This window comes from Pseudomonas sp. LS.1a (genome assembly GCF_022533585.1).
GTDB lineage: Bacteria > Pseudomonadota > Gammaproteobacteria > Pseudomonadales > Pseudomonadaceae > Aquipseudomonas.
In genome coordinates this window covers 1565595-2026967 of the sequence record NZ_CP092827.1, presented here as the reverse complement: position 1 = coordinate 2026967, position 461373 = coordinate 1565595, and the positions used below count along the sequence as shown (strand labels likewise).

Annotated in this window: 388 protein-coding genes, 19 tRNA genes, 3 rRNA genes and 15 pseudogenes (2 of these 425 running past the window's edge); 164 read left to right on the top strand and 261 right to left on the bottom strand. The window is 63.6% G+C overall.

The window, feature by feature from the left end:
• A protein-coding gene (locus MKK04_RS09325) for a fatty acid cis/trans isomerase (RefSeq protein ID WP_241106482.1) crosses the window boundary here: on the bottom strand, positions 1-1284 show its 5' portion. Its footprint begins 1017 nt before the window's first position; only the first 1284 of its 2301 coding nucleotides appear in the window; its start codon is at positions 1282-1284; its stop codon lies off the left edge, out of view.
• A gap of 184 nt (positions 1285-1468) precedes the next feature.
• On the opposite strand from MKK04_RS09325, the gene metH reads away from it, so the two are divergent.
• Both metH and MKK04_RS09315 read left to right on the top strand, forming a co-directional pair.
• Complete coding sequence (gene metH, locus MKK04_RS09320; RefSeq protein WP_241106481.1) at positions 1469-5176, top strand: methionine synthase; 3708 nt, start codon at positions 1469-1471, stop codon at positions 5174-5176.
• Between the two features lie 171 nt (positions 5177-5347).
• Positions 5348-5563 (top strand): DUF2970 domain-containing protein, encoded by a 216-nt coding sequence (locus MKK04_RS09315; protein WP_003256398.1) that lies wholly within the window; start codon positions 5348-5350, stop codon positions 5561-5563.
• A gap of 290 nt (positions 5564-5853) precedes the next feature.
• Here the strand turns inward: MKK04_RS09315 and MKK04_RS09310 are convergent, their stop codons facing one another.
• A complete protein-coding gene (locus MKK04_RS09310) occupies positions 5854-6930 on the bottom strand; it encodes an ABC transporter substrate-binding protein (protein ID WP_207837429.1) in 1077 nt (358 codons plus the stop codon).
• A 213-nt stretch (positions 6931-7143) separates the two neighbouring features.
• Here MKK04_RS09310 and MKK04_RS09305 point away from each other — a divergent pair, with 213 nt between their 5' ends.
• The 6 genes from MKK04_RS09305 (at position 7144) to MKK04_RS09280 (ending at position 13247) form a co-directional block, all read left to right on the top strand.
• Positions 7144-8796, top strand: coding sequence for a nitrite/sulfite reductase (locus tag MKK04_RS09305; RefSeq protein WP_207837432.1), 1653 nt, complete (start codon positions 7144-7146; stop codon positions 8794-8796).
• Positions 8780-9274, top strand: coding sequence for a DUF934 domain-containing protein (locus MKK04_RS09300; RefSeq protein ID WP_063914061.1), 495 nt, complete (start codon positions 8780-8782; stop codon positions 9272-9274). Before MKK04_RS09305 ends, MKK04_RS09300 begins: the two co-directional genes overlap by 17 nt.
• A gap of 354 nt (positions 9275-9628) precedes the next feature.
• Positions 9629-10432, top strand: a complete 804-nt coding sequence (gene dkgB / locus MKK04_RS09295) for a 2,5-didehydrogluconate reductase DkgB (protein ID WP_241106480.1) — start codon at positions 9629-9631, stop codon at positions 10430-10432.
• Between the two features lie 4 nt (positions 10433-10436).
• On the top strand, positions 10437-11429 hold the full coding sequence (locus MKK04_RS09290) for a TIGR03571 family LLM class oxidoreductase (RefSeq protein WP_241106479.1): 993 nt from the start codon (positions 10437-10439) through the stop codon (positions 11427-11429).
• A complete protein-coding gene (locus MKK04_RS09285) occupies positions 11426-12598 on the top strand; it encodes an MFS transporter (RefSeq protein WP_233687905.1) in 1173 nt (390 codons plus the stop codon). The genes MKK04_RS09290 and MKK04_RS09285 overlap by 4 nt, the downstream gene beginning before the upstream one ends.
• Positions 12599-12782: 184 nt before the next feature.
• Positions 12783-13247, top strand: coding sequence for a nuclear transport factor 2 family protein (locus MKK04_RS09280; RefSeq protein ID WP_063914057.1), 465 nt, complete (start codon positions 12783-12785; stop codon positions 13245-13247).
• On the opposite strand, the gene MKK04_RS09275 is transcribed toward MKK04_RS09280, so the two are convergent.
• Together MKK04_RS09275 and MKK04_RS09270 are read right to left on the bottom strand one after the other, a co-directional pair.
• Positions 13248-14603, bottom strand: coding sequence for an ATP-binding protein (locus MKK04_RS09275; protein WP_241106478.1), 1356 nt, complete (start codon positions 14601-14603; stop codon positions 13248-13250).
• The gene (locus MKK04_RS09270) at positions 14600-15310 is read right to left on the bottom strand and encodes a response regulator (protein WP_241106477.1); all 711 of its coding nucleotides are present in this window, start codon (positions 15308-15310) and stop codon (positions 14600-14602) included. Before MKK04_RS09270 ends, MKK04_RS09275 begins: the two co-directional genes overlap by 4 nt.
• Positions 15311-15478: 168 nt before the next feature.
• On the opposite strand from MKK04_RS09270, the gene MKK04_RS09265 reads away from it, so the two are divergent.
• From MKK04_RS09265 to MKK04_RS09245, 5 genes are all read left to right on the top strand, one after another.
• The gene (locus MKK04_RS09265) at positions 15479-16261 is read left to right on the top strand and encodes an MlaA family lipoprotein (RefSeq protein ID WP_207835388.1); all 783 of its coding nucleotides are present in this window, start codon (positions 15479-15481) and stop codon (positions 16259-16261) included.
• Between the two features lie 13 nt (positions 16262-16274).
• Positions 16275-16484 (top strand): hypothetical protein, encoded by a 210-nt coding sequence (locus MKK04_RS09260; protein WP_243434273.1) that lies wholly within the window; start codon positions 16275-16277, stop codon positions 16482-16484.
• Positions 16485-16752: 268 nt separating this feature from the next.
• Entirely contained in the window at positions 16753-17985 is a 1233-nt protein-coding gene (locus tag MKK04_RS09255; protein WP_233694264.1) for an MFS transporter, read from the top strand.
• 36 nt (positions 17986-18021) lie between these two features.
• On the top strand, positions 18022-18795 hold the full coding sequence (locus MKK04_RS09250; protein ID WP_063914051.1) for an AraC family transcriptional regulator: 774 nt from the start codon (positions 18022-18024) through the stop codon (positions 18793-18795).
• Between the two features lie 108 nt (positions 18796-18903).
• Entirely contained in the window at positions 18904-20052 is a 1149-nt protein-coding gene (locus MKK04_RS09245; protein ID WP_063914050.1) for a M14 family metallopeptidase, read from the top strand.
• Between the two features lie 193 nt (positions 20053-20245).
• Here the strand turns inward: MKK04_RS09245 and MKK04_RS09240 are convergent, their stop codons facing one another.
• From MKK04_RS09240 to MKK04_RS09205, 8 genes are all read right to left on the bottom strand, one after another.
• Positions 20246-21217: a Csu type fimbrial protein gene (locus MKK04_RS09240; RefSeq protein WP_063914049.1), complete on the bottom strand. Its 972-nt coding sequence runs from the start codon at positions 21215-21217 to the stop codon at positions 20246-20248.
• The gene (locus MKK04_RS09235) at positions 21214-23538 is read right to left on the bottom strand and encodes a fimbria/pilus outer membrane usher protein (protein ID WP_241106795.1); all 2325 of its coding nucleotides are present in this window, start codon (positions 23536-23538) and stop codon (positions 21214-21216) included. The genes MKK04_RS09240 and MKK04_RS09235 overlap by 4 nt, the downstream gene beginning before the upstream one ends.
• A gap of 81 nt (positions 23539-23619) precedes the next feature.
• A complete protein-coding gene (locus MKK04_RS09230; protein ID WP_233687892.1) occupies positions 23620-24396 on the bottom strand; it encodes a fimbrial biogenesis chaperone in 777 nt (258 codons plus the stop codon).
• A 39-nt stretch (positions 24397-24435) separates the two neighbouring features.
• Positions 24436-24939 (bottom strand): Csu type fimbrial protein, encoded by a 504-nt coding sequence (locus tag MKK04_RS09225; RefSeq protein WP_207835377.1) that lies wholly within the window; start codon positions 24937-24939, stop codon positions 24436-24438.
• A 3-nt stretch (positions 24940-24942) separates the two neighbouring features.
• Positions 24943-25473 (bottom strand): Csu type fimbrial protein, encoded by a 531-nt coding sequence (locus tag MKK04_RS09220; RefSeq protein WP_207835375.1) that lies wholly within the window; start codon positions 25471-25473, stop codon positions 24943-24945.
• Between the two features lie 18 nt (positions 25474-25491).
• Positions 25492-26028, bottom strand: a complete 537-nt coding sequence (locus MKK04_RS09215; RefSeq protein ID WP_063914045.1) for a Csu type fimbrial protein — start codon at positions 26026-26028, stop codon at positions 25492-25494.
• A gap of 30 nt (positions 26029-26058) precedes the next feature.
• Positions 26059-26586: a Csu type fimbrial protein gene (locus MKK04_RS09210; RefSeq protein ID WP_233687891.1), complete on the bottom strand. Its 528-nt coding sequence runs from the start codon at positions 26584-26586 to the stop codon at positions 26059-26061.
• Positions 26587-26781: 195 nt separating this feature from the next.
• Positions 26782-26856, bottom strand: a tRNA-Gln gene (locus MKK04_RS09205).
• A 260-nt stretch (positions 26857-27116) separates the two neighbouring features.
• On the opposite strand from MKK04_RS09205, the gene MKK04_RS09200 reads away from it, so the two are divergent.
• A complete protein-coding gene (locus MKK04_RS09200; RefSeq protein WP_207835327.1) occupies positions 27117-27359 on the top strand; it encodes a DUF465 domain-containing protein in 243 nt (80 codons plus the stop codon).
• Position 27360: 1 nt separating this feature from the next.
• Here MKK04_RS09200 and MKK04_RS09195 read toward each other — a convergent pair whose 3' ends face one another.
• On the bottom strand, positions 27361-27786 hold the full coding sequence (locus MKK04_RS09195; protein ID WP_207835325.1) for a DUF1810 domain-containing protein: 426 nt from the start codon (positions 27784-27786) through the stop codon (positions 27361-27363).
• Positions 27787-27944: 158 nt separating this feature from the next.
• Between MKK04_RS09195 and zapE (MKK04_RS09190) the strand changes: the two genes are divergently transcribed.
• Complete coding sequence (gene zapE, locus MKK04_RS09190; protein ID WP_233694262.1) at positions 27945-29015, top strand: cell division protein ZapE; 1071 nt, start codon at positions 27945-27947, stop codon at positions 29013-29015.
• Positions 29016-29141: 126 nt separating this feature from the next.
• Here the strand turns inward: zapE (MKK04_RS09190) and MKK04_RS09185 are convergent, their stop codons facing one another.
• The gene (locus tag MKK04_RS09185) at positions 29142-31031 is read right to left on the bottom strand and encodes a propionyl-CoA synthetase (protein ID WP_233694261.1); all 1890 of its coding nucleotides are present in this window, start codon (positions 31029-31031) and stop codon (positions 29142-29144) included.
• Between the two features lie 172 nt (positions 31032-31203).
• On the opposite strand from MKK04_RS09185, the gene MKK04_RS09180 reads away from it, so the two are divergent.
• A complete protein-coding gene (locus MKK04_RS09180; RefSeq protein ID WP_207835312.1) occupies positions 31204-32070 on the top strand; it encodes a LysR family transcriptional regulator in 867 nt (288 codons plus the stop codon).
• Here the strand turns inward: MKK04_RS09180 and MKK04_RS09175 are convergent.
• The 5 genes from MKK04_RS09175 to MKK04_RS09155 all read right to left on the bottom strand — a co-directional run bounded on the left by MKK04_RS09175 (position 32044) and on the right by MKK04_RS09155 (position 36150).
• Positions 32044-33198: an HPP family protein gene (locus MKK04_RS09175; protein ID WP_233694259.1), complete on the bottom strand. Its 1155-nt coding sequence runs from the start codon at positions 33196-33198 to the stop codon at positions 32044-32046. The two genes, MKK04_RS09180 and MKK04_RS09175, sit on opposite strands and share 27 nt — an antisense overlap.
• A gap of 341 nt (positions 33199-33539) precedes the next feature.
• Entirely contained in the window at positions 33540-34859 is a 1320-nt protein-coding gene (locus MKK04_RS09170; protein ID WP_207835308.1) for an ATP-binding protein, read from the bottom strand.
• The gene (locus MKK04_RS09165) at positions 34856-35524 is read right to left on the bottom strand and encodes a response regulator transcription factor (RefSeq protein ID WP_207835306.1); all 669 of its coding nucleotides are present in this window, start codon (positions 35522-35524) and stop codon (positions 34856-34858) included. Before MKK04_RS09165 ends, MKK04_RS09170 begins: the two co-directional genes overlap by 4 nt.
• Positions 35525-35839 (bottom strand): PepSY domain-containing protein, encoded by a 315-nt coding sequence (locus MKK04_RS09160; RefSeq protein ID WP_207835304.1) that lies wholly within the window; start codon positions 35837-35839, stop codon positions 35525-35527.
• Positions 35839-36150, bottom strand: a complete 312-nt coding sequence (locus MKK04_RS09155; RefSeq protein ID WP_207835302.1) for a PepSY domain-containing protein — start codon at positions 36148-36150, stop codon at positions 35839-35841. Before MKK04_RS09155 ends, MKK04_RS09160 begins: the two co-directional genes overlap by 1 nt.
• 279 nt (positions 36151-36429) lie before the next feature.
• Here MKK04_RS09155 and MKK04_RS09150 point away from each other — a divergent pair, with 279 nt between their 5' ends.
• Both MKK04_RS09150 and queD read left to right on the top strand, forming a co-directional pair.
• Positions 36430-37509: a patatin-like phospholipase family protein gene (locus MKK04_RS09150; protein ID WP_207835300.1), complete on the top strand. Its 1080-nt coding sequence runs from the start codon at positions 36430-36432 to the stop codon at positions 37507-37509.
• Between the two features lie 53 nt (positions 37510-37562).
• Entirely contained in the window at positions 37563-37919 is a 357-nt protein-coding gene (gene queD, locus MKK04_RS09145; RefSeq protein ID WP_003256551.1) for a 6-carboxytetrahydropterin synthase QueD, read from the top strand.
• Positions 37920-38047: 128 nt separating this feature from the next.
• Here queD and MKK04_RS09140 read toward each other — a convergent pair whose 3' ends face one another.
• Positions 38048-38527 carry a DUF1289 domain-containing protein gene (locus MKK04_RS09140; RefSeq protein ID WP_172827536.1) on the bottom strand — a complete coding sequence of 160 codons (480 nt, stop codon included), beginning with the start codon at positions 38525-38527 and terminating at the stop codon, positions 38048-38050.
• 404 nt (positions 38528-38931) lie between these two features.
• On the opposite strand from MKK04_RS09140, the gene acnB reads away from it, so the two are divergent.
• A complete protein-coding gene (acnB, locus tag MKK04_RS09135; protein WP_207835421.1) occupies positions 38932-41541 on the top strand; it encodes a bifunctional aconitate hydratase 2/2-methylisocitrate dehydratase in 2610 nt (869 codons plus the stop codon).
• 175 nt (positions 41542-41716) lie between these two features.
• Here the strand turns inward: acnB and prpD are convergent, their stop codons facing one another.
• The 6 genes from prpD to MKK04_RS09105 form a co-directional block, all read right to left on the bottom strand.
• Positions 41717-43201, bottom strand: a complete 1485-nt coding sequence (gene prpD / locus MKK04_RS09130; RefSeq protein WP_207835298.1) for a 2-methylcitrate dehydratase — start codon at positions 43199-43201, stop codon at positions 41717-41719.
• Positions 43202-43265: 64 nt separating this feature from the next.
• On the bottom strand, positions 43266-44456 hold the full coding sequence (gene prpF / locus MKK04_RS09125) for a 2-methylaconitate cis-trans isomerase PrpF (RefSeq protein WP_063914029.1): 1191 nt from the start codon (positions 44454-44456) through the stop codon (positions 43266-43268).
• A 134-nt stretch (positions 44457-44590) separates the two neighbouring features.
• On the bottom strand, positions 44591-47179 hold the full coding sequence (gene acnD, locus MKK04_RS09120; protein ID WP_207835280.1) for a Fe/S-dependent 2-methylisocitrate dehydratase AcnD: 2589 nt from the start codon (positions 47177-47179) through the stop codon (positions 44591-44593).
• A 169-nt stretch (positions 47180-47348) separates the two neighbouring features.
• Positions 47349-48476: a bifunctional 2-methylcitrate synthase/citrate synthase gene (prpC, locus tag MKK04_RS09115; RefSeq protein ID WP_013971911.1), complete on the bottom strand. Its 1128-nt coding sequence runs from the start codon at positions 48474-48476 to the stop codon at positions 47349-47351.
• A gap of 179 nt (positions 48477-48655) precedes the next feature.
• Positions 48656-49546: a methylisocitrate lyase gene (gene prpB, locus MKK04_RS09110; RefSeq protein ID WP_003259689.1), complete on the bottom strand. Its 891-nt coding sequence runs from the start codon at positions 49544-49546 to the stop codon at positions 48656-48658.
• Positions 49543-50259, bottom strand: coding sequence for a GntR family transcriptional regulator (locus MKK04_RS09105; protein ID WP_025338439.1), 717 nt, complete (start codon positions 50257-50259; stop codon positions 49543-49545). The genes prpB and MKK04_RS09105 overlap by 4 nt, the downstream gene beginning before the upstream one ends.
• Before the next feature lie 329 nt (positions 50260-50588).
• Here MKK04_RS09105 and rloA point away from each other — a divergent pair, with 329 nt between their 5' ends.
• From rloA to MKK04_RS09080, 5 genes are all read left to right on the top strand, one after another.
• Positions 50589-51125: a retropepsin-like aspartic peptidase RloA gene (rloA, locus tag MKK04_RS09100; protein ID WP_207835273.1), complete on the top strand. Its 537-nt coding sequence runs from the start codon at positions 50589-50591 to the stop codon at positions 51123-51125.
• A gap of 5 nt (positions 51126-51130) precedes the next feature.
• Positions 51131-52666, top strand: coding sequence for an osmotic stress tolerance membrane protein RloB (gene rloB / locus MKK04_RS09095; protein WP_207835271.1), 1536 nt, complete (start codon positions 51131-51133; stop codon positions 52664-52666).
• On the top strand, positions 52666-53646 hold the full coding sequence (locus MKK04_RS09090; RefSeq protein WP_063914025.1) for an alpha-L-glutamate ligase-like protein: 981 nt from the start codon (positions 52666-52668) through the stop codon (positions 53644-53646). Before rloB ends, MKK04_RS09090 begins: the two co-directional genes overlap by 1 nt.
• 198 nt (positions 53647-53844) lie before the next feature.
• A complete protein-coding gene (gene pabB, locus MKK04_RS09085) occupies positions 53845-55188 on the top strand; it encodes an aminodeoxychorismate synthase component I (RefSeq protein ID WP_207835269.1) in 1344 nt (447 codons plus the stop codon).
• Between the two features lie 197 nt (positions 55189-55385).
• A complete protein-coding gene (locus tag MKK04_RS09080; RefSeq protein ID WP_015269712.1) occupies positions 55386-56120 on the top strand; it encodes a phosphoadenylyl-sulfate reductase in 735 nt (244 codons plus the stop codon).
• 71 nt (positions 56121-56191) lie between these two features.
• Here the strand turns inward: MKK04_RS09080 and cysB are convergent, their stop codons facing one another.
• From cysB to MKK04_RS09065, 3 genes are all read right to left on the bottom strand, one after another.
• Complete coding sequence (cysB, locus tag MKK04_RS09075) at positions 56192-57166, bottom strand: HTH-type transcriptional regulator CysB (RefSeq protein ID WP_010953293.1); 975 nt, start codon at positions 57164-57166, stop codon at positions 56192-56194.
• Between the two features lie 128 nt (positions 57167-57294).
• On the bottom strand, positions 57295-57792 hold the full coding sequence (locus MKK04_RS09070; RefSeq protein ID WP_063914023.1) for a universal stress protein: 498 nt from the start codon (positions 57790-57792) through the stop codon (positions 57295-57297).
• Positions 57793-57916: 124 nt separating this feature from the next.
• Positions 57917-58864, bottom strand: coding sequence for a putative 2-dehydropantoate 2-reductase (locus MKK04_RS09065; RefSeq protein ID WP_241106476.1), 948 nt, complete (start codon positions 58862-58864; stop codon positions 57917-57919).
• Positions 58865-59095: 231 nt separating this feature from the next.
• On the opposite strand from MKK04_RS09065, the gene MKK04_RS09060 reads away from it, so the two are divergent.
• On the top strand, positions 59096-60172 hold the full coding sequence (locus MKK04_RS09060; RefSeq protein WP_063914021.1) for a 3-deoxy-7-phosphoheptulonate synthase: 1077 nt from the start codon (positions 59096-59098) through the stop codon (positions 60170-60172).
• A gap of 82 nt (positions 60173-60254) precedes the next feature.
• On the opposite strand, the gene MKK04_RS09055 is transcribed toward MKK04_RS09060, so the two are convergent.
• Complete coding sequence (locus tag MKK04_RS09055) at positions 60255-60536, bottom strand: GNAT family N-acetyltransferase (protein WP_025338432.1); 282 nt, start codon at positions 60534-60536, stop codon at positions 60255-60257.
• A 506-nt stretch (positions 60537-61042) separates the two neighbouring features.
• Here MKK04_RS09055 and oprI point away from each other — a divergent pair.
• On the top strand, positions 61043-61294 hold the full coding sequence (gene oprI, locus MKK04_RS09050; RefSeq protein WP_003259780.1) for an outer membrane lipoprotei OprI: 252 nt from the start codon (positions 61043-61045) through the stop codon (positions 61292-61294).
• Between the two features lie 132 nt (positions 61295-61426).
• Here the strand turns inward: oprI and MKK04_RS09045 are convergent, their stop codons facing one another.
• The 3 genes from MKK04_RS09045 to MKK04_RS09035 all read right to left on the bottom strand — a co-directional run bounded on the left by MKK04_RS09045 (position 61427) and on the right by MKK04_RS09035 (position 63470).
• Positions 61427-62404, bottom strand: coding sequence for a L,D-transpeptidase family protein (locus MKK04_RS09045; protein ID WP_207835263.1), 978 nt, complete (start codon positions 62402-62404; stop codon positions 61427-61429).
• Positions 62405-62515: 111 nt separating this feature from the next.
• Entirely contained in the window at positions 62516-62806 is a 291-nt protein-coding gene (locus MKK04_RS09040) for a hypothetical protein (RefSeq protein WP_207835254.1), read from the bottom strand.
• 58 nt (positions 62807-62864) lie between these two features.
• Positions 62865-63470 (bottom strand): arylesterase, encoded by a 606-nt coding sequence (locus MKK04_RS09035; protein ID WP_207835253.1) that lies wholly within the window; start codon positions 63468-63470, stop codon positions 62865-62867.
• 10 nt (positions 63471-63480) lie between these two features.
• Here MKK04_RS09035 and MKK04_RS09030 point away from each other — a divergent pair, with 10 nt between their 5' ends.
• Together MKK04_RS09030 and MKK04_RS09025 are read left to right on the top strand one after the other, a co-directional pair.
• Positions 63481-64164, top strand: coding sequence for an ABC transporter ATP-binding protein (locus tag MKK04_RS09030; protein WP_016714756.1), 684 nt, complete (start codon positions 63481-63483; stop codon positions 64162-64164).
• Positions 64164-66671 (top strand): ABC transporter permease, encoded by a 2508-nt coding sequence (locus MKK04_RS09025; RefSeq protein WP_241106475.1) that lies wholly within the window; start codon positions 64164-64166, stop codon positions 66669-66671. Before MKK04_RS09030 ends, MKK04_RS09025 begins: the two co-directional genes overlap by 1 nt.
• A 126-nt stretch (positions 66672-66797) precedes the next feature.
• Here the strand turns inward: MKK04_RS09025 and greB are convergent, their stop codons facing one another.
• The 4 genes from greB to MKK04_RS09005 all read right to left on the bottom strand — a co-directional run bounded on the left by greB (position 66798) and on the right by MKK04_RS09005 (position 69772).
• Positions 66798-67271, bottom strand: coding sequence for a transcription elongation factor GreB (gene greB, locus MKK04_RS09020; protein ID WP_063914016.1), 474 nt, complete (start codon positions 67269-67271; stop codon positions 66798-66800).
• Between the two features lie 11 nt (positions 67272-67282).
• Positions 67283-67591 (bottom strand): hypothetical protein, encoded by a 309-nt coding sequence (locus MKK04_RS09015; RefSeq protein ID WP_207835251.1) that lies wholly within the window; start codon positions 67589-67591, stop codon positions 67283-67285.
• A 223-nt stretch (positions 67592-67814) separates the two neighbouring features.
• The gene (locus MKK04_RS09010) at positions 67815-68252 is read right to left on the bottom strand and encodes a DoxX family protein (protein ID WP_015269705.1); all 438 of its coding nucleotides are present in this window, start codon (positions 68250-68252) and stop codon (positions 67815-67817) included.
• Between the two features lie 113 nt (positions 68253-68365).
• On the bottom strand, positions 68366-69772 hold the full coding sequence (locus tag MKK04_RS09005) for a transglycosylase SLT domain-containing protein (RefSeq protein ID WP_241106474.1): 1407 nt from the start codon (positions 69770-69772) through the stop codon (positions 68366-68368).
• A 159-nt stretch (positions 69773-69931) separates the two neighbouring features.
• Here MKK04_RS09005 and MKK04_RS09000 point away from each other — a divergent pair, with 159 nt between their 5' ends.
• The 3 genes from MKK04_RS09000 (at position 69932) to MKK04_RS08990 (ending at position 72794) form a co-directional block, all read left to right on the top strand.
• Positions 69932-70729 carry a TatD family hydrolase gene (locus MKK04_RS09000; RefSeq protein WP_241106473.1) on the top strand — a complete coding sequence of 266 codons (798 nt, stop codon included), beginning with the start codon at positions 69932-69934 and terminating at the stop codon, positions 70727-70729.
• 142 nt (positions 70730-70871) lie between these two features.
• Positions 70872-72350 carry a methyl-accepting chemotaxis protein gene (locus tag MKK04_RS08995; protein WP_207835225.1) on the top strand — a complete coding sequence of 493 codons (1479 nt, stop codon included), beginning with the start codon at positions 70872-70874 and terminating at the stop codon, positions 72348-72350.
• 75 nt (positions 72351-72425) lie between these two features.
• Complete coding sequence (locus tag MKK04_RS08990) at positions 72426-72794, top strand: Mpo1-like protein (RefSeq protein ID WP_063914011.1); 369 nt, start codon at positions 72426-72428, stop codon at positions 72792-72794.
• A gap of 137 nt (positions 72795-72931) precedes the next feature.
• On the opposite strand, the gene MKK04_RS08985 is transcribed toward MKK04_RS08990, so the two are convergent.
• From MKK04_RS08985 to MKK04_RS08975, 3 genes are all read right to left on the bottom strand, one after another.
• Positions 72932-73729 carry an acyl-CoA thioesterase gene (locus tag MKK04_RS08985; protein WP_207835223.1) on the bottom strand — a complete coding sequence of 266 codons (798 nt, stop codon included), beginning with the start codon at positions 73727-73729 and terminating at the stop codon, positions 72932-72934.
• Between the two features lie 77 nt (positions 73730-73806).
• Positions 73807-74586 (bottom strand): CHAD domain-containing protein, encoded by a 780-nt coding sequence (locus MKK04_RS08980; protein ID WP_233688361.1) that lies wholly within the window; start codon positions 74584-74586, stop codon positions 73807-73809.
• A gap of 17 nt (positions 74587-74603) precedes the next feature.
• Positions 74604-74882: a hypothetical protein gene (locus tag MKK04_RS08975; RefSeq protein WP_003259403.1), complete on the bottom strand. Its 279-nt coding sequence runs from the start codon at positions 74880-74882 to the stop codon at positions 74604-74606.
• Between the two features lie 178 nt (positions 74883-75060).
• Here MKK04_RS08975 and MKK04_RS08970 point away from each other — a divergent pair, with 178 nt between their 5' ends.
• Positions 75061-76101 carry a patatin-like phospholipase family protein gene (locus MKK04_RS08970; RefSeq protein ID WP_207835219.1) on the top strand — a complete coding sequence of 347 codons (1041 nt, stop codon included), beginning with the start codon at positions 75061-75063 and terminating at the stop codon, positions 76099-76101.
• A 159-nt stretch (positions 76102-76260) separates the two neighbouring features.
• Here MKK04_RS08970 and MKK04_RS08965 read toward each other — a convergent pair whose 3' ends face one another.
• The 11 genes from MKK04_RS08965 to MKK04_RS08915 form a co-directional block, all read right to left on the bottom strand.
• A complete protein-coding gene (locus tag MKK04_RS08965) occupies positions 76261-78132 on the bottom strand; it encodes a SurA N-terminal domain-containing protein (RefSeq protein WP_207835209.1) in 1872 nt (623 codons plus the stop codon).
• A gap of 183 nt (positions 78133-78315) precedes the next feature.
• Positions 78316-78588 (bottom strand): HU family DNA-binding protein, encoded by a 273-nt coding sequence (locus MKK04_RS08960; RefSeq protein ID WP_003259401.1) that lies wholly within the window; start codon positions 78586-78588, stop codon positions 78316-78318.
• A gap of 152 nt (positions 78589-78740) precedes the next feature.
• A complete protein-coding gene (gene lon / locus MKK04_RS08955; RefSeq protein WP_015269697.1) occupies positions 78741-81137 on the bottom strand; it encodes an endopeptidase La in 2397 nt (798 codons plus the stop codon).
• Between the two features lie 164 nt (positions 81138-81301).
• Positions 81302-82585: an ATP-dependent Clp protease ATP-binding subunit ClpX gene (clpX, locus tag MKK04_RS08950; protein WP_025338419.1), complete on the bottom strand. Its 1284-nt coding sequence runs from the start codon at positions 82583-82585 to the stop codon at positions 81302-81304.
• Positions 82586-82693: 108 nt separating this feature from the next.
• Complete coding sequence (clpP, locus tag MKK04_RS08945) at positions 82694-83335, bottom strand: ATP-dependent Clp endopeptidase proteolytic subunit ClpP (RefSeq protein ID WP_003250240.1); 642 nt, start codon at positions 83333-83335, stop codon at positions 82694-82696.
• Between the two features lie 91 nt (positions 83336-83426).
• Positions 83427-84740: a trigger factor gene (gene tig, locus MKK04_RS08940; RefSeq protein WP_024086620.1), complete on the bottom strand. Its 1314-nt coding sequence runs from the start codon at positions 84738-84740 to the stop codon at positions 83427-83429.
• A 246-nt stretch (positions 84741-84986) separates the two neighbouring features.
• Positions 84987-85286, bottom strand: a complete 300-nt coding sequence (locus MKK04_RS08935; protein WP_207835192.1) for a DUF6388 family protein — start codon at positions 85284-85286, stop codon at positions 84987-84989.
• A 272-nt stretch (positions 85287-85558) separates the two neighbouring features.
• Positions 85559-85634: transfer RNA gene (locus MKK04_RS08930), tRNA-His, on the bottom strand.
• A 52-nt stretch (positions 85635-85686) separates the two neighbouring features.
• A tRNA-Leu gene (locus MKK04_RS08925) sits at positions 85687-85771 on the bottom strand.
• Between the two features lie 52 nt (positions 85772-85823).
• A tRNA-His gene (locus tag MKK04_RS08920) sits at positions 85824-85899 on the bottom strand.
• Between the two features lie 41 nt (positions 85900-85940).
• Positions 85941-86017, bottom strand: a tRNA-Arg gene (locus tag MKK04_RS08915).
• 270 nt (positions 86018-86287) lie between these two features.
• Between MKK04_RS08915 and folD the strand changes: the two genes are divergently transcribed.
• Positions 86288-87142, top strand: coding sequence for a bifunctional methylenetetrahydrofolate dehydrogenase/methenyltetrahydrofolate cyclohydrolase FolD (gene folD / locus MKK04_RS08910; protein ID WP_063914005.1), 855 nt, complete (start codon positions 86288-86290; stop codon positions 87140-87142).
• Between the two features lie 184 nt (positions 87143-87326).
• On the opposite strand, the gene MKK04_RS08905 is transcribed toward folD, so the two are convergent.
• The 6 genes from MKK04_RS08905 to MKK04_RS08880 are packed head-to-tail and all read right to left on the bottom strand — an operon-like array spanning position 87327 to position 93246.
• Positions 87327-89066 carry an ABC transporter substrate-binding protein gene (locus MKK04_RS08905; protein ID WP_241106472.1) on the bottom strand — a complete coding sequence of 580 codons (1740 nt, stop codon included), beginning with the start codon at positions 89064-89066 and terminating at the stop codon, positions 87327-87329.
• 39 nt (positions 89067-89105) lie between these two features.
• On the bottom strand, positions 89106-89378 hold the full coding sequence (locus tag MKK04_RS08900) for a DUF2160 domain-containing protein (RefSeq protein ID WP_013971877.1): 273 nt from the start codon (positions 89376-89378) through the stop codon (positions 89106-89108).
• Between the two features lie 12 nt (positions 89379-89390).
• Complete coding sequence (locus MKK04_RS08895) at positions 89391-90191, bottom strand: carbohydrate ABC transporter permease (protein WP_013971876.1); 801 nt, start codon at positions 90189-90191, stop codon at positions 89391-89393.
• Positions 90192-90194: 3 nt separating this feature from the next.
• Positions 90195-91058 (bottom strand): carbohydrate ABC transporter permease, encoded by an 864-nt coding sequence (locus MKK04_RS08890; RefSeq protein ID WP_013971875.1) that lies wholly within the window; start codon positions 91056-91058, stop codon positions 90195-90197.
• Positions 91055-92152 (bottom strand): ABC transporter ATP-binding protein, encoded by a 1098-nt coding sequence (locus MKK04_RS08885; protein ID WP_207835188.1) that lies wholly within the window; start codon positions 92150-92152, stop codon positions 91055-91057. The genes MKK04_RS08890 and MKK04_RS08885 overlap by 4 nt, the downstream gene beginning before the upstream one ends.
• The gene (locus MKK04_RS08880; RefSeq protein WP_241106471.1) at positions 92152-93246 is read right to left on the bottom strand and encodes an ABC transporter ATP-binding protein; all 1095 of its coding nucleotides are present in this window, start codon (positions 93244-93246) and stop codon (positions 92152-92154) included. The genes MKK04_RS08885 and MKK04_RS08880 overlap by 1 nt, the downstream gene beginning before the upstream one ends.
• Positions 93247-93471: 225 nt before the next feature.
• Here MKK04_RS08880 and MKK04_RS08875 point away from each other — a divergent pair, with 225 nt between their 5' ends.
• Positions 93472-95220, top strand: a complete 1749-nt coding sequence (locus MKK04_RS08875; RefSeq protein ID WP_241106470.1) for a sigma-54-dependent Fis family transcriptional regulator — start codon at positions 93472-93474, stop codon at positions 95218-95220.
• A 232-nt stretch (positions 95221-95452) separates the two neighbouring features.
• On the opposite strand, the gene MKK04_RS08870 is transcribed toward MKK04_RS08875, so the two are convergent.
• The 3 genes and pseudogenes from MKK04_RS08870 to MKK04_RS26640 all read right to left on the bottom strand — a co-directional run.
• Complete coding sequence (locus MKK04_RS08870) at positions 95453-97141, bottom strand: putative bifunctional diguanylate cyclase/phosphodiesterase (RefSeq protein ID WP_063913996.1); 1689 nt, start codon at positions 97139-97141, stop codon at positions 95453-95455.
• A 13-nt stretch (positions 97142-97154) separates the two neighbouring features.
• On the bottom strand, positions 97155-98282 hold the full coding sequence (locus tag MKK04_RS08865; RefSeq protein WP_442964570.1) for a methyl-accepting chemotaxis protein: 1128 nt from the start codon (positions 98280-98282) through the stop codon (positions 97155-97157).
• Positions 98283-98390: 108 nt separating this feature from the next.
• Positions 98391-98720 (bottom strand): annotated as a pseudogene (locus MKK04_RS26640) (PAS domain-containing protein); the annotation flags it as partial.
• Between the two features lie 492 nt (positions 98721-99212).
• Between MKK04_RS26640 and MKK04_RS08860 the strand changes: the two are divergent.
• From MKK04_RS08860 to MKK04_RS08845, 4 genes are all read left to right on the top strand, one after another.
• The gene (locus MKK04_RS08860; protein ID WP_003260726.1) at positions 99213-100523 is read left to right on the top strand and encodes a C4-dicarboxylate transporter DctA; all 1311 of its coding nucleotides are present in this window, start codon (positions 99213-99215) and stop codon (positions 100521-100523) included.
• A 44-nt stretch (positions 100524-100567) separates the two neighbouring features.
• Complete coding sequence (locus MKK04_RS08855; RefSeq protein ID WP_207835172.1) at positions 100568-101272, top strand: FadR/GntR family transcriptional regulator; 705 nt, start codon at positions 100568-100570, stop codon at positions 101270-101272.
• 16 nt (positions 101273-101288) lie between these two features.
• On the top strand, positions 101289-101957 hold the full coding sequence (locus MKK04_RS08850; RefSeq protein WP_207835170.1) for a GntR family transcriptional regulator: 669 nt from the start codon (positions 101289-101291) through the stop codon (positions 101955-101957).
• A 95-nt stretch (positions 101958-102052) separates the two neighbouring features.
• Complete coding sequence (locus tag MKK04_RS08845; protein ID WP_241106468.1) at positions 102053-103114, top strand: hypothetical protein; 1062 nt, start codon at positions 102053-102055, stop codon at positions 103112-103114.
• A 121-nt stretch (positions 103115-103235) separates the two neighbouring features.
• Here MKK04_RS08845 and MKK04_RS08840 read toward each other — a convergent pair whose 3' ends face one another.
• Positions 103236-103664 (bottom strand): PACE efflux transporter, encoded by a 429-nt coding sequence (locus MKK04_RS08840; protein WP_063913990.1) that lies wholly within the window; start codon positions 103662-103664, stop codon positions 103236-103238.
• A gap of 102 nt (positions 103665-103766) precedes the next feature.
• Here MKK04_RS08840 and MKK04_RS08835 point away from each other — a divergent pair, with 102 nt between their 5' ends.
• From MKK04_RS08835 to MKK04_RS26630, 3 genes and pseudogenes are all read left to right on the top strand, one after another.
• Entirely contained in the window at positions 103767-104645 is an 879-nt protein-coding gene (locus MKK04_RS08835) for a LysR family transcriptional regulator (protein ID WP_241106467.1), read from the top strand.
• 97 nt (positions 104646-104742) lie between these two features.
• Positions 104743-105819: pseudogene (gene mcpA / locus MKK04_RS26635) on the top strand (methyl-accepting chemotaxis protein McpA); the annotation flags it as partial.
• A 114-nt stretch (positions 105820-105933) separates the two neighbouring features.
• Positions 105934-106674 (top strand): methyl-accepting chemotaxis protein, encoded by a 741-nt coding sequence (locus MKK04_RS26630; RefSeq protein WP_370290711.1) that lies wholly within the window; start codon positions 105934-105936, stop codon positions 106672-106674.
• A gap of 112 nt (positions 106675-106786) precedes the next feature.
• Here MKK04_RS26630 and MKK04_RS08825 read toward each other — a convergent pair whose 3' ends face one another.
• The 3 genes from MKK04_RS08825 to MKK04_RS08815 form a co-directional block, all read right to left on the bottom strand.
• Complete coding sequence (locus MKK04_RS08825; RefSeq protein WP_241106466.1) at positions 106787-107851, bottom strand: YkvI family membrane protein; 1065 nt, start codon at positions 107849-107851, stop codon at positions 106787-106789.
• Between the two features lie 67 nt (positions 107852-107918).
• Complete coding sequence (locus MKK04_RS08820; protein ID WP_207835160.1) at positions 107919-108296, bottom strand: RidA family protein; 378 nt, start codon at positions 108294-108296, stop codon at positions 107919-107921.
• 12 nt (positions 108297-108308) lie between these two features.
• A complete protein-coding gene (locus tag MKK04_RS08815) occupies positions 108309-109445 on the bottom strand; it encodes an NAD(P)/FAD-dependent oxidoreductase (RefSeq protein ID WP_233694880.1) in 1137 nt (378 codons plus the stop codon).
• A 115-nt stretch (positions 109446-109560) separates the two neighbouring features.
• Here MKK04_RS08815 and MKK04_RS08810 point away from each other — a divergent pair, with 115 nt between their 5' ends.
• Both MKK04_RS08810 and MKK04_RS08805 read left to right on the top strand, forming a co-directional pair.
• A complete protein-coding gene (locus MKK04_RS08810; RefSeq protein ID WP_233688351.1) occupies positions 109561-110154 on the top strand; it encodes a helix-turn-helix domain-containing protein in 594 nt (197 codons plus the stop codon).
• A gap of 261 nt (positions 110155-110415) precedes the next feature.
• Complete coding sequence (locus MKK04_RS08805; RefSeq protein ID WP_063913983.1) at positions 110416-111201, top strand: sulfite exporter TauE/SafE family protein; 786 nt, start codon at positions 110416-110418, stop codon at positions 111199-111201.
• 3 nt (positions 111202-111204) lie between these two features.
• Here the strand turns inward: MKK04_RS08805 and MKK04_RS08800 are convergent, their stop codons facing one another.
• Both MKK04_RS08800 and MKK04_RS08795 read right to left on the bottom strand, forming a co-directional pair.
• Entirely contained in the window at positions 111205-111744 is a 540-nt protein-coding gene (locus tag MKK04_RS08800; protein ID WP_241106465.1) for a histidine phosphatase family protein, read from the bottom strand.
• 189 nt (positions 111745-111933) lie between these two features.
• Positions 111934-114168 (bottom strand): TonB-dependent siderophore receptor, encoded by a 2235-nt coding sequence (locus MKK04_RS08795; RefSeq protein ID WP_241106464.1) that lies wholly within the window; start codon positions 114166-114168, stop codon positions 111934-111936.
• 333 nt (positions 114169-114501) lie between these two features.
• Here MKK04_RS08795 and MKK04_RS08790 point away from each other — a divergent pair, with 333 nt between their 5' ends.
• A complete protein-coding gene (locus MKK04_RS08790) occupies positions 114502-115731 on the top strand; it encodes an MFS transporter (protein WP_241106463.1) in 1230 nt (409 codons plus the stop codon).
• Here MKK04_RS08790 and MKK04_RS08785 read toward each other — a convergent pair.
• From MKK04_RS08785 to MKK04_RS08760, 6 genes are all read right to left on the bottom strand, one after another.
• On the bottom strand, positions 115728-117536 hold the full coding sequence (locus tag MKK04_RS08785) for an ABC transporter ATP-binding protein/permease (RefSeq protein WP_233688354.1): 1809 nt from the start codon (positions 117534-117536) through the stop codon (positions 115728-115730). The genes MKK04_RS08790 and MKK04_RS08785 overlap by 4 nt on opposite strands.
• A gap of 274 nt (positions 117537-117810) precedes the next feature.
• A 5S ribosomal RNA gene (gene rrf, locus MKK04_RS08780) occupies positions 117811-117926 on the bottom strand.
• A gap of 130 nt (positions 117927-118056) precedes the next feature.
• Positions 118057-120947: ribosomal RNA gene (locus tag MKK04_RS08775) — 23S ribosomal RNA — on the bottom strand.
• 233 nt (positions 120948-121180) lie between these two features.
• Positions 121181-121256: transfer RNA gene (locus tag MKK04_RS08770), tRNA-Ala, on the bottom strand.
• Positions 121257-121262: 6 nt separating this feature from the next.
• A tRNA-Ile gene (locus MKK04_RS08765) sits at positions 121263-121339 on the bottom strand.
• Positions 121340-121416: 77 nt separating this feature from the next.
• Positions 121417-122953: ribosomal RNA gene (locus tag MKK04_RS08760) — 16S ribosomal RNA — on the bottom strand.
• The 16S, 23S and 5S rRNA genes sit together here with 2 tRNA genes alongside, the layout of an rRNA operon.
• Before the next feature lie 544 nt (positions 122954-123497).
• Between MKK04_RS08760 and rhtA the strand changes: the two genes are divergently transcribed.
• Together rhtA and MKK04_RS08750 are read left to right on the top strand one after the other, a co-directional pair.
• A complete protein-coding gene (gene rhtA, locus MKK04_RS08755; RefSeq protein WP_207831566.1) occupies positions 123498-124385 on the top strand; it encodes a threonine/homoserine exporter RhtA in 888 nt (295 codons plus the stop codon).
• 190 nt (positions 124386-124575) lie between these two features.
• Positions 124576-124857 carry a hypothetical protein gene (locus MKK04_RS08750; protein WP_025338390.1) on the top strand — a complete coding sequence of 94 codons (282 nt, stop codon included), beginning with the start codon at positions 124576-124578 and terminating at the stop codon, positions 124855-124857.
• A gap of 37 nt (positions 124858-124894) precedes the next feature.
• Here the strand turns inward: MKK04_RS08750 and MKK04_RS08745 are convergent, their stop codons facing one another.
• Positions 124895-126703, bottom strand: a complete 1809-nt coding sequence (locus tag MKK04_RS08745; protein WP_207831568.1) for an aminopeptidase P family protein — start codon at positions 126701-126703, stop codon at positions 124895-124897.
• A gap of 226 nt (positions 126704-126929) precedes the next feature.
• Between MKK04_RS08745 and MKK04_RS08740 the strand changes: the two genes are divergently transcribed.
• The gene (locus MKK04_RS08740) at positions 126930-128042 is read left to right on the top strand and encodes a DUF3182 family protein (RefSeq protein ID WP_207831571.1); all 1113 of its coding nucleotides are present in this window, start codon (positions 126930-126932) and stop codon (positions 128040-128042) included.
• The gene (locus tag MKK04_RS08735; protein ID WP_207831573.1) at positions 128026-128796 is read left to right on the top strand and encodes an alpha/beta hydrolase family protein; all 771 of its coding nucleotides are present in this window, start codon (positions 128026-128028) and stop codon (positions 128794-128796) included. The genes MKK04_RS08740 and MKK04_RS08735 overlap by 17 nt, the downstream gene beginning before the upstream one ends.
• A gap of 2 nt (positions 128797-128798) precedes the next feature.
• On the opposite strand, the gene MKK04_RS08730 is transcribed toward MKK04_RS08735, so the two are convergent.
• Both MKK04_RS08730 and MKK04_RS08725 read right to left on the bottom strand, forming a co-directional pair.
• Complete coding sequence (locus MKK04_RS08730; protein WP_207831575.1) at positions 128799-129155, bottom strand: antibiotic biosynthesis monooxygenase; 357 nt, start codon at positions 129153-129155, stop codon at positions 128799-128801.
• Between the two features lie 106 nt (positions 129156-129261).
• Positions 129262-130245 (bottom strand): GlxA family transcriptional regulator, encoded by a 984-nt coding sequence (locus tag MKK04_RS08725; RefSeq protein WP_233688199.1) that lies wholly within the window; start codon positions 130243-130245, stop codon positions 129262-129264.
• Between the two features lie 82 nt (positions 130246-130327).
• Between MKK04_RS08725 and MKK04_RS08720 the strand changes: the two genes are divergently transcribed.
• Positions 130328-130876 (top strand): cysteine hydrolase family protein, encoded by a 549-nt coding sequence (locus MKK04_RS08720; protein WP_207831578.1) that lies wholly within the window; start codon positions 130328-130330, stop codon positions 130874-130876.
• Positions 130877-131021: 145 nt separating this feature from the next.
• Here MKK04_RS08720 and MKK04_RS08715 read toward each other — a convergent pair whose 3' ends face one another.
• Positions 131022-131585 (bottom strand): helix-turn-helix domain-containing protein, encoded by a 564-nt coding sequence (locus MKK04_RS08715; protein WP_207831580.1) that lies wholly within the window; start codon positions 131583-131585, stop codon positions 131022-131024.
• 83 nt (positions 131586-131668) lie between these two features.
• Between MKK04_RS08715 and MKK04_RS08710 the strand changes: the two genes are divergently transcribed.
• The 7 genes from MKK04_RS08710 (at position 131669) to MKK04_RS08680 (ending at position 138827) form a co-directional block, all read left to right on the top strand.
• Entirely contained in the window at positions 131669-132619 is a 951-nt protein-coding gene (locus tag MKK04_RS08710; RefSeq protein ID WP_241106462.1) for a DMT family transporter, read from the top strand.
• Between the two features lie 150 nt (positions 132620-132769).
• Positions 132770-135685 (top strand): monovalent cation/H+ antiporter subunit A, encoded by a 2916-nt coding sequence (locus MKK04_RS08705; protein ID WP_207831584.1) that lies wholly within the window; start codon positions 132770-132772, stop codon positions 135683-135685.
• Positions 135685-136029 carry a Na+/H+ antiporter subunit C gene (locus tag MKK04_RS08700; protein ID WP_013971840.1) on the top strand — a complete coding sequence of 115 codons (345 nt, stop codon included), beginning with the start codon at positions 135685-135687 and terminating at the stop codon, positions 136027-136029. Before MKK04_RS08705 ends, MKK04_RS08700 begins: the two co-directional genes overlap by 1 nt.
• Positions 136026-137705, top strand: coding sequence for a monovalent cation/H+ antiporter subunit D (locus MKK04_RS08695; RefSeq protein WP_207831587.1), 1680 nt, complete (start codon positions 136026-136028; stop codon positions 137703-137705). Before MKK04_RS08700 ends, MKK04_RS08695 begins: the two co-directional genes overlap by 4 nt.
• On the top strand, positions 137702-138190 hold the full coding sequence (locus MKK04_RS08690) for a Na+/H+ antiporter subunit E (RefSeq protein WP_241106461.1): 489 nt from the start codon (positions 137702-137704) through the stop codon (positions 138188-138190). Before MKK04_RS08695 ends, MKK04_RS08690 begins: the two co-directional genes overlap by 4 nt.
• Positions 138187-138465: a K+/H+ antiporter subunit F gene (locus MKK04_RS08685; RefSeq protein ID WP_003259015.1), complete on the top strand. Its 279-nt coding sequence runs from the start codon at positions 138187-138189 to the stop codon at positions 138463-138465. Before MKK04_RS08690 ends, MKK04_RS08685 begins: the two co-directional genes overlap by 4 nt.
• Positions 138462-138827: a Na+/H+ antiporter subunit G gene (locus MKK04_RS08680; protein WP_233688196.1), complete on the top strand. Its 366-nt coding sequence runs from the start codon at positions 138462-138464 to the stop codon at positions 138825-138827. Before MKK04_RS08685 ends, MKK04_RS08680 begins: the two co-directional genes overlap by 4 nt.
• Before the next feature lie 12 nt (positions 138828-138839).
• Here MKK04_RS08680 and MKK04_RS08675 read toward each other — a convergent pair whose 3' ends face one another.
• The 10 genes from MKK04_RS08675 to MKK04_RS08630 form a co-directional block, all read right to left on the bottom strand.
• Entirely contained in the window at positions 138840-139052 is a 213-nt protein-coding gene (locus MKK04_RS08675; RefSeq protein WP_003259019.1) for a hypothetical protein, read from the bottom strand.
• Complete coding sequence (locus MKK04_RS08670) at positions 139049-139519, bottom strand: hypothetical protein (RefSeq protein WP_207831591.1); 471 nt, start codon at positions 139517-139519, stop codon at positions 139049-139051. The genes MKK04_RS08675 and MKK04_RS08670 overlap by 4 nt, the downstream gene beginning before the upstream one ends.
• A gap of 406 nt (positions 139520-139925) precedes the next feature.
• The gene (locus MKK04_RS08665) at positions 139926-140120 is read right to left on the bottom strand and encodes a hypothetical protein (RefSeq protein WP_025338376.1); all 195 of its coding nucleotides are present in this window, start codon (positions 140118-140120) and stop codon (positions 139926-139928) included.
• 178 nt (positions 140121-140298) lie between these two features.
• Complete coding sequence (locus MKK04_RS08660; protein ID WP_003259022.1) at positions 140299-140703, bottom strand: TraR/DksA family transcriptional regulator; 405 nt, start codon at positions 140701-140703, stop codon at positions 140299-140301.
• Between the two features lie 565 nt (positions 140704-141268).
• On the bottom strand, positions 141269-142042 hold the full coding sequence (locus MKK04_RS08655; RefSeq protein WP_013971834.1) for an enoyl-CoA hydratase: 774 nt from the start codon (positions 142040-142042) through the stop codon (positions 141269-141271).
• Positions 142043-142055: 13 nt separating this feature from the next.
• Positions 142056-143183, bottom strand: coding sequence for an acyl-CoA dehydrogenase (locus MKK04_RS08650; RefSeq protein WP_085593208.1), 1128 nt, complete (start codon positions 143181-143183; stop codon positions 142056-142058).
• An 8-nt stretch (positions 143184-143191) separates the two neighbouring features.
• Positions 143192-144385 carry an acetyl-CoA C-acyltransferase gene (locus MKK04_RS08645; RefSeq protein ID WP_087502979.1) on the bottom strand — a complete coding sequence of 398 codons (1194 nt, stop codon included), beginning with the start codon at positions 144383-144385 and terminating at the stop codon, positions 143192-143194.
• Positions 144386-144396: 11 nt separating this feature from the next.
• On the bottom strand, positions 144397-145164 hold the full coding sequence (locus tag MKK04_RS08640; protein WP_207831597.1) for an SDR family NAD(P)-dependent oxidoreductase: 768 nt from the start codon (positions 145162-145164) through the stop codon (positions 144397-144399).
• 13 nt (positions 145165-145177) lie between these two features.
• A complete protein-coding gene (locus MKK04_RS08635; protein ID WP_241106460.1) occupies positions 145178-146824 on the bottom strand; it encodes an acyl-CoA synthetase in 1647 nt (548 codons plus the stop codon).
• 128 nt (positions 146825-146952) lie between these two features.
• Positions 146953-151500 carry an NEL-type E3 ubiquitin ligase domain-containing protein gene (locus tag MKK04_RS08630; protein ID WP_241106459.1) on the bottom strand — a complete coding sequence of 1516 codons (4548 nt, stop codon included), beginning with the start codon at positions 151498-151500 and terminating at the stop codon, positions 146953-146955.
• A 459-nt stretch (positions 151501-151959) separates the two neighbouring features.
• Here MKK04_RS08630 and MKK04_RS08625 point away from each other — a divergent pair, with 459 nt between their 5' ends.
• Positions 151960-152895, top strand: coding sequence for an IS110 family transposase (locus MKK04_RS08625; protein ID WP_241105879.1), 936 nt, complete (start codon positions 151960-151962; stop codon positions 152893-152895).
• A gap of 226 nt (positions 152896-153121) precedes the next feature.
• Here MKK04_RS08625 and MKK04_RS08620 read toward each other — a convergent pair whose 3' ends face one another.
• The 3 genes from MKK04_RS08620 to MKK04_RS08610 form a co-directional block, all read right to left on the bottom strand.
• Positions 153122-157537: an NEL-type E3 ubiquitin ligase domain-containing protein gene (locus MKK04_RS08620; RefSeq protein WP_241106458.1), complete on the bottom strand. Its 4416-nt coding sequence runs from the start codon at positions 157535-157537 to the stop codon at positions 153122-153124.
• A 183-nt stretch (positions 157538-157720) separates the two neighbouring features.
• Complete coding sequence (locus tag MKK04_RS08615; protein ID WP_207831605.1) at positions 157721-158743, bottom strand: AraC family transcriptional regulator; 1023 nt, start codon at positions 158741-158743, stop codon at positions 157721-157723.
• A gap of 64 nt (positions 158744-158807) precedes the next feature.
• Positions 158808-159671: a LysR substrate-binding domain-containing protein gene (locus MKK04_RS08610; protein WP_207831608.1), complete on the bottom strand. Its 864-nt coding sequence runs from the start codon at positions 159669-159671 to the stop codon at positions 158808-158810.
• A gap of 112 nt (positions 159672-159783) precedes the next feature.
• Between MKK04_RS08610 and MKK04_RS08605 the strand changes: the two genes are divergently transcribed.
• The 3 genes from MKK04_RS08605 to panB all read left to right on the top strand — a co-directional run bounded on the left by MKK04_RS08605 (position 159784) and on the right by panB (position 162692).
• Positions 159784-160890, top strand: coding sequence for a 2-aminoethylphosphonate--pyruvate transaminase (locus MKK04_RS08605; protein WP_207831610.1), 1107 nt, complete (start codon positions 159784-159786; stop codon positions 160888-160890).
• Positions 160891-160924: 34 nt separating this feature from the next.
• The gene (gene phnX, locus MKK04_RS08600) at positions 160925-161752 is read left to right on the top strand and encodes a phosphonoacetaldehyde hydrolase (protein ID WP_207831612.1); all 828 of its coding nucleotides are present in this window, start codon (positions 160925-160927) and stop codon (positions 161750-161752) included.
• 124 nt (positions 161753-161876) lie between these two features.
• Entirely contained in the window at positions 161877-162692 is an 816-nt protein-coding gene (panB, locus tag MKK04_RS08595) for a 3-methyl-2-oxobutanoate hydroxymethyltransferase (RefSeq protein ID WP_207831614.1), read from the top strand.
• Here panB and MKK04_RS08590 read toward each other — a convergent pair.
• Together MKK04_RS08590 and MKK04_RS08585 are read right to left on the bottom strand one after the other, a co-directional pair.
• On the bottom strand, positions 162680-164086 hold the full coding sequence (locus tag MKK04_RS08590) for an aminotransferase-like domain-containing protein (RefSeq protein WP_241106457.1): 1407 nt from the start codon (positions 164084-164086) through the stop codon (positions 162680-162682). The two genes, panB and MKK04_RS08590, sit on opposite strands and share 13 nt — an antisense overlap.
• Before the next feature lie 81 nt (positions 164087-164167).
• Positions 164168-165232, bottom strand: coding sequence for an AI-2E family transporter (locus tag MKK04_RS08585; protein WP_207831618.1), 1065 nt, complete (start codon positions 165230-165232; stop codon positions 164168-164170).
• Positions 165233-165365: 133 nt separating this feature from the next.
• Between MKK04_RS08585 and trhP the strand changes: the two genes are divergently transcribed.
• Positions 165366-166685, top strand: a complete 1320-nt coding sequence (trhP, locus tag MKK04_RS08580; RefSeq protein ID WP_207831620.1) for a prephenate-dependent tRNA uridine(34) hydroxylase TrhP — start codon at positions 165366-165368, stop codon at positions 166683-166685.
• A gap of 9 nt (positions 166686-166694) precedes the next feature.
• Here trhP and MKK04_RS08575 read toward each other — a convergent pair whose 3' ends face one another.
• Positions 166695-167345: a hypothetical protein gene (locus tag MKK04_RS08575; protein ID WP_207831622.1), complete on the bottom strand. Its 651-nt coding sequence runs from the start codon at positions 167343-167345 to the stop codon at positions 166695-166697.
• A 238-nt stretch (positions 167346-167583) separates the two neighbouring features.
• Here MKK04_RS08575 and MKK04_RS08570 point away from each other — a divergent pair, with 238 nt between their 5' ends.
• Both MKK04_RS08570 and MKK04_RS08565 read left to right on the top strand, forming a co-directional pair.
• A complete protein-coding gene (locus MKK04_RS08570) occupies positions 167584-168012 on the top strand; it encodes a DUF411 domain-containing protein (RefSeq protein ID WP_207831809.1) in 429 nt (142 codons plus the stop codon).
• Positions 168012-168449 carry a YqaA family protein gene (locus MKK04_RS08565; protein WP_207831624.1) on the top strand — a complete coding sequence of 146 codons (438 nt, stop codon included), beginning with the start codon at positions 168012-168014 and terminating at the stop codon, positions 168447-168449. The genes MKK04_RS08570 and MKK04_RS08565 overlap by 1 nt, the downstream gene beginning before the upstream one ends.
• 317 nt (positions 168450-168766) lie before the next feature.
• Here the strand turns inward: MKK04_RS08565 and MKK04_RS08560 are convergent, their stop codons facing one another.
• From MKK04_RS08560 to MKK04_RS08535, 6 genes are all read right to left on the bottom strand, one after another.
• Complete coding sequence (locus tag MKK04_RS08560) at positions 168767-169348, bottom strand: DinB family protein (protein ID WP_207831627.1); 582 nt, start codon at positions 169346-169348, stop codon at positions 168767-168769.
• 14 nt (positions 169349-169362) lie between these two features.
• Positions 169363-170469 carry a cell division protein ZapE gene (zapE, locus tag MKK04_RS08555; protein WP_241106456.1) on the bottom strand — a complete coding sequence of 369 codons (1107 nt, stop codon included), beginning with the start codon at positions 170467-170469 and terminating at the stop codon, positions 169363-169365.
• Positions 170470-170575: 106 nt separating this feature from the next.
• The gene (locus MKK04_RS08550) at positions 170576-171724 is read right to left on the bottom strand and encodes a PQQ-dependent sugar dehydrogenase (RefSeq protein WP_207831631.1); all 1149 of its coding nucleotides are present in this window, start codon (positions 171722-171724) and stop codon (positions 170576-170578) included.
• 23 nt (positions 171725-171747) lie between these two features.
• Positions 171748-172065 carry a hypothetical protein gene (locus tag MKK04_RS08545; protein ID WP_063913946.1) on the bottom strand — a complete coding sequence of 106 codons (318 nt, stop codon included), beginning with the start codon at positions 172063-172065 and terminating at the stop codon, positions 171748-171750.
• A 208-nt stretch (positions 172066-172273) separates the two neighbouring features.
• On the bottom strand, positions 172274-173239 hold the full coding sequence (speB, locus tag MKK04_RS08540) for an agmatinase (RefSeq protein WP_063913945.1): 966 nt from the start codon (positions 173237-173239) through the stop codon (positions 172274-172276).
• 25 nt (positions 173240-173264) lie between these two features.
• Positions 173265-174344, bottom strand: coding sequence for an extracellular solute-binding protein (locus MKK04_RS08535; RefSeq protein WP_207831635.1), 1080 nt, complete (start codon positions 174342-174344; stop codon positions 173265-173267).
• A 102-nt stretch (positions 174345-174446) separates the two neighbouring features.
• Here MKK04_RS08535 and MKK04_RS08530 point away from each other — a divergent pair, with 102 nt between their 5' ends.
• A complete protein-coding gene (locus MKK04_RS08530; protein WP_207831637.1) occupies positions 174447-175337 on the top strand; it encodes a LysR family transcriptional regulator in 891 nt (296 codons plus the stop codon).
• Between the two features lie 114 nt (positions 175338-175451).
• On the opposite strand, the gene MKK04_RS08525 is transcribed toward MKK04_RS08530, so the two are convergent.
• Both MKK04_RS08525 and MKK04_RS08520 read right to left on the bottom strand, forming a co-directional pair.
• Positions 175452-177878 carry a TonB-dependent receptor gene (locus MKK04_RS08525; protein WP_241106794.1) on the bottom strand — a complete coding sequence of 809 codons (2427 nt, stop codon included), beginning with the start codon at positions 177876-177878 and terminating at the stop codon, positions 175452-175454.
• A gap of 230 nt (positions 177879-178108) precedes the next feature.
• Positions 178109-179230: a sigma-70 family RNA polymerase sigma factor gene (locus MKK04_RS08520; protein ID WP_207831639.1), complete on the bottom strand. Its 1122-nt coding sequence runs from the start codon at positions 179228-179230 to the stop codon at positions 178109-178111.
• Positions 179231-179365: 135 nt separating this feature from the next.
• Here MKK04_RS08520 and MKK04_RS08515 point away from each other — a divergent pair, with 135 nt between their 5' ends.
• A complete protein-coding gene (locus tag MKK04_RS08515; protein ID WP_207831640.1) occupies positions 179366-179848 on the top strand; it encodes an LEA type 2 family protein in 483 nt (160 codons plus the stop codon).
• Between the two features lie 18 nt (positions 179849-179866).
• Here MKK04_RS08515 and MKK04_RS08510 read toward each other — a convergent pair whose 3' ends face one another.
• Complete coding sequence (locus tag MKK04_RS08510) at positions 179867-180130, bottom strand: hypothetical protein (RefSeq protein ID WP_025338356.1); 264 nt, start codon at positions 180128-180130, stop codon at positions 179867-179869.
• A gap of 129 nt (positions 180131-180259) precedes the next feature.
• On the opposite strand from MKK04_RS08510, the gene MKK04_RS08505 reads away from it, so the two are divergent.
• Complete coding sequence (locus MKK04_RS08505) at positions 180260-180580, top strand: DUF883 family protein (protein ID WP_207831642.1); 321 nt, start codon at positions 180260-180262, stop codon at positions 180578-180580.
• Positions 180581-180602: 22 nt separating this feature from the next.
• On the opposite strand, the gene MKK04_RS08500 is transcribed toward MKK04_RS08505, so the two are convergent.
• Positions 180603-181220 carry a tRNA-(ms[2]io[6]A)-hydroxylase gene (locus tag MKK04_RS08500; protein WP_063913938.1) on the bottom strand — a complete coding sequence of 206 codons (618 nt, stop codon included), beginning with the start codon at positions 181218-181220 and terminating at the stop codon, positions 180603-180605.
• Between the two features lie 155 nt (positions 181221-181375).
• Between MKK04_RS08500 and MKK04_RS08495 the strand changes: the two genes are divergently transcribed.
• Positions 181376-182239, top strand: coding sequence for a universal stress protein (locus tag MKK04_RS08495; RefSeq protein ID WP_207831644.1), 864 nt, complete (start codon positions 181376-181378; stop codon positions 182237-182239).
• A gap of 130 nt (positions 182240-182369) precedes the next feature.
• Here the strand turns inward: MKK04_RS08495 and MKK04_RS08490 are convergent, their stop codons facing one another.
• The 9 genes from MKK04_RS08490 to MKK04_RS08450 all read right to left on the bottom strand — a co-directional run bounded on the left by MKK04_RS08490 (position 182370) and on the right by MKK04_RS08450 (position 190544).
• On the bottom strand, positions 182370-182573 hold the full coding sequence (locus MKK04_RS08490; protein ID WP_063913936.1) for a formate dehydrogenase subunit delta: 204 nt from the start codon (positions 182571-182573) through the stop codon (positions 182370-182372).
• Entirely contained in the window at positions 182570-185452 is a 2883-nt protein-coding gene (gene fdhF / locus MKK04_RS08485; RefSeq protein ID WP_233688184.1) for a formate dehydrogenase subunit alpha, read from the bottom strand. The genes MKK04_RS08490 and fdhF overlap by 4 nt, the downstream gene beginning before the upstream one ends.
• A complete protein-coding gene (locus MKK04_RS08480; protein ID WP_233694863.1) occupies positions 185449-187017 on the bottom strand; it encodes a formate dehydrogenase beta subunit in 1569 nt (522 codons plus the stop codon). The genes fdhF and MKK04_RS08480 overlap by 4 nt, the downstream gene beginning before the upstream one ends.
• Positions 187011-187493: a formate dehydrogenase subunit gamma gene (locus MKK04_RS08475; protein WP_015269625.1), complete on the bottom strand. Its 483-nt coding sequence runs from the start codon at positions 187491-187493 to the stop codon at positions 187011-187013. The genes MKK04_RS08480 and MKK04_RS08475 overlap by 7 nt, the downstream gene beginning before the upstream one ends.
• A 464-nt stretch (positions 187494-187957) precedes the next feature.
• Positions 187958-188533 carry a hypothetical protein gene (locus MKK04_RS08470; protein WP_207831649.1) on the bottom strand — a complete coding sequence of 192 codons (576 nt, stop codon included), beginning with the start codon at positions 188531-188533 and terminating at the stop codon, positions 187958-187960.
• Between the two features lie 116 nt (positions 188534-188649).
• Positions 188650-188937, bottom strand: coding sequence for a DUF3077 domain-containing protein (locus tag MKK04_RS08465; protein ID WP_207831651.1), 288 nt, complete (start codon positions 188935-188937; stop codon positions 188650-188652).
• 103 nt (positions 188938-189040) lie between these two features.
• Positions 189041-189196, bottom strand: coding sequence for a hypothetical protein (locus MKK04_RS08460; RefSeq protein WP_241106455.1), 156 nt, complete (start codon positions 189194-189196; stop codon positions 189041-189043).
• 413 nt (positions 189197-189609) lie between these two features.
• The gene (locus tag MKK04_RS08455) at positions 189610-190242 is read right to left on the bottom strand and encodes a hypothetical protein (protein ID WP_241106454.1); all 633 of its coding nucleotides are present in this window, start codon (positions 190240-190242) and stop codon (positions 189610-189612) included.
• A gap of 11 nt (positions 190243-190253) precedes the next feature.
• Positions 190254-190544 carry a hypothetical protein gene (locus MKK04_RS08450; protein ID WP_241106453.1) on the bottom strand — a complete coding sequence of 97 codons (291 nt, stop codon included), beginning with the start codon at positions 190542-190544 and terminating at the stop codon, positions 190254-190256.
• 618 nt (positions 190545-191162) lie between these two features.
• On the opposite strand from MKK04_RS08450, the gene MKK04_RS08445 reads away from it, so the two are divergent.
• Positions 191163-191756, top strand: a complete 594-nt coding sequence (locus MKK04_RS08445; protein ID WP_233694860.1) for a GNAT family N-acetyltransferase — start codon at positions 191163-191165, stop codon at positions 191754-191756.
• Positions 191753-192112, top strand: coding sequence for a cupin domain-containing protein (locus MKK04_RS08440; RefSeq protein ID WP_019472176.1), 360 nt, complete (start codon positions 191753-191755; stop codon positions 192110-192112). The genes MKK04_RS08445 and MKK04_RS08440 overlap by 4 nt, the downstream gene beginning before the upstream one ends.
• Positions 192113-192165: 53 nt before the next feature.
• On the opposite strand, the gene MKK04_RS08435 is transcribed toward MKK04_RS08440, so the two are convergent.
• A complete protein-coding gene (locus tag MKK04_RS08435; protein ID WP_241106452.1) occupies positions 192166-193566 on the bottom strand; it encodes an amino acid permease in 1401 nt (466 codons plus the stop codon).
• Positions 193567-193911: 345 nt separating this feature from the next.
• On the opposite strand from MKK04_RS08435, the gene MKK04_RS08430 reads away from it, so the two are divergent.
• Genes MKK04_RS08430 through MKK04_RS08420 form a run of 3 tightly spaced genes read left to right on the top strand, consistent with a single transcriptional unit; the run spans position 193912 to position 196953 of the window.
• Entirely contained in the window at positions 193912-195333 is a 1422-nt protein-coding gene (locus tag MKK04_RS08430) for an aminotransferase-like domain-containing protein (RefSeq protein WP_233694858.1), read from the top strand.
• Positions 195334-195340: 7 nt separating this feature from the next.
• Positions 195341-196585, top strand: a complete 1245-nt coding sequence (locus MKK04_RS08425) for an NAD(P)/FAD-dependent oxidoreductase (protein WP_233694857.1) — start codon at positions 195341-195343, stop codon at positions 196583-196585.
• 17 nt (positions 196586-196602) lie between these two features.
• Positions 196603-196953, top strand: a complete 351-nt coding sequence (locus MKK04_RS08420) for a RidA family protein (RefSeq protein ID WP_233694856.1) — start codon at positions 196603-196605, stop codon at positions 196951-196953.
• 451 nt (positions 196954-197404) lie between these two features.
• On the opposite strand, the gene MKK04_RS08415 is transcribed toward MKK04_RS08420, so the two are convergent.
• Positions 197405-198121 (bottom strand): IclR family transcriptional regulator, encoded by a 717-nt coding sequence (locus tag MKK04_RS08415; protein WP_233694855.1) that lies wholly within the window; start codon positions 198119-198121, stop codon positions 197405-197407.
• Positions 198122-198369: 248 nt separating this feature from the next.
• The gene (locus MKK04_RS08410) at positions 198370-199686 is read right to left on the bottom strand and encodes an OprD family porin (protein WP_233694854.1); all 1317 of its coding nucleotides are present in this window, start codon (positions 199684-199686) and stop codon (positions 198370-198372) included.
• Between the two features lie 233 nt (positions 199687-199919).
• Between MKK04_RS08410 and MKK04_RS08405 the strand changes: the two genes are divergently transcribed.
• Positions 199920-200840 (top strand): SMP-30/gluconolactonase/LRE family protein, encoded by a 921-nt coding sequence (locus MKK04_RS08405; RefSeq protein ID WP_013971797.1) that lies wholly within the window; start codon positions 199920-199922, stop codon positions 200838-200840.
• 46 nt (positions 200841-200886) lie between these two features.
• Positions 200887-202221: an MFS transporter gene (locus MKK04_RS08400; protein ID WP_046615878.1), complete on the top strand. Its 1335-nt coding sequence runs from the start codon at positions 200887-200889 to the stop codon at positions 202219-202221.
• 4 nt (positions 202222-202225) lie between these two features.
• Here the strand turns inward: MKK04_RS08400 and MKK04_RS08395 are convergent, their stop codons facing one another.
• Together MKK04_RS08395 and MKK04_RS08390 are read right to left on the bottom strand one after the other, a co-directional pair.
• Positions 202226-203452, bottom strand: a complete 1227-nt coding sequence (locus MKK04_RS08395) for an MFS transporter (protein ID WP_230385100.1) — start codon at positions 203450-203452, stop codon at positions 202226-202228.
• 87 nt (positions 203453-203539) lie between these two features.
• The gene (locus MKK04_RS08390) at positions 203540-204217 is read right to left on the bottom strand and encodes an RraA family protein (RefSeq protein ID WP_013971794.1); all 678 of its coding nucleotides are present in this window, start codon (positions 204215-204217) and stop codon (positions 203540-203542) included.
• 236 nt (positions 204218-204453) lie between these two features.
• Here MKK04_RS08390 and MKK04_RS08385 point away from each other — a divergent pair, with 236 nt between their 5' ends.
• The 4 genes and pseudogenes from MKK04_RS08385 to MKK04_RS08370 all read left to right on the top strand — a co-directional run.
• A complete protein-coding gene (locus MKK04_RS08385; RefSeq protein WP_233694853.1) occupies positions 204454-205431 on the top strand; it encodes a hydroxyacid dehydrogenase in 978 nt (325 codons plus the stop codon).
• A gap of 78 nt (positions 205432-205509) precedes the next feature.
• A complete protein-coding gene (locus tag MKK04_RS08380) occupies positions 205510-206838 on the top strand; it encodes an MFS transporter (protein WP_233694852.1) in 1329 nt (442 codons plus the stop codon).
• A gap of 88 nt (positions 206839-206926) precedes the next feature.
• Positions 206927-207844: an amidohydrolase family protein gene (locus MKK04_RS08375; protein WP_233694851.1), complete on the top strand. Its 918-nt coding sequence runs from the start codon at positions 206927-206929 to the stop codon at positions 207842-207844.
• A 30-nt stretch (positions 207845-207874) separates the two neighbouring features.
• Positions 207875-208054 (top strand): annotated as a pseudogene (locus MKK04_RS08370) (chitin deacetylase); the annotation flags it as partial.
• 33 nt (positions 208055-208087) lie between these two features.
• On the opposite strand, the gene MKK04_RS08365 reads toward MKK04_RS08370, so the two are convergent.
• Entirely contained in the window at positions 208088-209125 is a 1038-nt protein-coding gene (locus MKK04_RS08365; protein WP_233694849.1) for a sterol desaturase family protein, read from the bottom strand.
• Positions 209126-209335: 210 nt separating this feature from the next.
• On the opposite strand from MKK04_RS08365, the gene MKK04_RS08360 reads away from it, so the two are divergent.
• The 5 genes from MKK04_RS08360 (at position 209336) to MKK04_RS08340 (ending at position 215270) form a co-directional block, all read left to right on the top strand.
• Positions 209336-209776 carry a GFA family protein gene (locus tag MKK04_RS08360; RefSeq protein WP_241106451.1) on the top strand — a complete coding sequence of 147 codons (441 nt, stop codon included), beginning with the start codon at positions 209336-209338 and terminating at the stop codon, positions 209774-209776.
• Positions 209777-209855: 79 nt separating this feature from the next.
• Positions 209856-210725 (top strand): AraC family transcriptional regulator, encoded by an 870-nt coding sequence (locus MKK04_RS08355; RefSeq protein WP_241106450.1) that lies wholly within the window; start codon positions 209856-209858, stop codon positions 210723-210725.
• Between the two features lie 203 nt (positions 210726-210928).
• Positions 210929-211939 (top strand): tRNA dihydrouridine(20/20a) synthase DusA, encoded by a 1011-nt coding sequence (gene dusA / locus MKK04_RS08350; protein ID WP_241106449.1) that lies wholly within the window; start codon positions 210929-210931, stop codon positions 211937-211939.
• A gap of 347 nt (positions 211940-212286) precedes the next feature.
• The gene (gene tal, locus MKK04_RS08345) at positions 212287-213213 is read left to right on the top strand and encodes a transaldolase (RefSeq protein ID WP_063913918.1); all 927 of its coding nucleotides are present in this window, start codon (positions 212287-212289) and stop codon (positions 213211-213213) included.
• Between the two features lie 206 nt (positions 213214-213419).
• Positions 213420-215270, top strand: coding sequence for an alkaline phosphatase D family protein (locus MKK04_RS08340; RefSeq protein WP_241106448.1), 1851 nt, complete (start codon positions 213420-213422; stop codon positions 215268-215270).
• Positions 215271-215409: 139 nt separating this feature from the next.
• On the opposite strand, the gene rssC is transcribed toward MKK04_RS08340, so the two are convergent.
• The gene (gene rssC / locus MKK04_RS08335) at positions 215410-215892 is read right to left on the bottom strand and encodes an anti-sigma factor antagonist RssC (RefSeq protein WP_051098867.1); all 483 of its coding nucleotides are present in this window, start codon (positions 215890-215892) and stop codon (positions 215410-215412) included.
• Positions 215889-217073: a two-component system response regulator RssB gene (gene rssB, locus MKK04_RS08330; protein WP_063914082.1), complete on the bottom strand. Its 1185-nt coding sequence runs from the start codon at positions 217071-217073 to the stop codon at positions 215889-215891. The genes rssC and rssB overlap by 4 nt, the downstream gene beginning before the upstream one ends.
• Positions 217074-217354: 281 nt before the next feature.
• Here rssB and MKK04_RS08325 point away from each other — a divergent pair, with 281 nt between their 5' ends.
• Complete coding sequence (locus MKK04_RS08325; RefSeq protein ID WP_233688162.1) at positions 217355-217654, top strand: PilZ domain-containing protein; 300 nt, start codon at positions 217355-217357, stop codon at positions 217652-217654.
• Positions 217655-217807: 153 nt separating this feature from the next.
• On the opposite strand, the gene MKK04_RS08320 is transcribed toward MKK04_RS08325, so the two are convergent.
• Positions 217808-218515 carry an MlaA family lipoprotein gene (locus tag MKK04_RS08320; protein WP_137163349.1) on the bottom strand — a complete coding sequence of 236 codons (708 nt, stop codon included), beginning with the start codon at positions 218513-218515 and terminating at the stop codon, positions 217808-217810.
• Between the two features lie 201 nt (positions 218516-218716).
• Between MKK04_RS08320 and MKK04_RS08315 the strand changes: the two genes are divergently transcribed.
• Entirely contained in the window at positions 218717-219283 is a 567-nt protein-coding gene (locus MKK04_RS08315; protein WP_207831672.1) for a phosphonoacetaldehyde phosphonohydrolase-related protein, read from the top strand.
• A 122-nt stretch (positions 219284-219405) separates the two neighbouring features.
• On the top strand, positions 219406-219669 hold the full coding sequence (locus MKK04_RS08310) for a DUF4404 family protein (RefSeq protein ID WP_207831674.1): 264 nt from the start codon (positions 219406-219408) through the stop codon (positions 219667-219669).
• 143 nt (positions 219670-219812) lie between these two features.
• Here the strand turns inward: MKK04_RS08310 and queF are convergent, their stop codons facing one another.
• Positions 219813-220643, bottom strand: a complete 831-nt coding sequence (gene queF, locus MKK04_RS08305; protein ID WP_233687103.1) for an NADPH-dependent 7-cyano-7-deazaguanine reductase QueF — start codon at positions 220641-220643, stop codon at positions 219813-219815.
• Between the two features lie 264 nt (positions 220644-220907).
• Between queF and cinR the strand changes: the two genes are divergently transcribed.
• Positions 220908-221588 carry a two-component system response regulator CinR gene (gene cinR / locus MKK04_RS08300; RefSeq protein ID WP_015269546.1) on the top strand — a complete coding sequence of 227 codons (681 nt, stop codon included), beginning with the start codon at positions 220908-220910 and terminating at the stop codon, positions 221586-221588.
• Positions 221585-222937 carry a heavy metal sensor histidine kinase gene (locus tag MKK04_RS08295; protein WP_233687104.1) on the top strand — a complete coding sequence of 451 codons (1353 nt, stop codon included), beginning with the start codon at positions 221585-221587 and terminating at the stop codon, positions 222935-222937. The genes cinR and MKK04_RS08295 overlap by 4 nt, the downstream gene beginning before the upstream one ends.
• Before the next feature lie 134 nt (positions 222938-223071).
• Here MKK04_RS08295 and MKK04_RS08290 read toward each other — a convergent pair whose 3' ends face one another.
• From MKK04_RS08290 to MKK04_RS08280, 3 genes are all read right to left on the bottom strand, one after another.
• Positions 223072-224313, bottom strand: a complete 1242-nt coding sequence (locus tag MKK04_RS08290) for a lipoprotein-releasing ABC transporter permease subunit (RefSeq protein ID WP_085601690.1) — start codon at positions 224311-224313, stop codon at positions 223072-223074.
• Positions 224314-224374: 61 nt separating this feature from the next.
• Positions 224375-225058, bottom strand: coding sequence for a lipoprotein-releasing ABC transporter ATP-binding protein LolD (gene lolD, locus MKK04_RS08285; protein WP_169774647.1), 684 nt, complete (start codon positions 225056-225058; stop codon positions 224375-224377).
• A 7-nt stretch (positions 225059-225065) separates the two neighbouring features.
• The gene (locus MKK04_RS08280) at positions 225066-226316 is read right to left on the bottom strand and encodes a lipoprotein-releasing ABC transporter permease subunit (RefSeq protein WP_015269543.1); all 1251 of its coding nucleotides are present in this window, start codon (positions 226314-226316) and stop codon (positions 225066-225068) included.
• A 93-nt stretch (positions 226317-226409) separates the two neighbouring features.
• Here MKK04_RS08280 and MKK04_RS08275 point away from each other — a divergent pair, with 93 nt between their 5' ends.
• Positions 226410-226994, top strand: a complete 585-nt coding sequence (locus MKK04_RS08275) for a PilZ domain-containing protein (RefSeq protein WP_233694886.1) — start codon at positions 226410-226412, stop codon at positions 226992-226994.
• Between the two features lie 31 nt (positions 226995-227025).
• Complete coding sequence (locus MKK04_RS08270) at positions 227026-227742, top strand: glycerophosphodiester phosphodiesterase (RefSeq protein WP_233687105.1); 717 nt, start codon at positions 227026-227028, stop codon at positions 227740-227742.
• A 48-nt stretch (positions 227743-227790) separates the two neighbouring features.
• On the opposite strand, the gene sthA is transcribed toward MKK04_RS08270, so the two are convergent.
• The 3 genes from sthA to MKK04_RS08255 form a co-directional block, all read right to left on the bottom strand.
• Positions 227791-229185: a Si-specific NAD(P)(+) transhydrogenase gene (gene sthA, locus MKK04_RS08265; protein WP_063913906.1), complete on the bottom strand. Its 1395-nt coding sequence runs from the start codon at positions 229183-229185 to the stop codon at positions 227791-227793.
• Between the two features lie 202 nt (positions 229186-229387).
• Complete coding sequence (locus MKK04_RS08260) at positions 229388-230386, bottom strand: FAD:protein FMN transferase (protein WP_233687106.1); 999 nt, start codon at positions 230384-230386, stop codon at positions 229388-229390.
• Between the two features lie 195 nt (positions 230387-230581).
• Complete coding sequence (locus tag MKK04_RS08255; protein WP_207831686.1) at positions 230582-232045, bottom strand: glyceraldehyde-3-phosphate dehydrogenase; 1464 nt, start codon at positions 232043-232045, stop codon at positions 230582-230584.
• Positions 232046-232212: 167 nt separating this feature from the next.
• Between MKK04_RS08255 and mfd the strand changes: the two genes are divergently transcribed.
• From mfd to MKK04_RS08240, 3 genes are read left to right on the top strand one after another with little or no spacing between them, the layout of a single operon-like run.
• The gene (mfd, locus tag MKK04_RS08250; protein ID WP_241106447.1) at positions 232213-235662 is read left to right on the top strand and encodes a transcription-repair coupling factor; all 3450 of its coding nucleotides are present in this window, start codon (positions 232213-232215) and stop codon (positions 235660-235662) included.
• A gap of 9 nt (positions 235663-235671) precedes the next feature.
• A complete protein-coding gene (locus MKK04_RS08245) occupies positions 235672-236244 on the top strand; it encodes a CsiV family protein (RefSeq protein ID WP_207831690.1) in 573 nt (190 codons plus the stop codon).
• Between the two features lie 4 nt (positions 236245-236248).
• The gene (locus tag MKK04_RS08240; RefSeq protein ID WP_233694885.1) at positions 236249-239557 is read left to right on the top strand and encodes a DEAD/DEAH box helicase; all 3309 of its coding nucleotides are present in this window, start codon (positions 236249-236251) and stop codon (positions 239555-239557) included.
• Between the two features lie 195 nt (positions 239558-239752).
• Here MKK04_RS08240 and nagZ read toward each other — a convergent pair whose 3' ends face one another.
• From nagZ to MKK04_RS08225, 3 genes are read right to left on the bottom strand one after another with little or no spacing between them, the layout of a single operon-like run.
• Positions 239753-240751 (bottom strand): beta-N-acetylhexosaminidase, encoded by a 999-nt coding sequence (nagZ, locus tag MKK04_RS08235; RefSeq protein WP_207831813.1) that lies wholly within the window; start codon positions 240749-240751, stop codon positions 239753-239755.
• A 22-nt stretch (positions 240752-240773) separates the two neighbouring features.
• Entirely contained in the window at positions 240774-241298 is a 525-nt protein-coding gene (locus tag MKK04_RS08230) for a L,D-transpeptidase (protein WP_207831694.1), read from the bottom strand.
• A 40-nt stretch (positions 241299-241338) separates the two neighbouring features.
• Positions 241339-242052, bottom strand: coding sequence for a TetR/AcrR family transcriptional regulator (locus MKK04_RS08225; RefSeq protein ID WP_207831696.1), 714 nt, complete (start codon positions 242050-242052; stop codon positions 241339-241341).
• Positions 242053-242267: 215 nt separating this feature from the next.
• Here MKK04_RS08225 and lexA point away from each other — a divergent pair, with 215 nt between their 5' ends.
• Both lexA and sulA read left to right on the top strand, forming a co-directional pair.
• On the top strand, positions 242268-242876 hold the full coding sequence (gene lexA / locus MKK04_RS08220) for a transcriptional repressor LexA (protein ID WP_004376420.1): 609 nt from the start codon (positions 242268-242270) through the stop codon (positions 242874-242876).
• A 13-nt stretch (positions 242877-242889) separates the two neighbouring features.
• On the top strand, positions 242890-243366 hold the full coding sequence (gene sulA, locus MKK04_RS08215; protein WP_207831698.1) for an SOS-induced cell division inhibitor SulA: 477 nt from the start codon (positions 242890-242892) through the stop codon (positions 243364-243366).
• 50 nt (positions 243367-243416) lie between these two features.
• On the opposite strand, the gene MKK04_RS08210 is transcribed toward sulA, so the two are convergent.
• From MKK04_RS08210 to MKK04_RS08180, 7 genes are all read right to left on the bottom strand, one after another.
• Positions 243417-243650, bottom strand: a complete 234-nt coding sequence (locus MKK04_RS08210; protein WP_085625656.1) for a hypothetical protein — start codon at positions 243648-243650, stop codon at positions 243417-243419.
• Between the two features lie 50 nt (positions 243651-243700).
• Positions 243701-244216: a DUF6586 family protein gene (locus MKK04_RS08205; protein WP_063913897.1), complete on the bottom strand. Its 516-nt coding sequence runs from the start codon at positions 244214-244216 to the stop codon at positions 243701-243703.
• A gap of 188 nt (positions 244217-244404) precedes the next feature.
• A complete protein-coding gene (topA, locus tag MKK04_RS08200; protein ID WP_063913896.1) occupies positions 244405-247014 on the bottom strand; it encodes a type I DNA topoisomerase in 2610 nt (869 codons plus the stop codon).
• Between the two features lie 100 nt (positions 247015-247114).
• Positions 247115-247366, bottom strand: a complete 252-nt coding sequence (locus tag MKK04_RS08195; protein ID WP_023661154.1) for a DUF1653 domain-containing protein — start codon at positions 247364-247366, stop codon at positions 247115-247117.
• Positions 247367-247443: 77 nt separating this feature from the next.
• Positions 247444-248619, bottom strand: a complete 1176-nt coding sequence (gene fadA, locus MKK04_RS08190; RefSeq protein WP_013971712.1) for an acetyl-CoA C-acyltransferase FadA — start codon at positions 248617-248619, stop codon at positions 247444-247446.
• A 31-nt stretch (positions 248620-248650) separates the two neighbouring features.
• Positions 248651-250798: a fatty acid oxidation complex subunit alpha FadB gene (gene fadB, locus MKK04_RS08185; protein ID WP_241106446.1), complete on the bottom strand. Its 2148-nt coding sequence runs from the start codon at positions 250796-250798 to the stop codon at positions 248651-248653.
• 554 nt (positions 250799-251352) lie between these two features.
• Positions 251353-251790, bottom strand: a complete 438-nt coding sequence (locus tag MKK04_RS08180; protein ID WP_207831702.1) for a hypothetical protein — start codon at positions 251788-251790, stop codon at positions 251353-251355.
• A gap of 110 nt (positions 251791-251900) precedes the next feature.
• Here MKK04_RS08180 and MKK04_RS08175 point away from each other — a divergent pair, with 110 nt between their 5' ends.
• The gene (locus tag MKK04_RS08175) at positions 251901-252341 is read left to right on the top strand and encodes a universal stress protein (protein WP_056806485.1); all 441 of its coding nucleotides are present in this window, start codon (positions 251901-251903) and stop codon (positions 252339-252341) included.
• Positions 252342-252465: 124 nt separating this feature from the next.
• Here the strand turns inward: MKK04_RS08175 and MKK04_RS08170 are convergent, their stop codons facing one another.
• A complete protein-coding gene (locus tag MKK04_RS08170; RefSeq protein WP_063913893.1) occupies positions 252466-254394 on the bottom strand; it encodes an ATP-binding cassette domain-containing protein in 1929 nt (642 codons plus the stop codon).
• A 221-nt stretch (positions 254395-254615) separates the two neighbouring features.
• On the opposite strand from MKK04_RS08170, the gene MKK04_RS08165 reads away from it, so the two are divergent.
• Positions 254616-256541 (top strand): transglycosylase SLT domain-containing protein, encoded by a 1926-nt coding sequence (locus MKK04_RS08165; RefSeq protein WP_207831703.1) that lies wholly within the window; start codon positions 254616-254618, stop codon positions 256539-256541.
• Positions 256542-256670: 129 nt separating this feature from the next.
• Here the strand turns inward: MKK04_RS08165 and MKK04_RS08160 are convergent, their stop codons facing one another.
• Positions 256671-257474 (bottom strand): MOSC domain-containing protein, encoded by an 804-nt coding sequence (locus tag MKK04_RS08160; RefSeq protein ID WP_241106445.1) that lies wholly within the window; start codon positions 257472-257474, stop codon positions 256671-256673.
• A gap of 56 nt (positions 257475-257530) precedes the next feature.
• The gene (locus tag MKK04_RS08155) at positions 257531-258466 is read right to left on the bottom strand and encodes a chemotaxis protein CheV (protein WP_207831707.1); all 936 of its coding nucleotides are present in this window, start codon (positions 258464-258466) and stop codon (positions 257531-257533) included.
• 351 nt (positions 258467-258817) lie between these two features.
• Between MKK04_RS08155 and MKK04_RS08150 the strand changes: the two genes are divergently transcribed.
• The 3 genes from MKK04_RS08150 to MKK04_RS08140 all read left to right on the top strand — a co-directional run bounded on the left by MKK04_RS08150 (position 258818) and on the right by MKK04_RS08140 (position 261145).
• Positions 258818-259327, top strand: coding sequence for a histidine kinase (locus MKK04_RS08150; RefSeq protein WP_207831709.1), 510 nt, complete (start codon positions 258818-258820; stop codon positions 259325-259327).
• 272 nt (positions 259328-259599) lie between these two features.
• A complete protein-coding gene (locus MKK04_RS08145; protein WP_233687108.1) occupies positions 259600-260496 on the top strand; it encodes a sensor histidine kinase in 897 nt (298 codons plus the stop codon).
• A complete protein-coding gene (locus tag MKK04_RS08140) occupies positions 260486-261145 on the top strand; it encodes a response regulator (protein ID WP_233687109.1) in 660 nt (219 codons plus the stop codon). The genes MKK04_RS08145 and MKK04_RS08140 overlap by 11 nt, the downstream gene beginning before the upstream one ends.
• Here MKK04_RS08140 and yegS read toward each other — a convergent pair.
• The gene (yegS, locus tag MKK04_RS08135; protein ID WP_241106444.1) at positions 261129-262016 is read right to left on the bottom strand and encodes a lipid kinase YegS; all 888 of its coding nucleotides are present in this window, start codon (positions 262014-262016) and stop codon (positions 261129-261131) included. The two genes, MKK04_RS08140 and yegS, sit on opposite strands and share 17 nt — an antisense overlap.
• A 346-nt stretch (positions 262017-262362) precedes the next feature.
• Here yegS and MKK04_RS08130 point away from each other — a divergent pair, with 346 nt between their 5' ends.
• Entirely contained in the window at positions 262363-263610 is a 1248-nt protein-coding gene (locus tag MKK04_RS08130) for a glycosyltransferase family 4 protein (RefSeq protein WP_241106443.1), read from the top strand.
• On the opposite strand, the gene MKK04_RS08125 is transcribed toward MKK04_RS08130, so the two are convergent.
• Entirely contained in the window at positions 263599-264786 is a 1188-nt protein-coding gene (locus tag MKK04_RS08125) for a molybdopterin molybdotransferase MoeA (protein ID WP_241106793.1), read from the bottom strand. The two genes, MKK04_RS08130 and MKK04_RS08125, sit on opposite strands and share 12 nt — an antisense overlap.
• 22 nt (positions 264787-264808) lie before the next feature.
• Positions 264809-265348 (bottom strand): molybdenum cofactor biosynthesis protein B, encoded by a 540-nt coding sequence (gene moaB / locus MKK04_RS08120; protein WP_025338313.1) that lies wholly within the window; start codon positions 265346-265348, stop codon positions 264809-264811.
• A 188-nt stretch (positions 265349-265536) separates the two neighbouring features.
• Between moaB and MKK04_RS08115 the strand changes: the two genes are divergently transcribed.
• Positions 265537-265758 (top strand): YgdI/YgdR family lipoprotein, encoded by a 222-nt coding sequence (locus MKK04_RS08115; protein WP_063913882.1) that lies wholly within the window; start codon positions 265537-265539, stop codon positions 265756-265758.
• An 80-nt stretch (positions 265759-265838) separates the two neighbouring features.
• A tRNA-Pro gene (locus MKK04_RS08110) sits at positions 265839-265915 on the top strand.
• Between the two features lie 112 nt (positions 265916-266027).
• Here MKK04_RS08110 and mqo read toward each other — a convergent pair.
• The 4 genes and pseudogenes from mqo to MKK04_RS08095 form a co-directional block, all read right to left on the bottom strand.
• Positions 266028-267602, bottom strand: coding sequence for a malate dehydrogenase (quinone) (gene mqo, locus MKK04_RS08105; RefSeq protein WP_207831715.1), 1575 nt, complete (start codon positions 267600-267602; stop codon positions 266028-266030).
• 228 nt (positions 267603-267830) lie between these two features.
• Positions 267831-268535 (bottom strand): methyl-accepting chemotaxis protein, encoded by a 705-nt coding sequence (locus MKK04_RS26625; RefSeq protein ID WP_442793904.1) that lies wholly within the window; start codon positions 268533-268535, stop codon positions 267831-267833.
• Between the two features lie 228 nt (positions 268536-268763).
• Positions 268764-268874 (bottom strand): annotated as a pseudogene (locus tag MKK04_RS26620) (hypothetical protein); the annotation flags it as partial.
• 765 nt (positions 268875-269639) lie between these two features.
• Positions 269640-271403 (bottom strand): ABC transporter transmembrane domain-containing protein, encoded by a 1764-nt coding sequence (locus MKK04_RS08095; protein WP_207831719.1) that lies wholly within the window; start codon positions 271401-271403, stop codon positions 269640-269642.
• A gap of 213 nt (positions 271404-271616) precedes the next feature.
• Between MKK04_RS08095 and MKK04_RS08090 the strand changes: the two genes are divergently transcribed.
• Complete coding sequence (locus tag MKK04_RS08090; RefSeq protein ID WP_170929323.1) at positions 271617-271790, top strand: PA1571 family protein; 174 nt, start codon at positions 271617-271619, stop codon at positions 271788-271790.
• 176 nt (positions 271791-271966) lie between these two features.
• On the opposite strand, the gene pdxB is transcribed toward MKK04_RS08090, so the two are convergent.
• The 4 genes from pdxB to rlmM all read right to left on the bottom strand — a co-directional run bounded on the left by pdxB (position 271967) and on the right by rlmM (position 274783).
• A complete protein-coding gene (pdxB, locus tag MKK04_RS08085) occupies positions 271967-273109 on the bottom strand; it encodes a 4-phosphoerythronate dehydrogenase PdxB (protein WP_241106441.1) in 1143 nt (380 codons plus the stop codon).
• A 60-nt stretch (positions 273110-273169) separates the two neighbouring features.
• Positions 273170-273412, bottom strand: coding sequence for a sulfurtransferase TusA (gene tusA, locus MKK04_RS08080; protein WP_016500764.1), 243 nt, complete (start codon positions 273410-273412; stop codon positions 273170-273172).
• 21 nt (positions 273413-273433) lie between these two features.
• Positions 273434-273595 (bottom strand): hypothetical protein, encoded by a 162-nt coding sequence (locus tag MKK04_RS08075; RefSeq protein WP_241106440.1) that lies wholly within the window; start codon positions 273593-273595, stop codon positions 273434-273436.
• A gap of 123 nt (positions 273596-273718) precedes the next feature.
• A complete protein-coding gene (gene rlmM, locus MKK04_RS08070) occupies positions 273719-274783 on the bottom strand; it encodes a 23S rRNA (cytidine(2498)-2'-O)-methyltransferase RlmM (RefSeq protein ID WP_233687114.1) in 1065 nt (354 codons plus the stop codon).
• A 216-nt stretch (positions 274784-274999) separates the two neighbouring features.
• Here rlmM and acnA point away from each other — a divergent pair, with 216 nt between their 5' ends.
• From acnA to MKK04_RS08055, 3 genes are all read left to right on the top strand, one after another.
• Positions 275000-277741 (top strand): aconitate hydratase AcnA, encoded by a 2742-nt coding sequence (acnA, locus tag MKK04_RS08065; protein WP_207831723.1) that lies wholly within the window; start codon positions 275000-275002, stop codon positions 277739-277741.
• A gap of 76 nt (positions 277742-277817) precedes the next feature.
• Positions 277818-278594: a CPBP family intramembrane glutamic endopeptidase gene (locus MKK04_RS08060; RefSeq protein WP_241106439.1), complete on the top strand. Its 777-nt coding sequence runs from the start codon at positions 277818-277820 to the stop codon at positions 278592-278594.
• Between the two features lie 198 nt (positions 278595-278792).
• Entirely contained in the window at positions 278793-280358 is a 1566-nt protein-coding gene (locus MKK04_RS08055; protein ID WP_207831727.1) for a methyl-accepting chemotaxis protein, read from the top strand.
• 241 nt (positions 280359-280599) lie between these two features.
• Here MKK04_RS08055 and MKK04_RS08050 read toward each other — a convergent pair whose 3' ends face one another.
• The 5 genes from MKK04_RS08050 to MKK04_RS08030 form a co-directional block, all read right to left on the bottom strand.
• Positions 280600-281484, bottom strand: coding sequence for a pseudouridine synthase (locus tag MKK04_RS08050; protein ID WP_207831729.1), 885 nt, complete (start codon positions 281482-281484; stop codon positions 280600-280602).
• Between the two features lie 51 nt (positions 281485-281535).
• Complete coding sequence (locus MKK04_RS08045) at positions 281536-281844, bottom strand: transcriptional regulator (RefSeq protein ID WP_207831731.1); 309 nt, start codon at positions 281842-281844, stop codon at positions 281536-281538.
• A gap of 65 nt (positions 281845-281909) precedes the next feature.
• Positions 281910-282341 (bottom strand): D-Ala-D-Ala carboxypeptidase family metallohydrolase, encoded by a 432-nt coding sequence (locus tag MKK04_RS08040; protein ID WP_207831733.1) that lies wholly within the window; start codon positions 282339-282341, stop codon positions 281910-281912.
• An 87-nt stretch (positions 282342-282428) separates the two neighbouring features.
• Positions 282429-282668, bottom strand: a complete 240-nt coding sequence (locus MKK04_RS08035) for a glutaredoxin family protein (protein WP_019096182.1) — start codon at positions 282666-282668, stop codon at positions 282429-282431.
• 71 nt (positions 282669-282739) lie between these two features.
• Entirely contained in the window at positions 282740-283948 is a 1209-nt protein-coding gene (locus tag MKK04_RS08030) for an ammonium transporter (RefSeq protein ID WP_233694775.1), read from the bottom strand.
• Positions 283949-284262: 314 nt separating this feature from the next.
• On the opposite strand from MKK04_RS08030, the gene MKK04_RS08025 reads away from it, so the two are divergent.
• The 8 genes from MKK04_RS08025 (at position 284263) to dacB (ending at position 293379) form a co-directional block, all read left to right on the top strand.
• Positions 284263-284577: a DUF883 family protein gene (locus MKK04_RS08025; protein ID WP_063913869.1), complete on the top strand. Its 315-nt coding sequence runs from the start codon at positions 284263-284265 to the stop codon at positions 284575-284577.
• A 9-nt stretch (positions 284578-284586) separates the two neighbouring features.
• Positions 284587-284961, top strand: a complete 375-nt coding sequence (locus tag MKK04_RS08020; RefSeq protein ID WP_013971683.1) for a phage holin family protein — start codon at positions 284587-284589, stop codon at positions 284959-284961.
• Positions 284958-285287, top strand: a complete 330-nt coding sequence (locus tag MKK04_RS08015; RefSeq protein ID WP_233687116.1) for a hypothetical protein — start codon at positions 284958-284960, stop codon at positions 285285-285287. Before MKK04_RS08020 ends, MKK04_RS08015 begins: the two co-directional genes overlap by 4 nt.
• Positions 285288-285476: 189 nt before the next feature.
• Positions 285477-286808, top strand: a complete 1332-nt coding sequence (locus tag MKK04_RS08010) for a deoxyguanosinetriphosphate triphosphohydrolase (protein WP_063913867.1) — start codon at positions 285477-285479, stop codon at positions 286806-286808.
• 283 nt (positions 286809-287091) lie between these two features.
• Positions 287092-287709, top strand: coding sequence for a response regulator transcription factor (locus MKK04_RS08005; protein WP_207831741.1), 618 nt, complete (start codon positions 287092-287094; stop codon positions 287707-287709).
• A gap of 8 nt (positions 287710-287717) precedes the next feature.
• A complete protein-coding gene (locus MKK04_RS08000) occupies positions 287718-291350 on the top strand; it encodes an ATP-binding protein (RefSeq protein WP_241106438.1) in 3633 nt (1210 codons plus the stop codon).
• Between the two features lie 41 nt (positions 291351-291391).
• A complete protein-coding gene (locus tag MKK04_RS07995; protein ID WP_004376110.1) occupies positions 291392-291736 on the top strand; it encodes a YggL family protein in 345 nt (114 codons plus the stop codon).
• Between the two features lie 185 nt (positions 291737-291921).
• Positions 291922-293379 carry a D-alanyl-D-alanine carboxypeptidase/D-alanyl-D-alanine endopeptidase gene (gene dacB / locus MKK04_RS07990; protein WP_063913864.1) on the top strand — a complete coding sequence of 486 codons (1458 nt, stop codon included), beginning with the start codon at positions 291922-291924 and terminating at the stop codon, positions 293377-293379.
• Positions 293380-293509: 130 nt separating this feature from the next.
• On the opposite strand, the gene MKK04_RS07985 is transcribed toward dacB, so the two are convergent.
• Positions 293510-295900 (bottom strand): sensor domain-containing diguanylate cyclase, encoded by a 2391-nt coding sequence (locus MKK04_RS07985; protein WP_207831746.1) that lies wholly within the window; start codon positions 295898-295900, stop codon positions 293510-293512.
• Positions 295901-295994: 94 nt separating this feature from the next.
• A complete protein-coding gene (rlmKL, locus tag MKK04_RS07980; protein WP_207831748.1) occupies positions 295995-298187 on the bottom strand; it encodes a bifunctional 23S rRNA (guanine(2069)-N(7))-methyltransferase RlmK/23S rRNA (guanine(2445)-N(2))-methyltransferase RlmL in 2193 nt (730 codons plus the stop codon).
• Between the two features lie 561 nt (positions 298188-298748).
• On the opposite strand from rlmKL, the gene rmf reads away from it, so the two are divergent.
• The gene (gene rmf / locus MKK04_RS07975; RefSeq protein WP_003248687.1) at positions 298749-298964 is read left to right on the top strand and encodes a ribosome modulation factor; all 216 of its coding nucleotides are present in this window, start codon (positions 298749-298751) and stop codon (positions 298962-298964) included.
• A 216-nt stretch (positions 298965-299180) separates the two neighbouring features.
• Here rmf and MKK04_RS07970 read toward each other — a convergent pair whose 3' ends face one another.
• The gene (locus MKK04_RS07970; protein ID WP_207831749.1) at positions 299181-300203 is read right to left on the bottom strand and encodes a quinone-dependent dihydroorotate dehydrogenase; all 1023 of its coding nucleotides are present in this window, start codon (positions 300201-300203) and stop codon (positions 299181-299183) included.
• 238 nt (positions 300204-300441) lie between these two features.
• On the opposite strand from MKK04_RS07970, the gene MKK04_RS07965 reads away from it, so the two are divergent.
• From MKK04_RS07965 to cobA, 5 genes are all read left to right on the top strand, one after another.
• Positions 300442-301656, top strand: a complete 1215-nt coding sequence (locus MKK04_RS07965) for a CmpA/NrtA family ABC transporter substrate-binding protein (RefSeq protein ID WP_207831751.1) — start codon at positions 300442-300444, stop codon at positions 301654-301656.
• Between the two features lie 11 nt (positions 301657-301667).
• Positions 301668-302243: an ANTAR domain-containing response regulator gene (locus MKK04_RS07960; RefSeq protein ID WP_207831753.1), complete on the top strand. Its 576-nt coding sequence runs from the start codon at positions 301668-301670 to the stop codon at positions 302241-302243.
• Positions 302244-302469: 226 nt separating this feature from the next.
• On the top strand, positions 302470-303681 hold the full coding sequence (locus MKK04_RS07955; RefSeq protein ID WP_063913859.1) for a nitrate/nitrite transporter: 1212 nt from the start codon (positions 302470-302472) through the stop codon (positions 303679-303681).
• A 9-nt stretch (positions 303682-303690) separates the two neighbouring features.
• Complete coding sequence (locus tag MKK04_RS07950; RefSeq protein ID WP_207831755.1) at positions 303691-305361, top strand: bifunctional protein-serine/threonine kinase/phosphatase; 1671 nt, start codon at positions 303691-303693, stop codon at positions 305359-305361.
• Between the two features lie 27 nt (positions 305362-305388).
• Positions 305389-306129, top strand: a complete 741-nt coding sequence (gene cobA / locus MKK04_RS07945; protein ID WP_207831757.1) for a uroporphyrinogen-III C-methyltransferase — start codon at positions 305389-305391, stop codon at positions 306127-306129.
• A 182-nt stretch (positions 306130-306311) separates the two neighbouring features.
• Here the strand turns inward: cobA and MKK04_RS07940 are convergent, their stop codons facing one another.
• The 8 genes and pseudogenes from MKK04_RS07940 to ppsA all read right to left on the bottom strand — a co-directional run bounded on the left by MKK04_RS07940 (position 306312) and on the right by ppsA (position 314563).
• Positions 306312-307349 (bottom strand): OmpA family protein, encoded by a 1038-nt coding sequence (locus MKK04_RS07940; protein WP_063913856.1) that lies wholly within the window; start codon positions 307347-307349, stop codon positions 306312-306314.
• A gap of 111 nt (positions 307350-307460) precedes the next feature.
• Positions 307461-308027 (bottom strand): RNA polymerase sigma factor SigX, encoded by a 567-nt coding sequence (sigX, locus tag MKK04_RS07935; RefSeq protein ID WP_003248665.1) that lies wholly within the window; start codon positions 308025-308027, stop codon positions 307461-307463.
• A gap of 112 nt (positions 308028-308139) precedes the next feature.
• Positions 308140-308964 carry a mechanosensitive ion channel family protein gene (locus MKK04_RS07930; RefSeq protein ID WP_004376138.1) on the bottom strand — a complete coding sequence of 275 codons (825 nt, stop codon included), beginning with the start codon at positions 308962-308964 and terminating at the stop codon, positions 308140-308142.
• A gap of 2 nt (positions 308965-308966) precedes the next feature.
• Entirely contained in the window at positions 308967-309239 is a 273-nt protein-coding gene (locus tag MKK04_RS07925; protein ID WP_004376140.1) for a hypothetical protein, read from the bottom strand.
• A 122-nt stretch (positions 309240-309361) separates the two neighbouring features.
• Positions 309362-310357 (bottom strand): zinc transporter ZntB, encoded by a 996-nt coding sequence (locus MKK04_RS07920; RefSeq protein WP_207831759.1) that lies wholly within the window; start codon positions 310355-310357, stop codon positions 309362-309364.
• Positions 310358-310384: 27 nt separating this feature from the next.
• Positions 310385-310876, bottom strand: a complete 492-nt coding sequence (gene rraA / locus MKK04_RS07915; protein ID WP_207831761.1) for a ribonuclease E activity regulator RraA — start codon at positions 310874-310876, stop codon at positions 310385-310387.
• 219 nt (positions 310877-311095) lie between these two features.
• Positions 311096-312123: pseudogene (locus MKK04_RS07910) on the bottom strand (alpha/beta fold hydrolase).
• 64 nt (positions 312124-312187) lie between these two features.
• Entirely contained in the window at positions 312188-314563 is a 2376-nt protein-coding gene (gene ppsA, locus MKK04_RS07905; RefSeq protein WP_207831821.1) for a phosphoenolpyruvate synthase, read from the bottom strand.
• Positions 314564-314740: 177 nt separating this feature from the next.
• Between ppsA and ppsR the strand changes: the two genes are divergently transcribed.
• Entirely contained in the window at positions 314741-315559 is an 819-nt protein-coding gene (gene ppsR, locus MKK04_RS07900; protein WP_063913850.1) for a posphoenolpyruvate synthetase regulatory kinase/phosphorylase PpsR, read from the top strand.
• 166 nt (positions 315560-315725) lie between these two features.
• Here the strand turns inward: ppsR and MKK04_RS07895 are convergent, their stop codons facing one another.
• Entirely contained in the window at positions 315726-320591 is a 4866-nt protein-coding gene (locus MKK04_RS07895) for an NAD-glutamate dehydrogenase (RefSeq protein WP_233687123.1), read from the bottom strand.
• Between the two features lie 273 nt (positions 320592-320864).
• Between MKK04_RS07895 and MKK04_RS07890 the strand changes: the two genes are divergently transcribed.
• Entirely contained in the window at positions 320865-321218 is a 354-nt protein-coding gene (locus MKK04_RS07890; RefSeq protein WP_013971664.1) for a hypothetical protein, read from the top strand.
• Between the two features lie 76 nt (positions 321219-321294).
• On the opposite strand, the pseudogene MKK04_RS07885 reads toward MKK04_RS07890, so the two are convergent.
• A pseudogene (locus MKK04_RS07885) lies at positions 321295-322199 on the bottom strand (LysR family transcriptional regulator).
• A gap of 123 nt (positions 322200-322322) precedes the next feature.
• Here MKK04_RS07885 and lysA point away from each other — a divergent pair.
• From lysA to soxR, 4 genes and pseudogenes are all read left to right on the top strand, one after another.
• Positions 322323-323554 (top strand): annotated as a pseudogene (lysA, locus tag MKK04_RS07880) (diaminopimelate decarboxylase).
• Positions 323555-323765: 211 nt separating this feature from the next.
• Positions 323766-324209 (top strand): acetyltransferase, encoded by a 444-nt coding sequence (locus MKK04_RS07875; protein ID WP_063913847.1) that lies wholly within the window; start codon positions 323766-323768, stop codon positions 324207-324209.
• A gap of 59 nt (positions 324210-324268) precedes the next feature.
• Positions 324269-325006, top strand: a complete 738-nt coding sequence (locus MKK04_RS07870) for a GntR family transcriptional regulator (protein WP_241106437.1) — start codon at positions 324269-324271, stop codon at positions 325004-325006.
• A gap of 177 nt (positions 325007-325183) precedes the next feature.
• Entirely contained in the window at positions 325184-325639 is a 456-nt protein-coding gene (gene soxR, locus MKK04_RS07865) for a redox-sensitive transcriptional activator SoxR (protein ID WP_207831770.1), read from the top strand.
• Positions 325640-325746: 107 nt separating this feature from the next.
• Here soxR and MKK04_RS07860 read toward each other — a convergent pair whose 3' ends face one another.
• A complete protein-coding gene (locus MKK04_RS07860; RefSeq protein ID WP_207831772.1) occupies positions 325747-326043 on the bottom strand; it encodes a DUF3144 domain-containing protein in 297 nt (98 codons plus the stop codon).
• A gap of 143 nt (positions 326044-326186) precedes the next feature.
• Between MKK04_RS07860 and MKK04_RS07855 the strand changes: the two genes are divergently transcribed.
• From MKK04_RS07855 to MKK04_RS07845, 3 genes are all read left to right on the top strand, one after another.
• The gene (locus MKK04_RS07855; RefSeq protein ID WP_207831774.1) at positions 326187-327047 is read left to right on the top strand and encodes a CAP domain-containing protein; all 861 of its coding nucleotides are present in this window, start codon (positions 326187-326189) and stop codon (positions 327045-327047) included.
• Positions 327048-327271: 224 nt separating this feature from the next.
• Complete coding sequence (locus tag MKK04_RS07850) at positions 327272-328054, top strand: aldolase (RefSeq protein ID WP_207831776.1); 783 nt, start codon at positions 327272-327274, stop codon at positions 328052-328054.
• A gap of 44 nt (positions 328055-328098) precedes the next feature.
• Positions 328099-328986, top strand: coding sequence for a dihydrodipicolinate synthase family protein (locus MKK04_RS07845; protein WP_241106436.1), 888 nt, complete (start codon positions 328099-328101; stop codon positions 328984-328986).
• A 38-nt stretch (positions 328987-329024) separates the two neighbouring features.
• On the opposite strand, the pseudogene pdxR reads toward MKK04_RS07845, so the two are convergent.
• Positions 329025-330535: pseudogene (gene pdxR / locus MKK04_RS07840) on the bottom strand (MocR-like pyridoxine biosynthesis transcription factor PdxR).
• A 103-nt stretch (positions 330536-330638) separates the two neighbouring features.
• Between pdxR and MKK04_RS07835 the strand changes: the two are divergent.
• Together MKK04_RS07835 and MKK04_RS07830 are read left to right on the top strand one after the other, a co-directional pair.
• A complete protein-coding gene (locus MKK04_RS07835; RefSeq protein WP_207831782.1) occupies positions 330639-331853 on the top strand; it encodes a benzoate/H(+) symporter BenE family transporter in 1215 nt (404 codons plus the stop codon).
• 59 nt (positions 331854-331912) lie between these two features.
• Positions 331913-333109: an MFS transporter gene (locus MKK04_RS07830; protein ID WP_233687131.1), complete on the top strand. Its 1197-nt coding sequence runs from the start codon at positions 331913-331915 to the stop codon at positions 333107-333109.
• A 386-nt stretch (positions 333110-333495) separates the two neighbouring features.
• On the opposite strand, the pseudogene MKK04_RS07825 reads toward MKK04_RS07830, so the two are convergent.
• Positions 333496-334801: pseudogene (locus tag MKK04_RS07825) on the bottom strand (T6SS phospholipase effector Tle1-like catalytic domain-containing protein).
• 227 nt (positions 334802-335028) lie between these two features.
• On the opposite strand from MKK04_RS07825, the gene MKK04_RS07820 reads away from it, so the two are divergent.
• The 7 genes and pseudogenes from MKK04_RS07820 to MKK04_RS07790 all read left to right on the top strand — a co-directional run bounded on the left by MKK04_RS07820 (position 335029) and on the right by MKK04_RS07790 (position 342507).
• Positions 335029-335988: an AAA family ATPase gene (locus MKK04_RS07820; protein WP_013971644.1), complete on the top strand. Its 960-nt coding sequence runs from the start codon at positions 335029-335031 to the stop codon at positions 335986-335988.
• A gap of 4 nt (positions 335989-335992) precedes the next feature.
• Positions 335993-336937 (top strand): DUF58 domain-containing protein, encoded by a 945-nt coding sequence (locus MKK04_RS07815; protein WP_207831788.1) that lies wholly within the window; start codon positions 335993-335995, stop codon positions 336935-336937.
• A 13-nt stretch (positions 336938-336950) separates the two neighbouring features.
• Positions 336951-337445, top strand: coding sequence for a DUF4381 domain-containing protein (locus MKK04_RS07810; RefSeq protein WP_085625249.1), 495 nt, complete (start codon positions 336951-336953; stop codon positions 337443-337445).
• Positions 337438-338514 carry a vWA domain-containing protein gene (locus MKK04_RS07805; RefSeq protein WP_207831791.1) on the top strand — a complete coding sequence of 359 codons (1077 nt, stop codon included), beginning with the start codon at positions 337438-337440 and terminating at the stop codon, positions 338512-338514. The genes MKK04_RS07810 and MKK04_RS07805 overlap by 8 nt, the downstream gene beginning before the upstream one ends.
• Positions 338511-340229, top strand: a pseudogene (locus tag MKK04_RS07800) (tetratricopeptide repeat protein). Before MKK04_RS07805 ends, MKK04_RS07800 begins: the two are co-directional and overlap by 4 nt.
• Complete coding sequence (locus tag MKK04_RS07795; protein ID WP_241106435.1) at positions 340226-341860, top strand: BatD family protein; 1635 nt, start codon at positions 340226-340228, stop codon at positions 341858-341860. The pseudogene MKK04_RS07800 and the gene MKK04_RS07795 overlap by 4 nt, the downstream one beginning before the upstream one ends.
• 488 nt (positions 341861-342348) lie before the next feature.
• On the top strand, positions 342349-342507 hold the full coding sequence (locus MKK04_RS07790; protein WP_241106434.1) for a hypothetical protein: 159 nt from the start codon (positions 342349-342351) through the stop codon (positions 342505-342507).
• 200 nt (positions 342508-342707) lie between these two features.
• Here the strand turns inward: MKK04_RS07790 and MKK04_RS07785 are convergent, their stop codons facing one another.
• The 8 genes and pseudogenes from MKK04_RS07785 to MKK04_RS07750 form a co-directional block, all read right to left on the bottom strand.
• Positions 342708-343139, bottom strand: coding sequence for a DUF2628 domain-containing protein (locus tag MKK04_RS07785; RefSeq protein WP_233687134.1), 432 nt, complete (start codon positions 343137-343139; stop codon positions 342708-342710).
• Positions 343140-343317: 178 nt separating this feature from the next.
• A pseudogene (locus MKK04_RS07780) lies at positions 343318-343584 on the bottom strand (hypothetical protein); the annotation flags it as partial.
• Between the two features lie 689 nt (positions 343585-344273).
• Positions 344274-344546, bottom strand: coding sequence for an AHH domain-containing protein (locus MKK04_RS07775; protein ID WP_241106433.1), 273 nt, complete (start codon positions 344544-344546; stop codon positions 344274-344276).
• Between the two features lie 13 nt (positions 344547-344559).
• Positions 344560-344757: pseudogene (locus tag MKK04_RS07770) on the bottom strand (hypothetical protein); the annotation flags it as partial.
• A 90-nt stretch (positions 344758-344847) separates the two neighbouring features.
• Entirely contained in the window at positions 344848-345432 is a 585-nt protein-coding gene (locus MKK04_RS07765) for an imm11 family protein (protein ID WP_233694785.1), read from the bottom strand.
• 8 nt (positions 345433-345440) lie between these two features.
• Positions 345441-347888 (bottom strand): annotated as a pseudogene (locus MKK04_RS07760) (RHS repeat-associated core domain-containing protein); the annotation flags it as partial.
• A 206-nt stretch (positions 347889-348094) separates the two neighbouring features.
• On the bottom strand, positions 348095-348709 hold the full coding sequence (locus MKK04_RS07755) for a hypothetical protein (RefSeq protein WP_241106432.1): 615 nt from the start codon (positions 348707-348709) through the stop codon (positions 348095-348097).
• 3 nt (positions 348710-348712) lie between these two features.
• Complete coding sequence (locus MKK04_RS07750; protein ID WP_241106431.1) at positions 348713-352930, bottom strand: RHS repeat-associated core domain-containing protein; 4218 nt, start codon at positions 352928-352930, stop codon at positions 348713-348715.
• 307 nt (positions 352931-353237) lie between these two features.
• Here MKK04_RS07750 and MKK04_RS07745 point away from each other — a divergent pair, with 307 nt between their 5' ends.
• From MKK04_RS07745 to MKK04_RS07735, 3 genes are read left to right on the top strand one after another with little or no spacing between them, the layout of a single operon-like run.
• Positions 353238-354476, top strand: a complete 1239-nt coding sequence (locus tag MKK04_RS07745; protein WP_013971635.1) for an exonuclease SbcCD subunit D C-terminal domain-containing protein — start codon at positions 353238-353240, stop codon at positions 354474-354476.
• Entirely contained in the window at positions 354473-358117 is a 3645-nt protein-coding gene (locus MKK04_RS07740) for an AAA family ATPase (protein ID WP_233687136.1), read from the top strand. The genes MKK04_RS07745 and MKK04_RS07740 overlap by 4 nt, the downstream gene beginning before the upstream one ends.
• Positions 358114-358707 carry a glutathione S-transferase gene (locus MKK04_RS07735; protein ID WP_207831798.1) on the top strand — a complete coding sequence of 198 codons (594 nt, stop codon included), beginning with the start codon at positions 358114-358116 and terminating at the stop codon, positions 358705-358707. Before MKK04_RS07740 ends, MKK04_RS07735 begins: the two co-directional genes overlap by 4 nt.
• 131 nt (positions 358708-358838) lie before the next feature.
• On the opposite strand, the gene MKK04_RS07730 is transcribed toward MKK04_RS07735, so the two are convergent.
• The 11 genes from MKK04_RS07730 to MKK04_RS07680 form a co-directional block, all read right to left on the bottom strand.
• Positions 358839-359018, bottom strand: coding sequence for a hypothetical protein (locus MKK04_RS07730; protein ID WP_063913828.1), 180 nt, complete (start codon positions 359016-359018; stop codon positions 358839-358841).
• Positions 359019-359140: 122 nt separating this feature from the next.
• Complete coding sequence (locus tag MKK04_RS07725) at positions 359141-360271, bottom strand: lactonase family protein (protein ID WP_233687137.1); 1131 nt, start codon at positions 360269-360271, stop codon at positions 359141-359143.
• Complete coding sequence (locus MKK04_RS07720) at positions 360237-360527, bottom strand: DUF5629 family protein (RefSeq protein WP_063913826.1); 291 nt, start codon at positions 360525-360527, stop codon at positions 360237-360239. The genes MKK04_RS07725 and MKK04_RS07720 overlap by 35 nt, the downstream gene beginning before the upstream one ends.
• 72 nt (positions 360528-360599) lie before the next feature.
• Positions 360600-362975 carry an efflux RND transporter permease subunit gene (locus MKK04_RS07715; protein ID WP_207831823.1) on the bottom strand — a complete coding sequence of 792 codons (2376 nt, stop codon included), beginning with the start codon at positions 362973-362975 and terminating at the stop codon, positions 360600-360602.
• A gap of 20 nt (positions 362976-362995) precedes the next feature.
• Positions 362996-364015: a WD40/YVTN/BNR-like repeat-containing protein gene (locus tag MKK04_RS07710; RefSeq protein WP_063913825.1), complete on the bottom strand. Its 1020-nt coding sequence runs from the start codon at positions 364013-364015 to the stop codon at positions 362996-362998.
• Between the two features lie 267 nt (positions 364016-364282).
• Positions 364283-366940, bottom strand: coding sequence for an aminopeptidase N (gene pepN, locus MKK04_RS07705; RefSeq protein WP_241106430.1), 2658 nt, complete (start codon positions 366938-366940; stop codon positions 364283-364285).
• A gap of 12 nt (positions 366941-366952) precedes the next feature.
• Complete coding sequence (locus MKK04_RS07700; protein WP_241106429.1) at positions 366953-367783, bottom strand: DUF2797 domain-containing protein; 831 nt, start codon at positions 367781-367783, stop codon at positions 366953-366955.
• A complete protein-coding gene (locus tag MKK04_RS07695) occupies positions 367780-368040 on the bottom strand; it encodes a YeaC family protein (protein WP_003260154.1) in 261 nt (86 codons plus the stop codon). Before MKK04_RS07695 ends, MKK04_RS07700 begins: the two co-directional genes overlap by 4 nt.
• A gap of 13 nt (positions 368041-368053) precedes the next feature.
• Entirely contained in the window at positions 368054-368932 is an 879-nt protein-coding gene (locus tag MKK04_RS07690) for a rhomboid family intramembrane serine protease (RefSeq protein WP_233694425.1), read from the bottom strand.
• Positions 368929-369900 (bottom strand): metallophosphoesterase, encoded by a 972-nt coding sequence (locus MKK04_RS07685; RefSeq protein ID WP_207831807.1) that lies wholly within the window; start codon positions 369898-369900, stop codon positions 368929-368931. Before MKK04_RS07685 ends, MKK04_RS07690 begins: the two co-directional genes overlap by 4 nt.
• Positions 369900-370790, bottom strand: a complete 891-nt coding sequence (locus MKK04_RS07680) for an NAD(+) kinase (protein ID WP_025338255.1) — start codon at positions 370788-370790, stop codon at positions 369900-369902. Before MKK04_RS07680 ends, MKK04_RS07685 begins: the two co-directional genes overlap by 1 nt.
• Positions 370791-370878: 88 nt before the next feature.
• Between MKK04_RS07680 and MKK04_RS07675 the strand changes: the two genes are divergently transcribed.
• Positions 370879-371811 carry a DUF1853 family protein gene (locus MKK04_RS07675; RefSeq protein ID WP_241106428.1) on the top strand — a complete coding sequence of 311 codons (933 nt, stop codon included), beginning with the start codon at positions 370879-370881 and terminating at the stop codon, positions 371809-371811.
• Between the two features lie 161 nt (positions 371812-371972).
• Positions 371973-372518, top strand: coding sequence for a cytochrome b (locus MKK04_RS07670; RefSeq protein WP_207832133.1), 546 nt, complete (start codon positions 371973-371975; stop codon positions 372516-372518).
• On the opposite strand, the gene MKK04_RS07665 is transcribed toward MKK04_RS07670, so the two are convergent.
• The 3 genes from MKK04_RS07665 to MKK04_RS07655 form a co-directional block, all read right to left on the bottom strand.
• Complete coding sequence (locus MKK04_RS07665) at positions 372509-373399, bottom strand: 1-aminocyclopropane-1-carboxylate deaminase/D-cysteine desulfhydrase (RefSeq protein ID WP_233687140.1); 891 nt, start codon at positions 373397-373399, stop codon at positions 372509-372511. The two genes, MKK04_RS07670 and MKK04_RS07665, sit on opposite strands and share 10 nt — an antisense overlap.
• Positions 373400-373553: 154 nt before the next feature.
• Entirely contained in the window at positions 373554-375590 is a 2037-nt protein-coding gene (locus MKK04_RS07660; RefSeq protein WP_207832137.1) for an NADPH-dependent 2,4-dienoyl-CoA reductase, read from the bottom strand.
• A gap of 185 nt (positions 375591-375775) precedes the next feature.
• Positions 375776-376225 (bottom strand): tautomerase family protein, encoded by a 450-nt coding sequence (locus MKK04_RS07655; RefSeq protein WP_207832139.1) that lies wholly within the window; start codon positions 376223-376225, stop codon positions 375776-375778.
• 96 nt (positions 376226-376321) lie between these two features.
• Between MKK04_RS07655 and MKK04_RS07650 the strand changes: the two genes are divergently transcribed.
• Positions 376322-377287 carry a GlxA family transcriptional regulator gene (locus MKK04_RS07650; RefSeq protein ID WP_241106427.1) on the top strand — a complete coding sequence of 322 codons (966 nt, stop codon included), beginning with the start codon at positions 376322-376324 and terminating at the stop codon, positions 377285-377287.
• A gap of 25 nt (positions 377288-377312) precedes the next feature.
• Here the strand turns inward: MKK04_RS07650 and MKK04_RS07645 are convergent, their stop codons facing one another.
• A complete protein-coding gene (locus MKK04_RS07645; protein ID WP_233687143.1) occupies positions 377313-377636 on the bottom strand; it encodes a hypothetical protein in 324 nt (107 codons plus the stop codon).
• A gap of 217 nt (positions 377637-377853) precedes the next feature.
• Here MKK04_RS07645 and MKK04_RS07640 point away from each other — a divergent pair, with 217 nt between their 5' ends.
• The 11 genes from MKK04_RS07640 to MKK04_RS07590 all read left to right on the top strand — a co-directional run bounded on the left by MKK04_RS07640 (position 377854) and on the right by MKK04_RS07590 (position 394168).
• Positions 377854-378558 (top strand): fimbrial biogenesis chaperone, encoded by a 705-nt coding sequence (locus tag MKK04_RS07640; RefSeq protein ID WP_241106426.1) that lies wholly within the window; start codon positions 377854-377856, stop codon positions 378556-378558.
• 26 nt (positions 378559-378584) lie between these two features.
• Positions 378585-379574, top strand: coding sequence for a fimbrial protein (locus MKK04_RS07635; RefSeq protein WP_207832147.1), 990 nt, complete (start codon positions 378585-378587; stop codon positions 379572-379574).
• Between the two features lie 69 nt (positions 379575-379643).
• The gene (locus tag MKK04_RS07630; RefSeq protein ID WP_207832149.1) at positions 379644-382463 is read left to right on the top strand and encodes an ATP-binding protein; all 2820 of its coding nucleotides are present in this window, start codon (positions 379644-379646) and stop codon (positions 382461-382463) included.
• Complete coding sequence (locus MKK04_RS07625; protein ID WP_207832152.1) at positions 382450-383643, top strand: EAL domain-containing response regulator; 1194 nt, start codon at positions 382450-382452, stop codon at positions 383641-383643. The genes MKK04_RS07630 and MKK04_RS07625 overlap by 14 nt, the downstream gene beginning before the upstream one ends.
• A gap of 84 nt (positions 383644-383727) precedes the next feature.
• Positions 383728-386940, top strand: a complete 3213-nt coding sequence (locus MKK04_RS07620; RefSeq protein ID WP_241106425.1) for a hybrid sensor histidine kinase/response regulator — start codon at positions 383728-383730, stop codon at positions 386938-386940.
• A gap of 69 nt (positions 386941-387009) precedes the next feature.
• Positions 387010-387657 (top strand): response regulator, encoded by a 648-nt coding sequence (locus MKK04_RS07615; RefSeq protein ID WP_063913809.1) that lies wholly within the window; start codon positions 387010-387012, stop codon positions 387655-387657.
• Between the two features lie 117 nt (positions 387658-387774).
• On the top strand, positions 387775-388374 hold the full coding sequence (locus tag MKK04_RS07610) for a fimbrial protein (protein WP_063913808.1): 600 nt from the start codon (positions 387775-387777) through the stop codon (positions 388372-388374).
• A 71-nt stretch (positions 388375-388445) separates the two neighbouring features.
• Positions 388446-389192: a fimbrial biogenesis chaperone gene (locus MKK04_RS07605; RefSeq protein ID WP_207832156.1), complete on the top strand. Its 747-nt coding sequence runs from the start codon at positions 388446-388448 to the stop codon at positions 389190-389192.
• Positions 389193-389277: 85 nt separating this feature from the next.
• On the top strand, positions 389278-391833 hold the full coding sequence (locus MKK04_RS07600; RefSeq protein WP_241106424.1) for a fimbria/pilus outer membrane usher protein: 2556 nt from the start codon (positions 389278-389280) through the stop codon (positions 391831-391833).
• 171 nt (positions 391834-392004) lie between these two features.
• The gene (locus MKK04_RS07595) at positions 392005-393123 is read left to right on the top strand and encodes a nitrilase-related carbon-nitrogen hydrolase (protein ID WP_207832161.1); all 1119 of its coding nucleotides are present in this window, start codon (positions 392005-392007) and stop codon (positions 393121-393123) included.
• Between the two features lie 4 nt (positions 393124-393127).
• Positions 393128-394168: an AraC family transcriptional regulator gene (locus MKK04_RS07590; protein WP_241106423.1), complete on the top strand. Its 1041-nt coding sequence runs from the start codon at positions 393128-393130 to the stop codon at positions 394166-394168.
• A 334-nt stretch (positions 394169-394502) separates the two neighbouring features.
• On the opposite strand, the gene MKK04_RS07585 is transcribed toward MKK04_RS07590, so the two are convergent.
• The 21 genes from MKK04_RS07585 to leuC form a co-directional block, all read right to left on the bottom strand.
• Entirely contained in the window at positions 394503-395324 is an 822-nt protein-coding gene (locus MKK04_RS07585; protein WP_207832164.1) for a DUF2242 domain-containing protein, read from the bottom strand.
• 200 nt (positions 395325-395524) lie between these two features.
• A tRNA-Asp gene (locus tag MKK04_RS07580) sits at positions 395525-395601 on the bottom strand.
• Positions 395602-395742: 141 nt separating this feature from the next.
• A tRNA-Asp gene (locus MKK04_RS07575) sits at positions 395743-395819 on the bottom strand.
• Between the two features lie 99 nt (positions 395820-395918).
• Positions 395919-395995 (bottom strand) — tRNA-Asp (locus MKK04_RS07570).
• Positions 395996-396061: 66 nt separating this feature from the next.
• Positions 396062-396137, bottom strand: a tRNA-Val gene (locus tag MKK04_RS07565).
• 239 nt (positions 396138-396376) lie between these two features.
• Positions 396377-397150, bottom strand: a complete 774-nt coding sequence (locus MKK04_RS07560) for an SDR family oxidoreductase (protein ID WP_241106422.1) — start codon at positions 397148-397150, stop codon at positions 396377-396379.
• A complete protein-coding gene (locus MKK04_RS07555) occupies positions 397147-398358 on the bottom strand; it encodes an O-succinylhomoserine sulfhydrylase (RefSeq protein WP_025338247.1) in 1212 nt (403 codons plus the stop codon). The genes MKK04_RS07560 and MKK04_RS07555 overlap by 4 nt, the downstream gene beginning before the upstream one ends.
• Before the next feature lie 16 nt (positions 398359-398374).
• Entirely contained in the window at positions 398375-399880 is a 1506-nt protein-coding gene (purF, locus tag MKK04_RS07550; RefSeq protein WP_085625289.1) for an amidophosphoribosyltransferase, read from the bottom strand.
• Positions 399881-399922: 42 nt separating this feature from the next.
• Positions 399923-400480 carry a CvpA family protein gene (locus MKK04_RS07545; RefSeq protein ID WP_013971612.1) on the bottom strand — a complete coding sequence of 186 codons (558 nt, stop codon included), beginning with the start codon at positions 400478-400480 and terminating at the stop codon, positions 399923-399925.
• A 154-nt stretch (positions 400481-400634) separates the two neighbouring features.
• Positions 400635-401294 carry an SPOR domain-containing protein gene (locus MKK04_RS07540; RefSeq protein WP_207832166.1) on the bottom strand — a complete coding sequence of 220 codons (660 nt, stop codon included), beginning with the start codon at positions 401292-401294 and terminating at the stop codon, positions 400635-400637.
• The gene (folC, locus tag MKK04_RS07535; protein WP_207832168.1) at positions 401278-402585 is read right to left on the bottom strand and encodes a bifunctional tetrahydrofolate synthase/dihydrofolate synthase; all 1308 of its coding nucleotides are present in this window, start codon (positions 402583-402585) and stop codon (positions 401278-401280) included. Before folC ends, MKK04_RS07540 begins: the two co-directional genes overlap by 17 nt.
• Positions 402585-403478, bottom strand: a complete 894-nt coding sequence (accD, locus tag MKK04_RS07530) for an acetyl-CoA carboxylase, carboxyltransferase subunit beta (RefSeq protein WP_063913799.1) — start codon at positions 403476-403478, stop codon at positions 402585-402587. The genes folC and accD overlap by 1 nt, the downstream gene beginning before the upstream one ends.
• Before the next feature lie 222 nt (positions 403479-403700).
• Positions 403701-404321: a phosphoribosylanthranilate isomerase gene (locus MKK04_RS07525; RefSeq protein ID WP_207832170.1), complete on the bottom strand. Its 621-nt coding sequence runs from the start codon at positions 404319-404321 to the stop codon at positions 403701-403703.
• A 61-nt stretch (positions 404322-404382) separates the two neighbouring features.
• Entirely contained in the window at positions 404383-405240 is an 858-nt protein-coding gene (gene truA, locus MKK04_RS07520) for a tRNA pseudouridine(38-40) synthase TruA (protein ID WP_063913798.1), read from the bottom strand.
• A gap of 212 nt (positions 405241-405452) precedes the next feature.
• Complete coding sequence (locus tag MKK04_RS07515; protein WP_233694412.1) at positions 405453-408149, bottom strand: FimV/HubP family polar landmark protein; 2697 nt, start codon at positions 408147-408149, stop codon at positions 405453-405455.
• Between the two features lie 71 nt (positions 408150-408220).
• The gene (locus MKK04_RS07510) at positions 408221-409225 is read right to left on the bottom strand and encodes an aspartate-semialdehyde dehydrogenase (RefSeq protein ID WP_241106421.1); all 1005 of its coding nucleotides are present in this window, start codon (positions 409223-409225) and stop codon (positions 408221-408223) included.
• A 480-nt stretch (positions 409226-409705) separates the two neighbouring features.
• A complete protein-coding gene (gene asd / locus MKK04_RS07505; RefSeq protein WP_087502434.1) occupies positions 409706-410818 on the bottom strand; it encodes an aspartate-semialdehyde dehydrogenase in 1113 nt (370 codons plus the stop codon).
• A 63-nt stretch (positions 410819-410881) separates the two neighbouring features.
• Positions 410882-411964, bottom strand: coding sequence for a 3-isopropylmalate dehydrogenase (gene leuB, locus MKK04_RS07500; RefSeq protein WP_015269433.1), 1083 nt, complete (start codon positions 411962-411964; stop codon positions 410882-410884).
• A 54-nt stretch (positions 411965-412018) separates the two neighbouring features.
• Positions 412019-412783 (bottom strand): class I SAM-dependent methyltransferase, encoded by a 765-nt coding sequence (locus MKK04_RS07495; RefSeq protein ID WP_241106420.1) that lies wholly within the window; start codon positions 412781-412783, stop codon positions 412019-412021.
• Between the two features lie 149 nt (positions 412784-412932).
• Positions 412933-413577 carry a 3-isopropylmalate dehydratase small subunit gene (leuD, locus tag MKK04_RS07490; RefSeq protein WP_054901139.1) on the bottom strand — a complete coding sequence of 215 codons (645 nt, stop codon included), beginning with the start codon at positions 413575-413577 and terminating at the stop codon, positions 412933-412935.
• Positions 413574-415007, bottom strand: a complete 1434-nt coding sequence (leuC, locus tag MKK04_RS07485) for a 3-isopropylmalate dehydratase large subunit (protein ID WP_013971600.1) — start codon at positions 415005-415007, stop codon at positions 413574-413576. Before leuC ends, leuD begins: the two co-directional genes overlap by 4 nt.
• A gap of 130 nt (positions 415008-415137) precedes the next feature.
• Between leuC and MKK04_RS07480 the strand changes: the two genes are divergently transcribed.
• Together MKK04_RS07480 and MKK04_RS07475 are read left to right on the top strand one after the other, a co-directional pair.
• A complete protein-coding gene (locus tag MKK04_RS07480) occupies positions 415138-416016 on the top strand; it encodes a LysR family transcriptional regulator (RefSeq protein ID WP_063913792.1) in 879 nt (292 codons plus the stop codon).
• Positions 416017-416078: 62 nt separating this feature from the next.
• On the top strand, positions 416079-419375 hold the full coding sequence (locus tag MKK04_RS07475; RefSeq protein WP_207832177.1) for a bifunctional diguanylate cyclase/phosphodiesterase: 3297 nt from the start codon (positions 416079-416081) through the stop codon (positions 419373-419375).
• A 97-nt stretch (positions 419376-419472) separates the two neighbouring features.
• Here the strand turns inward: MKK04_RS07475 and MKK04_RS07470 are convergent, their stop codons facing one another.
• From MKK04_RS07470 to gltX, 14 genes are all read right to left on the bottom strand, one after another.
• Positions 419473-419916: an Hsp20 family protein gene (locus MKK04_RS07470; protein WP_085625304.1), complete on the bottom strand. Its 444-nt coding sequence runs from the start codon at positions 419914-419916 to the stop codon at positions 419473-419475.
• Between the two features lie 194 nt (positions 419917-420110).
• Positions 420111-420941 carry an IS3 family transposase gene (locus MKK04_RS07465; protein WP_241106791.1) on the bottom strand — a complete coding sequence of 277 codons (831 nt, stop codon included), beginning with the start codon at positions 420939-420941 and terminating at the stop codon, positions 420111-420113.
• 8 nt (positions 420942-420949) lie between these two features.
• Positions 420950-421258 carry a transposase gene (locus MKK04_RS07460; RefSeq protein WP_241105579.1) on the bottom strand — a complete coding sequence of 103 codons (309 nt, stop codon included), beginning with the start codon at positions 421256-421258 and terminating at the stop codon, positions 420950-420952.
• A gap of 146 nt (positions 421259-421404) precedes the next feature.
• Positions 421405-422376 (bottom strand): tRNA dihydrouridine synthase, encoded by a 972-nt coding sequence (locus MKK04_RS07455; RefSeq protein ID WP_241106419.1) that lies wholly within the window; start codon positions 422374-422376, stop codon positions 421405-421407.
• A gap of 50 nt (positions 422377-422426) precedes the next feature.
• Complete coding sequence (locus tag MKK04_RS07450; RefSeq protein ID WP_233687153.1) at positions 422427-422861, bottom strand: acyl-CoA thioesterase; 435 nt, start codon at positions 422859-422861, stop codon at positions 422427-422429.
• 70 nt (positions 422862-422931) lie between these two features.
• The gene (locus tag MKK04_RS07445) at positions 422932-423765 is read right to left on the bottom strand and encodes an alpha/beta fold hydrolase (RefSeq protein ID WP_233687154.1); all 834 of its coding nucleotides are present in this window, start codon (positions 423763-423765) and stop codon (positions 422932-422934) included.
• Between the two features lie 15 nt (positions 423766-423780).
• Positions 423781-424320: a TetR/AcrR family transcriptional regulator gene (locus MKK04_RS07440; RefSeq protein ID WP_207832184.1), complete on the bottom strand. Its 540-nt coding sequence runs from the start codon at positions 424318-424320 to the stop codon at positions 423781-423783.
• A gap of 173 nt (positions 424321-424493) precedes the next feature.
• Positions 424494-424569: transfer RNA gene (locus MKK04_RS07435), tRNA-Glu, on the bottom strand.
• A 42-nt stretch (positions 424570-424611) separates the two neighbouring features.
• Positions 424612-424687 (bottom strand) — tRNA-Ala (locus MKK04_RS07430).
• 60 nt (positions 424688-424747) lie between these two features.
• Positions 424748-424823 (bottom strand) — tRNA-Glu (locus MKK04_RS07425).
• Between the two features lie 42 nt (positions 424824-424865).
• A tRNA-Ala gene (locus MKK04_RS07420) sits at positions 424866-424941 on the bottom strand.
• A gap of 53 nt (positions 424942-424994) precedes the next feature.
• Positions 424995-425070 (bottom strand) — tRNA-Glu (locus MKK04_RS07415).
• Between the two features lie 72 nt (positions 425071-425142).
• Positions 425143-425218 (bottom strand) — tRNA-Ala (locus tag MKK04_RS07410).
• A gap of 289 nt (positions 425219-425507) precedes the next feature.
• A complete protein-coding gene (gene gltX / locus MKK04_RS07405) occupies positions 425508-426989 on the bottom strand; it encodes a glutamate--tRNA ligase (protein ID WP_025338230.1) in 1482 nt (493 codons plus the stop codon).
• Positions 426990-427097: 108 nt separating this feature from the next.
• On the opposite strand from gltX, the pseudogene MKK04_RS07400 reads away from it, so the two are divergent.
• A pseudogene (locus tag MKK04_RS07400) lies at positions 427098-427253 on the top strand (EmrB/QacA family drug resistance transporter); the annotation flags it as partial.
• Between the two features lie 127 nt (positions 427254-427380).
• Here MKK04_RS07400 and uvrB read toward each other — a convergent pair.
• Positions 427381-429396 (bottom strand): excinuclease ABC subunit UvrB, encoded by a 2016-nt coding sequence (uvrB, locus tag MKK04_RS07395; protein WP_207832186.1) that lies wholly within the window; start codon positions 429394-429396, stop codon positions 427381-427383.
• Positions 429397-429684: 288 nt separating this feature from the next.
• On the opposite strand from uvrB, the gene MKK04_RS07390 reads away from it, so the two are divergent.
• A complete protein-coding gene (locus tag MKK04_RS07390; protein ID WP_241106418.1) occupies positions 429685-430881 on the top strand; it encodes an amino acid aminotransferase in 1197 nt (398 codons plus the stop codon).
• Between the two features lie 62 nt (positions 430882-430943).
• Positions 430944-431019 (top strand) — tRNA-Asn (locus MKK04_RS07385).
• Positions 431020-431078: 59 nt separating this feature from the next.
• On the opposite strand, the gene MKK04_RS07380 is transcribed toward MKK04_RS07385, so the two are convergent.
• The 17 genes from MKK04_RS07380 to MKK04_RS07300 form a co-directional block, all read right to left on the bottom strand.
• Entirely contained in the window at positions 431079-431480 is a 402-nt protein-coding gene (locus MKK04_RS07380) for a cupin domain-containing protein (protein WP_207832190.1), read from the bottom strand.
• Between the two features lie 136 nt (positions 431481-431616).
• Positions 431617-432177 (bottom strand): DUF1285 domain-containing protein, encoded by a 561-nt coding sequence (locus tag MKK04_RS07375; protein ID WP_241106417.1) that lies wholly within the window; start codon positions 432175-432177, stop codon positions 431617-431619.
• Positions 432178-432187: 10 nt separating this feature from the next.
• Complete coding sequence (locus MKK04_RS07370) at positions 432188-432793, bottom strand: DUF4823 domain-containing protein (RefSeq protein ID WP_063911729.1); 606 nt, start codon at positions 432791-432793, stop codon at positions 432188-432190.
• Positions 432794-432859: 66 nt separating this feature from the next.
• On the bottom strand, positions 432860-433828 hold the full coding sequence (locus MKK04_RS07365) for a GTP 3',8-cyclase MoaA (RefSeq protein ID WP_207832194.1): 969 nt from the start codon (positions 433826-433828) through the stop codon (positions 432860-432862).
• Between the two features lie 188 nt (positions 433829-434016).
• Complete coding sequence (locus tag MKK04_RS07360; protein WP_003260720.1) at positions 434017-434652, bottom strand: TetR/AcrR family transcriptional regulator; 636 nt, start codon at positions 434650-434652, stop codon at positions 434017-434019.
• Between the two features lie 671 nt (positions 434653-435323).
• On the bottom strand, positions 435324-436106 hold the full coding sequence (locus MKK04_RS07355; RefSeq protein ID WP_207832196.1) for a TatD family hydrolase: 783 nt from the start codon (positions 436104-436106) through the stop codon (positions 435324-435326).
• Positions 436107-436136: 30 nt separating this feature from the next.
• Positions 436137-437123, bottom strand: coding sequence for a DNA polymerase III subunit delta' (locus MKK04_RS07350; RefSeq protein WP_241106416.1), 987 nt, complete (start codon positions 437121-437123; stop codon positions 436137-436139).
• Entirely contained in the window at positions 437116-437748 is a 633-nt protein-coding gene (tmk, locus tag MKK04_RS07345) for a dTMP kinase (RefSeq protein WP_063911726.1), read from the bottom strand. The genes MKK04_RS07350 and tmk overlap by 8 nt, the downstream gene beginning before the upstream one ends.
• 9 nt (positions 437749-437757) lie before the next feature.
• Positions 437758-438954 (bottom strand): endolytic transglycosylase MltG, encoded by a 1197-nt coding sequence (mltG, locus tag MKK04_RS07340; RefSeq protein ID WP_241106415.1) that lies wholly within the window; start codon positions 438952-438954, stop codon positions 437758-437760.
• 4 nt (positions 438955-438958) lie between these two features.
• The gene (pabC, locus tag MKK04_RS07335) at positions 438959-439774 is read right to left on the bottom strand and encodes an aminodeoxychorismate lyase (protein WP_207832200.1); all 816 of its coding nucleotides are present in this window, start codon (positions 439772-439774) and stop codon (positions 438959-438961) included.
• Positions 439774-441018, bottom strand: a complete 1245-nt coding sequence (gene fabF, locus MKK04_RS07330; protein WP_063911723.1) for a beta-ketoacyl-ACP synthase II — start codon at positions 441016-441018, stop codon at positions 439774-439776. Before fabF ends, pabC begins: the two co-directional genes overlap by 1 nt.
• A gap of 190 nt (positions 441019-441208) precedes the next feature.
• Positions 441209-441445, bottom strand: coding sequence for an acyl carrier protein (gene acpP / locus MKK04_RS07325; protein ID WP_063911722.1), 237 nt, complete (start codon positions 441443-441445; stop codon positions 441209-441211).
• 203 nt (positions 441446-441648) lie between these two features.
• Positions 441649-442389: a 3-oxoacyl-ACP reductase FabG gene (gene fabG / locus MKK04_RS07320; protein WP_063911721.1), complete on the bottom strand. Its 741-nt coding sequence runs from the start codon at positions 442387-442389 to the stop codon at positions 441649-441651.
• Positions 442390-442404: 15 nt separating this feature from the next.
• Positions 442405-443343, bottom strand: coding sequence for an ACP S-malonyltransferase (fabD, locus tag MKK04_RS07315; protein ID WP_082888261.1), 939 nt, complete (start codon positions 443341-443343; stop codon positions 442405-442407).
• A 253-nt stretch (positions 443344-443596) separates the two neighbouring features.
• Positions 443597-444607 (bottom strand): phosphate acyltransferase PlsX, encoded by a 1011-nt coding sequence (gene plsX, locus MKK04_RS07310; protein ID WP_075044133.1) that lies wholly within the window; start codon positions 444605-444607, stop codon positions 443597-443599.
• A 3-nt stretch (positions 444608-444610) separates the two neighbouring features.
• Positions 444611-444793: a 50S ribosomal protein L32 gene (gene rpmF / locus MKK04_RS07305; protein WP_003247154.1), complete on the bottom strand. Its 183-nt coding sequence runs from the start codon at positions 444791-444793 to the stop codon at positions 444611-444613.
• A 13-nt stretch (positions 444794-444806) separates the two neighbouring features.
• Entirely contained in the window at positions 444807-445334 is a 528-nt protein-coding gene (locus MKK04_RS07300) for a YceD family protein (RefSeq protein ID WP_114170339.1), read from the bottom strand.
• A 96-nt stretch (positions 445335-445430) separates the two neighbouring features.
• Here MKK04_RS07300 and MKK04_RS07295 point away from each other — a divergent pair, with 96 nt between their 5' ends.
• A complete protein-coding gene (locus tag MKK04_RS07295) occupies positions 445431-446009 on the top strand; it encodes a Maf family protein (protein WP_241106414.1) in 579 nt (192 codons plus the stop codon).
• Between the two features lie 101 nt (positions 446010-446110).
• Here MKK04_RS07295 and sppA read toward each other — a convergent pair whose 3' ends face one another.
• From sppA to rluC, 3 genes are read right to left on the bottom strand one after another with little or no spacing between them, the layout of a single operon-like run.
• Positions 446111-447100, bottom strand: coding sequence for a signal peptide peptidase SppA (gene sppA / locus MKK04_RS07290; RefSeq protein ID WP_207832204.1), 990 nt, complete (start codon positions 447098-447100; stop codon positions 446111-446113).
• A 6-nt stretch (positions 447101-447106) separates the two neighbouring features.
• Positions 447107-447781: an HAD family hydrolase gene (locus MKK04_RS07285; protein WP_207832206.1), complete on the bottom strand. Its 675-nt coding sequence runs from the start codon at positions 447779-447781 to the stop codon at positions 447107-447109.
• A 3-nt stretch (positions 447782-447784) separates the two neighbouring features.
• Positions 447785-448741: a 23S rRNA pseudouridine(955/2504/2580) synthase RluC gene (gene rluC, locus MKK04_RS07280; protein WP_013971570.1), complete on the bottom strand. Its 957-nt coding sequence runs from the start codon at positions 448739-448741 to the stop codon at positions 447785-447787.
• A gap of 798 nt (positions 448742-449539) precedes the next feature.
• Here rluC and rne point away from each other — a divergent pair.
• The gene (gene rne, locus MKK04_RS07275) at positions 449540-452770 is read left to right on the top strand and encodes a ribonuclease E (RefSeq protein ID WP_241106413.1); all 3231 of its coding nucleotides are present in this window, start codon (positions 449540-449542) and stop codon (positions 452768-452770) included.
• Between the two features lie 186 nt (positions 452771-452956).
• Here the strand turns inward: rne and murB are convergent, their stop codons facing one another.
• From murB to MKK04_RS07235, 8 genes are all read right to left on the bottom strand, one after another.
• Positions 452957-453976, bottom strand: coding sequence for a UDP-N-acetylmuramate dehydrogenase (murB, locus tag MKK04_RS07270; RefSeq protein WP_241106412.1), 1020 nt, complete (start codon positions 453974-453976; stop codon positions 452957-452959).
• A complete protein-coding gene (locus MKK04_RS07265) occupies positions 453973-454437 on the bottom strand; it encodes a low molecular weight protein-tyrosine-phosphatase (protein ID WP_063911712.1) in 465 nt (154 codons plus the stop codon). The genes murB and MKK04_RS07265 overlap by 4 nt, the downstream gene beginning before the upstream one ends.
• Complete coding sequence (gene kdsB, locus MKK04_RS07260; RefSeq protein ID WP_207832213.1) at positions 454437-455201, bottom strand: 3-deoxy-manno-octulosonate cytidylyltransferase; 765 nt, start codon at positions 455199-455201, stop codon at positions 454437-454439. Before kdsB ends, MKK04_RS07265 begins: the two co-directional genes overlap by 1 nt.
• Positions 455198-455383 carry a Trm112 family protein gene (locus MKK04_RS07255; protein WP_011532874.1) on the bottom strand — a complete coding sequence of 62 codons (186 nt, stop codon included), beginning with the start codon at positions 455381-455383 and terminating at the stop codon, positions 455198-455200. Before MKK04_RS07255 ends, kdsB begins: the two co-directional genes overlap by 4 nt.
• 44 nt (positions 455384-455427) lie before the next feature.
• A complete protein-coding gene (gene lpxK, locus MKK04_RS07250; RefSeq protein ID WP_207832215.1) occupies positions 455428-456429 on the bottom strand; it encodes a tetraacyldisaccharide 4'-kinase in 1002 nt (333 codons plus the stop codon).
• A complete protein-coding gene (locus tag MKK04_RS07245; RefSeq protein ID WP_046617071.1) occupies positions 456429-456863 on the bottom strand; it encodes an ExbD/TolR family protein in 435 nt (144 codons plus the stop codon). Before MKK04_RS07245 ends, lpxK begins: the two co-directional genes overlap by 1 nt.
• Positions 456860-457495, bottom strand: coding sequence for a MotA/TolQ/ExbB proton channel family protein (locus MKK04_RS07240; RefSeq protein WP_003259970.1), 636 nt, complete (start codon positions 457493-457495; stop codon positions 456860-456862). The genes MKK04_RS07245 and MKK04_RS07240 overlap by 4 nt, the downstream gene beginning before the upstream one ends.
• 183 nt (positions 457496-457678) lie before the next feature.
• Positions 457679-459892 (bottom strand): DNA internalization-related competence protein ComEC/Rec2, encoded by a 2214-nt coding sequence (locus tag MKK04_RS07235; RefSeq protein WP_241106411.1) that lies wholly within the window; start codon positions 459890-459892, stop codon positions 457679-457681.
• Between the two features lie 142 nt (positions 459893-460034).
• On the opposite strand from MKK04_RS07235, the pseudogene MKK04_RS07230 reads away from it, so the two are divergent.
• Positions 460035-460541: pseudogene (locus MKK04_RS07230) on the top strand (DUF2062 domain-containing protein); the annotation flags it as partial.
• A 9-nt stretch (positions 460542-460550) separates the two neighbouring features.
• Here MKK04_RS07230 and MKK04_RS07225 read toward each other — a convergent pair.
• Together MKK04_RS07225 and MKK04_RS07220 are read right to left on the bottom strand one after the other, a co-directional pair.
• On the bottom strand, positions 460551-461330 hold the full coding sequence (locus MKK04_RS07225; RefSeq protein ID WP_085625335.1) for an ABC transporter permease: 780 nt from the start codon (positions 461328-461330) through the stop codon (positions 460551-460553).
• On the bottom strand, positions 461327-461373 hold the 3' portion of the coding sequence (locus MKK04_RS07220; RefSeq protein ID WP_207832221.1) for an ABC transporter ATP-binding protein. 886 nt of this gene lie beyond the right edge of the window; only the last 47 of its 933 coding nucleotides appear in the window; its start codon lies beyond the right edge, outside the window; the stop codon is at positions 461327-461329. The genes MKK04_RS07225 and MKK04_RS07220 overlap by 4 nt, the downstream gene beginning before the upstream one ends.

Genomic DNA, 461373 nt, shown 5'->3' with positions numbered 1-461373 from the left:
GTACTCGTTGCGCTTGTCGCGGTAGGCGTGCCAAAGACTCAGCACGCTGCCCACGTCATCGATCTGCCCAGGCATGGCCAGCAGCGGCGTGGCCTCGCCACGGTACTTGGCATCGGTAATGTAGCGGTCGTGGGCCGGCTCCTGGAACAATGCCCAGAAGTTGTCGCGGATCACGTCAGTGGCAATCTGCCCACGGCATACCGGGCCACGGATGAAGGTGCGCACGAAGTACTCGGCGTTATCCAGCATGAACTGGTAGCGCGCCACTGCCGGGATCGCTTCGAAGGTTTCGAACGGGTTGGCCCGGTGGCGCGGGCCATAGCCTGGCAGTGCAGTGGCATGCCAGTCACCGGCATAGAACAGTTGCTTGACCCGCTTGAGCTTCTGCGGCCCCATCGGGTAGGTGATGTGCGTCTTGTGCACGATCACGCCCTGCACCGGGACCAGCCGGTAATAGAAGTCGGTGCCCGGCGGGTCGTTGGGGCGGCGCGTGGCGATCAGGTCGACCGGCTGGCCGCTCGGGGTGCGCGAACGTACCCACTGGAAGAAGTGGCCCTGCTCGCCACCGACGAAGTAGATATGCGCCAGGAACAGGTGCTCGTACAGCCAACGGCCAACCAGTGCCTCGGTGGAACCCGGGCGGTTGAGCAGCTCTTCCCAGTCGGCGATCTGCTTGGCTTCGGCCGCGCTCGGCTTGATCGACTGGTACTCGACCGGCGCACCGGCGGCCAGCCAGCGGCGCATGGTGTCGTATTCCTTGTCGGTCAGCCCGGTCACCGCCAGCGGCATGCCTTCCTTGGGATGGGCGCCGGCATAGGCATCGAACTCATGCGGCAACGGGCACATGTTGTTGCGGTTCAGGCCCAGGACAATTTCCTCGGGCAGCTTGGCGTTGGGCGTGAGCGGGGTCTTGTGCCCCAGCTCGAGCATGCGCGCCATCAGCGCGGCCTGGCTGCCCTGGTTGTCGAGCACCGAGTAGAAACCCTTCTTGCGCCATTCGCCCTCGCTGTGGGCGTCGTAGAACAGCCGCGTGGTAGGCACTGCCTTGCTGCGCTCGCCCTGGTACACCGGGACCTTGCTGGCCCCGCGCACCGCGCCTTCAGGGCTTTCCAGCTTCAGCTGGCAGGCGGCGTCGTTGCAGGCGTGGCAGGCCACGCATTTCTCGGTGAAGATCGGTTGAATGTCCCGGGTGTAGGAAACAGCCGGGCTCGACTGGGGGGCTTGCCCGAACGCCACACTGCTGATGAGCAGGGCGAAAACGCCGGCAAGAATACGATGCACCATGTGCGGAAAGTCCTGGGTATTGAAAGCCATCACGATTTGTTGACTGGTCGTCCTTGGGGTGCCGTGCCTTGCCGACGCCCGCCCAACATGAGCCATTTTCATGCAAATGGGCGATGTGCCTAAAATCTGCGCAGCTTTGTTATGATTCTGCACCTTCTGAAATTTGCCCGACCAGGTAGTTCCTATGTCCGACCGCAGCGCTCGTCTCCAAGCACTCCAGAACGCACTCAAAGAGCGCATCCTGATCCTCGACGGCGGCATGGGTACTATGATCCAAAGCTACCGCCTCGAGGAACACGACTATCGTGGCACGCGTTTCGCCGATTGGCCAAGCGATGTCAAGGGTAACAACGACCTGTTGCTGCTCAGCCGCCCGGACGTGATCGCCGCCATCGAGAAGGCCTACCTGGATGCCGGCGCCGATATTCTCGAAACCAACACCTTCAACGCCACGCAGATTTCCCAGGCCGACTATGGCATGGAATCGCTGGTTTACGAGCTGAACGTCGAGGGCGCGCGCATCGCCCGCCAGGTGGCCGATGCCAAGACCCTGGAAACCCCGGACAAGCCGCGCTTCGTCGCCGGCGTGCTCGGCCCTACCAGCCGCACCTGCTCGATTTCCCCGGACGTCAACGACCCCGGCTACCGCAACGTCACCTTCGATGAGCTGGTAACGAACTACATCGAGGCTACCCGCGGCCTGATCGAAGGCGGCGCCGACCTGCTGCTGATCGAGACCATTTTCGACACCCTCAACGCCAAGGCGGCGATCTTCGCCGTGCAGCAGGTGTTCGAGGAAGACGGCATCGAACTGCCGATCATGATCTCCGGCACCATCACCGACGCCTCGGGCCGTACCCTGTCGGGCCAGACCACCGAAGCGTTCTGGAACTCGGTGCGCCACGCCAAGCCGATTTCCGTGGGCCTGAACTGCGCCCTTGGCGCCAAGGACCTGCGCCCGTACCTGGAAGAGCTGGCAACCAAGGCCGACACCCATGTCTCGGCCCACCCCAACGCCGGCCTGCCGAACGCCTTCGGTGAATACGACGAAACCCCGGCGGAAATGGCCGTGGTGGTCGAGGAATTCGCCGCCAGCGGCTTCCTCAACATCATCGGCGGCTGCTGCGGCACCACCCCGGGCCACATCCAGGCCATCGCCGAGGCCGTGGCCAAGTACAAGCCGCGCGAGATTCCGGAAATCGCCAAGGCCTGCCGCCTGTCGGGCCTGGAGCCGTTCACCATCGACCGCCAGTCGCTGTTCGTCAACGTCGGCGAGCGCACCAACATCACCGGCTCCGCCAAGTTCGCCCGGCTGATCCGTGAAGAGAACTACACCGAAGCCCTGGAAGTCGCCCTGCAGCAGGTCGAGGCCGGCGCCCAGGTAATCGACATCAACATGGACGAAGGGATGCTCGACTCCCAGGCCGCCATGGTCCGTTTCCTCAACCTGATCGCCGGCGAACCGGACATCTCGCGCGTGCCGATCATGATCGACTCGTCCAAGTGGGAAGTGATCGAAGCCGGCCTGAAATGCATCCAGGGCAAGGGCATCGTCAACTCCATTTCCATGAAGGAAGGCGTCGAGCAGTTCAAGCACCATGCCCGCCTGTGCAAGCGCTATGGCGCTGCCGTGGTGGTGATGGCCTTCGACGAGGTCGGCCAGGCCGATACCGCCGCGCGCAAGAAGGAAATCTGCCAGCGCAGCTATGACATCCTGGTCAACGAAGTGGGCTTCCCGCCGGAAGACATCATCTTCGACCCGAACATCTTCGCCGTCGCCACCGGCATCGAAGAGCACAACAACTACGCCGTCGATTTCATCGAGGCCTGTGCCTACATCCGCGACCACCTGCCCCACGCCCTGAGTTCGGGCGGTGTGTCCAACGTGTCGTTCTCGTTCCGGGGCAACAACCCGGTGCGTGAGGCGATCCACTCGGTATTCCTGTATCACGCCATCCAGAACGGCCTGACCATGGGTATCGTCAACGCCGGCCAGCTGGAGATCTATGACGAAATCCCGGCTGCACTGCGTGAAAAGGTCGAGGACGTGGTGCTCAACCGTACCCCGCATGGCACCGACGCGCTGCTGGCCATCGCCGACGACTACAAGGGCGGCGGCGCAACCAAGGAAGTGGAAAACGAAGAGTGGCGCTCGCTGCCGGTGGAAAAACGCCTGGAGCACGCGCTGGTCAAGGGCATCACCGCGTTCATCGTCGAAGACACCGAAGAATGCCGCCAGCAGTGCGCACGCCCGATCGAGGTGATCGAAGGCCCGCTGATGAATGGCATGAACGTGGTCGGCGACCTGTTCGGCGCGGGCAAGATGTTCCTGCCCCAGGTGGTGAAGTCGGCCCGCGTGATGAAACAGGCGGTAGCACACCTGATCCCGTTCATCGAAGCCGAGAAAGGCGACAAGCCGGAAGCCAAGGGCAAGATCCTGATGGCCACGGTAAAAGGCGACGTGCACGACATCGGCAAGAACATCGTCGGCGTGGTGCTGGGCTGTAACGGCTACGACATCGTCGACCTTGGCGTGATGGTGCCGGCCGAGAAGATCCTGCAAACCGCCCGCGACGAGAAGTGCGACATCATCGGCCTGTCCGGCCTGATCACGCCGTCACTGGACGAAATGGTCCACGTTGCCCGCGAAATGCAGCGCCAGGGCTTCCAGTTGCCGCTGATGATCGGCGGCGCCACCACCTCCAAGGCGCACACCGCGGTCAAGATCGAGCCCAAGTACAGCAACGACGCCGTGGTCTACGTCACCGACGCCTCGCGTGCGGTGGGCGTTGCCACCCAGTTGCTGTCCAAGGAGCTGAAAGCCGGCTTCGTCGAAAAGACCCGCCAGGAATACGAAGAAGTACGCGAGCGCACCGCCAACCGCAGTGCCCGCACCGAGCGCCTGAGCTACGCCCAGGCCATCGCCGCCAAGCCGCAGTACGACTGGGCTGGCTACCAGCCAGCGGTACCCTCCTTCACCGGCGTCAAGGTGCTGGAAGACATCGACCTGCGCACCTTGGCCGATTACATCGACTGGACCCCGTTCTTCATCTCCTGGGACCTGGCTGGCAAGTTCCCGCGCATCCTCACCGACGAAGTGGTCGGCGAGGCTGCCACGGCGCTGTACAAGGATGCCCGCGAGATGCTCGACAAGCTGATCGACGAAAAACTGATCAGTGCCCGAGCGGTGTTCGGCTTCTGGCCGGCCAACCAGGTGGCCGATGACGACATCGAAGTCTATGGCGACAACGGCCAGGCACTGGCCACCCTGCACCACCTGCGCCAGCAGACCATCAAGCCGGACGGCAAGCCCAACTGGTCGCTGGCCGACTTCGTCGCGCCGAAGGCCAGTGGTGTCACCGATTATGTCGGTGGTTTCATCACCACCGCTGGCATCGGTGCCGAGGAAGTGGCCAAGGCCTATCAGGACAAGGGCGACGACTACAGCTCGATCATGGTCAAGGCCCTGGCCGACCGCCTGGCCGAGGCCTGTGCCGAATGGTTGCACGAGCAGGTGCGTAAAGAGCACTGGGGTTATGCCCGCGACGAACACCTGGACAACGAAGCGCTGATCAAGGAGCAGTACCGCGGCATTCGCCCGGCTCCCGGCTACCCGGCCTGCCCGGACCACACCGAGAAGGAAACCCTGTTCCGCCTGCTTGATGGCACTGCCATCGGCGAGACCGGGCCGAGCGGCGTGTTCCTCACCGATCACTTCGCGATGTTCCCGGCGGCGGCGGTCAGCGGCTGGTACTTTGCCCACCCGCAGGCGCAGTACTTTGCCGTGGGCAAGGTCGACAAGGACCAGATCGAGCGTTACAGCGCGCGCAAAGGCCAGGATGTGAGCGTGAGCGAGCGCTGGTTGGCGCCTAACCTCGGGTACGATAGCTAAGACCGCGTTGGCTTCTTCGCGGGCTTGCCCGCTCCCACAGGTACATCACAGGCCTCAGGACCTGTGACGTACCTGTGGGAGCGGGCGAGCCCGCGAAGAGGCCGGCAAAGCCAACCTCGATCTCATTGCCTACACTGTCCCTGATTGCCTCTGATTTCCTCAGGAGCCACCATGGACGATTCCAGCCAGGGCAAACCCCCGACTTTCTGGCAGATGCTGCACAGCATCCTCGCTGCCGCCTTCGGCGTGCAAAGCGGCAAGAACCGCGCCCGCGACTTCACCCACGGCAAGGCCAGCCATTTCATTGCGCTGGGGACGCTGTTCACCCTGGTGTTCATAGCCGTATTGATCGGCCTGGTGCAGTTGGCCCTGCACCTGGCTCGCTAGCCCGCGAAGAGGCCGGCACAGGCAAAGCAAACACGCCCGCGGGACTCCCTCCCGCAGGCGCTCTGGCTGCATCACGGTCTTGAATACAAGTCTACTGGTGGCTGACCCAATACACGGCAGTGACCACCACCAGAACGATCAGGCAGAGGATCGCCCAGGCATCGACGCTGCTGTCAGCTTTGCGGACCTTGGTTGAGTTTCCCATTGCATTGCCTCTTGTAGTGGTTATGGGAATGCACTTCACCACCAGCAGTTAAGACGAGCAATGCCCTTCCCTCAAGCAGGGTCTTTCAATAATTGATCGGTGACGTCAGAAAGGGGTACTGATAGCCGGGCGGCCGCCCTTCGGCGCTGTACTGCTGGAAATCGACGCCGTAGTCGGCCCGTTCCAGCAGTTTCAGCCAATGCTTCGCCTTGGCCTGGTCGATCGGCTGCAACACCGGCGTGCGATGCTCGCGCAGACCGTCGCGGTTCACCGCCAGCCCCTGGGCGTCATCGTGAAGCATCACCATGGCCCAACCGCCGAGGGTGAAATGCCCGCCCATCAGCACGCTCAGACGCCCGTCGATACGTGCCCGCAGGGCAGCGGGCGAGCTGTTGATGGCGCTGAACAGCACATCGCGCCCCGGCTTGCGCCCCGCCTCCTCGAACGCCTGCATGGCACCAAAGGCCATCTCGTCATTGGCCGACCACACCAGGCGGGTAGCCGGGTAGCGCTCCAGCAGCTGCTGCGCCTGCTCGTAGGCGCGCTGACGGCTCCAGCCGCCATACACCACCTGACGCAAACGCACCTGGGGGAAATCGGCCAGGGCGCGGCGCATGCCTTCCTCGCGCAGCTGCGAGGCCGGTGTGGTCTTGACCCCGGCAAAGGCCACCAGGTCCACCGGCCCACTGTCGCGGGGCAACTGCGCGACCATCTGGTGCAACATCTGGAAGCCCGCCTGCTCGTCGTTGGCCGTCAAGGTGCCCAGCAGCTCGGCATACTTGTCGGGCTGGGCCTCGATGCTACGGGCCTGGCTGGCAGTCAGGCCGTTGTTGACCAGGAACAGCTTGACCCCGCTGCCACGCGACAGGCGGATGATCTCCGGCGCCACATACTGCTCGTTGACCAGCACCAGGTAATCCGGCCGCTGCGGCCCGCTTAGGATCGCCTTGGCCTGGGTCAGCGCCAGGTCGGCGCGGCGCTCGCTGTATTCCACGCGCAGGGTCATGCCCAGCTCGTCCGCGGCGGCCTGCATGAAGCGGGTATAACTGGTCCAGAACGTCTCGGAGGACAGCCCCGGGTTGAGGAAAACCACCGAAGCCGGCTGCGCGCTTGCCGCCAGCGGCAAGGCAAGACACAAGCTATGGCACAACGCCTTGAGCATGGGCTGAAATCCCTGCGAAGCAAACAGCGGATTATAAACGCCAGGCCACTCCAAGCGCACAAATGGCAGTCAGTCTCACATAGTCCATTTGGTTCTTTTCATATGCAAAAACATCACTTTAGCGCATAAACACAACCTGCTATCGTTCCTCGGCTCCGAAGCGGAGTGCGCGGCCGTGCGCGCGAATAGCTGCATGCCTGAGACAGGACTTTTATGTACGTATACGACGAGTACGATCAGCGGATCATCGAGGACCGCGTCAAGCAGTTCCGTGATCAGACCCGCCGCTATCTGGCCGGTGAGCTGAGCGAAGAAGAATTCCGCCCTCTGCGCCTGCAGAACGGCCTTTACATCCAGCGTTTCGCGCCGATGCTGCGTGTCGCCGTGCCGTACGGCCAGCTGAACGCCACCCAGGTCCGTACGCTGGCCAAGATCGCCCGCGACTACGACAAGGGCTACGCCCATATCTCCACCCGCCAGAACGTGCAATTCAACTGGCCGGCGCTGGAAGACATCCCGGACATCCTCGCCGAACTGGCCACCGTGCAGATGCACGCGATCCAGACCAGCGGCAACTGCCTGCGCAACACCACCACCGACCAGTTCGCCGGCGTGGCCGCAGACGAAATCGTCGACCCGCGCCCGTGGTGCGAAATCGTCCGCCAGTGGACCACCTTCCACCCGGAATTCGCCTACCTGCCGCGCAAGTTCAAGATTGCCATCAACGGCTCGCAGGAAGACCGCGCCGCCATCGAAGTGCACGACATCGGCCTGGAGCCGGTGCGCAATGCCGCTGGTGAACTGGGCTTCCGCGTGCTGGTCGGTGGCGGCCTGGGCCGTACCCCGGTGGTGGGCTCGTTCATCAACGAATTCCTGCCGTGGCAAGACCTGATCAGCTACCTCGACGCCATCCTGCGCGTGTACAACCGTTACGGTCGCCGTGACAACAAGTACAAGGCGCGGATCAAGATCCTGGTCAAAGCCCTTACCCCGGAAGTGTTCGCCGAGAAGGTCGAGGCCGAAATGGTCCACCTGCGTGGCGGCAGCACCACCCTGACCGAAGCCGAAGTGCAGCGTGTGTCGCGCCACTTCGTCGACCCGGCCTACCTGGCCCTGGACAACGTCGATTACACCGCCCAGGACGCCGAGTACCCAGGCTTCGCCCGCTGGCGCTCGCGCAACACCCGCGCTCACAAGCGCCCTGGTTACGTGGCCGTGACCCTGTCGCTGAAGCCCACCGGCGTTGCCCCGGGCGACCTGACCGACAAGCAGCTGGACGCCGTGGCCGACCTGGCCGAGCGCTACAGCTTCGGCTTCCTGCGCACTTCGCACGAGCAGAACATCATCCTTGCCGATGTCGAGCAGCGCCAGCTGCACGCCCTGTGGCTGGAACTGCGCGAAAGCGGCTTCGCCACCCCGAACATCGGCCTGCTGACCGACATCATCTGCTGCCCGGGTGGTGATTACTGCTCGCTGGCCAACGCCAAGTCGATCCCGATCGCAGAATCCATCCAGCGCCGCTTCGACGACCTGGACTACCTGTTCGACATCGGCGAAATCGACCTGAACATCTCCGGCTGCATGAACGCCTGCGGCCACCACCACGTGGGCCACATCGGCATCCTCGGCGTGGACAAGAAGGGCGAGGAGTTCTACCAGGTGTCGCTGGGCGGCAATGCCGCGCGTGGCGCGAGCCTGGGCAAGATCCTCGGCCCGTCCTTCGCCCAGGAAGACATGGCCGATGTGATCGAGAAGCTGATCGCCGTGTACGTCGAGCAACGTACCGAGGAAGAGCGTTTCATCGACACCTACCAGCGTATCGGCATCGACCCCTTCAAGGAACGCGTCTATGCAGCGAATCATTAAGAACAACCAGATCGTCGACGAAACCTGGCACCTGCTGCCCAAGGAAACGTCCTTTGACGAGCTGACCAACTGCGACGACTACATCGTCCCGCTGCAGATGTGGCGCGACCATGCCCACGTACTCAAGGCCCGCGACGGCGGCCTGGGCGTGTGGCTGGACAGCGACGAGCAGGCGGAAGAAATCGGCGAGGACGTACATCACTTCCAGGTCATCGCGCTGAACTTCCCGGCGTTCACCGACGGGCGCAACTACTCCAATGCGCGCCTGCTGCGTGACCGCTACAAGTTCAAGGGCGAGCTGCGCGCCATTGGCGACGTGCTGCGTGACCAGCTGTTCTTCATGGCCCGTTGCGGTTTTGACGCGTTCGCCATCCGTGCCGACAAGGACCCGGAAGACGCGCTGCAAAGCCTGAAGGACTTCTCGGTGACCTACCAGGCCGCCACCGACGAGCCGCTGCCGCTGTTCCGCCGCCGCTGATTGTCGCCTTGCAATGCCAGACGGCCCGCCTTCATGGCGGGCTGTTTCGTTTTCCTGTACCGGCCTCTTCGCGGGTGAACCCGCTCCCACAGGTACTGCGCAGCACTCAGGAACGGTGCAGTACCTGTAGGAGCGGGTTCACCCGCGAAGAGGCCGGGTCAGGCTTACCCTGCATTCCTGCAGCAACAGTCACGACACAACGGCCTATTCTTGCCTCCCGGTCAAATGACCTTGGCCCCGCCCCACCTTAATCAATCCCCCTCAAAGCCGCACACTGCTCCCCACACGAAAAGCGATCGAACCCGAGCGATCAGGCTCGGTTCGGTTCACCCCTTACGCATCAGGAGCAGATCCATGAGCATTCCATCCTTCGGCCTCGGCACCTTCCGCCTCACCGGCCAGGCCGTCATCGATTCCGTCAAGTCGGCCCTGGAACTGGGCTACCGGGTCATCGACACCGCGCAGATCTACAAGAACGAAGCCGACGTTGGCCAGGCTATCGCCGAAAGCGGCGTCAAGCGCGACGAACTGTTCATCACCACCAAGATCTGGATTGAAAACTACGCCGCGGACAAGCTGATCCCCAGCCTGCGCGAGAGCCTGCAGAAACTGCGCACCGACTACGTCGACCTGCTGCTGATCCACTGGCCAGCCCCAGGCAACGGCGTTGAACTGCCCGAATACATGGCCGCCCTGGCCGAAGCCAAGAAGCTCGGCCTGACTCGCCAGATCGGTGTATCCAACTTCAACATCGAACTGACCCGCCAGGCCATCGAAGTGGTCGGCAAAGGCGAAATCGCCACCAACCAGATCGAGCTCAGCCCGTACCTGCAGAACAGCAAGCTGACCGCGTTCCTCAAGGAGCAAGGCGTCACCGTCACCTCGTACATGACCCTGGCTTACGGCAAGGTCCTGAAAGACCCGGTACTGGCCGAGATCGCCGCCAAGCACAAGGCCACCGTCGCCCAGGTTGCCCTGGCCTGGGCCCTGCAGCTGGGCTACGCGGTGATCCCGTCGTCGACCAAACGCGAAAACCTGGCCAGCAACCTGCTCGCCCGTGACCTGAAGCTGGACGCCGACGACATGGCGCGCATCGCCAAGCTCGAGCGCAATGGCCGCGAAGTCAGCCCTGACGGCCTGGCGCCAATCTGGGATTGATGCCATGACCACACCCCTCGAACGCCTGACCGCTGGCGGCTTCAGTGTCGGCCTGGAAGCGCCGCTGGACCACGACTGGACGCCCACCGGTGAACAGGCACGGCGCCGCGACGGCCGCCAGTTCGGCGAGCCGGACCTGGCCCGCCATGCAGAACTGGCACAACTGGCCGACCGCCTGGGCTACCGCGCCCTGTGGATCCGCGATGTGCCGCTGTATGACCCGTCGTTCGGCGACGCCGCCCAGGTGTTCGAGGTGTTTGCCTACCTCGGCTACCTGGCCGGGGTAACCCGCGACATCCTGCTCGGCACGGCTGCCGTGGTGCTGCCGATTCGCGAACCGCTGCTGACCCTGAAGTCGGCCAATAGTGTGCAGCGCCTCAGCGGCAATCGCCTGCTGCTGGGCGTGGCCAGTGGTGACCGGCCGGTGGAATACCCGCTGTTCGGTCGGGATTTCGAGGGACGCGGCAACGCATTCCGCCAACAGGTCGCGCTGCTGCGTGATGGTGCCAACGGCCACCTGCCCGAAGGTCTGGCCGTATTACCCGGCACCGCCTCGCCGCTGCCGTTGCTGGTAGCCGGCCTGGCCCAGCAAAGCCCGGCATGGATCGGCAGCAACCTGGACGGCTGCCTGGCCTACCCCGGCACGCCGGATGACCACCGCCGGCGGGTCGCCGCCTGGCGCGCGGTGGCGGGCGACAAGCCCTACAGCAGCTTCATCCACCTGGACCTGGCGGACAACCCCGACGAACCGCTGCAACGCTGGCGCTTCGGTTTTCGCGGTGGCCGCAAGGCACTGGCGGCCGAGCTCGGCGCCCTGCGCGCGGCGGGCGTCGACCATATCGGCCTGCACCTGCGGCGTAACGTGCGACCGCTGGACGAAACCCTGCACGAAATCGCCGAATACGTACTGCCACAGTTCCATGAGACACCAGTCAAACTGACGGAGGCCACCCCATGCCCATTGACCGAGTTGGCCGCGCCGGAGCACGCGCAATGAACGCCGGGCGCGTCCTGTTTGCCCTGGCCATCGGTGCCTTCGGCATCGGCACCACCGAGTTCACGCCGATGGGCCTGCTGCCGGTGATCGCCCAAGGTGTCGACGTCAGCATCCCCAGCGCTGGCATGCTGATTACCGCCTACGCCATTGGTGTGATGGTCGGCGCGCCGATCATGACCCTGCTGTTCAGCCGTTTCGGCAAGCGCGCCGCACTGATGGCACTGATGGCCATCTTCACCCTCGGCAACCTGCTGTCGTCGCTGTCACCGGACTACTACACCCTGCTCGCCTCGCGATTGGTCACCAGCCTCAACCACGGCGCATTCTTCGGCCTTGGCGCGGTAGTGGCCGCCAGTGTGGTGCCCAAGGAGAAACAGGCCAGTGCCGTGGCCACCATGTTCATGGGCCTGACCATCGCCAATATCGGCGGCGTGCCGGCCGCCACCTGGATTGGCCAGCAGGTCGGCTGGCGCATGGCCTTTGCCGGTACCGCCGTGCTGGGCCTGCTGGCCATGGCCGCGCTGTGGTACGCCCTGCCCAAGGGTGAACGCGGCAGCGTGCCGCATGTACGCAAGGAGCTGGCGGTCATTGCCCGCCCCAGCGTGCTGCTGGCAATGGCCACCACCGTGCTCGGTGCCGGCGCCATGTTCACCTTGTACACCTACGTGGCACCGGTACTGGCCGAACTGACCGGCGCCTCGGACAGCTTCGTCACCCTGGGCCTGGTGCTGATCGGTATCGGCTTCACCCTGGGCAACAGCCTGGGTGGCCGCCTGGCCGACTGGTCGCTGGAGGGTGCGGCGCGGATCGTCCTCGCGGCACTGGCAGTGATCATGCTGCTGATGCCGCTGGTACTGGGCAGCCACATCGGCGCCGCCATCGCCTTGCTGGTGTGGGGCATGTTCACCTTCGCCGTGGTACCGCCGCTGCAGATGCGGGTGATGATCGCCGCCATCGAAGCACCGGGGCTGGCCTCGTCGATCAACGTCGGCGCGTTCAACCTGGGCAACGCCTTGGGCGCGGCGCTGGGTGGTGCGGTGATCAGCCTGGATCTGGGCTTTGCGGCCGTGCCGATGGCCGGTGGCGTGCTGGCGGCTGCCGGGCTGCTGCTGGTGTGGCTGGGTGGCCGTAGCAAGGTCGCCGGGAAAGCCGCAGCCGACGCAGCCTGATAGAGTCCCCCTGTGGGAGCGCAGCCCAAAGGACTGGGCGATCCCCCACAGGGATTGCGCAAGCTTTCTCGACCGATCTGAATTGTTCCATGCACTGCAATTATGAAGTGCCAGGCACACCCATTCTCTGTTCGGCCATCGGCTACTACTCTCCTTCAAGCCAACCGACCTGAGGAGAACCCCGATGTCCCGCCCACCCCTGCCGCCCTTCACCCGTGAAAGCGCCATCGAAAAAGTCCGCCTGGCCGAAGATGGCTGGAACGGCCGCGACCCGGCCAAGGTCGCGCTTGCCTATACCATCGACACCGTCTGGCGTAACCGCGCCGAGTTCCCCCGCGGCCGTGCCGAGGTCGAGGCGTTCCTGGCGCGCAAATGGAACCATGAACTGGAGTACCGCCTGATCAAGGAGCTGTGGGCCTTCACCGGCAACCGCATCGCCGTGCGCTATGTCTACGAGTACCACGACGACAGCGGCCAGTGGTACCGCGCCCATGGCAACGAGAACTGGGAATTTGCCGACGACGGGCTGATGCAGAACCGTCATTCGAGCATCAACGAACACCCAATCAGTGAAGCCGAGCGCAAGTTCCACTGGCCGTTGGGCCGGCGCCCGGATGATCACCCCGGGCTCAGCGAAATGGGGCTCTGATCAGCCCAGCGGCAGCATGATCCTGACTTCCAGACCGCCACCGGGGCGGTTGCCCAGGGTCACGCTGCCTCCCTGCTCCAGCACGATGGCCCGTGCTGCGGGCAGGCCCAGCCCAACACCACCGGTATTGCGGTTGCGCGAACCTTCGATACGGTAGAACGGCGCGAATACCTGCTCATGTAGCTCCGGCGCGATGCCCGGCCCGCGATCCTGCACGGTAATCTCGATCTGCCTGGCGTTTACCGCCAACACCACCATGGGCTCACGGCCATACTTCGCGGCATTGTCGATCAAGTTGACCAGCACTCGCTTGATGCCCACCGGTCGCCCGGTGTACACACAGCGGCGCGGCCCGCTGAGGCCGACCTCGACCCCCGCATCCTTGAAATCGTCCACTACGGTCAGCAGCAATTCGCCCAGGTCGAATACGGTCGTCTGTTCCAGCCGTGCATCATCACGGAAGAACCCCAATGCCGCATCGACCATTGCCTGCATCTCGTCGACGTCCTTGAACAACTTGGCCTGTAGCTGGGCATCGTCGATGAACTCGGCGCGCAAGCGCATGCGCGTAAGCGGTGCACGCAAGTCATGGGAAATGGCCGCAAGCATCTGGGTACGGTCGTTGAGAAAATGCTTGAGCTGCGCCTGGGTGGCATTGAACGCGAGGATGGCCTGGCGCAGGTCATGCGGGCCGACCACCGGAATGGGCGGGGCATTGAAGTCCTTGCCAAAACGCCGCGCACCTTCGGCAAAGCGCTCCAGCGGCTTGGCCAGGTAGCGCGTGGCCAGCAGCGCGACGGCAAGGCTGGAAACCAGCATCAAGCCCAGGATGATCAGGTTGCGCGGCAGTTCATCCAGGCCCCAGCTGCGGTCGGTGGCACGGTACAGCACCCAGGACTTGTCGGTCAGCTCGATCATCAGCGCATAGCCACGCTCAGGTGCGTATTCCGGCATGTCCGACGGTTCGAAGGCCTCGATCCTGGCATCCGGGCGCTTGAGCAGCGCGCGCAGTATAGGCGTACCCTGGCTGAACTCGGCATCGACCAACACTGGCACGCCCGCTTCGTCATGGCGGCGCAGCCATCGCACAGAGTACGAGCCGTCACCCGCCGCGCTGGCAATGTTGGCACGCTGCGCCATGGGCGCGGCATCGAGAATGCGGGTGACCGCTGCAACCTTCTCGATCACCCCGCTCTCCAGCAGCGGTGGCTGCGCCCAGACGCTCAGCAACAGGCTGAACAGCACCTTGAGCAGCAGCAGGAACAGCATCGCTGTCAGGGTGGTCAGCGCGATCCAGCGGGCAATGGTGATCTTGGGCCGTGGCAGGGCCTGGCGAACCCTGGCGAGGACCTTCATCGCTTCGCGACCGTGGGCGTGAACAGGTAACCAGCGTTGCGCAGGGTACGGATCAAGGGCTCTTTGCCGTGGTCGGTTTCAAGCTTGCGGCGCAGCCGGCTCACCTGGACGTCGATGCTGCGATCATAGGCGTCGTAGGCATCGCCGCGGGCCATGTCCAGCAATTGCTGGCGGCTGAGCACCCGCCGCGGATGCTCGGCGAACACCAGCAGCAGCTCGAATTCACCGTTGGACAAGGGGATCATGACGTTGTCCGGCGAACGCAGTTCGCGCCGCACCACATCCAGTCGCCAGCCGGCAAACTCCAGAATCGCGCAGGCATGGCCCGCCGCGCCACCGGCCGCTTCGCCGGCACGGCGCAGTACTGCCCTCACCCGGGCCAGCAGTTCACGGGCGGCGAACGGTTTGGTCAGGTAGTCGTCCGCCCCCAGCTCCAGGCCAACCACCCGGTCACTCAGCTCGCCCATGGCGGTGAGCATGATCACTGCCACCTTGTGCTCGGCCAGCAAGCGCTGGCACAACACCAGGCCACTGTCGCCAGGCAGCATCACATCCAGAATGACCAGGTCTGGCACCCGCCGCTCAAGGGCCTGCCAGAGCGCCTTGCCATCCCTGGCCACATCAACCTCGTAACCATGCTGGCAGAGAAACTTCTGCAACAGGTCGAGCACCTCGACATCATCGTCGACTATCAGCAAATGGCTCACAAAAAAGCACCGCAAAACAAGGTTACCAAGCCGTACTTTAAGGCCATCCCTACGCAGACGTCATATATTTCAACCCTGAAACAAAGTGTCGACGCCGAGACAATCCGGACATTCCCGGGCAAAGAAAACTGCGCAGCATCGCCGCCAGTTCTTGCCAGGAATGTATCTATGTCCCGTTCATCATCCGCCTCCCGTTCAGCGCGCTCTGCCGCGCTGGCCTTGTCGCTGCTCGTGGCGGGAAGCTGCAGCCAACGTGCAGCGGCCACGCCTGCCTGCGGCAATGTCGCCTATCAGGTCAGTGATCCGGCCGAGCCCGCCAACCGCGCCGTATTCGCCTTCAACCGCACGGTCGATGACTATCTGCTGGCCCCCGTCGCCCGCGGCTACACCGCGCTGCCCGGTTTTGCCCAACAGGGCCTGCACAACTTTGCCAGCAACTTCGGTGAGCCCAAGGTGTTCGTCAACGACCTGCTGCAGGGCAATGGCGAGCGGGCGATGACCAGCCTCAGCCGCTTCATCTTCAACACCACCCTGGGTGTGGCGGGGCTGGTCGACGTGTCTGGCAAAATGGGCCTCAGCCAGCACCGCTCGGACTTTGGCCAGACCTTCGGAGTGTGGAACATCGCCGATGGCCCCATCGTCGAGCTGCCGCTGCTGGGCACCCACAACCTGCGCGATGCCACCGGCACGGTACTGGGCCTGGCGCTGGACCCGTTTGGCGGCAACAGCAATACCGTCGAAACCCTGGGCAAGGTAGCCACGGCTGGAGGCATCGTCGATGCACGGGCCGAAGCACTGCCACTGACCGACCTGCTGCGCACCTGGCCTGATTACTACCTCGCACTGCGTGACTACACCGCGCAGCGGCGCAGCAACCGGGTGGCAGAAGGCAAGGCCGGCGAGCCGGGAGCGTGGCCAGTGGATTGTGCAGGAGATGCCCGTGAAGAATGATGCCCAAGCCGCCATGCTGCTGTTCAGGCGCCTGGAAGGCGCTGCCCGGCAACCGCTGTTGCTGCATGAACTGGAGGCCCGGGTTTCGGCTGATGGCCGGAGCCTGGTGCTGAGCCGCTATCGCGAACGCTTTACCGCCGAAGGCAAACCCTACCGGCACGAGGTTCATCGCAGCGTACCGATTGCCGCCTTGCTGCGCTGGGTGGCGCGGCACGAACGATGAATCCGGGGCGGCCAGGTATTAGCAGGGACCCTGTAGGAGCGGCTTTAGCCGCGAACACCGGCGCAGCCGGTGCCATGCACCGCGTTGGATTCTTCGCGGGTAAACCCGCTCCCACAGGGTACGCGGACCGCTTGCGAATCCAGGGCGTCAGGCCCGGAATGTCCGAAACGCGACAGTAGCTGCCTGTTCGGCGTGAGACAGGCAACCCGGGTACTGGCTAACCTGCGGCGGCAATGCCTTGCTCCCTTTCCACGGAAGAACCTTGCCCATGACGACCTCCACCGCCTCCATGGCCGCCGCCACACCTGCCGACCAACCCCAGGGCTTTCTGGTCCGCATCGTCGGCGCCGCCGCATTCGCCCACCTGCTCAACGACCTGATCCAGGCCGTGCTGCCGTCGATCTACCCGATGCTCAAGAGCGATTTCGCGCTGAGCTTTGCCCAGATCGGCTGGATCGCCCTGATCTACCAGGTGACCGCCTCCCTGCTGCAACCCTGGATCGGTCTTTACACCGACAAGCACCCGCAACCCTACCTGCTGCCGGCTGGCATGCTGGTGACGCTGGTGGGCATCGCCCTGCTCGCCTTCGCCGGCAGCTATGAAATGCTGCTGGTGGCCGCGGCGGTGGTCGGTGTGGGCTCGGCGACCTTCCACCCCGAAGCCTCGCGAGTGGCCAGGATGGCCTCCGGTGGGCGCTTCGGCACCGCGCAATCGACCTTCCAGGTCGGCGGCAACACCGGCTCGGCCCTCGGCCCGCTGCTGACCGCTGCCATCGTCATTCCGCACGGGCAGCCGGCCATTGCCTGGTTCATGCTGGCCGCCGCGCTGGCGGTATTCGTGCTGTTGAGAGTAACCGGCTGGACCGTGCGCCACGGCCAGACCCGGCTCAAGACCTTCGCCGGCCAGCAGGCAGCCGGCCTGTCGCGCGGCGCCATGTGGCGTGCCGTGGCGGTTATCGCCGTATTGATGTTCGCCAAGTTCGTCTACATCGCCTCGTTCACCAACTACTTCACCTTCTACCTGATCGAGCATTTCGGCCTGAGCGTGCAGCACAGCCAGCTGTACCTGTTCGTGTTCCTCGCGGCCGTGGCAGTGGGCACCTTCGCCGGTGGCCCGGTGGGTGACCGTATCGGGCGCAAGGCGGTGATCTGGGTCTCGTTCCTCGGCGTGGCGCCCTTCGCCCTCGCCCTGCCCTACGCCAACCTGGCCTGGACCGTGGTACTGGCGGTGGCCATCGGCCTGGTGATGTCCTCGGCCTTCGCCGCCCTGGTGGTGTATGCCCAGGAGGCCGTGCCGGGCCGGGTCGGCATGGTGTCGGGGGTGATGTTCGGGTTGATGTTCGGTATCAGCGGCATCGGCGCCGCCGGGCTCGGTGAACTGGCCGATCGGCATGGCATCGAGTGGGTGTACCAGGTCATCTCGTTCCTGCCGCTGCTGGGGCTGGCCACCGCGCTGCTGCCGGCGACCCGCTCGCAAGCCCGCCCCAGCCGCTGCTGTTAAAATGGGCGTGCCGGGCTGCCTGTACAAGAGGTCGAAATGCTAAAGCCGCAGCGTGAATTGCTGGTGGAGGTCGATGAGTGGACCTGGGAAGTGGGCAGCCGTGCGACGGACTACCCGACCGACTGGTTCATCGAGCCCCACAGCCATGCCAAGCACCAACTGATCTATGCCACCAAAGGCCTGATGATCGTCGAGTCCGGGAACGAACGCTGGACCGTGCCCCCCAGCCGCGGCGTCTGGATGCCCTGCGGCCAGGTGCACGCGATCCGCTGCGTGGGCGATGTGAAGATGCGCAGCGTGTTCGTGCGCACCGACGCGGCAGTGCAGTTGCCCGTGCAGAGCAAGGCCATCAGCATCTCGCCGTTGCTCAGCGAACTGATCAAGGCCTCCGTAGGCTTTACCGCGCCGTTTGCCGAAGACTCGCGTGAAGCCCGGGTGATGCGCCTGATCCTCGACGAGATCTGCGTGCTGCCGACCTTGCCGCTGAAGCTGTCGCAGCCCGGCGACAAGCGCCTGCAGGCGATCTGCTCGGCGCTGCATGAGCGACCTGACGATAACGCCACCTTGGCCGACTGGGGCCAGCAGCTGGGGGTGGACGAAAAGACCATCCAGCGCCTGTTCCGCAAGGAAACCGGCATGACCTTCGGCCAGTGGCGCCAGCAGGCGCGGCTGATGCAGGCACTGGAGCGGATCGCCCTGGGCGAGCGGATCATCGATGTGGCGGGGACGCTGGGGTATGACAGCCCCAGTGCCTTCGCCAGCATGTTCAAGCGCCAGTTCGGTATCACGCCGAGTCAGTTCTTCAAATAGCCTGTAGGAAACATATGAGATCGCCCCGCGTCGCCTGATCTCGCGCATCAACCCTGTCAAGCCGTGTACAGTAGCCTCACAACAAAGCCCCCAGAAGGAGCCCGGCACATGACCGTGACGCTGTCCCCCCTGCAGATCGACTGCGATTTCGACTCCGGCAACATCCAGGTGCTGGATGCCAGCAACCCGGCCCAGGTACACCTGGCCATCCGCCCGGACACCCACAGCGGCCACTACCAGTGGTTCCACTTCAAGGTCAGCGGGCTGACGCCGGGCCAGGTCCATCGCTTCAGCCTCGACAACGCCTCCGGCTCCTCCTACAAGAATGCCTGGAGCGGCTACAACGCCGTGGCCTCCTACGATCAGCACACCTGGTTCCGCGTCCCCAGCCAGTTCGACGGCACGGCGCTGTCGTTCGAGGTAAAGGCCGAACAGCCACACATCTGGTTCGCCTACTTCGAGCCCTACCCGCGCGCGCGCCACAACCAGCTGATCGAACGTGCCCGGCAACTGCCAGGGGTCGAATTGCTCGCCAATGGCCGCAGCGTACAGGGCCGCGACATTCCCCTGCTGCGCGCCGGTGACGGTGCCGCTGGCAAGCGCAAGCTGTGGCTGATTGCCCAGCAACACCCGGGCGAACACATGGCCGAGTGGTTCATGGAAGGCGTGATCGACCGCCTGCAGGCCAACGACGCGGTGATCCAGCAATTGCTGGCCAAGGCCGACCTGTACCTGATCCCCAACATGAACCCCGACGGTGCCTTCCTCGGCCACCTGCGCACCAACTTCAAGGGCAAGGACCTCAACCGTGCCTGGCAGGACGCCAGTGTCGAACTCACCCCAGAGGTGTTCTTCGCCCAGGCGCAGATGAAGCAATACGGCGTGGATGCGTTCATCGACGTGCATGGCGATGAGGAGATTCCCCATGTATTCACCGCGGCCTGCGAGGGCAACCCGGGCTACACGCCACGGCTGGCCAAGCTGGAAGAGCAGTTCCGCAGCACCCTGTGCAGCCTGACCCGCGACTTCCAGACGGTGCATGGCTACACCCGCGACGAACCGGGGCAGGCCAACACGACGCTGGCCTGCAATGCGGTGGGGATGGCGCATGACTGCCTGTCACTGACCCTGGAAATGCCGTTCAAGGACCATGACGACGCGCCGGATGCCGTCACCGGCTGGTCGGGGGCGCGCTCGAAGGCGTTGGCCGGGGCGGTGCTGGAGACATTGGCGAAGATGGTTGGCGATTTGCGTTGACTGAAACGGCCCATCGCCGGCAAGCCGACTCTCACAGGACTGCACATGACTCATGGCATTAGCAGGGCCCCTGTGGGAGCGGCTTTAGCCGCGAACACCGGCGTAGCCGGTGCCATGCACCGCGTTGGATTCTTCGCGGCTAAAGCCGCTCCCACAGGTTACGCGGACCGCCGCTCCCACAAGGTCCCTGCACTCAGAACTGCACATCCAGAATCACACTGTCGGTATAGGTCGCCGCCGGCGGTGTAGCCTGGTCGGTGTAGACCTTGGCGTTGTAGTTGAACACCTGGCTACCGGTGCCGGTACCCGTGCCGGGGTTTACATCGGCATCGGCACTGGCCCGTCGCGCAGCCCCTACCGAACCCCAGCGCACCGCACCGGCGCTCTTGAAAATGTCATAGGCCAGGTAGTTGTTGGCCGCCGACTTCATCCGCCGTCGCCCATTGGCTGCGTTCTGGCCGTCATCCAGGCCCACGGTGTAATTGCTGCCCTTGGTGCACGATACACTCAGGCTCTGGCTCACCGTGCCGAAGCCTGCCACCACCGGCGCACTGGAGAAGCTGATAGTGGGTGTGGTGATCTGGCAGTCGTTGGTCACCGTCAGGCTCACGTACAAATTCTGGCTACCCGAGTTGATGTCACGCCCCGCGCAAAGCCCGCCGAGGCCAATTCCCGCACAGTAATTCCAGCTCCAGGCCACGGTCAGGGTCTCCTGGTACAGGCCTGCGGCGACGTTGCTGCCAGTCTGGGTACGCATGTAGATCGGCACAGTCTTGGGCGTGGAGCTGCCGAGCAACCCCAGCACGTCGATGATACTGTTGCGGGCGAAGTCGTAGGGCTGGCCACGGGTCAGCGGATAGTTGGTACTGTTGTCGGCATACAGCGTGTAGGGGATGACGTCGCCCGTCGGACCGACCAGGCCGCCCGACGCGGGCAGGATGGTGGCGTAGAAGTGATCATCGCTGCTGAGCAGGGTAAGCAGCGAACCGCTGCACTGTAACCCCGAGTTCAGCGTCGAGGTGCTTTGTACCGTGTTGAGTACCTGCCGCGAGCTGAGGCTGCCGAACGCTGCCGGCGACGTCGCGACCGACGAGCACAGCGCCCACGCCGAACCTGCCGGCAGTAACAGTAACCCCGCCCACAACCCACGCCAGCAGGCCGTCATTTGCACACCAACGGACCGATCAAGGGGATCGAGCCTTGCGCTTCAGGCAGGTCGAACGCCACCTGGCAATGCCCGCCCCCTTCCAGCTCCACCTGCAGGCGGTTATGCGCCGCCAGGTTCTCCAGGTACACCAGGCCATCCCAACCGACTACAGCCTGGCCGCCACTTTCAGCATGGGTGACACGGCTGCCCAGCTTGAGCGCCTGCCGGTCAGCGTCCACCAGTTCGACACTGGCCGCCAGCACGCGCCTGAGCGGGAACTCCAGCAAGTAGCCGCTGCCCCGGCGCACCGCCACCCGCTGTTCCACTTCCGGCGCGAGGATGTCCGGCGGCAGGTCCATGGGGTCGATCTCGTACTTGCCGCGGTAGTAACCGCTGCCGTACGGCACCAGCAGGTGGCCGTCGGCATCGGTGCGGCCTACTTCCTGGTTTTCATAGCGCACCGGCACATCGGCGTAGCCACCGGTGCTGACCACCACGAAGGCATCGTCGATACGGTTGGCAGCGAACAGCCCGGCATCCATCCACACCAGCGAACCACTGGCGTCGGCCCAGCGGGTCATTTCGCCACTGCTGCCATACACACCGGCCTGCAACTGCACCGACTGCAGGCGCCAGGTGACATCGGCCTGGCGGTAAGCATCGCGCTCGCTACCGGCGGCATAACCCAGGTTGTACCCGAAACCACCACCCACCGGCGTCGCGCGGCTGTAGTTGACCCGCTGCAAGGTCTCGCCTTCCTGGCTGCGCTCCATGCCCAGGGCCAAGGTGCCGTGCAGGTCGAACGGGATCACCAGTTGTGCCTGCACCGCCCACTGGCTGTCCCCCACTTCACGGTTGGCCGACAGGTACACGCTGCTGTTCCCCCACAGCGGCCTGCTGTAGCTCAGGTTGATCAGCCGGGTACGCGTGCCGTCGCCGGCGCGCACATCGAAGTAGCCGGCACCGATGTTGCCGTATTCGTTCAGGTTCAGGCTCAACGTGACCTGTTCGCTGCGCTGGCTCAGCTGTATGTCCTGGCTGTCGACCCGGGTCAGGTCGGCGTAGTCGCCATGGCGTTGCAGGCGCTGGTAGCTGAAGCCGATGCGCTGGCTGTTGTATTGGTAGCCGAGGGCGACCTGGTGGCCCTTGTCGCCGTCGAACCGGCTCTGCGCCAAGGCAGCGTTGAGCACGCCGAAGTTGCCCAGGCGCAGGTTGCCGCCCAGGCCGCCCAGCATCAGCGATTCGGCAGTTTCGGCATGGGTCTCCAGGGTGAGGATGTCGCTGACCCCGTAGCGCAGGCTGGCCGAGGCAACCCCTGGGCCATAGGCAAAATCGCGCACTCCGTAGTCGCGGCGCAGGCTACCGGCTGCCACCGAATAATCCGCCAGGCCCTGCTGCAGCAGGCTGCTGGTGACGTAGAACGGCAAAGTGGTCGACACCTGCCGACCAAGGGCATCGGTGGTGACCACCACCGCTTCCCCGGCGCCGTTGATGAACGGCACGTTGGTCAGTGTGTAGGGGCCCGGCTGCAACTCGGTGGTGCTGGACTTGTAGCCATTGATGAACAGGTCCAGCGAGGTCGGGACCGCGGCTTCACCGGAGAACGCCGGCAACGGGTAGGTGACCAGGTCGGGGCGCACAGCGAAATCGCGCGATAGCTGCAGGCCACCGACCCGCACCGAGCTGGTCCAGGGCAAGGCGCCGGTCACCAGGTCACCGGCTTCGTAGGTCAGCAGGCGCTGCTCGTCGGTGAAGCGCCAGGTGGTGTCGTAACGCAAGAAGCCCTGGCGCGTGTCGTCGGCCGGCGCACCATTGAACGACTGGCGCCACTGCCCGGTGCTGGAGAACGTACCCCAGCTGTCGAACAGGCGCAGTTCGTTCCAGGCTGCCAGGTAGCTGCCGCCGTCATCGGTGTCGTTGAGGTACAGGTCGTAGTTGAACAACGCGCCGAAACTGCTGCGCGCATCGCTGGCCGTGTACAGGTTGCGGTCGCCCAGTTGCTGGTCGGGCAGCCAGGCCGGCGGCACTTGCAGCAGCAGGCGCTGGTTCTGGCTGTCGTAGTCGGCGTGCAGCCCCGCGATGGCCTCCAGCGCCACCTCGCCCTGGGGGTTGCCCGGCAGCGAGACACCGGCCCCGCGCAACACCTCGCTGTCCAGGTACAACTGCCCGGCGCGCTGCTGCACCGGCACCAGTTCAGCCTTGGGCATCTGGTTCACCAGCAGCTCGAGGTACAGCGTGGCGTCGGCGATGGCGGACAGCTCCGTAGGCGGTGGCGGCAGGTCGTCGGCCAGCACCAGGCCAGAGCCGACCAGGGCCAGCCCCAGGCACCAGCGGTGCATCGCCGCCGTCAGCCACCTCACACACGGTTTCCAACCATTGCCAGGTCCTCCCTGGGCCCTGCTCGGCATTCAGGCGCGAGCTCATTGGCTTTGGCGGATGGCGTCCGCACTGCTCTGGCCGTTCAACCTACCCTTCAGCACACTGCCGGCATTCGGTGCCAACGGTGCCGGCCAGCGCATGCTGGCCCCCGGCAGCACATAGCCCAGCAGGCCCTCGGCCAGTGGCGTGCTCTGGCTGCCCTGTTGCACCACTACATCGGTCAGGCGTGCATGCACCGGGCCGGTGTTGCGCAGTTCCACATAGGGCTTGCCCTGCACGGTTACCGCGCGCCAGCTGAGTTGCGGCTTGCCGACACCTTCGGCATTGCGCTTGCCTGCAGGGTCGGCCTTGCCCCACAGGCCTTCGCCGTAGACGAACAGGGGCACCGAGTAGCGCATCTGCAGGCGGATCGCCGCAGTGGTACCGGGCTCGGCCTTGTCGACGGGGATGGCGGGCGGGATTTCGTCGATGATGATGCGGTAGGCCTGCTCCTGGCCGACTGGCGAGGGGCCGGTGCGGGTCAGGCGGATCAGTTGCTTCTGCCCGGGGGCGATGTTGGCCACCGGCGGGCTGCCGATGATCTCGCGCTGCGCCTGGTACTGTTCCTGATAGTCACCCTGGCGCCAGGCGAACACCCGCACCTGCAGGTTGGCCGGTGCAGTGCCGCGGTTTTCCAGCCATAGTGCGCCGGCCTTCTGGTCAGCCTCCAGCACCGGGTCGATCGGCCAGATCAGCACCGAGGTGGCGGCCCCGGCCGGCAGGCTCGCCAGCCACAACGCACCGATCAATCCACGCGCCCACTTCGCGCCTGCCCCCATGAAGCTCTCCTTGGATACTGGTCGTTGGTGCCGATGTATTCACCAGGTCACCGTCACCTGCACTACATCGGTATAGGTCCCTGCCGGCAGCGTACCGCTCAGCTGGAGCCGGCCGTACACCGGCAGCTTGATCGCCGTCGGGTCGGTGTAGCTCACGGCCACGCTCTGGCCGATCCCCAGGCTCTGGCTGTAAGCCGCGTCCCGGTACAACTGGTATGCCAGCACCTGCGTGCCGCCCGTGCGCTTGAGGTTGCGTGTGCCGCTGGAACTGTTCTGTCCGCCATCCACACTCATGCTCAAGGCCACCCCCGGGGTGCACTGAAAGGTCACCGTGGTACCGCCCAGCGAGGTGCCGAGGACACCGGTGGCCAGCGCTGACTGCGTGCCATAGTTCAGCGTCCCGTAGTTGCTGACGCCGCCGACCACCAGGCACCCGGCAACGATCTGCGCCGTCACCATGAAACTGCTGGTGGTCGCCGCATCCAGAGGTGCGGCCAGCAGCACGCCGAGGCCGCTCAGGCCGCCCGCCAGCCAGCTGCGCATGACTCAGAACGACAGCTCGACGGACACTGTGTCGGTATACGCCCCCGCCGGCAGGCCGGCCTTGCCACGCGCCTGGCCATACAGGTTGACGGTCTGGGCCGCGCCGCTGCTGGTCGGCAAGGTGATGGTGCCGTCGATGGCCAGCACCTGCGTGTGCCCGGCATCGGTGTAGAAGTCATACGGCACGAAGTTGCCGGCGCCATCCGCCAGCGCACGGTTGCCCCCGGCCGACTGGCCATCGTGGAGGCCGCCCCTGACACGGATCACCGGTACCGTGCCGGCCGAACAGAGAATGCTCATCGCCCCTCCGCCGCCGCCGATTACCTGGGCGTCGGCAGTGGTGAACAGGGCATCCTTGGTGCCGAAGTCCAGGGTACCAAAGCTCACCCCCGAGGTGCCTGAGCTGCCATTGACCTGGCACGCCGCGGTCAAGGTCAGCGTCGAGTCGATGGTCCCGGTCGTGGCGGCCTGGGCCTGGGAAGCCAGCGCCAGGCCCAGACCGGCGAGGATGCAGCGTGAGAGGTTCATTCGCATCGAAGTCTCCTTGCGTCGTTACCAGTCCAGGGTCACCCTGAGGGTGTCACGGTACAGCCCGGCCGGCAGCGCGCGCGGTTGCGCCACTACCACACCGTAGATGGGGATCGGTATCTGCCGGGTACTGCTGATGGTGAAGGCACGCGCCTGGCCGATGCCGTAGCGGCTGTTGCCGCCCGGGTCGATCGCCAGCTGATAGGGGATCAGCTCGCGGCCGTTACTCAGGCGCCGTATGCCGTCACTGCCATTCAGGCCACCGTTGATACGCACGTTGAACGCCCGCACTTCGGGCGTGCAGCTGATCTGCAGGCTGCCCTCGCCGCTCACATCATCGACCTGGCTACGCAGCGGTTGGTCCCAGTGCGGACCGCGCTCGCCGAAGTCCAGCACCCCCGGGTTGCCCACCACTGTCGGTTGCGTCTCGTTGCTGCTGACCTGGCAAGCCGCGCTGATTACCAGCCGCGCCTGGATGAAACCGGTGCTGGTGCCATGCGCGGCACCGCCGGGCACCAGCAGCGGGCCCAAGGTAAGCAGCAGGATCGAGGTGCGGTTCATGGGGTCGCGTCCTTGTGCATGTTGGCATCCCTACCAGGTGACGGTGACTTTGAGCAGGTCGGCATACCTACCTGCGTGCGGTACCCAGGCCAGCTTGTCGATCCGTGCATACAGCGGCAGCTCGACCGAGCCGCTGTCCGGCACCCGCGCCGAATGCGCCACATTCACCGCCAACGGTTCGCGCCAGGCGGCGTCGCGGTAAAGGCGATAAGGGATGGGCCTGGCCTTGTCATCGTCGCTGGCCAGGAAACGCAGCTCGCCGACGCCGCCATGCTGACCACCGTCGACGCGGACCTGGTACGGGGTGTCGGGATTGCACTCCAGGCGTGGCGGGCGCTGGCTCAACAGAACGCCGCTGAGCGGCGCGCCAGGGCCATCCAGCCGCGCAGCAGCGCCCATGTCGATCCGCCCCAGCGCCTGTGCACCGGCATCGCGGGGCTGGTTGACCAGCATGCAGCCGCGCTGCACCAGCACCCGTACCTCCACCAGGAAGTCCGTCGCCATGGCACCACTGCTCAACATAAGGCCCAACAGGGCGGCCAGGGAACGCTCCGTCACCTTATTATCCTTGTCGAAGTCTGCTGAACTGAGCGTAGCAGTGAGGTGGCATCACGGTGCTGGCATCAAGCCACTTTTTTTGTATTAGTGATAAAGCGGGGGGAAGGACTGCATATGGATGCAAAAGACAGAAACGACAAAGCCCAGCGCTTGTCTTTCCAAGCACCGGACCGAGATACGTTTGAAGCAGGAAAATGGCAGGGGCGGCTGGATTCGAACCAACGCATGGCAGGATCAAAACCTGCTGCCTTACCGCTTGGCGACGCCCCTGTATCGGATGCAGCGTTTGCTGCTCTGACAATTCCAACTGAGTGACAACTGGGTTGTTGTCTTGGAATGCGCGGCACTTTAACAACAAACTTTCGGTCTGTGAACCCCCTGATGAAAAAAAATTACCAAAAAACAGCGAGTTAGTCATTTTCGCGGTTGGCGCAGCGACCATCCGTCGTTTTCTCCCCGCTTCGCTTCAACACATTCGCATTCCTCCCTTCCAATCAGATGAGCCAACTGCATCGACCAAGGAGGACCCCATGCCTGTTTCCCACGATCTTTACCAGGACTTGCACTACCCGCGCGAAATCGTCCAGCAGCGCCGTCAGGAGGACAGGGAGCTGGACCGGCTGCTGGACGAGTACATGGACATCGACAACCAGGTGCTGGCCGCCGAGTCGATCTCGGCGGGCAACTTCGAGGATGAAGACCTGCGCCGCCTGAAGGAGCGCCGGCTGGCCGTGAAGTACATGATCGAACGCCAGCTTCAGCACAAGCCCTGAGCTAACCCGACAACATGGCCAAGGTCAGGGCGTCCGGCTCACCGTCGTAGAATTGCACCAGCGCAAACTGGAACAACGGATTGTCAGGCGCTGCCCGGGCGAACAGGGTCAGGCACGAGCGCAACTTGAGATGGTCGGGGCTACCGAGGATTTCGCGGGCACTCTTGTCGCCGTGCTGCAGCAGTGCGGTCACGCAGGCTTCCAGGCGCGGGCCAAGCAGCGGATGAGCCAGGTAGGCCCGGGCCTCGTCGATGCCGGCCAGCGCATAACGTTCGGCCATGGCGCTGTGGCCCAGGCCATCGAGTTGCGGGAACACGTACCACATCCAGTGGCTGCGCTTGCGCCCGGCCTGCAACTCCTCCATCACCTGGCCATACACAGGGTTCTGCGCCTCGACGAAACGCTCCAGATCAAGATCGGTGTGCATGGCTCGCCCTCCTCGCATCGGTTCCTGCCTTTACTGTACGCCTGCATGGCCTACCTATCTCGTCAGGCGATCATTGCCGCGCACTTTCTGTATTAGTCAAAATGGCCGCCCTCGGGCAAGCTGCACGCTACCCCGCCATCGCCCAAGGAGCTTTGCTTTTGCCTGCCTGGATCCCTACCCCGCTACGCCAGCTTGGCCAACGCCTGCGCGGCGCCGCCGCCAACCAGAGCGAACTGCTCGGCTGGTTCGAGGACAAGGCGCACAGCCGCGGTTACCAGCTTAGCGACGGCCAACGCCGGGTGATCCACTGCATGGCCGAACAACTGGCGCAGCTCGAACAAGGCCAGCCGCGTAGCCTGTACCTGTACGGCTCGGTGGGCCGCGGCAAGAGCTGGCTGCTCGATGGTTTTTTCCAGGCCGTACCGGTGCAGGCCAAGCGGCGCCTGCACTTCCATGACTTCTTTGCCCGCCTGCATCAGGCAGTGCACCGCCACCGGGCGCTGGACGACGCATTGGGCGCGGCCCTCGACGAGCTGGTGGGCGATTGTCGGGTGCTGTGCTTCGACGAATTCCATGTGCACGACATTGGCGATGCCATGCTGCTCACCCGGCTGTTCAATGCGTTGTTCAGCCGCGGCGTGTTCCTGCTGGTAACGTCCAACTATGCTCCCGAAGGGCTGCTGCCCAACCCGCTGTACCACGAGCGGTTCCTGCCGGTGATTCGTCTGATCAACAGCGCGATGGAAGTGCTTGAAGTGGGTGGCGATACCGATTTCCGCAGCCTGCCGGCCAACCGCGAGCATCAGCGCTTTACCCGGGGTCACTATGTCTGGCCGGGCAATGCAGCGCAGCGCCAGGCGCTGAATGTGCCCGAACCGCAACCGGTGATGCTGGAAGTGAACAAGCGCCCGCTGCGCGCACTGGCCGTCGATGGTCGGCGGGTCGTGCTGGGCTTTGACGACCTTTGCGAAAAGGCCACGGCAGTGATCGACTACCTGGTGCTGGCCGGGCAGTACGATGAGTGGATCATCGATGGGCTGGATGACCTGTCGGAATGTTCGCTGGCGGCGCAGCAGCGCTTCGTCAACCTGGTGGATGTGCTGTATGACCAGGATCGGCAGGTGATGGTGATCGGCAGACGCCCACTGGAAGAGAGCCTGGGCGGGCCGCTTGCCGACCTGATGCGTACCCGTAGCCGGTTGGGGCAGCTGCATCAGGTAGGGCCCTAGAACTGTATTGCCTGGGCCGGCCTCTTCGCGGGTAAACCCGCTCCCACAGGGATGTCACAGGCCTTGAGGGCTGTGCAATACCTGTGGGAGCGGGTTTACCCGCGAAGAGGCCGGCAAGTCAAAACATCAACCCGCCCTGGGCAAATCCGCCAGCACCGCCTCGATCTCCCCCAGCACCGCCGGGTCATCCAGGGTCGAAGGCGGTACATAGTCCTGCCCGTCGGCAATCTTGCGCAGCACCGCCCGCAGAATCTTCCCGGAGCGGGTCTTGGGCAAGCGCTTCACCAGCCGCACCCGGTTGAAGCACGCCAATGCGCCAATCTCCTCGCGCACGCTGCCCACCAGGTCCACCAGCAGCTGCGCTTCGGCAATGCCCTCGCCATCCTTGAGCACCACCAGGGCCAACGGCACCTGCCCCTTGATCTCGTCATGCACGCCAATCACCGCGCACTCGGCCACCGCCGGATGGCGCGCCACCAGGTCCTCCATCTCGCCGGTGGACAGCCGGTGCCCGGACACGTTGATCACGTCATCCGTGCGCCCCATGATGTAGACGAAGCCGTCTTCGTCCAGATAGCCGCCATCGCCGGTGTGGTAATACCCCGGGTAGGTACGCAGGTAAGCCTGCAGGTAACGCTCGTGGTCGCCCCACAGCGTCTGGCTGCACCCGGGCGGCAATGGCAGGGCGATGACGATCGAGCCCTGGTGGTTAGGCCCCAGCAAGTGGCCCTCGTCATCCAGCACGCACACGTTATAGCCCGGCACCGCCCGGTTGCTCGACCCCGGCTTCGCCGCGCTGCCTTCCAGCCCCACACAGGGCGCGGTGACCGGCCAGCCGGTCTCGGTCTGCCACCAATGGTCGTGCACCGGCTTGCCACTGACCCGTTCCAGCCATTCGTGGGTGCTGGAATCCAGTTTTTCGCCCGCCAGGAACAACTGGCGCAGCGAGCTCAGGTCGTGCTTGCGGATCAGCTCACCCTCCGGGTCTTCCTTGCGGATGGCGCGCATGGCGGTGGGCGCGCAGAACAACGCGTTGACCTTGTATTGCTCCACCACCCGCCAGTAGGCCGAGGCATCCGGGGTACGGATCGGCTTGCCTTCGTAGAAGACCGTGGTGCAGCCGCTCATCAGCGGCCCATAGACGATCAGTGAATGGCCAACCACCCAGCCCACGTCGGATATGCCCCACCACACATCACCGGCCTGCATGCCGTAGATATGGCGCATGGCGTAGCACAGTGCCACGGCATTGCCGCCGTTTTCCCGCACGATGCCCTTGGGTTTGCCGGTGGTGCCAGAGGTATACATGATGTACAGCGGGTCGCCCGCATCCAGTTCCACCGGTGGCACCGGCTCGGCCTTGGCCAATGCCGCCTGCCAGTCCAGGTCACGGCCTGGCTGCAACTGGGCACGCGCCTGCGGCCGCTGCAGCACCAGCACGTTGCGCGGCTGGTGGCGGGCCAGTTGCAGGGCTCGGTCGACCAGCGGCTTGTATTCGATTACCCGGTCGAACTCCAGCCCGCAGGACGCCGTCAGCAGCAGCGTCGGCCGGGCATCGTCGATGCGCAAGGCCAGCTCGTTGGCGGCAAAGCCACCGAACACCACCGAGTGCACTGCGCCAATCCGCGCGCAGGCCAGCATGGCCATGGCCGCCTGCGGCACCATGGGCATGTAGATGATCACGCCATCGCCCTTGTTCACCCCCAGCTGGCGCAACAAACCGGCCAGACGCGCCACTTCGTCACGCAGCTGATGGTAAGTGTAGGCCTGCTGTACGCCGGTCACCGGCGAATCGTAGATCAGCGCCAACTGCTCGCCACGGCCCTGCTCGATCTGGTGATCGAGGGCCAGGTAGCAGCTGTTCAGGCGGCCATCGGCAAACCAGCGGTGGGTGCCGTCGACATTGTCTTGCAGCGTGAGGGCAGGCTTGCGGTGCCAGGCCAGGCGTGCGGCCTGTTCCGCCCAGAACGCGGCAGGGTCGGAAATGGAATGGGCGTAGCTGTGCTGGTAGCTCATATCGTAGGAAACCCGGTACTTGTTGTTATTGAAGGGCGAAACTTGAGTATGGACCGCTACACCCGCGCCGCCATGGGACTAAAGTCACAACCGACCTGCAAATTTGCAGAGAACGCCCCACAACGGTGCAAAGCTTCTAGAATAGGCCACCCCTTCAGCCACCGAGCAGCTCATGGACATCGATCAGGCCCGTACCTTCCTGGAAATCGTGCGTTGCGGCAGCCTGGTCGCCGCCGCCGAACGCCTGTTCGTGTCCCAGACGGCGATCACCGCACGGGTGCAGCGCCTGGAGCAGCAACTGGGCTGTCAGCTGTTCGTGCGTAGCCGTAACGGCGCCAGCCTGACCAGCGATGGCGAGGCATTCGTCAGTTACGCCAACCAGATGGTACAAACCTGGGAAGCGGCGCGCCGCGACCTGCCGCTGCCCGAAGGCTGCCAGCAAGTGCTGCACGTGGGCGGTGAGGTGAGCCTGGGCAACCCGATGATGCTCGACTGGGTCAGTGCCCTGCACCGCGAGCTGCCCAGCCATGCCATCCGCAGCGAGGTGAGCGACGGCGAATCGCTGCTGCGCAAGGTCGAGATGGGCCTGCTGGACGCCGCGCTGGTCTACCAGCCGACCTACGGTCCGGGCCTGCAGGTGGAGCAGTTGATGGAGGAGAAGCTGATACGTGTGCGCCGGGTCGACCAGCCAGACCCGTACATCTATATCGACTGGGGCGAGGCCTTCCGTCGCCAGCACGATGCCGCCCTGCCCGACTGTGCGCGCCCGGCGCTGAGCTTCAACCTGGGCCCTTTGGCCTTGCAGTTCATACTCGACCAGGGCGGCAGTGGCTACTTCCGCACGCGGGTGGTGCAGGCCTATCTGGACTGCGGGGTGTTCGAGCGGGTACCGCAGGCACCAGAGTTCACCTACCCGACCTTCCTGGTGTACCCGCGCAAACGCGACAGCGAAGCCCTGCAACAGGCCTTCGCCATCCTGCGCCGGCTGGTGGCCGCCGGCGCCAGCGACTGGTCACAACGCTGGGACCCGGTTATCTGAAACCTCGGCTTTGCTGAGCAGCTGGCGCTTGAGGCCGGCGATCAGGTCGGTCTGAGTGATCACCCCCACCAACTGGTCGGCATCGAGCACCGGCAGGCAATGCAGGCCCTGCTCGCACAGCAATGGCAGCAAGCGCTCCAGCGGATGCTGGCTGCTGACGCTGATTACCCGGCGGCTCATCACTTGCTCCATGCGCACCACCTTGCGGCCGAACAACCCGCGCCAACCGAAGCGGCCACGCTGCATGGCCGGGCCGACCAGGTCGCTGAGGCTGACGATGCCCACCAGCTTGCCCTGTTGCAGCACCGGCAGGGTTTTCAGGTGGTGGCTGGCCAGCATCTTCCAGGCCTGCTCCAGGGTGGTATCGGGCGTGGCAAACTGCACGTCGCGGGACATCACCGACGCGGCCGTGATGCCGCCGAGGCTGCGCTGCAGGGCGTGTTGCTCGGTGGCCAGGATGATGCGTTCCAGTTCGTCACGGGTGACGTCGACGAACTCGCCCAGTTCTTCCAGGGCCTGGTCCAGGTCTTCCCCGCGGATGCCAACCCGCTCGCTGGGCAGCGGGTCATGGGTGTGGTGCAGGTCCCTGCGCGGCACCACGCTTTTCGGGTAGCGCACGCCGGTGAGGCGGTTGTAGAGGATCGCCACCGTTACCAGGATCAGCGCGTTGAGCAGCACCGGCTCCAGCAGGTGGTCGCCCATGGCGGTCAGCCCCGCGTCGGCCAGCACCGCACTCACCGCCACCCCGCCACCCGGTGGGTGCAGGCAGCGCAGCAGGCACATCACCAGGATCGAGATGCCCAGGGCGACGGCAGCCACCCACAGTTCCGGGCCGAAGCCCTGACGCATGGCCAGGCCGACCACGCCGGCCACTGCGTAGCTGCCCAGCACAGGCCAGGGCTGGGCCAACGGGCCGGAGTGCACGGCGAACACCAGTACGGCCGAAGCCGCCAGCGGGCCGAGCAGGTGCAAGGCGATGCCGGGGCCATAGGCCATGCTGGTCAGCCAGCCGGCGAGGAACAGGCCGAGCAGCGCGCCGATACCGGCACGCAACCATTCTTTGGGGGGAATATTCAGGGGCGCTGGCAACAGCCGCTGCAGACGACTTTCGGAACGCGAGGCAGACATGTAGGTAATCGGAATCTGTGGTTTTTCTGGTTAAAAAGAAAGCCCATCCGAGTTGGCCTGGGCCTCGTATTGCGGTTGCAATAGCACAAGGGGCTCCGTCCGTGGAGAGATGGAAACCGCAGGGTTTCGTGGGGGGAGTTTGCCGGGCGGGGTGAGATTGGGCCAATTCAAAAAAATGCGCCTGTACTGCAATTTTTTTGCAGTGGTGATATGGCCAGCACATTTCTCAGGCGCGCCGCGCAACTTGTGGGAGCGGGTTCACCCGCGAAGAATCCAACACGGTGCATGGCACCGGCTGCGCCGGTGTTCGCGGGTAAACCCGCTCCCACAGGGCCCCGACGTTATCGAGCCTTGCGCGGCAAGTCGATGCTTACCCGCAACCCGCCCAAGGGGCTATCCTGCAGCGCCAGGCGCCCGCCCCAGGCCTCGACGATGTCGCGCACGATGCCCAGGCCAAGGCCGTGCCCGTCAACCTGCTCGTCCAGCCGCGAACCGCGCTCCAGCACCTGTTGCCGCTGGCTCTCGGGGATACCGGGGCCATCGTCATCGACCCACACCTGGTAGCCCTCGGCACTCGGCGCAATACCCAGTCGCACCTCGCTGTCGGCCCACTTGCAGGCGTTGTCCAGCAGGTTGCCGAGCAGTTCCAGGAAATCCTCGCGGTCCCACGGCAGCAGCAGCCCGGGCGGCACATCCCTGGCCAGCAGCAGGCCCTCGCCATGGATCATGCCCAGCGTCCCCAGCAACCCCGGCAGCTCGACATCGCAATCGAACTGCGCGCCTGGCAGCGCATCCCCCGCCAGCCGCGCACGGTTCAGCTCACGCGCCAGGCGCTGCTGAATCTGTTCCAGCTGCTCGCGCAGCTGCGCGCGAACCTCTGGCAGGTCCTTCAGGCGCTCGCTGGAGGCCAGGCTCAGCAACACCGCCAGCGGCGTCTTCAGCGCGTGGCCCAGGTTGCCCAGGGCATTGCGCGAGCGGCGCAGGCTGTCTTCGGTATGGCTCAGCAAATGGTTGATCTGCCCCACCAGCGGCGCCAGTTCGCTGGGCACTTCGGCGTCCAGCTGCGAGCGCTGGCCCTGCTGCAACTGGGCGATCTGCTGGCGTGCCCGCTCCAGTGGCCGCAGCGAGCGGGTCACGGTGATGCGCTGCAACACCAGCACCAGGATCAGCGCCACCAGGCCCATGCCCAGGCCGATCTGTTGCAGGCGCCGAAAACCTTCGCGTACTGGCGAATAATCCTGTGCCACGCTGATCGAGATGTCCTGGCCCAGGCGCCGGTAGTCGGCACGCAGGGCCAGCAGTTGCTGGCCTTCCGGGCCGAGTTCGTGGCTGTCGGAAAGGCCCGGCACGGCGGGCTTGGGCATATCCAGATCCCACAGCGAGCGGGAACGCCAGGTGCCTTTATCGAAATCGATGCGGAAGTAGTAGCCGGAAAACGGCCGCTGGTAGGCGGCCGAGATCCGCCGCTCATCCAGCTGCAGGCCGGAAGGCCCGCGCACCAGGGCCACCAGCAGGTTTTCACTTTCCTTGCGCAGGCCGTTTTCCAGGTAGCGCTGCAGGCCGACCTCGAACAACCACAAGGTCAGCTGTGCCAGCACCAGGCCAACCACCACCAGCACCGCCACCAGGCCCAGGCTCAGGCGCGCCTGGATCGACTTCACGCGACGCTCCCGGCGTAGATGTAGCCTTGCCCGCGGCGGGTCTCGATGACGCTGCGGCCCAGCTTGCGCCGCAAGTGGTTGACGTGCACCTCCAGCACGTTGGAGTCGCGCTCGGTTTCACCGTCGTAGAGGTGCTCGGCCAGGTGACTCTTGGACAGGATCTGTTGCGGATGCAACATGAAGTAACGCAGCAGGCGAAACTCGGCAGCGGTCAGCTGGATATCCACGCCGTCACGGTTCACGCATTGCCGGCTTTCGTCCAGTTGCAGGCCGGCCGCTTCCAGCGTCGGCTGGTTGGCCAGGCCACGGGCACGCCGCAACAACGCCTGGATGCGCAGCTGCAGTTCTTCGGGGTGGAAAGGTTTGCTCAGGTAGTCATCGGCCCCGGCCTTCAGCCCTTCGATACGCTCGGCCCACGAGCCACGGGCGGTGAGGATCAACACCGGCGTGACCAGGCCTGCAGCGCGCCACTGGGCCAGCACCTCCAGGCCCGGCAAGCCTGGCAGGCCAAGGTCCAGGATGATCAGGTCGTAAGGTTCGCTCTGGCCCTGGTACACCGCGTCACGGCCGTCGGCCAGCCAGTCCACGGCGTAGCCCTGGCGCTGCAGGCCGGCGGTCAGTTCATCGGCCAGCGGCACATTGTCCTCGACAAGCAACAGGCGCATTCAGTCGTCTTCCTCGTCTTTGAGCAGGGCACCGCTGCTGGCGTCGAGCTTGATCTCGCGCACCACACCTTCAGCCGTCAGCACCTCGACTTCGTATTCGTAGCGACCGTCGTCTTCTTCCAGCTCGGCCTCCAGCAGACGCGCCCCGGGGTGACGCCCCAGGGCGGTTTCCAGCAGATGTTCGAGCGGCAGGATGATGCCCTTCTGGCGAAGTTCCAGGGCTTCGTCCTGGTCAAGGTCGCGGGCAACGGCCAGGGAACAGACCGCCAGCAGCGCCAGCGCGAGGTAGCGCGCCGGCCGCGGTAGGTGGATCATCAGTTATCCCGCTCGTCCTTCAGCACTTCACCGGTCCTGGCGTCCAGCGCCACGTCCCATTCGACGTTCTGCGTGTCGCGCAGCTCGACCTTGTAGATGTAGCGGCCGTACTCGTCTTCAAGCTCGGAGTCGGTGACGGTGGCGCCGGGGTGCTTGGCCACGGCGGCGGCCTTGAGTTCGTCCAGCGACTTGACGGTCTTGGCGTTGACCAGTTTGACCACTTCGTCGGGCTGCACATCCTTGGCGATGGCGGAATGGGCACCCAGGGCAAGGGCGGCGGCGACGGTGAACAGGGCAGTCAAGGGTTTCATCGTTCTTCTCTCCTGAGAACTGTACAAGTTGTCTACGGGGTTAAGATTAACCACCGGTCCTTAATTCAACCTGAAAACAACTGGCGGCATGATAGCGCAGGTCAGGCTACTGTCTCGCCATCACCCAATCCTGCGCCCCCCTGTGGGAGCGGGTTCACCCGCGAACACCGGCGCAGCCGGTGCCATCCACCGCGTTGGCTTCTTCGCGGCTAAAGCCGCTCCCACAGGGTATTCGCCTGAAGCCCTATAATGACCCGTCTGTCGTCCAAGAGTCCCGCCATGAGCGCCATTCACATCAAATATCCCGCCCTCACCTTCAAGGCTGGCCAGCGAGCCATGCGGCAGATCCGCGAGCGCGGCCTGCAGGCGGCCGATGTCGGTGTACTGCCGGGTGCGGCAGGCGGGCCGAAACCGCTGGGCATCCAGGGCCTGGACCTGGCGCTGTTCGGTGAATGGCTGCCGTCGGCACCACGCCAGCGTGCGCTGATCGGTGCCTCGATCGGCGCCTGGCGCTTCGCCAGTGCCTGCCTGGAAGACCCGGTTGCAGGCATCCGTCGCCTGGGCGAGCTGTACACCGAGCAGGATTTCGCCAAGGGCGTCACCCCTGCCGAAATCAGCCGCAGCTGCCAACACATGCTCGATGACCTGCTGCAAGGTCGTGACGGCCAGTTGCTGGCCAACCCACACTATCGCCTGAACATCCTGGTGGTGAAGAGCCATGGCCAGCTTGCTCACGACCATCGCGGCCGCCTGGGCCTCGGCCTGGGTTCGGTGATCGCCAGCAACCTGCTCGGCCGTTCGCGCCTGGCCCGGCACTTCGAGCGCATCATCCTGCACGACGGCCGCGCCGCGCCGCCGCTCGACACGCTGACCGACTTCCCCTCGCGCTGCCTGCCGCTGGACCTGGCCAACCTGCGCCACGCCCTGCTCGCCTCCGGTTCCATCCCTATGGTCATGGAAGGTGTGAAAGACATCCCCGGTGCAGGTGCAGGCACCTACCGCGACGGCGGCCTGCTCGACTACCACCTCGACCTGCCCTACCGCGGCGACGACCTGGTGCTGTACCCGCACTTCACCGACAAGGTCGTACCCGGCTGGTTCGACAAGGCCCTGCCATGGCGCAAGGGCGATGCTACCCGCCTGCAGAACGTGCTGCTGATGACCCCCTCGCCGCAGTACCTGGCGGCCCTGCCCTACGGCAAGCTGCCCGACCGCAACGACTTCAAGCGCTTCATGGGCGATGCGCCTGGGCGCAGGCGCTACTGGTACAAGGCCATTGCCGAGAGCCAGCGGCTGGGCGACGAGCTGCTGGAGCTGATTGCCACCGGGCGGTTGCATGAACGCCTGCAAGCCTTGTAGCGGCCATGCTGGTAGACTGCGCGCATTCTTGATTCACATAGAGTTATGACAGCGTGGAAATCTTCAAGGAATTCACATTCGAATCGGCCCACCGCCTGCCTCACGTCCCAGCCGGGCACAAATGCGGCCGCCTGCACGGCCACTCGTTCAAGGTCGGCCTGCACCTGACCGGCCCGCTCGACCCGCACACCGGCTGGATCCGCGACTTCGCCGAGATCAAGGCGATCTTCAAGCCGATCTACGAGCAGCTGGACCACAACTACCTGAACGACATCCCGGGCCTGGAAAACCCCACCAGCGAAGTGATCGCCAAGTGGATCTGGGACCAGGTCAAGCCGCTGCTGCCGGAGCTGTCGAAGGTGCGCATCCACGAAACCTGCACCAGCGGTTGCGAATATACCGGCGACTGATTCAAGTCATTTGCCGGTTTCTTCGCGGGTAAACCCGCTCCCACAGTTTCCCACTGCACTCGAGCGCAGTGCTGTACCTGTGGGAGCGGGTTTACCCGCGAAGAGGTCGGCAGAGTCATTACAAGGCTTCAGCCTTGCCCCGCCTCCAAGGCATCGCGCAGGAAGCCGGGGGCGATATAGCGCTGGTAATGCGCTTCTGAAAGCAGGAAAAACTCGCGGTCGATGGCGTCACGCAGCTGCGGCAGCTCCCAGTCGCGAAATTCCGGCAGCAGCACCATGCCGTAGGCCTCCAGGTCACGGATCATCCGCGCCCCGCGGGCAATCAGCTGGTACGCCCAGCAATATTCCGACTGCTGCTCGACAAAGCGGATGGAGCGCTGCTCCAGTTGCTGGCGCAGCAGGCCTTTGTCGAACACTTCCAGCTTGGCCATCATCACCTGCACCAGCAGTTGCTCCAGGCGCAGCCACACGGCGCGCTTCTGCGCATCGTCGTAGCCGTTCCAGTGGATCACTTCGTGGTGGAACCGCTTGCAGCCACGGCACACCGTGTCTCCGTACACCGTGGAGCACAGGCCGACGCAAGGGGTCTTGATGGACTTGTTGGACATGAAAAACAACAGCTTGGCGGTGGAACACGGGCCCATGTTAGCCCTTTGTCTAACCAGGGTCACTCGTTAAAGTCATCTTCACCGCCTTACCTTCAGGCTTTTTTTACCGTAGAATCATCCCGCCTTTTCAAGGCAACAATGTCCGTTGGAAGCTGTTTTCAAAGCGTCACGAGCACAGTTCATCCGGTAGAACGGCGTTGGCCCGGGCCATGCATCCCTCGCATGCCCGTGCCAGCCCTCATCAGCTCCCGTTCTGCTGGCGTAAAACTTTGAAAGCAGCTTCTGTAAGGATTCTTTGCGACTCTGGCTGGGCGGCCCACAAAGCCGTGGCAGCGCATGGGTGCATCGAATGCTGGATGAGCGTCCCGGACTCCCTTTAGGGACCACTGATGAGGGTAATAACTGTGCTTGAAGCCTACCGCAAACACATCGAAGAGCGTGCCGCCCTGGGTATCGTGCCCCAGCCGCTGAACGCCGAACAAACTGCAGGCCTGGTCGAGCTGCTGAAAAACCCGCCGGCCGGCGAAGAAGCCTTCCTCGTAGACCTGATCACCCACCGCGTACCACCAGGGGTCGACGAAGCTGCCTACGTCAAGGCCGCTTTCCTCTCCGCCGTTGCCAAGGGCGAAGCCAAGTCGCCTCTGATCGACCGCAAGCACGCCACCGAACTGCTGGGTACCATGCAGGGCGGCTACAACATCGAAACGCTGGTCGCACTGCTGGATGACGCCGAACTGGGCGCCGTCGCGGCCGAACAGCTCAAGCACACCCTGCTGATGTTCGATGCCTTCCACGACGTGGCCGAAAAGGCCAAGGCCGGCAATGTTCACGCCAAGGCCGTGCTGGAGTCCTGGGCTGCCGGCGAGTGGTTCACTTCGCGTCCGGCCATCGCCGACAAGTACACCCTGACCGTGTTCAAGGTGCCTGGCGAAACCAACACCGACGACCTGTCCCCTGCCCCGGACGCCTGGTCGCGCCCTGACATCCCGCTGCACGCCCTGGCCATGCTGAAAATGGCCCGTGACGGCATCGAGCCGCAGCAGCCTGGTTCGGTCGGCCCGCTGGCCCAGATCGAAGCGGTCAAGGCCAAGGGTTTCCCGGTTGCCTACGTCGGTGACGTGGTCGGTACCGGTTCCTCGCGTAAATCCGCCACCAACTCGGTGCTGTGGTTCTTCGGCGACGACATCCCGTACGTACCGAACAAGCGCGCCGGTGGCTTCTGCTTCGGCACCAAGATCGCCCCGATCTTCTACAACACCATGGAAGACGCCGGCGCCCTGCCGATCGAATTCGACTGCACCAACCTGGCCATGGGCGACGTCATCGACGTTTACCCGTTCAAGGGCGAAGTACGCCGTCACGGTAGCGACGAGCTGGTTACCAACTTCGAGCTGAAAACCGAAGTGCTGCTGGATGAAGTCCGCGCTGGCGGCCGTATCCCGCTGATCGTCGGCCGTGGCCTGACCGAAAAAGCCCGCGCCGAGCTGGGCCTGGGTAGCTCCGACCTGTTCAAGAAGCCAGAGCAGCCTGCCGATTCGGGCAAGGGCTTCACCCTGGCACAGAAAATGGTCGGCCGTGCCTGCGGCCTGCCGGAAGGCCAGGGCGTGCGCCCAGGTGCCTACTGTGAGCCGAAGATGACCACCGTCGGTTCCCAGGACACCACTGGCCCGATGACCCGCGACGAGCTGAAAGACCTGGCGTGCCTGGGCTTCTCCGCTGACCTGGTGATGCAGTCGTTCTGCCACACCGCGGCCTATCCGAAGCCGATCGACGTCACCACCCACCACACCCTGCCAGACTTCATCCGCACCCGTGGCGGCGTGTCGCTGCGCCCGGGCGACGGTATCATCCACAGCTGGCTGAACCGCATGCTGATGCCTGACACCGTGGGTACCGGTGGCGACTCGCACACCCGCTTCCCGATCGGCATCTCGTTCCCGGCCGGCTCCGGCCTGGTGGCCTTCGCCGCCGCCACCGGCGTCATGCCGCTGGACATGCCAGAATCCGTGCTGGTGCGCTTCAAGGGCAAACTGCAGCCAGGCATCACCCTGCGTGACCTGGTCCACGCCATCCCTTACTACGCCATCCAGAAGGGCCTGCTGACCGTCGAGAAGAAGGGCAAGAAGAACATCTTCTCCGGCCGCATCCTCGAGATCGAAGGCCTGAACGAGCTGACCGTCGAGCAAGCCTTCGAGCTGTCCGACGCCTCGGCCGAGCGTTCCGCTGCCGGTTGCACCATCAAGCTGCCAGAGAAGGCCATCGCCGAGTACCTGCAGTCCAACATCACCCTGCTGCGCTGGATGATCGGCGAAGGCTACGGCGATGCCCGCACCCTGGAGCGCCGTGCCCAGGCCATGGAAGCCTGGCTGGCCAAGCCTGAGCTGCTGTCGGCCGACGCCGATGCCGAATACGCCGAAATCATCGAAATCGACCTGGCCGACGTGAAAGAGCCTGTGCTCTGCGCGCCGAACGACCCGGACGATGCCCGCCTGCTGTCCTCGGTACAGGGCGAGAAGATCGACGAAGTGTTCATCGGTTCGTGCATGACCAACATCGGCCACTTCCGTGCTGCCGGCAAGCTGCTGGACAAGGTCAAGGGCGGTATCCCGACCCGTCTGTGGCTGGCTCCGCCAACCAAGATGGACGCTCACCAGCTGACCGAAGAAGGCTACTACGGCATCTACGGCAAGGCCGGCGCGCGCATGGAAATGCCAGGCTGCTCGCTGTGCATGGGTAACCAGGCACGCGTGCAGACCGGTTCGACCGTGGTCTCCACCTCGACCCGCAACTTCCCGAACCGTCTGGGCGACGCCACCAACGTGTACCTGGCATCGGCCGAGCTGGCTGCTGTCGCTTCGATCATCGGCAAGCTGCCGACCGTCGAAGAGTACATGCAGTACGCGAAAGACATCGACAGCATGGCTGCCGACGTTTACCGCTACCTGAGCTTCGACCAGATCGCCGAGTTCCGCGAAGCGGCAGAAAACGCCAAGATCCCGGTGGTTCAGGCGTAAGCTGAGTTGTAAGATGTAAAAGAAAGCCCCGGCAGAAATGCCGGGGCTTTCTTGTTTCAACCTGTACCGCCTTTTCGCGGCTAAAGCCGCTCCCACAGGCCCCCCACAGTTTTCCAGGGCTGTGCAGGGCCTTGTGGGAGCGGCTTTAGCCGCGAAGAGGCCAGCACAGGCAACCTCAGATCACAAACAAATCCACAAACCTGTGCACCGCCATCTGTTCCAGCTTCTGCTGGTCCTTGCACACCTCAAGAATCTCCCCACACCGCTGCCGTGCAAAGCGCGTCGCCAGGTTGTCCCTGAACTTGGCCTCCAGCAACGGTATGCCCTCCCCTCGCCGCCGGCGATGCCCGATCGGGTATTCCACCACCACCTGCTCAGTATTGCTGCCGTCCTTGAAGAACACCTGCAGCGCATTGGCGATCGAGCGCTTGTCCGGCTCCAGGTACTCACGGCTGAAGCGCGGGTCCTCCACCACCTCCATCTTCTCGCGCAGGCGGTCGATGCTTGGGTGGTTGGCATGGAAGGCGTCTTCATAGTGCTCGGCCACCAGGTGACCGAAAATCAGCGGCACCGCCACCATGTACTGCAGGCAGTGGTCGCGGTCGGCGGCATTGGCCAGCGGGCCGCTCTTGGAAATGATGCGGATCGCCGACTCCTGGGTGGTGATGACGATACGGTCGATTTCGTGCAGGCGGTTACGCACCAGTGGATGCAGGGTTACCGCCGCCTCGCAGGCGGTCTGAGCGTGGAACTCGGCCGGGAAACTCACCTTGAACAGCACGTTTTCCATCACGTAGCTACCCAAGGCTTGCGGCACCTGCAACGCTTGCTGCTCGGAAGGCTTGAGTGCCAGGTCCTTGTTGGTGTGGCTGAACAGCACGTCGTAGAAGCCCCACTGCGGCGCCGTGAGCACGCCCGGCACGCCCATCTCGCCACGCAGGGCGATATCGGCCAGGCGCACGCCACGGCTGGAAGCATCGCCAGCGGCCCACGACTTGCGCGAACCGGCGTTGGGCGCGTGGCGGTAGGTGCGCAGCGCCTGGCCATCGACGAAGGCGTGGGACAAGGCTGACAGCATCTGCTCGCGGTTGGCCCCCATCAGCCTGGCACACACGGCCGTGGAGGCTACCTTGACCAGTATCACGTGATCGAGGCCAACACGGTTGAAGGCGTTTTCCAGTGCCAGCACACCCTGGATCTCATGGGCCATGACCATGGCTTCGAGCACGTCACGCATGAGCAACGGCGCCTCACCACCAGCCACGCGTTTCTGCGACAGGTGATCGGCAACGGCCAGGATACCACCGAGGTTGTCCGAAGGGTGGGCCCATTCGGCCGCCAGCCAAGTGTCGTTGTAGTCCAGCCAGCGCACGGTGCAGCCGATGTCCCAGGCGGCCTTGACCGGGTCGAGGCGGTAGGCGGTGCCGGGGACGCGCGCGCCGTTGGGCACCACGGTGCCTTCTACCTGAGGGCCGAGGAGTTTGGTGCATTCGGGAAAGCGCAAGGCCAGCAGGCCGCAGCCGAGGGTATCCATCAGGCAGTTGCGCGCGGTGTCCAGGGCTTCGGCGGATTCGACCCGGTACGTGAGGGCGTAATCGGCGAGGGTTTGCAGCACCCGGTCATAGTCCGGGCGGGCGTTGAAGTCTACGTTGGCGCTCATATGCAGCTCCTGTGAATTGGGGCTGCACAGCAGCCCTCTCTCGAAGCCGAGCGCCAATGGTGCGTTAGAAGCTATCGCCAGGCACGCGAACCCAGCCTTCCATCAGCACGCGAGCACTGCGGCTCATGATTGCCTTGGTCACTGTCCACTCACCATTCACCTGACGTGCCTCGGCCCCCACCCGCAGGGTGCCCGAGGGGTGGCCGAAACGCACGGCGCTGCGCTCGCCTCCGCCAGCTGCGAGGTTGACCAGCGTGCCGGGAATGGCTGCCGCGGTGCCGATGGCCACCGCGGCCGTACCCATCATTGCATGGTGCAGCTTGCCCATCGACAAGGCCCGTACCAGCAGGTCGATATCACCCGCCTGCACCGCTTTGCCACTGGACGCAGTGTAGGTGTTCGGTGGCGCGACGAAAGCCACTTTCGGCGTGTGCTGACGCCCGGCAGCCTGGTCGACGTTGTCGATCAGCCCCATGCGCACGGCGCCGTAGGCGCGAATCGTCTCGAAGCGCAGCAGCGCCTGCGGGTCGCCGTTGATGGCGTCCTGCAGTTCGGTACCGGTGTAGCCGATATCCGCCGCATTGACGAAAATGGTCGGGATACCGGCATTGATCAGGGTCGCCTTGAAGGTACCGACACCCGGCACTTCGAGGTCATCGACCAGGTTGCCGGTGGGGAACATAGCCCCGCCGTCGCCATCTTCGTCGGCCGCCGGGTCGAGGAACTCCAGTTGCACCTCGGCGGCCGGGAAGGTTACCCCGTCCAGCTCGAAGTCGCCGGTTTCCTGCACTTCACCTTCGGTGATCGGCACATGGGCGATGATGGTCTTGCCAATGTTGGCCTGCCAGATGCGCACGGTGGCGATGCCGTTGCGCGGAATGCGTGCGGGGTCGACCAGGCCGCTGCTGATGGCGAACGAACCGACCGCGGCGGAAAGGTTGCCGCAGTTGCCGCTCCAGTCGACGAAGGCCTTGTCGATGCTGACCTGGCCGAACAGGTAGTCGACATCGTGTTCAGGCTTGATGCTTTGCGACAGGATCACGGTCTTGCTGGTGCTCGAAGTGGCGCCGCCCATGCCGTCGATCTGCTTGCCGTACGGGTCGGGGCTACCGATCACCCGCAGCAGCAGTGCATCGCGGGCCGGGCCGGGGATTTGCGCCTGCTCGGGCAGGTCTTGCAGGCGGAAGAACACGCCTTTGCTGGTGCCGCCACGGATGTAGGTGGCGGGGATTTTCACTTGCGGTACATGAGCCATGTTCAATTCCTGTCTTGCGCAGCCCCCTGCGGGAGCGGGTTCACCGGCGAAAGCGTCCGATCAGAAAACAATGTTGTATCTGCTGACGCATTCTCGGGTAAACCCGCTCCCACAGAGGACCGCGCTGCTCTTGATTAGGCGGTCGCTTCGAGGAAGTCCTGGGCAAAGCGCTGCAGCACCCCGCCGGCCTCGTAGATCGACACTTCCTCGGCGGTGTCCAGGCGGCAGGTCACCGGTACCTCCAGGCGCTCGCCGTTGGCACGGGTAACCACCAGGGTCAGCGTGGCCCGCGGCGTACGCGCGCCCAGCACGTCATAGGTCTCGCTGCCGTCCAGGCCGAGCGTCTTGCGGTCGGTGCCCGGCTTGAACTCCAGTGGCAGTACGCCCATGCCCACCAGGTTGGTACGGTGAATACGCTCGAAGCCTTCGGCGACGATCGCCTCGACACCGGCCAGGCGCACACCCTTGGCCGCCCAGTCACGGGACGAACCCTGGCCGTAGTCGGCACCGGCAACGATGATCAGTGGCTGCTTGCGATCCATGTAGGTCTCGATGGCCTCCCACATGCGGGTGACCTTGCCTTCCGGCTCGATACGCGCCAGCGAGCCCTGCTTCACGCTACCGTCTTCCTTGCGCACCATTTCGTTGAACAGCTTGGGGTTGGCGAAGGTGGCGCGCTGGGCGGTCAGGTGGTCGCCACGGTGGGTAGCGTAGGAGTTGAAGTCCTCTTCCGGCAGGCCCATCTTCGCCAGGTACTCACCGGCAGCACTGTCGAGCATGATGGCGTTGGACGGCGACAGATGGTCGGTGGTGATGTTGTCCGGCAGCACCGCCAGCGGGCGCATGCCGCGCAGGGTACGTTCGCCGGCCAAGGCCCCTTCCCAGTAAGGCGGACGGCGGATGTAGGTGCTCATCGGGCGCCAGTCGTACAGCGGCGCCACTTTCGGCCCACGGTCTTCCTCGATGGCGAACATCGGGATGTACACCTTGCGGAACTGCTCCGGCTTGACCGCGGCACGCACCACGGCGTCGATCTCTTCGTCGCTGGGCCAGATGTCCTTGAGGCGGATTTCCTTGCCATCGACCACGCCCAGCACATCCTTCTCGATGTCGAAGCGGATGGTACCGGCAATGGCATAGGCTACCACCAGCGGCGGCGAGGCTAGGAAGGCCTGCTTGGCATACGGGTGGATACGCCCGTCGAAGTTGCGGTTGCCCGACAGCACGGCAGTGGCGTAAAGGTCACGGTCGATGATCTCTTGCTGGATCACCGGGTCCAGGGCGCCGGACATGCCGTTGCAGGTGGTGCAGGCGAAGGCGACGATGCCAAAGCCGAGCTGTTCCAGTTCCTTCTCCAGCCCAGCCTCTTCCAGGTACAGCTGCACGGCCTTGGAGCCAGGTGCCAGCGACGACTTGACCCACGGCTTGCGGACCAGGCCCAGCTTGTTGGCATTGCGCGCCAGCAGGCCTGCGGCAATCACGTTGCGCGGGTTGCTGGTGTTGGTGCAGCTGGTGATGGCGGCAATGATCACCGCGCCGTCAGGCATTTGCCCCGGCACTTCTTCCCAGCTACCGGCGATGCCTTTGGCCGCCAGGTCGCTGGTGGCGACGCGGGCATGCGGGTTGGACGGGCCGGCCATGTTGCGCACCACGCTCGACAGATCGAAGCTCAGGGTGCGCTCGTAGACGGCGCCGCCCAGGCTGTCGGCCCACAGGCCGGTGGCCTTGGCATAGGTTTCCACCAGCTTGACCTGCTGTTCTTCGCGACCGGTCAGGCGCAGGTAGTCGATGGTCTGCTGGTCGATGGCGAACATCGCCGCGGTAGCGCCATATTCCGGGGCCATGTTGGAGATGGTGGCACGGTCGCCCAGGGTCAGGGCACGGGCACCCTCGCCGTGGAACTCCAGGTAGGCGCCGACGACTTTCTGCTTGCGCAGGAATTCGGTCAGGGCCAGCACCAGGTCGGTGGCGGTGATGTTCGGCGCCAGCTTGCCGGTCAGCTCGACGCCGACGATTTCCGGCAGGCGCATCCATGAGGCACGGCCGAGCATCACGTTCTCGGCCTCCAGGCCGCCCACGCCAATAGCGATCACGCCCAGGGCGTCGACATGCGGGGTGTGGCTGTCGGTGCCGACGCAGGTGTCCGGGTAAGCCACGCCACGGTCGTTGTGGATCACCGGCGACATCTTCTCCAGGTTGATCTGGTGCATGATGCCGTTGCCCGGCTGGATCACGTCGACGTTCTTGAACGCCTTCTTGGTCCAGTTGATGAAATGGAAGCGGTCTTCGTTGCGGCGGTCTTCGATGGCGCGGTTCTTTTCGAAGGCCTGCGGGTCGAAACCACCGCACTCGACGGCCAGCGAGTGGTCGACGATCAGCTGTACCGGTACCACCGGGTTGACCTGGGCCGGGTCGCCGCCTTTGTCGGCAATGGCGTCACGCAGGCCGGCGAGGTCGACCAGCGCAGTCTGGCCGAGAATGTCATGGCACACCACACGCGCCGGGAACCACGGGAAGTCGAGGTCGCGCTTGCGCTCGATCAGCTGGCCCAGCGAGGCGTCGAGGGTAGCCGGGTCGCAGCGGCGCACCAGGTTTTCGGCGAGTACGCGGGAAGTGTAAGGCAGGCCGTCGTAGGCGCCGGGCTTGATGGCCTCGACCGCCGCGCGGGCATCGAAGTAGTCCAGGTCGGTGCCTGGCAGGTGCTTGCGGAATGCAGTGTTCATATCGTTATCAGGCTCGGTCACGGTATTCGGGGGCAGGTGCGGCTCAGGCCTCGGGGGCGCTACGCGCCCCTTTCGCGACACAAGGCCGCTCCCACAGGTACTGCGCCGTCCCTGTGGGAGCGGCCTTGTGTCGCGAAAGGGCTGCACAGCAGCCCCAGCGATCTATGACTCAGCGCTGTTCGATCGGTACGAACTGGCGCTGCTCGACGCCGACATACTCGGCGCTCGGGCGGATGATGCGGTTGTTGGCACGCTGCTCGAAGACGTGCGCCGCCCAGCCAGTCAGGCGCGAGCAGACGAAGATCGGGGTGAACAGCTTGGTCGGGATGCCCATGAAGTGGTACGCCGAAGCATGGTAGAAGTCGGCGTTGGGGAACAGGCGCTTCTGCTCCCACATGGTCTTGTCGATGGCTTCGGAAACCGGGTACAGCACCTTGTCGCCCACTTCGTCAGCCAGTTGCTTCGACCAGCCCTTGATCACCTCGTTGCGCGGGTCGGACTCTTTATAGATGGCATGGCCAAAGCCCATGATCTTGTCCTTGCGCTCGAGCATGCGCAGCAGCTCGGCAGTGGCTTCCTGCGGGCTCTGGAAGCGCTCGATCAGCTCCATCGCTGCCTCGTTGGCACCACCGTGCAGCGGGCCGCGCAGCGAACCGATGGCCGCGGTGACGCAGGAGTACAGGTCGGACAGGGTCGAGGCGCAGACGCGGGCGGTGAAGGTCGAGGCGTTGAACTCGTGCTCGGCGTAGAGAATCAGCGACACGTTCATCACCTTGACGTGCAACTCGCTCGGCTTCTTGCCGTGCAGCAAGTGCAGGAAGTGGCCACCGAGGGTGTCTTCGTCACTGGTGCAGTCGATGCGCACGCCGTCGTGGGTGAAGCGGTACCAATAGCACATCACCGCCGGGAACAGCGCCAGCAGGCGGTCGGTCTTGTCGCGCTGGGCCTCGAAGGTCAGTTCGGGCTCCAGGGTGCCCAGCACCGAGCAACCCGTGCGCATCACGTCCATCGGGTGGGCGTCACGCGGGATGCGCTCGAGCACTTCCTTCAGGGCTTGAGGCAGGTCACGCAGGCCCTTGAGCTTGCGCTTGTAGTCGGCCAGCTCGGCCTTGCTCGGCAGCTCACCGTACAGCAGCAGGTAGGCGACCTCCTCGAACTCGGCACCGGCGGCCAGGTCACGCACGTCGTAACCACGGTAGGTCAGCCCGGCACCGGCCTGGCCCACGGTCGACAGCGCGGTCTGGCCGGCCACCTGGCCGCGCAGGCCTGCGCCACTGAGTACTTTTGCTTCGGCCATGGTGTTTCTCCTTTCTTGAACTTGTTATGGAAGTCTGGCTAATCGTTGAAACCTGTGCCGGCCCCTTCGCGGGTAAACCCGCTCCCACAGGGTTCCACAGGCATCGAGCATCACGCCGTACTTGTGGGAGCGGGTTCACCCGCGAAGAGGCCAGCCGCTCCAATGCAAATCTTTGACCTTCAGCCCTTCTTCTGGGCAAACAACGCATCGAGGCTCTGCTCGAAGGCGTGATAACCAATGGCATCGTAGAGTTCCATGCGGGTCTGCATGGTGTCGATCACGTTCTTCTGCGTACCGTCACGGCGCAGCGCGGTGTACACGTTCTCGGCCGCCTTGTTCATGGCGCGGAACGCCGACAGCGGGTACAGCACCAGCGACACGTCGACCGAGGCCAGCTCTTCGGTGGTATACAACGGCGTCGCGCCAAACTCGGTGATGTTGGCCAGGATCGGTGCCTTCACCCGGTCGGCAAAGGTCTTGTACATCTGCAGTTCGGTGATGGCTTCCGGGAAGATCATGTCGGCGCCAGCCTCGACGCAGGCGGCGGCGCGGTCCAGGGCAGCGTTCAAGCCCTCGACGGCCAGGGCGTCGGTACGCGCCATGATCACGAAACTGTCATCGGTACGGGCATCGACTGCGGCCTTGATGCGGTCGACCATTTCCTGCTGGCTGACGATTTCCTTGTTCGGGCGGTGGCCGCAGCGCTTGGCGCCAACCTGATCCTCGATATGGATGGCGGCAGCGCCGAACTTGCTCATCGAGCGCACGGTACGGGCGACGTTGAAGGCCGAGGCACCGAAACCGGTGTCGACATCCACCAGCAGCGGCAGGTCGCACACGTCGGTGATGCGGCGCACGTCGGTGAGCACGTCGTCCAGGCCACTGATGCCCAGGTCCGGCAGGCCCAGCGAACCGGCGGCGACGCCGCCACCGGACAGGTAGATGGCCTTGAAGCCGGCGCGCTTGGCCAGCAGGGCATGGTTGGCGTTGATGGCGCCAACCACCTGCAGCGGATGTTCAGCGGCAACGGCGTCGCGGAAACGCTGACCGGGGGTGCTCTTCACAGTCATTTCTCACCTCGTGGGCTGTTGTTGTGGGCGTCCAGGTAGTGACGCTCGATATTGCGCTTGGACGCGCCGATGTGGCGGCGCATCAGGAGTTCGGCCAGCTCGCCGTCACGGTCGGCGATGGCATCGAGAATGCGGTGGTGTTCGGCAAAGGCCTGGCGTGGCCGATTGGGCGTGGCGGAAAACTGGATGCGGTACATGCGCACCAGCTGGTACAGCTCGCCGCAGAGCATCTTGACCAGGGTCTGGTTACCGCTGCCCTGGATGATCCGGTAATGGAAGTCGTAGTCGCCTTCCTGCTGGTAATAGCCCAGGCCGGCCTGGAACGCGGCATCGCGCTCGTGGGTGTCGAGCACACGGCGCAGTTCGTCGATGTCGGCCTGGCTCATGCGTTCGGCAGCCAGGCGGCAGGCCATGCCTTCCAGCGATTCGCGAATTTCGTACAGCTCGATCAGTTCGGCGTGGTTGAGCGACACCACCCGCGCCCCCACATGCGGCACGCGCACCAGCAGGCGCTGGCCTTCGAGGCGGTGGATGGCCTCGCGCAGCGGCCCGCGGCTGATGCCGTAGGTACGCGCCAGCTCCGGCTCGGAAATCTTGCTGCCGGGGGCGATATCGCCCTTGACGATGGCCGCCTGGATGCGCCGGAAGACGTTTTCGGACAAGGTTTCCGTTTCGTCAGCCAGCACCGGGCTGGGGGTGGAGAGGTCCTGCATATTGTCGACACCTTGCAAATCTCTTTGCCAGAAATTAGCTAATTCGACCGAAGCAGTCAAAGACAAAATGAACATTGTAGACAATCGTCTAAGAACGAACTAACGCCGCCCCGGTGCTGTCTGATCGCGCACCGCTGGCGTCAAGGCGCCGGCGTGATAGAATGCCGCGCCTCCGATGGAGTATGGATAGCCTGTCTGTCATACATTCATGCTGTTGACAGATGAACGAGGAAGCTTGCGCAGTCGCTGCCAGTCGCCTTGCCCTGAACACGGCTCTGAACATGGCTTTGAAAACAGCCCCGAACCTTGCACTGCACCGCGCCAGGAATATGAGACTTACACCCGCATTATTGCTGCTCTGCCTCACCCTGCTGCCGGCCCTTGGCCAGGCTGCAGGCAAGACCGTGTACGGTCTCAACGAATATGCACGCCTGGGCGACCTGGACCTGGAAGTGGCCGCCAAGCTCGACACCGGCGCCAAGACCGCGTCGCTCAGCGCCCGCGACATCAAGCGTTTCAAGCGCAATGGCGAAAGCTGGGTGCGCTTCTACCTGGCCATCGACGCCGCCCATTCGCACCCCATCGAACGCCCGCTGGCACGTGTAAGCAAGATCAAGCGCCGGGCCGGCGACTATGATGCTGAATCGGGCAAGGCCTACACCGCACGCCCGGTCATCGAACTTGAAATCTGCATGGGCCAGGCCGTGCGCACCATCGAAGTCAACCTCACCGACCGCAGCGCCTTCCAGTTCCCGCTGCTGATCGGCTCCGAGGCGCTCAAGCACTTCGACGCGCTGGTCGACCCAAGCCTTAAATACGCGGCCGGCAAACCTGCCTGTGCCACCGAAGCTCCCAAAGCAGAGTAATCCCGATGCGCTCTCTTACCCTCCATCTGAAAGTCCTGATCACCGTGCTGGTGCTGTTGGGCGTGGCGGTCACGGCTTATCAGATCTTCGTACTCGGCATCCCGGTAACCGAGGATGAAACCGACGACCTGTGGAACATCGACGCCAAGGTCGAGTTCGTGGCCAGCACCAAGGACCCGGTCAAGGTGCAGATGTTCGTGCCACCGCTGAACCGCGACTACGTCAGCCTCAACGAGAGCTTCATCTCCAACAACTACGGGGTGAGCGTCAACCGTGCCGACGGCAACCGCAAGGTCACCTGGTCGGCCCGCCGCGCCAGCGGCAACCAGACCCTCTACTACCGCCTGGTGCTGACCAAGCGCTACAGCAACGAGAAGACCACGGTCAAAGGCCCGACCTTCCGTGACAGCCTGGCAGTGGAAGGCCCCGAGAAGATCGCCGCCGAGGCCCTGATGGCGCCGATCCGCCAGCACTCGGCCGACGTCGAGACCTTCGTCAGCGAGACCATCAAGCGGGTCAACAACCTCAACGACGACAACGTCAAGCTGCTGCTGGCCGGCGACACCACGACCATGAAGAAGGCCCAGGTCATCGACCTGCTGCTGTCGATCGCCCACGTACCGATGGAGAAGGTGCACACCATCCGCCTGGTGGCCGACACCCCGCAAACCCCGGAGCTGTGGCTGCGCAGCTTCAACGGTACCGACTGGCTGTACTTCAACCCGGACACCGGCGAGCAGGGCCTGCCCAGCGATCGCCTGCTGTGGTGGACCGGTGACGACAACCTGATCACCGTCGATGGCGGCAAAAAGGCCAACGTTACCTTCAGCATGAACAACAGCGAGATGAACGCCATCCGCCTGGCCAAGCTGACCGACGAGAATACCGACGCCGACTTCCTCGAATATTCGCTGTACGGCCTGCCGCTGCAAACCCAGCAAACCTTCATGATCATGGTGATGATCCCGATCGGCGTGCTGGTGATCCTGGTGCTGCGCAACCTGATCGGCCTGCAGACCCTGGGTACCTTCACCCCGGTGCTGATCGCCCTGGCCTTCCGCGAGACGCAGTTGGGCTTCGGTATCATGCTGTTCACGGTAATTACCGCGCTGGGCCTGTCGCTGCGCTCGTACCTGGAACACCTGAAGCTGCAAATGCTGCCACGCCTGTCGGTGGTACTGACCTTCGTCGTGGTGCTGATCGCAGCCATCAGCCTGTTCAGCCACAAGCTGGGCCTGGAGCGCGGGCTGTCGGTAGCACTGTTCCCGATGGTGATCCTGACCATGACCATCGAGCGCCTGTCCATTACCTGGGAAGAGCGTGGCGGCGGCCATGCCATGAAAGTGGCCATCGGCACCCTGTTCGCCGCTTCCCTGGCGCACCTGTTGATGATGGTGCCGGAGCTGGTGTACTTCGTGTTCACCTTCCCTGCCGTGCTGTTGATCCTGGTGGGCTTCATGCTGGCGATGGGTCGCTACCGCGGCTACCGCCTGACCGAGCTCGTGCGCTTCAAGGCATTCCTGAAGAAGGCTGACGCCTGATGTTTGGTCTGATCAAGACATGGAAAGCCCTGGAGGCCCGGGGCATCATGGGTATCAACCGGCGCAACGCGGACTACGTGTTGAAGTACAACAAGCGCCACCTGTACCCGATCGTCGACGACAAGATCATCACCAAGGAGCGTGCCCTGGCGGCCGGTATCCATGTGCCGGAAATGTACGGCATCATCGAGACCGAAAAAGAGATCGAGAAACTCCACCAGATCATCGGTGGGCGCAGCGATTTCGTCATCAAGCCGGCGCAGGGCGCCGGCGGTGACGGCATTCTGGTGATCGCCGACCGCTTCGAGGACCGCTACCGCACGGTGTCGGGCAAGATCATCAGCCACGAGGAAATCGAGCACCAGATCTCGAGCATCCTCACCGGCCTGTACTCGCTGGGCGGCCACCGCGACCGCGCGCTGATCGAGTACCGGGTAACCCCCGACCAGATCTTCAAGAGCATCAGCTACGAAGGCGTGCCGGACATCCGTATCATCGTGTTGATGGGCTACCCGGTGATGGCCATGCTGCGCCTGCCGACCCGCCAGTCCGGCGGCAAGGCCAACCTGCACCAGGGCGCCATCGGCGTCGGTGTCGACCTGGCCACCGGCGTGACCCTGCGCGGCACCTGGCTGAACAACATCATCAGCAAGCACCCGGACACCACCAACGCGGTGGATGGCGTGCAACTGCCGAACTGGGACGGCTTCATGAAGCTGGCCGCCGGCTGCTACGAGCTGTGCGGCCTGGGCTACATCGGTGTCGACATGGTGCTGGACCAGGACAAGGGGCCGCTGATTCTCGAGCTCAACGCCCGCCCGGGCCTGAACATCCAGATCGCCAACGACTGCGGCCTGACCCAGCGTACCCATGCCATCGAGGCGCACATCGAAGCACTGGCCAAGGATGGCATCAGCGAAGATGCCGAACAGCGCGTGCGGGTATCGCAAGGCTTGTTCGGGCACGTGCACCCGCGCTGAAATCGCCGGGGCTGCTGCGCAGCCCATCGCAACACAAGGCCGCTCCTACAGGATCACGCAATCTCCTGTAGGAGCGGCCTTGTGTCGCGATGGGCCGCAAGGGCGAAACACAGTGTTTGAATGTCGCCACAAAGCTAGGCGCATTTCCTGCACAGGTCTACAATCGCCCTCCTCGCTTTTACATCGCCGTCCACACTGATGCCGACCTGTACGCTCCACCCCCTGCCCTACCAGCCCGACCCTGCCGCCTATTTCGCCCGCCTGCGCCAGGCCCCCGGTGCGATCCTGCTGGACAGCGCCCGCCCCGGCGCCGAGCGCGGCCGCTTCGACCTGCTCAGCGCCTGGCCGCTGCAACACTTGCAGGCGCAGCCCGACGAAGATGGCCGCGCCTTCCTCCAGCGCCTGCGCGACGGCCTGGCGCAACTGGGCCACGCACAGCTGCCCGCAGGCAGTGAGCTGCCATTCGCCGGCGGCCTGATCGGCTACCTGAGCTATGACTTCGGCCGCCGCCTGGAACACCTGCCCAGCCTGGCCGTGGACGACCTCGGCCTGCCAGACGCGCAACTGGGCCTGTATGCCTGGGCGCTGGTCACCGACCACCAGTGCGCGACCAGCCAGCTGGTATTCCACCCGAGCCTGTCGGGCAGCGAATGCGAACGCCTGATTGCCCTGTTCGAAGCTGTCGACAACGCTGAAAGCGGCAGCTTCCAGCTACTTGCGCCGATGGCCGGCGACCTGCAGCCCGAGCAGTACAAGGCTGCCTTTGACCAGGTGCAGCGTTATATCCAGGCCGGCGACTGCTATCAGATCAACCTTACCCAGCGCTTCCGCGCGCCCTGCCAGGGCGACCCGTGGCACGCTTACCAGGCCCTGCGCAAAGCCTGCCCCACACCCTTCTCCGGCTACCAGCAACTGGCCGACGGCAGCGCCCTGCTGAGTTTTTCGCCCGAGCGCTTCATCCGCGTCAGCCAGCGCCAGGTGGAAACCCGGCCGATCAAGGGCACCCGCCCACGCGCCAGCAACCCGGCCGAGGACGCGCGCAATGCCGAGGAGCTGCTGCATAGCCCCAAGGATCGCTCGGAAAACCTGATGATCGTCGACCTGCTGCGCAACGACCTGGGACGCACCTGCGAGATCGGTTCGGTGAAGGTGCCGGAGCTGTTCAGCCTGGAGAGCTACCCCAACGTGCACCACCTGGTCAGCAGCATTACCGGCCAACTGGCCAGCGACAAGGACGCCCTGGACCTGATCGGCGACAGTTTCCCCGGTGGCTCGATCACCGGCGCCCCGAAAATCCGCGCCATGCAGATCATCGACGAACTGGAGCCGGCGCGCCGGGCGCTGTACTGCGGCTCACTGCTTTACGTGGACGTGCGCGGCGAGATGGACAGCTCGATTGCCATTCGCAGCCTGCTGGTCAAGGGCGGACAGGTCAGCTGCTGGGGCGGCGGCGCGGTGGTGGCCGACTCCGAGTGGCAGGCCGAGTATGAAGAGTCGATTGCCAAGGTGCGGGTGTTGATGGAGACCCTGCAAGGCTTGTGATCGGTGGTGAATTCTTCGCGGGCACACCCGCTCCCACAGGGTACAGCGCACATCTGTCATGCTTGCACGTATCCTGTGGGAGCGGGCGAGCCCGCGAAGCAGCCACCACCGACTCCAAATCCGTCTACCCCGCCATTTTTTGTTACCATCACCTTACTACGAGCGCACAGCGCCACAGCCACGATGGAAACCGCCTGATGAGCCAACCCTTCGACGTCGCCGCCCTGGCCGCGACCTATGCCAACAAGTCCCCGCAGGACATCCTCAAGCTTGCCTTCGAGCACTTTGGTGATGACCTGTGGATCTCCTTCAGCGGCGCCGAGGACGTGGTGCTGGTGGACATGGCCTGGAAGCTGAACAAGCAGGTCAAGGTGTTCAGCCTCGACACCGGCCGCCTGCACCCGGAGACCTACCGGTTCATCGACCAGGTGCGCGAGCAGTACAACCTGCCGATCGAAATCCTCAGCCCCGACCGCGCCAAGCTCGACCCGTTCGTCAAGGAGAAGGGCTTGTTCAGCTTCTACAAGGACGGCCACGGCGAATGCTGCGGCATCCGCAAGATCGAGCCGCTGCGCCGCAAGCTGGCCACCGTAAGCGCCTGGGCCACCGGCCAGCGCCGCGACCAGAGCCCGGGTACCCGCAGCCAGGTGGCGGCAGTGGAAATCGACAGCGCCTTCTCCACCCCCGAGCGCACCCTGTACAAGTTCAACCCGCTGGCGCAGATGACCAGCGAGGAAGTGTGGGGTTATATCCGCATGCTGGAGCTGCCGTACAACAGCCTGCATGAGCGCGGCTTCATCAGCATTGGCTGCGAGCCCTGCACCCGCCCGGTGCTGCCAAACCAGCATGAGCGTGAAGGGCGCTGGTGGTGGGAAGAGTCGACGCAGAAGGAATGCGGGTTGCACGCTGGCAACCTGATCAGCAAGGCATAAACGACTGGGGCCGTTGTTGGAGCGGGTTCACCCGCTCCCACAGGGGCCGTGAGGCCCCCAATATTTCTTGATCAGTGCACCGGCAGTTCGACGCCTTCGAACAGCTCTTCCAGCTCTTGCTTGTTATGGCACTGAATGGCCTTGGCCATCACTTCACGGGTCAGGTGCGGGGCGAACTTCTCGATGAAGTCGCACATGAAGCCACGCAGGAAGGTGCCACGGCGGAAGCCGATCTTGGTGATACTGGCTTCGAACAGCTCGCTGGCATCCAGGGCCACCAGGTCGCTGTCCAGCTTGGCGTCCACGGCCATGCCAGCGACGATACCCACGCCCAACCCCAGGCGCACATAAGTCTTGATCACGTCGGCGTCTGCCGCAGTGAACACCACCTTCGGCGTGAGACCACGGTGGTTGAAGGCCTCGTCCAGCTTGGAGCGCCCGGTGAACCCGAATACATAGGTGACAATCGGGTATTCGGCGACGGCTTCCAGGGTCAGCTTCGGCAGCTTGGCCAGCGGGTGACCTTGCGGCACCACCACGCAGCGGTTCCACTTGTAGCACGGCATCATGATCAGGTCGCCGAACAGTTCCAGCGCCTCGGTGGCGATGGCGAAGTCGACGGTACCGTCCGCGGCCATCTCGGCAATCTGCATGGGCGAACCCTGGTGCATGTGCAAGGACACTTCCGGGTACTGCTTGATGAAGCTGCTGATCACCGGCGGCAAGGCATAACGCGCCTGGGTGTGAGTGGTGGCGATGGACAGCGTGCCCTTCTTCTCGTTGGAGAACTCCTGGGCAATCTGCTTGATGCTTTCGACCTTGCGCAGGATTTCGCCGGCGGTATTGATGATGCGCTCACCTGCCGGGGTGACGCGGGTCAGGTGCTTGCCGCTGCGGGCAAAGACTTCAACACCCAGTTCATCCTCGAGCAGGCGGATCTGCTTGCTGATACCTGGCTGGGAGGTATACAGGCTCTGCGCCGTCGCGGAGACGTTGAGGTCATGGTGCGCCACTTCCCAGATGTAGCGCAGTTGTTGAAGCTTCATAGGTTCCCCTCGGTTCAGCGATGAGTCCGCGGCAGCAGGCAGCGACGATATATAACTATATTAGTGGTTCTGGAAATAAATCTAGAACTATTTTGTTACATACCCCCGGAAATAGCCTACGGCTATCTTCATGCTTTCCTACGCCCCAAATGCTGCGCCAGCGGCACCATGTACACCGGCACCGGCGACAGCTGCAGCAGCCGCACCGCCGTGCGCCCCAATGGCACATCCACGCCGGCGCCGGCACTGTGGCTACCGAAAATCAGCAAGTCGACACTCAGCCGCTGCGCCTGCTCGAGGATCACCTGCGCCGGGTCGCCCTGACGCACCCGCACGGCCCTGATCACCGCCAGGTCGGCCTCCTCGCCCAGCTCGTCTCGAAAGTTTTCCAGCACGCGCTGCTCGATATTGGCCATCACCGTGTTCACCCCTTGGCTGTGCAGCTGGTCGAGCGTCTGTTCATCAAGGTAGCTTTGCAGGAGGGATTCAGCGAACTGACCCATGGGTTCTACCGCGTGGATCACATACAACTCGGCGCCGAATGTGCGCGCCAGCGCCAGCGCGTGTTGCATGACAAAAGGGGCGTAGACACCGAGGTCGGTGGCGTACAGCATGGAGTGGATCATTCGACCTCCTCGACTGCCACTGCGGCAGAGCAAGCTTCAGCTTAGCAGCGCGCCGGACACGCGCTTTGCCGTCCGGCGTGCTGCTGCCGCGGGCTGCAGAGCCCCGGCGAGGCCAACGCCCCCCTTAGCGGGGCTGCTTGCCGCGGTCGATAAAGGCCAGCGCCTGGTACAGCATTTCCATTCGCGGCAAGTGGCAGCCTGCCGCACGCGCCTGCGCCAACGGCTCGGCATAGATGGCCTGCAGCTCCAGCGGGCGCTTGTGGACATGGTCGTGGTACATGCTGGGCCAGTAGTCGGGCATGCGCTCGGTCACCTGGAACAGGTGCTCGGCATACCCCTCGGCCAACACATGGCCACACGCCGCCGCGCCCTGCACCACCTCGGCCATCAAGGCCTGGACAAGGGCGCGACTATGGCTGTCGGCCATCAGCGGCGTGGTACTGGCGCCGAGCAGCACCGACAGGCCGTTGTAGGGCACGTTCCACACCAGCTTCTGCCAGCGTGCCTGGGCCAGGTCGGGCATGGCCTGGGAGTCGATGCCCGCGGCCTGGAACAACCCCGCGCCTTCATTGACCAGCGCGACACCGCCATCCCTGGCCGGCCCGCTGTGGTAACCGAGGTTGACCGCGCCCAGGGCCTGGTGGCGGATCACGCCGGGCGCCTGGCGGTTGACGCAGATGAAACACAGGCCGCCAAGCAGGTGCATGTCACTGCGCAAGGCGGGGCGCAACTGCTCCTCCACGCCCAGGCCGTTCTGCAGCAGTACCACCTTGGCGCCCGGCGCGGCCACCTGCACGATCAGCGGCGCCAACTGGTCATTGCTGGTAGCCTTGGCCCCTACCAGCAGCCAGTCGCAGGGCGGCATGTCGGCGGCACTGGCATAGGCCTGCACCTTCATTTGCAAGGTGCCGTGAACGGCACTGTCCAGCGCCAACCCTTGCTCGCGGACAACCTCGTACTCGCTGCGCAACAGGAAATGCACATCGAAGCCGGCCCGGGCCAGCATCAACCCATAGAAGCCGCCGATGGCGCCACTGCCAATGATGCCGATACGTGGTGTGTGCGGATGCATGCCGATCTCCAGGTAAAAGTCAGCCCTCTTTTTACACAGGTTGTGCAGCGCTGGGCAGCCCATGCGCGGCAAACACCTGCCATCTCGGAAAAACCCCACACGGACTGGGCCTGGCCCATTGTCGCGCCACCTGTAACGCGCTAAGGTTCGGCTCCCCGCTGCGATTATTCTTGCTGCTGGGCCGCACGGGGATAGTTGGCGGCCGGCACCCGTGACCTGACGAGTAACACGATGGCTGATTTACCGATCGATGACTTGAACGTTGCCTCCAACGAGACCCTGATCACCCCCGATCAGCTCAAGAAGGAAATCCCCCTCAGCGCCAAGGCCCTGCAGACCGTGACTGCCGGCCGTGAAGTGGTGCGCAATATTCTCGACGGCAAGGACCATCGCCTGTTCGTCGTGGTCGGCCCTTGCTCGATCCACGACATCAAGGCCGCCCACGAGTACGCCGAGCGCCTGAAAGTGCTGGCCGAGGAAGTGTCCGACACGCTGTACCTGGTCATGCGCGTGTATTTCGAAAAACCGCGCACCACCGTCGGCTGGAAAGGCCTGATCAACGACCCGTACCTGGATGACTCGTTCAAGATCCAGGATGGCCTGCACATCGGCCGCAAGTTGCTGCTGGACCTGGCCGAAATGGGCCTGCCGACCGCCACCGAAGCGCTCGACCCGATTTCCCCGCAGTACCTGCAAGACCTGATCAGCTGGTCGGCCATCGGCGCCCGCACCACCGAATCGCAGACCCACCGCGAGATGGCTTCGGGCCTGTCCTCGGCAGTCGGCTTCAAGAACGGCACCGACGGCGGCCTGACCGTTGCCATCAACGCCCTGCAGTCGGTGTCCAAGCCGCACCGCTTCCTCGGCATCAACCAGGAAGGCGGCGTGTCGATCGTCACCACCAAGGGCAACCCGTACGGCCACGTGGTACTGCGCGGCGGCAACGGCAAGCCGAACTACGACTCGGTCAGCGTCGCCCTCTGTGAACAGGACCTGGCCAAGGCCAGGATCAAGGCCAACATCATGGTCGACTGCAGCCACGCCAACTCCAACAAGGACCCGGCCCTGCAACCGCTGGTAATGGAGAACGTCGCCAACCAGATCCTCGAAGGCAACCAGTCGATCATCGGCCTGATGGTCGAGAGCCACCTGAACTGGGGCTGCCAGTCGATTCCGAAGAATCTGGACGAGCTGCAGTATGGCGTGTCGATCACCGATGCCTGCATCGACTGGTCGGCTACCGAGAAGACCCTGCGCAGCATGCGCGCCAAGCTGAAGGATGTGCTGCCGCAGCGCAAGCGCGGCTGATACAAGAAAGCGGGGCCGCTTCGCACCCCATCGCCGGCAAGCCGGCGATGGGGTGCGAAGCGGCCCCGCTTTTTTTACAGAATCAAACCTTGCTCGAATGCCGCTGCTGGCGCTCCATGTAGCGCTCCACATACGAGCAGGACGGAATCACCGTGTAGCCCATCTGCTCTGCGTACTCCAGGGCCCGCTCGGTCAGGGCGGCAGCAATCCCGCGGCCTCGCAGGGCGTTGGGTACGAAGGTGCGATAGATGTCCAGCGTCTGCTTACCCAGATCCATGTACGTCAGATAGGCACGATGACCGTCCACGTTGGTCTCGAACTGATGACCGGCCTGGTCATGGTGGATGGTCAGCGCTTCGCTCATCACTACTCCTCGCAGGTCTTCTCGGCAGACCCATACCTTAACCGATGGTGGTTTATCCGGCACAGAATCCTCTACGCCACCTGTTGCCCCCTTCGACCACTGGACGATTGCAATCGTTCGGATCCTCTGGCACTCACAAGATAGTAGGCGCCGCAGGCGGGATTGCTCAAGGTGGTGGCGGTTAAAAAGGGCGGAAACGCAGCCAGAGCGACTCTTGCTTGCACGCAAGCAGCCACCGGATGTACTAGGGCTAAGACGCTGAAGGACAGTTAAAGTCACCGTTAGTTCAGCAAAAAAGTTCCTGTACTACAATCGCTTGCGATCCCTGTACGTTTTTTTCACAGACGTGTCGCAAATCTTGTCGGAAAGGCGTCAAGCAACATTTTTTTTGCAGTTCTTGCGCTTAGTCAGTTTACTTACTACAAGTAATGGGTACTATGTACGCCGGCCAGTTTCTCTTTTCCGAGAGATGGCTATTTAATAGAAAGTCCTTGAAGGGGAACACGATGAACAACGTTCTGAAATTCTCTGCTCTGGCTCTGGCCGCAGTTCTGGCTACCGGTTGCAGCAGCGTATCCAAAGAAACCGAAGCTCGTCTGACTGCGACTGAAGACGCAGCAGCTCGCGCTCAAGCTCGTGCTGACGAAGCCTACCGTAAGGCTGATGACGCACTGGCAGCCGCTCAGAAGGCTCAGCAGACCGCTGACGAAGCCAACGAGCGCGCTCTGCGTATGCTGGACAAAGCCAGCCGCAAGTAATAGTCCTCACGGATTGTTATGGAGCCGACCCACTTGTGGGTCGGCTTTTTTATTGCCCGCGCACAAGGCAAACACGCCAGACAGAAACAAAAAGGCCTGCACTAAGGCAGGCCCTGATGCGTCGCAAAAACCCTACTGCAGTTCGGGCGGAATGCTCGAAACCATCGGTGCGCCACCCTGGCTTGCGGTCGGCACGGCAATTTCCACCGGCATGCCATCTTCTGCCGCAACCACGTCACGCACCATATCCCAGTTCATGCGTAGGTTATTGGCCAGGTCTTCACGTTTGAGCAAGGCGTTGATAACAGCGGTATGTTTGTCGACCACTGACGGATTACCCTGGTCGTCCAGCGGCGTGTGCGCCTCCAGATAGACCTTGCCGCCACTGATACCGAACTTGTAGGGCTCGTTGATGATGCGCACCGGCGTACCCACCGGCACCATCTTCGACAGCTCCAGCACGTTGTTGTTGAGCATGCGGAAGCAACCGTGGCTGGTACGCATGCCGATGCCGAACTTTTTGTTCGAGCCGTGGATCAGGTAGCCCGGCACCCCGAGAGTGAACTTGAACGGCCCCAGCGGGTTGTCCGGCCCGGCCGGCACCACGCTCGGCAGGATGTCACCGTCCGCCGCATGCTCTTTGCGGATCGACGCTGGCGGGGTCCAGGTCGGGTTCGGCGTCTTGGCGGTAATCTTGGTGTTGGCGATCGGCGAACCCCAGCCTTCACGGCCAATGCCCAGCGGGAAGGTATGCACCACGTTCTGCCCTTTCGGGAAGTAGTACATGCGGTATTCGGCCAGGTTGATGACGATGCCCTCACGCGGGCCCGGCGGCAGGATATAGCGGGTCGGCAGGACAATCTCGGTGCCCGCACCTGGCAGCCATGGGTCTACGCCCGGGTTGGCGGCGATCATTTCCAGGTAGCCGAGGTCGTTGGCAGTGCCGATATCGGCGAACGTGTCCTCGTACTTTGCCTTGATCACCTGCACCTGGCCGATGATGTCTTCACCGGGGGGTGGCAGTGGCAGCTCCAGCGCAGCAGCGGGGCCTGCTACCAGCAGGGCGGCCAGGGACAGGCTACGGGTGACGGCAGGAAAGCGCGGCAACATCCGGTAAATCCTTCGAAAGGTGGGTCAAGAGAATCGATTGTACACCCGCGCCGATGCAAGCGGGAGGCATTGGCGCCATGCAAGCGTTTCAGATGATGAAAGGCGTGGCGTTCAGCCGCCCTGCAGCTCCGGCCACACCGGGCGCATGCCGCGCCGCTGGGCATCGAGGATGGCGCGGCACAGGTCGCACAGGCGGCCGTCGCGGTAGATCGAGCGCGGTACCCCCGACCAGCGCGGTTGCGCCGGCAGCAGGCCACCGCACAGGGTACGGTCGACCGGCACGCCCAGCTCGAGCTGGCGGGCCACCAGATGGACGCGGACTTCCTGGCAGGCGAACAGGTCGAGCTGCTCATCGGGCTCGATCAGTTGGTAGGCATACAGGGACCAGGCAGGGCGCGGCATCGGTGGCACTCGAAACGGGGGGCGCAACATTAGCCGAAAGCCGGCGCCGTTAAAAGCGTCACAGCAAGGGTTTTATCGCCGGCCAGGCATTTTCCAGCAGGCGTTGCTGGGCGGCCTGGGCCGGGTGAATGCCATCGGCCTGCATCAACTCAGGCACGCCCCCTACCCCCTCGAGGAAAAACGGCACCAACGGCACCTGTTTTTCTGCCGCCAGCTGTTCATACACCTGGGCGAAGGCGGTGGTGTAGCGCACGCCATAATTGGGTGGCAGGCGCATACCCAGCAGCACCACCTTGGCACCGGCCTTGCGCGCACTCTCGATCATCGAAGCAAGATTTTGTTGCAATTGCGCTGGCGGCTGCCCGCGCAGGCCATCGTTGCCACCCAATTCCAGCACCACCAGGCTCGGCTTGTGCACTGCAAGCAGCGCCGGCAACCGCGCCTGGCCACCTGCACTGGTGTCGCCACTGATCGATGCATTGACCACTTTGTCGTCGAAACCTTCGTCCCGCAGGCGGGTCTGCAACAGGGACACCCAACCCTGGCGGGTATCCAGGCCAAAACCGGCGCTGATACTATCGCCGACAATCAGCAGTGTTCCCGCCGCCGCGCTCTGCGCCAGGCAATACAGGGCCAGACCGGCACTCAACCACCACACTCGCATCGGATTCTCCATGGGCCCCAGCATTCTCGTTGCGCAGAACCTTAGCAAAGTGGTCCCCAGCGCGGAAGGTGACCTGACCATCCTGCACGCGTTGTCCCTCGACCTGGCCCAGGGCGACAGCCTGGCCATCGTCGGCGCCTCGGGCTCGGGCAAGTCGACCCTGCTCGGCCTGCTCGCCGGGCTAGACCAGCCCAGTGCCGGCAAGGTCATCCTCGCTGGCCACGACCTGGGACCACTGGATGAAGACCAGCGCGCGCGGGTACGCGCCGAACATGTGGGCTTCGTGTTCCAGTCGTTCCAGCTGCTCGACAGCCTCAACGCCCTGGAAAACGTCATGCTGCCGCTGGAGCTGGACGGCCGTCGCGACGCCCGCGAACACGCGCGCACCCTGCTTGAACGGGTTGGCCTGGGCAAGCGCCTGAGCCACACCCCGCGCCAGCTGTCGGGCGGCGAACAGCAACGGGTGGCCATTGCCCGTGCCTTCGCCGCGCAACCGGCAGTGCTGTTCGCCGACGAGCCCACCGGCAACCTCGACAGCCACACCGGCGAGCGCATCAGTGACCTGTTGTTCGAACTGAACAAGGAGCGCGGCACCACCCTGGTGCTGGTTACCCATGATGAGCGCCTGGCACGGCGCTGCCGCCGCCAGATCCGCCTGGATGCGGGGCGCCTGGTGGCCCCGGTGGAGGCCTGATGACCCACATGCCGCTGTCCCGCCTGTGCGGCCTGGCCCTGCGCCAGCTGCTGCGCGACATTCGCGCCAGCGAAGTGCGCGTGCTGTTCTTCGCCCTGCTGGTGGCAGTCGCGGCCAGCACTGCCATCGGCTATTTCGGTGCCCGCCTCAACGGCGCCATGCAACTGCGCGCCAGCGAGTTTCTCGGTGCCGACCTGGTGCTGCAGGGCAGCGCCCCGGCCCGCGACCCGCAGATTGAGGCTGGCAAGGCGCTTGGCTTGCGCCACGCCCAGGTGGTCGAATTCACCAGTGTGGTCGGCGGCGACAACGGCATCCAGCTGTCCAGCGTCAAGGCTGCCGATGGCGCCTACCCGTTGCGCGGGCAAGTGCGCAGTGCCGCGGCGCCCTATGCCGCCGAAACCCCGGGCGGCGGCCCGGCACCTGGCGAGGCATGGGTCGAACCGCGCCTGCTGGCGGCACTGGGGCTGAAGGTTGGCGACAGCATCGACGTGGGCATGAAAACCCTGCGCATGAGCCGCGTGCTGACCTACGAACCGGACCGCGCCAACAACTTCTACAGCCTTACCCCGCGGGTAATGATGAACCTGGCCGACCTGCAAGCCACCGGCGTGGTCCAGCCGGGTAGCCGGGTCACCTACCGCGACCTGTGGCGCGGCGATGCCGAAGCGCTGGTCCAGTACCGCGAGGCACTGAAAAAAGACCTGGCCGCCAACCAGCGCCTGCGCGACACCCGCGATGGCAACCAGCAGATCGGCGGCGCCCTGGGCAAGGCCGAACGCTACCTGAACATGGCCAGCCTGGTGGCGGTGCTGCTGGCAGGCGTCGCCGTGGCCCTGTCGGCCAGCCGCTATGCCGCACGCCGCCTGGACGCCAGCGCCCTGCTGCGCTGCCTGGGCCTTTCACGCCGCCAGGCACTGGGCCTGTACTGCCTGCAATTGGCCATGCTCGGCCTGGCCGCCGCGCTGGCCGGCGCCCTGCTCGGCTGGCTGGCCCAGCTGGGCCTGTTCCGCCTGCTGCATGGCCTGCTGCCAAGCGTGGTGCCCGCAGGCGGCATCGTCCCGGCCCTGGCCGGCATCGCTACCGGGCTTGTGGCCCTGGCCGGCTTTGCCCTGCCGCCAATTGCCGCCCTGGGCCAGGTGCCGCCGCTGCGCGTGCTACGCCGCGACCTGCTGCCGATACCGCCCAGCAGTTGGCTGGTGTACGGCGCGGCGTTGTTCGCCCTGGGCCTGATCATGTGGCGCCTGAGCCTCGACCTGCTGCTCACCTTCGCCCTGCTCGGTGGCGGCCTGGTCGCCGCGCTGCTGCTCGGTGGCCTGCTGCTGCTCGGTTTGCGCAGCCTGCGCCAGTTGCTGGCCGGGGCCCCACTGACCTGGCGCCTGGGCCTGGGCCAACTGCTGCGTCACCCCATGGCCGCCGCCGGCCAGGCCCTGGCCTTTGGCCTGATCCTGCTGGCCATGGCCCTGGTTGCCCTGCTGCGCGCGGAACTGCTCGATACCTGGCAAGCGCAGCTGCCCAAGGATGCGCCCAACCATTTCGCCCTGAACATCCTGCCGGATGACCGTGAGCCCTTCGCCCAACGCCTGCAGCAGGTCAACGCCACCTCGGCGCCGCTGTACCCGGTGACCCCCGGCCGCCTGGTGCGAATCAATGAGCAACCGGTGCAGCAGGTGGTCAGCAAAGACTCGGCAGGCGAGCGCGCCGTGCAGCGCGACCTCAGCCTGACCTGGGCGGCCGAACTGCCCGAAGGCAATGCACTGACGGCCGGCAACTGGTGGCAGGCGTTGCCAGCCGAAGATGAAATTCCCGGTGTGTCGGTGGAGGCGGAACTGGCCAACAGCCTGAAGCTGCAACTGGGTGACCTGCTGACCTTCGACATCGGCGGCCAGCAGCGCCAGGCGCGGGTAAGCAACCTGCGCAGCGTGCACTGGGACAGCTTCCAGCCGAACTTCTACATGATCTTCCAGCCCGGCACGCTGCAGGGACTGCCGACCACCTACCTGACCAGCTTCTACCTGGCACCGGGTCATGACCTGGATGTGGTGGCGCTATCACGGGCATTCCCGGCGGTGACCATCCTCCAGGTGGACGCCTTGCTCGAACAGCTGCGCAGCATCCTCGCCCAGGTGACCCTGGCGGTGGAGTATGTGTTGCTGTTCGTGCTGGCAGCCGGGCTGGCAGTGCTGTTCGCCGGCTTGCAGGCGACACTGGACGAGCGCATCCGCCAGGGCGCCTTGCTGCGTGCGCTGGGCGCGGCGCGGCCATTGCTGGTCAGGGCGCGGCGGATCGAGTTCGGCTTGCTCGGTGCGGCGAGCGGCTTGCTGGCGGCGGTCGGGTGTGAGCTGATTACCCTGGTGCTGTACCGCTATGCCTTCGACCTGCAATGGAGCCCACATCCGTGGTTGCTGGTATTGCCGCTGGCAGGGGCGCTACTGGTGGGCGGTGCAGGGGTGCTGGGGACGCGGCGGGCGTTGAATGCCAGCCCGCTGGCGGTTTTACGCGAGAGTTGATGACAGCCTGTGCCGGCCTCTTCGCGGGTAAACCCGCTCCCACAGGTTCACCACATGACTTGAAACCTGTGCCGGACCTGTGGGAGCGGGTTTACCCGCGAAGAGGCCGGCACAGTCAATATCAACTCACTGGCCGTAAGTGATGCTGTTCACGTACCAGGTCGCTTCACCGGTAGGTGTGTGCACCACCACCTCGTCACCCTCCTCCTTCTTCAGCAAGGCGCGGGCCATGGGCGAGTCGATCGAAATGTAGTCATTGCGCCCATAGATCTCGTCATAACCGACAATGCGAAACTTCATGGTCTCGCCCTCGTCGTTCTCGATCTCTACCCAGGCACCGAAAAACACCTTGCCCTCCTGCTGCGGCGAGTAAGCCACCACCTTTACATCTTCAAGACGCTTGCGCAGGTAACGCACCCGACGGTCGATCTCGCGCAGCAGCTTCTTGTTGTACTGGTAGTCGGCGTTCTCGCTACGGTCGCCCAGCGACGCCGCCCAGGTAACCTTCTGGGTAATCTCCGGGCGATACACCCGCCACAGGTGGTCCAGTTCTTTCTTCAGCGCCTCATGGCCTTCCGTGGTGATGATGTTGGTACTCAACAGCGCGCTCCTCAGCGGCGGGTAATCAGGCCCTGGCGCGCAATGCGGGTGATGTGGCCGATGATTTCGGCGGCCTCGTCCGGCGCCGGGGCCTGGATCACGGCCAGGTCGAAACGGTCATTGCCATACTGCGCGAGGTGGCAGCCGGTATCGGCAAACTGGATCAGAAAGGCACGCGCCTGGCCCTTGCGCCGGGACAGGCCTTCGAGGTGACGTAAAAGAGTGGGCTGATGCTGGCCGCCGAGCAGGATGCGCGGTGTGCGGGACGCCTGATTGGCAGGCAAAGGGCTCAAACAGACACTGGTACGTGGGCAACTCATGGAGCTTCTCTCCGCCTCGCGAATCCCGCTGGGCAGCGGTGGGAGGCGTCACCGAACCAGCGCTTTAGCGGTATTTCGGATGACCCGCAGAGGGGCTTTCCTGCGCCCCGCAAGTAGCTGTTTAAATCGGCGCAGACGGTATGCTAGAGCTACAAGCGGCAAGATACAAGCCTCAGGCCGAAAGTGATCGGCCTGAGGCTTGTATCTTGCTGTTTGCGGTGTATCAGCGGGCGATCAGGCGGTCCAGCGAGAAGCGGCCAGCGCCTTCGATCAGCACCGCGACGGTGCCGGCCAGCAGGGCCAGACCGAACTCATAGCCGTTGTTGGACATGAACAGGCCGTTGCCGATGTGTACCGAGAGGATCGCCACTACCAGGGTTACGGCCAGCACCAAGGCCGCCGGGCGGGCCAGCAGGCCGATCACCAGGGCCAGGCCGCCGAAGAACTCGGCGCTGCCGGACAGCAGCGCCATCAGGTAACCCGGGGCCAGGCCGATGCTCTCCATCCACTGGCCGGTGCCTTCCAGGCCATAGCCACCGAACATGCCGAACAGTTTTTGCGCGCCATGCGCGATGAAGATGATGCCGACCAGGATACGGATGACGCTCAGGCCAGCGCCGGCGCGGGTAGAGAACAGGGCGTTGAGGGTAGCGTTGTTCATGTCTTGGTTTCCTTGAAGCGGGGAAGTTGTGTTGGGATGGACGCCATCATAATCAATTCAATAGATATGAAAATCGCAAAAAACCCAACACAACAATCGATAAAATCGATTTATTAACGCTTCGCCACACGCTCCAGTGCGGCACGCTCCCGGTTGAACGCTACAAAATACTTGTTGACGCTGTTGACGAAGTTGACTGGCCCCATGCCCACCTGCTCCATGGCGATGCGTTCGGTCTGAAAGAACCACTGATCGCCATTCAACCCACGCCGCCGCGCCTCTGCGCGCATGGCCTGGACCCGCTCGGGCCCCAGGTTGTAGGCCGCCAGCACGAAGGCCATGCGCTCGCGTTCGTTGATCTTGGCGCTGGCAAAGAACTTGCGTCGGATCAGCGCCAGGTAGCGGGCGCTGGCCTGGACATTGCCATCCACCGTGGCGGTGTTGCTCACCCCTACGCGCTGCGCTGCCGAAGGGGTGATCTGCATCAGGCCATGGGCCCCGCCGGTACCGCGCGCTGCCGGGTTGAGCGTCGATTCCTTGAAAGCCAGCGCGGCCAGGTTGAGCCAGTCGATCTGCTGCGCTTCACCGTGTTTCTGCAGCACCGCCCGCAGCGCGGTCAGGCGCTGGCGATTCTTGCTGGCCAACGGGTCGTGCACCCGATACTGGCGGCGGTAGATGCGCTCGAACGCGGCATCCTGGTTGTCCGGCGCGCGGTAGCCCTGCAGAAAGCGATCGACCGTGGCCAGCAACTGCGGCGCATCGCGCCCCACATACCAGCGCATGGCTTGCGGCGCCCCCAGTTGCACGCGGCTGTCCAGGCGCAGGCGCGGCATCACCCGGGCCCAGCGCCGGGCGATCGGCTGCTCGACCACGGTCAGGTGATAAATGCCGGCCTGGACCATTTCCAGCACATCCTCCACCGCCAGGGTCGAGTCGACCCACTCCACCTTGATCGGCGCGCGCTTGCGCAGCGCCAGTTGCTGGTTGACCTGCTGGATCAACGGGCCGGCGGCACTGGCGCTGGTCAAGGCCACGGTACGCCCGGACAACTGCTCGACATGGCTGAAGCTGCGTTCACCCTTGCGCCCCACCAGCAGCAGCGGCACCTGGTCGAGCACCGGCGCGGTGCTGCTGACCCCGCGCACCATGCCGGGGTCGAGCAGCTCGCCCGGCGCGGCCAGGTCACCCTCGCCACGGGCCAAGGCGCCCAGCAGCTGCTCCTTGGCCCGTGGAATCAGTTTGAGTTGGATCTCTTGGCCGTCGGCAGCGCGGGCATTGAGGTAATGCTCCAGGGCACGCAGGCGATAGTATTCGATGCCAACCGGCTCGCCCTTGACCTCACCAGAGCTGTTGCGGCTCTGGTTCACCAGCACCCGCAGCACCTGGCTGGAGCGAATCTGTTGCAGGTCACGGACCTTGGCCGACGGGATGTTCTGCTGCGGCCCTGGCGCGCGCGCGTGGGCAGGCCCGGTCAGGGTCAGCCCAAGCGTCAGCAGGAAAATGAGCCAGCATCGCAGCATGCGAAAACGTATCCGTGGTCGGTGGGCGGCATCCATGGGGTTGCACCGCCAAGAGAGAAATGACGGTAAAAGACCACGGTAACAGCATGAAGTTCTTGGTTTTTTCAGAAAAAACGCGGTTTTTGCTATGCTGGCCGCCCCGCGGCACGAGGTAGCACCATGCAACTGATCGATATCGGCGTCAACCTGACCAACAGCAGTTTCCACGACCAGCAGGCGGCAATCGTCGAGCGCGCCCTTGAGGCCGGGGTCAGGCAGATGGTGCTGACGGGCACCAGCCTGGCGGTCAGCGAACAAGCACTGGAGCTGTGCCAGCAACTGGACGCGAGCGGCGCACACCTGTTCGCCACGGCAGGCGTACACCCCCATGATGCCAAGACCTGGGATGCCGGCAGCGAGCGCCAGTTGCGCCAGCTGCTGAATGAACCGCGGGTGCGTGCCGTGGGCGAATGCGGCCTGGACTTCAACCGCGACTTCTCCCCTCGCCCGCTGCAGGAGAAAGCCCTGGAGGCCCAGCTGGCATTGGCTGCCGAGTTGCGCCTGCCAGTGTTCCTGCACGAACGCGACGCCAGCGAACGCCTGCTGGCGATCCTCAAGGATTACCGCGACCACCTGGCCGGCGCGGTGGTGCATTGCTTTACCGGCGAGCGCGACGCGTTGTTCGCCTACCTGGACATGGACCTGCACATCGGCATTACCGGCTGGATCTGCGACGAACGCCGCGGAACCCACCTGCATCCGCTGGTGGGCAACATTGCCGAGGGGCGGCTGATGCTGGAGAGCGATGCGCCTTACCTGCTGCCGCGCAGCTTGCGGCCCAAGCCGAAGAACGGGCGCAACGAGCCGGCGTTCCTGCCGGAGGTGTTGCGCGAAGTGGCCTTGCACCGGGGTGAGTCGGTCGAGCATACGGCGGCGCATACCACGGCAACGGCGCGGGCTTTTTTCCAACTCCCCTGAACCTGACGCGGCCTCTGTAGGAGCGCGTCAACACCTGCGGCGGAATTTTCTTGATACACATCAAGAAAGGCCCTGACGGATGCAGGCACAATGATGGCACCTTGCCAATATTGTTCCCGCTCAACTCAGAGAAGACCTGCCCATGGGTGCCTGGCTTAGCAATGTTTCCCTGAAGTACAAGTTCTGGGCCGTCAACGCGGTGGCCTTTGTCACGACCTTGATGCTGGTGCTCTATGCCGTGCACCTGGAGCAGCGCGCCCGCGCCGAGGCCGCGCAAGCCCAGGCGGCCGCGCAGGCCCAACTGCTGGCTGCCTGGCCAGCCGGGCAGCCGCTACCCCGCGCGGCCAATCTCATCAGCTGGTCGGCCGGGCAAACGCCTACCTTCGCGGGTGAACCCCTCGAGGCCCTGCGCAACGCCCAAGGCTGGGTCGAACTGCCCGCCGCCCGGCTCTTCGGCAACAACCCGTTACAGGGTGCGCAGGTGCTGCGCAACGGCGATCAGCAAATGGCCGTGCTGGCCCAGTCGCCGAGCCTTCGCCAGGTGTTCTTTGACCGTTTCAGCAACTACGCGGTGTGCGTACTGGTCCTGATGCTGGCCATGCTCGGCGCCTCGCAACTACTGATCCGCTTCCTGCTCAGCCAGCTCAACACCCTCAAGGACGTGATGCTACACGTGGAAAAAACCGGCGACCTGTCGGCCCGCGTACCGCTGGCCTGTGGCGACGAGGTCGGCCAGATGGCCGGGGCTTTCAACGCCATGCAGGCGACCTATCACCGCGTGGTCAGCACCGTCGCCCACACCGCCGCACAACTGGACTCCGGTGCCGCGCGCCTGGCAGCGAGCATGAGCGACGTACGCCACGGCATGCTCGGCCAGCAGAGCGAGACCGACCAGGCCGCTACCGCCATCAACGAAATGTCGGCGACGGTGCACCACATTGCCCAGCATGCCGGCGCCACCCGTGACCTGTCACAAACAGCCGATACCCTGGCCGGTAGCGGCCAGGAGGTGGTCAGCCGGGTTCAGGATTCGATCTCCGGGCTGTCCAGCGGCGTGCAGCAAACCGCCGAGATGATTCGCCAGCTGGCCGAAGACAGCCAGAAGATCAACGGCGTGGTCAATGTGATCCACAGCATCGCCGAGCAGACCAACCTGCTAGCCCTCAATGCCGCCATCGAAGCAGCGCGCGCCGGCGACCTGGGCCGCGGCTTTGCGGTGGTGGCCGATGAAGTGCGCAACCTGGCCAAGCGCGTGCAAACCTCCACCGACGAGATCACCACCATGGTCTCGGCCCTGCAGTCGGGCACCCGCGATGCAGTGGAGTTCATGCAGGAAAGCTCGTACAAGGCCGACGACTGCGTCAGGCAGGCCCAGGAGGCCGGCGAAGCACTGGCCGAGATTACCGGTGCCGTGGCGCAGATGCGCGAAAGCAACACCCAGATTGCCGTGGCCGCCGAGCAGCAAAGCCAGGTGGCCGAAGAAATGAACCGCGCCGTGGTGAGCATTCGCGATGTCACTGAACAGACCGTGCAGCAGACCGTGGGCTCGGCGACCACCAGCAGCGAACTGGCGACCCTGGCCGGCGAACTGAACAAGGCCATTGGCCAGCTCAAGCTATAGTCACCATAGCCAGCCTCGATTGGCCCCCACCCGGGGGCCGCACTAAGCTTTGGGCATGACCGAGAGGAAATGCCCATGAGCAAACGTCTGCCCAACCTGCCCACCTGGCAATGGCGCGGCTACCACCATAACCACCGCCACCCGACCAACCTGGTGCTGCACCTGATCGCCGTGCCGCTGTTCATTCTTGGCGCGTTGCTGATTCTGTCCGGCCTGTTCGGCCTGGATCTGGGCCAGATTGCTGTTGGCATCATTGCCTTGATCGCCGGCCTGGGCCTGCAGCGCCAGGGCCATCGCCTTGAAGCCGAGCAACCCGAGCCATTCGCCAACCGCAAGGATGCCGTGCAGCGCCTGCTGACCGAGCAGTTCATCACCTTTCCGCGCTTCGTGCTGAGCGGTGCCTGGTGGAAGGCCTGGCGGGAACGGCATAAACATCGGCGCTGATGCCATTGGGGCTGCTCTGCAGCCCAATCGCGACGCAAGGCCGCTCCCACAAAATCGCGCATGGCCTGAAATTTACGCGATCGCTGTGGGAGCGGCCTTGTGTCGCGAAAGGAGCGCAACGAGCTCCCCCTGCTCGGTCAGGCAAATACGGTCACCGTCTGCCGGCTCAAGGCCAGCAACTCGCCCTGCGCCGTCCTCAAGGTAGCAGCGGCATGCCCATAACCATCCCGCGCATATTCGGTTTCCACGCAGTAACGGCACCAGTCCAGGGTCGACAACTGCGGGGTGGGCTGCATGAATTCGATGGTCCAGGTCAACGTACTGCCGGCAGCGGGCTGCTTGAGAAACGGCATCAGGCTCGGTGGCCAGGCATCGACCAACGCCAGCAGGTGCGTCTCGTTGACCGGTTCTTCGGCCACCCCGCGCAAACGTACCCAGCCGCCCATCTGGCGCGACTGATTGCCGCTGAACGGCAACCCACCTACCGCCCAGCGCAAGGCCACATGCTGCATGAACTCCGGGGTAACGCCTTTGATATGGGGCAGCTCGGGGGCCGCATCTTCGAGCGCTTTCATTTCCGTGGCCGGCAACGCCGGTACATCAACCACTGACGGCCGCCCTGCACCGAAATTGCCCTGCACCAGGGTCACTACCTGGCCGTCCTGAACGGCGCGGCCCAGCAAGGTGCTGACTGCCTTGCCTTCACGCAGCACCTCCACGTCGAAGCGGATTGGCACATCCGCCGCGGCCGGCGCCACAAAGCTGATGGCCAACGAACGCACGGGGCGGTCATCGGAGATTTTCTGGCGCATGGCTTCATACACCATGGCCGCCATCAACCCGCCAAAGGCGGCGCGGCCCTGGGCCCAGCTGGGCGGGATACTCACCGCTTCGGGGTTGACCCGCACGGCGTCGAGCAGTTGGTTGAAATTCATTGGCCGGCTCCTGCCTGCAGCGAAAATGGTCTGCCCATCCTAGCCAGCAAACCCTTGCCGATCAGCCCGCATATCGGTCATTTCTCGGGCTTTCGCCGCGCCACCGCCTGCTGCAGGGCATCCAGCGTGTCGTCCGAATGGCGCTCGGCCTCGTGCAATTCCTGCTCCCAGGCAACTTTGCAGGGTGCCAGGTCGGCATGGTCGCGAGCCTGCAGCAGCCATTGCAGGCGATCATGCCAGTCACCCAGGTCGCTCTGGGCCTGCTTCAGCAAGCGCCGCAAATGCTTGCTCGCATGGTCGAGCTGCGGATAGGCCTCATCGCCATAGCGCGCACGCTTGATCAGCAAACGCAGGCGGTGGCGGTCGTGGGCAGGGTCCTGAAGCGCTTTGTGCAATTTGTGCCACTGTTTGACCAGGCGTTTGTCGATACGCTTTTCCAACCCTTTGACCAAGCCCTCACGGCCGGCTGCACGCAGGAACAGCGGAAACGCGTCGACAATCGCCAGCACCCGCGTCAGCTGCGGGCTGGCGGCAACACTGGCGAAGGTCCGGCCACGCCCTTCCAGGCGCCACTGCCCAGCCTCGGTAAAACCACGCCCGATCAGTTCGGCTGCCAGTACCTCACGGTCACGCAACGGCGTGGTGAGGGCACCCAACGACTTGGCGGCGTCCTCCAGCTGCTCCACCCCCGGCAGCCCACGTAGCGGCCGTAGCAGGCTGCGCAGGCGCCGCAGGGTGGTGCGCAGGTCATGCAAGGCCTCACTGTCGGTATCGGCAGCCAGGCGCTCGCGGCAGGCCAGCAGACGCACCTGCAAGGCCACGATCTGGGCAACCACATGATCGAGCATGGCAGACATTGAGAGACGCTCCCTGGTCAGCGCCCAGCGCGCGATTCACGAATGTAGAAACGGGCCTTTTCGGCTTTTCTGGTACAGCTTTCATAACCTTCGAACTGCTGCTGGGTCTTGGCCCCGGTCAGCAGCGACAAGGCCTTGGAGTAACTCACGGCACCGGCAAAGCCTTCGGCCTTGGCCAGATCCAGCTCCTTCCAGGCGGCATCCAGTTGGGTCGCACAACTCTCGCGGTAGGCCGTCTTGCCCGCGCAGCCAGCAAGGGCCAAGGCAATCAGTGGAAGGCAGATCCAGGCTTTCATCAGTAATACCTCAATGGAAAAATCGGTGGCTGTTCGACGCCCTGGCAGCTGAAAAGTGCCCTGCCCAGCCAGCTTTGCCTAGCCAGTTTTATTACAGTAGCTCAGTGCGATGTACATTGAAGCACAGGCAGCGATGGGTGCATTGTAGGACCATGGTTGCACTGGCCGGGGAATGTTCATGAGCAAACGCGTGGCACTGGTACTGGGATCGGGCGGAGCCCGGGGGTATGCACACATCGGCGTGATCGAGGAAATCGAGCGCCGCGGCTACGACATTGCCTGCATCGCCGGCTGCTCCATGGGCGCGGTGATTGGCGGCATCTATGCCGCCGGCAAGCTGGAAGACTACCGCAACTGGATCGAGAGCCTCGACTACCTGGATGTGTTGCGCCTGGTCGATGTCAGCTTTCGCCTCGGCGCAATTCGCGGCGACAAGGTATTCGGGCAAATCCGCAAGATCGTCGGCGAGATCAACATCGAGCAATTGCGCATCCCCTACACGGCGGTTGCAGCCGACCTCACCAACCAGCAGGAAATCTGGTTCCAGGAGGGCTGCCTGCACCAGGCCATGCGCGCCTCGGCAGCCATCCCCAGCCTGTTCACCCCGGTGATGCAAGGCAACCGCATGCTGGTCGACGGCGGCATCCTCAACCCGCTGCCGATCGTACCGGTGGTGTCCAGCCACTGCGACCTGATCATCGCGGTCAACCTCAACGCCACCAACCAGAAGCAGTACCAGTTACCGGTGATCGAACGCCCGGCGGCGTTCAAGATGCGTTTCGATGCCTTGCTCAGCTCGCTGGGCTCGCGCTTGCCGTTCCGGCGCAAGCCGGCGGAGGAACTGATCCGCATCGAGCAGGAAATCGTCGCCGAAGGGCTGGCGCCGCCGAACCCGTGGCTGGCCGATGCCGCCGCCCCGGAAGGCCAGCAACCGGCGGCGGCGCCGGAGCGCGAGGGCGCGCCGAAGTCGGCCACTGGCTCGTTCATCATCGACAACGTGGGGCCCGCTTCGCTGCTGGATTTGATCAACCAGAGTTTCGAGGTCATGCAAACCTCGCTGGCGCAGTACAAGATCGCCGGCTATCCACCGGATGTGCTGATCAACGTGCCCAAACGGGTGTGCCGGTTTTTCGAGTTCTACAAGGCGCCGGAGCTGATTGCTTTGGGGCGGGAGATTGCGCGGGATACGCTGGATAACTATGAAGGGGTGAAGCGCTAGGCCCTGTGCTGCCTGTGCCGGCCTCTTCGCGGGTAAACCCGCTCCCACAGGTATTGCGCCGCGTTCAAGGTCAGCGCGGTACCCGCGAAGAAGCCGGTACAGACAACAGAAACGAAACAGGCCGCACTGGGCGGCCTGCTCGTTCATGCATCCATCACCTTAGTAACGGGTGATGTCCGCCTTGGCTTCCAGCTGCTTGCGGTACGCCGCAAAGTCCTGCTGGCCAGCACGCGACGCGAGGTAGCGGCGGATCTGCTGCTTCTCTTCGTCGGTGGCAGCAGCGCCTTCGTTGACACCCTTGAGCTGCAGTACCACCAGGCTACCGTCACGCAGCACCACGCTGCCATATACCGGCTTGTCCTTGGCCTGCGGCTTGCCCAGGCGGAACAGCGCCTGCAGCTCGGCCGGGTCGATACCGTCCTCACCACGGGTGACTGCTTCATAGGCCTTCCAGCCCTGCCCTTCGTGCACGCTGCCCGCAGCGACGGAACCGTCACGCAGGCCGGCAATCAGCTTGTCCGCCTTGGCCTTGAGTTCGGCAGTTGCCTTCTCCTTGGCCAGGTGTTCGCTGATGTTCTTGGCCACGGCTTCCAGCGGCAGTTGCTCCGGCTTGCGGTGCTCCTTGACGCGCAGCACCACGGTGGTTTCCGGGTCGAGCTCGATGGCGGTGCTGTTGGCACCCTCCTCCAGCACTTCTTCGGAGAATGCGGCCTGCACTACCGAACGGTTGGCAGTGATGCCTTCGCCACCCTCGCGGCCGAAGGCTGCAGACGTTTGCACCTTCAGGTTCAGGTCCTGGGCCGGCTGGGCCAGGTCGGAAGCCTCGTAGGCGGCATCTTGCAGCTGCTTGCTGGCATCGACGTAACGCTGCTCGACCAGCGGGATCTTCAGGTCACGGGTCAGCTTGTCCTTCAGGCTGGCGAAGCTCGGCACTTCTGGCGCCTGCACGCCCAGCAGCTTGATCAGGTGGTAGCCGAACTCGGTGCGCACCGGCGCCGAGACCTGGCCATCCTGCAGCTTGTACAGCGCATCCTCGAACGCCGGGTCGTAAACGCCCGGGCCGGCGAAGCCAAGGTCACCACCGCTATTGGCAGAACCCGGGTCCTGGGAGAATTCCTTGGCCAGCGCGGCGAAGTCTTCACCCTTGGCCAGGCGCTGTTCGATCTCTTCGGCGCGGGCCTTGGCCTGGGCGTCGGTGACCTTGTCGTTGACCTCGATGAGGATGTGCGCGGCATGGCGCTGCTCGGCGAGGTTGGCGATTTCCTTCTCGTACTGGGCCTTGAGTTCTTCGTCGGTCACCTTGACCTGGTCGAAGAACGCCGACTTCTTCAGCTCGACATAGTCGATCACCACCTGGTCAGGCGACATGAACTCCTTGGCGTGCTGGTCGTAGTGCGCCTTGACCTCTTCATCGCTGACCTTGACTGCGGCCGGGTCGGCCTTGAAGGTCAGGGAGGCGAAGTCACGGGTCTGCTTCTCCAGGCGGGCAAAGGCATCGACCTGCTGGTCGGTGACGAAGCTGCTGCCGGCCAGGCCGGTGCGCAGCTGGCCAATGAGCATTTCCTCGGCGAGCATGTCGCGGAACTGCATGCGGCCATAGCCCATCTGGCGAATGACCTGGTCGAAACGGTCGGCACTGAACTTGCCGTCCACCTGGAATTCCGGCGTCTGCAGGATCACCTGGTCCAGCGCGGCCTCGGAGAAGGCAAACTTGGCATCCTCGGCGCCTTGCAGCAGCAGCTTGCGGCTGATCAGGCCCTTCAGTGCCTCTTCGCGCAACAATTTGTCATCCAGCAGCGCCGGGTCGAAATCCTTGCCCAACTGTTGCATCAGCTGACGGCGCTGCATGTCGGCTGCCTGGCTCAGCTCGTTCTGGCTGATGGTCTGGCCGTTCACCTTGGCGGCGTCCTGGCTATGGGTGGCGGCCTGGAAAATGGCTTCGAAGCCGGTCAACGCCATCAACACGACGATAAGGCCGATGATGGTCTTGGCAATCCAACCTTGTGAATTGTCCCTGATATTTTGCAGCATGCGTCCCCCAGAAACGGCTGTACCACTGCGTCGACAACCGCGGAGCGTGGGTAGAAACCTGATAAAAGAAAGGCGCATCCGAGGATGCGCCTTTTCTTAGCAAACGTGTCAGGCGGGAACGTTTGCGCCCCGCCATCACCGTGCTCGGACCTGGCAAGGCCAGGTCCGGCTGAAAGAGACGACTTAGTTGACGGCGTCTTTCAGGCCTTTGCCAGCCTTGAAGCCTGGAACCTTGGCGGCAGCGATCTTGATCGCGTTACCGGTTTGCGGGTTGCGGCCGGTGCGCTCTGCACGCTCCTTGACCGAGAAGGTACCGAAGCCAACCAGTACCACATCGTCACCTTGCTTCAGGGCGCCGGTGACGGATTCGATGACTGCGTCCAGCGCACGGCCGGCTACAGCTTTCGGGATGTCAGCAGATGCGGCGATAGCGTCAATCAGTTCCGACTTGTTCACTCTAAGTCCCCTTATTTCTCAATTGAGTTTGTTTCTAAGTATGTAATGAAAAGCTTATGAAACGTGCGCTGGGTGGCCTGATGACAATAGCGTGCCGCTTTATAGCAAGGCCCCGAAAAAACTGTCAAGGAAAGCCCCCCAGCCAAAAACTACTAATGCGTGCTGATTCTTTCCTTAGCATCGCCGTCGCGCTTTTCATCTTTCGCGACAATCTCCGGAGCCACATCTGGCAAGGGCTCCGGGGCGTATTGCAGCGCAATTTGCAGGACTTCGTCAATCCATTTGACTGGTTTGATCTGCAGATCCTGTTTGATATTTTCCGGAATCTCCTTCAGATCGCGAACATTCTCCTCGGGAATGATCACCGTCTTGATCCCGCCACGGTGTGCCGCCAGCAGTTTTTCCTTCAACCCGCCAATGGCCAGCACCTGGCCACGCAGGGTGATTTCGCCGGTCATGGCCACGTCGGCACGTACCGGAATCTGCGTCAGCGCCGACACCAGCGCGGTGCACATGCCGATACCGGCACTTGGGCCGTCCTTCGGCGTGGCGCCTTCAGGCATGTGGATATGCACGTCGTGCTTCTCATGGAAGTCGGCGGCAATCCCCAGGCTGCGGGCGCGGCTGCGCACCACGGTCTGCGCGGCAGTGATCGACTCGACCATGACATCGCCCAGCGAGCCGGTCTTGATCAGCTGGCCCTTGCCGGGGATGACCACGGCTTCGATGGTCAGCAATTCGCCGCCCACCTGGGTCCAGGCCAGGCCGGTAACCTGGCCGATCTGGTCCTGCTGCTCGGCCAGGCCGTAGCGGAACTTGCGCACGCCCAGCAGGTGCTCCAGCTGCTCGCTGGCCACCTTGACCTTGACCTGCTTCTGCCCGGTATGTTCCTTGACCACCTTGCGGCAGACCTTGGCGATTTGCCGCTCCAGGCCACGCACACCGGCTTCGCGGGTGTAGAAGCGGATGATGTCACGGATCGCCGAGACGTCGACTTCCAACTCGTCCTTCTTCAAACCGTTGGCCTTGACCTGCTTGGGCACCAGGTACTTGACCGCGATGTTGATCTTCTCGTCTTCGGTGTAGCCCGGCAGGCGAATGACTTCCATCCGGTCGAGCAACGCCGGCGGGATGTTCATCGAGTTCGAGGTGCACAGGAACATCACGTCCGAGAGGTCGTAGTCGACCTCCAGGTAGTGGTCGTTGAAGTTGTGGTTCTGCTCCGGGTCAAGCACCTCAAGCAATGCCGACGCCGGGTCGCCACGCATGTCGCTGCCCATCTTGTCGATTTCGTCCAGCAGGAACAGCGGGTTACGCACCCCTACCTTGGTCATCTTCTGGATCAGACGGCCAGGCATGGAACCGATGTAGGTACGGCGATGGCCACGAATCTCGGCCTCGTCACGCACCCCACCGAGGGCCATGCGCACGAACTTGCGGTTGGTGGCAGCGGCAATCGACTCGGCCAGCGAGGTCTTGCCGACGCCGGGCGGGCCGACCAGGCACAGCACCGGGCCGCGGATTTTCTTGACGCGCTTCTGCACGGCAAGGTACTCGAGGATGCGTTCCTTGACCTCTTCCAGGCCATAGTGGTCGGCATCGAGGATTTCCTCGGCCTTGGCCAGGTCCAGGCGCACCTTGCTCTGGGCCTTCCACGGCACCTGCACCAACCAGTCGAGGTAGGAACGCACCACGGTGGCCTCGGCCGACATCGGCGACATCTGCTTGAGCTTGTTCAGCTCGGCCTGGGCCTTGGCCAACGCGTCCTTGGGCAGGCCAGCGGCTTCGATGCGCTTTTTCAGCTCTTCGACTTCGTTGTGGCCTTCGTCGCCATCGCCGAGTTCTTTCTGAATGGCCTTCATCTGCTCATTCAGGTAGTACTCGCGCTGGCTGCGCTCCATCTGCTTCTTGACCCGGCCGCGAATGCGCTTTTCGACCTGCAGCAAGTCGATTTCGGCATCCAGCAGCGCCAGTACGTGCTCGACACGGGTCGGCAGGTCGACGATTTCGAGAATTTCCTGTTTCTGCTCGATCTTCAGGGCCATGTGCGCGGCCATGGTATCGACCAGACGCCCTGGCTCTTCGATGCTGTTCAGCGAAGACAGCACTTCGGCCGGGACTTTCTTGCCCAGCTGCACGTACTGCTCGAACTGCGACAGCAGCGTGCGCACGAACACTTCCGACTCGCGCTCGGCGGCGTCGACTTCGTCGATCAGGGAAACTTCGGCACGGATGTGCCCTTCTACTTCGCTGAAACGCTCGACAGCGCCGCGCTGCTCGCCCTCGACCAGCACCTTGACGGTGCCATCGGGCAGTTTCAGCAATTGCAGCACGGTGGCAACGGTACCGACGCGGTACAGGGCGTCCTCGCCCGGATCATCGTCGGCCGGGTTTTTCTGGGCCAGCAGGAGGATCTGCTTTTCGCCCGTCATCGCCGCCTCAAGGGCTTCGATGGACTTTTCGCGCCCCACGAACAGCGGGATGACCATATGCGGGTAAACAACGACATCGCGCAATGGCAAAAGAGGCAAGTCGAGGGTGGTCTTCATGATTTCGCCTCTACAGCGGCCTTATGGCCGGAAACCGGTGGAAATGATGCTTGGACCTAATGTGGGGGCACGCTTGGGAAATTACAAGCGCTAGCGCAGGAAAAGCAGAAAGGGGCCCGTAGGCCCCCTTCTTGCTTGCAACCGTCAACCGGCCATTGCCTGGATCAGGCGTCCGGCGCGGCCTTGGCTTGCGGCTCGCTGTTCTCGTAGATCATCAGCGGCTGCGAGGTGCCATCGATGACGCTCTCGTCGATCACCACCTTGCTGACATCCTTCTTCGAAGGAATCTCGTACATGGTGTCGAGCAGCACGCCTTCGAGGATCGAACGCAGGCCACGGGCGCCAGTCTTGCGCTCCAGGGCCTTGCGCGCTACGGCCTTGAGCGCATCGCTGCGGAACTCGAGGTCGACGCTTTCCATCTCGAACAGCTTGGCATACTGCTTGGTCAGGGCGTTCTTCGGCTCGGTGAGGATCTGCATCAACGCAGCCTCGTCCAGTTCGTCGAGGGTTGCCAGTACCGGCAGACGGCCGACGAATTCCGGGATCAGGCCAAACTTGACCAGATCGTCCGGCTCGACCTCACGCAGGGACTCGCCAACCTTCTTGCCCTCTTCCTTGCTGCGTACTTCGGCGCCAAAACCGATGCCACCCTTGGTGGAGCGGTTCTGGATGACCTTTTCCAGGCCCGAGAAGGCGCCACCGCAGATGAACAGGATGTTGCGGGTGTCGACCTGCAGGAATTCCTGTTGCGGGTGCTTGCGGCCGCCTTGCGGCGGAACCGAAGCCACGGTGCCTTCGATCAGCTTCAGCAATGCCTGCTGCACGCCCTCGCCCGAGACGTCACGGGTGATGGACGGGTTGTCCGACTTGCGCGAGATCTTGTCGATCTCGTCGATGTAGACAATGCCCATCTGGGCCTTCTCCACGTCGTAGTCGCACTTCTGCAACAGCTTCTGGATGATGTTCTCGACGTCCTCACCCACGTAACCGGCTTCGGTCAGGGTGGTGGCGTCAGCAATGGTGAACGGTACGTTCAACAGGCGTGCAAGGGTTTCGGCGAGCAGGGTCTTGCCCGAGCCGGTCGGCCCGATGAGCAGGATGTTGCTCTTGCCGAGTTCGACTTCGTCACCCTTCTTGTCACGCTGGTTCAGGCGCTTGTAGTGGTTGTACACCGCTACGGCAAGCACCTTCTTCGCGCGCTCCTGACCAATGACGTACTGGTCCAGGATACCGCTGATTTCTTTCGGCGAAGGCAATTTGTGCGCGCTGCTCTCGGCCTGGGCTTCCTGCACCTCCTCACGGATGATGTCATTGCACAGGTCGACGCACTCGTCGCAGATAAATACCGAGGGCCCGGCAATCAGTTTGCGCACTTCGTGCTGGCTTTTGCCGCAGAAGGAGCAATAAAGCAATTTGCCGCTGTCCTCGCCGTTACGGGTGTCAGTCATTCGATCGATCCAATCCGGTAGGCTTGCAACACAAGATGAAGGCAATTGCGGGCTTTTTCAAGTCCGCAGGTAGGCGCTTTCCGCGCCCACCTGCTCTGGCACCCCGGTTCAGGAGGCCAGTTGCCGCTTGTCGTAGACCGAGTCGATCAGGCCGTACTCGGCCGCGCGCGAGGCGCTCATGAAGTTGTCACGTTCGGTGTCGCGCTTGATGGTCTCGAGCTCCTGGCCGGTGTGGTAGGCCAGCAGTTCGTTCAGACGGGCCTTGATATTGAGGATTTCCTGGGCGTGGATCTCGATATCGGTGGCCTGACCCTGGAAGCCGCCCAGCGGCTGGTGGATCATCACGCGCGAGTTCGGCAGGCAGTGACGCTTGCCCTTGGCACCTGCAGCCAGCAGGAAGGCACCCATGCTGCAGGCCTGGCCGATGCAGATGGTCGAGACGTCCGGCTTGATGAACTGCATGGTGTCGTAGATCGACATGCCGGCGGTGACGGAACCGCCCGGCGAGTTGATGTAGAGATGGATATCCTTGTCCGGGTTTTCCGCTTCAAGGAACAGCAGTTGCGCCACGACGAGGTTGGCCATGTAGTCCTCTACCGGGCCAACCAGGAAGATCACACGCTCCTTCAACAGGCGCGAGTAGATGTCGTAAGCGCGTTCGCCACGGGCGGACTGCTCGATAACCATCGGGACCAGGCCGCCTGCGGCCTGGATGTCAGAGCTCTGCTGAATATAAGAATTGCGGGACATGTCCTGCGCTCACTCCCAAATAGTCATGGCTTGAATACGCACAAGCCAGCGCGAAGGCTGGCTTGTGGGGGTTTCCTACGAGAGAAGCCTGTTACTCAGCGGCGGCTGGAGCCTGTGCTGGTTTAACGGCATCTTCGTACGAGACCGACTTGTCGGTCACAGTCGCTTTCTGCAGAACAGTATCTACAACTTGTTCTTCCAGCACAACCGAACGGACTTCGTTCAGTTGCTGGTCGTTCTTGTAGTACCAGGCGATGACCTGCTCAGGCTCTTGGTAAGCCGAAGCCATTTCCTCGATCATTTCGCGAACCTTGCCTTCGTCCGGCTTCAGTTCGAACTGCTTGACCACTTCGGCGACGATCAGGCCCAGGACCACACGGCGCTTGGCTTGTTCTTCGAACAGCTCGGCCGGCAGCTGCTCAGGCTTGATGTTGCCACCGAACTGCTGAACAGCCTGCACGCGCAGACGGTTGACTTCGTTTTCCAGCAGGGCTTTCGGCACTTCGATCGGGTTGGCAGCCAGCAGACCGTCCATGACCTGGTTCTTCACCTTGGCCTTGATGGCCTGGCGCAGTTCACGCTCCATGTTCTTGCGAACTTCGGTGCGGAAGCCTTCCAGGGTCGATTCCTTGATGCCGAACTGGGCGAAGAACTCTTCGTTCAGCTCTGGCAGCACAGGAGCGGCAACGCTGTTGACGGTGATGGTGAACTCGGCGGCTTTGCCAGCCAGGTCCAGGTTCTGGTAGTCCTCAGGGAAGGTCACGTTGACAACGCGCTCTTCACCAGCCTTGGCGCCAACCAGGCCGTCTTCGAAGCCAGGGATCATGCGGCCGGAGCCCAGTACCAGCTGGGTGCCCTTGGCCGAACCACCGGCGAACACTTCACCGTCGACCTTGCCGACGAAGTCGATGTTGACCTGGTCGTCATTCTGCGCAGCGCGCTCGACGGCCTCGAAGCGGGTGTTCTGCTTGCGCAGCACTTCCAGCATGTTGTCCAGGTCGGCGTCAGCCACTTCGGCGCTCAGGCGCTCGACGTTGATCGACTCGAGGCCGCCAACGGTGAATTCCGGGAACACTTCGAAGATGGCGACGAATTCCAGGTCCTTGCCCTTTTCGAAGGACTTGGGCTCTACTGCAGGGGCGCCAGCCGGGTTCAGCTTCTGCTCGACGATGGCTTCGTAGAAGGAAGCCTGGACCAGGTCACCGAAAGCCTCTTGGCGAGCATCGGCTTCGAAACGCTGACGGATCACGCTCATCGGCACTTTGCCTGGGCGGAAGCCGGCAACCTTGGCGCGCTTGGCAGTCTGCTGCAGACGCTTGTTGACTTCGTTCTCGACGCGCTCGGCCGGAACGGCGATGGTCATGCGGCGCTCGAGAGCGGAAGTGTTTTCAACAGAAACTTGCATGGATATTCCTCGTTGCACAGACGTTAGCCGGCGTTTGCCCGACTCCAGAATCAAGGGCAAGTATTCTAGTGAGTCGCGCAGCAGAAGTCACCCCACTCGGGACGACGGGAAACCACGCCGGTCGATTAACTTTCAAGGCCCGCACGACATAGCGCCGGACCTGCTTCAATGGGGGCCGCACGACGCCCGGGGCGACCTGCAGCCGAAATACCTTGTCAAACAACTGCCACCAACGAATTCGCTTCCTTATGCAGGGTCGATTTCATTGAACTGGCAGTACTCCTCCCACTCCATCCCCAGCGCCTCGGCGACCTCGCGGTGCGTCTCCAGGCGCATGGCCTGCAGTTGCTCCGGGGTTTCGGCGATCAGTTGCAGGGCCAGCTCCCAAGGCTGGATACCCTGCTCCTCGGCCGCATCCTCGAATGCCCATTCGATCTGCTGGGCCTGCTCGCGCGGATCCAGCTCGCGGATCTCTTCGAGCAGCTGCGGATTGGCCTCGGCAAAGCGCTGTAGCGCCAGGGCCTGACGGGCTTCTTTTGCGATCATCGGGTTGTTCCTCTGCCGGCCAATTGGGCCGGTGTTTCAACCGGCTGAAATCTAACAGCTTTTATTGGGGTGTCACCAGAGGATTGCAAGGGGGAATTGCGTCGCGGTCGCTAGTTTCTGGCATGAGGTTTGTGGCGCCTGTGAGATCGAGCGCCGCGCGGGCGGCGCTCGATCTCACAGGCGCCAGAACACTCAAGACATGCACACCGCAGCCACACAACCCCAAAACAAAAAGGCGCCCGATCTCACGATCAAGGCGCCTTTCAAGAATATGGGGTGGACGATGGGAATCGAACCCACGACAACTGGAATCACAATCCAGCGCTCTACCAACTGAGCTACGCCCACCATATTGCGGTCTTGCGATGTTGCGATGTTGCGGTACAGCCTTACAGAAGCATGGTGCGGACGAAGAGACTCGAACTCTTACAGCTTGCGCCGCTGGAACCTAAATCCAGTGTGTCTACCAATTTCACCACGTCCGCGTAACGCTTAAAACAAAGGCGCCAGATGCTATCGAGGCGCCTTTGAAGAATATGGGGTGGACGATGGGAATCGAACCCACGACAACTGGAATCACAATCCAGCGCTCTACCAACTGAGCTACGCCCACCATATTGCATTACAGCCTACTTGCTTGCCAAAGCTGCCTAATGGCGCACCCGGCAGGACTCGAACCTGCGACCATCCGCTTAGAAGGCGGATGCTCTATCCAGCTGAGCTACGGGCGCTTAAGCTTGAAGCCTAACCGAACGAGACATTAACAGATAACTGCTAAACCACTCATTCTGCCCGACTTCGCCAACCAGTGCTAGGCTGTGCCCGACAAGTGCGGCGAATCTTATAGGCGAGCCTGAAAGTCGTCAACACCTTTCTAAAAAAATTTAAATTATTTAAGGGCTTAGGGGATTTGCCCGACCACCCGCCTTTGCCCTTGGCCCGTGTCGTGCGAGAATGCGCCCTCTTTAATTGTTTCCTTCTCGATGGTTAATCACGCGTCTATGACTGCACACCTAATCGATGGCAAGGCGATCGCCGCCAGCCTGCGCCAGCAGATCGCTCAACGTGTCGTGGAGCGTCGCCAGCAAGGCCTGCGCACTCCGGGCCTGGCGGTGATCCTGGTCGGCACCGACCCCGCCTCCCAAGTCTATGTCTCGCACAAGCGCAAGGACTGCGAAGAGGTCGGCTTCATTTCGCAGGCGTTCGACCTGCCTAGCGAAACCTCGCAGCAGGCCCTGACCGAGCTGATCGACCGCCTCAATGACGATCCGGCCGTCGACGGCATCCTGCTGCAGCTGCCGCTGCCGGCGCACCTGGACGCCTCGCTGCTGCTCGAGCGCATCCGCCCGGACAAGGACGTGGACGGCTTCCACCCTTACAACATCGGCCGCCTGGCCCAGCGCATCCCGCTGCTGCGCCCGTGCACGCCGAAGGGCATCATGACCCTGCTGGAAAGCACCGGCCAGGACCTGTACGGCATGAACGCGGTCATCGTCGGTGCGTCCAACATCGTTGGCCGCCCGATGGCCATGGAACTGCTGCTGGCCGGCTGCACCGTGACTGTCTGCCACCGCTTTACCAAGGACCTGGCCGGCCACGTCGGCCGCGCCGACCTGGTGGTCGTGGCCGCAGGCAAGCCGGGCCTGGTCAAGGGTGAATGGATCAAGGAAGGCGCCATTGTCATCGACGTGGGCATCAACCGCCAGGAAGACGGCAAGCTGGTCGGCGACGTAGTCTACGAGACCGCCCTGCCGCGCGCCGGCTGGATCACGCCGGTGCCAGGTGGCGTCGGGCCGATGACCCGGGCATGCCTGCTGGAAAACACGCTGTATGCGGCGGAAGAGCTGCACAAGTAATACCGCGTGAATGAAAACGGCACCTCTGGCAGGTGCCGTTTTTTTTGGCTGAGTTTCTTGATGGCTGCACCGTCCTCTTCGCGGGTAAACCCGCTCCCACAGGGGACATCACAGCCTTCGTGGACTGCACGGTCCCTGTGGGAGCGGGTTTACCCGCGAAGAGGCCCGCGCGGTATTCAGCCGATCACTTCCTGGCCGCCTCCCACGACTTCAGCAGTTCGCTGTAGCTGACCGTCTCGCCCTTGGGCTTTTCGTTGGCCAGCTTCGGTTTCGGCGCACCGGGCTGGTCGAACCAGTACTGGGCATCCTTCTCCGGGTTCAGCTTCGGTGCGCACGTGGCCTGAGCGTTGGACCGCTGCAAGCGCTCCATCATCCGGTCCTGGTCGCGGGCCAGGCCGTCCAGCGCTTCCTGCGGGGTCTTCTCGCCACTGGCCACCTCGGCGATGTGGCTCCACCACAACTGCGCCAAGCGCGGGTAATCCGGCACATTGGTACCGGTTGGCGTCCACTGTACCCGCGCCGGGCTGCGGTAGAACTCCACCAGCCCGCCCAGCTTGGGCGCCAGCTCGGTCATGGCCTGGGAGTTGATGTCCGATTCGCGAATCGGCGTGAGGCCAACGATGGTCTTTTTCAGCGACACGGTCTTGGAGGTGACGAACTGGGCGTACAGCCACGCCGCCAGGCGTTGCTTCTCGGGGGTGGACTTGAAGAAGGTCCACGAGCCAGTGTCCTGGTAGCCCAGCTTCATGCCCTCCTCCCAGTACGGCCCCTTCGGCGAAGGCGCCATGCGCCACTTCGGCGTGCCATCGGCATTCACCACCGGCAACCCGAGCTTGGTCATGTCGGCGGTAAACGCGGTGTACCAGAAGATCTGCTGGGCAATGTTGCCCTGGGCCGGCACCGGGCCGGCTTCGGAGAAGGTCATGCCCTGGGCTTCCTTGGGCGCATAGGCACGCATCCAGTCCACGTATTTCTGTGTGGCATAGACGGCGGCCGGGCCGTTGGTGTCGCCGCCTCGGGTCACGCTGGAACCCACCGGGTGGCAGTCCTCCACGCGGATGCCCCATTCGTCCACCGGCAAACCATTGGGCAGGCCTTTGTCGCCGCCACCCGCCATCGAGAACCAGGCATCGGTGAAACGCCAACCCAGCGACGGGTCTTTCTTGCCGTAGTCCATGTGGCCATAGACGCGCTTGCCGTCGATTTCCTTGACGTCTTCGGTGAAGAACCTGGCAATGTCCTCGTAGGCCGACCAGTTCACCGGTACGCCAAGCTCGTAGCCGTACTTTTCCTTGAACCTGGCCTTCAGCTCGGGCCGTTCGAACCAGTCGGCACGGAACCAGTAGAGGTTGGCGAACTGCTGATCGGGCAGTTGGTAGACCTTGCCATCCGGCGCGGTGGTGAAGGAAATGCCGATGAAGTCCTTCAGGTCCAGGGTCGGCGAGGTGTAGTCCTTGCCTTCGTTGGCCATCAGGTCGGTGATCGATTCCACCTTGCCGTAGCGAAAGTGCGTACCGATCAGGTCGGAGTCGTTGACCCAGCCGTCATAGATGTTCTTGTCCGACTGCATCTGTGTCTGCAGCTTTTCCACCACGTCGCCTTCCTGCAGCAAATCGTGGGTCAGCTGGATACCGGTGATCTCGCTGAAGGCCTTGGCCAACACCTTGGACTCGTATTCATGGGTGGTGATGGTTTCCGACACCACGTTGATCTTCATGCCACGGAACGGCTCGGCAGCCTTTATGAACCACTTCAACTCGGCCAACTGCTGTTCAGGGGTAAGGGTCGAAGGCTTGAACTCGCTGCCGAGCCACTTCTTGGCCGCGTCCTCGTACTGGTCTGCCCAGGCTGTGCCCTGCACGCTGGCCAGTACCAGCAACGCCGCCAGGGTCAAATGTCGCCTGTTGTACTTGTTGTCGAACATTGTGATCTCCCGTTTCAGTTATCCCACAGGGCCGCTCGCTCAGCCCCAGCGCAGCACCACCACCAGCCACGCCAGCGACAGCAGCGAGGCCACCCACAATGGCCACTCGCTGACGCCAACCACCAGCAAATGCAGGTAGGCGCTGGCCAGCAGGCCGATGAACAAGCGGTCGCCACGGCTGGTGACCAGCGGCAGGAAGCCACGCCGCTCCACGCAGGGGCGGCGCAATTCCAGCAGCGTCATGCCCAGCAGCAGCACGCCGACGGCGGCGAAGAACAGCGCCGTCGGCAAGGTCCAGGCCATCCACTCCATGCCTTGCCCTCCTCACACCCGGCCCAGGGCGAAGCCCTTGGCCACATGGTTGCGCACGAACCAGATCACCAGCATGCCCGGCAAGATGGTCAGTACCCCCGCCGCCGCCAGCACACCCCAATCGATGCCCGAGGCCGACACGGTTCGGGTCATCACCGCGGCGATCGGCTTGGCATTCACCGAGGTCAGGGTGCGCGCCAGCAGCAGCTCGACCCAGGAAAACATGAAACAGAAAAACGCCGTCACGCCGATGCCGGAGCCAATCAGCGGAATGAAGATTTTCACGAAGAAGCGCGGGAAGCTGTAGCCATCGATGTAGGCCGTTTCGTCGATTTCCTTCGGCACACCGGACATGAACCCCTCGAGGATCCACACCGCCAGCGGCACATTGAACAGGCAGTGGGCCAGGGCCACGGCGATATGGGTATCGAACAGGCCGATCGACGAATACAGCTGGAAAAACGGCAGCAGGAACACCGCCGGTGGCGCCATGCGGTTGGTCAGCAGCCAGAAGAACAGGTGCCGGTCACCAAGGAAGCGGTAGCGCGAGAAGGCATACGCGGCAGGCAGCGCCACCAGCAGTGAAATCAGCGTGTTCAGGCACACGTAGTACAGCGAATTGATGTAGCCGCTGTACCAGCTGGCATCGGTGAAGATTACCCGGTAGTTGTCGAGGGTGAACGCCTGTGGCCACAGGGTCAGGCCGCCGAGGATCTCGGTGTTGCTCTTGAACGACATGTTCAGCAGCCAGTAGATCGGCACCAGCAGGAAGAAGAAGTACAGCAGCAGGGCCAGCGATTTGCGTGTGCTCATGGCCTAGTCCTTGTCGGCATGGGTCATGGCTGTGTAGAACAGCCACGACACCAGCAGGATGATCAGGAAGTACACCAGCGAGAACGCCGCCGCCGGGCCCAGGTCGAACTGCCCGACAGCCATGCGCGTGAGGGTCTGGCTGAGGAAGGTGGTGGCGTTGCCGGGCCCGCCACCGGTCAGCACGAAGGGCTCGGTGTAGATCATGAAGCTGTCCATGAAGCGCAGCATCACCGCGATCAGCAGCACGTTCTTCAGCTTGGGCAACTGGATATGGCGGAACACCGCCCAGCCCGAGGCGCGGTCGATGCGCGCAGCCTGATAGTACACATCGGGAATGGCGCGCAGCCCTGAGTAACAGAGCAACGCCACCAGCGACGTCCAGTGCCACACATCCATCACCAGCACAGTCAGCCAAGCGTCGAACGGGTCGCCGGCGTAGTTGTAGCTGACCCCGAGTTTGGCCAGGGTGGCGCCGAGCAGGCCGATATCGGCACGGCCGAAAATCTGCCAGATGGTGCCGACCACGTTCCACGGGATCAGTAACGGGATGGCCATGACGATCAGGCACACCGAAGCCATGCGCCCCTTGGTCGGCATGGTCAGGGCAATGGCGATGCCCAGCGGGATCTCGATCAGCAGCACGCAGGCGGAATAGATGAACTGGCGCAGCAGTGCATCGTGCAGCGCCGGGTCGCGCAGCACCTGGCGGTACCAGTCGGCGCCGACGAAGTAGCGGTTGGACTGGTCGAAGATGTCCTGCACCGAGTAGTTGACCACCGTCATCATCGGCACCACCGCACTGAATGCCACCAGCAGGAACACCGGCAGCACCAGCCACCAGGCCTTGTTGTTCGGCACCTTGTTCATGGCCCGGCCTCCAGCAGCACATCGTCCAGGTACAGCATCAGCCACTGCGCCGGCAGGCTGACCCAGGCCTGGCCCACCGGCAGCGGGCGGTCCTCGCCCAGGCGCGCCTTGAGCGCCACACCGCCCAGTTCAAGGGTGACGATGCGGTAGGTGCCCAGGTCCTCGATGTCCAGCACCCGCGCCGGGTAGGCGTCATCGAACGGGCTGTCCCACAGCTGCACGAATTCCGGGCGGATGCCCACCTGCAGGCGCCCGCCCGCCGTCGCTGCCAGGCGCTCGCGCAAGCCGTCGGGCAGCTCCAGGTGAATATCGCCGAACACCACCCCGTCCGCTTCGGCGCGCACCTCGATCAGGTTCATCCCCGGGCTGCCGATGAAGTAACCGACGAAGGTATGCCGCGGTCGTTCGAACAGTTCGCGCGGGGTACCGAACTGGACAATGCGCCCGCCATGCATCACCGCGATCTTGTCGGCGAACGTCGAGGCCTCCAACTGGTCGTGGGTGACGTAGATCATGGTGATGTTGAACTGCTCGTGGATCTGCTTGAGTTTGCGCCGCAGCTTCCACTTCAGGTGCGGGTCGATCACCGTCAGCGGCTCGTCGAACAGGATCGCCGACACGTCATCGCGCACCAGCCCACGGCCCATGGAGACCTTCTGCTTTTCGTCGGCACTGAGGTTGCGCGCCTTCTTGCGCAGCACGGCCGACAGATCAAGCACCTCGGCAATCTCCTCCACCCGGGCCTGCACCCGGGCTGCGTCCAGCCCCTGGTTGCGCAAGGGAAACGCCAGGTTGTCGAACACCGTCATGGTGTCGTACACCACCGGGAACTGGAACACCTGGGCGATATTGCGTGCCTGCGGTGACAGCTGGTTGACCGGCTTGCCGTCGAACAGCACCTCGCCGTGGGACGGTGTCAGCAGCCCGGAAATGATGTTGAGCAAGGTCGACTTGCCGCAGCCCGACGGCCCGAGCAAGGCGTAGGCACCGCCCTGCTCCCACACATGCTCCAGCGCGTGCAGGGCATAGTCCGCCTCGCTGGCGGGCTGCCGGCTGTAGCTGTGCGCCAGTTGGCGCAGGCGAATTTCGGCCATCACCCTCTCCTTGCCTGGCGCAGCCCCGGGGCCTGCACCAACGCCCCGGCGCTGTCGAACACGAACAGCTTGTGGGTAGGGATGAACACGCGGATCGGCGTATCCACCTGGTATTCGTGCACGCCTGGCAGGTGCAGGATCATGCGCCAATGTTCGTTGCGCACATGCAGGAAGGTTTCTGAACCACTGATCTCGGCCAGCTCCACCAGCACCGACAATTCCAGGTCGTCGTCGTGAGCCGGCACCAGGCTGATGTGGCTGGGCCGTACGCCAAAGCGGTAGTCACCCTCGGCAAGCGGCCGCAAGTCGGCATTGCGGGCAAAGTGCACGGCCTGGGCCAGGCTCACATCGTTGCCGCTGATACGGCCAGGCACCAGGTTGATCGGTGGTTCGGAAAACAGCTCGGCAGCCAGCACGCTGCCCGGGCGCTGGTAGACCTCGGCGGTAGGCCCGCTCTGGACGATACGGCCCTCATGCACCAGGGTGGTGGTGCCGCCCAGTGCCAGCGCCTCGTTGGGCTCGGTGGTGGCATACACGGCAATGCAGTGGCGCGCCGCGAACAGTTCGCGCAGTTCCTGGCGCAGGCCCTCGCGCAGCTTGTAGTCGAGGTTGACCAGTGGCTCGTCGAACAGGATCAGCGAGGCATCCTTGACCAGCGCCCGAGCCATCGCCGTGCGTTGCTGCTGGCCACCGGACAGCTCCAGCGGCAGGCGCTGCAGGTAGGCTTCGATGCGCAGCATCTCGGCGGTTTCCTGCACCCGCCGGCGAATCTCGGGCTCGGCCATGCGTGCCTGGCGCAGCGGTGACGCAATATTCTCGAACACGTTGAGGGTCGGGTAATTGATGAACTGCTGATACACCATCGACACATTGCGCTGGCGCACCGGCACGCCAGTCACGTCCTGGCCATCCATCAGCACCCGCCCCCGGTCCGGGCGGTCGAGCCCGGCCATCAGGCGCATCAGGCTGGTCTTGCCGGCCAGGGTGCGGCCCAGCAGCACGTTGAACGAGCCGGGCTCGAAACGCAGTGAGGCATCGACGATCCAGGCCTGGTTGTCGACGCTGCGGCTGACCTGTTCCAGCACCAGAGACATGGCGTGGCCTTCTTGTGGTTGTTGTCTGCCGGGCACAGCCAGTTTCGTGCCAGTTGCACCGCAACCGTCTGACCCGGGGCCTGCCAGGCAAGCCCCGGCCAATCGCAGGTTCACAAATGAACACAAGCACTGAACAACTGAACACTTGCCGGTTTGACATTGAACAACCGTGCACAACACTGAACAGCGGTCGGCCCCATGACAACAATCACACAGGACAGGCCCATGGCCGCATCCGCTTCACCCCATGCCCAACTGATCCAGGCCTCCTGGGCCCGCTGCCGCGACCACGGTTTGCAACCCCAGCACGCCCCGGACTTCGACTGCCTGACCCACGCCGAGCTGAGTGCCCTGCTGGAGCGGCGCCAGGCCCTGCTGCGCCTGACCCGGGAAGCGGTGCTGCCGCAGTATGCGCACCTGCTGGGCAATGCCAGCTACCTGGTGATGCTGGCCGATGCCAGCGGCTGCCTGCTCGACAGCTGGGGCTCGCGGCGCTTCATCGAGCCGCGCCAGCAACATGGCTTCAGCGCCGGTGCCCACTGGCACGAGCGCGGCGTCGGCACCAATGCCCTTGGTACCGCACTGGTCTGCGCCGAGGCGATCCATGTCGGTCAGGACGAGCACTTCCTGCGCCAGAACCGCTATATGTCCAGCGCCGCCGCGCCGCTGTTCGACGCTGCGCGGCAACTGGTCGGGGTGCTCGATGTGGCCAGCGACGGCTATCTGCCAGCCAGCCAGACGCTGGGCCTGGTACGCATGATGGGCCAGAGCCTGGAGAACCGCCTGATCCTCGCCGAGCATGCCGACCAGCACGCGCAACTGATCTTCAACAGCGCCTCCGACAACCTCGACAGCCCCTGGGCCGGCCTGCTGGTGTTCGATGAGCACGGGCAGGTGCTGGCCGCCAATCACCGGGCCGACACCCTGCTCGGCGGCAACCCGCTGCAGCAGAACATCGCACAACTGTTCCAGTTGCCCCTGCAACAGCTGCTCAGCCATCCCCGGCAACAGCCCTTCGCCCTGCAAGCCATCGGGCGCAACCGCTTTCACTGCCAGTGGCAGCCGCCGCGCGCGGCCCCCAGCCGCCCCGCCGCCAGCAACGCTGAGCCACGCCTGGAGAAGGCTCTGGCACAGGCCTGCCTGCTGTTGGAAAAGGACATCCCGGTGCTGGTACAGGGTGAAACGGGCGTCGGCAAGGAGGTATTCGTCGACACCCTGCACCGGGCCAGCAGCCGCGCCAGCCAGCCGCTGGTCGCGGTCAACTGCGCGGCGATCCCGGCCGAGCTGGTGGAATCGGAGCTGTTCGGCTACGACAAGGGCGCGTTCACCGGCGCCCACCAGAAGGGCAACCCGGGGCTGATCCGCAAGGCCCACCACGGCATCCTGTTCCTCGATGAAATCGGCGACATGCCGTTGCCCACCCAGGCCCGCCTGCTGCGCGTGCTGCAGTCGCGCAGCATCCAGCCATTGGGCAGCGGCGAACCGGTGGCAGTGGATATCCGCGTGGTGTCGGCGAGCAACCGCGACCTGGCCGAAGAGGTGCGCGCCGGGCGCTTTCGCCAGGACCTGTATTACCGCATCGCCGGGCTGGCGGTGGTGTTGCCGCCGCTGCGCGAGCGCAGTGACCGCCGACAGCTGATCGAGCAGGTGCATGCGCGCTACCGCGACCCCGGGCAACCCGCGCGGCTGCCTGCGGCCATTATCGAGCTGTTCGATCGGCACCCCTGGCCAGGTAACGTGCGCGAACTGGTGAGTGTGCTGCAGGTGGCACTGGCCTTGGCGGGTAACGGGCCGGTCGGCCTGGAACACTTGCCTGCGGGATTTCTCGCCGAGTCGCATGTGCCTGTGCCGGTCGCGACCGAAGAGGCGGACCTGCACGCGCTGGTGGCGCAAGCCAACGGCAACCTTTCAGCGGTGGCGCGCAGGCTTGGCATCAGCCGCACCACGCTGTACAAGCGGTTGCGTGAGCGATGATCGCCCTGGTCTGTACCGGCCTCATCGCCGGCTCAGGCAAGCCCCCGTCTCAACGTCCGGGATATCCCTTTGGGGGCAGCTTTGGCCGCACACAACCCAACGCGGTGCATGGCACCGGCTGCGCCGGTGTTCGCGGCTAAAGCCGCTCCCACAGGGTCCCTGCCAATTCAATGAGCAATTCTGTAAAAGCCGGTATGGGCAAAGCTCCCCTCTCCAACCCGCTGACGTGTAATCAAGGATCGCGCCATTGCGCCGGCTGCCGATAGGCCTGCGCCCAGGCTTGCACCGCACTGGCCGGCATCGGCCGGGCGATGCAGTAACCCTGCGCCAGCTCGCAGCCCAGGCCCATCAGTACCCGGCCGTGCTCGACGCTCTCCAGCCCTTCGGCAATCACCTCACGGCCAAACGCCCGCGCCAGGCCGATCACCGCCCTGGTCAGCGCCAGGTCGTCCTGGTCATGCAGGATGTCGCGCACGAACGACTGGTCGATCTTGATCGTCTGGGTCGGCAAGCGCTTCAGGTAACTCAGCGATGAATAGCCGGTGCCGAAGTCGTCCAGGGAGAAACGCACACCCTGCGCGCGGCAGGCATCGAGGCAGCGGCTGACATGCTGCAGGTTGTCGATGGCCACCGACTCGACGATTTCCAGGTCCAGCCGCGCCGGGTCCACCTCCGGGTGCGCCGCCAGCAACTGCTGCAGGCGTTCGGCAAAGTCACTGCGCTGCAAATGCCGCGCGGCGATATTCACGCTCAGTGACCAGGGCCGCCCCTGGCGCTGCCACACCTGGAGCTGGTTCAGCGCCTGGACGAGCACCCACTCGCCGATTTCCACGATCAGGTCGGTCTGCTCCACCCAAGGCAGGAAATCGCCAGGCGGTACCAGGCCACGGCCTGGCCGCTGCCAGCGCAACAAGCCCTCGAAACCCAGCACCTGGCCGCTGCGCAAGTTGACCTTGGGCTGGTAATACAGGCACAGCTCGCCGTTGTGCAGGGCCCGGCGCACCCGCGCCACGGTCTGATGGGTAGCCTTGAGCTCCTGTTCCTGGGACACGTCGAACAGGTGATAGCGGTTGCGCCCACGCTGCTTGGCAACGTACATGGCCTGGTCGGCATGGCGCACCAAGGTGTCGGCGTCCTCGTCGTCCTGCGGGTACAGGGTCACGCCAATACTGGCGCTAAGCGACAGGCGGTGCTCGCGCACCACATAGGGCGCCGCCAGTGCCTGCAGCACCCGACGCAGCGCCGCATGCAGCTGGCGGTCTTCGTCGACGTCGCGCAGGATCAGCACGAACTCGTCTCCCGAGAGCCGGGCCACCGCGTCGCCACCGCGCAGTATGTGCTTCAGCCGCTGCGCCACCTCGACCAGCAGCAGGTCGCCAATGGCATGCCCGTAGCCGTCGTTGACCGCCTTGAAGCCATCCAGGTCGAGCATGCACACCGCCAGCGGAATGTCTTCACGGCGCGAGTAGGCCAGGGCCTGGTTCAGCAGGTCGGACAGGTAAGCGCGGTTGGGCAGGCCGGTGAGCACGTCGTGGCCCACCCGCCATTGCAAGGCATGCAGCAGCTGGCGCTTCTCGGTGACGTCGAAACGGATCGACACGTACTTGCGCACCAGGCCGGTTAGCGGGTCGACCAGCGGCACCATGGTGCTGTCGACCCAGTACAGCGAGCCATCCTTGGCGCGGTTGCAGATCTCGCCCTTCCATACCCGGCCGGCGGCCAACGCCCGCCACATGCCGACGAAGAACTCCGGCTCGTGCAGGCCGGAGTTGAGAATGCGGTGGTTGGCGCCCAGCAGCTCCTCGTGGCTGTAGCCCGAGATGCTGCAGAACTGCTGGTTGACGTAGGTGATGGTCCCACGCAGGTCGGTTTCGGAAAAAATCGCGGCCGCGTCCACGGCCGCACGATAGATGTCATCCATAAAGCATCCTGCCTTAGCGGTTGAAGCGCTCCACGAGGGCGCGCAATCCGGCGCACACCTCTTCCAGTTCGGCGCCGCGCGAAGCGGCAGCGTTGGCGCTGTGGGCGCTGTGCTGGGCAATGCCGGCCACGCCATTGATCTGCCGTGAAACGTCTGCGGCCACTGCCGACTGCTGCTGCGAGGCCGTGGCCATCTGCTGGCTCATGTCGCTGATGCGCTGCACCGCGTCACGAATGCCATGCAGCGCCTGCCGGGCTTCCTGCACCTGGGCAACGCCCTGCTCGGCACCGACGATGCCCTGGCTGGCGATCGCCACGGCTTCCTCGGCGCCACTGCGCAGGGCATCGATGATGGCCTGGATGTGCAAGGTAGACTGCCGGGTCTTGTCGGCCAGTGCCCGCACTTCGTCGGCGACCACGGCAAAGCCGCGGCCCTGCTCGCCCGCACGGGCCGCCTCGATGGCTGCGTTGAGGGCCAGCAGGTTGGTCTGCTCGGCAATGCCGCGGATCATCCCGGTGGCCTCGGCGATTGCACCGGTCTGACCAGCCAGGTGGCTGACCGCCTGGTTGATCTGGGCCACGGTACCGGCCAGGGTGCGAATCGCCGCGCCACTGGCATCGGCCACCTGGCTGCCCTGCTCGGCCAGCAGATGCGCGGTGTGGGCCTCGGCGGCGGTCAGCTGCACATGCCTGGCCACTTCACCGATGGACGCTGCCATCTGGTTCATGGCGGTGGCGCTCAGGTCGGTTTCCGCACGCTGCTCCAGCAAGGCCGACTCGGTACTGCGGGACAACTGCCCGGCATCATGGGCAGCCACGGCCATTTGCGCCGCGAGGTCGCTCAACCGGGTCAGCGCGGTTTTCAGCCGTGCCTCCTCACTGATCAGCATCAATTCCAGTTGCCCGGCGGCACCGGGCAGGTCGCTGTAGGTCAAGGCCGCGATCGGGTCGGCGAAAGTGCCGGCGGCCCCCTGCACAACCTGCTGCATCTGCCGCCCGACGGCATCGCGCGCCCACAGGCCATAGGCCACCAACAGCCCTACGGTCAGCCCCTGCCCCACCAGGCCTGGCCACAGCTGGTTGGCGCCCAGCGCCAGCAGCCCGCTCGCCAGCGGCAGGGCCAGGGCCTGCGCCAGCAGCATCAGCCGACGTGGCCACGACAACACCGCCTGGCCATTGCGCAAGCGCGCATACAGGGCCTCGGCACGGGCCACCTGCTCACGCGTGGGGCAGACCCGCACCGACTCATAGCCAACCACCCGCCCGGCTTCGAGGATGGGTGTGACATAGGCATTGACCCAGTAGTAGTCACCATTGCGGCAGCGGTTCTTGACGATGCCCATCCAGCTCTTGCCGGCCTTCAGGTAGCGCCACATCAACGCGTACACCGCCGGCGGCATGTCCGGGTGACGCACCAGGTTGTGCGGGCTGCCGATCAGTTCGGCCTCGCTGTACCCGCTGATGGCGGCGAATTCGGGGTTGCAGTAAGTGATCAGGCTGGCGGTGTCGGTAGCGGAAATCAGCCGTTGATCAGGTGGGAAACGTTGCTCGACCGGGGTGACCGGAAGGTTGAGACGCACAATGAGACTCCATTCATTTAAACGCCAGGAGCCTGCTCGCGGGCGATTACCAGGATGAATACCCCGTAATCGGCCCTTTAGTGACTTCCCGGTCGGGCGCGGATTCTACGAGGTCAGCCACATAATGCAAATAAACCTTACGAATCATAGCGTTATCAAAAATTTTGAAGTCGGCGTGGCGCTTGGCAAGCTGATTGCAGCTGTGCACAGGCACTGGCCAAAGCCTGATCTGATTCATGTGCGCAGTCCCTGTGGGATCGGCGGTTCGCCTGCGAACTGCCGATCCAACCCCATGCACCGAACCAGAGCCCGGCAGGCCGGATTGCCCCATAACTGGTCAGACCGGTAAGGCCAAAAATCCTTGCAATGTAGGATTTTTCGCGCTTTCATGGCTTCGCGCTGAACAAACCGGTAAGACCACAATAATTAAGTCCTGCGCTCTTTCGCCCCGTGCGGCTACCGAAGCAAGGACACCGATCAGAGATCCCTCCCATGCTCAAATGGTGCTCGCGTTCGATCTTCCTGCAAGTCGTGCTCGGCCTTGCCCTCGGCATCGCCTGCGGTCTCAGCTTCCCCGACCTCTCCCTGCAACTCAAACCCCTTGGCGACGGCTTCATCAAGCTGATCAAGATGCTCATCGGCCTGATCGTGTTCTGCGTGGTGGTCAGCGGCATCTCGGGCGCCGGCGACCTGAAAAAGGTCGGGCGCATCGGCCTGAAGTCAGTGATCTACTTCGAAGTGCTGACCACCCTGGCACTGGTGATCGGCCTGGTGTTCGCCTTCACCAGCGGCATCGGCAGCGGCGCCAACATCCACCTGGACCAACTGTCCAGCGCCGACGCCAGCAGCCTGGCCGAGCGCGGCCAGCACATCCATGGCGCGACGGCGTTCTTCATGGACCTGATCCCCACCTCGGTGATCGGCGCCTTCGCCGACAACAACATTCTCCAGGTGCTGCTGTTCTCGGTACTGTTCGGCAGCGCACTGAACCTGGTGGGCGATTCCGCAGCCGGCATCTCGCGGCTGATCAACGAGCTGAGCCACGTGATCTTCCGCATCATGGGCATGATCGTGCGCCTGGCCCCCATCGGCGTGTTCGGCGCCATCGCCTTCACCACCAGCAAGTACGGCCTGGAATCGCTGCAACACCTGGGCGGGCTGGTGGCGCTGTTCTACCTGACTTGCGCCGGCTTCGTACTGATCGTGCTGGGCACGGTCATGCGCCTGTCGGGCCTGAAGCTGCTGCCGCTGATCAAGTACCTGCGTGAAGAGCTGACCATCGTGCTGGGCACCGCCTCGTCCGACGCCGTACTGCCACAGATCATGCGCAAGCTGGAGCACCTGGGCATCGGCAGTTCCACCGTCGGCCTGGTGATCCCCACCGGCTATTCGTTCAACCTCGATGGCTTCTCCATCTACCTGACCCTGGCCATCGTGTTCATTGCCAACGCCACCGGCACGCCACTGGCAATGACCGACCTGTTGACCATCCTGCTGGTGTCGCTGGTGACTTCCAAGGGCGCTCACGGCATCCCAGGCTCGGCGCTGGTGATCCTCGCCGCTACCCTGACCGCCGTGCCGGCGATCCCGGTGGTCGGCCTGGTACTGGTATTGGCGGTGGACTGGTTCATGGGCATCGGCCGGGCACTGACCAACCTGATCGGCAACTGCGTGGCCACCGTGGCCATCGCCCGCTGGGAGAAGGACATCGACCTGGAGCGTGCGCACAACGTGCTCGACGGCAAACCCGGCTTCGCCCCCACGCCACGCAAGCAGCCCAACCCCCATCAACAGGAATTCTGAGCGAACGTGGCCGGCACCGACGCCGGCCCTTCCAGGAGCGAACCGTGATCAGCTCATCGACCGTCGTCAACTCAGTGGTGGAAAAACTGCGCCAGGCCCTCGCCCGCGGCCAATGGCGTACCGGCGACATGCTGCCAGGCCAGCGCGAGCTGGCCGAACAACTGGGCATCAGCCGCCCCAGCCTGCGCGAAGCGGTGACCGTGCTGGAAACCCTGGGCCTGGTGCGCTCGCTGCCAGGCAAGGGCGTGCTGGTGCTGGATGCCGACGCTGCAGGCCAGGAACCGAGCCTGGACACCAGCACCGCAGCCAGCCTGGCCGACGTGCTGGAGCTGCGCTACACCCTTGAACCCTTCATCGTCGGCCTGGTGGCGCAGTCGGCCAACAGCCAGGACATCGGCCAGCTGCGCCTGACCCTGATGGACATGCGTGAAGCGCTGGAGGCCGATGACAGCGAAGCCGGAGTCCGCGCCTATATCGCTTTCCATGAAGCGCTGTTCGCCCTGACCACCAACCCGATCTTCCAGAGCGTGGTGCAACAGACCGGCAATGCCCTCAAGCAGAGCGCCGACATGCTGCGCAATTCGCCAGAGCACCTGGCCGCACGGCTGAAGGAGAACGAAGCGGTGGTGCGTGCCATACGTGAACGCAGCAGCGCCCAGGCCAGTGCCCAGATGCGCCAGCACATCCTGGCCGAAGGGCTGCGCATGGGCATCCCGTTGAACATCCCGGACGAACACCCGCATCCATGACCCAAGGAGAGCGACCATGAACGCCGCCCCCCACTTGCCGACCCTGCTCGCGGCTGGCGAAACCCGCCTGTCGGCCGAGCAGATCTACCCGCGGCTGTTCGATGCCATCCTCGAACAGCGCCTGCCACCTGGCAGCCTGTTGCCCGAACAGGCGCTGGGCCATGCCTTTGGTGTCAGCCGTACAGTGATCCGCCGCGTGCTCGGGCGCCTGTCCGACCAGCAGGTGGTGGTGCAGCGCCCCAGCCACACTGCGCATTTGGCCGCGCCCGACCCGGAGCAGGCACGCCAGGTGCTCAGCGCCCGGCGCCTGGCCGAAACCACGCTGATCACCCTGGCCGCGCAACGCGCCCGGCCAGTGCAGATTCGCCAGCTGCGGCAACTGGTGGAACGCGAGCGCCAGCACCATGAAAACGGCGAGCGTTGCGCGGCGATCCGCCTGGGCGGCGAGTTTCACCTGAAACTGGCGCAAGTGGCCGCCAATGCGCCACTGGCGCGGTTTCTCAATGGCCTGGTGCCGATGACCTCGCTGATCATCGCCCGCTACGAGTCGCCGTGCTGCGACCACTGCGCGTGGGAGGAACATGCGGCGATCATCGATGCCGTGGAGCACGGTGATGCCGAGGCGGCGCTAGGGCTGATGCACAAGCACCTCGACCGCCTGGAAGAAAAGCTCGACCTGGATTGACCCGGGCCGCTGCCGGCGATGGGCTGCACGGCAGCCCCCTCAACCCCACCCTATACTCCGAGAACCACCCCAGCCTCTATCAGGGAGGCGGTTGCGTGAGCACTCGAGTCCTCCTGCTGCTGTGCCTGCTGCTGGCCCTGGCCGGCTGCGCAGGCAAGCCTCCACCTGCCCCGCCGCCACCCGTGGTGCTCACCCCCGCCACCTGGCAACGCATCGACCAGGAACTGATCGACGCCTCGGTCGGCGCCGCCAGCTCGGCCAACGACTATGCCCGGCGCTCCATGCGGGTGTGGAAGGAACAGGTACACCGGCGCACCGAAAGCGACTTCATTCCCTGGTTCACCGGCTACTGGACCCAGCAGTGGCTGACCCTCAAGGTGGCCTGGTACAAGATCGACAGCGGCGAAGGCCGGGAGCCGGCAGAAAAACGTCTGGCGCTGTACCTGCAGGAGCAGTACCACAAGCGGGTGATCGAACCGGTGGCCGAGCAGATCAACCCCGAAGGCATCCGCGACCGTGCCTGCGAGCTGTACCTGCAACTGCTCGGCCAGCAGCTGCCGGCCATCATCAGCCGCTACAACGCGCCCCCCGAGCAGTTCAGCCAGCGCCTCAACCGCATTCCCGCCATCGCCCTGGGGCCGCCAGATGCGCGTAATGCCAGCCTGTATCAACTGCTGCGGGCCAAGTCGCTGGCCCAGCAACCGGCCTGGCAAGCCATGCGCCAACACCTCCACCAGCAGGCCAGCAAGGGCCCCGGGAAGACCGATGTCGGGCTGAACTCGGTAGCCAACCAGGCCAGCGAAAAACTCGGCGCCACCCTGGCCCCGCGCGGCATCGCCAGCGCCGTGGCGTCAGCGGTGGGCAAGGTGGCGGGGGCGATGATTTCGATTGCGGCAGCCGGCTACGGAATCATGACCCATGACCGCGAACACCCGCAGATGGTCGAGCAGCTGCGGGTGATCCTCAACGTGGCGCTGAGCCAGGAATGGCAGGAACTGATGGAGAACCGCCAGAGCGGGGCAATGGCAGGGGTGTATTACCTGTCGGGGCAGGTCGAGGACAGTTTGCTGGCCAGTGCGCCGCGGCCGGCTGAACAACCGGTTGAGCAGCAGGTGAAGCAACAGCAGGAGCCTTTGATCATTCGCCTGCCGCCTTAGCCATTGTCTGTACTGGCCTCTTCGCGGGCTCGCCCGCTCCCACAGGGGTATCACAGGTCTTGAGAATTGTGGAAATCCTGTGGGAGCGGGCGTGCCCGCGAACAGGGCGGCACAGGCTGAATCAGGCTGTCGCCATTGCCGAACTGGGCAACCCGAACACCCGGTCGAACGCCCAGTTGTAGGCAAAGGTGTAGCACGGCACCAGCACGATGAACGCCATGTCCACCAGCAACGCCTCCAGCAAAGTCATGTCCAGCCACCAGGCAATCAGCGGAATCAGGTACACCACCAGGGTCAGCTGGAAGCCGATGGCATGCGCCACCCGCCGCGCCACGCTACGCCCGCGCTTTGCCTGACGGCTCTCCCACCACTCGAACAGGGTGTTGTAGATCAGGTTCCAGAGCATGGCGATGGTGGTGATCATCACCGCCAAAGGCCCGGTATGGGACGCTTGGCTGTCCGAGAGGTAGGCCAGTCCGAGGGTCGACATGCACAACCCGATCAGTTCATAAAAAGTCACGTAGACCAGTTTGCGTTTGAGTCCCTGCACCCGGGAGTACCTCCAATGACAAAAGCGATGGGGCGCGATCATGCTTCATCATGCTTGACAGCAAAAGTCAGCAGCTGTCAGATTTTCTGACAGGAGGCTGCCATGAACTTTTCCAGCGACAACATCCAGCTGTTTCTCGCCGTGCTCGACCGCGGATCGTTTTCCGCCGCCGCGCGCGCCCTGCAGCGGGTACCTTCGGCCGTGAGCATGGCCATCGGCAACCTTGAGGCCGAACTGGGCTACACCTTGTTCGAACGCGGCCCGCGCGAAGTCCGCCCGACCGCACAGGCCATTGCGCTGGAACCCCATGCCCGGCTGATCGCCGAGCAACTGGGGCTGCTGCAGGTGCATGCCCTGGAGCTGTCCCAGGGGCTGGAAAGCAGCCTGACCCTGGCCGTGGTGCCGGACATCGACCACCGCCCGCTGCTGGCGGCCATCGCTCGCCTGGGTGAGCGCCACCCGCTACTGGACATCGCCCTGCTCAGTGCCCCGCAGGAAGAAGCCCTGCACCTGCTGGACAGCGGCCGCGCCGACCTCTGCATCGCCTTTGCCGGGCTGCAGGTCGATGCCCGTCGTGGCTTCCAGCACATCGGCATGGAGTCGCTGATAGCCACCCTGTCCCCCGCCCACCCGGCCTTGCGCGAAGGGCGTATCCACTACCTCGAGGACCTGACCCGGGTGCGCCAGATACTGGTACGCAGCCGGGACTTGCCGCTGGCCGACCCACGCCCGCTGATAGGCGCCACGCACTGGTCCACCGACAGCTTCGACCTCGCCCTGCAGATGGTGGAAGCCGGCCTGGGCTGGGGTGACTTGCCACTGTCGCGGGTCGCGCCACTGCTGGCCAGCGGGCGCCTGGTGCGCCTGGACTTTCGCAACACCCGCAACGAACTGCAGTTGCCGGTACACATCTTGTGGCGCAAGCAACAACCGTTGCAGCAGGCTGCACGTCTGTTGATAGAGCAGTTGTGTAGCCCGTGAATACCGTCTGTCGAAACGACCGTAAGAATTTTCTGTAAGAGCATCAATCTTTTACCCCTTGAGCCGATATCCCGGTCGATAGGTTCCGCAATGCGTCATGAGCGCGCTGCGCCCTCCCCTCACTGGCCCAAGGTCTCGAAACATGAACCTGAAATTTCGCCACAAGATCCTGCTCAGCGCCTGCGGCGTCGTGGTCCTGGCATTTGCCCTGTTCACGCTCTACAACGACTACCTGCAACGCAATACCATCCGTCAGAACATCGAAGCTTCGGTGCAGCAGTCGGGCGCACTGACCGCCAGCAGTGTGCAGAACTGGATGAGCGGGCGCATCCTGGTCCTGGAAAACCTGGCCCAGGACATCGCCCAGCAAGGCGCTGGCGACACCCTGGACGGGCTGATCGAGCAGCCGTCCTATACGCGCAATTTCCTGTTCACCTACCTGGGCCAGGCCAACGGTGCGTTCACTCAGCGCCCCAATGCGCAGATGCCCGCCGGTTACGACCCACGTCAGCGCCCGTGGTACGGCGCCGCTGCCAGCGCCGGGCAGTCCGTGCTGACTGCCCCGTACCAAGGCGCTGTCGGCGGCCTGATGGTAACCATCGCCACGCCTGTGAAAAGCAAGGGCAATGGCGAACTGATGGGTGTGGTCGGCGGTGACGTCACCCTCGACACCCTGGTCGAGATCATCAACTCGGTCGATTTCGGCGGCATCGGCCACGCCTTCCTGGCCGACAGCAATGGCCAGGTAATCGTCAGCCCCGACAAAGACCAGGTGATGAAGAACCTCAAGGACATCTACCCCGGCAGCAACCTGCGGGTCGCCGCCGGCATGCAGGATGTCACCCTCAATGGCCAGGACCGCATCATCTCCTTCGCCCCGGTGGCCGGCCTGCCTTCGGCACAGTGGTACATCGGCCTGTCGATCGACAAGGACAAGGCCTACGCCGCCCTCAGCCAGTTCCGCACCTCGGCGATCATCGCCATGCTGATTGCCGTGGCCGCCATCGCCGGCCTGCTTGGCCTGCTGATCCCGGTGCTGATGAACCCGCTGACCACCATGGGCCGCGCCATGCGCGACATCGCCGAGGGCGAAGGTGACCTTACCCGCCGCCTGACCGTACAGAACAAGGACGAATTCGGCGAACTGGCCACATCGTTCAACCGCTTTGTCGAGCGCATTCATGCGTCGATCAGCGAAGTGTCCTCGGCCACCCGCCTGGTGCACGACCTGTCGGAGAAGGTGGTCAATGCCTCCAATGCATCGATCATCGGCTCCGAAGAGCAAAGCATGCGCACCAACAGCGTGGCCGCAGCGATCAACGAACTGGGTGCCGCCACCCAGGAAATCGCCCGCAACGCCGCCGATGCCTCGCAGCATGCCAGCGGTGCCAGCGAACAGGCCCACGGTGGCCGTGAAGTGGTCGAAGAAGCGATCAGCGCCATGACCGCCCTGTCGCAGCGCATCAGCGAGTCCTGCGCACAAATCGAAACGCTCAACGCCAGCACGGACGAAATCGGCAAGATCCTCGACGTGATCAAGGGCATCTCGCAGCAGACCAACCTGCTGGCGCTGAACGCCGCCATTGAAGCGGCCCGTGCCGGTGAAGCCGGCCGCGGCTTTGCCGTGGTGGCCGACGAGGTCCGCAACCTGGCGCACCGCACCCAGGAATCGGCGGAAGAAATCCACCGCATGATCACCAGCCTGCAGGTAGGCTCGCGCGAAGCGGTGCACACCATGAACACCAGCCAGGTTTCCAGCGAGCAGACCGTGCAGGTAGCCAACCAGGCTGGCGAACGCCTGGCCAGCGTGACCCAGCGCATTGGCGAGATCGATGGCATGAACCAGTCGGTGGCTACGGCTACCGAAGAGCAGACCGCCGTGGTCGAGAGCCTCAACCTGGACATCACCCAGATCAACGCCCTGAACCAGCAAGGGGTGGAGAACCTCAACGAGACCCTGCGCCATTGCGACCAACTGGCCCAGCAGGCCGGGCGCCTGAAGCAATTGGTAGGCAGTTTCAGGATCTGATGGACCAAGGGGGCGCTCTGCGCCCCAATCGCGACGCAAGGCCGCCCCCACAGGTGCCATGCGGTCCTTGTGGGAGCGGCCTTGGGTCGCGATTGGGCTGCGCAGCAGCCCCCTACGCCACCGCCGCTTTGACCACTTTGCTCCGCCGCACCCAGGCCAGCAGCACCGCAGCCATCAGCACAAAGCCCAGGTAGCCGAACAACGGGTACACCTCGCCCACCAGGCTGATGAACCCCACCAGGCTGCAGCCCAACGCCACCACCCCAGTCACCACCGAACCCCAGCGGAACGTCGCCGTGCCCACCGGCAACAACCGCGAAAGGAACGAAAACAACGTACCCACCGCGGTGTTGACGATCATGCCGAAGATGATCAGGCACATCACCAGCCCCAGCAGCGGTGACACTTCGTTGGCAATCGACAGCATTGGCATCGGCAGGTCAGCCACGCTGTCCAGGCGCGACAACAGCCCGGCACTCATCACCAGCATCAGGCCGCCCAGTGCCGCACCACCGAGCAGTCCACCCCAAACCGCGGTTTTCTCGCCCTTGGCCGAGCCGCCCAGAATGGCCAGGATCGGCGCGCCGGCAACGATGTTGTAGGACACGTACAAGAACGCCCCCAGCAGCCAGTGACGGGTGCCGGCCTGTTGCTGGCTGGCCAGCAGGTCAAGCTGGGCGAAACTCTGCTCACGGGTGAATACTGCGTACAGCGCAATCGCCGACGCCACCAGGATCAGCAACGGCGTGATGGCGCCAATGGCGAGGATCACCTTGCGCACGTCCAGGCACACGATGCCCACCACCACAAGCGTCACCAGCACGCTGCCGGTCAGTGCCGGGATGCCGAACTGCTGCTCCAGCAAGGCGCCACCGCCGGCCAGCATGACCACGGTGACGGCGAACATGAAAAAGGTGATCAGCCAGTCGACGAACAGGCCCAGGTGACGGCCGCAGATGGCCTGGATCACATCCTTGTGCGAGGTGGCCTGCTGGCGATTGCCCAGTCCCGCCAGGGCCATGCCGAGGAAGGTGAACAAGGCCGCGCTGACCAGCGTACCGGCCAGCCCCCACACACCGAAATCGACAAAGAACAACAACAGTTCCCGCCCCGAAGCGAACCCTGCCCCCACGATCACGCCGCCAAATGCGCCGGCGATCTTCAGCTGCTCTTGCATGTGCACCTCTGGATTTATTGTTGTTGTCTTACTGCCACCGCATCGCTTTTTGGGGCTATTTGTTCGGTCACGAATCGCCGACAAACGCCTGCACTTCGATCTCCACATCCACCCCCAGCGCCAATGCCGAGGCTACGGTCGAGCGCACCGGCAGCGCTGCGCCGAAGAATTCCTTGTACACCTCGTTGAAGCCGGCGAAGTGGCTCATGTCCGACAGCCATACCGTGGCCTTGACCACCTGGTCGAAACGCGCGCCACAGGCCGCCAGGCTTTCGGCGATGCGCTCGCAGGCGGCGCGGGTCTGGGTCTGGATGTCCCCGCGCACCACTTCGCCGCCGGCACTCATCGGCACCTGGCCGGAGAGGAACAGGAAACCGCCGGCTTTCACCGCACGGGAAAACGGGAACGGAAGGCTGCTGGGGAAACGCTGGATATCATTGCTCATGAAATGCTCCTTTCAGGGTTGTTGGAAACGGGCCGGGGACAGGCGCTCGGGCACCACCCCCTGGCTGACAAGACCGGGACACAGGGGTTGCCGCAGCAGCAGGTCGGCGGCCAGGCGCGAGGCGCCCGCAGCCGACTGGATGCCATAGCCACCTTGTGCCGCCAGCCAGAAGAATGCGGGTGCATGCGCATCGAAACCGATCACCAGGTCGCCGTCGGCGACGAACGAGCGCAGCCCGGCCCAGGTGTGGCTCGGCCGGCGGATCGCCAGGGTGGTCATGGTTTCGATGTTGTAGATACCCAACGCCACGTCGAACTCCTCGGGCGCGGCGTCCTGGGGTTCGACCGGGTCGGCATTGGCCGGCGAACCCAGCAACTGGCCGGCGTCTGGCTTGAAGTAGAAGCTTTCGTCAACGCCGATCACCGCCGGCCAGCGGGCGAAGTCCTGATCTGCCGGGCCGGGGAAGGTAAAGGCACTGCGTCGGCAGGGTTGCAGGCCGATACGCGCCACACCGCACTGCTCGGCCACGCGGTCGGCCCAGGCGCCTGCGGCATTGACCAGCTGGCGCGCCTGCACGCGACTGCCATCGCCCAGCTCCACCTGCCACAGGTTATCCAGGTACCAGGCCTGGATCAGCTCGGCGTTGCAGCGCAGTTCACCGCCAGCGGCGCGATAGCCGCGCAGGAAGCCCTGGTGCAGGGCATGTACGTCCAGGTCCATGGCGCCCGCTTCGAGCACCGCGCCGGCCAGGGTCTCGCCACGCAGGCTCGGCACCAGGGCCAGGGCGGCGTCGCGGTCAAGCAGGCTGACCTCGGTGCCATTGGCCAGGTTCTGCGCATAGGTCTGCTCAAGCAGCGCGCGCTGTTCCAGGCTGGCGACGTACAGGCAGCCGCGCGGTTCCAGCAGCGGGTGCTCGCAGAAGCCCTGCGGTGGAGCTTCGTAGAAGGCCCGGCTGGCGCGGGTCAGCGCCTGGATCTGCGGGGTGCCGTAGGCCTCCATGAACATGGCTGCCGAACGCCCGGTGGAATGGTAGCCAGGCTGTGCCTCGCGCTCGAGCAGCAGCACCTTCTGCTGGCCGGCCAGGCGATAGCCCAGCGATGCACCGGCAATGCCGGCGCCGATGATCAGGGTGTCGTAGATCGGGGTCATGCTCATTCCTGCCCGGCAAATTATCATTTGTGAGAATTCTAATATATGAGAATTTACGAATACGCAAGGGTCCAAGGTAAGATGCCCGACCAACGCTGCATGCCGAGATCCCCGAATGCCCGCTGCCCTACCCCTGCTGGACCGTGCCGTAGTCGGCCAGCGCCTGCGCCAGGTGCGCAAGGCGCGCCAGATGACCCTCAAGCAATTGTCCGAAGCCAGTGGCGTCCCGCTGTCTACCTTGTCGAAAATGGAGCTGGCGCAGGTCTCGGTCAGCTACGAAAAACTCGCCGCCGCCGCCCGGGCGCTGAATGTCGACATTACCCAGCTGTTGCGCGCCAGCGGCACGGTCACGGCGCCGGTACCGGTGACCGTGGTGGTCGAGTCGCTGCCGGGCGCGGCGGGCTACTCGACCGGCACCTATGAATATCACCCGATCGCCGGCGACTTCCCCGAACGGCGCATGACACCCGCCTATGCCCGCATCATTGCCCGTGAACGCGGCCAGTTCGACGATTTTATCCGCCACCCTGGGCAAGAGTTCGCGTTGGTGCTGAGCGGGCGCGTTCGTATCGAGTTCGAAACCGGCGAAGCGGTGAGCATCGGGCCGCAGGAGACGGCATATTTCGACAGCCAGGTGGGGCATATCTACCTGTCGGAAAGTGACGATGGCGCAGATGCACATGTGATGGTGGTGATGACTGATCGCTGACAGGCCCTCATGAAGCAACTGCCTTGCTAAAAATCCGAAAACCGGCGCGATCCCCTGTGGGAGCGGGCTTGCCCGCGAACATGGGCGAAGCCCGTGCCATCCACCGCGGCGCCTGCTTCGCGGGTAAACCCGCTCCCACAGGGAACCTATTCAGCCCCTGACTCGGTTATAACCTAATAACGAACAAGTCTATTTGGCTATAAAAAAATCTATATGCTGGCTGCATCCGATAACGGGCAAAGTTGGGCAGTCGAGTAGCGTATGGATGTAGGTTCTTTCGGTTTCACCATTGCAGGCCTGATCGTAGGTTTCATCGTCGGCATGACCGGCGTCGGTGGCGGCTCGTTGATGACCCCGATCCTGTTGTGGTTCGGCATCAGCCCGGCAACGGCCGTCGGCACCGACCTGCTCTATGCCGCCATCACCAAGGCCAGTGGCGTCTGGGTGCATGCGCGCAACAAGAACGTCGACTGGAAGATCACCGGCCTGCTCAGCCTGGGCAGCGTGCCCGCGGCGGCACTGACCCTGTGGTTCCTCAGCACCCTGCACACCGACACCTCGGCACTCAACGCCGTCATCAAGCAAGGCCTGGCGGTGGTGCTTATCCTGACCGCGCTGGCCATCCTGTTCAAATCGCGTCTTCAGGCCTTCGCCAGCCGCCACGCCGGTGACCACTACCACCTCAGCGACCGCAGCCTGAACACCCTCACCGTGCTCACCGGCGTGGTGCTGGGGGTGATGGTCACCCTCACCTCGATTGGCGCTGGCGCACTGGGTACCGTGGCGTTGTTCCTGCTGTACCCCTTCCTGGTCACCCGCCGCCTGGTCGGTACCGAAATCGCCCATGCCGTGCCACTGACCCTGGTAGCGGGCCTGGGCCATGCGGGCATGGGCAACATGGACTGGTCGCTGCTGGGCTACCTGCTGCTGGGCTCACTGCCAGGCATCTACCTGGGCAGCCACCTTACCGGGCGGATTTCCGACCGCGTACTGCGCCCGTGCCTGGCGGCGATGCTGCTGCTGATCGGCTACAAGCTGGCGTTCTGACCTTCAGCCCAGGCGCAGGCGCCACTGCCCGGTCAGGCTCAGCTCCAGACGCGACAGCGGCAACACGTCGATCCGCTGGCTGGCACTCATCGGGCAGCCAAGCACCTGCACCAGCACGGCGCGCATGACCATCGGGTGGGTAACCGCCAGCCATTCACCCGGCCTGTCGAAGGCCGCCAACCAGGCGGCCATGCGCTGGCAAAGCACGGCGAACGACTCGCCGCCGTGCACCTCACTGGCCGGGTCCTGCAGCCATTCGGTCAATGCCTGCGGTTGCTCGGCCTGCAATTGCTTGAGCGTCAGCCCTTGCCAACGCCCCAGGTCGCAATCGGCCAGGGCCGGCTCGACCTGAGCCTGCCCCGAAAACCACGCCGCCGTCTCACAGGCTCGTCGCTCTGGCGCAGTCAGCACCTGCACACCGGAAAGGTCGGCGAAAGGCTGTTGGAGCAACGGCAGGATGCCGTCGTCCGCACGGTGCAGGCGCCCGGTCTTCTGGGCCTGGGTCAGGGCGTGGCAGATCAGGGTCAGGCGGGCGGCTTTCACCGGGTTTATCTCGCAGCGGGCTGGGGCGCATGGTTTAGCATGCTGTGGCAATTTTTGCCGCAACATTATGGCACCGGCTGCGCCGCTGTTCGCAGGCAAGCCCGCTCCCACAGGGATAGCGCATGGCTTGAGGCCGATGCGCTCGAGGTGGAGCTTGCCGGCGAATGGGCCGCACAGCGGCCCGTGGTGTCAGAAGTTGATGTTCAGCGCAGCGAACACCGCCCGGCCCGGCTGGTTATAGGTATTTGCGCCCGAAGTACTGGCGTTGCCGCCACGCAAGATCTGCTTGTCGAACACGTTGTTCACCCCCACCCGCACGTCGTAGTTGGCGTTGAACTTGTACCCGGCGCTCACATCCACCAGCCCGTAGGCTTCCACATCCTGTTGCGCCGCCTTGTCGTAGGCTTGCTGGGTACGGTCGTTGTAGGTCGGCGACTTCTGCTTGCCGAAGTAAGTACCCGCCACCTGGAACGACAGCTTGTCGGTAGCGCGCCAGTCGAGGGTGGTGTTGACAGTGTATTCCGGGATCACCGACAGCGGCTCGCCGGTCTCGCGGTTGTCGTTGTCGAGCATCCAGGTCAGGTTGGTGTTCCAGTCCAGGGCCGGTGTCAGCTCGATGAACAGGTTGCCTTCGATGCCTTCCACCCGCGCCTTGCCGGCGTTGTCCCACTGGGTCACGCGGCTGCCAGTGCCGATGGTGTACAGCACATCGGTATCACCGATGATCTTGTTCTTGTAGTCGTTGCGAAAGTACGTGGCACTGGTGCGCCAGGTACCACGGTCGTAGAGCAGGCCGATTTCCTTGTTGACGCTGATCTCGGGCTTGAGGTCGGCGTTGCCCTGCAGGTAGCAGCCACCGTTGTTGGCCTGCTGCACACTGCAACCGTTGCCACGGCTGTACAGCAAGTAGTTGGGGTTGGACTGGTACAGGTTCGGGGTTTTGTAGGCGCGCGCGATGCCGCCTTTGACCGACAGCGCTTCGGTCAGCTTATGCGACAGGTTAAGGCTGGGGCTGAAGTTGTCGCCGAAGGTTTCGTGGTGATCAAAGCGCAGGCCCGGGGTAATGGTGGTGTCACCGACTATGATGTTGTCCTCGACGAACAGCGCATAGCTGCGGGCGGTCGTCTTCGAGCTGCTGCGGTCGAAACCGACCAGCCCGTCATTACCCGTGGGGTCCGAGCTTTGCGGGCGCAGCGAGCCCTGGTCATTGAGCGCCTCGTACAGGTATTCGCCACCCAGGGTCAGCACATGCTCGGTGCTGCCCATGGCGAATGGCAGGTTCACCTCACTGCTCAGGCGTGTGTTGCGCAAGCGCGACATCGCGGCGCCTTCGGCGTTGGGGGCACCTTCGGTGCGGCCTGCCAGGCCCTCGTTGAGGCGCCAGTTACGCACGTACTCGTAGGCCAGCACGGTCTTGCTGGTACCCCAGGTGAAATCGCCCAGATGGGTCAGGTCGTAGGTACTGCGCTGCATCACATTGGTTTCATGGCCATACAGGCTGGACACGAACTCGACGTCGCCACCGCCGTTACTGTTCATGGTGTCGCCAGCAAAGATATTGCCCTGGCGGCTGTAGCCGACGCTGGCCTCGAGGCGGTGCTCGTCGTTCAGCTTCCAGCTCAGCAGGCCATTGATGTCCTTGTTGCGCACCCCTTCGCGGCCCGCCACCAGCGCGCTGGTGGCATGCCCGGCGTTGATGTCCAGGTCGTCGGCATCGGTCTTGGCCAGGCCGCCGTACAGGCGGAAACCGAGGTTATCGGTCAGGCCGCCACCCAGGTTGAAGTTGGCCCGGCGGCTGGCGCCCTCGGCACTGTCTTCCGGCAACTGGGTGTACAGGCTGACGCTACCCTTGAGTGCGTCGGTGGGGCGCTTGGTGATGATGTTGACCACCCCGCCCATGGCGCCGGAGCCGTAGCGTGCGGCCGCCGGGCCACGCAGGATCTCGATGCGCTCGACCGCTTCGGCCGGTACCCAGTTGGTTTCACCGCGGGTATCGCGGTCGCCGTTCCAGCCATAGCGCACGGCATTGCGTGCGCTGGATGGCTTGCCGTCGATGAGGATCAGGGTGTTTTCCGGACCCATGCCGCGCAGGTCGATCTGCCGGTTGTTGCCCCGCGCGCCGCTGGCGCTGTTGCCGGTCAGGTTGACCCCGGGTTCGCGGCGAATGATGTCGGACAGGTCATTGGCCGGCGGGTGGCGCTTGATGTCTTCGGCGGTGATGATCGACGTGCCCAGGGCCTGGCGTGCCTCGCGCTCGGCGGTGACCAGGGTGTCCTCGATCACCAGCGCGTTGTCGGCAACCGGCATCTCCAGCACCTCACCCGTGCGCTTTTCTTCCGCCTGAGCCGCGCTGGCCACCAAGACCGGTGACGCCAGCGCAACGAACGCCAGGGCCAGGCTGTTGGGTGAAGTCTTGCACTGCATGGGTACATCTCCTGCGATTCATGAGCGAAACGGCACATCCCTGTCGGAAACCGGGGGCCCTCGCCCACCGGCCTCGCAAACACAGTTTGATGGCCAACAGGGATGGTAAATATAGAGATTCACAAATGAGTTTGAATCTTATTTACGAAGTTTACATGTTTGTCGTGAAACTTTGCCGACAAGATTGCGTTGCTGGCACATAGCCCCTTGAATCAGCGGGGCCCCTGTGGGAGCGGGCCGCTTGCGAATTCAGTTCTCTACGCGACAGCGCAGCCCAAAGGGCTGGGCAATCTCCCACAGTTTCGAAGGTAGCCTTCTGCCGAGTCCCCCCTGATGCGCAGCCACGAAGAATGCCGCCCCACGAACACCACCAGGCCCGTGGTGAAGATCCCTCGCAGCGTCTGGGCGTTGGGCTTCGTGTCGATTTTCATGGACATTTCCTCGGAAATGATTCACGCCCTGCTACCGCTGTACATGGTCACCGTGCTCGGCACCTCGGTAGTGGCGGTGGGCTTTATCGAAGGCATCGCCGAGGCGACTGCCTCGATCACCAAGGTTTTCTCCGGCGCCCTCAGCGACCGTCTGGGCAAGCGCAAGCTGCTTACGGTTCTGGGCTATGGCCTGGGGGCGCTGAGCAAACCCGTGTTCCCCATGGCCTCCGGGCTGGAGTGGCTGACCGCGGCACGCTTCGTCGACCGGGTCGGCAAGGGTATTCGTGGGGCGCCGCGCGACGCACTGGTGGCGGATGTCACGCCCGCTGAACTGCGTGGTGCAGCCTTCGGCCTGCGCCAGGCGCTGGACACCGTGGGCGCCTTCCTTGGGCCGTTGCTGGCGATCCTGTTGATGTGGCTGACCGCAAGCCATTTCCAGACGGTGTTCTGGGTGGCGGTGATCCCGGCGTTCGTGGCGGTGTACATCCTCATCGCCTTCGTGCGCGAACCTGAAACGCCGGCCACCGCCCGGCCGGTACGCTCACCGTTGGCAGTACACGAACTGGCTCGCCTGGGCCCGGCCTACTGGCGGTTGATCGGCCTGGCCACGCTGTTCACCCTCGCCCGCTTCAGCGAGGCGTTTCTGCTGTTACGCGCCCAGGACATGGGCCTGGCGCCGCTGTGGGCGCCGGCAGCGCTGGTGCTCATGGCCTTGGCCTACTCGCTGTCAGCCTACCCCGCCGGGGCGCTGTCGGACCGCGTAGGCCGCCGTGGCGTGCTGATGACCGGGCTGGGGCTGCTGGTCACCGCCGACCTGCTGCTGGCCCTGCTGCCGGGCTGGGCCGGGCTGGCCATGGGGGTGGCCGCCTGGGGCCTGCACCTGGGCTTCAGCCAAGGCATCTTTGCCGCCATGATCGCCGACAGCGCCCCCGTCGACCTGCGCGGTACGGCCTTCGGCCTGTTCAACCTGCTGACCGGGGTGGCGCTGCTGGTGGCCAGCGTAGTGGCCGGGCTGCTGTGGGACGGGGCCGGTTTTCAGGCGACATTCCTGCTTGGCGCAGCATGTGCCGGCGGCACCTTGGTCGGGGTCGCATTGCTCAGATCAGGCCCGACCACCGGCAAGCCGAACTAGACCAGCGCTGGCTGCTGTTCCAGTAACGACCAGCCGCCATGCCCATCCACCTCCAGCCGGTGGGTATGGAACCCTGCCAGTGTGCTGCGGTGCCCGACACTGACCAGCAGCGCACCCGGCATTTCCGTGCGCAACAGCGAATACAGAGCATGCTCCAGCCCTTCGTCCATGGCCGAGGTGGACTCGTCAAGAAACACCACCTGAGGCCGGTTGAACAGCACCCGGGCAAACGCCAGGCGCTGCTGTTCACCGACCGAGAGAATGTGTGACCAGTCACAACTGACGTCCAGCCGCTCGGCCAGGTGGGCCAGGTTGACCTGACGCAAGGCCTGCTGCATCCGCGTTTCGTCCTCAGGCTTGCTCGCCGCCGGGTAGGCGATGACGGTGCGCAGATCGCCCAGCGGCAGGTACGGCCGCTGCGACAGGAACAGCGCCTGGTGGCCCAGCGGCCGCCTGACCTCACCCTCGGCATACGGCCAGAGGCCCGCCAGCGCGCGCAGCAGCGTGGTTTTGCCGCTGCCCGACGGGCCCTTGATCAACAGCGCCTGGCCGGCGTGCAGGTCAAGGTCCAGGTCGGCGATAAGCGCATGCCCGTCCGGGCGCAGCACCTGCAGGCGGCTGATCGCCAAGGCATGCGCCTGGTCCTCGGTGATGACACGTGGCAAAGCGCTCGCCTGCTCGTTGGCATCGAGGAACCCGGTCAGACGGTCGAGGGTGGCCCGGTACTGGGCAAACGCATCATACGACTCGCGGAAGAACGACAACGAATCCTGCACCTGGCCAAAGGCCTGGGAAGTCTGCATGACATCGCCCAGCTTGATCGCCCCACTGAAGAAGCGCGGCGCCTGGAGAATGAACGGGAACACCACCGCAACCTGGCTCACGCCCAGGTTGAAACCACTGAATTTCAGGTTTCGGTACACCAGCGCCCAGGCATTTACGATCAAGGCACCAAAGCGACCCAGCAAGGTGCTCCGCTCGACCTGCGTGCCTTGGTAGAAGGCAATGTTCTCGGCGTTCTCGCGCAGGCGCATCAGCGCGTAACGGAAGTTGGCGGTGAGCTTTTCGTTGAGGAAGTTCAGGCGGATCAGCGGTCGCCCGAGGCGGAAGGCGATCCAGGTGGCGACGATGACATACAGGTACACGGCAAACACCATCGCCCGGGGTATCTCCACACCGGCGACAGCCAGCGGTGCCGACAGCCCCCAGAGGATCCCGGTGAACGCCACCAGCGACACCAGCGCGCTGACTGCACCCAGGGCGAGGGTCACCGAATTGCTGACAAAGGCGTTGACGTCCAGTTCGATACGTTGGTCGGGGTTGTCCACCGGCTCGGCCAGGAACTGGCCACGGTAGTAGGCATCGCCGTGCATCCAGTCGTGGGTCAGGCGCTCGGTCAGCCAGACCCGCCACTGGATGCTGAAGGCCTGGCTTACATAGAAGGTGAACAGCGAACGCAACACGTGGATGGTGGCCAATACCGCGAAGACGCCGAGCAGGTACCAGAATGCGGCTTGATCAAGGCCCTGCAAGGCGCTGTAGAAGCCGTTGTACCAGAACGAGAACAGCACGTTCAGGCGCACCGAGAATAGCGTCAGTACCAGCAGCAGGGCGAACACCAGTAACGGCCGCCAACTACGCCTGAAACTGAAATAGGGCCCGGCAAGCTGCCAGAACTGGCTACCCCAGCGCGTACAACGTACGGCCAGTGTGGCGGCTGCAGTGAAGCAGACAAGGGTGATGAACGAGGCGATTGCCAGCCAGCTCAGGCTCTCTTGCAGGGCCTGGTGCCAGTTCATTTCCATGATGAGTATCCGTGCTGAGTATTTCCGCGAGCGTAGCATTGACCTGTGATTCGTCAGGCATAAATGACGCACATTTCATGAATGCCTCCGGGAGCTACGCGGGCCCTGTGGGAGCGGCTTTAGCCGCGAAGAATCCAACGCGGTGCATGGCACCGGCTGTGCCGGTGTTCGCGGCTAAAGCCGCTCCCACAGGGGGCGCGTATGCCCGGGAGTTTTTGCGCCACAAAGACAAAACCCCTACCTGCAGGCGCAGATAGGGGTTTTGCGAAATGAATCTTGACGATGACCTACTCTCACATGGGGAAACCCCACACTACCATCGGCGATGCATCGTTTCACTGCTGAGTTCGGGATGGGATCAGGTGGTTCCAATGCTCTATGGTCGTCAAGAAATTCTGTTGCCAGAATGTCCAGATGGACAGCCCAGCGAATCCGGATATGTGATTTTGTGAAGTTGCGAACTTTCGGTTCTTTCGTCTTCACCACCGCAATCTGCGCTAGCAAATTGCTTGGGTGTTATATGGTCAAGCCTCACGGGCAATTAGTATTGGTTAGCTCAACGCCTCACAGCGCTTACACACCCAACCTATCAACGTCGTAGTCTTCGACGGCCCTTCAGGGGATTCAAGATCCCAGTGAGATCTCATCTTGAGGCAAGTTTCCCGCTTAGATGCTTTCAGCGGTTATCTCTTCCGAACATAGCTACCCGGCAATGCCACTGGCGTGACAACCGGAACACCAGAGGTTCGTCCACTCCGGTCCTCTCGTACTAGGAGCAGCCCCTCTCAAATCTCAAACGTCCACGGCAGATAGGGACCGAACTGTCTCACGACGTTCTAAACCCAGCTCGCGTACCACTTTAAATGGCGAACAGCCATACCCTTGGGACCGGCTTCAGCCCCAGGATGTGATGAGCCGACATCGAGGTGCCAAACACCGCCGTCGATATGAACTCTTGGGCGGTATCAGCCTGTTATCCCCGGAGTACCTTTTATCCGTTGAGCGATGGCCCTTCCATACAGAACCACCGGATCACTAAGACCTACTTTCGTACCTGCTCGACGTGTTTGTCTCGCAGTCAAGCGCGCTTTTGCCTTTATACTCTACGACCGATTTCCGACCGGTCTGAGCGCACCTTCGTACTCCTCCGTTACTCTTTGGGAGGAGACCGCCCCAGTCAAACTACCCACCATACACTGTCCTCGATCCGGATAACGGACCTAAGTTAGAACCTCAAAGTTGCCAGGGTGGTATTTCAAGGATGGCTCCATGAGAACTGGCGTCCCCACTTCAAAGCCTCCCACCTATCCTACACAAGCAAATTCAAAGTCCAGTGCAAAGCTATAGTAAAGGTTCACGGGGTCTTTCCGTCTAGCCGCGGATACACTGCATCTTCACAGCGATTTCAATTTCACTGAGTCTCGGGTGGAGACAGCGCCGCCATCGTTACGCCATTCGTGCAGGTCGGAACTTACCCGACAAGGAATTTCGCTACCTTAGGACCGTTATAGTTACGGCCGCCGTTTACCGGGGCTTCGATCAAGAGCTTCGCTTGCGCTAACCCCATCAATTAACCTTCCGGCACCGGGCAGGCGTCACACCCTATACGTCCACTTTCGTGTTTGCAGAGTGCTGTGTTTTTAATAAACAGTCGCAGCGGCCTGGTATCTTCGACCGGCATGGGCTTACGGAGCAAGTCCTTCACCCTCGCCGGCGCACCTTCTCCCGAAGTTACGGTGCCATTTTGCCTAGTTCCTTCACCCGAGTTCTCTCAAGCGCCTTGGTATTCTCTACCTAACCACCTGTGTCGGTTTGGGGTACGGTTCCCAGTTATCTGAAGCTTAGGAGCTTTTCTTGGAAGCATGGTATCAACCACTTCGTCGCCTAAAGGCAACTCGTCATCAGCTCTCGGCCTTGAAATCCCGGATTTGCCTAAGATTTCAGCCTACCACCTTAAACCTGGACAACCAACGCCAGGCTGGCCTAACCTTCTCCGTCCCTCCATCGCAATAACTGGAAGTACAGGAATATTAACCTGTTTTCCATCGACTACGCTTTTCAGCCTCGCCTTAGGGACCGACTAACCCTGCGTCGATTAACGTTGCGCAGGAAACCTTGGTCTTTCGGCGTGCGAGTTTTTCACTCGCATTGTCGTTACTCATGTCAGCATTCGCACTTCTGATACCTCCAGCAAGCTTCTCAACTCACCTTCACAGGCTTACAGAACGCTCCTCTACCGCGTCATCAAAGATGACACCCGTAGCTTCGGTGCATGGTTTGAGCCCCGTTACATCTTCCGCGCAGGCCGACTCGACTAGTGAGCTATTACGCTTTCTTTAAAGGGTGGCTGCTTCTAAGCCAACCTCCTAGCTGTCTAAGCCTTCCCACATCGTTTCCCACTTAACCATGACTTTGGGACCTTAGCTGACGGTCTGGGTTGTTTCCCTTTTCACGACGGACGTTAGCACCCGCCGTGTGTCTCCCATGCTCGGCACTTCCAGGTATTCGGAGTTTGCATCGGTTTGGTAAGTCGGGATGACCCCTAGCCGAAACAGTGCTCTACCCCCTGGAGTGATACATGAGGCGCTACCTAAATAGCTTTCGAGGAGAACCAGCTATCTCCGAGCTTGATTAGCCTTTCACTCCGATCCACAGGTCATCCGCTAACTTTTCAACGGTAGTCGGTTCGGTCCTCCAGTCAGTGTTACCTAACCTTCAACCTGCCCATGGATAGATCGCCCGGTTTCGGGTCTATACCCAGCGACTAAACGCCCTATTAAGACTCGCTTTCGCTACGCCTCCCCTATTCGGTTAAGCTCGCCACTGAATATAAGTCGCTGACCCATTATACAAAAGGTACGCAGTCACCTAACAAAGTAGGCTCCCACTGCTTGTACGCATACGGTTTCAGGTTCTATTTCACTCCCCTCTCCGGGGTTCTTTTCGCCTTTCCCTCACGGTACTGGTTCACTATCGGTCAGTCAGTAGTATTTAGCCTTGGAGGATGGTCCCCCCATATTCAGACAAAGTTTCTCGTGCTCCGTCCTACTCGATTTCATTGACAAGAGATTTTCGTGTACGGGGCTATCACCCACTATGGCCGCACTTTCCAGAGCGTTCCACTAATCTCAAATCAACTTAAGGGCTGGTCCCCGTTCGCTCGCCACTACTAAGGGAATCTCGGTTGATTTCTTTTCCTCAGGGTACTTAGATGTTTCAGTTCCCCTGGTTCGCCTCTTGCACCTATGTATTCAGTACAAGATACTCAGCTTGTGCTGAGTGGGTTCCCCCATTCAGAGATCTCTGGATCACAGTCTGTTTGCCGACTCCCCAAAGCTTATCGCAGGCTACCACGTCTTTCATCGCCTCTGACTGCCAAGGCATCCACCGTATGCGCTTCTTCACTTGACCATATAACCCCAAGCAATCTGGTTATACTGTGAAGACGACATTCGCCGAAAATTCGCATGTTGCTCTTTCGAGCAGAACTCACAAATTTTACCTTAGCCTGATTAACCAGCAGTGAAACTGGCCATCAGTCTATATCTATCACATATCCGAATTTTTAAAGAACGATCTGACAAAAGTCAGAAATCAACATTCGAAGCGAATGCTCATTTCTGAGTTTGATCAAGTAAAGCAAGTGGTGGAGCCAAGCGGGATCGAACCGCTGACCTCCTGCGTGCAAGGCAGGCGCTCTCCCAGCTGAGCTATGGCCCCGCATATTGGTAGGTCTGGGCAGATTTGAACTGCCGACCTCACCCTTATCAGGGGTGCGCTCTAACCAACTGAGCTACAGACCTATATAGGGTCTTGATCGTCTTCAACCATGAATCAAGCAATTCGTGTGGGAGCTCATCAGCAGGCTGATGTCGTCGATTAAGGAGGTGATCCAGCCGCAGGTTCCCCTACGGCTACCTTGTTACGACTTCACCCCAGTCATGAATCACACCGTGGTAACCGTCCCCCCGAAGGTTAGACTAGCTACTTCTGGTGCAACCCACTCCCATGGTGTGACGGGCGGTGTGTACAAGGCCCGGGAACGTATTCACCGCGACATTCTGATTCGCGATTACTAGCGATTCCGACTTCACGCAGTCGAGTTGCAGACTGCGATCCGGACTACGATCGGTTTTGTGAGATTAGCTCCACCTCGCGGCTTGGCAACCCTCTGTACCGACCATTGTAGCACGTGTGTAGCCCAGGCCGTAAGGGCCATGATGACTTGACGTCATCCCCACCTTCCTCCGGTTTGTCACCGGCAGTCTCCTTAGAGTGCCCACCATAACGTGCTGGTAACTAAGGACAAGGGTTGCGCTCGTTACGGGACTTAACCCAACATCTCACGACACGAGCTGACGACAGCCATGCAGCACCTGTGTCAGAGTTCCCGAAGGCACCAATCCATCTCTGGAAAGTTCTCTGCATGTCAAGGCCTGGTAAGGTTCTTCGCGTTGCTTCGAATTAAACCACATGCTCCACCGCTTGTGCGGGCCCCCGTCAATTCATTTGAGTTTTAACCTTGCGGCCGTACTCCCCAGGCGGTCAACTTAATGCGTTAGCTGCGCCACTAAAATCTCAAGGATTCCAACGGCTAGTTGACATCGTTTACGGCGTGGACTACCAGGGTATCTAATCCTGTTTGCTCCCCACGCTTTCGCACCTCAGTGTCAGTATCAGTCCAGGTGGTCGCCTTCGCCACTGGTGTTCCTTCCTATATCTACGCATTTCACCGCTACACAGGAAATTCCACCACCCTCTACCGTACTCTAGCTCGCCAGTTTTGGATGCAGTTCCCAGGTTGAGCCCGGGGCTTTCACATCCAACTTAACGAACCACCTACGCGCGCTTTACGCCCAGTAATTCCGATTAACGCTTGCACCCTCTGTATTACCGCGGCTGCTGGCACAGAGTTAGCCGGTGCTTATTCTGTCGGTAACGTCAAAACAGCAAGGTATTAACTTACTGCCCTTCCTCCCAACTTAAAGTGCTTTACAATCCGAAGACCTTCTTCACACACGCGGCATGGCTGGATCAGGCTTTCGCCCATTGTCCAATATTCCCCACTGCTGCCTCCCGTAGGAGTCTGGACCGTGTCTCAGTTCCAGTGTGACTGATCATCCTCTCAGACCAGTTACGGATCGTCGCCTTGGTGAGCCATTACCCCACCAACTAGCTAATCCGACCTAGGCTCATCTGATAGCGCAAGGCCCGAAGGTCCCCTGCTTTCTCCCGTAGGACGTATGCGGTATTAGCGTTCCTTTCGAAACGTTGTCCCCCACTACCAGGCAGATTCCTAGGCATTACTCACCCGTCCGCCGCTGAATCAAGGAGCAAGCTCCCGTCATCCGCTCGACTTGCATGTGTTAGGCCTGCCGCCAGCGTTCAATCTGAGCCATGATCAAACTCTTCAGTTCAATACTGCTTGGGTTTTTAAGAAACCCTAAACTTGGCTCAGCAATCTCAAATGACTATGTGATTTCTCGCATGGTCACTTGTGATGCTGATAATCTTTGTGACTATCAGTCCGTACTCACAAGCACCCACACGAATTGCTTGATTCGATTTGTTAAAGAGCGTTTGGTCAAGAGCTTTTCGTCTCAACCGAGGCGCGCATTCTACGCTTTCCTCATTTACTGTCAAGCGTTTATTTTGAAGTTTTTTGCGAGAAACTCGTTTGGCTTCAAACACTTGACTCAACAGGGTGGCTGGCTTTGCTTCGCTACCGTGTTGGAGTGGTGCGCATTATAGGGCGGCTTTTCAGGAGGTCAACCTTTAATTTCAATAATTTAGAATGTTTTTGGAGAAGACCGCATCAGGGCCGCCAGGTGCTCGCCACAACACCTTCTGCGCCTATGAGATCGAGCGCCGAAATAACAACGCCGGGCACCTTGCCCCCACGCGCCGTAATTGCGCACTATATTGCTCACCCCAACCCCACTCAAGGATCGCCGCACAGAAATGAACACCCAGCCCCGCAGCCTGGCCGCTACCCTCTTCCCGATCGGCCTGCTGCTCATCGCCATGGCATCGATACAGTCTGGTGCCTCCCTGGCGAAAAGCATGTTCCCCCTCGTCGGCGCCCAAGGCACCACCACCCTGCGCCTGATCTTCGCCAGCATCATCATGCTGCTGATACTGCGCCCGTGGCGTGTACGCATGACCACCAACACCCTGCGCAACGTCATCATCTATGGCATGGCGCTGGGTGGCATGAACTTCCTCTTCTATATGGCTCTGCAAACAGTACCGATCGGCATTGCCGTGGCACTGGAGTTCACCGGCCCGCTGGCCGTGGCGATCTTCTCCTCGCGCCGGCCGATCGACTTCCTGTGGATTGCCCTGGCCATCGTCGGCCTGCTGCTGTTGCTGCCTGCCGGCCATGGCGGGCAGGCCCTCGACCCGGTCGGCGCCGCCTTTGCCCTGGGCGCAGGGGTGTGCTGGGCGCTGTACATCCTGTTCGGCCAGCGCGCCGGGGCCGAGCACGGTATCCAGAGCGCCGCCCTGGGCGTCGTGGTCGCCGCACTGTTCGTTGCCCCCATCGGTATCGCCCACGCCGGCAGCGCATTGCTCACGCCCGCCCTGATCCCCATGGCCCTAGGCGTCGCAGTGCTGTCCACTGCCCTGCCCTACAGCCTGGAAATGGTTGCCCTCACGCGCATCCCGGCACGCACCTTCGGCACCCTCATGAGCATCGAACCCGCATTTGGTGCACTGTCTGGTCTGCTGTTCCTGGGCGAGGTGCTGACGTTCACCCAGTGGCTGGCTATCCTGGCGATCATAACCGCGTCGGTCGGCACCACCCTGTCCATGCGCACGGAACCCAGCCCGGCCGTCGCAGCAGACTGATATGAGAAATATTTTCATTTGAGACAGGATTAGTGATTGTAGCGGCCCGCCTCGCTGATTAAGCTGTCACCGAATCATCATCTTTGCGCTATCTACTGGACCGAACACGGACGCTGGGGAAATTTCAGGAAGAACCAAAGCGATAACGACGGGGCCAGACAGCGGATCCGCCCTGCATTTAAGGACAGGAATGAAACGTATTTTGCTCATCCTGGCCATCTTGGCTATTGCTGGATGTGCCGCCACGGCCAAGACCGAGGTCAAAAGGGGCAAGAAGGGCCTGCATATCAATTGCTCCGGCCTTTCTTCCTCATGGGACAACTGCTACAGCAAGGCCGCGAGTTCCTGCAGCACGCGCGGCTACCGGGTCATTGCACGCTCGGGCGATAGCGATGAAGAACCCGGTGACTATTTGTTCGGCATCAATCCGGCGGGTTACACCAGCCGCAGCATGATCGTCATCTGCAAGTAGGAAAAGGGCAGCTCGCAAGCTGCCCTTTTCATTTGCCTTACAACGGCGCAGTACGCGCCTGCAGCCAGGCCAGCGCTTCGCCCTTGAGCAAGGGCGCCAGGCGCTCGCGTACCATGGCGTGATAGCCGTTCAACCAGTCCAGCTCTTCCCTGGCCAGCAGCTCGGGCACCAGGCAGCGGGTGTCGATCGGGCACAGCGTCAGGGTCTCGAACTTCAGAAAGTCGCCGAAGGCGCTCTTGCCAGCCTCGCGATTGACCACCAGGTTCTCGATGCGCACACCCCACTGCCCTGGGCGATACGTACCCGGCTCGATGGAGCTGATCATGCCCACCTGCATCGCCGTCTGCGGCGTGGGTGCCGCCTGGTAGGCAATGACTTGCGGCCCCTCGTGCACGTTCATGAAGTACCCCACCCCATGCCCGGTACCGTGGCCGTAATCCACTTGGTCAGCCCAGATCGGTGCCCGGGCAATGGCGTCGAGCAACGGCGACAGCACGCCACGCGGGAAGGTGGCGCGCGACAGGGCGATCATGCCTTTGAGCACGCGCGTGCAATCCTGCTTCTGCGCAAGGCTGGGGTTGCCCACCGGCACCATGCGGGTGATGTCGGTGGTGCCGCCCAGGTATTGGCCGCCCGAATCGATCAGCAGCAAACCATCGCCCTCGATCACCGCATGCGACTGCTCGGTGGCACGGTAATGCGGCATCGCGCCATTGCCATTGAAGGCGGCAATGGTCGAGAAGCTCAGTGACACGAAGCCTGGGCGGCGGGCTCGCGCGGCACTCAGCCGCTCGTCGACCGTCAGCTCGGTAATCCGCTCCCGACCGAGGTTGGCCTCAAGCCAGGCGAAGAACTCGCACAGGGCCGCGCCGTCCTGCTCCATCACCTGGCGGATGTGCACCAGATCGTCATCACCTTTGCACGACTTGCTCAGGGTGCTGGGGTTGAGCCCCTCGACCAACTCTACCTCGGCCGGCAGGTTGTCGAGCAGGCCGCAGGTTACCCGGGCCGGGTCGACCAGCAATCGGCTGCCGGCCGGCATGGCACCAAGGGCCTTGCCGGCTTCGGCGTAGTCACGCACCTCGATACCGTCGACCGCCAGCACCTGGCGTAGATGGTCATCGAGCTTGTCCTGGCCAACGAACAGGATCGCCTGCTGCTGGCTGATCAGGGCAAAGGCCACGAACACCGGGTTGTAGGACACATCGCTGCCGCGCAGGTTGAACAGCCAGGCGATGTCATCCAGGGTGGCGATGAAGTGCCAGTCGGCGCCCTTGGCCTGCACGCTCTGGCGCAACTGCGCCAGTTTTTCCGCCCGGCTCACCGTGGCATGCGGTGGCAAATGCTGGTAGACCGTGTTGCCCGGCAGTGCCGGTCGCCCTTCCCAGACCTGGCTCAGCAGGTCCTTGTCAGTCACCAGTCGCGCCCCGCGCGCTTTCAGCCGGTCACCCAGCTGGCGCGCCGAAGCCAAGGCCATGACCGCACCATCTACCGCAACGTTGCCATTGGGCTCGACGTGATCGCCCAGCCACTCCAGCGCGCCAGGCTTGCCCGGCAACAGCTTCATCAACTCGATGCCACTGCCTGCCAACTCGCGCTCCGCCTGTTCCCAGTAGCGGCTATCGACCCACAACCCGGCAAAGCCAGCCGTGACCACCAGCGTGCCGACCGAGCCGTGGAAACCCGACAGCCACTGGCGCCCCTGCCAGTAACCGGGCAGGTATTCGGAAAGATGGGGGTCGGCCGAGGGTACCAGCAAGGCATCGATGCCCTCTGCGGCCATGACCTGGCGCACCTGCGCCAGGCGCTGCGGCACGCTTTGCCCAAGGGTGGTCTGAACGTTCATGCGCTCTCCTGCGGCTACATCACGGTTGATCCAGTGTGCCGATAATGGAACAGCCGCCCAAGCCCTGCAATCGTGGCGACCGCCACTCGGCATGCATTGCCCGCCACGCCCTGCGTAAAACAGACATTTCCTACAGCATGGCCAGGACCACCGATCAAGTTCCGCTGAACTTCCCCAAAGCACGGGCTTCACACACAGTACATTCATTACACACAGGCAAAAGACCATGCCCAATGCCTGCGCCCCTAAAAGCGGCGTGGTGCTGCTCGACACCCGCGCGCACACCCCTGACCACGAGCATGCCGTGCATCTGAAGCTTGCCGATGGCCTGGCCCGCCTGCTGGGCTGCCCGCACGTGCAACCCAGCCAGCCTCCGGGCGCCGCCGATGGCTACTACTACCTGCCTACCGAAACCCTGGTCGATCCCAAGCGCCATGCCGCCCTGGGCATCTGCAGCGAGCAAGACCTGTTCGGCGGGCTGGTCGCACACCCCTACATGGCGACCAAGGCAATCTCCCACCCGCTGCCGGCCGGAGCCAGTTTTCCGCCGGGCTGGACCGATGCCTTCGCCCGGCAAGCCAGCGACGCCCTGCTACGCGGCTACACCGTGTTCAGCAAGGCCGATGCGCGCACCGCCGCACAGCTGTTGCTGGCGGACGGCCCGTTGCGGATCAAGCCGGTACTGGCCTGTGCAGGCCGCGGGCAACAGGTCATCACCACGGTGGATGAACTGGAACCACTGCTGGCCCGCATGGATGACCAGGACCTTGCGCTATGGGGGCTGGTGCTCGAAGAAGACCTGAGCGAGGTGCAAACCTTCAGCGTCGGCCAGGTACGCGTCGCCGGCCTGACCTGCAGCTATCACGGCACCCAGCAACTGACCCGTGACCATCAGGGCACGCAAGTGTACGGCGGCTCCGACCTGGTGGTAGTACGCGGTGACTACCAGGCACTGCTGCAACTGCCGCTGGACGAGCCGCTGCGCCTGGCCATCAACCAGGCGATGGCCTACGAACAGGCCGCCGAACAGCACTTCCCCGGCTTCATCGCCTCACGACGCAACTACGACATCGCCCGCGGCATGAACCCTCTGGGTCGCCTGCGCAGCGGCGTACTCGAACAATCCTGGCGCCTGGGCGGCGCCAGCAGTGCCGAGCTGCTGGCCTTGCAGGCGTTTGCCGATGACCCGGCATTGCAACGGGTGCGTGCCTCCACCCATGAAGTGTTCGGCACCCCCGAACTGCCCGCTGACGCCACCCTCTTTTACCAAGGAAACGACAGTGAACTGGGACAACTCAGCAAATTTGCGCGGATTCGCGAACATGACCATTCAGAGTGAAACCGTTGAACTGCAGGTCGAGGATGACAGCATCGTCGGCACCTTGGTCAGCCCTGGCAGCAAGATGCCGGGCATCCTCTTCGTCCACGGCTGGGGTGGCAGCCAGCAACGCGACCTGGCCCGTGCCCGGCATATCACCGGGCTGGGCTGCGTGTGCATGACCTTCGACCTGCGCGGCCACGAAAAAACCGAAAGCCAACGGCTGACGGTGACACGCGAACAGAATCTGACCGACCTGCTGGTGGCCTACGACCGGCTGGTGAGCCACCCGGTCGTCGACCCCAGTGCCATCGCCATCATCGGCAGCAGTTATGGCGGCTACCTGGCCACCCTGCTGACCCGCGAGCGGCCGGTCAGATGGCTGGCCTTGCGGGTACCCGCCATGTACTGGGACGACGAATGGAACCTCCCCAAGCAAACCCTCGACCGGCAACGGCTGAACGCCTACCGCCAGCGCCCGCTCGGCCCGGGGGACAACCGCGCACTGGCGGCCTGTGCCGAGTTCGGTGGTGATGTACTGCTGGTAGAGTCCGAGCAAGACGACTACGTGCCGCACAGCACGCTGATGAGCTACCGCTCGGCATTCGTCAGTGCCCATTCGCTCACCCACCGCATCGTCGACGGTGCCGACCACGCGTTGTCCAGCGAAGAGAGCCAGAAAGCCTACAGCTCGATCCTGGCGGCATGGGTCAGCGAAATGGTCATTGGCGCGCGCCTGGACCGTTACCCGCACTACGCGCCCTGGTATGCCTGAGGCTAACCCACCTGGCAAAGCAGGCTGCCATCGGCGCCACGTACCAGGCTGCGCAGGGTCTGGTAGGCGGCAAAGTTGACGCTACGCGCCTGATGCTGGCCAAGCAGTTCAAGGAACGGCTCCTCGACGAAAAGCACCGCCGCCGCCGCCCACGCCTGGCGGGACTGCCATTGCAGGTACTGCAGCACCCGGCTGCCATCATCACTGGCCTGGATGCTGACACCCAGCAGGCCTTCGCAGCGCGCGGCCAGCTCTTCGCTGCGCGCCACCAGCGCCTGAGCCAACGCCTGCTGGCACCTGCCGGGCACTTCATATTCGATCATCTGGGTAAACCACAGGGGATGAGATGTTGCCGTCATGAAAGGTCTCCTGGCGACGGACGCATGCAGCGCGACGCCGAGCAGGGTAAAACCTCAAGTTATGTCAAGGTCAAGTGGTTTCCACCCCGGGAACGCCCCTCGCGCCCTAACCCGATACCGCGAAGCGCCGCCGGTAATCACTCGGGGTCAGACCGGTGATGCGCTGAAACACCTTGCGAAACGCACCCGGGTCCTGGTAACCGACGCCCCAGGCAATCTGCTCGACATTGCGCCGGGTAAACTCCAGCAAGCGGCACGCCCGCCCCACCCTCACCTGCTGGCAGTACTCGGTCGGCCGTAGCCCCGTGGCAGCACGAAAACGCCGCAGGAAGGTGCGTTCCTCCAGCCCCGCGCATGCGGCCATGCTGGCCAGGTCGGCATCCTGCCCTCCGTTGCCCTGCAACCAGTGCTGCACTTTCAGCACAGCCTCATCGCCATGGTCCAGGCGCGGGTTGAACACGGCACCGGGCAGCGGCGCCGCGACCGGATCGACCGCCAGGTAGCGGGCAGTTTCCCGCGCCACCGTCGCCCCCATGAAGCGCTCCAGCAAGCGCAAGCCCAGCTCGGTCCAGGCCATCAACCCGGCCGAGGTGACGATGTCTCCATCGTCCAGCAACGGTTGCTGGGCCTCGACCCGCACGCGGGGAAAACGCTGGGCAAGCGAATGCACGTAGTTCCAGTGGGTACAGGCCGGGCGCCCGTCGAGCAGGCCACTGGCGGCGATGAAGAACACCCCGATGCACACCGATGCCAGCACCGTTCCGTGCCCGTGCAACTGGCACAACGACGCGCGATGGCGCTCAAGCAGCTCACCCTGGGGTGCCGACTCCAGGCTCGGCGGAATGATCAGTACCCGCAGCTCGGACGCGACGGCAGGTGGGCTCTCTGGGGCAGGCTGCAACTGCCCCGCCTCGTCTGCCTGCCAGAAGCTGATACGCACCGCTGGCAACTCGATGGCCCCCAGTTCGGCAGCCACCCGGTTGGCCACCAGGAACAGGTCGGCCAGCCCATGCACGGCAGCACGTTGCGCACCGGGGTACAGCAGCAGGCCGATGTCCAGTCTGGCAGGGTTGTCAGTTTTTGCCCGCATAGTGTCGTTCGCGCCAATCCTCAGGTCAGTGCGCACAGCCTATAACTAACGTCATCCAACGACCACTGCCACAGGAGGCAGCATGAGCAAGCAGGCGCTGATCATCATCGACATCCAGAACGACTACTTCCCGGGCGGCAAATGGACCCTCGATGGCGCCGAGCAGGCGGCTGACAATGCCGCCCGCCTGCTGGCGGCGGCGCGTCAAAGGGGCGATCTGGTAGTGCATGTGCGCCATGAGTTCGACAGCGCCGATGCGCCGTTCTTCGCGCCAGGCTCGCAGGGTGCGGCCATCCACGCCAAGGTCGAGCCGGTGGCGGGCGAGCCAGTGGTCCTCAAGCACAAGGTCAACGCCTTCCTCGGCACAGACCTTGAGCACACGCTGGACCGGCATGGCGTCGAAGCCCTGACCATCGTCGGCAGCATGAGCCACATGTGCGTTGACGCCGCCACCCGCGCCGCGGCCGACCTGGGTTATGACGTGACCGTGGCGCACGATGCCTGTGCCACCCTGCCACTGGAGTTCGATGGCAAGCGGGTGCCGGCGGCGCAGGTGCATGATTCAGTGATGGCAGCGTTGGCGTTTGCCTATGCCAAGGTGGTCAGGACCGATGAGTTGCTGAATAGCTGATCAGTGGAATTTGGGGCCGCTACGCGCCCCATCGCGACGCAAGGCCGCTCCCACAGGTACCGTGCCAGACATCAGATTTGCGCGGCACCTGTGGGAGCGGCCTTGCGTCGCGATGGGCTGCGCAGCAGCCCCAAAACCGGCTACCTCAAATCACCACATTGCGCACAAACCGCACCGCCTCCGCCCCATCGTTGCGATACGCATATCGGCAATTGCTGGGAAACACATGGAACTGCCCGACCTGCAGGCGATGCTCGGCCCCTTCGATAATCAGCGTCAGTTGCCCTTGCGCTACGTAGATCTGCTCGCTCCAGCCTTCGGCATCAGCCTCGCTGGAATAGCACTCGCCTGGCGCCAACGTCCACTCCCACAGCTCCACCTCGCGTCGCGCCACACTGCTGCCCAGCAGCACCGCCCGGCTCTGCGGGTGCTCACCGGCCCAGGCCAGCTCTTCGATACGCCCGGGGTCGCGCTGGTCAGGCGCCTGGATCAGGGTACTGAAAGCCACGCCCAAGGCTTCGGCAATCAGGTCAAGGGTGGTCAGGCTGACATTCCTTTCGCCCGCTTCGATCGCCACCAGCATGCGCCGGCTGACCCCGGAGCGTTCGGCCAGCGCCGTCTGGCTCATGCCCGCAGCGTTGCGCAGGCTGCGTACATTGAAGCTGACATGTTGCAGCACCGATGCCCGGTGCGAGGAATCATTGTGCACTATATTGCTCACTGGTCGATATTGCGCAGTATACTGCCCACTTTGCGGCGATTGTGCGCCGCCCCCTTCGAGTGCGCAAGACCATGAACCAGCCCAGCAGCAAGCCGACCCCTGCCATTACCTTTCGCCTGAGCAAGGCCGAACTTGTACTGGTTTTCATCACCATGCTGTGGGGCGGCACCTTCCTGCTGGTGCATAACGTGATGACCGTCAGCGGCCCGATGTTCTTCGTCGGCCTGCGCTTCGCTGCAGCCGCCCTGTTCGTTGGTGTGGTCTCGGCGCGGGCGCTGCCAGGGCTGACCTTCACCGAGCTGAAAGCCGGCATGCTGATCGGCGTGTCGATCATGCTCGGCTACGGCCTGCAGACCATGGGCCTGCAAACCATCAGCAGCAGCCAGTCGGCGTTCATCACCGCACTGTACGTGCCGTTCGTGCCGCTGTTGCAGTGGCTGGTACTGGGCCGGCGCCCCGGCCTGATGCCCAGTATCGGTATCGGCCTGGCGTTCATCGGCCTGATGCTGCTGGCCGGGCCGGAGGGCGGCAGCCTGCACTTCAGCGAGGGCGAGTTGGTGACCCTGGTCAGCGCCGTGGCCATCGCCGGCGAAATCATCCTGATCAGCCGCTACGCCGGCCAGGTCGATGTGCGCCGGGTCACCGTGGTGCAACTGGCAACCGCCTCGCTGCTGGCGTTCCTGATGATCGTGCCGACCCAGGAGCGCCTGCCCGACTTTTCCTGGCTGCTGCTGGCCAGCGCCGTGGGCCTGGGCGCCATGAGCGCGGTGATCCAGGTGGCAATGAACTGGGCGCAGAAGTCGGTCTCGCCCACCCGCGCCACCCTCATCTATGCCGGTGAACCGGTGTGGGCCGGGATCGTCGGGCGCATCGCCGGTGAGCGCTTGCCGGGCGTGGCACTGCTCGGTGGCTTGCTGATCGTGATCGCGGTGGTGGTCAGCGAACTCAAGGTGCGCCGCCCGCGCGAAGCGACCGAAACACCAGAAGTGCAGGATGAAGGCGAACGCCAGGCCGGCCTGTAAAGCCGCCAACTGCGGCTATGCTTTGTAAAAAACTGTTATAAAAAAACAGCTTGTCACAGCCTGTTTGTAGGATTCTGCGACAGCTTGCGTGTTGGTGATCACCCCCTCGACACGTATGATTCTTTGCAAACTTCTCCAGAATAGAACGCTATGTCATTGATAGTGCTATTGCTTCTGCCGTTCGTGGGCAGTTGCCTGGCAGCCGTGCTGCCGCACAACGCACGTAACGCGGAGTCCATTCTCGCCGGGCTCGTGGCCCTGGTCGGCACTGTCCAGGTAGCACTGCTGTACCCTCAGGTTGCCCACGGTGGCGTAATTCGCGAAGAGTTCCTCTGGCTGCCCAGCCTGGGGCTGAACCTGGTGTTGCGCATGGACGGCTTCGCCTGGCTGTTCTCGCTGCTGGTGCTGGGCATCGGTGCGCTGGTGTCGCTGTATGCTCGCTACTACATGTCGCCGCAAGACCCGGTACCGCGCTTCTTCGCCTTCTTCCTCGCCTTCATGGGCGCCATGCTCGGCCTGGTGATCTCCGGCAACCTGATCCAGCTGGTGTTCTTCTGGGAACTCACCAGCCTGTTCTCCTTCCTGCTGATCGGCTACTGGCACCACCGTGCCGACGCCCGCCGCGGCGCCTACATGGCGCTGATGGTCACGGGCGCAGGCGGTTTGTGCCTGCTGGTGGGTGCCCTGCTGCTCGGCCATGTGGTCGGCAGCTACGACCTGGACAAGGTCCTGGCTGCCGGCAACACCATTCGCCAGCATGCACTGTACCCGGTGCTGCTGCCGCTGATCCTCATCGGCGCCCTGAGCAAGAGCGCACAATTCCCCTTCCAGTTCTGGCTGCCCCACGCCATGGCGGCCCCCACCCCGGTATCGGCTTACCTGCACTCGGCGACCATGGTCAAGGCCGGGGTATTCCTGCTGGCGCGGCTATGGCCGGTGCTGTCGGGTAGCGAGGAGTGGTTCTGGATCGTCGGCGGTGCCGGCGCCCTCACCCTGCTGCTCGGCGCCTTCGCCGCCATGTTCCAGAACGACCTCAAGGGCCTGCTGGCGTACTCGACCATCAGCCACCTGGGCCTGATTACCCTGCTGCTGGGCCTGAACAGCCCGCTGGCTGCCGTCGCCGCGGTGTTCCACATTCTCAACCACGCCACCTTCAAGGCCTCGTTGTTCATGGCCGCCGGCATCATCGACCACGAAAGCGGCACCCGTGACATCCGCCGCCTCAGCGGGCTGATCCGCCTGGTGCCATACACCGCCACCCTGGCCATGGTGGCCAGCGCCTCGATGGCCGGCGTGCCGTTGATGAACGGCTTCCTGTCCAAGGAAATGTTCTTCGCCGAAACGGTGTTCATCAGCTCCACTGCCTGGGTCGAAGCCACGCTGCCGGTGATCGCCACCCTGGCCGGCACCTTCAGCGTGGCCTATGCCCTGCGCTTCACCGTCGATGTGTTCTTCGGCCCCACTGCGCAAGACCTCCCGCATACCCCCCACGAGCCGCCACGCTGGATGCGTGCGCCGGTCGAACTGCTGGTGCTCACCTGCCTGGTGGTGGGCATCTTCCCTGCCCAGTCGGTCGGCCCGCTGCTGGCTGCCGCCGCCCTGCCGGTGGTAGGCGGCACCCTGCCGGAATACAGCCTGGCCATCTGGCATGGCTGGAACGCGCCGCTGATCATGAGCCTGGTGGCCATGAGCGGCGGTATCGTGCTGTACCTGTTGCTGCGCAAGCAGCTGCGCCTGGGCCGCTTCCCCTACCCGCCGGTGATCGAGCGCTTCAACGGCAAGCGCCTGTTCGAACACGGCCAGGTGCAGCTGATGCTGCTGGCCCGGCGCATCGAGCGCCTGCTCACCAGCCGCCGCCTGCAGTCGCAGCTGTTCATGCTGGTGCTCGCCGCCTTCCTCGCCGGCCTCACGCCTATGCTCTACAGCGGCCTGAGCTGGGGCGACCGGCCGAAGATTCCGGGCTCGGGCGTGTTCGTCGCGCTGTGGCTGATCGCCATTGCCTGCGCCATCGGCGCCGCCTACCAGGCCAAGTATCACCGCTTGGCGGCATTGATCATGGTCAGCGTCTGCGGCCTGATGACCTGCATCACCTTCGTCTGGTTCTCCGCACCCGACCTGGCACTGACCCAACTGGTCGTGGAAGTGGTCACCACCGTGCTGATCCTGCTCGGCCTGCGCTGGCTGCCGCGGCGGATCGAAGGCGTATCACCACTTCCGGGCAGCCTGGAGCGCGCGCGCATGCGCCGCCTGCGCGACCTGCTGCTGGCGGTGCTGGTAGGTGGCGGCATGGCCGTGCTGTCCTACGCCATGCTGACCCGGCCGACACCCAACGACATTTCCTCGTTCTACCTGAGCCGGGCGCTGCCCCAGGGCGGTGGCACCAACGTGGTCAACGTCATGCTGGTCGACTTCCGTGGCTTCGATACCCTTGGTGAAATTACCGTGCTGGTGGCCGTGGCGTTGACCGTGTTCGCCCTGTTGCGGCGCTTCCGCCCGCCGAAGGAAAGCATGCAACTGCCGGCGCAGCAGCGCCAGCTGGCACCCGACGTGGTCACCGACCTGATCAACCCGCGGCATGCCACCGACACCGCCCTGGGCTTCATGATGGTGCCCGCGGTACTGGTGCGCCTGCTGCTGCCGATCGCCCTGCTGGTGTCGATGTACCTGTTCATGCGCGGCCACAACCAGCCCGGTGGCGGCTTTGTCGCCGGCCTGGTGATGTCGGTGGCGTTCATCCTGCAGTACATGGTGGCCGGCACCCAGTGGGTCGAGGCGCAGATGAGCCTGCGCCCGCTGCGCTGGATGGGCACCGGGCTACTGTGCGCAACCCTGACCGGGGTGGGTGCCATGCTGCTGGGCTACCCGTTCCTCACCACCCATACCGCCCACCTGCACCTGCCGTTGCTCGGTGATGTGCACGTGGCCAGCGCGCTGTTCTTCGATGTCGGCGTGTTCACCGTGGTGGTCGGCTCGACCCTGCTGATCCTCACTGCCCTGGCGCACCAGTCGGTGCGCGCCTACCGCCCGGGCAACCCGGCGAAAACCAGCCAAGCAGGAGCCGCCTGATGGAAGAAGTGATTGCAGTTGCCATCGGCGTCCTGGCCGCCTCGGGGGTGTGGCTGATCCTGCGCCCGCGAACCTATCAGGTGATCATGGGCCTGTGCCTGCTGTCGTACGGGGTCAACCTGTTCATCTTCAGCATGGGTAGCCTGTTCATCGGCAAGGAACCGATCATCAAGGACGGCGTGCCACAGGACCTGCTGCACTATACCGACCCGCTGCCGCAGGCCCTGGTGCTCACCGCCATCGTCATCAGCTTCGCCATGACCGCGCTGTTCCTGGTGGTGTTGCTGGCATCGCGCGGCCTGACCGGTACCGACCACGTGGATGGCCGGGAGCGTGACGAATGAGTGGCATGAGCCAACTGATCATCGCGCCCATCCTGCTGCCGCTGGTGACGGCGGCAGTGATGTTGCTGCTGGGCGAGAAACACCGGCAGATCAAGGCCCGGCTGAACCTGCTGTCGACCTTCGCCGGCCTGGCCATCGCGGTCAGCCTGCTGCAGTGGGTGCGCACCCAGGGCCAGGCGGAATCGATCGGTGTCTACCTGCCGGGCAACTGGCCAGCGCCGTTCGGCATCGTGCTGGTGGTCGACCACCTGTCGGCCCTGCTGCTGACCCTCACCGGCATCATCGGTTTCAGCGCCCTGCTGTTTGCCCGCGCCCGCTGGGACGGTGCCGGGGCCAGCTTCCACGCGCTGTTCCAGATCCAGTTGATGGGCCTGTACGGCGCCTTCCTCACCGCCGACCTGTTCAACCTGTTCGTGTTCTTCGAAGTGCTGCTGGCCGCTTCCTATGGCCTGCTGCTGCATGGCTCGGGCCGCGCCAGGGTGCGTGCCGGCCTGCACTACATTGCCATCAACCTGTTCGCCTCGTCGCTGTTCCTGGTCGGCGCAGCGATGCTGTATGGCGTGACCGGCACCCTGAACATGGCCGACCTGGCCCTGAAGATTCCGCTGGTACCGGAGGCCGACCGTGGCCTGTTGCACGCTGGCGCGGCGATCCTGGCCATGGCCTTCCTGGTCAAGGCCGGCATCTGGCCGTTGAACTTCTGGCTGGTGCCGGCCTATGCCTCGGCCAGCGCGCCGGTGGCGGCACTGTTCGCCATCATGACCAAGGTCGGCCTGTATGCGGTGCTGCGCCTGTGGACACTGCTGTTCTCCGGGCAGGCCGGGGCCTCGGCGCATTTCGGTGGTGAATGGCTGGTGTACGGTGGCCTGGTCACCCTGGCGGTGGCGGCGGTATCGATCCTGGCCGCGCAGCGCCTGGAGCGCATGGCTGCCCTCAGCATCCTGGTCTCGGCCGGTACCCTGCTCGGCGCCGTCGGTTTTGCTCAGTCGGCGCTGACCGGTGCGGCCCTGTTCTACCTGGTCAACTCGACCCTGGCGCTGTGCGCGCTGTTCTTGCTCGCCGAGTTGGTCGAACGTTCGCGTTCGGCCAACGAAGCGCCACTTGAGGACGAAGAAGGCGCCATGCCGCCACCGCTGGAGTCACTGCACCCGCCCAAGGGCATCAACCTCGACGATGAGCAAAAGGTGGTGATCGGCCAGATCATCCCGTGGACCATGGCCTTCCTCGGCCTCAGCTTCATCGCCTGCGCCCTGCTGATCATCGGCATGCCGCCGCTGTCCGGCTTTGTCGGCAAGCTCAACCTGATCAGCGCGTTGTTCAACCCACAGGGGTTGGGCGTGCCTCCCGAGCAACCGCTGGGCACGGCAGGCTGGGGCCTGGTGGCGCTGTTGATCCTCTCTGGCATGGCCTCGCTGATCGCCTTCGGCCGCGTCGGCATCCAGCGTTTCTGGAAGCCGGAGGAGCGCCCGTCGCCGGTGCTGCGCCGCTATGAATGCCTGCCCATCGTCATCCTGCTAAGCCTGTGCATCATCCTCAGCCTCAAGGCCGAACCGCTGCTGCGCTACACCCAGGACACCGCCGCCAGCCTGCAGGCCCCCGACGCCTATATCGAAGCCGTGATGGCTGCCCGGCCGGTTCCTGGCCCCACCTCGCTCGACGTACAGGTGCAGCCATGAATCGACTGTTCCCCGCACCGCTGTTATCGGTTTCACTGTTCGGCCTGTGGCTGTTGCTGAACCTTTCGGTCAGCCCCGGCAACCTGCTGCTGGCTACCGCGCTCGGCGTGCTGGCGCCGCTGCTGATGGCGCCGCTGCGCCCGCAGCATGCCCATGTGCGACGGCCGCTGGCCATCGCCCGGCTGATTGGCCGGGTCGGCATCGATGTGATCATGTCCAACCTGCTGGTTGCCCGTGGCGTGCTGCGTGCCGGCAAGCAGCCGCCACGCTCGGCGTTCGTGCACATCCCGCTGGCCCTGCGCGACCCGCATGGCCTGGCGGCGCTGTCGATGATTACCACGGTGGTGCCCGGCACGGTCTGGTCCGAACTGGCGCTGGACCGCAGCGTATTGCTGCTGCATGTGTTCGACCTGGGCGATGAGGCGGCTTTCATCCAGCACTTCAAGGACACCTACGAACGCCCGCTGATGGAGATTTTCCAATGACAGGCCTGCTCGCCAATGCTGTCCTCGCCAGCCTGTTCATCTTCGCCCTGGCCATGGCCCTGGCGCTGATCCGGCTGTTTCGCGGCCCGTCCGCCCAGGACCGGGTGCTGGCACTGGACTACCTGTACATCCTGGCCATGCTGACCATGCTGGTGCTGGGAATCCGTTATGCCAGTGACACCTACTTCGAAGGTGCCCTGCTGATTGCGCTGTTCGGTTTCGTTGGCTCGTTTGCCCTGGCCAAGTTCCTGCTGCGCGGTGAGGTGATCGAATGACTGAAACCCTGCAACTCCCCTTCTGGCTAGAGCTGGTTACCGCCACGCTGCTGCTGACCGGCAGCCTGTTCGCCCTGATCGGTGCCGTTGGCCTGTTGCGCCTGAAGGACTACTTCCAGCGCATGCACCCGCCGGCACTGGCCTCGACCATTGGTGCCTGGTGCGTGGCACTGGCCTCGATCATCTACTTTTCCTGGCTCAAGGAAGCACCGGTGCTGCACGCCTGGCTGATTCCGATCCTGCTGTCGATCACCGTACCGGTAACCACGCTGTTGCTGGCGCGGGCGGCGCTGTTCCGCAAGCGCATGGCAAACGAGCCGGTCCCTGAAGAAGTCAGCAGCGGCCGCGATCGCGGTAACTGAAGAGTCGCCGCCTCAGCCTTGGGCAAGGCGCTGCAACTCGCGCCGGACCATGGCCGCATAAGGCGGCGGGCCGAGGCGGTACAATTCGCCTGCCACCCAGTTCAACCAGGCGCCTTGCAGTTCTTCGCGCCTGGCCAGCAAACGCTCGGCCTCGGCCACGGCATCTGCCTGGTGCTGCCGATGGAACTCGGCACGCGTTGCAGGCGCGTCGTCACTGTGGGTCATTCACTGGCCTTGAAGGTGGTCAGCTCACCTTTGCGCCATTTGGCAACCTTGCCGGTCACCGCCTTGAGCAACTTGCCAAGGCCTTCCTGCACTTGTTGCTGCGCGGCGAACACCAGCATCACACCGTGGCCTTCACGGAACACGATGCCCTCGCCTTCAGGTACCGACACGAAGGCGTAGTCGCCCACACCATATACATTCAGCTTGATATCGCGAAAGCGCATTTCCAGTTTGCCGCCTTCGCGGCTGGGCAGTACGGCGGCGCGAAAGTGGTCGCCGACCTTCAGCTCCAAACGCTGCTTGTCATCGACCACCAATGCACTTTCGGTATCGATTTCGGCCATGTACAGGCCTTCGGGATTCTGTTCGGTGACATAGACAAAGCGACCCTGAAACAGCTGGGCCAATTTACCGCGCAAGTCGCCCAGGGCGAACAACGCATGGGTATCAAGAGTGCTGACTGCCAATGAAGTAATCCTCAACCGGTTACAACCCGCCCTCACCCAAGTTCGGTGAGACACGGTCATTTCTATCGATAGGCGAAAAGAGTAATAAAACGATATGCGAAATGTCTGTGCCCGCTGGCGATGCAGCGCGCAGGATTCTTTACTCTGGCTTGCCAGATATGGCCACATACAGGCTTTCGGCATATTCCCGATTCGGGAAGCGTAATGCCTGACAGCAAAACCGCCAGGAAAGATGCGGCAGGCAATGCCAGAGCGCACGTGACAACCGGCCCTGCAATTCATCAGCGCATTACTGGGGGAAGAATATGCACGAAAACACCGAAATCCGTCGAGAGGCAAAGTGCATTTCTTGCAGGAGATCGCCCTGAACGACACTCCGCTCGCTCGCCGGAAGCACTCAATGCGCTCAGGCGGCCAGGCCCTTCTTCAACTGCTGCTGCCAGGCCGCCTGGCACTCCAGCGCCTCTTCGCGCGTGGCGAATGCGGTACCACGGCGCTCGCCATTGACCAGCACCACCCAGCAGATACGTTTACCCAGCGCCCGCAGTGTGGCCGGCACACCCGAACCAATCATCACGGCTACATCGACGCGGCTATTCATCATTCCCTCCGGAATTTAATTAGCACCCTAACGATAAAGCCATGATACGCCTGCTCGCGGCGTGGAAACAGCGCATCCCGGTACAGCAGTGTTACCTGCGGGGCAACAAAACCGCCGCCGGCAAGAAACGCAAAAAGCCCCAGGGATCGCTCCGTGGGGCTTGGCGCACCGCGCGGGGTTACACCTGGCGCTGGTGGCGGTCGAGCTGCTCGTGGCGCTCCTGGGCTTCGATGCAGTACTTGGTGGTCGGGCTGATCAGCAGACGCTTCAGGCCGATCGGCTCACCGCTGTCATCGCACCAGCCGAAGCTTTCGTCGGCAATACGGTCCAGGGCCATTTCCAACTGCGGCAGCAGGCGCTGGTCGCGGTCGATGGCATTCACCAGCCAGCTACGCTCTTCTTCGACCGAAGCCACGTCGGCAGGGTCCGACGGGGTGTCCAGGCCTTCGATGGTGGCACGGCTCAGCTCGATGCGTTCATGGGTTTCGACTTTCATCGCCTGCAGCAGGCCAGCGAAGAAAGCCAGCTGGTCAGCGTTCATGTAGTCATCGGCCGACATGGCCAGCAACTGTTCCTTGGTCATCGAATTCTCTATGAAAAAATGTGCATTTGGGCGATTCGGGTGCCGCCGACGCCTTGGCATCGGCAGCGGAATTCTTCAAGCGCCAACCGGCACTCTTTTACAGGGGGCGGCAGTCTAAGGCGCTGCGTCGCGTGGAGCAACTGCAAATGGGTGTGAATTTGCTTCTATTGCTCGGAATCCGCTGGTCGGTGCAAAGAAGATGCTTGGTAGGGGCCGTGGAGCATGGCGGGGAATTGGGCCAGGGCCGCTAGGTACTCGCCACAGCATTTGCAGCGTCTGGAAGATCGAGCGCCGCCCGCGCGGCGCATCGCGAGCGAAGCTCGCTCCTACATCTGTTTCGGGCCAGTCGATCCTGAGGCAGAGGCGCGCGGCCCTTTGGTGTCCACCTCGATATCGTGAGGAACAAACAAGGCGGTCGCGCGCGTTGGCGCAGGCGTTACTGGCCCAAAACAAATGTAGGAGCGAGCTTCGCTCGCGATGCGCCGCGCGGGCGGCGCTCGATCTCACAGGCGCCGGACCTCTCAAGGCATGCACCCAGAGGCCCAGCGCAAAACCCCAACCAGAATCAACGATCCTTGAACTGCGCCTCACGCTTGGCAATGAACGCAGCCATACCTTCTTTCTGGTCTTCAGTGGCAAACGCCGCATGGAACACCCGTCGCTCAAAGCGCACACCCTCGCTAAGGGTGACTTCGAACGCACGATTGACGCTCTCTTTCACCATCATGCTCACCGGAATCGACTTGCTGGCAATGGTCGCCGCCACCTTCAGCGCCTCTTCCACCAGCTCCGCCTGCGGCACGATACGCGCCACCAGGCCAGCACGCTCGGCTTCCTCAGCGCCCATCAGGCGACCGGTCAGGCACAGTTCCATGGCCTTGGCCTTGCCCACCGCGCGGGTCAGGCGCTGGGTGCCGCCCATGCCCGGCAGCACGCCAAGGTTGATTTCCGGCTGGCCGAACCTGGCATTGTCCGCCGCCAGGATGAAGTCACACATCATCGCCAGCTCGCAGCCGCCGCCCAGGGCAAAACCGGACACTGCAGCAATGATCGGCTTGCGCCGGTTGGCAATACGGTCGGAATCGCTGAACAGGTCGTCAACGTAGATTTGCGGGTATTGCAGCTCGGCCATTTCCTTGATGTCGGCGCCAGCGGCAAAAGCCTTGGCGGAGCCGGTCAGCACCACGCAGCCGATGTTCGGGTCACGCTCGAGCTGGTCCAGGGCCTGGTTGATCTCGCCGACGATCTGCGCGTTCAGCGCGTTCAGCGCCTGCGGGCGGTTGAGGGTGATCAGGCCGACCTTGCCGTGGATGTCCAACAGGATGGTTTCGAATGCCATGCAGACTGCTCCTTCAAAGATTGCGCGCAATGACCATGCGCTGAATGTCGCTGGTGCCTTCGTAGATCTGGCAAACCCGAACGTCGCGGTAGATCCGCTCCAGCGGGAAGTCACTCAGATAGCCATAACCGCCCAGGGTCTGCAAGGCATCCGAACAGACCTTTTCGGCCATTTCCGAGGCAAACAGCTTGGCCATCGAGGCCTCCACCAATGCCGGGCGCCCGGCATCACGCAGTGCGGCAGCATGCAGCACCATCTGCCGAGCCACGGCAATTTTCGTCGCCATGTCGGCCAGGCGGAAAGCCACCGCCTGGTGCTCGATCAGCGCCTTGCCGAAGCTCTGCCGCTCGTTGGCATAGTCGCGCGCCACTTCGAACGCAGCACGGGCCATGCCCACCGCCTGCGAGGCGATGCCGATGCGGCCGCCTTCGAGGTTGGCCAGGGCGATCTTGTAGCCCTCGCCTTCGGCGCCCAGGCGGTTGGCCACCGGCACACGCACATTGTCGAAGACGATCTGGCAGGTGTCGGAGGCGTGCTGGCCGAGCTTGTCCTCGACCCGCGCCACTTGATAGCCGGGCGAATCGGTAGGCACGATGAAGGCGCTGATACCGCGCTTGCCAGCGTCCGGGTCGGTCACGGCGAACACGATCACCACCCCGGCGTTCTGCCCGGAGGTGATGAACTGCTTGCTGCCGTTGAGCACGTAGTGGTCGCCATCCAGACGAGCACGGGTCTTCAGGCTGCTGGCGTCGGAGCCGGCCTGCGGTTCGGTCAGGGCAAAGGCACCGAGCATCGCACCGCTGGCCAGCGGGGTAAGGAACTGCTCTTTCTGCTGCTCGCTGCCAAAACGCAGGATCGGCACACAGCCCACCGAGTTGTGCACGCTCATGATGGTCGAGCAGGCGCCATCACCGGCGGCGATTTCTTCCAGAGCCATGGCATAGGCCACGTAACCGGTGTCGCTGCCGCCCCACTGCTCCGGCACCAGCATGCCGAACAGGCCCAGCTCGGCCATCTCATCGATGGCCTCCTTGGGGAAGCGGTGTTCCTTGTCCCATTGCTCGGCAAACGGCTTCAGGCGCTCCTGGGCAAAGGCGCGTACCGCGTCGGCGATCTGTTGTTGCTCGTCAGTTACCAGCATGCTTCACCTCAGTACAGGCATTCGACAGCCATGGCCGTGGCCTCGCCACCGCCGATGCAGATGGCCGCCACGCCACGGCGCAGGTTGTTCTGGCGCAGGGCCGACAGCAGGGTCACCAGGATGCGCGCACCGGAAGCGCCGATCGGGTGGCCGAGGGCACAGGCGCCGCCATGGATATTGACCTTGTCGTGTGCCAGGTCGAGGTGCTTCATGGCCGCCAGGGTAACCACGGCGAAGGCCTCGTTGATCTCGAACAGGTCGACCTCGGCCAGATTCCAGCCGGTGCGTTTCATCAGCTTGTCGATGGCACCGATCGGCGCGGTCGGGAACAGAGCCGGGGTGTCGGCGAAGGCGGCGTGGCCGTGGATCACCGCCAGCGGCTTGAGGCCGCGCTTGTCGGCTTCGGAGCGGCGCATCAGCACCAGCGCCGCAGCGCCGTCGGAAATCGAGCTGGAGTTGGCGGCGGTTACCGTGCCGCCTTCGCGGAAGGCCGGCTTGAGCTGCGGGATCTTGTCCAGGCGCGCCTTGGGCGGCTGTTCATCGTCCTTGATGACGCGCCTTTCCTTACCCTCGGTGACTTCCACCGGCACGATCTCGGCAGCAAACCGGCCACTCTTGATTGCGTCCTGGGCACGGGTCAGCGAGGCAATGGCGAACTGGTCCTGGGCTTCGCGGCTGAAGGCGTTGGCCTGCGCGCAGTCTTCGGCAAAGGTGCCCATCAGGCGGCCTTTGTCGTAGGCGTCCTCCAGGCCATCCATGAACATGTGGTCGATGATCTTGCCGTGGCCCATGCGGTAGCCGCCACGGGCCTTGTCCAGCAGGTACGGCGCGTTGGTCATGCTTTCCATGCCACCGGCCACCACCACATCGGCGGTGCCGGCCAGCAGCAGGTCATGGGCCATGATCGCCGCCTGCATGCCCGAACCGCACATCTTGTTCAGGGTGGTGCAGGTGGTGTGCTTGTCCAGCCCGGCGCCCAGCGCGGCCTGGCGGGCCGGGGCCTGGCCCTGGCCGGCCGGCAGCACGCAGCCGAACAGCACCTGTTCGACACTGGCGGCATCGATGCCGGCGCGCTCCACGGCGCCACGGATGGCCGCGCTGCCCAGTTGCGGTGCAGTCAGGCTCTTGAGGTCGCCCTGCAGGCCACCCATGGGCGTACGCACGGCGCTGACGATAACGATCGGGTCATTGGCGAGGGTCATGTTCGTTCTCCTTACTTGGCAGCCATGCGCAGTGCACCGTCGAGGCGAATCACCTCACCGTTGAGCATGCTGTTCTCGATGATGTGACGGGCCAGCGCGGCGTATTCCTGCGGGCGACCCAGGCGCGGCGGGAACGGTACACCGGCAGCCAGCGAGGCGCGTACTTCCTCGGTCATGCCGGCCATCATCGGCGTTTCGAAGATGCCAGGGGCAATGGTCATTACACGGATGCCGAAGCGCGCCAGTTCACGCGCGGTCGGCAAGGTCAGGCTGGCGATGGCACCCTTGGAAGCTGCGTAGGCGGCCTGCCCGATCTGGCCGTCATAGGCGGCGATGGAAGCGGTGTTGATGATCACCCCGCGCTCGCCACCCTCATCGGCAGCCCCTTCGGCCATGGCCGCAGCGGCCAGGCGCAGCAGGTTGAAACTGCCGATCAGGTTGACGTTGATGACCTTGGCGAAGCTGGCCAGGCCATGCGGGCCCTGTTTGCCCAATACCTTTTCGGCACCGACGATGCCGGCGCAGTTGACCAGCCCATGAATGCTGCCAAAAGCGCTGACGGCCGCATCGACCGCCGCCTGCGCCGCTTGCTCGTCGCTGATGTCGGCCACTGCGAAACGGGCGTTGTCGCCCAGCTCGCGGGCCTTGGCTTCCACGGCCTGGGCATTGAGGTCGACCAGCATGACCTTGGCGCCGGCCTCGACCAGCATCTGCGCGGTTGCCGCGCCCAGCCCGGAGGCGGCGCCGCTGACGATGAAGTGTTTGTTGGCTATTTGCATGATCGGTTTCCTTTCAGGCGCTGGCAGGGGTGGCCTGTTGCGCTTGTTGTTTGGCGACTTCCTGATTGCGCAGGATGAAGCGTTGCAGCTTGCCGCTCGGGGTCTTGGGCAGCTCGCTGACGAATTCGATTTCTCTTGGGTAAGCATGGGCGTACAGGCGTTGGCGCACGTGCTGGCGCAAAGCCTCTTCAAGCTCGGCGCTGCCCTGGCAACCGCTGGCCAATACCACGAAGGCCTTGATCAACTCGGTACGCTCGGGGTCCGGTTTGCCAATCACCGCCGCTTCGATCACCGCCGGGTGCTCGATCAGGGCGCTCTCCACGTCGAACGGGCCGACCCGGTAGCCGGAAGTGGTGATCACATCGTCGCTGCGGCCGACGAAGCTGATGCTGCCGTCCTGGTTCAGCTCGACGGTGTCGCCGCTGAGGTAGTACTTGCCGACGAAGGCTTTGGTCGGCAGGCCGTGGTAGCCCGCGAACCAGCACAGCGGCGACTGCTCGCGGTCGACCGCGAGGATGCCCGGCTGACCGGCGGGCAGCTCGTGGCCCTGCTCATCCAGCACCACGATGCGGTGACCAGGGATGGCGAAGCCTGCCGAGCCGAGATGTACCGGGTGCTGCAGGCCATGGTGGTTGCACAGCACCATGCCCAGCTCGGTCTGCCCGTAGTGATCGTGGATGGTCACACCCAGTTCGTCGGCGAACCAGCGGATCACTTCCGGGTTGAGCGGTTCGCCAGCACTGCTCACCACTCGCAGGCGGCCCTTGATCGGCGCGGCGAAACCATCCCCGGCAGCAATCAGCAGGCGGTACGCGGTGGGCGAGCCGGCCAGGTTGGTGATGCCCAGCTTGTCGATCACCCGCGCGCAGCTTTCAACACTGAACGGGCCATCGTAGAAGGTGGTGGCATGGCCCAGCGACAGCGGCCCAGTGACTGCGTAATACAGGCCATAGGCCCAGCCCGGGTCGGCCAGGTTCCAGAAGTTGTCCTCGGGGCGCAGATCGATGGCATCGCGCATGTAGCCCTGGAACGCGACGATGGCGCGCAGCGGCACTTCCAGCGGTTTGGCCGGGCCGGTGGTGCCGGAGGTGAACATCAGCAGGAACGGGTCGTTGCCCGAGCGCATCACCGGCTCGCATACGTCTGCGGCACTGTCCAGGCACCGCTGGAAGTCCAGCTCGCCGCTGCGGGCCTTGACAGTGATGATGGTCGGGCAGGCGTGCACATCGTCCAGCTTGGCGCGGTTGTGGCTGTCGGTGATGACCACGCGGGCATGGGATTGCTCAAGCCGGTGCTCGATAGCCTTGGGGCCGAACGCAGTGAACAGCGGCTGGTACACCGCGCCGAGGCGCCAGGTAGCGAGAATGGTAACAAGCAGCTCGGGGGTTCGCGGCATCAGACCGGCAACCCGATCACCGGGGCCTACGCCCTGCGTCTTGAGCACGTTGGCGAAGCGGGCGGCCTGGTTTTTGAGCTGATCGAAGCTGTAGCGGGCACTGTTGCCATCGCGGTCTTCGTAGATCAGCGCCAGCTTGCCCTCACCGGCATGGCGGTCACAGCATTCGACACAGGCATTGAGGGCTTCGAGGTTGCCATGCAATGCCACCGCAGCGGCCTGGGCATGGTCGAACGCACGAGCGGCCTCGGCGTAATCGCGCATCGTCGGACTCCTGGTTTCTTGTTTTTGGAGTGAACCATCGGTCCGATGATGTTCGCGCCGCGCAGGCGGCGCGACAATGGCCAAAGCTGTCAATCTGGATGATCGGTTTGGCCGCTTGTACAGGATTGCTACACAGGGGTTTCCAATGCTTCGCGGGTCAGTCTCAAGGCCAGTGCGGCTAACGCCATCTCGCGCTCCCTTCGCAGGTTCGTGGCCTGACGCAGGTACTCCTGATGACCCAATGCTGCTTCACTGGTGGCTGCCGACTCCCACTGGGTTTCGACAGCCTGCCATCGTTTCTGGAACGCATCATCGATGGCGGAGAATGCCTCGGCGTGCTGTTCACGCAAGGCTGCTACCCAGAAGTCGCGCTGACTGATGAAGACAGCCCGCTCCTCGCCCGTTTCGGCGCTCAGTACCTGCTGATAAGCGTTGTCCAGATCCGCTTGGGTGACACCTGCCAGAGAGCCGAACAGCATGTTTCTCGGCTGCCCCAGCAGGTTCAGGCGCTCGGCCAGGCCGGTGCGGAAGGCCAGGCTCACCTCCACCTCCTCTTCTGCGTGCGTAACCTGCCACTGCCCGCTTCCGTAACGTTCATCCATGAACGCCCGGGCCAGGGCATTGACCCTCTCCAGGCGGAACAGCCGCTGGGCAAGTTGCATGCGCTCGACGCTGGTGGCACCGGGCGCGCCGTTGTGAGTGAACTGCGACACGTGCATCTGCACCTCAAGGTTGCTGAAACAATGCGCCACACTGTCGGCGCACGTACGCGGATCAGCGGCAATGTCGAACAAGTCCTGACGAATGCGAGGGTCCTCGGCGGCCGCTCCGACAACGCGCCAGACCCGCTCGGCAGTAGCCTGCGCAGCGGCCCTGAAATCGGCACTCTCGACCAACTCGTCGAGCAGACCGAAGAACGCGTCACTACCCGGCATGGCACGTAGCGTGTCCCACTGCGTACTACGGGCCGTGTAATCAGCTGCATCAAGGGTCGACAGCCACCTGTTGGCGGACAGTGCAGGCTCGACATTCTCGATAGGCGCCAAGCGATGTCGAAGCAATTGGCTGTCAAGTGTCGCAACAACCGGGTTGCCAGTAAGCACCATCATTTGGCGCCGCATCACGCGGGAACGCAGCAGTGCGGGTGGCAGGGCTTCGATCTGGTTATTGCGAAAATCGATGAACGTGAGCCGTTCGCAGCGTTCGAGCTCTTCGGGCATCGCCCGCAGGCCGGCACTTCGCATGACCAGCGCATGCAAGTCAGCCAGTCGCCCGACCCGCAAGGTAGCGGCGCCGAGCGGGTTGTCACTCAGGTCGAGGTGGCGCAACGCGGTAAGGCCAGCCAGCACATCGGCCTGTGCCTGTGTCAGACGCAGACGGTTACCGGCCAGGGTCAGCTCGCGCAGATCGTGAAGGCGTTCCAGCCCCTGTGGCAGCGCGTGAAGTTCGTTGAAACTCAGGTCCAGGTTCTGCAGGGAGGGGAAATTCTCAAGGAAGCCCGCGGGCAACACCGTGAGCCGCAAATTGACCAGGGTCAAACGCGTCACATGAGAAAAGTCAGTGCCCGCAGGAATATCGGGCAAATCCCCCAACGGCCAATTGGAAAGGGACAAACGCATGCTCCAGCGTGGGTCCTCCCCGTTTTCGCCCTCCACGTCATCCTCGATCCGCGGCCCCTCCAGGCGCCAGACACGGCGAATTTCGTCGCCGGCCGACGTGCGCAGCCTCCACTGCCCGGCATCCCCCTGTCGCGCCCAGGCTCTCAAGCTGCGGTCCAGCGCTGCATATTCCATTTCCTGCCGCAGCAAGGTGGTAAAGGGAGAGGCCCGGCGTAGAAGCAAGAAGTGAATGAACCGCTCGACCTGTGCTTCGCTGAAACCGGGGTAAAGGCTACGTACCCGGCGCCGCAGGGTACACGCCGGTGACTCCATGCACGAAAGCACAGGGCCGAGGGGGTAACCCACACGGCCATCGCCCAGGCGCTGGATCATTGCGCCCAGTGGCCTGGCTTCTCGCCAGTCCAGCAATGCAAGCAAGGCCTTGCGATCACGCGGCAACCAGACCTGCATACTGGCCCGGATGAGGCCAGGCACGTCTTTACCAACCCAACCCGAACGCTGAAGGAAACTGTCAGAAAGTACTGCCGCCAGTACTTCGAACACACCTTGCGGCTCCGCAACCTCAAGCTCGCTGGCCAGGCCTCTTTCGTCATACAGTTGGAAGCTGCCGTCTTTCCATACCAGGTCGAAGGTCTGAGTTGCATCACCAAAGGCTGGCAACAACCGGTCCTGCACCGCGCCAGTGGAAGTCCGGTCGCGCAACACCAGGTTCATCTTTTCTGCGGCAACGCCTTGACTTCGCAGAAGCGCAAACACCAGACGCACCAGGTCGGCACAATAGCTGCCCTGCAGGTACAAGGCCTCGCGCATTCTTACCAGCCGCACCTCCAGCAGCAGGAGCCGCGCCTGCTGGGCCAAAGCCAACGGCAAGCGGAAATCCTCGACCATCCGCTGGCGCATGAACGGCGAAGCGGCTTTGAGCAGCTCCCGCGCATAAGCCTTGGGCAGGCCGGGGAAGTCGCGCCGGATCACCGCCGTCGCCGGGTCGTCTGGCAGGCTGGCTTCGGCGAAATGATCAAGCATGGGCTGACGCAAGCGCTGAGCCGCCTCGTGGATTGCATCCATCTGTTCGGCCGGGTCCTGGCCCTGCAGCGACAACTCCTCGACGCACCAACTCAGGCGCTCGGCGTACTGCGGCCCTTCACTGGTCTGAGCAAAAAAGGCTTCATTCTCAGCCTGCACCGCAAACCGCTGCAGCGTGTCTCGCAACGCGACCGGCAGCGGCCGGCTTTCCACCAGCAACTGCCGCAGCATCGCTTCATCCAGCCCGGCCACTGTCAGGATTTGCCCGACCTGCTCGTCAGACAGTGCCCTGGCAGCTGGCCACAGGGCGGTCAACAGCCTGGCATTGCCCTGCCACTCCAGGGGACGGTCAATCCGCAGCCACCAGCCACGCTCGCCATTGCCTCGCAAAGCCGGGCCGAACCGTTCGGTGCCATCCTGATGCAGCAACCGCCAGCTCCCTTCGCGGTCCTGGCGCACAGCGTAGAAGGTGCCCTGGTCATGCCACCAGAGCTGGTCGTCCCCAGAAAACAAGCCATCGTGCCGCTCGGTCAGCGAAATGTCGGAGCCTGCCGTACGATAAGGGCTCAGGGTATTCTGCCAGAGCCGCTGCGAGCCCGACTCGGTGGTAACGGGCTCGAGAGTGTCGGCAAAGGCGCAGCGGATGGTATGGATTCCCGCTGCGGCCGTTCCCAGCACAGCTACCGATGCGACCAGGTCCACCAGATGCTCCAGCGCCTCATGCCGATGCCCCTGCGCCCAGTGGCTGGCGCCTTCATAAACCTGGGTCAGCAACTGCCTGGCGAAGTCGCCCAGCAGCACGGCATTGATGGCTGGCACGAACAGCCCTGCCAGGCCAACCAGCGCCAACCCCGCCTCCTGGAGCGCTGCCAGCCGGTCAGTGCTGGCGCGCCGGTCCACCTCAGCCGTTGGCACCGCCAGGAAGCGGGCGTCTTCCCTGATGCGCGAGGCATGTCGCCTGGCTGCATCGAGGAAGGGATCATCCTTTAGCGCTAGCCGGGATGGCTGCAGGTCCGGTTGATCGTCACTCAAGCGCTTATCCAGTAACGTCAGGAATTGAGCCCGCTGGCTTAATGCGATGCGCTGGACGAACGCGCTTCTGAATGGCTCGTCCCGCATGTGCCGGACCAGCGCATCATTCACCGCATCCCAGTCAGCAAAACGCCGCAAGGGCTGCTCATGGTCGTCCGGCAAGTACAGGATCACGCCCTTGAGACTGTCTGGCGGGCCAGCCGGGAAATCACTCTGCCGACGCGGCGGTTCGACCAGTTCGAAGGCCATGGCACCTTCCACTCGGCAGTCGAGAACCTGCACGGCTCTGGCAATGCCATTCCAGCCCTGGGCATGGCGAGCCGCCTTGCCCTGGACAAGCAGACGGAGCATGTCCAGATCACTGTTTTTGAGCTGTGCCCGCAGCGCGGCGATTTCAATGACCAACGCCAGACCAGTGCGTTGATCATTGCCCAGGGCCGTGGTCAGTTCCGGTGTCAGCACCTGGTCAAGATGGCGCTGGTAAGCACCGCCGACATCGGTGTCCCGACACAAGGCGACCAGGTCATCGATCTGCCAGGTCAGTACCTGTGCCGATGAGCCATCGGCCGGTTGCTGCCTGATGACCGCCGTCTGTTCGAAGAACGACTCGCCATCCGTGAAGTTCTGCAACAATTTCTGCAACAACGGCTCGTAGACCAGCACCTGCTGCAGGTCCGGGGGCAACAGTCCCGGTAAGGGGTCGAACGGCCGAGCGATGGCGCGAAGGCGCTCTTCACGCCACACCACCTTGTCCAGGTCGAGTTGCACCTCGAGTTTCGCTTCGATGGCGGGACCGAGGCGGGCCTTGGCGAATTGATCGAGCGGCAGCAAGCGGCCCAATAACGGTGCCAGCTGCTTGCGGCTCGCCAGGTGATCAGTCGACGCTGCACGCAGTGCATTGATCGATTCCTTCCTGGCCTTCTTCAGCCATTCAGGCAGTATCTCGACAATGAAGTCGTTTACCGGGTAGGCAAGCTTGGCATGTTCGTGCAGTTCAGGCATGGCGATCTCCAGGCGACAGGGAAGGCGATCACCCTCCTCCTGCACGAGCGCTTCGTGCAGGAGGAAATTCGGCTAGGCAAGATCGAGCCTGGGCGCATGGGAGGTTGCCCAGCCCTTTGGGCTGCGCTGTAGCGTAGGGAACCGAGTTCTCAAGCGGTCCGCGTACCCTGTGGGAGCGGCTTTAGCCGCGAAGAATCCAACGCGGTGCATGGCACCGGCTTCGCCGGTGTTCGCGGCTAAAGCCGCTTGTGTCTTGAGAGGGGATTAGAATCTGGAGTGAGAGCGGTGAATGGCAAGCTGAATGCCAGAGGTGCCTTGAGCACGTGTGGGAGCACAAGCTGCCATTCACCGTTCCACTTTGGCGAGAGCCCGAACAGTTGGATGAGGGCCTAATCTCGAACCACAAGCGTGGGCCAAGCCAAAGCTCTCTCACACTGTTGAGTCTAGGAGGTTTTGGCGATGGCTTCCTTCTTGGGTATCGATGTTTCCAGTCTTTCCCTTGATGCACTGGTGCGGCCCCAGGGCATCAGGATCAGCGTGCGCAATGATCCAGCGGGCTTTGAGGAACTGGTGAAGAGCCTTCGAGGGCTCAGCATCAAGCGCATCCTTCTGGAAGCTACAGGCGGCTACGAGCTTGATGTCATGCGCTTTCTCCAGAACGCCAGCTACAAGGTCATACGCGTGAACCCCAAGCGAGCCAGATCGTTCGCGGATTCCTTGGGCATCAAGGCCAAGACCGATGCCATCGACGCCGCAGTGCTGGCCCATTTCGCTGAGGTCATTCCTGACAAGCCAACCCTGAAAACAAGCCCTGAAAGGGCCCTGTTACGAGAACTCCTTCAGCAGCGTGATCGCCTGGTCCAACAGCGAGATGACGATCGGCGGCGCCTGAAGCAGGCCCAGTCAGCAATGGTCGCCAATTTCCTGAAAACCAATCTTCAGCACTTTGCATCGCAGATAAAGTTGGTGGAGCAAGCGATCAAGCGGCAGGCCACAGTGCTCAGCGATGAACGGATAGCCAAACTGGACGAAGTCAAAGGCATCGGGATGGTAACCGCGACCAAGCTGGTAGCGCTCTTGCCGGAACTGGGGCACGTGGAGTCCCGGGAAATAGCCTCTTTGGTCGGTGTGGCCCCCTTCAATCACGACAGCGGAAAGTCCGTGGGCAAGCGCTTTATCTCAGGAGGCCGATTTGAGGTCAGGCGTGCGCTGTACATGGCGTGCCTGGTAGCGGTGAAACATAATCCAACGCTCAAAGCCCGATATGAGGCGCTGCGTGGGCGAGGGAAACTTGCCAAGGTTGCGCTTGTAGCCTGCATGAGAATCTTCATCGTGCGCCTCAATGCGATGCTCAGAACGGGCACGCCGTGGCGGGATGACTTACCGCAGCCATGAAAACATGGCGCAAATCACAGCGTGATCCTGTGGGAGCGGGTTACCCGCGAGACGACACCGCGGAGGATGGCACGGGCTTCGCCCGTGTTCGCGGGCAAGCCCGCTCCCACAGGGGGCGCGCCAGCTTTTAGAAATTGAGCAAGACAGTTGCTCCCACATGGATCGCGCCAGCCTCTAGAAATTGAGCAAGACAGTTGCTCCCACACGGCCCCCCTGAATCAATGACTTATGTGTTGTTCTGCGAGAGGGCCGGCACGTTCATTTCATCCTGGGTGAGCCGTAAGGCAAGCGCATCGTAGGCTTGCTCGGTATCCCGGCGCAGCTGCTTGCAGCGTTGGACATAAGCGCCGCTGCCCAGGGCTTCCTTCTCTTCCTCAAGCTCGTCGATCTGCTTGCTGAAGTCGCTGGAGATCTGCTCGAATGCCTCGGGGTAGCGTTCACGCAGGTACGCCTGCCAGTAGTCTCGCTGGCTGATGTAGCGAACCCGCTCATCACCCGCTTCGGCGTTCAGGACTGCCAGGTAGACGCGATCCAGGTCCTCACTGGCCACACCGGCAACCTGGTGGAACTGCATGCTGCGCGGTTGCCCGATCAGGTTCAGGCGGCTTGCCAGGCCTGTACGATAGGCCAGGCTGACCTCGACCTCATCCACCCCTCGCCCTTCGGCCAGCCGTGCCTGGAAATCAGCACGGGCAAAGTGCTCCACCTGATCGAGACGGAACAGGCGCTGTGCCAACTCCAGGCGGGCATTACGCGTGGCGACCGGGTTTTCACCATGAGTCACCTGCAGTACCCGCATTCGGATTTCGAGCTGACTGAAACAGTGCGCCACGCTGTCGACACAGGTACGCGGGTCTGCAGCCCGCTCGAACAGTTCATCACGAATCAGTGTATTGCTGGTCGCAGCGTCTATCATCGCCCACACCCTTCGCGACAGGTCGTCACGGGCCACACGAAAATCGGAACTCTCGGTCAGCTCTGCCAGTAGCTGGAAGAACTGCACATGCCCAGGTTCACCCTGCAGGGCATCCCACTGTGCAGCCTTGGCCGCCTGCTCGGGCTCGGCGAGCGCCCCAAGCCAGGTGGTTCGTGCCCGCAAAGGATCTGCAGCTTCAGCAGGCTCTTCAGCATCGGGAACCTGGCCATGGGCATGTTCCGCCTCCGGTCCAAGGAGACGCTCACGATCGGCTGCCGTCAGCGGATTACCATCGACCCACACCGCCCGACGCAAGGCCAACGGCGCATCGAGTAACGCCTGTGGCAGGCTGGATATCTGATTGCCGCGCAGATCGGCATACTCGAGCAGGCCACACCACTCCAGCCCCCTTGGCACCGCCTGCAGACCTGCCCGGCTCAGATGTAGCTCTCGCAGGCGCGATAACTGATTGAAGCGCAGGCTGATCGAGCCGAGCATGTTTTCACTCAGGTCGAGGATGCGCAGACGAGCCAGGCCCGCCAGCGCGTCGACATGTGGTGCCGTCAGCCGGATCCGGTTGCGGGGCAGCCGCAGATGGCGCAGGCGCGTCAGCCCGGCGAGGCCTTCCGGAATCGCACGCAAGGCATTGTTGCCAAGGTCCAGGCGGCGCAGCTCGGGGAAGGTGCGCAGAAAGCCGGCTGGAAGAGACTCCAGGCGCATACCGACCAGTACCATGTCCGTAATGTGGGTAAAATCCGTCCCCTCCGGCAGGGTCGGCAGGCTGCCCGCCGGCACGCCGATGATGCTGAGCCGCATTCCTCCGGGCTCACCATTGCGATAGATCACCCTCTCCCCTTCAAGGCGCCAGGCACGGCGAAGTGCATCGGCAACCGCCTGCCGGTGGCCACGGGTTGTCTCGGCAACTGCGTCAGTCCAAAGCCGCAGGGCTTGATCCATCCGTCGATAATCCCCCTCCTGACGCAACAGCGTGGTATAGGCCGAGCTCGATTGTGCCAATAGCAGCTGCAGGTACCGCTCTACCTCCTCATCATCGAAGGCGGGATAGAGGCTACCGATACGACGCCGCAGAACCTGCCCGTGCGCTTGACTGGAAGCGCCCCTGCCACTTAGCAGATAACCTGCCCGCCCATCGGCCAGACGATGCATGAGGGGCGCCATGGGCCTGGCCTCACGCCAGCCGAGCAGTCGTATCAGTTCCAGGCGGTCACGTGGCAGCCAAGTCTGAAACGATGAGCGGATACGCCCGGCAGCGTCCTCGCCCGTCCAGCCTTGGCGTTGCAGGAACGTGGGCGGCAGACAGGCCGCAAGTACCTCGAAAAGCCCCTCAGGCTGGGCGACCTCGATGTCGCGGGTACGGCCCATGTCGTCGAACAGTTCGAAGCGCCCCTCACGCCATACCATTTCCGTCACGGACTGCGCGCCATTGCGCTCAGGGAAAAGCCGATCCAGTACCGGCCCGGTTGCAGAGCCCTCGCGCAGCACCAGGTTCACCCCACCCGGTGTCAAGCCGCGGCGGCGTAGCAAGGAGAACGCCAGGGATACTGCATCGGCACGATAACTGTTAGGTAGATAAAGTACTTCGCGCATCCTGGTCAGGCGCGCCTGTTGCAGCGCGCCGCGCGCCCGCTCGGCCAATGCCAGCGGCACTCGCGCTTCGTTGGTCATGCGTTCGCGCGATTCGGCACTGGCGCTTTTCAGCAGATCCAGCGCATAGGCATCTGGCAGTCCGGGGAAGCTGCCCTTGAGTGTGGCCAGCAGTGGATCAGGGGCAAGGTAACGCTGGGCGAAATGCTCCAGCATCGGCCCGCGCAACCGTTCGGCCGACTGGCGGATCGACCGGGTTTGCTCTACCAGGTTCTCCCCTTGCAGTTCCAACGTGTCGATACACCACTGCAACGCTTCGGTGTCGTCGCCTGCCACATCCACTTGCGCAAAGAACGCATCGACCCGGGCATCGGCAGCAAAGCGCTCCAGCGTATCGCGCAACCTGATGGGCAGGGGGCGGCCTTCCACCCATAGCCCACGCAAATACGCCTCGTCCACATCCGCTACCGCCAGGATCTGAGTGATCCGCTCCGCATCCAGCTCTGCTGCGCCAGGCCAGAGACCTTTGACCAGCCTCTGCGCCCCCTGCCACGCCAGCGGACGCTCCCAGGCAAGCCGCCAGGCACGCTCACCATTGCTTTCCAGCGCCGGCCCGAACACGCCTGGCCCGTCGCGATGCAGCAATCGCCAAGTGCCCGCCGCATCGCGGCGTACCCTGTAAAGCACAGCGTCGCGCCGCCACCAGTAGGCCTGGCCATCGCTGAGCAGCCCATTGTCCAGTTCAGTCAAGGATGCCGTGGTCGAGCGCTGCTCATAAGGTTGCAGGTCGTAGCGCCACAGTCGCTGCTCGCCCGCCTCGGTGGTAACCGGCTCCAGCTGCTCGACAAAGGTACTGCGCAGCACCTGACCACCTGCTGTGACGGTGGCGCCAGTGGCCAGTGTCGCTGCGACCTCCAGCAGGTGCTCCGTCGCTTCGTGCTGGTGCCCCTGCAGCCAGTCGCCGCTCCCCTCGAACACATGGCCAAGCACCTGTCGGGCCAGGTCAACCAGCAGCAAGGCGCCAACGACTGGCACGAACAGACCCACCAGGTTCAGCAATACCAGGCCCGCCGTTTCCAGTGCCTGCAATCGCGCTGCGGCCGACCGGGCATTCGCCTGCGCCGTCGGCACAGCCAGGAAAGCAGCATCCGCCTCGATACGTCGCACGTGTCTGGCAGCCAAGCTTGCAAAAAGCTCACCGTCACTGGCAAGCAAGCCGGGCTCCAGGTCCGGCTCGTCATCCTGCAGGCGCTTGCGCAGCAGCAGTTGATAGTCCACCTGCTTGTCCAGGGCGATGCGTCGGGCAATTGCCTTTCGAAAATCGGCACCGCACATCAACCTGGCCAAGGTACGGTTTGCCGATGCCCAGTCGTCGAACCGTTGAAAGGGTTGCTCCCGATCATCTGGCAGATAGAGCAGCACCGCCTGCAAGCGATCCGGATTGAAAACCAGGCCAGGCATACCGCTAACGGTGCCAGTCCACTCGAATGCCAGTGCGCCGTCCACGGCTTGCCCAAGCACCTGCAAGACGCCCATACCCAGGCGCAGGCTCGAAGGCAACTGTGCAGGTTCGCCCTTGCCTAGCTGGCGTAGCATCCGTAGATCGCTGCCCGCCAATTGCCCTTTCATGGCCGCGATCTCGACAGCTGCCGCCATGCACAGCCGCGTATCCTTGGCCAACTGGCGCCTGAAGGCTGGCGTCAGCGTTTGCTTCAAGTGCTCCTGGTAAGCCTTACCCACATCCACCCTGCGGCACAGACTGACGATTTCATCGATCCGTTGGGTGAGAACCTGCTCAGCACCATCTGGTGCTTGCCCCTCACGGATCACCGCTGTCTGCTCGAAATAGGACTCGCCATTCTTGAAGTTCTGCAAGAGTTTCTGCAGCAGCGGCACCGTCACGAAATACGACTCGAAATTGCGCACCGAGCCCTGCACGACCTCCAGCCGGCGGCGTTCTTCCCGCCATCGGTCGTGGGTCACATCGATGTCCAGCTTCAGCTGATCCTTCAGCGCCTGCTCCAGGCGCTGGGCGGCAAACTGCTCGAGCGGCTGCAGCGCCTGCAGGGCCGCAGCCATGTCCTTCTGGCTCTGCAGATGCGCCGTCATGCTGGCACGCAAGGCCTGGACCTGCTCATGCGCAGCGTTTTTCAGCCATGGGGGCAAGTGTTCGCCAATGAAGTCATCAGCCGGGTGCAGCAGTTTTGCGAGGATCCTGTCGGGCATGGTCGAATACCTCTGAATGGTTCGACCTGCCAGCCTGAACCTGCTCAGGGCATCCCGGCAGCGGGAAGGGCTGGCTCCTCAGCGCAGCCCATCTCGCGCCTGGATCACGGCACGGTAGTGCCCTGGGTTGCAGCCGAACCATTTGCGAAATGCCTTGTAGAACGAGCTGCTGTCGGCAAAGCCCAGGTGCTCGGCGATCTCGGCCATGGGCCGTTCACCCTGGCTGAGCCAGGCGATGGCCAGTTCGCGCCGCACACTGTCCTTCAACCCTTGGTAAGTCTGCCCCTCCTCCCCCAGGCGTCGGCGCAATGTCGAGGCTGACAGACTCAATTGGCGGGCCACGGCATCGGCATCGGGCCATGCGCCAGGGTCCAGGTGCAACAGGTTGGTACGGATACGCCGCCCCAGGCTGGCCGGATCACGATATTTGACAAGAATGTTGCCAGGCGCCTCGGCCAGAAAGCGCTGCAGGTCATCTGCCGAGCGCCGCAGCGGCAGGTCGAGGCAGTCGGCGGCGATGATCATGCGCGTGCGTGGGCGGCCGAATTGCAGGTTTTCCGAGAACATCACCCGGTAGTCATCGCAGAACGGCGGTTCGGCGCAACGCAGGTCCACGGCCAGGATCGGAATTCGCCGCCCCGCCAGCCAGCAGGCCACGCCGTGCACGATCATCCAGAAGGTGAAATAGGTGAAGGCACGCCGAGGTTGGTCCCGCGGCTCGTTGATGACGATCTCGGCCAGGCTCTGCTGGCGTACCAGGCCCGGCTGCAAGTCTTCGAGCATCAGGGACAGAAAGGCCAACAACGTTTCCAACCCTTCGGCCAGGGTTGGTTGGGCCATGCTCGCCCGGCACATGAACGCCAGGCTGCCAGTGCGCAGCCCACGCGGGTCCATGGCGAAAAATTCGTCGTTGCAGCGACGGGCCAACAGCCGCCAGAGGTTTGCGTAGGATTCGGCACTGACCCGGGCCTCGGGCAATTCAAGTTGCCGGATGTCGATACCGGCACGGGCCAGCAAACCAGCATCGGGTTGCCCGGCCGGGCAGGTCTGCAACAGCGCTTCGCGCACCAGTTGCATGGAGATGGTGTCTTTTTCGCTCATCGGCCATCCAGTCTGCTCTATGCCGGCCATCTTAGGCCTGCCCGCAAAAAACACCAGCCCTGACCTACAGGCTGGCAGCCAAACCCAGGAAGGCCTGAATCAGGCGCAATTCACGACGGCGCTCCAGGCAGCCGAGCATGTGCTGATTGACCAGCCCTGCACCGGCCAGCGGGCGTGCCACAACCCTCGGGTCGTTGGCCACCTCGGTGGATGACACCACACCAATGCCCAGCTCCGATGCCACCGCCTCGGTAACCGCCTCACGGCTATCCAGTTCGAGCAACACCTTGGGCTGCACTGCCGCGCTGATACAGGCCTTGTCGAAGGTACGCCGGGTGGTCGAACTCGGCTCGCGCAGCACCATGATCTGCTGGTGCAGCTCGGTCAGTGGCAAGTCGCCTTCGGCGCTGGCCCAGGCGTGCCCCGCCGGCAGCAAGGCGCACAGGCGCGACTCGCAGAGCGGCTGCAGATGCAGGCCCTTGCGCGGTTCGATCTCGGTCAGCACCGCCACATCGGCATGCTCGCCGAGCAGTGCGGCCAAGGTTTCCTGGGCATTGCCCAGGCGCAGGTTCACCGTGATGCCCGGGTAACGCTCACGCAGTACCGCGAGCATCGGCATGACCCGGTGCGGGCCATCGGCAGCCACCTCAAGACGCCCGGTCAGCAACTGGCGGTTGGCCTCGAGCATGGCCTGCGCCTCTTCGGCAAGGCCGAACATGGCGCGGGTTATCGCCGCCAGGCGGGTGCCCTCTTCGGTCAGTTCCACCCGCCGGGCAGTGCGGCGCAGCAAGGTGATCTGGTAATGCTCCTCCAGCGCCTTGACGTGGCCAGTCACTGCCGGCTGGCTGATGAACAGCCGCGCCGCAGCGCGGGTGAAGCTGCCTTCACGGGCAACGGCGTCGAAGGCACGCAGCTGGAACAGGTTCATTTCTATCGGCCTGACTTATAGCTCGGATAACAACAAACAATTTGATTGATACAAGCGGGAATTGCAACCTAGGCCCCGTAGTTTCAGCCCACCGCTTGTGAGGAATAACGGAATGAGCAACGCCCCGATTCTGCTTACCCCCGGTCCCCTGACCACATCAATCCGCACCCGCCAAGCCATGCTGGTGGACTGGGGCTCCTGGGACCGCGACTTCAACCAACTGACTGCCAGTGTCTGCGAGCAACTGCTGGCGATCATCGACGGCAGCGCCAGCCACCACTGCGTGCCCCTGCAAGGCAGCGGCACCTTCGCCGTGGAAGCGGCTATCGGTACCTTGGTGCCGCAGGACGGCAAGGTGCTGGTGCTGATCAACGGCGCTTATGGCCAGCGCCTGGCAAAGATCTGCAAGGTACTGGGCCGCGCCTACAGCACCTTCGAAACCGCCGAGGACCAGCCGACCACTGCCGCCGACGTCGACCGCCTGCTGGCCACCGACCCGGGCATTACCCATGTCGCGCTGATCCACTGCGAAACCAGCACCGGCATCCTCAACCCGCTGCCCGAGATCGCCCAGGTGGTCAAAGGCCACGGCAAGCGCCTGATCATCGACGCCATGAGCTCGTTCGGTGCGTTGCCGATCGACGCCCGCAAAATCCCCTTCGAAGCGCTGATCGCCGCTTCCGGCAAGTGCCTGGAAGGCGTACCCGGCATGGGCTTCGTATTCGCCGAAAAAACCGCCCTGGCTGCCGCCGAAGGCAATGCCCATTCGCTGGCCATGGACCTGCACGACCAGCACACCTACATGGCCAGGACCGGCCAGTGGCGCTTCACCCCGCCGACCCATGTGGTCGCCGCCCTACACGAAGCGCTGCAGCAGTACAACGAGGAAGGTGGCCTGCCGGCGCGCCACCAGCGCTACGCCGACAACTGCAAGACCCTGCTCGACGGCATGGCTGCCATCGGCCTGCGCAGCTTCCTGCCCGCCGAGATCCAGGCGCCGATCATCGTCACCTTCCACGCACCGAAGGATGCCCGCTACCAGTTCAAGGACTTCTACGAGCGAGTCAAGGCCAAGGGTTTCATCCTCTACCCGGGCAAGCTGACCCAGGTGGAAACCTTCCGCGTCGGCTGCATCGGCGTGGTCGGAGCGGATGGCATGCAGGCCGCCGTGAATGCCGTGGCCGAGGTGCTGCGGGAAATGGAAGTGCTGGACATCTGACCCTTTGCCCACCCGATCTCAGGAACAAGCGCACATGAACTACAGCAACCCCACCCAGCTGCAAGCCGCCATCCTCGACTGGGCCGGCACCGTGGTCGACTTCGGCTCCTTTGCCCCGACCCAGATCTTTGTCGAAGCCTTTGCCGAATTCGATGTGCAGGTGTCCATCGAAGAAGCCCGTGGCCCGATGGGCATGGGCAAGTGGGACCACATCCGCACCCTGTGCGATGTGCCGGAAATTGCCGAGCGTTACCGCAAGGTATTCGGTCGCACCCCGACCGACGATGATGTCACCGCCATCTACAACCGCTTCATGCCACTGCAGATCGAGAAGATCGCCGTGCACTCGGCGCTGATCCCCGGGGCCCTGGAAACCCTCACCGGGCTGCGCCAGGACGGCCTGAAGATCGGCTCGTGCTCGGGCTACCCGAAGGTGGTGATGGACAAGGTGGTGGAACTGGCCGCGCAGAACGGCTACGTGGCCGACCATGTGGTGGCCACCGACGAAACCCCGAACGGCCGCCCATGGCCGGCCCAGGCCCTGGCCAACGTGATCGCGCTGGGTATCGACGATGTGGCGGCGTGCGTGAAGGTCGACGACACCGTGCCGGGCATTCTCGAAGGCCGCCGCGCCGGCATGTGGACCGTGGCCCTGGTGTGCTCGGGCAATGCCCTGGGGCTGACCTGGGAAGGCTACCGCGCGCTGAGCGCCGAGAAGCTGGAAAGCGAGCGCCAGCGCATCCACGCACTGTTCGCCGGCAGCCGTCCGCACTACCTGATCGACACCATCAACGAACTGCCCGAAGTGATCGCCGACATCAACCGCCGCCTGGCCAAGGGCGAGATGCCGCAAACCTCCTGAGCCGGCATTGGGGCCGCTTTGCGGCCCCTTGTTCTGGGTTGCGATCTGGCCCGAATCTGTACATTGAGTTGCCGCGGAAATTGCCAAAACATGGGCCCTCCCTGTCCTGAGATGCCCAGCCCCAATGAGCACACACACCCGCACCCGGCGCCTGACAATCCCGCAACTGGTGGCCATGAAAGGTCAGCAGAAGATCGTCTCGCTGACCGCCTACTCCAGCACCATCGCTCAAGTGATCGACCCGCTGGTCGACTTCATCCTGGTCGGCGACTCCACGGCCATGGTCGGCTACGGTCGACCCTCCACCCTCGGCATGCGCCTGGACGAGACCATTGCCCATACCCGCGCCGTGGTCGACAGCACCCGCCTGGCCTGCGTGATCGCCGACATGCCGTTCGGCAGCTACCAGGAGTCCCATGAACAGGCGTTTCGCAACTGCGCCAAGGTACTGGCCAGCAGCGGCTGCGATGCCGTCAAGCTGGAGGCCAACCAGGCGTTGGCGAGCACCGTCGAGTTCCTTGTCGCACGTGGCATCCCGGTAATGGCACACATCGGCCTGATGCCCCAGTTCGTCAATGCCATGGGGGGTTACAAGGCCCAGGGGCTGAGCGAGGACAGTGCTGCAACGCTACGGGCCGACGCGCAGGCCAACCTGCGCGCCGGCGCTTTCAGCCTGCTGCTCGAAGGCGTGGCCGAGCCAGTGGCCCGCGCCATCACCGAAGCCAGCGCCAAACCGACCATTGGTATTGGCGCCTCACCCGCCTGCGATGGCCAGGTGCTGGTGACCGAAGACCTGCTAGGTCTGGGCAGCGCTCATGTACCGCGCTTCGTCAAGCAGTATGCCGACGTCGGCCAGGTAATCCGCGAGGCCTGTAACAGCTATGCGCAAGAAGTACGCAACGGCATGTTTCCAACCCGGCAACACTGCTACGGCGTTTGAGCTTCATCCTCGATGGCCTTGACCAGGCATTGCAAGGCCAAGGCAATATCCTTGCTCCAGTCCACGCTGCAACACAGCCGCAGGTGGCTGCGCCAAAGGCCGCACTGGCTGAAGATTTCCCCTGGGGCAATGACGATGCGCTGCGTCAGCAACCGGGCGAAGACCCGGCACATGTCCACCGGGCGGGTCGCCTGCAACCACAGGCTGGCCCCGCCCTGCGGCTCGATGATATGCAGGCGCCCCTGGCCGTGCGTCTGCAATAGCGCCGCCATCTGTTGCAGGCGTTCCTGCAGCAGGGGCCGCAACCGCTGTAAATGCTGCTCAAGCCGGCGCGAGGTGAACAGCCTGGCGATCGCTCGCTGACGAATGGGTGAAAGGCGGAAGGCGCGCTCAAGAAAGAGCTGCTGCAAGCGATCGACATGATGCCGGCATAGCAGATAGCCAAAGGGCGCCTCCGCACCAATCAGCTTGTCGAAGGTAGAGAACACCAGCAGCCGGTCGGGGTCGGCGAAGTCGCGGTAGCGTGGCGCTGCCGGATGGAAACACAACTCGCCGTAAGCATCGTTTTCGAAAAGCCACACATTGTACTCGGCCAGCCAGTGGCAGATTTGCTGCTTGTCTGCCGCCGGCATCAGCCCACCTTGTGGCACGTTGGCCGCCGACGACAGCACAGCCAGGCGAACCGGTTGATCGCACAGCAACTGGTGAAAGTGCTGCAGGTCGAAACGCCCGTCTTCACCCAATGGCACTTCAATGATGGTCATGCCTGCCGCCTGCAACTGCCGCAATACCGCCCAGTTGCAAGGCGACTCCACCAGCGCCACCTGGCCCTCGAGGCCGAGGGCGCGCAATGCCAATTCAAGGACGCTGCGCAGGTCTGCACCGATGAACACCTGGTTGGCCTGCCAGTAGTGCTGCGCCGAATGGGTGTAGCGGTCGGCCAGCACGCTGCGCAGCTCCGGCTCACCGAACGGTTGGTACAGGGGGGCCTGTGCACGTGGGTACTGGCGCGCCAGTTCGCGCTCGATCATCAGCAGTGGCTGCTCCAGCGACAGCAGCATGGCTGGCGCATCACTGCCCAAGGCGAGCATACCCGGCTGACGGGCGCTGGCGAATACCGTGTCAAGCAGGCCCGGGGAATGCCCGCGCAATGCAGATGGGCGAGTGCGGGTGAAGTAGCCCTGCTTGGGACGTGCATACACCCGCCCTTCATCTTCGAGCAGCGCATAGGCGTACTTGGTGCTGGATACCGAAACGCCAAGGCGCCGAGCCAGCTCGCGCAGCGACGGTAGGCGTTGTTCCACGTTGCATGGGGCTGCCTCGATCCGCTCGAGCAGGTAGCGGTAAACCGCTTGGTAGGTGTATTCGGGGTTGCTGTTCGGCCTGTTTTCCATAACCTGATCCATGCACGGCTTTTTATAGGAGCGTCCTTGTGTCGCGCCTACACTGAACCCGACAGGCCCGCCGGTAAAGCCCTACTGTGGCAACTGCACCTGCGGCTTGGTCGCGGCAAAGATCGCCCAGCTCGACACGAACAGCGCCGCGATCAACGGCCCGATCACGAAGCCGTTGAGCCCGAACACCGCCAGCCCGCCCAGCGTCGACACCAGGATCAGGTAGTCCGGCATGCGCGTGTCCTTACCCACCAGGATCGGCCGCAGCAGGTTATCCACCAAACCGATCACCAGCACGCCGAACGCGGTCAGGATCAGCCCCGGCAATATCGCCCCGGTCAGCAGGAAATACGCCGCCACCGGCGCCCACACGATCCCTGCCCCTACCGCCGGCAACAGCGACAGAAACGCCATCAGTACCGCCCACACCAGCGCACTCGGGATATCCAGCACCCAGAAGATGAAACCGCCCAGCGCCCCCTGGGTAATGGCCACCAGCACGTTGCCTTTCACCGTCGCCCGCACCACACGGTTGAACTTCAGCTGCAAACGGCGCTTCTGCTGCTCGGGCAGCGGCACCGCCAGACGCACCTGGCGGGCCACCTCCGCGCCTTCGCGCAGGAAGAAGAACAGCAGGTACATCATGATGCCGAAGCTGATCACGAACTCGAATGTTCCCTGCCCAAAGTTGAACGCCTGGCTGGCCAGCACCTGGCTACCCTGGGTGGCCCACTTGCTGATCTTGTCGCGCAGCCCGTCGAGGTTGCCCATGCCCATGCTGTCCAGGCCCTGCTGGGCAAACGCCGGGAGCATGTCCTTGCCGCGCTCGACATAACCGGCAATATCCAGCTCCCCGTGCTCGATGCGCTGGTACAGGGCGGCGCCCTCCTGCACCAGCAGTGCACTGGTGATGATCACCGGCAGGATCGCCACCAGCAGGCATACCAGCAAGGTGGTAGCCGCGGCCAGGTTGCGCCGGCGGCCGAAACGCAGCAGCAGGTGACGCTGCAGCGGGGCGAACAGGATGCCGAGTATCACCGCCCAGAAGATCGCACCGTAATACGGCAGCAGGATCCAGACGAAGGCAATGGTCACCAGCGCCAGCAGTACTGCCAGGGCTTTGTTCTGCAGGGCGGTCTGGTTCATCGCGGGTCCTCGCATGGCTTATGCGGTATTAGTGCACCACGTCTGGGCAAAAGTGCCGCTTTTCCCTTGATGCAAATCAATACGCGCCGTGTCCGCCAGCCCTAGCATCCTCGCCTTTTGCCCCGGTGCGCACATGAACCCTACCGCCAAGCCCGAACTGCTGGCCCCCGCCGGCACCCTCAAGACCATGCGCTACGCCTTTGCCTATGGTGCCGACGCGGTCTACGCCGGCCAGCCGCGCTACAGCTTGCGGGTGCGCAACAACGAGTTCGACCATGCCAACCTGGCCCTGGGTATCCAGGAGGCGCATGCCCTGGGCAAACGCTTCTACGTGGTGGTCAACATTGCCCCGCACAATGCCAAGCTCAAGACCTTCCTCAAAGACCTGGCACCGGTGATCGAGATGGCGCCGGATGCGCTGATCATGTCCGACCCCGGCCTGATCATGCTGGTGCGCCAGCACTTCCCGCAAATGGCGGTGCACCTGTCGGTGCAGGCCAACACGGTCAACTGGGCCAGTGTGCAGTTCTGGCAGCGGCTGGGCCTGAGCCGGGTGATCCTGTCGCGCGAACTGTCGCTCGAAGAGATCGAGGAAATCCGCCAGCAGGTGCCGGACATGGAGCTGGAGGTATTCGTCCACGGCGCCCTGTGCATGGCCTACTCCGGCCGTTGCCTGCTGTCAGGCTACCTCAACAAGCGCGATGCCAACCAGGGCACCTGCACCAACGCCTGCCGCTGGAAGTACGACGCCACCCCCGCCACCGAGAATGCCACCGGCGACATCGTGCGCGAAGTGCAACCGACCCTGGGCCTGGGTGCGCCGACCGAGCAGGTATTCCTGCTGCAGGAGAGCAACCGCCCCGGCAGCGAAATGCCAGCGTTCGAAGACGAGCACGGCACCTACATCATGAACGCCAAGGACCTGCGCGCCATCCAGCACGTCGGGCGCCTGGCCACCATGGGCGTGCACTCGCTGAAAATCGAAGGCCGCACCAAGTCGCACTTCTATTGCGCCCGCGCCGTGCAGTCGTACCGCCAGGCGATCGACGATGCGGTGGCTGGGCGGCCCTTCGACCGCTCACTCATGGACAACCTCGAATCCCTGGCCCAACGCGGTTACACCGAAGGTTTTTTGCGCCGCCACGTGCACGACGAATACCAGAACTACCAGCGCGGCAACTCGGTGTCCGAGCGCCAGCAGTTCGTTGGCGAGCTGACCGGGGAGCGCGTCGACGGCCTGGCCGAGGTCAAGGTGAAGAACCGCTTCGCCGTGGGCGACCACCTGGAACTGATGACCCCGCGCGGCAACTACCACTTCGATCTCGAGCACATGAGCAACGGCCAGCAGCAACCGCTGCAGGTCGCCCCGGGCGATGGCCACACCATCTACCTTCCTGTTCCCGAACAGGTGCCGTTGGCATACGGCCTGTTGATGCGTGACCTGCCAACTTGAGCGAGGTGGCTAGAGTTCAATCCTGGTAACGGCGCCAAGCCGTCGGGCGCCCAACTCTTTACGGATCTGCTGACGAAAAGCGGCAAAACGTTCCACATCGAAACGGTAAGCAGTACCAGTGTTCCACACGACGATGTCACGCTGGGTCTCGCTCCAGAATCCGAAGTCCCGTAACTCGACGGTGCCGTTGAAACGGAAGGCGTAGACCGCCAGATGGATCTGGCCGGTCTCGTCCTTCTGGCAGGGGGTTATCAGAAACGATGAGGCGACGTCGTCCTGCCAGCCAGACTGCAAAAACTTCCTGGCGTGTGCACTGATTCGCAATTCCTGCATGGACGCACGCGCCAGCTGGGCCAACAGCGTCGGTGTGCTGCCTGTGCCGATGGGCCCGAGCCTGGTATCGAAGTCGTCATGGTCCCTGATGACCTGGGGCGGTAACTCCAGGGCGGCCGTCCTTACGCAGCCATGTTTCTCCAGGCGATTGCGGAAGCGGTCGAACCAACTCTTCCATAGCTCGTCCCGGTCGAGGAAGCGGCTTGCGAACTCGTCGGCATGGTCCAGCAACGTTTGCACGTCCAGGCGCTCCTCTTCAGACAGGTTTGGTCCGATACCAATCAGATTGGTCTTGGAGTACAACAGGCAGTCCAGTGGTAGGGTCATGATCAACCAGGCTCTCGGATAGGTCGGCCAAACGTTAGCCCGCATGCTGGCGGGCCGGCATCCGGAACCAGTACCTGGCAGATAAACCGGCCGCGCTGCGACTGGGGGCCACTTGCGCTATGCTGCTGGCCAACCGCTGGATACTGGACCGAACCACGGGCCGCAACGACGCCGGACGCAAGCAAGGTGCAGGCCTGGTCACTGGTGTCCACCTGTGTTTCCAAAGGAGTGCTTCATGATGCTGCATAAACACTTGCTGACCCTGGGCTTGCTGGCCGTCACCGGCCTGGCCCAGGCCGCCGAGACCATCGACGTCTACCGCGACCCCAACTGCGGCTGCTGCAAGGCCTGGATCAGCCACCTGCGCGACAACGGCTTCACCGTCAACGACCATGTCGAGCCGAACATGAGCGAGGTCAAGCAACGCCTGGGCGTGGCACCACGCCTGGCGTCGTGCCATACCGGGGTGATCGATGGCAAGTTCGTCGAAGGCCACGTGCCGGCCGAGCAGGTGCGCCTGCTGGCCAAGCGCAACGACCTCAAGGGCCTGGCCGTACCAGGCATGCCCATGGGCTCGCCCGGCATGGAAATGGGTGACCACAAGGATGCCTACCAGGTCATCGGCGTGACCCAGGACGGCAAGGACACCGTGGTTGCCAACTACTGATGCTCAGCCTGTGGGCGCTGTTCCTCAGCGCCTTCGGCGCCGCCACCCTGCTACCGCTGCAATCGGAGGCTGTGCTGGTCGGTCTTTTGCTGCGCCAGCCCGAGGCCTGGGCCACCCTGCTGCTGGTGGCTACCCTGGGCAATGTGCTGGGCTCGGTGGTCAACTGGGTGCTGGGGCGAGCCATCGAGCACCTGCGTGACAAGCGCTGGTTTCCGTTCAGCCCTGCCCAGCTGGAGCGCGCGCAGCAGCGCTACCAGCGCTGGGGGCAATGGTCGCTGCTGCTCAGCTGGATGCCTGTGATCGGCGACCCGCTAACGCTGATCGCGGGCATCATGCGTGAGCCGTTCTGGCGCTTCCTGCTGCTTGTGGCCCTGGCCAAGGCCGGGCGCTATGCGGTGCTGACGATGGTCACCCTGGGCTGGTTTCACGCCTGGTAAAACCTGTTGGGCTGACAGGCGTATGTCGTGAGATGTTCGGCGCCTGTGAGATCGAGCGCCGCCCGCGCGGCGCATCGCGAGCGAAGCTCGCTCCTACGTTTGTTTCGGGCCAATTATTCCTGTGCGATTTGCGCGCGAACGCTTTGGCGCATGACTCGATATCGGGTGGTACAAATAAGGCGGTCGCGCGCGCTGGCACAGGCGATACTGGCCCGAAACAGATGTAGGAGCGAGCTTCGCTCGCGATGCGCCGCGCGGGCGGCGCTCGATCTCACAGGCGCCGAACATCTCACGACATACGCCTCCCACAGAGGCCCCTACACTTTCCAGACCTGCTCCTCTGTCCAGCCCAGCTCGGCAAAATCCCCTGCCCGCAACCCCGCCTCTTCCTCGCAGAAAAACTCATCCAGTTGCGGCGGCCTCACCGCCGTATCACTGAGCATCGCATGCACCTGCCCGCGGTGATGCACCTGGTGCTCGAACAGGTGCGCCAGCAGGCGCAGCCGTTGCTCGCGCTGTACCCGCTCGGGGCGCACGATGTTCACATAGCGCCCCAATTCAGCATCGCGCAGGCCCCGGCAATAGGTGATCAGCCGGTGATCGGCCTGGGCCTGCTCGGCATGCAGGTCGGTGCAGGTGGCGAAGGGCTGTTCCGGCTCGAAGAAACGCTCGCCGTCAGCGTCAGGCAGTTCGCCGCGCTGCTCGCACTCGAGCATGTGCAGGTAGAACCAGTCCACCGTGAGCAAGTGGTTGAGGGTGGCCTTGATCGACGGGAAAAAGCTGCAGCGCGGGGCGACGAACTCGTCCTGGGTCAGTTGCAGGCAGGCCTTGTACAGGCGGTGGTTGGCCCAGCCATTGTTGTAGGCCTGGGTCAGCAGATGATGCGACAGCGGCTCCATGGTTCGGCTCCTTTTCAGGCGAAGCGTTGCAGTTGCATCTCCCGTAGCCGGCTCAGGGTCCGTTGGTACGGGAACGCCAGATACCCTTGAGTGTAGAGGGCATCCAGCGGCACCTGTGCCTCCAGGTACAACGCCACGCGGCGGTCGTAGCATTCGTCGACCAGGGCAATGAAGCGGCGCACCGCGTCGTCCTTGGGCGAGAGCGCCGGCAGTTCGCGGTCGCCCGCCACCACCCGCGCCGCAGCATCCTCGGTGCCACGGGCAATGCGCCCGGCCCGCTGTTCCCCACCAAGCGCAGGAATGCCCGACACCAGGATGGCCGGGAAACGGTCGCACAGGGCCATGAACTCCATGGCCGCCAAGGGTTGTTCGCACAGGTCGGTGAAGCGGCACCAGATGGCCTGCGCGCTGCGCCGCACCACCTGCACCTGCCGGGAGCCGATGGCCAAGGGCTGATCGTGGCCCGCATCGCTCGGGCTAAGCTGGCGGAACACCTCGCCCAGCTGGCTGGCCTGCCCCGCTTGCGCCACCCAGTAGCGCTGGCGCTCGACACCGGGGTGCAGGCGGTGGTCCTGCTCGCCGGCTACCGGCAGTACCTGCATGTGCCGCTGGATGGCGGCGATGGCCGGCAGGAAACGCTCGCGGTTGAAGCCGTCACGGTAGAGCTGCTCGGGTGGCTGGTTGGAGGTGGCGACAATCACCACGCCTTGGTCGAACAGTACCTGGAACAGGCGGCCGAGGATGATCGCGTCGCCAATGTCGTTGACGAACAGCTCGTCGAAGCACAGCACGCGAATCTGCCCGGCCAGTTCCCCGGCCAGCGCCAGCAGCGGGTCGGCGGTGCCGTTGAGCTGGAACAGGCGCTGGTGGACCCAGGCCATGAAGTGGTGGAAATGCTGACGCCGGCTGGGTACCCGCAAGCAGCGGTGGAACTGGTCCATCAGCCAGGTCTTGCCGCGACCGACCGGGCCCCAGAGGTAGATACCCCGGGTGGGGCGGCCCTGCTCGACAGACTGGAAACAGGCCTGCAAGGCCTCGACGGCACGGGCCTGGGCAGGGTCGGCGACATAACCCTGGGTGCTCAGGGCCTGCTGGTAGAGGGAATGGGGATCGATAGCCATGCGGCATTCTACACGGCTGACACCCCGCAGACCTCGCAGGAACAACCGTCTGCCCCAAATTCAAAAGGCTGCCGCTCCCACAGGGGCCGCGTACGGCAGTAAGTAATCAGGCGTCGCCCAAGCCTACCTTGAGCAGCGCGCCGTCCTTGTCATCGGTCAGCACATACAGGTAGCCATCCGGCCCCACCCGTACATCGCGGATACGCGCCTTCAGCTCACCCAGCAAACGCTCTTCATGCACCACCTTGTCGCCATCCAGCTGCAGGCGGATCAGCTCCTGGGTCGCCAGCGCACCAATGAACAGGTTGTGGTCCCAGGCCTTGAACGTGGGGCTGTCGTAAAACGCCATGCCGCTGATGCCTGGCGATTTCTCCCATACATGGTGTGGGTCGACCATGCCCTGCACATGCTTGCCCTTGGCCTCGGGGATGGGCAGAAGCGAGTAGTTGATGCCGTGGGTCGCAATCGGCCAGCCATAGTTCTTGCCGGGCTCGGGAATGTTGATCTCGTCGCCGCCACGCGGGCCGTGCTCGTGGGTCCACAGCTTGCCGGTCCAGGGGTTGAGCGCGGCGCCTTGCTGGTTGCGGTGGCCGAACGACCAGATCTCTGGCCGCACGTTGTCCTTGCCGACGAAGGGGTTGTCCCTGGGCACCTCGCCGTCCGGCAAGATACGCACGATCTTGCCTTGCAGTTTGTCCAGGTCCTGGGCAGTTGGGCGCTGGTTGTTCTCGCCAAGGGCGATGAACAGGTAGCCGTCGCGGTCGAACACCAGGCGCGAGCCGAAGTGGTTGCCCTCCGACAGCTTGGGCTGCTGGCGGAATATCACGCTGAAGTTTTCCAGCCGGGCGCGGTCCTGGGACAACTGGCCACGACCGACCGCTGTGCCGGCCCTGCCATCACTGCCCTCTTCGGCGTAGGACAGGTAGACAGTGCGGTCCTTGGCGAACTCCGGCGACAGCACCACATCCAGCAGGCCGCCCTGGCCCTCGGCCCAGACCTTGGGCACACCGCTGATCGGCGGGCCGACCTTGCCTTCGGCATTGACCACCCGCAGGTTGCCGGCGCGCTCGGTGACCAGCATGTCCTTGCCGCCCGGCAGGAATGCCAGGGCCCAAGGGTTGCGCAGGCCATCGGCCACTGTGCTGACGGTCAAGGTGCCTTCTTCACTGCGGAACTGCTGTTCGGCCGCCGCCTGCGCCAGCAGGGGCAGCAGTGCGGCGGTGGTCAGGGTGACAAGCCAGGGTGCTCGAAGCATGCAGGATTCCTTTCGTAGGGCGGTCAAGGCGCGCGCGGGTTGCCGCGGGGTGGTCGAGTGGGCTCCAGGTTCGGGGTTTGCTGCTGGCGGCGCAGGTTGTCGCCGTTGCCGATGCCGCGGTTGTCCAGGGTTGGCGTGCGCTGGTACGGGTCGGTGGACGGGCCGCGCACCGGCGGTGTGGCCGGCATGCTGCCCTGGCGGCTGTTGGGGTTGGCGCGCTGGATCGGGCTGTTGTAGGGGTTGTTGTTGCCGGCGGCGAGTTGCAAGGGCGGTTCGGGGGCCGCTTGCACAGGCAGGTACAGGGCCAGGCCGAGGGCCAGGATGGGCAATGTCGGGGTCATGCTTCACCTCCTGTACGAAAATGCCGCGCCTGGTGGGTTTGATAGCCTAAGGCGCGAAGGGTTCGCGGCAAAAGTGTGAATATGGGGGGAGATGATTCCTGATGTTTCAGTATGGGCCTTGGGGGCTGCTGCGCAGCCCTTTAGCGATACAAGGCCGCTCCCTGTGGAGCAGCCTTGTGCTGCGAATGGGCCGTAAAGCGGCCCCAGGTTACTGGCCCTTGTCCACCTTGTGCCGCGCCGCATACAGGCACAGCATTTCCATCGCCAGGGTGGCCCCCGCCAGCGCGGTGATGTCGGCATGGTCATAGGCCGGCGCCACCTCCACCAGGTCCATGCCCACCAGGTTGATGCCGCGCAGCCCGCCGAGGATCTCCAGCGCCTGCACCGTGCTCAACCCGCCGCACACCGGCGTGCCGGTACCGGGCGCGTAGGCCGGGTCGAGGCAGTCGATATCGAAGGTCAGGTACACCGGCCGCTCGCCCACCCGCTGGCGAATCGCCGCGATTACCGCCTCGGTGCCCTGCCGGTGCACCTGGCGGGCGTCGAGGATGGCAAAACCCTGGCTGTCGTCATTGGTGGTGCGCAGGCCGATCTGCACCGAGCTGGCCGGGTCCACCAGGCCTTCGCGGGCCGCATGCCAGAACATGGTGCCGTGGTCGATGCGCTGGCCTTCCTCGTCCGGCCAGGTGTCGCTGTGCGCATCGAAGTGAATCAGCGCCAGCGGACCATGGCGGCGGGCATGGGCCTTGAGCAGCGGGTAGCTGATGAAATGGTCGCCGCCCAAGGTGAGCATGGCGCAGCCTGCTTGCAGAATATGCGTGGCATGGGCCTCGATGCTGTCCGGTACCGACTGCGGGGTGCCGCTGTCGAAGGCGCAATCGCCATAGTCGATCACCGCCAGGTGGTCGAACGGGTCGAACGCCCACGGCCAGTGCCGGGCCCAGGCCTGCTGCACCGAAGCGGCGCGGATCGCCCGTGGGCCGAAGCGCGCACCAGGGCGGTTGCTGGTGGCAGTATCGAACGGCACACCGCTGACCACCACATCGACGCCACGCAGGTCACGGCTGTAGCGGCGGCGGGAGAAACTGGTAATGCCGGCGTAGGTACTTTCCGCAGCGGTGCCATACAGGCTGTCGCGGGTCATGGCCTGGTCGTTGTTTGCTGCTTGCTCCACGGTCGGGCTCCTTTGTCGTCATGGGTTACTGGCGGCTGCGGAACGCGGTCCACAGGCGGTTGCGCTGGCGCAGGTCGGCCAGGGCCATGCTGCGGTCGGCATACAGGCGCTGGCGCACCGCGGCCGGCGGGTAGATGTCCGGGTCGTTGCGCACCGCTTCATCCACCAGCGGCGTGGCCGCCTGGTTGGCGTTGGCGAAGAACAGCGTGTTGGTCAGCGCGGCCACCGACTCGGGCTTGAGCATGAAGGCGATGAACGCCCGCGCGGCCTCGGGGTGCGGGGCGTCCCTGGGGATGACCAGGTTGTCCTGCCACACCAGCGTGCCTTCGCGGGGGATGCGGTAGATCAGCTCGAACGGCTTGCCGGCGCGGCGCGCCTGGTCGGCGGCCATCGCCGCATCACCGTTGTAGGTCAGCGCCAGGCACACGCTACCGTTGGCCAGGTCGCTGATCTGCCGGCCATTGGCGACGTAGCTGATCGACGGCTGCAGCTGGCTCAGCAGGTTCTGCGCGGCGGCCAGGTCGTCCTTGTTCTGGCTGTAAGGGTCCTTGCCCAGGTAGTTCAGGGCCACGCCGATCACCTCCTGCGGCGAGTCGGGCATGGCGATGCCGCAGTCCTTCAGCCGGCTGGCGTACTCGGGCTTGAACAGCAGGTCGAGGCTGTCCAGCGGCACATCGCCCAGGCGCTGGCGCACGGCCTCCACATTCACCCCCAGGCCCAGTGTGCCCCAGGTGTAGGGCACGGCATGGCGGTTGCCGGGGTCGGCCTCGGCGAGCTTGGCCAGCAGGTCCTTGTCGAGGTTGGCGTAGCCGGGCATGGCCTGGGGGTCGAGCGGTTGCAGGGCGTTGGCCTTGAGCGCCCGGGCCAGCACGGCCGACGACGGCACCACCACGTCATAGCCGCTGCCACCGGTCAGCAGCTTGGTTTCCAGTACCTCGGTGGTGTCGAAGGTGTCGTAGCGGACCTTGTAGCCGGTTTCCTGCTCGAAGCGCTGGAGGGTTTGCGGGGCGACGTAGTCGGCCCAGCTGTAGAGGTTGACGACCTTTTCTTCGGCCTGCAGCGGCAAGGCCAGGACCAGGGACAGCAGGCACAACGATCGACGCATGGCGGACACCTCGGCAAATGGGTGGATGCCGCGAGCATGCCAGCCGGGTTACATTGCAGGAATGGCAAGTTTGCAAAGCTGACATTCATCAGGAGCAATGTAATGCTCGGACAAGTGCACGACCCCGACCTGCACCTGCTGCGGCTGTTCGTCACTGTAGTCGAGGCCGGTGGCTTCAGCGCCGCGCAAGGCGTGCTGGGCCTGAGTCAGCCCACCATCAGCCAGCGCATGGCGCAGCTGGAAACGCGGCTGGGCTACCGCCTGTGCAGCCGCGGCAAGGGTGGTTTTCACCTGACGGAAAAAGGCGCGTTGTTGCTGGACGCCGCCCGTGGGTTGCTGCTGAACATCGAGCAGTTTCGCCAGCAGGCCAATGGCGTTGCCGGGCGGCTGCTGGGGACCGTGCGGATCGGCATGGCGGAGCACCAGGACAAGGCGGTAAGCCTGAAGCTGGCGGCGGCCATTGCGGCGTTTCGCAGGCGCGAGGAGGCGGTGCAGCTGGAACTGATCAGTGCCCCGCCGGCAGAGCTGGAGCGGTTGTTGCTGGAGCAGCGGCTGGATTACGCCATCAGCTACTTTTCCGGCAACCAGGCAGCCTTCGATTACCAGCCGCTGTTCGAGGAGCGGCAACGGCTGTATTGCGGCAAGGGGCATGTGCTGTTCGGTGAGGCTGGCGTTGGGCGGGAGCGGTTGCTGGCGATGGACCAGGTGCGCCATCCGTACCGGTTGCTCAAGGGCGGCGAGCCGTTCCAGAGCCAGCGCAGCATGGCGGTGGCGGAGCAGATCGAGAGCGTGCTGACGTTCATTCTGTCGGGGCGGCATATTGGCTATCTGCCGTGCCATTGCGCACAGGGGTGGGAGGCTGAAGGGCTGTTGTGGGCGCTGGACCCGGGGCTGGACTTTGTGGTGCCGTTTACCCTGGCCAGGCACCGGGCGCAGGCGGTTGGCGAGGCACAGCAGGCGTTTGCGCAGGATTTGCTGGCGGCGTTTGCCTGACCTGGCCTCTTCGCGGGTGAACCCGCTCCCACAGGGTTCTCACACAGCCTGAGGGCTGCGCCGTGCCTGTGGGAGCGGGTTTACCCGCGAAGAGGCCGGGACAGACAACACCCATCAGTAAGCCATGCTCCAGGTCAGGGTGTAGGTGCGTCCACGCCCCTGGTAGTCATACAGGTACGCCGGCCCGTAGGTTGGCGAGTAGAACAGCGTCGCACGCTGCCCCCAGACCGTACTGTACTGCTTGTCCAGCAGGTTCTGGATGCCGGCGCTGAAGGTGCCGAAGCCGGTATCCTGGCTGCCCAGCAGGTCGAAGGTGGTGTAGCCGTCGATCTCGTGGTCGGCATCGTCCTTCAGGCTGAAGGCATGGTTGGCCTGCAGCCGCGCACTGCGGCCATCGCCCTTCCAGCCGACGAACGCGGTAGCCTTGGACAGCGAGGCATAGCGGGCATCGCGCTTGATCCAGCCGCCATCGGCAGCTTCTTCCTCGGAGCGGGTCAGGTGCAGGGTGCCACCGGCTTCCCAACCCGTCTGGAAGTGCCGGGTCAGCGCGCCTTCAAAGCCGAAGTCACGGCTTTTCTGCTCTTCCACATTGATGGTCAGCGTCTGCGAATCGACGTTGATGATCTTGTCCGACCAGATGTAGTACAGCGCCGCCTGGGCGTCCCAGTCCAGGTCGGCATAGCGCCAGCCCAGCTCCACCTGGCGGCTCTTGATGCCGGCCAGCGGGTTGTCGGCCACGCTCAGGCCGGGCTTGCCGTAGTACTTGGCCGGGTCGGGCAGGTCGAAGCCTTCGCCGTAGTTGGTCCATACCTGGTGGCCATTCTTGAAGTCGTAGATGGCACCGACATTGAACAGGTTGACCTGGTAATCGTTGCTGCCGCCCGGCACGCCCTTGAAGTCGCTGACGTCCACGTCCATCTGCTGGCGCCGGGCGCCGCCGGACAAGGTCAGGTTATCGGTGGCATGCCAGTCCAGCTGGGCGTACACCGACACGCCATCGACCCGGTAGCTGGGGTAGCGGGCGACCTTGCTGTCCTTCTCCAGCTCCAGCCCACCCGACTCGGACGATGTCTGGGCGTTGAAAGTGGTCTGCTCGGCGTTGAAGCGCTCGCGGTCCAGGTCGACGCCGTAGGTCAGCTTCAGCGTATCCCACTGCTTGGCGAACAGGCCCTTGAGGCTGGTGACCTCGAAGTTCTGCTGCGAGGCGGCGAAGTACACCCCGCGCGAGCCGGTGGGCGTGGCGCGGTTGTAGTACGGGAACGGGTAGAAGTTGTCGTCTTCCTTGCGGTACGAGGCCTGCAGGTAGAAGTCCTGGCCCAGCACGTCGGTGTGGTGGTAGTTGGCGTTCAGCAGCAGGCGCCGGGTACGCGGCTCCAGGTCTGACGAGTAGCCGCTGCGCAGCTCGGCGTCTTCCAGGTCGGACGGGGCGTTGTAGTTCAGGTGGGGGAAGTAGATGCCGGTGCTGCCGTGGTTGCCCGAGTCATAGTACTGGGCCAGCAGGTCGAGGCTCTGCTGGTCGTTCAGTTGCATTCCCAAGGTACCGAGCACGTCGATGGTGCGGTTGTACTGCAGGTCGGTCTGGGTATTGTCGATGAAGATCTGGTCGCCGGCGCCGTCGTAGAAGGCTTCGTTCTGCTCGCCGGAAACCCCCAGCCGGGCATTGACCCGCTCGTTGCCGCCGCTGACCGACTGGGCGAAGCGGGTGGCCAGGTCGTCGCTGTTGTTGAAGCCGCTGCTGGCACCGAGCTGGGTCTCGAAGCGCGCCGGGCCGGGTTCGCCCTTCTTGGTCACGATGTTGATGATGCCGCCGGTGGCGCCGCCGCCGTAGATGGCACTGGCACCGGACAGCACTTCGACGCGCTCGACGTTGAACGGCGAAATGCTGTCGAACTGGCGCGACAGGCCGCGCGAGCTGTTCTGGCTGACCCCGTCGATCATCACCAGCACGTTGCGCCCGCGCATGTTCTGGCCGTAGTTGGTGCGCCCTTCCGGCGCCAGGTCGAGGCCTGGCACCAGCTTGCCGATGGCTTCCTTCAGGCTGACGCCGCTGTCGATCTGCTCGCGCAACTGCTGCTGGTCGACCACCCACACGGTGCCGGGGATTTCGCTGATCGCGGTGCTGGTGCGCGAGGCCACGCTGACCTCGATCGGCTTGAGGTTGACCGCTTGCGGCGCGGCGTCGGCCTTACGCAGGGTCACCGTGCGGGCATCACTGAAGTGCCAGCTCATGCCAGTGCCGGCCAGCAACTGTTGCAGGGCCTGCTCGATGCTGTAGCTGCCCTGCAAGGCCGGGCTGGCCTGGCCGGCGACATCGCCGGTGGTGTACAGCAGGTGCAGGCCGGCCTGGTCGGCGAAGGTGGTCAGGGCATGGTCCAGCGGCTGGGCTGGCAGGTCGAGCTGGACCTGGCGAGCCTGGGTCTGGGCCTGTTCGGTGGCGGTCGAGGCCGACGCCTGCAGCGGGCCGACCAGCATGGCCAGGGCACTGCAGGACATCAGGGCATGGTGAAGAGGGCCGCGGCGGCGGTGCAAGGGCTTGAGCATCAGAGGCACGAATGAGCTTCCTGACAAGTCGTAAATGAGAATGGGTTGCTGATCAGTCCCTCTACGACGATCTGGCTGGCAGGAACTTGCAGTGCCAAATGGAAAATATTTTTATTTCTGTGCCGGCCTCTTCGCGGGCTTGCCCGCTCCCACAGGTACACCACAGGATTCAAGATCTGTGGAATACCTGTGGGAGCGGGCAAGCCCGCGAAGGGGCCGACACAGGCGAGTCAATGAACCACGGCCAGCCACGGCAGGTAGGTCACCTTCAGCCCATAGCGCTGTTCAAGTGTCTGCAACAGGGCCTCCGGCTCATCGAGGTCGAACACCCCGCTCACCTCCATCGCCGCGAGCTTGCTGTCCGACAGCACAATGCGCCCATGCCGGTAACGCTCAAGCTCCGCCAGCACCTGCCCCAGCGGCTTGCCGTTGAAGATCAGCTTGCCGCGCTGCCAGGCCATCTGCGTGCCGGCATCGGCCGCTACTGCCAGTTCATGCTCGCCAACCTTGGCCTCACCCTGTGCCAATACCACGCGGCCATCGCGACGCACGCTGAAGGTGGCCGCACGCCCCTGCACCCGCTCACCGGCCGTATCGACCACAAAGGGCCGTGAATCATCGGTGGTCTCGAACAAGGCCTCGCCAGACGCCAGCACCACCCGCCGCTCACGGTCGCTGAACACCACGCTCAGGGCACTGGCGCTGTTCAGCGTCACCCGTGTGCCATCGGCCAGGGTCACCACCTGCCGCTCCCCCACCCCGGTGCGGTAATCCGCCAGCAGCACCGGCGCCTGCTGCCAACCCGCCACACCAACGGCCAACACCAGCGCAGCAGCCACCCCCGCCTGTTTGAGCCAGCCTCGGCAATGGCGCAGGGCCTGGCCGATGTATTTCGCCACCATGCTTTCGGAAACCCCCAGGCGTTGCGCGATCTGCGCCTGGGTCAGGCCTTCGACGCGGTTGAGCAACAGCGCCTGGCGGGCATTGTCGGGCAGTTGCAGCAGCGCCTGGTCGAGAATCTGCAGACGCTCCCGGGCCAGCAACGCCGCCTCGGGTGCCGGCGCCGGGCAGGCCACCTCACCTGCCCGCTCGCAGTCGTCGTGGCTGGCGGCAATGCGCTGCTCGCGGCGCAAGGCATCGATCGCCAGGTTGCCGGCCACGCGGAAGATGAAACTGCGCGCGTGCAGCACCGGCACTGCCTGCTGGTCGATGTTCACCAGCTTCAGGTAGGTTTCCTGCGCGACGTCGGCAGCACGCTGGCGGTCGCTCATGCGCCGGGTCAGGAACTGCAGCAGGTCGTCGTAGTGCTCCTGGAAACTCGCCAGCAGGCCCGACACGGGTGAGGTCAGCATGGGTTTGGGAACAGCCAGTAGGAAAGTTTATCGGGCGTTAATGAGAAACAGTATCTTTCATATGGAGGGAGACTTTCAACGCCGACGCGCATTTGCCACACTGCCCATTCGCCCACTCTGGCAAGGTCGCAACCCATGGCTGCCCGTCTGCAACGCTACGCCCGCCTGTTCCTGGTCCTGCTGATGGCCTACGGCCTGGGGGCCTGCGCGCTGTTCCAGGCACGCGACCCGGTCAATATCAGCGTGATCGGTATCGAGCCGCTACCCGGCCAGGAGCTGGAACTGCGCATGGCGGTGAAGATGCGGGTGCAAAACCCCAACGAGGCGCCCATCGACTACAACGGCATCGCCCTGAACCTGGAAGTGAACGGCCAGCCGCTGGCTGCCGGGGTCAGCGACCAGCAGGGGCACATTGGCCGTTATGGCGAAGCAGTGATCGTGGTGCCGGTGAGCATCACGGCGTTTTCCTTCCTGCGCCAGGCCTATGGGCTGGGCCATGTGGATTCGCTGCAGGGCCTGCCCTATGTACTGCGCGGCAAGCTGGCCGGCGGGCTGCTGGGGACCGTGCGCTTCACCGACGAGGGCAGGCTGGACCTGCCCAAAGGCGCCTCCTGGTAAGCGCTCGGCGGGGTGTGATCAACGGTTGGCGCTGGCCGCGGCCATCAGCTTGTTGACTTCGCTGCGCACCATGTTGGCGTATTCGGGCGGCGACATGCCATCCAGTTCGGCGCGCACCCACTCGGCCCATTTGCCTTTGCGCCGTGGCTTTTCGGCGATCAACCGCGCCGCTTCGCCCTTGGCCTTGCCCAGGTTGTTCTGCCACAGCTCGAACAGCCGGGCCTTCTCTGCCTCGATCTGCGCCCGTTCCTCGAAGCTCATGTTGGCCAGATTGAAACTCATGAAGGTACCTGCAGATTTGAAAATGGCCGCTATCTTACACCCAGGTACAGCAACAGCCCAAAGCCGCCGCAACTTTCCCGACGCGCCGGCATCCATTGTTCAAACCACACCTTCGACGAGGACGAGCTCATGGCCCGGAAAAACGCCACGCTGGCCGACAGCGATCAGATCAAGGACCAGGTATTCAGCGAACTGCAGGCGCTGATCGAAGAATCGGAAAAGCTGCTGAACGACAGTGCCGCCCTGGTGGGTGACGAGGCCGAAACCCTGCGCGCGCAGGTAAGCCTCAAGCTACGCCAGGCGCGCCATGCCGCCAGCAAGGTACGCAGCAGGGCGCAACCGGTGGTGGAGGCTACCCAGGACTACATCGGCGGCCACCCGTGGCAGACCGTGGCCATTTCCGCGGGCCTCGGCCTGGTAGCCGGCCTGCTGCTGGGCCGTCGCCACTGACGCCAGGGCCGCCTGGTGCGAATCAGGCGGCCTGTGCCAGCGGGATACCGCTGTGGAAGCGCAGCTCCTGGTCCGGTGACTGGATCAGCTCCACCTCCGCTGCGCGCACCAGCTCCACCCGGCGGGCAATGTCTGCCTCATCGCCGTAGTTGTGCGCCAGTTTCAGGTAACCCTGGTAATGGCGCGCTTCGCTCTTCAGCAGGCCGTGGTAGAAGCGGCCCAGTTCCTCATCCAGGTGCGGCACCAACGCGGCAAAGCGCTCGCAGCTGCGCGCCTCGATAAATGCCCCCACCACCAGCGTATCCACCAGCTTGACCGGCTCGTGGGCGCGCACCAGGCGCCGCAGCCCCGACGCATAACGCCCCGCCGACACCGGGCGCAGCGGCACGCCACGGCGCTTCATCAGGCGCAGCACCTGCTCGTGGTGCACCAGCTCCTCGCGGGCCAGGCGCGACATCATGTTGATCAGATCAAGGTGGGTGTTGTACTTGGCGATCAGGCTCAGGGCGGTGCTGGCAGCCTTGAATTCGCAGTTCTTGTGGTCGATCAGCAGGGTTTCCTGGTCGGCGAGCGCCGCTTCGATCCAGGCATCTGGCGTCGGGCAACCAAGAAAGGCGTCGATTTCGGGGATCAGGGACATGAGCGTGCAACCACATTGAACCAGGCAGGGCCGGCGATTATACCGGCGGCGGCGGGCGGCGCCAGTGACTATGCTTGATGTACATCAAGCGCCAGCGGGGGAAGCGCCGACTATAGTCAGGCATTGGTCGCCACCTTTGAAGGGAGCTAACGCCCATGCAAGCCGTCCGCAGCATCCTCGTCGTTCTCGACCCCGAGCACGCCCACAGCCGGGCACTGACCCGGGCCAAGCTGATCGCCGGCCTCACCGGCGCGCGCCTGCACCTGCTGATGTGCGACAGAAGGCATGACCACAGCGCGCTGCTGAGCCTGCTGAGCAGCCAGTTGCATGATGACGGGTACGACAACGTCACCCATGAAGAGGCCTGGCGCGACAACCTGCACGACACCATCATCTACGTGCAGCAGGCCGAGGGCTGCGAGCTGGTGATCAAGGAGCACCGCCCGGACAACCCGCTGAAAAAGGCCCTGCTCACCCCAAGCGACTGGAAGCTGCTGCGCCAGTGCCCGTGTGCCGTGCTGATGGTCAAGAGCGAGCGGCCGTGGACCGGCGGCAAGGTCCTGGCCGCGGTGGACGTAGGCAACCAGGACGAGGACCACCGCCGCCTGCATGCCAGCATCATCGACCATGGTTTCGAGATTGCCAAACTGGCCAAGGGCGAGCTGCACGTCATCAGCGCCCATCCCTCGCCGATGCTGTCGGCGTCGGACCCGGTGTACCAGTTGACCGAAACCATCGAGAAGCGTTACCGCGAGGCGTGCAAGGCATTCCAGGCCGAGTACGGCATCAGCGACGAGTGCCTGCATGTGGCCGAAGGGCCGGCTGATGTACTGATCCCGTATACCGAGCAGAAGCTCGATGCGGTGGTGACGGTGATCGGCACCGTGTGCCGCACGGGGATTTCCGGGGCGTTGATTGGCAATACCTCGGAAGTGGTGCTGGATTCGCTGGAAGGGGATGTGCTGGTGCTCAAGAGCGAGGAGGCAATTGCCCACCAGGCGGAATTGGCCCGCGGCTGAATTTGCGGACACAGGATTCCTTGAAATTGCAGGGCCTTGTGGGAGCGGGTTTACCCGCGAAGGCGGCGGTAAGTCCAACGACGCATTCGCGGGTAAACCCGCTCCCACAGGGATTTCTTACAAGAAACCTCTAGGCCAACGCCTCCCGCACCTTCGGGTCCAGGCCCTCCCCTGCATTGGCCTCGGCCCATTGCGCCAGCTGCTGGCGCATTGCCGGCGTCCAGAAACTCTGCAGATGCTGCCGTACCCCTTGCACCGCCAGCGCCCGGTCTGGCTCGCTGTCAAAGTAATGGGCAATCTGGTTGGCCATCTTGACCAGGTTCTCACTACTCATCGGCGCACCTCGGTTTTCTCCGCAATACGGCGTTCCTTCAGCAAGCGCCGCTGCTCGTCACTGAAGTCCTGGTAGCGCTTCTGCCACTGCGAAGGCTGGAACACCTTCACTACCTCCACCGCCGTCACCTTGTACTCAGGGCAGTTGGTGGCCCAGTCGGAGTTGTCGGTGGTAATCACGTTCGCCCCCGATTCAGGGAAGTGGAACGTGGTGTACACCACCCCCGGCGCCACCCGCGTGCTGACTTTGGCGCGCAGCACGGTCTGCCCGGCACGGCTGCCGATGCCGACCCAGTCCCCATCCTGGATGCCACGGCTTTCGGCGTCGGTCGGGTGAATTTCCAGGCGGTCGGCGTCATGCCAGGCGACATTGGCGGTGCGCCGGGTCTGGGCGCCGACGTTGTACTGGCTGAGGATGCGCCCGGTGGTCAGCAGCAGCGGGTAGCGGGTGTTGACCTTCTCGTCGGTGGGCACGTAGCCGGTAAGCATGAAGCGCCCCTTGCCGCGCACGAACTGGTCGATGTGCATGGTCGGCGTGCCATCGGGCGCGGCGTCGTTGCACGGCCACTGCAGGCTGCCGTGGCGGTCGATCTCGGCGTAGCTGACGCGGTGGAAGGTGGGCGTCAGGCGGGCGATTTCGTCCATGATCTCGGACGGGTGGCGGTAGTTCATCGGGTAGCCCAGGGCATTGGCCAGGGCCACGGTCGCCTCCCAGTCGGCCTTGCCGGCCAGCGGTTCCATGACCTTGCGCACCCGCGAAATGCGTCGCTCGGCATTGGTGAAAGTGCCGTCCTTCTCCAGGAACGAGCTGCCCGGCAGGAACACATGGGCGAACTTGGCCGTTTCGTTGAGGAAGATGTCCTGCACCACCACGCACTCCATGGCCAGCAGGGCCGCGGTGACGTGCTGGGTGTTGGGGTCGCTCTGGGCAATGTCCTCGCCTTGGCAGTACAGGGCCTTGAAGCTGCCGTCCAGCGCCGCCTCGAACATGTTGGGGATGCGCAGGCCCGGGTCGGGCTGCAGGGTCACGCCCCAGGCACGCTCGAACTCGGCGCGCACACCCTCGTTGGAAATGTGCCGGTAGCCGGGCAGTTCGTGGGGGAACGAGCCCATGTCGCACGAGCCCTGCACGTTGTTCTGCCCGCGCAGCGGGTTCACCCCTACCCCTTCACGGCCGATGTTGCCGGTAGCCATGGCCAGGTTGGCGATGCCCATCACCGCGGTACTGCCCTGGCTATGCTCGGTGACGCCCAGGCCGTAGTAGATGGCCGCGTTGCCGCCGGTTGCATACAGGCGGGCGGCGGCACGGATCTGCTCGGCAGGCACGCCGCAGACCGGGCCAAGCACTTCGGGGGCGTTTTCCGCCTGGCTGACGAAGTCGCGCCAGCGGGCGAAATCCTCGGTTTCGCAGCGGGCATCGATGAAACGCTGGGCCAGCAGGCCTTCAGTGACGATCACGTGGGCCAACGCATTGAGCATGGCCACGTTGGTGCCCGGGCGCAGTTGCAGGTGCAGCTCGGCGCGGGCATGCGGCGAATCGACCAGGTCGATGCGCCGGGGGTCGATCACGATCAGCCGCGCGCCCTGGCGCAGGCGGCGCTTGAGCTGCGAGCCGAATACCGGGTGGGCGTCAGTAGGGTTGGCGCCGATCACCAGCACCACGTCGGCCTGCATCACCGAGTCGAAGCTTTGCGTACCGGCCGACTCGCCCAGGGTCTGCTTCAGGCCATAGCCGGTAGGCGAATGGCATACCCGTGCGCAGGTGTCGACGTTGTTGTTACCGAACGCCGTGCGCACCAGTTTCTGCACCAGGTAGGCTTCTTCGTTGGTGCAGCGGCTGGAGGTGATGCCGCCGATGGAGTCGCGGCCGTACTTGAGCTGGATGCGGCGGAACTCGCTGGCGGCGTAGGTCACCGCCTCGTCCCAGCTGACTTCCTGCCACGGGTCTTCCAGGCGCTTGCGGATCATCGGCTTGGTGATGCGGTCCGGGTGGGTGGCGTAGCCCCAGGCAAAGCGGCCCTTGACGCAGGCGTGGCCGTGGTTGGCACCGCCGTTCTTGTCCGGGACCATGCGCACCAGCTGGTCGCCCTTCATTTCGGCGCGGAACGAGCAGCCGACGCCGCAATAGGCGCAGGTAGTGATGACCGCACGCTCGGGTTGGCCCAGCTGCACCAGGCTCTTTTCCGTCAGGGTCGCGGTCGGGCAGGCCTGCACGCAGGCGCCACACGACACGCACTCGGAAGCGAGGAAGTTTTCACCCCCCGCCGCTGCCACCCGCGATTCGAAGCCGCGCCCGGTGATGGTCAGGGCGAAGGTGCCCTGGATGTCCTCGCAGGCACGCACGCAGCGGCTGCAGACGATGCACTTGCTCGGCTCGTAGTCGAAATACGGGTTGGATACGTCCTTTTTCTCGGCCAGGTGGTTGGCGCCGTCGTAGCCGTAGCGCACCTCGCGCAGGCCCACCTGGCCAGCCACGGTCTGCAGCTCGCAGTTGCCGTTGGCCGAACAGGTCAGGCAGTCCAGCGGGTGGTCGGAGATGTACAGTTCCATCACGTTGCGGCGCAGGCCGGCCAGGCGCGGCGTTTCGGTGTGTACGACCATGCCTTCGCTGACCGGGGTGGTGCAGGAGGCCGGGTAGCCGCGCATGCCTTCGATTTCCACCATGCACATGCGGCACGAGCCGAAAGCTTCGAGGCTGTCGGTGGCGCACAGTTTGGGGATGCTGGTGCCGAGCATGGCCGCGGCACGCATCACCGAGGTACCGGCGGGCACAGTGATGGCACGGCCATCGATGCTCAGGCTGACCTGTACCTCGCTGTCACGGGCCGGGGTGCCGAGGTCGCTGCTTTTATCAGAAGCGGGGTCGAAGAAATTGATCACTGTGCGGCCTCCGTGTGGGTCAGCCCGAAATCGGCAGGGAAGTACTTGAGGGCGCTGGCCACCGGGTAAGCGGTCATGCCGCCCATGGCACACAGCGAGCCGTATTGCATGGTGTCGCACAGGTCACGCAGCAACAGGGCCTGGTCATGCCGCTCGGTCATGTCGCTGGTGGCGATCAGCCGGTCGACCACTTCCATGCCCCGGGTCGAGCCGATGCGGCACGGGGTGCACTTGCCACAGGACTCTTCGGCACAGAACTGCAAGGCGAAGCGCGCCATGCTGGCCATGTTCAGGGTGTCGTCAGCCACCACCACACCACCATGGCCGAGCATCGCGCCCATGGCGGCGAAGGCTTCATAGTCCAGCGGCGTGTCGAAGTGGCTGGGCGGCACCCAGGCACCGAGCGGGCCACCGACCTGCGCGGCCTTCAACGGCCGGCCACTGGCCGTGCCGCCGCCATAGCCTTCCACCAGTTCGCGCAGGGTCAGGCCAAAGGCGCGTTCCACCAGGCCGCCCTGGCGGATGTTGCCGGCCAGCTGGAACGGCATGGTGCCCAGCGAGCGGCCCATGCCGAAGTCGCGATAGAACGCCGCGCCCTTGGCCATGATGATGGGGACCGAGGCCAGGGTAAGCACGTTGTGCACCAGCGTCGGCAGGCCGAACAGGCCCTGCAGCGCCGGTAGCGGAGGCTTGGCGCGGACGATGCCGCGCTTGCCTTCGATGGATTCGAGCAGTGCGGTTTCTTCGCCGCAGATATAGGCGCCGGCGCCGACCCGCACTTCCAGGTCGAAGGCCAGGCCGCTGCCGGCCACGTCGCTGCCGAGGTAGCCGGCGTCGCGGGCGATGGCGAAGGCCTGGTCGAGCGCGCGGATGGCGTCGGGGTATTCCGAGCGCACATAGATGTAGCCCTTGTCGGCCCCCACGGCGAGGCCGGCAATGATCATGCCCTCGATCAGCAGGAACGGGTCGCCTTCCATCAGCATGCGGTCGGCGAAGGTACCGGAGTCGCCCTCGTCGGCGTTGCACACCACGTACTTCTGCCCGGCCCCGGCGTCACGCACGGTGCGCCACTTGATGCCGGCCGGGAATGCGGCACCGCCGCGGCCGCGCAAGCCGGAATCGAGCACGGCGGCGACCACTTCGGCACCGTCCAGGGCCACGGCCGCTTCAAGGCCGGCAAAACCGCCATGGGCGCGGTAGTCGTCCAGCGACAATGGGCGGGTGATGCCGGCACGGGCGAACAGCAGGCGTTGCTGGGTCTTGAGGTAAGGGATGTCTTCGACCGGCCCCAGCGCCAGCGGGTGGCCTCCGGGTTCGCCGGGCTCACCGGTCAAGGCGTCGAGCAAGGACGGCACGTCTTCCGGGGTGAGCGGGCCGAAACCCAGGCGCCCTTGCGTGCTGTCGCACTCCAGCAACGGCTCCAGCCAGTACAGCCCGCGGGAGCTGGTGCGCTGGATGTCCAGCGGCAGCTGGCGGCGCTCGGCCTCGCGCTGCAAGGCATCGGCGACCTGATCGGCACCCACGGCACGGGCTACCGAATCGCAGGGGATATACAGCTTCAGCATGCTGCGTCCTCCCGGCAAGCGTTGACCAGTGCGCGCAGGCGCTCAGGGGTAAGGCGCGCATGCACCTGGCCGTCCAGTTCCAGCGCTGGCGAGCAGGCACAGGCGCCCAGGCAGTACACCGGACGCAGACTGATGGCGCCGTCGGCGCTGGTGCCATGGTCGTCCAGCGCCAGCTGTTCGCGCAGTTGTGCGGCCAGTGCCTCGGCGCCCCGGCTCTGGCACGACTCGGCGCGGCACAGGCGCAAGGTGTGGCGCGCCGGTGGCGTGGTGCGGAAATCGTGGTAGAAGCTGATCACCCCGCGCACCTCGGCCAAGCTGAGGTTCAAGGCATGGGCAATTTCGGCGACAGCGGCATCGGGGATGTAGCCGATGTCGTGCTGGATGGCATGCAGGATCGGCAACAGGGCGCCAGGGGTATCCTTGTCACGGGCCAGAATGCGGTGGATCACAGGCAGGTGGAGCAATTCATCAGGCATACAGCGGACCTCGGCATCACGGACCCTGCCTGAATTGTTGTGAGGGCAGGTATCCGGCGTGTTCTGCTGCGGCGCGCCGGCCACGTCACGGTTGCGTGGTGCCAGCGGCCTCCTTGCCTACGACCGCACGTCTGCGCGCGCTGGTCCGAAGGCATCCTGCAAGCATGGCACTTGTGGCGTCGAGGGGTTGCGTGCGAACGACCAGGCGCATCCTGAAACCGACGCGGGCTGTTTCTGGCCTTATTCTGCTGCGCTGTCGCTTAGAGAACTGAATTCGCAAGCGGTCCGCGTAACCTGTGGGAGCGGCTTTAGCCGCGAAGAATCCAACGCGGTGCGTGGCACCGGCTGCGCCGGTGTTCGCGGCTAAAGCCGCTCCCACAGGGTCCCTGCCAAATCAATGAGTTATGTGCAGTCCCATGAATGCATGGTATGCGCAAGGCTTCAAGGCTGCCCGGCTTTGTCGATCAGTGCTTGCCTTCCACCGCCTTGGCCGTCTCGATCAGCTTGTCGAACTTGCGGTTCAGTTGAGCAGAGCGCTTGTCACTCTCGGCTCGCGCCTTGATGTTCTTCTCCGAGCTGGCCTTGTCGGCGATGGTCACCACCGTCCAGTCCCGGTCCTTGGACACCCAATACACCAGTTCGCCGTCCGCGGAAAACGCCTCGAGCCGGCCGCCGCTATTCGGCACAGGCTTGGCCTGCCTGGTCATCGGCAACAGTTGCTGGACCCGCGCCTCGTCGGTGCTGGCCAGCCGCACCTCCACCTGGCGAAGCTGGTCGGCCTCGTTGAACGATGCCTTCACTTGCGTGATGGCAATACCGCCCAGGTTGTAATTGCCCTTCGGGTCATTCCCCTGAAAGAACTCGGTAGGCACCTGGTAGTGATAGCCGGTGAAATGCTCAACCTCATCGAACTGCTGCTGCAGAATGGCAATGGCCTGGGGCTTGGGCATGCCCAGGGTGAACTGGCCGACTTCCAGCGCCGACCAGGCTTGCAGGGGGAAAAGCGCGCAGGCGAATGCCAGAGGTAGGGTCCGTTTCATCGGTCATCTTCCTTGAAATGAGCCTTGCAACCTAACCCCTGCATGCCAATCAGACAATACTGGCAGGGTGCCAAGCCCACCCTGCCAACACCAGGGGCCAACATCGCCGCCCATGGCTATCGGTTCTTGCGCATACCCATGTGGGCGTCATCCATCAGCGCCTTGGCCATGTCGCAGAGAAAGTGCGAAGCCCAGACCAGCACCGGTTCGTTGTCCATCACCCCGATGAACGACGCTCGCCGAGAGCAGTCCATCAATACCGACGCTTGTTCGATGGCATGGTCGCAGCAGTTTCCCGGTTCTACGCGGAACAGTTTCTTGCCATCCAGCACACCATCCAGGAACGTGGCCGAACCTACGGTCAGGCCCAGTGTGCCGGTGTCGTCATCCATTTCCTTGTCCATCTGAAACCCTCTTGTGAATCTGCCGGCCAATGCGATTTCCCGGTTGCAGTCGCTGGTAGGAAAACCGCACCACCCAGGCTCGCCAAATTTGAAAATCAGCCCATCAATGCAATGTATGCACCGGCTGCCTGCCCCTGAGCTGCACCTGCGCAATCGCCGATTCCAGCAGCGTGCGCACAGCCTCCATTTCATGCACGACCGCCAGGGTCATGATCGATGGGTCGGTGGAGAAAGGTGGATCGGAAACGAGTTTCAGCATGACAGCCTCCAGACAATAACAAGTCGGACCGTCGCCAGATCACTTGCAGATGATAGGGTGGCGGCTACATGCGGGCCTGCAAGACCGGGCTTGGAGGTCGATTCCCGGCTGGCCCGAAGACCACCCGCACGCAGCCACCGTTGAACGAAGCCAACAGCAAACTGAGACCAAACCAAGCATCGGGCTTGCAGACCCGGTCGTTGAATTTGCAACGACAAGGCGAGACTAGGGGGCTCAGGTTTCCATCGCAATGGTGAAACGGCTTGAAAAGGATGATTCAGAAATGGACTACGAGGAAGGGGAAAAATCTGATTAGTTCTTGTAGGAACCGATATGAGTTTCTCTAAAAAGACTCAAGATCCGTGTGTGAAGCACAGCGCTTGGCGGTACGCTGTGCTTCTTTCAAATGCTCACTACAACGCCAACCGCGCCAGCCGCTTCAAAGCTCGAATCACCTCCTGATCCTGATTCTCCAGCACATCCGCCTGAATACGCGCGATCACAGCCTTCAGCAATTCGGTCTGGTTCATCGCTGCATGCTGCTGAAGCGCAAGCATGTCCTCCGCCATGTACGGATTGACCTTCATCGACAAGCGCCGAGTAGCATTGGAACGCGCAAGCCCGCGCTGCTCTCGCTGTTCATCCAGCGCCTGCAGGAACGTTTGATGCACCGTATGCAACTGCCCACACTGCTGCGCCTGCACCAACTGTTGGAAATAGTGGGCAAGAAACAACTTGCGCAAATTTGCCCCCGCCTCATTACTGACCGCATGCATGGCCGCATCGAGCACATCCAGATAGACCGCCGGCAAACGCGCCTCGATCGACTTGAGCTGCTGCTTGCGCGCCTCGCGGATGGCCGGTGTGGATTGCGATGGAATGGCGACCACACCATCACAACGGGCGCACACACCCACCAGAATGTCCTTGGCCACCCCTTGGCCATCGCTAAACGGCACATCCCGGCGAGCATAGTGCGTGGGCACCACTGCCTGGCAATGCTCGCAAAGCGCTTTTCCTCTGTCGCCTTCGAAAAAGATCTTCATGATCTGGGTACTCACTGGTGAACGCTGATGAACCAGGTGTCTGGCTCGATGAAAAAGAACTTTATGTACCAACCATCCCGTTTGAGCACATGCACCTCGATGGCTGCGACGACATGGTGAGAGGTACTGACGTGATGAATACCCCTGCATGAGCGAACGACTTCGGCAACCTCACCGGCTGACACTTCCCCTGTAGCCAGCAGGTTCTTTACGTCGATATCCCTGCGTGAAACGTGTTGATACTCCCCTGACTCAAGCGCCGCTATCACCGCTCGCTGAGCCTCCCTGAAGCCGAATTTCATAGCTCATCCCTGCCAATACGAAAATCATCGTACAAAACCCGAATCAAATCTACCGTTTGCCGAGCCTGGGCGACCAGTGGCACCCCGGCCAGCTCAAGACAGCGATCCGGAACACGCATGAACTATGGTCCCATCGACCACAGGGCGGCATAGAGCAATGTAACCAACGCTTTCATGGCCTTTTCCGAGTGCTCGTTCACTCCCACCTCGATTTCGTTGGCCTCAAGCCAGGTGCAGCACCTGCGCGAAGAATCCAACGCGGTGCATGGCACCGGCTGCGCCGGTGTTCGCGGCTAAAGCCGCTCCCACAGCGTCCCTGCTAATTCAATGAGTTATGTGCAGTTCTAAGAGAGCTGGCTAGCTCTGGTTCCAGCTATTGCGCCATGGAAGTAGACGTCGCCCCGCCTCTTGCCTCACCACCTACGGCAACTGAACGATCGATTCCCCAGACATGAGCCCTGGACGGCCACGTGCCTTTGAGCATGGAGCAGCGTCGCACACCGTACTGACGGTGTTCGCCCAGAGCATGATGGGAACCGTTGAACCCACCTACCCTGCCACCCTGCCAAAGGCGTAATCCTTGAAAACCAACCACCCGATGCCATGGGAGCACTGTACATGCCTATCGACTTCAGACCCGCTCAAGCCTCGGACGCGCACGATATTGCACGCTTCTTTCAACTGACATCGGAGGGCATGGCCGATTACATATGGAGCAAGCTTGCCGCACCTGGAGAAGCATTGCTGAGTGTCGGTGCGTCTCGCTATGCCAGGGAACAGGGCGACTTTTCCTACAAGAACTGCCTGATGGCCACTTTCGAAGGGCGCGTCATCGGCATGATGCATAGCTATGCCTTGCGCGAGACCCCTGACAGGCCTGTCGAGACAGACCCGGTCCTCGCGCCTTATTCCGACATGGAAATACCCGACACCTTGTACATATCCAGCCTGGCCCTGGATGAGGCCTGGCGCAGCCAGGGGCTGGGCGCCCAGTTTCTTCGCCACGCCCAGCAGCGCGCTGAGGACTCTGGCCTGGATGGGCTATGCCTGATCGATTATGCAGAAAACCACGGTGCACGCCGCTTCTACGAACGTCACGGTTTTCAGATTGTTAAAACCTGCCAGATCGTTCCACACCCGATGCTGGGCGTAACCGGTGAAGCCTATTTGATGTATCGCCCTACCCACAACGTGCTCGAGAAACAACCATGAACAAGAAACTGACCGTGTTCCGCGAACTGGATATCCAACCGGTGCGCGACCTTCCCTTTTTTGAAGAAGTCGTGGAAGGCACCCCTCATACGCTGACGTCCAAGTACTATCACGATGAACAGCAAGGGCGCATTTCCGGAGAATGGGAAGCCAGCACCGGAGCTTGGCGCATCGACTACAAAGTCTGGGAGTTCTGCCATGTCCTGAGTGGGTGCTGCGTCATCGAGCTTGAAGGTTGCGCCCCCATCACACTGGCCGCTGGCGACACGTTCATTATCGAACCGGGCGCCAAGGGCAAATGGACCGTGCTGGAAGACATGAAAAAGAACTTCGTGATCCTCTTGCCCGCAAACTAGGTACGGGGTCGCAAAACCCCGCCAGTTGGCGGGGTTTCGGTCCGACGGTGCGATTATGCAATGCGCGTATCACGCGGCCCGGCGTGCAACCGGCGCTTGCGCACCAACAAATGCGCCGCCGAAACCACCGCCAGGCTGACCAGGCTGGCAAGCAATTGCGTGCGCAGCCCTTCCTGGAACGCCATGGCCACCAGCACCCCGACGATGGCGGCGATAACCGCGTAGGACAAGCCCGGGAACAGCCACATGCGCAGCGTCAGGCGCTGTGGCGCTTCGCGCTCCAGTTGACGGCGCAGCCGCACTTGAGCGATCGCGATGGCCAGGTAGACAAACAGCATGATGGCGCCCGAGGCGTTCACCAGGAAAAGGAAAACACCTTGCGGTGACGCGATCGCTGCGGCAATGGCAATGTAGCCAATCACACTGCTCAGCAATACCGCCAAGCGCGGTACCCGGCGCCCGGTCAGTTGCGACAATGCAGCCGGCGCATCGCCACGCTCGCTGAGACCGAACAGAATGCGCGAAGACACGTACAACCCGGAGTTCAGCGCCGACAGCACGGCGACCAGAACCACGGCTTCCATGATCAGCGTCGCACCCGGTACATGCATGACCTCCATGGCGGTGACGAAGGGTGAATGCCCTGCCTCGATACTGCCCCAGGGCACGATGCAGACGATCAGCAGAATAGAGACGACGTAGAACGTGATCACCCGAAAGATCACCGAGCGGGTCATCGCAGCGACACTCTTGGAAGGGTCATCCGATTCGGCTGCAGCGATGGTAGCGATTTCTGCGCCGCCCACCGCGAAGATCACTGTTGGCACGCCGGCGAGGACGGCGCTGATGCCGTTAGGCATGAAGCCGCGGTCGTTGACCAGGTTGTCCAGCAAGGCGCCGGTGCTAGGCGCCCATCCGAACAGATAGGCACAACCCAGGCCAATGAACACGATGATGGCGAACACCTTGAGTGATGCGAACCAGTACTCGAACTCGCCATAGGACTTCACCGACAGACAATTGATGGCGGTCATGATTGCCAGCAGGCTCAGGCCGATGGCCCAGGCCGGCAGCGGGATCCATTGCTTCAATATGTCGGCTCCGACCACCGCCTCCACCGCCACGACAATGACCCAGAAGTACCAGTACAACCAGCCACTGGTGAAACCGACCCAATTGCCCAGCCCCAGTCGCGCGTATTCGGTAAACGATCCAACGCCCGGTATCGCCACCGCCATTTCACCGAGCATGCGCATGACCAGCATCACCACGATGCCGGCGGCAAGATAACTGAGGAACGCTGCGGGGCCGATCGCGCCAATGGTTGCACTGCTGCCAACGAACAGGCCGGCACCAATGATGCCGCCCAGCGAAATCATGGTGATGTGCCGCTGGCGCAAGGCGCCGCTCAGCCGGCGCTCACGCGGTTCATCCAGCTTCAGCGAATTGCTCATGGGTGCACCTCCTGATCCTGCGTGTTGCCGTACAAGCGAGCCTCGCCGAACGAGACATCGGATGATGAAATGTGATGCGACGCCGGATATTCTGGGCGCCTGCCGTGGCCCCCTGGAGCCGGAAGCAATGCAAGCGGGCTGCGCGCCAGGCTGTGGAACGGCTGATCTGTCATGGCGAATTCCTACCGTAGGGGTTCGTATTATTGTAATGCATGACAAGCAGTACAATTCGAAGCTACCAACCCACATATCTCTTGTCAATATTGTTTGTCATGGGTAACAATACAGGACAAGCCCAGCTTTTATCCTGCTCCGTGCATGATAAGCACAAGGAAAAATCAGGCCATGAGCCCATTCAAAGAGCTACTTGCTGCACTAAAGACGGATACGCTGCTGCAACGCGACGGCGCCGAGACACTCTACGCGCAACTGGCCTCCTCCCTTGCCGAAGCCATTCGCAGTGGCGCCTTGCGTCCGGGCGAACGGCTTCCACCCCATCGCGAGCTGGCCGGCGAACTGGGCATCAACATCACCACCGTGACCCGCGCCATGGCCGTGCTGCAGGAGCAAGGCCTGGTCGAGAGTCGCCCTGGCCGGGGCACCCAGGTTGCGGTGCCGCGCCAGGTACAGGTGCAGTTCCAGTCGGCGCCAAGCGATGCGCCCGGCATGATCGACCTCAGCGTCAACCGTCCCGCTACCGATGCCTACACCGAGGCTTTGGCCACCCTCCTGCCGCGCCTGGCCAGCGACCCACGCTTTGTCGGGATGAAGGAATATCACCCTTCCGAAGGCATGCCCTGGGCGCGAGAAGCCGCGGCGACCTGGTTGCGTGCACTGGATGTACCCGCCCAAGCGAGCAATGTGGTGATCACCGAAGGGGCCCAGCACGGCATCGCCTGCATCTTGCGCGCCATGACAGTGGCAGGTGACACCGTGCTGGCCGACAGCATTACCTATCAGGGCATCAACGCCCTGTGCCGGTCGTTGGGGCTGAACCTGGTTGGCGTAGAGGGGGATGAGCGGGGCATGAACCCTCAAGCCCTGGGCGAGGCTATCGCGACCTACGCACCACGGGTGCTGTTCCTCGTGCCGTCGATCCACAACCCGACCGCCATCACCCTCGACGCGCATCGTCGCGCGGACCTTCTTGAAGTACTTGCACCACACGACGACCTCTGGCTGATCGAGGACGATGTCTATCGCCCGTTGCTCGAGCGCAGGGACGAGACATTCATGTCGCGCCGCCCTGCGCGAACGTTCTATGTCACCGCCCTCTCCAAATGCATCGCACCGGGTCTGCGCATCGGCTTCGTCGTCGCGCCGCCCGAACAGGTACAGAACATCGCCACCACCTTGCGCATCGACTGCTGGAGCATTTCGCCGCTCAACGCGCTGATCGCGACACGCTTGATCGAGGATCGCGTCAGCGAGGCACTGATTGCCCATCAGCGCGAGGAGCTGCGCGAACGCCAGGCCTTGCTCGCAGAGCACCTCAAGGGCCTGCATTACCAGGCCAGCGATGTTGGCACACATGCCTGGCTGCAGCTGCCTGAACCTTGGAGCGCGTCACGTTTCGCCCGCCTTTGCCGGGAGCATGGCGTCGGGCTACTGCCCGGCGGGGCGTTCAGCTTGCGCCATGACCAGTCGCCCAATGCGGTGCGCATCAACCTTTCCGCGGCCAAGTCTCGCGCGCAGCTCGTCCAGGCCCTGGATGTCATTGCCCGTTTCGCGCAGCAAGGCCATTTGCATATGTTCGACAGGGTCTGAAGCCTAGATGAAGATGCCAGAGCGTTGTGAAGTCGCTGTAATCGGTGCCGGTGCGGTCGGCGTTGCCACTGCCTTGTGGCTGCGCCGGCAGGGTTACCATGTGGTGTTGCTGGAGCGCGATGCGGTCGCTGCAGGTGCCTCCTATGGCAATGCGGGCACATTCGCGCCCTATGGCTGCATGCCTATCGCACAACCTGGCCTGCTGCGCGACATACCGCGCCTGCTCTTCTCGGCGGACTCGCCCTTTGTGGTGCGGTGGTCTCGCCTGCCGCGTTTGATGCCCTGGCTTGTCCGCTTCCTGAATCAGTGCCGGCCTCATCATTTCCAGCGCAACGCGACGGCCCTTGCACAATTGCTGCAACACACCTACGAAGGGTATGCACCACTGCTGGATGAAGCGCCTGTGGCCGAAAAGCACTTGCGCCATAAAGGCTGCATCTATGCCTACTCCAGCCTGGACAGCCTGCGTGGCGCCGAAGGCGGTTATGCGCTGCGTGACCGCTTCGGCATACCTCAGCAGCGCTTGAGTCGCGACGAACTCGAAGCACTTGAGCCCGCACTTGCCGGCAAGACGGTAGGCGGCATCCTCTTCCCCAAATCCTCCCATCTGGATGATCCAAAACGCTTCTTCGAGGACTTGGCTGCGCCACTGCTGCTCGATGGCACCCTGTGTTTCAGCACCGTGCAGCGCCTTGTTCGGCGCAGCAATGCACTGCAACTGGACTGCGCCGATGGCCACAGCCTGCTCGCCGAACGCGTGGTGCTGTGCGGTGGAGCCTGGTCTGCCGCCCTCGCGCAGCAACTGGGCGATCGCATCCCGCTGGATACCGAGCGTGGCTACCATATCGAGTTCGACCTGGAGGATACCTTGCTCGAACGCCCCTGCTGCCCGGTCGAAAGCGCCTTCTACATGACCCCCATGGCGGGTCGCCTGCGCGTGGCCGGCACCGTGGAGCTGGGTTCGATCAATGACCCGGCCAACCCCAGGCGCTACGAGTACCTGGAGCAACGGGTACGGCGCGTGCTTGGCCTTCGCCAGCCAGTGGCGAGGCGCTGGCTGGGCTTTCGCCCGTCGCTGCCGGACTCGCTACCGGTCATTGGCGTCTCGCCGAACGAACCGCGCCTGATTCACGCCTTTGGTCATCAGCACCTTGGTTTGACACTGGCAGGGGTAACAGGGCAACTGGTAAGCCAACTCATCGAAGGAACAGCGCCTGCATGGCTAGACGCGTTTTCCTCACGCCGTTTCTGACCCAAGGAGATTGACCCATGACCATTCAGCGCAAACAGATCAACCCGCGCATGAGCCAGATCGTGATCCACCGAGACACCGTCTATCTTGCAGGCCAGGTCGGCGAGACCGGCCAGACGGTGGCGGAACAGACCCGAGAAGCCCTGGCGCGGGTCGATGCACTGCTCGACGAGGCCGGCACCACTCGCCAGCACCTGCTTCAGGCCATCATCTGGTTGGCCGACATGGCAGACTTTGACGAGATGAATACCGTATGGGATGCCTGGGTACCCAGCGGCCATGCACCGGCGCGAGCCTGCGGCGAGGCGAAGCTGGCAGATCCGGGGCTGCTGGTGGAAGTGATCATTACCGCTGCCGTTCCCCAGTAATGTCACGTGGCGCCGGGCTTGTGACGAGCCCGGATGGCCATCGAAAGGCTCAAGTTTGACCGCTATCGACCCAAAGCAGACAGCGATCCAAAGCTCGGTAGTCAATACCCGCCCTCATCGCCGGCAAGCCGACTCTCATGGAACTGCACATAACTCATTGAGTCAGCCGCCCCCACAGGGTACGCGGACCGCTTGCGAATTCAGTTTTCTACGCGACAGCACAGCCCGACGGGCTGGATATCCCGCACTGCATGTTGACGGCAGGCGCCCTGCCCGGGGGTCGATATCGGCACCGGCGACCTTTACAGCACGCATGGCCTGGATGACCTGCAGAACGACCTGCTCGGGATGAACAAGCTGAACCCGCGGCCAGGCTTGTTCAGGGAAATAGCTGCCGACTACCAGGCACGTTCGCCGTGGCTGGCCTTGGTTGAGTGAGCATGCGCTCGACCTACTGGACCGATTCGGGCTCCAATGACGCAGGCTTGAAGCCCAGGCTTCGCATCAGATCACGTGCAGCTTCGAAGAACATGGTTTTGAGGCTTTCAGCATATTCTTCCGTCAAACGGCTCGCAGGTCCCGAAATTACAAGGGCTCCCATCAGTTCCTGTTGCGCTCCGTAGATGGGCAGTGCCATTGAAGCCGCATGCGGGTCGGTGGCTCCCTTCGAATAGAAAGGTTTCTGCAATGCAATGCCGACTTGATAAGGAGCGCGCAAGGCCTGTGCCCCTGCTGCTTCATCCATCGGACGCATGTCTCCGGGTTGAAGGTTGAGGCGAAGTCGATGAGAAGAGTTAACACGGTACTGACACATCCGATATGCACCGTGACGCACATAGAAGGAGGCGGTCTCACCTGACTTTTCAGCCAAATCATGCAAACGTGGCATCACATGCCTTTCGAGGTCCAGCGCCTCTTGATAGACCGTGTTCAACCGCATGACTTCACTGGCTAGCTGATAACGCCCGTCAGCCATGCGCGTGATGAAGCCATGGTTTTCCAGAGACACCATCAAGCGCATGATCGTGCTTTTGATTAGGCCGGTACGTTCAACCAGCTGAACCAGGCTCAGCGCAGAGTCGCCTATCTGAAACGCGGTCAACACGGTCAAAACACGGTCTGCCGATGCCACACCATTTACCGCTGGACGCGGCCGCGCTTTCACCATTTGCAAAACCTCACAGGATCGAAGCCCTCGATTGTACGCAAGGGCGGAAAAACCTCATTATCCGACAACGGTCGGCCCCCGCCAACGTAGCATGCGCTGCGCGTGCAAAGTAAAAAAAGCCAGCAGGGCAATGTACCTGCGCCTGCTGGCTAGAGGTTGATCGCTGTCGTATGGGGCAAATATCTGCAGACCTGGCAATCAGCGAACCTTACAGCCGATGCGACCCCTTTCGCTGCGCTGGCCGATGCTCAGAACAGCGGCAGGGTGTAGTTGATGATCAGGCGGTTCTGGTCACCATTGCGTGCTGCCTCGCTGTGCGATTTGCCGTTGCGCCAGGCCACGCCAAGCCCTTTGAACGTGCCGCCCTGGATCACGTAGTCCAGCGAGAAGTCTCGCTCCCACTCCGACTGTTCGGCGCCAGCGGCTGCCTGGATGTGGTCGCCTTTCAAATAGATCACCGAAGCCTTCAGCCCAGGTATGCCGTTGGCAGTAAAGTCATAGCCGTACTGGGCAAACCCGGTACGCTCACCAGCGCGCGTGAAGCTGAGCAGCATCTTGTCCGTCCACAGATACAGGCTGCTGCCACCAGCCCCCTTGTCGATCGACCCCTGGTTGATCTGCACGAAGTTGCTATCGTCGGAAACACGCTGATAACCCAGGGTCAGCGAGTGGCCCCGCAAACGATAGGTGAACGCCGCACTCCACAGGTCGTTGTCGATCTCACCATCACCACCCTTGGTGTATCCACCAACGGTATAGCCCTGGCTACGCCCTGAGCTACTGCCGTTGGCGCCGTCCGCACGGGTGCGGAAATAGCGCAGGTCAGTAGTCAACGAGCTGTCATCGGTCAACGACAGGGTGTGATTGAGGCCGGTGAACTGCTGCAGATAGTAGTCTTCGAGTTGCCCGGCGTAATACTGCAGCAGCAGCGTTTTGGTGGCGCGGTAGTCGGCACCGACAAAGTTGAAACGGTCACTCTCCTGAGTGCCGCCGTTTACGGCCATGCCGGTAAGGTCGGTCGAAGCCCGGCCCCTGGCGCGGTTCAACGCCCCGCCGATGAGCATGAGGTTATCGATGTCACTGGACTGCAATTGCACGCCCTGGAAGGTTTGCGGCAGCAACCGGCCATCAGAGGCCACCAGTATCGGCAACCTGGGCATCAGCTGCCCCACGCGCAGCTCGGTCTGGCTCAGCTTCATCTTGGCGGTGGCACCGGCGCTGCTCCAGCGGTCAGCTGCGCCATCGCCATCGGAAGGAATCATGCTACCGCCCTGATGCCGCCCTCTGCCGCTGTCCAGCGTAAGGCCCAGCATGGCCGTGGCGTCCACGCCGAAACCAACCACACCGTCGGTATAACCGGAGCGCAGGTCGAGCAGAAAGCCTTGCGCCCACTCCTCGGTTCTGGAGGGCTGCGCCGTGCCGTCGCGGTTATCGCTGTTGAAGTAGAAATTGCGCATCGACAAGTTCGCGCGGCTGTCACCTAACAGGTCGGCCTGGGCAGACAAGCCTATGACGCTGCCGCCTGCTGCCAAGGCAATGCGGCAGATGGAAGGTAGGGATTTCAAGCAAGAGACTCCAAAGGATCGTTGTTGTTATTTTGAAACGGCATTTCTTTATATGGAGGCAGATTATCGCAACCTCGTCAACGAGCAACGCTAGCCGACCCTAAAAAACAGAAATCACCGCAAAAACAGCTTCACTCTTCGTCCGATTTTGTTTTATTTTGCAACGTCGTTGCATTAAATACATCAAAACAACAATCGGACGCCCAGGCGTCCCCGGCCCTACAGGAGCGCCCATGAGCTTCTTTGCTGCCCCGCCGACCGTGGAGACCACGGTATTCACCCGCCTGCCCGACCGCTTCCGCGACCCACGCCCGACTGCCTGGGCCAATGCCAACCGCCAGGGCCGTGCCATCGACTCGTTCCTCGAAGGCCCATCATTCGATCGTCAAGGCCGGCTTTACGTGACCGACATTCCCAACGGGCGAATTTTCCGCATCTCGCCGCAGGGCGAATGGGAACTGGTGTGTCAGTACGATGGCTGGCCGAACGGCCTGAAGATTCACCAGGACGGACGCATCTTCATTACCGACTACAAGCGCGGGATCATGCTTCTCGACCCAGATACCGGTGCTATCGAAGCACTGCTGGACTCGGCTGGTTCGGAAGGCTTCAAAGGCGTCAACGACCTGGTGTTCGCGCCCAACGGCGACCTGTATTTCACAGACCAAGGCCAGACCGGGCTGCAGGATGCCAGCGGTCGCGTGTACAAGCTCGACGCCAGCGGCAACCTGACCTGCCTGCTTGGCACTATCCCCAGCCCCAATGGCATCGTCTACGACCCGCACCTCAATCATCTGCTGGTGGCAGTGACACGCGCGCAACAGATCTGGCGCATCCCGCTGGGCAACGGCTCGATCATCGGCAAGGTGGGCGTTTTCGCCCAGTTGCATGGCGGCCTGGGCGGGCCCGACGGCCTGGCCCTCGATGCGCAGAGCAACCTGTACATCGCCCATACCGGTTTCGGCTCGGTATGGAAGCTGTCGAAAGTCGCCGAGCCATTGCAGCGCATCGTCTCCTGCGCAGGCATCAGCAACACCAACCTGGCCTTCGGCGGCAATGACGGGCAGACCCTGTACATCACCGAATCCGAAACCGGCAGCATTCTGCAGGTGCGCACCACTGCGCCTGGGCTGCCAATGTATTCCCACAGCTGAACCAGCCCCCTGTCAGGGCACACAACAACTACAAAAGAGTGACGACATGACCCACGAAACCCCCGCTGCCCAGGCGCCGCTCAGCGACGCCGAGGGCGAACGCCTGATGCGCCGCGTGCTGTGGCGCCTGGTGCCGTTCATCTTCATCTGCTACGTGATCAGCTACCTCGACCGCACCAATGTCGGCTTCGCCGCCATCAGCATGAACCAGGACCTGGGCCTTACCGCGACGATGTTCGGCTGGGCAGCCGGCCTGTTCTTCTTCGGCTACTTCATGTTCGAGATCCCCAGCAACCTGCTGATGCAGCGCTTCGGCGCACGGGTGTGGATTGCGCGAATCATGATCACCTGGGGGCTGATCTCCATGGCCACCGCCTTCGCCACCGGGCCTATCAGTTTCAGCATTGCGCGCTTTTTGCTGGGGCTTGCCGAAGCGGGCTTCACGCCCGGCGTATACCTGTACTTCACCTACTGGTTCCCCGGCAAATGGCGGGCGAAAGCCACTGCCGCCTTCCTGCTGGGCATTCCTGCGGCCAACATCATCGGCTCGCCCCTGTCCGGCTGGCTGATGGAACAGCACGGCGTCTTGGGCCTGAAGAACTGGCAACTGCTGCTGGTCACCGAGTCGATGCCGGCCGTGCTGCTTGGCATCGCTTGCCTCTTCGTGCTGGTCGATACCCCGGCCAAGGCAAAATGGCTCAACCCGCGAGAGAAAGCCTGGCTTGACCAGCGCCTGTCCCAAGAACAACAGGCCATCGGTGCGTCTCATGGCAATACGCTGCGCGCAGCCTTGACCAACCCCAAGGTGTTCACCCTGGCGGCCATCAACTTTTGCTGCATCGTCGGCTCGATTGGCATAGGCATGTGGCTGCCACAGATCATCAAAGGCCTGGGCATCGATAGCGGCGTGGTCGGCCTGGTGGTCGCCCTGCCCTACCTGCTCGGGGCACTGGCGATGACGATGTGGGCACGGCTGGCCAACCGTAGCCGTCACCGCCTGCCCTATGTGGTCAGCGCATTGGCCTTGGCCGCCGTGGCCCTGGTGGCCGCCGCCCTGCTTGACCAGCCGGTGTTGAAGATCGCCAGCCTGTGCGTGGCGGTGGCGAGCATCCTGTCATTCCAGGCCACGTTCTGGGCGATACCTTCGACCTTCCTGACTGGTCGTGCCGCCGCTGGCGGCCTGGCGATGATCGTCTCGATCGGCAACCTGGGCGGCTTCACAGGCCCGTTCCTGATCGGCCTGATCAAGGACGCCACTCATAGCTTCAGCATGCCGTTCTTTGCCGTTGCATCGATCCTGCTGGTCGGCACCTGCCTGATGCTTTGGCTGGGCGACCCCGCCAAGCAGCAGACGCCTCACGGCCAAGGCCAGACAATCTGACCGCTCAGCTGCGACGACGCATGCCGTATTGACCCAACAGCCCGATCACCAGGCACCCTCCGGCGACCCCCAAGGTCGCCGGCGCTCCCCAGCGGGCCGCGATCAGCCCCGCCGCCATGCCGCCCAAAGCTTCGAAGCCGAAGCGCATGGCAATATAGAAAGCGATCACCCGGCCACGCAAATGGCTGGGTGCGCCACTTTGCAGCTGCATGTTGGTACTGACATTGCTCAGGGTGATGCCGAAACCCAGAACGCCCAGCGCCAGCAGCGCCAGTGGCAGCGCACCCGCCATCCACAAACCGATCAGCGCAACCGCGCATAGCAGCGCTCCAGCATCGGTGAACTGGCGCAGGCGAGGCAATGCACCGCCAACCGCCAGCACCAGCGTGGCCACGAACGCGCCCGCGCCTGCCGCCCCCCACAACCATCCAAGCACTCGCGCATCGCCAGCGAACACGGCCCTGGCCAGGATCGGCAGCAGTGCCGCGTAGCAGGATGCCAACAAGTTGACCATGATCACGTTGACCAGCAACTGGCGAACGTTGCGCGTTTGCCACAGATACAACAACCCTTCGCGAAACACTTGCGCGGTTGAGCCACTGGCCTTTGGGCCGGCAGTGCCGCGCACTTTCAGCAAGCCACCCAGCAAGGCCATGAAAGCCACGGCAGTAAGGGCGAAGCAGGCCGCCTCGCCGGCCAGGGCAATGAGCCCACCGGCCAATGGCGGGCCGACGAACCGTGCGGCATTGATCAACATGGCATTGAGCACCAGCGCGTTCGGCAGGTCGGCCGGGTCGTCGACAAAACTGCCGATCAGCGCTTGGCGCAGAGGGGTTTCCAAGGCATTGAGCAAGCCAAGCAGCAATGCCATGGCAGCAATGAACGGACCATCGATCCAGTTGCGCCAGGTTGCAAGCGCCAGCACGAGCGACTGCGCGATCAGGATAAGTTGCACGATGATCAGCAATCGGCGCTTGTCATGCCGATCGATCCAGGCTCCCGCCAACGGGCCGATGAGCAATTGCGGCGCGAGCGAAAGGAAGGTGATCAGCCCCAGCAGTACGGCAGAACCGGTCAGATGATAGGCCAGCCAGGCCAATGCAACCTGCTGAACCCACTTGCCCAGGGTGGAAACACCCTGGCCGGCGAAATAGATCTGAAAGTTGCGATGAGCGAGCGCCCGCACGGCGGCGGGCCAACGTTTGCGATGCGGTGACGATGAATCGGACAAGTCTGCGAATCCTCAATAGAACCCGCGACCGACACCGACCCAACAGCCGCTGCACACCCCATCGCAAGGTGCGCAGCGCATGCTGGATCAGCCTGGCAGCAGGCAGCCTTTCTTCTTCAAGGACTCCAGGACCCAGGAACGGTCGTTGGTGCCTTGGGCAATGTGTTCCATCTGTGCGGTTTCGGCAGTGTGCTTGGCGGTGGCGCGAGCATAGACCTCAGCGACGTGGTCGTAAGGCACGCACAGCAGGCCATCGTCATCACCGATCACCAGGTCGCCTGGCTCGATCACCATACCATCAATGGCAATCGGCACATTGATCTCGCCCGGGCCGTCCTTGTATGGGCCACGGTGCGAAACGCCAGCAGCGAACAACGGGAAGTCACCCGCGCCGATGTTGGCTGCATCGCGAATGGCGCCGTTGATGACGATACCGGCCAAGCCACGCTTGACCGCGTAAGCCACCATCATTTCACCGATCAGGGCGTTGGTCAGATCGCCACCGGCATCGACCACGATCACATCGCCCGGCTGAGCGATATCGATCGCGTAATGCAGCATGAGGTTGTCACCTGGGCGCGCCTTAACTGTCAAGGCCGGGCCGCACAGCACACCTTCGCGATGCATGGGGCGCAGGCGGGCACCACCTGCAGTCATCCGGTTCATCGAATCGCTGACGTTGGCAACCGGAACCTCACGATAACGTGCAACCCACTCATCACCGACTTTACGTGCGCGCTCAAGCACTTGGAAGCCAATGCTCATGTGACATACCTCTCTTGGTGTTATTCGATGTCGTCGGCGGCTGCCGAATCTGTTTTTTAGAATGGCATTTCATTAAGATCGTGACAACGGATTTTTATCGCCTTTTTTAGACTGCTATCGACGATCATCTTAATTTTCTTGCAACAGCGTTTCATTATGATAGGGTTTAGCCCATTGCCGCAGATGCGCGGCAGACTGCGCCCGAACCGCCCCCAGACAAGAACAAGGTATCCACGATGTCCCGTACCATTCTGCTGACCGGCCCTGAGCTTGCTGCCGAGGCCATGAACCTTGCCGCCGAACAGGGCGTCAGAATCGTCCCCACTACGCCCTACCTGCCCGCCGCAGAACTGGAGGCGATCATTCGCGCTGAACAGCCCGATGCCATCGTGGTACGCCAGGGCAAACTGACCCGCGCCATGATCGACGCTTCAGCCAACCTGAAAGTGATCGCCAAGCACGGCGTGGGCTACAACACCATCGATCTCCAGGCCGCCGCCGACCGCAGCATCCCGGTATCGATCGCCCTGGGCGCCAATGCCCAGTCGGTGGCCGAGCTGGCCTTCGCCCTGATGTTCAGCGTGGCACGTCAAACCGCACTGCTGGATGCGCGCATGCGTGACGGGCATTGGGACAAATCCTCGGCCAACGGCATGGAGCTGTCGGGCAAAACCCTGGGGCTTATCGGCCTGGGCTCGATCGGCAGCATCCTCATGGACCTGGTGGCGCCACTGCGCATGAAGGTCAAGGTGTTCGACCCCTACCTCAAGCAGCTGCCGGAGCGCCCGCACGTCGAGCGTGAAGAGGATTTCGATCGCCTGCTGGCTGAAAGCGATATCATCAGCCTGCACTGCCCGCTGACCGAGACCAACCACAACCTGATTGGCGCTGCCCAGCTCGAGCGCATGCGCCCAGGCGCCATCCTGATCAACACTGCCCGTGGTGAGCTGATCGACACCAACGCCCTGGTAAAAGCGCTCAGCGAACGCCGCATCGCCGGTGCCGGCCTGGATACCTTCAGCCCCGAGCCGCCGCCTGCCGACAGCCCGCTGTGGGGCCTGCCGACACTGGTCGCCACGCCGCATGTCGGTGCCAACACCACCGAGGCCCGCGAACGGGTAGGCCTGGTAGCGCTGAAGCAGGTTCTCGATGTGTGGGCGGGTAATGCTCTGGACCCGCGTTGCGTGGTCAACCGCCACCTCTTCGCCAGCTGATCGCACCCCTCGCGTGCCTCTCGTGAGCGGGGCACGTTCACACGCGTCACTCCAGAAAAAAAACAATTGGAGAGCACCATGACTTCAGCAACATCGCTGCCGGATGAACTCGAACGCAGCACCATGCGCCGTATCGCCTGGCGACTGCTGCCCTTTCTGATCGTCTGCTACCTGATCGCGATCATCGACCGGGGCAACATCGGCATGGCTTCCCTGCAGATGAACGAGGACCTGCAGCTCACGGCAAAGGTGTTCGGCTTCGCCAGCAGCCTGTTCTTTTTTGCCTACTTCCTGGTCGAAGTGCCCAGCAACCTGGCCATGCAACGCTACGGGGCACGCATCTGGATAGCCCGCATCATGATCACCTGGGGCCTGATCTCGGCAGGCACGGCGTTCGTTCAGGGTGCCAATTCACTGTACGTGATGCGCTTTCTGCTGGGTGCTGCCGAGGCCGGTTTCTTCCCGGGCGTGCTGCTGTACCTCACCTACTGGCTGCCGTCTGCCTACCGCGCGCGCATGGTGGCGCTGTTCATGGTGGCGATCCCTGCCGCCAACTTCATTGGTTCGCCACTGTCGGGCCTGCTGCTGAACCTGGATGGCTGGATGGGCATGCGTGGCTGGCACTGGCTGTTCATTCTCGAAGGCATTCCTGCCGTACTGCTGGGCATCGCCTGCCTGTTCGTGCTTACCGACCGCCCCGAGCAGGCCAAGTGGCTGAATGACGAGCAGCGCGGCTGGCTCACCAAGCGCCTGGCTGATGAAGCCTCGAAAAAGACCGCCATCGGCCATATTTCGCTGTGGAAGCTGCTGCGCCACAAAGACATCTGGGTACTGGCACTGATCTACTCGGGCGCTTCAGCTGCAGGCAGCACCATGAGCGTGTGGGCCCCGCAACTGCTGAAGACATTCGGCCTGAGCTCGTTGGAAATCGGCCTGGTGAATGCCATCCCTTACGGTGTTGCCTCTGTGCTGATGATCATCTGGGGTCGCAGCTCCGACCGCAGCGGCGAGCGTCGCTGGCACACGGCGATGACCATGCTGCTGATCGCGGCGGGCCTGTTGATGACCTTGTTCACCTCGTCCCTGCCGGCAACGGTGATGATGCTGACCATGGTCCTGGTGGGCGCCTACTCGATGAAAGGGCCGTTCTGGGCGCTGGTGTCGGGTTGGCTGTCTTCCTCGACTGCTGCTGCGGGGCTGGCAGCCGTGGGCGCCATGGCCAACCTGATTGGCGGAGGCATCATGGTCAATGCCTACGGCGCCATTCACGATGCCACCGGCAGCTACTCCCTGGCGCTGATGCCGTTGGCCGCGCTGTGTACCGTGGCCGGGGTCGCGGTACTGGTGATCGGCCGCAAGCGCCAGCGCGAGCAAGCCGAGGCAGCCAGCGCCCTCAGCGCGAAATAAGCCGCAAAAGCCGTACTTCGATGCCCACTTTCCTGCCTCAGGAACGTGGGCATCCTCATTTCACAACAACAAGAAACGAGGAATATCCATGACGTTGTCTCGTCGTCAATTCTTGCAGGCCACCGGTGCACTGGGCGCTGTCGCCTCCATGGGCGCCATGGCCGACGTGCCCTTCAGCAAGGGCGATGCGCACCCGCGCCTGACGCCGCCCGCAGGTACCATCGACTGCCACATGCACCTCTATGACAGCCGCATCCCGGCCGCACCCGGCGCTACCCTGCTGCCGGCGGATGCCTCGCTGGAGGATTACCGCAAGCTGCAGCAGCGCCTGGGCATCCGCCGCATGGTCATCGTCACGCCATCGACCTACGGCACCGATAACCGGGTGATGCTCGATGGCTTGTTGCGCAGCCGAGGCGATGCCCGGGGTGTGGCGGTTGTGTCCAATGGGATTACCGACGCAGAACTTGCCGAACTGCACCAGGCAGGAGTGCGTGGTATCCGCTTCAACCTGAGCGTCGGCAGCCAGGCGCTCGATGGGCTGGAAAGCCTGGCCGCGCGGGTCGGCGAACTGGGCTGGAACGTACAGGTCGCTACCGGGCCGCTGCTGCCCGAGGTTGCCCCGCGCTTGCTGGCCTTGCCAGGCAGGATCGTTATCGACCACATGGGCCATGTACCACAGCCAGAAGCGCTGAAGTCGCCAGCTTTCGCCGCACTGGTGCGGCTGCTGGACACCGACCGGGCATGGATCAAGCTGTCGGCACCTTATCTTCGCTCGAAAATGGGAGCACCGCTGTTCGAGGACGTCGGCCGAGTCGCCACTGCACTGGTCAGTCATCGCCCTGATCGCATGCTATGGGGTAGCGACTGGCCGCACCCGACGCTTGCCGCCGAGCAGAAACCCGACGATGCGCAGGTCCTTGACCTGCTGATGCGCTGGGCACCAAAGGAGCAAACCCAGACCCTGATCTTGCGCGACAACCCCGCCCAGCTCTACGACTTCTGATCACCTGCCAAACCGAAAAGTCGGCCGCATCGGAAGGGCGCGCACCACCCGAAGATGATGAGCGTGGGCCTGCATGGGCGGATCAGTGGCCATCCTGGTCGTGCGATGGCGCTGGCGCGCTTTCTCGATTACGTGCAGGGCCACCACGGGGTGCGGGTCTGCCGACGCGAAGAGATTGCCAGGCACTGGATAGCCCAGTTCCCCGCCTGAGCGGTCAGTCGTTCGCAACAAACACGGGATCAGCTAACGACCCGCCCTGCCGGACGCGCCGAGCACAGCCTTGCGCTGGCACTTCACCAGGACCTTGCGGCCGGTTTCGACAAAGGGCGTGACGATCAGGCTATAGACCGTCAGGTAACGCTGGTGGTCCTGCTCGCTGGTGCCGAAGCGGATGCTTTCAGGCGTTGACGTGGTGACATAGAGCGTGCCGAACATCCAGTCCCAGAGGGACAGGTTGGTGCCGAAGTTACGGTTGAAATGGCGCGGGGCGTCGCTGTGATGGATCTGGTGCTGGGCCGGGCTGTTGAACACATGTTCCAGTTGCGGGCCGAACGACAGCCAGACATGGCTATGCCGCAGGTTGGCCGCCAGGCTGTTGAAGATGAATACCAGGTAGGTCACGCCGAACAGGGTGTAGCGGCTGACTTCACCGCCGCAGAGGTACCAGAAGCATCCGGCGTAGAGGCCGATGCAAATGCCGGTGCTCAGTTTCTCGACGATCTTTTCCACGAAATGCACCCGGCTCGCCGTCGCCGGTACCAGCACGGGCGCCGAATGGTGGACCTTGTGAAAGGCCCAGAGCCAGCGGGAGTGAAAGGCCCGGTGCGCCCAGTAATGGATGAAGTCCTTGAGCAGGAACACCCCCAACCCGTAGAGCAAGGACAGTGCGAGGTTTTCGCCCAGGCGCGGGCGCGCGCCCCAGAGGTTGTTGAAAAAGGCCAGGTAATCGCCGGAGCGCAGGATGTAGGGGTCGACCAGTTGGACGACGGGCAGCACCAGCGCAACCTTGAGGATGGCCCGCACGAAGTAGTAACGGTAGTCCAGCAGCGCCGAGGGATGAAGATGTACCCGGGCGCCGCCGATGAATTGCCAGAACGACTGGGCGTCGCTCAGGCCGCGCCGCTTCCTGAAACGGAACAGGCCGTAGGCTGCGCCATAGGAGATGCAAAGAAACAAGACCCCGAAACGGCCGTTCATATTGAAAATGCCGAGAAACTGCTCGGTAACGGGCGTGATCACCCAATCGGTAAGGTGCTCAGAGAAAAGCGGCAGGGCATCCACGAAACGTCAGCCTCGGCAAAAAAACGGGGGTGCAATTGTAAATCAGTTTTATTTACTCAAGCGGTTTTATGCAAGCGCCCGGTACCCTCGACCGACACAGGGAGTACCACCTTGCAGACAAGGTCCGAGGGGTGAACTACACGCTGCGCCCAGTCGACTGATCATGCGAGGGCAGTTACGCTGGCGCTTCCCACCTGCACGGAAGCGCCAGTGATCGAAACATACGAAGGAAGCTGCTTGTGCGCAGCGGTCAGTTACCTGCTACTGACCCCTCCCAAGGCAGTCAGTCATTGCCATTGCAGCCAGTGCCGCAAAAGCCACGGGGCAGCCTTCGCCTCCTACGGCAGCGTTCCACGCAGCAGGCTGCGAATCCTCCGCGGCACCTGCAGCATCAAAGCCTTTGCCTCTTCGCCGACGGTAGTGCGCGAGTTCTGCGCCGAGTGCGGCTCGACTTTGTTCTGGTCACGTTCCCAAGGCGACTTTGCCGACTGGGTTTCGATAGCACTGGGCACACTTGATACCCCGTTCCTGCCCAGGAAGCAGAAACACGTTCATGTCGATTTTGCTGCCCCTTGGTACTCACCCCACTGCCCTCACCCGCACACATTGGCAACGCCGGGCCATCCAAAGCACGGTCAAGACAATCCTTGATAGAGCAATCACGGCTAGGCACCTCCATGCCTGAACAACGGATGCTAGCGCTCACCGCACCTTCCGGAGAATCCGTTCGTTGACTGACTCACAGCACAACCCAACCTACGCAAAACGGTTCGAAGCCGTGCTTGCCTATATCGACAGCCACCTCGAAGGGGACCTGTCGGTAAATGCCCTGAGCCGCATCGCCAATTTCTCGGCCTTTCACTTTCATCGGCAGTTCACGGCATACATCGGCATTCCGGTATCACGGTATGTGCAACTGATGAGGCTGCGACGCGCGGCGCATCAACTGGTCGCCTCGCCGGCCATCTCCGTACTGGAAGCAGCTTTCGGCGCCGGCTTCGAAAGCCCCGAAGCCTTTTCCAGGGCTTTCAAGCGTGCGTTTGGCATGGCGCCGAGCGTATTCGCCAAGGCCCCGAACTGGCAGGCCTGGAGTGCGGTTTTCGTTGTTCCTCATCTTTCAAGGAGTATCACCATGCAGATCCGTATCGTGGATTTCGCCGAAACCCATGTGGCCGCGCTCGAACACCAAGGGGCGCCCAGCCTGGTCAGTGAAAGCGTTGCGCGTTTTCGCCAATGGCGCATCCAGAGCGGCCAGTCACCGGTGGCCAGCAGCCGAACCTTCGGCATTCCCTACGACAACCCCGACACCACCCCGGCGCACGCCTTTCGCTTCGCCGTGTGTGGCGAGATAGAAGAAGCCGTGCAGCCCAATGATTTCGGCGTGCACGAACGCGTCATCCCAGCGGGCCGCTGCGCCGTGATCCGGCATATCGGGTCGCCTGACTACATTGGCGAAACCATCTATCCGCTTTATCGGGACTGGCTGCCTTCGAGCAACGAGGAACTGCGTGACCATCCGTTGTTCTTTCACTATTTGAGCGTGTATCCGGAAACGCCGCTGGAGCAATGGCAAACGGATATCTACGTGCCGCTCAAGTAGGTTGGCTGGTGGCAAATCTGGGCAGAAGGCTGCAGGGCTGCGCATAGATCGAGTCCAGACGGATAGCCAGCTCTCTTGGTAAACTAACCGCCTGCCCTGGCAATCACCGATCTCCTGCCGCCGACTTTTGCTACGTCGAGCTTCTCGGTTTGCTGCAAACACCCTCGAAACTGCTGAATTTGGTACAAGACACGTTGAACGTTATGACCACAAAACTAGGCTCTAACCCAGCAACCACGCGCTCTGAGCCTTCCCGTCGCTTCAGCGTTGCACCGATGATGGACTGGACAGACCGCCACTGCCGGTTCTTCCTGCGTCTGCTTTCCAAAAACACCCTGCTCTACACCGAAATGGTCACCACCGGTGCCCTGCTGCACAACGACGCCCACCGTTTCCTGCGCCACGACGTCTCCGAGCACCCGCTGGCCCTGCAACTGGGCGGCAGCGTGCCGGCCGACCTGGCCGCCTGTGCCCGTCTGGCCGAGAAGGCCGGCTACGACGAGGTCAACCTCAACGTCGGCTGCCCGAGTGACCGGGTGCAGAACAACATGATCGGCGCCTGCCTGATGGCCCACCCGGCGCTGGTGGCCGATTGCGTGAAAGCCATGCGTGACGCGGTATCGACCCCGGTGACGGTCAAGCACCGCATCGGTATCAATGGCCGCGACAGCTACGCCGAGCTGTGCGACTTCGTCGGCCAGGTTCGCGAGGCAGGCTGCCGGAGTTTTACCGTGCACGCGCGCATCGCGATCCTGGAAGGGCTGTCGCCGAAGGAGAACCGTGAGATTCCGCCCCTGCGCTATGACGTGGCGGCGCAGTTGAAGGTGGACTTCCCGGACCTGGAGATCGTGCTCAACGGCGGGATCAAGACCCTGGCCGAGTGCCAGGCACACCTTGAAACCTTCGATGGGGTGATGCTGGGGCGTGAGGCGTACCACAACCCCTACCTGCTGGCCGAGGTGGACCAGCAGCTGTTCGGCAGCGAGGCGGCGGTGGTCAGCCGCAGCGAGGCGCTGGCGCAGTTGCGGTCTTATATTGTCGCGCACATGGAAAGTGGTGGCGCGATGCACCACGTTACCCGGCATATTCTGGGGCTGGCCCAAGGGTTCAAGGGGGCGCGGCGCTTCCGCCAGTTGCTGTCGGCGGATATCCACAAGGCGGCGGAGCCGTTGGCGGTGTTCGACCAGGCGGTGGAGTTGTTACAGGGGCGGTGATTCAGCAGGCGGGCGTACTCGCCGGCAAGCCAGCCCTCCCGCAGAATGCTGCCGGAGTTCAGACATATGCAGATTCTGTGGGAGCGGGTTTACCCGCGAAGAAGACAACGCGGTGCATGGCACCGGCTTCGCCGGTGTTCGCGGGTAAACCCGCTCCCACCGGGATCGCGCAAACTTCCGGGTTTTGTGTAAGCCGGTTGTATCCACAGTGGCCCTTGCAATCAGATACGGAACCTCAGGGCCGCTTGCGACTCGAAGGTTCACCTTTCGCACCGCGCTTCGCGGGCCCTTGAGTGGCCGTCGGGGCTCGGGTAATGTCGAGTCATTGCACAGGACAGAGCACGCCCATGACCTCCAAGCTGGAACAACTCAAGCAGTTCACCACCGTGGTCGCCGACACCGGGGACCTGGACGCCATCACCCGCCTGAAACCGGTCGATGCCACCACCAACCCGTCACTGCTGCTCAAGGCTGCGGCCATCCCGGGCTATGCCGAGCTGCTCAGGCAGGTCAAGGCCGATGCCAAGGGTAATGTCGACCTGGCTTGCGACAAGTTCGCGGTGGCTGTGGGCTCGGGCATTCTCAAGGTCATCCCGGGGCGTATCTCCACCGAGGTCGATGCCCGCCTGTCGTTCGATGAACCCGCCCTGCTGGCCAAGGCGCGCAAGCTGATCGAGTTGTACGAAGCCGCCGGTGTTGGCCGCGACCGCGTGCTGATCAAGCTGGCCTCCACCTGGGAAGGCATCCGCGCCGCCGAAAAGCTGGAGAAGGAAGGCATCCAGACCAACCTCACCCTGCTGTTTTCCTTCGCCCAGGCCCAGGCCTGCGCCGATGCCGGGGTGTTCCTGATTTCGCCGTTCGTGGGCCGTATCTACGACTGGTACAAGAAGAGCACCGGCAAGGAATACGTAGGCGCAGAAGACCCGGGCGTGCAGTCGGTCACTCGCATCTACAACTACTACAAGGCCAACGGCTACAACACTGTGGTCATGGGCGCCAGCTTCCGCAATATCGGCCAGATCGAGCAGCTGGCCGGCTGCGACCGCCTGACCATCAGCCCAGAGCTGCTGCAGCAGCTCAGCGATGACCAGGGCGACCTGCCACAGGTGCTGAAGCCGGGCAATGCCGGCGAGCCCAAGCAGCAGCTGAACGAAAGCCAGTTCCGCTGGGCCATGAACGAAGATGCCATGGGTACCGAGAAACTGGCCGAGGGTATTCGCCAGTTCGCGCGGGACCAGGAGAAGCTGGAGAAGTTGATGGCTGACAAGGCCTGATACATTTCGGGTTTGCCTGACGGGCGGGAAGTGTTCAGCATTTTCCGCCCGCTTTGTTTTACCTGGCCTTAGATGTGTATTGAATTCCAGGGCCTCTTCGCGGGTAAACCCGCTCCCACAGGGATCCCCACACGCCAGAAGTTGGCGCTGTACCTGTGGGAGCGGGTTTACCCGCGAAGAGGCCCGAGAAGCCACCCGAGCTGTCGATGACCTCCCCTACCCCCTTGCCCCTCGTACTCGCCGGCCCGGTACTGCGCCGCCTGGAACCCCAGCGCCTGGCCATCTGGCTGGTCGCCACGCAACCGCTGCAACCCGAATTCATCTTTCCGGCAAGCGAGGCCCAGGTCGATTGCCAGGTGGTCGCGGTGGGCCAGCACGCCTTCATCCACCTGCTGGACATCCACTTCACCCACCCCCTGCCCTGCAACCAGTTGCTCGACTATGACCTGCTCATCAACGGCCAGGGCATCGCCGGCTGGGCGCCGCACCTGCTCTACACCGGCGCCGATCGCCCAAGCCTGGTGCTGCGCGATCGGCTCGACCACCTGCTGCACGGCTCCTGCCGCAAGCCGCATTACCCGGCCGCCGACGGCCTGCTATGCGCCGACCGCCTGCTGCAGGCCTGCGAAAACCCCGCAGACCGCCCCGCCGTGCTGCTGATGACCGGCGACCAGGTCTATGCCGACGATGTCGCCGGCCCGATGCTGCGCGCCATCCACAGCCTGATTGCACGCCTGGGCCTGTTCGACGAGCAACTGGAGGGCGCGGTGGTGCCCGACAGCCAGGCGCTGTACCAGCACCCGGCCTGCTATTACCACCGCGCCGACCTGCTGCCGGCGCAGGAACGCAACGAAACCCTGCGCGAGCGTTTTTTTGCCGGCAAGCGCAAGCCGATCTTCTCGTCCAGCAACGCCGACAACCACCTGGTGACCTTCGCCGAGGTCATGGCCATGTACCTGCTGGTGTGGTCACCAGTGCCCTGGCAGCTGGTGAACCTGGACATGCCCAACGGGCTCACCGCCCCGCGCCAGGCCCGCTACCGGCAGGAGCTGCCGCTGATCCAGGCGTTTGCCGACGGCCTCGGCCAGGTAGCGCGGGTTATGGCCCACCTGCCGTGCCTGATGATCTTCGACGACCACGACATCACCGACGACTGGAACCTCTCGGCGCAGTGGGAAGAAACCGCCTACGGTCACCCCTTCTCGCGGCGGATCATCGGCAATGCCCTGCTCGGCTACCTGCTGTGCCAGGCTTGGGGTAACGACCCGCAGGGCTGCAAGCCCCTGGTCGGGCAATGCCAGACATTGAACAGCCAGACCCAGGATGAATTGATTGGCGCGCTGCTGCGCTTCCAGGGCTGGCAGTTCAGCCTGCCCACCAACCCGCCCTTGCTGGTGCTGGACACCCGTACCCGCCGCTGGCGCAGCGAAAGCAGCCTGGCCAAGCCCTCCGGCCTGCTCGACTGGGAGGCGCTGAGCGAGTTGCAGCAAGCATTGCTGGACCACCCGTCGGCAATCATCGTGTCGCCTGCGCCGATTTTTGGCGTGAAGCTGATCGAGACGGTGCAGAAGCTGTTCAGCTGGCTGGGCTACCCGCTGCTGGTGGATGCCGAGAACTGGATGGCCCACCGCGGTGCAGCGCAGGTCATCCTCAACATCTTCCGCCACTCGCGCACGCCGGGGCACTACGTGGTGCTGTCCGGCGATGTGCATTACTCGTTCGTCTATGAAGTGCTGATTCGCCACCGCCAGCGCAGCCCGCACTTGTGGCAGGTAACCAGCAGCGGGATCAAGAACGAATTCCCGCGGCGCTTGCTGGATGTGCTCGACCGGCTCAACCGCTGGCTGTATGCGCCGCGCTCGCCGCTCAACTGGTTTACCAAGCGGCGGGAAATGCAGGTGGTGCCCCGTACGCCCAGCCATAGCAAGGCTGGCGAGCGGTTGTGGAATGGCGCGGGGTTGGGGCAGGTGTTTTTCGATGAACAGGGGCGACCGGCGCGGGTGTATCAGCTGGATGCGGGTGGGGGTGAGGCGACCGAGTTTACGCGGCGGGAGTGATCAGGCAGGTAATGCTTGGCTAGCCTTGCCGGCCTCTTCGCGGGCACGCCCGCTCCCACAGGTACAGCGCAAGCTTCAAGCTTGGTGCATAACCTGTGGGAGCGGGCGTGCCCGCGAAGAGGCCGGTACAGGCTGAAGATCAGGTCCGCTCCAGCGCACTGACCAGGTCATGGAAAGCTTCGCGGTTGGAGTCGTTCAGGCCCATGAGAATCTTGTGCGCCTCCAGCACCTTGGAACGCACCACGTCTTCGTTCTGGTCCTGGGACGGCAGGTCGGTCAGGCATTCCGGGCACGGAATCGGGCGATCGACGATGTTGAACACCTGATCGAAGCCCATCGACTGCAGCAACCGGGAAATGTCCGGGTTGGTGGTGACCACGGTCGGCAGCAGGCCCACCTTCTGGCGCGACAGGATCGACAGCTTGGCCAGCAGGCCCAGGGTGGTGCTGTCGATACTCTCGGTTTCGGTCAGGTCGATGACAATCGCCGAGAAGTTCAACGCGGTGAAAATCTTCTCGATCGTCGCATCCAGCGCCGAACACAGGGTCAGGCGCACTTCACCGACAAATTTCAGGACGAAGGTACCACTCTGCTCGGCGAACTGGATTCTACCGGTACTCATTGAAGGTTCCTGCTCAACACCAATAGGGCGATATCATCCGGCATCTCCCCAAGCGTAGCCAATCCAAATCGTTGACGCAGCCCATCCAGGCTGCCACCTGCGGCCCTGACGATTTCCGGCAGGGCGGCTTCTTTATCTTTGAGCGTGTCACCCGGCAAAAGGTCCAGAATGCCATCGGACATCAGGCTGAGGCTGAACTGCGGCGGCAGCTCCACCACCAGGTCCTGGTAGGTGGCCTCGTCGAACAGCCCCACCGGCAGGCCACGGCCTTCCAGGTAGCGGGTGTGCTCGGGGGTGTGCAGCACCGGCAGCGGCAGATGGCCGCCAACGGCGTAGGTCAGCAGGCCGGTGTCTTCGTCGATCACCCCGCCAACCATGGTCACGTGCTTGCCCAGCTTGCAGTTGATCAGCCCGCGGTTGATGTGGCTGAGCACCTGCGAGGGTTTGAACTCGCGCATTTTGCTGCCGCGCTTGAATTCGAACAACAGCCGTGTGGTCATGAACTTCAGCAGCACGGTGACGAACGCTGACGACGCGCCATGCCCGGAGACATCGGCAAGATAGAAAGCGATGCGCCGTTCGTCCACACGGAAGTAATCGGCAAAATCACCCGACAGGTACAGCGACGGGATGATCTGGTGCTCGAAGGCGAACTCGCCGGCCACCCAAGGGCTTTCCGGCAGCATGTTCATCTGCACCTGGCGACCGGCGGTCTGGTCCTCCTGCAGCAGGTGCAGGCTGGCCTCCAGTTCGCGGTTGGCGGCTTCGAGCTTGTCGCGATAGCGCTGGTTTTCCAGCACCAGGCGCGAGCGGTCGAGGGCTCGGCGCACCGAATGCTCGAGCACGGCCAGGTCTTCCAGCGGCTTGATCAGGTAGTCGGCGGCGCCCAGGCGCAACGCTTCCACCGCATCACTCATGACGCCGGCACCGGACACCACGATCACCGGCAACTGCGGGGCGCGCTCGCTGACCTGACGGATCAGTTCGAGGCCGCCCATCTGCGGCATGCGCAGATCGCAGATCACGAGGTCGGGCTGGTGTTCTTCGAAGACCTGAAGCCCCTGCTGGCCATTGCCGGCCTGGAGGACGCTGAAGCCACTGTCTTCAAGATAGGCGGCGAGGCTTGCACGGACCACGTCGTCGTCATCGATGATCAGCAGCGTTGCACTGGTTTTCTGCATGTGGGCGAACGGCGCCGATTTGGGTTGGTGCAGCGGTGTCGGCAAGGCAGACGGCCAGCTACGGGAATTCTTTATGGTCACACTCTACTTGAGTTGTAGGACAAGAACACCTGCCCGGCAACTGTCCGGCAACTGTGAGAGCTACCTTGTAAGGCGCAGACGGTACTCCCATCCGCCAAGCGTTTCAAGCATGCAAGGGTCGACCTCGCCGCACTTTACAGGGCAAATCACCGGGAGTTATAAGAAAGTCGACCAGTGCAACCCGATGAGAAGGATGCAGCATGCCCCACACGCCCTCCAGCCATGGCGAGAAACGCGATTTCATCCGCATGCGCATCGACACCGAAGTCAGCCTTTTGCACGAAGGCCAGGTGATCGCGGCCGTGTGCCTGGACCTGTCCAGCAGCGGCATGCAGGTGCAGGCACCGCAGCGCTTTCGGGTAGGGGACCCTATCGAGGTGCGGATCGAATCCGACCACCCGGCGCTGAAGGGGCTGCATGCCAGCACCGAAGTGGTGTGGATTGCCGACCAGCCGGGCGGGCAGCAGAAGTTCGGGTTGCGGATCCTGGCGATGCATTGATCGGCCCTGTGGGAGCAACTGTCTTGCTCAAAATTTAAAAGCACATGCGCTCACTGTGGGAACGGGCTTGCCCGCGAACACGGGCGAAGCCCGTGCCATCCACTGCGTCGCTTGCTTCGCGGGCAAGCCCGCTCCCACACGGACCGCGCAGGATCAGAAGTCGTCTTCGACTTCGCCATCCTTGACCTTGAACTCGCGGTTCTGCAGGTAGGCATTGCGAATGAAGATGTACTTGTCACCCTGGATCAGCTTCTCGGCCGACAGCAGGTCGGCGCGGGTGTCGATGATGTCCAGGGCGAAGATCGAGTTGCGCGTCGGCACATGGTCGATGTAGCGGTAGGGTTCGGTGTAGGTGTCCGGGTACTTGGCCACGCCGTCACGCACGGTGCTCGGCCCCAGCAGCGGGATGACCACGTACGGGCCGCTCGGCACGCCCCAGTAGCCGAGGGTCTGGCCGAAGTCCTCGTCGTTGCGCTGCAGGCCCATCTTGGTGCCCACGTCGAAGAAGCCGCCCAGGCCGAAGGTGGTGTTGACGATCAGCCGCGCCGTGTCCACGCCCGCCGCATGGGGCTTGAACTGCAGCAGGTCGTTGGCCAGGTTGGTCACGTCACCCAGGTTGCGGAAGATGTTGTGGATGCCATCTTCGAGGAACTGCGGGGTGACCGCCTGGTAGCCCTTGGCCAATGGCTTGAGGGCATAGGTGTCGAGGGTATCGTTGAACCGGAAGATCGGGCGGTTGACCGCTTCCCAGGGATCTTCCTCGGTGGCGGCCTGGGTGGCTGCCACGGGCGCCAGCAGCATGCTGGCGCAGACACAGGCCTGGGTGACTCGTTCGATCACACTGGCACCGATCCTACGCATAGGTGTTTCTCCATCGAATTTCTCGGCCGCAAGCGCAAACGGGTCGCGCTGCTGTACGGCGGCAGTATAGAGGCTTGCGGGCTGATAAACAGCTTTACACATCTCTGCTCAATATTTTGTGAACAACTGTTGCGCGGCGCCCGCTGTCACAGGGTGGTAACAATCGCCGAATAGCCTGCGGACTATTTGAGGGAAGTTGCCATGGACGCTGCACCCGCCTTCACCGCTGTGCTGTTCGGCTTGCGCGGCTGCCTTGTGCAAGCCGCCAATGGTGGCGCCCCCTCCCCCGCACCCGGCGCCCTGGCCACCCTTGCCAGCCTGCGCCAGCGCCAGGTGCCGTGCATCTGGCTGGATGACCTCGACGCCAGCCAAAGCAGGCGCCTGGCCCACGTTTTGCCTGCCTGGCTGCCGGGGCATTCGGTGAACGGCGTGCGCTGGCCGGCACCGCACGCCTGCTGGCAGGCCCTGATGACGCTGGACAGCGAACGCCTGGACGGCTGTGTGCTGGTCAGCGGCGACCCACGCCTGCTGCAATCTGGCCTCAATGCGGGGTTGTGGACGGTAGGGCTGGCCGCCTGCAGCCCGTTCTGCGACCGCAGCTCGCGGCAATGGCAAGCCATGACCCCGCAGGAACAGGACCTGGCCCGTGGCAAGGCGACGCTGGAACTGTTCAGCCTGGGCGTGCACTCGGTGATCGACCACCTCGAAGCGCTGGACACCTGTCTGCAGGACATCGCCCAGCGCCGGCGCAAGGGTGAAAAACCCTGATACAGCACCTTTGACGCGGATCATGCAAAGCAACGGCAGGTGGATTACGCTGAAGACAGGCCAGAACCTTTGCCGCTTCGCTGAGGTCCATGGCTTGCCAAGCCATTGATGGAGAACTGCCAATGCCTGCCCGCGAATTGCAAGAGCGCCTGAACAGCTTGCGCGAGCAACTGGAACGCAACGTGCCGCTTTCGGACGAAGAGATGGCCGCGCTGCACGAAGAAGCGCGCCAGATCGAGGCGCAACTGAAGCTTGAGGAAGCCACGCCAGACCATAACCTGGTGGACGGCGTGAACCTGGCGATCGAACGCTTCGAGGCCGACCACCCCGACCTCACCGCCACCCTGCGCAGCATTGCCAACTCGCTGCACAGCATGGGGATCTAGAAGTACCGGGGCCGCTTTGCGGCCCTATCGCGACACAAGGCCGCTCCCACAGGTACAGCGCAAGCCTCGGATCTTGCGCTGTACCTGTGGGAGCGGCCTTGTGTCGCGATAGGGGCGCGAAGCGCCCCCAGCGTACTTGAACCTTACTGGCGAACCAGGCGCTGGTTCTCCGGGCTGATCGCCCCAGTGCTGCGATACGGGTTGATATCCAGCCCACCCCGGCGCACATAGCGCGCATACACCGTCAAATGCTCCGGCTGCAGCAGGTTCTTCAGGTCCAGGTAGATCCGCTCCACACACTGCTCATGGAAGTCGGCATGCTGGCGGAAGCTGATCAGGTAGGTCAGCAGGCTGGCATGGTCCAGCGCCCTGCCCTTGTACTCGACCACCACGCTACCCCAGTCCGGCTGGCCGGTGACCGGGCAGTTGGACTTCAGCAGGTGGCTGTGCAAGGTTTCTTCCACCAGCCGCTGCGGGTTGCAGTGCAGCAGCTCTGGCTGCGGCTGTTCGTAGTTGCTGATGGCAACGTCCAGCACATCGATGCACTGCCCTGGCAAGGCCACCACGCCTTGGGCCTCGACCTCACCCAGGGTACGCACCTTCACGCCAACCGGCTTGCCGGCGGCGGCGGACAGGTCTTTTTCCAGGCACGCCTGCAGCTCGCCAGGCGAGGCGAACACCGTCTGGTTCAACGAGTTCAGGTACAGCTTGAACGACTTGGACTCGATGATGTTCGGCGAATCGGCGGGGATGGCGAACTCGCCGATCGCCACCACCGGCTTGCCCGACGGCAACAACCAGCTCAGCTCGAAGCAGTTCCAGTAATCCACACCCTGCCAGGGCAAGGTCTGGGCGGTAACGCCCAGCTCGGCCCACTTGGCGGCACGCGGAATCGGGAACAGCAGCTCCGGGGAGTAGGTGGCAATGTATTCGCTGGACTTGCCCAGCGGGGAATGTTCGGCAGCGGGATGCATGGAAACTGACCTGAAGGTTCGAAATTGCCCCTAGTCTACCGGTTTTGCCCCCTGCCTTGCAGCGCAAGTCAGCGGGATTACAACTTCGTCAGTTTGGGGCGAGCAGGTGCATCGTCACGTATCATCTCAGCATCACCCGGTCCCTGTGGGAGCGGGTTCACCCGCGAACACCGGCAAAGCCGGTGCCATGCACCGTGTTGAATTCTTCGCGGGTAAACCCGCTCCCACAGGGCTTTGCGCCGCTTGCTGGAGTCAATTCACCCAATGAAACTGCTGATCGTCGAAGACCAGGCCCGTACCGGCCAGTACCTGAGCCAGGGCCTGAACGAGGCCGGCTTCGCCACCGAACTGGCCACAGATGGCGAGACCGGCCAGTTCCTCGCCCTGACCGGCGACCACGACCTGCTGATTCTCGATGTGATGCTGCCCGGCCGTGACGGCTGGCAGATCCTCCAGGCCGTGCGCCAGGCCGGCCTGGACACCCCGGTGCTGTTCCTCACCGCTCGCGATGCCGTGGAAGACCGGGTACACGGCCTGGAGCTGGGCGCCGATGATTACCTGGTCAAGCCGTTCGCCTTCTCCGAACTGCTGGCCCGGGTGCGCAGCCTGCTGCGCCGGGGCACCAGCCCCAGCCAGGACACCACCCTGGGCCTGGCCGACCTGCGCCTGGACCTGATCCGCCGCCGCGCCGAGCGCGCCGGCCAGCGCATCGACCTGACCGCCAAGGAGTTCGCCCTGCTTGAACTGCTGCTGCGCCGCCAGGGCGAGGTACTGCCCAAATCGCTGATCGCCTCGCAGGTGTGGGACATGAATTTCGACAGCGACACCAATGTGATCGAAGTGGCAATCCGCCGCCTGCGTCTGAAGATCGACGACCCGCACCCCAACAAGCTGATCCACACCGTACGCGGCATGGGCTACGTACTCGAAGAGCGCGCGGAGTGATGCGCCGGGTCTCCCTCGGCAACCGCCTGGCCCTGCTGTTCGCCGCCTGCACCGCCGCTGTCTCGCTCGGCGCCGGCCTGATATTCAGCCGGGCCAGCGAGCAGCACTTCGTCGAACTGGACCAGCAACTGCTGGACTCGCGCCTGTCGCTGTTCCGCACCCAGCTGGCCGGTATCACCACCCCGGCCGAACTGCAGGCGCGCCTGCCCGAACTGCGCGATGAACTGGGCCACCAGGCCGACCTGGCCCTGCGCATCAACGGCAGCGACGGCGCCACCTGGTTCGAAAGCCGCGCAGGCCTGCCCCTGGCACCACTGCCCGACGGACTGGCAACCCTGCACGCGCAAGGCACCGACTACCGCAGCCTGGCCGTGCACCTGGCGCAAGGCGCCCCGCAGTCGCCACAACTTACCCTGTACCTCGACATCACCCACCACCAGCATTTCCTGCAGGGCATGCAACGGTTGATCTGGCTGACGGTAGGGCTGTCGGCGCTGGCCACCGCGCTGCTCGGTGCCTGGGCTGCACGCCGCGGGCTGCGCCCGTTGCGGCAGATGGGCCAGGTGGCCGCCAGCGTATCGGCGCGCTCGCTCACCACCCGCCTGCCGGTGGCACAGATGCCCGAAGAGCTGGCCGAGCTGGCCGGCAGCATGAACGCGATGCTGCAGCGCCTGGACGATGCCTTCCAGCGCCTCTCGGCATTCTCCGCCGACATCGCCCACGAACTGCGCACGCCGCTGTCCAACCTGCTGACCCACACCCAGGTCACCCTCACCCGCCCGCGCAGCCTCGAAGAGTACCGCGAGGCCCTGCACGGCAACCTCGAGGAGTTGCAATGGATGGCGCAGATGATCAACGACATGCTGTTCCTGGCCAAGGCCGACCACGGCCTGCTGGTGCCGGGGCAAACACCGCTGGTGCTGCATGACGAGGTGGATGCGCTGATGGAGTACTACGCGCCGCTGGCAGAGGACAGCGGTGTGCAGATGCTGCGCGAGGGTCAGGCGCTGCTGCAGGGCGACCGGCATATGCTGCGCCGGGCGCTGTCCAACTTGCTGGACAACGCCTTGCGCTTTACCCCGGCGGGAGGGCAGATACGAGTGACCTTGGGGCCAGGGCTGAGGATTAGCGTGGCCAATACCGGAGCGGCTATCGAACCGGCTGCGTTACCGCGGTTGTTCGACCGCTTCTACCGGGTGGACCCGGCACGGCGGGAAGGCAGTAGCGAGCATGCCGGGTTGGGGTTGGCGATTACCCGGTCGATCGTGCAGGCCCATGGCGGACACATCAGGGCGGAGTGTGCGGACGGATGGACGCGATTCGTGATCGATTTCACTGAAGATCGGTGACATCAGGGCTGGCACGCCACCCTGTGGGAGCGGGTTTACCCGCGAACACCGGCGCAGCCGGTGCCATGCACCGTGCTGGAATCTTCACGGGTAAACCCGCTCCCACAGAGCCGCTCGATAAGCTGAAGTAGACATTAAACCGCCAGGCCAATCGCCGGCTGCACCTGCGATGCCCGATAAGCCGGGTAAATGGTCGCCAGGAAGCTCATCACCAACCCGGCCGTGCAGATGATCGCCACATCGCCCCACTGCAACTGCGACGGCAAGCTGCTGACGAAGTACACATCCGAAGTAAAGATGTGCTGCCCGCTCACCCGCTCCAGCCAACCGACGATCTGGCTGACGTTGAACGCCGCGATCACCCCCAGCACGCCACCGATCAGCGTACCGACAATGCCGATCAGGCTGCCCTGGACCATGAACGTGCCCATGATCTGCGCCGGCGTGGCGCCCAGGGTGCGCAGGATGGCGATGTCCGGCCCCTTGTCGTTCACCACCATCACCAGGGTGGCGATGATGTTGAACGCGGCCACCGCGATGATCATCATCAGCAGCAGGCCGATCATGGTCTTTTCCATCTTCATGGCGCTGAACAGGCTACCCTGGGTATGCGACCAGTCATCGGCGCGGTAGGCGTCGCCGAGCCCGGCAGCGATGGCCTTGGACACCTGTGGCGCGGCATACAGGTCGTGCAGTTTCAGGCGCACGCCCTGCACCTGGCCCGGCGCCCAGCGCTGCATGGCGCCAGCATCGGCCACGTGAATGTAAGCCTGCGAGCCATCCAGCTCGGCACCGACCTTGAAGATGCCGACTACGGTCAGGCGCTGCATGCGCGGGGTGATGCCGCCCGGCTCCTTGCTGATTTCCGGCACGATCAGGGTCAGTTTGTCGCCGGTGTTCAGGCGGAAGCGCCGCGCAGTCAACTCACCGATGACCACGCCGAACTCACCCGGCTGCAAATCCTGCAAGCGGCCCTGGACGATGTGCTGGCCGACGATCGAGACCTTGCCCTCTTCGGCCGGGTCGATACCGCCGACCTGGATCGGCTGCATCGCGCCCTTGTACGACAGCATGCCTTCCATTTCGGTAATCGGCGCCGCAGCCATCACCGCCGGGTCGCGCATGGCCGCGTCGGCCACCTTGTGCCAGTCGTCCAGCGGCTGCACGCCAAGGATGGCAGCATGCGGCACCAGGCCGAGGATGCGCGAGCTCATTTCGCGCTGGAAGCCGTTCATCACCGACAGCACCACGATCATCGCCAGCACGCCCAGCGACAGGCCGATCATCGAGGTCATCGAGATGAACGAGATGAAGTGGTTGCGGCGCTTGGCTCGGGTGTAGCGCGCGCCGATGAAGATGGGCAAGGGTCTGAACATGTACGAAAACACCCAATGAAAACAGGAAAACGGGGCGACACCGGCCACCCCGTGCAGTCGATCAGATCGCCACCAGGTGGCCGTCGTCGAGCTTCAATACACGGTCCATCTGGCGCGCCAGGTTGAGGTCGTGGGTAACCACCAGGAACGCCGTGCGCGACGCGCTGGACAGTTCCTGCATCAACTCCTGGATGCCCTGGGCCGTGTGGTGGTCGAGGTTGCCGGTCGGCTCGTCGAGCATGACCAGGCCAGGGCGGTTGACCAGTGCCCGGGCAATCGCCACCCGCTGGCGCTCACCACCGGATAGCTCGGCCGGCTTGTGGTTGAAGCGGTGCGCCAGGCCCACGCGCTTGAGCAGCGCCTCGGCACGCTCACGGGCCTCGGGGATGGGCGTGCGACCGATCAGCAACGGCATGCACACGTTCTCGATGGCCGTGAATTCCGGCAGCAGGTGGTGGAACTGGTAGACAAAGCCCAGCTCGCGGTTGCGCAGCAGGCCACGGGCACGCTCGCCCAGTGCCGACAGCTCCTCGCCGGCCAGCCAGACGCTGCCCTGGGTCGGCCGGTCGAGGCCACCCAGCAGGTTGAGCAAGGTACTCTTGCCCGAGCCGGAGCTACCCACGATAGCCACCCGCTCACCGGCGTGCAGTTCGAGGTTGAGCCCGGACAGCACCTGCACCGACTCCGGGCCCTCGTCGTAGGACTTGCCCAGGTTGCGGCAACTCAGAACGGCTTTATCACTCATGCGCGACTCACTCATAACGTAGCGCCTCCGCCGGCTGGGTGCGGGCCGCACGCCAGGCCGGGTACAGGGTGGCGAAGAAACTCAGGACCAGCGCCGCACCACAGACCATGTAAACGTCCTGGGCCTGGATCTGCGACGGCAGGTAATCGATGAAGTACACGTCGGCGTTGAGGAACTTGTGCCCGATCAGTTTCTCGATGCCGGCGATCACCGCGCTTACATTCAGCGCGGCGACGATCCCGACCACGGCGCCGATCAGGGTACCGATCACCCCGATCACCGTGCCCTGGACCATGAAGATGAGCATGATCTGCCCGGGCGTGGCGCCCAGGGTACGCAGGATGGCGATGTCGCCACGCTTGTCGTTGACCACCATCACCAGGGTGGAAATGATGTTGAACGCCGCTACCGCCACGATCAGCAGCAACAGCAGGCCGATCATGGCCTTCTCCATGCGGATTGCCTGGTACAGGTTGCCGTGGGTACGGGTCCAGTCACGGCTGTAGAACTCCTGGTCGCCCAGGCGCTGGGCGATGTCCCAGGCCACCCGCGGCGCCTGGAACAGGTCGTCGAACTTCAGGCGCAGGCCCTGGACCTGGTCGGGCTTCCAGCGGTGCAGGCGGGACAGGTCGCTGATGTTGGTCAGGCCCAGGTAGCCGTCGATCTCGCCCGCACCTACGTGGAAGGTGCCGACCACGGTGAAGCGCTTCATGCGCGGGAACATGCCGGCCGGGGTCACACTGACCTCGGGGGCGACGAAAGTGAGCTTGTCGCCGATGCCCACGCCCAGCTTGGCCGCGGCCTTGTCGCCGATCATGATGCCCCACTCGCCCGGCGCCAGCTGGTCGAGGCGGCCTTGCAGGACGAACTTGTCGATGATCGACACCTCGCGCTCGCGGGCCGGGTCGATGCCGTTGAGCAGCACCTTCTGCACCTTGCCTTCATGGGTCAGCAGGCCCTGCATCTGGGTGAAGGGCGCAACCGCCACCACCTGCGGATTCTGCTTTACTTGTTGGGCAAGGGCCGGCCAGTCGGCAATGGGCTGGCCGCTCTCCAGCGTGGCATGGGGGATCATGCCCAACACGCGGGTACGCATCTCGTGGTCGAAACCGTTCATGACCGACAGCACCACGATCATCACCACCACGCCCAGGGCGAGGCCGATCATCGAGGTCAGGGAAATGAACGAGACGAAGTGATTGCGACGTTTGGCACGGGTATAACGCGTGCCGATGAATGCGAAAAGAGGTCTGAACATGTCGGGGCTTGTTCGGATGAAAGGGAACGTCCTTGTGGCGAGGCGCCTACGGCGGCTTTACACTCGGACCACCGCCGCTACCTTGGGTTCGCCATGACGACATTAGACGAAGAAGATCGCCGCGAATACTACCGCATCGAAGATCGGATCGCACTTCAAATCAGCCCCCTTAGCGCGGCCGAAGCCCTTGACCCAGATGTGTTGCAAGATGATTCACCACTATTCAACCTGCTCAGCGAACTGCACCTGTCCGACTTCGAGTCGCAGCACCTGCTGCGCCAGCTGAGCGAAAAGGACCGCACCCTCGCCGCCTTCCTGCGCGCGCAGAACAAGCGCCTCGACCTGCTTAGCGCGGTGGTTGCCCAGACCCTGATCGGCGAAGTTGGCCAGCCCCAGCCGGTGATCATCTCCGAGGGCGGCATCGAATTCGCGCAGGCTACAGCAGTTGCCCCCGGCACCCGGGTGAAGGTGAAGATGGTGCTGATGCCGCGCGCCCATGGCCTGCTGCTGCGCGGCAAGGTCACCCACTGCGACCCGCGCCCGGAGGGCGGCTTCGAGGTCGGCACCGAATTCACCGACATGACCGACGCCCAACGGCAACTGCTGGCCCGCTACATCCTGCAGCGCCAGCAGCAGCAACGTCGCCAGCAGCTGGAACAGAACGCCCCTGCCTCCTGAGCCCATTTATCTCTGATTTGAAGGAACGAACGTGACCCTGATCTACGGCCATCGTGGCGCCAAGGGCGAAGCGCCCGAGAATACCCTGAAGAGCTTCCAGCAATGCCTCGCCCATGGCGTGACCCGCTGCGAGCTGGACCTGCACCTGTCGGCCGACAACGAGCTGATGGTGATCCACGACCCCACCCTCAAGCGCACCACCGGCAAACGCGGCAAGGTGGTCGAGCACTCGGCCGCCGACCTGGTCAAGATCGATGCCCGCAAAGGCGGCCCGGGCCACGTACAGCCCTGCCCGATCCCGAAACTGGAAGAACTGTTCCAGAAGTGCCCGTTCGAGCACTGGCAGCTGGAAGTGAAAAGCGCCTCGCGCACCCGTGCCGCAACCACCGTGCTGGCGATCCGCGAACTGGCCCAGCAATACGGCCTGCTGGACAAGGTGACCATCACCTCCAGCTCACGCGAAGTGCTGGGCGCTGCCCTGGAACTGGTACCGGATGTCAAACGCGGGCTGGTGGCCGAATACGCCTGGCTCGACCCGTTGAAGGTAGCTCAGAACTACGGCTGCGAGCTGCTGGCATTGAACTGGACACTGTGCACCCCCGAGCGCCTGCTGAAAGCTCAGGCCCAGGGTTTGCACGTGTCGGTGTGGACGGTCAACGAACCGGCACTGATGCGCCGGCTCGCTGACTTTGGCGTGGACAGCCTGATTACAGACTTTCCCGGTTTGGCCAAGACCACCCTCGGGTAGGGTTGAAATCGGTCTCTCCGACCGGCTCAGGCCACCGGTCGGAGCCGCTCAAAAAAGCCGGTTCAGGCCGTCGTAGGCAGCTACCCGATAGGCTTCGGCCATGGTCGGGTAGTTGAATGTGGTGTTGACGAAGTACTTCAGGTTGTTCAGCTCGCCCGGCTGGTTCATCACCGCCTGGCCGATGTGAACGATTTCCGAAGCCTGGTAGCCGAAGCAGTGTACGCCCAGTACTTCCAACGTTTCGCGGTGGAACAGGATCTTCAGCATGCCTTGCGGCTCGCCGGCGATCTGCGCACGGGCCATGCTCTTGAAGAAGGCTTTGCCCACTTCGTACGGCACCTTGGCCTGGGTCAGTTCCTGCTCGTTCTTGCCGATCGAGCTGATCTCCGGAATGGTGTAGATGCCGGTCGGCACGTCGTTGACGAAGCGCCAGCTGCCATTATCCACGATGCTGCCAGCGGCAGAGCGGCCCTGGTCATGGGCGGCACTGGCCAGGCTCGGCCAGCCGATCACATCGCCGGCACCGTAGATGTTCGGCACGCTGGTGCGGTAGGCCTCGTCGACCTCGATCTGGCCACGGCTATTGACCTTGATACCGATGTTTTCCAGGCCCAGCTTGTCGGTGTTGCCGGTACGGCCGTTGCACCACAGCAAGGCATCGGCCTTGATCTTCTTGCCCGACTTCAGGTGCAGGATCACCCCGTTATCCAGGCCTTCGACGCGCTCATACTCTTCGTTGTGGCGCACGGTGATGTTGTTGTTGCTGAAGTGGTAGCTCAGCGCCTGGGAAATTTCCGAGTCGAGGAAGCTCAGCAACTGGCCACGGTTGTCTACCAGCTCTACCAATACACCCAGGCCGCTGAAGATCGAGGCGTATTCGCAACCGATCACGCCGGCACCGTACACGATCAGCTTGCGCGGGGTGTGGCTGAGGCTGAGGATGGTGTCGCTGTCGTAGACACGCGGGTGGTGGAAGTCGATGTCGGCCGGGCGATACGGGCGCGAGCCGGTGGCAATGATGATGTGCTTGGCGTTGAGCTTTTCCACCACACCGTTCGGGCAGACCACTTCGACGGTTTGCTCGTCGGCGAAGCTGCCGGTGCCGACGAATACGTCGACGCGGTTACGGGCGTAGTAGCCGGTGCGCGATGCTACCTGCTTGGCGATGACTTTCTCGGCGCTTTTCAGCACGTCCGGGAACGAGAACCAGCGCGGCTCACCGATGGCACGGAACATCGGGTTGGTGTTGAACTGCATGATCTGCCGCACCGAGTGACGCAGTGCCTTGGACGGGATGGTGCCCAGGTGGGTGCAGTTGCCCCCGACCTGACGACGGCTATCGACCATCGCCACCTTGCGCCCTGCTTTGGCGGCGTTCATTGCCGCACCTTCTCCGGCCGGGCCGGAACCCAGCACCACTACGTCGTAGTTGTAGACAGCCATGCGTACTCCTTCAGAACTGGCCCGCAAGCCACGGTCGCTCGCGGGGCGCGATCATGCCGCCAGGGCGTCATGAGAAAATTCGGGTGCAGTCTAATCAAGCGTGAACGCCGCGCACATTAACCCTTGGTCGCGTCGTAGGCCAATTTTGCCCGCACTACATGTATGAACCATTCCCTGGCGGCGATCATCCCTGCTTGTGCTTTCACTCGCCTTTCACTGCCCGTTCGAATGCGGGCGTAGCTCGGGAGACGAAGCCACCCTCGGCCCGAGTCACCAATACTGCGGCCAGGCCATGCGCCACGGCAAAATCCCAGCCACGTTCCGGGCCGAGGATCAACAGCAGCGTCGAATAGCCGTCGGCCTGCAGCGCCGAGGCATCGAGCACGGTGACCGCGGCCAGGTCGTGCTCTACCGGGCGCCCGAGGCGGGCATCGAAGGCGTGCGAATAGCGCCGGCCATTCTCCTCGAAATAGTGCCGATAGTCACCCGAGGTTGATACTGAAAGGCCATTGACCGGGATGATATGGCGAGCGATCTGGCGGTCTTCGCGGGGCAGCTCCAGGGCGATGCGCCAAGGGCTGCCATCGGGCTTGCGGCCGACGGCCTTGAGCTCGCCGGTGGCTTCAGCGACAAAGCTGGACACGCCCATGGCCTGCAGGCGTGCGGCAACCAGGTCGACGGCGTGGCCGGCGGCGAGGCTGTTGAAGTCGAGTTGTACCGGGGCGTCCTTGCACAGGGCCTGGCCGTCGATGTGCAAGTGTCGGTAACCCACGCGTTGACGCACCTGGGCCAGGGCCAACGGGTCAGGTACCTGCTCGTGGCGGGCCTGGGGGCCGAAACCCCACAGGTCGAGCAAGGGCTCGACGGTGAGGTCGAAGACGCCATCACTCTGCTCGGCCAACTGCTGACCAAGGCTGACCAGTTCGAGCATGTCGGGCGGCAGGGCCAGGCACTGGTTGGCGGGCAACTGGTTGAAACGGCTGACGGTGGAGTCGCCGCGGTAGGTCGAGTAGTGCTGGTCGATGTCATGCAGGATGGTTTCCACCGCAGCCTGCACCTGGGCCGGCGCCGGGCCACCGGGCTCGCGCACGTACTGGATGCTGTAGCTGCTGCCCATGGTCGGGCCGCCCAGGCGCTCCAGGGTGGGGCCCTGGTCGCAGGCGGTGAGCAGCATGAGGATGAACAGCAAGGCTGTGCGCAAGGTTCGGGCTCTCGGTTGCCTGTGCCGGCCTCTTCGCGGGTGAACCCGCTCCCACAGGTATACCACTGCCCTCACGGACGACGCGCCCCTGTGGGAGCGGGTTCACCCGCGAAGAGGCCGGCACAGGCAACACAAATTCTGGATAAAAAAACGGGAACCCGAAGGTTCCCGTTTTTTCATTGCCTTACAAGCGGATCAGCGCGGAAACGCTGGCGGGTTCACACCGGCCATCTCTTCCATCACACGAACCACCTGGCAGCTGTAACCGAATTCGTTGTCGTACCACACGTACAGAACAACGCGGTTGTCGTTGCAGATGGTCGCTTCGGCGTCAACCACACCGGCGTGGCGGGAACCTACGAAGTCGGTCGAAACCACTTCCTGCGAGCTGACGTAATCGATCTGCTTGTGCAGTTCCGAGTGCATGGCGGTCTGGCGCAGGTACTCGTTGATCTCGTCGCGGCTGGTGGCCTTCTCGAGGTTCAGGTTGAGGATGGCCATCGAAACGTTCGGCGTCGGTACGCGAATGGCGTTGCCGGTCAGCTTGCCCTTCAGCACTGGCAGTGCCTTGGCGGCAGCAGTGGCGGCGCCGGTTTCGGTGATGACCATGTTCAGCGGCGCGGCACGGCCACGGCGGCTGCCCTTGTGGAAGTTGTCGATCAGGTTCTGGTCGTTGGTGAACGAGTGAACGGTTTCGACGTGGCCGTTGACGATGCCGTACTGGTCGTTGATGGCCTTGAGCACCGGCACGATGGCGTTGGTGGTGCAGGAAGCGGCCGAGATGATCTTGTCATCGGCAGCGATGTCACCGTGGTTGATGCCGTGCACGATGTTCTTCAGCGCGCCCTTGCCAGGTGCGGTAAGGATCACGCGGGCAGCGCCCGGGCAGGCCAGGTGCTGGCCCAGGCCGTCGGCATCACGCCATACGCCGGTGTTGTCGACGATCAGCGCGTTTTCGATGCCGTACTGGGTGTAGTCGACTTCGCTCGGGCTCTTGGCGTAGATAACCTGGATCAGGTTGCCGTTGGCGGTGATGGTGTTGTTGGCTTCGTCGATGGTGATGGTGCCATCGAACGGGCCGTGCACCGAGTCACGGCGCAGCAGGCTGGCACGCTTGACCAGGTCGTTCTCGGCGCCTTTGCGCACGACGATGGCGCGCAGGCGCAGGCCGTCGCCACCACCGGTCTTCTCGATCAGGATACGCGCCAGCAGGCGGCCGATGCGGCCGAAGCCGTACAGGACAACGTCGGTGCCTTTGCGCGCCGAAGCGTTCTGCTGGCCAACCACCTCGGCCAGTTCTTCACGGACGAACTGCTCGGCAGTACGGCCATTGCCTTCCTGCTTGAACTTGTTGGCCAGCTTGCCCAGGTCGACCGAAGCGGCGCCCAGTTTCAGCTCGCTCATGGCCTTGAGCAGGGGGAATGTCTCGTGGACGGACAGTTCGGTTTCGTCGGCTTGACGATGACGCGCAAAGCGGTGCGCCTTGAGGATCGAGATAACCGAACGGTTGATCAGGCTACGGCCATAAATCGAGCTCACCACATTGTTGTTGCGGTAGAGCTGACCGATAAGCGGGATCATCGCTTCAGCCAGGGCTTCACGATCGATCCACTCACCAAGACACTGGTCGGGCTTCTGAGTCACGGGAACCTTCCACATGTAGGGACAGAAAAAAGGGGCTACATTATGACGCCCCAACGCGTTGCGGGCAATGAGCGCCTGTCGCGACCACGCAAGCCAGCGTTCATGCCCTTTCGAGCCTGACAGCCGGCATCGTCACCGGTACAATCGATCTCTTTGCCGCAACGCTTGGAGTGCGATCTCCCGTGTCAGTTCTGCGCCTACCGCAAATGTCGGCCACGGCCGGCAAACAAACCTGGGGCAATCTACCCGGTGCCGCCCTCAGCCTGGCCATCGCCGAGGCCGCCAGCAGCGCGGGCCGCTTCACTCTGCTGCTGACTGCCGACAGCCAGGCTGCCGATCGTCTGGAACAGGAACTTCGCTTCTTTGCCCCGGACCTGCCGGTGCTGCCGTTCCCCGATTGGGAAACCCTGCCCTACGACCTGTTCTCGCCGCACCAGGACATCATTTCCCAGCGCATCGCCAGCCTCTACCGCCTGCCGGAGCTGAGCCACGGCATCCTCGTGGTGCCGGTCACAACCGCCCTTCACCGCCTGGCGCCGACCCGTTTCCTGCTGGGCAGCAGCCTGGTGCTGGACGTGGGCCAGACCATCGACGTGGAACAGATGCGCCTGCGCCTGGAGGCCAGCGGCTACCGCTGCGTCGACACGGTCTACGAGCATGGCGAGTTCGCCGTACGTGGCGCGTTGATCGACCTGTTCCCGATGGGCAGCAAGCTGCCCTACCGCATCGACCTGTTCGATGACGAAATCGAGACGCTGCGCACCTTCGACCCCGAGACCCAGCGCTCGATCGACAAGGTGGATTCGGTACGCCTGCTGCCGGCGCGCGAGTTCCCGATGCAGAAAGAAGAAGTGACCCGCTTCAAGGCGCGCTTCCGTGAACGCTTCGACGTCGACTTCCGCCGCAGCGCGATCTTCCAGGACCTGGCCAGCGGCATCATCCCCGCTGGCATCGAGTACTACCTGCCGCTGTTCTTCGAAGAAACCTCGACCCTGTTCGACTACCTGCCGGCCGACACCCAGGTGTTTTCGCTGCCTGGCGTGGAACAGGCCGCCGAACACTTCTGGAACGACGTGCGCGGGCGTTATGAAGACCGCCGTGGCGACCTGAGCCGGCCGCTGCTGCCGCCGGCCGAGCTGTTCCTGCCGGTGGAAGACTGCTTCGCCCGGCTCAAGCAATGGCCACGGGTAGTGGTCAGCACTGAAGACCTCGACCCGGGCGCGGGCCGCGAGCGCTTCCCGGCGCGCGCGCTGCCCAACCTGGCAATCGAGGCCAAGGCCAACCAGCCCTTGGCCGAACTGGCCAATTTCCTCGACCAGTTCCCCGGCCGCGTGCTGTTCACCGCCGAATCGGCGGGCCGCCGCGAAGTGCTGCTGGAGCTGCTCGAACGGCTGAAACTGCGCCCACACAGCGTCGACGGCTGGGCCGACTTCATCACCGGCAGCGAGCGCCTGGCGATCACCATCGCCCCGCTGGACGACGGCCTGCTGCTGGACGACCCAGGCCTGGCCCTGGTCGCCGAAAGCCCGCTGTTCGGCCAGCGGGTGATGCAGCGCCGCCGCCGCGACAAGCGCGGCGAAACTGCCAACGACGCGGTGATCAAGAACCTTACCGAGCTGCGCGAAGGCGCACCGGTGGTGCACATCGACCATGGCGTGGGCCGCTACCTGGGCCTGGCCACCCTGGAAATCGACGGCCAGGCCGCCGAATTCCTCACCCTGGAATACGCCGAGGGCGCCAAGCTGTACGTGCCGGTGGCCAACCTGCACCTGATCGCCCGCTACACCGGCAGCGACGATGCCCTGGCACCGCTGCACCGGCTGGGCTCGGAGGCCTGGCAGAAGGCCAAGCGCAAGGCCGCTGAACAGGTGCGCGACGTGGCTGCCGAACTGCTCGACATCTATGCCCGCCGCGCCGCGCGCAAGGGCTATGCGTTTGCCGACCCGTCCGCCGACTACGCCACCTTCAGCGCCGGCTTCCCGTTCGAGGAAACCCCGGACCAGCAAGCTGCCATCGAAGCCGTGCGCGCCGACATGCTGGCGCCCAAGCCGATGGACCGCCTGGTGTGCGGCGACGTCGGCTTCGGCAAGACCGAAGTGGCCATGCGCGCGGCGTTCATCGCCGTGCACAGCGGCCGCCAGGTGGCCGTGCTGGTACCCACCACCCTGCTCGCCCAACAGCACTACAACAGCTTCCGCGACCGCTTCGCCGACTGGCCTGTGACCGTGGAAGTGATGAGCCGCTTCAAGTCGGCCAAGGAAGTGGCCAACGCCGCCGCCGACCTGGCCGAAGGCAAGATCGACATCCTCATCGGCACCCACAAGCTGCTGCAGGACGATGTGCGCTTCAGGGACCTGGGCCTGGCCATCATCGACGAAGAACACCGCTTTGGCGTGCGCCAGAAGGAACAGCTCAAGGCCCTGCGCAGCGAGGTGGACATCCTCACCCTCACCGCCACGCCGATCCCGCGCACGCTGAACATGGCGGTGGCGGGCATGCGCGACCTGTCGATCATCGCCACGCCGCCGGCGCGCCGCCTGTCGGTACGCACCTTCGTCATGGAACAGAACAAGAGCACGGTCAAGGAGGCGCTGCTGCGTGAGCTGCTGCGCGGTGGCCAGGTGTACTACCTGCACAACGATGTGAAAACCATCGAGAAATGCGCCGCCGACCTTGCCGAACTGGTGCCCGAGGCGCGCATCGGCATCGGCCACGGGCAAATGCGCGAGCGCGAGCTGGAACAGGTGATGAGCGACTTCTACCACAAGCGCTTCAACGTGCTGGTGGCCTCGACCATCATCGAAACCGGCATCGACGTGCCCAGCGCCAACACCATCGTCATCGAGCGCGCCGACAAGTTCGGCCTGGCCCAGCTACACCAGCTGCGCGGCCGGGTGGGCCGCAGCCACCACCAGGCCTACGCCTACCTGCTGACGCCAACCCGGCAGAAGGTCAGTGCCGACGCCGAAAAACGCCTGGAGGCGATTGCCAACACCCAGGACCTGGGCGCCGGCTTCGTGCTGGCCACCAACGACCTGGAAATTCGCGGCGCCGGCGAGCTGCTGGGCGAAGGCCAGAGCGGGCAGATCCAGGCGGTGGGCTTTACCCTGTACATGGAAATGCTCGAACGCGCGGTCAAGGCGATCCGCAAGGGCACCCAGCCAAACCTTGAGCAGCCGCTGGGCGGCGGCCCGGAAATCAACCTGCGCCTGCCGGCACTGATCCCCGAGGACTACCTGCCCGACGTGCATGCGCGGCTGATCCTGTACAAGCGCATTGCCTCGGCCGCCGACGAAGAAGGCCTCAAGGACCTGCAAGTGGAAATGATCGACCGCTTCGGCCTGCTGCCCGAGCCGACCAAGAACCTGATGCGTCTGACCTCGCTCAAGCTGCACGCGGAAAAGCTCGGCATCAAGAAAGTCGACGCCGGCCCCAACGGCGGCAAGCTCGAGTTCGAGGCCGAGACCCCGGTCGACCCGCTGACCCTGATCAAGCTGATCCAGGGCCAGCCCAAACGCTACAAGTTCGAAGGCGCCACCCAGTTCCGCTTCCTGGTGCCGATGGAACGCCCCGACGAACGCTTCAATACCCTGGAGGCGCTGTTCGAGCGCCTGACCCCACAGCCTGCTTAAGGAAGACCCATGCGTGCCATCCGTTGCCTGACCCTGCTGCTGGCGTTGTTCGCCCCGGCCGCCTTCGCCGAAGGCCTGTATCAGGTAGAAATGATCCTGGTGCGGCAGAACAGCGTGCCCGCCTTCACCAGCCCGTTCGCCCCCGAAGACTGGAGCGCCGGCGCTCCACGCCTGGAGAAGGACGCCGAGCGCCGCCTGGCGCTGGAAGACGAAGCCACCCGCCTGGAAGCCACCGCCGACTACACCGTGCTGCTGCACAAGGCCTGGCAGCAGCACGTGGGCAGCGAGCCCAGCCGCATCGCCCTGGGCGAAGGCGCCGAGCAGTTCGGCCACTTCCCTATCGAAGGCAACCTGAGCATCGCCGAGGGCCGCTTCATCGCGGTCGAGGCCAACTTCTGGGTCAACCAGCTGGACGGCAACGGCAGCGTGCTGCAAAGCGAACAGTTCAAGCAGAGCAACAGCAACGTCAAGGGCGGCCAGCTGACCTTCCTCGACGGCGGGCACCTGGCGGTGCTGCTGAAGGTGACGCCACCGGGTACGCCGAAAATGCCGGTGATGGACCCGGAGATGATGGAGCAGTGATGCAATGAGTCGTGACGCTCTCCAGTTGCTGCGCGAGTACCCGAACTGGACCCAGTCGTTCACCGACCCGGTTCTGCAGCGCGGTGAGCGTTACGCCCGGGAAGACCGGGTAAAAATCGAAAAATGCAGTGGCCCGCTCATCGAAGCCACCTGCTGCGGAAGCGAAGGCAGCCCGTATCGCCAGAAGATCACGCTCAGCGCCATGGCTGGCCGCTGCCACGTACGCGGCCAGTGCAGCTGCCCCGTAGGACACAATTGCAAGCATTGCGCCGCTGCCTTGTTCGTTTTGAGCGAGCCGCAGGCCGCGTGGGACAATGGCGGTGAGACACTGCCGGCCAACCTCCAACGCTGGCTCAAGGGCCTGGAACAGCCAGCTCAGCAACCCGCCGAAGCGCAAGACAAACGCGGCCGCATGGTCTGCTATCAGCTCAGGCTGACCGACGAGCCTGGCTGCGCCTTGCGAGTGCGCAAAGGCATCCGCGAAGAAAACGGCATACGCTACAGCCGCGTGCAGTCACTGTATGAATTTCTGTACGAGCCCCCTCGCTTCGTCAGGGAAGAGGATATCCGCATCCTGCGCCTGCTTTCGGCCCTGAATCAGGTCGGCAGCCAGGACCGTGGTTACCAGCTCAAGGGCCGTGAAGGCGGCGAATTGTTCCAGCGCGCCCTGGATACCGGCCGCATGCTTTACGACGAATACAAGCCAATGCTGCGCGAGGGTGCGACGCTTGCGGCGGAATTCCGCTGGGTACGCCTGGACAACGGCCACTATCGCGGCATCTGGTATCACGGCGAAACGCCCCTGAACTGCGTGATTCCGCTACTGCCCCTTTATTATTTCAATTTCGCCACCAGTGAAGTGGGCAAGATCGAACACTCACTCGATTCACACATTGCCCTGCAACTGACAATCGCCCCCGATGTCCCGGAACACCTCGTAGTCCCCCTCAGCCACAAGCTCAACGCCTTGAACCACCAACTCCCGACGCCGACAACGCTGAACGAACAACTCATCGACGATCTACCACCCAGGCCGCACCTGACCCTCGGCAGCCTCGAATTCAGCGCCTACATGCCCAAGACCGGGCGGATGCAACGGCAGATGCAACACCGTGCAGCGCTGGCATTCGACTACGACGGGCTGCGCGCCAGCGGCAGCGACGACAAACCGCTGACCCGCCTGGTCGGCGACACCAGCCAGCGCATCCGCCGCCAGCCCCAGGCTGAGCAGGCGCTGCGCAAGGTGCTACGCGACCTCGGATTCAAGGCCGCGACCCGTCAGAGCAAGGCCCTGCCTGACAGCGCCGGCGAGATGCTCCAGCTGCCCGATGACGAAGCCTGGCTGCGCTTTGCCCGCGAAGGCCTGCCGCACCTGCGCGAAGCCGGTTGGGACATCGATATCCACCGCGACTTCGCCTTCAACCTGCAGGAGGTGGACGACTGGTACGCGACCATCGACGAAGCGCCCGGCCATGAATGGTTCGACCTGGAGCTGGGCATCGTGGTCGATGGCCAGCGTCACAGCCTGCTGCCGATCGTGCTGCAACTGCTGCGCAGCAACCCGGAACTGCTGCGCCCCAGCGAACTGGCCCGGCGCAGTGACGACGAGCACCTGCTGATCGACCTTAACCGCGGCCGCCTCGATGCCCCGGCCCTGCGCGTTGCCTTGCCCTATGGCCGTATCAAGGCAGTGATGGGCACCCTGGGCGAGCTGTACCTGCACGAAGACGCCGCAGGCCCGTCCCTGCGCCTGGACCGTGCCGATGCCGCACGCCTGAACGACATCGAAGGCCTGCCCCTGCACTGGGAGGGTGGCGAGCATGTGCGCGACCTGGGCCGCCGCCTGCGCGATGCCCGAGACCTGCAGGTAGAACCGCCGACGGGGCTACAGGCCAGCCTGCGCCCGTACCAGCAACAAGGCCTGAACTGGCTGCAGGCGCTGCGCGAGATGGGTACTGGCGGCATCCTTGGCGACGACATGGGCCTGGGCAAGACCCTGCAGGCCTTGGCACACCTGCTGCTGGAGAAACAGGCCGGGCGCCTGAACGCACCGGCCCTGGCGGTAATGCCGACCAGCCTGGTGCCCAACTGGCTGGACGAAGCCCAGCGCTTCGCCCCCGAGCTGCGCGTGCTGGCCCTGCAAGGCCCGGGGCGCAGCAAGCATTTCACCAAGCTGCACGAATACGACCTGGTCCTGACCACCTACGCCCTGGTGCCGCGCGACCTCGAGCACCTGCGCGCCCAGGCCTGGCATGTGCTGGTGCTGGACGAGGCGCAGAACATCAAGAGCAGCACCAGCAAGGCCGCCCTCGCCGTCTGCGAGCTGCAGGCCAATCAGCGCGTCTGCCTGACCGGCACGCCAATGGAAAACAACCTGGGCGAGCTGTGGTCGATTTTCCACTTCCTCATGCCTGGCTGGCTGGGTGACCTGAAGCGCTTCAACCAGGACTACCGCACACCGATCGAGCGCCACGGCGACAGCGAGCGCATGGCCCACCTGGCCAGCCGCATCCGCCCGTTCCTGCTGCGCCGCACCAAGGAACAGGTGGCCACCGAGCTGCCGGCCAAGACCGAGATGGTGCACTGGGTCGAGCTCAGCGATGCCCAGCGTGACACCTACGAGGCCGTGCGGGTGGCCATGGACAAGAAAGTCCGCGATGAAATCGCCCGCAATGGCGCCGCGCGCAGCCAGATCATCATCCTCGACGCCCTGCTCAAGCTGCGCCAGGTCTGCTGCGACTTGCGCCTGGTCAAGGGAGTGGAAAGCAAAGGCAACCAGGCCGACAAGGGCAAACTGGGCGCGCTGCTGGAAATGCTCGAAGAGCTGCTCAGCGAAGGGCGCCGGGTGCTTTTGTTCTCGCAGTTCACCTCGATGCTGGCGTTGATCGAGCAAGAGCTGGAGAAACGCAAGATCCGCTACAGCCTGCTGACCGGCGACACCCGCGACCGGCGTACACCGGTGCAACAGTTCCAGCAGGGGGATAGCGAAGTGTTCCTGATCAGCCTCAAGGCGGGCGGCGTGGGCTTGAACCTGACGGCCGCAGACACGGTGATCCACTTCGACCCTTGGTGGAACCCGGCCAGCGAGAACCAGGCTACCGACCGCGCCTACCGCATAGGCCAGGACAAGCCGGTGTTCGTGTTCAAGCTGATCACCCGGGGGACGGTGGAAGAAAAGATCCAGCTGTTGCAGCAGGAGAAGGCAGCGCTGGCAGCGAGCCTGCTCGATGGCGGGCAGGCCGGGCAATGGCGGCTGGGGGATGAAGAGATCGAAGCGCTGTTTGCGCCGCTGCCCGGGAAGCGCGGGCGGTAGGCCAGAATCGTCTGCTGCCGGTACCGGCCTCTTCGCGGGCGTGCCCGCTCCCACAGGGATATCAGTGCCCTCAAGGGCGGTGCCGTACCTGTGGGAGCGGGTTCACCCGCGAAGAGGCCAGCACAGGTACAACACCAATATCAAACCAGCGCCGCACCTGTGGGAGCGGGTTCACCCGCGAAGAGGCCGGCGCGGTCAATCGACCAACTGCGCCTCCCGCAACGCCCCCAACGCCTCCAGCCACCGTGGCTGCTGGCGATAATCCGTCCGCGCAAACCCTTGCCCGCGCATCCGGGCAATCCGTGGCGACGGCTTGACCTTCATCCGCTGCGCCGCACTCAACGCCAGCTCCGCCGCCGCCCGGTCATTGCACACCAGGCCCATGTCACAGCCAGCGCTCAACGCCGCCTCGATGCGGCTGGCCGCGTCCCCGACCACATGCGCGCCGGCCATCGACAAATCGTCACTGAAAATAACCCCGTCGAAACCCAGCTCGCCACGCAGGATGTCCTGCAACCAGCGCCGCGAGAAGCCAGCCGGCTGGTTATCGACCTGCGGGTAGATGACATGCGCCGGCATCACCGCCGCCAGCTGCCCGCTCAGGCGGCTGAACGGCACCAGGTCGGCCTGGCGCAGCTGCTCGAGGCTGCGCTCATCGGTGGGGATGGCCACATGCGAGTCCGCTTCGGCCCAGCCATGCCCCGGGAAGTGCTTGCCACAGGCCGCCATGCCCGCCGCATTCATGCCACGGATGAACGCGCCAGCCAGTTGCGTGGCGCGCAACGGGTCACCCTCGAAGGCACGGCTGCCAACCACGGCGCTGCGCTGGTGGTCCAGGTCGAGTACCGGGGCAAAGCTGAGGTCCAGGCCAACTGCCAGCACCTCGGTCGCCATCAACCAACCACACTGCTCGGCCAGGTACTCGGCGTTGTCATTGTCGGCCAGCGCACGCATGGCCGGCAGGCGCACAAAGCCCTGGCGCAAGCGCTGCACGCGGCCGCCCTCCTGGTCCACCGCCAGGATCAGGTCGGGGCGGATGGCGCGGATCGATGCGCACAGCTCACGCACCTGGCGCGGGCTGTCGATGTTGCGGGCAAAGATGATCAGGCCGGCCACTTCAGGCTGGCGCAGCAGGTGACGGTCTTCGGCGGTCAGCCATTTACCGGCGATATCCACCATCAGGGAGCCTTGCAGGCTGACAGTCATGGGTAATCCTTCATTGAAGACTGAGAGAAGCCCACTGGGGGCAGGCGGCCTGCTCGATGCGTACCGGGCAATGTGCCGGCACCTGCTCGAACAGGCTTAGCAAATCGGTGTTGCGCAGGCGTATGCAACCATGGGACAGCGCTACGCCCATGGGTTCCGTATCCGGAGTGCCGTGCAAGTAGATATAACGGCGAAAGGTGTCAACAGCGCCCAGGCGGTTGATACCCGGCTCACAGCCACTGAGCCAGAGGATGCGGGTAAGGATCCAGTCCCGGCCGGGATATTGCGCATGCAAGGCTGGCGACCACACCTCGCCGGTCCAGCGCCGCCCGGCCAATACCGCATTCAGCGGCAGGCCCGCACCGACCTTCGCCCGCACCTGGTGCAAGCCACACGGCGTGCAACCCGAGCCGTTGCGCTCGCCGGCACCGTTGCGCGCCGTGGAAACCGGCAGGCGCACGCGCAGCTGGCCATGGGCAAAGCCATAAAGGCGCTGGTCGGCGAGGGAAATGTGCAGGAAGTCGAGGTCAGGCATGAGCGCTAGCTTAGCCGAAGCGCCCCGCCCCGCCCAGCCTTCAGGCCTTGGCGGTGGTGGCGCTTGCGCTGGTCTTGATGCGCGGGCGCAGCTGCGCGGTGGCCATGGCGTCGTCGGTAACACCGCTATCGGCTCGCATGCCTGCAGCCAGGAACGGCACCATCAGGCGCATCACCTGCTCGATCGAGGTGTTGATGCCGAAATCGGTCTCGGCAATTGCCCGCAGGGCCTTGATGCCAGACATGCTGAAGGCGGCAGCACCGAGCATGAAGTGCACGCGCCAGAACAGTTCCAGCGGCGGGATGCGCGGCGCGGCCTCGTTGACCAGCAGCATGTAGCGGCGGAACACCTTGCCATACATGTCTTCCAGGTAACGCCGCAGGTGGCCCTGGCTCTGGCTGAAGGCCAGGCCCAGCAGGCGCATGAAGATCGACAGGTCGTTGTTGCTGCGCGGCTGCACAGCCAACGCCTGCTCTACCAGCATTTCCAGCAGCTCTTCGAGGCTGGGCTTTTGCTCCGGCTTGGCCTGGCGCCGCTCCAGCTCACGTTCGAGGCTGGCGCAGAACGGCCCGAGGAAGCGCGAGAACACCGCCTGGATCAGGGCCTTCTTGGAGCCGAAGTGATAGTTGACCGCCGCCAGGTTGACCCCGGCCTTGCTGGTAATCAGCCGCAACGAGGTTTCTGCGAACCCCCTTTCCGCGAACAGCTGCTCGGCAGCATCGAGAATGCGTTCAACGGTTTCCGATTGGGCCATGACTACTCCGACTACTCCGCCAGACAAACAGGTGTTTGAAACATACGTTTCAGCCCTGCTTCTGTCAAGGCTCGGTGACCGGTCGGTCGCCATTTAAAAGCGCCAGGCGGGCTGCTGCAAGCGCCATTCCTGCTGTTTATTGCAGGTTTTGGCTTGCAGCGCATCCAGTACTGTATATAATTCCAGTCACTGTACAAAAAGACAGAGCGCTCATCATGTTGAAACTGACGCCACGCCAAGCCGAAATTCTCGCGTTCATCAAGCGCTGCCTGGAAGACAACGGCTTTCCGCCGACGCGCGCCGAGATCGCTCAGGAGCTGGGCTTCAAGTCGCCCAACGCCGCCGAGGAACACCTCAAGGCCCTCGCCCGCAAGGGGGCGATCGAGATGACCCCGGGCGCCTCCCGTGGCATTCGCATCCCCGGCCTGGAAGCCAAGGCCGAAGAAAGCGGCCTGCCCATCATCGGCCGGGTTGCCGCCGGTGCACCGATCCTTGCCGAACAGCACATCGAGCAATCCTGCAACATCAACCCCGACTTCTTCCACCCCCAGGCCGACTACCTGCTGCGCGTACACGGCATGAGCATGAAGGACGTCGGCATCTTCGATGGCGACCTGCTGGCAGTACATACCTGTCGCGAAGCCCGCAACGGCCAGATCGTCGTGGCCCGTATCGGCGATGAAGTCACCGTCAAGCGCTTCAAACGCGAAGGCAGCAAAGTCTGGCTGCTTGCCGAGAACCCCGAATTCGCCCCTATCGAAGTTGACCTGAAAGAACAGGAACTGGTGATCGAGGGCTTGAGCGTCGGCGTCATTCGCCGCTGATCCAGGAGGCGTCATGCAGCAGTTCATTCACGCACCCGAGCAAGCCCAGTTGCCATTGTTCGAAGCATTCCTCGCCCAGCCCGTACTGCCTGGCCTGAAAGTCAGCGAAGTGGCGCGCAAGAGCAACCAGCCCGAGCTGTTCAGCGAACTGTCGCTACGCGGAGCCCCCGGGCACTGCCAAAGCCTGCTGGCACCGGTGCTGCGCGAACTGAGCGAAGAGGACGAGACCCGCTGGCTGACCCTGATCGCCCCGCCGTCGAGCCTGACCCAGGCCTGGCTGCGCGATGCCGGGCTCAACCGTGAACGCATCCTGCTGCTGCAACCTCGCGGCAATCAAAGCCCGCTTCAACTGGCCTGCGAAGCCTTGCGCCTGGGCCTCAGCCACACCGTGGTCAGCTGGCTGGGCAACGTCAACGCCACTGCACGCCAGCAATTGCTGCGCGCTGCCAGTGCCGGAAACGCACAAAGCCTGAACATCCGCCTCGGCTGATGTTCAGGCTTCGCCTGTCACTGCATAAAGCCTGATGCCCCTGCTGCACCTCAGTGCAGCACGCGTGGCCCTTCGTCATGCTCAAGCTCGCCATCCATCAGGCGACCGGCCATCTGTACACCCACACTGAGCATGGCCTTGGCCACCTCCACATGCTGGCCCTGCAGGAACGCCTTGGCGTCTTCCGAGAAATCCAGGGTTACCAGAGAGCCCTCATCCTCGGCGCGACGCAGTTCGATGCGGCCATCAGGCAACTCGACAATTTCCAGAAACGACGTAGACATAAATGGCAGTTCTCCGCGAAAGGCCGGCATTGTACCAGCCGTAGCTGCTATCAGCACTCACTCAACGCGTCACGGAAACGTCTCACCAGGCCCTTGAGGTTGTTGCGCCAGCTTTCCAGTTCGGCACGCGACAACGCCGGATGCTCGGGCTCATCGAGATTGACGGCCTGGATCAGTGGCTGGGTGACGTCGGTTTTCGGCGCTTTTTTCGCGACCGGTGGTCGGAACAAATCGGCATAAGCACCGAGCATTTGCGCCAACCAGGTTTCGCGCTGGCGGGCCAGCTCCAGCAGTTCGGCCACTTCCGGAATAGCGATGCCGTTCAGGGCGTCGTCAGCCAGTGCTTGCTCAACCGTTGCAACCACAGGCAGGCGGTAGAAGCCACCAATTTCATGACACAGGCCCAGCAGTGCGCCGTACAGATGGAACAGCGCCGACTCGCGTTCGGCCTGGACCAGGCCTTGGGCATTCATGGCCTGGCTTTGTTCGGCCTTGGCCATGGATTCCAGGGCGAGGCCGGCAAAGAACAGTTTCTGGTTGGTGCGGGTGTAGAGTTCCTGGGCCATTTCTGTGCCCTCCCATGAGGCTGCAAGGCGGATAGCTGCATCATAAATGATTGGGGCCGCTTTGCGCCCCTTCGCGGGCTTGCCCGCTCCCACAGGAATTGCATCAAGCCCAAGGCCTGCGCTGTCCCTGTAGGAGCGGGCAAGCCCGCGAAGGGGCGCGAAGCGGCCCCAATTACAGCACTGACAGATCAGCGCTTGTCTTCAACCTTCCACGCATTGCCGTCGTAGAACGCCTTCCAGCCGGTCGGCTTGCCATCAACCTCGGACTGCACGTACTGCTCCTTGGTCTTGCGGCTGTAACGGATCACCGCCGGGCGGCCATCCGGGTCTTTCTGCGGCGCATCGCACAGGAAGTGGTACTTCGGGTCGATCTCATGCTTGTGCGGCACGATCTCCAGCACCAGCGGCGCACGGGTTTCGCGGTTCTTGGGGAACTGGCTGGCGGCCAGGAACAACCCCGAAGCGCCATCACGCAGCACGTAGGTATCGTCGACCTTCTCGCACTTGAGCTCCGGCATGTCCACCTTGTCCATCTTCGGTGGCGCCGCCTCGCCGCTCTTGAGCAGCTTGCGGGTGTTCTTGCACGCCGGGTTGGTGCAACCGAAGAACTTGCCGAAGCGGCCAGTCTTCAACTGCATCTCGCTGCCGCACTTGTCGCACTCCAGGCTCGGCCCTTCGTAGCCCTTGATGCGGTAGTTGCCTTCTTCGATCTCGTAGCCGGTGCAATCCGGGTTGTTACCGCAGATGTGCAGCTTGTGCTTCTCGTCCAGCAGGTAGGCATCCATCGCCGTGGCGCAGATAGGGCAGCGGTGCTTGCCCAGCAGCACGCGGGATTCCGATTCACCCTCGTCGTCGGCGGCAATCTCGTCGCCCGGCACCAGGTTGACGGTGGCCTTGCAGCGCTCTTTTGGCGGCAGGCTATAGCCCGAGCAGCCGAGGAACACGCCGGTAGAGGCGGTGCGGATCATCATCGGCCGGCCACATTCCTTGCACGGAATGTTGGTCATGGTCGGTTGGTTGGCGCGCATGCCGTCTTCGCTGGACTCGGCGGTCTGCAGCTTTTTGCTGAAGTCGCCGTAGAATTCGTCGAGCACGTTCTTCCAGTCACGCTCGCCCTGGGCCACGTCGTCGAGGTTCTCTTCCATGTCGGCGGTAAAGCCGTAGTCCATCAGGTTGGAGAAGCTCTCGGACAGGCGCTCGGTGACGATATCGCCCATCTTCTCGGAATAGAAGCGGCGGTTGTGCAGGGTCACATAGCCTCTGTCCTGAATGGTCGAGATGATCGCCGCATAGGTCGACGGGCGGCCGATGCCGCGCTTTTCCATTTCCTTGACCAGGCTGGCTTCGGTGAAGCGCGCCGGTGGCTTGGTGAAGTGCTGGCTCGGGTCGATCTGGATCAGCTTCAGCGCTTCGCCCTGGACCATTTCCGGCAACACGTCGTCTTCGCCCGGCTTGCTCTGCTGCGGCAGCACACGGGTGTAACCGTCGAACTTGAGGATGCGGCCCTTGGCACGCAGCTCGAAATCGCCCGCAGCCACGGTGACGCTGGTGGACAGGTACTGCGCTGGCGGCATCTGGCAGGCCAGGAACTGGCGCCAGATCAGCTCGTACAGGCGCTCGGCGTCGCGCTCCATGCCACTGAGCTTGGTCGGGTGGGTATTCACGTCAGAAGGACGAATCGCTTCGTGCGCCTCCTGGGCGCCCTCCTTGCTGCCGTACACCAGCGGTGCCTCGGGCAGGTACTGCTTGCCGAACTCACGCTCGATGTAGCTGCGTGCCATGTCCAGGGCGTCGGCCGACAGGTTGGTCGAGTCGGTACGCATGTAGGTGATGTAACCCGCTTCGTACAAACGCTGGGCCATCATCATGGTTTTCTTCACACCGAAGCCCAGGCGGTTGCTGGCCGCCTGCTGCAGGGTGGAGGTAATGAACGGTGCCGACGGCTTGCTGCTGGTCGGGCGATCTTCGCGCTTGACCACGCTGTAGCTGGAAGCCTTGAGCTTCTCCAGCGCTGCCATGGCCTGCGCTTCGTTCAACGGCTTGAAGGCCTCACCCTTTTCGCGCGCCACTTCGAACCGCACCTTGGCGTTCTTGGCGGTGCCGAGGTCGGCGTGGATTTCCCAGTACTCTTCCGGGATGAACGCACGGATTTCACGTTCGCGCTCCACTACCAGCTTCACCGCTACCGACTGTACACGGCCGGCGGACAGGCCACGGGCAATCTTGGCCCACAGCAGCGGCGAAACCATGTAGCCGACCACGCGGTCGAGGAAGCGTCGTGCCTGCTGGGCGTTGACCCGGTCGATATCCAGCTCGCCTGGCTGCGAGAAGGCATCCTGGATGGCCTTCTTGGTAATTTCGTTGAACACCACGCGCTTGTAGCGGGTGTCGTCGCCGCCGATGGCCTCGCGCAGGTGCCAGGCAATGGCCTCCCCTTCGCGGTCCAAGTCGGTTGCGAGATAGATGGTGTCGGCATCCTTGGCCAGGCGGCGCAGTTCTTCGATCACCTTTTCCTTGCCAGGCAGGATCTCGTACTTGGCCTTCCAGCCATGATCGGGGTCGACGCCCATGCGTGCCACCAGCTGGCGGCGGGCCTTTTCCTTCGGCGACAGGGCCGGAGCCTCACCCGCGGCCTTGCCACGCTTGGCGGCCGGCTCTTTGCTGGCGCTGGCCGAACCGCTGGTGGGGAGGTCTCGGATATGGCCGATACTCGACTTCACCACGTACTGGTTGCCCAGGTACTTGTTGATGGTCTTGGCCTTGGCCGGGGATTCCACAATGACCAGCGATTTGCCCATGGATCGGAGTATTCCTGAATCTGAAGATAAAAAACGCGTCAGGTGCCAGACGCGGCACCGCTATATATAGTGGCAAAAGTGTGAGGTCAAGTTCGGACTATCACTCGTGCGACTTGCCCAGCAACCCGGGCAGCCCCTCTTCGGCCTTGACCAAAGCAAAGCGTGGCACCTGCTCGCCGTCAACCTCGACGGACTCCTGGAACATGGAAAGTGGCCGTACCCAGAAGCTGTAATCACCATACAGGCATTGGTAGAACACCATCCACTCTTCGCTCTCGGAATGCCGTGCAACACTGAAGACACGGTACTCAGGCCCTTTGTAATGCCGGTATACGCCTGGTTGTATCTGCATGTTGCCCACCCTCTTGAATAAAACCTGTAAAAAACAAAACCGGGGCGCAAGGCCCCGGTCGCTGTCCCGCTACGCGATCAGACGCGTTCGAAGACAGTGGTGATACCTTGGCCGAGGCCGACGCACATGGTCGCCACCCCCAGGGTGCCGCCATTCTGCTTCATGACGTTGAGCAGGGTGCCGGAAATCCGGGCCCCGGAGCAACCGAACGGGTGGCCCAAGGCAATAGCGCCGCCGTGCAGGTTAACCTTCTCATCCATCTTGTCGAGCACTTTCAAGTCCTTCAGCACTGGCAAGGCCTGTGCGGCAAAGGCTTCGTTGAGCTCGATGAAGTCGATGTCGGCCATGGTCAGGCCGGCACGCTTGAGGGCTTTCTGGGTCGACGGCACCGGGCCATAGCCCATGATCGCCGGGTCGACACCGGCCACCGCCATGGAGCGGATGACCGCCAATGGCTGGATCCCCAGGTCCATGGCGCGCTGGCCGGACATGACGATCATGCACGACGCACCGTCGGTGATCTGCGACGAGGTACCGGCAGTGACGGTACCGCCTTTCGGGTTGAACGCCGGCTTCAGCGACGCCAGGCCTTCGAGGGTGGTTTCCGGGCGAATGGTTTCGTCGAAATCGAACACCTTCAGGAAACCGTTCTCGTCATAGCCCTGCATCGGGATGATTTCGTCCTTGAACTTGCCTTCGACCGTGGCCTTGTGGGCCAGCTGGTGCGAACGCAGGCCGAACAGGTCCTGCTGCTCACGGGTGATGCCGTGCATCTTGCCGAGCATTTCCGCGGTCAGGCCCATCATCCCGGAAGCCTTGGCGGCATGCAAGGACAGGTGCGGGTTGGGGTCGACGCCATGCATCATGCTGACGTGGCCCATGTGCTCCACGCCGCCGACCACGAACACATCACCGTTGCCGGTCATGATCGCCTGAGCGGCGGTGTGCAGCGCGCTCATCGACGAGCCGCACAGGCGGCTGACGGTCTGCGCTGCGGAGGTATGCGGGATCTGGGTCATCAACGAGGCCATGCGGGCGATGTTCCAGCCCTGCTCGAGGGTCTGGTTGACGCAGCCCCAGATCACATCCTCGACCTCTTTCGGGTCGACCTTGTCGTTGCGCTCCAGCAGCTTGCTGATCAGGTGCGCCGACATGTCTTCGGCGCGGGTATTGCGGTGCATGCCACCCTTGGAGCGGCCCATCGGCGTGCGACCGAAGTCGACAATCACCACGTCTCTTGGATTCAGGCTCATATCAAATCTCTCGCTCTAGCTCGTTGACCGCTCAGTTGAAGAAGCGCTGGCCGTTCTTGGCCATTTCACGCAGCTTGGCGGTCGGGTGGTACAGCGGCCCCAGGTCGGCGTACTGATCGGCCAGGGCAACGAATTCAGCCACACCGATCGAGTCGATGTAGCGCAGCGCACCACCGCGGAAGGGAGGGAAACCAATGCCGTAGACCAGGCCCATGTCGGCTTCGGCGGCAGTTTCGACAATGCCGTCTTCCAGGCAGCGCACGGTCTCCAGGCACAGCGGGACCATCATCCAGTTGATGATGTCTTCGTCGGTGACTTCACGCTGTTCGAAGACGATCGGCTTGAGCACGTCGAGCACGCTGGCGTCGGCGACCTTCTTCGGCTTGCCGCGCTTGTCGGTTTCGTAGGCGTAGAAGCCCTTGCCGTTCTTCTGGCCCAGGCGGTTGGCCTCGTACAGTGCGTCAACGGCCGAGCGGCGCTCGTCCTTCATGCGGTCCGGGAAGCCTTCGGCCATCACATCGCGGCCGTGGTGGCCGGTGTCGATGCCGACCACGTCCATCAGGTACGCCGGGCCCATCGGCCAGCCGAACTTTTCCATGACCTTGTCGATACGCACGAAGTCGACACCGGCGCTGACCAGCTTGGCAAAGCCGCCGAAGTACGGGAACAGCACGCGGTTGACCAAAAAGCCCGGGCAGTCGTTGACCACGATCGGGTTCTTGCCCATTTTCTTGGCGTAGGCCACGGTGGTGGCGACCGCCACTTCACTGGACTTCTCGCCACGGATGACTTCCACCAGCGGCATCATGTGCACCGGGTTGAAGAAGTGCATGCCGACGAAGTTTTCCGGGCGCTTGAGCGCCTTGGCCAGCAGGTTGATGGAGATGGTCGAGGTGTTGGAAGCGAGGATCGCATCGTCCTTCACCTGGCCTTCCACTTCGGCCAGCACGGCCTGCTTGACTTTCGGGTTCTCGACCACGGCCTCGACGACGATGTCGACATTGGCGAAATCGCCATAGGACAGGGTCGGGCGAATGGCGTTGAGTGCCTCGGCCATCTTGGCCGGGGTCAGGCGGCCCTTCTCGACGCGGTTGCCGAGCAGCTTGGAGGCCTCGTTCAGGCCCAGCTGGATGGCTTCCTCGCGGATGTCCTTCATCAGGATCGGGGTGCCCTTGACCGCCGACTGGTAGGCGATGCCGCCACCCATGATGCCAGCGCCGAGCACGGCGGCCTGCTTCACGTCGTGGGCGATTTCGTCATGCGCCTTGGCCTTGCGCTTGAGTTCCTGATCGTTGAGGAACAGGCCGATCAGGCTTTCGGCAACCGAAGTCCTGGCCAGCTTGGCGAAGCCTGCGGCTTCGACTTCCAGGGCCTTGTCACGGCCGAAGTTGGCGGCCTTCTGAATGGTCTTGATGGCTTCGACCGGGGCCGGGTAGTTCGGGCCGGCCTGGCCGGCGACGAAGCCCTTGGCGGTCTCGAAGGCCATCATCTGCTCGATGGCGTTGAGCTTGAGCTTTTCCAGCTTGGGCTGGCGCTTGGCCTTGTAGTCCAGCTCGCCACTGATGGCGCGCTTGACCAGGTCAAGGGCACCGGCCATCAGCAGTTCCGGCGCGACCACGGCATCGACGGCACCCACCTTCAGGGCGTCTTCGGCACGGTTTTCCTTGCCGGCGGCAATCCACTCGATGGCATTGTCCGAACCGATCAGGCGCGGCAGGCGCACGGTACCGCCGAAGCCCGGGTAGATACCCAGCTTGACTTCCGGCAGGCCGATCTTGGCGCTGCTGGACATGACCCGGTAGTCGGCGGCCAGGCACATTTCCAGGCCGCCGCCCAGGGCGATGCCGTTGATGGCGGCGACGGTCGGCACTTCGAGATCTTCGAAGGCGTTGAAGATGCGGTTGGCTTCCAGGTTGCCGGCGACCAGTTCGGCCTCGGGCAGCTTGAAGTTGTTGACGAACTCGGTGATGTCGGCGCCGACGATGAACACGTCCTTGCCACTGCTGACGATCACGCCCTTGACCGAGGCGTCGGCCTGGATGGCATCGACGGCCTGGCGCAGCTCGTTCAGGGTCAGGCGGTTGAACTTGTTGACGGACTCACCCTTGAGGTCGAACTTGAGCTCGACGATGCCACTTTCAAGAGCCTTAACCGTGATGGCTTTACCTTCGTAAATCATCAACTGATCTCCACGATATGGAAGCTGAACTGTACACGCCGATCGCTGCAGCAAAAGCAGGTTTAGCTGCCCTGCCCCAGGCACACCCGTCAGCGCGCTAGTCGGAAGTATGGCTTGGCGTCATGACATACAAACGCTCAATTCATACGCCCGTTTGATTTGGGTGTGCACACATTCTCCGAAAAGATCGGCGTTGTCAAATGCTCGCAAGCAAGGTGAAAACACGACTTTCCGGTCATTTTGTAGCGTCCAGGTACTAAACATGCTGACGGTGATTGCTGACTATTCATGTCGGCGATTGACCATCAACCGCAGGAAAATGCTTAAGCTTTTGCCTTGCGCGGCGACTTCGAACGGCTACACTGGCACTTGCTTGAATGCATACCCGGCCTGCCTGGCCTTTTCTGCGCAGCAGAACGCAAAGCGGCGACTTGGCACCCCACCCCTTCAGGGTTCTGCCAAGCCGCCGCTTTGTCGTTCATAGCTATTGAAACCTCCGCATTCCCTGTGGGAGCGGGCGTGCCCGCTCCCACAATGACCGTGCCAGACAGGTATCAGGCGAGTGCTTCGAGGACGTAGGCAACATCCTGCAATACACCCGTATCGCCCCGCTCGGTCCAGTAAAGCGCGATCATCCGGGCATCGGCCTCGACCTTGTAGACACTTGCCGGCAAGCGCGCCAGGGGCTCCATGAAGCGCGGGTCCTCGCAGGGTTCACGCCACTGGTTCAACCACACCCCCGGGGTGATCTGCCAGAAACTGAAGCTATCCTCATGCCCGCGACGACGTGCCCGATGGTATTGCGGGCACGGGCTTGGCGGCTCCTTTTCCAGCCAGTGCGGCCACTGCTGCGGCGCCAGCTGCATGGCCAGGCCCATGCGCCGCGCCTCCAGGCGCAGCTTCATCTGCTCGCTCTGCTTGCGCGAGGTGCGCAGCCAGGAAAGCGGGCTGAGAATCAGCGCAAGGATTGACACCACCAGCAATACCGTCATATCAGTAGTTCCCATAAAACGTTGCAAATGAGCTGGTTAGCCATTTTTCACGGAAGACCCGCCCGAAAGCGACCATACTTCTTCTATCGCGATTGTCAGGAGTTCCGCTCATGCAATACGAACATTTGTTGGTCGCCGTCGACCTGACCGAAGAATGCGACCCGGTGATCAAACGTGCCATGGCGCTCGCCGCGCCGTCGAATGCCAAGGTTTCGCTGGTACACATCGTCGAGCCGATGGCCATGGCGTTCGGCGGTGACGTGCCGATGGACCTGTCGCAGCTGCAACAGCAGCAGTTCGACCAGGCCAAGGAGCGCATGGAGCGCCTGTTCAACAAATACCCGGACATCCACCGCGGCGACTCGCACCTGACCTATGGCCAGCCGCGCCAGGAAATCCACCAGCTGGCCAAGGACCAGAAGTGCGACCTGATCGTGGTCGGCAGCCATGGCCGTCACGGCCTGGCGTTGCTGCTGGGCTCCACGGCCAATGACGTGCTGCATGGCGCGCCGTGCGATGTACTGGCGGTGCGGTTGCAGAAGAAGGAATGATTCAACCGGGCCGGCCTCTTCGCGGGTGAACCCGCTCCCACAGGGACCGCGCCGCTGCTGAATGCGGTGCAGTACCTGTGGGAGCGGGTTCACCCGCGAAGAGGCCGGATCAGGCTAACGCCAATCAGCCTTCCAGCTCGGCCCAGCGCTCTACCAATACATCCAGCTCGCCCTGCAGCTTCTCGATTTTCGCCAGCACCGCCGAGGTTTCCGCAATCGGCCGCTGATAGAAGCCCGCCGCATTCACTTCTTCCTGGGCCTCGGCCATGCGCTGCTCCAACTCGTCAATCTGCCCCGGCAGCATTTCCAGCTCACGCTGCAGCTTGTAGCTGAGCTTCTTCTTCGAACCATCGGCCACCGCTGCAACAGGCGCAGGCGCTGGCTTGGCCTCGACCTTTTCAACCACCGCGCTGTTGAGCTCGGACTTGCCGCCCTTGCTCTCGGTCACGCCCAGCAGCTTTGGCGAGCCACCCTGGCGAATCCAGTCCTCGTAACCACCGACGTACTCACGCACCTTGCCCTCGCCTTCGAACACCAGGGTGCTGGTGACGACGTTGTCGAGGAAGGCCCGGTCGTGGCTGACCATCAGCACGGTGCCCTTGTAGTTGGACAGCACCTCCTCGAGCAGTTCGAGGGTTTCCACGTCCAGGTCGTTGGTCGGTTCGTCAAGCACCAGCAGGTTGGCCGGTTTGCTGAACAGCTTGGCCAGCAACAGCCGTGCACGCTCGCCACCCGACAGCGCCTTGACCGGCGTGCGGGCACGCTGAGGGCTGAACAGGAAGTCGCCCAGGTAGCTCAACACGTGGCGGTTCTGGCCGTCGATCTCGATGAAATCGCGGCCTTCGGCCAGGTTGTCGATAACGGTCTTTTCCAGGTCGAGCTGGTGGCGCATCTGGTCGAAATAGGCCACCTCCAGCTTGGTGCCGCGCTCGACCTTGCCTGCGGTCGGCTCCAGGTCGCCGAGCATCAGCTTGAGCAGGGTGGTCTTGCCAGTACCGTTGGCGCCCAGCAGGCCGATGCGGTCCTCACGTTGCAGGACCATGGAGAAGTCCTTGACCAGTACAGGCCCTTCGGGGTGATGGAAGCTGACATTCTCCAGCACCATCACCTGCTTGCCGGACTTTTCCGCCGCCTCGATCTGGATGTTGGCCTTGCCCTGGCGCTCGCGGCGTTCGCTGCGCTCCACGCGCAGGGCCTTCAGCGCGCGCACGCGCCCTTCGTTGCGGGTACGGCGGGCCTTGATGCCCTGGCGGATCCACACTTCTTCCTGGGCCAGGCGCTTGTCGAACAGCGCGTTGGCGGTTTCCTCGGCGGCCAGCGCGGCCTCCTTGTGCACCAGGAAGCTGGCATAGTCGCCGTTCCAGTCGATCAGGCCGCCGCGGTCCAGTTCGAGGATGCGGGTGGCCAGGTTCTGCAGGAAGGAACGGTCGTGGGTGATGAACAGCACCGCGCCGTTGAAGCCGCGCAGTGCCTCTTCGAGCCAGGCGATGGCACCGATGTCCAGGTGGTTGGTCGGCTCGTCGAGCAGCAGCAGGTCGGGCTCCGACACCAGCGCCTGGGCCAGCAGCACGCGGCGGCGCCAGCCACCGGACAGCTCGGCCAGGGTCTTGTCGGCCGGCAGCTGCAGGCGGCTGAGGGTGCTTTCCACCACCTGCTGCAGGCGCCAGCCGTCACGGGCTTCCAGCTCGTGCTGGACGTGCATGAGTTTTTCCAGGTCTTCATCGCCCTGGATGTTCAGGCTCAGGTGGTGGAACTGCGCCAGCAACTCGCCCACGCCGTCGAGGCCTGCGGCCACCACATCGAACACCGTGCGCTCGTCGGCCACCGGCAGCTCCTGTGGCAGCTCGCCGATCTTCAGGCCCGGGGCACGCCAGATTTCGCCGTCGTCGCCCTTCTGCTCGCCCTTGACCAGGCGCAGCATGCTCGACTTGCCGGTGCCGTTGCGGCCGATGATGCACACCCGCTCGCCACGAGCGATCTGCCAGGACACGTTGTCCAGCAGCGGCATGGCGCCGAATGCGAGGGACACATCGCTGAATTTGAGCAGGGTCATGTTGGTCTCCATAAATCGGGCGCGCATTCTACCTGACTTGGCCCCCGACGGCATCCGCCTGGCCACCCGGCGAGGGTATTGCGACATCTGGTCGAACTTAATATCCCGATACAAGCACAGTGCTTTCACCCGCCGCCGGCAAACAGCTAAGCTAAGGCAATAGCTTCCAACAGTGCTGGCTCCGCCGTCACTTTCCCATGGTTCAACTGCCCGGACGTATCATGCGCAGCCGCCTGTTACATATTGCTTCCTGCCTGCTGCTTACCGCCGCCACCTGCGCGGCGCAGGCCGCCGACCTTACCCTGCAACGCCAGTACTATGACGAAGCCAAGCGCGCGCTGGCCAAAGGCGACAAAGGCCCGTACCTGCGCTATGCCCAGGCCCTCAGCGACTACCCGCTGACGCCCTACCTGGCCTACGACGAGCTCACCGCCCGCCTGAAAACCGCCAGCAACCAGGAAATCGAAGGCTTCCTCGCCAAGCATGGCGACCTGCCCCAGGCCAACTGGATGAAACTGCGCTGGTTGCGCTGGCTGGCCGAGCGCGGCGAATGGAACACTTTCGTCAAGTACTACGACCCCAAGCTCAACTTCACCGAACTGGACTGCCTCAACGGCCAGTACCAGCTCAGCCACGGCCTGCGCGCCGAGGGCTACGCCACGGCCGACAAACTGTGGAACGTCGGCAAGTCGCAGCCGGCCACCTGCGACACGCTGTTCGGCATGTGGGCGGCCGAAGGCCAGCTGACCGAGGCCAAGCGCTGGCAACGCACCAAACTGGCGGCCCAGGCGCGCAACTACAGCCTGGCCAACAACCTGGTCAACACCCTGACTACGCTCGGCCCGCAGGGGCGCCTGCTGGTCGATGTGGCCCAGAAGCCCGAGCTGCTCAACCAGCCGTCGCGTTTCACCCCGGTCAACGAAGCCATGTCCGACGTGGTCAGCCTCGGCCTGCGCCGCCTGGCCCGGCAGGACCCGGAGCGGGCCATGGCGCTGCTCGACGACTACGCCCAGCGCATGCACTTTTCCCGTGACGAGAAGGTGGCCATCGCCCGCGAAATCGGCCTGACCCTGGCGCGCCGCTACGACCCGCGCGCGCTCGACCTGATGACCCGCTACGACCCCGAGCTGCGTGACAACACCGTCAGCGAATGGCGCCTGCGCCTTCTGCTGCGCCTGGGCCGCTGGGAAGACGCCTACGAGCTGACCCGCCGCCTGCCCCAGGACCTGGCCAGCAGCAGCCGCTGGAAGTACTGGCAGGCGCGCAGCCTGGAGCTGGCGCAGCCGAACAACCCGCAGATCCCGCTGCTGTACAAGACCGTGGCGCGTGAGCGTGACTTTTACGGCTTCCTCGCCGCCGACCGGGCACAGACGCCTTACCAGTTGAACAACAAGCCGCTGGTACTCAGCCCGCAGCTGGTCAACAAGGTACGCAACACCCCGGGCATCCGCCGTGCCCTGGAGTTCCACGCCCGTGGCCAGATCGTCGAAGGCCGCCGCGAGTGGTACCACGTCAGCCGCCACTTCAGCCGCGACGAAATGGTCGCCCAGGCGCGCCTGGGCTACGACCTGCGCTGGTACTTCCCGGCCATTCGCACCATCAGCCAGGCGCAGTACTGGGACGACCTGGACATCCGCTTCCCGATGGCCCACCGCGACACCCTGGTGCGCGAGGCCAAGGTCCGCGGCCTGCATTCGAGCTGGGTATTTGCCATCACTCGTCAGGAAAGTGCCTTCATGGAAGATGCCCGTTCGCCGGTGGGCGCCAGCGGCCTGATGCAGCTGATGCCGGCCACGGCCAAGGAAACCGCCCGCAAGTTCAGCATTCCGCTGGCGTCACCGGCGCAGGTGCTCAACCCGGACAAGAACATCCAGCTGGGCGCTGCCTACCTGAGCCAGGTGCACAGCCAGTTCAACGGCAACCGGGTGCTGGCTTCAGCGGCCTACAACGCGGGGCCGGGGCGTGTGCGCCAGTGGCTGAAAGGCGCCAAGCACCTGAGCTTCGATGTGTGGGTGGAGTCGATCCCGTTCGACGAAACGCGCCAGTACGTGCAGAACGTGCTGTCGTATTCGGTGATCTACGGGCAGAAACTGAACTCGCCGCAGCCGCTGGTGGATTGGCATGAGCGGTACTTCGATGACATGTGATTGTCGCTGAGCCTGTGCCGGCCTCTTCGCGGGTAAACCCGCTCCCACAGGTATTGCACCAATCCTGAATGCGGTGCAGTACCTGTGGGAGCGGGTTTACCCGCGAAGAGGCCGGCACAGGCAACACAGCTACTCCAGAATTTCGACCTGCATCCCTGCCTCCAGCCACCCACTACCATCCACCGCCAGGTTCTGCCCGAACAGCACATCCCCCTCCTTCTCGCGGAAAGTCCTGAGCGTGGCCATCGGCTCGCGATCCTCACTGCGCTCGCCGGTAGCCGGGTCGATGGTGGTAAAGATGCAGCGCACACTGGGCTTGAGCACGCGAAACTCCAGGCTGCCGATACGAATCCGCTTCCAGCCATCCTCGGCAAACGGTTCCGCGCCCCGCACCACCAGGTTGGGCCGGAAGCGCAGCATCTCCATGGGCCGGCCGATACGCCGGTTGAGCTCGTCCAGCGAACCCTGGCCGATCAGCAACAAGGGGAAGCCGTCCGGGAACGCCGCCCGGTCACTGTTGAAGCCATAGCCATTGGGCAGATAACGCGCGCGCTGCTCCGGGCAATGCACCAGGCGCACGGCCTTGTCCAACAGCTCGCTCAGCCAGGCCGCCGCCGCATCGCCCGCATCCGGCACGCGCAGGGTATCGCGCCAGATGGTCACGCCGCGCAGGGCGTCATCGGCAGGTGGCACAGGCACCCGCAACGGTGCCTGCCCAGGTGTTTCCAGCAGCAACTGGCCGTGATCATCATCGCTCGCCTTGATCAGGCCAAGCCGTGGCCAGGCGCGCTGGGTCAGGAAGCGTCCGTTTTCTTCCTCCACCACCATCCAGCGCCGGTCGCCCTGCAACCCTAGCAAACCCACCGGTGAAGCCTGCAGGCTTTGCGCCTGCCCCGACTTCACCGGGTACCGATACAGCTCACTGAGAAACATCCCTGCCGCCTCGCGCCATGCCAAAACGCCAAGCTTATACCCGGCAGGGGCCGGGATCACGCAGTGGCAATATCCAGCAACAGGCGTTGCTTGACCACGTCGACCAGGCGATCAGGCTGGAATTTGGAAAGGAAGTTGTCGCAGCCCACCTTCTTTACCATCGACTCGTTGAAACTGCCGGACAGCGAGGTATGCAGCACCACGTAAAGCTGGCGCAAACGGGCATCACCACGGATCTCGGTGGTCAGCCGGTAGCCGTCCATTTCCGGCATCTCGGCATCGGTGAACACCATCAGCAGTTTCTCGCACACATCTTCGCCTGCGTCGGCCCAGCCCTTGAGCATGCGCAAAGCCTTCAAGCCATCACTGGCCACGTGCAGCTTCACGCCCAGCTGGGACAGCGTGTCGCGCAATTGCGCCAGAGCCACGCTGGAGTCGTCCACCAGCAGTACTTCGCGGCCGCGGGCCCGGGCCAGCACCGGGTCGGCGAGCTTGTCGCCGGAAACCCGCGCGTTGTACGGCACGATCTCGGCCAGCACCTTCTCCACGTCGATCACTTCCACCAGCTTGTCATCGACCTTGGTGATGGCGGTCAGGTAATGCTGGCGTCCGGCGCTGGACGGCGGCGGCATGATCGCCTCCCAGTTCATGTTGACGATGCGGTCGACACCGCCGACCAGGAAGGCCTGCACAGAGCGGTTGTATTCGGTGACGATGATGGTGCTGTCCGGCCCCGGCTGCAGCGGGCGCATGCCGATCGCCTGGGAAAGGTCGATCACCGGCAGGGTCTGGCCGCGCAGGTTGACCACCCCGCAGACGAAAGCGTGGCGCTGGGGCATCAGGGTCAGCTTGGGCAGCTGCAGCACTTCCTGCACCTTGAACACGTTGATCGCGAACAGCTGGCGGCCAGCCAGGCGAAACATCAGGATTTCCAGGCGGTTCTCACCCACCAGTTGCGTGCGTTGGTCTACCGTGTCGAGAATGCCAGCCATTGGAAAACCCCCAGCCTTGAGTCGGAAAAAGTGAAATCATCCACCCTGTATCGGCGGCTTCACGCACACCTTGACCCTTGCGGGAAAATGCCGTGAAGGCAATTGATATCACTTTACCATCATGCTTTACTGCGAGCAGCTTGGGCTGAGCCAGCGGGACTGCAAAAGTTCCCCACCTGAGCCGAGCATCAGGGAAACCCTTAGCCACAATCGGGTGCAACCTGATGTTCGCGATATCCTTTAGCCATTAATGTGACGCCATTCTCATTGCATGAATGGAGTCAGGCTTTTGCTAGCTATCGTTTTGGCGTGCCCGCCACCTGCGCCTGCCCCACGCGCGGGAGCATCATGATGGACAGCGCCTTATCGTTCGATGACGCCCTGCAGGGGTTTCTGCTGGATGCCCAGGTGCTGCTGACCCAGGCCCAGGAATGCCTGCAGCACCTGGAACTGATCGATAACGACCCGGATGCCTGCCACTGCCTGGACAATACCCTCGGCAACCTCGCTCGACAGGCCACACACCTGGGCCTGCGCGAAGTTGCCCATTACACCACCGCCCTGCAGCAGTTGCTGGCCCCGGCCTGCCATGGTGGTTGCCTGCAGCGCGAAGCCCTGCCCGCAGTAGGGGCCTGCCTGACCCTGCTGGCCTGGCAACTGGAACTGGTCGATCCGTGTACCGGGCGGCTTAACCTGGACATTGGCGAGCAACTGGTGCTGCTGGGTGAACTGGCCAAGGTCGTGCGGCAACCTTTTACACGAGCCTGCATACCCTGCGACGACCAAGGCAACGTATGCATCCACCCGCACACCGAGATGGCCGACGGCACGCAGCCAGGCCGCTCATCTCCCAGATATTGACCCGACGCGAAGTGCAACCAGGCACGTTGCGCGATCAAGCCGGGTGGCACTTTGCTACCCGCCAGCGCCCGTCTGGCAGGCGTTTCAAAGCGCTACCCGACCGCGACCGATGCAGTGCAAAGTGGTAATATGCGCCCCCACAAACGCTTGCAACCTGCAGCAAGGTCGCAAGGTCTCGTGTACGAAAAAAACAATCGAAAGTACTGCACCAAAGCCTCTGACAAGGATTGTGCAAGGCCTCCATCAGCAATACTTCAGTGGCTTCCCTACTTATGTTCCCACGCTTGAAGACTCCTTTGCGTTGCGGCTCCCGCACTCCCCTGCTGCGCTGGGCGACGGTCGGGCTGTGCGTGGCCTCGCTGGTCGCCAACCTGTTGCTGTACCTGGCCGACCAGTCGATCCCGGCCAGCCTGCTGGTGCTGCAGTTGGCCGCCACGCTGGGCGCCGCCGTGCAGCTGGGCCTGCGCGCCAGGTCGATCAGCCTGCGCCCGGCGGAACTGGCCGAGCGCATGCTCAAGGTCCAGGAAGACGAGCGCCAGCACCTGAGCCGGGAACTGCACGACGACATCGGCCAGCTGCTCACCGCCGCCAAGCTGCAGCTGCAGTGGCTGCAAAGGCGCATGCCCGATGAGCTGCAAGGCCACTGCGACGCCCTGCGCAGCACGCTGGATGACACCCTGGGTAACGTGCGCGATGTCTCCGCCCTGCTCAACCCGCGGCAGTTGGCCAGCCTTGGCCTGGAAGCCAGCCTGCGGGCACACCTGATGCGCACCCTGGGCAACAGCGGAGTGAACTGGAGCCTGGCGTGCAACCAGCGCCTGGGCGGCATCGACGAGGCCGTGGCCATGGCGGTGTTCCGCATTACCCAGGAAGCCGTGACCAACATGCTGCGCCATGCACAGGCACACAACCTGGTCGTCCGTCTGCAGCGCATCCCCGAGGGGTTGGCGTTGTCGATCCACGACGATGGCCGTGGTTTCGTACCCGCCAGGCAACCGGCCGAAGCTGGCCAGCGCGGCTTGGCCGGCATGCAGGAGCGGGTAACCGCGTTGCAGGGCAGCCTCGACATCACCAGCCAGCTCGGCCTGGGCACGCGCATCGAGGCGGTGTTCCCATGGCCACCGCGCACCCAGCAACGCGCCAGGAGTACTGCCACCCATGACCTGTAGACTGCTGCTGGTGGACGACCACTCGCTGATCCGTGCCGGGGTGCGCGCACTGGTCTGCGACATCCCTGGCTATGATGTAATCGGTGAAGCCGACGATGGCAGCCAGTTGCTCGAACAGGTACGCAAACTGGCGCCGGACATCGTCTTGCTGGACATCTCCATGCGTTCGACCAGCGGCCTGGATGCTCTCACCCAACTGCGCGCCAGCGGCAGCACCTGCAAGGTGCTGATCCTGTCGATGCACACCGACCCGGACCTGATCATGCGGGCCCTGGAAAGTGGCGCCCACGGCTACCTGCTCAAGGACACCAGCGCCACCGAACTGGAGCAGGCCCTGGCCGCGGTGCGCAACGGCGAGCGCTACCTCAGCCCAGCCATCGCCCATACGGTCATCAACCAGGCGCTGCAGCGCGCCAGGCAGGGCAAGCACCCCGCTGGCGAGCGGCATAACCTCACGGCGCGACAGCTGGAGATCCTGCGCCTGATCGTGCGCGGCAAGGCCACCCGGGAAATCGCCACCGGCCTGGGCCTGTCGATCAAGACCGTGGAAACCCACCGCTCGCAAATCATGAAACGCCTGCAGATCCATGACGTGGCCGGCCTGGTGCTGTTCGCCGTGCGCGAGAAAATCATCAGCCTGGACGACTGAGCAACGGCGACCCGGCCGGCAGGTGCAGGCGCAGTGCAGCGGGCCTGGCCTGGAAGCGCAACGTGTCTGCCTGCGCCGGCTCACCATCGAGGTTGATGTCCAGCCCCTGCGAGCACTTGATCTCGACCCAGGGCAACCGGGCCCGGACGAACAGCCCGTTACCGGCCAACAGGTCACGCAGCGCCCCGACCATCTCCTGTGGTGCCGGCAGGATGGCGATGTCGAGCAAGCCATCGTCCACCAGCGCCTCAGGGCACAGCACCTGCCCGCCCCCGGCCTGGCGGCCGTTGCCGATCCCCAGCGCCAGCAGGTCACCCTGCCAGTGGAAGTCCGGCCCTTGCAGCGCCACCGAGGCCGCCTGCAGTTCGCTGAAGCGCGACAACCCGGTGAACAGGTAGGCGGCGGCGCCCAGCACTTTCTTCAGGTCTTCGGAGGTGTTGGCCGTGACCTGGCTGCCAAAACCGCCCGTGGCCATGTTGAGGAACAACTGGTCGCCGGCCTGGCCCAGGTCTATTGGCTGTGCAGGTATGTTCAGCAAGGCCAGCGCCGTGGCGGGCTCCAGGGGTATGCCGGCAGCCCTGACAAAATCGTTGGCCGTGCCGAGTGGCAACAACGCCAGGCTGGCCTGGGTACCCGCCAGGCCCATGGCCTCGGCAACATCGCGCAGCGTGCCATCCCCGCCTCCGGCAACGATATGGCCGTAACCGGCAGCCAGCGCCTCGTTGACCAGGCGCTGAGCGTCACCGGCCTCCCAGGTGACCCGCACATCCAGCACCCAGCCGCTATCGCGCAGGCCGTGCACGGCGCTGCGCAAGTCTTCGTTCATGGCCTGCTTGCCGTGCAGGATCAGCATTGCCTTGCGCCCTTGCATATACGCGCCTCCGTGAAGTGATCACCCCAGATCTCGACCCTCTGCAATCCCGGATCGTTGCATGCCCACAGAAAATAATGGGCCAACGCGGTCAATTTTGTGGGAGCGGCCATTGCCGGGGCCGCTCTGCGGCCCTATCGCGACACAAGGCCGCTCCCACAAGTGACCGCGTTGGCCGGCCATTAACCGACAAGCGTTGGCCTGTCTTTTTCCCAAGTGTGGCAATGCACGGCTATGCTCAGCAGATACACCCTTCTTGCCATGGACGCGCCCCGGCAGTGGTTTTTATCACTGCCGCCTAAGGGCGCGTCTTGCTATCCGCAACCTTTAGCGAGGATTCCGGGTCATGCGCATTCTCTGGACACTGCCGTACCTGCCCTGGCCGACCACCAGCGGCAGCAAGACCCGGCAATACCACCTGATGCGCGCACTGGCACAACGTGGCCACCGGATTACCCTGCTGGTGCAATCGAAGAACCCCCTCGGCGATGCTGCCCGCGAGGCCCTGGAACCCTTGCTCGAACGCCTGATCGTGCTGCCCCGTCGGCCCCTGCACAGCCCGCTGAACCTGCTGGCCTCGCCGATCCTGGACTACCCCATGCGGGCAATCATCAATGGCCTGGCCCCTCGCCTGCGGCACCGCTTCGAGCAATTGCTGGACGAGCCCTGGGACGTGATCCAGATCGAACACAGCTACAGCTTCCAGCCGTTCGAGAAGGCCCTGCAGGCACGCGGACTGCCGTACATGCTCTGCGAGCACACCCTGGAATCGGTGATGGGTGGCGCCAGCCACGATCGCCTGCCGCTGTGGTTGCGCCCGCTCAACGCCTTCGACCGCTGGCGCTATCGACGCTGGGAACAGCGGGTATTGCGCCAACCCACCGAACTGGTGGCGGTCAGCGCCCACGATGCCGAGTTGATCGCGCAAATCAGCGGGCGCCCGGTGAACGTGGTGGTCAATGGCGTGGACTGTGATTTCTACCAGCACGTGCAACCTGCGCTGCACAGCCAGCGCCTGCTGTTCGTAGGTAACTTCGAGTGTGGCGCCAACCTGGAGGCCATCGAATGGGCGCTGGAAGACATCATGCCGCAGGTGTGGATGAGCAATCCGGCGGTGCGCCTGGCGATTGCCGGGCATGCCATGCCGGCCAGCTGGAAACTGCACTGGAACGACCCGCGTATCGAATGGTTCGGCTACCGCCCCGACCTGCGTGAACTGCAGCGGCGTTCGGCACTGTTCTTCGCACCGCTGCGCTATGCCGGTGGTTCCAAGGTGAAAATCCTCGAAGCGATGGCCGCCGGCTTGCCAGTGATCACCACCGGCAAAGGCGTTTCAGGCCTGGCCGCGAACAACGGCGAGCACTACCTGGGCAGTGAGGATGGCGACCAGTTGGCCCTGCTGATCACCCAGTTGCTCAACCAGCCCTGGCGCATGAGCCAGTTGAGCGATGCCGGGCGCCAGTTCGCCCGCCAGCGCCACGACTGGAGCGTGGCCGCCCAGCAACTGGAGAACGTGCACATGCGCCTGGCCCAGGCGGCACCGGCCGAGGCCGCGCCGCTGGCCAGTGCCTGGCTGGGCCGCTCAGCCAAGTAGCTCGCTGAAGGGAATGAACGGCACGCTGTCACCCTGCTTCGGCGTACTGCCTTCGCGCACTTCCACCAGCCCCTCGGCCCAGGCCGCGCTGCGCAGCACGCCAGAGCTCTGGTTCTTGTAGATGCGCACCTGGCCCTGTTCGATGCGGGCGCGCAGGTACTCGCGGCGCGTGCCGGGCTTGGGCCAGTCAAAACCGGCCGGCATGTCGAAACGCAGCGGCGTGACATCGGCCACGCCCTGGCGCCGCAACAGGTAGGGCCGGGTCAGCAGGCCGAAGGTGACCAGGGTCGAGGCCGGGTTGCCCGGCAGGCCGATTACCGGCACGCCCTGGAAGTGGCCGAAGGTCAGCGGCTTGCCGGGCTTGATCGCCAGCTTCCACAAGGCCAGCTCGCCGGCTTCGCGCAGGGCGGCGCCGAGGTAGTCGGCTTCCCCCACCGAGACACCGCCGGTGGACAGGATCAGGTCGACATCACCCAGCTCGGCCAGGCAGGTGCGGGTGCGTGCCAGGTCATCCGGCAGGATGCCCGCATCGACCACGTCGCAGCCCAGCCGCTGCAACCAGCTGACCAGCAGCCGGCGGTTGCTGTTGTAGATCTGCCCCGGCCCCAGCGGCAGGCCGGGCTCGACCAGTTCGTCACCGGTGGACAGCACCGCCACCCGCACCTTGCGCACCACATCCAGGCGGCCGTGGCCCAAGGTCGCAGCCAGGCCCAGCTCGATCGGCCCCAGCCGGGTGCCAGCGCTCATCACCTGTTCGCCCTTGCGGGTTTCCTGGCCCTGGGGACGAATGTTCTGCCCGGCTTTCAACGGCTCGAGAAAGCGTACCCGGCCATCCTCTGCCACTTCGGTGTTTTCCTGCATCTCGACGCAGTCGGCACCTTCGGGCAGCGGTGCCCCGGTGAAGATGCGCGCGCAGGTGCCCGCTTGCAGCGGCTGCGGCGCATGGCCGGCGAAAATCCGCTGGCTGACCGGCAGTGGTTCGCCCTGCCAGTCAGCCAGGCGCAGGGCGTAACCGTCCATGGCACTGTTCGGCCAAGGCGGCAGGTCGAGCGAGGCCACCAGGTCAGCGGCCAGCACACGGCCCTCGGCCTCGGCCAGTGGCAGGTTCTCGGTGTCGTGGATCGGAGCCGCTTCAGCCAATGCCAGCAGTTGCTCCAGGGCCTGTTCCACCGGCATCAGCGGCCGGGCCTGGCTGACCTCAGCCACGGCTGTCACAGGCTGCTGCCTGCTTCAGGTGCGGCACGAAGTTGCAAGGGCGATGGCGGGCATCCAGCTGCTCGGCGAGGATACCGTCCCAACCAGTGCGCACCGCGTTGGTCGAGCCTGGCAGGCAGCACACCAAGGTACCGTTAGCCAGCCCGGCCAGGGCGCGCGACTGCACGGTGGAGGTGCCAATGTCGGCCACGGAAATCTGCCGGAACAGCTCACCAAAGCCTTCTACCTGCTTGTCCAACAAGCAGGCCACAGCCTCGGGCGTGCTGTCGCGGCCGGTAAAGCCGGTGCCGCCGGTGATCAGCACCACCTGCACGCTGTCATCGGCAATCCAGGTGGCAACCTGGGCGCGAATCTTGTACAGGTCGTCTTTCAGCAGCACGCGCTCGGCAAGGCGATGGCCGGCCGCGCTCAGGCGGTCGACGAACAGCTGGCCGGAGGTATCGGTGTCGAAGGTGCGGGTGTCGCTGACGGTGAGCACGGCGATGTTCAGCGGCACGAAGGGGGTATCTGCCTTGGCTTTCATGGGGGTCCGTCACAAGAAGATGGGATGGCCGCAGTTATAACACAGCACGCGCCCATCACAGCGTGACGCCCGTGACCCTTGCCTTCGATCAATGCCCCGGGTTTGCCGCTATGCTGCACTGTAGACGGAACTTGCGTGGACGCCCTGCGTCTTAATGTCATCTAGCACCATCGCACTGGAGAAACACGATGATTCAACGGACCCTACCCGCCTTCCTGCTCGTCTTGGGCCTGGGCGCCCTCGCTGGCTGCGCATCGCCAACCGTCATTACCCTGAATGACGGTCGCGAAATCCAGGCCACCGACACACCGAAGTACGATGAAGACTCGGGCTTCTACGAATTCGAGCAACTGGACGGCAAGCGCACGCGCTTGAACAAGGACCAGATCCGCACCGTCAAAGAGCTCTGATCGCACCCTGTTTTTTGCAAAGGCCCTTTCAACAACAAGGGCTTGCGTGCAAAAAAAGGATGCAGTAGGATTTCCTTCATCGGAGTGTAGCGCAGCCAGGTAGCGCGTCTCGTTCGGGACGAGAAGGCCGCAGGTTCGAATCCTGTCTCTCCGACCAAATCCTTATCAAAAAGCCCGCCTTGTGCGGGCTTTTTGTTATGCCCTGGAAGGTGTCCCAGCCCCAGCGCGGCCCCTCTTGCGGGAGCGGCCCTGGGCCGCTCCCACATGTGTCAGTGCGCCACCTCAGCCTCCACCGGCACATACAGCAACTGCAGGCGCTCGCTGCTCCACTCACGGGTCTGGTTGGTCAGCGCCAGGTTGTTGTTCAGCTTCTGCCCATAGCTCGGCACGATTTCCTTGAGCCTGGCCTGCCAGGCTGGCGACTGGATACGGTCCTTGAAGGTCTTTTCCAGCACGGTCAGCATGATCGGCGCCGCGGTCGAGGCACCCGGCGAAGCGCCCAGCAACGCAGCGATGCTGCCGTCCTGCGCCGCCACCACTTCAGTACCGAACTGCAGCACACCGCCCAGTACCGGGTCCTTCTTGATCACCTGCACCCGCTGGCCGGCCTGCAGCAGCTTCCAGTCCTCGTTCTTGGCGTTGGGGAAATACTCGCGCAGGGCGTTCATGCGGTCATCGAAACTGAGCATCAACTGCCCCATCAGGTAGGTGCTGAGGTCGATGTTGTCGATGCCGGCATTGACCATTGGCAGCACGTTGTGGCTGTTCAGCGAGGCGAACATGTCCAGCAGCGAGCCATGCTTGAGGTACTTGGTGGAGAAGGTGGCGAACGGGCCGAACAGCAGCACCTGCTTGCCATCGATCATCCGCGTGTCCAGGTGCGGTACCGACATCGGCGGCGCGCCGACCGAGGCCTTGCCGTACAGCTTGGCCTGGTGGCGGGCGACCAGGTCGGGGTTGTCGGTCATCAGGAACTGGCCACCGACCGGGAAGCCGGCATAGCCTTCGGCTTCGGGGATCCCCGACTTCTGCAGCAGCTTCAGCGCGCCACCACCGGCACCAATGAACACGAAGCGGGCGTTGACGGCCTTTTCCTTGCCACCGTTGGCCAGGTCGGCCACCCGCACCTGCCAGGTGCCGTCGTCGTTGCGTACGATGTCGCGCACTTCATGACGCAGGTTCAGCGACACGTTGGGGTTGCGGGTCATCGCGGCGAACAGCTGGCGAGTGATTTCGCCAAAGTTCACGTCGGTGCCGATGGCCATGCGCGTGGCGGCGACCTTCTGCCCCGGGTCACGGCCTTCCATCACCAGGGGTGCCCACTTACGGATCTGCTCGTGGTCTTCGGAGATTTCCATGCCGCGGAACAGCGAACTGTGCTGCAGGGCGTCGACGCGCTTGTGCAGGAAGGCGACATTGTCGTCACCCCAGACAAAGCTCATGTGCGGCACGTTGTTGATGAACGACTTCGGGTTGCTCAGCACGCCCTGCTCGACCTGGTAGGCCCAGAACTGCTTGGATACCTCGAACTGCTCGTTGACCCCCACAGCCTTGCTGATGTCGATGCTGCCGTCCTTGCCGACGCTGGTGTAGTTCAGCTCGCAGAACGCAGAGTGACCGGTACCGGCGTTGTTCCAGGCGTTGGAGCTTTCTTCGGCCACCTGGTCCAGGCGTTCGTAGACGTCGACCTTCCAGGAGGGCTCCAGCTCGGTGAGGTAGGTGCCCAGGCTAGCACTCATGATGCCACCGCCGATCAGCAGCACGTCGACAGTCTTTTCCGGTTCCGCGGGTTTGGAGCAGCCGATGACGCCCAGGCAGAGGAACGTCAGCAGGAATTTCTTCATTGATGTTATCCAGTTGTTGTGTACACGCGCGCCGCCTTGAGCAGGGAATGTGCCAACTGGGTATCGAGCAATGAATACGGGGGCTCGCGACGGGGAGCGTGGCGACAATCCGCCACAGGGCACAGGATGAAGCAGTGAAAGTGGCGGGTTTCCCCAGCAACCAGCCCGGCGCAGCTTCCTTGTGGGAGCGGCCTTTCGCGACACAAGGCCACTCCCACAAGGACTGCGTCAGGCAGTGAGACGGGAGGTGACTTCGCCCAGTTGCCCCGACAACCCATGCAGGCGCTGCCCCGCCTGCTCGGTATGCTGTACGGCCTCCTGGTTGGCCGTGGCGATGCGGGTGATTTCGATCAGGTTGCGCGAGATGTCCTCGGCCACGCTGGTCTGCTCTTCGGCCGCCGTGGCGATCTGCCGGTTCATGTCGCGGATTGCCTCCACCGCCAGGGTGATGCGCTGCAGCATCTGCCCGGCCTGCTGCACCTGTTCGGCACCCTCCTCGCTGCGCTGCTGGCCGCTTTCGATGGCCTTGACCGCTTCCACCGCCCCCGACTGCACTGCTTCGATGATCTGGTGGATCTCGGCAATCGAAGCCGCCGTGCGCTGGGCCAGGCTGCGCACCTCATCGGCGACTACCGCAAAACCACGCCCGGCCTCGCCGGCACGGGCCGCTTCAATGGCCGCGTTGAGCGCCAGCAGGTTAGTCTGCTCGGCAATGCCACGGATCACTTCGAGGACTTTGCCAATGCGCGTGCTGTCATGCTCCAGGTCGCGAATCACCGCCGCCGTACCGGCAATTTCGCGGTTGACCACGCCGATGATATCGATGGTCTGCTGCATCACCTGCTCGCCCGCCTGGGCACTGTGGTCGGCGTCGTCCGCCGCGCGGGCGGCCTCGGCGGCGTGGCGCGCGACTTCCTGGGCGGTGGCAGACATCTCATGCATGGCCGTGGCCACCTGGTCGGTGCGCTGGAACTGGTCATGGGTGCCACGGGCCATGTCGCCGGCGATGCTGCGCAACCGGCCGCTGGCGCCTTCCAGTTCCTGGGCGTTGTCCTGCAGCCGGCCGACCGTGTCGGCGAGGAAGTCGCGCAGGGTGTTGGCGGCCCGCGCCAGGCGGCCCAGTTCGTCCTCACGGCGGCTTTCTACCCGGGCGGCAAAGCGGCCCTGGCTAAGCTGCGCGACATACTCGATCAATTGACGAATCGGCTCGATCAGGCTGCGGTTGACCAGCCACAGGCTGAGCAGCCCCACCAACACCGCCGAGGCCAACATCACCAGCAAGCCCAGCCATACCGTGCGCTCCGCACCGGCACTGAGGCTGGCGGCTTGCTGATGGGCATCGGCACGCAGTTGCTCGACCAGTTCGCTCATCTGTTCACTGGCGGCGCGGTCCACGCCCTTGACCGCCTGGTCGCCGGCAACCGGGTCACCGCCCGCCGCCAGGAATGCGTGTCGCCCCTGTGCATAGGCCAGGCCTAGCTGCCGGTGGCTGTCACGCAGTTGCTGCAACGGCGCCTTGAGCCTGGCGTCGCTGCTATCGATCAATTGCCCGAGCAGTTGCTGCACCTGCTGCTCGCGAGCCTGGAACTGCTGCCAGTACTTGTCCATGTCAGCCGGCTGGCGCCCGCGCAACAGTACGTTCTTCCATTCCTGCACCTGGATCTTGAACTGCAGGTTGGCTTCGTCGATCAATTGCGAGGCCCGCAGCGGCCCGTCGACCAGCTCGGCGTAGCCGCGCACGCTGGACGAGAGGAACTGGAAGCACACCAGGGCGATCAGCAACATCGCCACCAGACTGCCGCCGAGCAGGGAGAGAATTTGCACTCTGAGGGATTTACGCAACATCTTGGATCTCGGAAAGCAGGAGGAAGACCGGGGGGCCGCGCAAGCTGGCAATGGGGTGCAACGCAGCCCGGTTACTGGCAGGCCAAAAAAAGGCTGCCATCAAGCAATGGCAGCCAGGTCGAGCACTTACGCAACAGTTGAGCTAGATACTCTCAGGCAAATACTACAGAAATGTTACAAGGCCACTACAAGCTACCCCGTAGTGAACTGCAAGGCCGCCAGCCGCGCATACAACGGGCTCTCTTCGATCAACTGGCGATGCGTCCCCACCGCCACCAGACGGCCCTTGTCGATGACCGCGATACGGTCGGCATGCTGTACCGTAGCCAGCCGATGGGCGATCACCAGGGTAGTGCGCCCGGCCATCAGGCGGGGCAACGCCTGCTGGATCAGGTGTTCGCTTTGCGCGTCGAGGGCGCTGGTGGCTTCGTCCAGCAACAGGATCGGTGCATCGACCAGCAACGCACGGGCGATGGCCAGGCGTTGCCGCTGCCCGCCGGACAGGCCGATGCCGCCCTCGCCCAGCGGTGTCTGGTAGCCCTGCGGCAGTTGCCGGATGAATGCGTCGGCATGGGCACCACGGGCCGCTGCCTCGACCTCGGCCAGGGTCGCCTCGGGCCGGCCATAGCGGATGTTGGCCTCGACCGTGCCGCGAAACAGCGAAGGGTTTTGTGCCACCAGGGCGAACTGCTGGCGCAGTTGAGCGGGGTCGAGTTCGGTAATCGCCCGGCCATCGAGCAGGATGCGCCCTTGCTGGGGGTCGTAGAAGCGCAACAACAAATCGAACAAGGTCGACTTGCCCGCCCCCGATGGCCCAACCAGCGCCACGGTCTGCCCCGGCTCGATGGCCAGGCTCAGGCCATCGACAGCCGCCACCGAGGGCCGTGACGGATAAGCGAACACCAACTGCTGCAACTCGATACGCCCACTGGCCCGCTGCTGCGGCAGCACCTGCGCCACGGCGGGCGGCAGGATTGCACTGCGCGCCGCCAACAGTTCGGCAATGCGCTCGGCCGCGCCCGCCGCCCGCTGCAGCTCGCCGATCACCTCGCTGAGGGTACCGAAGGCACTGCCGACGATCAGGCTGTAGAACACGAAGGCGGCCAGTTCGCCCGCAGAAATGCGCCCGGCGATCACGTCCATGCCGCCAACCCACAACATCACCCCCACCGCTCCCAGCACCAGCACGATCACCAGGGTGATAAGCCAGGCACGCTGGGCAATCCGCTGCCGGGCCACGGCAAACGCCGCTTCGACCGTGCCGGCGAACAGCTCGCGGTCGTGCGCCTGATGGTTGTAGGCCTGCACGGTCTTGATCTGCCCGAGGGCCTCGGCCACATAGCTGCCCACATCGGCCACCCGGTCCTGGCTCTGCCGCGACAGGCTACGTACCCGGCGGCCGAACAGCAGGATCGGCGCCAGCACCAGCGGCAGCGCTACCACCACGATGCTGGTGAGCTTGGGGTTGGTGATGAACAGCAAAGCCACGCCACCGATGACCATCAGCGCGTTGCGCAGGAACATCGACAGCGATGAACCGATTACCGATTGCAGCAAGGTGGTATCAGCGGTCAGCCGCGACTGGATCTCGGAGCTGCGATTGTCTTCGAAAAACCCAGGGTGCAAGCCGATCAGGTGGTCGAACACGGCCCGACGGATATCGGCCACGCAGCGCTCGCCGATCCACGACACCAGGTAGAAGCGGCTGAAGGTACCCACCGCCAGGGCCAGCACCAGCAGCAGGAACAGCCCGATGGTCTGGTTGAGCTGATGCGCGGAGCGGGTCATGAAGCCCTGGTCCACCAGCAGGCGGATGCCCTGGCCCATGGACAAGGTGATGGCGGCGGTGACAACCAGTGCCAGCAAGGCCAGCAGCACCTGGCGACGGTACGGGCGAACGAACTGCCAACCCAGGCGCAAGGCGCGGCGTTGACGCGAGGAAACCGATTCGGGCATGGCGCGGACCACTATGGTGGGGAATCCGCAGCCTACCACTCATCCAGGCCTGGGGAACCCTTGCAAGGTTGCTATAGCCTATCGGTCTAACCAGGCTATGGAGCTTTGTGGCCGTTTCTGCTGGACTGTGGCTGCCGTGATCCTGCAGGCACTGTCACAGGCCGGTCACGGCACAGGGTTACCCTGCGCTTGAACCTGATGAGGAGACAATACATGAGCTTGCAGCATGGCAGCGACAACCAGAAGCCCCGGACCACCCCGCAACCGCAGGTGTGCGGTTCGATCATCGACGCCCAGGGGCGCGAAGTACCGATCACCGAGCAGATGATCCAGCAGGCCTGCAAGGCCCTGGAAGAAAGCCGGGTAGAGCGCGTACGCAAAGGTTGATCGGCGAATTTCTTGCAACCCGGCGCTTGCGCCGGGTTTTTATTTGCCTGAATCCTGTGCTGGCCTTTTCGCGGGTAAACCCGCTCCCACAGGGGCTGCACCAGCCTTGAGATCAGCGGGGCACCTGTGGGAGCGGGTTTACCCGCGAAAAGGCCGGTACTGCGCTCAACATACCGTCAGACCAGCACCCCACCCAAGGCACTGACCAGCTGCGCCAACTGCGGCGACTCCCCACGCAAGCGCACCCCTAGCCCCTCGATCTCGCGCCGTGGCGGGTACTGCTTGCGCAACTGGTCGAATGCTGCACGCTGTTGCTGCGGGTCGTCGCTGAGGCTGCGGCGGAAATCGGCATCGTCGCGGCGTGGGTCGTACACCGCGCGGCACAGGGTGGCCATGGCCCAGGCCGGGTCGGTGCTGGCATCCAGTTCGATCTGCGCAAGCGGCGGCCGAGGCAGCAGGTCGGCCAGTTGCACCTGTTCATCCACACCGAGGAAGCCGCACAGCGCCTGGTAGATCTGCGCCGTACCACGCTGGCGACCGTCGAGGCTGTAGCCGGCAATGTGCGGCGAAGCCAGCGTGCACAGGTCGGCCAGTTGCAAGTCGACCTGCGGCTCACCCTCCCACACATCCAGCACCGCATGCACGTCTTCGCGGTCCAGCAGCAGTTCGCGCAGGGCCGCGTTATCCACCACCGGGCCACGGCTGGCGTTGACCAGCCACGCACCCGGGCGCAACTGGGCCAGCTGCGCCTGGCCCAGCAGGTGCCAGGTCGGGTGCTCGCCGCCACGCTGCAAGGGGGTGTGCAGGCTTATAACATCGCACTGTTGCAGGATGGTCTCGAGGCTGACGTAGTCGCCGCCCTCGGCGGCCTGGCGCAGCGGGTCGCATACCAGTACCTTCCAGCCCAGGCCGTGCAGCACCCGCACCAGGCGCCCACCCACTTCACCCGCGCCCACCACGCCATACACGCGCTCGGGCAGTGCCACGCCATCCAGCTCGGCCAGGGTCAGCAGGCTGCCCAGCACGTAATCGACCACGCCGCGGGCATTGCAGCCCGGCGCGCTACTCCAGCGGATACCGGCCTCGGCAAAGTAGTTCAGGTCGAGGTGGTCGGTGCCGATGGTGCAGGTACCGACAAAGCGCACACGGCTGCCTTCGAGCAACTGGCGGTCGACCTTGGTCACCGAGCGCACCAGCAGGATGTCGGCGTCCTTGACGCTGGCGGCATCGAGGCTTCGGCCCGGGTAACGGCGGATTTCGCCGAAACCCTGGAAGAAGGCATCGAGCAGCGGGATGTTCTCGTCGGCAACTATCAGCATGGCGCTCTCCTGTCTGGGGAACGCAGTGTAGGCGCAACGCCGGGCGTGTTCCAGAGCGCTTCAGTCGGCTTTCTTGCGGATCCAGTACAGGAAGGTACCGGCGTCCTCCTGCTGCTGCAGCAGTTCGTGGCCGAGGAAGTTGCAGAACTTGGGGATGTCGCGGCGGGTCGAGGGGTCGGTGGCGATGACCTTGAGCAGGCCGCCAGCGGCCAGGTCACGCACGTGCTGGTGCAGCATCATCACCGGTTCCGGGCAGTTCAGGCCAGTGGCGTCGAGGATGGCGTCGGGGGTGAAATCGGTCATGGGGGGCTCCGCAAATGATCGTCATTGTCGCGCATCGCGCGACGTGGTCCAAGCACCGCCTGCGAACACGCTGAGCCAGCTCTTGATCTTGATCTTGATCTTGATCTTGATCTTGATCTTGATCTTGATCTTCGCGACTTCAGGAGGCCGAGCGAAGGGCTTGCGGAGGGAGGTGACGGGCATGGATGCCCGTCACCTCCCTCCGCAAGCCCTTCGCTCGGCCTCCTGAAGTCGCAATCTGCGGCGCCTGAACTATCGCGCGCTTAGAAGCAAAAGCCGAAGCAAGAGCAAAGCGATTCGCTGTGCTCAGCGCGGTTTCAAGTCCATCCGGCGCAGATGGCAGGTCACTTCCTCACGGTCGTGGTACAGCTGCTTGCAGGCAATCGACACCTTGATCTTGCGCGCCTTGAACGTCGCCTCCATGCGGTCGAGCAGCCGGCGTACTTCGGCGTAGCGCTGCTTCATCGGCAGCTTCAGGTTGACCACCGCCTCACGGCACAGCCCCTCACCCAGCCAGGTCTCGATCAGCGAAGTGGTACGCGCCGGCTTCTCGACGATGTCGCACACCATCCAGTCCACCGGCTGCTTCGGTTGCCAGGTGAAACCATCGGCCATCAGGTGCTGGACCAGCCCTGTGTCCATCAGGCTTTCGGCCATCGGCCCATTGTCGATGGCAGTCACCAGCATGCCCCGGCGCACCAGTTGGTAGGTCCAGCCACCCGGCGAAGCCCCCAGGTCGACACCGGTCATGTCATCGCCCAGGCGCTGTTCCCACTGCTCGCGCGGAATGAACTGGTGCCAGGCTTCTTCCAGCTTGAGGGTCGAGCGGCTGGGTGCCTCGCGGGGGAATTTCAAACGCGGGATGCCCATGGGCCACAGCGCGCTGTTGGTAGCAGGGGCAACGCCAGCGAACACCCGGCGGCCGCTGATGAAGGTGAGCAGCAGGCGTGGGCGGCTGGCATCGTCGACCAGGCGGCCGGCCTTTTCCAGGGCCTTGCGCAGCGGCACCTCGAACTTGCGGCAGAAGGTAGACAGTTCCTTGCCTTCGTTGCTGTCCAGCACCTCCAGCCACAGGCTGCCGAACACCGGAAAGTCGGCCAGGTGCGCCAGCAACACACTGATACGGTCGCTTTCAGGCAGTTCGACATAACCGCCACGGGCCCACTGCCGCGGGAAAATCAGCTGGTTGAAGCGCAGTTCCCCCATCAAGCGCTCGGCACCGCCCTCCTCGCTACAGACAAACTCGGCACTGGCACTTTGCGGCTTGCCTTTGGCATAGCCGGCAACGCCCAGGCGGGCGGCATGTTCGCTGATTTCGGCGCACACCTCACCCTCGAAACCGGGCCGGCAATGCATGAACAGGGTATTCATCTCTCACTCCACTACGGCTGGCGCACCACAGGCGCTGGCAGGGCGGCGATGATAAAGGAAGATCGGAACCTGCGACACGCCCCGCCGGTCCAGAAAAGGGTCAGGTGACGCAAAGCGGTCTAACCTGACCTTTCAGCCAGGTCCGTGCCGTGCGGATCGACACAGAGCGGTGCCACCGGCAGATCTTGCCAGGCACCGGCGCAGAAGGAGTTGGCAATGCCCTCGCTCGATAGCCTGAATACCCTCAAATCCCTCAAGGTCGGCGACCAGACCTACCATTACTTCAGCCTCACCGAGGCCGCCCGCCAGCTGGGCGACCTGCAGCGTCTGCCCATGTCGCTGAAGGTGCTGCTGGAAAACCTGCTGCGCTGGGAGGACGGCAAGACCGTCACCGGCGACGACCTGCGCGCCCTCGCCCAATGGCTGGGCGAGCGGCGCTCCGACCGCGAGATCCAGTACCGCCCCGCGCGGGTACTTATGCAGGACTTCACCGGTGTGCCGGCCGTGGTCGACCTGGCCGCCATGCGCGCAGCCATGGCCAAGGCCGGTGGTGACCCGCAGCGAATCAACCCGCTGTCACCGGTGGACCTGGTAATCGACCATTCGGTGATGGTCGACCACTACGGCACGCCGCAGGCCTTCAGCGAGAACGTCGATATCGAAATGCAGCGCAACGGCGAGCGCTACGCCTTCCTGCGCTGGGGGCAGAGCGCCTTCACCAACTTCCGCGTGGTACCGCCGGGCACCGGTATCTGCCACCAGGTCAACCTGGAATACCTGGGCCGCACCGTCTGGACCCGTGAAGCCGATGGTCGCACCTACGCCTTCCCCGACACCCTGGTCGGCACCGATTCGCACACCACCATGATCAACGGCCTGGGTGTGCTCGGCTGGGGCGTGGGCGGCATCGAAGCGGAGGCGGCCATGCTCGGCCAGCCAGTGTCGATGCTGATCCCCGAAGTGATCGGCTTCAAGCTGACCGGCAAGCTGCGTGAAGGCATCACCGCCACCGACCTGGTGCTGACGGTGACGCAGATGCTGCGCAAGAAGGGCGTGGTGGGCAAGTTCGTCGAATTCTATGGTGATGGCCTGGCCGAGCTGCCCTTGGCCGACCGTGCGACCATCGCCAACATGGCCCCGGAATACGGCGCCACCTGCGGCTTCTTCCCGGTCGACCAGGTGACCCTGGACTACCTGCGCCTGTCAGGGCGCCCCGAGGCGACCGTGCAACTGGTCGAGCAGTACTGCAAAGCCCAGGGCCTGTGGCGGCTGCCGGGCCAGGAGCCACTGTTCAGCGACAGCCTGGCGCTGGACATGCAAGAGGTCGAGGCCAGCCTGGCCGGGCCCAAGCGACCGCAGGACCGGGTGGCCCTTGGCCAGGTCAGCCAGGCCTTCGACCACTTCATCGAACTGCAACCCAAACCGCTGGCCAAAGAGGTCAGCCGCCTGGAAAGCGAAGGTGGCGGCGGCGTGGCGGTAGGCAACGCCGACCAGGCCGGGGAAATCGAATACAGCCATCAGGGCCAGACCCAGATCCTGCGCGATGGCGCCGTGGTGATCGCCGCGATCACCTCGTGCACCAACACCTCCAACCCCAGCGTGATGATGGCCGCCGGGCTGGTGGCGAAAAAGGCCCTGGAAAAAGGCCTGAAGCGCAAACCCTGGGTCAAGAGCTCGCTGGCGCCAGGCTCCAAGGTGGTGACCGACTACTTCAAGGCCGCCGGGCTCAGCCCTTACCTCGACCAACTGGGGTTCGACCTGGTCGGCTATGGCTGCACCACCTGCATCGGCAACTCCGGCCCGCTGGATGACGCGATCGAAAAAGCCATTGGCAGCGCCGACCTCACCGTGGCCTCGGTGTTGTCGGGCAACCGCAACTTCGAAGGCCGCGTGCACCCGCTGGTCAAGACCAACTGGCTGGCCTCGCCGCCGCTGGTGGTGGCCTATGCCCTGGCCGGCAGCGTGCGCCTGGACCTGACCCGCGATCCGCTGGGCACCGGCAAGGACGGCCAGCCGGTGTACCTGCGCGACATCTGGCCCAGCCAGCAGGAAATCGCCGCCGCCGTAGCCAAGGTCGACACGGAAATGTTCCACAGGGAATACGCCGAAGTGTTCGCCGGCGATGCACAGTGGCAGGCCATCCAGGTACCGCAGGCGGCCACCTACGTATGGCAAGCCGACTCCACTTATATCCAGCACCCACCATTCTTCGACGACATCGGCGGGCCACCCCCGCAGATCACCGACATCCAGGGTGCGCGGATCCTGGCGCTGCTGGGTGACTCGGTGACCACCGACCACATTTCCCCGGCCGGCAACATCAAGGCCGACAGCCCGGCCGGGCGCTACCTGCGTGAGCAGGGCGTGGAGCCACGCGACTTCAACTCCTACGGCTCGCGGCGTGGCAACCATGAAGTGATGATGCGCGGCACCTTCGCCAACATCCGCATCCGCAACGAAATGCTGGCGGGCGAAGAAGGCGGCAATACCCTGCACGTGCCCAGTGGCGAGAAGCTGTCGATCTACGACGCGGCCATGCGCTATCAGCAGGAAGGCACCCCGCTGGTGGTGATCGCCGGCCAGGAATACGGCACCGGTTCGAGCCGCGACTGGGCGGCCAAGGGCACCAACCTGCTGGGGGTCAAGGCGGTGCTGGCGGAAAGCTTCGAGCGCATTCACCGATCCAACCTGGTTGGCATGGGTGTGCTGCCACTGCAGTTCAAGGCCGGGCACAACCGCAAGCAACTGGGGCTGACCGGCAAGGAGCGGATCGATGTGCTGGGCTTGCACGGCGCGCAGATCCGCCCGGGCATGAGCCTGCCCTTGCGTATCACCCGCGCAGATGGGCAGCAGGAACAGATCGAGGTGCTGTGCCGGATCGATACCGTGAACGAGGTGGAGTACTTCAAGGCGGGGGGTATATTGCATTATGTGTTGCGACAGCTGATTGCGAGCTGAGGCGGGTATGCTTGGGTCCGCTGCCGGCGATGGACCGCGCAGCGGACCCAACATTGTTCAATCAGAAGGACCACTTGTGCCTCGCTTCCACCTGATCGCACTTTTACTCCTGGCGCTCGGCTACACCCTCGCCCTGAGGCACGGCAACCTCGGCATCGCCACCCTGCCCACCTTTCTCGCCCTGCTCGCCAGCGCTCTGCTCACTCGCCGTCCCCAGCGCTGGCAACAAGCCCTGGGCCACACCTTGTTCATCCTGCTGGCCATCGCCCTGGCCCTGCACTGGCTGCCCGGTTTCGACGCGGCCAAGGTAATCGACGGCGTCATCTTCAGCCCCGGCGCCCTACCCTTCACGATGTACCTGAACCTGGACAAACCGCTGATCGGCGCGTGGCTGCTCCTGGCCTGCCCTTGGCTGATCCTGTGGCGCAGCCAGGGCCTGGTGACCAGTCTGCTGTACGTCCTGCCCCTGACCCTGCTTGCCTGCCTGGGTGGTGCCTGGGCACTTGGCATGCTGGCCTGGGCCCCGAAATGGCCCGACCAGGCCTGGCTCTGGCTGCTGAACAACCTGCTGCTGGTAAGCCTGACCGAAGAACTGCTGTTCCGCGGTTACATCCAGGCCGGCCTGCAACGGTTGTTGCGCCACCAAGGGCTGGCATTGTTCGCCGCCGCCTTGCTGTTCGGCCTGGCCCACCTGGGGGCCGGCTGGCAATGGGTGTACCTGGCCACCCTTGCCGGTATCGGCTACGGCCTGGCGTACCGCTGGGGCGGTTTGGCGGCCGCGGTGCTCTGCCATTTCGGCCTGAACCTGGTGCACTTCACCCTCTTCAGTTATCCGATGCTAGCTCTTGGCTAGCCAATCGGTCACCATTCGACTTATCCGTCATTAAACAGCAGTAAAAACGCAATAATGACGCTAACTTGCTTGAACGTGCTCGCGGGATAACCCATAGCAACTGATGGCTTATTGCCGCGGATCAAGCACATTAAATATTCATTCAATAAAACCAGCGGCTTGCCGATACCTGTCGAAAGCCCTGCGGACTATCAACCCATGCGTAACAACCAGCCGATTACCCAGAGAGAACGGACTTTCCCTGCCCAGCAGCGGTTGATCTCCACCACCAATGCCAAAGGTGTGATCACTTACTGCAACGATGCCTTCATCGAGATCAGTGGTTTCACCCGCGAGGAGCTGACCGGTGCGCCGCACAACCTGGTACGCCACCCCGACGTGCCGTCTGCCGTGTTCGCCCACATGTGGCAAACCCTCAAGCAAGGGCAGCCGTGGATGGGCATCGTCAAGAACCGCTGCAAGTCCGGCGACCACTACTGGGTCAACGCCTATGTCACGCCGATCTTCGACAACAATCAGGTCGTCGGCTTCGAGTCGGTGCGGGTCAAGCCCACCGCCGAACAGATCCGCCGTGCCGAGGCGCTGTACCAGCGCATCAACCAGGGCAAGCCGCCGGTACCGCGCCGGGACAAATGGCTGCCGATACTGCAGGACTGGCTGCCGTTCATCCTGATCAGCCAGGTGGGCTTCCTGATCGGCAACTGGCTGGGCCATTCCTGGGGCTTCGCCCTGGCCGCCGGGCTTTCCGTACCGCTGGGCCTGCTGGGCCTGGGCTGGCAGCAGCGCGGCCTCAAGCGCCTGCTGCGCCTGGCCGAACAGACCACCTCCGACCCGCTGATCGCGCAGATGTACACCGACAGCCGTGGCGTGCAAGCGCGCCTGGAAATGGCCATGCTCAGCCAGGACGCGCGCATGAAAACCTGCCTGACCCGCCTGCAGGACAGCGCCGAACACCTCAGCGAACAGGCGCGCCAGTCCGATGTCCTGGCACACAAGAGCTCTTCGGGCCTGGAACGCCAGCGGGTGGAGACCGAGCAGGTCGCCGCTGCGGTCAACCAGATGGCCGCCACCACCCAGGAAGTGGCCAACCACGTGCAGCGCACTGCCGATGCCACCCAGGAAGCCAACCGCCTGACCAGCCAGGGCCGGCAGATTGCCGGTGAAACCCGCGAGGCCATCGAACGCCTGTCGGCAGCCGTAGGCGAGACCGGCCAGACAGTGACGCAACTGGCCAAGGACAGCGACGAGATTGGTGGCGTGGTCGATGTGATCAAGGGCATCGCCGACCAGACCAACCTGCTGGCGCTGAACGCAGCCATCGAAGCGGCACGAGCCGGTGAAATGGGCCGTGGCTTTGCCGTGGTGGCTGACGAAGTACGCCAGCTGGCCCAGCGCACCGCCGAGTCCACCGGGCAGATCCACGGCCTGATCGCCAAGCTGCAACAAACCGCCAGCAATGCCGTGCTGACCATGGAAACCGGCCATCGCCAGGCGCAGGAAGGCGTTGACCGTGTGATGCAGGCCGACGAGGCCCTGGTTGGCATCAGCGAAGCGGTGGCCAACATCACCGACATGGCCACACAGATTGCCGCCGCAACCGAGGAGCAGACTGCAGTGGCTGACGAGATCAGCCGCAACATCAGCACCATTGCCGAACTGGCCGACCAGACCGCCGAACAGGCGCAGCACTCGGCACTGCTCAGCGAAGAGCTGACCAGCACGGCGGGTACCCAGTACTCGCTGGTGGAGCGGTTCAACCGCTAGGGCAGCTTCCAAAGGTACGGCATGCACTTTTTACGTGCGCCGTACTTGTGGGAGTAAATGTCTTGCTCAAGATCTAAAAGATTGCGTGGTCACTGTGGGAGCGGGTTCACCCGCGAACACCGGCGAAGCCGGTGCCATCTACCGCGCAGGCTTCTTCGCGGGTGAACCCGCTCCCACAGGGGACCGCGCAAGCTTTCAGAGTGCATTTACAGCAGTTGTTCCTGCGATGAGCGCGTGAGCATTACCAGTCCAGCTGCAAGCGGCTCTCGAAGTAGCGCTCCTCCCCACTCAGCGGGTCTGCAAAACGCAGGCTCTGCGCCAGCAGTTTCAGCGGCCGCTGGTAGTCGTCCTCGTCGTTGAGCAGTTGCGGATAGAACGGGTCATTGCTGATCCCCGCCCCCAATGCCGCCATGTGCACGCGCAACTGATGGGTCTTGCCGGTCACCGGCGACAGCCCGTAACGCCACAGCTCGCCATTCTTCTCCAGCACTTCGGCCAGGGTTTCGCTGTTGGCCTCCCCCTCTACCTCATGCATGCGGAAAAACGGCTCGCCATGCACCAGACGGCTTTTGTGCACCAACGGAAATGCATGCTGCGGCATGGCCGCGGCAATGGCCTGGTAGCGCTTGTCGATGCGTCGTTCGGGGAACAGCCGCTGGTAGGCACTGCGGCTCTGCGGGTTGGCGGAAAACAGCACAAGCCCGGCGGTATGCCGGTCGATACGGTGCAACGGCACCAGGTGCGGGTTGCCCAGCCGGCGGATCAGGCGGCGCAGCAAGGTCTGCTCGACGTATTCACCGGTCGGCGTCACTGGCAGGAAATGCGGTTTGTCGGCCACCACCAGGTGCTCATCCACATGCAGCACCACCTCCTGCACCGGGATCGGCCGCTCGTTCGGCACTTCGCGGAAATAGTGCAGACGCATGCCGCGCTTGTACGGCAGCCCGGCCGACACCGCCCGCCCCTCGGCATCCAGCACCCGACCACGGGCAAAGCGGTCGAGCCATTGGGCCCGATCAATGGCCTTGAAATGGTCACACAGGCAGTCGAGCACGGTCGCCCAGTTACCGGGTGGCAGGCACACCGTGCTGGCTTGCTGGCGGGCGGGGTCGAAAGGCGTGGTCATGGCAGGGCTCGAAACGTTCACGGCCGCGCATTATCCCCCAAGCCCACGCCCTCAACCAGCCTGGACCATCGCCTCGCTGCGCTCCTTGAGCCAGCGCAGCACCTGCACGGGCTCCCAGCGGCCCGGGTCGTAGAGGGCATACAGCAACCCCTGGTAACCCACCACATCCAGCCCGCGGTGGTAGCCGGCACGCTGGAACAAGGCCTCGATCTCGGCGAAACAGGTATTGAAGTGGACCTTGCCAAACGGCGTGCGGTCGTCGGTCACCAGGCCTTCGAGACGCAGTTCCAGAACGGCGTCGGCCACCCGCTCGACGGGCATACGGTTGACGCTGTACTTGAGTTGCTCGACATTGAGCATGGCTTCACCCTGATACTGTACTTATATACAGCATACGAACATCCCCTTGCTGGCGTCAATGCGCTTCATCGCAGCCCCGGCAGGTAGCCGCTACCTTTGCGAATGGTCAGCACCTGCCGCCGCGGCGTGTCGCGCGTTACCGACAGGTGCACCCACCTGTCGAATTCCAGGATGAGTTGATCGAAGGGCACGGCACTTTCGCTGATCCGCCGCACGGTTTCCCGCGGGCTGAGTTTTATCACCGTGAAGTCTGCTGCCAACCCCTGGATATGCTGGCTATTCGCGGCACCGCCAATCGCCCGGTTTAGCTGCTCACTGCGGTAACCGCTGCTGACGATGACTGGGGCATTGAACAGTGCGCGCACCTGTTCCAGCGCACAGCACAGCAGTTGCAGGTTGGCCCTGGCCTCAGGAGGTGGTGAGTTGTCGAATCCGTCCCTGGCAGCGAGTTGAGAAACGATCATTTCATCAAGCGTGAAATGCGGGGTGATCAACATGGCGAGGCTCCCGATGACTGAATGTGGCACCGGATCATCAGCTCACATTCATCACCTTGGAGCAGGGTTGCAGCTCCTCTGGAGCCATTACTGCGCGAGAAACGCCACCACCTGTTCGGCATCGAACGGCCAGTGCAGTTCGCCGCCGTTGTCACAGCGGCGCAGCACGGGAATGATCAGGCCATAGCGCTCGAACAGGGCTTCGTTCTCGGCAATGTCGACCAGCTCCACCAGCAGGCCATGATCGACGAAGGGCATCAGCACCGCCTCGGCCACTTCACACAGGTGGCAGCCGAGGGTACCGAACAGTTGGCATTCAGGCAGCATGGGGCAAGTCCGGTTTGGCAGGGAGAGAGTCTATTCTAGGTCTGTCCTGCCCACCGTGCACCTGACCTGGCTCAATCCTGGCTGGTCGCGCCGATCCGGTGTAGCGACAGGTCTGCGCCCTGGAACTCCTGCTCATGGCTCAAGCGCAGGCCATGCAGCGCGCGGATCGTACCGTAGACGGCGAAACCACCGGCCAATGCCACCAGCACGCCCATCAGGCTGCCCAGCAACTGGCTGACCAGACTGACGCCGCCCATGCCGCCCAGGGCCTCCTGGCCGAACACGCCGCAGGCAATGCCCCCCCATACGCCGCACAGGCCATGCAACGGCCACACGCCCAGCACATCGTCGATCTTCCAGCGGTTCTGTGCCGCAGTGAAGGTCCAGACAAACAGCGCGCCCGCCACCAGACCGGTAGCCAGCGCACCGATCGGGTGCATCAGGTCGGAGCCGGCACACACTGCCACCAGCCCGGCCAGCGGCCCGTTATGCAGGAAGCCCGGGTCGTTACGCCCGGCCAGCAAGGCCGACAGGGTGCCACCGACCATGGCCATCAGCGAGTTGATCGCCACCAGGCCGCTGACGCCCTGCAGGGTCTGGGCACTCATGACGTTGAAGCCAAACCAGCCGATGATCAGGATCCACGACCCCAATGCCAGGAAGGGAATGCTCGACGGCGCAAACGCCACCAGCCGACCATCACGGTAGCGCCCACGGCGAGCGCCCAGCAGCAGCACCGCCGCCAGCGCCAGCCAGCCGCCCATGGCATGCACCACCACCGAACCGGCAAAGTCATGGAACGGCGCGCCGAAGCGTGCCTGCAACCAGGCCTGTACGCCCAGGTTGCCGTTCCACACCACACCCTCGAAGAACGGGTAAATGAACGCCACGATCAACGCCGTGGCACACAGTTGCGGCACAAAGCGCGCCCGCTCGGCGATGCCCCCGGAGATGATTGCCGGAATCGCCGCGGCGAAGGTCAGCAGGAAGAAGCACTTGACCAGCGCATAGCCATGGTCGGCCGCCAGCGCTGCCGCTGGCTGCAAGAAGTTGACCCCGTAGGCGATCCAGTAGCCGATGAGGAAGTACACCAAAGCCGAGATGGCGAAGTCGCTGAGGATCTTCGACAAGGCGTTGACCTGGTTCTTGTAGCGTACCGTGCCCACTTCGAGAAACGCGAAGCCGGCATGCATGGCCAGCACCAGAATGGCACCCATGAGAATGAACAGGGTGTTGGAACCGTGGACCAGGGAGTCCATCGCGCTGTGCATGTTTTCCATGAAATAGGCAGACCTGCTGAAAAAGGCACCAGGACAGTTCAAGAACCTGCATCCCTGCACCGAATCGGTGCCAGCCCCCTGCCCTGTTTAGGTGAGCCGGGCGGAGCCTGCGTGGTTTTTTCTTGGGTTTGTCGTGGATTGGGTTAAGGTTTATCGGTATCCGCTGCGCTGGCGCCCTTAATCGGCGCAATACCCGACCGGGGCGCCCCGCAACGTGGCAAAGCACTTAGCAAGGCCCATACCAGCGCCGGCACTTGAACCTTCGGCGCGTGCTATTACTCGAACTACCAACACTCATCGACAGGGAGACACCCATGGCCAGCAAATCGGCAAAGACTGCACAAGAGATATTGATGGCTGACTTCCAGGCACTGGTCCGCGACACCGAGAAACTGCTGGCCGACACCGCCAACCTGGCCGGCGACCAGGCGGACGAGTTGCGTGAACAGATCCACGACCGCCTGGCCCAGGCCCGCGAAACCCTGCAACTGACCCAGGACTCGGTGCGGGAGCGCGGCCAGGCAGCGTTGGGCAGCGCCGAGCAGTACGTACAGGAAAAACCGTGGCAGGCGATCGGCATTGCCGCTGGCGTCGGCCTGTTGATCGGCCTGCTGGCCAACCGGCGCTAAGGGGTCCCCATGGAGAATGACGCCAACGGCGCCAGCGCCTCGGGCAAGCGCCTGGGCGCGGCTGCGCTGGGGCTGTTGCACAGCCATATCGAACTGTTCGGCATCGAGTTGCAGGAGCAGAAGGGCCGCACCTTGAGCCTGCTGCTGTTCGCCGGCCTGGCCCTGGTTTTTGCCCTGCTGCTGCTGACGGCGCTGTCCGGGCTGTTGCTGGTGCTGCTGTGGGACAGCTATCGCCTGGCCGGCATCATCGGCTTGTGCGTGTTCTACGGCATCGCCGCGCTGTACTGCGGGTTGCGCCTGAAGGCAGCAGTGTTCGACGAGTCGTCGCCCTTTGGCGCCACCCTCGAGGAACTCGCCAAGGACCGGGAGCGCCTGTTGCCATGAGCCTGCCAGAACTGCCAAACACCCGTAACCCGCGCGAACTGCGCAAGGCGCTGTTGCGCCTGCGCATGGAAATGCACCGCCAGGAAATCCGCCACGAATCCGCGCAACTGCTGGAGCCACTGCGCCGCGTGCGCGGCATGGGCAGCTCGCTGCACGACGGGCTGGGCATCAAGCATGCACCGCTGTGGGGGATTGGCGCCGTGGTGGCGCTGGGCTTCCTCACCGGCAAGGGCGTGCGCAGCGGCAACCTGGCGCGGCTGGTGCGCCTGGGCTCCAGCCTGCTGCCACTGCTGCGCCTGTACCTGCAAGGCAGCCGCCGCCCCTGAGCGTTTTCCGTCGACTGCACCGGCCCTATCGCCGGCAAGCCGGCGCCCACCTCGACCGCATGGGCCTCAAGCCATGCGCAATCCGTGTGGGCGCTGGCTTGCCGGCGATAGGGCCATTGCAGGCTTACCCCTTGCGCTGCCCTTCCGGACACCGGAAGCTATACCCCTCGATCCACAGGAGACCGCGCCTTGGACTGGCACACCCTGCTCACCCGCGAACGCCTGGGCAAAGCCCTGTACAGCGCCGATGAACTCGGGCGCAGCCCCTTCCACAAAGACCACGACCGCATCATCTTCTCCGGTGCCTTCCGCCGCCTAGGGCGCAAGACCCAGGTGCACCCGGTTTCCAGCAACGACCATATCCACACCCGCCTGACCCACTCGCTGGAAGTCAGCTGCGTCGGCCGCTCACTGGGCATGCGCGTCGGCGAAACCCTGCGCGACAGCCTGCCGGACTGGTGCGCCCCCAGCGACCTGGGGATGATCGTACAGTCGGCCTGCCTGGCCCATGACATCGGCAACCCACCGTTCGGCCACTCTGGCGAAGACGCCATCCGCCACTGGTTTCAGCAGGCCGCCGGGCGCGGCTGGCTGGACGACATGAGCGACGACGAGCGCGCCGACTTCCTCAACTTCGAAGGCAACGCCCAGGGCTTTCGCGTGCTCACCCAGCTGGAGTACCACCAGTTCGACGGCGGTACCCGGCTGACCTATGCCACCCTCGGCACCTACCTGAAGTACCCGTGGAGCGCGCGCCACGCCGACGCCCTGGGCTACAAGAAGCACAAGTTCGGCAGTTACCAGAGCGAACTGCCACTGCTCGAGCAGATCGCCCGCAAGCTCGGCCTGCCGCAACTGGAACACCAGCGCTGGGCGCGCCACCCGCTGGTCTATCTGATGGAAGCCGCAGATGACATCTGCTACGCGCTGATCGACCTGGAAGACGGCCTGGAAATGGAGCTGCTGCAATATGCCGAAGTCGAAGCGCTGCTGCTCGACCTGGTCGGTGATGACCTGCCGGAAACCTACCGCCAGCTTGGCCCTGGCGACTCACGGCGACGCAAGCTGGCAATCCTGCGTGGCAAGGCCATCGAGCACCTGACCAACGCTGCCGCCCATGCCTTCGTCGAGCAGCAGCAGGCCTTGCTGGCCGGGCAACTGGCGGGCGACCTGGTCGAACACATGCACGGCCCGGCCAAGCGCTGCGTGCTGCAGGCCAAGGACATGGCACGCAACAAGATCTTCCAGGACAAGCGCAAGACCCTGCACGAGATCGGCGCCTACACCACCCTGGAGATTCTGCTCAACACCTTCTGTGGTGCCGCCCTCGAACAGCACGGTGGACGCACGCCCTCGTTCAAGAGCCGCCGCGTACTGGACCTGATCGGCAACAATGCCCCCGACCCGCACGGTTCGCTGCACAGTGCCTTCCTGCGCATGATCGACTTCATCGCCGGAATGACCGACAGCTATGCCAGCGAAATGGCCCGGGAAATGACCGGGCGCTCCAGCCCGACCTGAGCCTGCCGGTGCCGCCCCGGGCATCGCTCGGAGCTGCACCGTGTAGTGTGGGAAACTTCCTACATATACTGGCGGCAAGTTAAACAGCACGAATAAAAATCAATGAAAAGTTACCAATCACGCTTTGACATCGAGTTAAACGCGCCTGTTTCGTAGCCCGTTTTGTTTTATCTTGTAAGCCATTTCCCATATAGAGCTAATAGCCCTTCCTCGCATGCCCGATGACTTCCAACTGCGATAAGGTTCCGCCTGTCACCCTCAGTCGCCCGTAGGGAAGTTGAACATGCATTCCATATTTATTGTCGACGACCATCCCGTCATTCGCCTGGCCGTCCGTATGTTGCTGGAAAACCAGAATTACAAGGTTGTCGGCGAGTCGGACAACGGCGTGGACGCCATGCAGATGATTCGCGAAACCGCTCCTGACCTGGTCATCCTCGACATCAGCATCCCCAAGCTAGACGGGCTGGAGGTGCTTGCCCGCTTCCAGGCCATGGCCCTGCCCCTGAAGGTGCTGGTACTGACTGCGCAGTCTCCCGCATTGTTTGCCGTGCGCTGCATGCACTCGGGTGCTGCGGGCTACGTGTGCAAGCAGGAAGACCTGAGCGAGCTGCTCAGTGCAATCAAGGCCGTGCTGGCCGGTTACAACTACTTCCCCAGCCAGGCAATAAAGCATAACCAGGCGGTAGATGCCGACCTGCAACTTTTCCGTCAGGTGAATGACCGCGAACTGATGGTGCTGCAACTCTTCGCCCAAGGCCGCAGCAACAAGGAAATTGCCAAGGGCATGTTCCTCAGCAGCAAGACCGTCAGTACCTACAAGAAGCGTCTGATGCACAAACTTAAGGTCAATACACTGGTCGACCTGATCGAAATGGCCAAACGCAACGCGCTGGTCTGAGGGTCGTCATGGCGCGCCTTATCGTTCGCCTGCTGCTCACCCTGCTCCTGTTCAGCGGCATGGCGCAGGCTACCCATCACGAGGCCTCGTCCTATGCCCTGCTGGCACGGTCATCGGCCAGGCCGGCACCGCCTGCGCTCACGGACGAACAACGACAATGGCTCGAAAGCCGTCAGGAACTGGTGCTGGGTACCTCGGCACCGGACTACCCGCCGTTCGACATCACCAGTGGCGGCCGCGACTACCAGGGCCTTACCGCCGAGTACGCGAGCCTGATCGGCAAGGCCCTGCAGTTGCCCGTGCGGGTGCTGCGCTTTTCCAGCCGGCAGGCGGCGGTGGAGGCGCTGCGGCACGGTGATATCGACCTGCTTGGCAGCGCCAACGGCTATGAAGCGGCCAGCGATGGCCTGGCGCTGTCGCACCCCTATGCCATCGACCAACCGGTGCTGGTAACGCGGGAGGACGAAAGCCGGGCACTGGACATGGGCCTGGACGGCATGCGCCTGGGCATGCTCTACCATTACCTGCCCCGGCAGGAGGTGAAAAGCGCCTACCCCAAGGCCGAGCTGCTGGCCTTCGGCTCGTCCAGCCAGGCCCTGAATGCCGTGGCGTTCGGCCAGGCCGACGTGTTCATCGGCGATACCATTTCCACCCACTACCAGCTCAATCGCAGCCACCTGCCGCGCCTGCGCATGGCCAGTTTCGGCAAGCACGAAGCCATCGGCTTCGGGTTTGCCCTGCGCCAGCAGGACAGGCTGCTGATGGAATTGGTGAACGCGACCCTGGACAGCCAGACCCCAGCCATACGCGCCAGTATATTCAAGCGCTGGAGCGCCGGTAGCGACCTGCTGCTGACCGACCGCAGGCTGCAACTGACCGACGCAGAAGAACAATGGCTGCAGGACCACCCGGTGATGCGCGTGGCGATCGACGACACCGCTGCACCGGTCTCCTATTTCGATGGCTCGGGGCATTTTCGCGGTATCACCGCCGACCTGCTCGAACTCATTCGCCTGCGCACCGGCTTGCGTTTCGAAGTGCAGCGCGCCAGCGGCCTCGCCGACATGATTGCCCGCCTAAAGGATGGCCGCGCCGATGTGATCGCTGCATTGGCCAACGGCGGGGTAAGCGAAGACGACCTGCAAATCAGCCGGCCCTACCTGGAAAGCGCCTATGTACTGGTCAGCCGCAAGGACAAAAAGCCCTTCACCTCGCTCGAGCAACTGCAGGGGCATCGCATCGCCATTACCCGCTACAGTGCCATGGACGCCATGCTGTCGCGGCACTATCCACAAATCGGCTGGGTCGAGACCGAAAGCGCGTTCTATTCCATGGCGTTGCTCAACAGCGGTGCCGTCGATGCGGTGATCACCACCTTGATCGACGCCAACCACGCCCTGGCCGGCAACCCCGAACTGGTCATCCGGGCCACCGTCGGCAGCGAACCTGCCAACTTCGCCATGGCCACCAGTGCCTCGTCCCGGGCGCTGGTGTCGATCCTCGACAAGGCGCTGCTGAGCATCTCGCCGGAAGAACTGGGGGTAATCAACAACCGCTGGCGCGGCTTCAGCCTGCACGAGGATGGCAACGACCAGGGTTATCGCCGGCTGGCGATACAGGTGGTACTGGGCACCGCCGTGCTGTTGCTGCTGGCCTTGCTGTGGAACGCTCGCCTGCGCCTGCAGATTCGCCAGCGGCAACGCGCCGAACGGGCGCTGAACGACCAGTTGGCGTTCATGCGCGCCCTGCTCAACGGCACGCCCCACCCCATGTACGTGCGTGACCGCGAGGGCTGCCTGCAAAGCTGCAACTACAGCTACCTGGAAGCCGTGCAGGCCCGCTCCGACGAGGTCATCGGCAAACAACTGGAGGGCAGCCTGTTCGCCGATTGCGAGCAGACCCGGCAGATCCACGCCGATTACCTGAAGGTGATGGCCGAAGGCTCGCCACTGATCATGGACCGGCCGCTACGGATCAAGGGCCGCGAGATGACCATCTACCACTGGATTCTGCCATACCGCGACTCACTGGGTGAGGTGCAGGGCATCATCGGTGGCTGGATCGACATAAGCGATCGCCGCCATCTGGTCATGGAGCTGCGCCGGGCCAAGCAGCAGGCCGACGATGCCAACCGCGCAAAAAGCACGTTCCTGGCTACCATCAGCCACGAAATCCGCACCCCGATGAATGCAGTCATCGGCATGCTCGAGCTGGCAGTCAAACGTGCCGACCAAGGTCGGGTAGACCGCGGCGCGCTGGAGCTGGCCTACCATTCGGCCAAGGACCTGCTGGGCCTGATCGGCGATATCCTCGACATCGTGCGCATCGAGTCCGGGCACTTGTCCCTCGCCCCGGAGGCCGTCGACCTGGCGGCCCTGGTCGAATCGGTAGGGCGCATTTTCGAGGGCCAGGCGCGGCAGAAAGGCCTGGCCCTGGAGGTGATGATCGCGCCGGCCGCACGCTGCCATGCGCTGCTCGACCCCCTGCGTTTCAAACAGGTACTGTGCAACCTGGTGAGCAACGCTATCAAGTTCACCGAGCACGGCCAGGTGCGCATCTGCGTCAACGTGGTGGAGGACGGCACCAGTACCCCCGCAGTGCTGGAGCTGGAAGTGCGCGACAGTGGCATCGGCATCCACCCCGACGACCTGCAACGCCTGTTCAACCCGTTCATCCAGGCCAACCCGCATAGCCAAGGCGCCCGCGCGGGTACCGGCCTGGGCCTGGCCATCTGTCGCAACCTGTGCGAAATGATGGGCGGCAGCCTGACCATCAAGAGCCTGGAAGATGTCGGCACCCAGGTGCGCCTGAAGATGCCGCTGCAGCGGGTTGATGCCGCAGCGCAGCCGGCCCCGCTGATCGAGAACCTCGACGTGCCCGACCCACGGCTGAACGTGCTGGTGGTCGACGACCACCCGGCCAACCTGCAACTGATGGCACAGCAGCTTGGCTACCTGGGCCTGGAGCACACCAGCGCCCGCGACGGTCGCGAAGGCCTGGCTACCTGGCGGGCGGGCGATTTCGATGTGCTGGTGCTCGACTGCAACATGCCGCACATGAACGGCTATCAGCTGGCCACCGCCGTGCGCACCGAAGAACGCCATGGCAAGCGGCCGCGCTGCACCATTCTTGGCTACACCGCCAACGCGCAGCCGGAGGTACGCCGCAAGTGCCTGAGCGCCGGCATGGACGACTGCCTGCTCAAGCCTATCAGCTTGGCCACGCTCAGCCAGCGCCTGGCCGGCATCCACCCGCGCCGTCAGCAAAAACGGCGGCGCAAGCTGTACCAGCTGGACGGCCTTGCCGCAGTGGTCGGGCATGACCCGATCGACCGCCAGCGCTTCCTGCAGGCCTTGCAACAGAGCCTGCAGGCCGATCTGGCCACTTTGATGGCACTGCATCCGCAGCACGACAGCGCTGCCATTGCCGAACAGGCGCACAAGGTGCTCAGCGCCGCGCGGATGCTGGAAGCACCCGAGCTGATAACGGCCTGCGAAGCCCTGGAGGCCAGTGGCTTGCCCACCGCCCAGCTACGCCTACGGCGCCAGGCACTGGCGCGGCATATGTGCCGGGTAGAACGCGCCCTGGCCAAGGAACTGGCCACAGGTACCTGCACACAGGCAGGCAGCCAGGCGTGTTAACTGGTAGACTGCGCGGCGTTATTACCTAAGAGGATTGTTTCATGGCCACAAACCGCTCCCGTCGCCTACGCAAGAAGCTGTGTGTCGACGAGTTTCAGGAATTGGGCTTCGAGCTGAACCTGGAGTTCAAGGAAGATCTGGACGACCAGGCAATCGATGCTTTCCTCGACGCGTTCCTGGCAGAAGCCATGGATGCCAATGGCCTGGACTATGTAGGCGGTGACGATTTCGGCCTGGTGTGCTCGGTCAAACGCGGCTCGGTCAGCGAAGAACAGCGTGCAGCCGTTGAAGCCTGGCTCAAAGGCCGCAGCGAACTGACCAAGATCGAAGTCAGCCCGCTGCTGGACGCCTGGTATCCGGAAAAGCCGATCAACAAGGCCGAGTAATTCCGGCCCGGCTCGATCGCTGAAAAGGCCACCCCTACGGGTGGCCTTTTTTATTGGCGTGCTTTTCCGTCGAACGTGGCGCATCGTCGCTGCGCTTGGGGCATAATGCGTATTCTTTCATCCTGGGGCCATCATCCCTTACAGCCCCAATGCCCTTTTCCCTCGCCGTAGGGTATTTATTCATTATGATCAAAACGCTTCGTCCCCTCGTTCTTGCCGGCCTGTTGTTGCCACTCGCCCTGCCCAGCCAGGCCGCCGCCGTCAATACCACGCTGCCTGTCAAAGTGCAGCAGGCCCTCAAGGCCAACAAGCTGCAGGATTCGGCCCTGTCGCTGGTGATGCTGCCACTGGACGGCCCCGGCACACCGACCGTGTTCAATGCCGATGTCTCGGTGAACCCGGCCTCGACCATGAAACTGGTCACTACCTACGCCGCCCTCGAACTGCTCGGCCCGACCTTCCAGTGGAAAACCGAGTTCTACACCGACGGTACCCTGAGCAACGGTGTACTCAACGGTAACCTGTACCTCAAAGGTGGCGGCGACCCCAAACTGAACATGGAAAAACTGTGGTTGCTGATGCGTGACCTGCGCGCCAATGGCGTGCGCACCATCACCGGCGACCTGGTGCTGGACCGCAGCCACTTCGTGCAGCCCAACCTGCCGCAGTTCAACGACGATGGCGGCGATGAGAACAAGCCGTTCCTGGTCAAGCCCGACTCGCTGCTGGTCAACCTCAAGGCCCTGCGCTTCGTGGCTCGCAACGATGGCGGCAAGGTCACCATCGCGGTCGAACCGCCGATTGCCAGCATCCGCATCGACAACCAGGTCAAGGCCGTGGCCTCCAAACAATGCTCGGGAGATGTGCGCTACAACCCGGTGCAACAGGCCGATGGCATCAGCGTAACGGTCAGCGGCCAGCTGGGTGACGGCTGCAACTCGCAGACCTACCTGTCGCTGCTCGACCACCCGACCTACGCCGCCGGTGCCGTGCGCGCGATCTGGAACGAACTGGGTGGCAGCATCCAGGGTGGCGACCGCTTCGAGAACGTTCCCAAGGGCGCACGCCTGTTGGCCCGCGCCTTCTCGCCAGACCTGGTGGAAGTGATCCGCGACATCAACAAGTACAGCAACAACACCATGGCCCAGCAGCTGTTCCTGAGCCTTGGCGCGCAGTTCCGCACCGATGCCGATGGTGACGACGCCCGCGCCGCCCAGCGCGTGGTGCGCCAGTGGCTGGCGAAGAAAGGCATTACCGCACCGCACCTGGTGATGGAAAACGGCTCCGGCCTGTCGCGCGCCGAACGGGTCAGCACCCGGGAAATGGCCGCCATGCTGCAGGCCGCCTGGAAAAGCCCCTATGCTGCCGAGTTCATGAGCTCGATGCCGCTGGTGGGCATGGACGGCACCATGCGCAAGCGCCTGAAGCGCACCGCCATGACCGGTGAAGGGCACATCAAGACCGGCACGCTGAATACCGTGCGGGCGATTGCCGGCTTCAGCCGTGACAGCAACGGCCATACCTGGGCGGTGGCGGCGATCCTCAACGACCCGAAACCATGGGGCGCCTCGCAGGTACTCGACCAGGTGCTGCTGGACCTTTACCGCCAGCCGAAACTGGCCGGCAGCACGGCAGCCAACTGATCGTCAGCCAGTACCGGCCTCTTCGCGGCTAAAGCCGCTCCCACAGGTACATCACAGGTCTTGAACCCTGCGCTGTACCTGTGAGAGCGGCTTTAGCCGCGAAAGGGCCGGTACCGACAACCGCGAACGCTCAGGCCAACTCCCCCTCCACCCGGTCCCGCCCGCCCTGCTTGGCCGCATACACCCCTGCATCAGCCCGCAACAACAAGGCATCGGCCCCTTCCCCCGGTCGCCAGCCGGCCACACCAAAACTCGCGGTCACCTTACCCACGCCTTCCACTGGAACATCGCGCACCCCTTGCCACAGTTCCAGCGCCAGCAGCCGCGCCTGCTCGGCATCGCTACCCGGGCACAACACCATGAATTCCTCGCCACCCAACCGGCAGAACACATCGGTACGCCGTAGACGCTGGCCGATACGCAGGCACAGGCTGCGCAGCACGTGGTCGCCGGCGGCGTGGCCGAAGCGGTCGTTGATGCGCTTGAAGTGATCGATGTCAAGCATGATCACCGCCAGCGCCAGGCCGTCGCGCTGGGCCCGCTCCAGTTCGTACTTGAGCCGCTCCTGGAAATAGCGGCGGTTATGGATACCGGTCAGCGAGTCGGTCACCGACAGCGCACGCAACTCTTCCTCCACGCCCTTGAGGTCGGAGATGTCCGTCAGGTAGCCGTGCCACAAGGTGCAGCCCTGCTCGCCCACTTCCGGCGTCGCCTCGCCACGCACCCAGCGCAACCCGGCACGCGGCAGGCAGACACGGTATTCTTCGCGCCAGGGCGACAGGTGTTCTGCCGAGTAACGCACCGACCGGCGCACACGCTCCAGGTCATCCGGGTGGATGCGCTCGAACACCACCGTGGCATCCTCGCGCAACTGCTGCAGGTCGACTTCATAGATGTCGTACAGGCCCATGCTGGCGTACGGAAAGCAGGAATGGCCGTTGCCATCCAGGCGGTACTGGTAGATGCCCCCCGGTACCTCGGCACTGAGCTTCTCCAGAAGGCGGTCACGCGCCGCCAGCGCCTCATGCACCCGACGCCGTTCAGTGACATCGATGCAGATCGCCAGGTAGCCAATCCACAATCCGTGTTCATCGAGCATGGCGGTGACCAGCATGTTGGCCACCAGTTGGCTGCCGTCGGCGCGCACCAAGGTCCACTCCCCCGGCTCGGCGCCATGCTCCTGCACCGTTTCGGCAAACATGGCCTGGCCGCCTGCAATCGGCCGGCCGTAACGCAGGCTCAATGCATGGGCACGCCGGCTCAACTCCTCGGGCAGCACCAGGTCCTCCAGGCGCAGCTGGCCGATCGCCTCGCTGGCCGGGTAGCCGAGCATGCGCTCGGCGCCGGCGTTGAAGGTGCTGACCACACCCTTGAGGTTGGTGGCGATGATCGCCACTTGGGTTGCAGCATCCAGCACGCTGCGCAGCTGGTTGTGGGTGCCACGCAGGGACTGCTCGCTGACCCGCAGTTCGGCGGTGCGCTGCTCGACCAGGGCCAGGGCGCGCTGGCGCTGACTGAACAGGCTGTAGAGCAAGACGCTGAGCAGCAGGCTCAACAAGCCGCCAAGCAGGCTCACCGCCAACACCGCAGAGGAACGGTTGGCCTGCACGAAGGCCAGGCTCGGCCGGATACTCAGTTGGAAGTGGCGGTCAGCCAAGTGCAACAGTTGGTTGCTGGCCAGCTCCAAGGGTGCGAGCGGGTTCTGCGAATCGAACATCACTTCGGGGCCATTCCGCCCGGTGGGGTCGACGATGCGTACGACCAGGTTGTCGTCTGTCGCCACCGGGCGCCCGTCACTGGCAAGCTCACGCATGCTCAGCAAGGCCATTACATAGCCCACTGCCGAGCCGCGGGGGTTGGCATCGGAAAACACTGGCGCCACCATCAGCAGGCCACGCGCATCCGAGCTGGTATCGAACATGGCCAGCGGCTCGGACACCGCCATGCTGCCCGGCCCCAGCGCCCGCGCCAAAGCCGCCAGGGGCACCTCCTGGCCGGCGAGGTCCAGCCCATAGGGCAGCCCGGGCAATTCACCCGACTGGCTATAGAGTACCGGGAAGTAATGGTCGCGCTGGGGGGATGGGCGCCACTGGCCTTGCTCATCCTGGTCGCGGATCACATAGCCCGGGCCGGAATGCGCACTGGCCTGGCGCTCGAACTCGTCGCGTTGCGCGGCTTCGACACGCGGCGCCCAGGCGTAGGCCAGGGTCCGCTGCAGCAATGGGCGGGCGTAGCCGTCGAACTCGTGTGGAGTGATTGCGTTGGAAAAGCTGAAAAACCGCCGCAGCCCATCCAGGCGCTGCTGCTGTTCGTCAAACCGCTCGGCGATTAGGCTGAAACGCTCGCTGGCCAGCAACTCGAAGCGCTGACGCAGCTGCTGCTTGTAGAAGGTTTGCGCGGCAAGGGCCAGTACGCTCGTCAACAGGCCGCCCGCAACCAGGGCGACCAACGCCGCCCCCCAGGCGGGCACGGCCTCTGTGCACAGGCCAAGCAACCGCGCACGCACGCCACCCTTTGACATACACCCATCTCGTCACGTCAGCGTCCTGCGGATTATCTTGCCCTGCCCTCAGTTATAGCTATTGGCCATTAGCCGCGCAATGTACCTCGTCGCCTCACCGAAGCTGCAAACGCCAGGCCCGATGGATGCGGTTATTGCGGGCGAAGTCGGGGTCCAGCGTCTGGGCCGTGATTTCCTCCACCGCGTAACGTGCCATCAGGTGCTCGTCCAGCTGGAACTTGCGGAAGTTGTTGGAGAAGTACAGCACGCCACCGGGCGCCAGTCGGGCCATGGCCAGGTCCAGCAGTTGCACGTGGTCACGCTGCACGTCGAACACGCCTTCCATGCGCTTGGAGTTGGAGAAGGTCGGCGGGTCGATGAAGATCAGGTCGTAGCTGTCGCGGTTGCCTTCCAGCCAGGCCATCACATCGCCCTGCTCCAGGCGGTTGCGCTCGGAGAAGCCATTGAGCGCCAGGTTTCGCCGCGCCCAGTCCAGGTAGGTTTTCGACAGGTCGACGCTGGTGGTGCTGCGCGCGCCACCCTTGGCTGCATGCACGGTGGCCGTGGCGGTGTAGCAGAACAGGTTGAGGAAGCGCTTGCCAGCGGCTTCGCGCTGGATGCGCATGCGCATCGGGCGATGGTCGAGGAACAGGCCGGTATCGAGGTAGTCGGTGAGGTTGACCAGCAGCTTGACGCCACCTTCGCTCACTTCCTGGAAGCGGCCCTCGGTAGCCTGGCGCTCGTACTGGCGCGTGCCGCTCTGCCGCTCGCGACGCTTGAGCACCACACGCTGCGGCGCAATGCCCAGGGCCTGCGGGATCGCTGCCAGCGCGTCGAGCAGGCGCGCCTGGGCCTTGTCCGGGTCGACCGAACGTGGCGCGGCGTATTCCTGTACGTGCACCCAGTCCTGGTACAGGTCGACCGCCAGGGCATACTCGGGCATGTCGGCATCGTACAAGCGGTAGCAATCGACCTGCTCGCGGCGAGCCCACTTGCCCAGTTGCCTGAGGTTTTTCTGCAGGCGGTTGGCGAACATCTGCGCCCCTTCCGACAGGCGCGCCGGCTCGCTGGCCAGCGCTGCCTGCTGGCGGATTTCCGCGCCTTCAGGCTGCGCCTCGCGGCGCTCGCCGGTGACGAACTGGTCAGGCTGCACCTTGAACAGCAGCAGCTTGCACGGCAAGGCGCCGTTCCAGAATGCATACTGCTTGTGGCTGCGAATACCCATGCGCTTGCCCAGCTGCGGCGCGCCGGTGAACACCGCCGCCTCCCAGCCCATGCAGGCCTGGCGCAGGCGCTCGCCGAGGTTCTGGTAGAGGTACAGCAGGCTGGCTTCATCACCCAGGCGCTCGCCATAGGGCGGGTTGCTGATGACCAGGCCTTTCTGGTTCTGGTCCGGGCGCGGCTCGAAGGTGCTGACCTCGCCCTGGTAGATCTTCACCCAGTCGCCCAGGCCGGCACGCTCGACGTTGTTGCGGCCTGGCTGGATCAGCCGCGGGTCGGCCTCGTAGCCACGGATCCACAGCGGTGGCTTGGCCAGGCCGGCCTGTGCCCGCGCCTGCGCTTCGTCATGCACCTTGCGCCACAACGCCGGCACATGGCCGAGCCAGGCACTGAAGCCCCAGCGTTCACGCTTGAGGTTGGGCGCGATATCGGCAGCGATCATCGCCGCTTCGACCAGGAAGGTACCCACACCGCACATCGGGTCGGCCAGTGCGCCACCTTCAGCGGCAATGCGCGGCCAGCCGGCGCGGATCAGTACTGCCGCCGCCAGGTTTTCCTTCAGCGGCGCGGCGCCTTGCTGCAGGCGGTAACCACGCTGGTGCAGGCTGTGCCCGGAGAGGTCGAGGGACAGAATGGCTTCGCCACGGTCCAGGCGCAGGTGCACGCGCACATCAGGGTCGATCTTTTCCACCGATGGGCGCAGGCCTTCGCGGTTGCGCAGCTTGTCGACAATCGCATCCTTGACCTTCAGCGCACCGAAGTGGGTGTTGTCGATGCCCGAACCATGACCGCTGAACTCCACCGCCAGGGTGCCGTCGGCTGCCAGGTGATCGGCCCAGTCGACCGCATGCACACCGTCGTAGAGGTCGTCGGCGTTCTTCATGGAGAAGCGCTTGAGTACCAGCAGCACTCGGTTGGCCAAGCGTGACCACAGGCACAGGCGGTACGCGGTTTCCATGTCGGCGGCGCCGCGAATGGCCGAGGTGTGCTCACGCACGTCGTCCAGGCCGAGGCCCCGGGCCTCTTCGGCAAGCAGGCCTTCAAGGCCTTTGGGGCAAGTGAGGTAAAGTTCGAAACGGTCCGACATGAGTAATCCAGCGCCTTGGGCTATTTGACTGACGGGGCAACGCATCACCCCGCGATGTTTGCCCGCACACCTTTCCAGCAGGCGTGCGGGTGGCCTTTCCCGGCACGCGAGTGCGCGATGAAAGGCCGGGCCGCCTGACCGATCTGCGCTTGGCCCAGTGGCAAAGACAGCTTAGATCATCAGGCAGTACGAAAAATTCTGGCGATACCGGGGCCGATGTGACCCTTCGTCGCATTTCAAATTATTTCTGTCATCTGCAAGCACCGCTGGCGAAATGACGTCAATGATCGGCAAACCCCGATCATAGCGGGCTCAACGCTAAACAAGGTTGAGTCGCATTTATTTACTTATCCCCTCACCCTTGGAAAGGTTACGTGCTTATGACAAATCGATCATTCACACCGTGACTCGCATTCGATAGAACTGGTCTCAGGCCACTTCGCAACGAGGTGGCACTTTCAGCTCGCCACGCCGGCAGCGAGCGCACACCGGCAGAAAGACTCTGCCCGGCCTCGGAGAGGCCGACGGGACATTACAGTCAACAAGTGAGGGCAACACCCTATGAGAAGACTTAAGCGTGATCCGTTGGAAAGAGCATATTCACGTGGCTACCAATACGGGGTCACCGGCAAATCCCGCGAACTTTGCCCCTTCAATCTTCCTTCTGTTCGCCAAGCCTGGATCAACGGCTGGCGCGAAGGTCGCGGTGATAACTGGGACGGAATGACTGGCACCGCTGGCATCCATAGACTCAACGAAAATCACGCCGTTGGCTGAACGAGGACACTGAATTCGATTCACCATGCACGCCCTATCCGGGCGGCGGGCGAAGGCCCAGGGGCCCCTTGATGGGGCCCTTTTTTATGCCTTGGCAAATGTTATCAAATGCACCGGCCCTTTCGCGGGTAAACCCGCTCCCACAGATGCCCTGCTGCCTTCAAGCGCTGTGCAATACCAGTAGGAGCGGGTTTACCCGCGCATTGGCCTGTCAGGTTACCTGGACATTGCTGCGATAGCGTCCACCGCCTCGCGAATCAACGCCGGCCCCTTGTAAATGAAGCCGGAGTATATCTGCACCAGGCTCGCCCCGGCAGCGATTTTCTCGGCGGCATGGCGGCCTTCGGTAATGCCACCCGCGGCAATGATCGGCAGCTTGCCGCCCAGCTCACCCGCCAGCACCTTGACGATATGGGTGCTCTTCTCCAGCACCGGCGCGCCCGACAGGCCGCCCGCCTCGCCACCGTACGGCAGCCCTTCGACACCTTCACGCCCCAGCGTGGTGTTGGTGGCGATCACCGCATCCATGCCCGATTCCATCAGTGCGGCGGCCACCAGGGCGGTTTCTTCATCGCTCATGTCCGGGGCAATCTTGATTGCCAGCGGCACGCGCTTGCCATGCGTGCCGGCCAGCTGCTCGCGGCGCTCGGCCAGGGCATCGAGCAACTGCTTGAGCGAATCGCCGAACTGCAGACTGCGCAGGCCCGGGGTGTTTGGCGAACTGACGTTGACCGTGATGTAGCTGGCGGCGGTGTACACCTTGTCCAGGCAGATCAGGTAGTCATCGACGGCACGCTCCACCGGAGTGTCGAAATTCTTGCCGATGTTGATGCCCAGCACGCCGTTGTAACGCGCAGCCCGCACCCGGCCAAGCAGGTGATCAACGCCCAGGTTGTTGAAGCCCATGCGGTTGATGATGGCCGTAGCCTCCGGCAGGCGGAACAGCCGTGGCTTGGGGTTGCCCGGCTGCGGGCGCGGGGTGACGGTGCCGATTTCGACGAAGCCGAAGCCCAGCTGGGCGAAACCGTCGATGGCCGCGCCGTTCTTGTCCAGGCCGGCCGCCAGGCCCACCGGGTTGGCGAAGTTCAAGCCCATGACCGTAACCGGCAAAGCCGCCGGCTGCTTGCACAGCATGCCGTTGAGGCCGAGACGGCCACCGGCGCCGATCAGGTCCAGGGACAGGTCGTGGGAGGTTTCCGGGGAAAGCTTGAACAGCAGCTGGCGGGCCAGGGTATACATGGGCGGGCAAGGCTCGGGGTGAGTGAGGGGGCGATTATAGCCAGCGTGGGGCTGGCATGACAGCAAATCGTGGGGCTGCTGCGCAGCCCATCGCCGGCAAGCCGGCTCCCACAGGGACAACACAAGGGCTGAAACCTGCGCTGTACCTGCGGGAGCTGGCTTACCGGCGATGAAGCCAGATGGCACATCGGTTGCACCGAAGAAGCCCACAGCCTTATCAGTACGGGCGAGGAACCTTGTGAACACTGTACCCCGAGCAACGCCCCTGGCCTGGGTCAACGGCAGCGACGCGCCGGAAAAGCCCAGCCTGAACATCGGCTACATGGCCCTGACCGACTGCGCCTCGGTGGTAGTCGCCGCCACCCAGGGCTTCGCCCAGCAGCACGGCCTTACCCTCAACCTCAAGCGCCAGGGTTCCTGGGCCGGGCTGCGCGACAAGCTGGTCAGCGGCGAGCTGGATGCCGCGCACTGCCTGTATGGCCTGGTCTACGCCGTGCACCTGGGCATCGGCGGTGTACCGGCCAGTGCCATGGCCGTGCTCATGGGGCTGAACCAGAACGCCCAGGCCATCAACCTGTCCCCGGCCCTGCAACGCAAAGGCGTGACCAACCCTGAAGCATTGGCGCGCCTGGTGCACCAGCATGGCGCACGCCTCACCTTCGCCCAGACCTTCCCCACCGGCACCCACGCCATGTGGCTGTATTACTGGCTGGCCAGCCAGGGCATCCACCCACTGCGCGATGTCGACAGCGTGGTGGTGCCGCCGGCGCAAATGGCCGCGCATATCCAGGCCGGGCGCATCGACGGCTTCTGCGTGGGCGAACCCTGGGCCGCCGATGCAGTGGCCACGGGCCAAGGCTTCACCCTGGCCACCAGCCAGTCGATCTGGCCGGACCACCCGGAAAAGGTCCTGGCCTGCGCCCGCACCTTCACCGAACAATACCCCAACAGCGCCCGCGCGCTGATCAAGGCGGTCCTCGCGGCCAGCCGCTTCATTGAGCAAAGCCCGGAAAACCGCCGCAGCACTGCGCAACTGCTCAGCGGCAGCGCCTACCTGGACACCCCGCTGGCGAGTATCGAACCGCGCCTGCTCGGCAGCTATCACGATGGCCTGGGCAACCACTGGCAAGATCCGCACGCCCTGCGCCTGCACGACCACGGCCGGGCCAACCTGCCGTACCTGTCCGACGGCATGTGGTTCATGACCCAGTTCCGCCGCTGGGGCCTGCTGCGCGAAGACCCCGACTATCTCGGCGTGGCACGCCAGGTCCAGCAGTTGGCACTCTATGGCGAGGCAGCGCAAAGCCTGGGCGTGGCCTGCCCCGAGCAGCCGATGCGCAGCAGCCTGTTGATCGACGGCAACCGCTGGGACGGCAGCGACCCCTACGGTTATGCCCGCAGTTTCAGCCTGCATGCCCTGGGCGACCTGCCCGATGCCCGTGTCGGCGCGTGAGGGGGACCACCATGTTGCGCATCCTGCTGATCGACGACACCCGGAGCAAACTCGGCCGCCTCAAGGCGGCATTGAGCGAGGCCGGCTTCGAGGTCATCGAAGCGCCAGACCTGACCATCGACCTGCCCGCCTGCGTCGAAACGGTGCGCCCGGACGTAGTGCTGATCGATACCGATTCACCAGACCGCGATGTGATGGAACAGGTGGTGCTGGTCAGCCGTGACCAGCCGCGGCCCATCGTGCTGTTCACCGACGAGCACGACCCCGGGGTGATGCGCCAGGCGATCCAGGCGGGGGTCAGCGCCTACATTGTCGAAGGCATCCATGCCGCGCGGCTGCAGCCGATCCTGGACGTGGCCATGGCGCGTTTCGAAAGTGACCAGGCGCTGAAGGCGCAGCTGCTTGCTCGCGACCAGCAACTGGCCGAGCGCAAGCGCATCGAGCAGGCCAAGGGTTTGCTGATGAAGATGAAGGACTGCAACGAAGAGCAGGCCTACACCCTGATGCGCCGCCAGGCCATGAGCCGGCAGCAGAAGCTGATCCAGGTGGCCGAGCAGATCATTGCCATGCACGAGATGCTGGGGTGACGGGACTGGCATGAGACTTTCACAGGCAACAAAAATGTCATGCCAGCCTCTGCCAACAGTTGCCCCATGTCTTGAGTTGGCCCATCTCTTGCTGAACAAATATCACCGGTAGCCAACGGCGGTTGCCCCACTTAATCCCCGACAAAGACGTCGCTCTCCCCTCCACCCCCGTGGAGCGGGTAGCGGCGTCTTTTTCGTTCCGCTGCATTGCCGAGTGAGGTGTTCGATGAGTACCAGCTTCTGGAAATCCGGGCATGTGCCCACGCTGTTCGCCGCGTTCCTGTACTTCGACCTCAGCTTCATGGTCTGGTACCTGCTTGGCCCACTGGCAGTGCAAATTGCCGCCGATCTGCAACTGAGCGCACAACAACGGGGCCTGATGGTGGCCACGCCGATCCTGGCCGGGGCGGTGCTGCGCTTCGCCATGGGTGTGCTGGTCGACCGCCTGTCGCCCAAGACCGCCGGGTTGATCGGCCAGGTGGTAGTCATCGTCGCCCTCGCCGCTGCCTGGCACCTGGGCGTGCATAGCTATGAACAAGCGCTGCTGCTGGGCGTGTTTCTCGGCTTTGCCGGCGCTTCGTTCGCCGTGTCACTGCCGCTGGCCTCGCAGTGGTACCCGCCACAGCACCAAGGCAAAGCCATGGGCATTGCCGGTGCCGGCAACTCCGGCACGGTGTTCGCCGCCCTGCTGGCCCCGGCGCTGGCTGCAGGCTTTGGCTGGAACAATGTGTTCGGCTTTGCGCTGATCCCGCTGTCGCTGGCCCTGGTGGTATTCGCCCTGCTGGCACGCAATGCTCCGCAGCGGCCCAAGCCAAAAGCCATGGCCGACTACCTCAAGGCCCTGGGCGACCGTGACAGCTGGTGGTTCATGTTCTTCTACAGCGTCACCTTCGGTGGCTTCATCGGCCTGGCCAGCGCCCTGCCCGGCTATTTCAGCGACCAATATGGCCTGAGCCCGGTCACCGCCGGCTACTACACCGCCGCCTGCGTGTTCGCCGGCAGCCTGATGCGCCCACTCGGCGGCGCCTTGGCCGACCGCTTCGGCGGCATCCGCACCCTGCTGGGCATGTACAGCGTGGCAGCCATCTGCATCGCGGCGGTCGGCTTCAACCTGCCCAGCGCAGCCGCCGCACTGGCGCTGTTCATCAGCGCCATGCTCGGCCTGGGCGCCGGCAATGGCGCGGTGTTCCAGCTGGTGCCGCAACGCTTCCGCCAGGAGATCGGGGTGATGACCGGGCTGATCGGCATGGCCGGCGGCATCGGAGGCTTCCTGCTGGCGGCCGGGCTTGGCACCATCAAGCAGCACACCGGCGACTACCAACTGGGGCTGTGGCTGTTCGCCAGCCTGGGCTTGCTGGCCTGGTTCGGCCTGCACGGCGTGAAACAGCGCTGGCGCACCACCTGGGGCTCGGCTGCGGTTACCGCGGCGCGGGTCTGAGGCACAGCCATGAGCCTGCAACTGAGCTTTGCCCAGGCCAGCGCCACCGGGCCACGCGAGGAAAACCAGGACGCCCTGCGCCTGGTTACCCCGGCGCCGGAGCTGGCCGCCAGCAAGGGCTACCTGTTCGCCCTCGCCGACGGCGTCAGCCAATGTGCCGATGGCGGCCTGGCAGCCCGGGCCAGCCTGCAGGCGCTGGCCCTGGACTACTACGCTACCCCCGCAACCTGGAGCGTGCCCCAGGCTCTCGACCGCCTGCTGCTGGCGCAGAACCGCTGGCTGCGTGCCCAAGGTAACGGCCAGCCATTGCTGACCACCCTCAGCGCGCTGGTGCTGCGTGGCCGGCGCTTTACCCTGGCACACGTAGGCGACTGCCGCGTGTATCGCTGGCACGCCGGGCGCCTGCAGTGCCTGAGTAAAGACCATGTGTGGGACCAGCCCGGCATGCAGCATGTGCTCAAGCGCGCGCTGGGCCTGGACCAGCAGCTGCTGGTGGATTATCTGGAAGGCGAGCTGCAGCCAGGCGAGCGTTTTCTGTTGCTGAGTGATGGCGTATGGGCCAGCCTGGGCGACCAGCACATCCAGGCGGTGCTGCGCGAGCAACCCGACCTGCAACTGGCCGTCGACACCCTGGTCGCCAGCGCGCACTTCAACGGCAGCCAGGACAACGCCAGCGCCTTGCTGGTGCAGGTCGAGCAACTGGGCACAGCCAACCTGGGTGACACCCTGGCGCAGTTGCAGCAATGGCCGGTGCCCGGCCCGCTGCGTGAGGGCCAGGCCATCGATGGCTGGCAAGCCGAAAAGCTGCTTTCGCACAGCCGCCAGTCACTGCTGTACCGGGTGCGCGATGGCCAGGGCCAAGCCTGGCTGCTGAAGACCCTGCCCGCCGCACGCGAGCAGGAGCCCGGCGCAGCACAAGGGCTGTTGCTGGAAGAGTGGTTCCTGCGCCGGGTCGCTGGCCGGCACTTCCCCGAACTGCACGCAGCCAGCCAGCGCCAGCACCTGTACTACGTGATGCGCGAATACCCCGGCCAGAGTCTGGCGGCGCTGCTGGCCGAACACGGCCCGCTGCCCATGCCGCAGTGGCTGGAGCTGGCCCGGCAACTGCTGCAGGCGGTCGGCGTACTGCACCGGCGCAACCTGCTGCACCGCGACATCAAGCCAGAGAACCTGCACCTGGGCAGCGATGGCCAGCTGCGCCTGCTGGACTTCGGCCTGGCTTACTGCCCGGGCCTGTCCGAAGACCCGCAGCATGAGTTGCCGGGCACACCGTCATACATTGCCCCGGAAGCGTTCGACGGCCTGCCGCCCAGTCCACGCCAGGACCTGTATGCCGTGGGCGTAACGCTCTATCACCTGCTGACCGGCCACTATCCGTACGGCGAGGTGGAGGCCTTCCAGCGGCCGCGCTTCGGTCAGCCGGTCAACGCCGCACGCTACCGCCCCGACCTGCCGGAGTGGCTGCAGCACAACCTGCAGCAGGCGCTGGCAGCCGACCCGGCGCAACGCTTCGAAACCGCCGAACACTGGTTGCTGCTGCTCGAACGTGGCGACCGCCAGGAACTGCCCAGCCGGCCACGGCCATTGCTGGAGCGCGAGCCGTTGAAGGTCTGGCGCACCCTGGCCCTGCTGTCCTTGCTGTTCAACCTGATATTGCTGCTCACCCTGCTCAAGGGCTGAACGCGCCTTGCCGATGAGGAAACCCTGATGAATGCAAAAGTCTGGCTGGTTGGTGCTGGCCCTGGTGACCCCGAACTGCTCACCCTCAAGGCTGTACGCGCCTTGCAGCAAGCCGCCGTGGTGATGATCGACGACCTGGTCAACCCGGCGGTGCTGGAGCATTGCCCGCAGGCCCGGGTGATTGCCGTGGGCAAGCGCGGCGGCTGCCGCTCTACGCCGCAGGCGTTCATCCAGCGCCTGATGCTGCGCCATGCGCGGCAAGGGCGCTGCGTGGTACGGCTCAAGGGCGGCGACCCGTGCATCTTCGGCCGTGGCGGTGAAGAGGCGCTGTGGCTGCAGGGACATGGCATCGAGGTGGAAGTGGTCAACGGCATCACCGCCGGCCTGGCCGGCGCCACGCAATGCGGGATTTCCCTGACCTCACGGGGTGTGAGCCGAGGCGTGACGCTGGTCACGGCACATACCCAGGACGACAGCGAGCTGAACTGGGCGGCCTTGGCCCAGGGCGGGACGACGCTGGTGGTGTACATGGGCGTGGCCAGGCTGGAGCAGGTACGCCAAGGGTTGCTGGACGGCGGCATGGCACCGGGGATGCCGGTGGCGATGATCGAGAATGCATCGTTGCCACAGCAGCGGGAGTGCAGGAGCGATGTGCGGGGGATGGTGGAGGATGCGCGGAGGTTTGGCTTGCGTAGCCCGGCGATATTGGTGATTGGGGAGGTGGTTGGGGAACAGGTGGTTCAGGAATTGGTGGCAATTGCAGGATGATACAGTGCCTGTAAAGGCCCCTTCGCGGGCTTGCCCGCTCCCACAGGTTCGTCGTATCCCGCAGGCTATGCGCAATCTCTGTGGGAGCGGGCAAGCCCGCGAAAGGGCCGGCACACACACCACAAATCCCAGGCAAAGAAAAACCCGGCCGAGGCCGGGTTTTTCATCAAGCTTCAAACCAATTACTTGGCCTGGGCTTCTACCTGAGCTTCAACGCGACGGTTGATAGCGCGGCCTTCTTCGGTGGCGTTGTCGGCAACCGGACGGGTTTCGCCGTAGCCAACCGAGTCAACACGGCTGGATTCTACGCCGTACTGCTGGGTCAGGACCTGCTTGACAGCGTTGGCACGACGCTCGGACAGCTTCTGGTTGTAAGCGTCTGGGCCGACGGAGTCAGTGTGACCTTCCACGGTGGTGGTGGTCTGTGGGTACTGCTTCATGAAGTCAGCCAGGTTCTTGATGTCGCCGTAGCTGTTTGGCTTGACGACCGACTTGTCGAAGTCGAACTTGACGTCCAGCTCAACGCGAACGACTTCGGCAACAGCCGGGCAGCCATCGGCGTCAACGGTAACGTTGGCCGGGGTGTCAGGGCACTTGTCGACGTTGTCGCAAACGCCGTCGTTGTCGGAGTCGGAGCACACTTCGGCAACTGGAGCCGGAGCGACTTCAGCTTGCTTCGGGCTACCGCCGAAGTTCAGACCAACACCAACGGTCGGACCCCACTCGGTGTTGCCGTTGTCGATGTTGTACATGGCTTCTACGCCGGCACGGGCGAAGAACATGTCGGTGATGTACCACTTGGCGCCAGCGCCAACGTTGGCGAAGGTGGAGTGGTCGCGGCCGCTACGAGTGGCCTGACCCAGGCTCTCGTGAGCGAAACCGGCGGAAACGTACGGACGCAGAGCGTCGCCCACGGTACCGAAGTGGTAGGTGGCGTCGAGCTTGGTCTTGGAACCTTTGATGTCTTTGTTGAAGACTTCACCACGAGCGTTGTGGGTCTCGTTGTAGCCGAGGTCCAGGGAAACGTCGTCGGTCAGGAAGTAGCCCAGGCGAACACCAGGATTGGTGCCGTCGTTCTTGAAGTTACGTTCGCTGTCGTAGTACTGCTTGGTAACGTTGCCTTCGATTTCTACAGCGCCTTGGCCTTGAGCCAGAACGCCGAAAGAAGTAGCAGCGACGAGCGAGCCAATGGCCAAGCCCAAGGTGTTTTTCAATTTCATCCGTTAAATCCCCATCTGGTGATAGTTAAGCAGTCCCACCACAAACAAGGGGGACAACTCGACGGCTAGTCTAGCAGAACTCGCCGGTTCGTTAGAGATATTTGCAGGCCACTAAGTTTCATCGAGGCCGGCAAATTTCTCCCGAAGCTTGTCTAGCGCGCGCTTGTAGCGCATTTTCGTGGCGCTCAGGCCCATGTGCATGATGTCGGCGATTTCCTGAAATTCCAGCTCTGCGACAAAACGCAGCACCAGGATTTCCCGGTCAATCGGGTTCACATGCACCAGCCATTTGTCCAGCCCGCCTTTTTCTTCCGGCTTCGGAGCCTTGTCTTCGGACGCCTCTTCCACAGGGTCCAGACTCAAGGCATCCATCAACCGACGTTTACGGCGCTCCTTGCGGTACTGGGTAATGCATTCGTTGTAGGTGATGCTGTAGAGCCAGGTCTTGAACTTGGACTTACCCTCGAAGTTCTTCAGCCCGTACAGCACTTTCAACATGACTTCCTGACAGACATCGTCCGCGTCACGGTCGTTCCCCAGATAACGCGCACAGACGTTGAACAGGGTCCGTTGGTAGCGCCGCATGAGCTCCTCATAGGCGCGGGTAACGTGGTACAGCTCCTCATGCGAACGCGCCACCAACTCTTCGTCGGTGAGCTCGCGGGGGTCATAACGCATGGGCGGCGAATGAACTTTATTCAAAACGGATCTGGCCGACAGTCAGGTCAATGTCGCCGCGCGACCCCGTGGGTCGATTTTCGCGGCGGCATACATTAACAGCTTTGTGCGGTTAGCGGCTATTGACTCGCTGTTCAAGCAGCTCGCGGTTGGACAGCGACACCAGTTCGCCATCATCGGTCAGCAGTGTCGTCTTCACCGTACCGATCTCCTCGATATGCCCTTCGACCTCTCCAATCCGCACCTGCTGGCCCACCTGGTACAGCTCGCGCACGTAGATGCCGGCCAGAATCTGCCCGGCGATTTCGCGGCTGCCAAGGCCCATTGCCAGTGCAACGGCCAGACCAACGGTAATCAGCCCGATCACGATCACATGGTTCAGCAGGTCGGTCTTCACCTCCAGCTGGCTGATGGCCACCGAGATGCTGATGATGATCACCAGGCCCTGGGTGATACGCCCCAGGCCCGCCGAGTATTCCAGGCCGATGCCTTCGGCAGCGCCGCGCACCAGGCCGTTGGCCACCTGGGCCAGCAGCACGCCGGCCAGCAGCACCAGGGCTGCGCCGAACACCTTCGGCAGGTACAGGGCGAGCATGTCGAGGGTTGCCGAAACCCGCTCCAGGCCCAGCGATTCAGCAGCCGAGACCAGGAAGATGAGCAGCACGAACCAGTAGACGATCTTGCCGATCAGGGTCGAGATCGGTACCTGGATACCGACCCGGCCGAGCATCTTGGTCAGGCCGGTGCCGGCCATCAGGCGGTCCAGGCCGAACTTGGCCAGCAGTTTGGACAGCAGCGTGTCGAGCAGCTTGGCCACCACGAAACCGAGCAGCACCACGACCAGCGCGCCGAACAGGTTGGGGATGAAGTTCGCTACCTTGGTCCAAAGGGCAGTCATGGCGGTGACCAGGCTCTGGGTCCAGAGATCGAGTTCCATATTCAATCGGCCTTATCTGCTTTGCTGCCGTTGGCAGCGTTGCGGGAAGAGTGTCGACGCACCGGCGCCACATGCGCCGCGCCATTGTTCACGGCGATCAGCAGCGCCTGGCTCCAGCGGCCAAGCAGGCTGAACAGATCACCTGCGCCAACCTGGCGGTTGGCGGTTTTCAGCACGCGACCCAGGCAAGCGGCGTCGTCCCGGTCATCCCGGTCATTGCCGGAGGGTGACGCCTTGAGCAGGTCGCGCAGGGATTCTTCAAACGGATCGTGCATGGGCACCTCGCGCAGTGTCAGTCAGAGACGAGATGGCCGGGCGATGGGTCACACATCGCATTGGGACGAGTGTTTCAAAATGAATGCGTGCCCGCGAAGAGGCCAGAACAGGCAGAACATTTCTAGACCCACCGCAACCGCCGGAACAGCCACCACTGCCCCACCGCCAGCCCCAGCACGATGATGCAGGCAAACAGGAAGCCATAGGGGTTTTCCGCCCCCGGGATGCCCCCGACATTGATGCCCAGCAGCCCGGTGATGAAGCTCATGGGCAGGAAGATGCAGGTGATGATGCCGAAGCGGTACATGGTGCGGTTCATCCGCTCGCTGCGCCGGCGATCCTGGCTTTCCAGCACCAGTGCGGCCCGCTCGCGGGTCAGCTCCAGCTCTTCGAGGTAGCGGATCAGGCTATTGTTCAGCTCGTTCCAGTAATCGGCGTCGGCATCGACGAACCAGCTCCATTTGCTACGCGACAGCTGGGCGTAGATCTCCCGCTGAGGAGCAAGGAAACGCCGCAGACCGGCGGCACGCCGGCGGATCTGCTGCAGGCAGCCGTTCTCCGGAGTGTACCGTTCGTCGGATTCAACCTTTTCTTCCTCCAGGTCGACCAGTTCGGACAGGTCGCTTACCAGGCCCTGAACCTTTTCGGTCAGCAGTTCGCCCATCAGCAGCAACAGCTCGGAAGCCGATTTCGGGCCCCTGCCCTCTTCAAGCTGCTGGAGAATCTCGTCACTGGCGCGCAACGGCCGCAGGCGCAGCGAGATGACCCGCTGCGCCTCGGCGAAGATGCGCACCGAGACCATGTCCTCGGGCTCTGCACCCGGGTTGAGGTTGACCCCGCGCAGGAACAGCAACAGCTGCTCATCGGCCATGGGCAGCAGGCGCGGCCGGGTGTTTTCTTCCAGCAACAGCTCGCAGGCGAACGCACTCAGGCCGCTGTCGCGCAGCAGCCAGGTGCGGGTTTGCGGATGGCTGCGGTCCCAGTGCAGCCACAGGCTCTGCTCGGGTTGCAGTTGCAAGTCGTCCAGCTCGGTACGGGCAATAGAGCGCGCGCCGCCTTTGCCATCGAGCACCAGGGCGTGTACCAGCCCCCACTGCGCGTTGTCTTCCTCGAACATCAAAGCTCCATCAGCGCGGGCGGCGCATCACGCCGGCATTTTCAGCGGGCTTGGCGAGACCAGCACGCCATTGTTGTCTGCATACACGTACTCGCCCGGGCGGAAGGTCACCCCGGCGAAGGTCACTGGCACGTTGAGCTCGCCGATGCCGCGCCTGTCGGTCTTCATCGGGTGGCTGGCCAGGGCCTGCACGCCGACGTTGGTCTGGATCAGCACGTCGACGTCACGCACGCAGCCATAGATCACCAGGCCTTCCCAGCCGTTTCTGGCAGCCTTTTCGGCAAGCATGTCACCGAGCAGTGCTCGACGCAGCGAGCCACCACCATCCACGACCAGGACCTTGCCCTTGCCATCGAGCTCGACCTGCTCCTTGACCCGCGAGTTGTCTTCGAAGCACTTGATGGTGACGATCTGGCCGCCGAACGAATCGCGGCCGCCGAAATTGCTGAACATCGGTTCCAGCACCTGCACCAGGTCAGGGTAGGCGTCACACAGGTCGGGCGTTACGTAATGCTGCATGGGAAGCTCCTGTCAGTCACAACGAAAGCGGGTATCGTCCAAGGCTACACCGTAGAGCCCATTGCAGTCATCCGGGACCAGGCAGTCAGTTGTGTTTTGCCTGTTTCGGCCCTTTCGCGGGCACGCCCGCTCCCACATGGACCTCACAGCATTTAGCCCCTGTGTGATCCCTGTGGGAGCGGGCGTGCCCGCGAAAGGGCCAGTACAGGCAACGCAAATTCAACCGGCGGGCACAGGCTCCACCATCACCGTGGACGCATGCACCGGCACCAGCGGATCCCGCAGCCAACGCTCCACCAACGGCCACACCTGCACCTGCGCGGCCTTGCTCACCAGCATGTCGACATGCCCGAAAGCCTCGAACCCTTCCTCGCGCCCCAGCCGCAGAAATTGCTTGCGCTCGCCGCCCAACTGCTCGAACAGCTTGCGACAGGCCCACACCGGGTCCTGGAAATCCCCCGCGCCAGCCACGGCCAGCAGCGGCACATCCACCTCGGCCAGCCCCGCCCACCAGTCGTTCTGCTTGTCGCCAAAACGTCCGAACAGGCCATGCCAGCGCATGCTCTCCAGCGCCAGGCCGATCGGCTCGTCCTCCGGCCCACGCTTGAAGCGCGGCCCGGAAATCTGCCCCCAGCGCTTGAGCAGCAGCTTCGCCCCCCACGTCAGTGGCGGTACCTTCAACGGCCAGTACACGCGGCTGATCTGGGTACCGAACAGCGCCACGCTGGCCACCTGCTCGGCAGCCAGAAAGCCACCGCCCAGCGCTGCCACCAAGGTCGTACCCCCAAGGAGTGGCCGACCCAGTGCGGCGCCTGCCCCGACTGCTCGCGCACGAAAGCCGCAATCAGCGGCAGGTCATCGCGGGCATAGGCAGCAACGCTGTTGTGCTTCCAGTCATGGTTGCGCGGCGACAGGCCATGGCCGCGCATTTCCGGGATCCACACATCGAAGCCCGCGCGAGCGAGATAGGCCCCCAGGCCAACCCCTTTGGGCGAATACCAGAAGCGGCGGTTGGAGAAGCTGCCGTGCAGGAGAACGACCGGCACGCCCTGGGCCTGGTCCTGATCGGCCAGCCCCAGACGGGTGACAGCCAGCTCGACGCTGGGGTCAGGGCTGTTGCCGGCCTTGATCCGGTACACGTCTTCGCTGAGGTCGCCGCGGCGTTCGGCACTGAGCAGGGCCACGGGGAATAGAGTGCTGCTGCTTTGCATAAGGTTGCTTGGTGCACAAAAAAGGGCGGGATCCATTGCTGGAGCTCGCCCTGGAAAAACCAGGCGGGGTGCGCCAGACGCACCCCCGCGTTTTACTGCATCAGACCGCGCCTTGGCCTTCAGCCAGGTAGAACCAGGTTTCAAGTACCGAGTCCGGGTTCAGCGACACGCTGTCGATGCCCTGCTCCATCAGCCACTTGGCCAGGTCCGGGTGGTCCGACGGGCCCTGGCCGCAGATACCGATGTACTTGCCAGCCTTGTTGCACGCGGCAATGGCGTTGGCCAGCAGCTTCTTCACCGCCGGGTTACGCTCGTCGAACAGGTGGGCGATGATGCCCGAGTCACGGTCCAGGCCCAGGGTCAGCTGGGTCAGGTCGTTGGAGCCGATCGAGAAGCCGTCGAAGTATTCCAGGAACTCTTCGGCGAGGATGGCGTTGGACGGCAGCTCGCACATCATGATCACGCGCAGGCCGTTGTCGCCACGGGCCAGGCCGTTTTCGGCGAGCAGGTCGACAACCTGGCTGGCTTCGCCCAGGGTACGCACGAACGGCACCATGATCTCGACGTTGGTCAGGCCCATCTCGTTGCGCACACGCTTCAGGGCACGGCACTCGAGCTCGAAGCAGTCACGGAACGATTCGCTGATGTAACGCGAAGCGCCACGGAAGCCCAGCATCGGGTTTTCTTCTTCCGGCTCGTACAGCTTGCCGCCGATCAGGTTGGCGTACTCGTTGGACTTGAAGTCCGACAGGCGCACGATGACCTTTTTCGGGTAGAAGGCCGCTGCCAGGGTGCTGATGCCCTCGACCAGCTTCTCGACATAGAAGCCGACCGGGTCGTTGTAGCCGGCAATACGCTTGTCGACGCTGTCTTTCAGGTCGGCTGGCAGGCCGGCGTAGTTCAACAGTGCCTTGGGGTGCACGCCGATCATGCGGTTGATGATGAACTCCAGGCGCGCCAGGCCGACACCGGCGTTGGGCAGCTGGGCGAAATCGAAGGCGCGGTCCGGGTTGCCGACGTTCATCATGATCTTGAACGGCAGGTCGGGCATGGCATCGACCGAGTTCTGCTTGACGTCGAAGCCCAGCTCGCCCTCGAAGATGAAGCCGGTGTCGCCTTCGGCACAGGACACGGTCACACCCTGGCCATCTTTCAGCACCTGGGTGGCGTTGCCGCAGCCGACCACGGCCGGAATACCCAGCTCACGGGCGATGATCGCCGCGTGGCAGGTACGCCCGCCACGGTTGGTGACGATGGCGCTGGCGCGCTTCATCACCGGTTCCCAGTCCGGGTCGGTCATGTCGGAGACCAGCACGTCGCCAGGCTGGACCTTGTCCATTTCCGATACGTCGTTGATCACGCGGACCTTGCCGGCGCCGATGCGCTGGCCAATGGCACGGCCTTCGACCAGTACGGTGCCCTTCTCTTTCAGCAGATAGCGTTCCATGACGTTGGCGCTGGAGCGGCTCTTCACCGTCTCAGGGCGCGCCTGGACGATGTACAGCTTGCCGTCATCACCGTCCTTGGCCCATTCGATGTCCATCGGGCGTTGGTAGTGCTGCTCGATGATCATGGCCTGCTTGGCCAGCTCGCTGACCTCGGCATCGGTCAGGCAGAAGCGCGCGCGCTCGGCGCGGTCCACTTCGACGGTCTTGACCGAACGGCCGGCCTTGGCTTCTTCGCCGTAGACCATCTTGATCGCCTTGCTGCCCAGGTTGCGGCGCAGGATGGCCGGGCGGCCGGCCTGCAGGGTGTTCTTGTGCACGTAGAATTCGTCAGGGTTGACCGCACCCTGCACCACGGTTTCGCCCAGGCCGTAGGCACCGGTGATGAACACCACGTCGCGGAAGCCCGACTCGGTGTCGAGGGTGAACATGACACCGGCAGTGCCGGTTTCGGAACGGACCATGCGCTGCACGCCGGCGGACAGGGCCACCAGCTTGTGGTCGAAGCCCTGGTGCACGCGGTAGGCGATGGCACGGTCGTTGAACAGCGAGGCAAACACTTCCTTGGCCGCGCGGATCACGTTGTCGACGCCACGGATGTTGAGGAAGGTTTCCTGCTGGCCGGCGAACGAGGCGTCCGGCAGGTCTTCGGCGGTGGCCGAGGAACGCACGGCAACCGCCATGTTGTCGTTGCCGGCAGCCATTTCGGCGAAGGCCGTACGGATTTCCGAATCCAGACGTGCCGGGAAGTCGGCTTCCATGACCCACTGGCGAATCTGCGCGCCGGTCTTGGTCAGGGCGTTGATATCATCCACGTCGAGTGCGTCGAGTGCGGCATGGATACGGTCGTTGAGACCACTCTGTTCGAGAAAATCGCGGTACGCCTGCGCCGTAGTGGCAAAGCCGCCCGGCACCGATACACCAGCACCTGCGAGGTTGCTGATCATCTCGCCCAGGGATGCGTTCTTGCCCCCCACATGCTCCACATCATGGACGCCGAGCTTTTCGAGGGAAACTACGTACTCTACCAAGGTGATCTCTCCACTGACTGTATTGGAAAAGCTCAAGGGCGCCCGCCTGCCTTCGTTGACTTGGCCGGACGCTTGTGGCCTGTACCTGGAAAATAAGTGAGAATGCCGACAGCCGCATTCGGCAAACCGAACTTATCATATCCAAGAAACGTCATCAGCTTAAGGCCCAGATCGCAAATGAAACGAACCGCGTTCTTCATCTCCGACGGCACCGGCATCACCGCCGAAACCCTGGGCCAGAGTCTGCTCGCTCAATTCGAGAGCATTCCATTCAGTAAATTCACCCGTCCCTACATCGATTCGCCGGAAAAGGCGCGGACCATGGTCCAGCAAATCAACGCTGCGGCCGAGCGTGATGGTGTACGCCCGATCATCTTCGACACCATCGTCAATCAGGACATCCGTGAGATCCTGGCTACTTCGAATGGCTTCATGATCGACATCTTTTCTTCGTTTTTGTCCCCGCTGGAACAGGAATTGACCGCCCATTCGTCGTATTCGGTCGGCAAGTCGCACTCCATTGGCGGCAATTCCAACTACATGGAACGCATCGAGGCGGTGAATTTCGCCCTCGACAACGACGATGGCGCGCGCACCCACTATTACGACAAGGCCGACCTGATCCTGGTCGGTGTATCGCGCTGCGGCAAGACCCCCACCTGCCTGTACATGGCCATGCAATTCGGCATCCGCGCCGCCAACTACCCGCTGACCGAAGACGACATGGAGCGCCTGCAGCTGCCGGCGGTGCTGAAAAAGCACCACAACAAGCTGTTCGGCCTGACCATCGACCCTGACCGCCTCACCGCCATCCGCCACGAACGCAAGCCCAACAGCCGCTATTCCAGCTTTGCCCAGTGCGAGTTCGAAGTGCGCGAGGTGGAAAGCCTGTTCCGCCGGGAGAACATTCCCAACATCAATTCCACGCATTTTTCGGTGGAAGAGATTTCGGCGAAGATCCTGGTGGAGAAAGGGGTGGAGCGCAGGTTCAAGTAAGCCTGTACCGGCCTCTTCGCGGGTAAACCCGCTCCCACGGGGACCTCACTACACTCAAGCCTTGTGATGCTCCTGTGGGAGCGGGTTTACCCGCGAAAGGGCCAGCACAGGAATACAAAAAAAGCCCCGGCATCGCTGCCGGGGCTTTGTTTTACTCACCTTGGGCTCAGGACGGCACCACCGCCGCCTGCCCGCTCATGGCCAGGTCGACCAGCTCGCGGTTGGCCACCGCGTACATCGCATAGTCGGTGCCGGTGGCATTGCGCAGGTCGTCCAGCATGGCGCGCCAGCGCTCCACCATCACCCGGTGCTGCTCGGCCCACAGCGCCACACGGGCGTCCATGTCTTCCGGTGCATCGGCCATCTGCAGTACCGAGATGGTGATCGCCCGCTGCTGCAGGTCGATGTCGTCGCGGAACGCCTCGCGGGCCAGTGCCTGCCAGTTGTTTTCCACCGGCAGGTTGCTGATTTCCTGCAGGTACCAGGTCAGGTCCAGCGCGCTGCCCACGGCGAAGAACGCCTTGGCCACCTGTGCCGGGTCATGGCCGGTAACGTCCGAAGCCTCGATGATCGGCAACAGGGTGTACAGGTGGGTAGTGCCGGCCACCATGCGCGCCAGCAACTCCGGTACACCAGCCTCGACGAAGCCCTGGTAGCGCACCATCCAGCGCTCGCGGGTCGGGCCTTCGAGCAACTCGTCGAGCTTGAGCCCCAGTTGCGCGATCTTCGGCCCGAAGTGCGCGGTGTCACGCCCGGCGTCCTGCTCGTTGCGGCGGCTGCGCAGGAACCAGCGGGTGGCACGGCGGCCCAGGCGCATCAGCTCGTCCATCAGGGTCAGCTGGATCTCCGCCGGTACCTGGTAGTCCAGTGCCTCGATCTGGCGGAACCAGTGCGGCAGGTGGAAGATGTCGCGCACGATCACATAGGCCCCGGCCACGTTGGCCGGGCTCATGCCGGTCGACTCTTTCAGGCGCTGGACGAAGGTGATGCCCATGTTGTTGACCAGGTCGTTGGCGATCTGGGTGCTGACGATTTCGCGTTTCAGGCGGTGGCGGCGCATGGACTCGGCGAACTTGCTGACCAGCGACGGCGGGAAGGCGGTTTCCATGTCGCGGGTCAGGTAGTCGTCGTCCGGCACCAGCGACTTGAGCAGCTGTTCCTTGAGGTCGATCTTGCTGTACGAGATCAGCACCGACAGCTCGGCGCGGGTCAGGCCCTGGCCGGCGGCCAGGCGTTCGGCCAGCTGCTCTTCGGATGGCAGGAACTCGATGGCGCGGTCCAGCTTGCCACGGGCTTCCAGGTCGGCCATCAGGCGCTTGTACTCGGCAATCCGCTCGCGGGCGCGGCGGGCAGCCAGCGACAGCGCCTGGGTCTGCTTGTAGTTGTTGCCCAGCACCAGGCCGGCCACTTCGTCGGTCATGCTGCCCAGCAGCTGGTTGCGCTGCTTCTCGGTCATGTCGCCACCCTGCACCACTTCGTTGAGCAGGATCTTGATGTTGACCTCGTGGTCGGAGCAGTCCACGCCGCCGGCGTTGTCGATGAAGTCGGTGTTGGTGGCGCCGCCGTGCAGGCCGAACTCGACCCGGCCGAGCTGGGTCATGCCCAGGTTGCCGCCCTCGCCCACCACCTTGCAGCGCAGTTCGTTGCCATTGACACGCAGCGCGTCGTTGGCCTTGTCGCCAACATCGGCGTGGCTCTCGGTGCTGGCCTTGACGTAGGTACCGATGCCACCGTTCCACAGCAGGTCTACCGGTGCCTTGAGCAGCGCGTTGAGCAGCTCGGTCGGGGTCAGGCGATCGGCATCAATGGCGAAGCGCTCTTTCATCTGCGGGCTGATGGCGATGCTCTTGGCACTGCGCGGGAAGATACCGCCGCCTTCGGACATGATGCTGGTGTCGTAGTCGCTCCAGGCCGAACGCGGCAGGTCGAACAGGCGCTTGCGCTCGGCAAAGCTGGAGGCAGGCTCCGGGTTCGGGTCGATGAAGATGTGCAGGTGGTTGAACGCGGCCACCAGTTGCAGCTTGTCGGACATCAGCAGGCCGTTGCCGAACACGTCGCCGGCCATGTCGCCGACGCCAATGACGGTGATCGGGTCTTCCTGCACGTTGATGCCGCGCTCGCGGAAGTGGCGCTGCACGCCCACCCAGGCGCCGCGTGCGGTAATGCCCATCTTCTTGTGGTCGTAACCGGCCGAGCCACCCGAGGCGAAGGCGTCGCCCAGCCAGAAGCCGTAGTCGATGGCGATGCCGTTGGCGATGTCGGAGAACGTCGCGGTGCCTTTGTCGGCCGCCACCACCAGGTACGGGTCGTCATCGTCATGCCGCACCACGTTGGCCGGCGGCACCACGCCACCGTCCTTGAGGTTGTCGGTGATGTCCAGCAGGCCGGAAATGAAGATGCGGTAGCACGCCACGCCTTCGGCGGCGATCTCGTCACGGCTGCCGCCCAGCGGCAGGCGGCGCGGCAGGAAGCCGCCCTTGGCGCCGACCGGCACGATTACCGAGTTCTTCACCTGCTGGGCTTTTACCAGGCCCAGCACCTCGGTGCGGAAGTCTTCCTCACGGTCGGACCAGCGCAGGCCACCTCGGGCGACGTTGCCAAAGCGCAGGTGCACGCCCTCGACCCGTGGCGAGTAGACGAATATCTCGAACTTGGGCACTGGTTTAGGCAGTTCGGGGATCAGCTTGGGGTTGAACTTGAAGCTGAAGTACGACTTGTTGTGGCCGTTGGCGTCCGGCTGGTAGAAGTTGGTGCGCAGGGTGGCCTTGATCAGGTCCAGGTAGCGGCGCAGGATGCGGTCTTCGTTCAGCACCTGCACGTCATCCAGCGCGGTCAGGATGGCTTGCTCCAGACGCAGTTGCTTGTCATCCAGGTCGTCCTGGGTGAGCTTGCGCGCCAGGTAGAAGCGGGTCTTGAACAACCGGGTCAGCTCGCGGGCGATGTCGGTGTGGTTGTTCAGGGTGCTGGCGATGTAGCCCAGGTCGAAGCCCAGGCGGATCTGCTTCAGGTACCGGGCGTAGGCACGCAGCAGCGCCACGTCGCGCCATGGCAGGCCGGCGGTCAGCACCAGGCGGTTGAAGGCGTCGTTCTCGGCATCGCCACGGACGATGTGGATGAAGGCGTCCTGCAGGATGTCATTGAGCTGCTGGATGTCCAGGCTCAGGCCTTCGCTGTAGGTGAAGGCGAAGTCGTGGATCCAGTAGCCGCGGCCACTGGCATGACGCAGGCGGTACGGGAACTCGCCGAGCACGCGCAGGCCAAGGTTTTCCAGGATCGGCAGCACGTCGGACAGCGCCAGCGGCGTGTCGGCGTGGTACAGCTTGCAGTGCAGGATGCGCTCGCCGGCCTGGGTCAGCGGCTGGTAGAAGCTCATCGCCAGCGGCTTGCTTTCCGACAGGTTCAGCACGTGCTGCAGGTCGACCACCGCCGAGTGCGCGGCGAAGCGCTCGCGGTAACCGGCCGGGAAACCTTTGGGGAAGTCGGCGAGGATGTTGGTGCCCTGGGCTTCGCCGAAGTTCTCGATCACCAGCGCCGAGTAGTCGTCATTCCACGAGCGGCAGGCCTGGATCACTTCGCGTTCCAGTTGCTGCGGGTCGATGTCGATGCGGTTTTTCGGGTCTACCCGCAGAATCAGCTGCACACGGGCCAGCACCGATTCGGAGAAGAAGGTCCAGAACTCGCAGTCGCTGGCCTTCAGGCGCTCCATCAGCACCTGCTGGATCTTCTGCCGCACTTCGGTGGAGTAGATTTCCCGCGGTACATAGGCCAGGCAGTAGCAGAAGCGGCCGTACGGGTCCTTGCGCAGGAACACGCGGATCTTGTTGCGCTCCTGGATCTGCACGATCGACATGACCGTGCTGAACAGCTCGTCGACCGGGGTCTGGAACAGGTCGTCGCGCGGCAGCACTTCCAGCACCTGGGCCAGTTCCTTGCCCAGGTGGGCCTTGGGATCGAAGCCCGAGCGGCGCTCGACTTCGGTGACCTTCTCACGGATATAAGGGATGGCATGCACGCTTTCGCCGTACACCGACGAGGTGTACAGGCCCATGAAGCGATGCTCCTTGATCACCTTGCCGTCGGCATCCAGCTGGCGGATCGACACGTAGTCCGGGTACGCCGGGCGGTGTACGCGGCTGGGCAGCGCGGCCTTGGCGAACGACAGCAGCAGCGGCTCGTTGAGGTAGGCCACGGCGTAGTCTTCGATGCGCAGCTCGTCGCTGGTCAGGCCCACGCGCAGGCGGCGCGGCAGGCCGAGGAACGACTGCTCGTCGTAGACCATCTGGCCGCCGTCGGCGTCGCCCTTGACGGTGAATTCTTCGTAGCCCAGGAAGGTGAAGTGGTTGTCCAGCAGCCACTCGAGGAACGCCTTGACCTCGCCCTTTTCGTGTTGCGCCGGGCCAAAGGCGGTCTGCTCCACCTCCGCCACCACTTCACGCAGCTTGGCCTTCATCGGTTCGAAGTCGGCAACCACCACCCGCACCTCGGCCAGCACCTGCTCGATCTCGCGGGCCAGTACCGTCAGCTCGGCGGCGTTGGCGCAACGATCGATCTCCAGGTACATCAGCGACTCATGGCGTACGCCCTCGCCCTGGGTGCCCTTGGGCAGCAGTTCCAGCAGCTCGCCCTTGGTGCCGCGGCGTACGCTGAGCACGGTGGTCTGCAGGGTGTGGATGCTGTAGCCGCGGCGGTTGAGCTCGGTACGCACCGAGTCGACCAGGAACGGCAGGTCGTGGTGCAGCACTTCGACCACGGTGTGGGTCGATTGCCAGCCATTGCGTTCGTAATCGGGGTTGTACACCCGCACTTGCGGGTATTCGGGGTCGAAACGCTCGATGATGCGCCAGGCTGACAGGGTGCAGCCGGCCAGGTCGGAAAGCCTGCGTTGGGTGAGTTCGTCCAGAGAGATGATGCCGAAGAACTGCTCGGCGAACAGCGCGACTTGTGGCAGGGACTGTTCGCTGATGTGCTGCGCCAGGGCCGCTTGCAGTTGGTGCTGGAAGTCGGCTTTGCTGGCTGCGGTGAAGAACGCCATCTGTGGTACTCCGCTTGGGCTTTGTAATAGTTGAAGCGTCGCTGCGTGCGCCGTGTACGGATCAACGATAGCCAACCCGTGGCAAGGCGGACGGTAAAACCAGGCGTTGAACGTGCGCAGGCACGCCCAGGGCTCGCCGAAGCTTAACGACTGATCGGTCACAAGGCTTGCAGCGCTGCGACAATTTCGGTCAAGGGGCGGTAACTTTACGTTTATGCCTGCCGGCAAGACTGTCAGAATTCCCTTCCGTTTCCTTTGATCCGAGCCTTGTCCATGCAAATCAATACTGCCCTGCTGTTCGCCACCCCTTGCGATGACGAGGAAGACAACATGGCGACCCTGTGCTGCCACAGCGACAAGGGTCAGATGTTCCTGCTGACCCGCTACCCGGACGAAGACACCGTCGACCTGACCCTGGATGACGAGCCGTCGACACTGGACGGGTTGAAAGTGACCCTGAGCGCCAAGCGCCTGCTGATCGAAGTGGCGGCCGGCGACCGCGATGCACTGAAGGGCGATGAGGTGCTGGAGATCAACCTGACCAGCGAGTTGAGTGACATGGATGAAGTGAAGGAAACCCTGGAGAACATCCTGGCCGGGACTGGTACCTTCGTCTGCGAGCTGTAACGAACTGAATACCGGCGCTCCCACAGTGATCGCGCCAGCTTTCAGGTTTTGTGCAAGGCAGTTCCCCCCACAACGATCATGCCAGCGCTTGCTGCATCTCCCGGGCCTGCACCCGCAACGCCTGGCAAAACGGCTCCACCGCTGCCGAAGCCGGCCGATGGTCCGGCCTTATCAGCATCACCTGGTACGGCACCGACACCCGCAACCGCCGAATCGGCAACCCGCCCTGCGCCGCCTCCAGCCCACTCAGCGGGTTGATGATCGCCACCCCAGGCCTTGCCGGACCATGGCGCACACCGAGGCAGCACTGGTGGTCTCGATGACCGTGCGGCGGTTCACCCCCGCCGCACGGAAGTGCTGGTCCAGGCGCTGCCGGTAGGTGTCGAGGCTGGCCAGGTTGATGAAGTCGACCTCGTGAAAATCGCTCAATTCCAGCTCGGCCCGGGCCTGCAGCGGATGCCCCTCGGGCAGCACGCACACCATGTTGGCGCTGAACAGCAATTCGCCGTAGGCGCCACGCGGTATCTGCTCGACCTCGGTCAGGCCCAGGTCATGCTGCTGGGCCACCAGTGATTCCTCCAGCAAAGGCGACTCCTGCGCCAGGATACTCACGCTCACGCCCCGGTGCTGCTGGTGAAAGCGCTGGCAAGCCTTGGGTAGCAAGGTCTGGGAAAACAGCGGCAGGCAGGTTATGGCCAGCCGACCCTGTTCGAAATTGCGGATGGCCTGGGCAAAGCGGTCGATGCGCTCCAGCCCTACGTAGGCCCGCTCAACCTCCTCGATCAGCAGCAACGCCTGGGCGGTCGCCACCAGGCGCCCACCCTCGCGCTCGAACAGGTTCAGCCCGGTTACCTGCTCCAGCCGCGCCAGTTCGCGGCTGACAGTGGGCTGCGAGGTGAACAGCAGGCGCGCCGCACCAGTGACACTGCCAGCGGCCATGATGGCGCGGAACACTTCAATATGGCGGACGGACAGTTTCATGGCAAAACCCGGTAAGTCGGCAATGGTCATATCAGATATGAATGACCGACAGAAAAATAGCTATTTTTCTGAATTCCTGCTTTGGCTCATCCTCGTGGCCTTCCTTATATGAGTAACGCCACCATGACTGCACCCTTCACTCTTCTGGCCGACGCAGTTCGCCAGCACGGCTCGCCGCTGTGGGCCTACGACGCCGGCACCATCGCCGAACGGGTCGAACAGCTGAAGGTGTTCGACACCGTGCGCTTCGCCCAGAAGGCCAACCCCAACCTGCATGTGCTGCGCCTGATGCGCGCCCACGGTCTGGTGCTGGATGCGGTGTCGCTGGGCGAAATGGAACGGGCTTTTGCCGCGGGTGCAAGCGTGGATGGCGACCCTGCCGGCGTGGTGCTGACCTGCGATGCGCTGGACCGGCCGACCCTGGAGCGGGTGGTGGCCTCGAAGATCGAAGTCAACGCCGGTTCCATCGACATGCTGCGCCAACTGGGTGAACGCTCTCCCGGCCACCGCGTGTGGATCCGCATCAACCCCGGCTTCGGCCACGGCCACAGCCGCAAGACCAACACCGGTGGCGAGAACAGCAAGCACGGCATCTGGCACGAAGAGCTGGGCGAAGCGCTGGCCTGCGTTAAAACCCATGGCCTGCACCTGGTGGGCGTGCACATGCACATTGGCTCCGGGGTGGATTACCAGCACCTGGAGCAAGTGGCCCGCTCGATGATCGAGCTGATCGGCCGCCTGGGCGTGGACATCGAGGCGTTCTCCATTGGCGGCGGGCTTTCCACCCCGTACCGCAGCAGCGACAAGCCGGTCGACCTGCAACGCTACGCCCGGACCTGGGCCGTGGCACGCAAGGAAATCGAAGCGATGCTGGGCCACCCCGTGCGCATGGAGATCGAGCCAGGGCGCTTCCTGGTGGCGGAATCGGGTTACCTGGTGGCCGAGGTGCGCGCCGTGAAGCAGGTGGGCCGCAATACCTTCGTCATGATCGATGCCGGCTTCAACGACCTGATGCGCCCGGCGATGTACGGGGCCTACCACCGCATGACCCTGCTCGACGCCAACGGCCAGCCGGTGGAGCGCCCACGGCAGCCGACCGTGGTGGCCGGGCCGCTGTGCGAGTCGGGCGATGTATTTACCCAGGATGACCAGGAACTGACCCCGCATGACCTGCCCTGGCGCAGGTGGGTGACCTGCTGGTGATCCACGACGCCGGGGCCTATGGCGCGTCGATGTCGTCGAACTACAACAGCCGGCCTTTGCTGCCGGAGTTCCTGATCGAGGCTGGGGCGCTGCGGATGATTCGCCGCAGGCAGACGGTACAGGACCTGCTGGGTCTGGAGGCGGGCTTCTGAGATCGCGGGTAAACCCGCTCCCACAGGTACGGCGCCGGGCTCGAGGGCAGTGCCGTGCTTGTGGGAGCGGGTTTACCCGCGAAAGGGCCGGCCCGGCCGACACATCAACTGATGTCCTGCCCCACCGTCCATTGCCCCGCCCCACACAATCCGGGTACCCTTTTCCTTCATCCCGCACTCCCCAGGCCATACACCGCCCAGGCATGACTCCATGATCATTCGCCAAAGCATCGCTGCAGACCACCCGCAGCTGCTCGACATCTGGCTGCGCGCCGTGCGCGCCACCCATCACTTTCTGCAAGCGTCCGACATCGAGGCGCTGCTGCCGCAATTGCGCGACGTCTACCTCCCGGCCGTCGAACTCTGGGTTGCGGTAGACACCGATGACCGCCCGCTGGGGTTCATCGGCTTCAATGAAAACCACGTGGAGATGCTCTTCGTCGACCCCGAACGCCACGGCCAGGGCATAGGCCGCGCGCTGCTGGATTTCGGCCGTCAGTCGCGCAGCACGATGAGCGTCGATGTCAACGAGCAAAACCCGCAGGCAGTGGGGTTCTATCGGCACTACGGTTTCATCCAGACCGGCCGCTCAGCGCTGGACGGCGAAGGCCGGCCGTTCCCGTTGTTGCATATGAGCCTGCCCGCCCAGGCCTGATTTCCGGTGCCGCTTTGCGCCCCTGGCGCTGCTACAAATTCGCGAGACAGACCAACGGCATGAACCCGACGCGCTATACCACCGTGGCAAAGGACTTGATGGAGGGCATCGCCAGCGGCCGCTACCCGGTGGGCAGCCTGCTGCCGACCGAGTTCGAGCTGTGCGACCTTTACGATGTAAGCCGGCACACGGTGCGCGCGGCGATCAACCAGTTGCTCAACCAAGGGCTGGTATCGCGGCGCAAGCGCGTGGGCACCCGGGTGGAGGCCAGCAGCCCGCGCGGTGGCTACTCGCAGTCACTGGCCAGCGTGGCGGACCTGGCACACCTGGCGGAAACCCAGCAACGGGAAATCCAGGACGTGCGCCACTTCGTCGCCGACCTGAGCGAGGCGGCGCGGCTGGGGCTGGTACCGGGCGAGCATTACTTCTGCGTGTCGAGCGTCCGCGTCGACCGTGTCCACAACGCGGCGCCGCTGTGCTGGACCGATGTGTACGCGCAGCGCGACTATGCCGCGGTCATAGATTTGGCCCGCGAGCACCCCGACCAGCTGATTGCAGGGCTGATCGAGCAGCACTATGGCCGGGCGATCGCAGTGGTCGACCAGCAGGTGCGGGCAGTGTTGCTGACCGCGGAAATGGCCCGGGTGCTGAAGGCCGAGGCAGGCTCACCGGGGCTGAAGATCATTCGCCATTACCGCGAGGAAAACGGCGACCTGATGGCGGTTTCCGAGACGGTGCACCCGGATGACCGCTTTACCCTGGTTACCCAGATACGCCGCGATCGGTCGCCGCCCTGATCGGGCAATCGGGGCCGCTATGCGGCCCATCGCCGGCAAGCCAGCTCCCGCAGCGTTCGCGCATGGTTTGAGGTCAATGCGGTCGCGGTGGGAGCGCCGGGCGTGCTCCGGGGAAAGCGGTTGCGAAGGAGATCGGGCAGGACTATAAGAGCTCAACTTAACTTGAGGTCGGCAGGCATGACAGCGGACAACACACGGATGCTAACGGTAGGTGAAGTGGCCAAACGCAGCGGCGTGGCGGTGTCTGCACTGCACTTCTACGAGACCAAGGGGCTGATCGCCAGCATCCGTACGGCGGGTAACCAGCGCCGTTATCCTTCGCTGGTGTTGCGTACGCTGGCCATCATCAAGGTGGCGCAACGCACGGGTATTCCGCTTGAGGAAATCAGGCAGGCCTTCAGCCGCTACGCGCCCAACAGCAAACTCACGGCAGCGCAATGGGGCGAGATGTCGACCGCCTGGCGCGAAGACCTGAACGCCCGCATTCGCACCCTGGAAGCGTTGCGCGACAGCCTGGACAACTGCATTGGTTGCGGCTGCCTGTCGCTGGAAGAATGCCCGCTGCGCAACCCCGAGGATGTGCTGGGCAAGGAAGGTACCGGGGCGCGGATTCTGGAAAAGAAGGCCCGATAAGGCTGCGCTGGCGGGTAGAAGACTGAATTCGCAAGCGGTCGGCTCCCACAGGGTCCCTGCTAATTCAATGAGCCTTGTGCAGTTCCATGAGATCGCGCCCCCATGGTTCAGTCGCTTTTGCCCAGCACATACCGGTCAAAATGCTCGATGTGCTCGTCCAGGTTGTCCTCGAGCATCATCCGGTATTGCTCGCAGAAATACTTCAACAGCTCCTCCCGCGCGGCAGCCAGTTCGGCACTGGTCTTGAAACTGCGGGCACTCATCCAGGCATTGAAGCGCGAGGCGCCGAAGGTCAGTGAGGCACTGACCTTGCCCAGGTCTTCCATTTTCTCGATCTGCTGGTTCGCCAGTTCGATATGCGCATCCGCGCGGTCGTAAAAAGCCTGATCGGTAGCTTGTGTCATTGCGGTTTACCTTGTTGCAGCATTCAAGTTGAGTACCCGCGAAAAATTGTACCGCGTACACGTGAACCTGTATTGAGCCGCACAGTCTTAGCCGAGCCCTCAAATCGGCCTTGCCGTCGTTATCCAACAGAGCCATTCACCCCATGCGCCAAGCAGTCCGTCGCTCCCCCTTTGTCTCGCTCTGCTTCATCCCTTTTTTCCACCTGTTCGCCAACCCCGCCCATGCCAGCGGGGAAAGGCAACTGGTGGCAGCCATCAACGACTATCGCACCCAGCCACAACGCTGCGAGCGGCGCATTGTCCGGGGCTCGACGCCGCTGGTGCTGAAACCGAAACTGGCATTGCCGGTCGGCTACGACGGGGGTTTGCGAGAAGGATTGAAGGCTGCGGGTTATCAGGCGGTGAAGGTGCGGGCCATCCGCCTGGTCGGCGCGCAAGATGCCGAGGAGGCCTTTGACATGCTCCGCAGCGACTACTGCGCAGCCCTGCTCGATAGCCAATATGCCGATATCGGTGTGAGTCGCTCACGCAACGAATGGCGGGTGCTGCTGGCTCGGCCCCTGCTCGATGCCCAGCTTGGCGATAGGCGATCGGCAAGCAACGCGCTGCTGGCACAGGTGAACGCTGCACGGGCGAAGCCGCGCCTGTGTGGTCGCAAGCGCTTTGCCGCTGCACGGCCGTTGACCTGGAACACCGCCCTGGGAACGGCGGCGCAGCGCCACAGCCGGGCGATGGCCAACGACAATTTCTTCGCGCACCGCGACCTCGACGGTGATCTACCCGCGGATCGGGCATGGGATGCCGGCTACCGTGGGCGACAGATCGGCGAGAACATTGCCGCAGGCCAGGGGTCACCGAGCAAGGCGATGGCAGGCTGGCTGGCCAGCCCCGGGCATTGCGCCAACCTGATGAACCCGGTGTTTACCCAGGTAGGTGCGGCCTTTGCCGAGAACTCGCGTAGCGATAACGGCGTTTACTGGACGATGCTGTTCGGCGCGCCTTGAAGGGCACGTGCCAGCCCTCTGACCAGGGCTGGCCTGCCAATCGTTGCCCTGCACCACCTCTGACAACCCCGCCATACCTTCCCCCGCGCAGTCTCAGATGACTGGCGCTGATGATGACACATCGCTTGCATATGACACTTTGTGTCATTAATATCGCATTTGTGTCCTGACGGCGTTCCTCGCCGATCAGCAATCCATCGCCCCTCCCCATGCAGGTACCGCCCATGACGACCACCATGCAGACCCCCAAGGACCAACTGGTCAAACTCGCCCAGCAGCAGATGCTGACGGCGCTGGCCGACAACACCTACACCCCTCGACAAAAACTCGCCCTCACCTGCCGCATCCTGTTCGACGGTGGCCACGACTCCGGCCTGGCCGGGCAGATCACCGCCCGCGCCGAGCAGCCTGGCACCTACTACACGCAACAACTCGGCCTGGGCTTCGACGAGATCGCCGCTTCCAACCTGCTGGTGGTCGACGAAGACCTCAACGTGTTGCAAGGCCGCGGCATGGCCAACCCGGCCAACCGCTTCCACAGCTGGCTGTACCGCGCACGCCCCGACGTCAACTGCATCATCCACACCCACCCGCTGCACAGCGCCGCCCTGTCGATGCTGGAAGTGCCACTGGCCATCTCGCACATGGACCTGTGCCCGCTGTTCGACGACTGCGCATTTCTCAAGGAATGGCCCGGCGTACCGGTGGGCAACGAAGAAGGTGAAATCATTTCCAGGGCGATCGGCGACAAGCGCGCGATCCTGCTTTCCCACCACGGCCTGCTGATCGCCGGCCGCTCGATCGAGGAAGCCTGCGTGCTCGCCCTGCTGTTCGAGCGCGCAGCGAAGATGCAGCTGCTGGCCATGGGCGCCGGTGACATCCGCCCCATCCCGGATGCCCTGGGCAAGGAAGCCCACGACTGGATCTCCACCCCCAAACGTCATGGCGCCGCGTTCAGCTACTACGCACGCCGTGCCTTGCGTGCCCATGGCGATTGCCTGGGCTGATCGAAGCTGTACCCTTTCCTTAACAACGGCAGAGGTGCCTGGTTATGTCTACACCTGTAATTCGCGGCGTTATCGGCTACACCATCACTCCCTTCACGCCAGACGGCACGCTCGACCTGGATGCCTTGGGCACGTCCATCGACCGCCTGATCGCCGACGGCGTACACGCCATCGCACCGCTGGGCAGCACAGGCGAAGGCGCCTACCTGTCCGACAGTGAATGGGAAACGGTGGTGCGCTTCAGCCAGGCGCGCATTGCCGGCCGCGTGCCCAGCGTGGTCAGCGTCTCCGACCTGACCACCGCACGTACCGTGCAGCGCGCCCGCCTGGCACAGGCATGCGGCGCCACCGCGGTGATGGTGCTGCCCATCTCCTACTGGAAGCTCACCGAAGCCGAAGTGGTCGCCCACTACAATGCGGTGGGTGCGGCCATCGACATTCCGGTCATGCTCTACAACAACCCCGGCACCAGCGGCACCGACCTGTCGGTGGAGCTGATCCTGCGCATCCTCAACGAAGTGCCGAATGTGACCATGGTCAAGGAAAGCACTGGTGACATCCAGCGCATGCACCGCCTGTTCAAGGCCACCGATGGCCAGGTGGCCTTCTACAACGGTTGCAACCCGCTCACCCTGGAAGCCCTGGTGGCCGGCGCCACCGGCTGGTGCACCGCCGCACCCAACCTGATCCCGGCGCTGAACCTGGCGCTTTGGGACGCGGTGCAGCAAGGCGACCTGGCCGAAGCCCGCGCGCTGTTCTACCGCCAGTACGAACTGCTGGAGTACATCACCCGCCGTGGTCTGCCCACCACCATCAAGGCCGGTTTGAAAATGCTCGGCCAGGATGTCGGCGCGCCACGCCTGCCCCTGCAGCCGCTGGATGCGCAAGGCTGCGACTATCTGAAGAGCCTGCTGGTAGAGCTGGCCAACTGACCGCGACAACTGCCCCGGCGGCGTCCTGCTGCCGGGCCTCAGCGCAACAGCTTTGCGCCCCCTTGGCTGGCCTCGACCTGGCGCAATACCTTCGCCAGTTTCGCCACGGCCATCGCCAGCTCGCCCGGGGTATGCGCCGCAAACCCCATCAACACTCCCGCCTCCCCCTCGACGACGCATACAGGGCACTGAGCCCCAACAGGTCTATGCCTGCCGCCTGCGCCGCCTTGACCACGAGTTCTTCAGGCATCGGCCTGGTGAAAACACAGGGCATCTGCATGCCGCCCGCCGGCACGCGCGCGACAAGAAAATCGGACAGCTGCGCCTGCACCAGCGCCGCCAGTGCATCGCGGCGCTCGGCATAGATTGTCCGCATCAAGCGCACATGGGCACCGAAGTGCCCACCTTCGATGAACCTGGCCAGGGTCAGTTGTGCCAGCGAAGCCGTATGCCCGTCCTGCAACGTCCGCGCTGCGGTCATCGGCCCGACCAGTTGCGGCGGCAAGACCATGTAGGCAATGCGCAAGCCGGCGAACAGGGATTTGGTGAACGTGCCGATATAAACCGTTCGGTCGTGGGCATCCAGGCCTTGCACGCACGCGGTGGGTTTGCCGGCATAGTGAAACTCGCTGTCGTAGTCGTCCTCGATGATCCAGGCGCGTTGTTGCCGTGCCCACTCGATCACCGCCAGACGCCGGTCCAGGGACAGGGTCACGCCAGTAGGGAACTGGTGCGACGGGGTCAGGAAAACAGCCCTGGCATGGGGGGCCAACCGTGGGATCTGCTCGACCTGCATGCCGTCGGGGTCCACGGCCACGGCAATGCAATGCAGGCCAGCAGCAACCAGCGCCTTCCTGGCGCCATGGTAAGCCGGGTCTTCGATAACCACCTGGTCGCCGGCATCGGCCAGTACGTGGGCACACAGGCTGAACGCCTGCTGCGAACTGGTGAGGATCAGCACGCGATCGGCCGTGGCCTGTGCGCCACGCTCGAGATTGACGTAATCGGCAATCGCCCGCCGCAGTGGCTCGGTGCCTTGCGCGGCGCTGTGCAGCAGCGCCTGGGTGCCATGTTCCCTGAACACCTGCCGCTGCAGCTTTTCCCAGGTCTGCAAGGGGAAGTTGCGCGTTTCTGCCACCCCCGGCGCAAACGGCCGAGGGACGAAGAAATTGTGCACCCCGCCCTCCTGGCACAGCGCCTGGCCCCGGCGGCTGAGCGCTGGCGGCTCGACCGGGGCTTTCACCCTTCGGCCCCGGGCGCGCGCCGGCAGGTGCTGCGTACGGGGTGAGACGAAGCTACCACTACCCACCCGGCGCTCGATGAAGCCTTCGGCGTGCAACTGGCCATAAGCGGCCTCGACCGTGTCCCGCGACACAGCCAGCGAGGTCGCCAGTGCACGCGAGGCGGGCAAGGCCTTACCCACGGGCAATGCCCCTTCGAGAATCAGCTGGCGTATCGCCCGCTGGATCCGCACGTGCAAAGGCAGCGACGCGCGCGCCGGGTCGCCGATCCAGGCTTTCACCGACTCCAGTTGTGCATGCTTGAACATTGGTATGGCCATGTATCGAAAAGTGGCTGGGCTATACCGGCCATTCTAACGCTATAAAAACCAGGCTTTCCAACCCCTATGCGCCAGAACGCCCGAGGCCCCGATGAACACGCCCGCACACACCGCACCAACCCCGCTCCGGCTGACAGACATCCTTCACCCCGTGGTGGCGGGGATCGTTTCGGTCATCGTCAATTACGGCGGCACCTTCATCCTGGTGTTCCAGGCCGCCAAACTGGCCGGGCTGAGCCCGGAGCTGACTTCATCATGGGTCTGGGCCGTATCGATCGGCGTTGGCTTCAGTGGCCTGGCCCTGTCCTGGTACAGCCGCGAGCCGGTGATCACCGCCTGGTCCACGCCGGCCGCTGCGTTCCTGGTCACGGCGCTGGCCAGCGTGCCCTACAGCGAGGCCATCGGCGCCTACCTGCTGTCGGCCGCCGGCTTCGTGATCCTGGGGCTGACCGGTTACTTCGAACGCCTGGTGCGGGTCATTCCCGGCGGGATTGCCGCCGGGCTGCTGGCGGGTATCCTGTTGCAGTTCGGCATCGGTGCATTCGGAGGCCTGTCGGTCGACCCCGCGCTGGCCGGGCTACTGATCGCGGCCTATGTGACATTCAAACGCTTCACCGCCCGCTATGCCGTGGTAGGCATTCTGCTGCTGGGCCTGGGCTACCTGCTGCTCCAGGGCCAGGTGGACCTGACAGCGCTCAGGCTGGAGTTCGCCACGCCGTTGTTCACCGCGCCCACCTTTTCCCTCAACGCCGCCCTGAGCGTGGCCCTGCCGTTGTTCCTGATCACCCTTACCGGTCAGTACATGCCAGGCATGCTGGTGCTGCGCAACGATGGCTTCAAGACCAGCGCCAACCCGATCGTGGCAGTCACTGGCCTGGGCTCGTTGCTGATGGCACCGTTCGGGTCGCACGCTTTCAACATCGCGGCCATCACCGCCGCCATCTGTACTGGCAAGGAGGCCCACGAAGACCCGGACAAACGCTGGGTCGCGGGTATCGCTGCCGGTGTCTGCTACATCCTCGTGGGGGTGTTCGGCGTCACCCTGGCCAGTGTGTTCATGGCCCTGCCGGCCACCTTCATCACCACTTTGGCCGGCCTTGCCCTGCTGGGCACCATCGGCACCAGCCTGGCCAGCGCAATGGTCGATGCCCGTTCGCGCGAAGCGGCACTGATCACTTTCCTGGCGGCGGCGGCCAACATCAGCCTGTTTGGCATAGGCGGCGCGTTCTGGGGGCTGGTCATAGGCTTGCTGGCCTATGCCGTACTGAACGGCCGACTCCCCGGTTTCAGCCACTCTCCCCGGTAAGCGGGCTTTCCAACACCCTGCCGTGCGCCAGGTGCGCACGCCCTGCAACAGGTATCGACATGCCCAAAGCTGGCCCCAAGCTTCTAACCCAAATTGCTGCCGTGCATTTCGTCAGCCATGTGCACATCATGCTGATCCCGGCGCTGCTACCCGTGCTCCCCGGCTTGCTGGGGGTAGGGTTCGTCGAACTCGGCGTGGCCCTGGCCGTGTTCAACATCGTCTCCGCCCTGGTGCAGGCGCCGCTGGGCTATGCCGTCGACCATTACGGTGCGCGCAAGGTGCTCAAGGCAGGCTTGCTGCTGGGCAGCCTCAGCTTCCTGCTGGTTGCTGTCAGCCCCGGCTATACGCTGCTGTTGGTGGCGATGGCCATGGCCGGTCTGGCCAATGGCGTGTACCACCCGGCCGACTATGCGCTGCTGGCCAACGGCATCGAACAAGGCCGCCTGGGGCGGTCGTTCTCGATCCATACCTTTGCCGGCTTCCTCGGCTCGGCGGTAACGCCAGCAATGTTTCTTGGCATTGCTGCCGTGTCGGGCGCACAGGCAGCCCTGGCGGCAGGCGCCGCAGCGGGGCTTGCCGCCTGGCTGTTGATATCGGTGCCAGGCAGTGGCGTCTATCAGGTCGCCAGGCCTGGAATCACAGGTAGCGCTAGCTCCCCAGCAGCTCGTGTGCGACTGTTCACGCCCATGCTCGGGGTGCTGACTGTGCTGTTCATGTTGCTCAACCTGAGCACCAGTGCCATCGAAAAGTTCTCCGTGGCCGCGCTCGTCCAGGGCCAAGGTCTGACCCTGGCCTGGGCCAACACGGCGCTCACGGCGTTTCTGCTCAGCAGTGCCGTGGGCGTGCTATGCGGTGGAGCCCTGGCTGACCGGACCCGTCGTCATGGCCTGGTGGCGGCATTGGCCTTTGCCCTGGCCGCGGCGTTGACGGCGCTGGTGGCCCTGGGGCTGCTGCGGGGCTGGGGGTTGGTAGTGGTGCTGGGCGCCATTGGCTTGCTGACCGGGGTCATCGCCCCGTCGCGGGACATGCTGGTCAAGGCGGCGGCGCCACGCGGGGCCGAGGGCAAAGCCTTCGGGCTGGTCTCGACCGGCTTCAGCATCGGCGGCGCACTCGGGCCGGTGGCCTTTGGCTGGATGCTCGACCAGCAACTGCCCAACGGGGTGTTCGTGGCGTCGATCGTGTTCATGCTGCTGACGGTGCTGCTGACCCTGGCACAGGAAGCGTATTCGGCCAGGAAACGTCGACACCCGGCATGAACCCTGGGGCTGCGTTGCAGCCCTATCGCCGGCAAGCCGGCTGCCACCTCGATCGCACTGCCTTCAAGGCCTGGGACCGGCGCAAATCCCTGTGGGAGCGGGCGTGTCGAGGCGTCGAACCGCCGCGAACACCGGCGAAGCCGGTGCCATACACTGCGTCGTCTGCTTCGCGGGCACGCCCGCTCCCACAAGGGAAGGTGACACACTCTCGAACATTGTTCCCTGTGCGACAGCGCAGCCCAAAGGGCAGGGCAATCTCCCACAAGGATTGCGCACGCTTCGAGATTTTGAACAAGACCGTTGCTCCACCTCGACCGCAATGATCGCAACCCACACGCTATCCCTGTGGGAGCCGGCTTGCCGGCGATCAGGCCGGTACAGGCTGATCAAGCTGCCGGGTTCGCGTGCGCCACCCGCCCTCCTGCCGCCGGCCGATTGACGAACAGCACGTCCAGCACACTGTTGTGCAACCCCTTCAACGCATTCCAGTTCGCCGACGCATGCACGTACCTGTCGCGCAACAATCGCTGTTCATCCTCGGTCAACCCAGGCTGTTCGTATTCACCCAAGGCAAACCCATGCAGCTTGCGGCTGATGCCCAGCAGCTCATCCGGCAGCCGATGCTCAGCCTGCCCGCCCAACGGCGCAAACGGCACCCCCGCCCGCACCGCCAGCTCGCGCATGATGCTCAGGTACACCCGGGAAAGCTGCCCCACCACTTCCCGCTCGCGGTACACCGCCGCGTACACCTGCTTTTGCGCCTCACTCGACCGGCCACCGGCAATCGGAACCTCCCAGGCCAGCACCCGTGGCCTGGGCGCGCCCATTTCGCCAAATGACGACGCCAGCAACGCACTGACTGAGGCATGCACACGAGTGTGCTCGGCGCGCATATCCAGCGGCACCCGCTGAGACTGCGGTTTGCACAGCAGCACCTGCTCCTGCGTGGTATCCGGGTAACCACCACCAATGTTCGAGTGCACGCCCGGCAACACGATGTCATGGTCGCTGCGCACCAGCGGGAAGTTGTGCCGCTGTTCGTCCCCCGCCACCAACTGCACCACTTGCCGGGCAATGTCCGCGCCCAGGCCCAGACGCAAGCCACCATTGCGGTCATCGGCGGGGTCAAGGTCTCCCTGCAGTGGCGCGATGATCGCCGCCACCGTGTCGAACAGGCCGATGAAGTTGATCCCGATTTCGCAGGGCACAGCCAAGCGCTCGTCGCCGCCATCGTGCAGGAGGTTGGCCAGATGCCGCACCGCCGCCGCGCCGCGACTGAAACCGAACAGGTCGAACTCGACCCGCTCGACCCTTGCCTGCGGATGCGCCTGCCGCCAGTCCTGCAATTGCCCGGCAATCCCCGCCAAGGCCTCGGCGACCCTCGCCTCGGCCCCCAGACGCCCACTCCCGGTGGCCGAGGCATAGGCATTATCCGCCTCCCCCGCCAGGGTGCCCACGCCCTCGACATAGCGTTTCAGAAACACCATGGTCTCATCAGCCGTGCCCCCTGCGCCGGATACAGCGCATGCAACAGGGCCACATTGCTCAAGGCGTTGCCATAACTGGCACCCTTGCCCCCGGAGCATCCGCCGGCATCACATTGCTCAGGTTGTTGCCGGTCCCATCAAAGAACACGCCAAAACGCAGGGTGACCGGCGTAATACGTGCTGTGCTGCCGCTGTTCAAGTCCATCCTCGTGCCTCCTGCTTGCGCAAAAACACAAGCAGGCGCCAACACGCCGCAGCGGAACATCAGTCAATGGCCAGTCATATGCAGGACATTTCCGGACCTGCTGGCCCCGGGCAAGGATAAATTTCCCTACCGCCATTGGTCGCCACCCCCGGATGGATTAAAGTATCACCCCTTGCCAGGGCAGTTGCCTCCAGCCGCCTGCGGCCCCACACCAGGAACCGTCACCGATGGAACACCGTGAAGCGCTGATCGCGCTGCGCACCTTTCTTTCTTCCCAGATCCTAGGCCAGGAGAAACTGGTCGAGCGGCTGTTGATCGTGCTCCTGGCCGACGGCCACATGCTGGTCGAAGGTGCGCCGGGCCTGGCCAAGACCAAGGCCATCAAAGAGCTCGCCGAAGGTATCGAGGCGCAGTTCCATCGCATCCAGTTCACCCCCGACCTGCTCCCGGCCGACATTACCGGCACCGAAATCTACCGCCCGGAGACCGGCAGCTTCGTGTTCCAGCAGGGGCCGATCTTCCACAACCTGGTGCTGGCCGACGAAATCAACCGCGCCCCGGCCAAGGTGCAGTCCGCGCTGCTCGAAGCCATGGCCGAACGCCAGGTCAGCGTGGGTCGCAGCACCTACGACCTGTCGCCGCTGTTCCTGGTCATGGCCACACAGAACCCGATCGAGCAGGAAGGCACCTACCCGCTGCCCGAAGCCCAGCTCGACCGCTTCCTGATGCACGTGAAAATCGGCTTCCCCGACGCTGCGGTAGAGCGGCGCATCCTGTTGCAGGCCCGTGGTGAAGCCCTGGGCGGCGAGACCAAGCCCGAGCGCCGGGTCAGCCAGCAGGCCATCTTCGCCGCCCGCAAGGAAATCCTCGGCCTGTACATGGCCGACGCGGTGGAGGAATACCTGGTGCAACTGGTGATGGCCACCCGCACCCCGGCCAAGTTCGACGCCGAACTGGCCGACTGGATCGCCTACGGCGCCAGCCCGCGTGGCTCCATTTCGCTGGACCGCTGCGCGCGCGCCCACGCTTGGCTGGCCGGGCGTGATTTCGTCAGCCCCGAAGACATCCAGGCGGTGCTGTTCGACGTACTGCGCCACCGCATCATCCTCTCGTTCGAGGCCGAGGCGGCGGGGATCGACCAGGACCGCGTGGTCCAGCGCATCCTCGACGTCGTCGCCGTTGCCTGAGCCCATGCCCACCGCCTCGCTGGCCCAACCCGGCATCCGCATCGGCCTTGCCGAGCTGATCGACATGCGCCACCGCGTGCGCGAAATCCAGCTGTTTTCCCGGCCCGGCCAGCGCAGCCCGCTGGTGGGCCTGCACCACTCCAAACTGCGCGGGCGCGGCGTGGACTTCGACCAGGTGCGCGTGTACCAGGCCGGCGACGATGTGCGCAACATCGACTGGCGGGTCACCGCGCGCACCCAGGAACCGCACACCAAGCTCTTCCACGAAGAGCGCGAACGGCCCATCTTCATCCTCGTCGAGCAGAGCCAACGGCTGTTCTTCGGCTCGGGGCTGATGTTCAAGTCGGTGCTGGCCGCCCAGGCTGCGGCGCTGTTCGGCTGGGCCGCGCTGGGCCACAACGACCGCATCGGCGGGTTGGTGTTCGGCGACAACGAACACCACGAAATCAAGCCCCGGCGCAGCAAGCAGAGCCTGCTGCAACTGCTCAACCGCCTGGCCAAGGTCAACCAGGCGCTGCACACCGAGGCCACGCCCGGGGCCGACAGCCTCGGCCTGGCCCTGCGCCGCGCCCGCGAAGTGCTGCGCCCCGGCAGCCTGGCCATCGTGATCTGCGATGAGCGCTCGCTCACCGCCCAGGTGGAACAGCACCTGGCCATGCTCTCGCGCCATTGCGACCTGCTGCTGATGCCGGTGTCCGACCCGCTCGACCACGCCCTGCCCGCCGCCGGCCTGCTGCGCTTCGCCCAGCGCAGCGCGCAGCTGGAGCTCGACACCCTGGACGCCAACCTGCGCCAGGCCTACCGCCAGCAGGCCGAAGCACGCATCGAGCGCTGGGAGCTGATGGCGCAAAAGCTGCGCGTGCTGCTGATGCCACTGAGCACCCAAAGCGAAATGATCGAGCAATTGCGCGAATACCTGAACGCCCAGCGGCCACGGAGCGCGTCATGAAGAGCAGCGGCCAATGAACCCGCTTGATCAACTGCAACCGCTGATTGCCCCAGCACCAATCGGCCTGTGGCCACCGGCACCCGGCTGGTGGCTGCTGCTGGCCGTGCTGCCGCTGTTGGCCTGGGGCCTGTGGCGGGTGCGCCGCTGGCGCCCGGGCAAACGCCGCATCGTGCGTGCCGAGCAGCCCTTGGACCCGGTACGCGTGGAAGCGCTGGCCGAACTGGCCCGCCTGCCACGCCCCTACGACGGTGCCCCGGCCGGGGCCTGGCTGCAACAGATCAACGCCCTGCTCAAGCGCCTGTGCCGCAGCCACTACCCGGGCGCCAACAGCCATACCCTCAATGGCCGCCAGTGGCTGGCGTTTCTCGACAACCGCTGCCCGGCCGCCGGCCTGACCCGCTGGATGGTGCTGGTCGAGGGCGCCTACAAACCCGAGTGCAAGCTCGATGACAAGGCCATCGCCGGGCTCAGCCAGGCCGTCGAAACCTGGATCCGCAAGCATGTTTGAACTGGCCTGGCCGTGGGTCTTCGCCCTGTTGCCATTGCCGTGGCTGGCACGCCTGGTACTGCCGGCCGCCGACAGCGGCGAACCGGTGCTCAAGGTGGGCTTCCTCAACGAGCTGGAAGGCCTGGCCGGGCGCCGCGCGCGCCTCAACCTGCCGACCTGGCGCCAGCAGGCGCCCTTTGTCGTCATCTGGCTGTTGCTGCTGTGCGCCGCCGCCCGCCCGCAATGGCTGGGCGACCCGGTGCCAGTGGCCGCCAGCGGCCGCGACCTGCTGGTGGCGGTGGATGTGTCCGGGTCGATGGACTTCCCCGACATGCAGTGGCAGAACGAAGACATCAGCCGCCTCGACCTGGTCAAGGCGCTGCTCGGCGACTTCCTGCAGGACCGCGAAGGCGACCGCGTGGGCCTGATCCTGTTCGGCAGCCAGGCCTACCTGCAGGCCCCGCTCACCTTCGACCGGCGCACCGTGCGCACCTTCCTCGACGAAGCGCAGATCGGCATCGCCGGCAAGAACACCGCTATCGGCGACGCCATTGGCCTGGCGGTCAAGCGCCTGCGCCAACGCCCGGCACAAAGCCGGGTGCTGGTGCTGATCACCGACGGCGCCAACAACGGCGGGCAGATCCACCCGCTGACCGCCGCCCGCCTGGCCGCTCAGGAAGGCGTGCGCATCTACACCATAGGTATCGGCGCCAACCCCGAGGCCAGTGGCACTCCTGGCCTGCTCGGCCTGAACCCGAGCCTGGACCTGGACGAAGCCTCGCTCAAGGAAATTGCCGACATCACCCACGGCACCTACTTCCGCGCCCATGACGGCGCCGAACTGGACGCCATCGGCGACACCCTCGACCAGCTCGAACCTGTGGCCCAGCAACCGACCCAGGCACGCACGGCCAAGGCCCTTTATGCCTGGCCCCTGGCCCTGGCGCTGCTGCTGAGCGTGCTGCTGGTGGTGGCCGTGCAATGGCCCGACAACCTGCTGCAGCGCCTGCTGCGCAAGCCGCGCTTCCTGCAACCGCATCCGGAATGGCGCCAGCGCCTGAAGCGCCTGCGCCTGAGGAGGCGGCGATGATCGAACTGTGGCCCCAATGGTTGCGCCCGCTATGGCTGCTGGCCGTGCCCCTGCTTGGCTGGCTGCTGTACAAACTGTGGCACCGGCGCAAGCGCGCCGGGCGCTGGCAGATGATTCTGCCGCCGGCGTTCCATGGCGTACTGCTAGGCGGTGGCAGCGGCAGCACCAGCAAACTGCCGTGGGTGGCGCTGGGCCTGGCCTGGATGCTGGTGATCCTGGCCCTGCTCGGGCCCAGTTGGCATCGCGTGGAAGAAAACCGCCAGCGCCCGGCCGACCCGCTGGTGATCCTCCTCGAACTGACCCCACAGATGCTCGCCGAGGACAGCCCGCCCAACCGCCTGGAGCAGGCGCGGCGCAAAAATCCTCGACCTGCTGGAACACCGTCGTGACAGTCAGACCGCGCTGGTGGTCTATGCCGGCTCCGCGCACACCCTGGTGCCGCTGTCCGACGACCTGGCTACCAGCCGCAACCTGCTCGAGGCGATCGACCCGTCGATCATGCCAAAACCCGGCCAGCGGGCCGACCTGGCCGTGCAAAAGGCCTGGCCCTGCTGGCCCAGAGCGGCCTGGGCCAGGGCCGCCTGCTGCTGATCGGCTCGTCGCTCAGCGCCCCGGAGCGCCAAGGCATCGCCCAGGCCCTCGGCCGCCAGGGCCCGAGCCTGCTGATGCTGGGCATCGGCAGCCGCGAAGGCGCACCGGTGCGCCAGGCCAACGGCGAGTACCTCAAGGACGACCAGGGCGGCATCCTGTTGCCGCGCCTGGACAGCGCCAGCCTCAAGGGCTTCATCAGCGGCACGGGCGGGCGCTACCGGCATGCCCGTATCGACGACCTCGACCTTCGTGGCCTGGGCCTGTTCGACAACCCGCGCACCGGGCGCAACGACGGCCGGACACTGCAACTGGACAGCTGGGCCGACCAGGGTTACTGGCTGCTGCTGCCGCTGTTGCTGCTGGCCGCCTGTGCCGGCCGACGCGGCTGGCTGTTCTGCCTGCCGCTGCTGCTGGCCCTGCCCCAGCCCAGCCAGGCCTTCGAATTCAATGACCTGTGGCTGCGCCCCGACCAGCAAGGTCAGCGCCTGCTGGAGCAAAACCGCCCAGCCAGCGCCGCGCGCCAGTTCCAGGACCCGCAATGGCGCGGCATGGCCCTGTACCAGGCGGGCGACTATAGCGGTGCCGCCGAAGCCTTTTCCCAAGGCGACACGGCCGCCGCCCACTACAATCGAGGCAATGCCCTGGCCCGCAGCGGTGAACTGGAAGCCGCCCTGGACGCCTACGAACAAGCCCTGGAACGCCAACCCGACCTGCAGGCGGCGCTGGACAACCAGGCGCTGGTGCAGCAACTGCTGCAACAGCGCGAGGCCAAGGCCGAGGAGCAACCGGCCAGCAGCGATGCCCAAGGCACGCCCGGCAGCGAAACCGAAGGCAACAGCAGCTCGGCCAACAGCCCGGCCCAGGGCACGCCCGGCAACGACGAACAACCCAGCGCCGAGCAGCCCGGCGAAGGCAGCAGCAACAGCCAGGTAGCACCCGGCAACCAGGCCGGCGCGGATGACAGCGTCATCCAGCCGCCGCAGCGCCCGGTATCGACCAGCCTCGATGCCGAACAGCGCCAGGCCCTGGAACAATGGCTGCGGGAGATCCCCGACAACCCGGCGGAGCTGCTGCGGCGCAAATTCTGGTATGAACAGCAATTGCATCAGGAAACCCCACGATGAGTCGCTTCGGCGTCTTTCTCCTCAGCCTGCTCTGGGCCGTGCTGGCCCAGGCCGAACCAGTGCTGCAGGCCAGCGTTGACCGTACCCGCCTGGAAGCTGGCGAAAGCCTGGAGCTGACCCTGGAAAGCCAGGACGTCACCCAGTTCGGCAAGCCCGACCTGCGCGCGCTGGAGGGTGACTTCGAAGTGCGCGGCACGCGCCAGCTGAACAGCCTGCACAGCCTCGACGGCGAAACCCGCGCCAGCACCCGCTGGATCATCACCCTGCTGCCACGGCGCAGTGGCAGCCTGCGTATCCCCGAGTTGCAACTGGGCCAGTCGCACAGCCAGGCCATCGAACTGCAAGTGCTGCAGGCCGACGCCAGCCGCCAGGACAGCGCCTCGCAGGTGTTCATCGAAGCCACGCTCGACAGCAACGAGGTCTACGTCCAGGCCCAGGCCGTACTCACCCTGCGCATCTACCATTCGGTGGCACTGTACGACGACAGCAGCCTCAGCCCGCTGCAACTGGAGAACGCCAAAGTCGAACCGCTGGGTGAATCGCGCACCTATGAAAAGGAAATCAACGGCGTCCGTCACGGCGTGATCGAAACCCGCTATGCCGTGTATCCCCAGCAAAGCGGCACCCTCGACATCCCGCCGCTGACCTTCACCGCTACCGCCGCCGCCAGCCCGGACGAAGCCCCACAAACCAACGGCACGGCCCGGGCCGGCCACCAGGTGCAGGTCAGCTCGCTGCCGTTACGCCTGGCCGTACGGCCGATTCCGGCGGCCTGGCCGGCTGGCGTGCCGTGGCTACCGGCCCGCAGCCTGACCCTGGAAGAGCACTGGAACCCCGACCCTGGCAACCCGCAGGTGCAGATTGGCGACTCGCTGACCCGCAACATCACCTTGCGTGCCGAAGGCTTGTCCAGCACCCAGCTGCCACCGCTGCCAGCCACCGAAATCACCGGCCTGCGCCGGTACCCCGACCAGCCATTGCTGCGCAACGAAATCAGCGACCGCGGCATGACCGCCAACCGCGAAGAGCGCGAAGCCCTGGTGCCGACCCACAGCGGTACGCTGGCCCTGCCGGCGCTGGAAGTGGCCTGGTGGAACACCCGCGAAGACCACCTGGAGCACAGCAGCCTGCCGGCGCGTACGCTGAATGTGCAGGACAACCCGGCGCTGAGCGCCGACACCCCGGTTGGCGACAACAGCAATGCCAGCAGCTTGCTGTGGCCCTGGCAGCTGGCCACCCTGGTGTTCGCCCTCACCACCGTGCTGGGCTTTGCCCTGTGGTGGCGCGCCCGCTCGCAGCCAGCGGTGCTGCGCGCCGCGCAGGCCGGGCCGAGCCCGCGTACCTTGCTGGATGATCTCAAGCGCGCGTGCCAGGCCAACGACCCACAGGCAACCCGCCAGGCGCTGGACGCCTGGGCCCGCCAGCAGCCGGAAACCCTGGCCGAGATGGCGGCGCGGTTCGTGCCGTTGTCGGATGCACTGGATGGGTTGAACGGGGCGCTGTATAGCGAGAGCGGGCAGTATTGGCAGGGTGAGGATTTGTGGCGGGCGATTGGGACGATACCGCCGGCTGAGCAGGTGTTGTTGCCAGCGGGCGAGAACGGCAGCCTGCCGCCGCTCTATCCCAAGTGATGTGCTGCCTGTGCAGGCCTCTTCGCGGGCGTGCCCGCGAACACCGGCGCAGCCGGTGCCACCGTAAGATATTTCTGAACCTGCACCCCAATGCTTCAAGATCAACCCGCTTAGGAATTATCCTACGCGCGCTGCCGAACTATCGCTGTTGTCGGGGAAACACCTCACGGATAACGTTTCCGGGTCGCTTCGGTGACCGGGTGTGAGAACCCGACGATAAGCAAATTCCGTCAGCTTTCATGGCGGCCGCGCGCGGGCAGACTTCGGTCTGGCCGAGTTTTCCTTTGCTTCCTCGGTTTCTCACCCCGCGCACGGCTGCCACCTAAACCCGTGAGAAGGTTGCGGTGGTGGCATTCTCTGATCAAGCAAAGGGTTTGAATCATGAAAAAGATCGTCCCCGATCCACCCGTAAAACTAACGGCCCGCCCCTTCTACACCATCAACCAGGACACACCCTCGGTTGACGCCCTGATCCACCCCTCCAGCTGATGGCCGGCATCGAAGACTCGCTGGACGAATACATCTGCGCCAATGCCGGCGAGCCCGGCATCAACATACTGGTCAACGCGGTGCATCACGTACAGATGACCAAGGCCTTGGCCGAGTTGCTGTTGCACCGGCAAACCGGGGATATCACCCGGCACTGACTACACAGCCCCAAGACATGCGCGACCCCTGTAGGAGCGGCCTTGTGTCGCGAAAGGGGTGCGAAGCGCCCCCAGGATCTGCGCATCACCGCAAAATCGCCGGGCCGCCTTGCGGCCCTTTCGCGACACGAGGCCGCTCCTACAGAGACCGTGATCAGGGCTTCATCAACCTGCGAGCACCGGTTGAACTGGCTGACGGCTCAGATGAACCGCTGCCCCTCGAACGGGTTCCAGCTCTGCTGCCCTTTGGTCTGCTTCAGGTAGTAGGCACGGTTGGTCAGGAAGCTGTACAGAAACGCAAACGCCATGCTGATGCCGTTATCCACCGGGCGAGGGATCTCGCTACCCGTCGCGATCTCGTAGTAGCTCAGGAGAACGCCGATGGCGATCATGATGGCCAGCATGACCAGGTTCTTCTTCCACAGCCCCAGCACGAACCAGTAGATCGGGCCGAAGAAAAAGGCGATGAAGTTGTTGTTGATCAGCAGCTTCTTGCCAAATGGCAAGGCGCGGAAAGCGGCTTTGTAGGGCTCGGAGGTGGGTGCGCCGTACTGATCGAAGAAGGCGAAACGCTCCCGCCATTTTGGCTTGAGGTTGCCTGGGGTGGATTGGGTTTGTGGGATGCCTTCCATTGGTGACTCCTGTGATCGTCGTCCATGAGTGTCGAATAGCCATGATCATGGCCGGTTCGGAGGGTAAATCAGCATGCCTTTGAGGGCAAGCTTGATACCTCCCGCAAAGCGAGAGCCAAGTCACGAAACACTCAAGGCTTCCAGATCGGCGCGATCAGAAATTCGTTGTTCACCAATTGATGTCGGTCAGGCGACCCAGCGGGTGGTCGTAGTGCAGGTGTACGCGGGTGCCGCCGGTGGCGCTGATGTCGGTCAGCGTACCGTCAGGCGTGCGGGTGAAATGCAGGAAGTGACCGAGAACGTTCTCGATGCGTTGCAGCGGCACTTCGGTGTTGGTGTCTGGCACTTCGCCGAAGTAGAAGAACAGGTTGTCCCGCGTTTGCAGGATGTAGTGGCCGCCCTCGGTGCACACCAGGTACACCTGCTCGTGCGGGTTGCGCTGACCGTATTTGCCCTAAAAATATTTGGCTCCGCCAGCAATTTGGCAGAGCCAGTCTATTTTAGCTGTTAAAGATCACGCCATCAAAGTCGTACAACAAAAAATTTACACAGAAAATTACTCTCGGGAAAACTCGACGGCACAGGCATCTAATCCTTAAACTGCACCCCGCGCACCAAGCCATTCTCCAAAACAGACTTGACGCGAGCAGTCACCACAATCGTAGGGCTGTCCTCTTCAGCCCTAACGACATCACTAGAAAGCACCGCCTCATTATCCAAAACTATCTTACTGAACCACCTCGGACCATCTGGCATATAGCTAAGTAACGGCTCACTAACAGATTCTTTCAAGTTAAAGGCTGGTGATTTACCTATAACATTGAATATCTTGTAACCAGTATAGGAAGCCTCACCTATCAGTAGATCCGCATCCACAAACTGAACACCAGAAATACTTTCTCTCCTCATTAGTTCGTAGAGCCGCGGCGAAATCAAATTGGGCCCATCACTGAAAAAAAATCATAGCTAAGGAGCTTGGAAGTACTGACCCTTTTCGGCCCCTCGAAACAGACTTTTATATCCTTGCTTACAACCACGCACTCTTTGAAAATCCCAGAATCCTCACCAGACAACATCTTTGTCTTCAGCCAATAACTTTCAGGATAGTCATCTGAAATAGAAAGTATAAAATTTTTAGCCACAAGTCGCTCCCCGAACAGAGTTTTTATTCAGCATCGTTTTACCTGCACGCAGACCTTTTCTCTCATGAACCATGACTCCGTGAATAGCCTTCTGGTAGTCCGCTTTGGTCCAGCCATTTTTCTTGCCGTATTCGTGAATAATATCCAGCTTCTTCTCTACAGCCGAATTATATTGCGCGTGAGAGCCACGATGCACCGTTCGCACCGGATGGTTCTCCTCATACTTAGGCAGATAAATAATATTGGACAGCTTATGAATATTCACCTCGCCCGCCTGCCATGTCGCTGATCACCTGGCCATCCAGGTTCAGCTGGTGCAGGTGCCCGCTGCCGTAGTACAGGTGGTTGACCTTGCGGCCATTCGGCAGGGTCAGCGTAGTCAGGTTGCCGAGCGGATCGTACTCGTAGCCGAGCGTGCCGTCGGGGGTGATTTCTTTGGTCAGCCGCCCCAGCAGGTCGTAGGCGTACTCTGGCTTCTACTCAGTCACCCCGAGCTGTATGTTATTCCACCCAACTATAAACGATTCATATAGAAAATCACGCACAAGTAAATTATCAGCTTTCAGTTACCCAATAGCACTGAACCTGACCAGCAATTTATTGCTTTCAATCTTGCGCACCAATACCTCTGAGACAATAGGGTCGATCCAGATCACACCTGCCACAAAGAAAAGGTCCAGCGAACCAGTCTTTGTCTCATCAATACACATCTTCTTTACGCCTCGGACCTTGTAATCAGCCGCCAGCTCACCGGCCTTAATCTTACTCATAACCAAAGACTTACCAGAGTACTCCGATAGCCCGTAGTCAAAGCATGCGCACCTGTCATTAGCGTGAATAAAATAATACTTTTTGACCGTAGGCTTTCCATTAGAGTGCTTTACATCTGCGGGGGAAAACTGCAGGTTAGTATTTAGCTCCCCAAGAACATCCTTAAACTCCTGGGATACAAAAAAAGCACCGGAAGTTGTCAAGAAAAAATCAGACCCAAGAGCGCGAACCTTTTTATCCAAAACCACAGAAACCGACACACCATTCAAGGAGAGACTTATCCCTATCTGATAATAATCAGATAGGGATGGGTGGAACACTACATCTCCATCTGTATAGCCACCTTCCACTACTTCATGACACATTGAATAATAGTTCATCTTTCCTCCTAGCATGTCGAGCGGGTGCCTTTTGGCCTAGGATCTTTACTTTGTAATCGAATAGTATCTGACCCGAGACTCATACGCATACTACGCTCAACAGCTCCAATTTTTCTGAGCAACTCTTTATCAGAGGCTGCTGCTAGAGTACCAATTTTTTGCTCCGCTATCATCAAGCGGTTTCGCGCAGTATCATAATATGACCCCAAGTGCCCACCACTGTGCAATGGCTTACCTGAGGCTAATGACTCAGCCGAAGTCGTAGGTAACGGCGAACCATTACTTGCGCCATTCGGATTATATAACCCCCGCTTCATAGCCTCTTGAATTAGACTAGATTTATTGACAACGTTAGTGGGAATGAGATGGTGTGCGGCATACCCTGGCGGGACCGTGTTTCCGGCTTTGGCCATGGCTGCAGCAAGAAGCTTACTAGGCGAAAGACCAGCAGGATCCAACCAAGATATAGGGTTCGGAGCATATGCATATAGATTATCCCCACCTAAAATCCCCGACGGGTCTTGTGTGATAAACCGCCCTACTTCAGGCTCATAAAATCTAAACAGATTATAATGAAAACCTATTTCGTCATCGAAATATTGACCTTGGAACCGTAGATTCTGATCAACATCATTAACTATAAATTTGTCAGTCAACCCCCAGCACCGATATGAGACTTGCCAGACTATTTCGCCATTACTATCCGTCAGTTCCAGCGGCAACCCCATATGGTCAGTATGGAAGTAATAGAGCTTCTGCTCCTCCCCTTCCGCCTGATCAACCCGCGCCAACGGCGCATAGCTACCCGGCTCATACAGGTACAGGATGCTCTGCCCCGGCGTCTCCTCCCGTAGCATCCTCAACCCTTGCCAGAGGAAGCGCTTCTGCTCGACTTCGCCGTTGATTTCCGCCTGCTTGGCTATTCGCCGCCCCAGGCTGTCGTAACGGTAGTGCCCGGTACTCTCCAGCTTGCCATTGACCAACGTTTCCGCCCGCACCAGCCGGTTCTCGCAGTCATAGCTAAAGCTCTGCAGCTTGCTATGCCCCGAGCGCTTCTCGATCAGGTTGCCCCACGGATCGTAACGGTACTCCTGATCCCGCCACTGTCTGATCCGGTTGTCCTTGACCTTGTCGAACTGCCGCGCGTTGAAGTCCAGCCGGTTGGCCGCCGCGTCGTAGCGGAATTCCTCGCTGCCCACCAATGAGCCGGTATCGCGGCTGCGCAACTGCCCGTTGGCTTCGTACTCGTACTTGATCTCGCCCCGCAGCTTGTCCAGCGTGCGCACCAGTTCACCTGCCGGGTCGTACTGATAGCGACGGTGGATCGGGTTGTACGCATGCTCCACCAGCAACGAGGTATTGATACCGGTGTTGTGCACCTGCGAGAGCTTGTCGGCCGGCAAGTTCGAGGCAAACTGCCAGGCCTTGCGCCCCATGGCGTCATAGCCAAAGCAGCTGGTGAGCTTGCCCTGGGTCCGGTACACCTCGCGGTGCAGGTCATCACGCTCCATATCGCTGATGACCTGGCCATCCAGGTTCAACTGGTGCAGGTGCCCACTGCCATAGTACAGGTGGTTGACCTTGCGACCGTCCGGCAGGGTCAGGGTGGTCAGGTTGCCGAGCGGGTCGTACTCGTAGCCGAGCGTGCCGTCAGGGGTGACTTCTTTGGTCAGCCGGCCCAGCAGATCGTAGGCGTACTCCAGCTTTTCTTCGCTGATCCCAAGCTGCTTGCCGATCCCGGTCGGCTGCCGCTCAATGCTCAGCAGCCGGTCGCCGTCGTCGTACGCGAAGGTCTGGCTCGCATCGCGGTTGATCTTGGCGACCAGCCGGCCAATGGCATCGCGCTCGAACAGCGTATGACGTTCCGGGCGTTCGGCGTTTTCACCGTAGCCAATCTCATCCAGTCGGGTCAGATGGCCACCGACGTTGTAGCTGAAACGCCGGGTCAGGTTATCCACCCGCACTTCTTCAGTCAGCCGGTCCGAGGCGTCGTAGGCAAAGCTGTAAGTAGCGTTGTTTTCGTTGACCAGCGCGGTCAGGCGCACGGCCTTGTCGTACTCGTAACGCACCCGCTGGCCCTTGGCATCCTGGCGGCTGCTCGGCAGGCCACGGGCCGTGCGCATCAGGCGTGTGGTCTGGCCCTTGCCGTCGGTGTGGCTGATTACCTGGCCGTAGACGTTGTAGGTGAAGGTTTCCGCGCTACCGTCCGGGTGACTGATGCGCAGCACTTCGCCGTCGGGCTTGCGCTCCAGGGTGGTGGTCTGGTTCAGCGCATCGGTCACCGCGACGAGGTGCTGACGCTCGTCGTAGCGGTACCAGGTGCTCTTGCCCGAGCAGTCCTGATAACGCTCGACCTGGGCCAGGGTGTTCCACCACAGGTACTTGGACTTGTAAGTTGCATCGATGATGGTATGCGGCAGGCCGTCATCGCTGTTCAGGTACTCGGTCATCTGGCCGTGTTCGCCGAACAGTACTGGGGAGCGTTTCGAGTGAACACAGATCTTGCAGGTAGAGACCTATGAATATATCTCGCTAAAAAGTTCTCTTCTCGCTCCGGCTGAAACATACGCTTCAGCCGTTAACAGCCAGAATTTTAAAGATCAATAACCGACCGCATTAATTTCTGAATACGCGGCCAGTCAAATCAGCCTTTTTCAAAGCATTACAAAAGCCCGGCAAGCAACGGAACATCGTAAGCCTTATCCTTTACAATTTTCTTTGAGCTCATCGCTTCTTTTATTTTGGCCTCCCCCTCAGCCAACCCATTTAACTTAACAGCGCAATGTATTAATACGGCAGGATATGAGTATTCATCCGGCGAGGAAACAATATCACTTATAGTCCTATCAACTGGCACGATAGCAGCTAACATCTTGGGAACATAGAACTCTTCCAACACACACCGAATACGAGCACAAACCTCATCCGCCAACCTAGGAACTGGCGTCTTTATAGCACCTCCAAAGTCACCACTAAATCGTTTATTCTGCTCACCTGACGAAATAAAAGAAAAACACGCATCATTGAATAAGTTACTTTTGTAAGGAGGTGTAAATTTTGACATGCAATCAATAAGCTCACCCCCAAAAACCATACCACCAAGCACATAAGAATCTACACGTGCGAGGTGATCAAAAAACAATTCAGCCACATTTTTTTTCTTATACTTGAATTTCAACTTATTCTTTGACGCCACAACACCGTCAAATTTTGATGCAACAACCTTTAACTCTTCAAGCAAAACCGCCTCAAAATACAACCGTTCCTCTGAACTCATAACTCACCGATATTTAAGGACGTTAAATATTGCATCATGCACAGCTCCTTTTCCACCAAGTAATTTGCCGCGCGCACTTTTAGTGTCAACTTTCAGCTTGGCCGCAGTACCACTAGATGGCTTAACGGTACCACCCCCAAGATGCTGGGTGGTATTTGCAGGGTTACTCATATCAAATACACCTGCGGCTTTTTGGTTCTTAGTAAGCGAGCCTGCCCCATGCTTTACCTCGAATACATGCAAATTCCCCTGAGCATCTCTAGCGACAAAATCCGCTCTAACCCTACTTCCATTAACCTTCATGGTAACTTCTTCGGCAACTATCTTAAAGCCGTTACGCTCCAAATCGTGCATCGCCTTTGATCTTCCCTTGTCACCACTTGCGGCGCTTTTGCACAAGCCGAATGGGTCAATCCAAGTCAATGTATTTGGTGCATACTCATAAAGATTGTACCCACCTTGGAGGCTTATCGGATCCTGCGTAATAAATCGCCCTATCTCAGGATCAAAATATCTGAATAAATTATAGTGCAGGCCTATTTCAAAATCGAGATATTGCCCCTGAAGTCGCAGATTCTGCTCAATTTTATTGACCGTTATCTGCTCTATCTCCCCCCATGAGCGATACGTCGCCTGCCAAACCATCTTGCCATTGCTGTCCGTCAGCTCCAACGGCGTGCCAATCTGGTCAGTATGGAAGTAATAGACCTTCTGCTCTTCCCCTTCCGCCTGATCGACCCGCGCCAACGGCGCATAGCTGCCCGGCTCATACAGGTACAGGATGCTCTGCCCCGGCGTCTCCTCCCGCAGCATTCTCAGCCCTTGCCAGAGGAAGCGCTTCTGTTCGACTTCGCCGTTGATTTCCGCTTGCTTGGCAACCCGCCGTCCCAGGCTGTCATAACGGTAGTGCCCGGTACTCTCCAGCTTGCCATTGACCAATGTCTCGGCACGCACCAGCCGGTTCTCGCAGTCATAGGCAAAGCTCTGCAGCTTGCTATGCCCCGAGCGCTTCTCGATCAGGTTGCCCCACGGATCGTAGCGGTACTCCTGATCCCGCCACTGTTTGATCCGGTTGTCCTTGACCTTGTCGAACTGCCGCGCGTTGAAGTCCAGCCGGTTGGCTGCCGCGTCGTAGCGGAATTCCTCGCTACCCACCAGTGAGCCGGTATCGCGGCTGCGCAACTGCCCGTTGGCTTCGTACTCGTACTTGATCTCGCCACGCAGCTTGTCCAGCGTGCGCACCAATTCACCTGCCGGGTCGTACTGATAGCGACGGTGGATCGGGTTGTACGCATGCTCCACCAGCAACGAGGTATTGATACCGGTGTTGTGCACCTGCGAGAGCTTGTCGGCCGGCAAGTTCGAGGCAAACTGCCAGGCCTTGCGCCCCATGGCGTCATAGCCAAAGCAGCTGGTGAGCTTGCCCTGGGTCCGGTACACCTCGCGGTGCAGGTCATCACGCTCCATATCGCTGATAACCTGGCCATCCAGGTTCAACTGGTGCAGGTGCCCACTGCCATAGTACAGGTGGTTGACCTTGCGACCGTCCGGCAGGGTCAGGGTGGTCAGGTTGCCGAGCGGGTCGTACTCGTAGCCGAGCGTGCCGTCAGGGGTGACTTCTTTGGTCAGCCGGCCCAGCAGATCGTAGGCGTACTCCAGCTTTTCTTCGCTGATCCCAAGCTGCTTGCCGATCCCGGTCGGCTGCCGCTCAATGCTCAGCAGCCGGTCGCCGTCGTCGTACGCGAAGGTCTGGCTCGCATCGCGGTTGATCTTGGCGACCAACCGGCCAATGGCATCGCGCTCGAACAGCGTATGACGTTCCGGGCGTTCGGCGTTTTCACCGTAGCCAATCTCATCCAGTCGGGTCAGATGGCCACCGACGTTGTAGCTGAAACGCCGGGTCAGGTTATCCACCCGCACTTCTTCAGTCAGCCGGTCCGAGGCGTCGTAGGCAAAGCTGTAAGTAGCGTTGTTTTCGTTGACCAGCGCGGTCAGGCGCACGGCCTTGTCGTACTCGTAACGCACCCGCTGGCCCTTGGCATCCTGGCGGCTGCTCGGCAGGCCACGGGCCGTGCGCATCAGGCGTGTGGTCTGGCCCTTGCCGTCGGTGTGGCTGATTACCTGGCCGTAGACGTTGTAGGTGAAGGTTTCCGCGCTACCGTCCGGGTGACTGATGCGCAGCACTTCGCCGTCGGGCTTGCGCTCCAGGGTGGTGGTCTGGTTCAGCGCATCGGTCACCGCGACGAGGTGCTGACGCTCGTCGTAGCGGTACCAGGTGCTCTTGCCCGAGCAGTCCTGATAACGCTCGACCTGGGCCAGGGTGTTCCACCACAGGTACTTGGACTTGTAAGTTGCATCGATGATGGTATGCGGCAGGCCGTCATCGCTGTTCAGGTACTCGGTCATCTGGCCCAGTGCATCGAATTCGGCGAGCAGGTTGCCCTTGTCGTCGTAGCGCGCTCGCCAGGTGCTGCCGTCCGGATAGCTGACCTGGGTCACCAGCGTGGTCAGGTGGTGATATTCGTAGGTGGTCTTGCGGCCCAGCGGGTCGGTTTCTTCCAGCAGGCGGGCGTATTCATCGTACTTGAAGGCGAGCCGGTTGCCGTCCGGCAAGTCCAGGCCAACCATGTTGCCCTGCTCGTCCAGCGCGATGGCGTAGCGTTCGCCGCCGTAGTCGCGGCTGGCGATCACCCGGTGGTCGGGGTTGTACTGCACTTCCAGCTCGCGGCCGAGCACGTCGGTGGCCCAGCTGGTACGGGCATCGAGGTCGTAGCGGAAGTGGTAGTGTTCGCCATCGGTGGTCCAGTGCTCGACCACCCGCGGCTGGCCGCCGAGGGTTTCCCAGCGGTAATGGCAGCCCAGGCCCAGCGCGTTGCTGTGAGTCACCATCAGGCCTTCGGCGTAGCTGAAACTGCGCACGGTGTGGCCGTTGCGGTTGATCACCGCGCTCAGCTGGCCGTGTTCATCGTAGCGGTACTGGGTGAGCGTTTCGACGGCCTGGTCGTTCACCACGCGCTTGATGTCGGTCAGGCGGCCCAGCGGGTGGTCGTAGTGCAGGTGCACGCGGGTACCGCCGGTGGCGCTGATGTCGGTCAGCGTACCATCGGGCGTGCGGGTGAAATGCAGGAAGTGACCGAGAACGTTCTCGATGCGCTGCAGCGGCACTTCGCTGTTGGTGTCTGGCACTTCGCCGAAGTAGAAGAACAGGTTGTCCCGCGTTTGCAGGATGTAGTGGCCGCCCTCGGTGCACACCAGGTACACCTGCTCGTGCGGGTTGTAGATCCGTTCGCCCGGTTGCAGGGTCACGAACGGAACTTTGCGGCCTTGGTTGTCGGTGAGGTAAATGAATGAGCCCCGCCGACGCAGACTTTGCTCCCAAGGCAGCACCCAGCCGCGCCCGAGCACGCGGTCGACGGTAAGGTCGCTGGCGTAGAAACGTGACCACTCGATCGGCATCAGCCCGGGCAGGCTGAAGTCGATCTCGTCGGGGATCAGCTTGCGACCGGTGGTGAGGTCGACCGGGTTGCCAACCAGTCCACCCAACACCTTGCGTGCCACGGGTTCGACCATGTAACGGGCGGCCACTTCGCCGGCAATGAAGCCGGCCGTGAATTTCAGGGCACAAGGTAGGGCGGCCTTCATACCGGCCTGGGTACCCATCTTGAGCACATTCGCGAGGCCACTGGCTGCGCCAGCAATCGCCATCAGCACATCCACGGTAGTGCGCAGCCACTCCGGGACTTCGTCATCCACGGGCAGGTAGCGGTAAGTGCCACCGCCGATGAAGACGTTGTTCGAACCCCCGGAAATGGTCGCGCCGCAGGTCAGCTTGTCGCCCTTGCGCGCCGCCGCGACGCCATTGATGAAGACATTGGTCGAGCCTTCGGCGATCTGCACCGGGCCAGGATGTTTGTCGCAGGCGCCGATGCTTTTTTCGACGCGGGCGGCCTCGCGGCTGTTGATGAACACGTTGGGTGAGGCAGTCGTTATCGTCCCTGAGGGGGATGAGAACAGACTGCCCAGTGCCTCGCCGGCAGCGGTCAGCAAGCTGCCCCCGAGACCTGCCGCGATGCCGGCCAGCAAAGCCACGCCTAACCCGCAAGTGAAGGTGGCGATGGCCACCGTGGCCACCAGTGCGATACCCAGGGCAGCGCCCAGCAGAAAGCCGCCCAACGCGCCGGTGTGTGAAATCTCGTCGCCAAACCTGGCCGCTTCGAACATGAGGGGTTACTCCTGTTCGGCCAAGTTGTGCAACGTGAATGAACGACAAGACTGAAGCAGCGAGCGCTCGGTCAGATCCTTGATCATTGTTGCGTCCTTGAGGCTTGAAACCCAAGGACGCTAGGAAAACGCCGTTAGGCCGTCAATGAACAAGGCGTTCAGTGCGCGGACCTGCTTGTAGGAAAGCACTTACCCGCCAGGAGCGACTGCCTTGCCGCATAGGCTTGGGTTACCATACCGCCCTTGCGCAACACCCATCACCCAAGCCAAGCCCCCGCTTGCTCGACTCGACACCAACAGGTCATCCATGCGTCTGTTTCATACCTCCGACTGGCACCTGGGCCAAAGCCTGCACGGCCAGGAACGCGACTTCGAACACGCCTGCTTCCTCGACTGGCTGCTCGGCCAGCTGCGCCTGCGCCAGCCGGATGCGCTGCTGATCGCCGGCGATATCTTCGACACGGTCAACCCGCCGGTCAAAGCCCAGGAACGTCTCTACGACTTCATCGTCCAGGCCCACGAGCAACAGCCGAAGCTGGACATTGTGATGATCGCTGGCAACCACGACTCCGGCTCGCGCATCGAGCTGCCCGCGGCGCTGATGCGCCGCCTGCGCACCCATGCCCTGGGCCGTGTGCACTGGTTGGACGAGGGCCAGCTGGATGCCGAGCGCCTGCTGATTCCGCTGACCAACGGCCGTGGCAAGGTCGCCGCCTGGTGCCTGGCCCTGCCCTTCCTGCGCCCGGCCGAAGTGACCGGCCCGCAACTGGGTGACGACTACCTGCAAGGCATCACCCAGGTGCACCAGCAGCTGATCGCCGCCGCGCAAAAGAAGCGCAAGAAGGACCAGGCGCTGATCGCCATCAGCCACGCGCACATGGCCGGTGGCGCGGTGTCGGAGGACTCCGAGCGCAGCCTGATCATCGGCAACGCCGAAGCGCTGCCGGCCAAGCTGTTCGACAAGGCCATCAGCTACGTCGCCCTGGGCCACCTGCACAAGCCGCAGAAGGTCAACCGCGAAGAACGCATCCGCTACAGCGGCTCGCCGATCCCGCTGTCGTTCGCCGAGATCAACTACCCGCACCAGGTGCTGGAAGTGGAGCTGGACGGCACCGGCCTGGTCAGCGTCGAACCACGCCCGGTACCGCGCGCCGTAGCCCTGCAACGGGTCGGCCCGGCACCACTGGGCGAACTGCTGGAGCAGTTGGCCGAGCTGCCAGTGATCGACCTGCTCGAAGACCCCAACCGCCAGCCCTGGTTGGAGGTGCGGGTGATACTGGACGAGCCGCAACCCGACCTGCGCCAGCAGATCGAAACCGCACTGCAAGGCAAGGCCGTGCGCCTGATCCGCATCAGCGCCGAATACGCCGGCCGCAACAACGCCGAAGACGATGACCTGGCCTTTGTCGAACTGGCCCAGATGACCCCGCAAGACCTGTTCAGCCGCGCCTGGGAGCAGGCCTATGGCAACCCCGCCGACGAACAGGCGCTGGCCGACTTCGCCCTGCTGTTGCAGGACGTGCAGCAGGAAGAGGAACAGCCATGAAGATTCTCGCCATCCGCCTGAAGAACCTGGCATCCCTGGCCGGCCCGGTCGACATCGACTTCACCGCCGAGCCGCTGGCCAGCGCCGGCCTGTTCGCCATCACCGGGCCCACCGGTGCTGGCAAGAGTACCCTGCTCGATGCCCTGTGCCTGGCGCTGTTCGGCACCGTGCCACGCCTGAACGACATTGGCCGCGAAGCCAAGGTGCCGGACGCCGACGGTGAAATCCCCACCTCCGACCCGCGCAACCTGCTGCGCCGCGGCACCGGCAGCGGCTTTGCCGAAGTCGATTTCGTCGGCATCGATGGCCGCCGCTACCGTGCCCGCTGGGAAGCCAACCGCGCCCGCGACAAGGCCAACGGCAAGCTGCAGCACAGCCGCCAGAGCCTCTACGACCTGGACAGCGAGCAGGTGCTGGGCAGCGGCAAGAACGAATACAAGCAGCTGGTCGAAGCTCGCCTGGGCCTGAATTTCGAACAGTTCACCCGCGCGGTGATGCTGGCACAGAGCGAGTTTGGCGCCTTCCTCAAGGCCGATGACAAAGAGCGCAGCGAGCTGCTGGAAAAGCTCACCAATACTGCCATCTATACCCGCCTGGGCCAGCGCGCCTTCAGTAAGGCCCGCGAAGCCGGCGAGGCCCACAATGCCCTGAAGGACCGTGCCAGCCACCTGCTACCGATGGCCACCGAAGCCCGCGCCGAGCTCGACCAGCGTCTGGAGCAGGCGCAACAGCAGTTCAAGGCCGACCAGGCCGGCGAGCGTCAGCTGGAACAGCAACGCAACTGGCTGAACGAGCAGCGTCAGCTGCAGGCCCAGCACGCCGAAGCCGGCACCGCGCTGCAGGCCGCCGAACAGGACTGGCAACAACTGGCTGACCAGCGACTGGACCTCGTGCGCCTGGAGCGCCTGGCCCCGCAGCGTCACCAGTTCCACCGCCAACAGACACTGACCGCGCAACTGGCACCGGTGGCAGCGAAGATCGCCGAGCAACAGCAGCAGCAAGCCGAACTGCAGGTGCGCACCAGCGAACTCGAACAGGCGCTGGACGCCGCGCGTCAGGCGCTTGCCGATAGTCAGGCCCGCCACAGCGATAATGCCCCTCGTCTGCGCCAGGCCTTTGCCGCCCAGGACAACCTGGCCCGCCTGGACCAGGAGCTGGCAGCGCAGCGCAGCACCAGCCAACAGGCCGAGCAACAGGTCGCAGAAGGCCAGCAGCACCTGCAGCAGCTGGAAGACAACCAGCAGCGCAGCCTGCAGCAACTGGCGCAGATCGACACCGCGCTCGCCGACAGCCAGCACCTGGCGGGCCTGGCCAATGCCTGGCACGCCTACCTGCCACAACTGAAGCAGGTGATGCTGATCGGTGGCCGCCTGGCCAAGGGTCGTGAAGAACTGCCCGGCCTGCAGGCCCAGGCCAGCCAGGCCAATGCGCACTTGCAGGCCGAGCGCGATGCCTTCGAGTTGCTGTTCCGCGAGGCCAAGGCCGAACCCCAGGCCCTGGCAGAACAGATCGACTTGCTGGGTGGCATGCTGCAGGACAACCGCAAGCAGCAGCGCGCCGTGGAAGAACTGTCACGCCTGCATGGCCGTGAACTGGAACTGCGCCAGCAGCTGGAGGCCGTGCGCGAGCGGCAGCAGCAGGCCATGCAGCAACGCCAGCAGCTGATTACCGAAGGCACCGCCGCCAAGGCCGAGCTGGAAGCCGCCGAGCAAGCGCTCAACCTCACCCGCCAGTTGCTGGAGCGCCAGCGCCTGGCTCGTAACACCAGCGTCGAAGAGTTGCGCGGCCAATTGCGCGACGGCGAACCCTGCCCGGTGTGCGGCAGCGCCGAGCACCCGTTCCACCAGCCTGAAGCGCTGCTGCAAAGCCTGGGTCGCCATGACCAGGCCGAGGAAGACGCCGCGCAGAAACAGGTCGAAACCCTCAACGGCAAGCTGGTGGAGCTGCGCACCCAGCTGGGTGTGGTCAACGCCCAGCTCAAGGACTACCAGCAGCAACAGCAGCAACTGAGCGAACAGCTGCAACCGCTGGTGGCCCAGGTGCAGGCACACAGCCTGTGGCCTGCCCTCGCCCCGCAGGACGACAGGGCCCGCAGTGCCTGGCTCGACAGCCAGCTGCGGCGCCTGGACGAGGAAATCGGCCAGGACGAGAAACGCCAGAGCGCCCTGCTCGCCCTGCAAAAAGATGCAGCCCGTCTCAACCAGCAACTGCAGGCCGCCCAGCAGGCGCAACAGCAGGCCCAGCGCCACCTGGAGCAACAGCACCAGGCCCTGGCCAGCGACGAGCAGCAATTGCAGCAAAGCCTTGACGACCTGGCAGGCGTGTTGCCCGAAGAGGCCCTCAAGGCCTTGAACGACGACCCGGCCAATGCCTTCCTCGCCCTGGACCAGCAGATCGCGCAGCGCCTGCAGCAACTGGAGCAGCGCAAGGACGAACAGGAAGAACAGCAAGCCCGCCAGGCCCAGCTGGACAAGCTGCGCGACCAGCAACAGGCGCGCGTGCAGACCCTGCAGCAGTTGCAGCAGAAGCTTGCCGCCCTCGACGAGCAGCGCCAACAGGCCCAGGCTTCGCTCAGCGAACTGCTGGGCGAGCACGCCAGCGCCGAAGCCTGGCAACAGCACATGGACGCCGCGCTGGAGCAGGCCCGCGCCCTCGATGCCGACACTGCCCAGCGCCTGCAGGACCTGCGCACTCAAGGCGTGCAACTGGCCAGCGAACTCAGGGCCAACACCCAGCAGCAACAGGCGCTGGACGCCGAATGCCAGCAGTTGCAGGGCCAGATCGCCCAGTGGCGTGGTGAACACCCGGAACTGGACGACGCTGGCCTGGATCGCCTGCTGGGCATGGATGACACGCAGGTCAATGAACTGCGCCAACGCCTGCAAGGCGCCGAAAAAGCCATCGAACAGGGCCGCGTACTGCTGCAGGAACGTGAACAACGCCTGCAGCAACATGCCGCGCAAATGACCGTGGACACCTCGGCCGACGCCTTGGAACAGGCCCTGACCGAACTGCGCGAACGCCTGGCCGGCCACGAGCAGCAATGCGCCGAACTGCGTGCACAGCAGGCCGATGACCAGCGTCGCCAACAGGCGCACCAGGCGCTGGCGGCGGAAATCGAGCAGGCCCATCAGCAGTGGCAACGCTGGGCTCGCCTGAACGCCCTGATCGGCTCGGCCTCGGGCGATGTGTTCCGCAAGATCGCCCAGGGCTACAACCTCGACCTGCTGCTGCACCACGCCAACGCCCAACTGCGCCAGCTGGCCCGCCGCTACCGCCTCAAGCGCGGCGGCAGCGCCCTCGGCCTGCTGGTGCTGGACACCGAGATGGGCGACGAACTGCGTTCGGTGCACTCGCTGTCGGGTGGGGAAACTTTCCTGGTGTCGCTGGCCCTGGCCCTGGGCCTGGCCTCGATGGCCTCCAGCACGCTGCGCATCGAATCGCTGTTCATCGACGAAGGCTTCGGCAGCCTCGACCCCGAGTCGCTGCAACTGGCCATGGATGCCCTCGACGGCTTGCAGGCCCAAGGGCGCAAGGTAGCAGTCATTTCCCACGTGCAGGAAATGCACGAACGCATCCCGGTGCAGATCCAGGTGCGCCGCCAAGGCAACGGCCTGAGTGATGTGGAGGTGTGCGGGTGATCCTCTACTCGTTTCGCCGCTGCCCCTGGGCCATGCGCGCGCGCCTGGCCCTGCGCTATGCAGGGTGCGAGGTGGAAATCCGCGAGGTGGCGATGAAGAACAAGCCGGCAGAACTGCTGGCCTTGTCGCCCAAGGGCACGGTGCCGGTACTGGATACCGGTGCCGAGGTACTCGAAGAAAGCCTGGACATCATGCGCTGGGCGCTGGCGCAAAACGACCCGCAGGACTGGCGGCTGCAGGCTGACCCTGTGGCGGCGCAGCAGGCTGAAACACTGATTGCGCGCAACGACAGCACGTTCAAGACGCAGGTAAACCTTTACAAGTATGCCGAGCGCTACCCGGCGCATACCCGCGAGCATTACCGCCAGCAGGCCGAGGCCTGGCTGGCGGAGCTCGAAGGCCTGCTGGCAGGCAGGCCCTACTTGCTGGCCACGCACCCGAGCATTGCCGATGCCGCGTTGCTGCCCCTGATGCGCCAGTTTGCCGGGGTCGAACCGCAGTGGTTCGCCGAGGCGGCTTATCCGCGGGTGCGGAGCTGGCTGGAGGGCTGGTTGGCTTCGGACCTGTTCAAGGCAGTGATGGCCAAGTAAACAACTATCAGCACTACACGGCCCCCTGTGGGAGCGGGCGTGCCCGCGAAGCAGACAGCGAGGTGCATGGCACCGGCTTTGCCGGTGTTCGCGGGCACGCCCGCTCCCACAGGGCCCGTGCCAGGCTTGAGTCAGTGGTGGTGCTTGCCACTCAATGCCGCATGGAAGTTGGCACTCTGGCGCAGGTACTGCTCGGTGTAGCTATGGGTTGCGGACGCCTTGCCGCTGCTGTCGGCGTGGGCATGCGTCGGCAATACCACCGAAGCGGAAATGGCGGATGCGGCAATGACCGGGAAGAGATTGAAGTTCATCTGGGCTGACCTCGACGGCGGTGGTTTGACGTTGGCCCGTTTGGGCCTTGGGTCAAACTTACGCCGCCGAAGCCGCAGGCAAAAATTCATTGCGGCAGTATCGATTATCACGCCGATCGATATCACTCGATGAATTTGAGGTCCGACGGTGCATCCTGCTTCAGCGTCTGCACCGTCTCCAACAGCTTGCCGCTGCGTGGATCGCGGCGTATCACCACGATCTGGTTGCTCTTCTGGTTGGCCACCAGCAGGAAGTTGTCACTTGGGTCGAGGGCGAACTCGCGGGGATGATCCCCCTCCACCGAACGGCGCTGCAGGAACGTCAGCTGGCCGTCCTGCTTGCCCACGCTGAACACCACGACCTCGTTGGCCGTGCCGCGGTTGCTTACATACAGGAAGCGCCCGTCTGCCGACAGGTGCAAGCCACCTGCCGCTTTCGCCGCGGCGTCCTGGCGCTCGGTCAGGGGCAGGCGCTGGCGTTCGACCAGGTTGCCGTCCTGCACATCGAACATCACCACTTCGGCGTTCATCTCCAGGGTGAGGTAGGCGTACCGGCCCTTGGCGTCGAACAGCAGGTGGCGCGGCCCGCTGCCCGGCGGCAAATCCACCGACGCGGGGATCGCCGGCGTCAGCGGGTGGTCGGCGCTGGCGCCATCATAGCGGTAGATGAACACCTTGTCGGCACCCAGGTCGCTGGCATAAAGGTGCCGACCGTCCGGTGACAGCACCAGCGAATGCACGTGGGCGCTGGCCTGGCGCTCGGGGTTGACCCCGCTCGCCTTGTGCCGTGCCTGTTGCACCACCGGCTTGAGCTTGCCGTCCCTGGCCACCGGGACCACCACCAGGCTGCCACCGGGGTCGGGCTTGACCGCGTAGTTGGCCACGAACAGATAACGCTGGTCACGGCTAAGGCTGGCATGGGTCGGCTCGTCACCTTGGCTGGGCACCTGGTTGAGGGGCTTGATCTCGCCTTTTGCACTGACGCCGAAACTGCTGACATGGCCGTTCGGGGTTTCATTGACCGCGAACAGCTGGCGTTGATCGGCCGACAACACCAGCCACGAAGGGCTGACACTCTTCACCACTTGCTGCGGCGCAGGGTCGATATGGCCGGTCTTTTCGTCGAACTGATAGCGGTAGATGCCCTGGCTGGCGCCATCGGTGTAACTGCCCACCAGCAAGGTCGCAGCGTGGGCGTTGATAGTCACGCTCATCAGGCTAGCGGTCAGCAGGCTCGTCCAGATCCGGTTCATCTTCGTCATCATCCGGGGCGCGAAAGGCACTCATACAGACTAGCCGATGCTCGCCGTTGGCATCGTCGAGTTGCCACTCGTCACCCACGGCAATGGCAGCTACGATCTGCTCGGGGGTGAAGGACCAACGGCGGAGCTGGCGGCCGTCCATGCATTCGATGGTGAGGCCGGATTCGTCGGAGGTGAAGTCGAAGGCGTGCAGACCGTCGATCAGGAGCATGTCGCAGGACTGCAGGGCGGTGGCGAGGGGGGACATGGGGGTACCAATCTGAAATGAGTGGGCATTATAGCCTTGTGTCGCGATGGGCCGCACAGCGGCCCCCTGCGATCAATGGGCGAAAATGGAGCCCCCTTCCTTGCCCGCCATCTTCTCCGGTTTGATCAGGAACCGCGCCAGCGCCGGCAGCAGCCACAGCGCACCGAACATGTTCCACAGCAGCATGAAGGTCAGCATCAGCCCCATGTCCGCCTGGAACTTGATCGCCGAGAAGATCCAGGTGCACACGCCAATGGCCAGGCACAACCCGGTGAACAGTACCGCCTTGCCGGTCGAGCGCAGGGTCTCGTAATAAGCCTCCTGCAACGGCAACCCGGCGCGCAGGAAGCTTTCCAGCCGGCTGTAGATGTAGATGCCATAGTCCACGCCAATGCCCACACCCAGCGCCACCACCGGCAAGGTCGCCACCTTGACCCCGATGCCCATGTAGGCCATCAGCGCGTTACCCAGCACCGAGGTCAGCACCAGCGGCAGGACGATGCACAGGGTGGCAGCGAACGAGCGGAAGGTAATCAGGCACATCACCGCCACGCAGATGTACACCAGGATCAGGATGGTCAGCTCGGCCGACTTGATCACCTCGTTGGTTGCCGCCTCGATCCCGGCGTTGCCCGCCGCCAGCAGGAACTGCAGGCCTTCCTTGTTGTGGCTGTCGGCAAACGCCTTGGCCACGGCGGTGACCCGCTCCAGGGTTTCGGCCTTGTGGTCGTTGAGGAACACCAGCACCGGCGCCAGCGAGCAGTCACCGTTGTACAGGCCATCGGCGCGGGCGATGGAGTTGTTGAGGATGTCCGGGTTGCGCGACAGGGTTTCCCATTTCAGGCTGCCCTCGTTCATGCCCTTGATCACCTGCTTGGACACGGTCACCAGGGAAATGGCCGACTGCACGCCCGGGGTGTTCTGCATGGTCCACATCAGCTCGTCGATCGGCGCCATGGTCGAGTGGATCGAACAGCTTTCCGGCGGGGTCTTGACCATGATCACCAGCACGTCGGAACTGGTCGAGTAGTTGCTGATGATGAAGTTGTTGTCCTGGTTGTAGCGCGAGTCGGGGCGCAGCTCCGGCGCGCCCTGGTCGAGGTCGCCGATCTTCAGGTTCTGGCTGTACCACAGGCCACCGGCGAAGGCGACCAACGCCAGTGCCACCGACACCGGTGCCACCTTGGCACTGGCGAAGTTCGACAGCAGGCGCCAGAACGGGTGCTCGCGGGTGGCGTCCTGCTTGCTGCGCTCGACGGCCTTCTTGCTGATGCCGACGTAGGAGATGGCTACCGGCAGCAGGATAAGGTTGGTGAACACGATCACCGCCACGCCGATGGAAGCGCCGATGGCCAGTTCACGGATCACCCCGATGTCGATGATCAGCAGGGTGATGAAGCCCACGGCGTCGGCGAGGATGGCGATCATCCCCGGCAGGAACAGCTGGCGGAACGTGCGCCGCGCGGCGGTCAGGGCGTTGTCGGCATCACTCGACTGCAGGGCGATACCGTTGATCTTCTGCACCCCGTGGGAAATGCCGATGGCGAAGATCAGGAACGGCACCAGCATCGAGTACGGATCCAGGCCAAAGCCCACGGCATGCATCAGGCCCAGCTGCCAGACCACTGCCACCAGGGTGGTGATGAGCACGGCGATGGTGCTGCGGATGCACCAGGTGAACCAGTACAACAGCACCCAGGTGATGGCCAGGGCGACGCCGAAGAACATCGCCACCATCACCAGCCCGTCGATCAGGTCACCGACCTTCTTGGCGAAGCCGACGATGTGAACCTTCACGTTGGGGTTCTGCGCCTGGAACTTGTCGCGGATCTTTTCTTCCAGCTGGTGCGAGAACTGCTGGTAGTCCAGCTTCACCTGCTTGCCCGGGTCCTGCGGGTCGGGGTAGCTCTCCAACAGAGGCACATCGACGATGCTGGACTTGAAGTTGTTGCCCACCAGGCGCCCCACCTGGCCTGACTTGAGCACGTTGTCGCGCAGGGTGTCGAGGCTGTCCTGCGAGCCGTTGTAGGTGTTGGGGATCACCTCGCCACCAGAGAAGCCTTCTTCGGTGACCTCGCTCCAGCGCACGCTGGGGCTCCACAGCGACTTCAGCCCGGCACGGTCGACGCCGGGGATGTAGAACACTTCGTCATGGACCTGCCGCAGGGTCTCCATGTAGTCCTTGTCGAAGATGTCGCCGTTGACCGCCTCCACCGAGATGCGCACGGTGTTGCCGAGGTTGGCCAGGTCGTTGCGGTGCTCCATCATCTGCTCGATGAACGGGTGCTGCAGCGGGATCATCTTCTCGAAGCTGGTGGACGGGCGGATCTGCGTGGCCTGCCAGAACAGGAAGATGCTGACCAGTACGCACAGGGCGATGACCACGGGGCGGTTGTTGAAGATCAGGCGTTCGAGCAGCGTGGCCTTGTCCTGGTGATGCGGGTGCATGGTGATGCTCTCCCTGCTGGTCATGGACGCACCTCCTGGTCAGCACCCTGCGGGTCAGCCAGGTGCACGCCACCCTGCCCTACCAGCAGCAGGCCGCCATTGGCCAGGCCGCTGACGCCGGCCAGGGCAATACGGTCGGCGCGGTTGTAGACACTGAAAGTCTGGCCATCATCGGTACTGCGCAGCACGCTGCCGCCATTGCCGACCAGCACCAGGCTGCCATCCTCGACAAGCGTAGCGCCTGCCAGGCCGAATTCGAGGGTGCCGCGTGCAGCCTTGAGTTCGATCGGCTGCCAGCTGTCACCAAAGTCGGTGGAACGGAACAGGTTGCCGCGCAGGCCGTAGGCCAGCAGCGTGCGTGGCTGGGCAGTGCCGATCACGCCGAACAGCGAGCCCTCGTAGGGGCCCTCGACCTTGGCCCAGGTCTGGCCGTTGTCGGCGGAGCGGAACATGCCGCCCTGCTCGCCGACAATGAACAGGCCGGCATCGCGCACCTGGGCGATACCGTTCAGGTGTAGCTGGTCAGGGTTGTCCAGGCGCTCGGCCACATCCTGCCAGTGCTGGCCACCGTCGGTGGTTTCCAGCAAGGCGCCGTAGGCACCCACGGCAAAGCCGTGCCGGGCGTCGAGGAAGGTGATATCGAGCAAGGGCGCTTCACGGGCAAGGTCTTCGAACTGCTTGCTCCAGGTGGCACCGCCGTCACTGCTGGTGAGGATCTGCGCGTCATGGCCGACGGCCCAGCCGCGCTTGTCGTCGAGGAAGAACACCGCGGTGAGCAGTTGCCGGGTAGGCACCCGGGCCTGGGTCCAGGTGCTGCCTTGATCATCGGAGAACAGGATATGACCGCGATCGCCTACCACCACCAGGCGCTTGCCGGCATGAGCGGTATCGATCAGCAGGCTTTGGCTGGCCTTGGTCGATTCGGTGGAGTATTCGTCGGCGGCAGCGGCTTGCACGCTGTCAGCCCACACGCCAAGCCCCAGCGCCAGCACCGCGCCGGCTGCCAGTGGCCAGGCGAAGCGCCTGTTCCGTTCCCTCATGACTGTCCCCCTGTTGTGTTCTTATTTGGTGGGTCAATGCATTGCAGATACTGCGAAAAGCCTGATCTAGAGGCCTGCAATAGCCTGAGGGGATCGTAGCGGGGATGTTTGCGGGAATACAACGGGCGGGGTGTTATGTTTTGTTATCGGCTGTAAAAGCTTCGCGGGTAAACCCGCTCCCACAGGTCCTGCACAGCCCATGAAAGCGGTGCAGTACCTGTGGGAGCGGGTTTACCCGCGAAGAGGTCGGCTCAGGCTACGGAAGGCTTAAGCCAGGCTCTTGCTCACAACCTCATACACATCACTGGACAGCTCACCAGAAGCCAGAATCCGCTCCAGCTCGCCCTTCATCAGGGCCTGACGCGCATCGTCATACTTGCGCCAGCGGGTCAGCGGTGCCAGTTGCCGCGAGGCGATCTGCGGGTTCAGCGCATTCAGCTCGATCACCAGGTCCGCCAGGAAGCGGTAGCCCGAGCCATCCGCCGCATGGAAGTTGACCAGGTTCTGCCCGGCAAAGGCGCCGATCAGCGCACGGACCTTGTTCGGGTTCTTCAGGGTGAACGCCGGGTGCTGCATCAGCGCCTTGACCCGCGCCAGCCCGCCCGGCAGCGTGCTGGCCGCCTGCACGCTGAACCACTGGTCCATGACCAGCGGGTTGTCCTTGAAGTGCTCGGCAAAGGCCTCCAGCGCCTTGGCCCGCTCGGCCTCGAACGGCGAGTTGACCAGCACGGCCAGCGCAGTGAGGCGCTCGGTCATGTTGTCGCAGTGCTCGAACTGCTCCAGGGTCGCCTGCAGTACCTGCGGCTTGCCGCTCTGCATCAGATACGACAGCGCGATGTTCTGCAGGCTGCGGCGGGCGAAGTGCTCGGCCGAGGCCACGTAGGCGGTGCTGCGCGACACTTCGCGGTTGGCCTGGTAGCGCGCCCACAGGGCGGCGAACAACTGCTCGGCGATCTGCTGACGGGCAAACTCGCGGGCGGCGTGGATGGCATCCACGTCGGCCACCTGGCTGATCTCGGTGAGGTAGGCCTCACCCGGCAGCGAGAGCATTTCGGCAACCATGGCCGGGTCCAGCGACTCGTTACCGAGCACAGTGCCCAGGGCAGTGATCAGGCGCTGGTCGAGCTTGAGCGCTTCGCCACGCTGATGCTGGCCAATCAGCTCCTGCAGCACCTGCACCGACAGCTGCTGCCCCGCCTCCCAGCGGTTGAAGCCGTCGCTGTCGTGCTGCATCAGGAACATCAGCTGATCGCGGTCATAGGGGAAGCTCAGCTTGACCGGTGCGCTGAAGCCACGCAGCAGCGACGGCAGCGGCTTGGCCTGGATGCCCTGGAAGGTGAAAATCTGCTCGGCTTCGGTCACCGACAGCACGCGGCTGGTGCCCTGCGCCTTCGCTTCACCGGCCAGTTGCAGCGGCAGGTCGTTGCCTGCGGCGTCCAGCAGGCCCAGCTCCACCGGGATCACGAACGGCAGTTTTTCAGCCTTGTCCGGGGTCTGCGGGCAGCTCTGGCGGAAGGTCAGGCTGTAGGTTTTCGCAGCCGCGTCATAGGCCTCGCTGACTTCAAGGCGCGGGGTGCCGGCCTGGTTGTACCAGCGCTTGAACTGGGTGAAGTCGACGCCGTTGGCGTCTTCCATGGCCTTGATGAAATCGTCGGTAGTCACCGCCTGGCCATCGTGGCGTTCGAAGTACAGGTCACTGCCCTTGCGGAAGCCATCGGCACCCAGCAGGGTACGAACCATGCGCACCACTTCGGCGCCCTTCTCGTACACGGTCAGGGTGTAGAAGTTGGAGATCTCGATGAAGCTGTCCGGGCGTACCGGGTGGGCCATGGGGCCAGCGTCTTCGGCGAACTGGTGAGTACGCAGGTAGGCCACGTCTTCGATGCGCTTGACCGTACGCGAGTTCATGTCGGCGCTGAACTCGGCGTCGCGGAACACCGTGAAGCCTTCTTTCAGCGACAGCTGGAACCAGTCACGGCAGGTGACACGGTTGCCCGACCAGTTGTGGAAGTACTCGTGGGCGACCACGCCTTCGACGCGCTGGTGGGCGGCATCGGTAGCCGTTTCGGCACGGGCCAGCACACAGCTGGAGTTGAAGATGTTCAGGCCCTTGTTTTCCATGGCGCCCATGTTGAAGTCGTTGACCGCGACGATCATGAAGATGTCCAGGTCGTACTCGCGGCCATAGACTTCTTCGTCCCAGCGCATGGACTTCTTCAGGCTGACCATGGCGTGGTCGCACTTGTCGATGTTCTCGGGCTCGACGTAGATGCGCAGGGTTACATCACGGCCGGACTGGCGGGTGAAGCTGTCTTCGACGCACCACAGGTCACCGGCCACCAGGGCGAACAGGTAGGCCGGCTTCATGAACGGGTCTTCCCAGGTCGCCCAGTGGCGGCCGTCTTCGGCCGGCCCGCTGCCGATCGGGTTGCCGTTCGACAGCAATACCGGGTAGCGATGCTGCTCGGCGATGACCGTGGTGGTGAAGGTGCTCATCACGTCCGGGCGATCGAGGTAGTAGGTGATCTTGCGGAAGCCTTCGGCCTCGCACTGGGTGCAGAACATCTTGCCCGACTTGTACAGGCCTTCCAGTGCGGTGTTGCTCTCGGGGTGGATCTTCACGCTGGTGTCGAGGGTGAAGCGCTCGGCCTTGGGCTGCACGGTCAGGCTGTCGGCGTCGAGCTGGTACTCACCCGGCTGCAGTTCCTGGTCATCCAGCGAGGCACGCAGCAGTTCCAGCTGCTGGCCATCGAGTTCCAGTGGCGGCAGGCCGGCACCGCGTGCCGGGTTGCGGCGCATGACCAGTTGTGCGTGAACCAGGGTGTGGTCCTCGAACAGCTCGAAGGTCAGGTGCGTCTCGTCGATCAGGTAATCCGGCGCCTGGTAATCCTTGAGGTAGATCACTTGCGGTTGTTCGGTACGCATGTAGAGGTCCTTTTACTGGAGCACGGCCAGCTGGTAGGCCGTGTACTTGCGAATATTGATCACACCGGTGTCGAAGATCAGGTACTGGCCCTTGATGCCCAGCAGCGTGCCTTCCACTACCGGGTCCTTGTCGAGGTTGAAGCTGACGATCTTTTTCGGGTAGGCCTCGACCGGGTATTTCATCTGTACCACTTCCGCGTCGCGCAGTGGCTGGATCGCCTGCAGGCCAAAGCGGCCCTGCAGTTCGCGCAGGCCATCGGCGCAGGCGTCGAAAACCTGTGCACGAATTGCAACCAGATCGAGTTCCTCGGCGTCGCCTTTGAGCAGGGTGCGCCAGTTGGTGCGGTCCGGCACCTGGCTGCGCAGCAAGTCTTCGACCAGGCCGGACTGCTGGCGAGTGGCCACGCGCACGATCGGCAGGGCCTGGCTGGCGCCCTGGTCAAGCCAGCGGGTGGGCAACTGGGTGGCGCGGGTGATACCGACCTTGATCCCCGACGAGTTGGCCAGGTAGACCACGTGATCGGTCATGCAGAACTGTTCGCCCCACGACGGTTCGCGGCAGGTGCCGGCGTCGTAGTGGCACTTTTCCGGGGCCATGATGCACACGTCGCACTGGGCCAGCCGGGTCATGCACGGGTAGCAGTAACCCTGGCTGAAGCTGGTCTTGGTGCGCTTGCCGCAATGGCTGCAGTGAATGGCGCCGAGGTATTCCAGGCGCAGGCGTTGGCCGATCAGCGGGTTGACCGGCACCTGTGTGTCATCCAGGCGGAAGCTGTACTGCACCACTGGCGCCTGCAGGCTTACCGCCATCTTGCTCAACGAGCCACGCGCGAGTTCGATCAATGTACCGAGTCCGACTTGAACAGAATGTTGGCAATCGGTGCAGACTTCGACGCGCATTCCTGTGGGCCCATGTAGCCGGTGCGCTGGTCTTCGGGCAGGTTTTTCATTTCCCAGGCGATTACCGCCTGCAGCGACAGCTCTTTCTGCTCGGCGGTGAGCTTGCGGCCATCCGACCATTTGCCGATTTCCACGGCCAGTTTCAGGCTCTCGTAAATTTCCGGGGTGATGTTTTCGATCATTTGCGCGAAAGTGGACATAGTGTCTCCTGATTCAAGCCGACAGTTTACGCCGGGCCAGCGCCCCACCCAAGAGCCCGGTCAGGCATCCGATGAGCAGCCCGCCGACATGGGCGGCGTTGGCGATCTGGCCAAGGCCCAGGGTGTCGATCACGCCGCTCAGGCACACCACCAGCCAGATCAGCATCATCACCAGCACGCCCTTGGGCAGGTCGAAGTAACGGTTGGGCGCCCGCCACTGGTACAGCCAGATATGCCCGAGCAGGCCGTACAGCACGCCGGACAGGCCACCGAACAGGCTCGGACCGCTGCTGTAGTGCTGGGCCAGGTTGGACACCAGGCTGAACAGCAGGGTCAGGCCAAGCAGCGCCCACGGGCCCTGGCGCAGTTCGATGCGTTTGCCCAGTTCCCAGTACCACAGGCTGTTCATGGCCAGGTGCAGCACGCCGAAGTGCAGCAGCATGGGCGATACCAGGCGCCACCACTGGCCTTCGTCCAGGCTTTGCGCCAGCGGGCTGAAGTACAGGTAGTCGCCCTGGACGCGGAAGTCGAGGAAGGTGAACCAGCTGATGGTAGTGAAGTTTTCGCCCAGGCCCGTAAGGCCGGCGACGATGAAACACAACAGCAGGATTATGGTGGTGACTTTGCAAGCGCGGGCCTGTTCCGCCAGGGAGGGCCCTTTCGCGGGCATGCCCGCGCCCACAGGGTCGGCGGTGGCTGGCAGGTCGGCATTGCCGTCGGGGTAGCGCTGGTAGAGCTCGCGGACGTCTGCAGCCAGGGTGTCGGGGGCCCAGAGCACCTGCACCTCGCCCTCCTCGCTGACCCGGTGCGGCACCTGCAGGCGCTGCAACAGTTGGACGAAGCCGCTGAGGTCGACCGACAGCGGCAGGCGCATCACTTCGATAACGTTCATTGGTTGGCCTGTGGGCGGTCAACGTCGACCCAGACGAACTTGTGCGGGTCGATGCGGGTTTCATCATCCAGGCGGTAGGCGGCCAGCTTGCCGTAGAGCACGGCGCTGTAGTCCAGGCAGGCCAGGTTGGCGCGGATCGGCGCCGGGCGGCCGCTGCGCCAGTAGTGGCCGACGAACAGCATGGGCTCATCTTCGGCATAGCGCAGCAAGGCGTTCTTCTGGCTGTGGCTGAGTGGGGTGCTGGCGACTTCCGCGGGCAGGGCGTCGGGCTGGAACACGATGTCGCCATAGGTTTGCGGGTCTTCTTCCCAGAACTTGGTGCGGAAGAAGGCGCGGGTCAGGCCGTCGCCGCCAGTCAGGGTCAGGCCGTCCGGCAGGCGCATGTCGGTGCCGCGCAGCAGGCGGTTGCACACGGTGGCGGCAAAGCTGCTGCTCACCGCCGAGGCCTGGATGAAGTGCTCGTCGATGCACCCGTCGGGGTACTGCTGGCGCAGCGGCTCGATCAGCCGCGGGTCCCAGCAGGCATGCACCAGGCGGAAGCGCCCGGCGTCGACGAACAGTGGCAATTCGTAGAACCAGTTGACGAAGTCGTGCCAGTCAGCGGGGTGGTTGGCGAACTGGGTCAGGGTTTCGTCGATCAGCCGGGCGTGGCGCGGCGTATGTTCGCGCACAAAGGCCTTGCCGCTGCCGGGCAGTGCCGGGGTGACCCAACCCAGGGCGTTGTATTCGTGGTTGCCCATGATGCAGAACGCCTGGCCGGCCTCGACCATGTCGTGGACGATGTGCAGCGCCTCGCGGATGCGGGGCCCGCGGTCGACGATGTCGCCAAGGAACAGCGCCTGGCGCCGCGGGTGGCGCCACACGCCGGCCACACGCTTGTAACCGAGGGCGTCGAGCAGGCGTTCAAGGGTCAGCGCACAACCGTGCACGTCACCGATGATGTCGAAACTTCGCGCCGGATCGAGCATCAGTCGTCCCTGCTTCCCAAACGGCTGCCCCAACCGAGCTTGGTGCGGCAGACCTCGTAGTAATTGTGGTCGAGCGGGTGGATCAGGCGCAGCTTCTGCGGCTTCTTGCTCACCGTGATGGTGTCGCCGGGGGCGCAGGTGAAGTGGTTCTGGCCGTCACAGGATACTTGCGGGTAGATCTGCAGGTCCTTGGACACCACGATCTTCAGCTCGCTGTTGCCGTCGACCACGATTGGCCGGCCCGACAGGGTGTGTGGGTACATCGGCACGATGACGATGGCGTCGAGCTTGGGGTGCATGATCGGGCCGCCGGCCGACAGCGCGTAGGCGGTGGAGCCGGTGGGGGTGGCGACGATCAGGCCGTCGGCCTTCTGGCTGCAGACGAACTGGCCGTCGATGTAGATCTCGAACTCGATCATGCGCGTGGACTTGCCCGGATGCAGTACCACGTCGTTCAGCGCATCACCCTGGCCAATGGCTTCGTTATGGCGGCGTACCTCGGCCTGCAGCAGGAAGCGGTTTTCCACCAGGTAATGGCCGTCGAGCACTTCGGCAACCTTCTCTTCCAGCTCGTCGGGGCGGATATCGGTAAGGAAGCCCAGGTTGCCACGGTTGATGCCCAGCACCGGAATGTTGTGCCGGGCCAGGGCACGGGCGGCACCCAGCAGGCTGCCGTCGCCGCCGACCACGATGACCAGGTCACAGACCTCGCCCAGCAGCTTGCGGGTGGAGGTTTGCAGGCCATGGCCGGGCAATACTTCGGCGATGGTGTCCTCGAGGATCACGTGCAGGTGGCGCTCGAGGAGAAATTTTTTCAGTCGGCGAATGGTGTCGAGCACCTGCGAGCTGCCAAGGCGGCCGATGATACCAATATTGCGAAATTGCTCCATGGGGCTCCTGCGAGGCTCTGCGGCGGGTGACTATGCCGCGATTATGGGCGAAACCACCGGGTAGCGGCAAACCGGCTATGCTCGCAGGATGATGCCATTCGCCCTGCTCCACCACCTGCCCCGGCAGCTACGCCGCCCCCACGTGCGCGACCTGGCCTGGGCCCTGCTGTCGCCCCCGTTGCTCAGCACCCCGCCCTGCCCCCAGCGCCACCCGCTGGCAGGCAGCCTGTGGGCGGATCAGCCGCAGCGCCTTGCAGACTGGCTGCAGGCGCTGGATGACGACGACCGCCCATTGCGCGACTGGCTGGCGCAACTGGGCAGCCGGCGCCTGGGGCATTACTACGAACGCCTGTGGCAATTCGCCCTGGGCCAGGCGCCGGGCATCGAACTGCTGGCGGCCAACCTGGCGATACGCGACGGCGGGCGCACCCTGGGCGAACTGGACGTGGTGCTGCGCGACCGCGACGGCGTGCACCACCTGGAACTGGCCATCAAGCTGTACCTGGGCCCGGAACACGCCGGGCAGGACCCCGCCGCCTGGCTGGGACCGGGCTGCCATGACCGACTGGGAAGCAAACTGGCGCACCTGGCGCGGCACCAGTTGCCCATGTCGGCGGGGGCGCACAGCCGCGAGGTGCTGGCGCAGCTGGGGGTGGAGCAGGTGCAGGCACATGTGTGGCTGGGTGGCTACCTGTTCTACCCGTGGCCTGGGCATGCGCAGCCACCGCAAGGCGCCAACCCGCAACATTTGCGCGGGCGCTGGGTGCGGCGACGGGACTGGGCCATGGCTGAAGGGGAACATTGGCAGCCGCTGCAACGGCATGCCTGGCTGGCGCCGGCGCGGGTCGAGGCGATTGAGAGCTGGGCGGTGGAGCAGTTTGCGGCGTGGCTGCATGTGCTGGAGCGGCAGGCACCGGCGCAGTTGCTGGTGAGGTTGGAGCAAGAAGCTGATGGCGCCTGGCAGGAGGTGGAACGGGTGTTTCTGGTGGCTGACAGTTGGCCATTTTCCCCCGAGGCATGATGTCAGCTGTACCGGCCTCTTCGCGGGCTTGCCCGCGAAGAGGCCGGTGCAGACAACACAATTTTCACAGACCTGGCGCAAAGATTTGTTCCCCGTAGCCATTACAGTACTACCTGAGCGCCAGCAAGAGCGCCATTCCGACCTGATGACGAGGACCGATCATGGTTTCATCCACCCCCGCGACCCATTACACGCGCCTGTCCATTGCCCTGCACTGGCTGATGCTGGTGCTGCTGGCCGCTGTCTATGCCCTTATCGAACTGCGTGGCCTGTTCCCCAAGGACAGTGTCGAGCGCAACCTGATGAAGGATCTGCACTTCATGCTCGGGCTCAGCGTGTTCGTGCTGGTCTGGCTGCGCCTGGCCATGCGCCTGAGCAGCCCGACCCCGCCCATCGTGCCCAAGCCAGCGGCCTGGCAGACAGGCCTTTCGCACCTGATGCACCTGGCGTTGTACCTGCTGATGATCATCCTGCCGCTGGCCGGCTGGCTTATCCTCAGCGCCGCCGACAAACCGGTGCCGTTCTTCGGCCTGGAGCTGCCGCACCTGATCGGCCCGAACCCGGACCAGGCCAAGTTCTTCAAAGGCTGGCATGAAAGCATAGGCACTTGGGGATACTGGCTGATCGGCCTGCATGCGCTGGCCGGGCTGTATCACCACTATGTGCAGCGCGACAACACACTGCTGCGCATGCTGCCTTACAAGTAACCGCGCCGGCCCTGCAGGCCGCCGGTGTGCACCACGATCAGGCGGGTGCCGGGCGCGAACAGCCCGGCACCCACCTGCTCTCGCAGGGCCAGCAGAGCCTTGCCAGTGTACAAGGCTTCGAGCGGCACGCCGGTGTGTCGCTCGCAGTCGGCGATGAACGCCAGCAGCTCATCATCGAATTTGCCAAAACCGCCACGGCAGGCGTCGTGCAACTGGTAGCCATGCGCGCCGGCCAGTGTCGCTACCGCCTCCGCCACACCATGATCCCTGGGTACAGCCAATGCGCCATGCACGACATGTGCGCCCGCCTCGGCCATTACCAGGCCGGCCAGGGTAGTCCCCGTTCCGGCGGCCAGCCACCAGGCGTCGTAGCCCGACCAGCCCAGTGCCGCGATTTGCCCGCGCGCCTGCTGCATGAGCAGCGCGCAGCCCTGTGCACCGGCCAGCCCGCCACCCCCTTCGGGGATGCAGTGCCAGCCCGGATAGCGTGCCTGCCAAGGCGCCCAGAAACCCGCTTCGTTTCGCGCGCGATAACCGCCATAGCCCAGCCAGTGCAGTTCCATGCCCAGCGCCTGCAGGTCACGCACGGTTGGCGTGTCCTGGGCGTGGCCGCGCAGCAGGCCGGCGGTGGCGAAGCCGAAGCGCTTGCCGGCGGCGGCCAGGGCGTGCAGGTGATTGGAATGGTTGCCGCCGAGGCTGATCAGGCCCGGTGCGTTGCTGGCCGTGGCGTGCTGCAGGTGATGGCGCAGCTTGAACCACTTGTTGCCGCTGATCAGCGGGTCGATCAGGTCCAGGCGCAGGATGGCGGCTTCGACCTTGGCGGTTTCCAGCCAAGGCAGGGTCAGAGGGCGCAGGGGGGCTTGGGGAAGGTCGAGGAGCATGCTGCGAGTTTACCAGTGAAATCCCGGGGGCGCTTTGCGCCCCCTGTGGGAGCGGGTTCACCCGCGAACATCGGCGCAGCCGGTGCCATGCACCGCGTAGCCCTCTTCGCGGGTGAACCCGCTCCCACAGGGCCGCACAGCGGCCCCGGCAACCTCAGAGCTCAGCCGCCAGTCTCGAACCCTGGTTGATCGCCCGCTTGGCATCCAGCTCCGCCGCCACATCGGCCCCACCAATCAGGTGCACCGACTGCCCCGCCGCCACCAGCCCGTCCTGCAGTTCGCGCAGCGGCTCCTGCCCGGCACAGATGACCACGTTGTCCACCGCCAGCACCTGCGGCTCGCCATCAGCCACGCGAATGTGCAGGCCGGCATCGTCGATGCCCAGGTACTCGACGCTGTTGAGCATCTGCACCCGCTTGTTCTTCAACCCGGTACGGTGAATCCAGCCGGTGGTCTTGCCCAGGCCGTCACCCACCTTGGATTTCTTGCGCTGCAACAGGTACACCTGCCGCGCAGGGGCATGCGGCTCGGCCTTGATCCCGGCCACGCCACCACGCGCCTGCAGATGGGTGTCGATGCCCCACTCCTTCCAGAACGCCTCACGGTCCTGGCTGGTGGCAACGCCCTGATGCACCAGGTACTCGGAAACGTCGAAACCGATACCACCCGCGCCAATCACCGCGACAGCCTTGCCCACCGGCTTGCGCTCGAGCAGCACGTCCAGGTAGCTGAGCACCTTGGCATGCTCGACACCGGGGATGGCCGGCGTGCGCGGAGCGATGCCGGTGGCCAGGATGATTTCGTCATAGCCACCGTCCACCAGGGACTGCACATTGACCCGGGTGTTCAGGCGCAGGTCCACGCCCGTGCTTTTGACCTTGTTGCGGAAGTAACGCAAGGTTTCATGGAACTCTTCCTTTCCCGGCACCCGCTTGGCCACATTGAACTGCCCGCCGATCTCGCTGGCAGCATCGAACAGGGTCACCGCGTGGCCGCGCTCGGCCGCTACCGTGGCTGCCGCCAGGCCGGCCGGGCCGGCACCGACCACGGCAATGCGCTTCACGGCGCGCACGGGCAGGTAGTTGAGCTCGGTCTCGTGGCAGGCGCGCGGGTTGACCAGGCAACTGGTCAGCTTGCCGCCGAAGGTATGGTCCAGGCAGGCCTGGTTGCAGCCGATGCAGGTGTTGATCTCGTCGCCGCGGCCGGCAGCGGCCTTGTTGACGAAGTCCGGGTCGGCCAGGAACGGCCGGGCCATCGAGACCATGTCGGCATCACCCTCGGCCAGCACCGCCTCGGCCACTTCCGGGGTGTTGATACGATTGGTGGTGATCAGCGGAATGTTCACCACGCCACGCAGCTTGGCGGTGACCTTGCTGAACGCCGCGCGCGGCACCTTGGTGGCAATGGTCGGGATACGCGCTTCGTGCCAGCCGATGCCGGTGTTGATCAGGGTCGCGCCGGCGTGCTCGATGGCCTTGGCCAGCAGCTCGATCTCGTCCCAGCTGCTGCCGCCCTCGACCAGGTCGAGCATCGACAGGCGGAAGATGATGATGAAGTTCGGCCCTACCGCGCCGCGCACCCGGCTGACGATTTCCACCGCCAGGCGCATGCGGTTTTCATAGCTGCCGCCCCAGCGGTCGGTGCGATGGTTGGTGTGGGCGGCGAGGAACTGGTTGATGAAGTAGCCTTCCGACCCCATGATCTCGACGCCGTCGTAACCGGCGCGCTGGGCCAGCACCGCGCAATTGACGAAGTCGGCGATCTGCTTCTCGATACCCGCCTCGTCCAGCTCCCTGGGCTTGAACGGGTTGATCGGCGCCTGGATCGCGCTGGGCGCCACTTGGCGTGGGCTGTAGGCATAGCGCCCGGCATGCAGGATCTGCAGACAGATCTTGCCACCGGCGGCGTGCACAGCCTCGGTGACGACGCGGTGCTTGTCGGCCTCCTCCTCGGTGCTGAGCTTGGCCGCCCCGGAATACACCCCACCCTCATCATTGGGCGCGATGCCGCCGGTGACCATCAGGCCGACGCCACCGCGGGCGCGCTCGGCAAAGTACGCCGCCATGCGCTCGAAGCCGCCCGGGCGCTCTTCGAGGCCGGTGTGCATCGAGCCCATCAGGGTGCGGTTGCGCAAGGTGGTGAAGCCCAGGTCCAGCGGGGCAAGCAGGTGCGGGTAGCGTTCGGCGGCCATGGAAAGGTCCCCAGATGGCGTATTCACGGGATGCGGGTGCCGCACCGGCCGGTGGGCCCCGTCGTTTGTCTGCCTGCGACATTAAACAGCCGTTTGAAGGGTCTCAATGATCGAAACTGACAAGTTATTGATCCTGGCGCACAGCGAAACCTGCCGCGAACTCGCAAATCCTCGGCCCACAGTTTCTATGTGCGGGTGTCAAGATGTTGGTAACCGGCAGCACGGGTGAAATCGGCAAGATGCCAGAGACTCCCGTTCGCTCCCCAGGTGCCATCGGCGATGTCGACCAGCTGTATCGAAGTCATCAACATCCTCCCGTCATCCTTCCCGACGCATTGTTCGATGGCCTGGTGCAGGCCCTGCACGTAGTCCTTGCGCATCTGTTCATCGAGCACGCCGGCAGGCACCTTTACCATGACGATGCAGGGAATGGCGTGGGCGTGCATGTTCACCCCGCCACATAGCCAATCACCGCCCCGCACCTCCTCGATGAGCACCCAGCACAGGCTGCGCTGCGGCAGAGCGTCACCTATGTGCTCATGCGCGATTGCTGCCTCGCTGACGCGCTTCAACAGATGCTCGCGTTGCTGCTCGTTGAAAGCCCCGGTCGGTACCTTGATCAGGATATTGGGCATTGCTGAGACCTTTGTGATGAGTTGAAGCGCCATTAGGCCTGGCGCTCCTCTTACGCAAAAGTGTCGGATCCGTCCTCTTTCGAGCATAATCCGACAATGCACGATTTCACCATTCTGGTCATACCGGGGGCATTCGCCGCTAGCGTAGCCTCCACCCTGGATATCCTCGCCACCGCAGCAACCGTTAGCGAGCGACTCGGCCTGGCCGCACCACGCTGGCGGGTTTGCGGCCCGCAACCGGGAGCGGTAGCGCTGGGCCATGGCCTGCAACTGCATGTGCAACCGATCGAACAAAGCACCGATGACCAGTCCTGCTGGGTCATACCAGGAATCGGCGTCAGTGATATCGACCAGCTCGAAAGTCGCCTCGCGGAGCCATGGACCGCTCCCTTTCTCTCTGTACTGAGCGATCACATCGCCAACGGCAGGGAAATTGCCGCGTCATGCTCGGCCGTCTTTCTGCTGCATGCAGCCGGGCTGCTGGACGGCAGAAGGGTAACCACCTCCTGGTGGCTGGCACCGCACCTGCAGAGGCTCGCACCCGGCTGCCGCGTCGACCCGGACTTCATGGTGCTGGCCGATCATCCACTGACTACGGCAGGAGCTGCCTTCGCGCAAACCGACCTGATGCTGCACCTGCTTCGTCGGCGCCTGTCACCTGCAATCGCCGACGCGGTGGGCAAGGCACTGCTGCTCGACCGCAGGCAACTGCAGTCGCCTTTCGTCATCCCTGCCGTACTGGTGCAAGGTAATGCACTGATCTCGCGCCTGATCGCAGAGATCGAGAAGTCACTGCCTGAACTTGCGAGCGTCAAGACACTGGCCGCAAACGTCGGCATGTCCGAGCGGACCCTGGCGCGCCATGTGCACAAGGCAACGGGGCACTCCACCCGGCAGCTCATTCAGCGGGTGCAGTTGCACAAGGCCCGAGCGCTGCTCGAGTCCGGCGAACATTCCGTCGAGGCGATCTCGGCGCTGGTCGGCTACCAGGACCCGACGGCTCTCCGGCGCCTGATGCGCCGCTTGCTCAACGCCACCCCGCGACAATTGCGCCAGCGCTGACTCAGGGGCTGCCTGCCCCATGCCCTCAAGGTGACGTCACGACCACCACGTAATGGCCCTGGGTCAGTGGCTCGCCACGCCCATCGACCAGTCTGTAGGCCTGATCCACCGTGTGCCCCCGGTCGACGCGTACCGCCTTCGCCGGCAGCGCCTGGCCATCCACGCCCTGAACGCCAATGACACTGTCACGCGCCAGCGCCGGGCAGTTATCCATGCGCCAGCCCGCATCGCCGACGGTGGTCGTGCAAGATGGCTCGATGATGCTGCCGGTGAAGTGCAGCATGCCCGAGGCGACGACGGCGCCTGCCTGGGCCTGGCCGACCAAGGCCAGGCAAATTGCGACACTCATTGCGAATCGCTTGCCGCTCATGATTGCCACTCCCCAATACCCAAGGTTGAGCCTATCGGATGGGCGGTGGCCTGCCTGGCTACGCGCGTGAGGCCGTTCACAAAGCAGGAAAATAAACCACACGGCCGTTTAAGAAACGTCTCAAAGCCGGCGGCGGTGCAACTGTCTAGGATGGCCAGGCCCCTCCCAGCCAACCTCACCGGAGCCCTTCCCAACCATGTCGCGATTGCTTCACACCCTCTCGCGCCCGGCCATGGCGGCACTCATCCTGATGTGCCTGGCGCCTACCGCCTGGGCCCAGCTCAAGATCGAAGGCACGCGCCTGATCTACCAGGGCTCGGACAAGGAAGCGAGCATCAATGTGGTCAATCGCAGTGGCCTCGACACAGTCATGCAAAGCTGGGTCAGCAGCCCCGACGAGGGCGGCGATGCCCCCTTCGCGATTGTTCAGCCATTAACCTTGATCCCTCCCAACGGCCAGCAGATGCTGCGGGTGCTGTACGCCGGCCAGGGCCTGCCCGAGGACAGGGAATCGCTGTTCTGGCTGAACATTCTCGAGATCCCGCGCAAACCCGAACAGGCAGATACCCTGCAGTTCGCCATCCGCCAGCGCTTGAAGCTGTTCTACCGCCCTGCCGGCCTGCCAGGCTCGGCCAGCAAGGCGGTCAATGGTCTGGAATGGCGCACGCGTCAGCCTGGCAGGATCGAAGTCAGCAATCCGAGCGCCTTCCATGTCTCGCTGGTCGACCTCCAGCTCGACAGCCCTGGGCAGTCGCACCCGCTTGCGGACTATGTCCTCCTGCGCCCGGGGGAGTCGCTCAGTCTCGAAACGCCCTCGCCCCTGCCAGTGCAGAGTCGCGTGGCGTTCAGCGAGCTGACCGACATCGGCCTGCAGAAGCGACACCACGTCGCGCTGCCGTGAACACACTGCCACAGGATAGCCACCCCATGACCCTGATCCGCAAACACCTGCTGGGCCTGCTCTTTGTCGCCGCCAGCTGCCCCGCCACCAGCTACGCGCTGTCCTGCAAGCTGGACCCGTCCAAGGCGTCGACGCTCAAGGAGGCCCTGGGCACCGCGCTGGCGGTACCGGCCGACGCCCCCGACGGCACGATCATCTGGGAATCGTCGCCACACTCGGTTCCGGTCATCTGTGCCGATGACTATGAAACCGGCGTCAAGGAAGATATCTATTTCTATGTCAACCCGGCCAAGGCCAATATCGGCAAGGGCATACGGGTGGGGATACGCTATGGGTCCCAGACCATCACCCAGACCTCGGGCGCCATCACCACCGGCTACAACTCGCTTCATGGTTGCAACTGGGCGAATTGCGCGGGTTGGGACAAGGCCCGGTTCACCCTGACCTTCACCGTGTTCATTGAAAAATACGGCGCAACGCCAACCAACGGGCAAGCAAGCACGTTGAGCGAATACCGGGTGTTCCAGCTGGACGGCAAGGGCGGCCTCAACCCCAGGCCCGACAGCAACCTCAACTATGTCGTCACCGGCATGAACAACATCCGCTTCGTGCCTTGCTCTCCCGAGTTGACCATCTTGCCGTCAGTGATCAGCTTCCGCCGTGCCTTGGTCAGCTCGGCACAGGTCGGCCAGGTTGCCAGTTCGGCCAGTTTCAGCCTCGATCTGGTCAGGTCCTGCGACACGCCCTACACCGTCGATGCCCGCTTCACCCCGGTTGCCGGCAGCGCCAGTGTCATCGACAAGCTGCTGGTGCCCGGCAACAACAGCTCCGTCGGGATCGCCCTGACCCAGCAGGACAGCAACCAGCCGGTGCCTTTCGACACCTGGTTCAAGCTGGCCGACCTGACCGTGCCGGGCTTGATCCGCAACGAGTTCCGCGCCGACCTGATCTGGCGATCGTCCCCCATCCCCGGTACGTTCGAAGCCATGGCGCTAGTGGACCTGTATTACAAGTAAGCCCTCGGCCAAACGGCCTTTAAGGTTCGTCTGATGTCCAGTTGCCAGCGGCCTGCCTAAATTCGCGGGATGCGACTCAAAGCCTATCTGCAACAGATCAACCCCCTTCTCTCCGACCCCGAGGCGGCGCGCCGCCTGCTTCGGCTACTGGCGGTCGTGCTATCGGCCGGCATTCTCGGCGCGGCCTACAATTTCCTGTCCTTTACCTTCAACACCGACATCGCCCGGCGCCATGGAACCATGAGCAGCGCAATCGCCGAGGCCCATACTTTCTTCACCAACCGCGAGGCACTGCTGGAAAGCCTGAGCCTCGCGGCCGTGCGTCAGGCGGTTCCGGGTGTCACCGCACCGCCCGTGGCACCACACGAGGAAGTGCACCTGCAACTGGGCAGCCAGCTGGACAAGCGCTGGAGCCTGTGGCTGACCCAGCGCATGTGTGCCTACCTCAAGGCCCGGCAGGTCAACCTGCTCTACGTCGACGCAGGGGCTCAGGGCTCCATGCGCTGGCTCTACAACAGCGACGCCCAGGCCTCGCCACCTTCGCCTGCCTTGCTTGAGCAGCTGCGCGATGCGGGGCACCGGCCCACAGCCCCCCGGGAACTGTGGCTGGCCGACCAGGACGCGCCCCGCTCGCGCCTGTTCATCTTCCTGCGCCTTGACGAGCGCGACCCCGATTCTGGCTGGCTGGGCCTGGAGATCGACAGCCAGGCGGTGTCGCCATCACTCGAGGATGCCAGCGCAGGTGAATTCATGATGTTCAACGCTGACGGCATGCTGGTATTCACCAACAGCCCGAACCCGACACTGAAGCGCTCGCGCCCCCAACCCTCGGGTGACAACTTTTTCGGCTTCGCCGGCGCGGGGTTCTTGCCCGAATACCTGGTCATCAGCAAGCCATTGATGTCCTCGGACTGGCAACTGGTCTATGCCATCGACCTGTCCGCCATCCTTGCCGGCCTGTGGCAGCAACTGCTCGGTGCCCTGTTGTTCTGCTTGATCAGCATCACCTTGATAAGGGTGCTGATCCGGCGTTTCGACCAGCGCTTGTTCACCCCCACGGTCGAACGCATCCGCGCGCTGGTGGAAAGCGAGATGTTCAGCCGGGACGTCATCGAAACCGCCCCCGTCGCCCTGTGCGTGCTGCGTCGCAGCGATGGGCAGGTTGTGCTGGAGAACCACCTGGCCCAGCAATGGCTGGGCCAGGACCAGGCTCGCGACGCACGCAGTGCGCGATGGATCGAGCAGGCCTTCGAGCGGCACGAAGGCCAGTGCAGCGACTATTTCGAGAGCGCCGAAGGGCGCCACCTGTACCTGAGCTGCTCGCCAACCCGCTACAAGGGCGAGCAGGTTCTGCTTTGCGCGTTCAGCGACATCAGCGCACGCAAGCAGATCGAGGCCGCGCTGGAGGACGCCCGGCGCGCGGCAGACACGGCCAACGAAGCGAAAACCCAGTTCCTGGCCACCATGAGCCACGAAATCCGAACACCGCTTTACGGCGTGCTGGGCACCCTCGAGCTGCTGTCTCGCACCGTGCTCGACGCCCAGCAGCGCGATTACCTGCGGGCCATCGAAGGGTCCTCGTCAACCCTGCTGCAGTTGATCTGCGACGTGCTGGACGTGTCCAAGATCGAGGCCGGTCAACTGGCCCTTGAACTCAGCGAGTTCAGTGCCCCGGACCTGGTCCGCGAGGTAATCCAGGGTTACAGCGCGGCAGCCGGGAGCAAGGGGTTGCAGCTCTACAGCTGCCTGGACCCGCGCCTGCCGGAGCACCTGATCGGCGACGTCAACCGCATCCGCCAGATTCTCAACAACCTGTTGAGCAATGCGGTCAAGTTCACCGATTGCGGGCGCGTGGTGCTGCGCGCCAGGTTGCTCAACCGCGATGGAGAGCGCTCCTGCCTGTTGTGGCAGGTCTCGGACACCGGCAAGGGCATCGCCGAACAGGACCAGCCATTCATCTTCGACCCCTTTTACCAGACCGAAGGCCATACCCAGGTCATTCCCGGCACCGGGCTGGGGCTGCCGATCTGCCAGCGCCTGACGCAATTGATGAACGGCCAGCTGCGCCTGGTCAGTGAGCTGGGCCTGGGCAGCAGCTTCAGTCTGACCCTGCCCCTGGAAGTCGCCTCAGGCCGCGCCGGCACCCCGTTCAACCTGCTGGCCGAACGCATTCATGTGGTATCGCCGGTACATGAACTGGCCGAAGCCATCAGTGGCTGGCTATGCCGCTGGGGCGCACGCGCCCAGGTCGGCGCCCCGCCACCGGGCAGCGCCATGGCCGGCGAACTGCTGGTCGAGCTGCATCCAGGCAACGTCGAGCGCCGGCTGGTCGCCGAATGGCCCGGCCCAAGCATCCTGGCCAGCGCCCAGGACTGCTGGGAGGCGCGGCACGAGGCTGGCCATTGGCAGGTCAACCTCAACGACCTGGGTGCTCTGCACCATGCCGTCGGCCAGGCTCAGGGCTTGCGTCGTCCCATGGGCCAGGCCGTGCCGGCCCCTTTGACCGAGCGGCTCGGGTTGCGCGTGCTGGTTGCCGAGGACAACGTCATCAACCAGTTGATCCTGCGCGACCAGCTCGAGGAGCTCGGCTGCAGCGTAGCCTTGACCAGCAATGGCGAGCAGGCCCTGCAAGCCTGGCAACGCGAGCATTTCGACCTGCTGCTGACCGACGTCAACATGCCCGGCATGAACGGCTACGAACTGGCCCGAGCCCTACGCCAGCTGGGCTGTACCCAACCCATAGTCGGCGCCACCGCCAACGCCCTGCGCGGCGAGGAAGATCTGTGCCTGGCCGCCGGCATGGATCGCTGCCTGATCAAGCCCTTCAACCTGCAAGCCCTGCTCAACTGCCTGGCCCCGTATCGAGGTAGCCGTCTTGAAGCCCTTTAACATCCTGATTGTCGAAGACCATCCGTTTCAGCATATGTACCTGCAACACCTGTTCAGCGAACTTGGCAGCTTCAACCTGGTAGCGGCCCGGGATGGCCAGGAAGCACTGGAGCGCTTGCGCCAGCATGAAGTCGACCTGGTCCTGACCGACCTGCTGATGCCCGGCATGGACGGTGTGCAGTTCATCCAGCACCTCGCCGGCCTACGCCACAAACCGGGCCTGGCGATCATGAGTGCGGCCTCGCGGCGTATGCTCATGGCGGCGAGCCTGGTGGCCAAGAACCTCGGCGTGGATGTGCTCGGGCTGATCTCCAAGCCAGTCGAGCCCGCCGCGTTGCGCAGCCTGATCGACCAATTGCAGTTGCACCATCAGGCTCCGGCCCGGGAGGCACCGACCATACCCGAGTTCGATCGCCAGACCTTGGTCGAGGCCTTGAACAACCGGGCCTTTCAGGCCTGGTTCCAACCCAAGAAGTCCTTGCACAACGGCCGCATCGTCGCCGCCGAGGCCCTGGTGCGCTGGATGCATCCGGAGCAAGGCGTGTTGCTGCCAGGCACCTTCCTGCCGGCGCTCAACGCCTTCGGCCTGGAGGAAAGGCTACTGTGGGTGATGCTCAAGCAAGCCATGGATGCCCAGGCGCGGTGGCGTGACCGGGGCTATGACATTCCGGTCTCGATCAACCTGCCGACCCACCTGCTCAACAGCCATGACCTGGCCGACCGGCTGCTGGAATTCGTCCTGCACCATCAAGGCGTACCTGGCAAGCTCTGCTTCGAACTGATGGAATGCTCCATTCCCGAAGAGTTAAGCAACTTCTATGCGGGCGCCTGCCGCTTGCGCATGAAAGGTTTCGGCCTGTCCCAGGACGACTTCGGCAAGGGCTACAGCTCCTACATGAGCCTGGTCTCGACGCCCTTCACCGAACTGAAGATCGACCGGGCGCTGGTGCAGCGTTGCGATGAAAGCGAGAGCCTGGCCTCGGCCCTGGCCAGCATCGTCGCCCTGGGCCGCAAGCTCGGGCTCACCGTGGTGGCCGAAGGGGTCGAGACGCCCCAGGAGCTCGAGATGCTACGCAAGGTCGACTGTAACCAGGTGCAGGGCTTTTTGATCTCCCATGCCGTGTCGGCGGAACAATTCCAACGCCTGCTGCACAGCGACGGTCCGCCGTCGGCCTTTTGACCTGCTGTAACTCAGGGCGCCGGCCGGGCATCAAAGGTAACATCTACTGGGTATCGATGCCCCCACGGCCTTCCGGATCCTTGCATGAATCAGTACAACGCCCTGCTGGAAAACCTGGCCCGCAGCTCTCTGCGCCTGAACAAAGGCATGACCGTACTGCTGGGCCTGGCACTGCTGCTGGCCGGTTTCAGCTTCTGGTCGATCGAGCGCCTGATCGACGAACAAAGCGACACGGTCAGCATCCATTTCGCCCGTCTGATGGAGAATATCCAGGAGCAGGAAACCTTCCTCGAAGCCCTCGTGGAACGCAGCGCCAAAGGGGAGCTGTTCGACTACCCACGCGCGCTCGAGCCGGTGCTGGTGCCGCTGCCCGAGGAAGGGCCGGACATCTACAAGGGCCAGGTCTTTCCATTTTCCATGCCGTTCAGCCTCAAGCTCGATCGACGTAACCTCGCCGGCAGCGAAGAGTCGAGCATTTTCACCCAAGGGGCGAACCTGGCCAGCTTCTACAGCATGTTCTGGTCGGCGTCCCCCTACCGCTCGCCGCAGGTGTTCCTGTTCTCGCCGGATGCCCATTATGACATCACGGTTCCCGCCGCAGGACGCGGGCGGGGCAAGGTCGAGGAAGAACCGTTCATCGAAGTGATCAGGCAAGTCATGGCGCGCCAGCCTCAGGGCAAGGACTGGAGCCCAGGCACCAGGATCATCTGGCGCAGCTATGTCGAGCAGCCGGACCAGGCCTCCCCGCCGCGCGTGCTGGCCTACGCCAACATCACCCTGCCCCCGGCCAAGGCCGACGACCAACGCACGCAAGTGGCGTCGCTGGTGGATCTGGCCCAGATCGACGATTTCGAACGCATCATGGACTGGACCGTGTATGACCACTTCAATCTCATCGCCCCGTCCGGCGAGGTACTGATCGGTGCACCCACGCTCCTGGAGGGTATGCACGAAGGCCTCAACATCAAGGCCGAAGGCCTGGTGTTCCGCCTCCACGAGCAGGCCAACGGAGGCTGGAGTGCTGTCTACACCGTGACCTACCGGCACTTCTTCCGTTACGCGTTCTGGTCGCTGGCCAGCATCGCCGCTACCTTCCTGGTGCTCATCGGGATGGGCCGGGTGGCCATCCGCTGGTATCAACGCCAGGTCATCCTGCCCGCGCGCGCAGCCCACGAGGCCATCGCCGAGAGCGAGGCCTTCAGCCGGGTGGTCATCGATACCGCCCCGACCGGCCTGTGCGTGGTCCGCAGCACCGACCACGAAGTGCTACTGGAGAACCAGCGGGCGCAGCAGTGGCAGGGCACCCGAGAACTGGTCAGCACCCTCGCCTCGACAGTGGGCAGCTCCAGCAGTGGCGAGCACTACCTGCAGGTCGAAGGCCGCCACCTGCAGATCGGTTTCGTATCGACCCGCTACCACGGCGAAGACGTGCGTCTTTACGCATTCAACGACGTTACCCGTCATGTCGAGGACGCCCAGGCGCTCGACGAGGCCCGGCGCGCGGCCGACGCAGCCAACACCGCCAAGACACTGTTCCTGGCGACCATGAGCCACGAGATCCGTACCCCGCTGTACGGCGTGCTTGGCACCCTCGAACTGCTCGGCCTGACGCAGCTGGATGCCCGGCAGCAAGGCTACCTGCACACCATCCAGCGCTCCTCGGCAACCCTGTTCCAGCTGATCAGCGACGTGCTCGACGTGACCAAGATCGAATCCGGGCAGATGGCGCTCGAACCCGTGACGTTCTGCCCGCTGGAGATGCTCGAGGACACCGTGCGCACCTATCGCGCCTTCGCCGAGCGCAAGGGCCTGTTGCTCTATGCCTGCCATGACGCCCGCCTGCCAGCTCAGGTGGTGGGCGACCCGATACGCATCCGCCAGATCCTCAATAACCTGCTGAGCAACGCCATCAAGTTCACCGACACCGGCCGGGTGGTGCTGCGCACCCGTGTGCTGGCACTCGACGACACCCACGTCAGCCTGCAATGGCAGGTTGCAGACAGCGGCATCGGTATCTCCCAGGCGCAGCAGGCCAGGCTCTTCGAGCTCTTCTACCAGGTCGTCGACGCTTCCAGCGAGGGTGGTGCGGGCCTGGGCTTGCCGATCTGCGGCTGGCTGGCCGACATGATGGGTGGCCAGATCAAGGTGGTCAGCGAGCCCGGCCTGGGCAGCAGCTTTTCCCTCAACCTCAGCCTGCCGCTGGCCCAAGGGGATCTGAGTGACTGCCCGACCGTGATGCCCGACCCGACCCCGGTATATGTGCGTGCGCCAATACCGGAGCTTGCCCAGCATGGCGTCGACTGGCTGCAGCGCCTGGGCATCGCCGCGACCCTTACGATTCCGCCCATGGAGAAGGACAACCACCAAGCCCTGCTGGTGGACCTGCTCGACTGCCCGGATGCTGCCAACTGGCATGGCCAGCGGATCTGCGCCAGCAGCGACGGCCCGGCCCCCGGCGCGTTCATCGACGGCTGCTGGCGGGTGGACCTGCATGACGTGCGTGCCATCGCCCAGGTCATCGCCCTGGTGCGCCAGGGCGGGGTGCCCAATGGCCAGGCCTCAGCGCAGCAGCAACGTGCCGCCCTGCGCCTGCATGTGCTGGTGGCCGAGGACAATCCGATCAACCAGGCGATCCTGCAGGAGCAGCTCGAGGCGCTGGGCTGCACCACGGTCGTCGCGGCCAATGGCGAACAGGCCATGCAACGCTGGCAGCCAGGCCTGTTCGACCTGGTCCTGACCGACGTGAACATGCCATTGATGAATGGCTACGAACTGGCCAGGACCCTGCGCCGGCACGACACCCGGTTGCCGATCATCGGCGTCACTGCCAATGCACTGCGAGAAGAGGGCCAGCGCTGCCTCGAGGTGGGCATGAATGCCTGGATGGTCAAACCGTTGAGCCTGCAGACCTTGCGCAGCCATCTGGTCCGCATGTGCCGGCCAGTGCTGGCCGAGGGGCCCAGCCAAGCGCAAGCGGACGACCGCAGCACCCTGCTCCCCGACGCCACCATCGATACCGTGCAAGTGTCCGCGGCCATGCGCGAACTGTTCATCACCACCATGCGCGAGGACATGCAGCGGTTGCGCCTGGCCCTTGAGCAACGCGACCACCGTCGCCTTGGCGAGCGCCTGCACAGCATCGCCGGCGCCCTGGGCGCTGTGCAGGCCAGGGGCCTGGCCGAGCAGTGCTGCGCACTGGAGGACGCGCTGGCCAGCTCGCCGCTCGACACGGCCATGACCGATAAACTGCGGGAGGTGCTGAACAGGCTGTCGGCAATACTCGAAACACTTGCATAGAATCAACTTCAGTGCTGATAACGCCTGAAGACAACCCTCCCATCCGCACCGGCTAACGGGTCGTCATTTATGGAAAAACTCAAGGTCATCATCGCCGACGATCACCCCATCGTACTGCTCGGCGTCCGGGAACTGGTCGAACGCGACCCACGCTTTTGCGTGGTTGGCGAAGCTGTCTGCTCGCAAGGGCTGATCGAACTGCTCGAACGCCAACCCGTGGACATGGTCATCTCCGACTACAACATGCCGGCAGACTCACCCTACGGTGACGGCCTGAAACTTATCGATTATCTCAAGCGTCACTATCCCGCTGTCCGCATCCTCGTGCTGACCATGATTTCCAACCCGCTGATCCTTACACGGCTACAGGAACTGGGCGTGGACGGTGTCATTCAGAAAAGCCAGTTGCACGGCGAAATCGAAAAGGCCCTCAATGCCGTCGCCCGCAACAGCACCTACCGGGCGCCGGAGCCGGCGAGGCACTCGGTGGTCGCCTGTAATACAGCCATCGATCAACGGGTGGAAAACCTGTCACCCAAGGAATTTGAAATACTGCGCCTGTTTGTGGCCGGCCAAAGTGTCAGTGAAATTGCCCGCAGCCAGCACCGAAGTACCAAGACCATTAGTGCGCAGAAAGTTTCAGCCATGCGAAAACTTGAAGTGAACAGCGATCAGGAATTATTGGCCTATTGCCTGGCGAGCCATATCTTCAATTAACTGGCGAGCGCTATTGATCGGCCATTAAGATTCGTCTGATGGGCCAGGGAAACCACCTGACTTATTGTGAGCGTGCATTTAGTTGCAGCACTTACTCACTTTCATGTGGACATCAATATGAATAAATTCTCCCTGGCCGCACTGACCCTCTCGCTTATCACTGCTTCGGCCGGCGTTCTGGCCGCCGATCCCACCGGGCCAGTAAAAGGTGGCAGCGGCAAGATTTCCTTTACCGGCGTGATCAACAATGACGCCTGCTCGGTCGACGGCGCCAACGCCGACCGCGTGATCGCCGTGGATATGGGTACCGTCTCGATCAAAGACATGGGCACCGCCGAGAACCCAACGGCAGGCCGCGTGACCGGCAAGGACTTCAACCTCAACGTCAACTGCAACGTCGGCACCAAGGTGGCGATGGTCTTCGATGCCAATAGCGGAGGCTCGGGCCTGGTGACCGGCAAGAAGGTCCTGGCCCTGACCAAGGGCACCGGCACTGCAGCCAACGTCGGTATCGCCCTGCTCGACCCCAACGGCAACCTGATCGACCTGAGCTCGGCCGCCACCGCCAAGATCCAGAGCGAGGTGCATGGCACCGGCGCCGAGGGCGGCGACGCTACCCTGAGCTTCTCTGCAGCCTACGTGACCACCGGCGCCGCCGGCACCGCCACCGCCGGTCGCGGTGATGCCACCCTGCCGTTCATCCTGCAGTACGAGTAATCACTTCACAGCTTCTCCATGCGCGAGGCTGATCAGCCTCGCCACTTCTTCGTCCCGCAAGGTACCCAACCATGTTGCGTCGTTCTCTGTATCCCGTTCTCGGGTTGCTGGGCATGCTCGTCGCCGCCCAGGCAACTGCCAGCATCTCCCTGAGCGCCACCCGCGTCGTGTTTGACGGTGCTCACAAGGAAGCCAATGTCATCGTGCGCAACGGCAATCAGGAAGTCCTGGTGCAGTCGTGGGTTGATGCCGGCGACAGCGCGCAGGCGCCGTTCGCCATCACCCCTCCGTTGGCCAGAGTATTGCCCAAGCAGGAACAACTACTGCGCATTCTCTATGAAGGCCAGGGTCTGCCGACCGATCGCGAATCCGTGGTCTGGCTCAATGTCCAGGAAATCCCGCAAGCCAGTACCAAGGCCAATACCTTGCAGTTGGCAGTGCGCCAACGCATCAAGATTTTCTTCCGCCCGGCCAACTTGCCCGGTAATGCCCTGCTGGCACCGGAACAACTGGTCTGGCAATTGACCCAGCACGCCGGGAAGGCCCAACTGACCGTGAACAACCCAGGCCTGTATCACGTGTCGATGGCCGACATCGAACTCAAACGCGGAAAACAGACCGTGTTCAGCGCCGATTCGAGCATGATCGCCCCCGGCGAACAAAAGACATTCAGCTCGGCACTTTCCCTGCCGGACGGCCCGCTGACGCTCACGTTCAAGAGCATCAACGACTATGGCGCCCAGCATGGATATTCCGTGCTGCTGACCCCTGCCCAGCCGGGTAGTGCCAAGCCTGCCGAACCCGCCATCACCTTGTGAAAACGTAGCGCCCACCTCGCGCGCCCCGGTCGCGTGCGGCCTCCCCGTGCCCAGCCCGCGCCGGGACATGAATTAGGTTCCTAGTATGTCTCTGTCCATCGCCCCCCGCTCCGTAGACGGTGCCGATGCAGGCGCGCGCGCGCTCCATGGCGGCACGCCTCCTCCGGCCTGGAAGCTCAACGCCCTGTCATTGGTGCTCTGCTGCGCGCTGCCCGGCCTCTCGACGGCGCAGGACGATCCCCAGCTGCTGGGCTTCAACACCACCTTCCTGCAGGGTGCGCAATCGGCGGTCGACCTGCAGTTACTGCTGTCGGCCAACAGCGTGCTGCCGGGCAATTATCGGGTAGACCTGTACAGCAACGAGGTACTGGTGGGCCGGCGCGACATCGATTTCAACCGCAACCTCCAGACCGGGCGCGTGGAACCGTGCCTGACCCTGGAACTGCTCGAGCAGTTGGGCATAGACATGGACAAGCTCAAGGCACAGGGGCGCCTGGATACCGCGCAGGCCTGCCACGACCTGCCGACGCTGATCGACCAGGCCAGCCTGAGCTATGACTCGGGTCACCTGCGCCTGTCCGCCAGCATCCCGCAGGTCGCCATGAAGCGCGGTCTGCGCGGCTACGTCGACCCGCAACTGTGGGACGCAGGGGTGCCTGCGGCGTTCATCAACTACCAATTCAACACCAGCCGCAGCGCCGGTGATGCCGACACCCGCATCAACAACAACCTGAGCCTGCGCAACGGCATCAACCTGGGCGGCTGGCGCTTGCGCAACGAGTCAAACTTCAGCAGCGGCACCGGGCGGCCGGACAGCTTCAAGAGCAACCGCAGCTACGTGCAGCACGACGTAACTGCACTCAAGGGCCAGTTCAGCGCCGGCGACATCTTCAGCGACAGCGACCTGTTCGACAGCGTGCGCTACCGGGGCCTGAAGCTGGCTTCGGACGAAGGCATGCGCGCCGACAGCGAGCGCGGGTACGCGCCGGTGGTGCGGGGCGTGGCCCAGACCAGCGCCAGAGTCGAGATCCGCCAGAACAGCTACCTGCTCTACACTGCCAACGTACCGCCCGGCCCGTTCGAGATCAGCGACATTTACCCCAGCGGCTCCAACGGCGACCTGGAAATCACCATCATCGAGGCCGACGGCCGCCGACGGGTCAGCGTGCAGGCGTTCTCCAGTCTGCCGCTCATGGTCCGTGGCGGCCAGGTCAAGTACAGCCTGTCCGCCGGACGCTACAACAGCAACACCGAAGGCCTGGCCACGCCGCAGATGCTCAGCACGATGTTGGCCTACGGCCTCACCAACACCGTGACCGGCGTCGTTGGCCTGCAAGCCACCGACGACTACAAGGCGCTGGCCGTGGGCAGCGGCCTGAACACGCTGCTGGGCGCCTTTTCGCTCGATGTCACCCATTCCTCGAGCAAAGCCCAGGGCCAGACCACCCAGGGCAACAGCCTGCGGGCGCTATACGCCAAGACATTCACCGGCACCGACACCAACTTCACCTTGGCCGCCTACCGCTATTCAACCGAGGGCTTCCGCACCCTCACCCAGCATATCGAGGACCTGAGCACCGACGCGATCAAGCGCAGCGGCAACTCCAAGACCCGCACCGACCTGACCATCAACCAGAGCCTGGGCCGCGACCGCGCACTCGGCAGCCTGTATCTGACGGCCACCGACCAGCGCTACTGGAACCGCGGCGGTTCGCAGAGCCTGTCCGCCGGCTACAGCAACAACTGGGGCGATATCTCCTACAACCTTGACGTCAGCCGCACCAAGGAGCTGGGAACCTCAGGCCCTTCGGGGCAGGATACCCAGTTCAACCTGTCGGTGTCGTTCCCGATCGGCAGCCGCGACCGTGCACCGCGGGCGTTCGTCACCGCCAGCACGCAGAAGGGCAACGACACCACCCAGGCCGGCATCAACGGCTACCTGTCGGAGAGCAGTGACACCTTCTACTCGATCCAGGGTGGTCACAGCCGCACCAGTGGCAGCTCGGCCTCGGCCAACCTGAACACCCGCACCTCGGTCGCCGACATCAGCCTGGGCTATAGCCAGGGGCGCGGCTACGACTCGCAGAACCTGAACGTTGCCGGCGCCGTGGTTGCCCACCAAGGCGGCATCAACCTCGGCCAGACGCTCAGCGAAACCTTCGCCCTGGCCGAAGTGCCGGGTGTGAAGGGTGCGAAGATCAGCAGTTTCAGCGGAGTGGAAACCGGGCGCAATGGCTATGCGGTGATCCCCAACGCTCAGCCCTACAGGGTCAACTGGGTCAGCCTGGACACCCGCGACCTGGGGGGCGACATCGAAATCGAAAACGCCACCCAACAGCTGGTGCCTCGCCGCGGCGCCGTGGTGCTTGCCCGCTACACCGGCAAGAGTGGGCGCCGGGTACAATTTGAACTGCTCGACGAGCACGGCCAGTCGATACCGTTCGGCGCCTCCGTCGAGGACGCCGAAGGCAAGCAGCTGGCGATTTCCGACCCGAGCGGCAAGGCGTTGGTGCTGCTCGAACAGGACCAGGGTAGCCTGACAATCAAATGGGGTGAGCACCAGTGTGCAGCGCCTTTCAGCCTGCCAGAACGGGACAAGGCGGTTAACTACGAACGCCAGCGCCTGATGTGTCGGCCGTGACACCAGGTCTTGTCAGCAGAGAATACTCATAAGCACCCGGTAGCTTTGGTATGATCAAACACGATTATGCAAAAGCAGTGCACCAAGGATTCCAAAGCTGATGAATAAGGCCGCACTTTGCCCTTGATGCCCTGCATGGCCAGTTCATTTTTAGGTAAAAGCTGAAGTTTGATGCGAAAACTCCTGGCAAGCACCCTGGCACTGGTGATGGCCGCCGCACTGTGTGGCTACGGTTTCTGGACCCAGCAGCGCCCGGAAGGCCACTATCTGTCCGACCTGCGCATCGAACTGGCGCTGAACCATGGCGTGCCGGGCGAGCACGGCAACCTGCTTGGCGTCGAACCGCTGCTGTTCCCGGGCGACTACCAGAACCTGCAGCGCCTGCACCGCAAGCTCGCGGCCTACCTGGAGCAAGCCCGCACCCAAGGGCTGGTAGGCCCGCGCACGGTGGTGGTGCTACCGGAGCACATCGGCACCTGGCTGTGGGCACGCGGGGAAAAGAACGAGCTGTACCAGGTCACGCAAAGCCGCGAAGCCCTGCAATGGCTGGAGCTGAGCAACCCGCTGCGCTATGGCCTGGCCATGCTCGGTGCCGACGGCGACGACTGGCGCGCCGACGCGCACCTGCGCATGAAGGCCGAGCAGATGGCCGCGGACTACCAGCAACTGTTCGGCGGCCTGGCCAAGGAATTCAATGTCACCTTGGTGGCTGGCTCCATCGTGCTACCCGCCCCTTATGTGAAACAGGGCGTGCTGCATGCCGGCAGCGGCCCGCTGTTCAACAGCAGCGTGGTGTTCGCCGGCGACGGCTCGTTGCTGGGCCAGCCGCAACGCCAGCAGTTCCCCGACAGCGAAATGCGCCGTTATGTGCACGATGGCCGCCAGCACCCGCTGCAGGTATTGCAAACCCCTGCCGGGCGCCTGGGCGTGCTGGTGGGCAGTGACAGCTGGTACCCGGAAAACCACCAGCAACTGGCACAACAGGCGGTACAACTGATCGCCAACCCGGTATTCCTCAGCGGCAAGGGCAGCTGGCAAGCGCCCTGGCGCGGCAATCGCCACCAGGATGCCAGCGCCGGGCTGGCCTTGCAGCGCGGCGAAGTCAGCGAACAAGCCGCCTGGCAACGCCTGACCGAAGCCGCCGGGGCTGGCGTCAGCAGCATGAGCGTGTTCATGCGTGGGCAGTTCTGGGAACAGGGCAGCGACGGCCAGGGCTTTGCCCACCACGCGGGTGAATTGCTGGCGGGTACCCCCAGCCCTGGCGCCCGCCTGCTGAACCTGTGGCTGTAAGCCCATGGCCCGCCCCCGCGTGCGCCTGGGCGACCTGTCGGTTGGTTTTGTCCAGCCGCTGACCGAGGCCCTGCGCGAACTGGGCCATGACCCCGAGCCGCTGCTGCGCCGCTATGGCCTGGATGCGGCGCGCCTGGGCGAAGCTGGCGCGCGCTTGTCGATTCCGCGCTACATGCACCTGGGTCACGCTGCCATCGAGCTGTGTGGCGAGGCCGCACTGGGCTTGCACATGGGGCGTCTGAGCCGCCTGGCGCATGCCGGCCTGGCCGGGGTCACCGCCGCCCAGGCGCCGACCCTGGGCGAGGCGGCACGCACCCTGTTGCGCTTCGAGCCACTGTACGCCGCCAACTACCGCGGCCACTCCAGTTTTCAGGAAGATGCCCAAGGCGCCTGGCTCCGCTTCTACTCCATCAGCCCATACAACGCCTACAACCGATTCGTGGTGGATTCGCTACTCGCCGGCTGGCTGGCCCAGCTTGCCGACCTTGCCGGTACACCGGTGCAGGCCGAACGCCTGGATATCGAGTTTGCCACGCCCGCCTATGCCGCGCGCTACCAGCCCTTGTCCAGCACGCCCGTGCAGTTCGCGGCCGACGGCAACCAGCTGCGCCTGAGCCGCGCCACGCTGCAGCTGGCCAACCCCAGGCACTGCCCAAGCACCTGGCAGCACCTGCTGCAGCTGTGCGAGGCGGAAATGCTGCAGCGCACGCGGGTGCGCAGCCTGGGTGAGCGCATCACCCACCTGCTGGGGCCGTTGCTTAATGGCGGCCGTGAACCGGACCTGGAAGAAGTGGCGCTGCACCTGCAACTGCCGACCTGGACCTTGCGCCGCAAACTGGCCGAGGAAGGCACGCGCTATCGTGACCTGCTCAGCGAAACACGGCGCGACCTGGCCGAGACCTACATCCGCGATACGGAGCTGGCCTTTGGCGAGATTGCCTATCTGCTGGGGTTTGCTTCGGCCGAGGCCTTCCAGCGCGCCTTCAAGCGCTGGACGGGCCTCACACCGGGGGAGTTTCGCCGCAGCCAGCGGCGGGTGGGCTAGAGCTCGGTAGCGTCGTCAGCCGGTTCCGGAGTGTCCAGTTCATAAGCCTGGAATTCGAGAAGTTCTTCCTGGTATTCGTCCATCGCCCTGCGTCCTCTCATCTCATGATCTTTATCAGTGTCGCCTTCAACCTAAGCAGGTGGAGTGACGGAATGATGACAAGCTTATGAGTGGTTAACGTAGCAGGTGTTCAGGAAGTTTTCGCCAGGTGTCTGTAACAAGGAATGTGTCCGGCCTGTACCAGCCGCTCCCACAGGACCTCTACAGGTTTCGAAACCTGCGCAGTACCTGTGGGAGCGGGCAAGCCCGCGAAGAGGCCGGCACAGGCAAAAAATCAGAGAGCGGGCGATGCAGCCTCGGCAGGCTGGGCTTCCTGCTGGACCTCGATTGGCGCCGACTCCGCTGGCGGCGCCACCGGCTGCGAGCCCTGGCTGTCGTCCGCCACCGGTGCGGCTACCGCCTCGCTGGTCGGGGCAACGGCGGACGGAGCTGGCGCCGCGTCAACCAAAGGCGCCGCTACCGGGGCCGGTGCCACCGCAGCCTGCTCCGGTAACCCCAGGGCAGCCGCCGGCGCTTCGGCCTTCGGCGCGGGCTCCTCGACCTTGGCCTTGCTCTCCTGCGTCGGCTTGGGCTTTGGCAGGTAGCTCTCCACCAGGGCGAAATAGCGGTCATAGAACTGCGCCGCCGTCACCGTCTCGCTGGCCACCTTGACCATCGAGTCGTCGCTGGAGCCGATCGGCATCGACACCGACCCCAGTACACCCACGCCCAGGCTGGCGGAGGTGTTGGACTTTTTCAGGGCGTAGCGGTCCTGCAAGGCGTTGGCGAACATGGTCGAGCGCTGCGCGTCGCTCACATCGGGTGCACAGGTGACGTTGAAGCTGATCTGCAGGTGGTTCTCGCTGTTCTGCTGGAAGCTCTTGTTGCCTACCACCTGGTTGGCACCGCTGCTGGTGATGATGTAGCCCTGGCTGAGCAAGGCACGCCGGGCGGCCTCGCAGGAGCCGGCATCGCTCACCGGGAAGCTGCGCGAGAAGGTACCCGAGTCATCGAAGTTCTCGTGCTCGTAGACAGCAGCTTTTTTCGAGGAACAACCGGCCACGCCCGCCAGCACCAGGGCCAGCCCGAGCGCACCAAAGACGGAAGATCTGGTCATTGCGAATTCCGGGTAAGTCGAGAAAGTGCCTATTGTGCAACACAGCAGGCAGGCACAGGAACCGTTGATCGGTGAAGAGTCTGTCAGGTTCGTGTAAATCCGGGTCAAGGGCGGCAATTGCCAGGCGCAAAAACGAAAAAAGCGACCCTAAGGTCGCTTTCCCGTGGCTTCGAGGCGTTCAAGGGGCCTCGAGGCGAAGATGGCGCAGCGGACGGGACTCGAACCCGCGACCCCCGGCGTGACAGGCCGGTATTCTAACCGACTGAACTACCGCTGCGTATCATTCAGGCTTGCGCCCGATTGAAACCTGGGTCTACCCTTCCGGCGCGGCGGCCTCAGGACAGGCACAAAAAAAGCGATAACATGATCGCTTCTCTTGTGTTTGCTTCAAGGTGTTCATGGGACCTTGAAACGAAGATGGCGCAGCGGACGGGACTCGAACCCGCGACCCCCGGCGTGACAGGCCGGTATTCTAACCGACTGAACTACCGCTGCGTATCGTTCAGGCTTGCGCCCGATTGAAACTGGGTCAGCCCAGGGCATTTTGCCCTGATGCTTCAGACCGGTGCCAGGCACCCATCTGTTACTGAAAAATGGCGCAGCGGACGGGACTCGAACCCGCGACCCCCGGCGTGACAGGCCGGTATTCTAACCGACTGAACTACCGCTGCGCAGTGCGTTCCTCTCTGGCTATCGGCTTCTTGCGAAACCTGATGCACCAGGAACATCTCAGGAAGTGGTGGGTGATGACGGGATCGAACCGCCGACCCTCTGCTTGTAAGGCAGATGCTCTCCCGGCTGAGCTAATCACCCTCGCGATGTTGCTTGTTGCGTTTGCTTCGCTGAGGCCGCGAAATTTACGCAGGTGGCGAAGCTAAGTCAATAGCCCCGTTGGATTTTTTTCAAAAAAACCAAAAGCGGTGCGGTTGCCTGTGCCGGCCTCTTCGCGGGTAAACCCGCTCCCACAGGTACTGCACAGGTTTTGATAACTGTGTTGCACCTGTGGGAGCGGGTTTACCCGCGAAAGGGCCGGTACAGGATATGCAAAATGCTCAGGTGTAGATCATCTTGCGGGTCATGCCGCCGTCAACCACGAACTCCTGGCCGGTAACGAACGCCGCTTGCCGAGACAGCAGCCAGGCGACCATGGCCGCCACGTCCTCCACCGTCCCTACCCTGCCCGTCGGGTGCTGGGCGTGGTCGGCCTCGGTCAACGGCTCGGCACGTCGCTGCGACGGGTCACGGGCATCGATCCAGCCCGGGCTCACCGCATTGACGCGGATCTCCGGGCCCAGGCTCATGGCCAGAGCATGGGTCAAAGCCACCAGGCCGCCCTTGCTCGCCGCGTAGGCCTCGGTATCGGGCTCGGACTGCCGCGCCCGGGTGGAGGTGAGATTGACGATCGCCCCATTGTGAGCCCGCAGGTACGGCGCACAGTGCTTGGCCAGCAACATCGGGCCATTGAGGTTGACTGCCAGCACCCGGCTCCACTGCGCCAGGCTGAGGCTTTCCAGGGTCTGGTTGTGCGGGTTGGCAATGGCCGCATTGCACACCAGCGCGTCCAGGCGGCCAAACTGCCCCAGCACCTCGGACACCCCGGCGCTGACCTGGGCCTCGTCGGCAACGTCCATGGTGATGAACCAGGCATTGTCACCCAGGGCCTTGGCCGCCTTGGCGCCGCGCTGGCGGTCGAGGTCGCTGAGCACTACCTGCCAGCCTTCGCAGATCAACCAGGCGGCAATGCCCAGGCCGATGCCGCGCGCGGCACCGGTCACCAGGGCTACCCGGCCGTTGTGGCCGGGCGTACTGCCGCCAATTTCGATCACAGGGCCGCCAACCCGCGCGCCAGGTCGGCCTGCAGGTCGGCCACGTCTTCCAGGCCCACGGCAACGCGGATCAGGCTGTCGCGGATACCCGCGGCTTCACGCTCCTGCGGCGTCAGGCGGCCGTGGGAGGTGGTGGCCGGGTGGGCGATGGTGGTCTTGCTGTCACCCAGGTTGGTGGTGATGGAAATCACCCGGGTAGCGTCGATGAAGCGCCAGGCGCCTTCTTTGCCACCCTTGACCTCGAAGCTGACCACCGCACCAAAGCCACTCATCTGGCGCTTGGCCAGTTCGTGCTGCGGGTGGCTCGGCAGGCCGGCGTAATGCACCTTCTCCACGCCCTCCTGCTGCTCCAGCCATTCGGCCAGCACCTGGGCGCTTTCGCAGTGCGCACGCATGCGCAGGCGCAGGGTTTCCAGGCCCTTGGTGAAGATCCAGGCGTTGAAAGGGCTGAGGGTCGGGCCTGCGGTACGCAGGAAGCCCACCACTTCTTTCATCTGCTCGGCACGGCCGGCAACCACGCCACCCATGCAGCGGCCCTGGCCGTCGATGAACTTGGTGGCCGAGTGGAACACGATGTCGGCACCCAGCTTCAGCGGCTGCTGCAGCGCCGGGGTGCTGAAGCAGTTGTCCACTACCAGCATCGCACCGTGGGCATGGGCGATTTCGCTGAGGGCGGTGATATCGACCAGCTCGGCCAGCGGGTTGGATGGTGATTCGACGATCAGCAGCTTGGTGTTGGCCTTGATGGCCTTTTCCCAGCCCGCGAGGTCGACCAGTGGCACGTAGTCCACCTGCACGCCAAAGCGCTTGAAGTACTTCTCGAACAGGCTGATGGTCGAGCCGAACACGCTCTGCGACACCAGCACATGGTCACCGGCACTGCACAGCGACATCACCACGGCGAGGATTGCCGCCATGCCGGTGGAGGTACCTACGGCCTGCTCGGCGCCTTCCATGGCCGCCAGGCGTTCCTCGAAGGCACGCACCGACGGGTTGGTGTAGCGCGAATAGACGTTGCCCGGTGTTTCGCCAGCAAAGCGTGCGGCCGCGTCGGCAGCCGTACGGAACACATAGCTGGAGGTCAGGAACAGCGCTTCGCTGTGCTCGGCCTCCGGTGTACGGTTTTGACCGGCGCGCACCGCCAGGGTGTCGAAACCGACACCCTCGAGGTCACTGTCCAGTCGGCCGGCATCCCATTGATCCGTCATGCCGTCGCTCCCGAAATCAGTTGTTGTAGAGGTCGATGATCGCGCTGACCGCCTGGTTCTTGACCTTGGCCAGGTCGTTACGCGCCTGCTCGATGCGGTCGAGGTAGGCTTCGTCGATATCACCGGTGACGTACTCACCGTTGAATACCGCGCAATCGAAGTGGTCGATCTTGATCTTGCCGCCACCGACCGAGTCGATCAGGTCCGGCAGGTCCTGGTAGACCAGCCAGTCGGCGCCAATCAACTCGGCCACTTGTTCGGTGGTACGGTTGTGGGCGATCAGTTCGTGAACACTCGGCATGTCGATGCCGTAGACGTTGGGGTAGCGTACCGCAGGGGCTGCCGAGCAGAAGTAGACGTTCTTGGCGCCGGCTTCGCGGGCCATCTGGATGATCTGCTTGCAGGTGGTGCCGCGCACGATCGAGTCGTCCACCAGCATCACGTTCTTGCCACGGAACTCCAGCTCGATGGCGTTGAGCTTCTGGCGTACCGATTTCTTGCGCGCGGCCTGGCCGGGCATGATGAAGGTACGACCGATGTAGCGGTTCTTGACGAAACCTTCGCGGAACTTCACGCCCAGGCGGTTGGCCAGTTCCAGGGCCGCGGTGCGGCTGGTGTCCGGGATCGGGATGACCACGTCGATGTCGTGCTCAGGGCGCTCGCGCATGATCTTGTCGGCCAGTTTTTCACCCATGCGCAGACGGGCCTTGTACACCGACACGCCATCCATGATCGAGTCCGGGCGGGCCAGGTAGACATGTTCGAAGATGCACGGTTGCAGCTTCGGTGCTTCGGCGCACTGCTTGGTGTACAGCTGGCCTTCCTCGGTGATGTACACCGCTTCGCCCGGCGCCAGGTCGCGGATCAGGGTGAAGCCGAGCACGTCCAGCGCCACGCTTTCCGAGGCGATCATGTATTCCACGCCTTCGTCGGTGTGACGCTGGCCGAACACCACCGGGCGGATGCCGTTGGGGTCACGGAAGCCGACGATGCCGTAGCCGGTGATCATCGCCACCACGGCATAACCGCCAACGCAGCGGCTGTGCACATGGGAAACCGCGGCGAACACGTCTTCTTCGGTCGGCTGCAGCTTGCCACGCACGGCCAGCTCATGGGCGAACACGTTCAGCAGCACTTCCGAGTCGGAGTTGGTGTTGACGTGGCGCAGGTCGGACTCGTAGATCTCCTTGGCCAACTGCTCGACGTTGGTCAGGTTGCCGTTGTGCGCCAGGGTGATGCCGTAGGGCGAGTTGACGTAGAACGGCTGGGCCTCGGCCGAGGTCGAGCTGCCCGCGGTCGGGTAGCGCACGTGGCCAATGCCGATGCTGCCCACCAGGCGCTGCATGTGGCGCTGCTGGAACACGTCGCGCACCAGGCCATTATCCTTGCGCAGGAACAACCGGCCGTCATGGCTGGTCACGATACCGGCAGCGTCCTGGCCGCGGTGCTGGAGGACCGTAAGCGCGTCATACAGCGCCTGATTGACGTTCGACTTACCGACGATACCGACGATGCCACACATGCGACGCAACCCCTACTTTGACGAAACTTGAGTGAATAGCGCTCAGGGCTTTGCCGGCCCGAGCAACTGTTCCTTGAACGGAAGATCAGCCGGAGTGCCGATCAGCCCACTGGGTGTCCACTGGCCAGTAAAACCCAGGATCAGGTTTTTCGACCAGTCGGCGACCAAGAGAAATTGTGGTATCAGGCGTGATTCCTGCCACCAGGTGTCTTGTTGAACCGGCCCCAGGCTGATCAGCCCGATGGCCACCACCACCAGCAAGGCCCCGCGCGCAGCACCGAAGGCCATGCCCAGGAAACGATCGGTGCCGGACAGCCCGGTCACGCGGATCAGCTCGCCGATGAGGAAGTTGATCATGGCCCCCACCAGCAAGGTGGCGACGAAAAGAATGGCGCAGCCGGCGATGACGCGCATCGACGGCGTCTGGATGTAGCTTTCAAGATACACCGAGAGCGAACCACCGAACATCCAGGCAACCGCACCGGCAATGATCCAGATGAGCAAAGACAAGGCTTCCTTGACGAAGCCGCGCTTGAGACTGATCAGTGTGGAGACGGCGATGATCGCGATGATCGCCCAATCAACCAAGGTAAATGCCACGGTGCTGCCTGCATACGTTTGAGGCGGCGCATTTTACCAGAGCGACGGGGGCTTGGGTAAGCGGAATGTCAGGTGATTAGCGCCACCCGGGCTTACACGATTCTTGTGGGAGCGGGTTTACCCGCGAATGGGCGGCAAAGCCGCCCCGGGGGTATCAGCTGCGTTCAGGCTGGAAGCGCACCACGAAGCCCTTGAGGCTGTTCTGGCGGTTGATGGCGTCACGCACGCGCTCGGCCTCGGCGCGCTCGATCAGCGGCCCGACGTACACCCGGTTCATGCCACCCGCCGAGCGGATATAGGCGTTGTAACCCTGGCTACGCAACGTTTGCTGGAGCTTTTCGGCCCCGGCACGGTTGGACAGGCTGGCCAACTGGATCGCCCAGCTGACCGGCAGGCCATTGACATCGATCTTCGACGGCGCCGCTGGCGCGGCCGGCTTGGCTGCCGGCTGAGGCTCGACCTTGGCCACGGGCGCCTGCGGCTTGGCCGGCTGGGGCTGCACTTGTACCTGGGGCTGGGTCTGCGGCGACGGTGTAATCGGCTGGCTGGGCGTGCTCGCCGGTGCCGTGGACTCGTCCACCACCACCGGTGGCTGTTGCGGCTCAGCCGGAATAGCCTGCGGTTCCGGCACGGCGACCGGCTCCACCTTCACTTCCGGCAAGTTTGGCATGGCCGGTGCCTGCGGGGCCTCGACGTGCACCTGGCGCATCTCGTCCTCGCGGGTGAACAGCATCGGCAGGAAGATAACCGCCAGCGCCACCAGCACCAACGCACCCACCATGCGCTGTTTCATCCCTTTATCCAGCACTGCCATCTACTCCACCCTCCTGGGCGTGCCGCTCCAGCCATTCCAGCGCCTGGGCAACACAGAAAAACGAACCGAACAGCAAGATCTGGTCATCCGCCGTCGCCTGCGCGCATTGCCCTTCAAGGGCGGCGCCGACGCTGGCATAAGACTTCACCGCTGCGCCGACGTTCGTCAAGGCCGTGACCAGTTCCGCAGCCGGGCGGCTGCGCGGGGTATCCAGTGGCGCTACCGCCCAATCGTCGACCAGGCCCTGCAGCGGCGCGACAACGCCACCCAGGTCCTTGTCGGCGAGCAGCCCGAACACCGCCAGGCGGCGCCCCTTGAGCGGCCGGGCCGCCAGGCGCCGGGCCAGGTACTCTGCAGCATGCGGGTTGTGCCCGACATCCAGCAACAGCTCCACCGGCTTGCCCTGCCAGCTCAGCAGGCGACGGTCGAGGCGGCCAGTGATGCGCGTATCCAGCAGCGCCTGGCGAATCTGCCCGGCGTCCCAGGGCAGGCCCATCAGCAGGTAGGCCTGCAGGGCCAGCGTGGCGTTTTCCATGGGCAGGTCGAGCAAAGGCAGGTCATGCAGCTCTACCTGCGCACCATCGGCCGCAGTACCCCGCCAGCTCCAGTGGCCATCGGCACTGGCCAGGTCGAAGTCACGCCCACGCAGGAACAGCGGCGCAGCCAGTTCGGCAGCCTTGTCCAGCAGCGGCTGAGGCGGATCCAGGTCACCGCACAGTGCCGGCTTGCCCTGACGGAAGATGCCGGCCTTCTCGAAGGCCACCAACTCGCGGGTATCCCCCAGGTAATCGACATGGTCGACACCGATGCTGGTCACCAGAGCCAGGTCGGCATCCACCACGTTCACGGTGTCCAGACGGCCACCAAGACCCACTTCCAGTACCACGGCATCCAGTTGCGACTGGTAGAACAACCAGAACGCAGCCAGGGTGCCCATCTCGAAATAGGTCAGGGAAATTTCGCCCCGCGCCGCCTCGACGGCGGCGAAGGCTTCGCACAGGCGCTCATCGCTGGCTTCCTGGCCGTCGATCAGCACCCGCTCGTTGTAACGCAACAGGTGCGGCGAGCTGTACACGCCCACCTTGAGCCCCTGGGCTTGCAGTAGCGAGGCCACGAAGGCGCAGGTCGAGCCCTTGCCGTTGGTGCCGGTCACCGTCACCACGCGCTGCGCCAGCTTGCCCAGCGCCAGCCGGGCAAGCACCTTCTGCGACCGCTCCAGGCCCATGTCGATGGCCGAGGGGTGCAACTGCTCGAGGTAGGCGAGCCATTCGCCCAGGGATCGTTGTTTCATCACGCGACGGCAGCCGCCTCACGCGCTTGCTCCGGGGTTTCCTGGCCGGTCATCTGCGCCAGCAGACGGGCCAGACGCGGGCGCAGTTCGCCACGGGCGATGATCAGGTCGATGGCGCCGTGTTCCAGCAGGAACTCGCTGCGCTGGAAGCCTTCCGGCAGCTTTTCGCGCACGGTCTGCTCGATCACGCGCGGGCCGGCGAAGCCGATCAGTGCCTTCGGCTCGCCAACGATCACGTCACCGAGCATGGCCAGGCTGGCGGAAACACCACCGTACACCGGGTCGGTCAGTACCGAGATGAACGGGATGCCTTCTTCGCGCAGGCGTGCCAGCACAGCCGAGGTCTTGGCCATCTGCATCAGCGAGATCAACGCTTCCTGCATGCGCGCACCGCCAGAGGCGGAGAAGCACACCATCGGGCAGCGGTGCTCCAGGGCGTAGTTGGCCGCGCGCACGAAGCGCTCGCCGACGATGGCGCCCATGGAGCCGCCCATGAACGAGAACTCGAAGGCGCTGACCACGATCGGCATACCCATCAAGGTGCCGCTCATGGAGATCAGGGCGTCCTTCTCGCCGGTCTGCTTCTGCGCGGCAGTCAGGCGGTCCTTGTACTTCTTGCCATCACGGAACTTCAGGCGGTCGACCGGCTCCAGGTCGGCGCCCAGTTCGGCACGGCCATCGGCGTCGAGGAAGATGTCGATGCGCGCACGTGCGCCGATGCGCATGTGGTGGTTGCACTTGGGGCAGACATCCAGGGTCTTTTCCAGCTCCGGACGATACAGCACGGCCTCGCAGGCCGGGCACTTGTGCCACAGGCCTTCAGGCACCGAGCTCTTCTTCACCTCGGAACGCATGATCGAAGGGATCAGTTTGTCGACTAACCAGTTGCTCATGCTTTCTTTCTCCAGTATTGGCAGGCATGGGCCGGTGTCGCCGGCCCTGCCCTGCCCTTGAGCTCAAAATCTTTTATGAAACGATGATGGACCGGCCGCCGGGACTTCCAGCGCGCCACCCCACCGCTAATGTATTGTTCTGCCGCCACAGGCTCGGGCGGCTGCCCCGCAGGGCTGCGAAAGCTATGGACGATGGCGCGCAGCCAGCCGTCACATCTGCCATCACGCCTGTTTCACCGCACGCATGAAGGCCTCGATCTTCGCCGCGTCCTTGATGCCCTTGGCTTGCTCCACGCCGCCACTGACATCCACTGCGTACGGCCGCACCTGGGCGATGGCCTGGCCAACGTTGTCGGCAGACAGCCCGCCCGCCAGAATGATCGGCTTGCTCAGGCGCGCCGGCACCAGCGACCAGTCGAACGCTTCACCGGTGCCTCCGGGCACACCCGGCACATAGGTGTCCAGCAGGATGCCGCGGGCACCGGCGTAAAGCTGGCAGGCCGCCTCCAGGTCGTCGCCCGGGCGCACGCGCAGGGCCTTGATCCAGGGGCGGTGGTAGCCTTCGCAGTCCTGCGGGGCTTCGTCGCCGTGGAACTGTAGCAGGTCCAGCGGAACCACTTCGAGGATCTCGTTCAGCTCGCAACGCGAGGCGTTGACGAACAGCCCGACCGTGGTCACGAACGGCGGCAGCTCGGCGATGATCGCGCGCGCCTGGCGCACGTCCACGGCGCGCGGGCTCTTGGCATAGAAGACCAGGCCGATGGCATCGGCACCCGCTTCAGCAGCGGCAAGTGCGTCTTCGATACGGGTAATCCCGCAGATCTTGCTGCGAACATTGCTCATGGACAGCGAACCCTGCTTGTTACGGTGAAAGGCCGGATGTTAGCAAATGACTTTTCGCCCGTCAGTCTGCCAATGCCTCGTAGCCGGTCAAAAAGTGTGGGCCGATGTAACGCTTGGGCAACGCGTACTCCTCGGGGTACTCCACCTGCACCAGGTAGAGACCGTACGGGTGCGCCGTGACCCCGCCTTCGCGGCGGTTGCGCCCCTCCAGCACCTCACGCGCCCAGGTGACCGGGCGCTCGCCGGCACCAATGGTCATCAGTACACCGGCAATGTTACGCACCATGTGGTGCAGGAAGGCCGTGGCGCGCACGTCCAGCACGATCATCTGGCCATGGCGGGTGACGCGCAGGTGATAGATGTGCTTGATCGGCGATTTGGCCTGGCACTGGCTGGCGCGGAAGGCACTGAAGTCATGGGTACCGAGCAGAAACTGCGCGGCTTCGGCCATGCGCTCGACATCCAGCGGTCGGTGGTTCCAGGTGACTTCCTCGGCCAGGTGCGCCGGGCGGATCGGGTCGTTGTAGATGACGTAGCGGTAACGCCGGGCGCAGGCCTTGAAACGGGCATGGAAGTCGGCCGGCATCGGCCGCGACCAGACCACGCTGATGTCATGGGGCAGGTTGAAGTTGGTGCCCATGGTCCAGGCGCGTTCGTCGCGCACGGCGCGGGTGTCGAAGTGCACGATCTGCCCGCAGCCATGCACACCGGCGTCGGTGCGCCCGGCGCAGATGACCGAGATCGGCTCGTTGGCCACCTTGGACAGCGCCTGTTCCAGGGCCTGCTGGACACTGGGCACGCCACTGGCCTGGCGCTGCCAGCCGCGGTAGCGCGCGCCTTTGTATTCCACGCCCAGGGCGATGCGGGAGTAGCCTTCGGCCGCGGACTCGGCGGCGGTGTCGATGATGTCCAAGAGCATGAAACCTGTGGGGGTGTACGGAATGGCGGGGATTATAACGACAACGGCAGCCGTGTAGGGCTGTGGGAGCGGCCTTGTGTCGCGATAGGGCCGCAAAGCGGCCCCGGCGATATCGGCGGTATGACTGAAATCCTGGGGCCGCTTTGCGGCCCTTTCGCGACACAAGGCCGCTCCCACAATGACCGCGCTGGAGCCAATATTGGCTCCAACTTTCAGACCAACCGGGAGAGCATGTCCTCGGCTTCCTGGCGCTGGCTGTCGTCGCCATCCTTGACCACTTCATCGAGGATGTCGCGCGCACCCTGGTTGTCGCCCATGTCGATATAGGCACGAGCCAGGTCAAGCTTGGTGGCCACTTCGTCGCTGCCGGAGAAGAAGTCGAAGTCCAGGTCGTCCAGTGGCTCAGGCTCGGGCTGGGCAGCCGCGTCTTCGCTGGTGAAGTGTGGCTCCAGCGACGGCGACTCGAGGCTCTGCGACAGCTTGTCCAGTTCGGCGTTGACGTCGTCCAGTTCCGAGGCAAAGCTCTTGGCCGCCGGCGAATCGTCTTCCAGCGACAACGACAGGTCGAAGTCGGATGGCAGGTCGAACTCGGAAAGCGGATCGAACGCTGGTTCGCTGTCGAAGGCAGCCAGCTCGGCAGCGACATCCACCGGGGTTTCGTTGACCGCAGTCGGGGCGGCCGGGGCAACCGGTTCGCTGATATCGAGGTCGAAATCGGACAGATCCACAGCAGGCTGTGGCTCGGCCTGGGCCAGCATGGCCTCGAAATCGGCGTCGGCATCGGCCTGTAGCTCGGCATCCACGGCAAACGGCTCTTCTTCCGGCTGAGCCGCCTCCAGCATGGGCTCATCCAGTACCGGCTCGTCGAGTACAGGTTGCTGCGTCACCGGTTCGTCCAGCAGCGGCGCTGCCAGCGGGTCTTCGTCAGGCAGGTCTTCACCCAGGCTCAGGTCGAAGGCACTGTCCAGGCCCTGCTCGTCCAGGCCTGGCGCATCGAGGGTCGGCGCTTCGTCGAAGGCATCCAGCTCAGCATCCAATTCAAACTCAGGCTCGAGCACGGCCTCAGGTTCGGCCTGCGCGACGGCCTCTGGCTCGAACGCCGGCAGTTCCTCGGGCGCCGCCTCGGCAACCACGGGCGTTTCAGGCTGATCCAGCAGCAGTTCCTGCACGTACTGCTCATCCATCTCGGCAGCCAGGGCCGCCGCACCCAAGCCGGCTGCGGCCAGGCCAAGCATGGCCGGGTAGCGCTCTTTCAGCCCGGCAACCGCTGCGCTGTTCTGCTCGCTGGCAGGCAGCTTGCGCTCCTGCTCGACGAACGCGCTCTGGTCACCCTGGCGGGCGTACACGTCCATCAGTTTCAGGCGCAGATCGTCACGCTGTGGCGCGGCGGCAACGGCAGGCTCCAGCAGGTCGGTAGCGCGGTTCAGGCGGCCTTCGGCCACGCATTGCTCGACCTCCGCCAACAGCGCGGCGTGGGGGTCGGCTTGCGCTTCAGGCTGCGCTTCGACGGCGGGTGCCGCCGGTTTTTCCGCGGCGGCTGCAGCGGCAACCGAAGCAGCGACCACGGCCGGCGACAGGGTCACACTCGGGGCCGAGACCTCGACCCCATCGAGGCTTGCGCTATCGCTGTCGAAGCCTGCGCCTTGCTCTTCTTCGAGCGCCCGCGCCATGCGCAGGTGCTTTTCAGCCTCCTGCTGAGCCTTGCGCTTGCGCGCCAGCAACAACAGCAGAAGCAGCAGCACGAGGAAGGCACTACCGGCGATCAGCCCAAGCAACAGCGGGTTGCCCATGATTTCGTCGACCACGCTGCCGGCAGGTGCAACCTCGGCGGCTGGCACCGGCTTGGGTGCGCTATCGACGGCAGCGGGCGCAGGCTTGACCACCGGCTGGACCGGGGCAGCCGCACCCTGGGCTTCAAGGCGGGCCAGCTGGTTGTTCTTCAGCTCGATCAGACGCTGCAGCTTGTCCAGCTGGCTCTGCAGATCGGCCATGCGGCTCTTGAGTTCTTCGTTGTCGCGACGGCTGGTGTCCAGGCTTTCCTGGGCCACCGCCAGTTTGTCGCTGAGGGCCTTGGCCTGGTCGGCACCGGCCTGGTTGCCCGGGCTGACCAGGCGCAGGTTGTCGCCCTGGGCGATACGCGCAGGCGCTGCCTCGGCCGCCCCGCGACGGGTGGCGTCCAACTGGCGGGCCCGCGGCCCCAGGCGGCGGCCTTCACGCCAGGCGGCATACTGCTCGGCCACCTCAGCGGTCGCCTCGCCCTGCGGGATATTCTGGATCTGCTGCTGGTCGGGCAGGCGCAGCACCTGGCCAACCTTCAGCTGGTTGATGTTGTTGCCGATGAAGGCGTCCGGGTTCAGCGCCTGGATCGCGATCATGGTCTGCTGGATCGAGCCACCCTGGGTGTTGCGCGCGGCAATCTGCCACAAGGTGTCACGGCGCTGGGTGGTATAGCTGCCGGCACCGGTCACCGCCGGCGCGACGTTGCCAGCCGCCGGCTTGTCGCCCTGGGCCTTGGCCTGGTCGAGCAGCACACTGTAGTCACGCAGCAGGCGCCCCTGCGGCCACATCACCTGGACCAGGAACTTTACCACCGGCCCCGGCAGCGGCTGGCTGGAGGTAACCCGCAGCACGCTCTTGCCGTTGGGGTTGATCACCGGTGTGAAGGTGAGGTCTTCGAGGTAAGTCGGCAGCGCCACCCCGGCCTTGCTGAACTCTTCCGGCGGCGCCAGGCTCGGCGCCACTTCGGCGGCGGTGAGGTCGCGCACGTCGAGCAGCTCGATCTCGGCGTCCAGCGGCTGATTCTGTGCCGACTTGAGAGTCAGCTCCCCCAGGCCCAGGGCATTCGCCATGCCCGACGACAGCGCCGATGCTGCAGCCATGGCCAGAACCAGTTTGCGAATTCGAAGCATGACCTCTTCCCTTGTATGAAGCGTCCTGAAACCTGCATGCGGAGCAGGACAAAAGTGCTCGCCAGTATCTTTTACGGCATGTGTTTAATCAACAATTGCGCCACTTGCACGGCATTGAGCGCGGCGCCTTTTCGTACGTTGTCGGTGGTCAGCCAGAGGTTGAGCTGCTGGTCTTCATCAACACCGTGCCGTACACGACCAACATAGACCACGTCTTGGCCCACTGCGTCGCCAACCGGGGTCGGATAATCATCGCGCGCCACCAGCTCGACGCTGTCGGCCGCCTCGAGGGCCTGGTTGACCGCATCCAGGTCTACCGGGCGACGGCTCTGCACCGCCACACTGAAGCTATCGCCAAAAAACACCGGGACTTGAACGCAGCTCACGGAAATCTTCAGCTCAGGCAGGCCCAGCAGCACACGCAGTTCGCTGACCAGGCGGTGCTCCAGCGCCGTGTGGCCGTGCTCATCGGCGGTGCCGACCTGGGCCAACAGGTTGAACGCCACCTGGCGGTCGAAGAAGCGCGGCTCCAGCGGTCGGGCATTGAGCAGCTCGGCGGTTTGCCGGGCCAGTTCGTTGACCGCATCACGGCCTTGCGCGGACACCGCCAGCGCGGCCATTACCTGCACCCGTTCGATATCCAGCAGCCCCTTGAGCGGTGCCAGCGCCACGGCCAGGGCAACCGCAGCCGAGCACGGGCTGACGATGCGGGCGGGCAATGCCAGGCCAGCCAGGCGTTCGGCGTTGGCTTCAGGCACCAGGGCCAGGGCGTCGTCCAGGCCAGCGGACAGGTCGATGACCGTGCAGCCCGCCTGCAGCGCCTTGCTGGCAAAGCTGCGGCTGACGGCGGCGCCTGCGGCGAAGAAGGCCAGCTTGACCTGGGCGAAGTCGAAGCTGTCCACTTCGCGCACCTTCAGCTTCTTGCCGGCGAACATCACGCTGCTGCCCGCCGATTCCATGCTGGCCAGCAGGTGCAGGGTGGCGACCGGGAAATCCAGCTCTTCGAGGATCTGCACCAGGGCTTCACCGACGCTGCCGGTGGCGCCGACGACGGCGATGTCCAAAGGGTGTGTCATGGAAGGGATCCTTTTGCTGAAAACGGCGGGGGCGGCACTTTACTTGGATTGTAGGCGTTTGTCTTTGTTGACCCTATGGCGGGTATGACAGGCCCCGCATTTGAATGGGTGATGGCCGCTGGGGGGCGTGAGATATTTGGCGCCTGTTAGATCGAGCGCCGCCCGCGCGGCGCATCGCGAGCGAAGCTCGCTCCTACATTTGTTTCGGGCCAATTTATCCTGTGGGATTTGCGCGCGAATGCTTTGGGCATGACGCGAAATTGTGTCGTACAAACAAGGCGGTCGCGCGCACCTGCCACAGGCTTGACTGGCCCGAAACAAATGTAGGAGCGAGCTTCGCTCGCGATGCGCCGCGCGGGCGGCGCTCGATCTAACAGGCGCTGAAAATGCCGTGGCGAGCACCTTGCAGCCAAAACACTTCCCCAGACCAAAAAAAAACCGCGCTGTAACCAGCGCGGGTTTTCGGTCAGACCGGAACGATCAACGCTCCAGCAGAATCCGCAGCATGCGGCGCAGCGGTTCGGCCGCGCCCCACAGCAGCTGGTCACCGACGGTGAACGCGCCCAGATACTGCGAACCCATGTTCAGCTTGCGCAGGCGGCCAACCGGAATGTTCAGGGTACCGGTAACCTTGGTCGGGCTCAGCTCCTGCATGCTGATTTCACGCTGGTTCGGCACCAGCTTCACCCAAGGGTTGTGCTGGCTGATCATGCCTTCGATGTCGGCCAGTGGCACGTCCTTGTTCAGCTTGATGGTCAGCGCCTGGCTGTGGCAACGCATGGCGCCGATGCGCACGCAGATACCGTCGACCGGGATCGGGCTCTTGAAGCGGCCGAGGATCTTGTTGGTCTCGGCCTGGGCCTTCCACTCTTCACGGCTCTGGCCGTTCGGCAGTTCCTTGTCGATCCACGGGATCAGGCTGCCAGCCAGCGGTACGCCGAAGTTCTCGGTCGGGAACGCTTCGCTGCGCATGGCCTCGGCAACCTTGCGGTCGATGTCGAGGATGGCGCTGGCCGGGTTGGCCAGGTCATCGGCAACGGCAGCATGGGTAGCCCCCATCTGCTTGATCAGCTCGCGCATGTTCTGTGCGCCGGCACCCGAGGCCGCCTGGTAGGTCATGGCGCTCATCCACTCGACCAGGCCGGCTTCGAACAGGCCGCCCAGGCCCATCAGCATCAGGCTGACGGTGCAGTTGCCGCCGATGTAGTTCTTGGTACCGGCGTCCAGCTGCTGGTCGATGACCTTGCGGTTGACCGGGTCGAGGATGATCACCGCGTCATCCTGCATGCGCAGGGACGAAGCGGCGTCGATCCAGTAGCCCTGCCAGCCGGCTTCACGCAGCTTGGGGAAGACCTCGTTGGTGTAGTCGCCGCCCTGGCAGGTCAGGATCACGTCGAGGGTCTTGAGTTCTTCAATCGAATAAGCGTCCTTGAGCGGAGCTGTATCCTTGCCCACGTTCGGGCCCTGGCCGCCAACATTGGAGGTGGTGAAGAACACCGGCTCGATAAGGTCGAAATCCTGCTCCTCCAGCATCCGCTGCATGAGCACGGAACCGACCATACCGCGCCAACCGATCAGACCTACACGTTTCATCGCAACTACACCTTTGCTAAAAGTGGGCCGCCACCGGGAATTTTGGGTGGCGGGCCAGAGAGATTACAGATTCCGCAGCGCTGCGACTACTGCGTCGCCCATTTCCTGCGTACCAACTTTGCGACAGCCTTCGGAGAAGATGTCGCCGGTGCGCAAGCCCTGGTCCAGGACCAGGCTCACGGCCTTCTCGATTGCCTCGGCGGCAGCCGACTGATTGAAGCTGTAACGCAGCATCATCGACACCGACAGGATGGTCGCCAGCGGGTTGGCAATGCCAAGGCCGGCGATGTCCGGCGCCGAGCCGTGGCACGGCTCGTACATGCCCTTGTTGTCGGCATCCAGCGACGCCGAAGGCAGCATGCCGATGGAACCGGTCAGCATGGAAGCCTCATCCGACAGAATGTCACCGAACATGTTGTCGGTCACCATCACATCGAACTGCTTGGGCGCACGCACCAGCTGCATGGCAGCGTTGTCGACGTACATGTGGCTCAGTTCCACATCCGGGTAGTCCTTGGCCACGTCCTCGACCACTTCACGCCACAGCTGGCTGGAAGCCAGGACGTTGGCCTTGTCCACCGAGCACAGCTTCTTGCCACGCACGCGGGCCATGTCGAAGCCGACACGGGCAATGCGGCGCACTTCGCTTTCGCTGTACGGCAGGGTGTCGTAGGCCTGGCGCTCGCCGCCTTCCAGCTCGCGCTGGCCACGCGGGGCACCGAAGTAGATACCGCCGGTCAGCTCACGGACGATGAGGATGTCCAGGCCCGAAACGATCTCTGGCTTGAGCGACGAGGCATCGGCCAGTTGCGGATAGAGGATGGCCGGGCGCAGGTTGGCGAACAGGCCCAGTTGCGAACGGATTTTCAGCAGGCCGCGCTCCGGGCGGATGTCACGCTCGATCTTGTCCCACTTCGGCCCGCCCACGGCGCCCAGCAGCACGGCATCGGCCTTGCGCGCACGCTCCAGGGTCTCGTCGGCCAGCGGCACGCCGTGCTTGTCGATGGCGGCGCCACCGATCACGTCGTGCTCCAGGTTGAAGCCGAGCTGGAACTTGTCGTTGGCCAGCTCCAGCACCTTGACCGCCTCGGCCATGATTTCCGGACCGATACCGTCACCTGGGAGAATCAGAATCTGCTTGCTCATGCTTTCCTCTATCCATTCACGCGGTGCAGCCAAACGGGCCCCACCGAAAAGTTCTTAACGCTCGGCCCACAACACCAGCACATCGGTGCTGAACGAGCCATCGGCCTCGATCTGGTAATACTGCCGTACTTCTTCGCCCATGGCTTGCTGCAATTGGCGGATGGCCACGCGCATAGGCTCGGGGGTACGCATGCGCTCGACCCAGCTGCCGAACTCCAGGCGCAGCGGCTGGCGGGTGTGGCTGCGTACGTGCAGGCCGGCCTCGCTGACCTGGCGCTGCCATTCGGCGGCGGAGTAGTCGCGCACGTGGCTGGTGTCGCGCAGCACTTCGACCGTTTGCAGGTAGGTGTCGAGCAGCGGGCTGCCCGGCGACATGACGTCGATGAACGCTGCCACGCCACCCGGCTTGAGCACCCGACGCACCTCGCGCAGGGCCAGGCCCAGGTCGCTCCAGTGGTGGGCCGAGTAGCGGCTGAAGACGAAATCGAACGAAGCGTCGGCGAACGGCAGGCGTTCGGCGGCACCGCGTTCGGTGCCGATATTGGCCAGGCCGCGCTCGGCGGCGGCACTGGCGACCACGTCGAGCATGGCTTGCGAGAGGTCGTAGGCGACCACTTCGGCGACCAGCGGGGCGACGTGGAAGCTGACATGACCGGCACCGCAGCCCAGGTCCAGCACGCGGGCATCGCCCTGCCCTGCCAACGCAGCCTGCAGCAGGGCGAATTCACTGCCCTGGGCGTGCACGGCGCTGCTGAGGTAGGCGCTGGCCTGTTCGCCGAACTGGCGTTGGACCACATCGGTGTGCTGGGTGCTGGTCATGTCTCGATCCTTTTGGTCTTTCTGCTGCCTGTACCGGCCCTTTCGCGGGTAAACCCGCTCCCACAGGACCTCTACAGGTTTCGAATCCTGCGCTGTACCTGTGGGAGCGGGCGTGCCCGCGAAGAGGCCGGTACTGTTACCTGCACACTTCAGGCATCACGGAACAGCCAAGGCTGCCCGGCGCGGTGCTTGCCTTCGAAGGCCTTGATCGCATCGCTGTCCTGCAGAGTCAGACCGATGTCGTCCAGACCGTTGAGCAGGCAGTGCTTGCGGAACGCATCGATCTCGAAGTGCAGTACCTTGCCATCCGGGCGGGTCACCGCCTGCGCCTGCAGGTCGATGGTCAGCTGGTAGCCCGGGTTGGCTTCGACCTGCTTGAACAGCTCGTCGACTTCCTCGTCACTGAGGATGATCGGCAGCAAGCCGTTCTTGAAGCTGTTGTTGAAGAAGATGTCGGCAAAGCTTGGCGCGATGACGCTGCGGAAGCCGTACTCGTCCAGCGCCCATGGGGCGTGCTCACGGCTGGAGCCGCAACCGAAGTTCTCCCGTGCCAGCAACACGCTGGCACCCTGGTAGCGTTCGTGGTTGAGCACGAACTCCTTGTTCAGCGGGCGCTTGCTGTTGTCCTGGTAAGGCTGGCCCACGTCCAGGTAACGCCACTCGTCGAACAGATTGGGGCCGAAGCCGGTGCGCTTGATCGACTTGAGAAACTGCTTGGGGATGATCTGGTCGGTGTCGACGTTGGCACGGTCCAACGGCGCGACAAGGCCAGTGTGCTGGGTAAAGGCTTTCATGCTGCGCTCCCTTGGATCAACTCGCGGACATCGATGAAGTGGCCGGTCACCGCGGCGGCGGCGGCCATGGCCGGGCTGACCAGGTGGGTACGGCCACCGGCGCCCTGACGGCCTTCGAAGTTGCGGTTGGAGGTGGACGCGCAGTGCTCGCCGCTCTCCAGGCGGTCCGGGTTCATCGCCAGGCACATCGAGCAGCCTGGTTCACGCCATTCGAAACCGGCTTCGAGGAAGATCTTGTCCAGGCCTTCACGCTCGGCCTGGGCCTTGACCAGGCCCGAGCCCGGTACCACCAGCGCCTGCTTGACGTTGGCAGCAACCTTGCGGCCCTTGGCGATTTCGGCGGCAGCGCGCAGGTCTTCGATGCGCGAGTTGGTGCACGAGCCGATGAATACGCGGTCGAGCTTGATATCGGTGATCGCCTGGTTGGCGGCCAGCCCCATGTACTTGAGGGCACGCTCGATCGAACCACGCTTGATCAGGTCAGGCTCGGCAGCCGGGTCCGGCACGCGCTGGTCGACGGCGAGGACCATCTCCGGCGAGGTGCCCCAGCTGACCTGCGGCTTGATTTGCGCAGCGTCGAGCTCGACCACGGTGTCGAACACCGCGTCAGCGTCGGAAACCAGGCCTTTCCAGGCTTCGACCGCCTGCTTCCACTGCTCGCCCTTCGGCGCGTACGGGCGGCCTTCGACGTAGGCAACGGTGGTGTCGTCCACCGCCACCAGGCCAACGCGGGCGCCAGCCTCGATGGACATGTTGCAGATGGTCATGCGGCCTTCCATCGACAATTCGCGGATGGCGCTGCCAGCAAATTCCATGGCGTGGCCGTTACCACCGGCGGTACCGATCTTGCCGATCACGGCCAGTACGATGTCCTTGGCGGTAACGCCGGCAGGCAACTGGCCTTCCACGCGTACCAGCATGTTCTTCATCTTCTTGGCGACCAGGCACTGGGTAGCGAGCACATGCTCGACCTCGGAGGTGCCGATGCCATGGGCCAAGGCACCGAAGGCGCCGTGGGTGGAGGTGTGCGAGTCACCGCAGACCACGGTCATGCCAGGCAAGGTGGCACCCTGCTCCGGGCTGATGACGTGGACGATACCCTGACGCTCGTCGTTCATCTTGAATTCGACGATGCCATATTCGTCACAGTTCTCGTCGAGGGTCTGCACCTGCAGGCGCGACACCTGGTCGACGATGGCTTCGATACCACCCTTGCGCTCTGGCGTGGTCGGTACGTTGTGGTCTGGCGTGGCGATGTTGGCGTCGATGCGCCAGGGTTTGCGGTTGGCCAGGCGCAGGCCTTCGAAGGCCTGGGGCGACGTCACTTCGTGGATGATGTGGCGGTCGATGTAGATCAAGGACGAGCCGTCATCACGGCGCTTGACCTCATGGGCTTCCCAGAGTTTGTCGTAGAGCGTTTTGCCAGCCATCAGACTGTTCCTCATCAGCGTCTTTCTATGCCAAAGACCCCTTGGCTTGTACGGACGATGCTATGGCGATAGATTGAATAACTCAAATTCATAATTTTCATGCTTTGCATAACCATCAGGAATTCAAGCAATGGACCTGGCCAACCTCAGCGCTTTCATCGCCATCGCCGAAACCGGCAGCTTCTCTGGCGCCGGCGAGCGGCTGCACCTGACCCAGCCGGCCATCAGCAAACGCATCGCCGGCCTGGAGCAGCAGCTGGATGTGCGCCTGTTCGACCGCCTGGGCCGTGAGGTAACCCTGACTGAAGCCGGGCGCGCCTTGTTGCCACGGGCCTACCAGATTCTCAATGTGCTCGATGATACCCGCCGGGCGCTGACCAACCTGACCGGGGAAGTGAGCGGTCGCCTGACCCTGGCCACCAGCCACCACATCGGCCTGCACCGCCTGCCGCCGCTGCTGCGAACCTTCACCCGTCAGTACCCGGCCGTGGCACTGGATATCCAGTTCATGGATTCGGAACAGGCCTACGACGAGATTCTGCATGGCCGCGCCGAGATTGCCGTGATCACCCTGGCGCCCGAGCCGCACCACCTGGTCAAGGCCGTGCCAGTATGGGACGACGCGCTGGACTTCGTCGCCGCCCCCGAGCACCCGCTGGCCAACAACCATGCGGTCAGCCTGGCCGATGTCGCCCGTCACCCGGCCGTGTTCCCCGGCGGCAACACCTTTACCCACCATATTGTCCAGCGCCTGTTCGAAAGCCAGGGCCTGACGCCGAACATCGCCATGAGTACCAATTATCTGGAAACCATCAAGATGATGGTGTCGATCGGCCTGGCCTGGAGCGTGCTGCCGCGCACCATGCTCGACGAACAGGTTGCACCCATCGCCTTGCCGGGCATACAGCTGTCGCGCCAGCTAGGCTACATTTTGCACACGGAGCGTACGCTATCGAACGCAGCCAGGGCATTCATGGCCCTGCTCGACAGCCACGCGGGGCCCGCCTGACCGGTCGTCAGCCCGGTATTGCCACCTCCAAGGACGCGTCATACGCCAAAGGTCTGGTACCGATGCCCAAATCAGTTAACCGCTTTTTGCGCCTGCCGCGTATACCAGCGGCCGACCCCCAGGAGTCGGAACAGGCCTGGCAGAACGCCCCGCAACTGCTGGCCGCGCTCAACGGCGCGCGGCTGGGTGCCTGGCTATGGGATATCGACAGCGGCCGGGTCAGCTGGTCGCGAGGCACCCAGGCCCTGTTCGGCTTCGACCCGCAGCGCCCGCTACCCGCCGATGTCGACTACCTCGACCTGTTGCCCGAGGAAGACCGCGCGCGCACACGCCAGGTGTTCCAGGCGGTGTTCAACGGCGAACCCGTGGAACAGGCCATGCGCCATCGCATCCGCTGGCCGGACGGTAGCCTGCACTGGCTGGAAATCAATGGCAGCCTGACCCACGACCCAAATGGTCGGCCCCAGATGATCGGGGTGATCCGCGAAATCACCCGTCAGCGCGAACGGGAAACGGCGCTGATCAATTCGGAAAAACGCTTTGCCACCCTGTTCCACCTCAGCCCTAATGCCATTTTGCTCACCCGCCGCCACGACGGCATGATCTTCGAGGTCAACCAGCACTTCGAAGACATGTTCGGCTGGCCCGGCAGCCAGGTGATCGGCAAGACCAGCCTGGAGCTGGGCCTGTGGGTCAACCCCGAACAGCGCCACCAGTTGCTGGAGTCGACCCGGGCCAATAGTGGCCCGCTGATCCTGGAAGTACAGTTCCGCGCCGTCAGCGGCAAGGTGCACGACGGCATTCTCTGCACCCAGGGCATCGAGCTGGAGGGTGTGACCTTCCTCCTCAGCACTTTTATCGACACCACCGATCGCAAACGCGCCGAGCAGGCCCTGAAGGACAGCCAGGAGCGCCTGGACCTGGCCCTGGACTCGGCACAGCTGGGGACCTGGGACTGGCATATCCCCAGCGGCATGCTCTACGGCTCGGCCCGCGCCGCGCAGTTGCACGGCCTGCCGCCCATCCCCTTTCACGAATCGTTCGACGCATTTTTCGAAGGGGTACCGGAGCAAGAACGCAACTCGATGCGCCAGGCCTACCGCAGCCTGCGCGAAGGGCCTGCCGGCAACTACCAGATCACCTACCGGGTGCAACTGGAAAACGGCATCTCGCGCTACATCGAAAGCCGCGCCCGACTGTACCGCGACGAGCAGGGCAACCCGCTGCGCATGGCCGGCACCTTGCTCGACATCACTGACCAGGTTGAGCGAGAACAGCGCCTGAGCGCCTCGGAAGAGAAGTTCGCCAGCCTGTTCCAGGTCAGCCCCGACCCGATCTGCGTCACCCGCCAGGACACCGGCCAGTTCATCGAGATCAACCCGGCGTTCACCCAGACCTTCGGCTGGAGCACCGACCAGGTGATCGGCCGCACCGCCGAGGAAATCGGCCTGTGGGCGGAGTCCATCGAGCGCGCACAACGCATCGAGCGGGTAATCCGCGAGCAGGCCCTGAGCAACGTCGCCGTGGTGGTCAACCACCGCAATGGCGCACCGCTGACCTGCGTGATTTCCAGCCGCCTCATCACCGTCGACGACCAGCCCTGCAGCGTCACCACCCTGCGCGACATCACCCAGCAGCAGCGCGCCGAGGCGGCGCTCAAGTCCAGCGAGGAGAAGTTTGCCAAGGCCTTCCACTCCAGCCCCGACGCCATCACCATCACCGAACGCCACAGCGGTCGTTACCTGGAAATCAACGACGGCTTCTGCCGCCTGACCGGCTACGACGCCACCGAAGTGGTCGGCCACACGGTGTACGAGATCGGCATCTGGGCCGACGACAAGCAGCGCGCCGCCCTGCTGGCCGAATTGCGCGAGCGTGGCCGGGTGCACCACCGCGAGATGCTCGGGCGCAACAAGCGTGGCGATATCCTCACCGTAGAGGTCTCGGTGGAGCCGATCACCCTCAACGAGGTGGACTGCCTGCTGCTGACCGCCCGCGATGTCAGCCAGCTGAAAAATGCCCAGGCGCAGATTCGCCACCTGGCCTACCACGACCCGCTGACCAACCTGCCCAACCGTGCCCTGCTGATGGACCGCCTGAGCCAGCAGATCGCCCTGCTCAAGCGCCACAACCTGCGCGGCGCCCTGCTGTTCCTCGACCTCGACCATTTCAAGCACATCAACGACTCGCTGGGCCACCCGGTGGGCGACACGGTGCTGAAGATCATCACTGCGCGCCTGGAAGCCAGCGTGCGCCTGGAAGACACCGTGGCGCGCCTGGGTGGCGACGAGTTCGTGGTATTGCTCAGCGGCCTGGAAGGCAGCCGCGAGCTGGTCGAAGAAAAAGTCCGCGGGCTGGCCGACACCCTGCGCGAACTGCTGGCCGAACCGATGTCGCTGGACGGCCAGCGCCTGCAGGTAACCCCCAGCATTGGCGTCGCGCTGATCCCTGACCACGGCGCCACCCCGGCCGACCTGCTCAAGCGTGCCGATATCGCCCTGTACCGGGCCAAGGATTCCGGGCGCAATACCACTCAGTTGTTCCACACCACCATGCAGAAGGCCGCCAGCGAGCGCCTGCGCATGGAAAACGACCTGCGCCTGGCCCTGGCCCGTGGCGAACTGGCGCTGCACTTCCAGCCACAGGTGGATGCCCGCGACAACCGCATCGTCGGCGCCGAGGTGCTGCTGCGCTGGCATCACCCGCAACTGGGTCAGCAGCCGCCTGCGCAATTCATTCAGGTACTGGAAGAAAGCGGCCTGATCCTTGAAGTTGGCAGCTGGATCCTCGACGAAGCTTGCGATGCCTGCGCGCGCATGCTCGGCGACGGGCTGATCGACGCCGACGATTTCAGCCTGTGCGTGAACATCAGTCCACGGCAGTTCCGCCAGAACGACTTTGTCGGGCGGGTGCTGCGCAGCCTGGACGATTACCGCCTGCCACGGCAGATGCTGAAGCTGGAAATTACCGAAGGGATCGTCATCCAGAACCTGGAAGACACCATCAGCAAGATGCGCGAGCTGAAGCGCTACGGGGTGAGCTTTGCCATGGATGACTTCGGCACCGGCTACTCCTCGCTTACCTACCTCAAGCGCCTGCCGGTGGATACGCTGAAGATCGACCAGACCTTCGTGCGCGATGCGCCGGTGGACCCCAACGACGCCGAAATCGTCCGCGCCATCGTCGCCATGGCCCGCAGCCTGGACCTGACGGTGATTGCCGAAGGGGTGGAGCTGACCGAACAACTGGAGTTCCTGGAGCGGCTGGGGTGCCACCTTTACCAGGGGTACTTGCACAGCCGGCCGCTGCCGCTGACGGAGTTTCGGCAGATGTTGCTGGAGGCGCCGGCGGATTACTGAAACCGATGCGGATGCGCTCCCACAAGGGAGGGGCAGCCTCAGGCGATGAGCACAAAAAAGGGCACCCCGAAGGGTGCCCTTTTTCACATCTGCACGATCAGTTCAGCGCTGGCTTGTCGCCGTTGATCGGAATGCGCTTGGCCTTGGCTTCTTCAGGCACGATGCGCAGCAGGTCGATGCTGAGCAGGCCATTGGCCAGGCCGGCGGCCTTGACCTCGATATGGTCGGCCAGGCGGAACGACAGTTTGAAGGCGCGTTGCGCGATCCCCTGATGCAGGTAGGTCACTTCAGCAGCGCTATTGTCGCGCTTGCCACCCGTCACGGTCAGGACGCCTTTTTCAACCTGCAGGTCGAGGTCGTCTTCCTGGAAACCGGCTGCGGCAACCACGATGCGGTAGTGGTCATCGCCATGCTTTTCAACGTTGTAGGGCGGGTAGCTGCTACCGGCCTCGTTACGTGCCGCGGACTCGAACAGGTCGTTGAAACGGTCGAAACCAACGGAATGGCGGAACAGTGGAGCGAGAGAGAAAGCGGTAGTCATGGTCATGAACTCCTGAGATTCAGCAAGTAAGTCATTACGCGACCCGACTTCGGCATCGCGTACTCAAGAGATATGGCCGAGGGAAATGCTTTCAAGGGGCGAGCAGAAAAAATCTGGATTCCTGCATTGGGCTTGTTGGCCTCTTCGCGGGCAAACTGTTCTGGTCAAGTATTTCCGGACACCGGTTACGGTGATCAAGCCGCCTGCTGCTCCATAGCTATTGGTGACAGGTAGTCGTTGTAGCTGTGGAGCCTGATTCGGTTGTATCGCATGAAGTAGCTGGTCATGTCCTGCTTGGCTTCTTCAATTTCCTTGTAGCCCTTGGGCGGCACCCATTCTGACTTGAGCGTCCCAAAGAAGCGCTCTGTTGGTGCGTTGTCCCAGCATTGTCCCCTGCGACTCATGCTTTGCGTTATCCCATGCTCAAGCAGCTCGGATTGGAAGCGCTGGCTGGTGTATTGGCAGCCTTGATCCGAGTGAAACATCAAGCCTGCATGCTTGCCCCTAACCCCTACTGCCATCCTAAGCGCCTTGCTAACCAAGTTGGCGTCGTTGATCAGGGAAAATGCCCACCCAACGATCCGACGCGCGAACAAGTCAATCACTACTGCCAGGTGATACCAGCGCTTCCCGACCATCAAACTGGTCACGTCACCGCACCAGACCTGGTTAATTGCGGTTGGCTCAAAGTTACGCTCGAGCAGGTTCTTGGCCACAAACGCTTCAACGCCTTTGGAGCGATTCCGATGCGGACGGCGTTGCTTGCTTTCCAGATTTGCCTCCTCCATGAGTTTTCCGGCCAGATACCGCCCCACCTTGAGCTGCTGGGCCTTCAGGTACTCAGAGATCATTCTCGCGCCCGCGCTTCCCCTGCTTTCGACGTGCAGCTGAACTACTTTCTCTCTGAGTTCGTCACGCTTGGTATTCGGCGCTGAACGACGGCGAAGCCAGTCATAAAACGCGCTACGGGATACGTTCAGCGCACTGCAAAGGAGGCTGGTCGGATACGAGCCTGACTCTCTCAGTTCCTCAATCAGGAAAAACGATCGGGATCCGACATCAAGAGAGCCGTAGCCTTTTTTAAGATTTCAGCCTCGGTCTCCAGGCGCTTGATCTTGGCTCGCAGCTGCTGGAGCTCTCGCTGTTCGTCGCTGATCGGTTTGGTACCGGCTACTGGCTGGCCCTTCTGTCGCTCTTTACGTACCTGATCAACCCAGCGGCGCAGGGCTGTAGGGCCGACGTCCATTGATGCGCAGACGTCGGGAATCGAGCAGTGGTCATCAAGAACCATGCTGGCAGCACGTTGCTTGAACTCGCGGGTGTAGGTCTTTCGTTCTTGCATGGAACCTCCTGATTGGGCGAATCATATCGCCCTTAAGAGGTGTCCGGGATCATTAGGCCAGTTCAAACCCGCTCCCACAGGGAGCTCACACATTCCAAAACCTGCACCGAACCTGTGGGAGCGGGTTCACCCGCGAAAGGGCCGGATCAGGCAACACAAGCTTCGAAGGAAGCCACCTCACCCCCCAGCAACCGGCTGATCCGCGCACAGTCATCCTCGCGCCGCAACTCGGCAAACAGCACCACCGCTTCGGGATAACTGCGGGTCAGCATCGCCAGCCACTGCTTCATCCGCCCCGGCGCATAGCGCGGCGACAACTTGGCCTGGGCCTGACGCCAGAACTCACGCAGCAACGGCAGCAGGTCGTCCCAGCTCATCGGCTGGTACTCCCGCCCATCACGCGCCGCGGCAATCTGCAGTCCCAGGTCGGGGCGCGAGACCAGCCCACGGCCCAGCATGATGTCTTCGGCGCCGCTGACCTCACGACAGCGCCGCCAGTCGTCCACGGTCCAGATCTCACCATTGGCGAACACCGGTACCTTGACCACATCCTGCACCCGCGCCACCCACTCCCAGTGGGCCGGCGGCTTGTAGCCCTCGACCTTGGTCCGGGCATGCACCACCAGGTGTGCCGAGCCGCCTTCGGCCAGCGCCGTGGCGCACTCCAGGGCGCCATCGGGGCTGTCGAAGCCCAGGCGCATCTTCGAGGTGACCGGGATATCCGCCGGTACGGCACGGCGCACCTCACGCACAATGGCATGCAGCAGCTCCGGCTCCTTGAGCAGCACCGCGCCACCACGGGACTTGTTCACGGTCTTGGCCGGGCAACCGAAATTCAGGTCGATCACCGGCGCCCCCAGCTCGCAGGCCAGCGCGGCGTTTTCCGCCAGGCACACGGGGTCCGAGCCCAACAGCTGCACACGCATGGGCACCCCAGCGGCGGTGCGTGCGCCATTGCGCAACTCGGGTGCCAGCTTGTCGAACGAGGAAGGCGGCAGCAGGCGGTCGCACACGCGAATGAACTCGGTGACGCACCAGTCGATACCGCCGACGCGGGTCAGCACGTCGCGCAGGATGTTGTCGACCAGCCCCTCCATGGGGGCCAGGGCAATTTGCATGTCGGGGTCTCGGCGGAAAAGCCGGCAGTCTAACAAAAATTGCCGGTGTTTCAGGCGCCGATCAGCGCCGGGCCATAACCATCGAGGAACTCCGCCGGCATGCGCCTGGGCTTGCCGCTGGACAGCTCGATACAGGCAAAGGTGGTCTGGGCGCGCAGCAAGGTCATGCCGTCGCGCGGGCGCTTGAGCTGGAAGCGCCGGGTCATGCGCAGGCGCTGGTCCCAGTCGATGATCCAGGTGGCCAGTTGCAGCTCATCATCCTCATAGGCAGCGGCCAGGTAGTCGATTTCGTGGCGCACCACGGCCATGGCCCGGTCCAACCGGCGATATTCGGCCAGGTCCAGGCCCAGGCGCTGGGAGTGGCGCCAGGCGCAGCGCTCCAGCCAGGTGACGTAGACCGCGTTGTTGGCGTGGCCAAGGCCGTCGATATCCTCGGTTCCGACGCGCAGGTCGATGACGAAGGGTGTTGCCAGGTCCCAACTCATGTTCGCTTCCTTGGAGCAAAAGTGGATTTAGCAGGGACCGCCGGGGGAAAGTCCAGCCCTTCTGCGTAAGTCAGGCACTTTGCCGGGCTGGTGCACCAGCCCGGGCCAGCAGCTCCAGCACCGCTTCACTCAGGCGTGGATCGGACAGCACCCGCTGGTGGCCACCCGCCTCCAGCAGCATCAGGCGGCTATCGAACCAGGCCTTGTGGATCACCTGGGCCTCATCGGCTGCCACCAAGGCATCATCGGCGGCATGCACTACCAGCCCTGGCAACTCCAGCTGGTAACCGGCTACATCCAGCCGCGCAATCGGCATGCCCACATCCCGCTCCACCTGACGAATGAACGCTGCCCGCGCCCGCGCTGGCAGCCCCAGGCGATGGGCAAAGCCCCGCAGTACGCCCAGCAGGCGCGCCGGGGCTGCAATGCTCACCGCCGCTTCCGTGCGCAAACCCATCTGCAGGGCCAGCAATACACTGGCACCGCCCATGGAATGGCCAATCACCGCACGCAGCGGCGGCAGCTCTGCGGCAGCCTCCAGCAGCGCCCGGGCAAACAGCACCACATTTGCCTGCTCGCCGGGCGAACGCCCATGCCCCGGCCCTTCCAGCGACACCACCGTGTGCCCGGCCTGGACCAAGGTTTCGATCAACGCGGCAAACTGGGTCGGGCGCCCTTCCCAGCCATGCATCAGCAGCACGGTCGGCCCCTTGCCCCAGCGCAGCGCCGACAAGCCGAAGCGCAGGGTAATGCGCTCGGCGCTGGCCAGCACGGGCAACTCCCAATCCCGCGGCGGCAGGTTGCGCGGGGTCATGAAGGCACGGCGCATCTTGCCCGCGACGTGCTCGGGGACCAGATGGCCCAGGGTGCCATTGACACCACGAATCCAGCTCAGGGTAGTCATCGCCATGCTCCAGGGTTAAAGCACCGCCGATTTGGCGGCGCGCAGAATACGATCAGACAGCTCGCTGCTGCCCAGGGCACGGGCCAGCGCCAGGCCGCCAACCATCAGCGCCAGGTCGGCCAAGGCCTTGTCGGCGTCCTCGGGGCGGTCGACCATGGCGGCAGCCATCAGCTCGATGTGCTCGGCCAGCACTTCGCGGAAGGCCTCCGGCAGGCGCTGCATCTCGCCCAGCGAGTTAGGCAGCGGGCAGGCGTGCACTTCGGCATCACGGTGCTTGCGCGACAGGTAGAAGGCACTGGCCAGCGCCCGCCGCCCTGCGCCATCGAGGCTCGGGTCGATCTGGGCGAGCAAGGCGCGGCGCTCGCTCAGCAACTGGCGGAATGCTTCGAGCATCAACTCGTCCTTGCTGTCGAAGTGGGCATAGAAACCGCCAACGGTCAGACCAGCCGCACCCATGACCTGACTGACGCTAGGCTCGGCCGGGCCGTGCTGGATCAGCGCACTTCGCGCCGCCTCGAGAATGCGTTCGCGGGTTCTGCTCTTCTTGTCGCTCATCAGGCCACTCGCCGATCAAAATATGATGATCGAAATATTATTCGCATAATATTTTTTGGCAAGCGGAATCTGCAGCCGCCTGTCGGTCGCTGAATTTTGCGGAGGGGAGAAAAACAAAAGGCCCATTCAATAATCGAATGAGCCTTCAAAGTCCCGCAAAACGCGGGGAAACGTGGCGTCCCCTAGGGGACTCGAACCCCTGTTACCGCCGTGAAAGGGCGGTGTCCTAGGCCACTAGACGAAGGGGACGTAACCTTCGTGCCGATCCGCTTACGCGAACCGCGGCAGAAATGGTGGAGCTAAGCGGGATCGAACCGCTGACCTCCTGCATGCCATGCAGGCGCTCTCCCAGCTGAGCTATAGCCCCGAAACAAAAGGCTCATCAGTAATCGACGAGCCTTTAAAGCCCTGCAAAACGCAGGAAAAGTGGCGTCCCCTAGGGGACTCGAACCCCTGTTACCGCCGTGAAAGGGCGGTGTCCTAGGCCACTAGACGAAGGGGACGTAACCTTCGTGCCGATCCGCTTACGCGAACCGCGGCAGAAATGGTGGAGCTAAGCGGGATCGAACCGCTGACCTCCTGCATGCCATGCAGGCGCTCTCCCAGCTGAGCTATAGCCCCGGATTTATAGCCTCTCGGCCCAGCGACATCCTGAAACATCGCTTGTGCAAAACTGGCGTCCCCTAGGGGACTCGAACCCCTGTTACCGCCGTGAAAGGGCGGTGTCCTAGGCCACTAGACGAAGGGGACGAACCTTCTTACCTTCAAGACCCGGTTGCTGGACCCGGTCTTGCCCGACAGCCTTGGCTGCCAAGCGGAATTTGGTGGAGCTAAGCGGGATCGAACCGCTGACCTCCTGCATGCCATGCAGGCGCTCTCCCAGCTGAGCTATAGCCCCACAATGTCGCTTTGAACCGAAGCGCTGGCTGGGTGCCTGGCGTTTCGTTTTCGTTCATCGCTGTGGACGGGGCGCATATTAAGATCGGATTGCAGGGCTGTCAAACGAATTTTTCAAAATATTCAAAAAAATTTTCACAGATAACAATCACTTACTGCCCTGCCCTTACCAAAACTGAACAGTGGGCCATGTGGGAGCGGGTTCACCCGCGAATGCGATGGTGAAGCCACCATCGTATTCGCGGGTGAACCCGCTCCCACAAGTTCGGCTTATAGCCCCAGGACCACTGTCAGGCGATCGAAGCCAGCAGCTTTTCCCACTCTTTGTTTTCTTTCTTCGACACACCACCCAGCAGGTCCAGGGCCTGGCGCAAGCGGTAGCGGGTCAGGTCCGGGCCAAGGATTTCCATCGCGTCCAGTACCGAAACCGAACTGGCCTGGCCGGTAATGGCGGCAAACATCAGCGGCATGGCGTCACGCAGCTTCAGTTCCAGCGCCTCGACTACCGCCTGGATGCAACCGGTGATGCGCTCCTTTTCCCACTGACGCAGGCTTTCGAGCTTCCAAAGGATCAACTGGATCACCTGGCGCACCTGGTCGGCCGACAGTTTCTTGCTTTCGAACAGCTTGGCATCCAGCTTCAGCGCGCCTTCGAAGAAGAACCCGCCCAGCGGAGCAACCTGGCTGAAGGTTTCCACCCGGCCCTGCACGTGTGGGGCAATCTTCATCATGTAGTCGCTGTTGAACGCCCACTTCTGCAGGCGCGCGGCGAACTCCTCGACCGGCAGTTCACGCAGCCACTGGCCGTTCAGCCAGGACAGCTTCTCGATGTCGAAGATCGGGCCGCCCAGCGAGATACGCGACAGGTCGAAGTGCTCGACCATCTCGGCCAGCGAGAACTTCTCGCGCTCGTCCGGCATCGACCAGCCCATGCGGCCCAGGTAGTTGAGCATCGCCTCGGGCATGAAGCCCATGCGCTCGTAGAACGTCACCGAGGTCGGGTTCTTGCGCTTGGACAGCTTGGACTTGTCCGGGTTACGCAGCAGCGGCATGTAGCACAGCTTGGGCTGCTCCCAGCCGAAGTATTCGTACAGCTTGATCAGCTTGGGTGCCGATGGCAGCCACTCTTCGCCGCGCAGCACGTGGGTGATGCCCATCAGATGGTCGTCGACCACGTTGGCCAGGAAGTACGTCGGCAGGCCGTCGTTCTTCATCAGCACCTGCATGTCCATGCGGTCCCACGGGATCTCGACATCACCACGCAGCATGTCCGGCACCACGCACACGCCTTCGCTCGGCACTTTCATGCGGATCACGTGCGGCTCGCCAGCGTCCAGACGGCGCTGCACTTCCTCGGCGCTCAGCAGCAGTGCGCGGCCGTCGTAGCGCGGGGTTTCACCACGGGCTTGCTGTTCGGCGCGCATCTGCTCCAGCTCTTCGGCGGTGCAGAAGCAGTAGAAGGCATGGCCGGCGTCAACCAGTTCCTTGGCGTACCTGGCGTAGATTTCGCCACGTTCGCTCTGCCGGTACGGGCCGTGCGGGCCGCCGACGTCCGGGCCTTCGTTCCATTCGATGCCGAGCCAACGCAGGGCATCGAAGATCTGCTGTTCCGACTCGCGCGTGGAGCGCAGCTGGTCGGTGTCTTCGATGCGCAGGATGAACTCACCGCCGTGCTGCTTGGCAAAGCAGTAGTTGAACAGGGCGATGTAGGCGGTGCCGACATGGGGGTCGCCGGTAGGCGATGGCGCGATACGCGTGCGTACGGTGGTCATGGAGGGTCTCGAACGAAAGATGAAACAAAGGCGGGATGTTAGCAGGAGGCAGGCACCGGGCTCCAGCGATGGCGCGAACGTCACCTGTATCCAGATCATCCGTGCCAGGTGCCGAGCAACTCGCAGGTGGCGGAGCGGCTGGGTAATGACAATGCGGCGCTGGGCAAGTTGAGCGAGATTACTCACCAGCAGGCGCTGAGCATGGTGGCGGTGTTATTGACGCGGAAGTTGCCAGAGGGACTGAAAGCGGAAGAAGCACATTGAGGCCATTTCAGATTTTATGCGGTCCCTGTGGGAGCGGGCGCGCCCGCGAACACCGGCGCAGCCGGTGCCAGCCACCGCGTTGATTTCTTCGCGGGCACGCCCGCTCCCACAGGGCCCGCGTCAGCCTTCAGCTGGAAATCAACCGCTCGCGCAGCTGGGCAATTTCGTCGCGCAATTGCGCCGCGGCCTCGAACTCCAGGTCGCGGGCAAACTGCATCATCTTCTCTTCCAACTGCTTGATGCGCTTGGTGATTTCACCCGGCGTGCGCAGCTCGGCCTCGTAGCGGGCGCTCTCCTCCGCCGCCTTGGCCATGCCCTTGCGCTTCTTGCTGCGTGCGCCAGGCACAGTGGCGCCTTCCATGATGTCGGTGATGTCCTTGACCACGCCCTTGGGCACGATGCCATTGGCCTGGTTGAAGGCGATCTGCTTCTCGCGACGGCGCTCGGTCTCGTCGATGGCGCGCTGCATGGAACCGGTGATGTTGTCGGCATACAGGATAGCCCGGCCATTGAGGTTACGCGCCGCCCGACCGATGGTCTGGATCAGCGAGCGCTCGGAGCGCAGGAAACCTTCCTTGTCGGCATCGAGGATCGCCACCAGCGACACCTCGGGCATGTCCAGGCCTTCACGTAGCAGGTTGATACCCACCAGCACGTCGAAAGTACCCAGGCGCAGGTCGCGGATGATCTCCACCCGCTCGACGGTGTCGATGTCCGAATGCAGGTAACGCACCCGCACGTCATGGTCGGCCAGGTAATCGGTCAGGTCCTCGGCCATGCGCTTGGTCAGCGTGGTCGCCAGCACCCGTTCGCCCTGCGCCACGCGCTTGCGGATTTCCGACAGCAGGTCATCCACCTGGGTAAGCGCCGGGCGCACTTCCACCTGTGGGTCGACCAGGCCGGTGGGGCGCACCACCTGCTCCACCACGCGCCCGGCGTGCTCAGCCTCATAGGGGCCCGGGGTGGCGGACACGAAGATGGTCTGCGGGCTGACATCTTCCCACTCGTCAAAACGCATCGGCCGGTTGTCCAGCGCCGAAGGCAGGCGGAAGCCGTATTCGACCAGGGTTTCCTTGCGCGAGCGGTCGCCCTTGTACATGGCGCCGACCTGCGGAACGCTGACGTGGGATTCATCGATCACCAGCAGCGCATCCGGCGGCAGGTAGTCGTACAGGGTGGGTGGCGGTGCCCCGGCCGGGCGCCCGGACAGGTAGCGCGAGTAGTTCTCGATGCCGTTGCAGTAACCCAGCTCCAGGATCATCTCCAGATCGAAGCGGGTGCGTTGCTCCAGGCGCTGGGCTTCGACCAGCTTGTTGGCCTTCTGCAGGTATTCCAGGCGGTCCTTGAGTTCCTCCTTGATGCCTTCCACCGCCTCCAGCAGGGTTTCCCGCGGGGTGACATAGTGGCTTTTGGGGTAGAAGGTGAAACGCGGCAGCTTGCGGAAGACCTCGCCGGTCAGCGGGTCGAAGGCAGCGATGTTCTCCACTTCGTCATCGAACAGTTCGATGCGGATGGCCTCAAGGTCCGATTCTGCCGGGAATATGTCGATCACATCGCCGCGCACGCGGAAGGTGGCGCGGGCGAAGTCCATCTCGTTGCGGGTGTATTGCAGGTCGGCCAGGCGGCGCAGTAGCGCACGCTGGTCGAGCTTGTCGCCGCGATCCACGTGCAGGACCATTTTCAGGTAGGTCTCCGGGCTACCCAGGCCGTAGATGCACGACACGGTGGTGACGATGATTGCGTCGCGCCGCTCCAGCAGCGCCTTGGTCGCCGACAGGCGCATCTGCTCGATGTGATCGTTGATCGACGCGTCCTTCTCGATGAAGGTGTCGGACGACGGTACGTAGGCTTCAGGCTGGTAGTAGTCGTAGTAGGAAACGAAGTACTCCACCGCATTGTTGGGGAAGAACGCCTTGAATTCGCCATACAGCTGCGCGGCCAGGGTCTTGTTCGGCGCCAGCACCAGGGTCGGGCGCTGCACCTGCTGGATGACGTTGGCGATGCTGAAGGTCTTGCCCGAGCCGGTCACCCCGAGCAGTGTCTGGTGCGACAGCCCCGCCTCGATGCCTTCGACCATCTGCCGGATGGCCTCGGGCTGGTCGCCGGCCGGCTGGAAACGGGTGACGAGCTGGAACTCGGACATGACGGACCTCGCGGTGCTGCAGTAACTGTAAATTTAGCCAGTAGTCTATACCCAAATGCGCCTGTCGGGGGGCGCTTTCAAGGCACAGTCGTGAGCGCTTGTTACGGTGGACCCGGCATTTAGACCAATGGTAGAAAAATATTTGCGCAAATGACCGGAAAAGGTGCGCCAGACTGTCGCGGTGACCGGTCGGTATCACTATACTGACTCCCCGTTTGTGCACCGCTTCAGTGCATTCGGGCTGGAGCGGGTACGTCCTATCACACTCCAATCAGAGCCAAAGTAACAATGAGCCTGTTTTCCGCTGTCGAGCTGGCACCCCGCGACCCTATCCTGGGCCTCAACGAAGCATTCAACGCCGACCCACGTACCGACAAGGTCAACCTGGGCGTGGGCGTGTACTGCAATGAGGAAGGCCGCATTCCGCTGCTGCGCGCCGTGATCGAAGCCGAGACCCAGCGTGCCGCCCAGCACGCCTCGCGCGGCTACTTGCCGATCGACGGCATCGCCACCTACGACCAGGCTGTGCAAAAGCTGCTGTTCGGTGCCGAGTCGCCGCTGCTGGCCGCTGGCCGCGTGGTTACCGTGCAGGCCGTCGGCGGTACCGGTGCGCTGAAGATTGGTGCCGACTTCCTCAAGCGTGTGTCGCCGAATGCCGTGGTTGCCATCAGCGACCCTAGCTGGGAAAACCACCGCGCGCTGTTCGAGTCGGCCGGCTTCCCGGTGCAGAACTACCGCTACTACGACGCGCCGACCAACGACGTCAACCGCGCCGGCATGCTCGAAGACCTGAACAACCTGCCGTCCGGCTCGATCGTGGTGCTGCACGCCTGCTGCCACAACCCGACCGGCGTCGACCTGAGCCTGGATGACTGGAAAAACGTCCTGGAAGTGGTCAAGGCCAAGGGCCATGTGCCGTTCCTCGACATGGCCTACCAGGGCTTCGGTGACGGTATCGCCGAAGACGCCTTCGCCGTGCGCCTGTTTGCCGAGTCGGGCCTGGAATTCTTCGTTTCCAGCTCGTTCTCCAAGTCGTTCTCGCTGTACGGCGAACGCGTCGGTGCGCTGTCGATCGTCACCGCCTCCAAAGACGAGAGCACCCGTGTGCTGTCGCAGGTCAAGCGCGTGATCCGCACCACCTACTCCAACCCGCCGACCCACGGTGCAACCATCGTCGCCACCGTGCTGAACAGCCCCGAACTGCGCCAGATGTGGGAAAGCGAACTGGCCGAAATGCGCGAGCGCATCCACGGCATGCGCAAGCAGATGGTTTCGCTGCTGGCCGAATATGGCGCCAGCCGCGACTTCAGCTTCGTTGGCCGCCAGGTCGGCATGTTCTCGTACTCGGGCCTGACCGTTGAGCAGGTCGCCCGCCTGAAGAACGACTTCGGCATCTATGCCCTGGACACCGGCCGCATCGCCGTTGCCGCGCTGAACCAGAGCAACATCCACGTGGTCACCAAGGCCATCGTCGAAGTACTGTAACTGCTTGATTTGTCAGGGGGTGGCTTGACTTCCCCCTGACAATCAGTAAGATACGCACAGATTCCGCGATAGCTCAGTCGGTAGAGCAAATGACTGTTAATCATTGGGTCCCTGGTTCGAGTCCAGGTCGCGGAGCCAAACATTGAAAAAGCCCCCGGGTGCGCAAGCAACCGGGGGCTTTTTCGTTATGTTCACAATCAGTTCTTCAGTGGCTCGGTCACGGGCTTGCCTTCCTCCACCAGGCTCCATACCAGCAGCTTGGCTGGCCGGGTCTGGCTGGCGTTGCGTGACACGCTGTGTACGGTGCCTGGCGCCTCGTACCAGTATTCGCCGGCCTTGTAGGTTTTCTCCGACTCGCCGTTGAGCTTCGATAGCACTGCCCCTTCCAGCACGTAGGCCATCACCGCGCCAGGATGTTGATGCGCGGGTGACGCCTGGCCGGGGGCGTAGCTGACGGTGAGCATCACGGCGTTCTTGCCGGGGGCGTTCGAGGGTTGTTGCTGCTGCAGGACCTTGACCTGGTCGGCAGCGTCGCCATGGGCCCAGACAGGGGATTGGGCGGCGAGCAGGGCAAAGAGGATGATGCTCAGGGGTTTCATGGTGGGCTTCTCCTGGATGGCAATTGCCTGCAGGTTAGGCCTGTGGGGCAGAGAGACAAATGGCCAATTCGGGGAAAAACCAAGAGGCCGATCGTTGCCTGTGCCCGCGAAGAGGCCGGCACAGGCAACAGGGAACTCAGCTGCTACGCCCGATCGGGTAAAACTCACCCTGGCTCCACACCCCAAGCCACTGCTCACCCTCGATCTCACGCGGTACCGCCAGTTCCACCAACTGGTAGAACACATTGCGATGAATCAGCGCTTCAAGGTTGCTGCGCATCAGCACATACGGCGATGGCTCCTGCGTCACCGGGTCAATCACCATGCGCAGGGGATTGGCCGGCCCGGCCTCGACCTGGTCCTCGACATTGCTGGTGAAGCGCAGCACCTGCTGCTCCCCCTCCCCCACCACGTCCAGCGCCACCGCTACGAACGGCGCATCATCAACGCGGATGCCCACCTTCTCCACCGGAGTAATCAGGAAGTAGTCATCGCCATCGCGGCGGATGATGGTGGAAAACAGCCGCACCATCGGCTTGCGGCCAATCGGCGTACCCAGGTAGTACCAGGTGCCATCACGGGCGATGCGCATATCGATGTCACCGCAGAAGTCCGGGTTCCACAGATGCACCGGCGGCAGGCCCTTGGCCTTGGGGATCTGCGCCAGAAGATCATTGGCCTTGCCGGAATCGCTCATCACGCTTGCCTCATTCACTCACACCCAGAAGGCTACGAGCGTACTCGCGCATCGGCGCGCCAAGCAAATCCTCCGGGGTGTTATCGTGGAACGTCAACAAACCGCCACGGCTCTTGATACGCGCTGTGTCGATCAGGTAGCGGGTGCTGGTTTCGATCAGCATCATCTGCACCACACCGGTGTCCCAGCCCAGGCGGTCGACCGCCTGTTCGTCATACCACTCGTCGCCATTGCCGATTCGGTCGTCGGTACGGGCAAAGCGGGTGTACAGCACGTAGTCGGCCCCCACCGAACGCGCCTGGGCGATGGCCTCTTCCAGACCCAGCGGGCCCTGGGCGCGACGCACCAGCGGGAAATACTCGACAAAACTCTTGAAGGCCTGCTCGGCCACCACGTTCTGCCGTGGCACCGGCCCCTTGCCCGGTGGCACGAACGCACCCTGGCCGATGAAGATGAACGAATCGGGCTGCAGGCGGATCGACAGGGTGCGACGGGTATCGCTGTGGTCCAGCAGACCGGCATCGCTCATGTGATAACGAACGCCCTCGCCCATGTCGCTGACATTCATGCAACCGCCCAGCGCCATCAGCGCCAGCAGCAAAACCAGGCTACGCATCTTTCCTCCAGTGGCCGGCGACGAAAAACCGGCGAATAGCCGGCGGATGCAGCTTTTGCGCCAGCTTCAGCCACCGATCACCTTCATCACCATCACACCACCGGAAAACGCCAGGTCCTGCTTGTCTGCCAAGGCCTTCACCAGCAAGCGCTGCAGGGCCGGTAGCGCCTGATGACGCGGCTTTTCCAGCAGGTCGCCGACGAAATGGCGATTGCCCGACGACAGGCAGCCATGCAGCCAGCCCGTGGAGGACAGGCGCAGCCGCGAGCAGGTGCGGCAGAACGGTACGCTTTCGTTGGCGATCACGCCGAAGTGGCCTTTGCCAGGGATCTGATAACGCAAGGCGGTGGCGTCCAGCGGCGCGTCGACCTGGGCATAGGCATGCTTGCCAGCGATCAGTGCGAGCAACTGGTCGAGGCCGACGAACTGTTGCAGGAAGGCGTTGTGGTCACGGGCCAGGTGGCCCATGCGCATGAGTTCGATGAAGCGCAGTTCGAAGCCGCGCTCAAGGCAGTAATCCAGCAGTGGCAGCACCTGCTCGAGGTTGTGCCCGCGCATCGGCACCATGTTCACCTTGATTTGCATGCCCAGGGCACTGGCCTGCTCCATACCCGCCAGCACACTGGCCAGATCGCCACCCCGGGCAATGCGGCGGAAGGCCTGCGGGTCGAGGGTATCGAGGGAAACGTTCAGCCGGCGGATACCGGCCGCCTGCAACTGGGGCAGCTTGCGCGCCAGCAGCTGGCCATTGGTGGTCAGCGAGATATCCTCAAGGTCGAGCTTGGCCACGGCAGCCAGGAAGGCATCCAGGCGCGGGCTGACCAATGGCTCACCGCCGGTGATGCGCAAGCGCTCGATGCCGGCGGCTTCGATCAGGTAGGCCACGCCACGGGCCAGGGCATCCGCCGGCAGCTCGTCCTGCGCTGCCACCAGGCGCTTGCCGTCTGGTACGCAGTAGGTGCAGGCATAATTACAGGCAGCCGTCAGGCTGACGCGCAGGTTGCGAAAACGCCTGCCTTGACGATCGACGATCATGAATGACTCCGGCATGGATGATGAGGGCTGGCAAAACCTGACTCATAAATCAGGTTTTTGCAAGCCCCTATCCTTTTTGCCGCTGTCGGTGTCGCCGTGCTGTCGCGGGAGCAGGCTTGTCAGTCATGGGGCTGCTGCGCAGCCCCAATAACGCTGCCTGGCAGGCTTCAGGGAGAGCCTGCACTATCTCAGTTGGAAGGTTCGGGATCGCGCTTGCGCTTGTTGCCCATGCGCACGCCAATGTCCATCAGGAACTGGAAGAAGCCTTCCTGATCCTCCAGCACATTGCTCCAGAACGGCGAGTGGTACAGCGCCACGGCACCGTGCACCAGCGCCCAGGCGGCGCAATAGTGGAAGTACGGCGGCACGTCTTCGAGCTTGCCTTCGCTGATACGGCCCTTGATCAACTGGGTCAGGCGGTCGAAGTTGGAGGCACGAATGCTGTGCAACTGCTCGACCATTTCCGGCACCTGGTTGCCCTTGACCACCTTTTCTTCCAGGCGGTCGAACAGCCGGTAACGCTGCGGGTCGCGCATGCGGAACTCGAAGTAGGCTCGCGACAGGGCTTCCTTGTCGCGGTCGACGTCGGCCGAATGCAACAGCGCGTTCAGGTCACGCTCGTAGTCGAGCATCAGGCGCAGGTAGATCTCCGCCTTGGACTTGAAGTGCTTGTAGATCGTGCCTTTGCCGATGCCCACGGCGTCAGCGATCATCTCGACGGTGACGCTGTCTTCACCCTGTTCGAGAAACAGCTTGAGCGCGGTGTCGAGGATTTCCTGTTCGCGGCGGCGAAACTCACGGACCTTACGAGGTTCTTTCTGCATAGGAAGGACTGGATGACAATCGAAGCGGTTTATTATGCCTAACTTGCGGGAAATTGCACGGATCATCCACGCATGTCTGTGTTTCACGATGCATACGGCCATGCGCTGCGGGAGGAATGAAACGTCGGCGTATTCCAAATCTGTTTAAAAAACGACCAATATGCACTGGCACTGCGCCAAACCTGACCAATACTTGAAGTGTTGGCGCGGCGCATCCCCCCCAAGTGGCGCGCCGATAAAGGTGCTCAGGGACCGCGTACCTTTGTTTTACTCCTAATGGTCTTAACCCGGATTCCCCCCCCAGAACCCGGGTTTTTTTTGGGTGTTTCGAGGAGGATTGCAGGCGGGCTACCAGGTGCCTGCCTCAAGTTTTGCAGCGCCTGTGAAATCGAGCGCCGCCCGCGCGGCGCATCGCGAGCGAAGCTCGCTCCTACATCTGTTTCGGGCCAGTATCGCCTGTGCCAGCGCGCGCGACCGCCTTGTTTGTACGACGCGATATCGAGCCATGCGCCAAGGCGTTCGCGCGCAAATCCCACAGGAATAATTGGCCCGAAAAAATGTAGGAGCGAGCTTCGCTCGCGATGCGCCGCGCGGGCGGCGCTCGATCTCACAGGCGCTAAAACTGCTATGGCGAGCCCCTGGTGGCCCTCACGCAATACCAACCCTGCGAATCAGCCCACCCGCGCCAACGGGAACAAGCGCTTGAAATTCGCCGTTGTCTGCTCAGCCAACTGCTCATAACTGGCCCCGCGCAACGAAGCGACGTACTCCGCCACCTCACGCACATACTGTGGCAAATTCGGCTTGCCCCGGTGCGGAATCGGCGCCAGATACGGCGAATCCGTCTCCACCAGCAACCGATCTACCGGTACCTGCCGCGCCACTTCACGCAGGGCATCGGCATTGCGGAAGGTAACGATGCCAGACAACGAAATGTAATACCCCAGGTCAAGCGCCGCCTTGGCCATGTCCCAGTCTTCGGTGAAGCAGTGCAGCACGCCAGCCTGCGGCAGGTTGGCCTCGCGCAGCAGCGCCAAGGTATCGGCACGCGCCGCACGGGTGTGCACGATCACCGGCTTGCCGGTCTGTCGCGAGGCCTCCAGATGCAGGCGGAACGACGCCTGCTGCAGCTCTGCAGCCTCCGGCTCGTAGTGGTAATCCAGCCCGGTTTCACCAATGGCCACCACATGTGGGTGAGCCAGTTCGCGCAGCAGCCATTCCAGCGCCGGCGTTTCGCCCGGCGCCAGGTCCAGCGGGTGTACGCCCACCGAGCAATCGACATCGGCGTACCGCTCGCTCAGCGCCTTCACCGCGCCAGCATTCTCGGCACTGACGCCAATACACAGAAAATGCCCGACCCCGCGCTCACGCGCCGCCTGCAGGGCAGCATCAAGGGAGCCCTGATGGGCGCTCAGGTCAAGACGGTCGAGGTGGCAATGGGAATCTACGAGCATGGGATAACAACACACATGAAAAATGGGAAATCAGCGGGCGCCCGGCAGTTGCAGCCAATGGGCCAGCAACGATTCAAGCAACAACGCACGGTTGAGGTTGGCCTTGCCCAGCACCTTCTGGCGCTGTTCCAGTATCCACGCCTGCACCTCCAGCACCTTGGCCTGGCGGCTCTTCTGCGCCAGGTACTGCACCACCTTGCGCATATCGGCCAAGCCTAGCCCCTCCTCGTCCTGGGTCAATTGGTAGCGCAGGATCAGGTGCGCCCAATCGCAGAACCAGTCGAACAGCAGCAACAGCGGCACACCGCTCCAGGCATCGGCGAGCTGGCTGGGCGATTGCTGCTGCTTGAGCAGCTTCTTCACCCCGTCGGTGACCAGCGCGCGCTGCTCGCGCACGCCTTGCGCCTGCAGGCTGACGGCCATCAGCGGCGAACCGGCCGCCAGGGTCAGCAACTCGTCGCGCTCGGCCTCGTCACTGTCGGGCAGCGCGCCGGCCAGCCAGGCCTGGCTCTGGGCCAGGCTGGGCTGCGGGCAGGCCACCTGCTGGCAACGGCTCTTGATGGTCGGCAACAGGCGGCTGGGCTGGTGGGTGACCAGCAGCAACACGGTATCGCCAGAGGGCTCCTCGAGGCTCTTGAGCAGGGCGTTGGAGGCGTTGACGTTCATCGCCTCCACCGGCTCGATCAGCACCACCTTGCGCCCACCCAGCTGCGCAGTCTGCACCACGAAGGCCACCAGCTCGCGCACCTGGTCGACCTTGATCGGCTTGTCGGCTTCTTCGGGCTCGAGGACAAAGTTGTCCGGGTGGCTGCCGGCCTTGAGCAGCAAGCAGGACTTGCACTCGCCACAGGCCTCCAGGCCTTGTGGGTGCTGGCACAGCAGGCGGGCCATCAGGCGCTCGGCCAGGGCGCGCTTGCCAATCCCCTGCGGCCCATGCAGCAGGTAGGCGTGAGCGTGCTGGCTACGGCCGGCCAGTTGCTGCCAGAGTGCCTCCTGCCAAGGATAGGCCTCAGCCACGGCAACGCTCCACGATGCCTGGCAGCAGCGCATCGATGGCACGCTGCACGGCTTCCAGAGGCTGGGCGGCATCGAGCAGGCTATAGCGCTGCGGTTCCCGCCCGGCGCGTTGCAGGTAGGCCTGGCGCACCGCTTCGAAGAACCCCTGGCCTTCCTGCTCGAAACGGTCCAGGCGGCCACGGGCGGCGGCACGGGCCAGGCCCACCTCGACCGGCAGGTCGAAGACCAGGGTCAGGTCCGGGCGCAGGTCGCCCTGGACGAATTGCTCCAGAGTAGCGATACGCTCTACTGGCAAACCGCGCCCGCCCCCCTGATAGGCGTATGTGGCATCGGTAAATCTGTCACACAAAACGACAGCCCCGCGGGCCAGCGCTGGACGAATCACCTGGGCCAGGTGCTGTGCACGCGCAGCAAACACCAGCAGCAACTCGGTGTCGGCCGCCATGCTTTCGTCGCTGGGCGCCAACAGCAGCTCACGCACCTTTTCGGCCAGCGGCGTACCGCCGGGTTCACGGGTGAGCACCACGTCCAGCCCCTGCTCACGCAGGCGTGCAGCCAGGTAGTCGCGGTTGGTGCTCTTGCCCGCGCCTTCGGGGCCTTCCAAAGTAATAAACAAGCCGCTCACGGGCAGTCCTTAATGTTGTTCGTCAGGCATCGGCCGTTCGGCCGCTTGCGCGCCGCCGGCAGGGGCGTCCTGCACAGGCGGCTGATCGAGTGCCGGCTGCGCAGTAGAGTCGTCCTCAGGCGCCTCGGGCTGTTCGGCCTCGCCGGCACCCGGCTGTGGCTCTGGCTGCGATTGCGGCGCAGGGCTGGAGCGGTAGTCCGCACGGCGCTTGAGCTGGAACTCGCGCACCGCCGAGTTGTGGTCGTCGAGGTCGTCGGAAAACACATGGCTGCCATCGCCACGGGCGACGAAGTACAGGCTGGTGCCATCGGACGGGTTGAGCGCCGCGTGAATCGCCTCGCGGCCGACCATGGCAATCGGGGTCGGCGGCAGGCCGGTGATGGTGTAGGTGTTGTACGGCGTCGGCTCGCGCAGGTCGGCGCGGGTGATCTTGCCATTGTAGCGCTCACCCATGCCGTAGATCACCGTCGGGTCGGTCTGCAGCATCATGCCCAGGCGCAGGCGCCGTACGAAAACCCCGGCGATCTGCCCGCGCTCCTGGGGAATGCCGGTTTCCTTCTCCACCAGCGAGGCCATGATCAACGCCTGGTACGGGTCACGGTATGGCAGGTCGGTGGTGCGCTCGGCCCACTCCTTGGCCAGCACTTCATCCAGGCGCATATAGGCCTGCTGCAGCAACTCGACATCGCTCATGCCGCGCACGAAGCGGTAGGTGTCCGGGAAGAAGCGCCCCTCGGGGAACACGCCGGTATGGCCGAGCTTGTCCATGACTTCCGCGTCGGACAGGCCGTCCAGGGTGTGCTTGATCTTTTCATGCTTGGCCACAGCCGAGCGCACCTGGCGGAAGGTCCAGCCTTCGACCAGGGTCAGGTTGTACTGCACCACATCAGCCCGACGCCAGGCATCGAACAGCTGCTCCACGGTCATGCCGGGTGTCAGGCGGTACTCGCCGGTGTGCAGGGGCGTGCCGGCCATGTTGAAGCGCCAGTACAGGCGCAACCAGACGGCGTCGTCGAGCAACCCTTCGTTCTGCATGCGATAGAACATGCGGTTGGGGGTGGTGCCATTGGGCACGTCGAGCAGGCGCTCCTGCGTGACGTGCAGGGGCTGCTCCAGGACCGAGTTGACCTTCCAGGCCGACCAGCCCACAGCCAGGCCGGCGAGGATCAAGCCCATTTCCAGCAGCAGCAGGAATTTACGTCTCACGAATTCAGGTTTCCAGTAACGTACGGGCAACGGCCTGCAGTTTACGGGTGAGCGGGCCCGGCGACCAGTTTAGCGCGGCAACGCCACGCACAGGCCAGACACCGTAGACGCTATTGCAAACAAATACTTCATCTGCCTGCTCCAGCGCGTCGAACGGCAAGTCGCAGACCTGCACCGGGATGCCTTGCAGCGCTGCCTGTTCCAGCAACGCAGCCCGCATCACGCCAGCGACGCCACAGCGGCTGAGATCGGCCGTGAGCAGTACGCCATCGCGCACCAGGAACAGATTGCTGTACACCCCTTCGATCACCCTGCCCTGCCCGTCACGCATCAGGCCTTCGGCATGTTCGCTGTCCTGCCATTCGGCACGGGCCAGTACCTGCTCCAGGCGGTTGAGATGTTTGAGGCCAGCCAGCAGCGGTTGTTCCCCAAGCCGGGTCTGGCACGGGAACAAGCGCACGCCGCGTTCGGCATGTTCGACAGGATAGCTGGGCAACGGGCTGCCCTGCAGGATACGTCGCGGCGCGACACCGGCAACCGGGGCGTAACCGCGCTGGCTGTCGCCACGGGTAATGATGAGTTTGGCCACACCATCACCGAGCTGGCTGGCATAGCGCAGGAGTTCGTCGCGCACCAGCGCCAGGTCGGCGCTGATCGCCAGGCGCTGGCAACCCAGCGCCAGGCGTGCAAGATGGCCGTCCAGCAGGCTGGGCCGGCCGCCGCGCACGGCGATGGTCTCGAACAGGCCATCGCCGTAGGCCAGGCCGCGGTTCTGCAGGTTGACTGCAGCTGCCGGCTGGCCATCGATCCAGCTGTGCATCAACCGGCGAACCGGCGGAATACCAGCGAACCGTTGGTGCCGCCAAAGCCGAACGAGTTGGACAGCACCACATCGATCGGCATGCTGCGCGCCTGGTGCGGCACGAAGTCGAGGTCGCAGCCTTCGTCCGGCTCGTCCAGGTTGATGGTGGGCGGAGCCATCTGGCTGTTGATCGCCAGCACGCTGAAGATCGCTTCCACGGCACCGGCGGCGCCCAGCAGGTGGCCAGTCATCGACTTGGTCGAGCTGACCGCCAGCTTGTAGGCATGCTCACCGAACACGCGCTTGATCGCCGCCACTTCGGCCACGTCGCCCGCCGGGGTCGAGGTGCCGTGGGCGTTGATGTAGCTGACCTCTTCCGGCTGGATGCCGGCATCGCGCAGGGCGTTGGCCATGCAGCGGGCAGCGCCTTCACCGGTGTCGGGTGGCGAAGTCATGTGGTAGGCGTCGCCGCTCATGCCAAAGCCGACCAGCTCGGCATAGATGGTCGCGCCGCGTGCCTGGGCATGCTCCAGCTCTTCGAGCACCAGGGCACCGGCACCGTCGGACAGCACGAAGCCGTCACGGCCCTTGTCCCATGGGCGGCTTGCCCGGCTTGGCTCGTCGTTGCGGGTGGACAGTGCACGCGAGGCACCGAAACCGCCCATGCCGAGGCCGCAGGCGGCCATTTCGGCGCCGCCGGCGATCATCACGTCGGCTTCACCGTAAGCGATGTTGCGCGCAGCCATGCCGATGCAATGGGTGCCCGTGGTGCAGGCAGTGGCAATGGCGTAGTTCGGCCCTTGCAACCCCAGGTGGATCGACAGGAAGCCGGAGATCATGTTGATGATCGAGCCTGGCACGAAGAACGGCGAAATACGACGCGGCCCCGAATCGTGCAGGGTGCGGCTGGTTTCTTCGATGTTGGTCAGGCCACCGATACCCGAGCCCATGGCCACACCAATACGCTGGCGGTTGGCGTCGGTGACTTCCAGGCCGGCATTACGCACCGCCTGGAACCCTGCCGCCAGGCCGTACTGGATGAACAGATCGAGTTTGCGGGCCTCTTTGGCCGACAGGTATTGCTCGACCTCGAAGCCTTTCACCGAGCCGCCAAAACGGGTGGAGTAGGCAGACAGGTCCGTGTGTTCGATCGGACCGATGCCACTGCGGCCAGCCAGAATGCCCTGCCAGGTGCTCGGTACATCGGTACCCAGTGGCGACAGCATACCCATACCGGTGACCACGACGCGTCTACGCGACACAGTACTCTCCTTTTTCTAATCACAGAGTTTCTTGCCATTGCATTACAAGCAATGGAATGAAATGGCAACAAGCTCTAGGTGCTCGGTGAACGAGGCCGACCTGCAAAATACAGGGCGCTCGCAAAGAAAAAACCGCACGCCGGCAAAGGCAGTGCGGTTTTTCCCGACAAGAAGCGTCGACTACAGCGTCTTAGGCCTGGTGGCTTTTGACGTAGTCTACAGCAGCTTGAACGGTAGTGATCTTCTCGGCTTCTTCGTCAGGGATTTCGGTCTCGAATTCCTCTTCCAGAGCCATCACCAGCTCAACGGTGTCAAGCGAATCGGCACCCAGGTCATCGACGAAGGACTTCTCGAGAGTCACTTCCTCTTCCTTGACGCCCAGTTGCTCGGCGACGATTTTCTTGACGCGTTCTTCGATGGTGCTCATACCTAGTTTTCACTCCTAATGGACATATGTCAGGCAGCTGGCCGGTGGCTAATTTTATAGAAAGACGTTCGCTTTTCAAGCTAAACGCACTTTCACACCAGTCACCACACCCGCTGCCTGGAATCTGGTTGCAGCTTTATAACGGATTTTAGGCTCGCAGTATGACTCTTTTTTTACGAAATCCGTCACATTGAGTTGCAGTGTTACATGTACATCCCGCCGTTGACCGGCACGGTGGCGCCGGTAACGTAGGCTGCGCCGTCGGATGCCAGGAACGAAACCACCTTGGCAATTTCGTCGGCCTGGCCCAGGCGGCCCAGCGGGATCTGGGTCTGCAGGGCTTCGCGCTGCGCTTCTGGCAGCTCGCGGGTCATGTCGGTGTCGATGAAGCCCGGAGTCACCGAGTTGACGGTGATGCCACGCGAGCCCACTTCACGCGCCAGAGCGCGACTGAAGCCTTCCAGGCCGGCCTTGGCGGCCGCGTAGTTGGCCTGGCCGGCGTTGCCCATGGCACCGACGACCGAGCCGATGCTGATGATACGACCCCAACGCGCCTTGGTCATGCCGCGCAGCACACCCTTGGACAGACGGTAGAGGCTGTTCAGATTGGTATCGATCACGTCGAACCACTCGTCGTCCTTCATGCGCAGCATGAGGTTGTCGCGTGTGATACCGGCGTTGTTGACCAGGATGGCCGGTGCGCCGAACTGCTCACCGATGGCGGCCAGTACAGCCTCAACCGATTCGGCGCTGGTCACGTTCAGTTCCATGCCAGTACCGGCGATGCCGTGCTCTTTCAGGGTGGCAGCAATGCGCTCGGCGCCGGAAGCCGAAGTGGCGGTGCCGATCACGGTCGCGCCCTGGCGACCCAGTTCGAGGGCGATGGCCTGGCCAATGCCACGGCTGGCGCCGGTGACCAGTGCAACTTTACCTTGCAGGCTCATGCAAGCTTCTCCAAATCAGGCCAGTGCCGCGCGGGTGGCGGCAACGGCGTCAGGGGTATTGAGGTTGTAGGTGGTCACGCCGTCGGCGCAACGCTTGTTCAAGCCCGCCAGAACCTTGCCCGGGCCGCACTCGACCAGGTTGACCGCACCGTTCGCGGCCAGGGTCTGCACGCATTCGACCCAGCGCACCGGCTGGTACAGCTGTGCCAGCAGGTCGTGCTTGAGGGCGCCGAGATCAGCGGCAACGGCAGCGGTGACGTTCTGCACCACAGGAATTTGCGGAGCCTGCCATTCGATGGCGTTGACCGCCTCGGCAAAGCGCTCGGCAGCCGGTTTCATCAGCGCGCAGTGCGACGGCACGCTGACCGCCAGCGGCAGGGCGCGCTTGGCACCCTTGGCCTTGCACAGCTCGATGGCGCGATCGACGGCGGCCTTGTTGCCGGCGATGACCACCTGGCCTGGCGAGTTGAAGTTGACCGCGCTGACCACTTGGTCCTCGGCCGCTTCGGCGCAGATTTCCACGACCACGGCGTCATCCAGGCCGAGAATGGCGGCCATGGCGCCATGGCCGGCCGGCACGGCTTCCTGCATCAGCTGACCACGGCGCTCGACCAGGCGCACGGCATCCTTCAGGCTCAGGCTGCCAGCGGCAACCAGGGCGCTGTATTCACCCAGGCTGTGACCAGAGACGAAGGCCGGCCTGGCACCGCCTTCTTCCAGCCACAGGCGCCACAGCGCGATGGACGCGGTGAGGATGGCCGGCTGGGTCTTGTCGGTCTGGTTGAGTTGCTCTTCCGGGCCTTCCTGGACCAGCTTCCACAGGTCGTAACCGAGTGCCTCGGACGCTTCCTTGAAGGTTTCGATGATCACTGGCTTCTCGGCGCCGAGCTCGGCGAGCATGCCCAGCGACTGGGAACCTTGACCGGGAAAGACGAATGCGAGAGATGCAGACATTGAACAAGCCCTTATGATCTTGTCGTCGGATAGGGTGCGCCAGGCCCTGGGCCAGGCGCGGAATCTGAAAGCTTGGATGGATACGCAGACCAAGCGGTCACATTTAAGCACTTCATCAGCGATATGCCTAAGGTCTTTGTTCCTTCAGTGACGGCCCTTTCGCGGGTGAACCCGCTCCCACAGGGTTACCCCAGGCCTGAAGGTCGTGGGGCACCTGTGGGAGCGGGTTTACCCGCGAAGGTGTCGGCACAGGCTACAACAGCAAATCCTCCAGCCGCCCATGCAAGCGCTGCGGCAGGTTTTCCTGGATCTCGATCAACGCCCGCTGGATGGCACTCTGGAAGCCCTGCACCCCCGCCGAGCCATGGCTCTTGATGACGATGCCCTGCAACCCCAGGAAGCTCGCACCATTGTGCCGCGCCGGCGCCAGGTCGGCCTGCAGGCGCTTGAGCAGTGGCATGGCCACGGCCCCGGCTGCCCGCGACAACACGCCGCCCTTGAACAACTGCTCGATGCGCGCACCGATCATCGTCGCCAGCCCTTCACTGGACTTGAGCAGGATGTTGCCGACGAACCCGTCGCACACCACCACATCGGCTTCGCCGCGATACAACCCGTCACCTTCGACGAAGCCTATGTAGTTGAGCCCGCGGGCGTTCTGCAACAGGCTGGCCGCCAGCTTGACCTGCTGGTTGCCCTTGATGTCTTCAGTACCGATGTTCAATAGCGCCACGCGCGGCCGCTGCACACCCAGGGCCTGGGCGGCCACCGAGCCCATCACGGCGAACTGGTAGAGGTTTTCAGCGCTGCAGTCGACATTGGCGCCCAGGTCGAGCAACTGGCAGTAGCCGGTCTGGGTCGGGATCGCCGCCACCATCGCCGGCCGGTCGATACCCGGCAGCGTCTTGAGCACGAAACGCGACAGCGCCATCAGCGCCCCGGTGTTGCCGGCACTGACGCAGGCCTGGGCCTTGCCGTCGCGCACCAGTTCGAGGGCGATGCGCATCGACGAGTCCGGCTTGCCGCGCAGCGCCTGGGATGGCCGTTCGTCCATGCCGACCACCTCGCTTGCGGCCACGATCTGCAGGCGCGCGCGATCCGCAGCCGCAAGGCCGCTGACAAGATCTTCTAGGAGGGAGGGTTGACCGACGAGGGTCAGGTGCAGCGAGGGGGTAGCCGAAAGGCAGGCAATGCTAGCCTGGACAATGCTGCGGGGACCGAAGTCCCCGCCCATTGCGTCGATCGCGATGATCTGAGCGGACAAGGATTACTCGTCAGCGCCCTTGTCGACCACTTTGCGACCACGGTATACGCCTTCTGGCGAAACGTGGTGACGCAGGTGAACTTCACCGGTGGTTTTCTCTACCGACAGCGCGTTTTCCGACAGGGCGTCGTGCGAACGGCGCATGTCACGGGCAGAGCGGGATTTTTTGTTCTGCTGAACAGCCATAATTGATTAACTCCTAAACGTTTGGGTCACGCTTTAACTGCGCCAAAACACTGAACGGGTTGGACCGCGATACCTCGTCCTTGCTCGATTCGGGCTCGTCTGCGCCCGCCGGCTGCTGGCATTCTTCCGGATGGTGAGCAGGCACGATTGGCAAGGCAAGCAAAAGCTCTTCCTCGACCAATGCCTGCAGATCCAAAGGATCTTCGCCCAGTTCCAGCACGTCATAGCCTTTCGGCAACGACTGGGTATTCGCACCCTCCTTCACCACGGCGTACGTACATTCGCTGTGGATCGGCAGGGTGACCAGCTCAAGACAACGCTGGCAAACCATCTTGACTTCGACGTCCAGCTCGCTGTGGATAACCACCACGTGCTGTTCATCTCGTTCAAAATCGAACTTCGCCTGCACCGTACCGACATTGTCGGAAAGCGGGTCGCAGAGTCTTTCCAAATCAGCGAGTTGCAGCGAACCGTTAATGGTTACGCCACGATCGGCTAATTTGCGCGGGTCAACGTGAGGTGGAATCGGGTCATTCAACATAGGCGCAGCATTCTAGGGATGCCCCCCGCCCCTGTCAAAGGAAATTCGGCGGCATCGTGCGTGATAGAATTTGTTCAACTGATTCAGGAGTCTACCATGCTTCCTCTGTTACTGGCTTCCAGCTCTGCCTATCGCCGCGAACTGCTCGCGCGCCTGCGCCTGCCCTTCACCTGGGCAAGCCCCGACATAGACGAGCGGCGCCTGGATGACGAACCCGCGGTGGAGCTGGTGCGCCGGCTGGCCAGGCAAAAAGCCGAAGCCCTGGCGGGCAGCCACCCCGAGCACCTGATCATCGGCTCGGACCAGGTTGCGGTACTGGGCGAACAGGTACTGGGCAAACCACATACGTTCGAGCGGGCCTGCGAGCAGCTGCTGGAGTGCAGCGGGCAGCAGGTGAGCTTCCTGACCGGGTTGGCATTGCTGAACAGCGCCACCGGGCACTGCCAGGTGGACTGCGTGCCGTTTACCGTGACCCTGCGCGAACTGGACCGGGAGCGGGTGGAGCGCTACGTGGCGGCAGAACAGCCGCTGGACTGCGCCGGGAGTTTCAAGGCGGAGGGGCTGGGGGTGAGTTTGTTCCAGAGCACACACGGGTGCGATGCGACCAGCCTGATTGGGCTGCCGTTGATTCGGCTAGTGGATATGTTGACCAAGGAAGGAGTGATTATCCCGTAGTTCGCCTCAAGATTTTTTTGCGCCTGACAGATCGAGCGCCGCCCGCGCGGCGCTCGATCTCACAGACGACGCAAAACCCAAGACCGCCACCCTGCACAAAATCAGCGCAACTGCGGCCCCTGGAACCCCATCCACATCGCCAGGCGCTCAGCCACGCTGGCCCCCACGCGCTTGGAGAAGCGATCGAGCGCCGATTCCTGCACAGTGAAGTCCACCAGCTCCTTCTCACCCACGATCTCACGCGCCACATAGCTGGCACTGCCCAGCCCATCCACCAGTCCCAGCTCCTTGGCCTGCTCACCCGACCAGACCAGACCACTGAACAGCTCCGGGTGCTCCTTGTCCTTGAGCCGATCACCCCTCCCCTGCTTGACCATGGCAATGAACTGCTGGTGCGTGGTGTTCAGCACGCCCTGCCAGAACTCGGTCTCTTCCGGCTTCTGCGGCGAGAACGGATCGAGGAAGGCCTTGTGCTCGCCCGCAGTGTAGGTACGCCGCTCCACACCTAGCTTCTCCATGGTGCCGACAAAGCCATAACCAGCCGCTGTCACACCAATCGAGCCCACCAGACTGGCCTTGTCGGCATAGATCTCGTCCGCCGCGCTGGCGATGTAGTAGGCACCGGAAGCGCCAAGGTCGGTGATGACCGCATACAGCTTGATAGCCGGGTATTCGGCACGCAGGCGGCGGATTTCGTCATACACGTAACCCGACTGCACCGGGCTGCCGCCCGGGCTGTTGATACGCATCACCACAGCCTTGGTCTTGCTGTCCTTGAAGGCCTCGCGCAGGCTCTTGACGATATTGTCGGCACTGGCAGGCTCCTGGTCGGCAATCACCCCGCGCACCTCGACCAGCGCGGTATGGCTGGCACTGCGCGACGCCGCCTTGTCCATGTCCATCAACGGTGTGAACAAGGCCAGGATGCCGAACAGGTAGACGAAGGTCAGCAACTTGAAGAAGATCCCCCAGCGTCGCGCCCGTCGCTGCTCCTGAACACCTGCCAGCAGGGTCTTTTCCAGCAGCTTCCAGCTCTTGCGCTCTTCGCGCTCCTCGGGTTCGGCCTCGGGGGCTTTCCATTCGTCTGCCATGCTTACCTACCTTGGAAATGGAATTGCGGAACCACCCAGCCACTCACGCAACTGGGAGAAATGATCAATGCACACCTGCGGACCAAACTCGGCCAGCGCCTGCAACGACATGGCACCATAGCCCACGGCCACCGAATGCATGCCGGCATTGCTGGCCATCTGCAGGTCGAATGCCGAATCGCCAACCATCAGCGCGCGCCCCGGTTCGACAGCGCAATGGCCGAGGATTTCCTCGAGCATCCGCGGATGCGGCTTGCCGCGGGTCTCGTCGGCAGCGCGGGTGATGTCGAAGAACTGCTCCCAGCCATTGGCCTTGAGCACCCGATCCAGCCCACGACGCGCCTTGCCGGTGGCCACCGCCAGGCGGTAACCCTCGGCACGGAAGGCATCCAGCGACTCGACCACACCCTCGAACAGCGGCGACGGCTGCTGGTCCAGAGCCATGTAGATATCGGCATAGTGCTGACGGAAGCTTTCGACCTGCGCCGGCGCCAGGTGCGGGTACAGGGTGTGGATCGCCTCGCCCAGGGCCAGGCCGATGATGCCCTTGACCGCAGCCTCGCTGCTTTGCGCCTCACCGGCACGCTCGGCGGCGGCGTTCATGGCCTCGACGATACGCCCGATAGAGTCGGCCAAGGTGCCGTCCCAGTCGAAGATCAGTAGCTCATAGCCTTTTTTCATAGGTCAGGACGCACTCAGACGCTCAACGGTTTTCGCCCAGACTTCATCCACCGGCGCTTCGAGCTTCAGCTCACCACCGTCCGGCAGCGGCACGGTCAGCGCGTAGGCATGCAGGAACAGGCGCTTGCCGCCCAGGTCGCGAATCTCGCGGCTGAAGTCTTCGTCGCCATACTTGCTGTCGCCAGCGATCATATGCCCGGCATGCAGGGTGTGCACGCGGATCTGGTGAGTACGACCGGTGATCGGGCGCGCCTCGACAATGGTGGCGAACTCGCCGAAGCGGCGCAGCACGCGGAACAGGGTCAGCGCCTCTTTGCCCTCGTCGTTCACCTCGACCATGCGCTCGCCGGAACGCAGGTTGCTCTTGAGCAACGGCGCACTGACCTGCTTCTTCGAGGTCGGCCAATGGCCGCGCACCAGCGCCATGTAGCGCTTGTCGACACCATCACCGCGCAGCGCGGCGTGCAAGTGGCGCAGCATGCTGCGCTTCTTGGCGATCATCAGCAGGCCGGAGGTATCGCGGTCCAGGCGATGCACCAGCTCCAGCTCCTTGGCGTCCGGGCGCAACTGGCGCAGCGCCTCGATCACGCCGAAACTCAGGCCGCTGCCGCCATGCACGGCGATGCCGGCCGGCTTGTTCATCACGATCAGCGCCTTGTCTTCGTAGACGATGGCCGCCTCCAGGCGCTGCAGCAGGCCCTGGGCCACCGGCGCCGGTTCGTCACGTTCCGGCAGGCGGACGGGCGGTACCCGCACGATATCGCCGGCCTGGATCTTGTACTCTGGCTTGACGCGCCCCTTGTTGACCCGTACTTCACCCTTGCGCAGGATGCGGTAGACCAAGGTCTTGGGCACGCCCTTGAGGGCCGTGATGAGGAAATTGTCGATGCGTTGGCCGGCAAGTTCCGGCGCGACTTCGATCAGCTGAACGCCGGAAGTCGGAGGGGTATTGGTCGTCATGGCGGGATCATAACAATTTTTTATGGAATTGAAGCACTTAATCATTGCTGCTATAGTCGCGAACGCCGCCAAAAGCGGCAGGCCAGCGGCACCAGGCTTCCAGCCGGCCCCTGACCAACGCAATTCTCCAGGACGCGAGGCCGTCCTACGGGGTTTTCGCCAGTTTACCGAATTGCCTGGAATCGCCACCAGCGCTGTGTAGAGAAGACCGAAAAAAACGACAAGTGCGGTGTTTCACCTGCTTACCCGATTCTTTTCGCTGCACCTCTGCCCGCCCCGTCGCTTCCACGCAACGCCCGGCGAATGCTTCGGAAATACCTGCCTTGGACATGAATGGCGCCAGCGCAGAACCTGCGCTGGCGAAAAATGCAACCCGTTGCGGATTCAGCGCGCGGCAGCACCCGAATTATCAGGGATACGTGCAGGGTGGAGATGCACAGCCCTCGGACCGTGTAGCACCGCGTCCGGCCCACCAGCCCACTGAACGGCTGGCGAGCGGATAAGGTCCTGAACAGATGCCCCCGGGCGTCCACGGCTGACGGTTGATTCCTCCTCCTGACTGAGTGCACAAGGCCCGCTTGGTTGATTCGGATTCCAATTCGAAGCCACCGGGGCCTTGTTGGCACCGCAGCAAACAGGACGCGTCGTCGCGACAACGGCAGGCTGGGCAACCGGCTGGTGCCGAACGTTGCTCGACACGGGGGTGGCCCGGCCACCCTTTGCGCACCTTGGCACCGACCATGAGACGTCGTGTGTGCCGAACGCCGTTTCCGGCAGCCCGGAAACCGACGGTACAACATGAAAAGAATGCTGATTAACGCGACTCAACCCGAAGAGTTGCGTGTAGCCCTGGTGGACGGCCAACGTCTCTACGACCTGGACATCGAGTCCGGCGCGCGCGAGCAGAAAAAGGCCAACATCTACAAAGGCAAGATCACCCGCATCGAACCCAGCCTCGAAGCCGCCTTCGTCGACTTCGGCTCCGAACGTCACGGCTTCCTGCCGCTGAAAGAAATCTCCCGCGAATACTTCAAGAAAACCCCCGAAGGGCGGGTCAACATCAAGGAAGTACTGAGCGAAGGCCAGGAAGTCATCGTCCAGGTCGAGAAGGAAGAGCGTGGCAACAAAGGCGCCGCCCTCACCACCTTCATCAGCCTGGCCGGCCGCTACCTGGTGCTGATGCCGAACAATCCGCGCGCCGGTGGCATCTCCCGCCGCATCGAAGGCGAAGAGCGCAACGAACTGCGTGAAGCCCTGAACGGCCTGACCGTACCGGGCGACATGGGCCTGATCGTGCGCACTGCCGGCCTTGGCCGCAGCAGCGAAGAAATGCAGTGGGACCTCGACTACCTGCTGCAACTGTGGACCGCCATCAAGGAAGCGTCCCAGGACCGCGCCGCGCCATTCCTGATCTACCAGGAAAGCAACGTCATCATCCGCGCCATCCGCGACTACCTGCGCCAGGACATCGGTGAAGTGCTGATCGACAGCATCGATGCCCAGGAAGAAGCCCTGACCTTCATCCGCCAGGTGATGCCGCAGTACGCCAGCAAGGTCAAGCTGTACGAAGACAGCGTGCCGCTGTTCAACCGCTTCCAGATCGAAAGCCAGATCGAAACCGCCTTCCAGCGCGTGGTCGACCTGCCGTCCGGTGGCTCGATCGTGATCGACCCGACCGAAGCCCTGGTGTCCATCGACATCAACTCGGCGCGCGCCACCAAAGGCAGCGACATCGAAGAAACCGCCCTGCAGACCAACCTGGAAGCGGCCGAGGAAATCGCCCGCCAGCTGCGCCTGCGTGACATCGGCGGCCTGATCGTCATCGACTTCATCGACATGACCCCGGCGAAAAACCAGCGCGCCGTTGAAGAACGTGTTCGCGAGTGCCTGGAAGCCGACCGCGCCCGCGTCCAGGTCGGCCGCATCTCGCGCTTCGGCCTGCTGGAAATGTCCCGCCAGCGCCTGCGCCCGTCGCTGGGCGAAAGCAGCGGCATCGTCTGCCCACGCTGCTCCGGCACCGGCATTATCCGTGACGTCGAATCGCTGTCGCTGGCCATCCTGCGCCTGATCGAAGAAGAAGCCCTGAAGGACCGCACCGCCGAAGTTCGCGCCCAGGTGCCAATCCCGGTGGCTGCCTTCCTGCTCAACGAGAAGCGCAACTCGATCACCAAGATCGAACTGCGTACCCGTGCGCGCATCATCATCCTGCCGAACGATCACCTGGAAACCCCGCACTTCGAAGTCCAGCGCCTGCGCGACGACAACCCGGAAGTGCTGAGCAACCAGTCCAGCTACGAGATCGCCGCCGCCGAAACCGAAGAAGCGCCGCAGCCGACCGCCACCCGCACGCTGGTACGCCAGGAAGCTGCGGTCAAGACCGCCCCGGCCCGCGCCAACGCGCCGGTACCAGCCGCTGTTGAAGAGCCGCAGCCTGCCCCGGTCGCACCTGCCCCGGCCGCTCCGGAGCCAAGCCTGTTCAAGGGCCTGGTGAAGTCGCTGGTAAGCCTGTTCGCCGCCAAGGAAGAGCCTGCTGCCGCGCCGGTTGTCACCGCCGCCGAGAAACCGGCCACCGAGCGCAGCCCACGCAACGAAGAGCGCCGCAACGGCCGCCAACAGACCCGCAACCGCAACGGCCGCCGCGACGAAGAGCGCAAGCCACGTGAAGAACGTGCCGAGCGCACGCCGCGCGAAGAGCGCCAGCCACGTGAGGAACGTGCCCCGCGCGAAGAGCGTGCGCCACGCGAAGAGCGTGCACCACGCCAGCCACGCGAAGACCGCCGCGGCAACCGTGGCGAAGAGCGCGTGCGCGAACTGCGCGAGCCACTGGACGCCACCCCTGCCGAACGTGAAGAACGTCAGCCGCGCGAGGAACGTGTAGCCCGTGAAGAACGTGCTCCACGCGAAGAACGCGCACCACGTGAAGAACGTGCACCGCGTGAAGAACGTGCACCGCGTGAAGAACGTGCACCGCGTGAAGAACGCGCACCTCGCGAAGAACGTGCTCCACGTGAAGAACGTGCCCCACGTGAAGAGCGCGCACCTCGTGAGGAACGTGCACCTCGTGAAGAGCGTGCTCCACGCGAAGAACGCGCCCCACGCCCACCACGCGAGGAGCGTCAGCCACGCGTAGCCGAAGAAGCCGCCGAGCAGGCTGCCGAACTGGCCGAAGAGCAACTGCCGAACGAAGAACTGCTGCAGGACGAACAGGAAGGCACCGATGGCGAGCGCCCGCGCCGCCGCTCCCGTGGCCAGCGTCGTCGCAGCAACCGTCGTGAGCGTCAGCGCAACGCCAATGGCGAACTGATCGACGGCAGCGAAGAAGAAGGCGGCGAAGAGCAGCCACAACCGCACCAGGCCACCGAGCTGGGTGCAGAACTGGCCGCAGGCCTGGCCGTGACAGCCGCTGTCGCCAGCAGCAACATCAGCGCCGACGCCGAAGCCCAGGCCAACCAGCAGGCCGAGCTTGCCACCGCCGAAGTCGCCCAGCCGGTCGAGCAGGCTGAGAAGGTCGAGCAGGTCGAAGCTGCCGCCAAGGCTGAAGAAGTGGCCGTGGCCCCGGTGGTCGAGCAGCCGGTCAGCGAGCCTGTGGCCGTGATCGAGGCAACTGCCGAGCCGGTGGTCGAAGTCGTTCCACAGCCGGTGGTTGAGGCGGCACCTGTTGCCGAGCCGGCGGTGCTTGCCGAAGCACCGGTAGAAGCACCCGCCGTCGAGGCCGGTGAAATCGAACAGGCCCCGGCCGTGGTCGAAGCTGCTCCGGTTGCCGAGCAACCTGCCCCGGTTGTCGAAGCCCAGCCAGAAGTGGTGGCCGAGCCTGCCCCAGTGGTCGTCGAGCCTGCACCGGTCGAAGCCCCTGCGGCGGTGGAGCCTGCCACTGTCATGCTGGCCAACGGCCGCGCGCCGAACGACCCGCGTGAAGTGCGTCGCCGCAAGCGCGAGGCCGAGGCTGCCGCCAAAGCCGCGCAGGAAGCTGCTGCAGCCGCCGAGCCAGCCCTGGAAGCCGCCGATGAGCACAAGCCTCATCACGGTTGATAGCCAAGGCTGAATGAAAAAGCCCCGCCAGTGCAAACTGGCGGGGCTTTTTCTTGGCTAGGCGTTTTGCCTGTACCGACCTCTTCGCGGGTAAACCCGCTCCCACAGGGACCTCACTACCCTCAGGCCCTGTGAGGTCCCTGTGGGAGCGGCTTTAGCCGCGAAAGGGCCAGCCCAGGCAATGAATCAGTAGAGGTTAGGCTCCATCTCCAGCTCGACCCCGAACCGCTCGAGGATATCGGCCTGGATCCGCCGTGCCAGCGCATGCATCTGCGCCCCGCTCGCCTGGCCATAGTTGACCAGCACCAGCGACTGCAAACGATGCACTCCGGCATCCCCCTCGCGATAGCCCTTCCAGCCAGCCTGTTCGATCAACCAGCCCGCCGCCAGCTTCACCTGGCCATCGGCCTGGGGATAAGCCACCACCCCCGGGTATTGCGCACGAATACGCTCGACCTGTTCAGCCGATACCACCGGGTTCTTGAAGAAGCTCCCGGCATTACCCAGCTCAGCCGGGTCTGGCAGCTTCTCGCGGCGAATGCTGCAGATCGCCTCGCTGATCGCCTGTGCGGTCGGCTCGGTCACGCCTTGCTCTGCCAGGCGCTGGCGCACCGGGCCGTAGTCCAGGCGGGCCTGCAACGTGCGATGCAAGGCAAAGCGCACACGCAGGATCAACCAACGCCCGGGGTTGCGCTTGAACAGGCTGTCGCGATACCCGAAGGCACATTCCGCCAGGCCGAAGTCACGCAACTCGCCGGTCTCGCGGTGCAGGGCGGTCAGGCCGACGAACACGTCCTTGATTTCCACCCCATAGGCGCCCACGTTCTGCATCGGCGCGGCGCCCACGGTGCCAGGGATCAGGCTGAGGTTCTCCAGCCCGCAATATCCCTGCGCCAGAGTCCACTGCACGAATGGGTGCCACGGCTCACCAGCCTCGGCCTCGACCACGATACGTTCGCCATCGTCGCTGAGCACACGCCGGCCACGGCTGGCCATGTGCAGAACCAACGCGTCGATATCACCGGTCAGCAGCAAATTGCTACCGCCGCCAATCACCAGCACCGGCAAGCCGCGTTGCTGCGCCTGGCTCAATGCCTGGCGCACCTCCTGGTCATCATGTGCCGGGCTGAAATAGCGCGCCTTCACATCGATGCCAAAGGTGTTGTACGGCTTGAGCGATACCTGCTCCTGCCACTGCACTGTCATAGCCGCCCCTTGATTTCCAGCACCAGCGCCTGGCACGCCGCTTCAACCAGGTCGAGCACCTGCTCGAAGCCGTCGGCCCCGCCGTAGTACGGGTCTGGTACTTCATCCAGCGCTGCGCCATAGCGGCGCAGGAACAGGTCGAGCTCCGCCACTGCCGTGTGCGGGCGCATCGCACGCAAGTGGCCGAGGTTGCTCTCGTCCATGGCCAGAATCAGGTCGTACTCGGCAAAATGCGCCGCCTTGACCTGCTGGGCGCGCTGCTGCGACAGGTCGTACCCGCGCGCCAGCGCCGCCTTGCAGGTGCGGCTGTCAGGCGCCTTGCCAACGTGCCAGTCGCCGGTGCCGGCCGAGGCCACATGTACCCGGTCGGCAAGCCCGGCAGCCTGCAATTGATGGCGCAGCACGCCTTCGGCGGTGGGCGAACGGCAGATGTTGCCAAGGCAGACGAACAGGACGCGCATCAGGCCTCCAGCAAGCGCCGCACGCGCTCCAGGTCTTCAGGGGTATCCACACCCACGGCAGGCGCCTCGATGGCGTCTTCGACGTGGATGCGCACGCCATGCCACAGGGCACGCAGCTGCTCCAGCGCTTCGGTCTGTTCGAGCCAGCACGGGCCCCAGCTGACGAAGTCCTGCAGGAAGCCGACGCGGTAAGCGTACATGCCGATGTGCCGACGATACGGCACGCCTTCTGGCAGCGCGTTGCGGTCCTTGGCAAACGCATCGCGGGCCCAGGGCAGCGGCGCGCGGCTGAAAGTCAGGGCCAGGCCGTTCTTGTCGCTGACTACCTTGACCGCGTTGGGGTTGAATACGGTTTCCGGCTCATGGACCGGTTCGGCCAGGGTGGCGATGCCGGCTTCCGGGTGGGCCGCCAGATTGGCCGCCACCTGGTCGATGATCACCGGCGGGATCAACGGCTCGTCGCCCTGCACGTTGACCACGATGGCATCGGCCGGCAGGCCCAGATGTGCGGCCACTTCGGCCAGACGGTCGGTGCCGGACTCATGGTCGGCACGGGTCATCAGCACTTCGGCGCCGAAGGCCTGGCAGGCTTCGAGGATGCTGGCATCGTCGGTGGCGATGACCACACGGCTGGCACCGCTCTTGCGCGCCTGTTCCCACACATGCTGCACCATCGGCTTGCCGGCGATCGGCAGCAATGGCTTGCCCGGCAGGCGCGTGGAGCGCAGCCGGGCGGGGATCACCACGGTGAAATCCAGGCTCATTTGTCCAGACGCTCTTCGTCGGTCAGGGTACGTGCCTCGCTTTCCAGCATGACCGGGATGCCATCGCGGATCGGGTAGGCCAGGCCCGCGCCCTTGCTGATCAGCTCGGTCTTGTCGGCACTGAGCTTGAGCGGGCCCTTGGTGATCGGGCAGGCCAGGATATCGAGCAGTTTGGTGTCCATTGGAGACTTCCTTTAGGCCAGGTGGCCGGAAATTGAAAACGGGCTCAGGGCTTGCGCAGCAAGCGTTGCAACTGGTTGTCGAACCAGGCGCTGAAAGCCGGCGTAGGCTGCGCCTCGACGGCCAGGTACCACCAGTCGTCAGCGGCGAAGGCCCGGCATTTCACCGCATCCTTCTCGGTCATGACCAACGGCAGCGGCGGGTTGAAGGCCAGGCTCTGGGCACTGAACTGCGCGTGGTCGGCAAAGGGATGCGGCACCGGCTGCCAGTTTAGCCCCAGCAGGGTATTGAAGAAACGTTGCGGGTTGCCGATACCGGCCACCGCGTGCAGGCGTTGGCCTGCGGGGAAGTGGTCAAGCGCGCGCCGCTCGCCACTGCGCAGGTTGACCAGGGCGGACGGCTGCAGGCGGAAGCCGAAGCCATCGGCGCGGTCTGCGCTGGCGCCGTTGAACAGCACCGCATCAGCCTCGTGCAGGCGCTCGGCCGGCTCACGCAACGGCCCCGCCGGCAGGCAGCGGCCATTGCCCAGGCCACGGGCGGCATCGATCAGCACCAGCTCCAGGTCGCGTGCCAGGCGGTAGTGCTGCATGCCGTCGTCACACAGGATCAGGTCGAGGGGTTCGCTGGCCAGCAGTGCCTGCACGGCGCGGGAGCGGTCGGGGTCGATCATCAGCGGCACGCCGGTGCGCTGCACGATCAGCAGTGGTTCGTCGCCGGCCTGCCCGGCCGCCTGATCGGCCCGCACGCGCCAGGGTAGCTGCGGCGGCCTGGCGCCATAGCCACGGCTGACCACGCCCACCTTCAGCCCCTGCTGCCGGCAGTGCTCGATCAGCCAAAGGATCATCGGCGTCTTGCCGGTACCACCCACGGTGATGTTACCCACCACGATGACCGGCACCGGGGCCCGGTAGCTGGCACTTTCGCCACTGAGAAAACGCGCCCGCTTGCGCGTGACCACACGGCGATACAGCGCCTCCAGCGGGCGCAGCAGCGCCAAGGCCGGGTGCCCGGCGTACCAGGCGGCGAGCAGACGGTCGGCGAAGGCCATCAAGGCGTGCCCTGGGCCGCCTCGACGGTGGTCATGCGCAACTGGCTGAAACCGAGCTTGCCGGCGGCATCCATCGCGGTGACCACCGCCTGGTGCGGGGTCTTGCCGTCGGCACTGATGGCCAGCGGCAGCTTGTTGTCGCCGCCCGACTCACGCTCGATCGCTTCGCTCAGGGTAGCCAGGTCGCTCTTGGGCAGCAGGTGGTTGTTCACCGAGTACACGCCTTCGGCGCTGATGGTGATCTCCACCAGCTTGCCCTGGTCGGGTGGCGCCTGCTCGGCGCTGGCGGCTTCGGGCAGCTCGACGCGCAGTTGGGTCTCGCGGGTGAAGGTGGTAGTGACCACGAAGAACAGCAGCAGGACGAACACCACGTCAATCAGCGACGCCAGGTTGATGTCGACGTTTTCCCGCTGGCGATTGCGCCGGAACTTCACGCCTTGCCTCCGGCCACTTCCACTTCACGGTCACCCTGGATCACTTCCACCAGCTTGATCGCCTCCTGCTCCATGCCCACCACCAGCTCGTCGATGCGGCGCAGCAGGAAACGGTGGAAGAACACCGCCGGGATACCGACCATCAGGCCGGCCGCGGTGGTGACCAGGGCCTTGGAGATACCACCGGCCAGCACGGCGGCGTTGGCAGTCATCTGCGAGCCCATGAAGGCGCTGAAGATGTCGATCATGCCCAGCACGGTGCCCAGCAGGCCCAGCAGCGGGGCCATGGCGGCGATGGTGCCGAGAGTGCTGATGTAGCGTTCGAGTTCGTGGATGACGCGCGAGGCGGCCTCCTCGATGCATTCCTTCATGATTTCGCGGCCATGGCGTGAGTTGGCCAGGCCGGCGGCGAGGATTTCGCCCAGTGGCGAATCGGCGCGCAGCGCCTTGAGCTTGTCACTGGTCAGTTGCTTGTCCTTGATCCATATCCACACCTGGCCGAGCAGGTGCGGCGGGGTGACGCGGCTGACGCGCAGGGTCCACAGGCGCTCGACGACGATAGCCATGGCAGCGATGGAGCTCAGAATGATCGGCAGCATCATCCAACCACCGGACTTGACCAATTCCCACACAGTAAACGCCCCTTCGGAAAAAGGCCGCCACTCTACCATAGGCGCGCCGGGGGCTCATCTGCCGGAGGTCAGGGAATTGGTGGAGGCCAGATGGGTATGCCTTGGGTTGGCATCAGGGCCGGCAGGTGCTCGCCACGACAGGCGCTGGAAATGTAATGGCAAGCACCTGCAAGCCAATGCACCTCACGGTGCCCGAACCCGCCAAAACCGCCGCTGCTCCCTCACCCCCTCAACTTCCCCCTGCCTCCCCAGCACCAACCGCAACGCCCCTTGCTCGGCCGTGTCATGTATCACCATCCCATGCCGCCGATAACGCTCGACCACCTGCGCATGCGGGTGCCCGAAGCTATTGTTGCGCCCCCGCGAAATCAGCACCCCGCGCGGTGCCGTGGCGCGGATGAAGGCCTCGCTGGACGAACTGCGGCTGCCATGGTGCGGCGACTGCAACCAGTCGATACGCGGTACTTCGTGGGCCGCCAGCCAGGCCCGCTCGGCACCGGCTTCCATATCCCCCGCCAGCAACAACCGCTCCCCCCGCGCCTCGACCAACAGCACACAAGAGCGGTCATTGCTGCTGCGCCCATCAGCCCAGCGCCACAGCGAAAAGCGCACGCCATCCCACGTCCATTGCTCGCCACTGGCACAAGGTTGCAGTTGGATGTCTTCCAGCACTTCGCCACCGACCACCCGGTTGACCGGCAGACCACGCTGGATTGCGCCAGCACCACCGGCATGATCGGCATGGGCATGACTGACCAGCATCAAATCCAGGCTACCCACGCCCAGCTTGCGCAAGGTCGGCAACACCACCCGCTCGCCCAGGTCGCTCTCGCCTCTGGCCGGCCCGGCGTCGTACAGCATGTTGCGATGGCGGGTACGCAACAGCACCGCCAAGCCTTGGCCGACGTCCAGCTGCCAGACCTCGACCTGGCCGAACGGTACCGTCTCCCGGGGCACCCACAGCGCCAGTAGCATCACGCCCCCCAACCCGCGCAGGGGTACGCCATGGGGCATCAAAACCAGCAGCGCACCCAGGCAGACCAGCAGCCAGGCCCACAATGGCAAGGCCGGCGGCACCCATGCAGGCCGTTGCTGCGCCACCAGCGCCAGCAGCTGGAACAGTAGATCCAGCAGGCCACCTGCCAACCAGAGCACCGCCTCCCCTAACCCACCCAACGGCAGCAGTAACGTACCCAGCAACGCCAAAGGCAACACCGCCAGGCTGATCCACGGCACCGCCACGAGGTTGGCCAGCGGCGCACTCAGGCTCACTGGCAAGCCCGTGGCCAACAGCACAGGCAGCAAACCGATGGCCATCACCCATTGCGCCCGCGTCCAGGCCTGCCATGGCCGCCAGCCGCCCAAGCGGGCGCTGAAGCAATAGACAAGCGTGGCCACTGCAGTAAACGACAACCAGAACCCGGGCAACAGCGCCGCCAACGGTTCGACCAGCAGCACCGCGATCAGCGCCAGCAACAGCGGCAGTGTTGCACCCAGGTGGCGATAACGCAGGCGCCAGAGCAACACCACGGCCAGCATCAGGCAGGCCCGCTGCACCGGCACGCCTGCACCGGCCAGCCAGCCGTAGGCCAACGCTGCGGCCATGGCCAGACTGCAAGCCCAAGGTAACCACGGCAACCGTGCCGGCCACAGGCCCCAGCGCGCCAGCCCGGCGACCAGGCCATACAGCAAGCCGGCAACCAGGCCGATGTGCTGGCCAGAAATCACCAGCAAGTGCACCGTGCCGGTGGCCTGCAACGTTTGCCAGTCCTCCCGCGCCAACCCCGCCCCGTCACCAAGCACCAGTGCCACCAACGCTGCCTGCCGGTCATTGGCCTCGACGGCCAGCAGACGCTGGCGCAGCGTGTCGCGCCAACCACCGGCAACCGGCGCCAGCAACTGCCCGGCCTTGACCGTACCGGTGGCACCGACCCGCCGCGCCAGCAATTGCGCCTCACGATCCGGCCCATGCGGGTTGAGCAGCCCGGCCGGGCGCTGCAAGGTCACGGCCAGCCGCCACTGCTCGCCCGCCCGCAGTGGTGGCCCGTCAAACCAGCTCAGTTGCAGACGTTGCGGCAGTTCGGCCCGCCGTGAACGTGGCGCCTCCAACTCGAAGCGCACGCCTTGCGCAGTGCTGGTCGGCAAGCCGACCACCCGCCCCTCCAGCCACAAGGTGCGACCATCCAGGCCAGCAGCCAGGCGATTATCAATTGCCTGCTGGGCAGACCAGCAAGCCCAACACAAGCCCAGCAGCAAGCAGCCCAACGGCCAAACGCGGGTAAACAGGCTGACGGCAGCGCAGACAGCCAGCGATATCAGCCATCCGACCGATGGCAATGCGGGGAGAAAGCCCAGGCACAATAACCCGAGCGCGAGCGCCAACATCCCTGTGCGCATGAAGTAGAGCTCCAGAAGCGAAATCACCTTCTGAGGCATAGCCCAACTGGCGGCAATGCTTGCTCAACAATTGTCACAAACTCTAAACGAGGCTGAGCGGGAATCAGGGCATACTGCCGGGATAAACGCTCCGGGAGCCTACATGCCGCGCCGACTTTTCAAACGCTACATGCCGGACCCGACCAGTATTCGGGAACACAAGTCCTTACGCTTTTTCGGCAAGTTGCTGCACGACCCGAACCTCTGGCATCTGAATCGCCATTCGGTGGCGAGGGCCATGGGCGTCGGCCTGTTCGCGGCGCTTATCCCGATGCCGGCGCAGATGCTGCTGGCCGCCGCGCTGGCCATTCCGCTGCGCGGCAACCTGCCGATCGCGGTCAGCCTGGTATGGCTGACCAACCCGCTGACCATGCCACCGGTGTTCTTCGTCACCTACATGACCGGCGCCTGGCTGATGCAGGTACCGCCGCGCACCCTGCCCGACGAGTTGACGTTCCAGTGGATCACCGACCAGCTGTCGACGCTGTGGCAGCCCTTCCTGCTCGGCTCGGTGGTGTGCGGCGTGGTGCTGGGCATACTTGGCTACTTCACCACCATGTTCTACTGGCGCTGGTGGGTAGGCCGGCAGTGGCGTCGCCGCCAATGCCGGTGCAAGGCCTCAGGCACGCATGCCGCGGCCGCTGACCAGCAGGCGCACGCACACCAGGTAGAGCACCGCGGTGGCGACCAGCATGAAGGTAATCGCCGTGCCAATGCTGATATCCGACACCCCTAGGATGCCGTAGCGGAACGAGTTGACCATGTGCAGCACCGGGTTGGCCAGCGACACGGTCTGCCAGAACGGCGGCAGCAGATTGATCGAGTAGAACACCCCGCCCAGGTAGGTCAGCGGCGTCAGCACGAAGGTCGGGATGATCGAGATGTCGTCGAAGTTGCGCGCGAACACCGCGTTGACGAACCCCAGCAGCGAGAAGATGGTAGCGGTCAGCAGCACCACGGCTACGGTCACGCCCAGGTGGTGTACCTGCAGGTGGGTGAAGAACAGTGACAGGAAGGTCACGATCACGCCCACCGCCAGGCCGCGCAACACGCCACCCAGCACATAGCCGACGAGAATGGTGTGCGGCGATACCGGCGACACCATCAGCTCCTCGATCGAGCGCTGGAACTTGCTGCCGAAGAAGCTCGACACCACATTGCCGTAGGAGTTGGTGATCACCGACATCATGATCAGCCCTGGCACGATGTACTCCATGTAGGTGAAGCCACCCATGTCGCCGATCTGCCGGCCGATGAGGTTACCGAAGATGACGAAGTACAGGACCATGGTGATTGCCGGCGGTAGCAGGGTCTGCGGCCAGATGCGCAGGAAGCGCCGCACTTCGCGGTAGACGATGGTGTTCAGGGCGACCCAGTTGGTGCGCAGTTCCACACTCATACGGCCACCTTCGACAGGTTTTTTTCCACCAGGGACACGAACA

Bases quoted from the DNA above. Each gene is read 5' to 3' on its own strand.
- MKK04_RS07610 (WP_063913808.1), top strand. From the start codon at position 387,775: ATGAATAAATTCTCCCTGGCCGCACTGACCCTCTCGCTTATCACTGCT.
- MKK04_RS08530 (WP_207831637.1), top strand. From the start codon at position 174,447: ATGCTCGGACAAGTGCACGACCCCGACCTGCACCTGCTGCGGCTGTTC.
- MKK04_RS07450 (WP_233687153.1), bottom strand. From the start codon at position 422,861: ATGAGTTGGGACCTGGCAACACCCTTCGTCATCGACCTGCGCGTCGGA.
- MKK04_RS07360 (WP_003260720.1), bottom strand. From the start codon at position 434,652: ATGCAGAAAGAACCTCGTAAGGTCCGTGAGTTTCGCCGCCGCGAACAG.
- MKK04_RS07790 (WP_241106434.1), top strand. From the start codon at position 342,349: ATGGCCGGCATCGAAGACTCGCTGGACGAATACATCTGCGCCAATGCC.
- MKK04_RS08160 (WP_241106445.1), bottom strand. From the start codon at position 257,474: ATGTTTCTCAGTGAGCTGTATCGGTACCCGGTGAAGTCGGGGCAGGCG.
- MKK04_RS08480 (WP_233694863.1), bottom strand. From the start codon at position 187,017: ATGCTGAAGCTGTATATCCCCTGCGATTCGGTAGCCCGTGCCGTGGGT.
- MKK04_RS07805 (WP_207831791.1), top strand. From the start codon at position 337,438: ATGTTTGAACTGGCCTGGCCGTGGGTCTTCGCCCTGTTGCCATTGCCG.
- rpmF (WP_003247154.1), bottom strand. From the start codon at position 444,793: ATGGCTGTTCAGCAGAACAAAAAATCCCGCTCTGCCCGTGACATGCGC.
- MKK04_RS08610 (WP_207831608.1), bottom strand. From the start codon at position 159,671: ATGAACCTGTTCCAGCTGCGTGCCTTCGACGCCGTTGCCCGTGAAGGC.
- MKK04_RS07925 (WP_004376140.1), bottom strand. From the start codon at position 309,239: ATGCACGATCCGTTTGAAGAATCCCTGCGCGACCTGCTCAAGGCGTCA.
- MKK04_RS09160 (WP_207835304.1), bottom strand. From the start codon at position 35,839: ATGATCCACCTACCGCGGCCGGCGCGCTACCTCGCGCTGGCGCTGCTG.
- MKK04_RS09015 (WP_207835251.1), bottom strand. From the start codon at position 67,591: ATGAGTTGCCCACGTACCAGTGTCTGTTTGAGCCCTTTGCCTGCCAAT.
- MKK04_RS07615 (WP_063913809.1), top strand. From the start codon at position 387,010: ATGGAAAAACTCAAGGTCATCATCGCCGACGATCACCCCATCGTACTG.
- MKK04_RS08030 (WP_233694775.1), bottom strand. From the start codon at position 283,948: ATGGAAAACATGCACAGCGCGATGGACTCCCTGGTCCACGGTTCCAAC.
- lon (WP_015269697.1), bottom strand. From the start codon at position 81,137: ATGAAGACCACCCTCGACTTGCCTCTTTTGCCATTGCGCGATGTCGTT.
- MKK04_RS08685 (WP_003259015.1), top strand. From the start codon at position 138,187: ATGACAGGCCTGCTCGCCAATGCTGTCCTCGCCAGCCTGTTCATCTTC.
- lolD (WP_169774647.1), bottom strand. From the start codon at position 225,058: ATGAGTGATAAAGCCGTTCTGAGTTGCCGCAACCTGGGCAAGTCCTAC.
- acnD (WP_207835280.1), bottom strand. From the start codon at position 47,179: ATGAACACTGCATTCCGCAAGCACCTGCCAGGCACCGACCTGGACTAC.
- MKK04_RS07365 (WP_207832194.1), bottom strand. From the start codon at position 433,828: ATGATCGTCGATCGTCAAGGCAGGCGTTTTCGCAACCTGCGCGTCAGC.
- MKK04_RS07380 (WP_207832190.1), bottom strand. From the start codon at position 431,480: ATGAAACCCCTGAGCATCATCCTCTTTGCCCTGCTCGCCGCCCAATCC.
- sthA (WP_063913906.1), bottom strand. From the start codon at position 229,185: ATGGCTGTCTACAACTACGACGTAGTGGTGCTGGGTTCCGGCCCGGCC.
- MKK04_RS09030 (WP_016714756.1), top strand. From the start codon at position 63,481: ATGGGCCCCAGCATTCTCGTTGCGCAGAACCTTAGCAAAGTGGTCCCC.
- MKK04_RS08290 (WP_085601690.1), bottom strand. From the start codon at position 224,313: ATGTTCAGACCCTTGCCCATCTTCATCGGCGCGCGCTACACCCGAGCC.
- ppsR (WP_063913850.1), top strand. From the start codon at position 314,741: ATGAAACGAACCGCGTTCTTCATCTCCGACGGCACCGGCATCACCGCC.
- MKK04_RS07875 (WP_063913847.1), top strand. From the start codon at position 323,766: ATGATCATTCGCCAAAGCATCGCTGCAGACCACCCGCAGCTGCTCGAC.
- folD (WP_063914005.1), top strand. From the start codon at position 86,288: ATGACTGCACACCTAATCGATGGCAAGGCGATCGCCGCCAGCCTGCGC.
- prpF (WP_063914029.1), bottom strand. From the start codon at position 44,456: ATGGCTCATGTACCGCAAGTGAAAATCCCCGCCACCTACATCCGTGGC.
- MKK04_RS07375 (WP_241106417.1), bottom strand. From the start codon at position 432,177: ATGAGCGATTCCGGCAAGGCCAATGATCTTCTGGCGCAGATCCCCAAG.
- prpD (WP_207835298.1), bottom strand. From the start codon at position 43,201: ATGAGCGCCAACGTAGACTTCAACGCCCGCCCGGACTATGACCGGGTG.
- MKK04_RS07225 (WP_085625335.1), bottom strand. From the start codon at position 461,330: ATGAGTGTGGAACTGCGCACCAACTGGGTCGCCCTGAACACCATCGTC.
- MKK04_RS08635 (WP_241106460.1), bottom strand. From the start codon at position 146,824: ATGCGCGATTACGCCGAGGCCGCTCGTGCGTTCGACCATGCCCAGGCC.
- MKK04_RS07295 (WP_241106414.1), top strand. From the start codon at position 445,431: ATGCTTCCTCTGTTACTGGCTTCCAGCTCTGCCTATCGCCGCGAACTG.
- MKK04_RS08205 (WP_063913897.1), bottom strand. From the start codon at position 244,216: ATGGCCCAGGAACTCTACACCCGCACCAACCAGAAACTGTTCTTTGCC.
- MKK04_RS09225 (WP_207835377.1), bottom strand. From the start codon at position 24,939: ATGCGCAGCTGGCTGGCGGGCGGCCTGAGCGGCCTCGGCGTGCTGCTG.
- MKK04_RS07515 (WP_233694412.1), bottom strand. From the start codon at position 408,149: ATGCTTCGAATTCGCAAACTGGTTCTGGCCATGGCTGCAGCATCGGCG.
- MKK04_RS07445 (WP_233687154.1), bottom strand. From the start codon at position 423,765: ATGACTACCCTGAGCTGGATTCGTGGTGTCAATGGCACCCTGGGCCAT.
- prpC (WP_013971911.1), bottom strand. From the start codon at position 48,476: ATGGCCGAAGCAAAAGTACTCAGTGGCGCAGGCCTGCGCGGCCAGGTG.
- MKK04_RS07765 (WP_233694785.1), bottom strand. From the start codon at position 345,432: ATGAACTATTATTCAATGTGTCATGAAGTAGTGGAAGGTGGCTATACA.
- MKK04_RS08680 (WP_233688196.1), top strand. From the start codon at position 138,462: ATGACTGAAACCCTGCAACTCCCCTTCTGGCTAGAGCTGGTTACCGCC.
- MKK04_RS08210 (WP_085625656.1), bottom strand. From the start codon at position 243,650: ATGTCTACGTCGTTTCTGGAAATTGTCGAGTTGCCTGATGGCCGCATC.
- MKK04_RS07695 (WP_003260154.1), bottom strand. From the start codon at position 368,040: ATGTCCACTTTCGCGCAAATGATCGAAAACATCACCCCGGAAATTTAC.
- MKK04_RS08575 (WP_207831622.1), bottom strand. From the start codon at position 167,345: ATGACCCTACCACTGGACTGCCTGTTGTACTCCAAGACCAATCTGATT.
- MKK04_RS08750 (WP_025338390.1), top strand. From the start codon at position 124,576: ATGAAACGTATTTTGCTCATCCTGGCCATCTTGGCTATTGCTGGATGT.
- MKK04_RS07370 (WP_063911729.1), bottom strand. From the start codon at position 432,793: ATGCGTAGCCTGGTTTTGCTGCTGGCGCTGATGGCGCTGGGCGGTTGC.
- MKK04_RS09260 (WP_243434273.1), top strand. From the start codon at position 16,275: ATGCTGCTGTTCAGGCGCCTGGAAGGCGCTGCCCGGCAACCGCTGTTG.
- MKK04_RS26630 (WP_370290711.1), top strand. From the start codon at position 105,934: ATGCGCACCAACAGCGTGGCCGCAGCGATCAACGAACTGGGTGCCGCC.
- phnX (WP_207831612.1), top strand. From the start codon at position 160,925: ATGAACTACAGCAACCCCACCCAGCTGCAAGCCGCCATCCTCGACTGG.
- pabB (WP_207835269.1), top strand. From the start codon at position 53,845: ATGCCGACCTGTACGCTCCACCCCCTGCCCTACCAGCCCGACCCTGCC.
- MKK04_RS08320 (WP_137163349.1), bottom strand. From the start codon at position 218,515: ATGCGTAGGATCGGTGCCAGTGTGATCGAACGAGTCACCCAGGCCTGT.
- MKK04_RS09105 (WP_025338439.1), bottom strand. From the start codon at position 50,259: ATGCAGGACCTCTCCACCCCCAGCCCGGTGCTGGCTGACGAAACGGAA.
- MKK04_RS09185 (WP_233694261.1), bottom strand. From the start codon at position 31,031: ATGAGCTACCAGCACAGCTACGCCCATTCCATTTCCGACCCTGCCGCG.
- rraA (WP_207831761.1), bottom strand. From the start codon at position 310,876: ATGCAGCATTACGTAACGCCCGACCTGTGTGACGCCTACCCTGACCTG.
- MKK04_RS08865 (WP_442964570.1), bottom strand. From the start codon at position 98,282: ATGCTGCTGGCGCAGGCCCTGGCCCTGCCGCTGGCGAGCGGGCTGCTG.
- MKK04_RS07300 (WP_114170339.1), bottom strand. From the start codon at position 445,334: ATGTTGAATGACCCGATTCCACCTCACGTTGACCCGCGCAAATTAGCC.
- tusA (WP_016500764.1), bottom strand. From the start codon at position 273,412: ATGACCGATTTCACCCCCGACGCCATCCTCGACGCCACTGGCCTGAAC.
- MKK04_RS08730 (WP_207831575.1), bottom strand. From the start codon at position 129,155: ATGACGGCAACATCTCATCCCCTGTGGTTTACCCAGATGATCGAATAT.
- MKK04_RS08340 (WP_241106448.1), top strand. From the start codon at position 213,420: ATGACCTCCCCTACCCCCTTGCCCCTCGTACTCGCCGGCCCGGTACTG.
- MKK04_RS07930 (WP_004376138.1), bottom strand. From the start codon at position 308,964: ATGGAACTCGATCTCTGGACCCAGAGCCTGGTCACCGCCATGACTGCC.
- MKK04_RS07285 (WP_207832206.1), bottom strand. From the start codon at position 447,781: ATGAAAAAAGGCTATGAGCTACTGATCTTCGACTGGGACGGCACCTTG.
- kdsB (WP_207832213.1), bottom strand. From the start codon at position 455,201: ATGAGCCTGGATTTCACCGTGGTGATCCCCGCCCGGCTGCGCTCCACG.
- MKK04_RS07635 (WP_207832147.1), top strand. From the start codon at position 378,585: ATGACCCTGATCCGCAAACACCTGCTGGGCCTGCTCTTTGTCGCCGCC.
- metH (WP_241106481.1), top strand. From the start codon at position 1,469: ATGTCCGACCGCAGCGCTCGTCTCCAAGCACTCCAGAACGCACTCAAA.
- MKK04_RS08435 (WP_241106452.1), bottom strand. From the start codon at position 193,566: ATGAGCAATTCGCTGAAGCTGGATGAACCGCGTGAGCGCCGGCTGAGC.
- MKK04_RS08450 (WP_241106453.1), bottom strand. From the start codon at position 190,544: ATGAAATTCGGCTTCAGGGAGGCTCAGCGAGCGGTGATAGCGGCGCTT.
- MKK04_RS07755 (WP_241106432.1), bottom strand. From the start codon at position 348,709: ATGAGTTCAGAGGAACGGTTGTATTTTGAGGCGGTTTTGCTTGAAGAG.
- MKK04_RS08815 (WP_233694880.1), bottom strand. From the start codon at position 109,445: ATGACCCCGATCTACGACACCCTGATCATCGGCGCCGGCATTGCCGGT.
- MKK04_RS09315 (WP_003256398.1), top strand. From the start codon at position 5,348: ATGGACGATTCCAGCCAGGGCAAACCCCCGACTTTCTGGCAGATGCTG.
- MKK04_RS07660 (WP_207832137.1), bottom strand. From the start codon at position 375,590: ATGGCCGCCGAACGCTACCCGCACCTGCTTGCCCCGCTGGACCTGGGC.
- MKK04_RS08585 (WP_207831618.1), bottom strand. From the start codon at position 165,232: ATGAACCAGACCGCCCTGCAGAACAAAGCCCTGGCAGTACTGCTGGCG.
- MKK04_RS08275 (WP_233694886.1), top strand. From the start codon at position 226,410: ATGACGACATTAGACGAAGAAGATCGCCGCGAATACTACCGCATCGAA.
- MKK04_RS08125 (WP_241106793.1), bottom strand. From the start codon at position 264,786: ATGCCGGTGGAACAGGCCCTGGAGCAACTGCTGGCATTGGCTGAAGCG.
- MKK04_RS07745 (WP_013971635.1), top strand. From the start codon at position 353,238: ATGCGTCTGTTTCATACCTCCGACTGGCACCTGGGCCAAAGCCTGCAC.
- MKK04_RS08640 (WP_207831597.1), bottom strand. From the start codon at position 145,164: ATGCAAATAGCCAACAAACACTTCATCGTCAGCGGCGCCGCCTCCGGG.
- lpxK (WP_207832215.1), bottom strand. From the start codon at position 456,429: ATGGCCTTCGCCGACCGTCTGCTCGCCGCCTGGTACGCCGGGCACCCG.
- trhP (WP_207831620.1), top strand. From the start codon at position 165,366: ATGAACCCTACCGCCAAGCCCGAACTGCTGGCCCCCGCCGGCACCCTC.
- MKK04_RS08470 (WP_207831649.1), bottom strand. From the start codon at position 188,533: ATGAAACGGACCCTACCTCTGGCATTCGCCTGCGCGCTTTTCCCCCTG.
- MKK04_RS09060 (WP_063914021.1), top strand. From the start codon at position 59,096: ATGGCTGATTTACCGATCGATGACTTGAACGTTGCCTCCAACGAGACC.
- MKK04_RS07960 (WP_207831753.1), top strand. From the start codon at position 301,668: ATGTTGCGCATCCTGCTGATCGACGACACCCGGAGCAAACTCGGCCGC.
- MKK04_RS08045 (WP_207831731.1), bottom strand. From the start codon at position 281,844: ATGCTCAATGTCGAGCAACTCAAGTACAGCGTCAACCGTATGCCCGTC.
- MKK04_RS07920 (WP_207831759.1), bottom strand. From the start codon at position 310,357: ATGTTCGAGGAAGACAACGCGCAGTGGGGGCTGGTACACGCCCTGGTG.
- MKK04_RS09070 (WP_063914023.1), bottom strand. From the start codon at position 57,792: ATGATCCACTCCATGCTGTACGCCACCGACCTCGGTGTCTACGCCCCT.
- MKK04_RS09275 (WP_241106478.1), bottom strand. From the start codon at position 14,603: ATGAAGGTCCTCGCCAGGGTTCGCCAGGCCCTGCCACGGCCCAAGATC.
- MKK04_RS08155 (WP_207831707.1), bottom strand. From the start codon at position 258,466: ATGGCTGGCATTCTCGACACGGTAGACCAACGCACGCAACTGGTGGGT.
- MKK04_RS08310 (WP_207831674.1), top strand. From the start codon at position 219,406: ATGCCTGCCCGCGAATTGCAAGAGCGCCTGAACAGCTTGCGCGAGCAA.
- MKK04_RS08245 (WP_207831690.1), top strand. From the start codon at position 235,672: ATGCGTGCCATCCGTTGCCTGACCCTGCTGCTGGCGTTGTTCGCCCCG.
- MKK04_RS09140 (WP_172827536.1), bottom strand. From the start codon at position 38,527: ATGTCCAACAAGTCCATCAAGACCCCTTGCGTCGGCCTGTGCTCCACG.
- rloB (WP_207835271.1), top strand. From the start codon at position 51,131: ATGCGCTCTCTTACCCTCCATCTGAAAGTCCTGATCACCGTGCTGGTG.
- MKK04_RS09035 (WP_207835253.1), bottom strand. From the start codon at position 63,470: ATGCGAGTGTGGTGGTTGAGTGCCGGTCTGGCCCTGTATTGCCTGGCG.
- MKK04_RS08055 (WP_207831727.1), top strand. From the start codon at position 278,793: ATGCGTAACAACCAGCCGATTACCCAGAGAGAACGGACTTTCCCTGCC.
- MKK04_RS08165 (WP_207831703.1), top strand. From the start codon at position 254,616: ATGCGCAGCCGCCTGTTACATATTGCTTCCTGCCTGCTGCTTACCGCC.
- truA (WP_063913798.1), bottom strand. From the start codon at position 405,240: ATGCTCTTGGACATCATCGACACCGCCGCCGAGTCCGCGGCCGAAGGC.
- MKK04_RS07670 (WP_207832133.1), top strand. From the start codon at position 371,973: ATGGTTTCATCCACCCCCGCGACCCATTACACGCGCCTGTCCATTGCC.
- MKK04_RS08465 (WP_207831651.1), bottom strand. From the start codon at position 188,937: ATGGACAAGGAAATGGATGACGACACCGGCACACTGGGCCTGACCGTA.
- MKK04_RS08510 (WP_025338356.1), bottom strand. From the start codon at position 180,130: ATGAGTTTCAATCTGGCCAACATGAGCTTCGAGGAACGGGCGCAGATC.
- MKK04_RS07835 (WP_207831782.1), top strand. From the start codon at position 330,639: ATGAACACGCCCGCACACACCGCACCAACCCCGCTCCGGCTGACAGAC.
- MKK04_RS07955 (WP_063913859.1), top strand. From the start codon at position 302,470: ATGAGTACCAGCTTCTGGAAATCCGGGCATGTGCCCACGCTGTTCGCC.
- rlmM (WP_233687114.1), bottom strand. From the start codon at position 274,783: ATGAATACCCTGTTCATGCATTGCCGGCCCGGTTTCGAGGGTGAGGTG.
- MKK04_RS08970 (WP_207835219.1), top strand. From the start codon at position 75,061: ATGAGCAAACGCGTGGCACTGGTACTGGGATCGGGCGGAGCCCGGGGG.
- MKK04_RS07810 (WP_085625249.1), top strand. From the start codon at position 336,951: ATGAACCCGCTTGATCAACTGCAACCGCTGATTGCCCCAGCACCAATC.
- MKK04_RS08740 (WP_207831571.1), top strand. From the start codon at position 126,930: ATGCCCAATGCCTGCGCCCCTAAAAGCGGCGTGGTGCTGCTCGACACC.
- MKK04_RS08880 (WP_241106471.1), bottom strand. From the start codon at position 93,246: ATGTCTCTGGTGCTGGAACAGGTCAGCCGCAGCGTCGACAACCAGGCC.
- MKK04_RS09175 (WP_233694259.1), bottom strand. From the start codon at position 33,198: ATGTCTGCCTCGCGTTCCGAAAGTCGTCTGCAGCGGCTGTTGCCAGCG.
- MKK04_RS08095 (WP_207831719.1), bottom strand. From the start codon at position 271,403: ATGCCCGAATCGGTTTCCTCGCGTCAACGCCGCGCCTTGCGCCTGGGT.
- tal (WP_063913918.1), top strand. From the start codon at position 212,287: ATGACCTCCAAGCTGGAACAACTCAAGCAGTTCACCACCGTGGTCGCC.
- MKK04_RS08495 (WP_207831644.1), top strand. From the start codon at position 181,376: ATGCAAGCCGTCCGCAGCATCCTCGTCGTTCTCGACCCCGAGCACGCC.
- MKK04_RS07690 (WP_233694425.1), bottom strand. From the start codon at position 368,932: ATGAACGTTATCGAAGTGATGCGCCTGCCGCTGTCGGTCGACCTCAGC.
- fabD (WP_082888261.1), bottom strand. From the start codon at position 443,343: ATGTCTGCATCTCTCGCATTCGTCTTTCCCGGTCAAGGTTCCCAGTCG.
- MKK04_RS08895 (WP_013971876.1), bottom strand. From the start codon at position 90,191: ATGAGCACACGCAAATCGCTGGCCCTGCTGCTGTACTTCTTCTTCCTG.
- MKK04_RS08850 (WP_207835170.1), top strand. From the start codon at position 101,289: ATGAACGCCGCCCCCCACTTGCCGACCCTGCTCGCGGCTGGCGAAACC.
- MKK04_RS08400 (WP_046615878.1), top strand. From the start codon at position 200,887: ATGACCCACGAAACCCCCGCTGCCCAGGCGCCGCTCAGCGACGCCGAG.
- MKK04_RS08475 (WP_015269625.1), bottom strand. From the start codon at position 187,493: ATGCCTGATGAATTGCTCCACCTGCCTGTGATCCACCGCATTCTGGCC.
- MKK04_RS07355 (WP_207832196.1), bottom strand. From the start codon at position 436,106: ATGCTCGTAGATTCCCATTGCCACCTCGACCGTCTTGACCTGAGCGCC.
- MKK04_RS08025 (WP_063913869.1), top strand. From the start codon at position 284,263: ATGGCCAGCAAATCGGCAAAGACTGCACAAGAGATATTGATGGCTGAC.
- MKK04_RS08820 (WP_207835160.1), bottom strand. From the start codon at position 108,296: ATGAGCAATGATATCCAGCGTTTCCCCAGCAGCCTTCCGTTCCCGTTT.
- MKK04_RS09180 (WP_207835312.1), top strand. From the start codon at position 31,204: ATGGACATCGATCAGGCCCGTACCTTCCTGGAAATCGTGCGTTGCGGC.
- MKK04_RS08665 (WP_025338376.1), bottom strand. From the start codon at position 140,120: ATGAATAGCCGCGTCGATGTAGCCGTGATGATTGGTTCGGGTGTGCCG.
- MKK04_RS07665 (WP_233687140.1), bottom strand. From the start codon at position 373,399: ATGCTCCTCGACCTTCCCCAAGCCCCCCTGCGCCCTCTGACCCTGCCT.
- MKK04_RS07255 (WP_011532874.1), bottom strand. From the start codon at position 455,383: ATGGACACCAAACTGCTCGATATCCTGGCCTGCCCGATCACCAAGGGC.
- MKK04_RS07460 (WP_241105579.1), bottom strand. From the start codon at position 421,258: ATGCAAGAACGAAAGACCTACACCCGCGAGTTCAAGCAACGTGCTGCC.
- MKK04_RS08615 (WP_207831605.1), bottom strand. From the start codon at position 158,743: ATGAGCGAAAAAGACACCATCTCCATGCAACTGGTGCGCGAAGCGCTG.
- leuB (WP_015269433.1), bottom strand. From the start codon at position 411,964: ATGAGCAAGCAGATTCTGATTCTCCCAGGTGACGGTATCGGTCCGGAA.
- zapE (WP_241106456.1), bottom strand. From the start codon at position 170,469: ATGGCTATCGATCCCCATTCCCTCTACCAGCAGGCCCTGAGCACCCAG.
- sigX (WP_003248665.1), bottom strand. From the start codon at position 308,027: ATGCGTTATGACCCCCGCGAGCTCACCGACGAAGAGTTGGTGGCGCGT.
- MKK04_RS08255 (WP_207831686.1), bottom strand. From the start codon at position 232,045: ATGTGGAAGGTTCCCGTGACTCAGAAGCCCGACCAGTGTCTTGGTGAG.
- MKK04_RS08040 (WP_207831733.1), bottom strand. From the start codon at position 282,341: ATGTTGATCACCCCGCATTTCACGCTTGATGAAATGATCGTTTCTCAA.
- MKK04_RS08375 (WP_233694851.1), top strand. From the start codon at position 206,927: ATGACGTTGTCTCGTCGTCAATTCTTGCAGGCCACCGGTGCACTGGGC.
- MKK04_RS08385 (WP_233694853.1), top strand. From the start codon at position 204,454: ATGTCCCGTACCATTCTGCTGACCGGCCCTGAGCTTGCTGCCGAGGCC.
- rloA (WP_207835273.1), top strand. From the start codon at position 50,589: ATGAGACTTACACCCGCATTATTGCTGCTCTGCCTCACCCTGCTGCCG.
- uvrB (WP_207832186.1), bottom strand. From the start codon at position 429,396: ATGTCCGAGTTCCAGCTCGTCACCCGTTTCCAGCCGGCCGGCGACCAG.
- MKK04_RS07995 (WP_004376110.1), top strand. From the start codon at position 291,392: ATGGCCACAAACCGCTCCCGTCGCCTACGCAAGAAGCTGTGTGTCGAC.
- MKK04_RS09165 (WP_207835306.1), bottom strand. From the start codon at position 35,524: ATGCGCCTGTTGCTTGTCGAGGACAATGTGCCGCTGGCCGATGAACTG.
- MKK04_RS08175 (WP_056806485.1), top strand. From the start codon at position 251,901: ATGCAATACGAACATTTGTTGGTCGCCGTCGACCTGACCGAAGAATGC.
- MKK04_RS07850 (WP_207831776.1), top strand. From the start codon at position 327,272: ATGACGACCACCATGCAGACCCCCAAGGACCAACTGGTCAAACTCGCC.
- MKK04_RS07710 (WP_063913825.1), bottom strand. From the start codon at position 364,015: ATGAGGGAACGGAACAGGCGCTTCGCCTGGCCACTGGCAGCCGGCGCG.
- MKK04_RS08860 (WP_003260726.1), top strand. From the start codon at position 99,213: ATGCTCAAATGGTGCTCGCGTTCGATCTTCCTGCAAGTCGTGCTCGGC.
- lexA (WP_004376420.1), top strand. From the start codon at position 242,268: ATGTTGAAACTGACGCCACGCCAAGCCGAAATTCTCGCGTTCATCAAG.
- oprI (WP_003259780.1), top strand. From the start codon at position 61,043: ATGAACAACGTTCTGAAATTCTCTGCTCTGGCTCTGGCCGCAGTTCTG.
- MKK04_RS08130 (WP_241106443.1), top strand. From the start codon at position 262,363: ATGCGCATTCTCTGGACACTGCCGTACCTGCCCTGGCCGACCACCAGC.
- MKK04_RS09245 (WP_063914050.1), top strand. From the start codon at position 18,904: ATGACCGTGACGCTGTCCCCCCTGCAGATCGACTGCGATTTCGACTCC.
- MKK04_RS08790 (WP_241106463.1), top strand. From the start codon at position 114,502: ATGCGCAGCCACGAAGAATGCCGCCCCACGAACACCACCAGGCCCGTG.
- acpP (WP_063911722.1), bottom strand. From the start codon at position 441,445: ATGAGCACCATCGAAGAACGCGTCAAGAAAATCGTCGCCGAGCAACTG.
- MKK04_RS09215 (WP_063914045.1), bottom strand. From the start codon at position 26,028: ATGAACCGCACCTCGATCCTGCTGCTTACCTTGGGCCCGCTGCTGGTG.
- MKK04_RS08460 (WP_241106455.1), bottom strand. From the start codon at position 189,196: ATGCTGAAACTCGTTTCCGATCCACCTTTCTCCACCGACCCATCGATC.
- MKK04_RS08005 (WP_207831741.1), top strand. From the start codon at position 287,092: ATGCATTCCATATTTATTGTCGACGACCATCCCGTCATTCGCCTGGCC.
- pepN (WP_241106430.1), bottom strand. From the start codon at position 366,940: ATGCGTACCGAACAACCGCAAGTGATCTACCTCAAGGATTACCAGGCG.
- prpB (WP_003259689.1), bottom strand. From the start codon at position 49,546: ATGACTGTGAAGAGCACCCCCGGTCAGCGTTTCCGCGACGCCGTTGCC.
- rssC (WP_051098867.1), bottom strand. From the start codon at position 215,892: ATGAGTACCGGTAGAATCCAGTTCGCCGAGCAGAGTGGTACCTTCGTC.
- MKK04_RS08405 (WP_013971797.1), top strand. From the start codon at position 199,920: ATGAGCTTCTTTGCTGCCCCGCCGACCGTGGAGACCACGGTATTCACC.
- MKK04_RS08645 (WP_087502979.1), bottom strand. From the start codon at position 144,385: ATGACCCTCGCCAATGACCCGATCGTTATCGTCAGCGCCGTGCGTACG.
- MKK04_RS07475 (WP_207832177.1), top strand. From the start codon at position 416,079: ATGCCCAAATCAGTTAACCGCTTTTTGCGCCTGCCGCGTATACCAGCG.
- MKK04_RS07235 (WP_241106411.1), bottom strand. From the start codon at position 459,892: ATGCGCACAGGGATGTTGGCGCTCGCGCTCGGGTTATTGTGCCTGGGC.
- MKK04_RS07525 (WP_207832170.1), bottom strand. From the start codon at position 404,321: ATGAGCAATGTTCGCAGCAAGATCTGCGGGATTACCCGTATCGAAGAC.
- MKK04_RS08520 (WP_207831639.1), bottom strand. From the start codon at position 179,230: ATGCTGACCTCACCCGTGTCGGGCCTGCTGGCGAGTTTCCAGGAGCAC.
- MKK04_RS08115 (WP_063913882.1), top strand. From the start codon at position 265,537: ATGATTCAACGGACCCTACCCGCCTTCCTGCTCGTCTTGGGCCTGGGC.
- MKK04_RS08525 (WP_241106794.1), bottom strand. From the start codon at position 177,878: ATGCTCAAGCCCTTGCACCGCCGCCGCGGCCCTCTTCACCATGCCCTG.
- MKK04_RS07870 (WP_241106437.1), top strand. From the start codon at position 324,269: ATGAACCCGACGCGCTATACCACCGTGGCAAAGGACTTGATGGAGGGC.
- MKK04_RS08280 (WP_015269543.1), bottom strand. From the start codon at position 226,316: ATGTTCAGACCTCTTTTCGCATTCATCGGCACGCGTTATACCCGTGCC.
- MKK04_RS09235 (WP_241106795.1), bottom strand. From the start codon at position 23,538: ATGCACCGCTGGTGCCTGGGGCTGGCCCTGGTCGGCTCTGGCCTGGTG.
- MKK04_RS09065 (WP_241106476.1), bottom strand. From the start codon at position 58,864: ATGCATCCGCACACACCACGTATCGGCATCATTGGCAGTGGCGCCATC.
- mqo (WP_207831715.1), bottom strand. From the start codon at position 267,602: ATGAAGAAATTCCTGCTGACGTTCCTCTGCCTGGGCGTCATCGGCTGC.
- MKK04_RS08710 (WP_241106462.1), top strand. From the start codon at position 131,669: ATGAACCAGCCCAGCAGCAAGCCGACCCCTGCCATTACCTTTCGCCTG.
- MKK04_RS09305 (WP_207837432.1), top strand. From the start codon at position 7,144: ATGTACGTATACGACGAGTACGATCAGCGGATCATCGAGGACCGCGTC.
- MKK04_RS08690 (WP_241106461.1), top strand. From the start codon at position 137,702: ATGAATCGACTGTTCCCCGCACCGCTGTTATCGGTTTCACTGTTCGGC.
- MKK04_RS07685 (WP_207831807.1), bottom strand. From the start codon at position 369,900: ATGCTCGATCCGGCGCGAAGTTTCGACATCATCGGTGACGTGCACGGT.
- MKK04_RS08870 (WP_063913996.1), bottom strand. From the start codon at position 97,141: ATGGATGACATCTATCGTGCGGCCGTGGACGCGGCCGCGATTTTTTCC.
- MKK04_RS07730 (WP_063913828.1), bottom strand. From the start codon at position 359,018: ATGAACTTCAATCTCTTCCCGGTCATTGCCGCATCCGCCATTTCCGCT.
- MKK04_RS08505 (WP_207831642.1), top strand. From the start codon at position 180,260: ATGGCCCGGAAAAACGCCACGCTGGCCGACAGCGATCAGATCAAGGAC.
- MKK04_RS09240 (WP_063914049.1), bottom strand. From the start codon at position 21,217: ATGACGGCCTGCTGGCGTGGGTTGTGGGCGGGGTTACTGTTACTGCCG.
- MKK04_RS08725 (WP_233688199.1), bottom strand. From the start codon at position 130,245: ATGCGGGCAAAAACTGACAACCCTGCCAGACTGGACATCGGCCTGCTG.
- MKK04_RS07510 (WP_241106421.1), bottom strand. From the start codon at position 409,225: ATGACACACCCTTTGGACATCGCCGTCGTCGGCGCCACCGGCAGCGTC.
- MKK04_RS08420 (WP_233694856.1), top strand. From the start codon at position 196,603: ATGACCATTCAGCGCAAACAGATCAACCCGCGCATGAGCCAGATCGTG.
- MKK04_RS07715 (WP_207831823.1), bottom strand. From the start codon at position 362,975: ATGCACCCGCATCACCAGGACAAGGCCACGCTGCTCGAACGCCTGATC.
- MKK04_RS08425 (WP_233694857.1), top strand. From the start codon at position 195,341: ATGAAGATGCCAGAGCGTTGTGAAGTCGCTGTAATCGGTGCCGGTGCG.
- MKK04_RS08050 (WP_207831729.1), bottom strand. From the start codon at position 281,484: ATGACCACGCCTTTCGACCCCGCCCGCCAGCAAGCCAGCACGGTGTGC.
- MKK04_RS09200 (WP_207835327.1), top strand. From the start codon at position 27,117: ATGCCTGTTTCCCACGATCTTTACCAGGACTTGCACTACCCGCGCGAA.
- MKK04_RS08590 (WP_241106457.1), bottom strand. From the start codon at position 164,086: ATGGAAAACAGGCCGAACAGCAACCCCGAATACACCTACCAAGCGGTT.
- MKK04_RS08315 (WP_207831672.1), top strand. From the start codon at position 218,717: ATGGACGCTGCACCCGCCTTCACCGCTGTGCTGTTCGGCTTGCGCGGC.
- MKK04_RS07720 (WP_063913826.1), bottom strand. From the start codon at position 360,527: ATGTCCCCCCTCGCCACCGCCCTGCAGTCCTGCGACATGCTCCTGATC.
- MKK04_RS09310 (WP_207837429.1), bottom strand. From the start codon at position 6,930: ATGCTCAAGGCGTTGTGCCATAGCTTGTGTCTTGCCTTGCCGCTGGCG.
- MKK04_RS09150 (WP_207835300.1), top strand. From the start codon at position 36,430: ATGAGCGCCATTCACATCAAATATCCCGCCCTCACCTTCAAGGCTGGC.
- MKK04_RS08500 (WP_063913938.1), bottom strand. From the start codon at position 181,220: ATGTCCCTGATCCCCGAAATCGACGCCTTTCTTGGTTGCCCGACGCCA.
- MKK04_RS08965 (WP_207835209.1), bottom strand. From the start codon at position 78,132: ATGCTGCAAAATATCAGGGACAATTCACAAGGTTGGATTGCCAAGACC.
- MKK04_RS08390 (WP_013971794.1), bottom strand. From the start codon at position 204,217: ATGAGCATTGGCTTCCAAGTGCTTGAGCGCGCACGTAAAGTCGGTGAT.
- rlmKL (WP_207831748.1), bottom strand. From the start codon at position 298,187: ATGTCGGACCGTTTCGAACTTTACCTCACTTGCCCCAAAGGCCTTGAA.
- MKK04_RS07740 (WP_233687136.1), top strand. From the start codon at position 354,473: ATGAAGATTCTCGCCATCCGCCTGAAGAACCTGGCATCCCTGGCCGGC.
- MKK04_RS09000 (WP_241106473.1), top strand. From the start codon at position 69,932: ATGCAACTGATCGATATCGGCGTCAACCTGACCAACAGCAGTTTCCAC.
- MKK04_RS08225 (WP_207831696.1), bottom strand. From the start codon at position 242,052: ATGGCCCAATCGGAAACCGTTGAACGCATTCTCGATGCTGCCGAGCAG.
- MKK04_RS08490 (WP_063913936.1), bottom strand. From the start codon at position 182,573: ATGAGTAGTGAGAACCTGGTCAAGATGGCCAACCAGATTGCCCATTAC.
- rluC (WP_013971570.1), bottom strand. From the start codon at position 448,741: ATGACGACCAATACCCCTCCGACTTCCGGCGTTCAGCTGATCGAAGTC.
- MKK04_RS07795 (WP_241106435.1), top strand. From the start codon at position 340,226: ATGAGTCGCTTCGGCGTCTTTCTCCTCAGCCTGCTCTGGGCCGTGCTG.
- MKK04_RS08560 (WP_207831627.1), bottom strand. From the start codon at position 169,348: ATGGAGCCGCTGTCGCATCATCTGCTGACCCAGGCCTACAACAATGGC.
- tig (WP_024086620.1), bottom strand. From the start codon at position 84,740: ATGCAAGTTTCTGTTGAAAACACTTCCGCTCTCGAGCGCCGCATGACC.
- clpX (WP_025338419.1), bottom strand. From the start codon at position 82,585: ATGACTGACACCCGTAACGGCGAGGACAGCGGCAAATTGCTTTATTGC.
- MKK04_RS07845 (WP_241106436.1), top strand. From the start codon at position 328,099: ATGTCTACACCTGTAATTCGCGGCGTTATCGGCTACACCATCACTCCC.
- MKK04_RS07645 (WP_233687143.1), bottom strand. From the start codon at position 377,636: ATGAGTGTCGCAATTTGCCTGGCCTTGGTCGGCCAGGCCCAGGCAGGC.
- rssB (WP_063914082.1), bottom strand. From the start codon at position 217,073: ATGCAGAAAACCAGTGCAACGCTGCTGATCATCGATGACGACGACGTG.
- MKK04_RS07725 (WP_233687137.1), bottom strand. From the start codon at position 360,271: ATGAACCGGATCTGGACGAGCCTGCTGACCGCTAGCCTGATGAGCGTG.
- MKK04_RS09195 (WP_207835325.1), bottom strand. From the start codon at position 27,786: ATGCACACCGATCTTGATCTGGAGCGTTTCGTCGAGGCGCAGAACCCT.
- MKK04_RS08805 (WP_063913983.1), top strand. From the start codon at position 110,416: ATGGATGTAGGTTCTTTCGGTTTCACCATTGCAGGCCTGATCGTAGGT.
- MKK04_RS07940 (WP_063913856.1), bottom strand. From the start codon at position 307,349: ATGAAATTGAAAAACACCTTGGGCTTGGCCATTGGCTCGCTCGTCGCT.
- rne (WP_241106413.1), top strand. From the start codon at position 449,540: ATGAAAAGAATGCTGATTAACGCGACTCAACCCGAAGAGTTGCGTGTA.
- MKK04_RS07830 (WP_233687131.1), top strand. From the start codon at position 331,913: ATGCCCAAAGCTGGCCCCAAGCTTCTAACCCAAATTGCTGCCGTGCAT.
- MKK04_RS09080 (WP_015269712.1), top strand. From the start codon at position 55,386: ATGAGCCAACCCTTCGACGTCGCCGCCCTGGCCGCGACCTATGCCAAC.
- MKK04_RS08550 (WP_207831631.1), bottom strand. From the start codon at position 171,724: ATGCTTCGAGCACCCTGGCTTGTCACCCTGACCACCGCCGCACTGCTG.
- MKK04_RS08980 (WP_233688361.1), bottom strand. From the start codon at position 74,586: ATGTCTGCCATGCTCGATCATGTGGTTGCCCAGATCGTGGCCTTGCAG.
- cinR (WP_015269546.1), top strand. From the start codon at position 220,908: ATGAAACTGCTGATCGTCGAAGACCAGGCCCGTACCGGCCAGTACCTG.
- MKK04_RS08890 (WP_013971875.1), bottom strand. From the start codon at position 91,058: ATGAACAAGGTGCCGAACAACAAGGCCTGGTGGCTGGTGCTGCCGGTG.
- MKK04_RS07890 (WP_013971664.1), top strand. From the start codon at position 320,865: ATGCAAATCAATACTGCCCTGCTGTTCGCCACCCCTTGCGATGACGAG.
- dkgB (WP_241106480.1), top strand. From the start codon at position 9,629: ATGAGCATTCCATCCTTCGGCCTCGGCACCTTCCGCCTCACCGGCCAG.
- MKK04_RS07680 (WP_025338255.1), bottom strand. From the start codon at position 370,790: ATGGAGCAATTTCGCAATATTGGTATCATCGGCCGCCTTGGCAGCTCG.
- MKK04_RS08240 (WP_233694885.1), top strand. From the start codon at position 236,249: ATGAGTCGTGACGCTCTCCAGTTGCTGCGCGAGTACCCGAACTGGACC.
- MKK04_RS08230 (WP_207831694.1), bottom strand. From the start codon at position 241,298: ATGCCTGACCTCGACTTCCTGCACATTTCCCTCGCCGACCAGCGCCTT.
- MKK04_RS08605 (WP_207831610.1), top strand. From the start codon at position 159,784: ATGAGCAACGCCCCGATTCTGCTTACCCCCGGTCCCCTGACCACATCA.
- MKK04_RS07540 (WP_207832166.1), bottom strand. From the start codon at position 401,294: ATGGCAGTGCTGGATAAAGGGATGAAACAGCGCATGGTGGGTGCGTTG.
- MKK04_RS08545 (WP_063913946.1), bottom strand. From the start codon at position 172,065: ATGACCCCGACATTGCCCATCCTGGCCCTCGGCCTGGCCCTGTACCTG.
- MKK04_RS26625 (WP_442793904.1), bottom strand. From the start codon at position 268,535: ATGTCTGCCACCGCCCAGGAAGTCGCGCGCCACGCCGCCGAGGCCGCC.
- MKK04_RS07985 (WP_207831746.1), bottom strand. From the start codon at position 295,900: ATGTCAAAGGGTGGCGTGCGTGCGCGGTTGCTTGGCCTGTGCACAGAG.
- MKK04_RS08180 (WP_207831702.1), bottom strand. From the start codon at position 251,790: ATGACGGTATTGCTGGTGGTGTCAATCCTTGCGCTGATTCTCAGCCCG.
- MKK04_RS07590 (WP_241106423.1), top strand. From the start codon at position 393,128: ATGGCCCGCCCCCGCGTGCGCCTGGGCGACCTGTCGGTTGGTTTTGTC.
- MKK04_RS07820 (WP_013971644.1), top strand. From the start codon at position 335,029: ATGGAACACCGTGAAGCGCTGATCGCGCTGCGCACCTTTCTTTCTTCC.
- MKK04_RS09300 (WP_063914061.1), top strand. From the start codon at position 8,780: ATGCAGCGAATCATTAAGAACAACCAGATCGTCGACGAAACCTGGCAC.
- moaB (WP_025338313.1), bottom strand. From the start codon at position 265,348: ATGAAAGCCAAGGCAGATACCCCCTTCGTGCCGCTGAACATCGCCGTG.
- MKK04_RS08415 (WP_233694855.1), bottom strand. From the start codon at position 198,121: ATGGTGAAAGCGCGGCCGCGTCCAGCGGTAAATGGTGTGGCATCGGCA.
- MKK04_RS09005 (WP_241106474.1), bottom strand. From the start codon at position 69,772: ATGCTGCGATGCTGGCTCATTTTCCTGCTGACGCTTGGGCTGACCCTG.
- MKK04_RS07675 (WP_241106428.1), top strand. From the start codon at position 370,879: ATGATGCCATTCGCCCTGCTCCACCACCTGCCCCGGCAGCTACGCCGC.
- MKK04_RS08570 (WP_207831809.1), top strand. From the start codon at position 167,584: ATGCTGCATAAACACTTGCTGACCCTGGGCTTGCTGGCCGTCACCGGC.
- MKK04_RS08785 (WP_233688354.1), bottom strand. From the start codon at position 117,536: ATGGAAATGAACTGGCACCAGGCCCTGCAAGAGAGCCTGAGCTGGCTG.
- leuD (WP_054901139.1), bottom strand. From the start codon at position 413,577: ATGAAAGCCTTTACCCAGCACACTGGCCTTGTCGCGCCGTTGGACCGT.
- MKK04_RS07390 (WP_241106418.1), top strand. From the start codon at position 429,685: ATGAGCCTGTTTTCCGCTGTCGAGCTGGCACCCCGCGACCCTATCCTG.
- fadB (WP_241106446.1), bottom strand. From the start codon at position 250,798: ATGATTTACGAAGGTAAAGCCATCACGGTTAAGGCTCTTGAAAGTGGC.
- MKK04_RS08990 (WP_063914011.1), top strand. From the start codon at position 72,426: ATGAGCAAACGTCTGCCCAACCTGCCCACCTGGCAATGGCGCGGCTAC.
- panB (WP_207831614.1), top strand. From the start codon at position 161,877: ATGAGCACACACACCCGCACCCGGCGCCTGACAATCCCGCAACTGGTG.
- MKK04_RS07655 (WP_207832139.1), bottom strand. From the start codon at position 376,225: ATGCCCAATATCCTGATCAAGGTACCGACCGGGGCTTTCAACGAGCAG.
- MKK04_RS07595 (WP_207832161.1), top strand. From the start codon at position 392,005: ATGCGAAAACTCCTGGCAAGCACCCTGGCACTGGTGATGGCCGCCGCA.
- MKK04_RS09010 (WP_015269705.1), bottom strand. From the start codon at position 68,252: ATGAACAACGCTACCCTCAACGCCCTGTTCTCTACCCGCGCCGGCGCT.
- MKK04_RS08090 (WP_170929323.1), top strand. From the start codon at position 271,617: ATGAGCTTGCAGCATGGCAGCGACAACCAGAAGCCCCGGACCACCCCG.
- MKK04_RS08655 (WP_013971834.1), bottom strand. From the start codon at position 142,042: ATGGCATTCGAAACCATCCTGTTGGACATCCACGGCAAGGTCGGCCTG.
- MKK04_RS08000 (WP_241106438.1), top strand. From the start codon at position 287,718: ATGGCGCGCCTTATCGTTCGCCTGCTGCTCACCCTGCTCCTGTTCAGC.
- MKK04_RS08535 (WP_207831635.1), bottom strand. From the start codon at position 174,344: ATGCGTCGATCGTTGTGCCTGCTGTCCCTGGTCCTGGCCTTGCCGCTG.
- gltX (WP_025338230.1), bottom strand. From the start codon at position 426,989: ATGACCACCGTACGCACGCGTATCGCGCCATCGCCTACCGGCGACCCC.
- MKK04_RS08440 (WP_019472176.1), top strand. From the start codon at position 191,753: ATGAACAAGAAACTGACCGTGTTCCGCGAACTGGATATCCAACCGGTG.
- rmf (WP_003248687.1), top strand. From the start codon at position 298,749: ATGAGAAGACTTAAGCGTGATCCGTTGGAAAGAGCATATTCACGTGGC.
- MKK04_RS09290 (WP_241106479.1), top strand. From the start codon at position 10,437: ATGACCACACCCCTCGAACGCCTGACCGCTGGCGGCTTCAGTGTCGGC.
- MKK04_RS09040 (WP_207835254.1), bottom strand. From the start codon at position 62,806: ATGCCGCGCCCTGCCTGGTCCCTGTATGCCTACCAACTGATCGAGCCC.
- MKK04_RS07440 (WP_207832184.1), bottom strand. From the start codon at position 424,320: ATGAGCGACAAGAAGAGCAGAACCCGCGAACGCATTCTCGAGGCGGCG.
- MKK04_RS09280 (WP_063914057.1), top strand. From the start codon at position 12,783: ATGTCCCGCCCACCCCTGCCGCCCTTCACCCGTGAAAGCGCCATCGAA.
- MKK04_RS07785 (WP_233687134.1), bottom strand. From the start codon at position 343,139: ATGGAAGGCATCCCACAAACCCAATCCACCCCAGGCAACCTCAAGCCA.
- folC (WP_207832168.1), bottom strand. From the start codon at position 402,585: ATGAAACAACGATCCCTGGGCGAATGGCTCGCCTACCTCGAGCAGTTG.
- MKK04_RS08905 (WP_241106472.1), bottom strand. From the start codon at position 89,066: ATGTTCGACAACAAGTACAACAGGCGACATTTGACCCTGGCGGCGTTG.
- MKK04_RS09025 (WP_241106475.1), top strand. From the start codon at position 64,164: ATGACCCACATGCCGCTGTCCCGCCTGTGCGGCCTGGCCCTGCGCCAG.
- MKK04_RS08935 (WP_207835192.1), bottom strand. From the start codon at position 85,286: ATGATCGCAAAAGAAGCCCGTCAGGCCCTGGCGCTACAGCGCTTTGCC.
- MKK04_RS07970 (WP_207831749.1), bottom strand. From the start codon at position 300,203: ATGTATACCCTGGCCCGCCAGCTGCTGTTCAAGCTTTCCCCGGAAACC.
- MKK04_RS08795 (WP_241106464.1), bottom strand. From the start codon at position 114,168: ATGCAGTGCAAGACTTCACCCAACAGCCTGGCCCTGGCGTTCGTTGCG.
- MKK04_RS09255 (WP_233694264.1), top strand. From the start codon at position 16,753: ATGACGACCTCCACCGCCTCCATGGCCGCCGCCACACCTGCCGACCAA.
- MKK04_RS07620 (WP_241106425.1), top strand. From the start codon at position 383,728: ATGAATCAGTACAACGCCCTGCTGGAAAACCTGGCCCGCAGCTCTCTG.
- MKK04_RS08720 (WP_207831578.1), top strand. From the start codon at position 130,328: ATGAGCAAGCAGGCGCTGATCATCATCGACATCCAGAACGACTACTTC.
- acnA (WP_207831723.1), top strand. From the start codon at position 275,000: ATGCCCTCGCTCGATAGCCTGAATACCCTCAAATCCCTCAAGGTCGGC.
- dusA (WP_241106449.1), top strand. From the start codon at position 210,929: ATGACCACAAAACTAGGCTCTAACCCAGCAACCACGCGCTCTGAGCCT.
- MKK04_RS09090 (WP_063914025.1), top strand. From the start codon at position 52,666: ATGTTTGGTCTGATCAAGACATGGAAAGCCCTGGAGGCCCGGGGCATC.
- MKK04_RS08565 (WP_207831624.1), top strand. From the start codon at position 168,012: ATGCTCAGCCTGTGGGCGCTGTTCCTCAGCGCCTTCGGCGCCGCCACC.
- dacB (WP_063913864.1), top strand. From the start codon at position 291,922: ATGATCAAAACGCTTCGTCCCCTCGTTCTTGCCGGCCTGTTGTTGCCA.
- MKK04_RS07950 (WP_207831755.1), top strand. From the start codon at position 303,691: ATGAGCCTGCAACTGAGCTTTGCCCAGGCCAGCGCCACCGGGCCACGC.
- MKK04_RS08745 (WP_207831568.1), bottom strand. From the start codon at position 126,703: ATGAACGTTCAGACCACCCTTGGGCAAAGCGTGCCGCAGCGCCTGGCG.
- MKK04_RS08835 (WP_241106467.1), top strand. From the start codon at position 103,767: ATGAACTTTTCCAGCGACAACATCCAGCTGTTTCTCGCCGTGCTCGAC.
- murB (WP_241106412.1), bottom strand. From the start codon at position 453,976: ATGACAGTGCAGTGGCAGGAGCAGGTATCGCTCAAGCCGTACAACACC.
- MKK04_RS08625 (WP_241105879.1), top strand. From the start codon at position 151,960: ATGGCTTCCTTCTTGGGTATCGATGTTTCCAGTCTTTCCCTTGATGCA.
- leuC (WP_013971600.1), bottom strand. From the start codon at position 415,007: ATGGCTGGCAAAACGCTCTACGACAAACTCTGGGAAGCCCATGAGGTC.
- pdxB (WP_241106441.1), bottom strand. From the start codon at position 273,109: ATGCTGATAGTTGCCGACGAGAACATCCCGCTGCTCGATGCCTTCTTC.
- cobA (WP_207831757.1), top strand. From the start codon at position 305,389: ATGAATGCAAAAGTCTGGCTGGTTGGTGCTGGCCCTGGTGACCCCGAA.
- MKK04_RS07600 (WP_241106424.1), top strand. From the start codon at position 389,278: ATGTCTCTGTCCATCGCCCCCCGCTCCGTAGACGGTGCCGATGCAGGC.
- MKK04_RS08150 (WP_207831709.1), top strand. From the start codon at position 258,818: ATGGACAGCGCCTTATCGTTCGATGACGCCCTGCAGGGGTTTCTGCTG.
- clpP (WP_003250240.1), bottom strand. From the start codon at position 83,335: ATGTCCCGCAATTCTTATATTCAGCAGAGCTCTGACATCCAGGCCGCA.
- accD (WP_063913799.1), bottom strand. From the start codon at position 403,478: ATGAGCAACTGGTTAGTCGACAAACTGATCCCTTCGATCATGCGTTCC.
- MKK04_RS07630 (WP_207832149.1), top strand. From the start codon at position 379,644: ATGCGACTCAAAGCCTATCTGCAACAGATCAACCCCCTTCTCTCCGAC.
- MKK04_RS09155 (WP_207835302.1), bottom strand. From the start codon at position 36,150: ATGAAACCCTTGACTGCCCTGTTCACCGTCGCCGCCGCCCTTGCCCTG.
- queF (WP_233687103.1), bottom strand. From the start codon at position 220,643: ATGCATCCCGCTGCCGAACATTCCCCGCTGGGCAAGTCCAGCGAATAC.
- MKK04_RS08885 (WP_207835188.1), bottom strand. From the start codon at position 92,152: ATGGCCGAAATTCGCCTGCGCCAACTGGCGCACAGCTACAGCCGGCAG.
- MKK04_RS08630 (WP_241106459.1), bottom strand. From the start codon at position 151,500: ATGCCTGAACTGCACGAACATGCCAAGCTTGCCTACCCGGTAAACGAC.
- MKK04_RS08735 (WP_207831573.1), top strand. From the start codon at position 128,026: ATGACCATTCAGAGTGAAACCGTTGAACTGCAGGTCGAGGATGACAGC.
- MKK04_RS08825 (WP_241106466.1), bottom strand. From the start codon at position 107,851: ATGCAAGAGCAGCTGAAGATCGCCGGCGCATTTGGCGGCGTGATCGTG.
- MKK04_RS08695 (WP_207831587.1), top strand. From the start codon at position 136,026: ATGAGTGGCATGAGCCAACTGATCATCGCGCCCATCCTGCTGCCGCTG.
- MKK04_RS08195 (WP_023661154.1), bottom strand. From the start codon at position 247,366: ATGCAGATACAACCAGGCGTATACCGGCATTACAAAGGGCCTGAGTAC.
- MKK04_RS08875 (WP_241106470.1), top strand. From the start codon at position 93,472: ATGGCCGCATCCGCTTCACCCCATGCCCAACTGATCCAGGCCTCCTGG.
- fadA (WP_013971712.1), bottom strand. From the start codon at position 248,619: ATGAGCCTGAATCCAAGAGACGTGGTGATTGTCGACTTCGGTCGCACG.
- yegS (WP_241106444.1), bottom strand. From the start codon at position 262,016: ATGCAAGGGCGCAAGGCAATGCTGATCCTGCACGGCAAGCAGGCCATG.
- MKK04_RS09285 (WP_233687905.1), top strand. From the start codon at position 11,426: ATGAACGCCGGGCGCGTCCTGTTTGCCCTGGCCATCGGTGCCTTCGGC.
- MKK04_RS07895 (WP_233687123.1), bottom strand. From the start codon at position 320,591: ATGGCGTTCTTCACCGCAGCCAGCAAAGCCGACTTCCAGCACCAACTG.
- MKK04_RS08445 (WP_233694860.1), top strand. From the start codon at position 191,163: ATGCCTATCGACTTCAGACCCGCTCAAGCCTCGGACGCGCACGATATT.
- purF (WP_085625289.1), bottom strand. From the start codon at position 399,880: ATGTGTGGCATCGTCGGTATCGTCGGTAAGTCGAACGTCAATCAGGCG.
- MKK04_RS07555 (WP_025338247.1), bottom strand. From the start codon at position 398,358: ATGACGGATCAATGGGATGCCGGCCGACTGGACAGTGACCTCGAGGGT.
- MKK04_RS08660 (WP_003259022.1), bottom strand. From the start codon at position 140,703: ATGACCAAGGAACAGTTGCTGGCCATGTCGGCCGATGACTACATGAAC.
- rhtA (WP_207831566.1), top strand. From the start codon at position 123,498: ATGAACACCCAGCCCCGCAGCCTGGCCGCTACCCTCTTCCCGATCGGC.
- MKK04_RS08035 (WP_019096182.1), bottom strand. From the start codon at position 282,668: ATGCTGCCTGAATGCCAACTGTTCGGTACCCTCGGCTGCCACCTGTGT.
- MKK04_RS09045 (WP_207835263.1), bottom strand. From the start codon at position 62,404: ATGTTGCCGCGCTTTCCTGCCGTCACCCGTAGCCTGTCCCTGGCCGCC.
- MKK04_RS07640 (WP_241106426.1), top strand. From the start codon at position 377,854: ATGTCGCGATTGCTTCACACCCTCTCGCGCCCGGCCATGGCGGCACTC.
- sulA (WP_207831698.1), top strand. From the start codon at position 242,890: ATGCAGCAGTTCATTCACGCACCCGAGCAAGCCCAGTTGCCATTGTTC.
- MKK04_RS08325 (WP_233688162.1), top strand. From the start codon at position 217,355: ATGCCCCACACGCCCTCCAGCCATGGCGAGAAACGCGATTTCATCCGC.
- MKK04_RS08140 (WP_233687109.1), top strand. From the start codon at position 260,486: ATGACCTGTAGACTGCTGCTGGTGGACGACCACTCGCTGATCCGTGCC.
- MKK04_RS09055 (WP_025338432.1), bottom strand. From the start codon at position 60,536: ATGAGCGAAGCGCTGACCATCCACCATGACCAGGCCGGTCATCAGTTC.
- MKK04_RS08675 (WP_003259019.1), bottom strand. From the start codon at position 139,052: ATGACCCACAGTGACGACGCGCCTGCAACGCGTGCCGAGTTCCATCGG.
- MKK04_RS08985 (WP_207835223.1), bottom strand. From the start codon at position 73,729: ATGAATTTCAACCAACTGCTCGACGCCGTGCGGGTCAACCCCGAAGCG.
- topA (WP_063913896.1), bottom strand. From the start codon at position 247,014: ATGGGCAAATCGCTGGTCATTGTGGAATCCCCGGCCAAGGCCAAGACC.
- MKK04_RS08650 (WP_085593208.1), bottom strand. From the start codon at position 143,183: ATGCTGGTAACTGACGAGCAACAACAGATCGCCGACGCGGTACGCGCC.
- MKK04_RS08170 (WP_063913893.1), bottom strand. From the start codon at position 254,394: ATGACCCTGCTCAAATTCAGCGATGTGTCCCTCGCATTCGGCGCCATG.
- MKK04_RS08900 (WP_013971877.1), bottom strand. From the start codon at position 89,378: ATGGAGTGGATGGCCTGGACCTTGCCGACGGCGCTGTTCTTCGCCGCC.
- MKK04_RS08515 (WP_207831640.1), top strand. From the start codon at position 179,366: ATGGCTGCCCGTCTGCAACGCTACGCCCGCCTGTTCCTGGTCCTGCTG.
- MKK04_RS07860 (WP_207831772.1), bottom strand. From the start codon at position 326,043: ATGACACAAGCTACCGATCAGGCTTTTTACGACCGCGCGGATGCGCAT.
- MKK04_RS08705 (WP_207831584.1), top strand. From the start codon at position 132,770: ATGTCATTGATAGTGCTATTGCTTCTGCCGTTCGTGGGCAGTTGCCTG.
- MKK04_RS07455 (WP_241106419.1), bottom strand. From the start codon at position 422,376: ATGCAAATTGCCCTGGCCCCCATGGAGGGGCTGGTCGACAACATCCTG.
- MKK04_RS07470 (WP_085625304.1), bottom strand. From the start codon at position 419,916: ATGACTACCGCTTTCTCTCTCGCTCCACTGTTCCGCCATTCCGTTGGT.
- MKK04_RS08430 (WP_233694858.1), top strand. From the start codon at position 193,912: ATGAGCCCATTCAAAGAGCTACTTGCTGCACTAAAGACGGATACGCTG.
- MKK04_RS08380 (WP_233694852.1), top strand. From the start codon at position 205,510: ATGACTTCAGCAACATCGCTGCCGGATGAACTCGAACGCAGCACCATG.
- MKK04_RS09230 (WP_233687892.1), bottom strand. From the start codon at position 24,396: ATGGGGGCAGGCGCGAAGTGGGCGCGTGGATTGATCGGTGCGTTGTGG.
- MKK04_RS07750 (WP_241106431.1), bottom strand. From the start codon at position 352,930: ATGTTCGAAGCGGCCAGGTTTGGCGACGAGATTTCACACACCGGCGCG.
- MKK04_RS08810 (WP_233688351.1), top strand. From the start codon at position 109,561: ATGCCCGCTGCCCTACCCCTGCTGGACCGTGCCGTAGTCGGCCAGCGC.
- MKK04_RS08995 (WP_207835225.1), top strand. From the start codon at position 70,872: ATGGGTGCCTGGCTTAGCAATGTTTCCCTGAAGTACAAGTTCTGGGCC.
- soxR (WP_207831770.1), top strand. From the start codon at position 325,184: ATGACAGCGGACAACACACGGATGCTAACGGTAGGTGAAGTGGCCAAA.
- sppA (WP_207832204.1), bottom strand. From the start codon at position 447,100: ATGGCAGACGAATGGAAAGCCCCCGAGGCCGAACCCGAGGAGCGCGAA.
- cysB (WP_010953293.1), bottom strand. From the start codon at position 57,166: ATGAAGCTTCAACAACTGCGCTACATCTGGGAAGTGGCGCACCATGAC.
- MKK04_RS07815 (WP_207831788.1), top strand. From the start codon at position 335,993: ATGCCCACCGCCTCGCTGGCCCAACCCGGCATCCGCATCGGCCTTGCC.
- MKK04_RS08700 (WP_013971840.1), top strand. From the start codon at position 135,685: ATGGAAGAAGTGATTGCAGTTGCCATCGGCGTCCTGGCCGCCTCGGGG.
- MKK04_RS08145 (WP_233687108.1), top strand. From the start codon at position 259,600: ATGTTCCCACGCTTGAAGACTCCTTTGCGTTGCGGCTCCCGCACTCCC.
- asd (WP_087502434.1), bottom strand. From the start codon at position 410,818: ATGAAACGTGTAGGTCTGATCGGTTGGCGCGGTATGGTCGGTTCCGTG.
- MKK04_RS08455 (WP_241106454.1), bottom strand. From the start codon at position 190,242: ATGAAGATCTTTTTCGAAGGCGACAGAGGAAAAGCGCTTTGCGAGCAT.
- MKK04_RS09250 (WP_063914051.1), top strand. From the start codon at position 18,022: ATGCTAAAGCCGCAGCGTGAATTGCTGGTGGAGGTCGATGAGTGGACC.
- MKK04_RS08975 (WP_003259403.1), bottom strand. From the start codon at position 74,882: ATGAAAGCCTGGATCTGCCTTCCACTGATTGCCTTGGCCCTTGCTGGC.
- MKK04_RS07495 (WP_241106420.1), bottom strand. From the start codon at position 412,783: ATGACCAGCACCCAGCACACCGATGTGGTCCAACGCCAGTTCGGCGAA.
- MKK04_RS08015 (WP_233687116.1), top strand. From the start codon at position 284,958: ATGAGCCTGCCAGAACTGCCAAACACCCGTAACCCGCGCGAACTGCGC.
- MKK04_RS07855 (WP_207831774.1), top strand. From the start codon at position 326,187: ATGCGCCAAGCAGTCCGTCGCTCCCCCTTTGTCTCGCTCTGCTTCATC.
- MKK04_RS09220 (WP_207835375.1), bottom strand. From the start codon at position 25,473: ATGCGAATGAACCTCTCACGCTGCATCCTCGCCGGTCTGGGCCTGGCG.
- MKK04_RS07605 (WP_207832156.1), top strand. From the start codon at position 388,446: ATGTTGCGTCGTTCTCTGTATCCCGTTCTCGGGTTGCTGGGCATGCTC.
- MKK04_RS07480 (WP_063913792.1), top strand. From the start codon at position 415,138: ATGGACCTGGCCAACCTCAGCGCTTTCATCGCCATCGCCGAAACCGGC.
- MKK04_RS07650 (WP_241106427.1), top strand. From the start codon at position 376,322: ATGCACGATTTCACCATTCTGGTCATACCGGGGGCATTCGCCGCTAGC.
- MKK04_RS09265 (WP_207835388.1), top strand. From the start codon at position 15,479: ATGTCCCGTTCATCATCCGCCTCCCGTTCAGCGCGCTCTGCCGCGCTG.
- MKK04_RS07585 (WP_207832164.1), bottom strand. From the start codon at position 395,324: ATGACCAGATCTTCCGTCTTTGGTGCGCTCGGGCTGGCCCTGGTGCTG.
- MKK04_RS08020 (WP_013971683.1), top strand. From the start codon at position 284,587: ATGGAGAATGACGCCAACGGCGCCAGCGCCTCGGGCAAGCGCCTGGGC.
- MKK04_RS08075 (WP_241106440.1), bottom strand. From the start codon at position 273,595: ATGCCCGTCACCTCCCTCCGCAAGCCCTTCGCTCGGCCTCCTGAAGTC.
- fabG (WP_063911721.1), bottom strand. From the start codon at position 442,389: ATGAGCCTGCAAGGTAAAGTTGCACTGGTCACCGGCGCCAGCCGTGGC.
- pabC (WP_207832200.1), bottom strand. From the start codon at position 439,774: ATGCACAGCTGGATCGATGGCCAGCCGGCAGCTGCAGTCAACCTGCAG.
- MKK04_RS07265 (WP_063911712.1), bottom strand. From the start codon at position 454,437: ATGCGCGTCCTGTTCGTCTGCCTTGGCAACATCTGCCGTTCGCCCACC.